Here is a 461373-nt window from a genome sequence, read left to right on the forward strand (position 1 = left end):
TTGGAAGCCAAATCTCCTGCAGCCATTAAACGCGTGGCTGGAACATACTGAAAAGGCTAGCGTACTGGCTTTTGCACGAACCATCGGATTTGAGACAGTTGATTTCCCGCTTCAGGCATTGCCGAAAACTACCGAAACCTACGATGCATTTTTCAACATCAACACAGCCGAAGACCTGAAAAACGCAAGAAAGCTCTATGAGGCGCTGCAATGACCGAAGCAAACATTGGTACCAAAAAAATATTCGGCATTACAGGTTGGAAAAACTCAGGTAAAACGACGCTCACTGAAAAGCTTGTGCAAGAATTTACCGAGCGCGGCTTCAAGATTTCAACCGTGAAACACGCGCACCACAACTTCGACATTGATCACGTCGGCACGGATTCGTGGCGCCACAGAAACGCTGGTGCGGGTGAAGTGGCAATCGTCTCATCTGCGCGTTATGCGATCATGCATGAAAATCTGGGTGAAGAAGAGCCTTCACTGGAAGAGATTGTCGCAAAACTCTCGCCTTGCGATCTGATTCTCGTAGAAGGCTATAAACGCGAATCTCATTACAAAATTGAGCTGCGACGCACGGGTGGACACACTGGGCCGGCCCTTTCGGACGACGACCCAACCATCGTTGCTATCGCCAGCGATCACATCAACCACGACGCGAAATTACCCGTGTTTAATTTGGACGCGATTGCCGATATTGCAGACTTCGTTCAGCAAGTCATGAAGATGTGAGGATTTCTCTTATTTTTTCACATTTCGCAGTGCTAAAATTGGAATTACCACCATACAACGCAAAATTCCCTTTTAAATAGCTATATTGCATGCACAATTAAATTACGCGGACCATCTTGCAATCCACCCGGAATTGGTGGGAATATCAGCTTCTGGGTAGATGATTGGGCATGTTCAAGAAAAAATATTGCGCGTTGTTGTGTCCAGCATCTATGTGTAGTGAATGAGGGATCACTGTCAGACTTGCTAATGATAAAACATGTCAACAGCATCCTTTAAGCGGCTGAACCAGAAAAAGAATCAGGGAACCAGCCACAACGAAACGAGAGGACTAAGAATGCGCGTTATTCAGCGTATCGCTGCAGCAACATCCGTAGCAGCACTTGCAATCACACTCGGCAGCATGACCGCCGGTATCGCCAATGCTCAGGAACCCCTGAAGCTTAAAATCGGTACGGAAGGTGCTTACCCTCCATTCAACTTCATCAAGCCAGATGGCACACTTTCCGGCTTTGACGTTGATATCGCCAAGGCGCTTTGCGACGAAATGAAAGCCGAATGTGAATTCGTTACGCAAGAGTGGGACGGCGCGATCCCTGCCCTTCAGTCCGGCAAGTTCGATGCCTTCATCGCATCCATGTCGATTACTGACGAACGCAAGAAGCAGGTCGATTTCTCGAACAAATATTACAACACACCTCCCGGTGTTGCTGCTCCTAAGGACACTGATATCAAAGGCGTGACCAAGGAAGATCTCGCAGGCAAGACAGTTGGCGTACAGGTTTCGACCACGCATTCCAACTATTCTGAAAAGACCTTCACCGACAGCACGATCAAAGCCTATCCGACTGCTGAAGAATATCGTCTTGATCTGGCAAACGGTCGTCTTGATGCCGTCAATGACGACAGCGTGACCTTGGCTGAATGGCTCAAGTCGCCAGATGGCGCTTGCTGTAAGATGGTTGGCACCTTCCCGCCTGTGATTGAAATTCACGGTCCGGGTGCAGGCGTTGCTTTCAAGAAGGGCCGCCCTGAGCTTATCGAAAAGTTCAACGAGGCAATCAAGGCAATCCGTACCAACGGCAAGTACAAAGAAATCAACGACAAATACTTTGATTTCGATGCCTATGGTGCAGAAAACTAAGATAATTTAACTTTTATGCGCCGGTTTACTCCCAAGTAAACCGGCGCGACTATTTGGACTGTTCATAAATTTCAAGATCTGTAAAAGGCGCGAAGCCGCGACTTTAAAACAGGCGTAGCAAACAGATCCAAGGGAAGAGATTAGGCGCATGGAACATTACGCCACCTTATTGAGCTTTGGTCCAGAAGGATGGGGCCGAAGCATCGCCTGGGGACTTCTCGTCACCATTTCGCTTGCTCTGGCTACATTACCGCTAGGATTAATTCTGGGATTTCTGGTCGCGATCGGAAAGCAATCCTCAGAACCGTCCATGCGACTTGCAAGCAATATTTACACAACCATTTTTCGTGGACTGCCCGAACTTCTCACACTGTTTCTGGTCTATTTCGGTGCATCGCTGTTGCTGCAGCAGGCACTCGCATTTTTTGAAATCAGTGCGAAAATCGAGATTAATGCCTTTGTCGCCGGCATGATCGCGTTGGGTTTTGTTTTCTCATCCTATTCGAGTGAAGTCTTCCTCTCGGCCTTCCGTGCCATTCCGCGTGGACAATATGAAGGCGGCTATGCGGTTGGTCTTTCGCATTGGCAGACCATGCGCAAGGTCATCCTGCCGCAGCTCATCAAGATCGCTTTGCCGGGTCTGGCCAATCTCTGGCTCGTACTGTTGAAAGACACATCACTGGTCTCGGTCATTACGCTCTCTGACATTCTGCGTCAGACCTCAATTGCGGCGCGTGTCACGAAAGAACCATTCCTATTTTTTGGCGTCGCATGTCTGCTCTATCTGGTTCTTGCGATCATCTCCTCCTACTTCATCAACCGTATCGCTCGCTGGGCGGATGCTGGTAACAACGCGTCGCGAGGAGCCTGATTATGAGTGAAACCATTTCAGAGGTTCTTGCTCCGCCGCCAGTTGAACGCAAGTGGACGCGTCTCAGAATAGCCGGACATATCATTGTTGCGGTATGGGCGTTGCTCTTTGCGGGTCTTGCCATCTATCTCTACAATACGTGGCGTGTTGATCTGTTTGAAACCTATGGGCCGCGTTACTGGTCCGGCCTTCTGGTCACACTGCAACTGGTTGCAATTTCTATCGTGATCGGTGCGATCCTGTCGCTCCCAATCACTGCCGCGCGAATGTCTAAGAACCGCTTCCTGCGCGGTCTGGCATTTGGTTATGTCTACTTCTTCCGTGGCACACCGCTTCTGGCTCAAACCTTCCTGATCTATTACGGTTTTGGTACGTTCAGACCTTTCCTCGAAAGCATCGGTCTATGGGTGTTTTTCCGTGATGCTTGGAACTGTGCTATCCTTGCCTTCTCGCTCAACACGGCTGCTTATCAGGCAGAAATCCTGCGTGGCGCTATTCAAAGTGTGGCACTCGGACAGTGGGAAGGTGCTGCAGCCCTTGGCATTTCAAAGCGTGTCACCTTCTGGAAAGTCATTCTTCCACAAGCTTTGATTGTTGCACTTCGCCCTTACGGTAATGAAATCATTCTGATGATCAAGGGATCGGCAATCGTTGCAATCATCACGGTTCTCGACCTGATGGGCGAAACACGCCGCGCTTATTCACGAACCTTCGACTTCCAGACCTATATCTGGGCAGCGGTTATCTACTTGCTCATCGTCGAGTGTTTGCGACACATCTGGGATTTCCTCGAAAGACGATTAACCAGACATTTGGTCCGCTAAATTAAAGAATAAAAGAAAACTAATCGCCCCCGGTAGCCTTGCAGCCACCGGGGGCGATCTGCTTTAAATGCACGCCTGATCTAAAGCATGTCGCGGAAAAGTGGGAACCGGTTTTCCGATAACGACATGCGTAAAAACAAAGAGATAAAGCGTGTCGATTGAATACGATAAGTTGCGACATGCTTTAAAGCGTTATGAACGCAGTTCCGTAATAAGATGACAGGCCAAAAATGCTAAAAATCTGGGGTCGAATTAATTCAACCAACGTAAAAAAGGCGCTTTGGGCAGCCGAAGAACTTGGTCTCGCATATGAACAGATCGACGTCGGCGGGCAGTTTGGCGGGTTGCAGAATACCGATTTTCTATCCCGCAATCCCAATGGTCTCATTCCGCTTTTGGAGGATGGTGAAACCACACTCTGGGAATCAAACGTCATCGTGCGTTATCTGGCGGCAAGCAACCCCAATGGTGGGTTATGGATCGAAAACCCTGCGCAGCGAGCCCAAGCCGAAAAGTGGATGGATTGGGCTTCAACGACGCTTTACAACGATTTTCGTGACATCATCATGCATCTGATCCGCTTGCCTGAAGACAAGCGTGATCCGGCGATTTTGCAGCGCGGCATTGATGGGCTTACACGCTCGTTCCAAATTGCGGAAGAAACGCTTTCCACTCAACCGTGGCTCTCAGGCGAGGCTTTTGGCATCGGTGATATACCGCTTGGCTGCTATGCCTATGCATGGTTCGAATTTCCGATGACGCGCCCTTCTTTGCCCCATTTTGAAGAATGGTATCAGCGCCTGACGCAACGCGATGCTTATCGCAAAGCCGTCATGACACCCCTCACCTAGTGATGACGCCACATTACGTGTTTCTAGGCATTCAAAAATTCCCTCTGGAGGTATCCGACAATGACAGCAATTAAAGTGGCTTTTCTCGGCCTCGGCGTGATGGGCTATCCAATGGCTGGCCATCTGAAAGTAAAAGGTGGCTATGATGTCACCGTCTTCAATCGCACAATTGCGAAAGCTGTCAAATGGGCTGAACAATTCGGTGGCAATCATGCTGCGACACCGGCAGAAGCTGCGCGTGATGCTGACTTTATCTTCTGCTGCGTAGGCAATGACGATGACCTGCGGCAGGTGACAACGGGGCAGGATGGCGCTTTCTCAACGATGAAAAGAGATGCCATATTCATCGATAACACAACTGCTTCAGCAGAAGTTGCACGTGAGCTCGATGCCGAAGCTGAAAAGCGTGGTTTTCATTTCATTGATGCCCCGGTTTCGGGCGGACAAGCCGGCGCTGAAAATGGTGTGCTCACAGTTATGGTTGGTGCAAACGAAGACGTTTTTGAACGCGCAAAGCCAATCATTGAAGCTTACGCCCGTTCAGTCGGCCTGATGGGGCCTGTTGGTTCGGGTCAGCTTGCAAAAATGGTCAACCAAATCTGCATCGCCGGTCTGGTACAGGGACTTTCTGAAGGCATTCATTTTGGCAAGAAAGCTGGCCTAGATATCGAAAAGCTGATCGGTGTTATTTCCAAGGGCGCTGCAGGCTCATGGCAGATGGAAAATCGCCACGGCACTATGAATGAAAGCAAATATGAGTTCGGCTTTGCCGTCGACTGGATGCGCAAGGACCTCGGTATCTGCCTCGATGAAGCCAATAGAAACGGCGCATCATTGCCCGTGACGGCTCTTGTCGACCAGTTTTATAAGGAAGTTCAGAAGCTTGGCGGCGGTCGATGGGACACGTCATCCCTGCTGGCTCGCCTTGAAAAGTAGTTTGCTTTCAAAACAAAAAAGCCCGGCAATGCCGGGCTTTTCTTTTACAATGCAGAGATCAAAATTTGACTTTAGCAGTTAGAGACAATGCGCCAATGAAGTCATTGCCAAAGTCGCCTTTAGAACCACTAGGATTTGCCACACCATTGATAACCGTGTCATCCATTTCGCCAGACGTCAGCCAACCTGCCGCACCAGCCAGGCGAACTTCGAAATTATCGGTCGCCTTATAATTGGTACCGAGGCCAAACAGCCAGATATCGGTTTGTGATGTAAGACCTGTGGTGGTGCCACGATCCCAAGTCACGGTTCCCGCCGCCGACCATTGCTCGTTGAACTTGTGACCAATACCGCCACTCACTGTCCAGCCGTCCTGATAGTACATATTCAAATTGGTAATGTTTGCTCCCTTGGGAACCACCCTACCTGGTACAACTTGAACATTGGTGGAAGCATTGAATGAAACACGTTCAATACTCGACCAGTCCGTCCATTTAATCGAACCAAAAGCCAGCCAATCAGGCGCTATGCCTGTCTGGAGCTTAAGCTCTACAGATTGCGGTGTCGCGACATCACTTTCAACCGGAATGGAAATAGCCTGATTGGTAAAAGGATTTACGGCGAGGTTGTCGATAGAGCCCGACAAATTGTATTTTACTTCTGACTGGTAAACTAAACTCGCTCGAATTGCATATTCAGGGAGTTCATAGGCAGCACCAAGGCGCCAGCCGACAGCTTTGTCTTCTACATCAAGTGAAGCAATGCGACGCTCGCCAGGAAATGGGAAGTTAGTCGGGTTATTAAGCGGACTGATCCCGGGAATCATACGCGTCTGTTCACCCTTCAATTCCTGATAGCTCACACCACCAAGAATTCGAAAGAAGCCTTTTTCACCCGCTGAAAAACGGTATGAACAGTTCAAACCATAATCGTTTGATGAAATTTTCTGCTCAATCGCCGTGTACATTCGAACTGTATCAGTACCGACGTCCGTATGAATGCCCCACGGTTGACGATATTGGGCGGAGCATGCCAAATCATCGGTCAGATCGACTTTAGCCGAAAACTTGGGCACCCAATAACCTTTAGCCTCATCGACTTCTGTCGAATATGGCTGGTTCGTAACTGGATTTATACCACCAGTTCCATAAGGTGCGGGTAACGTTCCCACCGCGGAACCACGTATATTCTTCAATTTACGCTGCGGCGATACAAATGTGCCTGTCGTATCAATGACAGTACCCTGCTCAAACAGAATATCAAAATCCTGCGAACTGCGCTCGAAGCCACCCGCATGTGCGCTGACCGCACTCCCCAGCAAAGCGGTAGCGATTCCCGCGACTTTCAGGCTCTTAACCTTCATAAAATGTCCTCCCAAACACAATGTAGCGATCCCGATAATTTTTACTTTGACGCAAACGTAAATCAGGAATGTTTAAACCCGCAAGGTGCATTAATTTATGTGTGATTGGGTAGCGAAACATGGATATGACGAAAATCCCAAATTGATAGGTACAATTTCTAAAACTTCTAAACTTCTAAGCTGACTTCACAAAATTTAAGCCGTTTTTCGCCGTTTTTCGGCCCAATTATCGTCTTGTTGCCAAAGCGCAACAACGTCAAAAAACAATCGAAACGCTGGTTCGATGAGCGCTAAAGTCTAAAAAACGCGATCCGAATACAACTCCAATAAATAAAGCATCCGCCGATGAAACCAGCGGATGCTTATGATTCGCGCAAAACCTGAAGCCGTTTTTAATTATCCAGCTTCACGAATACGTGCTTCAGCGGTCGCTACACGGGCGGCTGCTTCTTTCAGTTCGGCCAGACGCTCACGATCAGCCTGAACGACCTCTTCTTTCGCATTCGCTACGAACTTCTCATTTGAAAGCTTCTTATCGATCTTTTCCATTTCAGCAGCAATTTTGCCTGCTTCCTTGGCCATACGAGCAGCTTCAGCTTTGAGGTCAATCAAGCTGCCAAGAGGCAAGCAAATGGTTGCTTCGCCATGGACCAGCTGAGCAGAGCCCTTTGGTGCCTCTTCAGCAAAGGAAACCGACTCCACACGCGCCAGACGCTTAATTGCAGCATCGTGGCGCGTAAAGCGGTCAAGCGTTGCAGTATTGGCTTCGAGAACGACGATAGGAGCCACAGCACCGGCTGGAACATTCATTTCCGCACGAACAGAACGAACGCCCATGACGAGATCAACCAGCCAATTAATGTCAGTCGCAGATTCTTCGTCTTCGAACGACAATTGCGGCCACTCTGCCAGCGCCAGAACGCTATCGCGCTTTGTACCCTCACCTGCGGTCAGCGTCCAAAGCTCTTCGGTCATGAATGGCATGAATGGATGAAGCATCTTGTAGATCTCATCCAGACAATAAGCCGCCGCTGCCTGTGCTTCCGCCTTTGCCGCCTCGTCTTCACCCATAAAGATTGGCTTGAGCAGTTCCAGATACCAATCGCAGAACTGGTTCCAGACAAAGCGATAGGCTGAACCTGCCGCTTCGTTGAAGCGGTAGTTCGCAATACCATCAGTCACTGCGCGGGTTGCCTTGGTCAGTTCCGTGAGAATCCAGCGATTGACCGTAAGCTTGGCATCATCCGGCTTGAAGTTCGGATCAAGCTTAACGCCATTCATCTGGGCAAAGCGTGTCGCGTTCCAAAGCTTGGTTCCGAAGTTACGATAGCCAGCAATACGTGCAGGATCGAGCTTCACGTCGCGACCCTGAGCAGCCATGATGGCAAGCGTAAAGCGCAACGCATCCGCGCCATACTCATCCATCAGCTCCAGCGGATCGATAACGTTGCCCTTGGATTTGGACATTTTCGCACCGTGCTTATCGCGCACGAGCGCATGGAGATAAACCGTATGGAACGGAATCTCTTCCATAAAATGCATGCCCATCATCATCATACGGGCAACCCAGAAGAACAGGATGTCAAAGCCCGTAACGAGAACGCTGGTTGGGTAATAGGCTGCGAGTTCTGGTGTCTTGTCTGGCCAGCCCAGCGTTGAGAACGGCCAAAGACCCGACGAGAACCAAGTATCCAGAACGTCGGTATCGCGTTCCAGAGCAACCTCTTCGCCGTAATGCGCAAGAGCGGCATCTTTTGCTTCTTCTTCGCTCTTCTCAACAAACCACTTGCCGTCAGGTCCATACCATGCCGGAATCTGGTGCCCCCACCAGAGCTGACGCGAAACGCACCACGGCTGAATGTTTTCCATCCAGTCGAAATAGGTCTTTTCCCAGTTCTTTGGCACGATCTGTGTGCGACCATCACGAACCGCAGCCATGGCTGGCTTCGCGAGTTCTGCAGCATTCACATACCACTGATCGGTCAAATATGGCTCAATCGGCACGCCGCCGCGATCACCATGCGGAACCGCATGTGTGTGATCTTCGATCTTTTCCAGATAGCCCTGCTCTTCAAGCGTCTCGATAAGACGCTTGCGAGCTGCGAAACGATCCAGTCCTTCAAACTCTTTGATGAGCGCAGTGAGCTCGTGTGTGAGTTCCAGACCTTCAAGGAAATCAACGTTGTTTTTCAGCGTGATCGCCGCTTCAGGGGTAAGGATATTGATTACACGCAGATCGTTGCGCTTACCGACTTCAAAATCATTGAAGTCATGCGCAGGCGTGATTTTAACCGCACCCGAACCTGCTTCTGGATCAGCATAATCATCGGCAACAATCGGAATACGGCGGCCAACAAGCGGCAGCACGATATTGTTGCCAATGGATGCGTGATAACGCTCATCCTTCGGATTAACCGCAACGCCGGTATCACCCAGCATCGTTTCAGGACGCGTTGTAGCGACAACGATAAAGGTATGCGGGTTCTCAGGGTCAAAAGGCACGTTTTCCAGCGGATAACGCAGATGCCAAAGATGCCCCTTGATCTCACGGGATTCGACTTCAATGTCCGAAATCGCAGTCAGCAGCTTTGGATCCCAGTTGACCAGACGCTTGTCGCGATAAATCAAACCCTGCTTATAAAGCGACACAAAGACTTCGAGAACCGCCCGCGACAGACCTTCATCCATGGTGAAGCGCTCACGCGACCAGTCGCACGATGCACCAAGGCGACGAAGCTGATTAGAGATCAAGCCACCCGATTCCGACTTCCACTGCCAGATGCGCTCAATGAACTTTTCGCGGCCCATAGCGTGACGGTTTGGTTCCTGACGCTCCGCAAGCTGACGTTCAACAACCATCTGCGTCGCAATACCTGCATGGTCCATGCCCGGCTGCCAAAGAACATTCTTGCCGCGCATACGCTCAAAACGGACCATAATGTCCTGAATCGTATTGTTGAGCGCGTGGCCCATATGCAGCGATCCGGTCACGTTCGGCGGAGGAATGACAACGGCGAATGGATCAGCGCCAGGCTTTGCACCTGCACCCGCTTTAAATGCGCCAGCCTCTTCCCAGCGTTCAGCGATTTTCGGCTCAACAGCCGCGGCGTCATAAGTCTTTTCAAGCATGGAACTATCCGGTCTGAATACGGAATGAATTGATTGACGGCTGAATAGCAACTAACCGCCAACAAATCACCCTAAAAGTGAAAACCCGCCTGCGAGACAGACGGGTCAAATGGTCCAATCTGGTATTTGTCTATCAGCGTTCGCCACGCACCACGCGTTCGATTTCTTCACGAACAAGCCGTTCGACGAGTGGCGGCAAATTGGTATCAAGCCAATTTTGCAGCATGGGACGGAGAATCTCAGAAGCAATATCATCGAAAGAACGACGCGGTTCTAAGTGAACAGCGTGGTTTAAGTCCTGAAACGCAGCTGACACCTTGCGCTCTGTACCCTCAGACAAAATATGATCTGTGCTACTTGGTTTCAAGTTAACAGGCTCTTCCTTCGCAATAGCCGGTGCTTCTGCTGGCAAGACAGTAACTTGCTCAGTCTGCGCTATATTCAACTCGCTGGCAATCTGCGTTTCAAGCGATGGAGCATTGTCTAATTCAGCGACAGTTTCCGAAACTTCGCTGAAATTATCATCGTTCTGCGCATTCAGAACGAAAAAATCTTCATCGTCTTCTTCAATTTCCGCATCTGCAACCGGCACATCAAGAGCTGGCTCAGAGACGGCTCCGCGCAACACTGGTTCTTCCTTGAAGACAACGGGCTTCAAAGCGGGCTTTTCTTCTGCTTTTGGAGTTGCATCCTGAATATGTGTAGGTGTCCGGAACTTAGCTACATCACCACGCGCTGGAAAAGCAGACGCCGCAGGCATCGGATGACGCGACACATCGCTGTCTTCAATAATCCGACGAATGGAGGCGAGTATCTCTTCCATTGACGGTTCGCGTGCTGCGCTCGATGTTTGTGCCATAGCTGTCCGTCTTTCCCTTATTGCCAATTACATACTCAGGCAGAGAATCATTGGATCAAGGGTATCGGACATGCGGCACTTTGAGAATCCCTGCACAGGCAAGTGTATTCCAAACCCACAGCTTTATCATTTTGTTAAGAATTAATACATGGCGCACGAATCAAACAAAAACGGCGCCAATGGCGCCGTTTAAAAACTCTAAGCCGGTCAATTAGCGACCATCTGGCGTACGAAGACCAAACCACTTGTCCTTGACGGCATTGTAATGCTCTTCAGGCTTATACTGCGCGACCTGCAACTGCATATCCTGTGCCGTCATACGGCCGCTTGCAGCAAGAAGCGCATAACTTGCGACGATTGAGTTGGCTTCCGCCTGAACAAGCGCAATCTGAATATCGACAAGACTGTTCTGCGCATTCAACACATCAAGCGTTGTACGCTGACCGACTTTACGTTCTTCAATCACACCATCCAGCGCCAACTGCGATGCGGAGATACCATCACGATTTGCCTTAACAGAAGCACGAGCAGATTCGAGCTGCGACCATGCAGAACCGATTGCCTGACGCACCTGATCCTGAATGACATCCACTTCGATACGTGCCTGGCCAAGCTGTTCTTTAGCCTGACGGACCTGAGCCGAAGAACGACCACCCGTGTAAATCGGAATGCTTACGCCAAGACCGACAGAAGCCGAATTGCCATCACCGGCATTCGTACCCGCATATGTATCGAGGTGGCTCGCGCTTGCGGTCAAGCCAACAGTCGGCAACAAAGCACCTTCTTTGGCCTTAACGTTATAGCCCTGCGCGTTAACTGCATATTGTGTTGCCAGAATGCCCGGATGGATATTCAACGCGTTCGCATAGGCTGAATCTGGGCTCTTTGGCAGGTTTTTAGCGGCAGGCGCGACAGCAAGACGATCCGGTTGCGTGCCAACAACCTGAACGAATGAAGCTTCCGCTGACTTTACATCAGCGCGCGCAGAATTGAGTGCTGCGATTGCTGTTGAGCGCTGTGCTTCAGACTGCGCAACGTCAGTACGTGTGCCTTCACCAACATCAAGCCGAGCACGTGAAGCACGCACCTGCTCATTCATAGCAGCAAGGTTCTTTTCACGCAGAACAGCGATCTGCCTGAACTGATATACATTCATATAAGCTTGGACAGCCTGAAAAAGCGTATTCTGCTCGGTGTTGCGCAGATTCTCGCGCTGCGCAAAAACGGTTGTTTCAGCGGCTGCTACATTGTTCTTCGTCTGAAAACCATCAAACAGCATCTGATTGAGTTCGATGCCATAGGTACCAGTCGTACGATAACCCGATGTTGGCGACTTGCTACGCGCAACATTGTAATTACCCGTGACTTGTGGACGATAGCCCGATTTTGCGATCGCAACGTTTTCGTCCTGTACGCGCACACCTGCACGCGAGGAATTCAAGGTTGAATTATTCTTATAGGCTTTGATGAGCGCGCCGTTAAGCGTTTCCGACAAAGCAGCCTGACCCGATAAAACGGTGCCAGACAGGAGTATTGCCGCCGCCATAAGTCCTTTGCACGCTTTGAACACCGTATACCTCATATAAGAACAAACGAATCTTTAATCGAACCGATCAGTTCGGAAGGACTTAATAACCTGTAAATTTTGTTATTTCCATCTTTCCGCAGCCACTATCACAAACAATTTTAGGAGGGTTGCAGAATTGCCCCACGCACCAAATCAGAATTCGAACTGTTCAATACGCTCAAAACCAGGAAGCGGACGTACTGCCGTATTAAAAACGCTGCGACCCGAAGCCGTACCATTTTCCTTTACGTAAAGTCGCGCAACTCCGGCATTTCCACGCCCTTCAACGACAACCAGACGGCCGCCTTCTTTGAGCTGATTGAAAAGTACTTCGGGCACAAAATCAACTGCGCCTTCGATGAAAATCACATCGTAAGGTGCTTCCGAGGCATAACCTGCATTCAAATTGCCTGATACGATCACAACATTGTCATGGCCAAGCTCCTGCAAACGAGCAGTTGCAACAGCCGCTAATGCGGAATCACTCTCAAGGCCAATGACTGATCCTGCGAGTTCCGAAAAAATTGCAGACGAATAGCCAGTAGCGCAACCAATATCGAGAACGACATCGCTCTTCTTCACCTTTGCAAGCTGCACGAGCTTTGCAAAAGGAGATGGCTCCATGATGTAGCGTGGCGCGGTGCCTTCGCTCTCAAGCAGCTGATCTTCATCAATATAAGCAAGAACCTGACGGTTTGCCGGAACAAAAGCTTCGCGCGGGACTGCCAGAAAAGCGTCAATAACGCTCAAGTCTGTTACATCCGTCGTACGGATCTGATTGTCGACCATCTTTGTGCGAAGATCTTGATAATCGGCTGACATAGCCATGCCCTACATCCTTCTATATCGCGCCTACGCGATTATTATGCTTTCGGCATCCTAGAAAACAAGAACCATGACTATACGACAAAGCCGTGACAATCGTGGTCCACTGCCATTTCAGGCACCATAAACGAGATTTGCCGCTGATGTGGCAAAAATCGACCTTACAGTCAATCAGACACAGGAATTGCGAGCCCAACTGCAACACTTGGTCGCCTCTGCATACGAGCATCATCTTATGTAAACACAAAAAATGCCGGACGCATTCGCATCCGGCAACTAAGCTCTCAAAAAACATCTTGCAAGGCAACCGCCCATCACAAGACCGCACAGCCTGTTCACATTACTGAGCGACAGTTGCAGGATAGCCCGCCGCTGCCAGAGCATTAAGCGCGTCGGCCTGCGAAGCAGAGCTGTCAAACTTGACCTCTTTTTTATCGAGATCGATATCTACAGCGGCGGTATCATCAATCTTGTGCAGTGCATTCGTAACACTCTGAGCACAACCGCCGCATTTCATCTTCGGAACTGAAAAAGTAACCATTGAACCACTCCTTATCTAAAATCTGCCAAGACCTTACAGCTTCCCATCGTGGTAAGGTCAAGCAGGATTCGCATTACGGAGCATCGCAGCTTTCCGGCACGCTTTTCTCGATATCCAAAGGCGACTTTGTCAGAGAACCCGTCATAATCTCGATGGGCTTATAGGGCGGCACTTCCTGCATAGCCGGGTTAGTGAGTCTCAGCGTATAACAGCCGGTATAGACTTGCGTTTTGCCATCATTATCTTCTGATTCAATAGCAATCGGCAAACTCCAGTAAATCTGCCCTGCCCCCGGATCAGGTTCAGTCTTGCGTACCGCCACCTTCACACTCTTGGTCCCGTCATAACCCTTGGCAAAAGTCTTGAAATCGGGCTCGCGCCCCTCTTCCGAGTAATAGCCATAAGCGCGGGCATATTCCTTGCGGTTAATGGCGTTGTAATAGGATTCAATCAGCGCCTGCGGTGTCGACCGATCATCGCGATAATCAGGAACAATCACACCGTCAGCAGCATCCTGTGTCTGCTCTGCGGGTTTTGTTTCCTCTACGGGCTTTGTCTCTTCTTGTGTTGTCGCCGCCTTCTTCGGAGCGTCTTGCGCACCGGCGGCAGAAATCAAAACCATTGTACTGAATAGACCAGCAACACCGGCAAGCATCAAAGGCTTCATGCGCTCAATCGACATTCGCATCTCCTCTTCCAGCAATTCTTTTTTGCAAAACCTAGAAATCTGCACCGCACCTTTGGATGCGCTCTCGATTTGGTGTCTTGCAGTAATGATGTTACAACACTAACTATAGTAAAAACGTGGCAATCCCGCAGAAAAAGCGATTGCTTTGAGCAGACTGAATGATTCTTCAGTCTCTGACCAGCAGAACACCGGAAGAGATGAAAATGGGCCGTTTCTCAGTCTTGACGCTTACCGATGCAGCCGCAGCGCGTGTGAGTGAAATCATGGCATCCAGAGAAGGTGCGCTCGGCATTCGTGTTGGCGTAAAAAAAGGCGGCTGCGCAGGGATGGAATATACCATTGACCTCGTAACCGAGCCTAAAGCTGGCGATGATTGCGTCGAAAAAGAAGGCGCTAAGGTTTATATTGCGCCAGAAGCAGTTCTGTTTCTGCTCGGCACGCAGATGGACTTTGAAGTCACGACACTGCGCACAGGTTTTGTTTTCAACAATCCTAATCAGACATCCGCTTGCGGTTGCGGTGAATCGGTCGAACTGACACCTGTCTCACCTGAGAGCCTCCGCCAGATGCAAGGCGCCGCTTAACCAAGTGGCTTTCAGCAATGGATGACGAGACCCTACGAGAATTATTTGCGGGCTTAGGTGCGATTAGCATTCGCCGCATGTTCGGCGGCAAAGGTATCTATCATCAGGGCTTGATAATAGCGCTCATCGTTGGAGATGAGTTGCTTTTGAAAGCTGACGCGCAAAGTGCGCCCGCTTTTATTGACGCTGGTTCGCGCCAATGGGCCTATGACAGCAAGAAGAGCGGAAAACCGGTTGCCATGCCCTATTGGAGTTTACCGGATGATGCTTTTGATGATCCTGATATCATGACAGACTGGGCAAAGCTGGCATTTGCTGCAAGTCTGCGCTCTGGTGCAAAAAACTAAAAAGCCGGTCTGAATAATCAGACCGGCTTTTTTATTGCTATGCCAGAACCCCTGTTGGGATCAGCATAAATGCTGGGATTTCGCTACCGAAACCGACTGGTGCCGGACCATCATCATCATCGCGATCACGACGACGCTTATGATGATCGTGCTGCGGCTTGTTGCGACGCTCATCATTTGATGTGCGGATCGCATCACGGCGCTCTCTGATTTCGTGAATAATTGGCTGCGGTTCATCGGCCTGAACAATCACAGGTGCCTCGACCTTCTGTTTATCTTTCGATTTACCCTTGGCATCTTTGCCTTTGCCTCGGGCATTTCTGCCCTTACGCGACGTATCTTCAGATTCGTCAGCTGCTGGCAAGGTTGAAAGATCACCGTCATGCCATTCAATCTTTTCGCCGATCATGGATTCAATCGCGGTCAGATATTTTGTGTCGCCGGTTGTCACCAGCGTGAATGCCTTGCCGGACCGGCCCGCACGACCAGTACGACCGATACGATGCACATAATCTTCAGAATGAATCGGAATATCGTAATTGAAAACGTGGCTGACGTCAGGAATATCAAGACCGCGCGCTGCAACATCGGAGGCAACCAGCAACTGCAGTTTGCCTTCCTTGAAATTGGACAGCATCATCATGCGTGCACGCTGGTCCATGTCACCATGCAAAGCGCCCGCATTGAATTCGTGGCGTGTCAGCGAGCGGAAAAGCTCCGAAACATCCTTTTTGCGATTACAGAAAATAATCGCATTTTTAATTGCATCACCTTCAGAACGGATCAAATCACGCAAAGCCGCGCGCTTGTCCCAATCCTTGCGGCCCGACTTGACCAGACGCTGCGTCACGGTCTTTGCAGTCGAAGATGCCTTCGCCACTTCAATACGGGTTGGCGAATGCAGGAACTGCTCTGTCAATTTGGTGATTTCCGGCGGCATAGTTGCCGAGAAAAACAGCGTTTGACGTGTGAAGGGGATCAGCTTGCAGATACGCTCAATATCGGGAATGAAACCCATGTCGAGCATACGATCAGCTTCATCGATAACCAGAATTTCCACACCGGTTAGAAGCAGCTTGCCACGTTCAAAATGATCGAGAAGACGGCCAGGCGTCGCGATCAGCACATCCGCGCCGCGCTCCAGCTTCCGTTCCTGCTCATCAAACGAGACGCCGCCGATGAGTAGCGCAACGTTGAGACGCTGATTAACGCCATATTTTACGAAATTCTCTTCGACCTGCGCAGCGAGTTCGCGCGTTGGTTCGAGAATAAGTGTGCGCGGCATACGTGCACGTGCACGACCTTTTTCCAGAAGATGCAGCATCGGCAGAACGAAGGATGCAGTCTTACCCGTGCCGGTCTGAGCGATACCGAGCACATCCTTGCGCTCAAGCGCAGGAGGAATAGCTCCCGCCTGAATAGGCGTAGGTGCTGTATATCCCGCAGCTTCAACGGCGGCGAGCACTTTCGGGGAAAGACCGAGTTCGGCAAATGTTGTCAATGGAGGCGCAGCTCTCTGTTTGGAAATGAATTCCACCCATCCTGTCATTGCCGCCACGTCATCAGGCGCAGGAACCAAGGCAGAAAAGGCGTCTGCAACGCAAAAAGCGTTTTCTTGCAGCATCGCCTACGTCTACAACGAACAAAAGTCAACTAAAATACGATTGCCAGATATAAAAACGCCTATTTATTTGTATTTTATTATCTTTCACATCTGTCTTACGTGAGTATTTACTAAAAGCAAAGCCAACTAATGTCTGAATTGTTCTGTCAAAATTCGTTCATCCCAAGAATGATTTTGATCAAATAAGATGGCAACCTGACTATCGACGGCCTCACGCACCGTCACTGCCCGAACAGATTTCACCTCATTATTGTCTGCAACAGCGTTCACAGGCCGCTTCTCAATCTCAAGCAAATCCATGCGCACGGTTACATGCTTTGGCAAAAGAGCCCCACCCCATCGCCTTGGGCGAAACGGGCTCACGGGGGTCAGCGCCAATAATGGCGCTTCTAAAGGCAAAATCGGTCCTTGCGCTGAGAGATTATAGGCTGTTGACCCGGCGGGTGTTGCTACCATCAAACCATCACAGACCAGCTCTTCCAGCCGCACCTTGCCATCAATAGTGATACGAACCTTGGCCGCTTGATAAGATTGCCTGAAAAGCGACACTTCATTGATCGCAAGCGCTTTAAAGGGGGCCATGTGTTCTGTTTCAGCAATCATCTCAAGCGGACGGATTACTTCTTTTTGTGCAGCACGAATTCTTGCAGGCAAATCATCAAGGTTAAATTCATTCATAAGGAAGCCAACCGAACCACGGTTCATTCCATAAACCGGGACGCCGCTGTTCATGAAATCCCGCAGCGCTTGCAACATCGTCCCATCACCACCGAGTGATACGACAACGTCCGCATCTTCGGCTGCCACGTGACCATAACGCTTCACCAACTCTTTCTGAGCTGCGAGTGATTCCTCTGTTCCAGAAGAAAGGAAGTGAATCGCCAGGGATTTATCGTCCATATTATTCCATTCCAATGTGCCAGCCGGTGCAGTTTCCACAGGCAAAATGGCTATCATATGCAAAACTTGCTTACCATTGCCGTTTTATGTGAATTTTCGCTTTACACAGCTGAAAAATATGCTAATTCCACGCCTGTGCTGCCCTTATAGCTCAGTTGGTAGAGCACCTGATTTGTAATCAGGGGGTCGGGAGTTCGAGTCTCTCTGGGGGCACCACTATTTATTTTGGTGCACGGCACGAAAAACAATCCTTATTAAAATAAAAGCAAACTTATTTTAGAGGTGCGACCTAGGTTGCATTTAATCACTCACCACAACTATTGTCTTCATAATTATTAAATAATAAGCTTGCATAATATATTAGATATATTTCTGGGCGCAATCTATCATGTCTCAACGGCGAATCTGCATTTCAGTTGCTACACGCAACAGACCAAACATGCTTTGCATGTTGTTCTCGTCGCTTGCGACGATTAAAAAACCCAATAATGCTGATATTTCATTTTTGGTTGTCGAGAATAACGCTTCTCCAACACTTGAAACAACTATCAGCCAGTTCCGTTCAAATATGCCAAACGATGATATCGAATATGTTGTCGAGGAGGTATTGGGAATATCATCGGCGCGTAATCGTGCGCTGAACCATTCAATTGAGCACGGCTTTGATTTTCTGGTTTATGTCGATGATGATGAATTCGTTGAGCAGGATTGGCTGGTCAATCTGTTGGCGGAACGAGATCGTCTTGATCTTGATATTGTTGGATCGCCAGTCAGACCAAAGCCTTTTGACGAGAATCTGACGCTCCTGCAAAAGCTAGTTTGGTCAGGTATTGAGCGTAGTGGCTATAAGTCAGAGCGCAAGTGTCGATTAAAATGCGAGGCGGGACGTAGCGATTCTATTAAAGTTGCCACCGGTAGCTGGATGGGGAAACTCGATTTCTTCCGCACCACTGGTTTACGCTTTGATTCCCAGTTTGGACTAACAGGCGGCGAAGACTGGAACCTTTGGGCAAAGGCGAAATCACTCGGCGCCAAAACAGGCTGGGCTTGCGATGCTATCGTCTATGAAACAGTGCCATCATCTCGCCTGACACTCAGTTATCATTATCGCCGCAACCGTGATCATAACATCACGGAATTTGGTGCCCGTTATCGGGAGAACCCGAACAAAACTTTGAAAAAGCTACCTGTAAAGATTGCAGGACGTGCGGTTAAATTTATCGGTGCAAGTCTTTCCATTCCATTTCGTGGCGGTCAGGGCCTTGTTTCCTCCGCAACAGCACTCGGCGGATTGGTTGGTCTTTTACAAGGCTGCTTTGGCAAAAATTCCATGCATTATGCCAATACCACCGGCCACTAAAATAAAAGCCCCGCAATGCGGGGCTTTTATTTTAGTACCAGCCGACGGCAACCTGTGCCTCTTCCGACATACGGTCAGCTGACCATGGCGGATCAAATGTCATCGTCACTTCGACCATCGAAACGCCTTCAACTGCACCGACAGCATTCTCGACCCAACCCGGCATTTCGCCAGCGACCGGACAACCCGGCGCGGTCAGTGTCATTTCGATTTTGACGGTGCGATCATCTTCGATGTCGATCTTGTAGATCAGGCCAAGCTCGTAAATATCCGCTGGAATTTCGGGATCATAAACTGTCTTCAGTGCGCTGATGATGTCATCAGTCAGCCGAAGCAATTCTTCCTGCGGAATAGCAGAGGCGGAGAAAACAGACTTATCCCCTGCCGATGCAGCTGCATCGTCCGTTTTGGTTTCAGCCTGTTCCTGAACTTTTTGTTCGATCTCGGTCATCCGAAAAACTTCCTTGCCTTTTCCAAGGCTTCTGCCAATGCATCGACTTCAGCGCGTGTATTATATAGTGCGAATGAAGCACGGCATGTAGAGGTGACGCCAAAACGTTTCAAGAGCGGTTGTGCGCAATGCGTGCCTGCACGCACCGCAACCCCTGCCCGGTCAATCACCATCGAAACGTCATGCGCGTGAATGCCTTCTAACGCAAACGAAATAATAGCGCCCTTGTCCGGTGCATTGCCATAAATGCGCAAGCTATTGATCTTGCCCAATTGTTCATGCGCATAGTCGCGCAAGTCTTCTTCATGCGCTGCAATCGCGTGACGGCCGATTTTTTCCATATATTCAAGAGCCGCACCAAGCCCAATCGCCTGAACTATTGGCGGTGTTCCAGCCTCAAAACGGTGCGGCGGATGATTGTAGGTGACGTTTTCTTCCGTCACTTCCTCGATCATTTCGCCACCGCCCTGAAATGGGCGCATCTTTTCGAGCATTTCTGCGCGACCGTAAAGAACACCGATGCCTGATGGACCATAGACCTTGTGCCCAGTAAAGACATACCAGTCGCAACCCAGATCCTGCACATCGACAGGCATATGCACTGCACCTTGACTGCCATCAACGAGAACCGGAATGCCGCGCGCATGGGCGAGTTCCACGATCTTTTTGATCGGTGTTACTGTGCCAAGCGCGTTGGACATATGGGTGATGGCGACAAGCTTAGTACGTTCGGTCAGGCGCTTTTCGAATTCCTCAATATGGAACACGCCTTCATCATCGACTGGTGTGAAGACGAGCTTTGCGCCCTGACGTTCACGGATGAAATGCCAAGGCACGATATTGGAGTGATGTTCCATAATCGACAGAAGGATCTCATCACCCTCGCCGATATTCGGCATGCCATAGCCGTAAGCGACTGTATTGATCGCTTCGGTCGCGTTTTTGGTGAAGACGATTTCGTCCACCGAACCGGCGTTCAGAAAGCGGCGGACTGTTTCGCGCGATTTTTCGTAAGCGTCGGTCGCAGCATTGGAGAGAAAATGCAGACCGCGATGCACATTCGCATATTCATTTGAATATGCATGGGTGATCGCATCAATGACGCTTTGCGGCTTTTGCGCGGACGCGCCATTATCAAGATAAACAAGCGGCTTGCCATGAACCTGTCGCGACAGGATGGGGAAATCTCTGCGGATCGCCTCGACGTCATAGCGCGCTATAAGCGGATTCTTTTGATCCATGATCGTTCCTTCTACCATTGAGGCAGAAAAGGCGGAGTAAATCTTACTCCGCCTTGTTCAATCAAGCGTGGGCTGAAAGCCAGTTTGAGAGCACTTCTTCCAGTGCCTCGACCAGAGCTTCATTTTCCAGCTCTTCAATGATCTCGGCAATGAAAGCCTTGATCAGCAGGCCGCGGGCTTCGTTTTCAGGAACGCCGCGTGCCATCAGGTAGAAGAGATAGTCTTTGGAAAGCTCTGTCACTGTTGCACCGTGGCCGCAAGCCACGTCATCTGCGAAGATTTCAAGCTCTGGCTTCGCATCAAACTCGCCATCATCAGACAGCAACAGCGTGTTGCAGGCCATGCGCGCATCGGTTTTCTGAGCGATCTGTGCAACACGGATCATGCCCTGGAAAACGCCGCGTGCGCGATCCTTCACCACGTTGCGGATGATCTGGGTCGAACGTGTGTTCTCAACCAAATGGGCAACCGTCATGGTGATGTCGGTGTGGGAATCGTCAGCCAACAAATTGAGGCCACGGAGTTCAAAATCCGAATCCTCACCTGCAACAGTCAGATGCACTTCCTGACGGATCAGCTTGCCGCCGGCATTGACGATGTAAAGCGTGAGCTTCGAACCTGCGCCAATCGTTGCATTGAACTGCGCAAGCTGCGTCGAGTGACCGAAATCGCGCAGGATAACCCAGATGACATCGGCACCATCGCCGACAGTCACATGGCTGACAGAGGTCGAGAAGGCATCGCCCTCACCACCGGTCTGACGCTCAATGATCGTTGCCTTGGCATTCGAGCCAATTTCGACCGAAAAGCGTGTATGACCCTGTCCCGACTTCTGGATGTTCTGAATCTCAAGCGGCGCTTCAAGTTCAACATCATCAGCAATCGAAACAGCCCAACCGTCGCTGACGTAAGCAGCATTGATCTGGCCAATCGTGTCGTCAGTGCCGCGAACGCTAAGCTGCGGAACCAGCGATCCATCAGCAAGCGCATCACGCACAGCCGTCAGCGTAACGCCTTCAGGCGCCTTCGCAGCAAGTGCAGCGCCGTTGCTGGCAGCAAGAAGGGTCGAGCCTGCAAGCAATGTTGGAAGCGCGTTCGTTCCGGCAGTCGGATTGAAATCCGGCACGTTTTTCAGCAGCGTGCGGAAATCCGTGTAATGCCAGCTTTCGATGCGACGCGACGGAAGACCATTGATTTTCAGTTCTTCCAGCGCATTGTCACGCGCAATGACAACATCACCATTGCCCGGAAGCTCGCCCATGCGGGTTGCGAAGCTTTCGATCAACGCGCTTTCAGCGGGTGTCCTTGGTTTTGAGGTCTGGATGTTCATAATCCGCTCCTCAGGCTACTTCGCCGATAATGTCAGCATAGCCGTTTTCTTCAAGGTGATTTGCGAGTGTCTTGTCGCCCGACTTGATGACCTGTCCCTTGTAAAGAACATGCACGCTGTCTGGAACGATATAATCAAGCAGACGCTGATAGTGAGTGATCACGATCACGGCGCGATCTGGCGAACGCAGAGCATTCACGCCATCGGAAACGATCTTCAGCGCATCAATATCGAGGCCGGAATCGGTTTCGTCGAGAACGCAAAGGCTTGGTTCCAGAAGCTGCATCTGAAGAATTTCAGCACGCTTCTTTTCGCCGCCCGAAAAGCCCACATTCAGCGGACGCTTCAGCATATTCATATCAATGTTCAGGCCGCCAGCAGCGTCCTTAACACGCTTGATGAATTCCGGAATCTTCAGTTCCGCTTCACCGCGCGCCTTGCGCTGGCTGTTCATCGCAACCTTCAGGAACTCCATAGTGGCAACGCCTGGGATTTCCATCGGATACTGGAACGCGAGGAAAATGCCCTTGGCAGCGCGTTCAGCCGGGTCGAGTTCGAGGATCGACTCGCCATTGTAAAGAATGTCGCCTTCAGTCACTTCGTAATCGTCACGACCTGCGAGGATATAAGACAATGTCGATTTGCCAGAGCCGTTCGGCCCCATGATGGCGGCAACTTCGCCCTTGTTCACAGTGAGGTTCAGTCCACGGATGATTTCTGTATCCGTGTCAGCGATCTTTGCATGAAGGTTGATGATCTCAAGCATGGGTATAAACCTTGTCTCTCAGCGCAGCCTCAGCGAGGGACTGCTTATGCCAGTTAAAGAGCTGGCCAGAAAATCGGATGCGGTAAGGCAGTAAAGCGCGTCGGATTAACCGACGCTGCCTTCTAGCGAAATACCAATGAGCTTCTGTGCTTCGACAGCGAACTCCATTGGCAGTTCTTGAATGACTTCCTTCACAAAACCATTGACGATGAGGGCGATAGCCTCCTCTTCCGGGATACCGCGCTGCATAACGTAGAACAGCTGGTCTTCGGAAATCTTGGAGGTGGTTGCCTCGTGCTCAAACTGTGCCGTGGCGTTTTTCGCCTCGATATAGGGCACAGTATGCGCGCCGCAATCGTTGCCGATCAGGAGCGAGTCGCACTGGGTGAAGTTACGGGCATTCTCGGCCTTACGATGCGCAGAAACCTGTCCGCGATAGGTATTGTTGGAGTTGCCTGCCGAAATACCCTTGGAGATGATGCGGCTCGACGTGTTCTTGCCAAGGTGGATCATCTTGGTGCCACTGTCGATCTGCTGATAACCGTTGGAAACGGCAATCGAGTAGAACTCGCCACGCGAATTATCACCACGCAAAATGCAGGACGGATATTTCCATGTTACCGCAGAGCCGGTTTCAACCTGCGTCCACGAAATCTTGGAGTTATCGCCACGGCAATCGCCACGCTTGGTAACGAAGTTATAGATGCCGCCCTTGCCGTTACTGTCGCCTGGATACCAGTTCTGAACAGTCGAGTACTTGATCTCGGCATTTTCAAGCGCAACCAGTTCAACAACAGCTGCATGAAGCTGATTTTCATCACGCTGTGGTGCAGTGCAGCCCTCGAGATAGGAGACGTAAGCGCCTTCTTCCGCGATGATCAGCGTGCGTTCGAACTGGCCCGTATTCTTTTCGTTGATACGGAAATAGGTCGAAAGCTCCATTGGGCAGCGAACGCCCTTTGGCACGTAAACAAACGAACCATCGGTGAAGACAGCCGAATTCAGCGTCGCATAATAGTTATCCGAAACCGGAACCACCGAAGCGAGATACTTCTGAACCAGCTCAGGATGCTCGCGAATAGCTTCCGAGATCGAGCAGAAAATCACGCCAGCTTTGGCAAGCTCTGCCTTAAAGGTCGTGACAACGGAAACACTGTCGAACACAGCATCAACAGCCACGCGGCCCGATGCATAGACATTGTCCGAAGGGTTGCCGTCGATTTCGCTTGGATCGCCCTGCTTGCGCACGCCAGCAAGGATTTCCTGCTCGCGCAAAGGAATACCGAGCTTTTCATAGGTGCGGAGCAGTTCGGGATCGACTTCATCAAGCGACTTCGGGCCGCTCTGATTCTTCGGTGCCGCGTAATAATAAAGATCCTGAAAGTCGATCTTTGGATATTCGACACGTGCCCATGTTGGCTCTTCCATGGTGAGCCAGCGTTCATAGGCCTTGAGACGCCACTCCAGCATCCATTCCGGCTCGTCTTTTTTAGCAGAAATGAAGCGAATGATGTCTTCGTTCAGACCCTTCGGGGCCTTCTCGGATTCGATAGTTGTCTCAAATCCGTATTTATACTGGTCCACGTCCAAGCCGCGAACCTGATCAATGGTCTCCTGCACTGCAGGCATTGGCGTTCTCCATCCTCGTCGAATTCAAGGTCCGACAGTTGCAAACGTCAGGGCGATGATAGCCGTTATCGTCGCCACAATATAGTGTGCGTGACGCTTCTTTAAAACCTTTCTAAACTCAATTTCAAGCCCAGCTTTAAGTTTGCTGATAAAATTATGAGGAAATTGGGAATCTTTATCGCCCCAGCACGGATTGTCACCATAATTGCACCGAATACGCAGGTTTTTGACATTATTTTTGGCTGTCAAACAGCCCATACTCACATTCATACCAACTGTGAGTAGCACTTACATAAGTATCCATTGCAAACTTAGCTCAAAGTCAGTATCTGCCATTTTTGTGATGAGCATCGATATTAAGGCACCTTAATATAAGCCGAGACAAAATTATTATCGTTGATCAAAGATCAAGATATAAATGAGGCTGGAGGATTCAATTGAGCTGCCCGACTATAGCAACACTCTCGTCCATACCTTCACGGTTTAATTTGCTTCAGCCAACACTCAAATCACTTTTGCGGCAAAGCCTGAAGCTTTCAGAGGTTAGGCTATACATTCCGACAAGCTATCGACGATTTCCTGATTGGGACGGCAAGCTTCCTGAGGTGCCAGAGGGCGTGACAATTCACCGTTGCGATAAGGACTATGGCCCTGCAACAAAGGTACTCCCTGCAGCACAAGACCTTAAAGGCCAAAACGTCGACATTTTGTTTTGCGACGATGATAAAATATATGATCGCGAATGGCACCATCGATTCAAAACTGAAGCTTCCCTCAAACCAAATACATGCATTATTGAAGTTGGAGAAACTTTTCCGGATATCTCGGATAGTTGTCGTCCAAAAGACAGGTTGCCGCGAAGCCGTTGGAAAAACAAAGATTTAAGCTATCGAATGAAGCGGATTCTGAGCCTTTTTTTGACAAAACCTAATCTTACTTCAAGCGGATATGCTGATCAGATTTCCGGTTTTGCCGGCGTTTTGGTACGTCCGGAATGGTTTGACGATCTGTTCTATGACATCCCTGACGTTATGTGGACCGTCGATGACCCTTGGATATCAGGTCATCTGGAGCGCGTGGGGATTGCGATATGGAACACCGGAAAGCGAAAAAATCTTCCTGAAAATGAAGGAAGTTCCGTCGACGCACTTTTGAACCTCGTTCAGGAAGGCCATGATCGAGTAGAGGCTGATTTGCTTGTGATCGATTACTTTCGTGAAAAATATAATATTTGGACCAAGTGCGGTCCGGTTGATCCGCAGACCTGTTTAAGAACGACTTCTATGCGAGAAATGCTCAGACGACATCAAGTGGAGTTGAGCTCGTTAAAGTAGCTGAATTCCCCGGCCTAATCCGGGGTCTTCAAAATCATAAATGGCCATCAATTGTTTTTAGTGCGCTCATGGCGGGCGACAATTTTGCGCAACACGTCCAGAAACTGATCAACAGATTCTGCCGATGCTTCTGGCTCAAGTGACACGCGGATCGCGCCGGGACCATCTTCATGCCCCATAGCGGCCAGTACGTGGCTCGGTCCCACTTTGCCTGAAGAACAAGCCGATCCCGCGGACAATGCTATGCCGCCAAGGTCAAATGCGATCTGGACTGTCTCAGCCTTTTGCCCGTCGAGCGAGAAGAACGTCGTGTTTGGCAGACGGTCAACGGCTTTACCGTGGATTGTGGCATCAGGTGCTATTTCCATAAGCCCCGCTTCCAGCCTGTCACGCGATTGCGAAGACCAGCCATCGCCATTCAATCGTTCTGCCGCAATGTCAGCTGCTTTCCCAAAGCCTGCAATAAGTGGCAGCGCCTCGGTGCCAGCCCGATGGCCTTTTTCCTGACCGCCACCGCGCACCAGTGCTTTTGGCATCATCAGATCAGAAATTGCGATAACCGCACCCACACCCTTCGGCCCACCAATCTTGTGTGATGAGATTATTAGGTAATCACCGCAATTATGTGTAATATTTAATTTAATACGTCCTGCTGCCTGCACAGCATCAACGACGAATACACCACCCGACGCTTTGACAATTGCTGCAATATCGCGGATCGGTTGGATCACGCCAGTTTCGTTATTAGCCGCCTGAACGGCAACAAGCGGCAAACCAGCGCTTTTATCATGCGCTTTGAGTGCCTGTTCCAAAGCTTCAAGACGCAGGATACCGTTTTCATCAACGGGAATAACAGAGATGTTTTCCGGCAAGAACTGCCCACCGGCCAACATGCAAGGATGCTCGGTCGCGCTTATATAGAGATGCGAGAGACGCACCGGGGATCGGCCCATCATGTAAACTGGTGTCAGGAGTGTGGATGCGGCTTCTGTCGCGCCCGATGTGAAAAATACATGGTCCGACTTAGCATTTACAAGCGCTGCCACGCTGCGCCGCGCCGATTCGACCAGTGCACGGGCAGCCCTGCCTTCACGATGCACGGATGATGGGTTGCCGGTAATGCCTAATGCCTCGATGACCGCATTGCGTGCTTCATCAAGCAATGGCGCACTGGCATTATAGTCCAGATAGAGCCTCTTGCCGGTTCCGATCACCGATACTATCTCCTAAGCGAAGCCTTTAAGTGGCGATAAGCGCAATTTTCTTGAATTTTCAGTCAGGAAAAGCCTATTAAGCCACATCAGGTACTGAACTATGGTCCAGTCTAACGAAATTTCAAATTGGTTCTAGAAGCGGCGCACTGCCACGTCAAGTTCGCCACTTGAGAGCCGATCTTCCGATCACCAGCGGAGTACACATGCCAGAAGTCATTTTCAACGGCCCAGCCGGACGCCTTGAAGGCCGTTATCAGCCTTCGCGCGAAAAGAACGCACCAATCGCGCTTATCCTGCATCCGCACCCGCAGTTCGGTGGAACCATGAACAACAAGATCGTCTATGATCTGTTCTACATGTTCCAGCAGCGCGGTTTTACCACGCTTCGCTTCAACTTCCGTGGCATTGGCCGCAGTCAGGGCGAGTTTGACCACGGTGCAGGCGAGCTGTCAGATGCGGCAAGCGCGCTCGACTGGGTTCAGGCTTTGCATCCAGATTCCAAGAATTGCTGGGTTGCCGGTTATTCGTTTGGTTCATGGATCGGTATGCAGCTTCTGATGCGTCGCCCCGAAATCGAAGGCTTCATCTCAGTCGCTCCACAGCCAAATACCTATGACTTCGCGTTTCTCGCACCTTGCCCTTCATCGGGTCTGATCATTCATGGTGATCAGGACAAGGTTGCACCGCCAAAAGACGTGCAGGTGCTTGTCGACAAGCTTAAGACACAGAAGGGTATCACGATTACCCAGAACACAATGCCGGGTGCGAACCACTTCTTCACCGGCCAGGGTGATCTTCTGATCGATGAGTGCTCAGAATATCTGGATCGTCGCCTTGCTGGCGAACTGGTTGAAGTTCGCCAGAAGCGTCTGCGTTAAACGCTCTTAAATTTGACTTTATGAAAGCCCGGTGTGTTTGATCGCCGGGCTTTTATTTTGGTGGAAGCACCAGAACCCCTCCTGACACAGGTTTATCGCAACCCGTTGTCGTGGGGTATGTCAGTGTAAGCCCGCGCATAGAACGCACAGCCAGATAGGCCCATGCTTCCGCCTCCATTGCGTCACCATCGATACCAACATTGTCGGCGTCAACGACACGAGCGCCTTCACGTTCAGCAAGCGCACTCAGTTCAGCCATGATCGCCGCATTCTTACGACCACCACCACTCACCACATAGGTGCGAGGCTGCGACGGCAAATGCGATGCCGAACGCAGAATGGAGGCTGCACTCACATAAGCGAGTGTTCGCGCACCTGTGGCTAAATCCACAGTATCTTTTGCCGGAACGACGAAATCGCCACGATCAAGCGACCGACGATGATTCCCTTTGAAAAACTCATGATCAAGATAACGAGCGGCCAGAGCGTCATCAACAACACCGCTCATTGCTGTAATACCACCCGGGTCAAAGCTGCCCTGTCCATGCAGTTCCATCCATTGATCAATCAGCATGTTGCCCGGCCCACTGTCATAGGCCATAAGCGCACCGCCTTCACCAACATATGTGAGGTTGGATATGCCGCCGATATTGACGAAGACCACCGGCCCTTCGAGACCTGAAGGCAAGTTGGTAGCAAGCGCCGCATGATAAGCCGGGATCAACGGGGCGCCCTCACCACCATGACGCATATCCTCGGCACGCATATCGTAAACGACTGGAATGCCGGTTTCTGCAGCAAGCAATGCTCCATCGCCAATCTGAACCGTGAGTGCCTCGCGCGGGCGATGCAGCACGGTCTGACCGTGAAACCCGATCACATCGATCTCTTCCGGCTTTAACGAATGCTCATAGAGAAAATCCTGAACGGCAATCGCATGAAGAAGAGTTTGATCATGTTCGAGTTGTTTGAGAATGCCCGGACGCTCGTTGCGATCAATGATACCACGCGCATCAATAAGTGCTGCCTTCAACCGCGCACGAAATCCATCGGAATAAGAAACAGCACTTGATGGTCCGCGTTTGACCAAATTCTCGCCATCGGTGCTCACAAGTGCAATATCGATACCGTCCATCGACGTGCCGCTCATCAACCCAATTGCGCGTTTCAAATCGGCCATACCGGAGTTTCCTTGTTATTCCCGCTTGAATGATGCTAAAGGCAAATTATCATAAGGCGGTAAGCACTTACTTACCGTTATTTTCATTCTCGCTTTAGAGCGTTTTAATATCGCGCATCCCGAAAACCGTTAAACACTTTTCGGGATGCGCTTTGACCAGTCAGGAAAAGGGCATGTCCGGTTTTAAATCCGATTTTCTTCGCACGCTTTCCGAGCGCGGCTTTATTCATCAAATGTCTGATGAGAGCGGCCTCGATGAATTGTTGGTCAAGGAAACCGTGACGGCCTATATTGGCTTCGATCCGACAGCGCCGAGCCTTCACGCTGGCGGTCTGATCCAGATCATGATGCTGCACTGGTTCCAGCAGACTGGCCATCGCGCTGTTGCACTTATGGGCGGCGGTACCGGCATGGTTGGTGATCCATCCTTCAAGGATGAAGCACGCAAGCTGATGACCGAAGACACCATTGCCGATAATATCGCCGGCATCAAGCGCGTCTTCGCAAACTACCTGACTTTCGGCGAAGGTCCGAAAGACGCGCTTATGGTCAATAATGCTGACTGGCTGCGCGATATTAATTATCTCGAATTCCTGCGCGATGTTGGCCGCCATTTCTCAGTCAACCGTATGTTGTCGTTTGATTCGGTAAAAACGCGCCTTGATCGTGAACAGTCGCTTTCGTTCCTCGAATTCAACTACATGATCTTGCAGGCCTACGATTTCGTAGAACTCAACAAGCGCTATGACATGCGCTTGCAGATGGGCGGCTCGGATCAGTGGGGCAATATCATCAACGGTATCGATCTCGGTCACCGTATGGGTACGCCGCAGCTCTACGCCCTCACCTCGCCTTTGCTCACAACGGCTTCAGGCCAGAAGATGGGCAAATCGCTGGGCGGCGCGATTTGGCTTAACGCAGATATGCTCAGTGCCTATGACTTCTGGCAATACTGGCGCAATACAGAAGATGCTGACGTAGAACGCTTCCTGAAGCTCTACACAACGCTGCCACTCGATGAGATTGCGAAGCTGGCAGCTCTCGGCGGTTCAGAAATCAACGAAGCGAAGAAAATTCTCGCAACCGAGATCACCGCAATTCTGCATGGTCGCGATACAGCCGAAGAAGCTGCGGATACCGCTCGCAAGACTTTTGAAGACGGTGAACTTTCGGAAAATCTTCCAACCGTTGGCGTACACAAAGCGACGCTCAACGATGGCATCGGTGTGCTTGCATTAATGGTGCTTGCAGAACTTTGCGCAACCAATGGCGAAGCACGCCGCCACATTGAAGGTGGTGCGGTTCGTATTAATGATGAAGTCGTGACCGACCCACGATTGAGCATCAATGCATCAGCGCTTAACGATCAAGGCGTTATCAAGGTATCGCTTGGCAAGAAGCGCCACGTGCTGATCCGCCCTGCTTGATGCAGCAAAACCGTAATGAAAAAGCCCGGCTAAGCCGGGCTTTTTTACTATCCATCAAAACTCGAAGATCGAACGGAAAATACCGGGCGCAATGATTGAAATCGGGTTGACGATCACTTGTGGTGCTTTAGCTGTTCCTTCAAGCTTGAAGGTAATACCTAAAAGACCACGATCACGTCCGTTACCCAAAAGCGCGCCAAAGATCGGTACTTCACCAAAGATCCGGTTCACACCATAAGCAGGCATGAATGTGCCGGTCATCGACATATTGCCCTGCGGATCATAAAGCGTGCCCTGAAAAGTTGCTCCGACAGTTGGCGACCGAAGCACGCCCTTCGAAAGCTTCAGATATCCTGTGCCTTTTTCTATCAAAGAGAAGCCGCGCTCCACATCAACACGGGATACGTCGATATCACGTTTAACGGCCTGATTGAGGCTTGTGCCACCTGCTGATGGCGAAGAAGAAACAATTTTTGCAAGGCGCGGCTCGTTGATGATCGAAAAGTTTCTGGCATCAATCTGACCGCTCAACGGACCATTGCCCTGCCCCGCCAAGCCAACGGTAATTTTTCCGCCGCGCATTTTATCGTAGAAATCGAAGAAGCGCAGGATTGCACCAGCATCATTGGACTGTAACGAAACAGAACGCGCATCGCCCTGTTCATTATTAGTTGCGACAAATGACTCCCCGGAAGACGTCTGGGCGTTTACGGACACACCAGAGATTTTGCTTCCTGCACTTTCATAAGAAACGGCAACATTGCGCAGGGTCTCGTCATTAAACCCTGTAACCTGATCAATCTGCGCACTCACAACAACGCGCGTAGTGTCTCCTTTGGAGCCACCAGTTTTCTTGCCAACATCAGAAAACTGCTTGATCAGCGAACGTGCATCAAACTTTGAACCGCTGACATTAACGCGGTATCCACCCGTCCCCTTAGTGGCTTTTATGGCAAGTCGATCAGAACGATTAAGCCGTACATCAGTTAAATCTGCCGACTGGAGGTCACCACCGGAGATCGACAGGCTGCCTTTTGCTCCGAATGCATCGCCAGTCAGTACGAGGTTGCGAATGTCGATCTTGCCATCACTGCCAGTGCTTTTAACAAGGTCAAACTCCGCTTTTGAGGCAATACCGCTGCCTTTGCGCCAACCAAGCCACGGTAAATCAACCTGAGTCTTATCAAGGTTCGCTACAACATGCCGTTTGCCATTTTCTTCCATTCCAAGATCAATCGAAATTGGTCCTGAGAAGACGTCCTTCAAGCCGGGTAGCACTTTATCACGCGACTTGTCGTCGATTTCCAATCGAACTTGCTGGTCGCGCTTTGCGGGCCCTGAACGATCAACTGGTTCCGTCATTACAATTTTGGCAGGAATGCCATCAAGCTTCGCATCAGCAGTAATTATTGCGGCGGTCTGGTCAACTTTTATATTGCCATCCGCATCTGTAACCTTTGAGCCGCCAACAGGCTTATCGATAGAAAGATTTTTGAAGCCAATATCAGCTTCCCACTTCAGGGTTCCGGGTGGTGGATCTTTCGACACTGCAAAACTGACTTTAACGCGCGATTTTACGTCGCCAGTGACATCCTGTGGCAGGAAAGGCACGTTTTTAAGAACATCAATCGGCTTTTTTCCAGCAATTTCCGCAATAGCTGCCGCTTGTCCTGACACAAGAAGATCAAGAGTTGCAATAACCGGACGTTGTGGGCCCCAAGGAATAATCAGCGTGCCTTCGGAAACATCTGCCTTTCTGTTATCGGGCGTGTAAGCAACGCCCTTATCAAGCTTGATAGTTGTATGGGCACCGCGAACGCTCACAGTTCCATTGACATCGCGTACAGGTGGCAATTCACCAATCACATCAAAACGCGTCTGTTCGACATTAAAATCAGCTTTTATTTCTTCGCCCGTTAGCGGTGGAGGAAGTCCGGGCCCATTAAAACGACCACCTGCTAAAGAAATGTCGATGCGGCTATCTTTCAAGCGGCCACCATACAAATTCTTCAATACCCAGGCACGTGCACCGTCAGCAACGTCGATAGGCCAAAGATGCTTTGCATCGGCGACAGGCATATCCGGAATGCGCAGCATGAAAATCATTTCGGGCGAACCGCTGCCAAAGCCAATACTTCCCTGACCGTAGAGTTCACCATTTTCGGTTTGAACATCGAGATTTGAGAACTGGATCCGTTGCTGTTTCGAAAAGAAACTTCCAGCAATACGCACACCAAACGAAAGCTGTGGGTCGTTCGATTCGGCTGGCATACTCGTCGCTGAAGTGGTCAGTATTTCAAAACGATAGCTCGGGTCCGAAGCTGCATTTTCAGCCTGAAAATCTGGGCCGAAAGCGCCATTGAACTGAGCCTGCAATCCACCCAACTGAACGCGCGACGGCAACACTTCAATCTTTTGACTGCCAACGGAGTGTTCCAGCCTCAGCACAGCCGAGCCACGAATATCCTCAACACGTCCAAGCTGCATGTCGATGCCATTAACGGCTAACTCTGCACCGATTGTATCTGGTTCCTCAGCATGTGCCGTTTTCCCAGAGAGCGAAAGATTGGCATTGCCCTTGAGTTCAAAATGCGCGGGATTAACCCGATTGCCATCAATTATTGGCGCAACGGCAGCAGACGAACCCAGATCGAGAGGAATATTGCTGATATTGACCTTGAACGCATCAAGTTCATTATCTTGGCCCTTACGATCGATGTTACCATCAAGAGCAATTATCTTGCCGTTCCATACAACAGCGCCATCCAGTTTAATGCGGCCTGCATCTTCAACCAGTCGCAGCTTTCTGATTTCGATGCTCTGCTGATCATCTCCAGCCTTAAACCGCACCGTTGTATTCATCAGGCTCAAAGCCTGTGTATTCTGATCATGTAACAGTTCAAGATTTCGGCGCATCGCGGAAAAAAGATCATCGGAAAGTGCGTCAAAATCTACAAAACCGCGCTTGTCATAGGGTAGAGACTTCCAGAATCCTGCGCCTTCCTGTTCTGGCAAATCAAAAGCTGCGCCATCAATTTCCAATTCCGCAACCCGCACATTGCCGGTCAAAAGCGGAAGCGGTGCAAGCCCAAGGCGTACAGACCTAATATTCTGGATTTCAATGCGCTGCTTGGGATCAGAAATTGAGACGTCACGCGCCTCTAAGGCCACCAGACTATTCTGATCAAGCGAAAGTCCAGCACTTCCAATTGAAGCAGATGCTTGATCACCGAGTACACGGGTCAAAGTTTTCTGAGCTTCTTCACGCAACATATTGCTGGTGACGCCGCCACGCAAAACAACAAAACCGACGCCGCCGATCAGAACAAGCACTATACACAGTGACAGAAATGCATGAGAGCACAACGAAACGAATGAGCGTTTGCGACGTCCAATTACGAACACGCCTCCATCATCTCCGTCAGCTGCCAGACGCTCGATTCTCTTCATCTCGCGCTTGGAAAAGCGTATTTTGTGCTCTTTCTCAGTCAATATTCCAGCCGACCACCTGATTTCTCTATTTAAAACCTCTCATAAAATGAATCATGAGAACTCAATAATATACTGTTTTTATTAACCTATATTCGATCAGTAAACCGGTCTTGTGCTTCTTTAGCCTCTCCCAGAAGATAGACAGGTCGCTGCCTTAGTTTCGCTACGTTGCACAAGACTGATGCGAGTGCGATAGCTTTAAGTGTAACAGGCAGTTTACCCGTATATCTACAAAAGAAAGGCTTAGATATGGCTCGTCCCCAAATTGGAGATCTGGCACCGGACTTCACTTTGCCATCAGATAATGACAGCATTAATCTGTCATCTCTCAAAGGCAATCCAGTCGTTCTTTATTTCTATCCAAAGGACGATACTTCTGGTTGCACAAAAGAAGCCATAGCCTTCTCTCAGCTTAAACCTGAGTTCGACAAGTTGAATGTACGTGTCATTGGTCTCTCGCCGGATAGCGCGGAAAAGCATGCTAAATTTCGCAAAAAGCACGAGTTGACCGTCGATCTGGCGGCAGATGAAGACAAGACCGTGCTTGAAGCATATGGTGTCTGGCTCGAAAAGAGCATGTATGGCCGCAAATATATGGGCGTCGAGAGAACGACGTTTCTTATCGATGCAGAGGGTCGTATTGCGAAAATCTGGGAAAAAGTAAAAGTCGATGGCCATGCGCAAGCTGTATTAGAGGCTGCACGCGCACTTTGATCGAACAATGAGGGCAATACCGGTCATGCGATTGCCCTTTTTCATTCCCGTTTAAGCAGGCATTGCGAAAGCTTCGGAAAAGCTTTGTTAACCATGATAAGGTGCAATAGAATCAAATATCTGGGATGCAAAGACGACCAGCATGATAAAAAAGTGGAACAAGCCAGGGAACGACGGATGTAACGGGCATCTGAACGATCCGGCCGCTCGGCACTGGTCCACGAAATGGGTACGAACGTCAGTTTTTGGTGCTATAGCTTTCGTTCTGGCTGTGGGTGGCGGCGTTTATACGACGTTTGAAAACCTCACTGAAAAATCACAACAATCAAATAGCAAGCTCGCATCGCTTTTTAAAAAGCCACTGGTAATGCAACCACTGCCTGAGATGCCATCGGAATCACCGCCCGGCATGTCCGTTCAGCCAGAGCGTTTATCACCGCAAGATGCGCTGACCATTCAAAAGGTCGATCCGATCATCACTGGCCCACGCACACACAAGCCACGCCCCATTGTAGAGCGCGCAGCGTCAAAAGACTCGTAAGTGATCCAAGAATAGGTTGCATAAAAAACCCGGCATATAGCCGGGTTTTTAGCATCTTTATCAACACGAAGATCAATCGATATCTTCGATTAACTCTGCGCCACCGTGAATGCGGTGAGCAAGAGCCGCTTCCATGAATGGAGTAACAGCGCCATCAAGCACTTCCTGCGGATTGGTGCTTTCAACACCTGTACGCAGATCTTTGACGAGCTGATAAGGCTGAAGAACGTAAGAACGGATCTGATGTCCCCAACCAATGTCAGTCTTGCTTGCATTGGCAGCGTCAGTCGCTTCTTCGCGCTTCTTCAGCTCTTCCTCGTAAAGACGGGCACGGAGCATAGACCAGGCTTTTTCGCGGTTTTTGTGCTGCGAACGTTCAGCCTGACATTGCACGACGATGCCAGAAGCGATGTGCGTAATACGCACCGCCGAGTCAGTCGTGTTGACGTGCTGACCACCCGCACCGGAGGCGCGATAGGTATCGATGCGAACATCGGCTTCTGTTACCTGCACATCGATATTGTCATCGATAACCGGATAAACCCAGATACTTGCGAAAGACGTGTGACGACGCGCATTCGAATCGTAAGGCGAAATACGGACCAGACGATGAACGCCGGATTCGGTCTTTGCCATACCATAGGAATTATGGCCCTTAATGAGGATCGACGCCGACTTGATGCCTGCTTCTTCGCCGTAATGAACTTCCATTACTTCGACCTTGCGTCCGCTGCGCTCTGCCCAACGCGTATACATACGCAAAAGCATTGAAGCCCAATCCTGACTTTCCGTGCCGCCTGCGCCAGCATGGACTTCAAGATAGGTATCGTTCGCATCGACCTCGCCCGAAAGCAGCATGTCGATCTGTCGACTATCGACTTCTTTCTTCAGATCGCGAATGGTGTTTTCAGCATCAGCTATGATTGACTTATCGCCTTCCTCTTCGCCCATGGCGATGAGTTCGATACTGTCATTGAGTGTCTGTCTGAGCGTATTGATGCCGTTGATGCTATCTTCCAGCTGCTGGCGCTCACGCATCAGCTTCTGGGCTTCCTGTGCATCATTCCAAAGGGTTGGATCTTCAGCTCTCTGGTTCAGATAGCCCAGACGTTTGATTGCCTGATCCCAGTCAAAGATGCCTCCTCAGCAGGCTTATGGCCTGCTGGATTTCGTCAACCAGCGTCTCGATTTCCGCGCGCATGGGCAAATCGTTCCTTCAATTATTCTGCATATATGTGGAGAGAACATATGCTCTATCAGAGCAAGCCTCACACTTTTAAAAGGAGTAGCAAACAGCCATCCAAGCGCCGCGGACCATAGTTAGCACGCGACGCAGTGTAAAGAGGGGAAGGTCAGTAAAGTCCGCCTGAACCCGAATTGATAGCACGGGTCGCTTGTGGCGATTGTGGCTGAACGGGCGAACCTTCGCGGAACTGATCCATACCAATGACTGAGTATGTGTCAGATGGTCCCGTTCCTGGCTTAAACGCTTCCATAATCAGGTTTGGATCACCCTTATTGGTGCGCATACCAGTCTTACGGTTAATCGCGATCAGAGTCATTCCTTCTGGTACGCGGAAGTCGACCTTTGGAGTACCGGCCAGAGCTTGTGTCATAAAGTCTTTGAACACGGGAGCAGCCAAACCGCCGCCTGTACCACCGCGACCCAGCGGTGTCGGCGTGTCATAGCCCATGAAGACGCCAACCACGAGGTCAGGTGTAAATCCTACAAACCAGGCATCTTTTTCGTCATTCGTAGTACCAGTTTTGCCAGCCAGCGGACGATCAAGGCTCTTAAGAATCTGAGCTGTACCGCGTTGAACAACGCCTTCCATCATCGACGTGATCTGATAAGCAGTCATCGGATCAAGAACTTGATCGCGATTATCGATCAGTGTTGGTTCTTCCTGATTAGACCATTGCTGCGTATTGCAGCCCTCGCACTGACGTCCGTCGTGCTTAAACACGGTCTTGCCATAACGATCCTGAACGCGGTCAATCATTGATGGCGTAATGCTCTGCCCGCCATTGGCCATTACAGAATAAGCTGTGACCATACGCAGAACTGTCGTTTCACCAGCACCAAGTGACATCGAAAGAACAGGTAGCATCTTGTCATAGACACCAAAACGTTCTGCATATTCAGCAACGGTCTTCATGCCCATGTCCTGTGCAAGACGCACGGTCATGACGTTACGCGATTGCTCAATACCATAACGCAGTGTCGAAGGACCGGAGAACTTGCCAGAGTAATTCTTTGGTGCCCATACGCCAAGCGAACCGCCCTGATTGACCTCCAGAGGACCATCCAAAACGACGGAGGCTGGTGTGTAGCCATTGTCGAGAGCCGCAGCATAAACAAAAGGTTTGAATGACGAACCCGGCTGACGATAAGCCTGCGTTGCACGGTTAAACTCTGATTGCCCGTAGGAGAAACCGCCAACCATCGCAAGAACGCGGCCAGTATGCGGATCCATAGCAACCATTGCACCTTGAAGCTTCGGAGGCTGTTGCAGACGGAAACGCGATTCACCGTCTCCAGCTTTGGACACATAGACAATATCTCCGGCTTTCAAGACACCTTCCGGCGACTTGGCGCTACCGCGCTTACCGTCGATATTCGTAACGCGCATTGCCCACTTCATGTCATCAGCAGCAATAAACGCCCGCGTGCGCTCTTTTCCACGGAAACCAGAACCGTCAATAGCAGGCTGCAAACCAATGTCTGCGCCAGCACCGGAGACATTCAGAACAACAGCCAACTGCCATTCTGGTACATCTTCAAATGACTGCATATCGCCAAATGCCGCCGCCCAGTCACTGCCAAGCTCAGTATGTTTCAAAGGACCGCGCCAGCCACGAGCTTCATCGTAGCGCAAAAGAGCCGTTTGCAGCGACTTACGTGCTTCAGTCTGCATCGTCGGATTTAGCGTCGTGCGAACGGACAGGCCGCCTTCATAAAGTGCGTCAACGCCGTATTTCTGGATAATCTGACGACGTACCTCTTCACTGAAATATTCAGATGCAAAGAGATAATGGGTCGCCGTCCGTGTGTTCACACCAAGTGGCTGCTTCTTGGCTTCTTCAGCTTCCTGCGTCGTAATATAGCCGTTCTCAGCCATACGATCGATAACCCAGTTGCGGCGTTCCATCGCGCGATCCGGGTAACGGAATGGATGATAATTGTTCGGACCCTTTGGCAAAGCCGCCAGATAAGCTGCATCCGCAATGCTCAACTCACCGACTGACTTATCGAAATAGGTTAGTGCAGCACTGGCAATACCGTATGAACCGAGACCAAAGAAAATTTCGTTGAGGTAAAGCTCAAGAATGCGGTCTTTCGAGTAAGCCTGCTCGATACGCATCGCAAGAATTGCTTCTTTAATCTTACGATCATAAGTCTGATTTGACGAAAGAAGGAAGTTCTTTGCAACCTGCTGCGTGATCGTCGAAGCACCAACCGGGCGACGACCAGATCCCAGATTTTTCACATTGGTAAGAACCGCACGGGCGAGACCACCAAAGTCAAGACCGTGATGCTCGTAGAAGGTTTTATCTTCAGCAGAAATAAACGCTGCCTTCACGCGGTTTGGCACCGCCTGAATTGGCAAATACATGCGGCGTTCCCGCGCATATTCCGCCATCAGACTACCGTCAGACGCGTGAACGCGTGTCATGACAGGAGGCTCGTATTTTGCGAGCACTTCGTAGTCAGGCAACTCCTTAGTCACGCCTCCGATATAAACGGCCACTCCGCCGGCTACGATGAGCGCGAAAACTGTACCTATACCGAAGAAATATCCGATAAGCCTTACCATGAATCCGGATTCCCGCCTTCAGATCATTCGAAAAACTAAAGAGCCACTAAAATTGTGCTCATCAATCTGTGCCGTGTTGGCAATAACTGGTTTAGTGACCAGCAAATGCGTCAAAGGCAAGATCGTTTCCATGTTTTTACCGATTTAAAGTCATACAAACACGTACCGACCATAAAAATACGTAAAACTGTTGCATGCATGCATCTTATAAGCGGGGAGAAATATCAACCCCTACTAAACATTACATTATTTTAACCTCGGGACAAAGCCCCAGGATGTTTTTGCATTTCAAAAGCCTTTATTGCCGTTGCAATACGATCCGCCAATTTACGGCGCCATTGCGGATTACTGATGAGCTTCTCATCTTCCGCGTTGGAAAGATAACCGATTTCGATCAACACTGACGGCACATCCGGCGCGCGCAGCACTTGAAAACCCGCGAACCGATGCGGATTGTTGATCAGGTTAACTTCACCTTGCAAAGCTCCGATCACTTTTTCAGCAAAACTCAGCGAAAACGTATGCGTTTCGCGGCGCGTGAGATCGAGCAGAATATCCGCAACTTCAGGGAGCTCTTCAGGCGCAGCACCGCCGATGCTATCCGACTTATTTTCACGCTCAGCCATCGCGCGTGCAACAGAGTCAGACGCTTTGTCAGAGATTGTATAAACAGTCGCGCCCCGAATATCACCCTGATTGATCGTATCTGCGTGGATAGAAATGAAGAGGTCGGCTGAATATTGGCGCGCAAGGCGCACTCGCTCCGACAAGCGCAGGAAAGTGTCGTCGTCGCGGGTCATCAAAACCTTGATGTTGCTTTCCTTAGCAAGACGATCGCGCAACTCCTGACCGAATGCGAGTGTCAAATCCTTTTCTTTAATACCGCTCAGGCTTTCAGCGCCGCTATCAATGCCGCCATGCCCCGGATCAATCATCACAATAAAAGGACGTGTTTCATTGTCTGTCGCAGGCGATGCAGCTTTCACGCCAGTCGATCCAGTCACATCGTGTGGCGCCGCAAGCTTCGCCTCAAACTGCTGGTCAGACGTCGCAACAATGTCTGCAACAAGACGATACCCTGAAGTCGTTTCGTTTTTAATCACCTGAACGTTTTCGACATCAAACGGACCGCGCAATGTCAAAATGAGGCGCGAGCGATTCTTGCCAACAGAGCCATAACGCACACGCGAGACAATACCCCTCGCCGCAAGGCTGTTTTCATCAAAGCCGAAACGCGTTTCAGGCAGCTCGAATATCAGACGATGAGGATTAGCTAAAAGGAGTGTCGAAAACTTCGGCTCCTGATCAAACATCACAACAACGCGCATACGCAGATCATCGCCAGCCATACGATACGTCAATGCGGACAGCGGCGCATCACTTGCAGCCTTTGCCGGACCGATGTGAAAGAAAGCAGCACAGAGCATCACAAGAAGCACGAACATATTCCGCGCGTTCATTTTATTTCTAGCAATATTTTGCAGGCTCAGACAATGCATAGGTGTTCGCGATCTAAACATTATGAATTCATCGAAAGTTGACCGTTTGGGCCAAAGCATATGGATGCGTACATTTGATCAATCAAACCGTATCGAATTATGGTTAACAAAGGCTTTGATCCCCGCTTTTGACCGGCAGCACAGGCCATTGCCCTTTCTATAATCACCTTTCGGCAAAATTGCGATCACGGTGTCAACTGATATTCATACTTGTCATAGCGCGAACGACGCCATAAAAGCTTAAATAGGCTTTGGAATAGCTGTCAGAATCGTTTGCCGGTTTTCAATACGGATCGCGACGAAAGATAGCTAAAACAGTGGTGTATGGTATTCACTACCCCCTGGCCCGCACAGAATTCAGCGGAACACGGCATCCCCGCCGCCTCCGTTTTTTAATCGGCCGACTGCGCATGGATACGCGCTGTCGCCAGCGCTCTGAAAAGAGCAAACAGGTCGGCCCGGCTTTTTCGGGCCATATATGAGGTCGTTTCGAACGGAACAGCTATGGGTCAAGCAAGACTGACCATTGCAAGCCTGAAGACCGTGATCGCCAATTGGCCATCGCGCGCAGACACAGCAGCTTTTGTTCCGACGAACCCATTATCATCCGGCAGATGCTCCCCAGCCAGGACGACAGCCTTCAGGGTTTCGTCCGGCGCACGCGGCTTGCGTCTTAGCGCCGGTAAGAAAGACAATTATGTCCAACAAAATGCTTATCGATGCCTCCCACCCGGAGGAGACGCGCGTTATCGTGACGCGCGGAAACAAAATTGAAGAATTCGACTTTGAGTCGGAACATAAGAAGCAACTGAAGGGAAATATCTATCTCGCACGCGTTACCCGCGTCGAACCATCCCTTCAGGCTGCATTTGTGGAATATGGCGGCAATCGCCATGGCTTCCTTGCATTCTCTGAAATCCATCCTGATTATTATCAGATCCCAGTTGCTGATCGTCTTGCTCTTCTCGAAGCAGAAGCCAAAGCTGCGCGCGCCGAAGATGAAGACGAAGACGACGAGCCAAAGGCGAAGAACAATGACCGTTCACGCCGTCATCGTCGTCGCGGCCGTCGCGATGGCCAGCATGGTGGACAGCAGGGTAACCTCGCTAAAAACGGACTGCCTGCTGCAGAGCCAGTTGGTCCAGCATTCGTAAATTACGTCGCTGGTACACCTGCCATTGCTTTGATGAAGCAGGCTGGTGATGTTGTTTCGGAAGCTATAGAAGCCAATGATAGCGACGATGATGACGATAACGAAGTCGAAAACGAAGAAGACATGGTTGAATCGGTTGGTTCCGAAGATGCCATGGAAGAGCTTCCATCGCATGTTCGCACCAATCGTCGTCAGTACAACATTCAGGAAGTGATTAAGCGCCGCCAGATCATCCTGGTTCAGGTGGTTAAGGAAGAGCGCGGCAATAAGGGCGCAGCTCTTACGACCTATCTGTCACTTGCTGGTCGTTACTCGGTATTGATGCCAAACACTGCACGCGGTGGTGGCATTTCGCGCAAAATCACCAATATTCAGGATCGCAAGCGTCTTAAGGATATTGTCAAAGAACTCGAAGTGCCGCAGGGCATGGGCGTGATCTTGCGTACCGCTGGTGCCAATCGCACAAAGCAGGAAGTCAAGCGCGACTACGAATACCTGATGCGTATGTGGGAAAATGTCCGCACGCTGACACTGCAATCAACGGCTCCTTCGCTCGTTTATGAAGAAGGCAGTCTGATCAAGCGCTCGATCCGTGATCTCTACAACAAGGAAATCTCGGAAATTCTCGTTGCGGGTGAGACCGGCTATCGCGAAGCAAAAGAGTTCATGCGTATGCTGATGCCAACGCATGCGAAGGTCGTTCAGCCTTACCGCGAACAGGTTCCGGTTTTCACGCGCTATGGTTTGGAAGCACAGCTTGATCGCATGCTTGTGCCGCAGGTTACGCTGAAATCTGGCGGTTATCTGATTATAAATCAGACCGAAGCTCTGGTCGCAATTGACGTCAACTCGGGTCGTTCGACCCGTGAGCATTCGATTGAAGATACCGCACTTCAGACAAATCTGGAAGCGGCTGAAGAAGTCGCGCGTCAGCTTCGCCTGCGCGATCTTGCCGGTCTGATCGTCGTCGACTTCATCGACATGGAAGAAAAGCGCAACAACCGCGCTGTCGAAAAGAAGATGAAGGATTGCCTGAAAGACGATCGCGCCCGCATTCAGGTTGGCCGTATTTCGCATTTCGGCCTTCTCGAAATGTCGCGTCAGCGCATTCGTGCATCAGTGCTCGAAAGCACGATGCAGGTGTGCCAGCATTGCGGCGGAACGGGTCATGTTCGCTCCGACTCGTCCATGGCGCTGCATATCATTCGTGGCATTGAAGATTATCTTCTGCGCCATTCAGGCTATGACATCACTGTTCGCACTCCGGTTGCTTCAGCGCTTTACGTACTGAACAATAAGCGCGAATTGCTGGCAGAGCTTGAAGGCCGTTTCGGCGCTGCAATCAGCGTTGATGCCGACGATAGCGTTGGTCACCAGCATTTTGTCATCGACAAGGGTGCGCCATCGACGCGTCCAATCACAATTCATCCTGCTGCTCCAATCGTCTATGAAGATGATCTGAACGATCCTGATATTCCGCTGGACGAGGATGAGGCCGAAGAAGAAATCGCCGCTGAGGCACCTGCTCGCGAAGATAGCAGCGAAGAAGGTGATCGCAAGCGCCGTAAGCGTCGCCGTCGTCGTGGTGGTCGCGATCGTGAAGGTGGCGAGCAGTCAGCGCAGGCAGATTCCGGTTCGGAAGCGTCGGACGACGATGATGATGAAGACAAATCATCGACAAGCAATGGTTCGCTGAGCGAAGAAGATCGTCGCAAGAAGCGTCGTCGTGGTCGCCGCGGAGGTCGCAAAAATCGTCGTGAGGATGACTTTCACGCTAAGAAAGTTCCTGATCCAGAGTTTGTTGGCTATACGCCAGTCGTTCCTTCACGGGTTGAAGAAAAGGCTGCTGAAGTCGTTGTCAACGAAGTGGTGGCGGTCGAAGCCGTGACGGTTGAAACGCCAGTTGCAGTTGAACCAACTGCTGTTGTTGAAGCAGACGAAAAGGCAGCAAAGCCGGCACGCAAGCCGCGTGGTCGCAAGGCTGCAAAGAGCGAAGAAGCTGCGAATGACGATGTTGTTGCGGCGGATCCGGTCGAAGAGCCAGCCAAGCCAGCGCGCAAGACACGTGGTCGTAAGAAGGCCGCTGAAGAGGACCTAGCGGCAGAAGCCGCAGTCGCTACGGAAGAGGTCGAGGCCGCAAAGCCGAAGCGCCGTACCCGCAAAGTGGCTGCTAAGACAGAAGCCGAAGACGTGTCAGTTGAAGCGGAAGTCGCAGTTGTTGAGGAACCAAAGAAGGTTGCAGAACCTGAAAAGGTCACTGAGCCTGTGGTCACATCCAGTGAAACAGAGGAACAGAAGCCGAAGCGCGGCGGCTGGTGGCAGAAAAAGGGCTTTTTCTAAGCCTGGCCAAACTCTAATGTAGAATATAAGAAAACCGGCGGAAGCGCCGGTTTTCTTTTTAGTTTAGAGCGCATCGCAAAAGTATGAAGCACTCTGGTTTTTACGTTCAGGCCTTTTGATGTGGCAACCAAGCTTCAAGGCGACGAACCACTTCCTCTATTTCCTCAATGCTGCCCGCATAGGAAAAGCGCATGGTCCGATGACCATCAATTGGATCAAAATCGCGACCCGGCGTAGCAGCAATATTGGTTTCGGCAATCATCCGGCGTGCAAATTCCATACTGTCATTGGTGAAGCGGGAAACATCACAATAGGCGTAGAATGCGCCATCCATTGGCGCTGCAAGGCTCAATCCCATTGTTGGAAGGTGATCGAGCAGGATTTTGCGGTTCTGTCGGTAGCGATCTTTCACCCGCTCCAGTTCCGCAGTCGCATTAAATGCTTCGATTGCAGCGCGCTGCGAAAGTTCAGGTGCCGAAATATATAGGCTCTGACCGAGGCACTCGATTGCCCGCACATCAGCTTCCGGCAACACCATCCAGCCAATGCGCCAACCAGTCATGCAATAATATTTTGAGAACGAGTTGATGATCGTCACATCATCTGAAATCTGCAAGGCAGTTACATCTTCCGCTTCATAAGAAAGGCGGTGATAAATTTCATCCGAAATAACGCGAATGCCGAGTTCCTGCGCTGTTTCGATGATTGCCTTGAGTTCTGGTTTGTCGATCACGGCACCCGTTGGGTTGGCCGGGCTTGCAAAAAGCACGCCCTTCAACGGCTTTTCCGCATGAGCAGCTGCCAATGCCTGAGCGGTTAGCGCGCCTGACGCGCCGCCTTCATTGGCGATTTCAACCACTTCAAGGCCAAGCGCCGTCAGAATGTTGCGATAGGCCGGATAGCCCGGACGCGTGATTGCAACTCGGTCCCCGGGATCGAAATAGACCAGAAATGCCAGATTAAACGCAGCCGAAGAGCCTGTGGTAATCGCAATGCGCTGGGGCGAAACGGATACGCCATAGCTCTGTTCATAATGCGCAGCAATCGCCTCACGCAGTTCGATGAGACCAAGTGCATCGGTGTAACCGATGCGACCATCTTTCAGGGCGCGTTCCGCAGCCAGCCGCACGGTTTGCGGCGCAGGGTCTGCTGGCTGGCCTACTGCCATCGAAATTATCGGATGGCCCGCCGCACGACGACGATTGGCCTCCGCCAGAACATCCATGGCGTGAAACGGTTCGACCGCGCTTCGGTTTGAAAGAGTATTCAACTTAGTCTCCAAGATGCAGGGAATGCAATGTTACTCCCTCGCCCTATAATCGCCGGATTGGTAAAGCAACAGCGGCTTTGGTAAAAACAGCGATGAAGATTGAGATAAAGCCCTTAAAGTAGATTTGACCTTTAAGATTCGCATCATTTTCTTTTAAGCAGGATGAGAGGCATAATGGGGAGCATGTCTGCAACTTTTCCGATGGAAGCGTTTTCTTTCCGCCGCGTTATGCGCCGTTCCGTAGCCGCTTTTGCGGCTCTTGCTATCGGCGTTACGGGCGTACTGCCTGCACAGGCTCAGTCACGTGGTGGTGGCGTTCCGATTGTGCGCGATGCTGAAATTGAAGCGCTTGTTGCGGATTATGCTGGCCCAATCCTTAAAGCAGCTAATCTGGGTGGACGCGGCGTCCGCGTCATCCTCGTCAATTCCCAAAGCTTCAATGCTTTTGTTGATGGACGCCGTATTTTCATCAATACCGGCGCAGTCATGCAGTCGGAAACGCCCAATGAAATTATCGGCGTAATTGCGCATGAAGCTGGCCACATCGCTGGTGGCCATCAGGATCGTTTGCGTGAACAGTTAAGCCGTGCCCGCACGATGGCCGTCATCGGCATGTTGCTTGGCGTTGGCGTTGGCGTTGCGGGCGCTGCATCAGGCAGCAGCGGCGCTGCGGGTGCTGGCGGTGGCATTGCCATGGGCAGCAACGAAATGGCAATGCGCAGCCTGTTGAGCTATCAGCGCACCGAAGAAATCACTGCAGACCGTCTGGCGGTGAATTATCTTAATGCAACCGGCCAGTCCACCAAAGGAATGCTCGATACATTCCAGCGGTTTGCTTCTGCACTTTCGCTTTCCGGCACGCAGATTGATCAATATCGCATCAGCCATCCCTTGCCGCGTGAACGCATAGCCAATCTGGAAGAACTCGCAAAAAAGAGTCCAAACTATAACAAGACAGACTCAGCAGCACTCCAGCTCAGGCATGATATGGCGCGTGCTAAGATCGCTGCCTATTCCAACAATATGGGCGCACTGCAACGCATGTTCAAAGCCAATCCCGGTGGCTTGCCAGCGCGTTACGGCAGTGCAATCACGACTTACCTGAACGGCTCGGCACGTTCCGCAATCCCAAAATTTGAAGCGCTGATTAAAGAACAGCCAAAAAATCCGTATTTCCATGAAATGATGGGCGAAGTACTGATCAAGGCCAATGACGCGCAAGGCGCTGCAAAAGCATTCCAGCGCGCCGTTGCGTTGGATACGCGCAAGTCACCATTGCTGCGGATGAGCTATGGTCGTGCTTTAATGCTGACCGGCACCAAAGCTAATATGCCGAATGCAATCAAGGAGCTAAAAGCAGGGATTGCAGCCGACCCCGAATTTCCGGGAGGATATGGTTATCTCGCACAGGCTTATGGCCAGTCTGGCGATATGGCGCGTGCTGATCTTGCAACGGCAGACATGAACTACTATTCCGGCAACCTACAGCAGGCCCAGATTTTTGCTATTCGCGCTCAAAAGCAGATGAAACGGGGAACGCCCGACTGGCTGCGCGCGCAAGACATCATCAACGCCAAAGCGAAGAAAAAATAATCCTAAGACATTCCAATAGAGAATTGTCTGAGCGGTTTTTCAGAACGTAAGAAAGTGATCGATATGAAGAACGTAATTTTAGGCGGATTGGCAGGCGGCGTCATTGGTGCCGGAGCCCTCGCACTCGGCTATTATGCAGGAACTGAGAAGCATCAAGCGCCAGTTGCCCCGATTGAGGCGGCTACAGCACCTGCGATGACCCAGCAGGCTGTCGAAAGCATTGTGCGCAATTATCTGCTGCAGAACCCGGAAATTATGGTCGAAGTGCAGACCGCACTTGAAACCAAGCAGGCAGAAGCTGCTCAGGAACAAGTGAAGCAGGTTCTGGCTTCCAGCAAGGATCAGCTTTTCAATCCTGCACATGACGCAGTGTTCGGTAATCCAGACGGTGACGTCACGGTTTATGAGTTTTTCGATTATAATTGCGGCTATTGCAAACGCGCCCTGCCCGATATGGAAGCGATCCTCAAAAACGATAAGAATGTTCGCTTCGTGATGAAAGAATTTCCGATCCTCGGACCAGACTCAATGCGCGCACATGTCGTAGCGCAGGCTTTCAAAGCTTTGATGCCGGAAAAATATGTCGAGTATCATGAAATTCTTTTAGGCGCACAGGAACGCGCAACGGAAGCTTCAGCTATCGCTGACGCAGTCAAGCTTGGTGCTGATGAAGCCCAACTTCGTGAGAAGATGAAAGACCCTGCGATCACAAAAGCTTTTCAGGAAACCTATCAGCTCGCACAAAAGCTCAACATCACCGGAACACCGTCTTACATCATCGGAAACGATCTGGTTCCGGGTGCAATCGGTGCCGAAGGCCTGATCGAAAGAATCGCCGCTGCACGTACAGCTGATAAAAGCTGAGCGGATTGAGAGCGTGCCCTGCAGTTTTTCTTCAGGGCGCGATCCACTCGCCAAAACAAATAAGTGACTATTTTTGCCACAAATTGCGTTCATTCCACAAAGAATAGCGGGAAAAACGCTGTGGTGTAACATTAGCATTAATTTAGAGGGTTTCAGCTTGCGTCTAACCTCTCTATATGGAATGCGAAGTGTAATCGAAATTTCGTAATAGGCCCGTAATCCATAACGGATGAACATGGTAAAAACGGTTTTTGTTCTGAACGGCCCCAATCTCAATCTTCTTGGGAAGCGCGAGCCGGGCATCTACGGTGTGGCAACGCTCGATGATATCGAAGCGAGCTGCAAACGCGAATCTGAACAACTGGGCCTTACTGTCGATTTTCGTCAGACGAATTATGAAGGTGATCTGGTCAGCTGGATCCAGGAAGCAGGCGATAAAAACGCCTATGTCCTGATCAACCCGGCTGCTTACAGTCATACTTCGGTTGCTATTCACGATGCCATCCGCTCGGCCAAGGTAACGGTTGTTGAGGTGCATCTGTCGAATATTCATGCGCGTGAAGCGTTCCGGCATCATTCCTATGTCTCCGCAGTCGCCAAGGGCGTTATCTGCGGCTTTGGCGCGGAAGGATACCTGCTCGGCCTGCGCGCACTCGCGGCAATTGCCAAAGAAGAAGAAAACAACGGGTAAGCGTAAAGGGGCCTGATATGTCCAGCAAAACTTCCGTCATCGATAAAGATACAATCCGCGATCTCGCGAACATTCTCAATGAAACCGACCTCACCGATATCGAAGTCGAACATGGTGAACTCCGCATTCGCGTTTCGCGCAATGTAACGGTTCAGGCTGCGGCCACCGTTATGCAGACTGCACCTGTTGCAGTTGCAGCGCCTGTTGCCGCCGTTGCAGCAGAACCAACCAAAGCAGAACTCAGCAAGAATGCTGTTCCTTCGCCAATGGTAGGTACCGCCTATCTCGCCCCTGCTCCTGGCGCACGCAACTTCATCGAAGTTGGAACACAGATTAAGGAAGGTCAGACTCTTCTCATCATCGAAGCTATGAAGACCATGAACCAGATCGCCGCTCCACGCGCCGGTACGGTTAAGGCAATTCTGGTTGAAGATGCAGCGCCTGTTGAATTCGGCGAACCGCTTGTCGTCATTGAATAAGACGACCCTTTGGTCAGTAGAATTCAGGCTTATTCAATGAACGGGCAGCAAAGCGCAATGTTTCAAAAGATACTCATAGCCAATCGTGGCGAAATCGCTCTTCGTGTGCTCAGGGCTTGTAAAGAACTGGGCATCAAGACGGTCGCAGTCCATTCCACGGCAGACGCCGATGCGATGCATGTTCGCCTTGCGGACGAAAGCGTTTGCATTGGACCGCCTCCATCACGCGACAGCTATCTGAATATTCATCAAATCGTTGCCGCTTGTGAGATCACTGGCGCGGATGCAATCCATCCGGGCTACGGCTTCCTGTCGGAAAATGCCAAGTTTGCTGAAATTCTTGAAGCACACGGCATTACCTTCATCGGACCAACCTCCGCACATATCCGCACCATGGGCGACAAGATAGAAGCCAAGCGCACTGCAAAGCGCCTTGGCATTCCGGTCGTTCCAGGTTCGGATGGCGGCGTAACCGACGAAGGCGAAGCCAAGCGCATCGCAAAAGAAATCGGCTATCCAGTCATCATCAAGGCATCAGCCGGTGGTGGTGGCCGCGGCATGAAGGTCGCGCGCACTGAAGATGATCTGGCAGTAGCACTTGCTACAGCGCGTACCGAAGCTGGTGCAGCTTTTGGTGATGATGCCGTCTACATCGAGAAGTATCTCGAAAAACCGCGTCACATCGAAGTGCAGGTCATGGGCGATGGCGCAGGCAATGCAATCCATCTGGGCGAACGCGACTGCTCCTTGCAGCGTCGTCATCAGAAGGTCTGGGAAGAAGCCAATTCGCCAGCACTGAACGCGGAAGCACGCGACAAGATCGGCATGATCTGTGCCAATGCTGTAGCCGATATGGGCTATCGCGGTGCAGGTACGATTGAGTTCCTGTATGAAAACGGCGAGTTCTATTTCATCGAAATGAACACCCGTCTTCAGGTGGAGCATCCGGTCACTGAAGCCATTACCGGCATCGATCTCGTTCACGAGCAGATCCGTGTGGCAGCTGGTCTCGGTCTTTCCGTCAAGCAGAGCGATGTTCGCTTCCATGGCCATGCCATTGAATGCCGCATCAATGCGGAAGATCCGCGCAACTTCACGCCTTCACCGGGCCTGATCACCCATTATCACACGCCGGGTGGCCTTGGCATCCGTGTGGATTCGGGCGTTTATTCCGGCTACCGCATTCCGCCATATTATGACAGCCTCATCGGTAAGCTGATCGTACATGGTCGCAACCGTGTTGAATGCATGATGCGTCTGCGTCGCGCGCTCGATGAGTTTGTTGTCGATGGCGTCAAGACTACCCTGCCCCTGTTCCAAGACCTGATTTCCAATCAGGACATTGCCAATGGTGATTATGACATCCATTGGCTTGAAAAGTATCTGGCTCAGCAATCAGAAACATCAGGTGCATAAATAAATTGACCGCAGGAGCTTCCCCGGACGACTATTCAATCGACCCGGAATTGCTCCTGCGGGCCTATGCCACCGGGGTTTTCCCAATGGCAGAAGAAGCGGACGATCCCGAGATTTTCTGGGTACGTCCCGATAAGCGCGGTATCATCCCGCTTGATGGCTTTCACGTTCCGAAAAGCCTGCAAAAAACCATCCGACAAGCTATTTTTGAAATTAAGCTCGATAGTGATTTCGAGGGCGTTATCGACGGCTGCGCTAGTGGCTCTGGTGAGCGCGCGCGAACATGGATCAACGCTCCAATCCGTGAGGCTTATGGTAAGCTTTTTGAGGCTGGTCATTGCCACACGGTCGAAGCATGGCATGACGGTCAGCTCGTTGGCGGGCTATATGGTGTAACGCTCGGCCGCGCTTTCTTCGGTGAAAGCATGTTCACACGCAAACGCGACGCATCAAAGGTCTGCCTTGCTTATCTCGTTGAGCATCTGAAAAAACAGGGATTTGTGCTGCTGGATACGCAGTTTACCACAGCCCATCTTGAGCGCTTTGGCGCAATCGAAGTGAAGCGCAAAAAATATGAAGCGCTTCTTGATGAAGCGCTTCAAGGCAATGCCATTTTTTAAATCTAACGATTACTTGCGCTGATCCGGCGGTGGAACATCAGACTTCTGTTTGCAGTCTTTCAGCCATACGTCATAGATCGGATGCTCAACGGCATTCAGACCCGGACTATCAGCAAACATCCAGCCGGTGAAGATGCGGCGAATTTTACGATCAAGCGTAATTTCATCGACTTCGACAAAACTATCGGTACGCGGAGTTTCACTCTCGGTACGCGAATAGCAAACCTTCGGCGTTACCTGAAGCGCACCAAACTGCACAGTCTCATTAATATAAACGTCAAAGCTGGTAATACGGCCTGTGATCTTATCCAGCCCCGAAAACTCTGCAACGGGATTAGAAATACGCTCGGCATGAGCTGCATTGAAGCTGAACGAACCAACCAACAGCGCGAGCAAAGCAGCCTTTGATGCCTGCTTGAACCAGTTTTTACCGTTTATAGCCGTGCCGGGAGAATACTTCGTCAAAACGGATATCCGTATTAATCTGGTTAATTATAGCGCGAGGATAATTCCTAGGGATCAAATGTGACGATTCGTTGCCCAGTCGCAAGCAACAATGCCGTATCGTCGCACAGCAGAGGCATATATCCTCAGCCCTTTTAAGCAAACCACGCGCAATAAAAAACGGCATGAATGTTCATGCCGTTTTTTCTGCTTATTTAGTTACCCGGTGTCCAGGCGTCATATTCGCCCGTAACGCGCGGGCGTTCACCCGGTGTCGTTCCCGGAATAGCAATCGAGCCCTTTGGACGATAAGCCAGTGGCGAACCTGTAAGGTTCTGCAAATGTGGCTTCTGCCAGTCACGTGGCTTGTAGTCTTCCTTGCTTGGCGGCGTATCAACGCGGTGATGCATCCAGCCATGCCAGCCCGGAGGAATCGCGCTTGCTTCTGCATAACCGTTGAAAATTACCCAACGACGGGTACGACCTTCAGAGTCTTTACCACCCTGATAGTAGATATTACCAAACTCATCTTCGCCAACCCGTTCGCCTTTGCGCCAGGTATGAAGGCGGGTGCCAAGCGTCTGGCTATTCCACCATGTGAAGACTTGCGTAATAAATGTTTTCATGACCTATCCAGATCCGTTTTGCCACAGGCAGAATAACTGCCGGGTTTTGAACGCTTATGGCCCTATCAAAGGCACAAGGCAAGGGGCAAGTTGCCGCTGTCACAAGAGTATGATGCAGCAGCAAAGAGTTGCTACATGCTCCAGCCTTCAAGAGACTTTTCCATAATCAGCACAGGCTCTTTGCAATTGGGATCGCCCCAATCTTCGCTGCGGCCAACCTGCGCATAGCCTTTACGCTCGTAGAAACGAACAGATTTTGCATTGCGCTCGATGACTTCAAGACGCATCGTATTAACGCCGGGAAAAGCCATTTCAATTTCGGCCAGAAGCATCGTACCGATGCCCTGAACCTGCGTCTCGGGCCGAACGTAGAGCTGATGAAGCGAAGCCTTTCCTTCTCCGGTCTGGCTTGCAAAAGCCATCCCGTCGATACCGCCCTCGCCGTTGTCTGCAACGATGAATTCGGAATATGGCTTCTTCAGATTGACCTTGAGTGCTGCAACAGAATGCCACTGGCCAGTGACGGCATTCACCGTCTCCTGACCAAGAATATCATCGAAAGTCGCATGCCAGGTCGAAACCAGCAGCTCGTGCACGGCCTTCAGATCGGCTTCACTGGCGCTGCGAACCCACATTATTCTTCAATCCCAAGCTTGGACTTAACCAGATCATTAACGGCCTGCGGGTTGGCCTTGCCGCCCGTAGCCTTCATCACCTGACCAACAAACCAGCCAGCCATGCTTGGCTTTTCCTTCGCCTGCTGCGCCTTTTCCGGGTTGGCTGCAATGATGTCGTCAACAGCCTTTTCAATCGCGCCGGTATCGGTCACCTGCTTCATGCCGCGATCTTCGACAATCTGCTTCGGTTCGCCACCTTCATTCCAGACGATTTCAAACAGTTCCTTGGCGATCTTGCCGGAAATTGTACCATCTTTGATCAGATCAATGATCGCACCGAGCTGTGCAGGCGTAACAGGCGATTCTTCAATGTCCTTGCCCGCCTTGTTTAGCGCGCCAAGAAGATCATTGATGACCCAGTTTGCCGCCAGTTTGCCATCACGACCATCACAAACGACTTCGTAATAGTCGGCAATCGCCTTTTCACTAACCAGAATCGACGCATCATAAACCGAGATGCCGAGCTTTTCGACAAACCGGTCTTTCTTGACGTCTGGCAGTTCCGGCAGATCAGCAGCAAGCGCATCAACAAATGCCTGATCAAATTCAAGCGGTAGCAAGTCTGGGTCTGGGAAATAACGATAGTCATGCGCCTCTTCCTTGGAGCGCATCGAACGGGTTTCACCCTTCACCGGATCAAACAGACGCGTTTCCTGATCGATGGAACCGCCGTCTTCCAGAATAGCAATCTGGCGACGTGCTTCATATTCAATCGCTTGACCAACAAAGCGGATCGAGTTGACGTTCTTGATTTCGCAGCGTGTTCCGAACTCACCGCCCGGGCGACGAACAGAAACATTCACGTCGGCACGCATCGAACCTTCATCCATGTTGCCGTCGCAAGTACCAAGGTAACGCACAATCGTGCGCAGCTTTGTGAGATAAGCGCGCGCTTCATCCGACGAACGCAGATCGGGCTTGGAAACGATTTCCATCAGTGCCACGCCAGAGCGGTTCAGATCGACATAGGACATGGTCGGATGCTGATCATGGATCGACTTGCCGGCATCCTGTTCCAGATGCAGACGCTCAATACCAATCTCAACGTCTTCAAACTGGCCCTTATTGTCGGGGCCGACCGAAATCATGATCTGGCCTTCGCCAATAATCGGCTGCTTGAACTGCGAGATCTGATAACCCTGCGGAAGATCAGGATAGAAATAGTTCTTGCGATCAAAAACCGACTTCAGATTGACCTGTGCGTTGAGGCCAATGCCAGTACGCACAGCCTGCTTGACGCATTCAATATTGATCACCGGCAACATGCCCGGCATCGCAGCATCGACCAAAGACACATTGGCATTCGGCTCCGCGCCGAACGCTGTGGACGAACCGGAGAAGAGCTTCGATTCGGAGGTGACCTGTGCGTGGACTTCCATGCCAATGACGACTTCCCAGTCGCCGGTGGCGCCAGAGATGAAGCGTTTCGGTTCTGGTGTGCGCGTATCAATAAGGGTCATGCTGGCTCGCAAATATTCGGATTGAGCTAAAAACTGATTGATTACTGGCTAGAGCAAACCCCCATGGGATGCAAGCTTTTCGGCTAGTCAATCAGTCGTGGTCAAACAGAAAAGGCCGCGCAATGCGCGGCCAATTCCATATTCATATCAGAGAAAGAATTAAGCCTCGTCGGACTTTTCTTCTGCCTTCATCTTAGGAGCGGCCTTCTTCTTGGCTGCTGCCTTCTTAGCAGGCTTTGCTTCCGAACCGTCTTCATCTTCTGCAGTCAGCTCTTCCTTCGAGACCTTCTTATCGGTCACGTTGATGTTTGCGAGCAGATGGTCAACGACCTTTTCTTCGAAGATCGGTGCGCGAAGGTTAGCAACTGCATCCGGCGTCTTGCGCAGGAATTCGTAGATTTCCTTTTCCTGACCTGGGTAGCGACGTACCTGATCGTAAACTGCGCGCTGCAGTTCTTCTTCAGTTACTTCTACGCCAGCCTTTTCGCCGATTTCGGAGAGAACCAGACCGAGACGAACGCGGCGTTCAGCAAGCTTGCGATATTCTTCGCGAGCAGCTTCTTCCGTGGTTTCTTCGTCTTCAAACGTGCGGCCAGCCTGCTGCAGGTCGAAGTTGATCTGCTGCCAGATGTTGTTGAATTCGGCTTCAACCAGCTTTTCAGGTGTTTCGAAAGCGTAATCGCCATCGAGCGCGTCGAGAATCTGACGCTTTACCTTCTGACGGGTAATCTGGCCGTACTGGCTTTCGATCTGCTCACGAACAACCTGACGCAGACGCTCAAGCGACTCAATGCCGAGCTTCTTTGCAGTTTCGTCGTCGAGAACGAGTTCGCCAGCCTTTTCAACACCCTTAACGGTGATGTCGAAGGTTGCGTCTTTGCCAGCAAGATGTGCTGCACCGTATTCAGCAGGGAAAGTTACGTTGATAACCTTCTCATCGCCAGCCTTCAGACCAACGAGCTGCTCTTCAAAGCCTGGAATGAACTGGTTCGAACCAAGAACGAGCTGAGCGTCGGTGTCTGCGCCGCCTTCAAAGGCTTCGCCATCGAGCTTGCCGAGATAGTCGATCGTTACGCGATCTTCGTTTTCAGCTTTGCCCTTCTTCGCTTCATAAGTGCGGGTCGAGGAAGCAATGCGCTTAACCTGTTCGTCAACTTCTTCTTCCGAGATGTCGACAACTTCACGGGTGACAGCAATCTTGCTGAAATCCTTGACTTCGATCTTTGGCAGAACTTCGTAAGTCAGCGAGAAAACGAAATCGGCCTTGCCGTCGAGAACCTTTTCAGCTTCTTTTTCGTCTTCCGACATCGAAACGACTGGCTGAGTTGCCGACTTTTCGTTGCGGTCAGCAAGAATCGAACGCGACGAATCGTTGAGGATTTCGTTCACGATCTCAGCCATGAAGGACTTGCCGTAGGTCTTGCGCAGGTGTGCCGTTGGCACCTTGCCTGGGCGGAAACCGTTGATCTTAGCGCGGCCACGCGCAGTATCGAGGCGCTCAGAGAGCTTCGCTTCGAGATCTCCGGCAGGAACCACGACTTTAATCTCGCGCTTCAGCCCTTCATTAAGCGTTTCGGTAACCTGCATGTTCAAACCTTCACTTCTATCATTGTCCCGCCGTTGCCGGCGCTTTTGCCTTGTCGCGGGAGAGAAATTCTTTGCCTTGAGGCAGTTGGTGCGGATAGAGGGACTCGAACCCCCACGGTCTCCCGCCAGAACCTAAATCTGGTGCGTCTACCAATTTCGCCATATCCGCTTCTGAACCGAAGTGTATTCCACCGAATACACAGTATCGTCTCAGATATTGAACCGCCTCTCGAAAGCGCGCGTCTCTATAACACTCAATTTTCCCGGTTCAAAGGAAAAAAGCCGTTTTGCAAGATTGATTTTCAGCTCTTTCAAGCCGAAGCGCTTTCGTGCTTTCCGCCCCTATATAGCGATCTTCTCGCCTTAGCCAAGCTCTTTTTATTTAAAGCCTGATTAATAGAGCGGCTCTTGGTAAAGTTGCGTACCTTTATCGCGCAAAGCCTTGATTACAGCGGTTCCGGCATCATTAATGGCAACTACCGCGGTAATTTCCAAATCACGCTGGCTATCCTCAATCACACGCCCCTCACCTTCAGGCACATAATAGCGCTCTATCCCGTAACGCATAGTGAGCGTGGCATCCGGATAATCTGCAATCGCATAGGTCGATTCCCCGCGAATCTGCACTTCATCCGTAGCGAGGTCCGTGAAGGGTATGAAAGATGCACGCGCAACACGCCAAATACCGCCATCACCGGGTTTTAAAGATACATAAACAGTGCGGGAACCTTCAACAGGCGACCCATTGATCAACTTGCGGTCAATCGACGTTATATCATAGCCAAGGACCACATAATCACCACGCATCAAATCGCGAGGATCAACAGGGCGCGTTTGAAGCACAACCTCATGGCCAGAACGCAGCACAGAGGCGCGTTCCTCAATACTTGCGTAAAGGATGCCTGTCTGAAGCGCTGCGGCAATCACAGCACCGGCATAAAGCCACTTACTCTTTAATAAGCTCATAGCTTCAACTCCCCTTGGCGCTTTCGTCCGAACCTGTTTTCCATACGACGCACGAAGGCCGCCAGAAGAAGAACCAGAACGCCTGCGATCAGGAAGAAGCCCGATGTGCCGATCATTGAGCCCACGGTTGTAAAGGCCAGATAAAGCACTTCAAATGAAAAAGCCGCATAGGCAATCGAACGTAAGCTGCCATTATCTCGCCCGCATAGTGCAAGCGCGCCGACTGCAAGCGCCAGAATGATAATGCCAAAGACAACATCTTGCGTCACGTCTTTGTCGAAGATCGTTGAAAGCATGGTGTCGAGCTGGAGAATGCCCAATGCCAGCAATGCAAGCAGTAGGCCGTAGGATGCAAGCGGATGCGCGAACCGCGTCAATTTCTGAAGTGGATCATGTGCGAAAGCATCCGCAAGCATAAAGCCAGTACCCACAATCAACATCATACCGAGAATGAAACGGCTCTCATTTTCGGAATAAAGAAGCGCAGCCCATCCCAAAACGAACAGGCACAAGATATGCGCCGCATGTCGGGATTGTGTGAAGCGTGCAGCAATAGCTCCCACCAGAACCAACAATGGCCCGATCCAGCGATAGCTAAGACTGCCATAATCATTGTCGAAAAAGTAGGTTGAGAGATAAAAGCAAGCAACTGCCGCGCCAAAAGCCGTGAGTACGGAGGAGCGAAGCAGGAAAGCCGAGGCAAAAACGCCAACCGCCCAGATGACGGCAGCAGAGTGCACATCACCCGACATATGATACATCTGCCCTACGAGCGCGATACCGGCACCGAACGATGCGGCGGCAATTATATAGAGAGCCTGCGGCAACACGGTGTCGCCACGGGTCTGCCGCCATGCGCCACCGACATAGCAAACCCATATCAATGCGAAGATCAAGCCGATACGCGCCATGCGCGGCATATCCTGCCAGTTCGCTGCCACCAGCATGATGACGGCTGCCCCTAGCAAAAGCCCGCCGAGTGTTGCCAAAACCGAACCAAGGCTGAACCGGGGTCCACGTTTTTCGAGGTCAGCGTTCAGCCGTGATGCAGTCTCTGCATCGATAAGGCCTTCCTGCTGCCAGCGCGCGACAAGGCGCTCTACTGAAACTGAAAACGACAAAACAACTCCCGAAGAATCTATCCGTTGACGGTATCAACCTACCAAGTGGCTGAGAACATATAGGAAACTCACCAGCCGGCAAACAATTACCTTCTGGCGCTTTACGGCAATTTTGTGCCTTACCAGTCTAATCGATTTAGAGCGTCTTGCGGAACCCGCAAAGCAGCTATGCAAACTTGGGTCTGCAAGTAGCGAAAACAATGCGTTATATCATGAGCGACGAACAAGATGAATTGATAATCAGTTCCTCAACGATGAAGGAATACCACCATGAACCTTATCCGCTCTTACAGCAATTGGCGCCGTTACCGCGATACAGTCAACGAGCTTAACCAGCTTTCGACTCGCGAACTCAATGATCTTGGCATTTCCCGCGCAGACATCCCATATGTAGCGCGTCAGTCCAAGGGTCGTTAAGTCTAACGGACTTTAAAACGAATTCAAATTTGCTGGGCTTGAATCCTCCTCCCATCAGGCCCGGTTCGTCGCAAAGCACTCCTCCTCCCAAGCTTTGCGATACTATAGGACCGGACTCTCCTCCTCCCAATTCCGGTCTGACAATAATGGCATCCATCGCACCTCCTCCCGCGATGGATGCCATTAGTTTTTCTGGCACCTGTTTACACTCTCGCGACGCTCTTCTCCCATTGAAGGCGGCATGCAAAGGAGGTATGGGATTTGCCATGTCAAAAGATACAAATCTCTCCCCCGTACATGTCATCGGCGGCGGCCTCGCTGGCTCAGAAGCCGCATGGCAGCTTGCGCAAGCTGGCGTGCCAGTTATTCTGCACGAAATGCGCCCCGTTCGCGGCACCGATGCGCACAAGACAGATCATCTTGCAGAACTGGTTTGTTCCAACTCTTTCCGCTCGGACGATGCTGAGACCAATGCTGTTGGCGTGCTTCACGCAGAAATGCGCCTTGCGGGATCGCTGATCATGGCTTGTGCCGACGCCAATCAGGTTCCGGCAGGTGGTGCGCTGGCGGTTGATCGCGATGGCTTTTCGCAGGCTGTGACAGCAAAGCTTGAGGCGCATCCGCTCATTACCATTGAGCGCGAAGAAGTCACCGGCTTGCCGCCCCAGGAATGGGGCACGACAATTGTTGCAACTGGTCCACTGACCGCGCCATCATTGGCTGAGTCAATTCAGGAACAAACCGGTGCGAATGCTTTGGCATTCTTCGACGCCATCGCGCCGATCGTGCATTTTGATTCGATCAATATGGATGTCTGCTGGTTCCAGTCGCGCTACGACAAGGTTGGCCCCGGCGGCACCGGAAAGGATTACATCAACTGCCCTATGGACAAGGAGCAGTATGAGGCTTTCGTTGCGGCCCTCATCGAAGGCGACACGACAGATTTCAAGGAATGGGAAGGCACGCCCTATTTCGACGGATGTCTGCCAATCGAAGTCATGGCAGAACGTGGTGCTGAAACCTTGCGTCACGGCCCGATGAAGCCAATGGGACTCACCAATGAGCACAATCCGACGGTCAAGGCCTATGCAGTCGTGCAGCTTCGTCAGGATAATGCGCTTGGCACACTCTACAACATGGTCGGTTTCCAAACGAAGCTGAAATATGGTTCACAGACTGGCATCTTCAAGATGATCCCCGGTCTTGAGAATGCAGAATTTGCCCGTCTGGGCGGTTTGCACCGTAACACCTATCTCAATTCGCCAGTGCTGCTTGATAATGTGCTGCGTCTCAAATCACGCGAGAGCGTGCGCTTTGCGGGCCAGATCACGGGCTGCGAGGGCTATGTCGAATCATCAGCAATTGGTCTTCTAGCTGGACGCTTCACAGCAGCTGAAAAGCTTGGCAAAATACCTGTTGCGCCTCCGCTCACCACTGCATTTGGTGCGCTGCTCGGACATATCACTGGCGGTCATATCGTTGCTGATGATGCAGAGCCGGGCAAGCGTTCGTTCCAGCCGATGAATGTGAATTTCGGCCTGTTCCCGCCGATTGAAGTCCCAAAGACCGAAGGCAAACGCCTTCGTGGCAAAGAAAAGACCGTTGCGAAAAAGCGCGCCTTGTCTGCGCGGGCACTGGCTGACTTTCAGGAATGGCTGAGCAACAACGCTTAGTTTTAAGAATGTTATAAAACAAACACATAAGGCGGTTTTCTTATTTAGAAAACCGCCTTATTTTTTAGAACCCGGCTCTAAACATCAGCCATTGTTTTCGTATAGCCGAAAGGTCTGCGACCTGATCAGCGGCCTTGCGGCCCAATCGCTCAATGGCATTAAGATAGGCCGGAACAAGCGCCATAGGCAGAAATGCCGGACCGAGGCTTTTCGGCAAGTCTTTCTTTGCCTTATCGAAAATCGCCAAATGTTCGCGTGCAAGCGCGATCATCACACTGACAACCCGTTCATGAGCAGATTTGTCGTCATTGGCCAGAAATGCTTCACGCGACACGCCAACTGCCTGCAACATATCCGCAGGCACATAAAGCTGTCCGCGACGACGATGGATCGGAAGAAGACGCAGCAGGCCAGTGACCGCCTGCGCAACACCTGCATGGCCAATCGTTTCGGTGTGCGACTGTGCCGCATCGCGATCCAGAATAATTGTGCCAAGCTGAATCAAAGCAGAAGCGGTTTCCCCGCAATAGCCTTCCAGATCGTTCCGGCTTGGCATCGTATCGTCATAGAGATCGAAAATACGCGCTTCGCAATAATTGTCGAAAGCTACGCGCGGCAGATCATATTTGTTTATTGTGTCGATCAGCGCCGCTGCTAATGGATGTGCCTCCGCACTTCCTCGCGCTTCACCATTGATGAGATCGCGCCACCATTGCAGACGAACTTCTCCGGGCAATGGTTCATGAACCAGATCGCGAATGCGAGCGATTTCGGTGTTAAACGCGTAAATGGCAGCCAATGCACCACGTTTATCTTCCGGCGCATAAAGCACTGAAAGATAACGATCCCGGTCAGCCTCACGCAAAAGCGCCAGGCAATGTTCTTCATTCTGGTTCATTAGTTCAGTCTACCGCAAGCAGCGCCGCTGCAACCGCGCGATCTTCCGCAAGCAAAACATTATAGGTGCGCACCGCAGCGCCTGTGCTCATCGGGTCGGACGAAATACGATGTTCGCGCAACATAGCCCGCACATCCTCCGGGATTCGGCGCAAATCCATGCCCGTTCCAACAAGCAGAATTTCGATATCATTCGCCTGTTCAAGAATAGCGCCCAGATCTTTGACCGAAATAATGGGCGGTGTCTGCGGCTTCCAACCATGAATACCTGATGGCAGGCAAAGGATTGATCCGATATGCGACATATCAGCAAAGCGGAAACCGCCATTGCCATAGGCATCAATCGGTGCGCGGCCCGGAAAATGGGCTTCGCGAATTTCTATACCCTTAGCCATGTCAGAGCATTTCCAGTTCAGATTGAGTCATTAGAAATGCTCTGTCCATTTTTGCGCACATCTTGTTCCGAAAACCGGTTCCCACTTTTCGGGATGTGCTCTAATTATCCAAATTGAGCGACTGCTCAAGATCATCACTCATTGCATCTTTATCTGCTTCACGTGGCTTAAGGCCGAACTGAACCAGCAAAGGTGCTGCGATAAAGATCGAAGAGTATGTCGCAACGATAATACCCACGCTCAGCGCCAGTGCGAACATTCGAATATCCGCACCACCGAACATATAGAGCGGAATATGCGCAATGAAAGTCACAAAAGCCGTCGGCAAGGTACGCGACAAGGTCTGATTGATCGAGGCATCGATAATCGCGGGCAATGGTGCACTGCTGTAACGGCGCAGATTTTCACGCACACGGTCATAGATCACGATGGTATCGTTAAGCGAGTAACCGATGATCGTCAGAACCGCAGCCACACTCCAAAGATTGAATTCCATGCGAAAGACGATGAACACGCCCGCCAGAATAATCACGTCGTGAAGTGTTGAAAGAACCGCACCGAGCGCCAGCTGCCAGCGGAATCTCACCCAGACATAGACAAAGATACCGGCAAGCGACAAGAACAGTGCCAGAAGCCCTGCCTGTGAAAGCTGCTCGGATACTGTCGGGCCAACCACTTCGACGCGCTGGAACGAATAGTCCTGTTCGAATTCGCCGCGCAGTTTCACTGCAACGGTCTGCTCGGCATCATCGCCCACTTCCTGACTGCCGATGATGACAAGAGCTGAGCGCGGCGACTTTGCGGGCAGCACACGCGCGCTGTCGATATTCAGCTCGCTCATGCGCTCTTCAATGTCAGGCAGATCTGCATCACCGCTGCGCGCCTGCAATTCGACCATTGAACCGCCACGGAAGTCGATGCCGTAGTTGAAACCAATATTGACGAAGAGAGCGACAACGATTGCCGAAGCCAGCACGGAAATCGCAAGCGTTACGAACTGGAGACGCATAAACGGAATATGCGTTACCGTCGGCACAAGCTTCAGACGACGCTTTGGAATCTCTTTCGGCTTTGCAGTGCGCACCCATTGAGCGATCAGCAGACGCGTGAAGGTCAGCGTCGTAAACAGTGTCGTCAGAATGCCAATTGTAACGGTGAGCGCAAAACCATGGACCGGACCGGAGCCCATCAGGAACAGCACAAGTGCTGCAATCATCGTGGTCAAATTGGCGTCAACAATCGTTGAAAGCGCGCGGTAGAAGCCCGATTCCATTGCCTGAACAACGGAATAGCCCTTGCGTCGATCTTCGCGAACACGTTCATAAATCAGAATATTGGCGTCAACCGCCATACCGATAATCAGCACGATACCTGCAACGCTCGCAAGCGTAATGGACGCCCCAATCAGTGATATGACCGCAACGAGAATGACCATATTGACGACGAGCGCCACCATGGCAATCACGCCAAGCACGCCATAGGACAGGATCATAAACAGGCCGACGAGCAACATTGCAAGCAATGCTGCAGAAACCGCAGCACTCGCATAATCGTCACCTAGCGCGGATGCGATTGTGCGTTCTTCAAGAACCGTAACAGCCTTAGGCAGAGCACCGGAACGCAGAACGACCGACATATTGTTGGCCGATTGCAGATCGAATGCACCAGAAATCTGCAATTCATCGGTATCAAGTGGCTCATCAACGACAGGTGCTGAAACAACCTGATTATCAACGACGATGGCAAAAGTCTTGTCTGTTACCTGAGCGGTCGCGGCTGCAAGAGCACTGCGCCCCTTCTCATCCAGTGTCAGAGTGATGACAGGTTCATTGTCATCGCCACCAAGCGTCGCTTTTGCATCGACTACATCCGCTCCAGTGAAGATAGGCTGTTTTTTAACGAGATATCCAACAGGCGGATCGTCAGAAGAATAAATAATCGAGCTATCCGTCGGCGAAGCGCCACCGCGGATAACATCATCGGGCGATATGCTGTCATCGACAGCAAGGAATGAAAGTTCGCCACGAATGCTGAGAATATCTTTTAGAAGCTGAGCGTCGTAGAGGCCCGGAACTTCAACGCGAATACGATTGCGGCCTTCCTCATCAACAATCGGGTTGCCATAGCCCAATTCCTCAAGGCGCTGGCGCATAACGTCTTTTGTGCGGTCAACATCACCTCGGCCAGGATTCTGTACCTGAAGCACAAGGCGTGAACCACCCGACAGATCAAGCCCGAGTGCGACCTGTTTGGTCGGCAGAAAGCCCGGCAGATTAGCCAGAGTTTCACGCGAGAAAAAATTAGGCGATGCAATGATGAAGCTGGCGATAATTGCCAACCAGATCAGAGCCGATTTCCAACGTGAAAAATATAGCATCGGGCAGCAATTCCGTTTCGGCTGGAAGAACTTAAACCGGATGCATAATGCAGCCGGTTTTGTGGGAAGCGTTCGCTTAACGCAGGCCTCACAATAATGAACAGGCCCCGGTTAGGGAATCCTTACCGGGGCCTGTTCAAATCAAAAATTACTTATTCTTGTTATCAGCGACTGGTTCGCCCTTAACGCGCACTTCCGAAAGAGCGCTGCGCAGAACGCGAATCTTCACGCCTTCAGCGATTTCAACGTCAAGTTCACCATCGTCGTGGACCTTCTGGACCTTACCGACAATGCCGCCACCAGTTACAACTGTATCACCGCGACGAACGGCTGCGAGCATTTCCTGACGCTTCTTCATCTGCGTACGCTGAGGACGGATGATGAGGAAATACATGATAACGAAAATCAGGACGAAAGGCAGAATGCTCATGAGCATATCTGGCCCCATAGCGCCACCGGAAGCCTGAGCATAAGCTGGTGTTACGAACATTAGTTACTCCTCTGGAAGTCTCAAAAGACAAATTCTTAATGGCATTACAATGGTTAGTGCGCCAATTGCAACCGACGATGGCTTCACGCAGCCATAGCCACACACTTTTCCTGCAGGTTGTTGCATGTTAAGCCATCATCCTCATCATCTGAGGGCATGGAATGACGACCGAAAATATACTAAGCCAGAAACTCGACCGCCTGATCGCGGCCTTGGAACGCATTGCGCCACCGCAGCCAGCAACACCTGATCTTGAATCTGCTGACTGTTTTGTCTGGGCGCCTGAGCGTCTGACGCTTGATGCGGTGAAGCGTGTCAATCGCGTCGATATTGGACTTATCCGTGGCGTCGATCTCGTGCGTGATCAGCTTGTCGATAATACGCGCCGCTTTGCAAAAGGTTATCCGGCTAACAACGTGCTTCTTTGGGGCGCGCGCGGCATGGGCAAATCATCGCTCGTCAAGGCAGCACAGGCCAGCGTCAATGCGGAACAGGCCGACAAGCTTCCGCTGAAACTCGTTGAAATTCATCGTGAAGATATCGACAGCCTCCCTGCCCTGATGAACCTCATTAAGGAAACGCCCTATCGCTTCATTCTGTTCTGCGATGATCTGTCATTCGACCACGATGATACGTCTTATAAATCGCTGAAAGCCGCACTTGAAGGCGGCGTCGAAGGTCGGCCGGACAACGTCATTTTCTATGCGACTTCAAATCGTCGTCACCTGATGCCGCGTGACATGATCGACAATGAACGCTCTACGGCCGTTAATCCATCGGAAGCGATTGAAGAAAAAGTGTCATTGTCTGATCGCTTCGGCCTGTGGCTTGGCTTCCACAAATGCAATCAGGAAGATTATCTGGCTATGGTAGATGGCTATGCTGCCAATTACCAGTTGGATTACGATCCAAAGCTACTGCATGCAGAAGCGTTGACATGGTCAACCACACGCGGCAATCGCTCTGGCCGTGTTGCCTGGCAATATATTCAGGATCTGGCTGGCCGACTTGGTAAAGCGATATAAAGCGCATCCCGAAAAGTGTGAAACAGTTTTCGGTCAAGATGCGCTTTAAGAAAAGCCCAAAGAAAGAGGCGGGTCGCAGACCCGCCTTTCTTAATTCTTTGATCGAATTCCGCTTATGATTCCAGATATTTGGAAGGATTGACCGGCGACGAGTTCTTGCGCACTTCAAAGTGCAGCTTTGGTGACTTCGCGTTGCCGCTCATGCCCGACTTTGCAATATCCTCACCGCGACGAACCTTCTGGCCGCGCTGTACGAGGATCTGGCTGTTGTGCCCGTAAACAGTCACAAGGCCATTATCGTGGCGGATCAACACCGTCTGTCCAAATTCCTTCAAGCCATCGCCTGAATAGATAACGACGCCGTTTTCAGCAGCTTTTACAGGAGTGCCTTCCGGCACCATAATGTCGATACCGTCGTTAACCGAAGTGCCGTCACGCTGGCCGAAGCTTGCGAGAACGCGACCGCGAACCGGCCAGCGCATCTGCGAAATGCCGGTCGAAGATGGTGCTGCGGACTGATCCTTTTCAGCATCTTCGATAACCTTATTGCTCGCTGATGGCGGCGTATAAGGCTTGACGTTTGAAGCTTCATTCGGCGCGACCGAAGCCGTCTGCACAGGTGCGGCGACGGCAGGCTTAACTGGCTGCGGTGATACGGCTGCTACCTGTGTCGCAGCACCCGCTGCAGCGGATGGAATAACAAGATTCTGGCCTACACGGATTGCACCATTTGAAAGGCCATTCGCCTGCTTCAACTGTTCAACTGGTACATTGTGCTTCTGCGCAATCGAGAAAAGCGAATCACCTGATTTGACGGCATAGCCACCCGCAGCTGCTGCAGCGACAGGTGCTGCAACATGACCGGCAGCAGGAATTGGCGCGCCATTCGCTGTTGCTGGCAACTGACCAAGAACATTCGACTTCGCATTAGCTGCTGCATTATTTGCAGCACCGGCAGCGCTAGCTACCTGCGTTCCGGCATTGTTGACATGGCTCGTCGCCACGTCACGCGTCTGGTTCACCTGATTTTGTGCCTGCGTTGCAGCAGCAACGACAGGTGCCGAAGACACTGGCGGCAGACTGTTGCGCTGAACCGAACCACTTGAAACAGGTGGTGCCGCTGCTATCGGTGCAGATGCGTAAACATCATTAGCCGGCTGCTGCTGAACAACACGCTGATTAGGTGTAGAACCGGTAAACATGCCATCGGTAAAGCGCATTGTGTCGGCGCTACACCCTGCACCAAATCCGGCAATCAGAACGATCGCTGCATTTCGCAGGAGACGTTCAGACGTATGCTGCAATATTGGAAAACGCATGATCAACTCGCCCAACTCTAGAACTCACTTGGACTCATTAAAACGCGTTAATGTTACTCGCTGGTTAAGAATGGACATTTCTTATAAAAAATATTCACCAATTAGACACCATACGTGCACAAAAACACCACAACGCATGGCGCCATAGGCTGCAAAAGCTGAATTTTGCCCGGATTAAGTAGCGAGCAATTTCCTTACAAAACCGAGGAAATGCCTTCAATAAATGGCTGATAGCGAACAGGCATAATATTGGCCTGCTCAAAACGGCTACCAACTTTCGCAATGCGCGTAACCATCTGTACGTCGTCACCCGGGCCGACTGGTGCCACCAGAACGCCATGCGTTGCCAGAAGCTCCACAAAATGACGCGGAATATCTTCGCACGCTAACCAGATTATGATTCGATCAAACGGTCCACCCGGCATACCATGGCGACCGTCCGCATGTTTGACCATGATGTTTTCACGCTTAAGCGTCACAAACTGCTGCAAGGCACGGTCGCAAAGCTTGCGATAACGCTCAACCGTTGTCACACGGCCAGACAACATCGACATGACCGCTGCAGTGAAACCAGACCCCGTACCGATTTCCAGAACACGATGTCCCGGTTCAAGATCAAGCGCCGCGATCACGCGTGCCTGATCATCGATGCCTTCAATATATTCGCCACAATCAAGCGGCGCTGTACGCTGGCTGTAAGCAAGATGCGACCACGCAGAGCCCATAAAGCTCTGGCGTGGCGTTGCTTCAATTGCACCAAAGAGGCGGGCATCATTGATGCCGCGCGCCCTCATGCGCATAACGAAGGATGCAAATCCTTCCCTGTCCGAAAGCTGCGGGCGTTCAGACACAGCCTGATTCATGCTTCGACCCCCAGTGCTTCAACACCAAGTGCTTTGCTTAAATCTGCACGAACCTTCTGCGCAGTGAGATCAAGTTGGAGCGGTGTTACGGAAATAAAATCACCCTTGATCGCAGCAACATCACTGTCCACCGCAACTTCGGCTTTCGTCCGACCAAATTGCAGCCAGAAATAAGGGAAGCCGCGACCATCGCGGCGCTCATCAAGGCGCGCATCATGGCTGAGTTTGCCCTGTGCGGTGACGCGTGTGCCTTTGACTGCATCAGGCGCGCAATTCGGGAAATTCAAATTGATCAGAACACCTTCAGGCCAGCCAGCTTCAACCAGTTTTTTGATCAGCTCAGGCGCATGCGTTTCTGCGGTCTCCCAAGGCAAAACGCGACGGCCATCATCGTAATCATATTCCTGCGAGAGCGCGATTGCCTTCACGCCGAGAAGTGTACCTTCCATAGCACCTGCAACAGTGCCGGAGTAAGTCACATCATCAGCCATATTAGCACCGGAATTAACACCCGAGAGGATCAGGTCAGGCACTTCCGGCAGAACATGACGCACGCCCATAATAACGCAATCAGTCGGTGTGCCGCGCAATGCGAAATGACGTTCATCAATCTGGCGCAGACGAAGCGGCTCTGACAGTGTGAGCGAATGCGCAAGACCGCTCTGATCTGTTTCAGGAGCAACAACCCAGACATCATCTGAGAGCTTGCGTGCGATACGCTCCAGAACTGCGAGGCCTTCAGCATGGATACCATCATCGTTCGTCAGCAAAATTCGCACGTCGTCACTCCTTCATTCAGATCATAAGATTTAACTACGCGGCTTTCTCAATGCGCGTAAGGCCGCCCATGTATGGCTGTAATGCTTCAGGAATATGAATGCTGCCATCTTCCTGCTGATAATTTTCCATCACAGCAATCAATGCACGGCCTACAGCAACGCCAGAACCGTTGAGCGTGTGCACAAAGCGTGTCGATTTTTCCGCTTCCGGACGATAGCGTGCATTCATGCGACGGCCCTGGAAGTCACCGCAAACCGAGCAGCTCGAGATTTCGCGGTAAGCATTCTGGCCCGGCATCCACACTTCAATGTCGTAGGTTTTCTGCGCGCCAAAGCCCATATCGCCGGTACAAAGCACAACTGTACGGAAAGGCAGGCCAAGACGTTTCAACACTTCCTCGGCACAAGCAGTCATGCGTTCATGTTCCGCAGCCGAGCTGTCTGCATCAGTAATCGACACCATTTCCACCTTAAGGAACTGATGCTGGCGCAGCATGCCGCGCGTATCGCGACCGGCAGAACCCGCTTCCGAGCGGAAACATGGTGTCAACGCTGTGTAGCGCTGCGGCAAGGTTTTCACGTCAACGATTTCATCAGCAACCAGATTGGTCAGCGGAACTTCTGCCGTTGGAATGAGCCATCGACCGTCCGTCGTACGGAAAAGATCTTCAGTGAATTTTGGCAACTGGCCCGTGCCATAAACAGCTTCGTCACGCACCATCAGCGGCGGCATGGTTTCCATGTAACCGTGCTCAGTGGTGTGCAGATCAAGCATGAACTGACCAAGTGCACGCTCAAGACGCGCAAGCGGGCCTTTGAGAACCGTAAAGCGCGAACCTGCGATTTTTGCAGCACGTTCAAAATCCATGAAGCCAAGCGCTTCGCCAAGCTCATAATGCTCTTTTGGTTCAAACGAGAAATTGCGCTGATTTCCGATGCGACGGATTTCGACGTTACCTGCCTCGTCTTCGCCAAGCGGCACATCATCCGCAGGAACATTCGGAAGCGTGGAAAGCGCGTCATTGAGTTCTTTGATCAGACGACGTTCGGTCTCTTCCGCTTCCGTCAAAAAGGCCTTCAGCTCGCCAACTTCCGCTTTCAGTCTATCAGCGGTTTCAGCGTCTTTTTCGGCCATAGCCTTGCCGATTTCCTTGGAAGCCGCGTTGCGGCGTTCCTGAGCAGCCTGAACCTTTCCGACATGCTCACGGCGCTTTTCATCCAGCGCGATCAGTTCGGACGAGCGCGACTCTGATCCGCGCTTGGCAAGCGCTTTATCAAGAGCTTCAGGGTTTTCGCGAATCCATTTGATGTCGAGCATGGGAAAAGCCGTTTCGTGTAATTTAACAAGAGAGAGGCTGCGATCATGCAGCCTCTGTTTAACATAAGTCCAGATCAGGAAGTTGGGGCGCTGTCCTCGGCGTCAGCCTCGTCTTTCGCTTCTTTCCGCTGCTTCTCGATCATTCGGGCCAATATGATAGAAATCTCGTAGAGAAGGATCGTTGGTATGGCAAGACCGATCTGGCTTGCCGGGTCTGGCGGCGTCAAAACCGCGGCAACCACAAAGGCAATCACAATCGCATATTTGCGCTTGTCTCTCAGTCCTTCAGATGTCAGCAAACCTGCCCGCGTCAGAAGACTTGTGACGACTGGCAACTGGAAAACCAGACCAAAGGCAAAAATGAGCGTCATGATAAGGCTCAGATATTCAGAAACCTTTGGCAGAAGCGAAATCTGTACTTCACCGTTTCCACCCGACTGCTGCATGGCGAGGAAGAACCACATCACCATTGGCGTGAAGAAGAAATAGACCAGTGCGCCACCAATCAGAAACAGAATCGGCGAAGCAATGAGGAATGGCAAAAATGCCATGCGCTCATGCTTATAAAGACCAGGAGCGACGAACTTATAAATCTGCGCCGCGATGATCGGGAATGCCAGCACAATGCCGCCAAACATGGCGACCTTCACCTGTGTGAAGAAAAATTCCTGTGGTGCTGTATAGATCAATTCCGCTTTCGAGCGATCCATACCTGCCCAGTCGATTGCCCATTGATAGGGCACGACGAGCAAGTTGAAGAGATGCTTCGCGAAGGCGAAACAGAAAACAAAAGCGACAAAGAATGCCAAAATCGCCCAGATCAGGCGGCGGCGCAGTTCGATCAGATGTTCGAGCAGAGGTGCGGCGCTCTGTTCAATTTCGGCCTCATCCCGTTTCACGCTTTGCTTCCTGTCTTGTCAGTCGTCTTTTTCGTGGTCTTTTTAGCAGGAGCGGCAACCTTTGTGGTCGTAGCTTTTGCCACAGCTGGTTTCTTCGCGGCGGCGACCTTCGCGGGTTTGGGCGCAGCAGGCTTTGCAACTGTCTCGGATTTAGCAACAGCCTTCGGTTTAGCTGCTCTTGGCTTTGCCTTAACCGGCGTTTCTGCAACAGGCGTTTCTACTGCCGCAGCTGGAGCAGCCTTCTTGCGTGGTGCCTTTGGCTTAGCAACCGGCTTTTCAACCGGAGCTTCAACAGGAACCGTCGCACCGTTCGGCTCAACAGGTGTTGTAACTTCTGCGAATTTTGCTGGCTCAGCGGGTGACATAGACGTCGTAGATTGGAGACCAGCCCGAATATCCTCACCAGCACTGCGAATCGGGTCAAAAACCTGCGTAAGCTTTGAGCGCGGATCAAGCTTGCGCGCCTCATCGACAATGTTCTTTACATCTTCAAGTTCAGCTTCTTTCAAAGCTTCATTGAACTGATTGCGAAACTCATTGGCGGTGCTACGCATCCGTGCCGTTGCTTTACCGAAAGCCCTGAGCATCTTCGGCAAATCCTTAGGCCCAACCACCACGATCATCACGATCGCGATAATCAGCAGTTCAGACCAACCGATATCGAACATATTTGATACTCCGCGCTTTTGCGCGCGCCCCGTATTTCGGCGGAAAACCGCATTTCAGATCACAAATTGACCTCTATGGAGGCCGCTTGCAATCAGCTTGGATTGTTATTCATGCTGCGCACCCTATTGCACGCAGCCCGAACCAGATCACATCAGGACTTTGTCGTCTTCTTGACATCCTTGACGGTATCGTCAGCACGCGCATCAATTGTTCGTGCGTCAGCCTTAGCGTCTTCCTTCGCAGCGTCTTCTTCAGACATGCCCTGCTTGAAGTTCTTGATGCCCTTGGCAACATCGCCCATCAATTCAGGAATTTTGCCACGACCAAACAGAAGCAGCACAACTGCGAGAACGATCAGCCAGTGCCAGATAGAAAAGCTACCCATTTTATTCCTCTCAATGCCGTGAACCACGGCTTATTCCTGTATTGCTGATTACGATTTAAGCGTTTTCAACAAATCTTTCAAACAGAAGTGTGACCGTGAACGAAGATACACCAATTTTATTTGTCGTATCTTGCTTTAAATCAATCACCACGCGGTGCCAGCAGCCCCAATCCTTCAAGATCGATGTCTTCCAGCGGTTCTTCGTCGGCTGTCAATTCGTCGGGGTCAACATTGGGCACCGGAACCGAAAAACCGGATGGAATGCGCGCTGACAAAAGCCCTGCCCCGCGCAATTCTTCCAAGCCCGGAAGATCACGAATCTCTGGCAGGCCAAACTGGTCGAGGAATGCGTCTGTCGTGCCATAAGTCACCGGCCGACCCGGTGTACGGCGGCGACCACGCAGCTTGATCCAGCCTGTTTCCATCAGCACATCAAGCGTACCCTTGGATGTTTCGACGCCGCGAATATCTTCCAGTTCCGCGCGGGTCACAGGCTGATGATAGGCAATGATTGCCAGCACTTCCATCGCGGCACGCGATAGTTTTCGCTGCTGAACCGTTTCACGGCTTAGAAGAAATCCGAGGTCAGGTGCTGTGCGAAAAGCCCATGCCGTGCCAACCTGAACGAGATTGACGCCCCTGCCCTCATAGATTTTTTGCAGATGATTGAGCACAGCGGCTAAATCGGCATTGCCCGGCAGACGCTCTGACAAGGCACGTTCCGTCACTGGTTCTGCGGAGGCAAAAATAATTGCCTCTGCGATCCGGCTGAACTCAGCAAGTGTCATTGATGATTCTGGAGTTTCAGCATTGTCGTCAAAGTCATCAATATCGATTTCTGTCTCAGACATCCGCGTCCTCATCCAGTTCATTCATTCCAGCCTGAGCACGCATATAAATAGGCTCAAAAGGCGCATTCTGGCGAACTTCCAGCTTACCTTCACGCACAAGCTCTAAACTTGCAGCAAAAGAGCTTGCCAAGGCCGATGCACGTTCTTGCGGCGTTAATGCATAATTGATCAAAAAGCGGTCGAGCGAAATCCAGTCCTCACTTATTCCCATGAGTCGCACAAGCGCGCTGCGTGCTTCTTTCAAAGACCAGACGGCACGTTTTTCGATCTGAACATGTGTGACGCTCTGGCGTTGGCGTTGCGATGTATAAGCTGTCAGCAACTCATAAAGCGTAGCGGAAAACTGGCTTGAGCGATCAACGACAACCAGTTCTGGCATTCCACGCGCAAAAACGTCTCGTCCGAGACGCTTGCGATTAACGAGATTCGCCGCAGCATCCCGCATGGCTTCAAGACGCTTCAGGCGGAATTGCAGCGTGGCGATTAGCTCTTCGCCTGTGGCTTCGTCATCGCCCTTTTGTTTGGGAATCAGAAGCTTGGACTTCAAATAAGCAAGCCATGCTGCCATCACGAGATAATCAGCAGCCAGTTCGAGCTTGAGAGCCTGCGCCTGCTCTACAAAGCCCAAATATTGTTCCGCAAGCGCCAGAACAGAAATGCGGGAGAGATCAACACGCTGCGTTCGCGCAAGATGCAGAAGCAAATCCAGCGGACCTTCAAAGCCCTGCACATCGACTAACAGTGAGGGTTCATCATTGTCGATGTCAGATTCGTTTTGCCACAGAGCATCCATCGGCACATTTGCACCGTCTTTGCTGCTTGTGTTGGTTTCTGATCCGGCCACCCGCTTGTCCTGTCGTCCTGATGGTCAATGCATAAACCCCACTGACCTTTTGAGGACATCTTATCCTAAGAATCGCCTGTTAAGCTATTGCTTGAAACAGTTGTCCAAACTCTTCGCGCAGTTCAGCTTCATCCGACAAATCAGGTTCACCGGCATAGACTTCTGCCAGCTCTGCGCGTCTGAGCGATTTGCCCTCCAAGATTGGAACACGAGGCGCAACCTTTTTAAGTTCTTCCATCACGCCCGCGCAATAAAGAACAATATCGCAACCCGCATTGGTGATGCCTTCCGCAATATCACCAAGGTCGCCGGAAAGCGCTTTCATCGAAATATCATCGCTGATGATCAGACCGTCGAACTGGATGACGTCACGAATGACAGTGTTGATCACCGTTGGCGAAAGCGTTGACGGGTTCTTTGGATCAAGGCTGTCAAAGATCACATGCGCAGTCATTGCCATTGGCAAATCATTGAGTGCTTTGAATGGCACGAAATCATGCGCGACCAGCTCAGACAAAGGAACACCAACCCGCGCCAGTTCCTTATGGGTATCGCTGAATGCGCGACCGTGTCCCGGCATATGCTTGATAACCGGCAAGACGCCACCCGCAAGCAAGCCCTCAGCGGCGGCACGCCCCATCAGCGCCACTTCTTGCGGATTTTTAGAATAAGCGCGTGCACCGATCACATCATGCGCACCTTCAATCGGCACATCCAGAACGGGCAGACAATCGGCATTGACCCCAACTTTAAGCAGGTCGAATGCATGCAACCGCGCATGAAGCCATGCGGCGCGCAGACCTGCTTCACGGTCACGGTTATAGATCGCGCCAATTTCCGCAGCTGCGGGATAATTTGGAACCAATGGCGGACGAAGGCGCTGCACGCGCCCACCTTCCTGATCGATAAACACCGGCATTTGCGGGCGATCTGTCACATCGCGCAATTGTGCGGTCAGATCAGCAACCTGCTCAAGGCTTTCGACATTGCGTGCGAAGAGAATAAAGCCCCAAGGCTTTTCATCACGGAAGAAGGCTATCTCATCTGGCGTCAGCTCTGTACCGGCTACACCTGCAATCCACGCCTTGCATTCGCTCATGCGATATTCCTTCGATTCATTTGCACTCAAAATCAGTGATTATGACTTAACCGAAAAACATTCAGCTTGGTAGTCTCACGAAAAAGGGCGGCCAAAGCCGCCCTCTTCAAACTCATTAATCCGATTGCTTACTGCGTTACGAAGCAGCTGCCGCCCGCCGTCTTAAAGCGACCGCAAAGCGCATTCGCTTCTTCTTTCGAACCAGCCTGAACACGAACACGGTAATAAGTGCCCTTGTTCGGAATATCGGCGCGCTTGATATCAACCGCGCGACCACCGATCACGCTGCCATAACGCTGCGCCATATTGGCATAGGACTTCTGCGCCAGCTCAGCAGATGGCTGTGAAGCGATCTGGATGAAATAGCCACCACCAGCAGCAGATGCGACCTGTGGAGCAGCCGCAGGAGCTGCCTGTGTTGGCGTCTGCGTGCGCTGTGGAACGTTACCAACAATCGTGGTTGGCTGTTCAGCAGGGCGTGAAGGAATCACAGGAGCGCGAACAGGTGCTGCTGGAGTCTGTGTTGCCGGCTGTGCAGTCTGCGTATTGGTAACTGGGGCTTGAAATTCACCGGCAGCAGCAAGCGCTCCGATTTCATCAGTTTCAGCTGGTGGTGCAATCGGCGCATCATTGTTGGTCGCAGCCACTGGAGCAGTCGGCTGTGGTGCCGTTTGCGCAGGCTGCTGTGCCTGAACGATCGAACCATCTGGACGCACGATCATTGTTTCCACTTCGCGTGGCTGGATCAATGGCGCATCCTGTCCAGAATGAGACGCGGCTGCTGTGTTTGGTTCTGGACCATCATCCATACCAACATCGTTATCCTGAGCGCCAAGATCGACAGGCTCTTCACCCGCAGAAATAAGCGACTTCTGTTCAGGATTATTCGGCAATGTGCCTGCAACACGGTCGTAAACAGCCTTATCCTGATTAGGAACAGTCGCACCGCCCGGATTTTCCGGCTGCATCTTGATTGGCTGGTTGTCCGCGCGAATCACAACAGGTTCGCCGGAGCCGCTGCCACCAAGGAAGTGATAGCCAATGCCACCGATGAGAACAGCCAGACCCGCGACACTCGCAAGGATCAAACCACGACGTCCACGAACCGGACGATTGCGATAGGCCTCGGCAGCGACACCAAGATCGTCTTCCGGCTGCATACCACCGGCACGCGTGCCGAATTCGCCGCTTTCCATAGTCTGCGCGCCCTGTGCAGCCCAATGATTGTAGAAGTCGTCACTGTTTGCAGCGGCATTTTGTGGCGTTGCTGACGGAATTGTTGGGTTGGCGCGGCCATAAGCAACGGTAGCCGCAGCAGCGCCAAGACCAAGGGCTGCACCAGCCGCAACACCACCACTTGGCATGTAAGACGATGCGCTTTCGCGGAAGATGTCCTCGAAAGCCTTGTCAGCTTCGCTCTGGACTTTGACCTTCGCAGCTGATTCATCGACATCGATGGTGCTGAACACTTCAGCAAATTCAGCTTCCAGATCATTCAGCGATGCGCCAGTGTCTTCATCGCCATAGCTGACTTCTGGCAAATCAAGCGAATGGGTTTGATCAACCTTGCCTTCAGAGACGCTTAGTGTTTCGATTTCAGGCGCAGGCGCTGCAAAAATCGAACGCTGGTCTGCGTAATTTGCAAATGATGGTGCTGACGGATGGCGATCTTCGTCGCTATAGGTTGCATGCGCATAAGCAGGCTGACTGACTGGCTCTTCGTCTTCATCCGGCGACAGATCAAAATCTTCATCTGTGAAGAAATCTTCTTCGGTAAAGGCAGCCGAGGCATCAGCAGGCGCAGCAGAAGCTGCGTCCCCTGAAGGCTCAAAACCAAAGTCGTCTTCACTGAACGAAATTTCTTCCAGACCAGACTGATGGTCGTCGGTTGATTCTGAAACAGCACGAGCAAAATCTGGCTCATCTGAGAGCGAGAAGTCGTCGCCAAACGAAAAGTCGTCTTCGAGTTCAGACTGTTCTGATTCGAAAACGGGTGCAGCATGTTGCACAGGCTCTGAAGACAAAACGCCAGCAGTCGCGGCACCGGCTGCAAAATTGCTCAGCGTGTAATGCGGATAAGCAGGAGCCTCTGCTCGCGACGCTGTTTGCGGCGCGTAGCTTTCGGGAGCGTAACTGGTCGCAGGCTCGACAGGAGCGAAGGCTTGCGGGTCTTCCAGCGAGAAGTCGTCAAATGCTGGTTCTTCGTAAGCTGGTTCTTCAGCAACATTGCTCTCAACACGAGGCGCATAGTTTTCAAACGGCTGCGGCTCATCTCGATAGGCTGGCTGATAAACTGATTCTGGCGCAGAGGAAGCCTGTGGCTCCTCACCAAACAGCAAGCTTTCCAGCTCGTCTTCAAGCGATAGCGCCTGATGTGCAGGCTCTACAGGCTGGGAGGCTTCAAACGGTGCGGCGGATGGGATTTCCCATTCATTGCTGATGCTCTGGCTGCTTGTTGCATATCCGGCAGGCTCACCCGCATAGGGATCAGCAAATTGCGATTCCGGTTCATGAAATTCAGGTGAGCTGTAGTTTGAATAGCTCTGGTCTAAAGGGGCAGCAGCTGCTGCTGCAGCATAGGCATCTGGATGAATGTCCTCGTATGCTGTGCGCGCTTCGGAATAATCATTGTAGTCAAACTGCGGCACGGGCTCCGCACGATCAGCTTCTACAAACTCAAAAGACTGCGCAGGCGCGACCGGCTGAGCGGCTGGTTCATGCGCATCCATCTGAAGATCAAATTCTTCTTCAAGAGCAGACGCCAGATGGTCCTCATGCAGAACCGGCGCTTCATCCTGATAAGAATTAGACGAAAACGGCACCGTATATTGCTGTGGCTCCGGCTCATCGCCAAAATCACCAAGCAATTCACGCTCGAGATCAAACGAAAGCTCGCTGTCACCAGAATCAAAATTTGGCTCAGGCCGGTAGTCGCCCCGGTAGTCATTTTGGGCGGCATTGGTATCAGCAGACGCGCCGAAGTCCATGATCCTTGATAGTTCCATCAGCGGATCGTCTTCGTGCAGCGGACGCTCGCCGTAATTACGGGGATTAGCACTGCTGTCCGTCATGGTGTGTTCCTAACTCAAACCCTGGACGTCGCAAGACGTCTCGATACATCACATTTTAGCGAGGCAATGTGGGCAAAAGTTGACGGAAGTTACTTGCGCCTTATGGAAGGCCGACGACTTAACCCGCCGCCGATCTTCCATCTTTTTGACTTACCACCACCCACTCAACACTGGCGTTGAACTTGCGAGTGATCAGTTCGTCTTAGCGCATTTCCGTTGGAGCATCCGCACCGATAATCATCAAACCAGAAGTCAGAACATCGGAAACGACCTGCACCAGCCCTAGCCTTGCTAGTGACAATTCTGGATCGTTAACCTTAATAAAACGTAAGTCTGGGTTTTCTGTACCCTTATTCCATTGCGAATGTAGCGCGCTGGCAAGGTCATAAAGGTAAAAAGCGAGACGATGAGGCTCCTGATGGGTGGCTGCAGCGTCGATCAGACGTGGATATTCAGCAAGCTTGCGGATAAGTGCGATTTCGCTCTCATCAGTCAGCTTGTGAAGGTGTGCACCAAGCGAAACGCGATCCAGATCGGTAAGCCCAAGCTGATCAACAGCCTGACGGAACACCGAATGGCAACGCGCTGACGCGTATTGCACGTAGAACACCGGATTGTCCTTCGACTGCTCCGTTACTTTCGCAAAATCGAAATCAAGCGGCGCATCGTTCTTCCGGTAAAGCATCATGAAACGGACCGGATCGCGACCAACCTCATCCACCACTTCGCGCAGCGTGATGAATTCGCCCGATCGCTTCGACATGCGCACGGGTTCACCGTCGCGGAACAGCTTGACGAGCTGGCAAAGCAGAACTGTCAGCTTGGCCTTGCCGTCAGAAACAGCACGTGCAACAGCTTCAAGACGCTTTACATAGCCGCCATGGTCTGCGCCAAGCACATAGACCATCTCATTGAAACCACGGTCATATTTGTCTTTGAAGTAAGCGACGTCAGCCGCAAAATAGGTGAAAGCGCCGTCTGACTTCATCAGCGGACGGTCAATGTCATCACCGACTTCAGTCGAGCGGAACAAGGTCTGTTCGCGATCTTCCCACTCCTCTGGCAACTGGCCCTTTGGCGGCGGAAGCTTGCCCTTATAGACATGGCCCTTGAGCGTCAGATCATTGATTGCAGCGCGGATGGCGCGCGCATGATCTGCATGAAGCGTGCGCTCGGAATAGAACACGTCATGATGAACATTCAGCGCATCAAGATCTGCGCGAATCATTGCCATCATTGCGTTGATGGTACGTTCTTTCACGAGAACGAGCGCTTCCTCTTCCGGCATTTCCAGAAGCGTCTTGCCAAATTCCTTGGCAAGCGCCTCGCCGACTGGCACCAGATAGTCGCCCGGATAAAGACCGGCAGGAATTTCACCGATATTTTCGCCGAGTGCTTCGCGATAACGCAGCATCGCAGAATTGGCCAGCACATCGATCTGTGCGCCCGCATCATTGATGTAATATTCTTTTGTGACGTCAAAGCCTGCAAATTTCAGCAGGTTTGCAAGCACATCGCCGACAACGGCGCCGCGGCAATGGCCAACATGCATCGGGCCGGTCGGATTTGCTGACACATATTCAACATTGACTTTTTTGCCAGCGCCAAGCTTTGAGCGCCCAAAATCGGTCGCTTCATTGAGCATGCCCTGCAACTCGCGCTGCCAATAAGCGTCCTTCAAACGCAGATTAATGAAGCCCGGACCTGCAACATCGACACTTGCAACGTCTTCATCGCTTTTCAAAGCATCGGCAATTGCCGTTGCAAGCTCACGCGGATTCTGGCCAACAGCTTTGGAAAGCACCATGGCAGCATTGGTTGCAATGTCACCATGCGATGCATCGCGAGGTGGCTCAACGCTGATGCGCGACAGATCAAGCTCGCTGCCATCTTTTGTTTTCAGATCAATCTCTTGCAACGTTTTTTTGATACGTGCGTCGAAATCTGCGAAGATATTCATGGTTCGTCCTGTCAGGCTTCAGTCCGGCTATATTTGTGTCTTCCGGCCTTGGCTCGTCATAAAAATAGCAGCCATACCAACGCGTTTTAGCGCCAGCATCCGCTTCGTTAAGCTCCGATTAAGCTAAATCGGGTGTGTGGTCAAACAATCGTCGGTGTTCGCGCACGGCATAATTGTCAGTCATACCCGCAAGATAGTCGGCGACACGGCGTGCCCGACCTGCTTGATCAAGCATTTCCCAGTCTGCTTGCCACTCGGCTGGCATAATGGATGGCTTCTCAAATGAAATATCGAATAGGTCTTGAACAATCTTATCCGCAGCATGCCTGCGAACCACGACGCTTTGATGAAAATAGAGGTTCTTGAACAAAAAGCGTTTCAGCGTTTTTTCTTCATCGCGCATCGTATCCGAAAAGCCTACCAGCGCGCGTGGCTGCGCATGCACATCCTCAACGCTTTGCGGATTGGCCTTCGTGATACGGCGTTGTGATTCCGCAATCACGTCTTCGACCATGATGGTGATTTGACGACGCACTAGCTCATGCCCGGTGCGCACGGCATCAAGTGCCGGGTAACGCGTTCTAACAATATCCAGCAGCCGCTTTGTCAGAGGCACTTCATCGAGCCCCTCAAGCGTCAGCAGGCCGGAGCGAAGACCATCATCGATGTCATGCGCATTATAGGCAATGTCGTCAGCGATTGCCGCACATTGTGCCTCAAGGCTCGCAAAGCGTGACAGTTCGAGATCGTAGCGCTCGTTAAAGTCGAGGATAGGCTGTGGAACCGGCTCGTCGGCGTGAGATGCAAAGGAGCCAATCAGCGGACCATTGTGCTTTACCAGCCCTTCAAGGGTTTCCCATGAGAGGTTCAAACCGTCAAAATCTGCATAACGATGCTCAAGCTTCGTCACGATACGCAAAGACTGAGCATTATGATCAAAGCCGCCATAAGGTTTCATCCGCTCATTAAGCGCGTCTTCGCCAGTATGTCCAAACGGCGTATGGCCAAAATCATGCACGAGTGCCACCGCTTCCGCGAGGTCTTCGTCCAAACGCAAGGCACGCGCCAATGCACGGGCAATCTGCGCCACTTCGATCGTATGGGTCAGGCGCGTGCGGTAATGATCACCCTCATGGGCGATAAACACCTGTGTCTTATGTTTGAGGCGGCGGAAAGCAGTTGAATGAATGATTCGGTCGCGGTCGCGCTGAAAAGGAGTTCGCGTGGCGCTTTCCGGCTCAGACACCAACCGCCCACGGCTCAAAGCTGGATTGCAAGCATAGGGCGCGCGTTCACGATAGCCAAAGCCGATGCCTTCGAGTGACCCAATTTCCTGGCCGGACATTGCGATGCGTTCCTCACTGTAATATGATTACGTAAATGACAGGTGGACATTGACTTCCACGCACTGCGTTCATAGCTATCAGCTAAACATGATGGCAAGTATGCGTTGATTGTGAATTTCGTAATTCCACTTCGTTATACGCAATTGTAAGCGGAACAAGGCAGATGACAGACATTACCGTTTCTGAATCCGCAGCCAAGCGGATTGCAAAGATTATCAGTTCTGAACCCGGCAAGACCGCGCTTCGCGTGTCTGTCGAAGGCGGCGGTTGTTCCGGCTTTTCCTACAAATATGATCTGGTTGATGATCAGTCCGATGATGACATTGTCATCGAAAAGCTCGGTGCTAGGGTACTGATCGATTCCATCTCCGTGCCCTACATGGACGGCTCACAGATCGATTTCGTTGATGACCTGATGGGACAGTCGTTTCAAATCCGCAACCCAAATGCCACAGCATCATGCGGTTGCGGTACAAGCTTCGCGATCTGATGGAGTTTACTACCCCAAAGAAAAACCGGCTTTAAATTAAAGCCGGTTTTATTTTATCAGGCTTTAACGGATGAAACAGTCGCATCAATATGATCGACCAGCGCATCTGGCAAACCAAGACGACCGGCCAACATATCGAGATAACCGCGTTCTGCACGGCTGTCTGGATCGATTGTTAGGCGCGAAGCCGTATAAAGCTCTACCTTCTGCTCTTCCGTCTGAGCAGCTGCAACCAACGCATCAATATCAATCGGGTCTGCCAGTTCTTTCTCAAAAAACGCTTCGGCCTCATTATCGAGGCCTGAAATCTGCACTTTTTCCATAATCAGTGCGCGTTCACTCGCATCGATATGACCATCAGCCTTCGCAGCCGCAATCATCGCCTGAATAAGTGTCAGCGCGAAACTATTGCTCATTGAAGATGATTGCGGATGAAAGGGTGAGTCTGCTGGCGGCGGTGGGAGCAGTTCAGGCTCGGCTGCCGCTGGTTGGGGGGCGGTTTGTGGCTGCTGGCCGGATTTGTAGTTCTTATACGCGAGATAACCAAGACCAGCGATTGCAGCCAAACCGCCTGCGGTTGCGACATTACCAGCAAGTTTACGGCCCGTCTTCGTGCCAAAGATTGCCGCAGCAATTGCGCCAGTCGCCAATGGATTCTTCTTGGCGAGATCGGTGGCCTGCCCTGCCTTATCGCGAACGCTTCCTGACATGCCCGGTATTTGCGATCCCAGAAACTGATCGAGAAGCTTTTTGGCGTCGAACATACAAATCTCCTGTTTGGCTACATTTTATGGAGATAGGAACGCAAATGCGCCAATACAAATGGCCAATGCATATTTATACGAAAGAGCGGAAATTCTGTGATGGAATGCGTGCGGCGCTTGCCCTCACCACATCTTACGCCTAATCATTTCAGCATGAAAATCGCGACATGGAACATAAACGGCGTCAAAGCGCGCATCGAAAACCTCCAGCATTGGCTGAAGGAATCATCGCCCGACATCGCCTGCCTTCAGGAAATCAAGTCAGTGGACGAGCTGTTCCCACGGCTGGAAATCGAAGCGCTCGGCTATCACGTCGAAACGCACGGACAAAAAGGCTTTAACGGCGTCGCGATTCTTTCAAAGAAATCTCCAGATGAGGTCATTCGTGGCCTTCCCGGTGATGACAGCGACGAACAAGCTCGTTTCATCGAGGCCGTTTTCTCGACCGATAAGGGCGTTCTGCGTGTCGTGTCGCTCTATCTGCCAAACGGCAACCCGATTGATACGGAAAAGTTTCCTTATAAGCTTTCCTGGATGCAGCGACTTGAGGCGTGGGCCAAAAGCAGACTTGAACTGGAAGAGCCGCTTGTGCTTGCAGGCGACTATAATGTCATTCCTGAGCCTTATGATGCGAAGAATCCGCAACAATGGCTTGGTGATGCGCTGTTTCAGCCGCAATCACGTCAGGCATTTCGTCGTTTAGAAAATTTGGGCTTCACTGAAGTGGTCAGAGCTGCCACGGACGATGAAGGTGTTTATACGTTCTGGGATTATCAGGCCGGTGCGTGGCAGAAGAACAATGGCATTCGCATCGACCATCTGATGTTATCACCAGAAGCGGCAAACCATTTCGTTTCGACTGATATCGAAAAGCATGTGAGAGCATGGGAAAAGCCGTCAGACCATGTGCCTGTAACGGTGACATTATCCGTCTGATTGTTCAGGCGGATTTAAATTATCAGAAATCGCCCTTGGTAGTCAGATTGCTGGAAAGTGCCACCGCATTGCGGCGGTCTGCTTCACCCGCAATAGAGAAAGCCTGTTCCTGCATATCGCGTATCCAGGTGCAGTCTTCTGTTGGGCAACGCTCAAAGGCTGCGGTCAGCATGGCTAAGCCACGCACGGTCTTGCCAGCCTGAAACAGCATATTGCCGAGCATAGCTTGCGCGCTTGCATTGCCCTTCTTGGCAGAAAGCTGGAACCAGCGTGCGGCCTGCATTGGGTTAGGCTCTCCACCCTCACCATCAAGAAGCATTTTGCCAAGTTCAAACTGAGCTGCGGGATCACCGAAATTCGATGCAGCCTGCACATAGAGATTACGAGCGAACTTAGGATTGGCGTTGACCGGCGAACCCGGAATACCGCGCTTCACATAACCGGCGAGCGCGACCAGCGCATCAGCAACATAAGGTTCATTTTCCGAACCCGGCTCTGCACCATCACGAACGATCTTTTCAAAAATCTGATAGGCTTCGTAGTCATTCTCTGCAACGCCGTCGCCATCGGCATACATGCGTGCGAGCTTCCACTTGGCGCCCTGATGTCCACGATCGGCAGCATAACGCAGCGCCTTGATCGCCTCATCCTTGTGGCCGCTCTTATAGGCAGAAAAACCAAACTTGAAGAGTTCAAACGGGCTACGCGATTTCTCGGAGTCATCGTTTAAATCAAAAGCCGAAGCACTGTTGCAGACAATGGCCAAGCCAAGTGCGGCAGCGATAAGGGGATATGAAAAACTGCGGATACGCATCACAACGCTGGTCTTTCACACTGATTGGAAGTTAACGACATAAGTAACAGAGTGCATTGAATTTTCGTCAACACTGAGACCCGATTTTGGCGGAAAAAAGCTCGTTCTTCATTAGGACGAAAAAACAAAGGTCGAATGGCTTTTTCGCCTTCCGAAAACGGATCGTTGTGAAACAATGCGTCCTTCTTCATTTTTTTCCTGTCCTGAGGGAACCAATGCTTCCCAATTCTGTTAATCGCTTTCGCCTTTCCCTAGCGGTGACGCCCCTTTGTGGCGGGAAATGGGCAAAATGCGCCTCCCTTCTTTTAGCCTAAAGCAATAATAAAGACTGTTGCTGAATCATCACAAAACCACCTGTTATTGATCCCAATAAATTGCTGAAGACTTTTCATTCAAAAACCAGAGATTTTGAAAAGCTCTATACTGAGATATGATGTTTACCTGTGCTGGGGGCATCCTGAATGAGTAATAAACGACGCGATTACACCCGTCGGCATCAGTCGCGAAGGCAGAAAAGTCGTGGAGCTTTAAGCAGTATCCTCTTAACTTTTCTTATCTTTTTTGTACTCATCGCGATTATTGTATCACTGCCTGATAACCGCCAGCGGGCAGGATCGCTAACGGGCAGTGTCTATGTGATTGATGGCGACACGGTCGTTCTCGAAAAGGTCCATATCCGCCTGCTTGGAATAGACGCCCCTGAAATAGCGCAAAACTGTCAGATCGCAGGGCGTGACTATCTTTGCGGCAGAGATGCACGAAATGCGCTGCGCAACAGAATCAATGGCCAGTCGATTCGGTGCGAAATCTCCGGCATCGACAAATATGGCCGCGACCTAGGGCGATGCTATCTGGACGAGACTGATCTCAACCAATGGATGGTGGAACAAGGCTGGGCGGTTGCCTATGGCGATTATCGCAGCGAAGAGGCCACCGCGCGTCGCGAGAAGCGAGGCATATGGGCTGGCAGTTTTGAGGTGCCGTATCAGTGGCGCAAAGACCATCAACATCCAAATGCCGATGCTGAAACCGGCCATACAACACGATCATCCGATGTAATCAGCGATATAATTCATTATATCAAAGGCCAAGTCGTTAAACTGCTTAACGCAATCTGATCTGGAGAATTACAGAAAGAATGGAAAATCTGGACGAGCTCAGACACTCGATCCAGGCGTGCCGCGTTTGTCGTGACACGCCCCAATATCTGCCACCTTTACCGCACGAGCCTAATCCGGTTTGCATTATTTCAAGTACAGCACGCATTGCGATCTGCGGACAGGCACCCGGCATTCGCGTGCATAATACATCCCTACCCTTTAACGATCCGTCCGGTGATCGGCTACGACAATGGCTCGGCACAACCCGCGAAGAGTTTTACGATCCTTCACTTTTCGCAATCGTACCGATGGGTTTTTGCTTTCCCGGCTATGACAAAAATGGTGGCGATCTTCCGCCACGTCGTGAATGCCGTGCCACATGGCATGACCGCGTTTTTGCATCCATGCCGCAACTCGAATTCATTCTTGTTGTCGGGCAATATTCGCTTGCCTACCATCTGCCAGAGTGGCGCAAGACAAGTCTAACCGAAACTGTTGAGAACTGGCGGAGCTTCATGGAAACGCCGAATGCTGCGGGGCGAACCGTTTTGCCCTTGCCACATCCATCGTGGCGTAACAGTGGCTGGCTAAAACGTAATCCATGGTTTGACGCAGACGTCGTGCCCGCTTTACAGCAAAAAATACGAAAACTGATTGGCCCCAGAAAATAATTTTTAGAACCATCATTCTCAACAGAATATTTTTCCTGTAAATTCCGGCCAAGGCAAACGATAAGGTATTAAGTTTCACACATCCATAGGGTCCGGGAAACAGTTTCTAATATCAGGATAAAAATCGCATGGACAGGCTAGACAGAAAAATACTGCGTTTATTGCAGGAAGACGCAACACTGGCGGTAGCCGATGTCGCTAAGAAGGTTGGCCTATCCACAACCCCTTGCTGGCGCCGCATCCAGAAGCTTGAGGAAGACGGCGTTATCAAGCGCCGTGTTGCTATCCTCGATCCTGTGCGCATCAATGCACGGGTAACGGTATTTGTATCCGTGCGCACCAGTTCGCACAGCAATGAATGGCTCAAACGCTTTTCGGAAGTTGTTCAGGAGTTTCCAGAGGTCATCGAGTTTTACCGCATGAGCGGTGATGTCGATTACTTGCTGCGCGTGGCAGTGCCAGACATTGGTGCTTATGACGCGTTCTATAAGCGCCTGATTAGCAAGATCGAAATTCGTGACGTGTCTTCATCTTTCGCGATGGAGCAGATCAAGTACACGACAGAGCTGCCACTCGACTACATGGTGCTCGACAAAGAAAGCAATTAATAAGTATTGCCAGAAAAAAGCCCGGAAAACTCCGGGCTTTTTTGTACTCATTTTGTAGAACTTGTAACGCCAGCTTGTTCAAATGTTGCCATTCCACTATGGCAAAGCGCTGCCGCTTTAACGATACCAGCGGCGAGTGCTGCACCCGTTCCCTCGCCAAGACGCATCCCAAGATCGAGAAGTGGCTTCTTGCCCATCTTTTCAAGCAGCAAACGATGACCCGGCTCAGCTGACACATGGCCAAACAAGCAATGATCAAGTGATGTCGGATTTGCTGCGTAAAGAACTGCGGCGGCGGCGCTGGCGACAAAGCCATCAACGATGACTGGAATTTTTTCCATGCGTGCTGCAAGGATTGCGCCTGCCATTGCAGCCAATTCACGTCCGCCGAGGCGACGCAGAACTTCCAGCGGGTCTTTGAGGTGATCTTGATGAAGTGTCACCGCCGCGCGAACTGCGGCAAGCTTGCGATGCAGCAACTCACCCGTCGAACCAGTACCCGGACCAACCCAGTCTTCAGCCGCACCACCAAAAAGCGCCATAGCAATGGCTGCGGCAATCGTGGTGTTACCAATGCCCATTTCGCCGATGCATAGAAGATCAGTACCACCCGCAATCCCCTCCATGCCAAAGGCCATGGTGGCCGCACAAGTGCGCTCGTCCATGGCTGCCTCTTCAGTGATGTCACCCGTTGGATGTTCAAGCGCCAGATCGAAAACCTTGAGGCCCAGATCATGTGCAATGCAAAGCTGATTGATCGCCGCGCCACCTGCGGCAAAGTTCTCGACCATCTGCGCAGTGACGCTTGAAGGGAATGGCGTGATGTTCTTAGCGGTCACGCCGTGATTGCCAGCAAAGACTGCGACCAGCGGACGATTGATCTGCGGAATGGATTTGCCAGTCCATGCAGCCAGCCATGCGACGATTTCTTCAAGCTGTCCGAGTGAACCTGCTGGCTTGGTCAGTGTCGCTTCCCGCGCACGCACAGCCGCTTCCGCACCAAGATCTGGTCCCGGCAGATTACGGATGAGTTCACGGAAATCGTCAAAAGGAAGGCCACTGGCACTCATATCGTCTGGTCCAATCAATCAATGGAGGATGCAAAACTATTTTGCTCGTCCTATAAGCACTTACGCAAATTTTCAAATCACCTCTTTGCGCCAAGGCTTTTTGGCTGCAATTATTCCTTCTGATGCCATGTCGTTCTTAAAGCGGAGCAAGCACTTGCAGCGAAATAGCTTCATTGGAGATACAATTCGTTCTCTGGGGTTTTTGAGCCGCCTACCATTACGAGCCGTTTGGCTTGAGGGTTCCAGCGATTCGCTCAAGACAAGTGTGCAGGCTTTTCCGCTCGCCGGTGCTGTGCTTGGGCTGCTTGCAGGGATAGCACTGTTCATATCCGACTATCTGAACCTGCCTGCACTTGTTTCCAGCTTCATCGCAATCGGTGCGCTCGCTGCCATGACAGGCGCATTGCACGAAGATGGCCTTGGTGACAGCGCAGACGGCTTTTTCGGAGCTTCAACACCTCAACGTCGCCTCGAAATTATGAAGGACTCGCGTATTGGCACTTTCGCTGCGCTGATACTCATCATCTGGACAGGCCTTAAAGTTGTACTTCTGGCAGCACTTATCGAGAGAGTTGGCCCTTGTTACGCCGCGCTCGCGCTCATTGGCGCAGAATCTGCAAGCCGTGCGGCTATGCTTGCTCTCTGGTATGGTCTTCCATCAGCACGTCCCGGTGGCCTTGCTGATAATCTGGGACAGCCAAGCTGGGAAACGCTTGTCTGCGGCAGTTTGATTGGTCTTGGCATTCTGGCCGTAACCAGCATTCCTGTGGCGGGATTAGCAGGCTTCATAAAGGCTCTGCTTGTCAGCATTGTCCTGGTCTTTGGTTTTGCAAGGCTCTGTATAGCCAAAATTGGCGGACAAACCGGAGATACGCTGGGAGCAGCACAACAGATTTGTACGCTTGCGGTTTTGCTTGGTCTTGTCAGCGCGCTTTGATGAAACCACATTGATTTCATGAATACCGCAGCAATCGAATCGCCATGCATTCTGGTGTGCGTGATAGACAGCCAAACAGGGTTTTGTCTGGGTTGCGCTCGGACGCTTGATGAAATTGCCGGTTGGTCAAACATGGATAATGATCAACGGCGCGCAGTCATGGCGCTTTTACCTCAGCGACATGAAAGACTGGAAAAGAGAGAAAACTAATGGGGCGTTTGTTCTGGATCGTAATTGCGGCCATTGCAGTTGTTATTTTGCTGCTGATGGCAAACGATGACAGCGGCACAACGCTTGGAATGGCCAATGACGCTTTTGGCCAAGCGGCTTATATGGGCATATGGGGTGTGGTGCTGGCGGCAGGCATTTTAGGCTCCGGTATCAAACTCAGCGATTTCGCCCGGAACATGGCTGTCTGGGCAGTCATTATTCTGGCGCTCGTTGCAGGATACCAATATCGCTATGAGCTTCAGGATGTAGGAAGCCGCATCACGGCTGGCCTCATTCCTGGCAGTCCGATTTCAGGACGAGCCTCAGATGGTTCACTCACGGTCACTCTTGCAAAATCGGCCAATGGTCATTTTGAAGTAAACGGCCGTGTGAATGGTGCGCGCGTACATTTCCTTGTCGATACAGGTGCTTCTTCGGTTGTACTTTCAAAGGAAGATGCTGAACGCGCAGGCATCGACACATCGTCTCTTGCCTATAATGTGCCAATCAGCACTGCCAATGGCAGAGCAACAGCCGCAAGCATCACCATCGCAAACTTGCAGATTGGCGATATTGAGCGGCAGAATATTCGTGCCATGGTCACGCAGGAAGGTCTGATGACCGGCAGTCTGCTCGGCATGAATTTCCTGCAAACGCTGGGTGGTTTTAGCGTTCGCGGTGATCAGCTGATTATGATGGATTAGTGAGGGCGCATCCCTAAAAGTGTGAAACGGTTTTGGGAAAAGATGCGCCCACGATTAAGCTGCTTCAGCGCTGGCTTCCATGACGGACGCGTAGGCCTGACGCAGCAAATTACTATTCGCATCGGGCTTTGATGCATCGGTCGAGAGCATCTGACGCCAGCGACGTGCGCCAGGCTGCCCCGTGAACAAACCAATCATATGTCGGCTGATATGCGAAAGCCTGCCACCATCGGCAATATGCCTGTCGACATATTCGCACATTGCCTCGATAATCTGAGCCATATCGACGCGCTTGTCGTCTTCGCCATAAATCAGATGATCGACATCGGCTAAAATTGCCGGATTGTGATATACGACGCGGCCCAGCATAACACCATCTGTATGATCAAGATGCGCAACGGCTTCTTCCAAAGTCCCGATACCACCATTAATACCCACGAAGGGCGCTCCAAGTCGTTGTTTCAGGCGATAAACACGATCATAGTCAAGCGGCGGAATATCACGATTTTCCTTGGGCGAAAGACCTTTCAGCCAAGCTTTACGGGCATGGACCCAAAGCGCATCAGCTCCAGCGTTAAGAACCTGATCGGCAACAACATCGAGTGCGACTTCCGGGTCCTGATCGTCAACGCCAATCCGACATTTGACGGTAACAGGCACCGAAACAGCCTCTTTCATTGCTGCTACACAGCGGGCAACCACATCGGGCGTCTGCATGAGACACGCGCCGAATGTACCCGACTGCACACGATCAGACGGGCAACCGACGTTGAGATTGATCTCATCATAGCCAAAGCCCGCGCCAATCCGCGCAGCTTCCTGCAATTTGACCGGATCCGAACCGCCAAGCTGCAAAGCAATTGGGTGTTCTGCCGCATCAAAACCCATCAAGCGTTCGCGTGGGCCGTGGATGGCAGCATCGGCGACAACCATCTCCGTGTAGAGCAGTGCGTGCTTTGAAAACAACCTATGAAAATATCTGCAATGCCTATCAGACCAATCCAGCATCGGTGCCACAGAGAACCGATGGTCGGGATAATTGCTATTTTTATTTTTTATTTCAGTCATTTAAACAATTATCCTGAGAATGCGATTCATCTGAGCATGAAAGCTTAAGATTGAAAGCCGTGCTGTAAGTGGCGCAAAAAGCCACAAACAATGCAAATGATCAAGTTTTCGGGTCGCGAAGGCGATCAAATCATCGAATAATGTGACTTCCGCGCTTATTACGAATTAAGATCATGATACGCGATTCTTAATACCAAAACTTGAGGACCATATTTTGACCGACCTGTCCCCCTTCAATAAGTCGTTCGATGCTTTTCTGTTTGATATGGACGGCACAGTTCTGAGTTCCATTGCTGCGACCGAACGCGTCTGGGGACAATGGGCCACGCGCCACGGTATTGATCCGGTGACGTTCGTTCCAACGATTCACGGTGTGCGTGCGGTGGATACAGTGCGCAGGCTTGGTCTTCCGCACCTCGACCCGGATACAGAAGCCAAGATACTGCTTGATGCGGAAATGGCCGATCTGGATGGAATTGAAGCCATTGAAGGTGCAATCGACTTCCTCAAATCGTTGCCAGAAGATCGTTGGGCTATTGTCACTTCAGCGCCCATCGAACTGGCACGTCGTCGCCTTGCCGCCGCCGGTATTGCGCTGCCAAAGGTCATTGTTTCGGCGGAAGACGTGGAGCGTGGAAAGCCTAGCCCTGAATGCTTCCAGCTGGGTGCAAAGCGACTTGGTTTTGATCCGCATAATTGTCTGGTCTTTGAAGATGCACCCGCTGGTATTGTTGCAGGTGAAACCGCTGGTGCGCATGTCGTTGTGGTGACGGCAACACATCCGCATTCGCCGGAAACTGCTCATAAGAGCATTAATAGCTACAAAGAATTGAAACTATCGGTCGATGCCGAAACTGGCATCCTGTCGCTGACCGACGCTTCAATCTGATACTAATATGAAAGGCGCGTGTTAAATCACGCGCCGCCCTTCTCGCCAGACCGTGCGAATAATCGGCACATGATCGGCAATCTGTACCCGCACAAGATCACCTCGTTTGCCAATTGCGATCTCGCCGCGATCGTCAAGGCCGACAGCTTTAGCGGGGTTTGCTGAAACAAACCGCATTGCCTGCGGCAAGGTGATTTCGTCCATCACATCGGCCATGAAAAATGCAGCCTGCATCATGCTTGCCGGGATATAGTCCGACGAAATAATATCGAGATGACCAGCCTCCGCCAGCTCACGCGCAGAGACATTGCCGGAATGCGAGCCACCGCGCACCACATTAGGCGCGCCCATCAAAACCGACATGCCTGACTCTTTTGAAGTCTTCGCAGCCAGATGTGTGGTCGGAAACTCAGCAACGCGAATACCCTGCGTTTTTGCCTCTGCGACATGGTCAGCGGTTGCATCATCATGGCTCGCAAGCACAATTCCACGTTCATTACAGGCATCTGAGATTGCAGTTCGGTTTAATGCCGAGTGCTGCTGAGACTGGCCCATGCGCTTTTCGCAATAGCGGATGAACTCTTCTTCCGAGACCTTAAGCTTGCTCATGTAATAAAGCTTATAGGTCTCAATATCGGTAAACTGACGCTGACCGGGCGCGTGGTCCATCAGAGAGACCAGTTTGACCAGTGGGTGCACACCAAAGCGTTCAAATGCGCTCAGGCAATCAGGAGCCGAAACCTCGCAACGCAAATGCAGATAATGATCCGCGCGCAGCCGTCCCGCTTCGCGGCCTTCTGCAATGGCAGAGGAAAGCTTGCGCATATCTTCAACGCCAGTGGCAGCCTCTTCGTCAAAGCCAATACGCAAGGCATCAAATACGGTTGTAATGCCAGAAGCGGCAATCTGCGCATCGTGCGCCTGCACGGCAGCAATCGGATTCCAGCGCACCTTCGGGCGAGGCGCATAATGGCCTTCAAGATGATCGGTGTGTAATTCCACCAAGCCCGGCGTCAGATAATCGCCTTCCATATCTTTGCCGGAAGTGGATGTGCCTGACGCGATATCAGCGATCATACCATCTGTGATTTTAACCGTTCCGTGGATTACTTCATCGGGCAGAATAATATTGGCATTTTTTAAAATGAGTTCAGTCGTCATTCCTTATGGCCTCCCCACAGCCCTTGAGGACCGTTTGGGCACCTTATCACCACCTGTCATTGGATGAAGCGAATGAATCTCGAATGGCGCACCTTTCTCGCGTTCAATGAATAGCGCCAGATTGGTCACTTCGACCGGCTCATCGAGAACCGGTGCGAAAAACTCATCCAGTGTACGTTCAACCTGTGGGCGCTGTTTTTCATCAACAGGCCCAGTCAGGGTCATATGAAACCGAAACTCATCAAACACATAAGGATAACCCCAGCGATCCAGATTCATCCGCTGTGCTTCGCTCAAACGTTCTGGGCGGCGCTTTGCAATTTCAGCATCGCGCAGAGGCGCACGAAACCGATCAAATGATACAACAACGTCATTGGCCAGTTGGTTAAGTTCAGCAACAGGTTCTTCAGGAACAAGTGCGAAGAACGGACCAATGCCCTGCACTTTCAGGCGCGGAATAGCGAACGGAGCGGTTGATGACGCAAAGTACATCAGTGCGGACAGCAAATCGCTTTCCTGAAACCCATCCTCAAGCCTGAACGGTGCTTTCAGTGTTCCATGAAAACCATAACGGCGCGGTTCTTCCGTGAGTGCAGCGATATCTTCTGCCGCAAGTGTACGAATCGCTGGAAGTTTCACCGCCTCGCCACTAAACGCACTGCGCCCCAACCAATTTGCAGCAACTTTCAAAAGCGCATCGCCCGAAGGCGGCGTGAAATAAATCGCGTAACGCATAGTGATTCCTCTTTTGCCGGGATCGTTACACGAGGAATGTGGCAAGTCGATAAAGGCTGGCTAAATCAGGATTTTACATCGAGGGAAATTCGTATAGGCGTATGTCCCAATAGCTATGAGGAGATAACTATGGGTGGTTTCGCGTCGATTGGTGAATGCATGATCGAACTATCAGGAGGCGATAGTGATCAATGGCGCATGGGCTATGCCGGAGACACCCTAAATACCGCCTGGTACATGCGCGCGCTGACCGATACATCATTTCCAGTCGATTATGTCAGCGCATTTGGCGAAGACGACTTCTCGCAGAAACAACGCGCCTTTCTTAATGCCAATGGCATCGGCACAGCACACAGCCCTGTCATCAAAGGCGTTCATCCGGGGCTTTATGCGATTACACTCAATGGCGCTGAACGCTCATTCACCTATTGGCGCAGCGATGCAGCGGCAAAGCGGCTTGCAAGCGACAAGAGCGCGCTGAAAGCCAGCCTTTCTGGCCGCGATATGATTTACTTTTCCGGTATCTCGGTAGGCATCGTGTTTCCTGAGCATCGCGAAACCCTTTTCGAGGTTTTACGCGAATGCCGTGCCAATGGCGCACTTATCGCGTTTGATCCGAATTTCCGCCATCAGCTCTGGCCAGATCGCGAAGTTGCCAAAAAGATCATCAGCGAAGCAATGCAGATCGCCGATATAGCTTTGCCAACCTTTCCCGATGAACAAGCTTTGTTTGGCGACGAAACTGCTTCAGCTTGTGCGGAGCGACTGATCGGACTTGGCGTCAAAGAAATTGTGGTAAAAGACGGCACCGAACCCGCGCTGGTTATCGCAGACGGCCAAAAAAGCCTCGTGCCTTCTGTGAAAGCCAATCCTGTTGATACAACAGGTGCAGGCGATAGCTTTAATGGCGGCTATCTTGCAGCCCGGCTCAAAGGTTTGTCACCGGTTGAAGCCGCAGAGAAAGCGCATGCTGTTGCTGCCCGCGTTGTCGAAATTCGCGGCGCGCTGGCCCCGATGGAAACCGCACGCGCCGCCTATTCTTAAGGCTCAGTCCTTTGTAAAGGTAAAGTGGCTTGTCTGGGCGTAAACTTCGCCCGGACGCAGGATTGATTGCGGAACATAAGAATATTCCAGCGACCCCGGCCAGAGCTGCGGCTCAAGACAGAAACCAGCATGTTTGCCATAAGGCTTGCCCGTCAGCCCGATGCAATCATTGGCCATCGTATTGCCGGCATAGAACTGAACGCCGGGTTCTGTCGTCAATATATCCAGACGAATGCCCGAACGTGCTCCCATTACGGATGCACAAGGACGCAATGGGCCACGCGCAGCAGTCAGGCATAAATTGCTGTCATATTCGAGTTGGTTGCTGTTTTCATCATAGCGGATTGGCCGGAAGTCGCGGAAATCATAAGCCGTATCTTTGACAGGCAAAATGCGACCATCGGGAATCAGCGCTTCATCGACTGGCATATAGGCTTCGGCTTCAATTTTGAGCTGATGGTCGAGAATATCGCCCTCGCCGCCATCATCGAGGTTGAAATAGCTATGATGCAGCAGGCTGCAAGGCGTTGCCTTATCCGTTACGGCTTCAAGATGCACGACCAGCGTACCATCATTCTTCAGCGTATAGGTGCAACTGACGTTCAGGTTTCCGGGGAATCCCATTTCACCGTCCTTGGACATTATCTTGAGAGTTACAAAATCCGCACCTGTTTCAACAATATCCCAGACCCGGTTTCCCAACCCTTGGCTACCGCCATGAAGATTGTGAATGCCCTGAAAATTTGGTTCTACATTGTAGGTCTTGCCATCGAGCTCAAAACGGGCATTGCGAATGCGGTTTGAAAAGCGGCCAGCAATTGCACCCAGGTGCGGCGAATGGGCCGGATAGTCATTAAAATCACGATAGCCAATAACAAGCGGTGCATCATGGCCTTCGAGACGCAAATCCTGAATGGCTGCGCCCCATGTGATTATCTTTGCCTCAAGCGGACCATTGGCGATGGTCAACCGATGAACCGCCTGCCCGTCCGGTGCATATCCAAATATTTCTGCTGTCAATTTATCCACCCATTTTTATGTCGTTACAAAGCGATATCAAGCAGCATCGACGCTTGCTACGCAAGAGCCAAATACCGCAATCTGCTCGCCGCCTTCATGTTAAGATTTAAGAATAAAAATCGATATTATTTCGTCAATAGATGCGTTAACATTCAATATATTTAAAAATTATCTTAATTCAGAATATAAAAATCGAGGTTTTTATTTATGAAAGCCAATTTCAAAAAAACTATAGAGTATATTTTTAGCGAAGAAGGTGGTTTTGTTGACAATCCTCGTGACCCGGGCGGCGCAACCAATATGGGAATTACGCTCAATACATTATCTGCATGGCGGGGCCATCGAGTATCACCACAAGATGTCAGAGAACTTACAGAGACCGAAGCATCAAAAATTTATCAGCAACAATTCTGGAATAAAATTGATGGCGACAACCTACCCTCCGGTGTCGATTACGCTGTTTTCGATTTTGCGGTTAATTCCGGGCCAGGTCGTGCGGCAAAAATACTGCAAGGTACCGTCAACCAGCATGAAGATGGCGTCATCGGCGCTCAAACAATTGCAGCTATCTCCACTCGGTCACCCGTGGAGATTATCAACGCGCTTTGTGATGCACGGGCCTCTTGGCTCAAAGGCCTGTCTACGGCATCAACATTCGGAAAAGGCTGGCTAGCCCGTGTAGAACGTGTGCGATCACGAGCGCTGGCACTGGCTTTGTCTCTACCGCTCATCGAACCCATAGAGCCCAAAATCCAGGGGCTTCCAAAAGCGCGGCAACAAGACACTGCTGTGACGACAGCTCTTAAACATCCTCCCGCGCTTAGCGCCTTAGCAAGTGTAACATCAGGCCTTGCAGCCATCGTGTCAGGCGACCATTTTGTGCGATATGCGCTGGCGATTGTGATGATTGGGTTTTGTATAATTGGACTTTGGCATTTGATTCAGAGGATAAGAAGCGAACCCTAGCCGAAGCAACTTTGCTACCATTTCAAAAAATTGTAATCCGCTTTATGTTGCGCTTCGCATAGCAGACACCTTATATGCGCCGTTAACGCTCTGGTTATTGTGAAAGCAATATGACTTTCCCTATCGCCGGAAACACGCTAGATACGCGCAGATACTCAGACGCATGCCTGTTGAGGCATCGCCAAGAATAAAGGAATCGAAACTTGTCCTCTACTTTTGACAAAGTCGCCGACATCATCGCAGAAACCAGCGAAATCGACCGTGATACCATCACGCCGGATAGCCACACTATTGATGATCTTGGCATCGACAGCCTCGACTTCCTCGACATCGTATTTGCGATCGACAAAGAATTCGGCATCAAGATTCCGCTTGAACAGTGGACGCAGGAAGTGAACGAAGGCAAGGCTCCGACGGAGGAATACTTCGTTCTGAAGAACCTCTGCGCCAAGATCGACGAGCTGGTTGCAGCCAAAAAAGGCTAAACAGCCACGAAAGCTGACGGTATGAGAGGGTGAACATCCGTGTTCGCCCTGATTCCGTTTCTGGATCAGCATTTACGGGTAGACCGAACCATGCAGAGCAATAAAGTCGTCATCACTGGCATTGGCATCATCTCATCGCTAGGCGAAGGACTGGATGCGCATTGGAGCGCTTTTTCAAAGGCAGGTTCTGAACCGCGCCTCGAAAAGGAAGCCTTTGCGCCTTACACAGTTCATCCGCTGGGTGAAGTCGATTGGGGTTTACAGATCCCCAAGCGTGGCGACCAGCGCCAGATGGAGACATGGCAGCGGCTTGGCACCTATGCGGCAGGTCTCGCGCTTGACGATGCTGGCATGAAGGACGACGAAGCACTCTGCGCCAGCATGGATATGATTGTGGGCGCTGGTGGTGGCGAACGCGATATCACCGTCGATATGCAGATTCTTGAAGAAGGTCGCACCAGCAACAATCGTGGTGTGATGCTCAACGAGAAACTCTCCACCGAGTTGCGCCCTACTCTGTTTCTGGCCCAGCTTTCCAATCTGCTGGCTGGCAATATTTCCATCGTTCATAAAGTAACCGGTTCATCACGTACTTTTATGGGCGAAGAAGGTTCGGGCATTTCGGCGATTGAAACTGCGGCAGCGCGTATTCGCTCGGGTCAGAGCACGCATGCACTGGTTGGCGGATCATATAATTCCGAACATTTCGACATGATTCTAGGTCACGAGCTTGGCGGCTTGCTCAAGCATGACGGCTGGGCATCGCTCTGGGACCGCGAAGGCAGCGCTGGCGGCGGTATGATCTCCGGTTCTGGCGGTGTGTTTCTAGTGCTTGAAAGTGCAGATCATGCGCAAAAGCGTGGTGCCCGCGCCTATGCAGAGATCGCGAATATCGAAAGCGCACAGGTTCGCCGCGATGCAGCCGATCTCGCAAAGACAGTTCGCGAACTGGTTCTCGCTGCCAATGGCGGCAAAGAGCCTGCATATGTGGTTTCTGGCGCTTCTGGTGCGCATGAAGCGACGGCTGCCGAAAAAATTGCTCTTGAAGCTATTTCCGCAGCCTATCGCGGCATTTCCGGTCTGACCGGCCATCTGCGTGAAGCGCAGTTTCCGCTCGCACTCGCACTCGCAGCAATCTCCGTCTGGAAAGGCGAAGCTTTCGCGCCGTGCAGCGCCTCGGAAAAGGCTGTTGACGGGACTGTTAGCGAAGCCATTGTCACAACCATCGGCGCAACACGCGCTGAAGGTGCAGCAAAGCTGGTGAGAGCATAAGATGACCAAATATACAGACCATCTCGGCCGTCCGATTGTTGCCATCACAGGTGCTGGCGTTGTTTCTTCGCTCGGACAGGGCAAGCAGGACAACTGGGAAGCGCTGACCAGCGGACGTTCTGGCATTCATGAAATCACCCGTTTTCCAACGGATAGCCTGAAAACACGCTTCTCTGGCACAGTCGATTTTCTGCCTGAAAGCAATGTCGGCTCTTCGGCTCTGTCTGAGGCACTTGCGCGTCTTGCTGGCGAAGAAGCGCTTGCGCAGTCTGGCCTTTCGGTCAGCGATTTCGGCGGTCCGCTTTTCCTCGCAGCCCCTCCGGTTGAACTCGACTGGAAAAGCCGCTTTGCGCTTGATGCAAGCATCAAGGATGAAGGTCCGGCCAGCTATCAGCTTCTTCTCGAAGCATGCCGTCGTGCACGTCAGGAAGAACTCTTCAATACAACGCAGTTTGGCTATATCGCCGAGCGCCTGTCGGAAGCTTTTGGCACACGCGGCCTGCCCGTAACGCTGTCAACGGCCTGCGCCTCGGGAGCAACGGCAATACAGCTTGGCGTTGAAGCTATTCGCCGTGGCGAAAGCGACCGCGTGCTCTCGATTGGTACGGACGGTTCTGTATCGGCGGAATCGCTCATTCGTTTCTCGCTGCTCTCAGCGCTTTCCACGCAGAACGACAAGCCGGAAAAGGCTTCCAAGCCTTTCTCAAAAGATCGCGATGGTTTTGCGATGGCTGAGGGTTCAGGCGCGCTGGTTATGGAATCGCTTGAAAGCGCCATCGCACGCGGTGCAAAGGTGCTCGGCATTCTCGCCGGTTGTGGCGAAAAGGCTGACGACTTCCACCGCACCCGTTCCAAGCCAGACGCCTCGCCTGCGATTGGCACTGTGCGCGCAGCGCTTGCCGATGCGGGCCTGACCGAAGATCAGCTTTCCTATGTCAATGCTCATGGCACTTCGACGCCTGAAAATGACAAGATGGAATATCTTGCGCTTTCGACCGTATTTGGCGAGCAGCTTTCTTCAATCCCGGTTTCATCCAACAAGTCGATGATTGGTCACACACTGACCGCGGCTGGCGCGATTGAAGCCGTGTTCTCGCTGCTGACGATTGAAACTGGCACTCTGCCTCCGACAATCAATTACGATCATGCGGACCCGGCAATTCCGCTGGATGTTGTGCCGAATGTGAAGCGCGATGCGCAGGTTTCTACCGTAATTTCCAACTCGTTTGGTTTTGGTGGACAGAACACAAGTCTTGTATTGACGGCAAATCCGAATTAATCGGTCTAAAAATTACATATTCTCGGTAATCCCGGAAAGCCGACTGCTCTCCGGGATTATGTCTTGAAAAGGATAAATTCATGCGCGCCTTGCAGCTTCTCGACGATCGCCGTCTTGAAATGACCGATATTGCTCCGCCACCTGCTCCCGGCAATGGCGAAGTGACAGTCCGGATCAAGGCTGTTGCACTCAACCATATCGACGTTTGGGGATGGCGCGGCATGGCATTTGCCAAGCGCAAAATGCCGCTGGTGATTGGTGCAGAAGCTTCCGGCGTTGTCGATGCAATCGGCCCCGGCGTATCCAATGTTCTGCCGGGTCAGCTCGTTTCGATCTATGGTGCGCGCACCTGTGGTCTTTGCAAAGCCTGCCGCGAAGGTCGCGACAATCTTTGTGAGCATGTCGGCGGCGTTCATGGCTTCCATCTTGATGGTTTTGCCTGTGAAGCCGTCAATCTGCCAGCACGTCTGCTGGTTCCGGCACCTCCCGGTGTTGACGCAATTGGTGCAGCGGTTGCTCCTGTTACTTTCGGTACAGTCGAGCACATGCTGTTTGACAATGCGAAGCTCCAGCCGGGCGAAACTGTTCTGGTACAGGCTGGTGGTTCAGGCATTGGTACGGCTGCTATCCAGCTTGCAAAGAAAATGGGCTGCACGGTCATCACCACGGTTGGCTCCGACGACAAGATCGAAAAGGCCAAAGCGCTCGGTGCTGATCACGTCATCAATTACCGCGTTGACCGTTTTGAAGGTGTTGTGCGTAAGCTCACCAAAAAGAAGGGCGTTGACGTTGTGTTTGAGCATGTTGGTGCCGACACATGGGCAGGCTCAATGCTTTGCATGAAGCGCGGCGCGCGTCTCGTCACCTGTGGTTCGACCTCCGGCGTTTCAACCAACATGAATCTGATGCAGCTTTTCCAGCAGCAGCTTAAAATCCTCGGCTCTTTCGGTTGCCGCATGGAAAACATGGCTGATGCGATGCAGAAAATGGCACAGGGCGTTGTGCATCCGGTCATCGATACTATCGTCGGCTTTGATGACATCGGCACTGCGTTAAAACGCATGGAAGGCCGCGACGTCTTCGGCAAGATCGTATTGCAGATCGACTAAGCATTTGATGTTCAAGTTCAAGCTTCTTCTCTTCAAATGGTCACGTAAGCTCAAGCAATTTAACTACTGGCTTTGGGCGCAGGCCGTGTTTGTGACGCTGGCACTGCTGCGTCTGCTGCCTGCTAAAAGCGCGATCCGCTTTTCGGCATGGTTTGCGCGTAAAGTCGGGCCATTTACACCACGACATAAGGTTGCAACCAGCAATCTGCGTCATGCCTATCCAGAGAAGAGTGACGCTGAAATTGAAAAGATCGCCGTCGAAATGTGGGATTCGATGGCGCGTCTTTTCGCGGAATATATCTTCCTTGATGCGATCTTCGATTTTGATCCCCATGCAACGGAACCAGGCCTGATCGAAGTTGACGGCATTCCGATTTTCGAGCGCCTGCGTGATGAAACGAAGCCACATATTTTCTTCACTGCGCATACCGGCAATTTCGAGCTTCTGCCGATTTGTGCAGGTACGTTCGGTCTTGATGTAACAGCCCTCTTCCGCCCGCCGAACAATCCTTATATCGCGAAAACCGTTCTCAAAGCACGCAAGACCAATATGGGGCATTTGGTGCCTTCGAAGGCCGGAGCTGCATGGTCGCTGGCGCGCGTTCTGGATAATGGCGGCAATGTCGGGATGCTGGTGGATCAGAAGTTCCAGCGCGGCGTACCTTCAACCTTCTTCAACCGTCCGGTAAAGACCAATCCGCTGCTCGCCAAGCTTGCGCGTCAGTATGATTGCGATGTTTATCCGGCGCGCTGTATCCGCCTGCCCGGTGGCCGTTATCGGCTTGAGCTGAAAGAGCGCATGGAATTGCCGCGTGACGAAAAAGGCGAGATCGATATTGCCGCAACCGCGCAGCTTCTCAACGATACCGTTGAGGAATGGGTGCGCGAATATCCGGGCCAGTGGATGTGGTTCCACAAGCGCTGGGGTTAAACTCAATATCTGCGTTCGGTCAAAACTGGCCGGACGCATTTTTATTTTATGATGTGAAAACATCCTGCCAGGGAGACAACCATGCGTCCTATCGCAATCGCCCCATCCATTCTGTCCGCAGACTTTGCGCGTCTGGGTGAAGAAGTCGATGCCGTGCTCGAAGCCGGTGCTGACTGGATTCATATCGACGTTATGGACGGCCATTTCGTGCCAAACATCACGTTTGGCCCACAGGTCGTCAAAGCCATTCGTCCACGCACTCAGGCTTTCTTCGATACCCATTTGATGATTGCACCATGCGATCTTTATCTGGAAGCTTTCGCCGATGCAGGCTGTGACCTGATCACGGTTCATGCAGAAGCTGGCGCACACACGCACCGTTCACTCCAGAACATTCGCGCACTCGGCAAAAAATCCGGCCTCGCGCTTAATCCGGCGACACCTGTTGAAGCGCTGACCAACGTGATTGATGATGTTGATCTCGTGCTCGTCATGACAGTGAACCCGGGCTTTGGCGGTCAGAAGTTTATCGCGCCAATGCTTGATAAGATCAAACGCGTGCGCGAGATGATTGGCGACCGCCCGATTGATATCGAAGTGGATGGTGGCATTACGCCAGAAACCGCAGGTCTCGTTGTCGCCGCCGGTGCCAATATTCTCGTTGCGGGTTCTGCTGTTTACAAAGGCAACTCGGTTGAGAGCTATGCCGCCAACATCAAAGCCATTCGCGAAGCAGCAGAAGCTGCGCGATAATAGACTTTTCTGGGGTTATGTGCGTTGAGCGGAGCCTCAGGCTCTGCTAAACACCGCGCATTCCCTTTACCCAAGACCTGCAGCCCGGCAGACGGGCCGCCAAAACAGGATATGCCCATGATCCCGCGCTATTCCCGACCTGAAATGGTCGCCATCTGGTCTCCCGAAACCAAATTCCGCATCTGGTTTGAAATTGAGGCCTATGCATGTGAGGCGCTTGCCGAACTCGGCGTAATCCCCAAGGAAGCCGCAAAGACCATTTGGGAAAAGGGCGATGCTGCGAAATTCGACGTCGCACGCATCGATGAAATCGAAGCTGTTACCAAGCATGACGTCATCGCGTTCCTGACACATCTTGCCGAGTTTATCGGTCCTGACAGCCGTTTCGTGCATCAGGGTATGACCTCGTCTGACGTACTCGACACAACGCTCAATGTGCAGCTCGTTCGCGCCGCTGATCTGCTTCTTGCCGGTTTGGACCGCGTGCTTGCAGCGCTTAAAAACCGTGCATTTGAACACAAAGACACCGTTCGCATCGGCCGCAGCCACGGCATCCATGCTGAACCGACCACAATGGGCCTGACATTCGCTCGTTTCTACGCCGAAATGCTGCGCAACCGCGCACGTCTCGTTGCAGCACGTGCAGAAATTGCGACGGGTGCCGTATCAGGCGCTGTTGGAACATTCGCCAATATCGACCCACGCGTTGAAGAATATGTCTGCGAAAAGCTCGGTCTCGAAGCAGAGCCAGTTTCAACGCAGGTTATTCCGCGCGACCGTCACGCCATGTTCTTTGCAACGCTCGGCGTCATCGCTTCGTCGATTGAGAACGTAGCTATCGAAATTCGCCACATGCAGCGCACGGAAGTTCTGGAAGCAGAAGAGTTCTTCTCGCCCGGCCAGAAAGGCTCGTCGGCGATGCCGCACAAGCGTAACCCTGTTCTGACTGAAAACCTGACCGGCCTCGCCCGTCTGGTTCGTATGTCGGTTGTGCCTGCGATGGAAAACGTCGCTCTCTGGCATGAACGCGATATTTCGCATTCGAGCGTTGAACGCGCAATTGGCCCAGACACCACCATCACGCTCGACTTTGCGCTGAACCGTCTGGCTGGCGTTGTCGAAAAGCTGGTGATCTACCCGGAAAACATGCTTAAAAACATGAACAAGTTCCGTGGTCTTGTGCATTCGCAGCGCGTTCTGCTCGCACTCACACAGGCTGGCGTTTCGCGTGAAGATTCCTACCGCCTCGTGCAGCGCAATGCCATGAAGGTCTGGGAACAGGGTGCAGACTTCCTCGAAGAACTGCTTGCCGATCAGGAAGTTCGTGCTGCACTCTCAGAAGATCAGATCCGCGAAAAGTTCGACCTCGCCTATCATACAAAACACGTCGATACGATTTTCAAACGTGTTTTTGGCTAAATATTAGCCTTCATAAATTGAGTCCGAAAAAAGCCCCATGTTTCTGTAAACATGGGGCTTTTTGGTATTTAGGATTAAGCGCTCTTTTTGATCGTGTTGATCACGTTACCCCATGGGTCTTCAAAGACGTGGTTGTTGCCGCCACGCGTGTCTTCCATTTCAACCCATGCAAGGCCAGTCCGGTCCTTGTCACGCAAGCCAGCGCCTGAGCTCTGCCATGCATTGGCACCGATATGGTGGTGATAGCCGCCGGTCGATAAGAATACGGCCTTATCGCCATAGGTCTGCACGGTATTGAAGCCCAGTTCCTTGTTCCAGAAAGCTTCCGCATCTTTGGCATTGCCAACACGCAAGTGAACATGACCGACAACCGTATTCTGCGGTGCCCCAGTCCATTCACCACCTTCACGTTTTCCGGTTTCGAGCAGATCGCCGACATCAAGTGCTTCTGTGCCCATGACCACGCGATCACCATTCCACTGCCATGACTCATGTGGGCGGTCGGAATAGATTTCGATGCCATTGCCTTCAGGGTCGGTCAGATAGATCGCTTCGCTGACATTATGATCAGACGCACCAGCAACGGGCAGCTGCTTATCGATAGCGCGGCGTGACCAGCGTGCCAGATCACCACGTGTTGGCAGCAAGAAAGCCGTGTGATAAAGACCAGCGCTGCGCGGATCATCTGCTTTAGCGGCGGAAAACTGCTCGATTTCCATCAGCTCCCGATCACCAGCGCCAAGCACAATCGAAGCACCACGGCGCGTCATTTCACGCAGACCCACGACATCGCGATAATACTCAGCCAGAGTTTCAGCATCACGCGCCTTCAAACCAATGCGCGCCACCCGAACGGGCGTCGTCATTGCAAATGGTAAAGGAGCATTCGAAGCCACTTTCTGATTGGCTATTTTGTTTTCAGTTTCAATCATTTCATTCTCCTTCGACGGCGTTTCCGCACGTGCGGAAAGAATATTGCCCATGACGGCAGCACCCGCAGTTCCAAGTACCGTTCTTCTGCTGATGGCCATAGCCGCAAAATCCTCTCTGGTGTTATCTTCCCGCTAAAGATCACAATTTAGAGAGCGTTTCACAAGATAGCGATCTGCGAACAAGCTGTTCATCATTTGCATCATCTGCGTCCACACACCAGCGCTATAGCCCAGCTTGAAGATGCGGTGAAACGGCTCTAAATAGGGATCATGAAAGTTAAAGATTCAGATATTCTCATCATTCCCGGCTACACCAATTCCGGCCCTGATCACTGGCAGACCCGCTGGGAGAGCAAACTCTCGACGGCGCGACGCGTCGAACAAGCCGAATGGTCAAAGCCCGTCAAAGAGGATTGGGTAGCGGAGCTGGTCAAAGCCGCGAATGAAGCGACAAAGCCAATCGTGCTTGTTGCTCATTCGCTTGGCGTTGCAACGGCTCTTCATGCCATTCCGCAAATTCAGCATAAGGTTGCGGGTGCATTCTTTGTTGCCCCTCCTGACGTCTCGAATGACAAGATCAGACCCAAGCACCTGATGACATTCGGGCCTTACCCGCGTGAGCGTCTGCCGTTTCCAACCATTGCCGTTGTGAGCCGCAATGATCCGTTCTCAAGCTTTGAAGCCGCAGAAGAAGTGGTGAAGGATTGGGGGGCATTGCTGATTGATGCTGGTGATGCGGGGCATATCAACTCAGAATCAGGTCATGGACCATGGCCAGAAGGCTCCATGGTATTTGCTGAGTTTATGACCAATCTTCAGCCGCCAAAGTCGCATTAAATCAGAGTGTTATATAGTTTTCTGATGAAATAGATTCAGACCAGCTTGCGGAGCGGCAGATGAAAAATCTGCCGCTTTATTTTTTAAGCGCGAATTGCGTCAACGAGTGTTTGGGCGCCAAGGCGCATATAGCCGCCGTCACTGGTGAGCGTTAAAAACTGAAAGCCGAGCGGGATATAACGTCGTGCAAACTCAGCTGATGGCGAATAAATGCCTGCAAATTTACCAGCCGCAGCTGCCTTGCGTGCAATCGTAGAGATCGGCTCGATGATGGCATCAGAGTCCGGGTTGGCTTCGCGACCATTGCTCCATGCAATCGAAAAATCAGCAGGGCCAACGAAAACGCCATCAATGCCACGCACATCGAGAATCGCATCCAGCGCATCATAGGCATCGCGTGTTTCAATCATCGCGAAAGCAAGCGTGTCCTGATTTGCAGTAACGAGATAATCATTGGAGCCAGGCGTGCCATAATCGGCATTGGCTCGGAACACGCCCCATGAACGCTCGCCAATCGGCGGATATTTCATTGAGGCTGCAAATTTGCGCGCATCTTCGACCGAGTTGATCATGGGTGCGATAACAGCCTGTGCGCCGAAATCGAGTGCCCGGCTTGCCATATCGAAACGCCCAACGGGAATGCGTACCACAGGCGGTTTGCCTGCATTCAGGATAAGCCCAAGGCTACGCAGCACACTTTGCTCATCATGTCCGCCATGCTGCATATCGAGCGTTACAGCGTCAAAAGCGCTATGCGCCAGAACCTCGACAGTAAGTGCTTCCGGCAATGATGACCAAGCCGATAAAATAGTTTCTCCGGCACGAAGACGCGAAGACAAAGACATGCTTATTCCCCTGCATTACAAAAATTTTGGGCGGAAACGCTGTCTGTTTATTTTAACGCGCATCTTATCCCGAAAACCGGTTCCCACTTTTCGGGACGCGCTATCAGCATTTCCGCCCTTTATTACCAGTTAGTCTTTCTGAACTTGCTGGATCGCTTCTTCAAGAAAAGCGAACATTTTTTCGCGAATGGTCTCGTCCGTGACGCTCACGCTGGCTGCATCAAAATCAGCACGCAACTTGCGGAAAACGTCTTCATCGCCTGCTTCTTCAAAGTCAGCAGCAACAACTTCACGCGCATAGGCGTCGGCATCCGCATCGTGCTTACCGAGAAGCTCTGCTGCCCAAAGGCCAAGAATCTTGTTGCGGCGGGCTTCAGCTTTAAAGCGCAGTTCGGCATCGAGTGCGAATTTGCTTTCAAAAGCGTTGCGGCGATCGTCCATGCCAGTGGCCATTCATAGAACTCCCAAGCTGTTAACTTATATGAGATCGTCAACCGTTCTCTTGCCTAAAGCTGGCAAGGGGCGCAAGATTATACAAGAGCCAAAAGTCACTTTCTTGATTTATCTGGCTCTGAAACGCTTAAAACGGGGGAACGGGTACAAAGCAGGATTGTTAAAAGCCCACAATTGCTATACGTAGCCCGCGAGAATAGCGGCAAATGCCGATCATCACATTTTTGGAAATCCGAGAAAAGCCATGAACCGTCGCCGCCGTATTTACGAGGGCAAGGCCAAGATTCTTTATGAAGGCCCTGAACCCGGTACTCTTGTCCAGTTCTTCAAAGATGACGCAACCGCGTTCAACGCGAAGAAGCATGAAGTTGTTGACGGAAAAGGCGTGTTGAACAACCGCATTTCTGAGCACATTTTCACGCAGCTCAACCGCATTGGTATTCCGACTCACTTTATCCGCCGCCTCAACATGCGTGAGCAGCTGATCAAAGAAGTTGAAATCATTCCGCTTGAAGTCGTTGTCCGTAATGTTGCAGCAGGTTCGCTGTCCACACGCCTCGGCATCGAAGAAGGCACTGTCCTGCCACGCTCGATTATCGAGTTCTATTACAAGGCAGATGCTCTCAACGACCCAATGGTCACGGAAGAACATATCACTGCTTTTGGCTGGGCAAGCCCTGCGGAAATCGACGACATTATGGCTCTCGCCATTCGCGTCAACGACTTCCTTACAGGCCTGTTCCTCGGCATCGGCATCCAGCTTGTTGATTTCAAGATGGAATGCGGACGTCTGTTTGAAGGCGACATGATGCGTATCGTTGTCGCTGACGAAATTTCGCCAGACTCAGCGCGTCTTTGGGATATCAACACCAATGACAAGCTCGATAAGGACCGCTTCCGCCGCGATATGGGCGGACTGGTTGAGGCCTATCAGGAAGTGGCACGTCGTCTCGGCATCATGAACGAGAACGAAACGCCCCGTCCTTCCGGCCCTACGCTTGTGAAATAAAATCCGCACAGCCCGGAACGAAAGTTACCGGGCTGTTTTCATTTGGCTAAGTAAATCAGGAACTACTCAGTGATTAAGGCACGCGTCACCGTTACACTTAAAAACGGCGTTCTCGACCCGCAGGGCAAAGCTATTGTCGGCGCGCTCGGCAGCCTGAATTTCGAAGGCGTCAACTCTGTCCGTCAGGGCAAGGTCTTCGATCTCGAAGTCGAAGGCTCGGACAAGGCTAAAGCTGAAGCCGAAATCAAAGCCATGTGCGAGAAGCTGCTCGCCAACACGGTTATTGAAGACTACGCAATCGTCATCGCCTGACGCACTGCGCTCAGCAGGTATTTTTTGCGCGCTTTCAGATCGCACGATGCGCTCTGAAGCCCTCAGATTCAAAGAGACATAAAACGCCATGAAAGCAGCAGTCGTTCTTCTCCCCGGCCTCAACCGTGACCGCGACATGATTGCAGCCGTCACCAAGATTTCCGGTCGGGCACCAATCACCGTCTGGCAGACAGATACATCCATCCCTGATGATGTTGATCTTATTCTGATCCCTGGCGGCTTCTCCTATGGTGACTATCTGCGTTGCGGTGCGATTGCAGCACGTATGCCAATTATGCAGGCTATTCGTGAGAAAGCCGACAAGGGCGTGATGGTTATCGGCGTCTGCAACGGCTTCCAGATTCTCGTCGAAGCAGGAATGTTGCCGGGCGCGCTGATGCGCAATACCTCGCTCAAATTCGTCTGCCGTGAAGTGAAGCTCGAAGTGAGCAACGCCAATACGTCCTTCACCCGCAGCTACCAGCCGGGCCAGATTATTCGTTGCCCGGTTGCGCACCATGATGGCAATTACTTTGCCGATGCGGAAACATTGAAGCGCATCGAAGGTGAAGGTCAGGTTGTATTCCGCTATGCGGAAGGCACCAATCCGAACGGCTCGGTCAATGATATTGCTGGTATCGTTAATGCACGCGGCAATGTTCTTGGCATGATGCCGCATCCTGAAAACCTGATTGAAGGTGCGCATGGCGGCAATGATGGCCGTGCACTTTTTGCAGGCGCATTGGGAATTGCTGCTTAAAAAGGCATACCCAAAGTAAAGTTTCAAAACGGCCTTCGTCTCAAACGGAGGCCGTTTTTTATTGTATCGATATTGGCTGATTCAAGTCATGCCTCGAACGCAATCGACTGGCGCAACCGGTAATTTCGTGGCAGCTTGAGCATTGCATACTTCCTGCGGCAACCGAATCGGGGAACTATAACGATGCAATTATATTCACGCCCACTCTCCCCCTATTCCGCTTTTGTACGTGGTGTTCTTTATCTCAAAGAACTTCCGTTCAAACCGATTAGCCTTCCTTATCCGTTTCCGGCGGATTTCAGCCATGTGACGCCGCTCAAGCGCGTTCCTGTGCTTATCACTGGTTCCGGCGAAACGCTGTTTGAAGCAGCGGTCATTGCGGAATATCTGGAAGATCATTTCCCAGAAACACCAATCCTACCCGGAACCCCGCGCGAGCGCGCTTTGATCCGGCTCTTGGCTCGCGTGGCTGAACTCGACGTACTCGGACCAGCCATGAAGCTGATGATTCTTCTGAGCAAGCCTGAAAGAGATGCAGCGTCTATTGATCGCCTCTTTGCCAAGCTGCACACAGGCTTGAGCGTTGTGGAATCACGTCTGACGGATCATGATTTTGCGCTCTCGGATGCGCCAACCCTCGCCGACGCTTGGCTTGTACCAATTCGTTTTCTGATGGAGCCGCTCAAGAAGCTTTCAGGCAAGAGCGATTTGCTGGATGCTTACCCTAAATTCGACACATATGCGGTGAAAGCAAACCAGGATCCGGTCTTCGAGCTTGTCACAAATGAGATGAGTGACGGGCTAAAGGCATTCATGCCTCAACTCGCCTGAGTTAAAAAATTCAAAAAGCGTATCCTTATCGGATACGCTTTTAACATTCTTTCTATACGTTTTGAGCAAGATGCGCATTAGCTATCATCGTCAAAGCGTCCCCATGGAGTCCTCCTTGAAGAATAAGACCATCGCGCTTGCAGCACTGTCCGCGCTTGCATTTCTTGCGGCTTGCGCACCGAAGCCTTCGCCTCGCCCGGCTTCAGCAAATGTCAGCAAAGCAGCCCTTGCAACAATGGAGCGCATTGCTGTGGGGGCCAATAATTGTTGGTTTAAATCCAAGGACAAAGACTTCCGCGGCTATGCTTTTGCGCCGGAACTAAACTCTTTCACCGGACGCCCACGCATGTTGGTGGTGCCTGCACGCAATCTCGCAGGACGCCCACTGCTCGTTGTGCAGGCAGAAGGCAATCCAGCGCGGATTGAAGCTTTTGGACCAATGATGCAGCAGGCGCATAGCAGCCGTATCAGTGCAGACATCAATCGCTGGGCATCCGGCCAGAAAGACTGCGGATAAGCCTGGTTATCGAATATGGAAGCGTACTTTGCGCGCTTCCATATCGGCAGCACTGCGAGAAAGCCCAATATCCTTGAGCTGCTCGTCGGTCAGATCCATCAACTCGATACGGCTGCGACGCAACATTGTGCGATGTGAAAACCACGCCACAAATCTCTGCCAAATAGAGCGCGTGCTCACCGGGATTTCACGCTCAGCAGCCCGCATTGTATCAATTGTATCGATTTCATCGTACTTAATCGGGACGAATGTCATCGCAGAACGCCTCTTAGCTGCGTATACTTTTAACTTTGCATCAATTCGATGCGCTAACGCGTAAATACAATTGACTCAAATATCGATACAATGCTTATATTGTGACCATGACAAATTGGCTTCCCGACCTTTCCGGCAAATCTGGCCCGCTTTATCTTCAGCTCGCTGACGCTATTGAAGACGCGATTGCAAACAATTCATTGCCAGCGGGGGAAAAACTGCCGCCGCAGCGCAATCTCGCTTTCGATCTAAAGGTGACAATTGGTACAATCGGCCGAGCTTATGCGCTTGCGCACGAGCGTGGGCTGGTGACAGGTGAAGTCGGTCGCGGGACATATGTGCTTGGCAAGACTGACGGCCAAACTGCACCAACTCCCTATTCAAGCGACGGCATAGCTGGCACGCGTATTCAGGATGCTCCGGCAGACAAAGGGCGCTTTGACACCACAGCTGCGCCGGATGTCGGACAAAATGCTGTCCTTGAACCGCTGATCGCATCGGTTATTCGCAAGTATCCGCATGAGGTCGTCAACTACACGCGACATTTCCCGCAACATTGGCTTGAGGCCGGTCGGCAATGGCTTAATCAGGAAAATGCTCCTGCCGATGCCAGCAATATTGTCATCACCAATGGCGCACATGCCGGTGCAGTCGCTGCAATCACAGCCTTCACCTCGCCCGGCGACCGGATTGTTTTTGAAGAACTGACTTACACACAAATAAGCCGGTCCGTGAAAATTGCCGGACGTCGCGTGGCAATTGCCGCGAGTGACGAATATGGCATGATCCCGGATGAATTCGAGCGGATCTGCAACCAGCAGCACCCGACTATGGCATTCCTCATGCCGAGCATTCACAATCCAACGCTTGCAACCATGCCTTATGAGCGCCGCGTGGCAATCGCGAATATAGCGGCACGTCACAATGTCTGGCTTATTGAAGACGACACCTATGGGGTTATGACGCGGTCAAATATCCCCAAAATTGCTGATATTGCGCCCGAACGCACATTTCTTTTGGGCAGTCTTTCAAAGGCTGTAACAGCTGGCTTGCGTTGCGGATGGGCCGCCTGTCCGCCGCATTGCGCACAGCGTTTACGCGTAACGCATAAACTCATGACTGGCGGCGTATCATTTTTGCTAGCAGAAACAACGGCGCAGATGGTGCTTTCCGGTCAGGCAAGCGCTCTACTGGACAAATGTTCCGCAGAAGTTGAATGGCGCGAGAAACTGGCCCGCAAAATCTTTGCAGGGTATGACTTTGTATCGTCACCACACGTTCCAATCCTCTGGCTGAAACTGCCAGAGCCGTGGCTTGCCAGCACATTTAAAGCAGCCGCCTATGAAAACGGCTTGCTGATTGATGATGAAGACGAGTTCAAAGCTGGACGGATTGAGCGCAATTATCACCGCGTTCGCATTGCTTTTTCCTCGCCGACAGACCGCAACGACATCGAAAATGGCTTCACAACTTTGCGCCAATTGCTGGAAAATGGTCAGGTCGGCTATGAAGGCAGCATTTGAGCCGGGAAATCGGCATTTTCCTGTCGCGCTTCGGGCAGAGTTAGGTTAAAGAGGCCCCTTGAAACCTTAGGTGTCCGCCCTTCGGCAGAAGTTTCCGGGTACCGCAGCCTGCGACGGGGTCCCTCATCTCGATGACTATTTCCAATAAGCGCGATATCACGCCTGAACTTATCCAAGCTCACGGCCTGAAGCCCGACGAATATCAGCGAATTCTCGACCTGATCGGGCGCGAACCAAGCTTCACCGAACTTGGCATTTTTTCGGCCATGTGGAACGAACATTGTTCCTACAAGTCGTCAAAGAAGTGGCTGCGTACACTTCCAACCACAGGCGCACGCGTCATTCAGGGGCCGGGCGAAAATGCTGGCGTTGTGGACATTGGCGATGGCGATTGCGTCGTCTTCAAGATGGAAAGCCACAACCACCCGTCTTACATCGAGCCTTATCAGGGCGCTGCAACTGGTGTTGGTGGCATTCTGCGTGACGTATTCACGATGGGCGCGCGTCCAATCGCAGCTATGAATGCACTGCGCTTTGGTGAACCTGACCATCCCAAAACCCGTCACCTCGTTTCCGGTGTTGTTTCCGGCGTTGGTGGCTATGGCAATGCTTTCGGCGTTCCAACCGTTGGCGGCGAAGTGAACTTCGACAAGCGCTATAACGGCAATATTCTCGTCAATGCGTTCGCAGCTGGCCTTGCCAAGCATGACGGCATCTTCCTGTCTGAAGCCAAGGGCGTTGGCCTGCCAGTTGTTTATCTCGGTGCCAAAACGGGCCGTGATGGCGTTGGCGGTGCAACGATGGCATCGGCTGAATTTGACGAATCGATTGAAGAAAAGCGTCCTACCGTTCAGGTTGGCGATCCATTTACTGAAAAGTGCCTTCTGGAAGCCTGCCTTGAGTTGATGGCTTCAGGTGCAGTTATCGCCATTCAGGACATGGGTGCAGCCGGTCTTACCTGTTCTGCCGTTGAAATGGGTGCCAAGGGCGACCTTGGTATCGAACTAATTCTCGACCATGTTCCGGTTCGCGAAGTGAACATGACAGCCTATGAAATGATGCTGTCGGAAAGCCAGGAGCGTATGCTCATGGTTCTCAAGCCTGAAATGGAAGAAGAAGCACAGGCAATCTTCCGCAAGTGGGGTCTCGATTTCGCAATCGTTGGTAAGACCACCGATGATCTGCGCTTCCGCGTCATCCATCAGGGCGAAGAAGTTGCTAATCTGCCGATCAAGGAACTCGGTGACGAGGCTCCTGAATATGATCGTCCATGGATGGAACCAGGCAAGCACGCGCCGCTGCCAGCAGCCAATGTGCCGCAGGTTGAAGATTATTCGGATGCGCTGCTCAAGCTTATCGGTTCACCAGATGGCTCATCGCGCCGGTGGGTTTATGAACAGTATGATACGCTCATTCAGGGCAATTCATTGCAGCTTCCGGGCGGTGATGCTGGTGTTGTCCGCGTCGAAGGCCATGCAACTAAGGCACTCGCCTTCTCTTCTGACGTTACGCCACGCTATTGCGAAGCGGATCCGTTTGAAGGTGGCAAGCAGGCGGTTGCCGAATGCTGGCGCAATATTACTGCGACCGGTGCTGAGCCACTTGCTTCGACCGATAACCTGAACTTCGGCAATCCTGAAAAGCCGGAAATTATGGGTCAGCTGGTCAAGGCTATCGAAGGCATCGGCGAAGCCTGCCGCGCGCTCGATTTCCCAATCGTTTCGGGCAACGTGTCGCTTTACAACGAAACCAATGGTCAGGCGATCTTGCCAACTCCTACCATTGCAGGCGTGGGCCTCATCCCTGACTGGTCGCAGATGGCAAAAATCGGCGGCATGCAGGACGGCGACACGCTGGTTCTGCTTGGTGGCGATGGCTCACATCTTGGCCAGTCGGTCTATCTGCGCGATCTGTTTGACCGTGCTGACGGCCCTGCCCCAACGGTTGATCTTGCGCTTGAAAAGCGTAACGGCGAGTTCGTTCGTTCGGCGATCCGCAATGGTCAGGTAACAGCTTGTCACGATCTGTCCGATGGTGGCCTTGCTGTTGCGGTTGCTGAAATGGCAATCAAGTCCGGCAAGGGTGCAACGCTTGATGCAGGCGATGGCCTGCCGCATGCAGTGCTGTTTGGTGAAGATCAGGCGCGTTACCTGGTTGCTGCGACGCCAGAAATGGCAAACCTGATTGCCTTGAATGCAGAGGGCGCAGGCATCGCTTTCCGCAAACTGGGAACAGTTGGCGGTGATCGTCTGAAATTCGGTGCTATTGTTGATGTTGCAGTCAGCGATCTCAACAACGCTTTTGAAGGCTGGTTCCCGGGCTTCATGAGCGGCGAGACTGCCGTCGACAACTAATCGTTATCGGTTAGAACGACTATCAAATGACGCCCGGACAGTAATCCTGCTTCGGGCGTTTGCTTGTCAGCGATTTAAAAGTTAGACAGTTGAAGATTGACGTATCAGGATGATGCGTTACGATTCTATAATATTAAAAAGCCTAAAAACGGCAGGAGACTTTGCATGGCTATGGACGCTCATGAGATCGAAAAACTGATACGCGAAGGTATTCCCGGCGCAAAGGTTACGATCCGCGACCTTGCCGGAGACGGAGATCATTATGCTGCCGAAGTGGTTGCGGAAAGCTTCCGCGGCAAGTCGCGCGTGCAGCAGCACCAGATGGTTTATGATGCACTGAAGGGCAACATGGGCGGCGTACTTCATGCGCTGGCACTCCAGACCAGCGTGCCTGAATAAATAAACAATGCAGCCTGTGTTTTTGTGACTTGCTTAAAGACAGGCTGCGGCAAGATGCTACCCCCGATATAGCGCGGTCTCTCGCTATTTTGTCTTGATTTCACCTTGAGAGGGTGATTACCAAAGCTCAGCTTACAATATTGGGGCAGAACCTCTCCCTACGCGGGCCGGGATTTGAACCGGCATCCTGAAAGGAATTGAAATGACCGGAATCAACGATTTCATCGACAATGAAGTAAAGACCAACGACGTCGTGCTTTTCATGAAAGGCACACCAGGTTTCCCACAGTGTGGTTTCTCCGGTCAGGTCGTGCAGATTCTCGATTATCTTGGCGTGGATTATAAGGGCGTCAATGTTCTGGCTTCCGATGAAATCCGTCAGGGCATCAAGGATTATTCAAACTGGCCAACCGTTCCTCAGCTTTACGTAAAGGGTGAGTTCATTGGCGGTTGCGATATCGTGCGCGAAATGTTCCAGTCGAGCGAACTTCAAACACTTTTTACCGATAAAGGTATTGCAACCAAAGCTGCGTGAGGATTAATTATCCCTCATCTGGCTTTTGCCCTTTTGAAAGGCGCCGCTACGTGGCGCCTTTTTATATTGCCTATTCATTAGTGCATCGCCTCAAGCTCTTGCCTTGGGACTTCTGTTTTCTAAATTCTGTTGCCTGCGTCGTGTCTTTGGAAACGTCGCATTGCTCTATCAAGGACTGCCTTAATGCCGATCGACATCCAAAAAGGTTCGCCGGACCCAAAAACACCTATGCGTCCGCGTGGCGAATTTATTGCGCTGATCGCAGCAATCATGGCGATCAATGCGCTTGCCGTCGACATTATGTTGCCCGGTTTGCCGCAAATCGGTGCGAGCCTTGGTGTTCTTTCCGAAAATCATGCGCAATATGTGATTACCGCATATTTGCTCGGCTTTGGTGTGTCTCAGCTATTCTACGGCCCATTGAGCGACCGTTTTGGCCGCCGCGCTCCACTTTTTGTCGGCTTGACGATTTACATCCTGGCGGCAATCGGCGCTGCTTTTGTTACTGATTTTACAACGCTGATCATCCTGCGCGTGCTGCAAGGTCTGGGTGCGGCAGCGACGCGCGTAATTGCCGTATCGGTTGTACGTGATCGCTTTGCAGGTCGCCAAATGGCAGAAGTCATGTCGCTCGTCATGATGATTTTCATGATCCTGCCGGTGATCGCGCCTGCCACGGGTCAGCTAATCATGCTGTTTGGCGAGTGGCACCTGATCTTCCTATCAATGGCGATTATGGCGGCGGTTGTTGCAGTGTGGGCTTATATCCGCTTGCCAGAAACCCTGCCCGTTGATCACCGGCGTCCATTGACCGTGAAAAGCATCATCGGTGGTTTCGGTATCGTCTTGTCTAACCGCGTTGCCCTTTTCTACATGCTCGGAACATCGTTCATTCTCGGCGCTCTCTTTGGCTACATCAATTCAGCGCAACAGATTTTTGTCGATATTTATAAGCTGGGTACGATGTTCCCGCTGGCTTTCGCTGCGGTTGCGATGACACTCGCACTCGCATCATTCCTTAATTCGCGTCTTGTCGGTCGCTATGGGATGCGCCGTATTTCGCAGACAATGCTGTTGGTGTTTGTGAGCTTCAGCCTGCTTTGGGTTGTATTGTCGCTTAGCTTTACCGGCCCTGTACCATTCTGGTTGCTCATGATGATCTATATGACGATCATGTTCTCGTTCAGCTTGGTAACATCAAACTTCAATGCGCTGGCCATGGAGCCACTCGGAGAAGTCGCAGGCACTGCATCGTCTGTTCTTGGCTTTGCACAGACAGTTATCGGCGCAGCATTGGGTGCTGCAATTGGTCAGGCCTTTGACGGAACAACAACACCCGTTGCAGCAGGTTACTGCGTGTTAGGGTTCATTTCCTTCATCTGCGTGATTATCGCCGAGCGCGGTAAATTATTCAAACCACACAACAAGCCAGTCTGATAAAAAAACCCGCAAAAAAGCCGCATTATAAAATGCGGCATTTTTTAATTTTTCTTTTCAGCATGTCATTATCGGATCGAAGCGGGATCAGAAATCAGTCCAGTGGACTGATTTCCCCGCGAAGGCGGCTCCCACTTTTCCGCGACATGCTTTAGCGGGCTTTTCTTTATTCTGCAAAAAGCGTTTGGTGAATTACTTTCCAGCTTTCTTTGTCGGGAGCTACCAGCAAACCGCCGCCTATATGCGAAGGCAGATACGGGCTTTCATCCCAGCGGGCGAGATAGCCACCAGCTTCCTGATGAATGAGTGCACCTGGGAGATGATCCCAAGGCATCAGCTTATTGTAGCAAGCGAAATGCGCGCCGCCAGTCGCAATGATGCGATATTCATGCGCCGCACAGCGATAGCCGATCTGCGACAGAAATTTCGTGTGATTGCGTGCGAGGCGCGAGCGGATTGGCTCCTGCGTATATTGCCATGACACAGAACCCGTCATCTGCGAAATATCCGCCGGTGCTGCAACCTTCACAGGACTTGTCGAGCCATTAGCATAGCGAATGTGCGCGCCGCCGCCCTTAGAAGCAAGTATCCAGTCTTTACCCACCGGATCATAGATAATACCGGCAACAGTCTCGCCTTTTACGACAACCGCCAGCATCACGCCAAAAAGTGGAACGCCAGATGCAAAATTGAAGGTGCCATCAACCGGATCGATGGTGAATGCGAGGTCTGCTTCGCCCAAACCGTTGAGCAAAGTTTCATCATCGGAACAGGCTTCTTCGCCGACGATCAGCGCAGTGGGAAAACGTTCTTTAAGACGCGCAGTGATGAAGCGCTCTGCATTCACATCGGCTTCGGTAACCAGATCAGCAGCGGAAGTCTTTTGACGAATATCGCCCTGCCCCAATTGCCGAAAGCGTGGCATGATTTCCGCGTTGGCAGCTTCTGCCAAAAGTCCAGCCAGCCAATCAATCTGCTTTTCATCAAAATGCACGATCAGTCTCCACCTCAGAATTGGTCATCAAACCAGCAAAATCAAACAAATTACGATCAAGCAGATGGCTTGGGCGCACATTGGTCATGGCGCGGATCATCGTATCTTTACGACCCGGCATCCGCTTTTCAATGTCGGAAAGCATCGCCTTCATTGCGTTGCGCTGAAGCCCTTCCTGACTGCCGCAGAGATCGCACGGAATGATCGGAAATTGCATGGCGTTTGCGAATTTTTCCATATCGTCCTCCGCTACATAGGCAAGCGGGCGGAAAAGCATGAGATCGCCTTCATCATTAAGAAGCTTTGGCGGCATGGCAGCCAAACGGCCGCCATGGAACAGGTTCATGAAGAAGGTTTCGAGAATATCTTCGCGGTGATGGCCAAGTACGATTGCCGAGCAGCCTTCCTCACGCGCGATCCGGTAAAGGTTACCTCGACGCAAACGTGAACAGAGCGAGCAGTATGTGCTGTTCTCAGGAAGCTTTTCAGTGACGATCGAATAGGTGTCCTTATATTCGATGCGATGCTCGATCCCATAGCGGCTCAGGAATTCCGGCAAAATATGCTTCGGGAAATTCGGCTGCCCCTGATCGAGATTGACGGCCAGCAATTCCACCGGCAGCAGACCGCGCCACTTGAGATCAAGCAGCAGTGCCAGAAGCCCATAAGAATCTTTGCCACCAGACAAGCACACCATCCAGCGCTCCCGAGACAAACCTTCATTGGGCTTCACCATGGCGAAATCGTCTATCACCTGACGTGTCAGTCGCAGCAAGCGCTTGCGCAGCTTATTGAACTCGACAGTTGCCGGAACGTCGCGGAAAAGCGGATGGCAACCATCGAGACTTGTATCTTCTGCGATATTGAGATCGAGAGCGTTCATGGTGTTTTTCCGCGAACATGAGAGAAATTGAGATTTAGAGTATTTCCTGTTTAGATTGAATCGTGGAAAATACTCTATCTCTTTGTTTTTACGCGCATCTTATTCCGAAAACCGCTTTTGCACTTTTCAGGATGCGCTCTACATACAAAAAAGCCGCCCTTGGGGGAACCAAGGGCGGCCATTTATTTGTCGTTCGTGAGCCAGAAGCTCAGAATTAACGCGAGTAATATTCGACGACGAGGTTTGGTTCCATCTGAACAGCGTATGGAACGTCGCCGAGAACTGGAACGCGTGCGAAGGTCGCAACCATCTTGTTGTGATCAACTTCAACGTAGTCAGGAACATCGCGTTCTGCGAGCGCTACAGCTTCGAGAACGATCACGAGCTGCTTCGACTTTTCGCGAACTTCAACAACGTCACCAGCCTTGAGGCGGAACGACTGAATGTTAACGCGACGGCCGTTTACGTTGACGTGACCGTGGTTGATGAACTGGCGTGCAGCGAAGATCGTTGGAACGAACTTTGCACGGTACACAACAGCATCCAGACGCGATTCGAGCAGGCCGATGAGGTTTTCACCGGTATCGCCCTTGCGGCGAGCTGCTTCGTCATAGGTCTTACGGAACTGCTTTTCCGAGATATCGCCGTAGAAACCCTTGAGCTTCTGCTTTGCACGGAGCTGTACACCGAAGTCGGAAAGCTTGCCCTTACGGCGCTGACCGTGCTGGCCTGGGCCATATTCACGACGGTTTACAGGGGACTTTGGGCGACCCCAGATGTTTTCGCCAAGACGGCGGTCGATTTTGTACTTGGAAGATTCGCGCTTGCTCATCACATTTCCTAAAGAGTTAAAGCGCCTTGCGGCGCAGACAGGAAACGCGCCCTCCTCTGCCCCTGATTTCAGGGACTGACAGAATGAAGCGCGCAGCTGCGATCTTCATTCACGGGACACGTCAAATAAAACGCCGGAACGATTAAGCTCCAGCGATGGCGGCTTTTAGTCATTGGAGTGTCATCTTGTCAAGGCTAAAGCCCGCTTTTTGAGCCATTTGGCTATATATAACGCTGTGCCATCAAGCGTGAAGGAACGGCAAGCGATGCTTAGACATTAGACAAGGCAGCTCGCTGACAAAAGAGGTTAATATGGCCATTTCCTTCGCTTTCCCTCAAAGGGTGTACATTATTGGAGCTCTTGTCGCGGCGGTTATACTGTTACCCGGCGAAAGTTTCAGGCAGGCGCAAGCTCAAAACTTCATTGGAAGAGTTTTGAGCGGGAATGCCAAACAGACACATGTACAAAAACGCTCCACGAAAAAACGTACGGCCCGAAAGGCTCAGCCCAACCCCCCTCCGATAATAAGCGCTGTTCCGATTCCCACTCCCTCGCCCCGTCGGGAAGAAGGAAAAGAACCGGTTGAGGCAAAGCCTGCGCCTTCGCAAACTGAAACTGCGCCTCTGCCAGAAAACAAACCGGAAAAGCCAGTCGAGATAACCAAGCCAGAGATTGCTAAACCTGAGCCCAAAAAGCCTGAACGCGTCTATCAAGTGTCGTGTCCAGCACTGATGACCGGAGATGTGGAAGGGAAACTTTTACCGCCTATTGAGGATGGATCGCAATGCAGTGCACGCTCGCCGCTTTCACTCACAGCAATTGGTAAAGTTGAGCCTCTGAAATTTGCGAATGCTATTACGACCAACTGCGCCATGGCGGTCACACTGGCTCAATGGGCTGGTGACGTCAAAGATGCTGCTAAAAACGTCTATGGAAATGACGTAAAAATTACAGAAATCGGAACCGGGTCAGATTATCAGTGCCGCAACGTCAATGGCGCATCGGAAGGTCGCGTTTCAGAACATGCTTTCGCCAATGCACTTGATATTATGTCGTTCAAATTTTCCGACGGCTCTAAAACCGAACTCGAAAGTGGGTGGAACGGATCGGAAAAAGACAAGAAATTCTGGCGTGCTGTGCATGGCGCAAGCTGCAAGCTTTTCATGACGGTTATCGGCCCGGATGGTGATGCCGCTCACCTCACCAACATGCATCTTGATCAGGGTTGTCACGGCAAATCTTGCCTTGCTCGAATCTGTCAGTGAGATATTCTGTACCTACAACCATAAGACATAATTCGTCCCAACGACATTTCTAATAGTATTGCCATTATCGATTTTGCTCATCGCATTTTGCGCAGAGCCTTTCAAAGGAACGATCCATGAAATCGACCAGAATCATACTTTTTGCAATTTTAACACTTGGCATCACAGGTGCTGCCTGTGCTGATGCAGTGCCGAAGCGCTCTAAAGACTTCACCGGTAATTATCAAACACTGGTGAAAGACCAGCAGGCATCACCCCAAATTGCAGGCTGCATCGCATCTGCATATGACTATGTGAAAAACAGTAAAAAATATGATCGTCTCGGCTTCACGAAAGACGATATTTCCAACGCTACGACCAATCAAAAATCATCGAAATTCAGTGCGAAAGACGGGCGGAAAGTATCAGCCGTTATTTCAGTACCAGGTGAAGCGCGCAACAAAGCTGGCGGCTGGGACGGTATTTCAGTTCGTTGCGGCATTACTTCCGGCAAACTGAAAGCAATCGAGATTGTCGCGACAAAAGCAGCACAATAAAGCTGTTGCTGAGCGATCGGCTTTTTATCCGTCGCTCTTCTTATCGTCCACATGCTCTGGAAGACCTTTGTGCTTCGTCTCTGCAAAGTCTTCCAGTTCCTTTTCGGTCATGGATTCATACATTTCTTTAGAAGCGCCGACTAACTCGCTCTTTTTGATTTCACCGCGTTTGGCGGAAAGTGCTGCACCGGCGGCCTTTTGCTGAGCTTTCGATTTTGCTGGCATGTCCGTTCTCCTCTTTCAGCGAGAAGAACGAAAAATCGTCTTATCTGGTTCCTTATCAGTCGGTAGCTTTGTCAAAGCGTGAGCGAGCATCGCGCATCTGCTCACGATTTCTCACGGCCCACTGCCCCAACACATCTATCGGCACCGCCAGCGAATGGCCGAGTTCGGTCAGCGAATACTCGACTTCCGGCGGCGATGTTGGACGGACGTGACGCGCCACAAGCCCGTCACGTTCAAGCGAACGCAAAGTGACAGTAAGCATCCTTTGAGAAATGCCTTCAATCGAGCGTCGCAAGGCATTGAAACGCATTGACCCCGCCTGCAAATTGAAAACTACCAGAATGCTCCACGTGTCTCCAACGCGGTCCAGCACTTCGCGGATGGGGCATGGCCCTTCGCCATCTGAATCAGGCCGAAAGGCGTCTGTAGACGATAATAACGGCGCGATGGCATTTGGTTCGTTTGTATTCTTCATTTTGATCTTCAGCTAAAGCGCAATGCTTTTTCTCTTGGCGGTCCTTGCCCAAAGCGCGGTTACTTCCATGTACCCTGAACATGAATAAGTGCGTTCTTCACAAGACTTTTCAATTCGGCTACCTAGTTACCATAAAGAACCTGATTATGAAATATCACTTTTACGGTTACAATTGAAAGGAACATATCATGTCTAAAATCGCATTGATCGGCGCAACAGGTTTTGTAGGCGCTGCAGTCCTCAAAGAAGCTATTTCGCGCGGTCACAGCGTCACTGCGCTTGTCCGCAACACTGACAAGGTTGCAAAACTCGACAATGTTATAGCCGTGAAAACTGATGTATTCGACACCGATGCTCTTGCGAGCCAGCTGGCTGGTCATGACATTGTCATTTCAGCGTATAATCCAGGTTGGACAGATACCAATATTCGCGAAAACCATATTAAGGGTAGCCGTTCTATCAATGCCGCAGCAAAGAAAGCTGGCGTTAAGCGTCTGATTGCAGTCGGCGGTGCTGGTAGCCTCGAAATCAACGGCCAACAGCTTGTAGATTCGCCAGATTTCCCGGCGGATTGGAAAGAAGGCGCACTGGGCGCCCGTCAGGCGCTCAACGAACTGCGCGAAGAAAATGACCTCGAATGGACCTTCGTTTCGCCAGCTATCATGCTGGAGCCGGGTGAACGAACTGGCCAATATCGCCTTGGCGCAGATCAGCCTGTCTTTGACGAAAAAGGCGAAAGTAAAATTTCTGTCGATGATCTGGCGGTCGCAATTATCGACGAAGCCGAACAGGGCAAGCATATCGGCAAGCGTTTTACTGCTGCTTATTAAGATCAACGCATACCGGGTGGGCGACTGCCCGGTATCCTCAAGGTAACCCGATCACCTTTCAGTGCGTTCTTAACAAGAGGCATGAAGCAGCTTAACTAAGCTTCAACTGCCAACAGATTGATGGAACGCCATGGAACTCGGTATTTACACATTCGGCGATATTGGGCCCGATCCTGAAACCAATCGCCCCCTTTCGCCACAGCAACGGCTTAATAATCTTATTGAAGAGATTGAACTTGCCGATCAGGTTGGCCTTGATGTGTTCGGAGTCGGTGAGCATCATCGCCCGGACTATGCAGTTTCCGCGCCACCAATCGTGCTGGCTGCAGCAGCCACACGCACAAAGAATATCAAGCTAACGAGTGCCGTGACGGTTCTTTCGTCTGACGATCCGGTGCGGGTCTATCAGCAATTTTCGACGTTAGATCTTCTCTCCAATGGTCGTGCAGAAATCATGGCGGGGCGCGGTTCGTTCATCGAGTCATTCCCGCTCTTCGGCTATGATCTCGATGATTATGATACGCTCTTTGCCGAGAAGCTCGATCTTCTTCTCAACATTCGTGAAAATGAGCAGGTGAGCTGGACAGGAAAGACGCGTGCGCCGATTGAAGGGCGTGGTGTCTATCCCCGCGCTCTGCCAGATTCATTGCCTATATGGCTAGCAGTTGGTGGAACGCCGGCATCCGTTGGACGTGCGGCACTTCTCGGTCTGCCTCTGGCCATCGCCATCATCGGCGGTTATCCGGAGCGCTTTTCACAACTGACAGATTTCTATCGTGAAGCTGGCCTAAAAGCTGGACACGCGCCAGAAAAGCTCAAAGTCGGAATCAACTCGCACGGCTATATTGCTGAAAACTCTCAACAAGCGGGCGATGAGTTCTACACGTCATATGCATATGTGATGAGCAAACTCGGACGTGAGCGCGGTTGGCCGCCAACCACCCGTGAACAATTTGACACGATGTGCCGGCCACGAGGATCTTTGCTGGTCGGAAGTCCGCAGCAGGTTATCGACAAAATCCTCGATCAACACAGCTATTTTAAACATGATCGATTTTTGTTGCAGACGGCTTTGGGCAATCTGTCTCACAAACATACGATGAAATCGATTGAGCTGTTTGGCACCAAGGTTGCACCAGAGGTTCGCAAAGCACTGAACCAGAAACCATCCGCATAAGTAAAAAGGCCGACCAATCAAAATTGGTCGGACTTTTTATTCGATCGCCTTCGATCTGATTGGATCAGATCAGCTCTCTCATTCTTTGCATTAACGTGCATCTTTACCCGAAAACCGTTTCACACTTTTCGGGATGCACTCTAAACCAGTTCAACATCCACGACACCTGGAATGGCTTTCATAGCGCTCGCAATCTGTGGACTGACCCGATAGCGGTGCGGCAGTTCGATCTCGACCTCACGCTGTCCGTCTTCCTTGATCACGATAAAGCTCACTTCACCGTCGCCGCGCGTATTGAAATGCGGAATAATCGATTTCAGCGATTGAGCTGAACGAAGGTATAGCCGAAGCGCCTTCTGCATCGCACAGGCACGATCTTCCAGCGATTGCACAGTCTGAATGCGCAGGCCAATGCCTTCTGGACGGTTTTCAGCAGAAACTGTGATCACTACAGATTTACCGCTCTCCAGCAGATCACGATATTGGGCAAGGCCCTCTGAGAAAAGCACCGCTTCAAACTGGCCACTGGCATCGGACAATTGGACAATGCCCATCTTGTTGCCAGTACGCGTCTTACGTTCCTGTCGGGTTGTTACCGTTCCAGCAAGACGACCCGCATTCGCACCGCGCTTCACAGCTGCCGAAAAATCGGCCCAGCTTTGCACACGCATGCGATCAAGCACCTGACGATATTCATCGAGCGGATGCGCAGAAAGATAGAAACCGACCGCCTGAAATTCGCGATGCAGTTTCTCTGATGGCAACCATGGTGCAGCCTGCGGCAGGATTAATTGCTCTTTCGGTGCGCCGGAAAGACCAAAAATATCGGACTGGCCACTTGCCGCATTTTCCTGCGTGCGCTGCGCAAAGCCCATGATGCGATCCATGCCAGCACTCATCGCAGCGCGATCCCGACCGAAACAATCAAGCGCACCTGCATTAATCAGGCTGTCCAACACACGGCGGTTGACGATTTTCGGATCAATCCGCTCGCAGAAATCTTCCAGATTTTCAAACGGCTTTTCTGCGCGAACGTCGACTATATGATCAACCGCGGCTTCACCCACGCCCTTGATGGCTGCCAGCGAATAGAAAATTTTCTTCTCACCAACTTCAAACGGACGGAAAGATGTCATGACCGAAGGCGTCACAACGTCAATTGCCAAACGATTTGCATCACGTCGGAAATCATTGAGCTTATCGGCGTTCGACATATCATAGGTCATCGACGCGGCAAGGAATTCGACCGGGTAATGCGCCTTCATATAGGCTGTCTGATAAGACACGATCGCATAGGCGGCAGCGTGCGATTTATTGAAGCCATAATCAGCGAACTTTGCCAGCAGGTCGAAAATCATATTCGCCTGCGCTTTATCGACACCACCCTTTATTGCACCATCAACAAAACGGACACGCTGTTTGTCCATTTCTTCGCGGATTTTCTTACCCATTGCACGGCGCAGAAGATCAGCTTCACCGAGCGAATAGCCGGAAAGCACCTGCGCGATCTGCATCACCTGTTCCTGATAAACGATAACGCCCTGCGTTTCTTTGATCAGGTCATCGATTTTCGGGTGAATGGAAGCAATCTCTTCCTCACCGTTCTTGCGCGCATTGTAGGTCGGGATGTTCTCCATCGGACCCGGGCGATAAAGCGCGACGAGCGCGATAATGTCCTCAATGCGATCCGGACGCATGCCGAGCAGCGCCTTGCGCATGCCCGCACTTTCCACCTGAAACACGCCAACGGTTTCGCCGCGTGAAAGCATCTCATAGGTCAATTCATCATCAAGCGGGAGACGCGACAAATCGATGTCGATGCCTTTACGGGCAACAAGCTTCACGGCTGTTTCGAGAACCGTAAGTGTTTTCAGACCCAGAAAGTCGAACTTGACCAGCCCCGCCTGCTCAACCCATTTCATGTTAAACTGTGTGACCGGCATATCGGAACGCGGATCACGATACATCGGAACGAGTTCTGAGAGCGGTCGGTCACCGATGACTATACCGGCAGCGTGTGTGGAGGCGTGACGGTAAAGCCCCTCGAGCTTGAGCGCCATATCGAGCAGACGGCCGACAACTGGCTCTTTCTCACGCTCTTCATTGATCTTGGGCTCCGTCTCGATAGCCTGGGCGAGTGAAACCGGATTGGCAGGATTCTGCGGAACCAGCTTACAGAGACGATCCACCTGCCCATAAGGCATTTCGAGAACTCGGCCCACATCGCGCAACACAGCGCGTGCCTGAAGCGTTCCGAAAGTGATGATCTGCGCGACCTGATCGCGACCATACTTTCCCTGCACATAGCGAATAACTTCTTCGCGACGATCCTGACAAAAATCGATATCGAAATCGGGCATCGATACGCGGTCGGGATTGAGGAAGCGTTCGAATAGCAGCGAAAAGCGCAACGGATCAACGTCGGTGATCGTCAACGTATAAGCAACAAGCGAACCCGCACCGGAACCACGGCCCGGACCTACCGGAATGCCCTGCTGCTTCGCCCATTTGATAAAGTCCGCAACGATCAGGAAGTAACCCGGGAACTTCATGCGGGTGATAATGCCGATCTCGTAATCGAGACGCTCTGCATATTGTTCTTCGGTATAGCCTTCAGCAAGACCGGCTGTTTCCAACCGCATCTTCAGGCCTTCACGCGCCTGACGAGCAAGCTCATTGGCTTCTGCCTCAAGGCCTTTTTCGGGATCGTCGGACTCGCCTGTAAAGCGCGGCAGAATAGGGTTGCGGGTTTGTGTAAACCAGCTGCACCGCTCGGCAATTTCAATCGTATTTTCGAGTGCTTCCGGCAAATCCTCAAAAAGCACGGCCATTTCGGCACGGCTTCTCAAATAATGATCTGGCGTCAAACGACGACGATCATCATTGGAAAGGATTTGGCCTTCGGCAATGGCCAGAAGTGCATCGTGAGCCTCAAAATCTTCAGCTTTGAGGAAGAAGGCTTCATTGGTCGCGACTAGGGGCAGTTCCATTGCATAGGCAAGTTCAACGGTCTTCGCTTCAAGCGCACGGTCGTAACCAGACTGACGCTGCAACTCGACATACAGACGGTCGCCAAATGCATCTTTTAGGAAAGCCAGACGGCTTTCTGCGCGATCAGCACGGTCGGCAGCAAATGCACGACCAATTGGGCCAAGCGGACCACCGGAAAGAACAATGACGTCCTCTGAAAGATCAGACAGCCAGCTTGCGTGGACATGGACAGGATCACCCGAAGGCGTATCCATAAATGCGCGGCTAACGAGCCTGACGATATTTGCGTAGCCTTCCTCGGTAGAAGCGAGAAAAACCAAAGGTGCCAAATCAAGAACAAGCCTGCGGTTTACGCTGCGACTGTTGTCATTATGGTCGCCGAAAGCGACATCCAGCTGGCAGCCAATAATCGGCTGCAAACCATCTTTTGAAGCTTTTTGAGCAAATTCCAGAGCGCCAAAGAGGTTGTTGCTGTCCGTTATCGCGATGGCCGGTGCTTCATCGGCAATCGCCTGTTTAATGATCTTGCCGACAGGCAATGCGCCTTCCAGCAAGGAATAGGCAGAGTGTACCCGCAGATGAACGAAACGAGGTGACGACTTACCCTCGCCCGCGCCAATGCTTGCTGTATCACTCATACTTTTCCCCGATCTTTGCATGCCGATGCAATTGCAACACGATCATAGCGAAATCATGTTTTTAGCACCAGCCAAGTGCAGCCCATGTTTAAGACTGACATACGGTAACGGGCGACTCTTATCGCCCATCAGAGCAGTTTCGGGGAATACGGTAACGATGTCCAGAGTTAGCTTCGTTACTACCAATCAGGTTCACAGAAGAACCCGTTTCACATTTTCAGATTGCGCTCACCCAAATGGCGAAAGTGGCGACGAACAGGCTGACGGAGACGAAAGATAAAACGTCGTAGACGAGATCGGTCATGTGGATAACTCCTCTTTGTTCACGTATGTTTATTTTTTGTTCTATTTTTGTTCTAAAGTCAACACCGTTATTGAGGCCAACTGGTATTTAAGGTTTATGAAATATAAACAACAAACGCCGGTGGAATGACCACCGGCGTTGAATAAATAAGAGCAGGCAAAGCTTTCGGCCGTATCACGGCACCGATAACAAGTGCCTCATGATATGACGCTTAAAGGTCTACGACCTTACCGTCTTTCAAGGTTACACGCCGGTCCATGCGACGAGCCAGCTCATGATTATGCGTTGCAATCATCGCGGCCAATCCAGACTGACGAACCAGCGCTTCAAGCGCACCGAAAACATACGACGATGTTGTCGGATCGAGATTGCCTGTCGGCTCATCGGCCAACAACACGAGCGGCGCATTAGCAACGGCACGCGCAATAGCCACGCGCTGTTGCTCACCACCCGAAAGCTCTGACGGGCGGTGCGAAGCTCGCTTGCCGATCTTCATGTAATCAAGCAATTGCTGTGCGCGAACAGTTGCGGCCTTCTGTGCCAGGCCACGGATCATCTGCGGCATCATCACGTTTTCCAAAGCGGAAAACTCCGGCAGAAGATGGTGAAACTGATAGACAAAGCCGACATCATTGCGACGAACAGCCGTGCGCTCATCTTCTGACAAGGATCCGCATGAACGGCCATCGAGAATGACATCACCACTGTCCGGGCGCTCAAGCAAACCAGCAGTATGAAGCAATGTCGACTTACCCGCGCCCGATGGGGCGACGAGCGCCACCATTTCACCGCGACGCAGTGTGAAGTTCGCCTCTTTCAGAATAACGAGTTCACGATCAGCTTCTTTATAGGCACGGCTGACATTTTCCAGACGCAGAATGACTTCAGCCGCCATTATTCATACCTCAGTGCTTCGACCGGATCGAGCTTAGCAGCGCGCCATGCTGGCAAAATGGTGGCGATGAAAGAAAGAACCAATGCCATTGCAATGACAGATAGTGTTTCGCCAACATCCATTTTCGCGGGCAGCGTGCTCAGGAAATAAAGTTCCGGATTGAACAGGGTTGTTCCCGAAAGCCACGAGAAGAACTGGCGAATGCGCTCAACATTGAGGCACACGACAACACCCAGAACAACACCAGCCAATGTACCAGTCACGCCAATAGCAGCGCCTGTCATGAGGAATATGCGCATCACTGCACCGCGTGTCGCACCCATCGTTCGGAGGATCGCGATATCGCGGCCCTTGTCCTTCACCAGCATGATGAGGCCCGAAATGATATTGAGTGCTGCCACAAGCACGATCAGCGTCAGGATCATAAACATGACATTGCGCTCGACCTGCAAGGCAGAGAAGAATGTCTGGTTACGCTGGCGCCAATCGACCATGGAGATTTGACGAGCTGCGACTTCCTCCACAGGCGCGCGCATCGCGTCGACCTTGTCAGGGTTATCGACAAAGATTTCCAACGACTGCACCTTGTCTTCCTGATTGAAGAAAAGCTGCGCTTCGGTCAGCGGCATCATAACGATAGATGCATCATATTCCGACATGCCGATCTCAAAGATCGCAACAATCGGATAGGCCTTTACGCGCGGATTAACACCAAAGGGCGTCACGTCACCATCGGGGGAGATAACGCGCAGCGTATCGCCGATGGAAAGGCCAAGATTTTCAGCCATACGCGTACCAATGGCCACGCCACCGCTCTGATCAAACCCCTGCAGGGTGCCTTGCTTGATATTATCAGAAACCAGCTTAAGCTTAGCAAGATCTTCCTCGCGAAGACCGCGAACCAATGCGCCCGTTCCAGCGCCAATATTGCCCTGCACCAGAGCCTGACCTTCCACCACTGGAATGGCGAATTTCACACCCGAAATGCCGTCGATGCGCGTGATCAGGCTTGCATAATCATCCAGCGGCCGATCAATCGGCTGCATAATGAGATGACCGTTGATCCCAAGAATTCTGTTCAGAAGCTCAGCGCGAAAACCGTTCATCACCGCCATAACGATGATGAGCGTAGCCACGCCAAGCATGATTCCGGTGAAGGAAAAACCAGCAATAACCGAAATAAACGTTTCGCGGCGGCGCGCACGCAGATAGCGCCATGCGATCATCCGCTCATAAGCTGAAAATGGGCCCGATGAAGGCGCTTTGTTGGGCGCCTTCTGCTTGCCGTCAGATTTTACTGCCGCCGCACTGCTCATATTTAAGCCGTCAACAGGTTGATTGCTGCTTCGATGGTAAGGTTCTGGCGTTCACCAGTCTTGCGATCTTTAACTTCAACTTCACCAGCAGCAACGCCACGTGGACCGACGATCACCTGATAAGGCAAACCAATCAGATCCATGGTCGCAAATTTGGAACCAGCACGGTTGTCTGTATCGTCCAGAAGCGGATCAAGGCCAGCATTGGTGAAAGCCGTGTAAAGCTGTTCGCTCACGCCATCACAAGCTTCATCGCCTGCCTTCATATTGATAATGCCCACACCGAATGGCGCAATCGACTTTGGCCAGATGATGCCAGCTTCATCATGGAAAGCTTCAATCGCCGCTGCAACAAGACGCGAAGGCCCAATGCCATAAGAGCCCATCGAAACGAAATGGTCTTTGCCATCCGGCCCCTGCACCTTCGCACCCATAGCTTCCGAATATTTGGTGCCAAAATGGAAGATGTGACCAACTTCGATGCCACGCGCCGAAACCTGATCATCAGCTTTCACCGCCGACCATTCGGTTTCGTCGTGCATTTCGTCGGTTGCCGCATAAGGCGTCGTCCAGCGATTGACGATGTCCGTAAGCTGCTCATCATTGCGGAAATCGGTGTCTGCGCCCGGGACTGCCAGATTGAGATAGGCCTTATCACAATAGACCTGGCTTTCGCCGGTTTCAGCGAGAATGATGAATTCGTGCGAAAGATCGCCGCCGATTGGGCCAGTATCAGCGCGCATCGGGATCGCCTGCAAACCAACGCGGGCGAAGGTGCGCAGATAAGACACGAACATGCGGTAATAAGCCATCTTCGCGCCCTCATAGTCGAGGTCGAAGGAATAGGCATCTTTCATCAAAAATTCACGCGAACGCATCACGCCAAAACGTGGACGCACTTCGTCACGGAACTTCCACTGAATATGGTAGAGGTTGAGCGGCAAATCTTTGTAAGAACGCACATAGGAACGGAAAATATCCGTGACCATTTCTTCATTGGTCGGTCCGAAGAGCATTTCGCGCTCCTGACGGTCCTGAATGCGTAGCATTTCCTTGCCATATGCATCATAGCGACCGCTTTCGCGCCACAGTTCGGCGGACTGGATCGTTGGCATAAGAATTTCATTTGCGCCAGCGCGGTTCTGCTCTTCACGAATGATGTCACAGACCTTGTTGAGCACTTTCAGACCAAGCGGAAGCCATGAATAGATGCCTGCCGACTGCTGACGGATCATGCCCGCGCGCAGCATCAACCTGTGAGAGACAATTTCAGCCTCTTTTGGGTTTTCCTTCAGAATGGGCAAAAAATACTGCGACAGACGCATCGTGACCACCGATCAAGAGAGAAATTACCTGAGCAAAAACCAAATGCATGGAGAATCAGGCAAAAATTAAGCAAATCTGTCGGTTTCATAACGGGTTATACCGCGGTTGAAAACCCGCCCCTTTACTGTTTGCTAACCAACATTTTTATGGCCCACAACAATCATCAACAGAGCCACGATAGATGTGCTGAAATGCCAAGTTTTAGATTTGTATTAAAATTCAATGTTTTATGTAGCTGGCATATCATTCGAACAAAAATTGCGAAGGAAATATGACGTATTGAAAGATTTTTGGTGACAAAAGCTGTGCAGTCCGCTATTTTTTTCATCAATAAGCCTGACAACGGAAATAACCGTTGTTTAACGCGGTCAAAGTCTTGGGAGGATGGATCCAGGCGCGATATTCGCTGCCGCCGGTAAAATGGAAACGGGTCGAACGCGTATTCGACTAGCAAGGCGAAAGCCTTGCTTTTTTTTTGGCTTTACTAATAGCAAGCGACAACTTCCAAACAGTTCATTGATATTATTATATTTTTTGATTGTGCCTATTGTTGCAATGATCGTACCAGCATTGCATTAAAGACGTAAAACAGCACTCCGAATTTCCCACCGAAACCCGATATATCGCATCTCTAATTTTACATAGATTCAAATAGTTATACTGAATTGATCAGTTTTAGATTCACGCGAAATCAAACATTTTTCTAACGAGTTGATCCCGATTAATCTCACGCCTAAAAATTAGGCATGAGATTAGCATTCTCTAAAATGAAGGAGGATGTTTCTGCTTTTATTTCAGATCGGGAAAAAAATGCGGAATATCATCGAGGCCAAAGCCCTGCACCTGCGTCAGATAATAATAGAGGCCAAAAATGGCAGACGCTACGACAGTTGTGCGAAGAAAAGCGCGTCCAATGCGTGGTTTTGCTGGTGCACTGGCAACGGTGCCCAATGTCACATCATTTTCCTCAGCTTGTGTGCGCAGCCCCACGGGCAACAGCGCAAACAATGTAACCCACCAGAATATAAAATACATCGCGATGCCGGAAACGATGGTCATCTCACGCCTCCTCAAGCTCGATCAATGTTCCGTTGAAATCCTTAGGGTGCAGAAAAAGGACCGGCTTTCCATGCGCGCCGATCTTTGGCTCGCCATTTCCAAGAATACGAGCACCTTCCGCCTTCAGATGATCACGCGCGGCAATAATATCTGAGACCTCGTAGCAAAGATGATGCATCCCGCCCGAAGGGTTCTTTTCAAGGAAGCTTGCAATGGGCGACCCCTCGCCCAATGGTTCCAGCAGTTCGATCTTCGTGTTGCCAACATCGATAAAAACCACCGTAACGCCATGTTCCGGCAGAGCCTCGGGTGCTGTAACTTTTGCACCCAGTTGGCCGCTGTAAAGAGCAGAAGCGGCCCGAATATCAGGAACCGCAATTGCCACATGGTTCAGGCGTTCAAGCATCTATTTCCTCCTCCAGAAAACAGATTTACTTTATCCGGTTGATGAACACCGTCACTACCGGCTTTTTGCCCCATGCTTCATTTGTCGCAGCGCGAACTGCACGACGAACCGATTCACGGACCACTTCAAGGTCTTTGCGACGCGCGCGCGGAATGCTGTCGATGGCCTCAATAGCGGCATCAAGCAGAATATCTTCCATGAGATCACCCTGCCCGTCTTCTTCCGGCAAACCGAAAGCGACCAGATCAGGTTCATCCATGATCTTGAAATCACGATCGAGCAGCACGGAAACCGCGACATGTCCCACATAGGCAAGCTTGCGACGCTCAACCATGCCGATTTCGTCTTCGTCGCCAATCAGCTTGCCGTCCTTGTAGATACGACCAACCGGAGCTTCATCGATAATTTCAGCCTTGCCGGGAGCCAGACGCAGCATATCGCCATCGCGAACCTGTGCGATCTCTTCGATGCCTTCCATAGCGCCAAGAGAACCCTGTGCCACAAGATGCGCTGCTTCGCCATGAACAGGCACGAGAATGCGCGGACGCACCCATGAATACATTCGCTTCAATTCACTGCGGCGCGGATGGCCCGACACATGCACAAGCGCATCATCATCGCTGATCAGCTTGATTCCCTGATCGATCAGTTTGTTCTTGATGTCTAGAATGGCCTTCTCATTGCCCGGAATTGGACGCGATGAGAAAATGACCGTATCGCCAGCCGATAGAGCAATACTGCGCATTTCGTCTCGCGCCAGTTTCGCGAGTGCGGCTCGCGGTTCACCCTGACTGCCAGTGAGGATCATCACGACGTTTTCACGCGGAATATAGCCGTAATCATCTTCGCTCAAGAATTCTGGCAGGCCTTCCATATAGCCAAGCTCAGCTGCAACGGCGATTGTGCGCTTCATCGAGCGACCAACCACCAGCACCTGACGTCCGGCATCGCGTGCTGCTTCGGTGATTGAGCGAATACGGCCAACATTCGACGAAAAGGTTGTAATCGCAACGCGACCGCGTGCGTTCTCGATCAACTCGCGCAGACTTTCGCCCACTTCGCGCTCGGAAGGCGATTCACCTTCGCGCATCGCATTGGTAGAGTCGCAGACGAGCGCCAGAACACCCTGATCGCCAAGCGCGCGAAACCGTGCTTCGTCAATCAATGGACCCATTGATGGATCCGGGTCCATCTTCCAATCGCCTGTATGAACAACTGTCCCAAGCGGTGTGGTAATCGCCAGCGAAACGGGTTCGGGGATCGAGTGCGTAACCGCAATTGCCTCAAGCTTGAAAGGACCAACTTCGAAAGTCTCGCCCGCCTTGAAAACCGTAATCGGAATTTCAGGGGCGCGAATTTCTGAATGGCGCTTGGCTTCCAGCAAGCCAGCAGTGAATGGCGTCGCATAGACCGGCGCTTTAAGGCGCGGCCAAAGATCAAGCAGCGCGCCGTAATGGTCTTCATGCGCATGTGTAATAATAATGCCGCGCAGATTGTGCTTTTCAGCTTCCAAAAAGCGAATGTCCGGCAGGATAAGATCAGCGCCGGGATGTTCAGGACCAGCAAAGCTCACGCCCATATCAACCACGATCCATTCGCGATTGTTTTCCGGACCATAGCCATACATGGCGAGGTTCATGCCGATTTCGCCGACACCACCCAATGGCAGGAAGACAAATTGCGTCTGTGTTGAGCGGGGCATAATGCCTCCCTGTTATTTAAAGCGCATCTTAATCTGACGCGATCAGATCGGCGCTCCAAAAGGTTTTTCAACACGCATCTTATCCGAAAACCGTTTCACACTTTTCGGGATGCGCTCCAATTAGAATTTATTATGCCCCTGTTGGACCCACTACAGATAGTTTGCAAGCCCGTAACAGCAGATTGAAAGGCCGATTGTTCACATATATTCGATCAGGAACCAGCTTTGACCGATGCGGCGGTTCCAAAATAGACATCGCCCGCTGTCACCGGCACGCGTGTTCCATCGTCCTCGCGGATCACCAGACGGCAATCCGAATCGATAGTTTCAAACACGCCTTCGACGATCCGGCCATTCAGCTGCATAGCAACCGCGTGGCCGAGACCATGGGCACGTTTTAACCAAAACTCGCGGATCGTATTGAGGCCTCGCCCCTGATCCCAGATACGGTGATAGTGGCACCATGCATCGGACAGCGCCAGAAACAGAGTGGCCGCATCCGTGTTTCCGCCCAATCCATTGATGGAGGCTGCGGCATAAGGCAGGCCTTCGGGTGCTGCGACAACATTGGTGCCCATTCCGACCGCTATTCCAAAGCGCCCATCTGGCAGCAGTGTGGATTCGAGAAGAATGCCAGAAAGCTTTGCGCCATCGACCAGCACATCGTTTGGCCATTTAAGAGCAACATTCACTTTTGAGGCAACGGCTGGCGGCAAAACCGCGTCAACAGCGTCAGCAAGTGCGAGACCTGCGACAAAACCTAAAGTAGCGGCAATTTTGGGATCAAAACGATCAACCAGCAGCAGGGTTGCTGCGAGATTGCCTTCGGGCGCGGTCCATGTACGGCCACGGCGCCCTCGTCCGCTCTCCTGTTTCGGAGAAGCGAACCAGAGGCGCCCCGCGTCACCGGCATTAGCCTGCGCAAGCGCCTCTGCATTGGTAGAACCGACGACTGGAAAAAACTCAAGTCGGTATCCGTCTGCTAAAGCCGCAGGTGCCAGCGTGAAACCCATGCCATCACCTGCGGCCTTATTCATTGTCATGCTCAGAAGAATGTCTTGGCTGCAGTTTCAGCCAAACCACCGAGCCAGCCGCCGATCAGTCCATAGAATAGAACGAAGGCACCCGAAACGAGCAATACGAGACGCAGTTCAATTGCCGCTGGAACGAATGTCGTTACCGGCTCATCGAACCACATGATCTTGATCATGCGCAGGTAATAGAACGCACCCACAACTGATGCCACGATACCAATGATTGCCAGCGGATAAAGACCCACTTCAACGGCTGCAACGAAGGTGTACCACTTACCGAAGAAGCCAGCGAGCGGCGGAATACCAGCAAGCGAGAACAACATGATCGTCATGATAACGGCCATAACCGGATTGCTGCGCGACAGGCCTGCGAGATCTTCGATCTTCTCGACATTGCCTTCCTTGGTCCGCATGGACAGGATGAAAGCAAAGCTACCAAGCGTCATGACGAGATAGATCGCCATATAAAGAGCAACGCCCTTAACACCGACAACCGTACCGGCAGCCAGACCGACAAGGGCATAGCCCATGTGGCTGATCGACGAGTAAGCCATCAGGCGCTTGATGTTGCGCTGACCAATAGCGGCAAAGGCACCCAGCACCATCGAAGCGATTGCAACGAAAGTGATGATCTGCTGCCAGTCCTGGGTGACAGGAGCGAATGCGCCTTCAACAACACGAACGATCAGGGCCATCGCAGCCATCTTAGGAGCGGCAGCAAAAAACGCAGTTACAGGTGTTGGCGAACCTTCATAAACATCTGGCGTCCACATATGGAATGGAACAGCAGAAATTTTGAAGCAGAGGCCTGCAAGAATGAACACCAGACCGAACACCAGACCAAGCTGACGCTCACCACCGGAAACGGCAGTTGCGATTTCGGCAAAACCGATATGGCCGGTGTAACCGTAAACAAGGCTGATACCATAGAGCAGCATACCCGACGACAGTGCGCCGAGAACGAAGTACTTAAGGCCAGCTTCTGTCGAACGAACGCTGTCACGATTGAAGGCGGCAAGCACGTAGAGTGCCAGCGATTGCAATTCGAGGCCCATATAGAGTGTCAGCATGTTCGATGCCGACACCATGATGAGCATGCCGAGCGTGGACAATACGATCAGCACAGGGAATTCGAACTTGTCGAATTTCTCTTCACGCGCAAAGCCAACCGACATGATCAGCGCCACGATGGAGCCAATCAATGTCAGCACCTTCATGAAGCGTGCAAAAGCGTCGTTGACAAAGGCACCACCAAAGGCGCTGCCATTGTGCGGGAAGATAACGATCAGTGCGAGTGCTGCAATCAGAACAGCAACAGCAAAGCCATTGACGAGGGTTGAGGCGCGCTCTCCGGAGAACACGCCGATCATGAGCAATGCCAGTCCGCTCAGCGCGAGGAGAACCTCGGGAGCTGCGAGAGACAGGGAAGCAATCAGGTCGGTTTGCATCAAGCCTACGCCTTTACTTACTGCGCCAGCGTAGCGCTAGCGGCATTTGCCAGCGCTGCGTCATAATTGGTAACCAGTGCATGCACGGCGCTCGCGGTCGCATCGAAGACCGGAACCGGATACACACCGAAGAAGATGGTGAGAGCCACAAGCGGATACAGGATCACCTTCTCACGCGGGGTGAGATCAAGAATGCTCTTGAGGCTTTCCTTGGTCAGCGCACCAAACACCACGTTGCGATAGAGCCAGAGCGCATAGGCTGCCGACAGGATCACACCCGATGTTGCGAACAGCGCTACCCACGTATTGACGCGGAAGACACCGAACAGCGTGAGGAATTCACCGATAAAGCCCGACGTACCCGGAAGACCGACATTCGCCATCGTCAGGATGAGGAAGGCAACTGCGTATTTCGGCATCCGGTTTACGAGACCGCCAAAGGCCGAAATTTCACGGGTATGCATACGATCATAGATCACGCCGACGCAAAGGAAGAGTGCGCCCGAAACAATACCATGCGAGAGCATCTGGAAGATTGCACCCTGCACGCCCTGTTCGTTGGCGGCAAAAATACCCATGGTCACATAGCCCATGTGCGCAACCGACGAATAAGCGATCAGCTTCTTGATGTCTTCCTGCACAAGAGCAACAAGCGAGGTGTAGACGATAGCAATTGCTGAGAGTGCAAAAACGAACGGAGCGAAATCGGCAGATGCCAGCGGGAACATCGGCAGCGAGAAGCGCAGGAAGCCGTAGCCACCGAGCTTCAGAAGGATACCGGCCAGAATGACCGAGCCTGCCGTCGGCGCTTCAACGTGCGCGTCCGGCAACCATGTATGCACTGGCCACATTGGCATCTTAACGGCAAAGGACGCGAAGAAGGCCAGCCATAGCCACGTTTGCATACCTGCCGGGAAGTCGTATTTCAGCAGTTCGACGATGTTAAGCGTACCGGCCTGCCAGTACATTGCCATGATCGCGATCAGCATCAGCACGGAGCCGAGCAGCGTATAAAGGAAGAACTTGAAGCTCGCATAAACGCGGCGCTTGCCACCCCATACGCCGATGATGATGAACATCGGAATAAGGCTTGCTTCAAAGAACACGTAGAACAGGAAAAGATCCAGCGCGCAGAACACGCCGATCATGAGCGTTTCCAGAATAAGGAACGCGATCATGTATTCCTTAACGCGCTTCTCGATAGCCAGCCAGCTTGCCAGCACGCAGAATGGCATCAGGAAAGCAGACAGAACGACAAACAGCATGGAAATGCCGTCAACGCCCATGTGGTAGGAAATGCCACCACCGAGCCAGCCGACCTGTTCGACCATCTGGAAGCCCGGATTTGAATTATCAAACCCGGCCCAGATAACCAGTGACAGAATGAAAACGAAAACCGTGGTCAGCAACGCAACATTCTTGATGTTGCGACGCGAGGCTTCGCTGTCATCCTTGATGAGAAGGATCAACAAGGCGCCGACGAGCGGCAGGAATGTGACCGTAGAAAGAATTGGCCAATCGGTCATCAGAAAGAGCTCCCGAGCATCATCCAGGTGACGAGCGCGGCGACGCCGATAAGCATCGCGAATGCGTAATGATAAAGGTAACCCGACTGCATCTTCACAACGCGATCTGTAACATCGAGAACGCGTGCAGCGACACCATTAGGACCGTAACCGTCGATAATCTTGCCGTCGCCAACCTTCCAGAAGAAGCGGCCGAGCCAACGTGCAGGGCGAACGAAGATCAAGTCGTAAAGTTCGTCGAAGTACCACTTGTTGAGAAGGAACTGGTACAGACCACGATGACGCTCTGCGAGTGCCTTCGGGATGTGTGGTGCACGGATATAGAAGATCCATGCCGTTACCAGACCGATCAGCATAGCGATGAACGGCGACAACTTAACCCACAGCGGAACATGGTGATAATGTTCCAGGATTTCGTTGCTTGGCAACGTGAAGAGCGCGCCCTTCCAGAATTCAGCATATTCGTGGCCGAAGAAATATTCCTTGAACACGACACCTGCAAACAGTGCGCCGACAGCAAGGATCAGCAACGGCACGAGCATAACCGGAGGAGATTCATGAACGTGATGCATAACTTCAGCGGAAGCGCGTGGCTTGCCATAGAAGGTCATGAAAATCAGACGCCATGAGTAGAAGCTGGTGAACAGAGCCGCAACCACCAGAAGCGTGAAGGCATAACCCGAGGCAAGGCTGTGCGATGCAAAGACCGACTCGATGATGGCATCTTTCGAGAAGAAGCCAGCAGTACCGATGATCGTGCCCGGAACGCCGAGACCCGTAATCGCTACAGTACCGATCATCATCATCCAGTAGGTGATCGGGATCAGCTTACGCAGGCCACCCATGCGACGCATATCCTGTTCGTCAGAAACGGCATGGATAACCGAACCTGCGCAAAGGAACAGAAGCGCCTTGAAGAAAGCGTGCGTGAAGAGGTGGAATACAGCAGCACCGTAAGCGCCAACACCCAGAGCCGCAAACATGTATCCAAGCTGCGAACAGGTCGAGTAAGCGATAACGCGCTTGATGTCGTTCTGCACAAGCGCAACGGTTGCAGCAAAGAATGCCGTCGTTGCGCCGATGATCGTCACGATAAGAAGTGCGGTGTGCGAGAGTTCAAAAATTGGCGACATGCGCGCAACCAGGAACACACCCGCGGTCACCATCGTTGCCGCATGAATAAGTGCGGAAACAGGTGTCGGGCCTTCCATAGCATCAGGCAACCAAGTGTGCAGCAGGAACTGAGCCGACTTACCCATCGCGCCCATGAACAAGAGCAGACAGACAACCGTCAGAGCAGTTTCTTTGTGCAGTTCATAGCCGAGGAAGTTAAGAACGACCGTGCCTGTATCGGCAGCGCCTTCTGCTGGCAGGTAGTTTGCTGCAGCTGCAAAAAGCGTGTTGTAATCAACCGTCTGGAACAGCGCAAACAGACCAAAGATACCGAGCAGGAAGCCAAAGTCACCAACGCGGTTGACAACGAAAGCCTTCATTGCAGCGGCATTTGCCGATGGTTTCTGGAACCAGAAGCCGATCAGAAGGTAAGAAGCGAGACCAACGCCTTCCCAGCCGAAGAACATCTGGATCAGGTTGTCCGACGTAACCAGCATTAGCATGGCAAAGGTGAAGAGCGAAAGATAAGCGAAGAAGCGCGGACGATGTGGATCGTGATGCATGTATCCAATCGAATAGATATGCACCAAAGCCGACACCGAGTTGACCACGACAAGCATAACACCAGTCAGCGTATCAACGCGTAAAGCCCAATCAAACGACAGCGAACCCGACGTTACCCAGTGAAGTACAGGGATACGAACCGTTTCGGCATCGTGGCCGAGCGGGATTTTGAAGAACACGACCCATGACAGGATCGCAACGATCACCATCAGGCCAGAAGTCACATATTCACTCGCCTTGGCGCCAATCTTATTGCCGAAAAGTCCGGCAATAAGAAAGCCAATAAGCGGAAGGAAGACGATCGCGTTATAGAGCATTTGCCCGTCAACCTTTCATAACATTGACGTCTTCCACCGCGATGGAACCGCGATTACGGAAGAAAACAACGAGGATTGCGAGACCGATAGCTGCCTCAGCAGCCGCAACAGTCAGAACGAACAGCGCGAAAACCTGCCCGACCATATCGCCAAGCACAGAAGAAAACGCCACAAAATTGAGATTGACCGAGAGAAGGATCAATTCGACAGACATCAGGATAACGATGACGTTCTTACGGTTTAAGAAGATACCGAAAACGCCAAGGGTGAACAGGATGGCTGATACGGTCAGATAATGAGAAATACCGATTTCCATATTCTTTTCCTCAGATGCCCTTGCCTGTTTCGACCTGCTTGATCTCGATCGCCGTTTCAGGCGTACGAGCAACCTGATCCGAAATCGACTGGCGCTTAACATTCGGCTTGTGCCGCAGCGTCAGAACAATTGCACCGATCATAGCGACCAGAAGGACCAATCCAGCAATCTGGAAGTGGAAGACAAAGTCAGTGTAAAGAATGTCGCCAAGGGCAGCAGTGTTGGTGCGTTCCGCAACGTCAGGGATTGGAACCGCGCCCTGCCCCAGCTTTGGCGTGAACATCGAACCCGCGAAAACAACAATCAGCTCGCCCAGCAGGATCAGACCAACCAGAGCACCGACCGGCGCATATTGCAGCGCACCGCGCTTCAATTCGGAGAAGTCAACATCCAGCATCATGACGACGAAGAGGAAGAGAACCGCCACAGCACCGACATAAACGACGAGCAGGATCATGGCGAGGAACTCGGCCCCCGTCAGCAGGAACAGCGCCGCTGCATTGAAGAAAGCGAGGATGAGAAACAGTACCGAATGCACGGGGTTGCGTGCCGCAATTACCATGAACGCACTGGCGATCATGATAAAGGCGAACAGATAGAAGAACGCTGCCGCAATACCTGTCAGCATGGGGATCCCCCAACACCTTTCCGTGGACAAAGCCTGATTGCTTCATCCGCTTTAGTCTTTGTTTGCCGCGAATAATCGCGAAACTTAAATTCCAGCAACAAGACGGGCCGCCCCTTCTTGTTGCCGCTTTTCAAACCGGATGCTGAAACCACGTTTCAGCAAAACCAATCAGCGATATGGCGCATCCATTGCGATGTTGCGCGCAATTTCGCGTTCCCAGCGATCGCCATTGGCAAGGAGCTTGTCCTTGTCATAGTAAAGCTCTTCGCGGGTTTCGGTCGCAAACTCGAAGTTCGGACCTTCAACGATTGCATCCACCGGACAGGCTTCCTGACAGAAACCGCAATAGATGCACTTCACCATATCAATGTCGTAACGAACCGTGCGGCGCGTACCGTCATTGCGGCGTGGACCCGCCTCAATGGTGATAGCCTGTGCCGGGCAGATCGCTTCGCAAAGCTTACAAGCGATGCAGCGTTCTTCGCCGTTTGGGTAACGGCGCAGCGCATGCTCACCACGAAAACGAGGCGAAATCGGACCCTTTTCATGCGGGTAGTTCAGCGTCGCTTTTGGCGCGAAGAACTGGCGCATGGAGAGGAAGAAAGCCGCAACGAATTCCTTGAGAAGGAGGGATTTCGCGGCCTGTGCGAATGAAGCCATTTATCTTTCTCCTTACACCAGATCGAAGACTTTGATGACGGTTGCGGTAAGAACAACCATACCGAGCGAAATTGGCAGGAACACTTTCCAACCCAGACGCATCAGCTGGTCATAACGGTAACGCGGTACAAAAGCCTTCACCATCGCGAACAGGAAGAAGCAGAAGCAGAGCTTGAGCATGAACCAGATGATGCCCGGAACCCAGTTGAGGAACCATACGTCAACCGGAGGCAACCAGCCGCCAAGGAAGAGTGTGGTCATCAGGGCGCACATCAGCGTGATCGCCACATATTCGCCGAGGAAGAACAGAAGGAACGGCGTGGACGAATATTCGATCATATGACCGGCCACGAGTTCGGATTCAGCTTCGACAAGATCGAATGGCGGACGGTTCGTTTCAGCAAGCGCCGAAATGAAGAAGATCACGAACATCGGGAACAAAACCAGCCAGTTCCAGTCGAGGAACGAAGCAGGCAAACCAAGCGATGTGCCAAGACCTGTATTCTGCGAAAGCACGATGTCAGTCATGTTGAGCGAGCCAACGGTGAGCAGAACTGTAACGATCACGAAACCAATCGACACTTCATAAGAGACCATCTGCGCTGCCGAACGAAGTGCACCCAGGAATGGATACTTCGAGTTCGAAGCCCAGCCGCCCATGATCACGCCATAAACTTCAAGCGAAGAAATAGCAAAGATGTAGAGAATGCCGACATTGATGTTTGCAATCGCCCAGCCTTCATTGACCGGGATGACTGCCCATGTTGCCATTGCCAGAACCGCCGAAATGAAAGGTGCGAGAAGAAACACACCCTTGTTCGCGCCCGAAGGAATGATCGGCTCTTTAACGACGAACTTCAAAAGATCGGCGAAAGCCTGAAACAGACCCCAAGGACCAACAACGTTTGGTCCACGGCGAAGCTGCACGGCTGCCCAGATCTTACGATCCGCATAAAGCAGGTAAGCCACGACGATCAGCAATACGACAAGCAGAACGACCGACTTCAGCGCTATGATCAGCGCAGGCAAGACGTAAGCTGCAAAAATTCCGTCCATTATTCCGTCTCTCTCTCGCTTACTCAGCTGCCTGTTGGAAGCTGCCGGCCGCAAGCGCCGAGCACTCGGCCATGACAGCGGAAGCACGCGCGATTGGGTTCGTCAGATAGAAATCCTTGACCGGCGAAACGAACGCAGCGCCGCCAGGAAGGGTAGATGCTTTTGCTGCAAGCGCTGACAGATCGTCTGCATTTGCAGGTGCAATCGTGTCAATCGCCATCATATGCGGGAAGTCTGCATAGAGCTTGGCGCGAAGCTGTGCGAGGCTATCAAACGGCAGACGCTTGCCGAGCGTGTCGGAAAGAGCGCGCAAGATTGCCCAATCTTCCTTTGCTTCGCCCGGAGCAAAGCCAGCACGGTTGCCAAGCTGTACGCGGCCTTCAGTGTTGAGCCATGTGCCCGACTTTTCGGTATAGGCTGCACCCGGAAGAATAACGTCAGCGGCATGTGCACCGGCATCGCCATGTGTACCGATATAAACAACGAAGCTTGATGCTTTCTTGGTCATGTCGAGTTCGTCTGCACCAAGCAGGAACACAACATCAAGATTGCCGAGCATGTCGTTTGCAGCCTTGCCGCCCTCACCCGGAACAACACCGAGATCAAGAGCACCAACGCGGGAAGCTGCAGTGTGCAGAACCGAGAAACCGTTCCACTCAGCGCTGATCGCGCCAACATCCTGAGCAAGCTTTGCAGCAGATGCGAGAACAGCTGCACCGTTTTCGCCAGTCAATGCACCCTGACCAACGATGATCAGCGGACGTTCGGCTTTAGCCAATACGTCCCGGAATGCGTTCTTGCCGGCAGAAACAGCGGCCAGTGTATCTGCGCCAGCGCCCAGATATTCGTAGTCGTAACGCAGTTCAGCCTTTTCACCGATCAGAGCAATCGGGAAATGACCGATACGCTGACGCTTGCGAATGCGCGCATTCAGAACAGCAGCTTCAACACGTGGGTTGGAGCCAATGATCAGAAGAGCGTCAGCATTTTCAATGCCTTCGATCGTTGCGTTAAAGAGATAGCTTGAACGGCCCAGAGCTGGATCAAGAGCTGCGCCATCCTGACGGCTATCGATATTCTTCGAGCCGAGCGATGCGATCAGGTTCTTGAGTGCGTAAAGTTCTTCAACAGAAGCCAGATCGCCAGCAACTGCGCCGATCTTGTCAGCTGAAGTCGAAGAAACCTTTGCAGCGATTGTTGCAAAAGCTTCTGGCCACGTGACAGCAACCAGACGGCCACCCTTGCGCACATATGGGCGATCAAGGCGCTGGGTGCGCAGACCATCCCAGATGAAGCGGGTCTTGTCGGAAATCCACTCTTCGTTCACCTGCTCATTGACGCGCGGCATGATACGCATCACTTCGCGGCCACGGGTATCAACGCGGATGTTAGAACCAACAGCATCCATCACATCGATGGTTTCTGTCTTGTTCAGTTCCCACGGACGCGCCTGGAATTCATATGGACGCGAAGTCAGAGCACCAACCGGGCAAAGATCGATAACATTGCCCTGCAGTTCCGAGGTCATTGCGCGTTCAAGATAGGTGGTGATTTCAGCATCTTCACCGCGACCAATCAGGCCGAGTTCAGAAATGCCAGCCACTTCAGTCGTGAAACGAACGCAGCGTGTGCAGTGAATGCAGCGCGTCATGACCGTCTTGACGAGTGGGCCAATATACTTGTTCTCGACCGCACGCTTGTTTTCGCGATAGCGCGAGCCATCGGTACCAAACGCCATGGCCTGATCCTGCAGATCGCACTCACCAGCCTGATCGCAAATCGGGCAATCAAGCGGATGGTTGATGAGCAGGAATTCCATCACGCCTTCGCGGGCCTTTTTGACCATAGGCGTATTGGTGAAAATTTCAGGTGCTTCGCCGTTCGGGCCCGGACGCAAATCGCGAACGCCCATAGCGCAGGATGCGGCCGGCTTTGGCGGCCCGCCCTTCACTTCAACAAGGCACATGCGGCAGTTTCCAGCGATGGAAAGCCGTTCGTGGAAACAAAAACGCGGGACTTCAGCCCCCGCGGCTTCGGCAGCCTGAAGGAGCGTATAGTGATCGGGTACTTCGATCTCTGTGCCGTCAACCTTAATATTTGCCATCGCTTATCCAAACCTGCGGCTCTTGCCGCATCTTCCAGATGTCAAACTCACTTGCAGCCCATGGGAGGTGGGCTGCACTCACACAATGCCTAAGCCCTATTCCGCTGCTTCCAGACGGATATTGCGGCTCTGAACGGCGTTGCGTGTATAATCATCAATGCGCTTTTCAATTTCCGGACGGAAATTGCGGATCAAGCCCTGAATAGGCCATGCAGCAGCATCACCAAGCGCGCAGATCGTGTGACCTTCAATCTGCTTGGTAACGTCGAGAAGCATGTCGATTTCGCGCTTCTGCGCGTTACCCTTGACCATGCGTTCCATGACGCGCCACATCCAGCCGGTGCCTTCGCGGCAAGGTGTGCACTGGCCGCAGCTTTCATGCTTGAAGAAAGCTGACAGACGGGCAATTGCCTTGATAACGTCGGTGGACTTGTCCATGACAATCACGCCGCCGGTGCCGAACGAAGATTTCTTTTCGCGCATACCGTCAAAGTCCATGATGGCATCCATCATGTCTTCGCCCTTGATAATCGGGCAGGAAGCGCCGCCGGGAATAACGCCAAGCAGATTGTCCCAGCCACCACGGATACCGCCAGCGTGCTTTTCGATCAGCTCGCGGAAGGTGATGCCGAGGCTTTCTTCAACGGTGCACGGCGTGTTCACATGACCAGAAATCTGGAACAGCTTGGTGCCGACATTGTTCGGACGGCCAATCGACGAGAACCATGCGCCGCCACGACGCAGAATGGTCGGAGCAACCGCAATCGATTCAACGTTGTTGACAGTCGTCGGGCAGCCATAAAGACCCATATTCGCAGGGAAAGGAGGCTTCAGACGCGGCTGACCCTTCTTACCTTCAAGGCTTTCCAATAGAGCGGTTTCTTCGCCGCAGATATAAGCGCCAGCGCCGTGATGAAGGAATATATCCATATCCCAGCCGCACTTATTGTTCTTGCCCAGAAGGCCAGCGTCATAGCACTCATCAATCGCAGCCTGCAGCGCTTCACGCTCACGCATGAATTCGCCGCGCAGATAGATGTAAGCAGTGTGCGCACTCATTGCACAACCGGCGATCACGCAGCCTTCGATCAGCGTATGCGGATCGTGGCGCAGAATTTCGCGGTCCTTACAGGTGCCTGGCTCGGATTCATCGGCATTCACGACGAGGTAATGCGGACGATCCGTCACTTCCTTCGGCATGAACGACCATTTCAGGCCAGTCGGGAAGCCTGCACCACCACGTCCACGAAGGTTCGACGCCTTCATTTCGTTGATAATCCAGTCGCGGCCCTTTTCGATGAAGCCTTTGGTGTTATCCCAATGGCCACGAGACATGGCGCCTTTCAGCGACTGGTCCTTAAAGCCATAGATATTGGTGAAGATGCGATCTTTATCAGCCAGCATGTCTCACCTGCTTCCGTCTTTGGTTGCGGCTTCTGCTTCAGCCTTTGCCTTTGCTTCGGCTTCCGCCTTGGCTTTAGCAACAGCGGCATCAGATGCCTTACGGGTTTCCAGACCAACCTGTTTATAGTCGAGATCTTCGGTCAGAGCCGTCAGTCCGCCCATAGGTTCAGACGTGATACGGCCATCCTGTGGACCCGGCTTAACAGTGTCGCCCTTGCCTGCTTCAAACGTATCGATGATTTCAGCAAGACGTTCAGGCGTCAGGTCTTCATAAGCATCCTTGAAGATCATGACCATCGGCGCATTGACGCAAGCGCCCTGACACTCAACTTCTTCCCACGACAGCGTGCCTTCGGCATTTAGCTCGAAAGGATCGTGGTGAATTTTATGACGGCAAACATCCATCAATGCTTCCGAACCACGCAACATGCATGGCGTGGTGCCGCAAACCTGAATGTGCGCGCGCGTGCCAACAGGCTTCAACTGGAACTGTGTATAGAAAGTCGCAACTTCCAGAACACGGATCAGAGGCATGTCGAGCATGGTTGCTACATGTTCGATAGCGGCTTTTGTGACCCAGCCATCCTGCTCCTGCGCACGCATGAGCAATGGAATAACAGCCGACTGCTGACGGCCTTCCGGGTATTTTGCGATCGTCTTGTGCGCCCAGGCCTGGTTATCCGCGTTGAAAGCGAAACCAGCCGGCTGGACGGCATCATCTGCGAGACGGCGAACGGACATCAGCGGTCAACCTCACCAAACACGATATCGAGCGAGCCAAGGATTGCCGACACGTCAGCCAGCATGTGGCCGCGGCACAGGAAATCCATAGCCTGAAGATGGGCAAAGCCCGGCGCGCGCAGCTTGCAGCGGTATGGCTTGTTCGAGCCATCCGATACGAGGAAGACACCAAATTCACCTTTTGGCGCTTCGACTGCTGCGTAAACTTCACCGGCAGGCACATGGTAGCCTTCCGTGTAAAGCTTGAAGTGATGGATGAGCGCTTCCATCGAGCGCTTCATCTCGCCGCGCTTTGGCGGCACAATCTTGTTGTCGGTGTGCGAAACAGGACCAACGCGTTCTTTACCGAGCAGAAGATCAACGCACTGGCGCATAATGCGAGCCGACTGGCGCATTTCTTCCATACGGATCAGGTAACGGTCATAGCAGTCGCCGTTCTTGCCGATTGGAATATCGAATTCCATTTCGTTGTAGCATTCATAAGGCTGTGACTTACGCAGATCCGATGCTGCACCCGAACCGCGAACCATGACACCCGAGAAACCCCAAGCCCATGCATCTTCGAGCGAAACAACGCCGATATCGACGTTACGCTGCTTGAAAATGCGGTTTGGCGTAATCAGATTGTCGAGGTTCGTCAGTGTCGTTGCAAGAAACGGATCAATCCATTTGCCGATGTCTTCAACGAGCTGGTCAGGAATATCCTGATGAACACCACCCGGACGGAAGTAAGCAGCATGCATACGTGCGCCACAAGCGCGCTCGTAGAACACCATCAGCTTTTCGCGCTCTTCAAAGCCCCAGAGTGGCGGCGTCAGCGCACCAACGTCCATAGCCTGTGTGGTTACGTTCAGAAGATGGTTCAGAATACGACCAATTTCCGAGAAAAGAACGCGGATCAACTGACCACGCTTCGGCACAGTGATGCCGAGCAGACGCTCGACAGCCAAAGCATAGGCGTGTTCCTGATTCATCGGCGCCACGTAGTCGAGGCGGTCGAGATAAGGCAAAGCCTGAAGATAGGTCTTCGTTTCCATCAGCTTTTCGGTGCCGCGATGCAGCAGACCAATATGCGGATCAACGCGTTCCACGACTTCGCCGTCGAGTTCAAGAACAAGACGCAAAACGCCGTGCGCAGCAGGGTGCTGCGGACCAAAATTAATATTAAAGTTGCGGACCTGAGTCTCAGCCATGTTTAGCTTCCTGTCGCTCAGTTCGTCTTGGCTTTTTCATCGCCCGGCAGGACGTAATCCGTCCCTTCCCATGGCGAGAGAAAGTCAAAATTGCGGAATTCCTGTCGCAGCATGACAGGCTCATAAATGACGCGCTTGGCTTCATCGCTGTAACGAACTTCAACGAAACCAGTGGTCGGGAAATCTTTGCGCAGCGGGTGACCTTCAAAACCGTAATCGGTCAGAATGCGACGCAGATCAGGGTGACCGGAGAACAGAATGCCATACATGTCGTAGGCTTCGCGCTCAAACCACTCAGCGCCGACGAAAACCGACACAGCAGAAGGAACCAGCATATCTTCATCAGCCTGAACCTTCACGCGAATGCGTAGGTTCTGGCGTGGTGAAAGGAACTGATAAACAACGTCAAAACGCTTGGCGCGCTGTGGATAATCAACGCCGGAAATATCCGTCAAATTAATGAACTGGCACTGCACGTCATCGCGCAGGAATGTCAGAACAGTAATCAGGCTTTCAACCGGAACAGACAGCGTCAGCTCGCCATAGGCCAGCTTCGCCTCTTCGATCGCATCGCCGAGACGTTCTTTGATATAGCCGGAAAGTTCACCAAGAGCTTCTTCGCTCATATCTCTAACTTCCTTTTTTAGACCCCGATCCATCCTTGGGAAAACAGATCGAGTTCTAACAAACCTTCTTGCACCATTGAGACCAAAAGGTCCGCTTAGCGCTCGATCGTACCTGTGCGGCGGATCTTCTTCTGAAGCATAAGAATGCCATAAAGCAGCGCCTCAGCCGTCGGAGGACAGCCCGGCACATAGATATCGACCGGAACAACACGGTCACAGCCACGCACTACAGAATAAGAGTAGTGATAGTAGCCGCCGCCATTTGCGCACGAACCCATCGAAATGACATAGCGTGGCTCTGGCATCTGGTCATAGACTTTGCGCAGAGCCGGAGCCATCTTGTTGGTCAGCGTGCCTGCAACGATCATCACGTCAGACTGACGCGGAGACGCACGCGGCGCGATACCAAAGCGCTCAGCATCATAACGCGGCATGGAAATATGCATCATTTCCACAGCGCAGCATGCGAGACCAAAGGTCATCCACATCAGCGAGCCAGTACGCGCCCAGGTTACAAGAGCGTCAGCAGAAGTGACGATGAAACCCTTATCGGACAGTTCACTGTTCAGATCGTTGAAAAATGCATCATCGGAACCGACTGGCTTGCCCGTGCGCGGGTCAAGAATGCCTTTTGGCTGCGGAGCAATGAGTGTCGATCCAGACGCTTGATTTGTGCCGGTCAATCCCATTCGAGGGCTCCCTTCTTCCATTCATAGATGAAGCCGATGGTCAGAACGCCAAGGAAAAGCATCATCGACAGGAAACCGAACCAACCGATTTCACCAAAGGACACAGCCCATGGGAACAGGAAGGCGACTTCGAGATCGAAGATGATGAAGAGAATCGACACCAGATAGAAACGGATGTCGAATTTCATGCGAGCGTCATCAAAGGCATTGAAGCCGCACTCGTAAGCTGAAAGCTTTTCCGGGTCTGGCTGTCTGTACGCGACAAGAAACGGCGCAACCAGAAGGGCTACACCGATAACCATTGCGATGCCGAGAAAGATGACAATCGGCAAATAGGAACTTAAAAGCTCGTCCATGATCCTTAATCCGGCTTGAATAACGAGGCTGCGCCGCCTGTAATAAGCTTTTTAGCGCTTACCACCATGCGACACATTGCATCTCTTGCGACCTCGTCGCCTCAAGCAGCTTCAAGGGCATGCCGTGCGAACCTAAGTATTTGGCCGGACGGTTAGCGCAGCATGCACGCGAGCGCAAGCCCTCCAGCGCGATCAAGCGGGTATAGTGTGCTCAAGATGCTTAATAAGCACCATCCGCAAGCCCATATATGCTACCCAAATTTGATATAGCATGAAATCATCATAATTTCGTGAGGAAATAGAGATGAACGATCTTTCGCCATTTTAAGGCGAATAGAATCAATCGATTTAAAATCGACTGACCTCGTTAAATAGATATTTTGGATGGCGCGTCCCAGAAACCAGCGTCGGCACCTCTGATTCATATCCAGCATTAGCCGCCGTTGGTAATGCGTCAGACTTGGCGTGGCTTCTGATAAATAACGCAGTAAAACACTCTTTATATATAGGGCGCTATTTGCACTTATATATAGAGTGTAAAACCCCACCATTCCGTCGTCGCAATGCGATGATGTGATCAGGAGAAAAATCCCGTCGCCATCGGTAAGATTCTTAAAATAAATTAGCCCTAGAGATTCGCGGTCAGGATTCAATTGCCTTCAGCAATTCGACAGCAGCTTTTAGGATTGTGCTTCAGACATAATCGCGTTCTGCGGGGGCATTTGGAATCAAACCCTGAATATGCCGTCAGCGCAGAATAACAAAGAACACAGGCACAAAATCCCGGGAGGGCGATATGAGCACATATTTGCTCACCAGCGGCGACATTCTAGTCATTCTGGCAGGGATATTCTCTGTGGCTTATCTTTCCTGGAAGCGGAAGACGAAATAGCCCTGCCCCACACAAGCGACTATGAAGCCGAAAGCGAGAGCGCTTATTAAGCGCCACAGCGCCCGATCCAACTCTTTTTCACGCATGCCGTTATCGGAAAAGCGATTCACACGTTTCAACGACAAGCTTTTAATCGTGCACGCATTAAAGATGCCCGACGTATAAGCGCTGCTTTTCAAGCACGAGGGCGCATCAGAAAGCGTTTATATAGTGAGGAGATAAATTCGCGAGGTGCGCCATTTTCTTCAGAAATGTAAGATTTGTTTTCTGAATGAAAATGGCGCGAGTGACGGGGCTCGAACCCGCGACCTCCGGCGTGACAGGCCGGCACTCTAACCAACTGAGCTACACCCGCGCATTTCATTTTCAGCCATTTGGCTGGGTAGTCACCGACGTTTCCGTTCGGTGTGAGCGGTCGTTTAAGGTGTTCTCTCACCAGTGTCAAGCGAGTGATCTGAAGAAAAAAGAAGAATTTTGATTTTATTCTAAAAGAGCCGATTTTACGTGCCTCTTATATAGGGGGCCTGATCCACAACTCAGTTTATTTAATCGGAAGGCATTCAAATTAAACAGAAAAAGGAATCGCATTTTTTGATGTTACCTACGAGTCACCCCATTTCAGGCTCGCAAAATTATCGCTTTCATAGGAGTTATCCCCAGAGAGCTCATATTTTTTAGCCGGAGAACTAAAAAAATGCATTTTTCTAATTTTTACGCTTGCACTATCCAAACGAACAGCCTAAACGGCTCTCACAGCGGCTGACAAGTTAGCCGGGCGATTAGCTCAGTTGGTAGAGCGCTTCGTTTACACCGAAGATGTCGGGAGTTCGAGTCTCTCATCGCCCACCATATTTTCCAATCACTTAGACGAAAATATAAAGCTCCCTTTGGGTTCAATGAACCTAGTGGCCTTTCTTCTGCGCTGCTTCCATTTTCTGCAAAATTTCCATTACAAGACGCATGTTGCTACCCGGATGAGTGAGTGTGTCCTGAATTTTACTCACCGCTTGAGACGTGTTGCCCACCAGCAGTCCAGTGGGCATATCTACACGCTCGCTAAAGCCGGATCACATAATCCTTACGGGTCGTTTCTATGACTTCCCATGTTCCCCTGAAGCCAGGACGAATAACGAAGCGGTCACCAGCGACAACTTCGCGGCTCTTACCGCCCTCCTCCGTCAAAATTGAGCGGCCAGACAGGATATAGCAATATTCCCATTCGTCATATTCGATGCGCCATTTTCCCGGCGTGCTTTCCCATATGCCTGCGAATAGCTTGCCGTCGGCGCTTTCTTCAAAATTCCATGTCAGGAATCGCGGGTCGCCTGAAAGAACGCGCTCCGGTAACGGAGCGCTTTCTTCGGGTTTCACGCCATTGATCTCAAAGCTGAGAAATTGGCTCATCCGATCAAACCTTGGCGAGTGCCTGTTCGATGTCAGCGATAATATCATCGGCATCTTCAATACCGATAGAAAGACGCACAACATCAGGTCCAGCGCCCGCCGCCACCTTCTGCTCATCGGTCAACTGACGATGGGTGGTCGAGGCCGGGTGAATCACGAGCGAACGGGTGTCGCCAATATTTGCCAGCAACGAGAAAAGTTCGAGACTATCGACAAATTTAACGCCAGCTTCATAACCGCTCTTGAGACCGAAGGTGAAAACAGAACCAGCACCCTTCGGCGAATATTTCTGCTGAAGTGCATGATATTTATCGTGTGGCAGGCCAGCATAATTAACCCACGACACTTTTTCATGGCCATGCAGCCATGTAGCGACCTTCAAAGCATTATCCACATGACGCTGCATACGCAGCGGCAATGTTTCAACGCCCGTAAGAATCTGGAACGCGTTGAACGGCGAAATAGACGGTCCGAAATCACGTAGGCCAAGTACACGCGCAGCAATGGCAAAAGAGATATTGCCAAAGGTTTTGTGCAGCTCGAGGCCTGCATAATCAGGCCGTGCTTCTGTCAGAAGCGGATAGTTGCCGGACTTGGCCCAATCGAATGTGCCAGCATCAACCAGAATACCGCCCATCGAATTGCCATGACCGCCAATGAATTTTGTCAGCGAGTGCACAACAATATCGGCGCCATGCTCAATCGGGCGCACAAGATAAGGCGATGCCAGCGTGTTATCGACAATTAATGGCAAGCCGTGTTTATGTGCGATTTCGGCAATGGCTTCTATATCAATGACAATGCCGCCCGGATTGGCGAAGCTTTCAATGAAGATTGCGCGCGTCTTGCTGTCAATCTGTTTAGCAAAATCGGTTGGGTTGGTTGCGTCCGCCCAGCGAACCTGCCAGCCAAATGATTTAAACGACTGACCAAACTGGTTGATTGAACCGCCGTAAAGCTGGCGTGCAGCGATGAAGTTATCACCCGGTTGCAGCAGTGTGTGAAACACCAGCAACTGCGCTGCATGGCCCGAAGCCGTTGCGACCGCTGCCGTGCCGCCTTCAAGTGCTGCAATACGCTCTTCCAAAACGGCAGTGGTTGGGTTTGTGATACGCGTATAAATATTGCCAAAGGCCTGAAGGCCAAACAAAGACGCAGCATGGTCGGCATCATCAAACACAAACGAGGTCGTTTGATAGATTGGCGTGGCACGCGCGCCCGTTGTCGGATCCGGCTTTGCGCCAGCGTGAATTGCCAAAGTTTCGATACCGGGTGAGCGCTTAGACATGAGTTCCTCCTGACAGCCTATGCCATATGATATGACCGGACGTTAGGCTCTGGCTGCAAGAAAGCAAAGGAGGATTTTGCGCGATAATCTCAAATCACAGAAATTAATTCTACAATTTTAACTTACCCTATGAGGCGCGGATATTCGATAGCCGGACAGCGGTCCATGACAACTTTGATACCTTCACTTTCGGCTCTTTTGGCAGCGTCCGGATGTATGACATCAAGCTGCGTCCATAAAACTGAAGGTCGTTTCCTCAAAGCGAGAATCTCATCAACAATGCCCGGAAGCGCATCAGAAGCGCGAAATACATCGACCATATCAATCGGCTCATCAATATCGGCAAGCTGCCCTACCACGCGCTGTCCGTGAATGGTCTTTCCCACCTGCCCCGGATTAACCGGGATAACATGATAACCATGATCAAGCAGAAACTTCATCACGCCATTGCTGGGGCGCTCCGGCTTTGGCGAAGCACCAAGCAATGCAATCGTTTTGACAGTGCGAAGAATATCGCGAATTTCATTATCCGAAGATGTCTGCATGTCTGTTCTCCAAAGGCGGCTTTGCCAAATTGGATGTAAACATACCGCACGACTGACTTGCAAGGTCGGCCTCATTCCCCCTATTCCTTGTAATAAGGGAGAGAAAATGAATATCACAGCCGAACACCGCACAAGCCTAAGCCCGGTCATGAGCCTTGAAGATTTGCGAACTTTCATGAAGCGTGAGTTTCCGCAACTTGATGAGAGTTTTGAAATCGTCTCGATTGATGCGGGATCAGCCACAATGCACCTACACGCAGATGATCAGCATCTGCGGCCCGGCGGTACAGTTTCCGGTCCCTCAGTGTTTGCGCTTGCTGATGTCGCTGCCTATGCAGCAATTCTCGGCCATATCGGACCTGTGGCGCTGGCAGTGACGACTAATCTCAATATCAATTTTCTGCGCAAGGCCAATCCCGGCACAGTGAAAGCTATTGCAAGGATTCTGAAGCTTGGAAAGCGCCTCGCGGTGCTGGACATAAGCATGACAAGCAGCGAAACCGGTGAACTTATTGCTCATGCGACCGCAACTTATTCCATTCCACCACGTTAAAAACTACGGTATTATAATACCAATATTGCAAGTCATTGTTTTTATTGTATTTTTAAAAGATTGATATAAAAACAACGCTTGACGGCTTATGTTAGTTTGTGTATCGACCCGCCCAGACCATATGAAAGCTCGCTTTCGTGTGTTCTCACGGTCGGCTGTTATCAAGACAGGCAGAACCAAACAAGCAACAAGAAAAGCCCGGATCGTAAGGTCAGGGATTAGTCAAGGAAGACTTCAATGGCAACTTTTTCTCAGAAGCCAGCCGAAGTGGTGAAGAAGTGGATTCTGATCGACGCAGAAGGTCTCGTCGTCGGTCGTCTCGCATCACTCGTCGCCAATCGCCTGCGCGGTAAGCACAAAGCAACTTTCACTCCACACGTTGACGATGGCGACAATGTCATCATCATCAATGCTGACAAGGTTGTTCTTACCGGTAAGAAGTACACCGACAAGGTTTACTACTGGCACACTGGTCACCCAGGTGGCATCAAGGAACGTACTGCTCGCCAGATTCTCGAAGGCCGTTTCCCAGAACGCGTTCTTGAAAAGGCTATCGAGCGCATGATCCCACGCGGTCCTCTTGGCCGTCGCCAGATGAAGAACCTGCGCGTTTATGCAGGTGCAGAACATCAGCATGAAGCTCAGCAGCCAGAAGTTCTGGACGTTGCAGCGCTGAACCGCAAGAACAAAGGGAATGCATAATCATGGCTGAGCAGCTCAACTCGCTCGAAGAACTCGGCAGCGTAGCGTCGGCCTCCGCCGCAGCTCCAGTTCATGTCCAGAAGATCGACGCTCAGGGCCGCGCTTATGCGACCGGCAAGCGTAAAGACGCGATTGCTCGCGTTTGGGTCAAGCCAGGTTCCGGCAAGATCACTGTAAACGGCAAAGAATTTGCTGCGTATTTCGCACGTCCGGTTCTGCAGATGATCCTGCAGCAGCCGATCATTGCGTCGAACCGCGCTGGTCAGTTCGATGTTGTTGCTACCGTTGTTGGTGGCGGTCTTTCCGGCCAGGCCGGTGCTGTTCGTCACGGCATCTCCAAGGCACTCACCTACTACGAACCAGGCCTTCGCACGGTTCTTAAGAAGGGTGGCTTCCTTACCCGTGACAGCCGCGTTGTTGAACGTAAGAAGTACGGTAAGGCCAAGGCTCGCCGTTCGTTCCAGTTCTCGAAGCGCTAATATTTATCGCTTTGGAATTACAGAAAAGCGGGCCTTCGGGTCCGCTTTTTTGTTATGAGCTGTCTTAGAAAAAGCCGGAATTAGTCAATGACATCACAATACTTCGCCCAAACACCACAACCACCCTACTTCGTTGTCTCATTTTCGTCGCAACGCTTGGGCGATGATGACGGCTATGGTGAAATGGCAGACCGCATGGCAGAACTTGCTGCAAAACAGCCCGGCTATATCGGTGTTGAGAGCGCACGCGATGCAGAAGGCTTTGGCATCACCAATTCGTTCTGGGCGGATGAAGACAGCATCCGCGCATGGAAACGCGATGTCGATCATCTTTTGGCGCAAAAGCTTGGTCGTCAGCAATGGTATGAAACTTATTGCGTTCGCATTGCGCGTGTAGAACGTGCTTACGGTTTTGATGCGAAAACTGCATAAAGCAATCTCCCATTTTGCTTCATGAAGCGCTATGAGAGTTGTAACGCCATCCGGGAGACGGCAATGCCCTCAAAAACGATTGACCATGCTTTCACCGCTCGCAGCCTGACAAGTGCTGCAACTGACCCCACCCATGCAGGTGTGTTGTCATTCATGCGGCGTGTTTACAGCAAGTCGCTAAAAGGTGCTGAAGCTGTCGTATGGGGTATTCCGTTCGATGCAGCGGTGTCCAATCGTCCGGGCGCACGGTTTGGTCCGCAGGCCATTCGGCGTGCATCGGCAATTTTTGACAATGATCCGCAATATCCATTCGAGCGCGATCTGTTCGAAGACCTTGCTGTTATCGACTATGGCGACTGTCTGCTTGACTATGGCAATCATTATAAGACGCCAGCGACGATCGAGCGGGAAGCCGCGAAAATCCTCAAATCCGACGCGTTTCTGCTAACGCTTGGCGGCGATCATTTTGTGACGTGGCCCCTGCTCAAAGCACATGCTGCGAAATACGGACCGCTGGCGCTCGTTCAGTTCGATGCACATCAGGATACGTGGTTTGATGATGGCAAGCGCATCGATCACGGCTCATTTGTGGCGCGTGCGGTTCGCGACGGGATTATCGACCCGGATCAATCGATCCAGATCGGCATTCGGACGCACGCACCGGAAGACTGCGGCATCAAGATCATCTATGGTCACGAAGTCGAGGATATGTCGGCGCAAGCGATTGCTGAAGAAATTCTCAAGCGCACCGTTGGCAAAAAGACCTATCTGACCTTCGATATTGATTGTCTTGACCCAGCTTTCGCGCCGGGGACAGGAACACCCGTCGCTGGCGGTCCTTCGTCTGCAAAAATGCTGTCCGTGCTTCGCAAGCTGACGGAACTTGACTTCGTCGGTGCGGATGTCGTCGAGGTTGCACCGGCTTATGATCATGCTGATATAACAGCCATCGCGGGAGCTACAATCGCAATGTATTATCTCGGACTGCTGGCCGAGCAAAAAGCACGACGACGATAGGCCCCGCTCATAAACTGATTCAAGCAGCTGAAAAATCGATTCCGAATATTGATGTAACTTTCTGAAATTAAAGGCAAAGCGCATGAAACCGAAAATCTTCATCGACGGCGAACACGGCACAACTGGTCTGCAAATTCGCAGCCGCCTTGCCGAACGCGACGATCTTGAAGTGATTTCAATCCCGGAAGCCGAGCGCCGCAACAAGGATCTGCGCGCCGATTATCTGCGCGCCGCCGACATCGCAATTCTCTGCCTGCCAGATGATGCGTCTAAAGAATCCGTCGCGCTGCTTGAAGGCCACAACGCGACGCGGATTATCGATACATCGACTGCGCATCGTATTCATTCCGACTGGGCCTATGGCTTTGCCGAGCTTGCCAAAGGCCAGCGTGAGCGGATTGCGGAAGCACGTCTCGTTGCCAATCCCGGCTGCTATCCGACAGGTGCCATCGCATTGGTGCGCCCATTGCGTGATGCTGGTCTGCTGGCAGCAGATTATCCGATCAGTGTTAATGCCGTTTCGGGCTATACCGGCGGCGGCAAGCAGATGATCGCGCAGATGGAAGATAAAAACCATCCTGAGCATCTGGCATCAAACAATTTCCTCTACGGTCTGCCGCTGCATCACAAGCATGTGCCGGAGCTGCAATTGCATGGCCGTTTGGATCGTCGCCCGATCTTTGCTCCAAGCGTGGGCCGTTTCCCGCAGGGCATGATCGTTCAGGTGCCACTGTTTGTGACTGAGCTTGAAGGCACGCCGTCTCTCAAAGACGTTCATGCTGCGCTGACCGCCCATTATGCCGGTCAGGATATTGTGGAAGTGGTTTCGCTTGAAGAAAGCAGCAAACTTTCCCGCATCGATGCGGAAGAGCTTGCAGGCAAGGATGGCATGAAGCTGTTCGTGTTTGGCACCGAGGGCGACAATCAGGTCAATCTCGTCGCGCTGCTCGACAATCTTGGCAAAGGCGCATCGGGTGCCGCTGTTCAGAACATGAACCTGATGCTTGGCAAATAAGCTAACTTTGAAATGAAAAGCCCGGCTTGAAGCCGGGCTTTTTTTATTCCTGATAAGCGCCCTTGGTTGCGCGCCAGTGGGCTACGGCAAAGGCAAGCACCAAAAGCGCTACGAACTGATGCGTCAGACCCAAATCAATCGGCACACTTAACAATAGCGTCACGATACCAATGACAGCCTGAACGAGTATCAGACCGAGCAGGACGATTGTGCGGCGCGCATGGGTCGTTCCTGCCGCATGTTTCCAGACCTGCACCAAATGCAAGATGGCCAAAACAACGACCGTATAAGCAAACATGCGATGCACAAATTGCACGGTTTTCGGGTTTTCAAACAGATTGATCCACCAAGGCGACTGAATGAGCAAATCGGATGGGATGATCGCTCCATCCATCAATGGCCATGTATTAAAGGTCAGACCAGCGTGAAGACCGGCAACCAGACCGCCGAGATAAATCTGTATCAGTACCGCAAATACCAACCAGCCTGCAAAACGCTGAATCGCGCGCTCTGCAGGTCGTTCGGTATATTTCACCAGACCGCGCGCAATATAAAACACAGCGGTAATAATTAGGCAGGCAGTCGTCAAATGGATTGCAAGGCGATACTGGCTAACGCTCGTGCGCTCGCTCAAGCCCGACGCCACCATCCACCAGCCGATTGCGCCCTGAAAACCGCCCAACGCAAGCAGTCCGAGCATACGATATTTCAATGTGGTGTTGAGACGACCGGTCAGCCAGAAAAAGGCGAGCGGAACGGCAACCAGAAAGCCCACAAAACGGGCGAGCATACGGTGCGCCCATTCCCACCAGAATATCGACTGGAAAGCTTCCAACGACATGCCTTTGTTGATCTGCTGATATTGTGGAATCTGACGATATTTATCGAATTCTTCCATCCACTCCGCATGATTGAGCGGCGGAATAACGCCATGGATGGGTTTCCATTCGGTAATCGACAGGCCAGAACCCGTCATGCGGGTTGCACCACCAACCATCACAATCGCAATCAGCACGACAAAAACTGCGTAGAGCCAATAGCGGATCAGCCGACGATTGCTATCTTCTGCCGATCGCGTTGCACCCTGCCCTTCTTGTCGAACCGAAACCGCCGCCATGCCATTTTATCCTTCAATATCATATAGAGGGATACATGCCGCATAGGTGGGGCAGTTACAAGACAAGTTCACGCGACAAGCCGACGCGTTTTCGCTTCCTTTGCTTGTCCTCACGCGTTAGTGAGAAGTGGAAAGAGGGAGAAAGTCATGCCCGTTCGGCTGAAAAAACTCATAGGCACATTTTTACTTGTTGCCCTTGTGATCATCTATGCAGTTTTTGCGACGATAATCGCTGTTGCACAGCTGGCAGAGTCACCGGCATGGGTGCATCTGCTCTATTTCTTATTAACCGGACTGCTTTGGGTTTTGCCTGCCATGGCAATCATCTGGTGGATGGCGCAGCCGCCACGCCAGAAGCGTCATTGATGAGCAGATAAGCATCAAAGATTCTCTGAATTAGATTCAATTAAATCATCGAACATGCTGATTATAAAATAAAATCAGGCTGCCGTTTGCGGTATTCCGTTTTTCAATTCAGATGAACGTTTCAAATTATCCATAACGATAATCACATCTTCATAGCCGCTTTGATCCATGTCCATTGCAGCTGTAATCACTCGATCATCATTCGGATCGACAATATTCATAATTACGACAGCAGAACGGTCGAAAATACACGCTATTTGCTGAGCGGTTGAAGGACCGCATTCAACAACGACGAAATCATAGACGGTTTCAAGTGCATCCAAAATGTGTGGTAGCCGTTCAGCGGAGCGCATCGCTGTTGCTGGAACGACTTTTCCAAGTGGCATAATATGAGCTTGAGAGTAGTGATCGGTATGTATGGTGTCACCAAAACGGCGCTCTCCAGCAAGCAGATCTGTAATGCCAGAGCGATTACCTCCGTCAAGCATCGCGCGCCCTAAAGTACCTATAGCGGTCATATCGACAAGAATAACACGGTTTCCCCGATCAGCCAGCTCACGCACGAATTTCACCGTAACGATTGAAGCATCGTCACCTTCCGGTGAAACCGCAATAATGCGCTTAGATTTTAAAGCAATGAGGCCATCGGCAACAGCTTTTACACTGTTCGGGTTTTCCGACATATCGATTAGGCTTTCTTTCGTAGCAATTGTCTCTTGAAACCTGAGAGGCGATGTCCAGCGCCTGTTCTTAAGCCCGCTAATTGTTACAGCGGATGCAGAGTCAATGTCGCCAGCTGCGCCTATAGCCGGCATTTTAATCTCTTCTGCAACTACAAAATTCTCATCCACTCCAATTATCCGGGAGCGGCGCTTGAACATTTCACGAAGTAGCACCGAAACCGCTAACAAAAGCAGGCTTAACAAAAATGTTGTTATGATAACTGGCAGTGTTTTTGGAAAATATGGCTTAGTCGGCACTTCCGCACGGGTAAATATTTCTGAAACAACTGCCATAGCACTGGGATTTGCGAGTGCTTTAAGCTCAGCATAGCGCTTTTGATAGCTTTCTAAAAGCTCGCGCTGCGCAGACGCCTCTCGCTCCAGAGCCTGAACTTCTAATTGCGGTGCTCGAGCGTGTGCAAGTTCCGCATTCAGTCGATCCAACTCTCGATTGAGGTCATTTTCACGTGTTTGGGCGATCTGGGTCGCGCTGTTAAGACTTGTGAGAAGTTTACGCCCCTCAGCGTTGATCTGCCTGTTTAAATCAACAAGCTGCGATCTCAGGGACTTAATACGCGGATGCCCATCGAGCAGCGTAACAGACAGGCTGGCAATTTCTGAATTGAGCCCAAGACGCAACTCTATAAGCCGCTGCATAGTGCCTTGTGCCATTCCATCAGGCAGGTTTCCCGTTATGTTGCCGGATGCCAGCGCCTGACTAACTATATCAGCGCTTGCTTCAGATGCAGAACGCTCTGCGCGTAATCGGGATATTTCTGCCAAAACCTCTGAGTGTTTTGTGGCTATGTCGTCAGTGTCGGGCTGGCTACTTCTAAGCCGATTAGCCGCCTGATGATCAGATAATCTTTTCTCAGTATCCCCTAACTTGTCATGCAAATCAGCGATTTCTGACGCAAGCCAAGCGGCCATACTATCGCTATTGTTATTATTCTGCGCATTTTCCATCGCAATATAGGAATCTGCGACAGCATTAGCCACTTCTGCGGCTGTATGCGCGTTGGGAGAACTATATTGTACCGCAATCAGACGCGTTCCACGAACATTGTAAACGTGCAGTCCATTACGAAGATTTTGAAGCACGCGCTCATCGGGTTTTGAGTCAACCGAGCCGCTTCGCAGACCAAAATAAAACAGCGCCCTCGCCCAAATGCTCCTCTTGTTCGGGTTGAACTCCGTATTCTCTGTGAGATTAAGATTCTCAGAAACATCATTCAGCAATTCGCCAGAGGTCAAAAACTCTATCTGAGCCTTCATTCCATCCAACGATAGTTGCCGACCTTCTGGAGCTTCATAATTTGCAGACGCTGGAGAGATTATTTTGGGCTGAAGCGAAATACGAGACTCAGCCTGAAAATCAAGGGTAATAAACTGGCAGATTGTCCATGCACACATAGACAACACAACCGCACCACCGATGATCCAAAGACTATTCTGGCGCAACGTTGCGAGAGAAGACGTGACACTTATATCTTGCAACGAGCTATCGGCCTGCGACATTCCCATATTCCGCTGATCTGACCCTCAGATAACCATTTTATCCACTTTGGGGAGCGGGCCAGATGGTTAGCAAAAAGTAAATCAACAAGGTAACCAGACCGTTAATTTTCATAAGCGGAAGCATGAAAGATGTTTGCGCAAAGTTTTTTCATCAAAGATTACATTCTTTACCAGCCATTAACCTTAATCAATCGATAACATCACTTAACAGTATCTGGATATTTGAATCTGGACACTCCAACACGGCAAGGCTTTTCGGAAGAGACCGGCGCGAAAATGACAATGCGGAAAAATCATAACAAGCACAAAAGCCTGACGGCTCTTGCAGTGCTTAGCCTAACGGCGATGATGCTTTCAGCATGTTCGAGCTATCGCCCTGCCCCACCTGCTTTTCATGCAGGCCTGAATGAACCCTATTTGTTAAGTGCTGGCGACCGTGTGCGCATAACAGTGTTCGAGCAGGCAAACCTTACAAACAATTATAACATCGACCAGTCCGGATACATTGCATTTCCATTGATAGGCAGTGTTCCCGCCAATGGAAAAACCGTGAAGCAACTTGAGGGTATAATTGCCTCTAAGCTGCGCGGCGGATATTTGCGCGAACCTGACGTCAGCGTAGAGGTTGATCGCTATCGTCCTATCTTCATTATGGGTGAAGTTGGCGGAGCAGGACAATACTCATATGTTCCCGGCATGACTGTACAAAAGGCTATCGCTGCTGCCGGAGGTTTTTCACCCCGTGCTAACCAGGAAAATGTCGATATAACACGAACAATCAACGACGAGGTTTCAACTGGTCGCGTACTAATATCTGACCCAATTCTGCCAGGGGATACGGTTTATGTGCGCGAGCGTCTTTTCTGATGGATTTTTCGTCGTGTAGTTATCTTGGCGCTATGCTTATTCAGTGTTCAAGCAAAGCGACAAGCAGACAATTACGGGGCGTTAAATCCAATCTATCTTCTTCAAATTATAGCTAATCATTATGAATGCGAACGCTGCTGAAAGCACGCTGCCGCTCTCTTGTTTGGCTCACTCATACGGGTTTTTAAAGTCTCGCGTAGCCCGTACCCTATACCGCTTGGCAGCATGTGAAGTTGCCAGGATTTTGATATTGGCCGTAATCCAGCGTCGATACCGCGCATTGGATGCAAGATTTTATAGAATAAATTTACCGTGAAACGCATTCGCCACGATCTTGCAAACGCGCTAGGTTTTTAATCAGCTTTTTCTAAGGATTTGCGTTTAAAGATAACTCAGCGTTTAAGGTTGTTAGGAGCTGAGCCGTGCGGCAAAATAATACGCCCCCTCCAGTTACCCCCGAGGAAAATAATGCCAGTGGCCCGCATCGTTCAAAGATGAAAGAGCAAATAGAGTTAAACCCGATGGCGCGCCAGATGGCTGCGCAGTATGCACGCGATACACTATCGCCGAGTATGTTTAGCGGAGTGATACGGCTTGTTGAGCTCGGAATTGTTCTGATAACGGGATTATTAAGTTTCTCTTATTATGTGAGTTTCAATACTCCGCATATTTTCTATTATTTTCTTATAATGTTCCTGAGTGGCGCGCTTTTCGTTCTGATCATGGAAATGAACAATGGCTACCAGATCAACATTCTGCGTCGCCCCAGCCGGTACCTGAAGCGAGTTTTCATGGCTTGGGCCACTGTGCTCGGGCTGATCGCGGTCACTGGCTTCTTACTCAAAGTATCCTCTGACTTTTCTCGCGCATGGTTTCTTATTTGGGCAATCAGTGGCCTTGTCATCCTCATCACATCCCGTCTCTTCGTTTCATGGAAACTCCAACGCTGGGCGCGAAATGGCATTATGGAGCGACGGGCGGTCATCGTCGGCGGGGGCCCAAGCGCGGAAGCATTAATTCGTTCTTTGGAGCAACAATCAGAGAACGATATTCGAATTTGCGGAATATTCGACGACCGCGATGACAAACGCTCTCCTCCCGTTGTTGCGGGCTATCCTAAGCTTGGCAACATCAAGGAATTGATCGAATTTGCACGCATTGCGCATATCGATATGCTGATCGTATCGCTGCCAATAAGTGCCGAAGAACGCATCTTAAAAATTCTGAATAAGCTGTGGGTTTTACCTGTCGACATACGACTATCCGCCGTCAACAGTCATTTGCGGTTTCGTCCACGTGCCTATTCCTATATCGGCACAGTTCCCATGCTTGATATTTTTGACAAGCCAATCAACGACTGGGATTCGGTTGCAAAGCGAATCTTCGATATTGTTTTCAGCTTGCTGGGTATTGTCTTTCTTTCCCCCATCATGCTGACAACGGCAATAGCCATTAAGCTCGATAGCAAAGGGCCAATTCTCTTCAAACAGAAGCGCCATGGGTTTAACAACGAGGTCATAAATGTTTGGAAATTTCGCTCTATGTATACCGAGCAAAATGATCCAGCAGCACGAAATGTCGTAACGAAAAATGATCCTCGCGTGACCCGCGTTGGACGTTTCATTCGCAAGGCCTCAATCGACGAGTTACCACAATTCTTTAATTCACTGACCGGATCGCTTTCTCTCGTTGGGCCTCGACCTCACGCAATTGCTGCACACTCGCACAATGTCCTTTTTAATGAAGTCGTAGAGGGTTACTTCGCACGTCATCGCGTCAAACCCGGTGTAACCGGATGGGCGCAAATAAATGGCTGGCGTGGCGAAATCGATAACGAAGATAAAATAATGATGCGAACGGAATACGACCTTTACTACATTGAAAACTGGTCACTTTGGTTTGATCTGAAAATCCTTTTCCTCACCCCTATCAAACTTCTTAACACCGAAAACGCGTATTAGACGCACATCGAAAACTATGAACCCCGCGAGCGGATTTCATTGACAGTTTTTCAAACGCAAATTGATGACGATGAGGACAAAGCGTGCAACTCTTAATTTATACAGCAGCGGCACTGTTTGAGATTGCAGGTTGTTTTGCCTTTTGGGCATGGCTCAAACTTGACAAGTCGCCATTGTGGCTTGTTCCGGGTTTGATATGCCTTGCCGCTTTTGCATATCTGCTTACGCTTATTGAAAGCGAAGCTGCCGGGCGCGCTTATGCAGCTTATGGCGGCATTTACATCATAGCTTCCATCATATGGATATGGCTCGTTGAAGGCATGCGTCCCGACCGCTGGGACATTACAGGCGCCGCAATCGCATTTTGCGGCGCTTGCATTATTCTTTTCATGCCTCGCTCATAAATTATGAAAGCTTGCTGAATTCAACAACGAACTCGCGAATACCCGAGGCCAAAAACTGCACTGCAACGCACGTTAATAGAAAACCCATAATTTTCGTCACGGCTTGCATGCCATGGTCGCCGAGCACTTTCTCGATCCAGTTCGCAGAAGATAAGCCGATATAGGCAATTACAACCATAATAGCGATGCCAATGGCGATGACGCCATGACCTAGAATGGTGTGGTCGGCAGGTATTTGGGACGTAAACCCCATCACGACAGCAATTGACCCGGGGCCTGCCAAGCTCGGCATCGCCAAGGGTGAGAACGAATAATCAAGTTGAGCTTTTTTAATATCAGCTGGCTCTGCGTCTACTTGCGATGAAGTATCCTCACCCGAAAAAATCATGCGAAGTGCCAAGATCATAATGATGATGCCGCCTGCAACACGAATACCAGGCATTGAGATACTAAATAGCGAAATTATACCGTTCCCTAGCAGCATAAAAACAATCAGAATCGCAAATGCGTAAATGCAGGTCTTGCGCGCTTGAGAGCGTTTGTCCTCTGCACTCATTCTCTTCGTCAAAGCCATATATAGGGGAATGGTCGTAAGAGGATTCATGATTGGCAGAAGACCAATCACCACGATCGATACATATTTCACAACCTCAGCGAACAGTCCCATCTAAGCCCCCAAAAGCAAAACTAAAAGCTCGCCAAATTTACACTGAATTAGCAATAATTCTCTATCTGTTTATTAGGCTCCGCACTGCTTCTCTAAAGCCATAAAGATGGGACGTCTCCAGAAACTCTACGAGATTAACACGTAGTGAAATACTGGAGCTTATGTATTTTTAGAACTCACCCGCATCAATCTTTAAAATTAATTGCGATCAAAAAATTGCGCTTGATGACATTTATAGAAAGAGTTCTACTGTCATTGTTTCGATACGAGATTATTTTATTCGTAAAACTTTGATATATTTATTTTGATTAAGGTCGTCGCCCCCAATTTTCACTAGGCCCTCATTGATGTTCAATAAATTCTAATACCCCTGTTTCGACAGGGGTATTTTTTTAATACAAAAAACGAAACCGCATATCGGAATAAATGTCTTAAAGTTTTTTGAAAAATGGTCGGAGCGGCGGGATTCGAACCCACGACCCCTTGACCCCCAGTGTCATGCCGTCATTTCACCCTGATTACCTCCCGTTTCAAAAACTGCAACTATTCAGTTGAAAGCGTTAGATAAAATATGCACTGATAGCTTTGTAGTTATATCGAGTTGTCGCTACAGAAACCCACTATCTGTTACCCGACCGTTACCCGAAGCGATTTTCATGTCAAAAGCAGTGCTTACAATTAAATTCATCGAGGCCGTCAAACCAAATCCAAAGGGTCGGGTTGAAATACCTGACGCGGGATTGCCGGGCATGTATTTAATTGTCCAGTCGAGCGGCGCGAAGGCTTGGGCCTATCGCTATCGTTATGATGGGAAGCCAAAGAAACTAACCGTCGGGTCTGTCCTCATGAAGCGAGAGGCCGGAGAGGTCGACGGCGATCTCCCTTTCGGTATTCCCATGACACTAGCCGAAGCGCGCCGGGCAACACGTCGAGCAATGCAGATGGTTGCCGAGGGGTTGGACCCGTCGGCGAATAAGAAACAAACCAAAGACCGACAAAAGGCAGAGCCGCAAGACGAAACGAATACCGTCGAATATCACGGAAAAGAGTTTATCAAGCGGTACGCAAAACCGAACAATCGCAGTTGGGCCGAAAAAGAACGTCAATTCACGGCCGAGATAAATCCGGTTTGGGGCAGTAAAGACGTATCTACAATCTCGAAAAGAAACGTAATCGAATTGATGGACGCGATTGTTGATCGCGGCTCTCCTGTCACGGCAAACCGAGTGCTTGCAACTTTGAAAACTTTCTTTGGCTGGCTGGTTGAACGAGACATTATTCCAGCATCCCCGACGGTCAGCATAAAGAAGCCTTCGGCCGAAAAGTCGCGTGATCGGATATTAACAGATGAAGAGCTTCGCCGGGTATGGAACGAGGCCGCGAAGTTTGAATATCCTTTCGGGTCATTTTGGCAAATTCTGCTTTTGACCGGACAGCGCCGTAACGAAGTCGCTGGAATGCAGGCTGACGAACTCACCCTCGACGGATTGAAACCAGAGTGGATAATTCCAGCGGATCGCACAAAGAACGGCAAGCCGCACGTTGTCGCCTTATCAAACTCGGTTGTCGAGATAATAAAATCCCTGCCAGAAACGGGCAAGAGTGGACTTCTGTTTTCGACAACCGGCGAGACTTCAATCTCCGGGTTTAGCCGGTCAAAGGGCCGATTAGACGATGCTCTTACAGCTAAAATGAAGAAGGAAGTCATCGAGGCGGGTGGCGATCCCGAAAGCGTTGCACTCACCCCTTGGACACTGCATGATTTGCGTCGCACAATGGCGTCAGGAATGGCCCGGATCGGAATATCTCTCCCGGTAATCGAACGCTGTTTAAATCACGTTTCTGGAAGCTTCGGCGGAATTGTCGGTGTTTATCAGCGCCACGAATACAGAGACGAAACGCGAGCGGCCTTCGACGCTTGGGCGAACCTCGTCGACAACATAGTCCACGAGCGCGGCGGGGCGAATGTTATCCCGATGAAGAAACCAAATTAAAAAAAGCGGCCTTTGCGGGCCGCTTATTCGTTGCAGACGGGACAAGGAAGCCCGCGTCTTATTTCCGTCGGCGTAAGGTTAAACTGCCAGCCTGCATCATGACCGCATTTGCAAACAAAATGCCCGCCTTGCGCAGAATGCCAGCCCGGCATTAAGCCGGGCGCTTCCCCATGATCAATTGCGTGCATTCTTTTCACGCGGGGATTGCGAGGAACAGGACCGAATAAGTCCAATCGTGTCATTCTGGCAGCCCTGCCAATTTGCGAAGCTCTCGGCCCTTCGCTTCGGTTATCCCGAAGTTTGAGGGGAAGTCGTGAGCCTCGGTTCCATCGAGGACGTACAAAAGAGCCTCGCGCAATTCCTTAGACGATTGCCCGGCCATTTCGATTAGCTTTGTCGTTGGCTCGTGCGGCGGAAGATTTACGCCCTTCGCTTTTGCAAGCTCTGTGAGCGCTCGTCGGTAATCCTCAGGCGTAAGGCAGTCTTTAAGCGCCCTCATGAGATCGGAAGGAAATCCGCCGGGAAAGCTTGCGGCTCTGATCCAAAAACGAAAAAGGATGCCGTCGCGGCTATCATCATCGAAGTTCATGCGGCCCTCTCAATCTGATCAATGTTTCCGAGGATCGGACGGAACGTGTAAGCGGCAACCCACGGATTTTTATCCCATGCGCCGGGGCCATTAATGTCGTCCCATAAGTTCGCGTAAGCATCGACGGCCGAACGAGTGGTTGCACTGTCCCATTCAGCCTCCGGAACTCCGTAAAATCGACCGATCTTTGCTATGCCTTCTGCGTATGCGTCGGCCTCGCTGCATTCCTGCAATCTCTCCACCTTGACGCCCGTCACTTCGAGCGTGATCCGAGAGGCCCATCGCGGCATATGCATCGCTTGTCGGTTTTTCCCGAACTCTGGGATAACGTCGGCGTCGTATGTGATGGGGCAATTGATCGGCAGAACAGGCTTGCCATTGTGTGACTTTGCAGGCGAATACCCGTCATATTCACGCTCGGCCCTCCAAGCTTCCCGAACATAGAGGCGATCTCCAACCGAATAGCGAAAGCGTTTCCATCCGGTATCAGTGGAATAAGCGCCTAGGCCGTTGTTTAGCGGCTTTCTGCCGTTGAGCAGGTTAGGCTGCGGGTTGAGTGCCCGTCTCGTTTGCGTCTTGCCCTCGCCCGGCGTCGCGATCTCCCGGAGGAGAGCGCGAACCATAGGGCCGGAGAATAAAATTGGTTTGTCAGCCATTGTTACGCCTCCCTAAGAGGAATGTAGCTCCCGCCAATTTCGCGAGAGCATTAAAACGCGAGCGGCTTAAAGGCCGTTTTCCCGATAACGGCATTAGAAGCCTTGTAAGCTTTTGTTGCCATTCGGTTGCGCTTTCACGCCTCGGAGCGAGTTCACGCTTATAAACTGCGCCTTCGAATTCAACTTCGTAGACGTTACACATTGCTAGGCAATCTGCGCACGGCGCTTGATCCGTGCATGCAGGATCATCATCGCCGCAATAACTACAGAAGAATAAAACCTCTCGTTTAGCCATTGGATCGCTCCGCGTCATGCCCCGCCTTTATAAGCTGCAAGCCAAAATCAAGAGCGCCTTGAGCGGCGATCGTAAAGTCCACCTTCCCGCGAACTGTCTCGATCTCGACCGTTACGTCGCCTTTTGCGGCGGCCGTTCTAAGATAGACTTGCTTGTCCTCTTTTTGGGTTTCAGCCATTACTCAATCCCTCTCGCGGCGGGCCGGACGAGAAGATCGCCAGACCAGTAAAACTTTCCGTCGCCCTCGTGATGCGGACCGACGATCCCGGAGAGATCGAGAGACGGGTCATGAATTATTGCCCCGTTCCGAGCAATAACTACGTGGTTCGTATCGTTCGCGCTCCGGCCTATCAGCATGAAAGGCATATCGCCAAACCACCCGGCCGTTATCGAGAGGAAGCCGTCAAGGTCCATTCCGTCGGCTTTAAAGCACGTAGAAATGGTATGAATGCCCCGCAGATCGAGGAACTCTTTCATTGCCGCGTGGGCTTCCTTCGAGCTTACGCCCTTGTCAAAAACGTGCGGGACGTTCTCGACAGGGAGGCGTAAAATACAGGCGACACAGGTACGCCAGCAATCGCCCCACGTACCGGCGGCGGGATCGTGCTTGAATTTTTGTTTGTGGAATAGAATGTCCTGCAAATCACCCTCCTCTTAAAACGGGATTTCGTCGTCAATATCTCCGGAGAAACCTCCGCCGTATCCGCTGGATGACTGGTTGCGATCGGTGCCGGAGTTGCGACCGGACGATCTTGATCCTCGATCGTCGTCTCGGCTGCGCGATCCGCGATCGCCGCCGCCGTTGTCGTCCTTGTTACCGAGGAGATAGAGAGAGCCGCCGAACGCGCCGACGACGACTTTTGTCGCCTGTCGCTTTTGGCCGTCCTTCTCCCATTCCTCGTTATCAAGCTCGCCCTCGATACCGATAAGCGCCCCCTTGTTGACGTATGGACGGATGACGTTCTCGATCAGGGAGTTATTCAACACCTTGATTTTGTGCCATGTCGTTTTCGACTTGCGCTCGCCGGTGTTCTTGTCCCGCCATTCCTTTGACGTGGCGAGCGAGAACTCGGCTACTTGGTCGCCGCTGTTGAACCGTCTGACTTCGGGGTCTTGCCCTACGCGGCCAACGAGAATGGTTTTGTTAATGCCAGCCATGATTATTCTTTGCCTTCTAGTCGCGATGGACCTTGCGGGAGGGCCATAAAATGTGTCGGGGAATAGGCTTTGACTTCTTCGTCATGCCAAGAGGCGACGGCGTCGTCAGTCCAAGCGCCGACGGTTTCGCTCTCGTCCTTGTCATCGTTCCACGTTCTATGGTGTTCTTTGACCCACCAAGCTCGACGAGTTTCCCAATGCCCGGCTTCATCAAACCAGCCGATAAGACGCGGAGTTTCGTCCTTGACGGCGCTCTCGATCGGCAACCAGCCATCTTGACGAAGTTCTTCGGCCATAGCCTGAAAGCCGCAAGCCAGAACAAAAGCAAAGTCGAGTGCGGCAGAGCTTCCGCGATTATGGGCCTCGGTTATCGCGGAGTTCCAAACCGCATCAAATGCCGTAGCTAGGCTTTCATTTGTGAGAACGGTCATTGAACCACCGTCACTTTCTCGGCCGCGCGAGTGATCGCGGTGTAAAGCCAGCGCTCCGGCTCCGGGAAAATTCCGCCCTCGTCAAAGATCATGACGTTGTCCCACTGGCTGCCCTGCGCTTTGTGGCAGGTCAGAGCATAGGCATAATCGAAGGGCTGGAAGCGTCGCGCGGCCTTCCAATCAAGGTCGCGCTCTTGGCCGCGCGTCCAAGCGTGGTGAGTTACCACTTCGACAGGCTGTTTCGTCATGCCGCTATCAAGCGGCGAAACGTGCATCGTCGAAATGTCGCTTGACTGACGTAGGACTTTATCGACGTTCCATATCCCGCCATTTAGCAGGCCCATTTCGCGATTGTTCTTCAAGCAAACAACACGGTCGTTAACTTGGAAATTGCCTGTAATTCCTTTCAAATCTCGAATGCGTCGATTGTATCGGCGGCGAGTGTCGTTCTTCCCGACGAGGATTTGATCGGCATCAAGAACTTGAGATTGCTCCAACTGGTCGCGTCGAATGATCCGGCTATTGCCAAAAGAACCAAAATCCAGCGTTTCGCCGAGACGAACTTTCATAGACATGGCGATGATCGGATTATCGGCGGCTTGCCGGTGAACTTCCGTAAGCATGAAATCCGGATCGCCAGCGGTAAAGAAACCCTCGCCTTTGACCGGCGGTAGCTGCGCGGGATCGCCGAGAACAAGAACGCGTGTCCCAAACGATAGAAGATCGCGGCCAAGCTCCTCGCCAACCATAGAAACCTCGTCGACGATTACGAGATCAGCGACCGCCGCCTCGCTATCCGGATTTTTGACAAACCGTGGAATTGGGCTGTTCGGGTTCTCGATCTTATAAATCAAGCTGTGCAGCGTGCGAGCATCGTCACAGCCTTTAGACCGAAGAACGAGCGCTGCCTTGCCGGTGAATGCACCAAAACAAACGTGACGAATATCTTGAGCGAGACGGCGGGCGAGCGTCGTCTTGCCGGTGCCAGCGTAGCCCGCAAGATAGAATGTCTGTTTTCCGCTCGGGTCTTTTAGCCAGGCGGAAACGGCCTTAATGGCCGTGTCCTGTTGAGGAGAAAGGTTCATTCGATACCCGCCTCCTCGTGCATTTGCTCACCCGTCAAAATGGACGAAGTCGTTTCAAGTTTCCGGGCGATAAGCACAAGCTGCGAAGCGGTTGCGGACGTGCGACCGGCCTCGATACGCGTGATCGTGTTCTTTTTCGCGCCGATCACGACAGCGAGATCATCGGTGGAAATTTTGCGAAGGATGCGGAAGGCGCGAATACGGCTTCCGATCCGAATATCCAATTCGGCCATGTTCATTAGAGTTCTCCCCGATTTCTCAGGAAAGCGCGCGCGGTATGAACGAGGTCCGGTTTGTCGGTTATCGTTCGTACAATCCAATGAAGATACTTGCTCGGCACCTCTTTAAATGGCTTGCCCTTGTGTTCGCCGAACGGCATCGCCTTCAACATGCGCAGCGGCTTTTCGCCTTGTGTCCAATCGATCAGAGTGTCGACCTCGACGCCGTGACCGAGAATGAACTTCAACAAATGCGCAGTAACGTGACTGTCAGGACCGGCCCTATGCGTCATCTCCGCGATCTCACGATCGACCGGCAGATTATGCAGATAGCGCAAAAACTGGTTTTGATGCTTTTCAGCATCGGGCCAAAGATGAAGTGCAGCCTTAAACGTGCAAATCATCGGCTTGCCGCCGCCGGTAAAGAACTGGCTATCAAACTCAATGTTGTGGGCGGCGAAAGCATCCGCGTCTTTTGACAGGGTCCGGAAGGCAACTTCCGGAGCCGGAGCGCCAATAAGATCGACCTTTTGAATGTGGTGCGTCGACAAAGCGCCGATCGACATTTCTAGTTGAGGTGCGGCATCAAAAGGATTGACGAGCATCGAAGTCGTTTCGCCAACTTCGACGATATTTCCATCGACAATAACGTCAGTCCAACCGGCCTCAATTACGGCCGCGCCCGGCGGGAAGCCGGTCGTTTCAAAGTCAAATACTCGGATAAGCATCTTATTCCCTTTAAAGTGGTGGGTTAGGGATCAAGGGGAAGTCAGCGGCGGCTATTGCAGTAGCCACCGCGAGAGGGTCTATTTTTTAGGCGGAGCCGGGTAGCCGTTTGATGTTGGTGCCGGTTCTTCAAAGCTCGTCGGTGTGAGATAGGCCGCCCCGGCTTCATGCAGGAAAGCTTCGCGCGCATGATCCCGCTCATCATTGGCTTGCTTGAGAGCAAGTCGTACTATGGTCGCGAAGCCAGAACCGCTCATCGTATCGTTGATCATACGCTCGGCCTGCGAGGCGACTACTTGATCCGGATGCTCAACCTTAATCTTGAGCCTATGAGTGCCGCCTGTCTTCGAGAACTGGTTGAAAAGTTCCGCAATCGCTTCCTTTTCACGCCATTTCGTCATGAGGTTTTCGTAATGAGTGCGGTCGCTCATGAATTTCTTGCCCCCGCTTCGTCTTGGGCTGCGCTATCGAAGCCCTCAAGCCAAGCGTCACGCTCCTGCTCGCGCCCGCGAGCGTTAAACTCGCGAGGACAGGTTTCGCGGGGCATTCCGCTATGAAATGCGTCATGCCCCTTGTCCCGGGCAATTTCGAGATCATCGGTGGTCGGTGGGTTTAAAGCCGTTTCTTCATTTACTCTGGGTTGCTGTTGACCAGCTTCTTTTTTGTCAGATGCTGGCTTTGAGCCTTGCTCTGCCTGCGTGGTTTCAGGCTTGGCCTTTTCCTTTTTCTTGGAATTGTCCGAGCCGTCACCGTTGGCGAAGTCGGCCATTTTTTGGCCCGTCGATTTCTTCTCGCCTTCAACCTTTGACTGATTTCCGAACATTTCTTCGACGGTCGCCTCGCCACTTTTTAGAGCCGACCGCATGCCAGTGAGCGTTGGAATATGCTCAAGGGAAATATCATCCTCGCCCGCTATGCCGAGAGAGGCGAAAAGCTGTTCCGGCTTTACGCCAAATGCTGCAAATGCCTTGAAAATAGTTGTCCGGCGTTCGACGAGCGTTTTGACGTCGCCCTTTACGACCTTTTCCGCCTCGGCATACGCTTTGCGCCAAACGGCCTTTGGAACGCCGCCCAAAATTGCATTACGCTTTGCAATAGAGCATGCGGCGTTACCAGTGACGATAATCATATCGTCCTTGTATAAGTTCCCATATCTATCGCTAATACTCCGACGAACGCGGGCTGTGGTTGCAGTATTGGTTTCGAGATCGTGGAATATGCCTTCGGCCTCCACGAACCTCTCAACCCGATCAACATGCACCACGCGAGCGCCTACTCGGCAATTGCCCCACTGACCTGCAATAATTTCCGCGAGGCGGATACTTGGACCGACAATAGCCTTTCCACCGCGAGGCAACGCATAACTACATTCTTCGGCCGATTGCTCGTCGATCGTCACAAGAGAAAGAATGTTTTGAGTGACGCGGCTCACAAGACGCGGATAAGCGCGGGCCGTGGTAATCTGTTGATCAATTTCGGCTTTGGTCAAGCCAATCGCGAGGCTCATTTGCTCCGAAGACGTGGGAGCCGAGATAATCTCTCCCTCGGCCGTAATAATATCTTGTCCTGACATGGGACACTCCTTCTTGTGGTGGTTTGGGAGTTGGCCGGGCATTCGCTGCGACACGGTGATCCGCTGCTACTGACCCGGCCCCGGAACTCGGGCCGGATTAAAAGCTGCCGGTAAAATCAGGGGTCTTTTTCCGGCTGCGCGTTTTCGGAAGCTTTTCCGCTGGCTTTTCTTTTGCGTAATGCACGGCAGGGGTAGGAAGTTCGCCGAGTTTAAGAAGCTCACGCATGACAATGAGCGCGCCTTCGGCATCGTTCATAGCCTTGTGGGCGTCCTTCAACTCATGACCGAAATAGGCCAATGCTTCGCCGAGGTTCGGGAACTTGAAGCCGCCCCGATTTGCATATGTAATTTTGCAAAGTGCAGTCATTGGACGCATGACGCAAACGTTTAGAGTTTGCTCAAAAAGGTCCGGCTTCCCTGCCCGGCGGAGTTCCCCGCGCATTACCTTTAAGTCGTATTGAGCATTGAAGGCGACGACGACCAATCCCCGGCGAACTTCTTCGAGATACTGATCGAGTACGTCGTTTATGTCAGCGCCGTTTGCCTGCAAAAACTCGTCGGTCAATCCGTTAACCGCGCCAGCCGAACCCGGCCCTTGCGGCATCGACCAGCCATTAGGCCGGACATAAAGGTCTTGACGATCAAGCTCTTTTCCTTCCGCGTCAGCCCAAATCATAGCCAGATGCGCAAGGCGTGGCTGTCCCTCGGCATCAGCAGGAAGCTTGAAATTGAAAAGGCCCGTTGTTTCGGTATCGATTACTAAAAATTTCATTGTGATCTCTGTCCGGCCGAGCCGGTAAATGAGTGAACCGGCGATTAGCGGAAGGTGGCTTTGACGTCCTCGAAGACGTCAACGCCTTCGATTTTCGCGTTACCCTTGTGGATTGCCACCTTGGAACGGATCGCCTTCTCAATGTCTTCAACCCGGAAAAAGTCGCGGAGGCTGTTGAGATCGATCGCGGCTAAGTCGACTATGCGGAAAGCCCACTTTGTTTTTGCCGAAGCCGTAACGCCGTTATCCGTTCGCACTTTGGTCAACTCTGCCGCGCTCGCATCGGCTCGACGATCAGCATCCGCAGCCTGACTATTTAGATCGGCTGCCTCGTCTTTTTTTCTTTCAACAGTGCTATCGCGCTTCGCTGTTTCGGCCTCGCGCAGTTTCCGATCTTCCTCAGCGCGCAGCTTCGCAGCTTCATCGGCCGCGCGTCGACGCTCGGCCTCGGCTTTCGCTCGTTGATACTTCGTGGCCTCATTTTCAAAAACATCGACGATACGATCGAGACGATCAGTCAGGGGATGAAAGAATTGATCGACTTCTTTGCCACCTTTAACGAAAGGGTCTTTTTCAGTCTTTCTTGCCGCTTCGATGCGCTTCGACAAAGCCTTTGCATCGAGCACGATTTCGCCAAGTGGACCGAGATCGTCGTCGCTCTCAATCTTTCTCGGATGCGCATTTGCACGTTCCGCGATTGGATCGATCAAGCTGACCAATTCTTTATATTGATCCGCAAGAGCTTCTTTTATAGGGGGATTATTCCCGCCGATAACGGCGCGTTCATTCGTTTCAGCTACCATAGCGAATGGTGCCTCCTGTTCCGTGGTGGGTTCGGGTGTGCATCAGGACCGGCGGCTTAGGGTTGCAGCCTTACCGCCGGTCCGCCTTCACGCGTCTAACGAGGGGATACGTAAGACGCGGAACTCTTTAGGCGGGGCAAAGTACCCGGCCCGTTTCTGTGTCAACCAAGTGATCTTTTTACCGCCTGCTAGATGGGCGATCGAAGCACCTTGCAGCTTGTGCTTAATCTCCGCATCAATGGCAGTGACCTTGCCGTCAGCTTCTACGGCCTCGGCCTTAAGCCGCTTCCGTAAATCGATCAGGTCGTAAATCTGGTTGTCGCGAGTGAGGTCTATCTCCTCGCCTTTGTCCTGCGCATACATGCGTTCAATGAGATCAGCGTCGAGGCTGTAATCAGGAACAAGTTCCTCACCACTTTCAATCTGATCCCAAAAGGTGGCCGACTGCGCGCGAATACGCTCAACTGCCCCGTCCATTATTGGAATGTCGATAACCGGCATTTCGACCCCATGCCCCACAACAATAGGGGCTACGGCCGCCCATGCACTGCCCGTCAAATAAGCCTCAACGACGGCCTGCATTGCGATCCAAAATGGAGGCTCCGGCACGTCGCTGCCCGCTAACCACTTACGGCGATAGACACTCTGCTCAACTGATTTAATTTGAACAATGCCCTGCCCTCGCTTGGGATCGATCGCAATCACATCAGGAGTTGCGCCGAGGCGGACTTCACTATCACGCCAGTAATCGCCCGGGTTTGTGTTGTGCTTAATCTTCCATTTCGGTTTAAGGCTCTTAAGCAGCTTGACTGCTACAGGCTCTAACAGGTGGCCGCGAAGCATGGCCGGAGTTTCTTCCGGGTCCGCTTTTGCGCGGCCCGACTTATACGCCCACAATGCATAGGGCGTTACGAATTCATGAACCCCAAACAATGCCCCGACGACCGACGCTGTGACGTCCCGCGTTCTGCGAGCGTGCCATTCCGCACTTGTCTTAACGTTGATCCGCTCGATGATCATTTTGCCCCAACTGCCCCTGTTTCTTCCAACGCGGTCAACGACACTTCTGCCGCGAGCGCTTCGATTGCTGGTTTTCCAAAATTGGCTTTTGCCAGCACGTTACGCACGCCCTCTTGATTGGCAGGGTCTACGCCGCTTTCGATGACTGTTTCGATCATTTGGCGCTTGATGATGTTGACGAGTGAAAGTCGTGTTGCGCCGGTTGCCTGAATAATATTTGTCATGTTGATGCCCGCTTTCGTTAACCCTACGAAAGGAAGTCAGCTTCCCTTAATTAACGGTTTGCCATGACTGCGGGAGGGTGAGGATAACTTTCCTATTTTCTAAAATAGGCAACGCTAAGTCTATGTATTCCCTCAAGCGGTCTGGTTGCTCCGCCGAACTAAATTTCGGCGGCCGCATAGGCGCAAAAGCTAAACGTCGTAAACGGCTCGTTTAATTCGGCTGTAAGAAATTCCGGCGGTTGAGAGATATTTCATAATTGGCATGACGTTTCCTGAAAGTTGGTAACCATTCATTTACCGAGATAGAAATAATCTAACTTTTCAAATCTGACAATATCAAAAGTTTGATTTTATCTAACTTTATGTCAGTAGGATAATTTAATTTGGGAAACCAATTAGTTAGATTGTGAATTAATAAAATAATGGGACAGAGGGTATAAACCCTCTGTCCCTAATAATAATATATATAAATATACACGCACGCGCGAAGGGATCAGAAAACGACCACAGCTTGCAACACCAGCCCTAAAGCAACAACTTTGTCCGAGGCATACAAAGGCTCGATCGAACCTTCGTCAGGACTGGCGTCAAATCGCAACCCCGTCGCATCAAATGCTACTTTGCGGATAGTAATTTCTGCCTTGTCCTCAACCGCCAGCCTAGAAACCACCACGACGTCACCGGCGCTCAATTCCTTGCCTAGCGTCTTCAACGCGTCAATTTTGGCCGTAAGCACGAACGCCTCACTCGGAATACTCAAACCGACTGCATGCCCGCCGCGCACTTGGAAAACTTCTTGAATTTCGTCGGGATAGCGCGGATCAGGCTCAACCACAGCCGCAACGCCTTTTGGAATACCACTGCCCGGCGCGCGCAATGCGCCAGCCTCGGCAATTCCCGTAAGCTTCATTCCGTCGGGAATACCGCCACGCCTCGGAGTTCTTTGCTCAAGAGTTAGATATTCTGGATCGCAATCGAGCGCCAACGCTGCGGCGTCCAAGTGCTTCAAGTTGAAACGATCTTTTTTGAACTTTCCGTTTTCCTTCCGAAATAACTCGTAAAAGAAATTCCTAGTTAAACCACCACGTTTCGCGGCCTCAAAGGCGTTTATGCCAAGCGCATCTAAACGACCTTGAACCCGCTTTCTCAGAACATCACTCATGAACCCCTACTCCGCCACCGATCCGCAGATCGTAGAAAACTGCACTTTTCTTTCGCGTAATTAGACAAATAAAACTTTCTGATTAGAAATCAACTAATTTTTTCATACTGACATTTTCCACAAGCAAAACTATTGCAGTTAGATATTTTCTAACTTAACAATTGGTTGATGACATACCTCAACCTTTTCCGAACCAACATCAGGGCAACCATGGATGCATACCGGGCAGCGACCGGATGCACACAGACACGCCTTGACGAGATTGTCTCCGGCTATCGCACGTTTTCGCAGTCAATGGACCGCGCCGACATGAGAGCCGGGACTTACGACAAGATCATGTCGCGGTTCTCCGCGATTTGGCCAGATGACGCGGAATGGCCTGCGGGCATTGATCGCCCCGAGCCTGCCGTCCTTGATGAAAACACCCTCAAACTTGTCTCCGAAGCGGTGCGGCCGATGGCTAAATCGTTCGCAGGCATTCACCCCGAATGGCCCCCCGATAAGCCTTGGCCTTCGGACATTCCCAAGCCCTCCGCCGCAAATCAAACGGTATAATCCGGAGAAATCACATGGCAAAACGCGCAAAGAAAGCTGACGTCACTTCGTCGAAGTCGTCAATCACGGCCGAAGAACTCCGCCGCGTAGTCAGTAACTACATGACCGAAACCGCCGAAGCTTCCGAGCATAACGGTGCGGCCGGTTCAATCGTCAAGACTGCTCTTGACCGCCACGGCATCGACCGAAAGGCGTTCCGCTTTATTCTCGGCCTTGCAAAGGCGGAAACCACCAAGCGCCAAGCCACTATTCGCGGCGTGATCGAGCTTGCCGAAAAGATGGGATATTTCGAGGACGTCGATATGTTCGACGACATTATCTCGACCATGTCGAACATCGTCGAAGGCAAGCGCTCTTCCGAAGCAAGCGCACCCAAAAAACCAGCCCGAAGCGCTCCAACGCTCGCCACCGTGAACTAGCGAATGATTGTGCGCGCCCCTGCAACGGGCAGCGCACATCAAGGCCGGTGGCTCCGCAATTACCTCCCTGCGTAGCAGTCACCGGCCGCCAATAGCGGGCCGGGCATTGTTTGCCCGGCCCTTTGCATACCCGAACCCACCACAAGGAAAACATTATGCCGATACAGCGTCTTTCCATTACGACGGTCGTTCCCTCGCGCCGTGATCCCTACAAATACATATCCCTCACATTTGAAGTCGAAGCCGAAGACTTCGACGACGTCTTTGAGCAGCTTGCCGAAGACGGCTGCATTCGCGGCTATCGAATTGAAACCAAAACGCTGCCAGATAGCACCCGTGTAGCGACAGAACGTGTTCCCCATATCGTAGGACTTCAAGGGATCGCGATCCTCTGCCCGGTTCATTTCGACTATGTCTATTCGCAGGAGATTGCAGTCGATGAATAATCTCCCGCAAAGAATGATACTTTTTCTCGACGTCGCCACTAACACGGGCTGGTGTGCAGGAAGGCCAGGCGAAACGCCGGAGTATGGATCGAAGCGCCTCGCCCCCGAAGAAGCCCCGCCGGTAGCGATCGTCGCTCACTCTCAGTTGTTTATTCGAGACCTGATCGAGCGCTTTCGCCCAAATGTCATTATTGCGGAAACGCCAGTTTTTGCGGGCGCAATGGCAGGCAAGACCAACCATAAGACGACGCGCCTTTTGCAGTGTTTGCCGTGGGCTATGGCCGCTGCCGCTTACGAGGAAAAAATCTTCGACTATCGAGAGAAGGCGCAAGCTTCAATTCGTAAGTTCGTTCTCGGCCGTAAACCAACCACCGGCAAGGCGAAGATCGAAGTCATGAAAGCGGTGCAAGACCTCGGCTTCCAACCGCAGGACGACAACGCGTCCGATGCTATCGCGGGCTGGCTTTTCTCGTGCGCAGAGATCGCGCCGGGCATAAACCCGGCTCACTCGACGCCGCTTTTTTCCCAAAGACAGGCAACGACAACGGGGGATTTGTTTTAATGGAACCGAAACTCCGTATTCTTTCCCTCGGGGCTGGCGTTCAGTCCACAACACTCGCGCTGATGGCAGCACGAAAAGAACTCCCCCACCGTCCAGACTTTGCAATCTTCGCTGATACGGGCTGGGAGCCGGAAGAGGTATATAAGCACCTCAATTGGCTGGAGACGTTATTGCCTTTCCCCGTCCTTCGCGTTCGCCGTGAAGGAAAGGACCTCGGCGAGCATGCTATTGCTATAGCAAATAGTCCGGTAACCCGGACAGCGTCGCCGCCTTGGTTCACAGAAGGCCCGCGAGGCATGCTGCCTCGGCAATGCTCAAAAGAGTTCAAGGTCAGAGTTATTCAGAAAGAAGTGCGCCGGTTGCTCGGTCTCGCTCCGGGCGAGCGGGCAAATTTACCGCCACGGTCGGTCGAACAATGGATCGGTATATCTCTTGATGAAATGCAGAGGATGAAGCGTAGCGAGCTAGGCTATGTTGAGAATGTTTTCCCTCTCGTCGATCTTAGAATGAAGCGCCGCGATTGCTTAACTTGGATGCAAGAACGGCAATATCCAACCCCTCCAAAGTCTGCATGTATTTTTTGCCCTTATCACGGCGATAAGCAATGGCGCGACATGAGGGATGGTTCACCCGACGATTGGAAACGAGCGGTCCATTTCGACGCGTCCATTCGTTCGGGGTTTTACGGGATGGATGGTCAAGCTTACGTCCATCGGCAGCGAGTTCCACTCGATTTAGTCGACCTCGATACACCCGCAGATAAAGGCCAAGTCGAGTTTGGTTTTCTTCAAGAGTGCGAAGGAATATGCGGGGTATGAACCGAAAGCGCGCCGGTCTTTGGACCATGTTGCAGACGGCATCAAGCGAAGCTCATCGGATCAACGGCGTTCAGGACGCGCTTGTCAGAAACGGAATGCGTGACAAGCCCTGCCCTAACCAGATCGCGAAAGCGAACGTCTTTACGGACATAGCCGATCTCATATCGAGCATTATTCCCGTCAAAGAAGACGTCGCCAAAGTTCTCGCACCCGTCGCCCAAGCAAGAGCGAAATCCGGTCAAGCCGGGTTCGCCGACCAGCAATCAAATCATCAAGACGATAATTCAGAACAATAGGGGCGGCTTTCTATGGCTGACAATGGCGATAAGTTTTCAGGCTTTGCCGGAGAGGTAGCCCGCGAACTTCTTGGCGAGCCGAACAAGCACCTTTCATCATCGAGCGAACTTCGCTTCGGGAACAAGGGGTCGATCTCGATCGATCTAGCTAAAGGAACTTGGTTCGACCACGGCGAAAACATTGGCGGGGGTGTCCTCGCCTTTATTGAACGGCAGACGGGCCGCAAGGGGCGTGATGCGGTTGAATGGCTTCGGGAAAGAGGCTTCGACGTAGGAGAAAGCTCCTCGTCGAGCAACCGCGATTATGCGCCGGATAATGAGCCTTCACGTCGCAATGATGAAAACATGCGGCCCGTCAAATCTTGGGATTATGTCGACGAGAACGGAGCAATGCTTTTCCAAGTCGTCCGGCTTGAGAATGGCGAGATCGGGAATGATGGGAAGCCTGCTAAATCCTACAGGCAGCGCCAGCCAGACGCTTCTAAGGCCGGAGGCTGGAACTGGTCGACGAAAGGCGTTCGGCAAGTGCCTTACCGCTTGCCAGACCTTTTGAAAGCTCTCGAAAAGAAACACATGGTTTTCATCGTCGAGGGTGAGAAAGCCGCTGATAAGCTTCTCGACCTCGGCGTCCCTGCTACAACGAACGCTCGTGGTGCCGGTAAATGGCTGCCGGAATTGAGCGACTTTTTCAAAGGTGCGCGCGTTGTGGTGCTTGCGGACGATGATCCGCAAGCCCGGCATCAAAAAACAAAAGAACTCCTTTACCACGAAGACGGTCGGCCGAAGTTTGTAGGGCTGGATCACGCGAACAGTGTTGCCGCTTCTATGATCGGCAAGGCGTCCGACATTCGCGTCGTTCAATTAACGGACAGGAAGAACAAAGAAGACGTCGTCGACTGGCTGGATGAAGGCAATACGGTCGAGGCGCTTTATCAGATCGCATCAAAGGCAGCAAAATTCGTGCCTCCTGCGTTCCGGTCAAAGTTCAACGCCGTACCTTGGGACGCTTTTGATGCGCCAGCTCAAGAGCATGAATATTTGATCAAGGGCATTCTCACCCGAGCGGAAGTTTCTATCGCGTCCGGAGCATCCAAAAGCGGAAAGACGTTTCTAATCCTTGACGCGGCAATGGCTGTTGCACGCGGCGTCAGTTGGATGGGGCGCAAGGTTCGCAAGGGCGGTGTGATCTATCAGGCAGGGGAAGGACAAAAAGGGCTACGCAAGCGCATTAAGGCTTATCGTCAATGGAACGGGCTAGTTTCCTCGGACAATCTGCCTTTTGTTTTCATGCCTGCCCGGCTCAATCTCTATCAGAATGATGACCAGACAAACGAGTTTATCGAGGAAGCGAAGCATTGGGCTTCAACCTTCGACGTTCCTCTTGAATTGGTCGTCATCGACACTTGGGCGACTGCAACAGTTGGTGCGAATGAAAACGACGGGAAGGACGTCGGGTCCGTTTTGGAACGCGGTCGGCGCATATCCGAAGCGTTGAACTGCCATGTTCTCTTTGTCCACCATATGAACGCAGACGGTACGAAGGTTCGAGGTCATAGCTCGCTTATCGCCAATCTTGAGAATGCGCTCATTATCCGATTGGCCGAAGGGCTGCGCGACGAAGACGGCCGACAAATCCGCGAAGTGTTTTTGCAGAAGAACAAAGAAGGCGAAGACGGGATCACGTTCCGATTTGCTCTTTCACAAGTAACGATCGGTCGAGACGAGGAGGACGATCCTATTACTTCGTGCGTCGTGGTGACGCCACGCGGCGAAGGATCAGACGAAGCTCCCGAAAAGCGTCCAGCGATAACCGACAAAGAAAATGTTTTGCTGACCGCAATCGAGAACGCAATCAGCGACCACGGCGTCGAAGCTCCTCCGTCTATGAACCTTCCCCGCGACGTGCGGGTCGTCCATTGGCAAAAGGTAATCGACGCATTCGATAAGCTCGACTTTGAATATGCCGTTTCGGACGAGGACGACGAAGATGCGCGCAAACGTAAACTCGACGCCCGTAGGAAAGAACTCGGCCGACGAGGTGAAAGGCTTTTCGCTAAGAGGCTGATCGCGCGCGAAAATCCGAATGTTTGGCTGACGCCAAAAGCAAAGCGACGGTTCTCCCGGCCGGAAGAACATCGCGTTCGATCTCAGCCAGACCAGCCAACCGATGTGAATATGACCGTGATCGACGAGGCGTCGGCATTATGGGGGAATGATTGATGCATTATGATGATGTTTGGACCCCTAAGCTTGTGGGGGAAATTCTTGTCGATGCCGCCATGTGGTCAATAGCCAGCGCCGGGCCAACTGGCCCGGCCGATGATCGAAACGGCATTCTTGAGAAACTTGATCCCGAGAACGTTCCGCCGCCTCGCAAACGATCTTTGTCTCCTGCTCGCGTTTCGCTTCTCGAAAAGGCGATCCACTGGCCGACGATCTATCTCAAGGAAAACGACGGAGCGGCTCGCGTGCTGCAATTGTGGGTCCGCTGCAAATGCACTCGCTGCCGGTTTAGCCATGCGGTTGACGACAAGGGATGGAGCCGGGCAACTGCTTATCGAGCGAGAGACAGAGCGCTTTCCCTCATATCGCAGGGACTTGACCGAGATCGTATTGAGGTGCCGCGTCGATGACAAAGCCAAACCTCATTTTTATTCGTCGACCGAAGAAAGCAAACTGCCCCGTCCGCGTCTTTCAAAAGCGACCTTATGCCAAGGCCGCAGCCATAGGCATGCATCGAGCCGGGGTAAAGCAGCGGGACATTTGCCGGAGACTGGAAATCAGTCAGGAGCATCTAACTTCTTTTCTGACGCCTTTCTCATGGTTTCGCCTTTAAAAGATGAAGCCGATTAACCACGAAAGAAATGCGGTGCTGTTTTAGCACCGCATCTTTATTGACCACCCTCGGAGCATGTGAGCTATATCGGCTAACTCGGGGGGTGTGGAATGTCAGAAATTAACTGGTGGCTTGAAATCTTAAAGTTGTTTCCCGCGACTGCGGTCGGAGCAAGCGTTGTTTTTATAGCTTATCTTCAATGGAAGACAGCGCACACCAAAGTAATGGTTGATCTTTTTGACAAACGTCTCGCAGTGTATGAAAGCGTCCTCGAAGCCATAACGCTTTCGAATATTGATGAAGGGGCCGGAATAGAAACAAAAAATGCACTGTTACGCCTTTATCGTGCGCGTTCAGATGCAACCTTTCTATTTGGCGACGATCTCACGAAAATAATTCAAGAGATTATCGATTGTGTGAGTTCTCAAAGACTGAACGAGCGCCGCTTAAACAACCCCAATATTTCAGTAGAAGATCGCCATAGGTATGCAGAAGGCGCGGAGCAAGCGGGAAACTTAAAGGGGCGTCTAGGTCGGCAGTTTCAAGAAGCGTCAATCCCTTATTTGCGGATTGATTTAAAGCAGGGCAAGATTTCATTCCCGCTCAAGCGTGCATTCGTAGCGATCATTCTATTTATTTGCATTTTGCTAATTTTATAATTGCACATTAATTAGCTATATGCTAATTTCTAGTCATGAAACAGATCAGCTACTCCCGCGAAGCAACAAAGACCTTGATTAAGATGCCTGCCAACACGGCGAAGCTGATCCGGTCGAAAATCGAGCAATATGCCGTTGAACCGGCAAGCCTCTCAAACAATGTTAAATCGTTAAAGGGCGGCGAAGGATTGCTCCGCCTGCGGGTTGGCGACTGGCGTGTTATCTTCACCGAAGACGGCCAAATCCTAGAGATCATAAAGATTGCGCCGCGTGGCGGCGCATACGAATAAGGAGAACGGAAATGAACGTTCAAATCATAACGACGCCACAGGGGGAGGAAATGGCAGTTCTCCCCAAGGCCGATTACGACAAGTTAATTGAAGCCTTTGAAGATCGCGAAGACGTTGAAGCTAGTCGCAAATTCCGGGCAAAACTCTCCGCTGGCGAAGAAGAATTGATCCCAGCCGAGTACGTTAACCGCATGATCGACGGCGAGAACAAAATAAAGGTATGGCGTGACTTTCGCGGCATGAGCGCCAAGGCGCTCGCCGATGCTGCCGGGATCAGCGCACCCTATCTTTCGCAGATTGAAAGCGGCGCGCGTGAAGGTTCGCTCGATGCGATGAAAAAGATCGCGGAAGCACTAAAGCTTACGATTGATGATTTGGTTTGATCGGGCGACCAATGGCGAAGGAAGCTATATCCGATTGGTCTGACGTTAAAAAGGTGGCTGCGCGCGGGTTCAAAGATGCGGTCGAAGCGCAGTCATTGGCAAGCATATTAGAAAGATCAAATCGCCCTACGGTCGTTGGCGGATTGAATTCACAAGGCGCAGGGCGGGCCGCGACGCTTCTCGTTCACGCCATGATAGCGCGATTGGTTTTGTTCGCTACTCGCGATATTGCCCCGTCTCGAAAAAAGAGCGACCTCACATTCGATGCTCTTTATCGCTTCTTAAATAGGTATGATTTTTCGGAATATTTGCCCGTTCCAGAGGACGCAGCAGACGTTCGCTTAGCCTTAGAATTGTTTAGCGAATATAAGAATGATCCAATCGCAAAGAAGCTTGTCCACTATAGAAACAAGTTCGTCGCGCATATTGCAATCCCGGAAATGGACGCGCCAATATTCCATGAATTATTTGATTGTGTTGATCGTGCGTCGTTGATTTGGGAGAAGCTTGCCAACGGAACCGGCGTATTCACAATGCTTGTATCCGATCAAGTCAAAGCCTACGAGGAAAGCGCCGATAAGCTATGGTCGCCGTGGGAGCAACGCCAAGCTAACGACTAGTCAATCTCTAATTCTGCACTAACTCACTTCCATAAAGGGAGACTGCGTTATGAGCACAATAAGAGACAAAATTTCAAAGCCAAGACATGACGGGAAATACCCAGATCGGAACATTGATTGCCAAGAAGCCGTTGCCGCAGGGGTTGTCGACTTAATCGAAGCTGCCGAAAATGCGGGCTGGTCGACGACAGAGGCGGCACGAGCAGTTAACGAAGTGTCGCACGGATTAATACAACAGGCTACGGGGCGCATTCCCGACGAATGAATGCCTAATGATCACGTTTGATCCAAGGCAGCCTAAAGCCATACGCTTTGGCTGCCTTTTTGTTAGCCTGCAAAAATTCTTCTGCGGTCCAACCGGCTTTCGAAAGTTTCGCTAGTGCTAAACCTGCATTCGACGTCTGTTTATCTTTTAGTTCTATTTTCATTTGATGCACCACGGCTCTCGCTTGCCCCGCCAAGGACGGGCCAGTTCTTCATTGATCAAGATTGAACCGACGTCAATCCCATCGACATAAATCGTCGCCAGCGTGCGGCCGTAACGATCTTTCATCCTGCCGGACTTCGGATCGCCTCTTTCCATTTCAAAGCCCGGCGACGAGAGTAATTCTTGCAATCGCCGCTTTGCAACTTCGCCGAGGCGGCGCTCGGCGTCGCACTTGGCGCTTTTTGTCTCCGGCGCATCGATGTTTGCAATTCTAACGCGTTCACTGCCTATATCAAACGTGTCGCCGTCAACAGCCTGCGGCGCGCTGGTCGCGATTGCTGCGGCTAAAAATATCTCAATCATGAAATCCCCCGATTAATATCCCCTAGCGGACTTAGCCAGCGGGGCGCCAACAGCCCCCGCCCCTGAATTGCTTGGCAGATCGAAAAGCAAACGAACTCGCCTCGATCCGCATTGAGGGCAGCGCATGCGCTCTTGCAAAAACGTGATCGGCATATCTCGCCCCCGCGTGCAGACGAGCGTTTGAACGTCAAGCTCCGTGCTAAACAAGCATTCGCGAACCGACTTCATTGCGTCTCTTTTACCCCACGCGCACCGCATTTTGATGCGGACGCTATGCGTGTAGGCGTCTCCTAATGTCTCAATCTGCATGAGAACATCATGAGAACAAAAATCGCTACCCTGTCAAGCGAGGCTTTATTAGAAATATGTGAATGCGCGCTCTCGAAAGTAGAGACTTAGAACGGATTACTTAATGTTTTATCGAGGTTAGCGGGATACATGACGCCGCGAAGAATTGTTCCGCCTTCCCCAAATTTTTTATAAGCCTCTCGGCAGTCCCAAGTTTTCCCGAAATCATCGTTTATCTGCTCGGCCGCTTGATTATATGCATCGAGATCAGCCTCATTCTGATTAATTGGAGCTCCCGCCTTAAGCTGGTAGACGTCCCAAACCAGATCAAAAGTTGTGTGACGCATGAAAAACTCCCGACCACAATGTACTTGAATTGGCGTCGCCCAAGCCAGAATATCGGTTGCGATGTGCCTTGGAGAGAAAATCATTAGCGACTTACTCTGTGCCGGGGTTACAGCAAGCAAAGAGATTGCTACGATCGAGAACGCTTTTAATTTCATTATTCCGCCCACCATTTAATCCATGGCAAGCATGTTTGAGCAGTTATGCGCAAAACGTCAAGTTGATCTCGATTTACGTACCCGCTTAGGCTTGGCCGTCTGCTGTCCTACGTATTTTGCCGCGTTGAGATAAACACCCACGTCGAGAGCGTCGGATTGCGCCGGGCGCTCTGCGACAGGCCTCCCGTCGAACCACCCCTCGATCTCGGCCGTCTGTTTGTATCGGTACTTTGCACCGAACTCCTCCCGCGTCAGGAAGGCGCGCGGCTGGTAGGGGTCATATGCCCGAACCGGCTCAAGCGCCCGTTGCTGATCCTTGCTCGCCTTAGAATAAGGACGGCTGTTTTTCACTGCCTTCGCTCCTCGTTTCTTCCTTGGTATCCGTCGCGTCGATTAAGCAATCCGGGACCAGATATGACGATCCGTTTACATCGATCAGCGACGAGTAAGCGTTGCGCTCGACAATCTTCCCGGTTTTAGGATTGCTGCCGTAGCAATCCCGGAAACTTACGGTCTGGCCGACTTGATAGGACATATCAGGAAGCCGCCAGATTGAGGGAGTAGATGCTTGCGGCACAAAACGCCGCAAACACGATTGCAATAACGTGATAGCTCACGAACATATTGAGCGCGTCGCTTACGCGCCGGGCGTAATAAACCCGCTCGAGCGCATGTCTCATTCTCTTGCGCGGGAAGTGCGTCCACCAAAAGCAAAAGACGAGGAAGCTCAACTCGGCGAGGAGGATCAAAGAAATATATTTCATTCCTTGACCTCAATGGCTGCGCGCGCGAATTGGCAAAGAATGGTTATTTTATGATTGTCGGAAACCACGCGTGGGTGACTGAGCAGTTTTGATAAATTCGGATGATCCTGTCGCCATTTTTCGGCACCTTGATCACAGTAGCCGGCTATCGCATCCAAAGCCTTTTCAGTCGCCGCGAGTTGAGTTTCCAGAGCTTCATTTTTCTGGTCGGTGTTCTTCATATGGCGAAAGTATTTTTGAGCAAATCCGTCCACGCGCTCAACTAATTCCTCCAATTCCTTAACCCGCGCAGTCAGCGCCGCGTTGTCGGCTTCGAGATTGGCATCGCGCAAACGATTTGCCGCAACTTCTACAGCGTGCCAGTCGCGACGGCTGATTGCAGCATGTAAATCTTGGATCATTGTCATTTGCCGAACCCCTCAAGCGCTTTACGTGCAATGTCAGATGGGTGTTCGCACCCTTCTCGGATCATCATCAAAGCGATACCGTAGGCGTCTGTTTGCGCCCGTTCCGCCGCAATGATGGCCTCGGACTGTGAGAAAAGTACGTAATCTCCTTCACTATTCGGCTCCATTTCGTCGTGCCAGTTCATCCCGTACCGATCCAATTCAGCAATCCGGTTAACTTCAGGCATCTGCATCGCTGCCTCCTGTCGGGCGGGTGGCCGACGCTCCCGGTGAGGCTGCGAGGCCGAGGAAAGTGAGAATGCGTTTAGCGTTTTCGCGTGCGTAAGCCTGCACGTCACTTGGCTGCAAGCGGACAAATCCGCCTTCGCGCTTGCCCTCGTCGTTCTCGTGTTCCGGCCATGATGCGCCATGAACAGGGTTTAGATCGAAATCAAATTCGTCGCATAGGTACGCGGCAAGTTCGTCAACGGTCTTGCGCCGACCCGCTACAGGCTGAGACGAGAGGGCGCGGACCTGATCTTGAAGCCACGACATGGTGTTTCCAAGTGCGCAAAGGTCTTTGTAAATCGCCGCTTTACATTCGGTGTCTTCGGTTGCGTCAAGCTCGTCAGCCAAAAACGCGGACCCGGTCCACTCAAAACACTTGTGCTGTGCGTCAACAAGCTCGCTGATGACTTCCTCCAACGCCTGCGCGCGTGGGGATGGGGCTGGGTAGCCGAAGTCCTTGAGAGCAAAATCGCGGTTCGCCTGCTTTTCGTGGTCGAATGCAGTCAATAGCCATTGCGGTTCCGGGTGCCATTCTGTCGATCCATACCAAGGCTTGATCGGCGTGATAGTACGGATCGAGTTTTCACCACGGTAGTTCGTATAGGAAATTTTGATCGGCTCTATAGCGAGATCAGCCGTCACGATCTCCGACCAATCTCCCCGGCCCGTTTCGCTATCTACGAAATCAGCGAGGGCGTCACACAGGCGCACGAAAGAAACTTCAATTTTCTCGCCCGGCATTCCCGGCCAAAATCCGTGCTTTGCGATAAACCAGTCCTTAAAGCCTTTCATAGCCTTGCCTCCGATGCCGTCGAATTGTTGCGATAGTCTTGTGCGCGCGGGCGGCCTGCAAACGTGTATCCAAAGCCTGCACCGCCGGGGATGCGCCACCCTTGAAGACGTAAGAATTTAATATCCCGATAGATCGTTCGCGGCGTTACCTGCAAAAGTTCTGCAAGGTCGTCGGAGGTATGGCGTCCCCCGTCCTCAATGGCTCCAACGAGCTTCAAAAGACGTTCGCATTTCCGCAAAGCTCGGCCGTCAGATTGAGCTAAACTGTTCAATTGAACTCTCCTAAAAATGGAATGTTTCGCTATCAAGCAAGTCGGCGCGCGTGAGGCCGTCCGTCCCGGCGATCGGGGCGTCGATGGAAACATTTTTGAATTGGTCAAACTGCCGGTTGTAGGCTGCAACGCACTTCTTCACGGCGTCTTTGAGCTTGTTAAACGCGACCTTATTTTGTAGGGCTAATTCGACAACGGCCGCGATAACGTCCATCTTTGCAGACGGTTGCAGATAGCCGGGGACTAAAGGACGAATAGCCGCTTTGAGATCATTCGGCTTCTCTTGCGCCATTGTCTTAGTCTTCACGCGCCAATATCGCAGACGTGCAGCCGCCCGGTTGCCTTCAACCGATCTTGGTTTTGACTGAAACCCCGTCTTCTCGCCCCACTCTTTTCTATATTTGGCGCGGTAAGCTCGACGAGCGGGATCGGCGTTTATATTGGCCCTCTCTCGGGCGCGTGCCGCCAAGTGCTTTTTGCGGTTTTTCTTTTTCCACTTAACTTGACTGGCATACGCCTTTTCTTTGTTCGCAGCGCGCCATTCCCGGCGCTTCGCCTTGTGCTGCTCGTAAAGTCGAGCAATCTCGGCTCCCGCATCTTCGGGGTCCAATAAGCGAAGTTCTTCGATTTTCTTTTTCGACAACCTAAGCAATGTCGCGGCCCTCCGCTTTTGCAATTGCCTCTTTCATCGTGTCGAGGTGTTTCTTAACTGCACCGGCCTTGTAAGCCGGGTCATCCAAGGCATCTTCGACAAAGGGCAGCGCTGCATAAACAGCTTCGAGAAGATCGGGCGCAGCCGAGCCGAGCTTCGCATCTTCCGGACGCTCAAACACCGCGACTAACTTGCGGCCGCGCCCCTCGTCTTTCGCCCGGAAATTCGAGAAAACGCGCAGACTTTCATCCGCCTGCACTTGCTCGCGCACTTCCTTCGACCAGCGCCGTGTTGTTGCAGTAGAAAGCAATACGCCTTGGGACCACGGCCCCGGAGTTGCTGACGATCCGCTCATCCTACCGCCCTCACCGGCAAATCATCCAAGCGCGCAAAGCCGTCGACGTAACGAAGAACAGCACCATTGCGCAGGAAGATTGCGAACTCGTCGCGGTTATCAGACCAGCGGAAACCCTCAACTTGCGGATGACCACATGCAACGATTGCGGCTTCGTCCGCCTGCATAAATGCAAGCCTTGAGTATGCCTGTTCGGCCGTCTCATGATTGTTGAGTTCTTCGACCAGAAGCCGACGCACTGCCTCGACTTCGGCTTCAATGCCCTTCGCGGCCATGTAATTGAGCAACCGGGCGTGAAGATCGATCGGCAGATTATAAACGCGCCGAATGGTTGAGCCGCCTCGCGCTTGAAGGTGGTCGCTTACGGTTGAGACAAGACTATCCATTTCAAGCCCCCTTCGTTGAAACGATTGCGCGCTGACGATTGTCGAAAGCGTCCAATTCTTCGGGGTGCCAAAAATTACGCCGGCGGATATTGAGGGGTTTCGGGAAGCCGAGAGTTTCATCGCGCGACCACTTGATAAGTGTCTGCGCTGTCACGCCGTAGCGTTTCCTCACATCGGGGCCGGTCAAGTATCGCACTTGTGCCATTTCAGATTTCCTTTAGGCAAAGCTTCGCCGTGGCGCTGGATGCGCAATAAATCGACGGCGATGTTTCAGAGAGTGAGTGCCTGGCCTATTCGGCGGGCGTATAGATTTGGTGCTGCCAGCTTTCTTGCCAGAACGCGACGACCTCGTCGCCGATCAGAAGGCCGACGCGAATATCAAGGCGACTGCCGTAGGAATGAGCGTAGCAATTGCCCGGCTCAAAGTTCCGGATAGCTACCGGAGAGACTTCAAGAACGACATGCGGAACGCCCTTATTGTCATAGATCGATGTTGGCTTCGGGGTGACAATGTCCCCTGCCTTGAACTTGCAGCGATCCTGATAAGCTGCGCTCGCCTCGCGAAGCGTTGCGATTTGGGCTTCTGGCAAAGGACGCTTTAGCGCCTGCCTGCGCTGATCTCGGCCGCTAATATCAACTTCAAAAACTTGCATTGTGATTGCCTCGTGGTGGTTAAGCATTCGGGAGGCCGACCTAAGTCGGAAGGCTCACCTAATGGCTTCTGCCTCGTTGATAGATTTCTGGAGTTTTACCAATGCCGCATTTTGTAGGGGGGATTGTCCAAGCGCCGTGACAGCCATTTGCCAATCGACAAGCAACTCTTTCGCGGCCAAGAGAAGACGCTCATTAATGCTTTCAGGAACCACGGGCGCAGGGAACGCAGCCTCTAACGTTTCGAGAATTAGGGCGTTGGAAGATAGATTTCGTGCTTTGGCGTGCCCCTTAATACGATCTCGTAATCCATCAGGCATCCGAACATTAAACTTGTCGGTGGCTTGGGCGCCTTTTTCGTAGATTTTTATCATGTTGCTATCTCTCATCTAAGCATTTGAAAAACCCGCCCCTGACTGGAGGGAAAGAGACGGGAAACTGAAAGGCTCAAGCGTTTCGAGCCGCCTCATAGAGAGGGTGACCGGGCATTAAGCGGATGCTGTCAGCCTCGAAATAGTCCTCGCGCATATCGCTATTGTTTTCGATTTTGAGCGCTTCTGTCATGCACTCGGGAAAGCGCGACCGGCCACGAGGACGCAGCTTGATTAACTCGGCTGGCACACCCGCTACCCATGGACCTTTACAAATGCTGATCCCGGCGCGTGTTCCAGCGACAGTCAAGAAACGACCGTTTGAACTGATTTTCATTTGCTTATTCTCTCTAACTGGATCGGCATAAAATCAACTGGTGTGATTGTTAAAATACAGATTATTTCTAACTACACAATAGCAAAGTTAGATTTTTTCTTACTTTTTTAACAAGGCAAATCACCTGCAAATCAGTCAGCTAGAAATGCCTATCCAATCTCAAGAGGCAGCGAGGCCACGTGAGGCTAACCGGACACAAACGACAACCAGCCGGACAAATCAGGCTCTCAACCGGACAAAAACACATATCTAAGCGGACATTAGAATGTCCGGCAGTCCATATACCTATTTAAAAACAATCGTTTAATACAATGTCCGGCAACAATCGCTCAATCCACAGCCGGACAATCGAGGCGGACAAATTTATTTTCATATGTCCGGCAAATCGAAAAGCACCTAATCCGACAAACACTTAGCCGCGTTACAGTATGTCCGGCATCGTGTCCGGTTAGCACAAGTGCGAAAATATCTACTTGACGAGTGAGACAATTTTGCTGTTTCTCTCGCGTTAACACGATGGACGGCGTCGCGCGGATCGTAGAGAACAGACGAGAGCGAGACGACGAGAGGCAACAAGCCTCTCGGAGAGACGAGCGATCTAGTAAGTTTATTATTGATCACTCATTCCAATGTGGAATTTGAATAATTGAGTTTTGATAACGTATGCGAGCGCGCGAATTGCCTGACGGCAACGCGCGTTTTTTCATGCTGTCTTGGCGGGTGGTCGAATGTCAAAAATCATCATCACGGCAGACGGCGCATATAAAAGATTTGGTAAGGCACTGGAAGCGATTGGCAACCGCGATGCCAGACGGGTATTTTCCCGCGCACTGAACCGTGGTGGTGATCAAGGTCGAACGCAAGTTAAGCGCTCTCTCGTTTCGCAGACCGGCATCAAATACGGCATGATCAACAAGGCCGTTAAAACTGTCCGCTCTCACCCGAACAAACTTGAATACTCGCTGATCGCTGACGGCACCGAAACTAACCTGAACTTATTCGGCGCTCGCCAAGGCAAGAAAGGTGTCAGCGCTGCACCTTGGAAAAAGCGCAGGGTTTTTAAATCGACCTTCATCGTGCCCGGGTATGAGGGGCGAGTGTTCAAACGTGTAGGCAATGAGCGCGGACCACTCGAACCCCTGTTCGGACCGAACATCGCTCGAGAGATCGTCAAGGATAAGACCAAGGATGCGTGGCAGGCAGTAGCCCCCTTCGTCATGAGCCGCGTCGAACATGAACTCATGCGTCTGTTCAAGTTCACCTAAGCCGAAAGCACGAAAACCCTCAAATTTGACTCAGGACGAGCGATAACGCTCGGACGTCAAATCGATATGTCGATGCTATCGAACGCATCAGGCGACCCCTCTATGAGGGCAGGCACCCCCACCCCGATAGGGACCGTACCCCTAGGGCAAGCCATGCGATGCCGCCGCAGCCCCAAATTCGAGCGTTTTTCAGATTTTGAAAATCGCAGTTTGCTTTGCATTTTGAGGACAATCCCAAATGGCAAAAAAGGCCACTCCAAAAGCCCTAACGCCCGCAGTTCTCGGCCTCACGGGCGAAGAATTGCTTTCGACGAGTGGGGCTTCCTCATTGTTGGGAGTTACAGCGCAATGGCTTCGTCAACTATCGGCGAATGGCTACGTTCCTACAGCCGTCAAAGGCAAATACCCACTGGTCGCTGTTGTTCAAGGATATATCCGCTCACTCAAAGACGAGGAGCGGCGATCAACAAAATCGGCCGCTGATAACGGCCTGAAAGCCGCGCGACAGCGAGAAGTAGAACTCCGCATCGCCAAAGAGGAAGGCCGTCTCGTCGACATGGACGACGTCGAGGCCGTGATTTCCAGCATCTTAGCAACACTCCGCGCAGAACTTGCCGGACTTCCTGCGTCAGTCACGCGTGATGTGAAGCTTCGCGAGGAGATTGAGAAGGGTCTAAATGGCGCGTTTGCTCGATCACAAAGCAAGTTCCAAGAGGCAAGCGAGGCTTTACAGTCTGGCGGCGATCCTTTGGGAACCGACGGAGAGGACGACACCTGATCGTTGGGGCGCAGAAAACCGCGTCTATCCACCTACGACCGGCAAGCCGGGTCCGCGCGATCCCATGCTTACGCCATACATTATCGATTTTGAACGCGGGTTTGATGATCATCGATACAAACGGAACGTTCTTGTAATCGGCGCGCAGTCCGGCAAAACAGAAAGCTTTCTCGATGTAATCGGATCACGATGCGACACGCGTCCCGTTCCGATCCTTTATGTCGGCCCATCACGCGAATTTCTAACTGACCAGTTTGAACCTCGCTTGATGGGCCTGTTTGACGAGGCACCAAAGCTCAAGAAAAAGCTCGCTCGTGGAAAGCGGATGAAGAAAACGCTTAAACGAGTGGCGGGCGTAACCGTCCGCCTTGCACACGCTGGCTCGTCAACCGCGCTCAAATCTGATCCGGCGGGCCTCGCCCTCGTCGATGAATACGACGAAATGCTTTCAAACATCAAAGGACAAGGCGATCCACTCGGCCTCGTAGAAGCTCGCGGCATCACATATGCGGACTTCATGACCGGGATAACGTCTACGCCGTCTAAAGGAATGGTTGAAACCGAAATGGACCCGGACAGTGGCCTTGAGTTTTGGGGCGTTGCTCCTTCCGAAGACGTGGCGTCACCGATTTGGAGGCTTTGGCAAGAAGGCACTCGGCACCATTGGTCTTGGCGTTGTCCGCATTGCCAAGAATGGTTTGTCCCGAGGTTTAAGTGCTTATCGTGGCCCAAGACTGCCACGCCCGCGCAAGCGCGGCGCGACGCTATTCTCGAATGCCCGCGAAACGGATGCGTTATCGAAAATAGCGACAAAGAGGAAATGAACGCGCATGGCGTGTTCGTTGCGCCGGGTCAGACGATCGACGAGAATGGAAACGTTGTCGGTGATCCGCCCGATACAACGACGCTCTCGTTTTGGGTTTCGGGCCTAGCCTCCCCGTTCGTCTCTTTTGGCGAACGGGCGGAAGCGTACTTGAAAGCTCTTGCGTCGGGGGAAACTGATAAGGTCCAAACCGCAATTAATGCCGGGTTCGGTGAGGTTTATACACCCGGCGGCGGCGATGTTCCGGAATGGGAAGAAGTTGCAAAACTAAAAGCACCTTACCTGCCCCGGACTTTGCCGGAGCAAGCCGTTTTCTTGACGGCCGGTGTGGACGTGCAGAAAAATCGGTTGCCTTTCGTAATTCGAGCATGGGGACCGCGCGCAACTTCTTGGCTCGTTGATAGCGGCGATTTATGGGGTGAAACTTCCCAACCGGAAGTGTGGAACGATCTTGCCGACCTCTTAACCGATCCTATCGACGGCCTGCCGATAAGGCTGGCATTCGTGGACAGTGGTTTTCGTCCGGGAAAGAAATTCTCTGTCCCGGAAAATCGGGTCTATGAATTCGCTCGCCGTTTTCCGCGCTTTGTTTTTCCAACCAAGGGACGGAGAACGCAGTCGAAGCCGATCATTCAGTCGAAAATCGAGGTTAAGACCGACGGTAAAGCTGCGAAGTACGGTTTAACGCTGCATTTGCTCGACACCGATCATTGGAAAAGTTGGGTTCACGAACGATTGCGCTATCCACACTTTACTGGAGACGGACGTCCAGCGCTCGGCGCTTGGCATCTGCATAGCAAAACCGATGATGCTTACTGTCAGCAAATCGTGAGCGAGGCCCGGACGACTTCGCCGTCTGGTACGCCAGTATGGGTTCCCCGGTCTCGTGAAAATCACTTTCTCGACTGTGAAGCATTGGCTTCCGCCGCTGCTTATCAACTCAACGCGCACAGACTAGGCCCAAATGCTCGACGCAGGGACGAAACAGATGGGCCGCAAATCGCGGTTCCCGATGCAAACGGAAAGCCGCAGGAAACGAAAGGGTCGAAGTTCGACCGCATCGCTTCAATTGCGGCTCGATTTAACGGGCTGTGATGATGAACGCACAAACAAAACCGCGTATTCGCGTCGGAACGGACGGGACAATAATAGGCGCTGTTCCGCAGACGTCACCCCAGCATTCGGCGGAATATTTTCGTTCCCCGGGCAGTGGTGGCGCTGCGGCACTGTTTGCTTGGCGTCCCGCACTTCGTGACGCGCGGGACGACGTTGCGAAATCCTACTTAGAGGCCGCAGCTCGTGCGATTGATGCCCTTCATAATTCCGGCTGGATTGCCGGAGCAATTGAACAGGCTGTCGCAAGCACAATAGGAACAGGGCTTAGACTTTCGCCTCGACCGGATCGTATTGCCCTCGGGTGGGACGAGAAACAGGCGAACGAATGGACAAGCCATGTCGAACGCCGCTGGATATTGTGGAGCGATAACCCGGTCGAATGCGACGCCGCAGGCAAGCACACGATGGGCGAGCTTACGGCGATGGAGCTTAAGACGTGGTACGCTTATGGCGAAACGACGGGTTTGCTCCCGTCCATTCGCCGAAGCCTTTCGCAGTCCAGAACAAAGGTTCAATTGGTTCTCCCGCACCGACTGGTGCAGGACACAGAACCGTTGTCTAAGCTCTATCAGGGGGTGAAAACGGACGACTTCGGTTTTCCGCTCTCATACCGCTTCATGCGCGACGGGGTATTCCGGCACACTGTCGATATTGCCGCGCGTGATGGAATGGGGCGACCGCAGGTTTTTCATATCTACCAAGGCGCACCGGGACAAATTCGCGGCATAACGCCGTTCGCTCCGATCCTCCGCGTTCTTCGTCAGTATGATCAGCTTGCAGATGCGACCCTAACCGCAGCGCTTATCCAGTCAATATTTGCGGCCACGGTTGAAAGTGAAGCGCCCACCGAAGCACTTTTGCAGGCTTTGCAAGACCCGACAGAGCAGGACGGAGCCGCTGGAAGTCCTGCCGAGAGCTTATTTGGTTTTAAGCAAGCTTGGTACAACCAGACAAAAATTGACCTCGGGGTCGGCGGGCGTATCGCCCATCTGTTCCCGGGTGAAAAACTTACGATGAACCGCTCGGAGCATCCTAACGACACGTACGAGGCTTTCACCAAGTTTCTTCTGCGAGAAATAGCGGCCTGCCTCGGCATGACTGTGGAAACTCTCACAGGAGATTACACCGGAGCAACGTATTCGTCAGTTCGTATGTCTACAGCAGAAAAATGGCCCATCACTCTTTCGCGCCGAGCCAATATCTGCGGTCGCTTTTTGCAGCATGTATATGAGGCATGGCTTGAAGAAGAAATCGAGCGTGGGACAATCCCTTTTCCCGGCGGATCACGAGCGTTTAGGGCGCAGCGTGCGGAAGCCTGTTCGGCCGACTGGAGAGGCCCTCCTAAACCACAAGCTGACGACCTTAAATCAGCTAAAGCTCAGGAGATTTACAAGCGAATTGGCGTCGCCTCCGACGAAATGATTTGCAACGACCTCGGGGTAGATTGGGAGGACGTCTACGATCAAAGGGCAAGAGAGGCTGCGAAACGTGCGCAACTTGGTCTCCCTGACGGCGACACAATGACACCAGACCCGGTCGGCGACGCTCTTATAACTCAGGATGAAAAGTAATGACGGACGTTATCGGGCTTCCAGAAAGCATAGATTGGGACAACCCTTGCGCCCGGGCCAAAGCATTGAAAGATGCTTATTACGATCGTCTAGCGGGCGGAACGGCGCAGCGCGTCCGCTTCCGTCATGGGGAAAATGAACAGGAAGTGCAAACTTCTGTTCTTCAAGGCAACCTCTCAATCCTTCGGCGAGAAATGCAAGACGCAGAAGACGAGTGCCGCAAGCTTAACGGCCTTCCGCCGATAAACCGCCGGTTCGCAATCGTCGGCGGCACGCGTCGCCGTTAAATCAAAAGGAACATCACCATGCCAGCAACGCGCGCCCTCCGGGCGGCGCTTGCGGAGCCATGGGCGATCACAGCCGAAGGGCTTGAACTCGTCCTCTCCGTTGCCGCACGCGAAAACGACGTGTCGATAGAGGCTCTTGAAGCTTATCGCGCCGAGCATGTCCCGACCGCTGAACGTCTCACTCGTCGCGGAGGGGTGGCCGTTCTTGACGTTCGTGGACCACTGGTCAGCCGCGCAAATCTTTTTACAGCCATATCCGGAGCAACGTCCTACGACGTTTTGCGGCGTGACCTTCAAGCATCGCTTGATGATCCGTCGATCCGGGCGATTGTAATGTCTTACGACACTCCCGGCGGCTCGGTCACAAATGTTGACGAGTTAGCGAAAGCCGTTCGTGCTGGAAAGGCGATTAAGCCGATTGTCGCGTATGTCGGCGGTTCGGCAGCGTCAGCAGGATACTGGCTTGCGTCTCAGTCATCGGAAATCGTGATCGCCGATACAGCCATACTCGGTTCAATCGGCGTCCGCGCAGCGTTGCAGGACACCAGCAAAAAAGACGCCGAGGCCGGTCGTATCGAGTTCATTTCTTCGCAATCACCGGGGAAGCGAACGGACCTTTCAACCGATGAAGGGCGAGCACGTATTCAGCGAACGATTGACGCTCTCGCCGAAGTATTCATCGCCACGGTCGCAGACGGCCGAGGCGTAAAGCCCGACGACGTGATCGCCGAATTTGGCGGCGGCGACGTGCTTATAGGATCGGCCGCAGTAGCGGCCGGAATGGCTGATCGTATCGGCAGTTTCGAGGCGGTCATCAAAGAAATGGACGGGCGATCCCCCTCCTCAACCTCCCACTTCAGGAGCAATGCTATGAATGAAACAATGATCGCTCGCGCGGACCATGATGCCGCCGTAGCAACGGCCCGAACAGAAGGCCAGACAATCGGAGAAAAGGCGGGAGCGACCGCTGAACGCGCCCGCATTCAGGCTATTTTAACCATGCCGGAAGCCAAGGGGCGCGAAGCATCCGCGATGCACCTTGCCTTTACGACCGATCTTTCAGCCGAAACCGCAAAAGGCGTGCTGACCGGACTTGTGGCCTCGAAGTCAGAGCCGGAAAACGATCCGGACGATGAAAGCCAGCCGCAAGGACAGCGCTCGCAGGACGCTCCCGGCGGCCTCGTTCTATTCGACCCGCAAGGCGATCGCCCGCAGACGGGAGCCGAGAAAGCTAAAAGCATGTGGAGCAAGACCATCGAAAAGGTCAACGCTCGTTCTGGATTTTAATTCAGGCGGGCCGACTTAGTCCCTCGCCTCCATAAATCAACGGAGAATTGAACAATGAAAGTGTTCAACGAAGGCCGCCACGCGGCCGAATTTGTTTTGACCGAAGCAAATGGCAACTTTTCACGCGACAACGTGACCGTTGCGCCGGGGCAGCTTTTCGAAGCTGGTACGCTCCTCGCTTTACTCGCCGTTTCTGCCAGCATAACAGCGGCCGTCGTTGCAACTGCCGGTAATGCAGGCAACGGCACCCTTACAGTGGCCACTCCTGCAACAAACTCGAAGGTCAAGAACGGGGCGTATCGTATTGTCGCAACGTCGGAGACGGTTTTCTCGGTTGAAGACCCTAATGGCGTCGGTATTGGTAACGCGACCGCCGGTACGGCTTTCAATAAGGAAGTCAAGTTTACGATTGCCGCAGGCTCTAATGCGTTCGCAGTTGGTGATAGCTTCGAACTTTTGATCGGCGCAGAAACGCCAGGCGATTTTCAAGCTGTGGCTTTCGATCCAGAAGGCGACGACGGCAGCGAAATCCCGGCAGTAATCGCCTTGTATTCCGCAGCAACAGACGTGGATGAAACTGTCGGCATCTCTGTAATTTCTCGCGCATCCGAAGTTAACGGCCATTGCCTTTCGTGGCCGGAAAACATCACCGCCGCCACAAAGGCCGCTGCGATCTCTTCTCTCGCACAAAAAGGCATCATCGTTCGCTGACGTTCTGCCGTCGCTACGAAGTAATCCTGACAATCTGGAGACAACTTAAATGTTGGACATTTTTAACGACGCGGCCTTCTCGACCACGAGCTTGACTGACGCGATCAATGATCTCAAGTTCAAGCCCGGCCGAATTAGCGCTATGGGGCTTTTCGAAGAAGTCAGCGTCGACACCACATCGATCGCTATCGAAAAGAAGGGCGATATCTTGATAATCGTGCCGCCTACACCTCGCGGCGGCCCGGGCGTTACACTTGATAAAGAAAAGCGCGACTTGCGCTCCCTTATCGTCCCGCACTTCGAAATCAATGACGCTATTATGGCGGAAGAAGTCCAGAACATTCGCCAGTTTGGCAAAGTGCAAGCGCTTGAAACGGTAATGGCTAAAGTTGCGCAGCGACAGGTTACTCATGTGACAAGCCACACTGTGACCGAAGAAGTGGCCCGACTTGGTGCCGTTCAAGGCATAATCACCTATTCGGACGGCTCGTCGCTCAACCTGTTCAATGAATTTGGTGTAACGCAGGCTCCGGAAATCAATTTTGATCTTGGCGGCGCTGTCGACGGCGCTTTCCGAGAAGCCTGCACGAAAGTAACACGCAAAGTCGAAGACATTCTCGACGGGGTGCCATTTGATGGCATTCACGCTTTTTGTGGCGATGACTTCTTTGATGCTGTTTTGAAGAACGCCGAGGTTCGAGAAACTTATAAGGGTTGGGATGAAGCGAAAATTCTTCGTGAAGCGTATGTCGGCCCCCGTGCGAAAAACTCCCGAATTTTTGAGTTCGGCGGCATCATTTGGGAAAATTATCGCGGTGCGAAAAATTCTCCGACTGCGATCAACAAGGATAAATCATCCCTTTTCCCTGTCGGTGTTCCCGGATTGTTTAAAACCGCTCGCGCTCCGGCTGACTATGTCGACACTGTCAACACCATGGGCGAGCGGCTGTATATGCAGCAATACCTTATGCAGAACAAAAAAGGCGTGCATCTTGATAGCCAGATGAATGCTTTGCAGTACTGCACGCGGCCTGCCTCGCTGCTAAAGGCTCGCCGAGCCTAGTCTTTATGCGCCTCAACAGCATTGCAGCGCGCACCGCCTTCCGGGCGGTGCAACGCGAATTTGGCGAGGTTGTTCGGATAAAGCCGCAAAAATCTAGCGACTATACCGAACCCCTCCCCGATCCTGACCGTCCGCAAGTCGATGTTTATGTCGTCGTTTCGCTTACGCCAACGACGGACAATCTCGACGGATCGCGGCAGGGAACGAAGATCAACACCACGACGCGATTTACACAAAGGGGCGCAGCCTTATGGCTTCGCCCGGAAGTGTATGCGGCTATCGGTTACGAGCTTCGGGAAGGTGATCGGGTTGACCTTATTCAGCGGCCTAGCGAGCCGCCTTACAAAGTATCTCGCGCGCCGGAAAGCTCCGACCGTGGCGATGTTGTCGTCCCTATTGTTCTGGATGGAAACCTATGAGCCTTACAGCCCTCGCCGTTCGTATCGCCACAATTCACGCTCTCAAAGGCCGGACGTTCGCCGAGGATCGGGTTTTCGACAGCAAGATTAACCCGGTAAATCTCGTGGCAAAAAGCGAGGCAAGGCCGGTTATCATCGTCACAACGGATGACGACAATGTCGACATTACGGGTAAAGACTTGCGCGCGGGCGACCACAAGCTTGAGCTTGTTATCGAGGTCGCGGTTACACAAAATATCTCGGTAGAGGTCGCGAAAGACCAGACGACGGAAGTCTTGACGATCCCGGCGACGGATGCCGGACTTGAGGCGACCGTCGGTTTGCTCGGCTGGCAGATCGCGAAGGCGCTCTCGGCCGACGGCGGAGAATGGGGCGACCTTTGGCGAGTAATCGTTACCAATGTCCACACAGTTTCAAGCCGACGCGGAGCCGACGACGAGAACGGCGTCCGCTACGCAGCGCGACAGTATATTTATTCTCTCGACCATATTCACGAACCGACGCCGGGCGAGCCTATCGATCCGGGAAGCGGATGGGGTCGAGTAATCGCAATGTTCAAGGCTGATCCGGAGCTTGCGAACCTCGGAAAGTTGATCGAGGCGGAGATTACCAAGGGCGAATATCTGCCGTGGGAAATCGCTCGCGGGCAGCTTGGCGTTGCGAACGACGCGGCCGAAATCATCGGCACTACTCCGATCGGGATTGAGGAAATTGTCCCGCTCGCTTCGGTCGAGCTAACCGACGGGTTCGTCTTAGATCAAGCGACGGCCGACGAAGCGGGAGGCCCGGAAAATGAGACTTGACCAATTCCTCGCTGACCTCCTGCGCCGGACTGCGGAGATCGAGCGCCGTCAAGATGGGATGATCAAGCAAGGCACTGTTGCCGAGGTCGATCCGAAAGCCGGTACGGTGCGGATAAATCTCGGCGGCACTGATGATAAGCCTTTTCTCTCACCTCCTATCCCATACGCGCAAACGGCCGGAGCTTTGAAGGTTCATGCCCCGCCTTCGGTCGGGCAGCAAATGACGGTTTTGAGCGGGTCGGGCGACTTCCGGCAGGGCTTGGCGGTTCCAATGACTTGGAGCGACAAAAACGCGTCTCCGAGCGAAAAGGGCGACGAGAACGTCCTAACGTACGGCCCCGTCAAGATTACGATAACCGCGACCGGCCTTATGGCCTCGGTCGGGGGAACGAGTATCACTTTATCCGAGGCCGGGATTACTTTCGTCGCCCCGGATTTTGATTTTACGCAGGGGTAAATCATGCCGGGAATAGCACTTGTCGGAGTTGATACGGCCGGGGGAGTGCAGCTTGGCTTGCAAGTCCCTTGGTTTCGCGTCAACGGGCATCCGGTCGCGGTTAAGGGTGATAGCGTGGCCGGTCACGGCCTTGTGCCTCACGATAGCCCGACAATGGCCGAAGGCTCCCCGACGTTCCGCGTCGGCGGCATTCCTGTTTGCCGTGAGGGGCATCTTGCAACTTGCGGACATGCGACGACGGGCCAAAGCGGTTTTCGCATCCCTTAGAAAGAGGACACTATGAAAAGAATTTATCTCCTTACGGACAAGGCCGGTTTGTGGGTCGCTGGCTTCTACGTCCCCGCACTGCCGGAACGAAAGCTTGAGCTTTCGGATCGCGCGGCCGCCTATGAGCTATCCTTGGGAACGATTGAGCTTGCTCCCTTTGACGCGGCACCGAAAGAGGAGCCGGAGCAAAAGAAAACCCGGCGCAAGGCCGATAAAGCCCCGGAGGCTACGCAATGGAACGGAACGCAGCCCTTGGCATCGACCTCGACCGAGTGACCGGCGAAGTAATCGTCGGATGGGCGCACGTTGAACAATGTATCGGTGACTTTCTGACGACATTTTTCGGCGAGCGCGTAATGCGCGAATGGTACGGCTCCATTGTGCCAAAGCTGATGGGCGAAAACCTGACGACCGAAACGATCGTCACTTTTTTTGCCGCTGTCACCTCTGCAATTGATCAATGGGAGCCGAGGTACAAGATTGCCAAAATTACGCCGCTTTCGGTTGACCGAAGCGGCGAGTTTCAAGTGCGAATTGAGGGCGACTACCGACCTTTAGCTTTGATTGGCAATTTCACGTCGGGCAGTCCGAAGCATTTAATCATAAGTGGCGCGGTTGGCCGGGGGCTAGTTTTGATATGACAATTAATCTTGAAAACTACCCTTCCCCAAATGTGATCGAGCCTATTTCATTCGAACAGATTTTGTCTGAAATGCAGACCGAATTAATTCGTTTGTTCCCTGCTATAGAGCCTACCCTTGCTCTCGAAAGCGCTCTCGCGAACAAGCTTTTGCAAGTCGCCGACTACAGAGAAATGCTTGTTCGCGCGCGTATTAACGATGCAGCAAAGGCAAATTTGCTCGCGTTCGCATTGGGTGCCGATCTCGATCATTTAGCCACGTTTTACGGTGTTGAGCGGCTTGACACAGAAGGGGATGAAGACTTCCGCGCTCGGCTTCTCGTAGAAATCAAAGGACGTTCGACGGGTGGCTCATCCTATTGGTATCAGGCCGCGGCGCTTCGTGCTGACGTTCGCATCAAGGCTGCGGTTGTTTATCGCGAAGCTCTCTATCCTGTTATTCACATTGCTATTCTCTCAAAAGAGAATGGCGGCATCCCCGATAAAGCAATGTTAGATGCTGTGACCGCCAGCGTCATGAGTGAACGGGTGCGCTTGGTGAACGACACGATCATTGTCGAGGCTGCGGTAAATGCATCAACCAACGTCGAGGCTGATATTTGGCTTTTGCCGAATTCCTCTACAGCGATCGTCGAAATACTGCCGGACGTGCTTCGTGGGGCTTGGGCCTTAGAGGCAAGCGTCGGTTTTGACCTTGAGCCGTCTTGGATTGAAGCCCGGCTTCATGTTGCAGGTGTCAAAAAAGTCAATTGTTTGCTGCCAGTGCAAGCCGTCATCGCGGACCCCGGCGTTGCTATCGCTTTGGGTGATATTAAGCTCAACTTCAAGGGATATGACTACTGATGTCAAACCGGCAAGCATTGCTCCCCAGCAATGCGACGGCGCTGGAAACAGCTTTCTCAGAAGCTTTGGACAGGACGCCGGAACTATCGCCCGGCATCGTCGCATTACGTGGTTTTAAGTTCAACCCGAACAGTTCGATCATCCCGTATCTCATTCTTGAATATGGTTTGGAAGAGATCGAGGAGTTCTTCACCGTTCGTCGTGAGGTGATTTTCGAGGGTGTCGATTGGCGTCGGCTGGTTGGTACGCCAACCGCAGTTCATAAGGCTCTAAGCTGGATAGGATACGAAGCCGCTATTGAGGAAGAGTGGTTTGGGCGGCGCAAGTGGAACACGTTTCAACTACGATTTCCGTCTCTTCCTGCTCAAGACTTTCCAGACCTGCCCCACATCGAAAAGATCGCAGAGATTTCAACACCATTGCGCTCCCGGTTTCGCCGGGGCGTACACCTTTATGATGCGGGCGCTCTGATCGCTGATTGCAGCCGTCTTGATGACAGCATGCTGGAGCGGGAAAGCGGCGTAGACGTGACTGGAACTGGTGCGATCTGGTCATTTGGTCGGACGCATGAGATCGATCACACGCTTAGTCGGGCAGAAGGTCTTTCTCTTGGCAACTGGATTGATCCGGAAATTGAAAACACAGTTCGATGGTTGGATTTGATTTATCCATGGCAAGCGGCTGTGTTTCCATGGTCCGCACAGCCTGACGAACAACGCCGCGCTTTGATGGCAGCTTGGTTTGTCGGAAAGTTAGTTCATATCTGCCTTCGTAATCTTGAAGGTGACGTTATCGGATATCGCAGGTGTCGTGCCGTCCATACCGTAGAAGCGATCGCATCCGGTGCATATCGTTTCGGCAGCAAAACCTTTGGGCCTTTGGTCGGGGGGCAACAACTTTATGTCGAGGCTATGACCGACTTTGTTACTCCATCGAGAGATGAGGTTTCCGAAGTGTCTATTGTTGTGGGCGGCCTGCACGCACAAGGCGTTAAAGCCGGGGCTTTGTGGCTCAATCGCGGCCAACTGGTTGGTGGCGTTGAGGTCGCGAACGAACCCGTATCGTTCCAAATGCGAAAAACCGTTCGCGAACAAATCAAATACCTTGTGAGGTTCTAATGGCTTTTGAACACGAAAGCGGATTGCCGTACGCCTATGATCGCGCTGCGGGAAAGCCCGACGTTAAAGGTGTCGTCTTTCACGGCGAAAGACCATTCGTGCAAGGCGCAGAACTCAACGAAATGCAGACCACCATGCGCGGCGTTCATGACAGGGTTTCGCGCCTTGTCGCTAAGGATGGTGATCGTATTGAGCGAGCCAGCGCTATTGTAGATCGTGATGCCAAGTCTGTGACATTGACCGAAGGCAGCATCTATGTTTCGGGCGATGTTTATCCGGTGGGTGACGCAGTTCTAAACGACGTGCCGATGACCGGACGGCTGGAAATCGGTGTCCGCCTCAATAAAGGCTGGCTGACACATGAGGATGATCCGACGCTCGTCGGCCTCATCCCCGGTTCATTGGCAGAAGGCGAACCGGGTGCTGCGCGACGTGTCGAAACCATATCTTGGGCGTTGGCCTCGGATGGTAAGCCCGGTGCTTTCTTTGCTGTTTACACGTTGCAAGACGGTACGATCTTGGATCAGACCGGACCTTCGATGCTTGAACCGGTCATGCAGCAGCTTGCTATTTATGATCGTCCGAACGGTCATTATGTCGTTGCAGGCTGCCGCGTTACTGGTCTTGGTGCCAATGCAGGCGAGCAGCATTTTTCGATTGAACAGGGCGAAGCCAATATTTCGGGTTTCAAACGCACTCGTCTCGCAGCATTGCGTTTGGCAGAGAAAGAAGAGTGGGACGAAGGCGCTATCCCCGGTGAAACGCATATTTATCCGGGCGGCGCTTCCTTTACCCTTAAGGTCGACCAATCACCTATTGGCGTTATTAATTCGATTCTTTTGACCAAAGAAAAAACAGTCACAATTACCCGTGGTTCAATTTCCAAAGGTCAAGACGGATTGCCGGATACTTCGGTGATTGACATCATTGAGATACCGGGTTTCGTAAAAAATACCGACTACTTCCGAAACGGAAACACGGTCGATTGGGGTGTTCTTGGTGGCGACGAGCCTACAGCCGGTTCAAGTTATCAGGTAACGTATCGCTATCGTGCATCCGTAGTCGAAGATGCGCACACAACTGACGAAATCACGGTGTCCGGTGGCGCGACAGGTGGCGATATAATCGTTTCCTACACCACGCGTTTGCCTCGGATTGATCGCATCGGCCTCTTTGAAGATGGCTCGCCAGCTTACATCAAAGGGGTTTCTGCTCGTTCTAATCCAGTCGCGCCGATTGTCCCGTCCGATGTTTTGGCTTTGGCGACGGTTACAAACAATTGGGTTGATCGTCCTGTGGTCGTTAATGACGCGGTGCGCTCACTGCCATATTCGGAAATGTGGCGCTTCTTTAACAGGATCGTCGATCATGATCGGCTCATTCAGTTAGAGCGGATCAAGAGCGGAATTGATGCTCGTGAGCCTGTCGCGAAAAAAGGAATGTTTGTCGACGGTTTTGCCGATGACACATACCGCGATGCGGGTATCGAACAGAATGCAGCAATTGGAAACGGTATGTTTCAGTTGGCAATCACGCCAACCGTTCACACCGTCAATCTCGCCGCTCCTGTAATGCTGAATTATTCGGAAGAAGTTATTTCAGCGCAAGAGCTTCGGACCGGCTGCGTCAAGATCAACCCTTACGCAAACTTCACGGTTCTACCGGGAAGCTTGTCGCTCAACCCTGCGGTTGATTTCTGGACTGTGCAGCAAACCGAATGGCTGTCTGCCCAAACGATCAATCTGAATATGGGAACGACGCGATCTGGTCCACTCAATGTCACGACGCAGAATACTCAACTTGTTGATCAACGAAACGAACAGGCTGAATTTCTTCGTCAAATACCGGTTAGCTTTGAGATCGAGGGCTTCGGGGCTGGCGAAATTCTAAAAGCGATGAGCTTCGATGATGTTTCGGTAATGCCAGTCGGTGAAGTGCGAGCCGATGCGAATGGAAAGGTGACGGGTTCTTTTGTCATTCCAGCCAACGTAACGGCAGGAACAAAAACCGTCACCGTTGAGGGGCAAGGCGGATCAAATGCCAGTGCCATGTTTACCGGACAAGGTACGATACAGACTGATGTTATGCGCCGAGTTACGACGGTGCAAAGCTGGAGTTTGGAAGCTATTCGATCCAGCATTGTATCAGGCGGCAGCACAGGGGGAAGCCGTGGCGGTGATGGCGGTGGACGCGGTGGCGGTGCTGATCCACAAGCGCAGCTATTTGTACCTTCGGAGGTGCGGCAAGTGCTCGGGGTGGATTTCCATGTTTGTCATATTGGAGATCGCAATAAGCATCTGCTCGTAGAACAGGTGGAAACGGACAACGGTTATCCAACTACGTCGGTACAGGCACAAAGGATCGTTAGCATGATCGGGGCGAATGCGGGCTGGAAAGCGGCTCGTTTCCCTCTTCCAGTCACGACGCTCCCTGATCGGCATTCAGCGTTTGTGATCAAGACTGATGACAATGAGCATTCTGTCTCGATTGCAAAGCTTGGCGACTTTGACGCAATTAACCAGAAATGGATTTCGTCACATCCTTATGTGATTGGCCCACGGTTTGACAGTGTGAACGCTTCGACATGGACTGCTCATCAGGATGAAGCGCTTGCCTTCCGTATCGTCGCGGCAAGGTTTACCGCGAACACGAAAGTCGTTGACCTCGGCACCCTTGCTTTGGTTCGTTGTTCTGATCTTCAAATCAGGGCAACCGTTGAACTGCCGTCAACTGCATGCTCTGTGGTGTTTGAGATTGAGCGTAGCAATGGCACGATATACCGGCTATTGCCCTATCAGCTGCTTGAATTGAACGAATACCTTACCGAAACCGTACGCGTGCGTGCGGTGCTTACGGGAACAGCGAAGTTATCGCCGATCCTTTTTGCGCCGGTAGAAATCATTTCAGGCGAGATCGCTACGGAGGCTACTTATGTATCGCGTGCCATGGCGCTCGGTACAGGCGTTCGCTTAGCATCCTATCTCAAGGCTTACCTGCCTGCGGGCGCAACCGTCGAGATGGAATACTCGATTGACGGTGGCGATTTCACTGACCTGCCTCTTTCTGAAACTGAACAGCTTTCGTTCCCGCTCTGGTCGGAACGCAAGTTTCAGGCAACGGGCCTTTCCGGTCAAAATATTCGATTGAAAATCAAAGCGACTGGCGGACCTGCATCTCGTCTGGTCGCCGGTGATTTTGGGACAGGTGTCTTCTGATGGCCGTAGAAAAAACACAGCATTACGAAATTGGGAAGCCGGTTCCGGCTAACAACATCTCGGAGGACGTTTCCGTCCTTCGAGGAGCCTTCGATCTGATCGACTTCATTCTTTTTACGCTCGCGCAAGCGTTGCTGGAAAAGATGGATAAAACTGCAACGTTCGAAATGTCTGCCGTTTCTGGTCTTGTGGAAGCGCTGGCACAAAAAATGCCAGCCAATAGAACCTTCAAGCTGACAGAGCTTACGGATATTTCGGGCGCTGCCAGTGCAATCGACAACTATATCCTGACGAAGAGCGAAGCGGGTTTTGTTTTTCGATCCGCGCTGGCTGTGCTTGGTCGGCACCTTCATAATATTGATGATGTTGAGGGGCTTCAAAATATTTTGAATACCCTCGTGTCCGGTGCCGCAGCATCCATAGACGGCGAGATTGTTGTCTTCGAAGGAAGCACGGGCAAGCACACCAAAAGGTCGGGTGAAACCCTTTCTTCTCTTATGAGCAATGTTGCTACGAGGGACTTTGTTGCGAACGCTATCGCCACGTCTGGCGGTGGCGGCGGTGGTGGTGGGGGCAAATATTTTGACACCAAGGCTCAAGCTGACGCTGCTATAGCCAGTATACCCATTGATACCGGCGTTAATGTTATTGTCGATGGTGCGAACAACGGTTTCTACGTCAATCAAGGCGGCGTCCTCGTTAAGAAAAGCAACGCTACAATTCGCCAGATGACCGATATTGACGACCTCGTTCGCAACACGCTCGTCAAAATGGTCATCTCTCAGGACGCCTTTACCTTTGTCGATAAGTTTAAAGGTTTGCTAGGGAGCATTCTCTTGGATGGAACCTTAAAATTCCGAGGGCTTGATATAAAGCACTCTGGCGCTTTGTCTGAAATCAAAACATCGAAAGACATTGTTGAAGTTTTAGGCGTTCCTATTGAGCGTGGCTCCGCAGAAGGTCGGATTTTTACAATCCTCGATAAAAAAGGAAATGTAATTCTGCACGCTGGTCCGAAAGGTGTTTACTTCTTTGGAGATCGTGTTCAGGCAATAGATTTTACTGCTGGCAAGGAAGGCGCAAACACTCCTATCGTGGTGAAAGGTTCTAAGCTTTCCATCAAAGGGACTTCTGTTCTGGAGATGGATGGCAATGGAATTGGTGTTGTCGACAAGTACGGGTTTTTTACCCTGTATTCAGGTATATACGGTAATTATCTTTTTACTGAAAAAGACAAAGACCAGAGTTCACCATCACCATCAGCAGAGAATGTTTTTTCTCCGTCGTCTGTTCTTGGGTTTCAAACCAACACGGACATTAAGGGATGCATAGATGATGGCCAATCCCTTAGCCGAGGCGCGCAGGCTCTTCCGACAATCAGCACTGTTCAGCCTTATTTAAACATCACATTGGTTGGTGGTAATAAGGCTCGGTTTGGTGCCGATAGCCGTTACAACGCTACCTCGTTTATCCCTCTCGTCGAAGAAACTCTTTCGAGTGAGGGAGAAACCCCTCTTTCCGGTTGTTTAAACGGTGTCGTACGTCGTGCAATTGCAGATGGCGCACAGGCAAGTGACTATGTTTTCTTTGGTGCGGCGACAGGTGCGGGTGGGAGAACAGTTTACCAGCTTTCTCAAGACGACCCGGATAGCTGGTTCAGTAGAAAAATCAAACTTATCACTGATGCAAATGCACTGGCCGTAAGTCAGGGAAAAACTTTTTCTATATGGTCTGTTCTTTGGTATCAGGGTGAGAATGATTATTCTGCTTCATCACTGGATACACAGCCGAACCACTACCAAGCTCGTTTTTTAACGGCTCTTTGGTATCCGCTTGTTTCCCATATCAAAAAAACTACGGGACAAAAATTCGACCCTTATGTTTTTTCTTATCAAGTAGCGGCCCACAGACGGTATAACCGGGATCATATGCAGATCGCGCTTGCACAGTGGCGTATGTCTCGCAGCCTTCCATTCTTCTGCATGGTCGCTCCTTGTTATATTTTTCCTGTCGCTGCTGATAACTTGCACCTTACCAACACCGGCTCTTGGCTGATGGGTGAATACACCGCTCGAGCCAAGTTCCAAACAATGGTGCGTCGATCTGGGAAATACCGGCCGCTCGAGCCTGAGCGTGTGGAATGGTCAGGCAATAGCGTGAAAATAAAATACCACGTTCCGCAAGGCGCAATAAGCTTTGATAGCTCGTGGGTTAGTCAAGCTGACAATCAAGGATTTGGCATTCGCGGCCCGGCTGATGAGTATATCTCAAACGCAATTACAGGTGTCGCGATCACGGGAAGTGATGAAGTCACAATCTCTTTGCGTGCAGGGCTTCCGGTTAACCTTACCTTGACCTATGGTCGAGGAAAGCCCGGCGACCCGGCGCACTCTGGCCCGATTACTGGCGCTCGTGGCAATCTACGGGATAACGCTGGTGAATATGACCGCGTTTATCACCCGGTCACAGGGGAGGAGTTTAAGCTTCATAACTACTCCTTGATGTTTCAGCACAATCAAATCAACGGTTTTTAAGGAGAAGTCGCATGGCAATGGTGCTGCGATCTGATGCCGATGCGTCTGCTTATTCAAAGAAGATGCTATCGTCTCAACAACCTGGGCTCATTCTGCTAGGTGTTTTTGACACTTCAGAAGGAAAGGCTACAAATAACTTCTCACTTTCTGGCGCAGACGAAACATGGGAAGTTGTTGGCACGCCAACAATTGGTCTTACCGGCACTGAGTTTAAAGCTCGAAGTAATTTCCTTCAAACTGAAGTGCAAGAGCCAGCCGGTGATTTAACTGTAATGTGTGTAGGGCGCGCTCTTCACACTAGAGACGAAATTCTAGCGGGTGGTGGCGCATTCCAACCGCTGATGGTTGGAAGTTATGCAGCAGTGTCCGGCCAATATTCAGGTATTGCTGCTGGGTTTAGTGCTTCTACCGGCAATTTCTCCGTAGCTCGAGCAATAAGAAGAACTGATGGCTCAACGGTTATGCTTACCGCTAACATGGGCAACACAATTAATTACACAACATGGCATCTTTTCGCTATGCGCTTCAATACTGCAACAAGAACGGTCGTGATGGATGCGATCACTCACGGTGTAAAAACCACAAATGTTGAGTCAGATACTGGTGCGGTAGCCGTGCGGGGTACGGACCCTCGTATCCGTATCGGATCAGGATATACTTCTCAATCGGGTCCGTCGGCTATTTCCCAAGTTCGCATGTGGAATAGGTACCTAAGTGACGCAGCGCTTGCGGAAGTCGCGGCTGAAATGCGGCTTTACGAATTGGAGCATAACGGGCGAACCGTTTAAAATGCTCGGATAATCGAAACCTAGTTCTCACCGTCAACATTTTCTCAAGCCCGGCTTTTTAGCCGGGCTTTTTTTCTGTTTTCGGAATTTTCTCAGAGGAGTTTTACAATGAGTGATCCAACTTTCGGCCTCTCGATTATTCCTATCGATAACGAGCCTCGTCCGGCGATCGTTACCGACATGTCTATCGTGGGCCTCGTATTTACGGCTCCGGCAGCCGATGTGAATGTCTTCCCGCTTAATACTCCGGTTCGCTTCTATTCGAGCGATACGGAAACCCTCGCGAAGATGGGTGAAACCGGGACCGGCTACACGGCCGTAAATCTCATTAATCAGCAGCTTGGCGAATTTCAGTCGTCGGCAACAATCGTCGGCGTTCGCGTTGAAGCTGGCGCTAATAATGCGGAGACAATCGCTAACCTCGTTGGAAGTGTTAACGAGCGTACCGGCATGTATACCCTACTAAACGCTGGCGCTCTACTTGGTATTACACCTCGCCTGATTTGCGTACCCGGATTTACTTCGCAAGTTTCCGAGGGCGCGACTGCGAACGGAGTAATTGCGGGACTACCGACCCTCCTCGATCGTCTACTCGCGGTCGCTGTTGTTGACGGACCGGCAACGAATGAAACCGAGGAAAACGCATGGCGCGCGACAATTCAGTCAAAGCGCATCATCCCGGTAGGAGTTGCCGTCAAAGTTCTCGATGATGACGGGGCCGTGGTGGTAACCCCCGCGTCTCCCGCAATTATCGGGATCGCGGTTCGCCGAGATCATGAGTTCCAAGGTCGGCCGTTCCATTCATGGGCTAACCAGCCGGTTTACGGGATTGTCGGGCCGTCTCGCCCGATTGAGTTCTCGATCCTTGACGGCGCAACCGAGGGCCAGCAGCTTCTTTCGAAGAATATCGGAATTATCGTCCGAGGCGAAAGCACAGACGGCGCACTCGCAGACGGTGGGTTCGTATTCGTAGGAACCGATACTTGTTCCGAAGACCCGCTATGGACCTTCTATAATCAGGTGCGTGGCCGCGATTATATCCATTTGATGTTTATCAAAACGCTCCGTTATTTCCTTGGCCGTCGCAATATCGACCGGGGGACTATCGAGGATATTCTCGCGACGATGACAGGCGGACTGCGCGACATTCAGGCGGCCAACGACCTTCTCGGCTTCCGCGTCAACTTCGCTCGCTCTGTCAACAGTCCGGAGCAACTACGTCTCGGCCGGTTTACCGTTTCCTTCAAGGCGGAGGAACCTCCGGTCTTGCGTTATATCGGCATCCAGTCAGCGCGCTATCGCCCGGCTCTCGATGACTTGTTGAATGACCTTCTGACAAGCTTTGACGCTTAACCCGGTTCGCGGGGCGGCTTCGGCCGCCTCCTTCCTCTTTCGATTTTCAGGGAAAAATCGCCATGTCAAATATCTACCTGATGGAAGCCGCAAACCTTTTCGTCGGCGACCACGACCCGAAAAATTCCAAATTCCTGACGTTGGAAGAATTGAAGCTTCCGGACTTGCAGGAAACGCAGGTCGATCATACTCCGGGCGGCGCAAAAGCTGGCGTTGAATTTGGTATGAACGTCGTTGAAAAGCTAGAGCCGACTTTCAAGCTCAAAGGTTGGGACGTTCCGCTCATGCGGAATTTCGGCCTCGGTTCTAAAGAGCGAAAGAATTTCACGGCCTACGGCGTGATCCGTGACAAGAAAACTGGAAAAGCTCTTGAAGCTAAGGCAATAATTGAAGGCCGTCTCGGGAGAGTTTCTCCTGACGCTTTTACTCGCGGCGAAGCAATGGGCCACGAATACGGCATCAATGAAGTTTTGCATTACGAGCTTTTCTTCAATGGTTCGGAAGAACTTTATTGGGATTTCTTCACGAATACCCTCCGCATCGGTGGCGTCGATCCCGATCCTGACTTCAATAATATTCTTCGCATCAGCAACGGCACTTAAGCCGCTTCACTGAAGACCTATATGCCCGCCATTTCGGCGGGCTTTTTTTCTAAGGTAAGGCCATGAACAAGAAAACCCATACACTGAAATATCCGATTGACGTCAACGGCTCGACTATCTCATCGGTATCTATTCGCCGCCCAACCGGCGGAGACATGGTTGCTATTGGCGATCAGGTCGCTGACCTGATGACGTTCTATTCGTCAAATGCCGAAGTGGCAAAACAGATCGCATTTGCCGAAGCGGCGGCAAAAGTCACAGGGACCGAGCCAGAGCTTGACGCAATCGGGGCCAAAATCACTCCGCCGGGCAGTAACGTTTTCTCGGCAATGATCGCGATCGCTGCCTGTTTGGCGGGTCTTGGTGACAATGCCGGATTACTCGATGTTGAAGACCTTCAAGAGATCGCAAGTAAGGCTCTTTCGACGGGGGAAGCTCGGGGGCGTGGCGAGGAGCAGACTGGCGGCGAGTAATTGCTCTCGCGGCCAATGCTACCGGTACGCCCCTAACATTCTTTCTCGATCTCACAATCGAGGAGCTTGTCGACTGGCTTGAGACAGCATCAAAACTTCCGCAGAGGCGTATTTAAATGGCTAACCTGACATCAGTTTTAACGGTGCGCTTGATCGACGCCGTTACCGCACCCGCGCGCGCCGCTGCAAACTCGATCCGTGGCATAGGAAACGCGGTCGATAGTACAAACGCCCGCCGTCTAGCAATCGGCGGCGCGGTTAACACAATGGTTACTGACGTCGGGAAAGCGTCGTCTCGTCTGCGCAAAGACATTAACGGTATGACAACCGGGCTTTCAATGCCCGCCGGTTTCCTCGCGTTCTTCGGCGGACGTGCGGTTTATGATTTCGAGAAAACGTCGAATGCCTTGCAGGCTGTTACCGATGTTACCGACGTCCAGCGCAAGACGATCCAGAATTACGCAAAAGAACTCAATGAACTTTTCCCGGCGACAAATTCCGAGATTATGAAAGGCGCTTACGAACTCGGCCGCGCCGGGTTCAAGTACGATCAGATCATGGGTTCCATGAAAGGAATGCTTAATCTGTCCCTTGCGGGCGATATTGCGATCAAGGAAAGCGCAGACATTGCCACCAACATTCTGACGGCAATGCGCTTGCCTATGAAGACGGTTGAGCAGGCAAATGAAAGTTTGACGCGGGTAAACGATGCCCTCGCCTACTCCTCATCGAACTCAAATACTGACGTTCGTATGATGGGCGAGACTTTTAAGTATGTCGGCCCTATGGCTGCCGCTGCGGGTATGTCGATCGAAGAAGTTGCGGCCGCATCGATGGTTATGGCTCGAAACGGTATCCGTGCCAGCGAGGCAGGCGTCGCCATGCGATCCGCCCTTGTCCGGATGGTTCGGCCTACAAAGCCGATGATCGCGGCCCTTTCGCGGATGAATATCGATATTACAAAGTTCGTGAAGGGCGGACGACAGATTAGCGCGATGGACGTTGTTTCATCCCTTGCCGTCGATGGCATCGACGCGAGTTCTTATGCAAAGCAAATCGAGCAGGTATTAAACGACAAGAAAGTAAACGGTTCCCTCGCGAAGCTAACCGAGCGTCTCACTTCGATTATTGGTGGGGACGGCTCCGCAGTCGATAAATCCAAACTCGCCGAAACGATAACAGACGTTTTGACGGCCGCAGGGTCCGAAGTCGATTTCTTCGGTTTTATTCGCGCGCTTCGGGAAAAGGGTGCGGACCTTGGCGATATTGCCCGAATATTCGACGCGCGGCAGGGCGCGCGATTAATAACGCTTCTCGCGGGCGATCTCGATAAGGCGCTTACAGACGTCGAAAACGGTGCCAAAGGCGCAACCGATCGCATGGCAAAAACCATGATGAAAGGGATTGTCGGCGATTGGGCGGAAATGGAGGCTTCTCTCGAAAACCTCTTTGTCGCCATTGCGGAGGCAGGCGTCCTTAAAACGGCTTCGGAAGCCTTCAAATGGGCTGCGGACGGATTAAAGTCTCTGGCCGAGAGCAGTCCGAAGATGCTCGAGTTTGGAACCTATGCCCTCCTGATTGCTGGCGCTCTCGGCCCGATTGCTATCGTGGGCGGTGGCGTTCTCTCATTCTTTCTTTCGCTCGTCGGGATTATGCGCCTTGCTGTAGCCCTAGGGAAAGGAACGCTCGGCGTTGCAGCCGCTGCGATGGGGGTCGGAGGAGCCGCAGCCGCTGGCGGGGCCGCAGCGGCTACCGGAGGAGCAAGTTCGGCGGCAGCCGGGGCAGCGGCTGGCGCTGCAACGAGTGGCGGTCGTGGTGTTGGAGCTTTGGGGGTCTTGGGCCGTGGTTTGCTCGGCGGCTATCTTGCATATGAAGCCGTCTCGGCAATCCCGACCGACGAAAAAGAGTTTAAAGCTTTTGTCGAAGCCAACTCGAAACGTTCAGACGGCTGGAATGAATGGCTTGAGAAAAATATCGGAACGCCCCGCTCGTGGCTTGGCCTCGATAATGAAAAGACAGGCGCGAGCGGCACTAGTTCGTCGGCTGCCACGGCGGGCGAACTGGCTTACGTTCTTGAGCGCCAAGCGGCAATAGATGCTCGGCTTGAGCAGATAAGCAAAAACACGCATCCGGCTATGCGTGATATGCCAAACCCGGAAAGAGACGCTTTGCAAACGCAGAGAGCAATGCTCGAAGCCGATGCGAAAGCTCTTGCTCCTCAAGGCGATCCATCGGTCGGCGCTTCGGCCGCAAATGAAACAATGGGCGGCTTCAACTCTGCCTTTGCGCAGCAAGCCATTGAAGCAAAGGCGAAGGCCGCTCAACTCGTCGCCGATCTTCAAGCGATACTCTCGACAACCCTTACGCCGACGATCAAGCCTCGTCTCGATATGTCCGCAATCTCCGGCGTGCATGCTGACATAGGAGTTGAATAATGTTGATGGTTTTCGGAGCGTTACGGTTTGAGGTTTGGCCCTTCAACCCGGTAGGCACTGGAAGCGAGAGCGGCGGCGATTACGTTGAAAAACCCGTTATGGGACGTCGCCCTCCTCTCGAATTTGTCGGCGAGGCGGCCGAAAACTTTACAATTTCTGTAAAGCTCTTTCCGGCAAAACTCGGCGGCCTTAACTCGCTTGAACAGCTTCAAACAATCCGTCGCAGCGGCATTCCACAATATCTCATGCGCGGCGACGGAACTCCGCTCGGCTGGTTTGTCGTTAGCAACGTTGGCGCGACAAGCGGCTATCTCAACGCTCAAGGTGTGGGCCAGACTATTGACGTCGAGATTTCGCTACAGAGAGCGGACGCTCCGCAAGATGCGGATTTCTTTGCCACGGTTATAGGTATGCTCGGATGACAAACCAAAACAGCATTGAAACCATTATTGTTAAGGGCGAGGCAATAACCCTTTCTTTGCTTATTTGGCGAAGGTTCAAAAAGCAGAGTAGCGGATTTATTGAGCGCGTCCTTGATCTCAATCCGGGGCTTGCTGACCTTGGCGTATTCATTCCGGTTGGGACCGCGATCCGCTTCCCGATAGATGCGCCAGAGCTTCAAAAGAAAGAGCGCAATATCGTTCATCTTTGGGATTAAGCCATGAATGCAATTGTTAAAAAAACGACTTGCATCGTCATGGTTGACGGGCAGGATATTTCGAGTGCGCTCCTCCCTCGTCTCACAAATTTAAGCATCACTGACAAAGCCGGGGCTTCAAGCGATACGTGTCGGATTGATCTCGACGATAGCGACGGCGTTATTCTTCTCCCGTCAGAAGGTGCGGTAATCTCGATCTCGCTCGGGTCTAACGATACGGGTGCGGCCGTTGCCTTTCGCGGCGTTGTGGATGAAGTCCGCTCGACCGGCTCCCGGTCGGGCGGCCGAATGCTTTCGATTTCCGGAAAAGGCTTTGACGCACAAGGCAAAGCGAAAGAGCAGAAGCAAAAGCATTGGGATAACAAAAAGCTCGGAGACGTTTTCGGAGAGGCCGCAAAGTTGGCCGGTATTGAGACGGTTCGTGTCGATAAAGAGCTTGCGGAAATATCTCGTCCTTATTGGGCGATGCAGGGTGAAAGCTTTATCCACTTCGGAGAGCGGCTCGCGCGCGAAACCGGGGCTACGTTCAAAATATCAAATGACGTTGCAATTTTTGCCAAGCGCAACGGCGGCCGATCCGCCGGAGGAAAAGAGCTTGCTACTGTCCGGGCGACTTACGGCGACAATCTAATCTCGTGGGACATTGCTCCGGTAACGGGGCGGCCTCGGTATTCAAAGGCAAAGACCCGCTATTACGATACGAAAACGGGTACTTGGAAAACCGAAGAAGTTGAGATTGAGGATGACAACGCCGACGCCGAGTTTACCAGCCGTTACCCGGCCGGAGATCAGGACGAAGCGAAGCGGGCGTCGGAAAGCCGAAAGACTGATAGCGAACGCGGCAAAGGCGAAGGATCGATAACGATCGACGGCAACTCCGACGCGCAGCCGGAGGGTTCGGTTATCCTCGAAGGCTCAAGGCCAGGCATCGACGGAACCTATCGAATTGATACCGTTCAACAAGATTTCTCTCGCTCGACAGGGTGGGTAACGCGGCTCGATCTCAAACAGCCTCAAGGCGAAGCCGGGAAAGACAGTCGTAAGAAGTCGAACAAAAGCCGAAAGGGGAAACGTTCAAAATCAAAATCGCCACCCATGCCGGACATGGGAGGTGGCGGCGGCTGGAATGCCGCCCCGTAAATCAATCTCACACAACGTTTCAAAGGGTCGCTTTCGCGGCCCTTTTTTTGTTTGGAGCGGAAATGACCACGTTAAAAGAAATCCAAGTTCGGCTTAACTCGCTCGGGTTTAGTGCCGGGATTGCGGACGGAAAGATCGGACCTAAAACAATCGGGGCAATGAGTAGCGCGCTAGACGCGCTCTCCGCTGCAAATCAGCCCGAGGGCGCGCCTTCCGGAACCTCGGGAACGATCCCCGCATCATGGCTTCCAAGCGCATCAATGGCCCGCATTATCCTTCACTGGACCGCCGGGGCAAACAAGGCGACGGACTTCGATAGAACTCACTATCACATTCTCGTCGAAAGTGACGGTTCACTCATTCGCGGCGTACCTTCGATCGATCTCAACCAGTCGCCGGTTAAGCCCGGATATGCGGCCCATACACTGAATTGCAACTCCGGCTCGATAGGCGTTTCCCTTTGCGGAATGGCGGGGGCGATCGAGCGGCCGTTCAATGCGGGCAAATACCCGATAACAGCAAAGCAGTTTGACGCAGCTGCAAAAGCTGTTGCGCAACTATGTCGGCGTTACTCAATCGCAGTTACCCCGGAAACGGTTCTCTCCCATGCGGAAGTGCAAGGAACTCTCGGCATAACGCAGCGAGGAAAATGGGACATTGCGATCCTCCCTTTCGACCCGGCCCTCAACACTGCTCGGAAAGTTGGCGACGCCTTCCGCGCTCTTGTCAAATCGTACCTGTGAGGCAGTCATGAACAAGACAAAACAACTTCTTGTAGCGTTCATATCGCTTTTTACATTGTCGCTGATTGCAACATTTGTTGCTGTGTCAGGTGCTTCGGCTAATGGCGTCGATCCCTACGTCGAGCAGGCGTTCGATAGTATAAGCCCGATTATCTTCGATATTATTGCGACGGCAATCGCTATCGCTCTCGGCTTTTTATTAAAGAAAGTGACGGAGTGGACGGGGATCGCGATCGAAGCAAAGCACCGTGACGCTTTACAATCTGCTCTTGAAAATGCCGCCCGCCTCGCTCTTGCGAGAGGTGGCGGCAGGCAGACCGCAATTCGATACGTTCGCTCGTCGGTTCCCGATGCGGTGAAGTTCTTCAAGCTAACAGACGATCGGATTACCGATCTCGTCGAACCGAGGCTCTCCGCAGGCGGTGAGCAATGAGCAGCTTTTTATTGTGGCTATTTAGCGGGGCGGCCGTAGCAATCGCCGCAGCGCTTAAATTCTTCTCGATGGGAAAAAAGGCCCAAAAAGCAGAAGATTTAGAGGGGAAGGTCAAAGGCTATGAGCGCAATATTGAAACAGTCGGCAAGGCTTCCAGCGCTCGTTCTGATGCTGAACGCGATGCTCGTAGCGGGATGCTCGATGACGAGTGGACAAGGGACTAACTCAAATGTGGCGGAAAAGTCGGTTTGCCCGGTCTGGCTGCCGATCTCGTCAAGCCAGAATGACACGACACAAACGCGCATCGAGATACGCGGAAACAATGCCGCACGAAAGGCGTGGTGCAATGAGCCTGCATGATTTTCTTTCAAACCTCGGCTTAAATCCGAACTTCATAATTGCGGGAACGGCAGGCGGCTTTCTGCGAGCGCTTTCACGAAAGCAATTCAAGCTACGCGAGGTTTTTATATCCCCAATCTGCGGAGCACTCGCCGCAGCTTATCTGACAACGCCGATTATGCATTACGCGCATCACTTCAATTTTCCGGTCCCTTCCGGTCCGGAAAGTGTCGCCGTGCATAATGCAACGGCGTTTATGGTCGGCGTAATAGCAATGTGGATTTCCGACATTGTCTTCGGCGTGATTGCGCGCAAGCTCAAAGTTAAAGAAGAATAGAAAAGCCCCGTCCGGTTAATCGCCGGGCGGGGCTTTTTTTTGTTTTTAACAGATTATTTCAAACGGGCTGGGTAGGATTTATTCGTTACCCCACCAGTTACCCCGAGAGAGGAAAACCAGAACAGGCAAGACTAAAAACCGATCTAACCCGTTGATTTGTTTGGTCGGAGCGACAGGATTTGAACCTGCGCCCCCTTGACCCCCAGTCAAGTGCGCTACCGGGCTGCGCTACGCTCCGGACCATGAAAAAGCCCTATGATATAAAGGCTTGTGGTGCAAGGTCTATTTTGATGATTATCCAAAACGAATGCCCGCGCACCACTCGCTGAGCGTCTTATGTGGTTCGAATTTGATAAGTTTCAGGCACATAACGATAGCCTTCACCATCGCGTTGCAAATATGCAAGCGATGGAAACGGCATGTGATAGCCAATAAATGGAAGCTTATCCGTCGCAATCATATCGAACATGCGCTTACGGGTTTCAGCCGCCATTTCCTTGTCGATATCAAAGGAAACATGCCAGTCTGGACGCTGCAGGGTGATGACCGAGTGATTTGCTGTATCGGAAATAAGCATTAACGACTTTCCACCTGATTCAACGCGGAAAGCCAGATGCCCCGGCGTGTGACCGTAAGCTCCGACAGCCTGAATGCCCGACAAAACATCCTTGCCATCATCGATAAAGGTTATCTTTTCGGCCAGAGGCTTCACGTTCTTATCGACCAGTTGGGCGACACCTTTTGCTGGCGTTTCAAGCCGTGCTGGATCTGTCCAGAAGTCATATTCTTTCTGACCAGCCGCGTAACGCGCATTGGCAAAAGCTGGTTTACCGTCTTCAATCAGCCCGCCAATATGATCAGGGTGGAAATGGCTGAGTACAACGAGCGATACATCATCCGCCTTATAGCCCGAAGCCTCAAGTGCGCTGATAAGCTTGCCCTGCCCTGCCTCACGAGCGCCTGCCCCCATCCCGGTATCGAACAAAACAAGTTCTTTGCCTGTATTGATCAGAACCGGAGTGAAGCTGTTTACAAAGCGATCTGTCGGCAGAAGATTTTCTTCGAGCAGCGCTGCAACATCCTTTGGATCTTGGTTTATGGCATAAGTCTTCTCAGGTGCCTCGCCTGCCCGTCGCCCGTCTGACAGCGTCGTTATTTCAAAATCACCAAACTGGAAGCGATGAAAACCTGGGTTCTCAATTTTGGACAACGCAGTTTCTGCTTTCGCTTCATCACTTTTGAAGGGGGCCAAAGCCATTCCACCGCTTGCGGCGGAAGCAGCGACAATAAAATTTCGTCGTGAAAGTGCCATTGGTCAGTCTCCAAATTGTTAGGTGTCCGTTAGAATAGCGTAAATGGCGGGTCGATCCAGTGCAGCTTAATCAAGTTTTCGTAGATCGGAGATGACACCACACTTGTCAGCCGCAAAAAACATAGCTATCTGAAACGTGCGCGGGACGACCCGCGTCTGTGTTCGCATAGGGGACGGCCCCATTAAGGGGTGTTCCGTGGCTGGACCTATAGAACAATTCGCGATCAAACCTATTGTCGAGCTTGGCACACTAGGCGGCCAGCAGATCGCTTTCACAAATTCTGCACTCTATATGCTGCTGACTGTCACGATTGCCGCAGGTTTTTTGTTTATTGCTTCACGCCGCAGTAAAGTTGTACCGGGACGTCTGCAATCTTCAGCCGAAATGCTTTACGAATTTGTTTCGCAGACAATTCGCGAGAATGCCGGACAGCATGGGATGAAGTTTTTCCCATTGGTATTCTCGCTTTTCATGTTCATTCTGGCCGCAAACCTGATCGGCATGTTTCCTTACGCATTTACAGTCACAAGTCAGCTCATCGTGACATTTGCACTGGCAATGCTGGTGTTTCTAACGGTGACGATTTACGGCTTATTTAAACACGGCTTCAAGTTCTTCAGACTGTTTATGCCAGCGGGAGTCCCCGCAATTCTTGCGCCGATCATCGTGCCAATTGAACTGATGTCCTATATTTCACGACCAATCAGTCATTCCGTGCGGTTGTTTGCAGTTATGTTGGCGGGACACATCACGCTGAAAGTGTTTGCAGGCTTCGTCGTTGGCTTAGGCAGTCTGGGAACAATGGGCTTGCTGTCTTCAATTCTGCCTCTCGCGATGACTGTTGCGCTGACAGCACTTGAACTGTTGATGGCAGTGATCCAAGCTTATGTCTTCACAATGCTGAGCTGCATGTATCTCAATGATGCTCTGCATCCTTCACATTAAAATGGATTTTTATCTCGAAAGGACGACCTTTCGATATTTCAATCATGGGACGGCCCATATCCAAGGAGCAAAATAAAATGGCATGGATTTATCTGGCAATAGCTGGAGGCCTTGAAGTCATATGGGCCTATTTCATGAAAAAATCTGAGGGATTTTCGGTCCTCACCCCCAGCGTCATAACTATTGTGACGATGATAGGCAGCTTCGCACTGCTTTCTATTGCAATGCGAACCCTTCCATTAGGCACTGCTTATGCCATCTGGACCGGGATTGGTGCTGTTGGTGCGTTTTTGGTGGGAATTTTCATTCTCGGTGAAGCGGCGAGCTTTTTCCGTATCGCCAGCGTAATGCTTATCCTTGCAGGTATAATCGGACTAAAGCTGTCGTCGACCTAAAACATAAAAAGGGAGGCAAATGCCTCCCTTTTTATCCGATATCAGCGAACCTGATCCAAAAGTCGCTTGCATTCAAGAAGGTCAAATAGCGCTTCCTGCAAAAGACTTCTATTGTCCTTGGATGCTCGTTTACCGTCAGCACCAATCGGGCCGTCTTCTTCGCCCTTCAAGAGGCCAAATAGCTTGCGCGCTGGCTGCGGTGCCTTAATGCCGTTCGGCAATGCCATTTCGTTATCAGCAGCATTTTCCATTGCCTGCTTTTCAGCGGCTGCCTGCTTCTGGCGTGTAATAGCATCGATAGCCTGCACATCGCCATTACCGAGCGCAATTATGAATTGCGCATTATTTTCGCGCAGAAGGCGCTGCACGCCTTTGATCGTATAACCCTGATCATAAAGCAGATGCCGAATACCTTTAAGCAATTCAACATCGAGCGGGCGATAATAGCGTCGCCCACCGCCACGCTTCATAGGCTTAATCTGGGTAAAACGCGTTTCCCAAAAACGCAGAACATGCTGCGGAAGATCAAGATCCTCTGCAACTTCGCTAATCGTCCTGAATGCGTCAGGGCTTTTATCCATCTGCTTGCCTTTCCAGTGGTTTGGTGAGCCTCAAAGCCTCCCCTGCCAGTCCAGATAGTTCAAATGGCAATCAGTACTTCAATCAGTACGTGCCATAATATCACAATAATCCAACGGCGTTTATCATAAAAAAAACCGACGAAAAGCCCCAATTTCTCGGCGTCTCATATTAGCGACCCGACTCAGCCTTAATAAGGAATATATAATATCAGGAACTGATAAGCACCTCTTCAGAATAACAGGAAATACGCAATTAGATTGTTGATAGTAGAAAGTCTCACCTCGCTTCAATGGTGAAATAAAAAAGCCGCCCATCGAAACGGGCGGCTGAACTCATGAAACTGCTCTAGTGCAAACTAATCTGAATTTTTACTTAGCGCTTTTTGCGCTGCGCTTCTGATGTTCTTGCAAAATGCGCTGCTTCAGAACGTTGGAAGCCTTGAATGTCATCACGCGGCGCGGAAGAATTGGAACTTCTTCACCCGTCTTCGGATTACGGCCGATACGTTCATTCTTGTCACGGACCTGAAATGTCGCAAAGGACGACAGTTTCACGGTTTCCCCGTTTACGATAGCGTCACAGACCTCATCGAGGATCATCTCGACCAGAGCCGCCGATTCTGTTCTGGACAGGCCTACCTTACGATAAACAGCCTCTGCCAGATCAGCACGTGTGACCGTCTTACCTCCCATAACCGAACCTGCCTGGTTAGTGTTTGAACAGATAATATCCTTAAGTGACAGGAGGTTACACAAATAAAAGTGGTTCGGTCAAGCCGCGAGTTTCCTCGCGGCCTATCAATTTTCTAATTACCAGCGCAATAGAACTGCGCCCCATGTAAATCCGCCGCCCATAGCTTCCAAAAGAACGAGGTCGCCCTTCTTAATCCGCCCGTCCGCAACAGCCGTTGCAAGCGCCAGCGGAACCGAGGCTGCGGAGGTATTTCCGTGGCGATCCACGGTGATAACCACCTTTTCCTCGGCGATATTCAGTTTTTTAGCGGATGCGTCGATGATACGCTTGTTGGCCTGATGCGGCACAAACCAATCAATATCCTCAGCTGTCAGTCCGGTTTCTGCAAAAGAAGCCTCAATCACATCCGTGATCATGCCCACAGCATGCTTGAAAACTTCACGGCCTTCCATTCGCAGATGGCCAACAGTTTGCGTGGTCGATGGTCCGCCATCAACAAAAAGCTTTTCTTTGTGATTGCCATCCGAACGGAGATTCGCTGTCAGAATACCGCGATCAGACGTCAGGCCTTTGCCCTCTGCCGACTCAAGCACGAGTGCACCCGCACCATCACCAAACAGCACGCAGGTTGTGCGATCATTCCAATCGAGAATACGCGAGAATGTTTCTGCGCCGATAACCAGAACACGCTTCGCCAGACCGCCGCGGATATAAAGATCCGCCGTAGTTATGGCGTAAATGAAACCACTGCAAACGGCCTGCAGATCAAACGCGAAGCCTGTGGTAATTCCCAGCTCCCGCTGAATTTCAACAGCACTGGCTGGAAATGTATGGTTCGGCGTCGATGTTGCCACGAGCACGAGATCAATATCAGACGCCTCGATACCGGCATTTTCAAGTGCGGCGCGCGCTGCTGCGGCACCGAGCGATACAGTTGTTTCGCCCTCGCCCGCAATGTGACGCTGACGAATACCTGTGCGCTGAACAATCCATTCGTCGGAGGTTTCAATCACGCCCGCGAAGTCGGAGTTCTTCATGATCCGCTCAGGCAATGCCGAACCAATACCTCTTACGACAGATCTTATCATCGTTATTTTTCCTGTCCTGCGTGACCGTAGCAGGCTTTTCTGCCGGTCAGAATTCGTGCCCCCTAGCGAGGCCTATTATTATTTTGTGCTTTCACTACCATCATTCGACGCAGTTTGCGGATGACTGTGGTGGAAATGCGCTAGATCGACTTCGATTTTTTCGAGCAGCTTGTTGCGAACCATGTCATAGCCAACTTCGATCGCTGAACAGAAACCTTCGGCAGTCGCGCTCCCATGGCTTTTGATAACAACGCCGCTCATGCCAAGCAATACGCCGCCATTGACCTTATTCGGATCCATTTTTTCGCGGATGCGATCAAATGCGCCCTTAGCAAAGATATAGCCGATTTTTGAAAGCAGTGTGCGGCTCATGGCCTGACGCAGCAATGTACCCATTTGCCGAGCAGTGCCTTCAGCGGTCTTGAGCGCAATATTGCCCGTAAAACCTTCTGTCACCACCACATCCACGGCACCATTGCCAATGTCATTTCCTTCGACAAAACCCTTATACTGCAAGCCATCAAGCGGCATATCGCGCAGAATCTGCGCTGCTTGCTTTACTTCGTCGAGGCCTTTGACTTCTTCGGTGCCGACATTCAGAAGCCCAACAGTCGGCTTGCGAATTTCAAAGAGTGCCCGCGCCATGCCAGCACCCATCACTGCATAGTCCACCAATTGACGTGCATCCGCACCAATGGTCGCGCCGACGTCCAGCACAATGCATTCGCCCTTCAAGGTCGGCCAAATCGCAGCAATGGCAGGTCGCTCAACATCGGAGAGCATACGCAGGCAGAATTTCGACATAGCCATCAGCGCGCCGGTATTGCCCGCAGACACACACACATCTGCATCGCCGGTTTTTACGGCTTCGATAGCCTGCCACATCGACGACTTGCCACGACCAGCGCGCAACGCCTGACTAGGCTTGTCATCCATTTTGACGGCCACTTCACTGGCGCGGAACTCGGATACGGCCTGAAGTTTCGGATAACGTGCCAATACAGGCTCGACCTGTCCGGCCAAACCAAAGAAAATAAACCGGATATCAGGATGACGCTCAAGCGCCTTCGCCGCACCTGGGATGACCACTTCAGGGCCAAAATCACCGCCCATGGCGTCAATCGAAATTTTTATCACTCTTGATTAATCCTGTGCGATCCCTTGCCCCAAATCTGCATTTTAAAAACAGAGAGCTTTTCCGCGAAAATAGTGTTTTTCCGGTCATGCACAACCAGATTCTATCAAGCACCCGTTAAATCACGGCTTCTTAGACCAGTCTGATAGCTTTGCGAAAGGCGAATCAGGCTTATCTTCCTCATCCACATCACCAAAAATCACTGGCTCCGCCTCATCTGGCAGTCCCGGTTTGCGCGGGTAAGGATCAAGGGCCAGCTCAAAAAACTCTTCCGCGACAGCGCCCAAATCAATTTTATCGCCAACAAATGTCTCTGGAATATCTGCGCCTTCCGCATCGAGCAGCAATTCACCACTCTCATCAAGCTGGATTTTAGCGAGGCGGGAATCCTCAGGCACAAAAATCGTATCGACCTGCTCGTCAATAATTGCATCCAGTGGTTCAAGCGTTGCCACACATGACTGCACTACGTCTGCTTTGATCGTTCCGCGAATGCGGATGCCACGCTTTTTCCAAGGCGTCAGCAAGAATTCGGCATCAAAAGATTTAACCGACACAAGGCCGTGCTCATCAGCCAATGCCACTCTTTCCTTTTCATTCGTCCCTATCTTCACCGTCAAACCCTTGTGGGGGAGATGCAGAACCGGAACGGGATAAGTCAGTGCCGGTTTATCAGTCATTATTCTCAGCCTTTTTCTTCGTATCAGTTGGCGATAGCGCCATGTCGTCGACATTCATAAAGGAAACATCACCTGCTGCCAAAACGCTGTCATCGGTTTTTGCAAGCAAATCCCGGCACGCGAACACATACGCACTCAAATGGTGAGAATGCGGCCATAATTCGAGATCAGGCTGAATATTTCTTGTCAGAGCCGCTGCCAATGCCTCTTCGTCATTATTATCCAGTGCCGTTCCGTAAGAACTGACGCGGCCGTAAAACATCCGAGCGAGCTTCTTCATCCGCTTCGGAACGCCCTGATCACCGATTCCCAATTCTCGCAAGGAATGGTCGACATCCTTGAAAAACTCGTCCGCGATGTCCTGTGCAAGCGGCATCAGCGCCGAATTTTCGCCCTTCATACGATGAAGGACTAGAAAAATATGAACTGAAAGCATTTCATAGCGCCCCAATGGTGTATCAGGCACCTGAAATTGTGAATAAAATCGCTTTTGCCGCGCCGCCGCCACGATCGTCTCGTAAACGCGAAGCACAACTGTCTCATTTGCTTTGTTTTTGCGGCGAAAAAGTCGAAGAATCATTCGTATACGACCGTACTTGTTGCATCCAGAAGCAAGGTGGTTTACCGAAGTTCTCCTGACGGCGAAAGTGCCGCGCTGATATAGAATGTATGGAGAGGTCTTTGTTGCAGCGAATTTTCCCAAGCGCACGCAAACAGCGTGCCCTTCTCGCAGGCACAGCAATTCTCTTTTCGGCGGCTCTTGCCGGATGCAACACTGCATCCACGCTAAACCCGTCGGAAACGATCACAGAGGGTTACGTGCTTGATCAGGATGCGCTCGATTCGGTTCCGGTTGGTTCCAGCCGTGAGCAAGTGCTTCTGGCTCTCGGAACGCCATCGACGACGGCAACCTTCGACAACGAAGTGTTCTATTACATTTCGCAGAAGCGCTACCGTGCAGCCCAGTTCATGAAGCCGAAAATTGTCGATCGCAATATCCTTGCGGTTTACTTCGATAAGGACGGCAAGGTTCATCATATCGCCAATTACGGTCTTCAGGATGGCAAGGTCTTTGATTTTGTGTCCCGTACGACGCCGACCGGCGGTAAGGATCAGACATTCATTGGCCAGATCATTCAGGGTGTTGCCAAGGCTCCAACGTCGCTTCCGGGCGGCATGACAGCTGGCGGAAACAACTAATTCTGCAAAACGATCACAAAAAACCCGCCTTACGGCGGGTTTTTTATTGGCTTTATATCAAGCGGAATGCGCAAGCACTGCGAGCAGCAAAAGTGCCACAATGTTGGTGATCTTAATTGCGGGATTAACGGCAGGACCAGCGGTATCCTTATAAGGGTCACCCACGGTATCGCCTGTTACGGAAGCCTTGTGTGCTTCAGAACCTTTGAGATGCTTAACGCCATCGGCGTCTGTGAAGCCATCTTCAAAGCTTTTCTTGGCATTATCCCATGCGCCACCACCCGATGTCATGGATATGGCCACAAACAATCCGTTGATGATAACGCCCAAAAGCGACGCGCCGAGCGCTGCAAAAGCCGCAGCTTTGGAGCCTGAGATGAGCAGAACACCAAAATAGACGACAATTGGAGCCAGAACCGGAAGCAGCGACGGAATAATCATTTCCCGGATAGCCGCTTTGGTGAGCAGATCGACTGCACGCGCATAATCCGGGCGATCTTTGCCAGTCATAATGCCCGGCTTTTCGCGAAACTGACGGCGTACTTCCTGCACAACGGCACCGCCTGCACGTCCAACAGCTGTCATTGCCATACCGCCAAAAAGGTATGGAATAAGGCCACCAAAAATCAGACCTGCCACGACATATGGATTGGACAGCTCAAACGATACCGGCCCCATATCTGCGAAATAGGGATAGGTTTGTCCATTGGCGGCGAAATAGGACAGATCATTGGAATAGGCAGCAAACAGCACCAATGCACCTAGGCCGGCAGAGCCAATCGCATAGCCCTTCGTAACCGCCTTCGTCGTGTTGCCCACGGCATCCAACGCATCAGTGGATTTGCGCACTTCCGGATCAAGGCCTGCCATTTCGGCAATGCCGCCCGCATTATCCGTCACCGGACCAAAAGCATCGAGAGCTACAATCATACCAGCAATACCAAGCATAGCTGTAACGGCAATTGCGGTGCCGAACAGTCCAGCAAGCTGATACGTGCCTATGATACCACCAACAATCACAATGGCAGGCAAGGCCGTTGATTCCAGCGACACGGCCAAGCCCTGAATGACATTGGTGCCATGGCCCGTCACAGACGCCTGCGCAATCGAATTGACCGGGCGTTTGTTGGTGCCGGTATAATATTCAGTAATCACGACGATCAGGCCGGTAACGATCAAACCGATGATGCCACAGATAAACAGGTTGGCGCCGGTGATTGTTTGGCCTGCAACAGTGCCGACCTCTCCCCAGCCAACAGTCAGTGTATTGGCGACGGCCAGGCCTGCAATAGACAGCAATCCGGTAGCGATCAGCCCTTTATAAAGCGCGCCCATGATCGAGCCATTCACACCAAGCTTGACGAAAAACGTCCCGGCTATCGATGTAAGGATGGAAACGCCACAGATGGCCAGCGGATAAAGCATCACGCTTGAAAGCACATCGGAACCGGCGAAGAAGATTGCGGCCAGAACCATCGTGGCGACAACCGTCACCGCGTAAGTTTCAAACAAATCCGCAGCCATGCCCGCGCAGTCACCGACATTATCGCCGACATTATCAGCAATGGTTGCCGGATTGCGTGGATCATCTTCCGGAATGCCTGCCTCGACCTTACCGACAAGATCGCCACCGACATCAGCGCCCTTTGTAAAGATACCGCCGCCTAAGCGCGCGAAAATAGAAATCAGCGACGCACCAAAACCGAGCGCCACAAGCGCATCGATGACTGTACGATCAGACGGCGCATAACCCAGCCAGACAGTCAGAATTAAATAATAAACCGACACGCCCAACAGTGCCAAACCAGCAACGAGCATTCCGGTGATTGCGCCAGACTTGAAAGCTATTTCCAGGCCACCGGCGAGGCTGAGGGAGGCGGCTTGCGCGGTTCGTACATTCGCACGAACAGAAACATGCATCCCGATAAAGCCCGTCAAACCGGACAGGACTGCACCGATGAGGAAGCCAATAGCGGCCGAAATAGAGAGCAGATACCAGACTGCAAGAAAGACAACGATGCCGACCAGCCCAATCGTCGTATACTGTCGCGCGAGATAGGCTGCGGCACCTTCACGAATTGCAGCAGCAATTTCCTGCATACGCGCTGTACCCTGATCTGCGGCGAGGACCGAACGCGTTGCCCATATTGCAAACAGAACGGAAAATACACCGCAGGCTATGACGAGAAGAAGAACTCCGATTCCCATTTAGGCCAACTCCCATTGAGCGCGCACCAGGTTGAGATAGATCGCTCACAATCACGGAGCGATTATCTGCACACATCGGCGCATGAAAGGCCCGAAAACCCCTCCCCGGGCCAGAGATAGCGGCATGGAAGTGCCTGAAACCGTCCATTCACCGGGTTTCATCGGCTTGATTTTTACGTTTGAAGCATCTGCTTACAATCGAAGAGTTTGCAGATGTTTCTGCATTCGCGCATTCTCAATGCCGCAGGCTCAACATGCGGAAGACGTGTTGAAACGTCAAGTCGTAGTTTATTGAATTACCAAAGCAAAAAGGCTGCGATTTCTCACAGCCTTTTTCATCTAAATAGGAATGTCTGTTACTTGCCGCGCGGCTTTGTTCCACGGCTTTCGCCACGAAGCTCGAAAGCGATACGGTCGAGCACGGCATTGACGAGCTTCGGCTCTTCTTCGGTGTAAAAAGCCTTGGCGATATCCACATATTCCGAGACGATAACCGCAGTTGGCACATCTTTACGGGTTTTCAATTCCCACGCACCGGCGCGCAAAATCGCACGCAGTGTTGAATCAAGACGGGAAAGCGGCCAATCTTCAGTCAATGCCTGATGGATCATCGGATCCAGTGCAAGCTGTGTTTCCACAACACCTGCCACAATGCCACGGAACCATTGCGGGTCGGCATCGAGATACTGCATGCCGTCCACTTCCTTGCCAAGGCGATGGGCTTCATATTCAGCAACGACTTCCATGACGCCTGTACCGGCAACATCCATCTGATAGAGCGCCTGAACGGCTGCGAGACGCGCGACGCCACGCTTATTGGCGGCTCTTGGTGCATTCGGGCTGGTGCGGCCTTCAGAAGAAGCGGTCATCGTATCAGGCTCCGAATTTCTTACGTAGGTCAATCATAGTCAGGGCTGCGCGGGCTGCAAAGCCGCCCTTATCCTTGTCTTCACGACGCGCACGCACCCAAGCCTGCTCATCGTTCTCAACAGTCAGAATACCATTGCCGATGGCGAGGCTTTCTTCAACTGCAAGATCGGTCAAAGCGCGGCAGGATTCATTGGCAACAATATCAAAATGATAGGTTTCACCGCGAATGACAGTGCCGAGAGCAACAAAGCCATCATAATTCGTGCCGCCATTTTCAGCGCCATCAAGCGCGAAAGAAATCGTCGCTGGTACTTCAAGCGCCCCAGGAACCGTCACAACATCATAGGTCGCGCCAGCAGCATCCAGAGCAGCTTTTGCGCCGTCAAGAAGCGCATCAGACAGTTCTTCGTAGAAACGCGCTTCAACAATGAGCAAATGCGGCGCGTGCGCCTCGTGCTTCGACATGAGAGACTCCATGACAGAAATCGCGGACCGCAAATCCTGCGGTCAACGCTAAATTCAAAAAAACAGCTTAGGGTTCTTAGGCTCTAAGCTTATTTCTTATATTGCGCAAGCCTTGCTGCGTAACGGGCCAGCTGATCAATCTCAATATTGATCTTGTCACCTGCTTTACGGTCGCCCCACGTCGTCACTTCAAGCGAATGACGAATGAGCAGAACGTCAAACTCGTTGCCATTGACGCCGTTGACCGTCAGCGATGTGCCATCCAGTGCGACAGAGCCTTTCTGGGCGATAAAAGGTGCAAGTTCTTCCGGCGCACGCAGAGTGAAGCGGACAGCATCGCCCTCTTCCTTGCGCTCAACAATTTCCGCCTGTCCATCAATGTGACCGGAAACGAGGTGGCCACCCATTTCGTCACCTAGCTTGAGCGAACGCTCAAGATTGATGCGGGTGCCATTTTCCCATTTTGAAATGGTCGTGAGGCGCAATGCCTCTTCCCAGGCTTCCACTTCAAACCAGCGGGCATTGGTGCCTTTTTCTGGCAGCGCCACGACGGTCAGGCAAACACCAGAACAGGCTATCGAAGCACCAAGTTCGATGGTTTCAGGATCGTAAGCTGTTTCGATCCGCAGCAGCACACCTTCATTAAGCGGCTTAATACGTTCAACCTTGCCAATGTCCGTGACAATACCTGTAAACATCAAGTCTTCCTTACATATTCCGCATAAGCATCGTCGCCATATCGCGCCTCGCGCACAATTGCGAATTCATTAGCGATATGGGATTGCAGATCGGTGACAGCAACCCCGTTCGTGGCACCGATTTCAACAGCTGAGCGAAAAAGCACGACGCGATCGACCAGATTTTCTTTTAAAAAGCTGCTCGCAACGCTTGCTCCGCCTTCGACCAGAACGGAAGAAATACCCTGTGCAGCAAGGTCATCCATCAATTCTGGTAAAGCGATGCGACCTTCATCACTTTCCGCCGCGATGATGCGACACCCTGCCGCCTGCATCTCATAACGTCGCTCAGGCGCCACATGTTCACAGCAAGCAAGCCACAAAGGAATAGCGTCTGAGCTACGAATAAGCTTTGAATCAAGCGGCAATTTTAATCCGCTGTCCAAAACAAGGCGAACTGGCGAGCGTTGCTCCAACCCCGGCAGCCGACAATTTAAAATAGGGTCATCAGCGATGGCCGTTTCGACACCAACAAGAATTACGTCCGTCTGCGAACGCAAAATATGCGACTGCGCACGCGCAATTGGACCCGTGATTGCGACCTGCCCCTCACCTTTTTTGCCGATGTAACCATCGGCAGAAAGTGCAAGTTTCAGAATCACTTCCGGACGTTTTTTAGAAGATCGATTCAGATAGCCCGCGAGGTCATCAGCAGCCTTATCTGACAGAATGCCCGGCACGACTTCAATGCCCGCGTCATGCAGGATCGCAAAGCCTTTGCCGCTTACTCTTTCGTCAGGATCGGTCGCAGCAACAAACACGCGCGCTACATCGGCCTGAACAAGAGCTTCCGCACATGGTGGTGTGCGACCATGATGTGCACATGGTTCGAGCGTCACATAAGCCGTAGCGCCCCGCGCCGCCTCTCCCGCATCGGCCAGTGCCTGCGGCTCTGAATGAGGGCGTCCGCCAATGGCCGTGACACCACGTCCGACGATTATACCGTCCTTGACGATGACGGTGCCTACTGATGGATTTGTGCCTGTCAGCCCTTTGTTGCGCCGTGCAAGACGAATAGCAGCTTCCATAAAGCGCAAATCGTCCGGCGTCGCATTTGCATGCGGGAATTCCACTTGGCTCATTTTATGCGTCCGGATCGCGTTCAGTTTCGGTCGTCGTCAACTCATCAATGACGTTGTGGAAATCGACGGCTTTACTGAAATTGCGATAAACAGAAGCAAAGCGGATATAGGCAATGTCATCGACGCCCTTGAGAGCATCCATCGCTAAACGACCAATTTCGTCTGACGTAACTTCCGCTTCGCCGGAGCTTTCGAGCTGGCGCACGATACCAGAAATTGCGCGTTCGATACGCTCTTCATCAATATCACGCTTGCGCAAAGCTACATCAATGGAACGAGACAGTTTTTCGCGATCAAATGGCACGCGACGACCGCTCTTCTTCACGACCATAAGATCGCGCAATTGCACGCGCTCAAAAGTTGTGAAGCGTCCGCCACAAACCGAACAGACACGACGTCTGCGAATAACCGCTCCGTCTTCCGCCGGGCGGGAATCCTTCACCTGCGTATCTTCAGACTGGCAATAGGGACAACGCATGACACACTTTCAACTGGATAGATGATTCCATTGAATGATACTCCATCAGGCGAATGCTGCCTAATTGAGACAGATATGAAAAAGCCCCGCTCAACAAGGTTGAGCGGGGCTTCATCAAAATTTGAAGGGTTTTAGCCCTGGTAGCCGTACATCGGGAAGCGATCGGTCAGCGCAATGACCTTGGCCTTAACCGCTGCTTCAACGGAAGCATTGCCTTCGTCGGAGTTGGCAACTTTCAGACCATCGAGCACTTCTGCGATCAGCGAGCCGATTTCCTTAAATTCAGCCTTGCCGAAACCGCGTGTTGTACCAGCAGGCGTACCAAGACGAACACCGGAGGTTACGAATGGCTTTTCAGGGTCGAAAGGAATGCCGTTCTTGTTACAGGTGACGTTCGCACGGCCAAGCGCTGCTTCAGCGCGCTTACCAGTTGCATTCTTCGGACGCAGATCAACCAGCATCAGGTGGTTGTCAGTGCCGCCGGAAACAATATCCAAGCCCTGCGACTTCAGTTCGTCCGAAAGCGCACGCGCATTATCAACAACGTTCTGAGCGTAGATTTTGAATTCTGGCTTCAGAGCTTCTGCGAAAGCGACGGCCTTACCGGCAATCACGTGCATCAGAGGTCCGCCCTGCAAGCCCGGGAAGACAGCCGAATTGAACTTCTTCGCCAGATCAGGATCGTTGGTGAGGATCATACCGCCGCGTGGACCACGGAGCGACTTGTGAGTCGTCGTGGTGCAAACATGCGCATGTGGAACTGGCGATGGGTGTACACCACCGGCAACCAGACCAGCGATGTGAGCCATATCAACCATCAGATATGCGCCAACTTCGTCAGCGATTTCACGGAAACGCTTCCAGTCCCAGATACGCGAATAAGCGGTACCGCCAGCGAGAATGAGCTTTGGCTTATGTTCGCGTGCAAGGCGCGCGATTTCTTCCATATCGAGAAGATGATCGTCTTCACGAACGCCATAGGAAACAACGTTGAACCACTTGCCCGACATGTTCACAGGCGAACCGTGTGTCAGGTGACCACCGGAATTGAGGTCAAGGCCCATGAAAGTGTCGCCCGGCTGCAAAAGCGCAAGGAACACAGCCTGATTCATCTGGCTGCCGGAGTTTGGCTGCACGTTTGCAAACTCTGCACCGAACAGCTTCTTGGCGCGTTCGATTGCCAGCTCTTCTACAACGTCAACATACTGGCAGCCGCCATAATAGCGCTTGCCCGGATAACCTTCAGCGTATTTGTTGGTGAGGATCGAACCCTGTGCTTCAAGCACCGCACGCGAAACAATGTTTTCTGAGGCGATCAGCTCAATTTCATGGCGCTGACGACCAAGTTCGTTGCGGATCGCACCGAAAATATCGGCGTCAATCTCTTCAAGAGTTGCGTTGAAAAAAGCGGTATTGGCTTGTGTCATGTTTCACACCCTCCGGGTTAGCCGGCCGTAGCACTAAGAGATGAGGCGCAGTATCACACTTCGAATGGCAAGGCCAATGGCCGCAAAGCGAAAAGCATGTTCCAAAATGCGGCATGATGGTGCCAAAGGCATAAAGAGAAACAAAAAAGCCACCCGAAACGCATTGGGGCGGCTTTTTACTAGATGTTTCAGATCAGATATCGGTACCAAGCGCCAGTGCTGTCGCACCGTCCATCTTGTAGATATCGTCGCGGAACTGCACCACACCGTCACCAGTTGACCACGCAGTGATATAAACGAAGTGCAGCGGCACAGGATCGGCAACCTGAATTGGCGTATTCACACCTGAAGCAATCGTACCTTCGATATTCTGACGATCCCAGCCAGCCGTGTTCTTCAACAGCCATACATCCAGATCGCGAACGTTCTGCACGCGGACGCAACCTGACGAATCAAAGCGCATCAACTTGTTAAAATAGCTCTTCTGCGGTGTGTCATGCATGTAAACGGCATGCGTGTTGTGGAAGTTGATCTTCGTCGAGGACATGGCGTTGATCTTGCCCGGATCCTGACGGAACATCAGCTTCACCGCATCATCGGTGTTCCAGTCAACGCTTTCCGGCGGAACTTCCTGACCCTGCGCATTGTAGAGACGGATCTTGTTGTTCGCCAGATATTGCGGGTTTTTCCGCATCAGTGGAATAATATCTTTCTGGATGATCGACTTCGGAGCCGTCCAGTAAGGATTGAGAATAACTTCGTGAATCTTGGAATCAAGAATTGGCGTCTGACGATCAATCTTGCCAACAACCGCTGTATGGCGCTGTGAAACGCTGCCATTTTCCACGGCCTCAATACGAGCAGCCGGAATATTGACCATAACAAAGCGCTGCTCTGTCTGGCTTGCTGGCGTCATGCCGGAAAGGCGCTGAAGATTTGTCTGCAGCTGGCCGAAGCGTGTATTCGCATCAACATTCATGGCGGCATAGGTGAACTGGCCCATGACGCCGTCGGCAGGCAAGCCGTGACGCGACTGGAAACGCTTAACGGCTGCATCAACATAAGTGTCATAAGCGCTCGAAACGCCAGCTTCGCGTGGCAAATCGCCCGAAACGATCAAGCGCTGACGCAGAGCCTGAACTGAAGGATCATTGACGCCAAGCTGCAGCTTTGCACTGCCCGGAACCTGCGGCCAGCCACCACGAGCGGCAATATCGCCATATTGAGCAATTGCCGACTGAAGATTTCCGACCGTCTGCTGGCTGATAACCGGCTGATTGGTTGCAACCTTCTGGCCACCCGTTGCACGCGCATCAAACTGGTCGTCCCAGTTGCCGCGGCGTGGCGCCGAAAGAATATCATTCAATGCCTGTTGCTGCTGGGCAAATGCCGCAGGAGCAATTGCAGATGCGGCAGCGGCCAAACCAGCAGTTGCAGCACCACGCAGAAAGCTGCGACGGCCCACATTCATAGCCAGCATATTCTTGTCGGTTTTGGTCATTGTTTTGGTCCCAAAGGCTAACCCGTTGCGTCCGAATGCAAAGCACTCAGAAATAGCTCACGATTATGCACTGTATTAAACCGGATAAGTCGGTTTTTATGGCTTATTCATGTCGTGCCGCCAAGAATTCAAGGCAGCGACTGCTTAAATAGCTCACAATCATAAAGTTTAACGTATTAACCGGCGCAATTGTGACCGTTCTGCAACAAAATACTACAGTCGATACGCTATGCTATCATTCCAGAAGCGATCAAGGCGCTGCAACGACCGGTTCATTGCTGTAAACTCTTCCACCTGAATACCGCCAACTTGCTCAATAGAAGCAATATGACGCTGGTAAAGAGACTGTACCTGATCCGCAATCTCATTGCCTTTATCGCTCAAACTAACCCGTACTGAGCGACGATCTGTGCTTGAACGTTCATGGTTGATAAAGCCCATATCAACAAGCTTTTTCAGATTGTAAGAGACGTTTGAGCCCAGATAATAGCCACGCGAACGCAACTCACCTGCGGTTAGCTCAGAATTACCGATATTGAACAGAAGCAACGCTTGCGTCGCATTAATGTCGCTTCGACCAGCACGGTCGAACTCATCCTTGATGACGTCGAGCAGACGGCGGTGCAGACGCTCAACGAGCTGTAGTGCTTCGAGATAAAGTGTGCGGAGCGCTGCTTCGGGATTCAAAAGCGGAGCAGATGCATCCATTCTGTGCTGTGCATTGATCATGTCTTTTGCCTCTCTGTCGGAGCAACCTTACGTGAGGTCGCTCTCTTTCCTGTTCAGCCGGTGTTTTCACCGTGTCTGGATAGGAATTTAGACGAGATGCATAAAATTGGACTTAAAAGTCAGCCTTAACAGTAGCTTACCAAGCGAAATGCAATTTCAGGCTTAATGTTTTGTTACCAGCACATCAATTCAGACGGCGAGACCGACGCGTGACAGCCGTCGCTTTTCCAGAAACAGCATGATGCGGAAGACCACATAAATGAGGATGCAGGTCGCATTAAATCCGACAATCAGTGGTCGATATTCGAAGTGCCGAGCGAAGACGGAATAGATCGCGATCTCGCCGAGCGCTGCCACGACCCACAAAACCGGTCCCCATGGCGCGCGCATCCAAAGGCCGGTCGCCGCAACGGGCATTAAGAGCGCCAGCGCGACACAGGCTGTTTGCCACTGCCATGGCATCAAATCAAAGCGCCACAACAAGCCGGGCTGCACCCCAATCAGCTTAATCCAGTAATAAACACCGCTCGCAAGCGCAGCCAAAGCGATCAAACGCATAAACCATACGAAAGACCATTCGGTTCCACTGGGTTGGATATGCTGGTGCAACTCATCCTGACGCATCAAAAGCTCAGTTCCCTCTCGCCAAGATTAGCAAAATACGCGTTGACCGTTTCCGGCTTCACTTCATCAATCGACGCAGGCTGCCAGACTGGCGCCCCGTCCTTATCGATCAAAACCGCCCGAACGCCTTCATAAAAATCGTGCCCCGCCAACATGCGTGATGCAATGCGATATTCCATGCGCATACAATCATCGAGATCAAGCGCCCGACCATCAGCAATCTGACGGAATGTCACCGCTACACTGGTTGGCGACCGCGTAGCAAGAACAGTCAAAATATCCGTTGCTGGCTTGCTGCCATTTGCAGCAGCCTTTTCCAGTGCTTCGACGCATTCAGAAAGCGTTGCATGTTCAAAACTCTCCGCAATCACAGCGCGGGCCTCGGGAGAGGTTTCAAAATCCGGATATTGTGCGCGTGCCAGAGCCGCATCAATATCGGCCTTTGCAATCAGATCGTCGCGCAGATCATCCAGATCGCTGCTTGATATGGCATGAGTAGCGATGCCGCTTTGCAAGCAATCGCCCCAGCGGATCCGATTGCCGGTCAGGGCGAGATAATAGCCAAAATTATCATGCAGATGCGGCAGGAACGCACTTCCGCCCACATCAGGGAAAAAGCCAATGCCAGTTTCTGGCATGGCGAAAAGCGTATTTTCGGTGACGATCCGGTGCGAGCCATGAATGGAGATGCCTGCGCCACCGCCCATAACAATGCCATTCAACAAAGAGACATATGGCTTTGGGAACCGTCCGATGCGCGCATTGAGACGATATTCATCGCGGAAGAAGTCAAATGCAGGCGTTCCTTCCTGGCCAGCCTTATAAGCGGCCACAACATCACCACCCGCACAAAACGCACGGCCTTCACCTTCGACAATAACGACAGCGACATCGTCGTCCGATTCCCATGCTTGTAAAGCACGGTCGAGCGCAAGAATCATTTTATGGGTAAGAGCGTTAAGCGCAGAAGTGCGTGTAAGCCTGACAAGGCCAGCCTTACCCTTACGTTCAAAGCTGATTTCGCTGCCGCCACCGAAGTCAATCTGCATGTCGCTTTCTCCCGTTATATGAAATGCGTAGAAACTGAGACGCCCCGCGTCAATCCTGCACAGGCTATTGTGCTTGGTTTAGCCACTTTTCCCATGATAAACCGTCTGCAACACACACTAAGCTTCCGAACCGGTAGATTCCCAAGCTTTCTTCTCTCGGGAACATTTATATGACTGATCGTCTGAACAACATTTCTCCTGCTAACATTTCGGGCCACGTCGATGATGTGACCGGAGGTCGTCGTTTAAGGCGCATGCGCAAGGCCGACTGGTCACGCAGATTGGTTCAGGAAACACATCTCACGGTAGACGATCTGATCCTGCCATTCTTTTTGACCTACGGAACGGGTGTAACCGAAGCTGTCGATGCGATGCCCGGCGTGGAACGCTATTCGGTCGATATGGCTGTGCGTATGGCAGAGAAAGCCGCAAAGCTTGGTATTACCGCGATTGCGCCCTTCCCGCGCGAAAAGGCAGAGGTAAAGACCGAGGACGGTGCTTATGTTGCAAGCCCCGACAATCTGATTAATCGCGCCGTTCGCGCGATTAAAAAAGAAGTGCCCGAAATTGGCATCATTACGGATGCAGCGCTCGACCCATTCACGACACACGGTCATGACGGCATTTTGCGCAATGGCGAGATCATCAATGATGAATCGGTCGCCATGGTTGTTCGTGGCGCACTGTCACAGGCTGAAGCAGGCGCAGATGTGATTGCACCTTCCGACATGATGGACGGTCGTATCGGCGCTATTCGTCAGGCACTGGATGCGCATGGCTTCAACCATGTGCCGATCATGTCTTATGCGACCAAATTCGCATCCGCCTTCTATGGCCCGTATCGTGATGCGATCGGCACAGCTGGTCTGTTGAAGGGTGACAAGAAGACGTATTATATCGATCCTGCGAACCCTGACGAAGCTGTGCGAGAAGCCGAACAGGACGTAGCGGAAGGCGCTGACATGCTGATGGTGAAACCCGGCATGCCTTATCTCGACATCATCCATCGTCTGAAGAACACGTTCCGCCTGCCGACTTATGCCTATCAGGTGTCAGGCGAATATTCGATGATCAAAGCCGCTGGTATGAATGGCTGGATTGACGAAGAAAAGGTCATGATGGAGAGCCTGCTCGCCTTCAAACGCGCAGGCTGCGACGGCATTCTGACTTACTTTGCACTGGATGTGGCGGAAAAGCTGAAAAGCCAACGCTAATTTCCAAAACGCTGTTTCCTTGAAATAGCCTGTTTCATGCACCACCTTGAGACTGTTCCGCAACATGCGGAGCAGCGGACGGTTTATTTCCCGCACGCTTTTCGTATTAACGACTGGAAGGGACAATGTCCGATCATATTCTACACGGCGAAGTTATGGGGCCGCGTTACGAAAGCCGCGCATTTTTTGAAGGCGTGCGCACGCGTCGTATCATGGCGTTCCTCATCGACTATCTCATCGTGTTTCTATTGTGCATTCCGGCTGCCATAGTAATTTTCATTCTTGGCATCATCACACTGTCGCTTGGCTGGGCGCTTTATGCGATCATGTTTCCGGTCGTCGCTCTATTCTACGTTTCGCGCACGCTGGGCGGGCCACAGCAGGCCACTAAAGGCATGCAGATGATGAACATCAAAATCGTTCGTCTTGAAGGTGGCACAGTCGACCCGATGCTGGCTGTAGTTCACACAGTTCTGTTCTGGGGCCTCAATGTGGTGCTGACCCCACTGATCTTGCTGGCCACGCTGGTTATTGACCGTAAGCGTGCCGTGCATGACCTTTTGCTTGGAACTGCCGTTATCCGTTCGGATCGATAATCAAGCATCAAAAAAATTCAGGGCCGGCTGCACAAAATGTCTATTGACGTTTTGTGCAGCCGGCTCAATCTTTAAAGCATGTCTCCCGAAAGTGGAAACCTGCTTTGGGATCAAGACAAGCATATAAAAAATCTCAAAGAGATGGTTCGGTATTGCCGTTTCGTGGATATTGAATGACCCATCAACCGCAACAGTCTCCGCAGTTTTTCCTAACGGCTCCATCGCCCTGCCCTTATCTTGACGGGCAAATGGAACGTAAGGTTTTTACGCATCTCGTTGGAGACAAAGCCAGCGAGATCAATGATCTGCTAACGCAAGGTGGTTTTCGTCGTTCTCAGAATATTGCCTATAGACCTGCATGTGAGATGTGCCGCGCCTGTGTTTCGGTACGAATCCTGACGGGTGAGTTTGAGATGAACAAAAGCATGCGCCGGGTGTGGGATCGCAATCGCGATCTGATTGGCCGGCCGCACAAGGCACAACCAAGCACCGAACAATATGCGCTGTTTCGCGATTATCTGGATGCGCGGCACCATTCGGGTGGCATGTCCGATATGACAGTGCTCGATTATGCGATGATGGTCGAAGACACCCACGTCAACACGCAGATTATCGAATATCGCCGACGTGGGCCCGATAGTTTCATCAGCGCCAAGGGTGACGGCGAACTGATTGCGGTAGCCCTTACCGACGTGATGGCTGACGGCCTATCAATGGTCTATTCGTTCTTCTCACCGCATATGCATGAGCGGTCCATTGGAACCTACATGATCCTCGACCATATCCAGCGCGCACATGCTGCTGGCTTGCCCCATGTCTATCTCGGCTATTGGGTCGAAGGCTCACGGAAGATGCAGTATAAGACGCGCTTCAAGCCGCAAGAGCATCTTGGTCCGCGCGGATGGCAGAAATTTGAGGGATAAGAAAAAGGCGGCTTCAAAGCCGCCTTTGTTTTAGAATTTTCCCGAACGCGGGAAACCCTTTGGCACAGTGCGACCGGCAGAGGCGCGAGCCGCAATCCACTCAACAAGCTCTTCCTTGTTGCGATTGAACGTGCGGTCGGCTGAATCCTGCCACGACAAGCCGTCAGCAATTGCAAAAGTACGAATGTCGGAAATGCCGCCATCCTTATACTTCTGCAGTCGAACGCCCTTACCGCGTGTCATTTCCGGAATTTCTGCAAGCGGGAAGACGACCATCTTGCGGTTTTCACCAACTACCGCGATGTGATCACCCGAAATACGCTGGCAAAGCTTGGCTTCGTCCGGTGCCTTCACGTTCATCACCTGCTTACCCTTGCGGGTATTGGCGACGGCTTCATTCTCAGACACAATGAAACCATTGCCTTCATGTGAGACGAGCAAAAGCTTCGCCTGCGGATCATGGACAAAAGCGGTGAGAATATCCTGATCGTTTTCCATATCGACCAGAATGCGGATTGGTTCACCATGGCCACGACCACCGGGAAGCGTATTCGCGCCGATGGTGAAGAACTTGCCGCCCGTCGTGAAGAACAGAATCTTATCCGTTGTCTCAGCGTGGAAAGCCAGCTTGAGCTTGTCGCCTTCCTTGAAAGCCAGCGTCGAGAAGTCAGCCATATGGCCCTTCATCGCACGCAACCAGCCCTTTTCAGACACAACAATCGTGACCGGCTCACGCTCGATCATCGCCTGATGAATATCTTCAAGATCGTGGGTTGGCGCTTCCGCAAAGGTGCTGCGACGCTTGCCTAGTTTGGTCGCTGGGCCAAACTTTTCACGGACAGCTTTGATTTCCGTGCTGATCTTCTTCCACTGGCGGGTGCCAGAGGCAAGTAAGCCTTCCAGATCAGATTTCTCGGCGGTCAAGCCGTCGAACTCTTTGCGGATTTCAAACTCTTCAAGCTTGCGCAACGAACGCAGGCGCATGTTGAGAATGGCTTCGGCCTGATTATCTGTCAGATCGAAGAACCGCATCAATTCCTGCTTCGGTTCATCCTCTTCACGAATGATGCGGATGACTTCATCAAGATTGAGATAGGCCTTCAGGAAACCGCCAAGGATTTCCAATCGCTTCTCAATTTCAGCGAGGCGATATTCAGACCGGCGAACAAGCACTTCCTTGCGATGTTCGAGCCATTCTTTGAGTACACCGCCGAGCGACAGAACATTTGGCACTTTGCCATGAGAAAGCACGTTCATATTGAGCGAAACGCGGTTCTCAAGCTCAGTCAGCTTGAACAACGATTCCATCAATAGTTCAGGATCGACTGTGCGGTTTTTCGGCTCAAGCACAATGCGGATGTCTTCAGCCGACTCGTCGCGAATATCATCAAGCAGCGGCAGTTTCTTCGCCAGAAGAAGCTCAGCAATCTTTTCAATCAGGCGCGATTTCTGAACCTGATACGGAATTTCGGTGACAACAATCACCCAGGTTCCGCGGTTGCCCTCTTCTTTTTCCCAACGTGCGCGTGCGCGGAACGAGCCGCGCCCCGTGCGGTAGGCTTCAACGATATTGGCATGATCTTCGACCAGAATACCGCCAGTCGGGAAATCAGGACCGCGTACTTTACATTTTAGAAGTGCCGTTGGATCGCTCTCCGCTTCCTTCTTCAATTCTTCCCATTGCGCAGGCGAAGTAATGAGTTCTTCGACGCCCGCATCGGGATGGTTGATGAGGTACAGCGCAGATGAGCAAAGCTCTGCCACGTTATGCGGCGGAATATTGGTGGCCATGCCGACCGCAATACCGGCCGAGCCATTTGCAAGCAGGTTCGGGAAGGCACCCGGAAGGACGATGGGTTCTTCGTCTTCCTCATTGTAAGTCGGGCGAAAGTCGATAGCGTTTTCTGTGATACCTTCGAGCAGCAGCGTTGACACTTCGGTCATTCGCGCTTCGGTGTAACGCATGGCAGCCGCATTATCGCCGTCGATATTGCCAAAATTGCCCTGCCCGTCCACGAGCGGATAACGCACGGCAAAATCCTGTGCGAGACGCACGAGAGCATCATAAATTGAGGCGTCGCCGTGCGGATGGAATTTACCCATCACATCACCAACGATACGCGCGCATTTTGCATAGGCCTGATCAGGATTAAGACGCAGCAGACGCATCGCATGAACGATACGGCGATGAACCGGCTTCAAACCGTCGCGTACATCCGGCAGCGCACGATGCATGATCGTGGACAGCGCATAAGCGAGGTAACGCTCCTCAAGCGCGGACTTGAGATCGACCCGTTCGATGTGTTCTTCGCCGTCGCCCGGCGGAATCAGACTTTTACCCATAATTCTCAGTACCAATTGCGCGATTCGTCAGCAAGTAGTGATGAGAACCAATCCAGTACATTCGTCGCAAATATGCCGTCATTGCTGCTGTATAGAGAAAATAACGTGGTTTTCTCCACAACGAACATGGGAAAAGCGAAACGGGCTTTTTTTCCTTTCGTAAAAGCTTATGTAGACATTTGAATTTTTTACCAAATGATCAGGAGCCAATAAATGCAGGTTTTCGTTCTTAGTAAGCAGGCCGCGCGCGTTTTTGCAGCAAGCACGGCGCTCTCGTTGGTATTTGGCAGCGCAGCCATGGCCGCAGATGCCAATGCCGTCGCTGAACGCCTCAAGGCAATGTATGCCAAGCAGGGCGGAGAACTGAGCTTTGCCAATGTCAAAGCTGATGGCTCCGACATTGTGCTTGAAGGCACGAAGATCAAGCTTGCAACGGTTTCCGACAAGGAAACAGCCATCGGTGACATCACCCTCGAAAACGTTGAGGATGCATCTGACGGCGGTTACAGCATTGAAAAAATAACTGTTCCTGACATCGAAGTTCCTGCGGGCGAAGCAAACAAGAATGACAAAGTGTCCATCAAGGACATTTCGATGGAAAACGTCCAGATTCCATCGGAGAAGGCTGAAGGCGCGCTCAATCAGATCGTTTTCTATGACAAGATGAAGATCGGTCAGATGGAGTTCGGAACGCCCGGTAAGGATGGCGCAACGGTTAAAGACTTGGAAGTGTCGCTGAACGCAGCTGACCGCTCTGAGAAAATCGACTACGCGCTGACCATTGCTGACATTGACGCTACCTTCGAGAAGGATGGCAAGAACCCACTTGCTCCGCTCGACATGAACACCTTCAACGGCGCCGTGACATCAAAGGGCACATGGCTGCCAAAGTCTGGCGACGCATCACTCGACCAGTTCGAGATCAGTGCAAAAGAACTCGGCAAAATCGACATCACCGGCGCGCTTGCCGGTTATGACATTGCTTTCCTTGAAGCTGTGCAGAAAACCCAGCAGAACATGACCAAGGCAGATGCCGACAAGGACGCTGCTGGTCTGGCTATCCTCGGCCTTGCTGAACAGCTTAGCCTTAAGAACCTGACAATCCGCTTTGACAATGAAACTCTCACGCAGAAGCTGCTGGATTATTACGGCAAGCAGCAGGGCGCAGACGGCAAGCAGCTTGGTGAACAGCTGAAAATGATGGTTCCGCTGATGGCAACACAGCTAAAGAACCCTGAATTTGCTCAGCAGTTGAAGACTGCGGCTGAAAAGTATTTCGACGATCCAAAGTCGCTGACGATTTCGGCTACGCCTGACCAGTCGGTTAGCTTTGCATCGATCGTTGCAACAGCATCGCTTGATCCAACAAAGATCATTCCACTGCTAAAGATCGCAGTCGAAGCCAATAACTGATTGATCTGATATTAGTCCAATGAACCCGGTGCGTTCTGCTCACCGGGTTTTATTTTGCCCGCTTACCCGGCCAAAGAAAAAGCCCGATCTCACGATCGGGCTTTTTTAATTTCATACCTGAACCGATCAGCTCTTCTGCGTCGGTGCCAGACGAATATGCAGATCGCGCAGCTGTGCTGGCGAAACTTCCGAAGGTGCGTTCATCAGAAGATCGAGCGCCTGCTGGTTCATCGGGAACAGCGAGATCTCGCGCAGGTTCTTTGCACCAACAAGCAGCATGATCACACGATCAACACCGGCAGCCATGCCGCCATGTGGAGGCGCGCCGTACTGGAACGCACGGTAGAGACCGCCGAAGCGCTCTTCCACGTCCTGCTGGCTGAGGCCAACCAGTTCGAACGCCTTAACCATGACGTCTGGCAGCTGGTTACGGATCGAACCGGAAGCGATTTCAAAGCCGTTACAAACCAGATCGTACTGATAAGCCTTCAGCGACAATGGATCCTGCGTTTGCAGTGCTTCCATGCCACCCTGCGGCATCGAGAACGGGTTGTGTGCGAAGTCGAGCTTCTTGTTGTCTTCGTCCCATTCGTAGAACGGGAAGTCGATGATCCAAGCAAGTTCAAAGCGCTCACGATCAACGAGGTTCAGTTCTTCGCCAGCGCGCGTGCGGGCGTCACCTGCAAATTTATAGAACTTCGATGGCTGACCAGCCACGAAGAAGCAAGCATCGCCATCACCAAGACCAAGCTGCTCGCGAAGCGCTTCTGTGCGTTCTTCACCAATGTTCTTGGCAATCGGGCCTGCACCTTCAAGCTTATCGCCTTCTTTGCGCCAGAAGATGTAGCCAAGACCCGGCTGACCTTCGCCCTGCGCCCATGAGTTCATGCGATCACAGAATGCACGGCTACCGCCGGTCTTGGCCGGAATTGCCCATACTTCGACCTTCGGGTCGTTTGCGATCATGTTCGCAAAGACCTTGAAGCCGGAACCAGCAAAATGCTCGGTCACTGCCTGCATTTCAATCGGGTTACGCAGGTCTGGCTTGTCTGAACCATAGGTGCGGATCGCATCGTCATAAGCGATGCGGCGGAATTGCTGCGTGACAGGCTTGCCTTCGGCAAACTCTTCAAAGATGCCGCGCATGACAGGTTCCATCGTTTCCCAGATTTCTTCCTGGGTAACGAAGCTCATTTCAAGGTCGAGCTGATAGAATTCGCCCGGCAGACGGTCTGCACGCGGATCTTCATCGCGGAAGCAAGGTGCAATCTGGAAGTAGCGGTCGAAACCAGCAACCATCAGAAGCTGCTTGTACTGCTGTGGAGCCTGCGGCAGCGCGTAGAACTTGCCTTCATGAATACGGCTTGGCACGAGGAAGTCACGCGCACCTTCCGGCGACGAAGCCGTCAGGATTGGCGTCGAGAATTCGTTAAAGCCGATTTCGGTCATGCGGCGACGCATCGCTGCAATGATCTTTGTACGGCTCATGATGTTCTTGTGCAGCGTTTCACGACGCAGGTCGAGGAAGCGGTACTTGAGGCGAATGTCTTCCGGATAATCCGGCTCGCCGAATACTGGCAGCGGCAATTCTTTGGCTGCGGCCAGAACTTCGATCTCGGTTGCGAAGATTTCCACATCGCCGGTCGGCAGGTTGGCATTCACCGCTTCATCGGCGCGAGCCTTCACTTCACCATCGACGCGGATGACCCACTCGCCGCGAACAGTTTCAGCAATCTTGAACGCTGGCGAATCAGGATCAGCAACAACCTGAGTGAGGCCATAATGATCGCGAATGTCGATGAAGAGGATGCCACCATGGTCACGGACGCGATGAACCCAGCCAGACAGACGGACTTTCGAACCAACATCCGATTTGCGAAGGGCTGCGCAGGTATGGCTGCGATAACGGTGCATGATTTCTGCCTTTTGGAACTTTATAAATCTTGTGCAAGCAAAGCGCTGCAATTCGGGCGGAAAAGCGCATTTTGATCACGCTTTGTCAAGCCGACACTACGTGTGTTAAACTAGCTTGACAGAATATGTCGACAAAAATCACTATTTACGTGTTATCTCATAGCAATATCGCTCTTGCGGCGCAACAAGCGGCCCGCGCTTCAATATTTTGTTTAAACGCGCAACTTAATCGAAAATTGCTTCACAGTTTTCGGGATGCGCTCTAAAAGAAGAATATGCAGCTCATCACGACCACAGAGGCCCTTGAAGAGGCCGTATCCGCCTTAGCCAAATCCGACTTTGTGACAGTCGACACCGAATTCATTCGGGAAACGACTTTCTGGCCGGAGCTTTGTCTCATTCAAATGGCCTCGCCTGATCATACTGCTTTGGTAGATGCTTTGGCACCCGGTCTCGATCTTGCGCCTTTCTTCCGCCTGATGGCCGATGAGAAAGTGGTCAAGGTGTTCCACGCCGCGCGTCAGGACATCGAAATCGTCTTCCACTTGGGCGATCTGATCCCTGCCCCGATTTTTGACAGTCAGGTTGCCGCGATGGTTTGCGGCTTTGGCGATGCCATTTCCTATGATGCGCTGGTTCAAAAAGTCACCGGCAAACATCTCGACAAATCCTCACGCTTTACCGACTGGCGCCGCCGTCCGCTGTCCGACAAGCAGCTCGATTACGCGTTGGCTGACGTTACCTATCTGCGCGACATCTATCTCTATCTGAAAGATGAGCTTCAGAAAGAAGGTCGCAGCGAGTGGGTTAATGAGGAAATGGCCGTGCTAAGCGCACGTGAGACCTATGATCTGCACCCAGACGATGCATGGAAGCGTGTAAAGACGCGTATGCGCAAGCCGATTGAACTGGCAATTGTGCAGTCGGTTGCAGCGTGGCGCGAACGTGAAGCACGCGAACGTAATGTTCCGCGTGGCCGTGTCATAAAAGACGATACGATTGCAGAAATCGCACAGCAGCAGCCGAAAGACGCGGAAGCGCTCGGTCGTTTGCGTTCAATCCCGAAAGGTTGGGAACGTTCGGCTCAGGCTGCGGGTCTTGTGACTGCGGTTCAGGCTGCACTGGCTATTCCAAAAGAGGATCTGCCAAAATTGCCGAAGCAATCGCATTCTCCTGAAGGCAGTGCTGCCGCTGGAGACATTCTCAAAGTCTTGCTCAAGCTTGTGACCGAAGAACATGGCGTTGCGGCCAAGATCGTCGCGAGCTCCGATGACATCGACAAGATTGCAGCTGAAGGTGAAAAGGCCAATGTGCCTGCGTTGCAAGGCTGGCGCCGCGAAGTCTTCGGCCAGAAAGCACTTGATCTCATCGAAGGCAAAATCGGTATCAAGTTTGAAAACCGACGCATTCGGGCGGTTGAATTAAACTAAACAAAAAGGCCGGCGGAGAACATTCCCGCCGGCCTTTTGATTTGTCGACCAAGCAATTTTAATGATGGTCGTTTGCTTCAATCGCACTGTCGCCAACTGCAAAGAAAAGGTTCTTACCTGCCAGCTTTGAAAGCTGCTGCAAGCGACCTTCCGGCCGATCCGAAATTAAATCGGCAATATCTCCCGGCACGACCAGCGCGATTCCATTCTCTTCCTCACGCCAATAAAGGCGCGGAATAACCCCCGGCATTGAAGCGGAGAGCAGATAGACCACCCGCAACAACGCACCCAATAGCCTTGCACGTTCGCGCAAACGCGGCGTGGCAAGTTTCAGGATTTCAGGCGCAATCTCATCTTCAACCAACCCTTCATGACGATAATAATTCGCCAGGGCCATGAAAGAGCGACCGGGATGATCAATACCGCCAAAAGAGCCATGCGCGATGATATTAAGCGCCTGAGAACCACGATAGTCGGGATGCGCCCGCCAGCTGATGTCAGCCACCAGACATGCAGCCTGACGATAACGACCCTCGTCTTCGGTTTCATCAAACCCAAGCACCGGCAGCGAGAGCGTGGTCCATGTAGCCAATTCACGCGCATGACGCGGCGAACGCGAACGCAGAATAGCCAGTTCCTCTGCCGAAGCCAAAAGCGGGTCTAACCGCTGTTCATTCTTAGGCAGCAGTGAATAAAGATAGCCTTCACGCACACCAAGCGCGGAAAAGACAATCTTTGATGGCTTCATGCGGCGAATGGTTTCGAGAAGAACCGTCGCGCCATAGGCAAGCAGCTGACGACGGTTTTTGGAAACCGCTTCAATGCCGCGCATCGTATCAATATTGCCTTTGGCAACACGCGTGAGGAAGCTTTTGGCTTCCACCGGATCCATTTCATAGCCGTGCATGACATGCAGCGGGTAATGCTTGGCCGTCATGTGCAGCTTAGCGAGATTTCGCCATGTACCGCCGACAGCATAGAAAACCTGTCCTTGGTGTTCTTCGAGAAGTGTTGCACGCTCGAGTTCGGTACGGGTAATTTTAGCCGCTTCCGGTAGCTGCTCGTTGGACATGTCCTGCAAACGCAGACCACCGAGCGGCAACGTGATTCCCTCACCCACATCGTGGTCATTCACATCGACCAGTTCGAGACTGCCACCACCGAGATCACCAGCGATGCCTTGTGGCTTATAGAAGCCCGAAATGATGCCAAGTGCCGAATAATAGGCTTCTTCTTTACCGGACAGAACTTCAATGTGCCGTCCAAGAATAGCCTCGGCCTGAGAAATAAAATCAGGTCCGTTCTTGGCTTCGCGTGCAGCCGCTGTTGCCAGTGCATGAATGGAAATCGCGCCGGCTTGTTCAGCCAGCACGCGAAAACGCTTCAATGCGCGAAGAGCAATATCAACGGATTTCTCATTGAGCTTCCCAGTCTTGGCCAAACCTTTGCCAAGACCGCAGAGAAGCTTTTCATTGAAAAGCACTGTCGGCGAGCGGACAATGCCTTCATAAACAACGACACGGATCGAGTTTGATCCAATATCGATAACCGCGACGGGCTTGAGGCCCTTCAATCGGCCTTGTGCTATTGCTGGACTCATGAAGTCGTTTTTCTTTCCGCCTGTGCACGTCTGCGATGTGCAGTCAGGCGTGGGGCAGATGATTTCGGTGACTTTCCGCGACCAGACAAGCTTGGATTTGTCATGAAATATTCCTGCGCGTTGAAGGCTTCTTCTCCGTCCGCTTTTTCTATCCGGCGAGAGGTGCCATCCGCAAGTAGCTGATAGCTTTGTTGGTTATCAATTATGTTGGCAAACATAATTTGCGACAGAATTTGCTGATGCACAGTGGCATTTGTCACCGGCACCAAAGTCTCGACACGGCGATCAAGATTGCGCGGCATCATGTCGGCTGAACCGATATAGACGATTGCCTTGTCAGACGGCAGATCATACCCATTTCCAAAGCAGAAAACGCGGCTATGCTCGAGAAAACGTCCGACAATCGACTTGGCACGAATGTTATCCGAGAGGCCCGGAACACCCGGGCGCAGACAGCAAATACCACGTACAATCAATTCCACATCGACGCCAGCCTGACTGGCTTTATAAAGCGCATCAATAATCTGTGGATCAACCAGCGAGTTCATCTTCATCCAGATGGCAGCAGGCTTACCAGCCTTCGCATTGCTGATCTCATCTTCAATGTGCTTGAGGATTCGCGCACGCAGCGTCAGCGGAGAAATAGCGATCTTCATTTCCTCGGCTGGCTGCGCATAGCCTGTGATGAAATTGAAGATATGCGCCACGTCACGCGCAATATCGGCGTCTGACGTAAAGAACGACAAGTCAGTGTAAATACGCGCTGTGATCGGGTGGTAATTTCCTGTGCCCAAATGGACATAGGTGCGAAGCTTCTGGTCTTCTCGGCGCACAACCAGCGACATTTTCGCGTGTGTTTTCAGTTCAAGAAAACCAAACACAACCTGAACACCGGCGCGTTCGAGATCGCGTGCCCAACGAATATTTGCTTCTTCATCGAAACGCGCCTTCAGTTCGACCAGCGCAGTTACCGACTTGCCGGCTTCCGCGGCATCGACCAGCGCACGAACGATCGGGCTGTCATTAGAAGTCCGGTAAAGCGTCTGCTTGATCGCCAACACATCAGGATCAGCCGCCGCCTGACGCAGGAACTGCACCACAACGTCAAATGATTCATAAGGATGGTGAACAACGATGTCCTTTTCGCGAATCGCTGCAAAGCAATCGCCACCGTGCTCGCGGATACGCTCCGGGAAGCGCGGATTATAGGAAACGAATTTCAGATCATCGCGCGGAACCGAAACAACTTCCGAAATCATGTTCAGCGCCAAAAGGCCTTCCAGAACACTGATACGATTTTCTGAAACGCCGAGTTCCGTTGCAACGAACACGCGCAAGGCTTCTGGGATTTCTGCATCAAATTCTATACGGATCACCTGCCCACGGCGGCGACGCTTCAATGCGGTCTCAAACAGACGAACGAGATCTTCGGCTTCTTCTTCCACTTCAATATCGCTATCGCGAATAATGCGGAATGTGCCTGCGCCGCGCACTTCATAGCCCGGGAACAGACGACCTATGAACAAGCTCACCGCATCTTCAATCGTGATGAAACGGAACGCATTCGTTTGTTCGTTCGGCAACTGAATGAAACGCTTGAGAGCAACAGGAATGCGCAGCAGCGCCGTCATCGGATGACTATCGAGGCGGCGTGCCAATTGCAGCGCCATAGAGAACCCAAGATTGGGAATAAATGGGAACGGATGTGCAGGATCGATGGAAAGCGGCGTCAGAACAGGGAAAATGGTTTCAAGGAAGTGGTTTTCCAGCCATTCTTTTTCGTCTTTAGACAAAGCCGCCGGGCGAACGATCTCGATATTTTCTTTTTCGAGCTCTTCGCGAAGTGTACGCAGACGGTCCTGCTGGCCTTCCTGAAGACGGCTGACTTCTTCGAGAACGAAATCAAGCTGTTCCTGCGGCGTGCGACCATCCGCACTACGCATGGCAACACCTGCGCGAACCTGCGCGGCAAGCCCTGCAATACGCACCATGAAGAATTCATCAAGGTTGCCCGCCGAGATCGACAAAAAGCGCAAACGTTCAAGCAATGGCTGACGGGTATTGCCTGCCTCTTCGAGGACGCGGCGGTTGAACTGCAACCACGAAAACTCGCGATTAACAAAGCGTTCTGAGCTTTGCATCAGTTCAGAAATCCTGTCATCAATCAAAGCTTCGTGAGCATTCTGATCTTTTCCAAGATTCTTGTCCGTTGAAAGATCATTGGCTGGCTGAATGGTCAGATCAGTCGTATTTGGTGCCATAATGCTGTTTTCGTTCATTTTTCCTGTCCCGGCTTTTACCGGAAGATCCCGGTGCGACCATAAGCCTATGGCTGTCATATGACAGTTTGATAGCAAACCGCTTGAATTGTCTCCAGAATTGATGAAAACGCTTCCAGAAACAAGTCGTACGCGGTAAATGCTTGAAAATTAGCTATCTAAAATTTGATGCCGCGACCCACAAGCTCCGGAGCATATCATGTCCGATCACATCATCCCGCACTTCCAGAACGACGCTGGACACAACTCCATCGAAATCGGCGTAAAGGAATTCATGTGCGTCGGCGCTAATCCGCCTTTCGATCATCCGCATGTTTTCCTCGACATGGGACATGATAGCGAAGTTGTCTGCCCTTATTGCTCGACGCTCTATCGCTACAATCCGCAGCTTCATGCAGATGAAACACTGCCTGCTGGCTGCGTCTATGATGCGCCTGCCGATAAAGCTGCCTGAAGATAACAAGCGGTATTGCTGCCGCTAAAACTATGAGCAAGCTGGATACAAAACGCATAGTCTTTGCCGGGGCCGGCGTTGCCGGTTTAAGCGCTGCGCTTGAGTGCGCAGCTCGCGGATGGTCTGTTCAGCTTTTTGAAAAAGCGCATGCCTTGTCGGAAGTCGGCGCAGGCTTGCAGCTTGCTCCCAATGCAATGCGCCATCTTGAGCGCCTCGGCGTTGCGGATCGATTATCCTCACAAGCAGTCACACCCGAAGCGCTCTATCTCATGGATGGGCGCAAAGCTCGTCCTTTGCTCGCGATGCAGCTCGGTAACAAGGCGTTAGAGCGTTGGCGCCATCCCTATGTCGTGTGTCATCGCGCCGATCTGCAATCCGCTCTGCTTGATGCCTGCAACGATAATCCAAATATCGAAATTAATCTTGGTGCGGAAATTCTAAGCCACACGGCTGACAGCAGCGGAATCAAGGCGATTGTTAGACGTGGCACCAGTGAAGAAACAATTCAGGCAGCCTATCTGATTGCATGCGATGGTGTGTGGTCGATGCAGCGCGCCAAAGCTGGCTATGACAAAGCGCGTTTCAGCGGCCACATCGCATGGCGCACAACAGTCGCAGTCGATGACTTGCCTGCGAGCTTCACGTCAGCCATTCCGGAAAAGAAATCTGTTTCTGCCTGGCTCGGCAAGAAAGCACATTTCATTGCCTATCCAGTCAAAGGCGGAGAGTTCTTTAACTTTGTTGCCATTACGACGGGTGAAAATCCGGGTGAGGTTTGGTCGAAGACTGGTGAGCGTTCACGGCTGCAATCCATCTATGAAGACTGGAGTAAGCCCGTTCATGATGTTCTGAACGTTGCAGATGAATGGACTTATTGGCCGCTGTTTGAAATGCCCGACGCACAGTTTGCTGGCCCCGACAGAACGATTTTTCTTGGCGATGCCTCTCATGCCGTCACGCCCTTTGCAGCCCAAGGTGCAGCTATGGCCATCGAGGATGCTGCAGCTCTCGCAGAAGCATTGGATAACGAGGATCAACAATCAGCGTTGAAGCGGTTTGATTCTGTACGCAAAGAGCGGATTGCAGCAGTCGCCAAACGCGGCCAGATGAACCGCTTTGCATATCATGCAACAGGTGCTTTCGCGCTCGGTCGCAATATGCTTTTCGCCATGCGCAGCCCAGATAGTTTTTTGAAAGATCTGGACTGGCTGTATGGCTATGACGCCGTCTCAGCGCTTAATTCTCACTAGCGTCACTCATCAGCATCACGGGCCGCTTCAAGCGTTGCGATGTCGAGCTTGACCATTGTCATCATCGCATTTGCAACACGCTGCCTCACTTCTGGTGAGCCATTTTGCAAAATATCGAGCATGAATTCGGGCACGATCTGCCATGCAAAGCCATATTTATCGGTCAGCCAGCTACACTCAAAAGGCGCGCCACCTTCTAATAATCGATCCCAGAATGCGTCAAGCTCTGCCTGATCCTTGCATTTGAGTACAAGAGATGTTGCGGGATTGAACTTGAACTCAGGCCCGCCATTCAGTGCGCACATAGCTTGCCCATCAAGCGTGAAATTTGCCGCCACAACATCCACGCCATTCGGTTGATGGCTATGTTTAAAGCGGATCAAACCATCAAGCGATGCGGACCTTCCCAGATCACGGAATATCGAAACATAATAGTTAGCGGCTTCTTCAGCCTGCTTATCGAACCAGAGGCAAACAGTTAGACCAGACATGGTTTTCTCCTCCCTTATGTCCTGCCCCCGTTTGGTTAGCTCATAGCTTTAGAAGCGGCTTCCATATCCATCCACATGACTTCCCAAATGTGGCCGTCGAGATCCTCGAAACTGCGGCCATACATAAAACCATAATCCTGCTTTTGAGCTGGATCGGCGCGCCCACCTGCCTTGGCAGCTTTATCAATAGTATCGTCAACTTCCGCCTTGCTGTCAGCCGAAACGCAAATCAACACCTCACTTGCACTATGGGCATCAGCAATTTTCTTAGGTGTAAATTGGCTGAACTTCTCATGGCTTAAGACCATGACGTGAATAGTATCAGAGAACACCATGCAGGATGCTGTTTCATCCGAAAACATTGGGTTTTTGGTTGCCCCAACCGACTCGTAAAAGCTCGTCGAACGAGCGACATCTTTGACGGGTAAATTTACAAAAATCATCTTTGCCATAACAGTTCCTCCTCACTGTAACGAATGACATAATATATAACTCCGACGCTTCCCAAAGGATGCATAGCGCTTACATTATCAAGAGGGAGATCCCGAATGACGATCCAGTTTGAACAAACCTGCCCTATCTTTCGGATTTTCGACATTGAAAAAGCCAAAGATTTCTATGTTGGGTTTCTCGGCTTTACGCTCGATTGGGAACATCGCTTTGCGGCAGGGATGCCGCTTTACATGCAGGTTTCACGCGCGGGTCTTACCTTGCATTTGAGCGAGCATCATGGAGATGGCAGCCCCGGCGCCAATATCTTTGTGCGCATGCAGGGCGTGGATGCGTTTCAGAAGGAAGTGAATTCACGTGGCTATCGCTATATGCGACCCGGTATCGAGGATCAGCCCTGGGGACGCGTGATGGCGGTTATTGATCCATTCGGAAACCGCATTCAGTTTTGCGAAGGTCCGCACGACGAATGAAACAAAACACCCGCCGTTATTCGCGGCGGGTGTTTTTATAAAGCGGTCACATTGTTTAGTGCAGAATTTGGCTCAAGAAGAGCTTTGTGCGTTCATGCTGCGGATTGTCGAAGAACTCAGCTGGTGAGTTCTGCTCAACGATTTGACCCTGATCCATAAAGATGACGCGATTTGCAACCTGACGGGCAAAGCCCATTTCATGCGTCACGCAGATCATGGTCATGCCTTCATCAGCAAGGCTGACCATTGTATCGAGCACTTCCTTGACCATTTCCGGATCAAGCGCCGATGTCGGCTCATCAAACAGCATAACTTTTGGATTCATGCAGAGCGCACGGGCAATTGCCACACGCTGCTGCTGACCGCCCGAAAGCTGGCCCGGATATTTATTGGCCTGTTCCGGAATTTTCACGCGCTTCAAATAATGCATAGCCACTTCTTCAGCCTGCTTCTTTGGCATTTTACGCACCCAGATTGGTGCCAGCGTGCAGTTTTCCAGAATAGTCAGATGCGGGAAGAGATTGAAGTGCTGGAACACCATGCCGACTTCGCGGCGCACTTCATCGATCTTCTTGAGATCGTTGGTGAGTTCGATACCATCAACGATGATCTGGCCCTTCTGGTGTTCTTCCAGACGGTTCACGCAGCGGATCATAGTTGATTTGCCGGAGCCTGAAGGACCAGCAACAACAATGCGTTCACCACGCATGACTTTCAGGTTGATGTCACGCAGCACGTGGAACTCACCATACCACTTGTGCATGTTCTTAATCTCAATCGCCACTTCGGTCTTCGAGACTTCCAATTTTGAACGGTCGATGTCGACACCAAGCTCAGATTGCGGGAGGGCGCTTTGTGCACTCATTTGAATTATTCCCTTTATTCTTATCGTTTATGACCCGTGTCGAGCCGTCGTTCCATGAATATAGAGTATCGCGACATGGCGAAACAGAAAATCCAGAAAACGAAGCCCGCAAAGACCAATCCAGTTGCAGGTGTCTGTGGAGAAGCCCAGTTTGCATCGGAAAAATTCTGTCGGACAATACCGAGCAGATCGAACATGCCAATGATGTAAACAAGGCTGGTGTCTTTAAACAGACCAATAAATGTGTTCACGATGCCGGGTATCACCAGCTTCAACGCTTGTGGCAAGATAATAAGGTTGGTCTTCTGCCAATAGCCCAGCCCAAGAGCGTCCGCACCCTCGTATTGTCCACGCGGAATAGCTTGCAACCCGCCGCGAACAACTTCCGCCATATAGGCCGAGGCAAACAATGCCACACCAATCAGCGCACGCATCAGTTTGTCAAAAGTGACGCCCGGCGGCAGGAAGAGCGGCAGCATCACACTGGCCATGAACAGGACCGTCACCAATGGAACGCCACGGACCGTTTCGATGAAGATAATCGACATCGTTTTGATCACAGGCAGTTTTGAACGCCGTCCCAAGGCGAGAACAATACCCAAAGGCAGAGAAACCGCGATACCCACGAACGACAGAACCAGCGTTACAAGAAGGCCACCCCAAAGCGATGTTTCAACATAACGCAGGCCAAACGAACCGCCGACTAGCAAGAAATAGGCGATAATCGGAAAGGCAAAGAAGAACAGAATGGCGTTGATGATCTTGTGCGGAATCTTCGGGATCAGCAACGGAACGAGCAAAATCACGAACAATGCCGCTGTTAAGTCAACCCGCCAGCGCTCTTCCAATGGATAGCGACCGTAAATGAACTGCTGATATTTCGCATTCACGAACGCCCAGCAAGCACCTGACCAGCCCTCAGGTTGAACACCACCCTGCACGACCGTTAGACATGCTGTACGATCAGCGCCCGTCCATGCCGCATTGATAAACAGCCACTGGATCATGGGTGGCAAGAACCATGCAACGATCGCCAGACCAAAAATCGTCAGTGCTGCATCTGTTGGCGTGGCAAAAAGATTGACGCGCAGCCAATGCGAGAAGCCTTGCACCGAACTGGGCGGCTTTTCCCCCTCGACCATTTGTGTTCGGACATAATGGAGATTTGTATTTTCCATGCTCATCTCTCCACCAATGCCATTTTCGCATTAAACCAGTTCATCAGACCGGAAACGACCAGGCTGATGCTGAGATAGATCACCATCCAGATGGCAACGACTTCAACAGCCTGGCCCGTCTGGTTAAGGATCGTGCCGCCAACTGCAACCAGATCAGGATAACCAATTGCAATGGCAAGCGATGAGTTCTTGATCAGGTTGAGATACTGGCTCGAAAGCGGTGGAATGATAATGCGCAAAGCCTGTGGCACAACAATCAGGCGCATGGTCTGACCGGGTCGCAAACCGACTGCATAAGCCGCTTCGGTCTGGCCTTTGTTTACGCCCAGCACACCTGCGCGAACGGTTTCCGCAATAAATGAGGCGGTATAAAAAGACAAAGCGAGCAAGAGCGCCAGAAATTCTGGCTTAACCTGCGCGCCGCCAGTCAGATTAAACGTCCCAAGCTTTGGAAGGTCAAACGTAACCGGAAATCCTGTCACGATCAGTGCGAGGATCGGCAAGCCAATAATCAGAGCCGCAGAAACACGTACCGTATGGAACGGCTGGCCTGTTGCCATTTGCCGACGCTTCGCCCAACGCGCCACGAAAAACGAAACGACGATGCCGAGAAGCAATGCCACAGGCAGCAGCCATGCGCCCTCACCCCAAATAGGTGACGGCATGAAAAACCCGCGATTGTTGAGATAGGTCCCAAGTGGCAAAGAGAGGCTGTCACGCGCCTGCGGCAAAACCGAAAGAACGCCGAAATACCAAAAGAAGATAACGAGCAGCGGCGGAATATTACGGAAAACTTCCACATAGACCGTGCAAATTTTGCGGATCAGCCAATTACGCGAAAGTCTTCCAATGCCGACTAGAAAGCCAATGATTGACGCCAGAACCACACCCAAACCCGCAACATAAAGCGTATTGAGAAGGCCAACCAGAATTGCCCGACCATAAGTCGAATCGCTGTTGTAAGGAATAAGCGTCTGGCTGATATCAAAGCCCGCACGCCCATTTAAAAAGCCGAAACCGGAAGCGATATTGGCGCGCTGAAGATTTGTGATCGTGTTTCCTACGATCCAGTAGATCGAACCGATAACGACAACGAACACCACAACCTGATAAAAAATGCCGCGCACCCGCGGGTCATAAAGGAGTGATGTGCCACTGTCGCTTCGGCGTTTGTAAGTTGCAGAATAGGAAGCCATATGTTCCCTGTTTTCTCTCGGCCACTGTATCCGCTTTGAAAATAGCTAACGATCCCGCCCCCATCGGAAAACCATTTCAGAGCCGTCGCAGAGATTGCCGAAGATTGCGGCTCTGATCGTCCGATACAGAGCGCTTATTAAATTATCCGATACAAGCAATTGGCATGACTTCCGCACCTAGACGTTGCTGTTAATGCAAAAAATCAGTGACCAATCTTAGAGCCGACAAATCCGGCGGGTGCATTTCTGCCCCGCCAAATGTCGTGCGACTAAGCGCTATTTTAACGGATTGGCATACCGTATTGCAGGCCGCCTTTGTTCCACTCGGCATTCAGGCCACGCGCGATCTTGAGCGGACTACCCGCACCAAGATTACGTTCGAACAACTCACCGTAGTTACCAACACCCTTGATGATGTTTACAACCCAGTCATTGGTCAGGCCGAGATCCGTACCGATCTTGGTATCAGCTTCGGTGCCAAGAAGACGCTTGATTTCTGGATTATCGGAATTCTTCATCTCTTCGACATTTGCCTTCGTGATGCCGAATTCTTCACCATTCAGCAATGCGTAATGGGTCCAGCGAACAACGTCAGCCCACTTCGAATCGCCCTGACGCACAGCTGGTCCAAGCGGCTCCTTGGAAATGATTTCCGGCAGAACTACATGGTCATCTGGATTGGCCAATGTCAGACGGATTGAATAAAGGCCAGATTGGTCTGTCGTATAGGCATCGCAACGACCAGAATCATAGGCAGCGTTTGCTTCTTCAACTTTTTCGAAAACAACCGGATTATATTCCATCTTATTGGCACGGAAATAATCCGCCATGTTCAATTCGGTTGTCGTACCGGCCTGAACGCAGATGGAAGCGCCGGACAGCTGAAGGGCAGAATTAATGCCAGTAAGCTTCTTTGAATTAATCATAAAGCCCTGACCATCGTAGTAATTGATGCCAGGGAAATCGAGACCAAGCGATGTATCGCGGCTGATTGTTGCTGTGGTGTTACGAACCAGAACATCAACTTCGCCCGATTGCAGCGCAGTGAAACGTTCTTTCGCATTCAGCGGTGTAAATTTTACCTTCGTCGGATCACCAAAAATCGCGGATGCGATTGCGCGGCAGTAGTCGACGTCAAAACCAGACCACTCACCCTTGTCATCTGGCGATGCGAAGCCGAGCAGGCCGGTGTTTACACCACACTGCAGGAAGCCCTTATTTTTTACATCGGAAAGTGTATCGGCCGATGCTCCCGAAGCTGCGCCAACCAGCGCCGCCACACCCAATACCCCTGTCAAAACCGTCTTTTTCATCTGGCCTGCAACCTTTTTTATGTTCCCTGAGATCGCCAGAAAATATTCCGAGCGTCTCTGTTGCTTTATTTTTAGCAATAAGTTGAAAAATAAGAGCTTAGCTCCTCCCCCCAACCTATGCATTACGCAGACTGTCGCTCACCCGAAGCCGTTATCGGCTTTCTATATTTTATAGGTCAGCGATACCTGTCGCCTTCACGGCCCTATCGAAGGCGAAATTTTGGCTTTGGTCAAGGGATTAACGTTGAGGAAAAAGTCGGAACAGCAAAAATAACCTGTTCTAACATGCGCGTTTTTACATGATTTCCCAATTTTCGGCTAATGCTGTTCAATAAGATGAACAGCATTAGCGATAACACCAATTCTCATAAATTACATATATATATCAATATATTATCTGTAGATTGATCTTGTGTCATTCAGGCCAAAAACTACATTTCCAGCTATTTCAAACGCGTGGCATCAACTTATCATCCTCAAGCGAAAAAATAATATTTCGCGTCGCCATAAAGCGGGCAACCCACCATGTCGCGATAAAGCCAATTGACAGTCCGGCAACGACATCTGTCGGATAATGAGCACCTGCAGCAAGCCTGCTGATAACAAAAAGCAGACAAACGGGGACAGTTAAAAAACGCCAGCGCGGGAGGAAAATCCATAGCGATACGAGCATGATACCCGCCATCATAGAATGTCCCGACGGAAAGCTTTCATAGGAATGTTCACCGCGAAAAGGCGCGAAATATGCAGAACCTAAGTCATCCAGCAGCAGCGGTCGGGCACGCCCAATGACCAATTTGCCAATTTCAGTCGGAAAGCTGCCAACAACGATAGAGGCCAAGACCAGTGTAGCCCAGCTATGAAAACGAACAAGCTTCTCGTGCACGACCAAACGCATGGACGGGGAAAGCAGAAAAACGGTTACCAACCAGACAACCATTGCCACGCCGAGCCATACAATAGTGCGAATCAAATCGGTGATCACCCGCAGAATTTCCATGACGAAGAAATCGCTGTTCATTGCCGATCGAATGATCTGAGCATCCCAAATATGAAGCACCAGAAGCACAAATGGCATCAGCACCACGATTGCTGTCATTTCCATTGTCCAGCTCGACGGCGCTCCGGCATATGCCGGTTTCAGGAGTGCTTTTATAAGTTCTAATGCCGCGCGGACCGGATAGAAAATCGTGCTTGTGGCCTTACGCTCATTCAAATCAGGCATACCGGAATTACACTTCCTCTGGTTTACATTATCACTGTAACAAAGCTGCATATTGCATCCGCAACATACGGGCCTTATCCAATTAATTAGGATCATCCATCAGCACGGACACGAAACCTGTTTTTGCAAATTTGATCAGCAAACTTGCAGAAATCTCCGAAAGAGATTTGATGGATCAGCATGCAACATGGCCTGGAGGCAATTTCGTGACTAACAAACAGGACAAAACAGAAAAGCTGGGCATAAACACGCGATTGACGCGCGATGGTTATAATCCACGCGATTATCACGGCTTTATCAATCCACCCGTTGTGCGCGCTTCTACAGTGCTTTTCCCGGACGCCCAGACCATGGCAACCGGCAATCAGAAATATACTTATGGCACGCGTGGAACACCGACCAGTGAAGCGCTATGCAAAGCGACTGATGCACTCGAAGGTTCAGCAGGAACTGTATGCGTGCCATCCGGTCTTGCGGCTGTCACAATTCCACTTCTGGGCTTTTTGTCGCCCGGCGATCACGCGTTGTTTGTCGACTCAATCTATAATCCGACCCGTCATTTTGCTGATACAATTCTCAAACGCATGGGGATTGAAGTCGAATATTATGATCCTGAAATCGGTGCGGGCATAGCAGCACTTATGCGCCCCAACACAAAAGTCGTGTTCACAGAATCGCCTGCTTCCAACACGTTCGAAATTCAGGATATTCCAGCCATTGTTGAAGCGGCGCACAAAGCTGGCGCTATTGTCATGATGGACAACACATGGGCGACACCGCTTTACTTTAAGCCGTTGGATTTTGGCGTCGACATCAGCATTCATGCCTCCACGAAGTATCCTTCGGGTCATGCAGATATTTTGTTCGGTACGATTTCTGCCAATGAAAAATGCTGGCCACAACTGCTGGAAACACATGGCACTCTCGGGCTATGTGCCGCTCCTGATGATGCATATCAAATCCTGCGTGGTTTGCGCACGATGGGCGTTCGTCTTGAACATCACCGTAAAAGCGCGCTTGAAGTTGCGCATTGGCTCGAAAGCCACCCCGCAGTTGACCGCGTTCTGCACCCTGCCCTTGAGAGTCATCCAGGACATGAACTCTGGAAACGTGATTTCAAAGGCTCATCAGGTGTCTTCGCTTTCGTGTTGAAGACCGGTTCACGCGCGCAAGCACATGCATTTTTGAATGCGCTTGAAATATTCGGCCTTGGCTATTCATGGGGCGGATATGAAAGCCTTGCAAATGAAGTTGGGCTGAAAGACCGCACCGTCGCTAAGGGCGATTATCCCGGTCCGGTTATTCGCTTGCAGATCGGCCTTGAAGATGTGCCAGACCTGATTGCCGATCTCGAAAAAGGCTTTGCAGCAATCTGAGTTAGATCTGCACTTCGATGACACCAAACCCATCGCAATCCATAGTGGTTGCGATGGGTTTTTATTAGATATTACTTGATATTAAATGGTAATTTGCGGGCAACGATAGCGCTTTATCGGCTTCCCTCACCGCCCGAAACATTTATACTTGCCGCTATCGGCAACGGAAAACGGCTTGGGTCAGTGCTATCTTGTAACTTCATCAGAAATCATTTCAGCTCTTTTCTGAAAGCTATCCTTGCTTTTTTGGTCCTGACTGTTTCACTGATCCCCGCGAGTGCACAGGATGCACCACTTCGACAGGTAAAAGTGGGCGTCTATGTCAGCGAACCTTTCGTCATCAAAGAAGGTGACACCTATAACGGTATGGCGGTTGATCTCTGGCGCGACATTGGCACGCGTCTTGGATTGGTTTCACAATTTGTCGAATATCCGAATTACACAGAACTGGTGAAGGCGGTTTCTGAAAATCAAGTCGATGCGGCCGTAACCAATCTCACAATCACAGAAAGCCGTGCGGAAGTCGTGGATTTCACGCATCCCTGGTTTGATGCCGGGCTACGTATTTTGATTCACACCGAAGCCGGAAACGGATGGGACGACCTCATCGGCGGGCTTGAGAATGCCGGGCACTTGGCAACTTACGCGTGGATAGGCATCGTGATTTTGATCGCCACAATCGCTCTCACTCTTTTTGACAGGCGATTTGATGAGCACTTTCCACGCCGTTGGGTAGAGGGCCTAGCCGAAAGCTTTTATCATGTCGTTTCACTCGCAACGTCAGGGAAAAGTTCGCGTAAAAACCTATTTGGCTGGGCAGGTCGAATATGGCAGGCATTCTGGCTCGTCTTCGGTATTGCCGTGGTGGCCTATGTCACTTCATCGGTCACAAGCGTGATGACCGTCACGCATATCAACACCAAAATCAATAATCTGGCAGACCTTCAAAACAAGACTGTTGGCGTGCGTACGGGCAGTATTGCGCAACAGCTACTTACATCCCGTTCTATTTCTACAGTGACTTTTGATCACCTGCCAGAAGCTGTTTCTGCACTCACAAATGATGAGATTTCAGCGATTGTTGGCGACAGTCCCGTGCTGGAATATTACGCGCATAAGAATCCGAATGAACCCGTCGAGATGGTTGGCAACACGTTCAGCCCTGACAAATATGGCTTCGCTTTTCCACGCCACAGTGATCTCGTAAAACCTGCCTCCGTGGCGATCATCAGCCTTCAGGAAAATGAAACTTTGCATGCTTTGAAAGTGAAATATTTCGGGCCAGAAGAGTGAACGAACACGTGAAGTGTAACGCCTTCACTTGTCCATTTCGCTTGCGCGTGAAATGCGATAAAGAACCATTCAGCGAATTACATTCTGACTTCAGGTGCGTTTTGCACCAAAGGAAACTGCTATGATGAACTGGGTTTTTGTATTGCAAGGCTTCATTGCTATTGGCCTCGCTGGGCTCGCTATTGCTGTTATTCTGCGTCATCGCAAATCCAAATAGATTTCATAAACAACGGAACTTACTTCCCCTGTTCATCGTTTATTAACCAATGAAGTTGTTCAGGAGAACTCGGATGAAACTTACGTTCAAAGCGGCACTTATAGCCTTGGGTGTATTCTCCGCAGGCGCCGCTCAAGCAGCAAACGCGATTGTCACAACAAGCCTCAATGTACGAACTGGTCCGGGAACAGGTTATGCCTCGCTAGGCAGTATTCCAAGCCGCGCACCTGTAAACGTGCAGGGCTGCACTTCGGGCTACGGGTGGTGCCAAGTCAGCTATGGCGGTCTTTCTGGCTGGGCATCTTCGCGTTATCTGGCAATGCGGGAGGGCGGTAGCAATGCGTCGTCTGATGATTTTAGTCGCAACGCAGCGCTCATCGGCATTCCTCTTATCGCGGGCCTAGCGATCGGCGCAGCTGTCAATGATCGAAATGACCGTTGGGATCGCCGCGATTACAACCGCCGCCATTGGGATCGGGGGGATCGCGGACGCTGGGATCGACCTTATCGTGACCGTGGTCAAAGATGGAGATCAAATTCCAGCGATCGTGGCAATGGACCACGAGGACAATAAATACCCGAAAAACAAAACGCCGCAGATTATGCGGCGTTTTTCAATTCTGAATTATGTCGCTTTGATAAGAGTAATTCGCGAAAGCGCAGTCACTTTTGAAACAACTCAACAGCGCTCTTTGAACTCTAAAAATTATGAGTTGGAATTTTTGAATATTAATGACGCTAAGTCATTGTTTTGATGGCGATCCCGACTGGATTCGAACCAGTGACCTACGGCTTAGAAGGCCGGTGCTCTATCCAGCTGAGCTACGGGACCTCACCATCAGAAACCGGCCATAGCACAAAGCATAAGGCCGGTGAAAGCTGTTAATGCGTCCAAGGCTGTGGACGATAGAAGCTAAAATTATCCGAATAGGATACTTTGCGACGTGTCACTTCATGCGGTTCGATCACGCGATAAGCAATACCATTGCGGGTAGCATATTCAATCGCATCTTCGCGGCTATCGAAAGACAGGCGAATCTGGCTCTTCATATCACCCGAAGAGGTGTAGCCCATAAGCGGCTCGACCTTGCGAGCGCTTTCTGGTTCATATTCCAGAAGCCAGTTATCCGTTTTGGCTTTACCAGACTGCATCGCTGTCTTAGCTGGACGGTAAATACGCGCAACCATTTGAAGAACCTTGATCTATATTCTTAAACCCAGTGACGGGCAGTAATTTCAACAAGGGAATAGTTCACGCGTCATACCATGTCAACGCGATAAAGGCGCACGTCACAGCATACGACTGCGACATTGTTACTTGATAAATTGTCTTGAAAAATGGTCGGAGTGGAGAGATTCGAACTCCCGACCCTCTGGTCCCAAACCAGATGCGCTACCAGACTGCGCTACACTCCGATGCTTTGTAAGCGGCTCTTCCCTAGATAATCAGCGAACATAAAGCAAGTGCTAAAAGGAAAATCATAGATCTTTATTCACACACAGTTCGTTACGGGGCTTTGTTAACATTTCAGCATGCGTCAGGAACCAACAATTCGCTCAAGCGTTTTAAAGGCATCGTTAGAATTTCAGGAGTTCCAGAGTGAATCGCAACGGTCTTTATCTTATTATTGGTGCTCTTATTGTCGTCGTGGCGGGTTTTGCCGTTTACACCTATCAGGAGGAAACCAAGCCCTCCGGAATTGAAATGAAAATCGGTGAAGGCGGCGTTTCCATTCAGGAAAACTAATCCTTTAGAATGAGAAAGATGCGTCAACGTGGCGGAAAGTTGTGAGTCTAAATCGGTTGTAAACATATAAACCGATTAAGATTTCAAATGCTTACGGTTTGTGATGCAACGATTCTTTGCACTCCATGTTATTTGCCTGCCAAGCCAATGGAGGATCGAATGGACATCCAGACTTCAGATGCACTTTATCGTCGCCACGAAAATGAGTGGGCTGCAATCCGCAATGCGTTGCAGCAAAAAGAAGCCAGTGAGAAACGCGTCGCTTCTGCTTCGGGCGTAAGTTTTTCGACGGAAAAGCCATCCGTACAGGAATAGACTGATTTAACACTTTCATTCAAAAACGCCGCGATTGCGGCGTTTTTTATTGGCCGAACAGCGCCATGAAATCTTAAATTCAAGAAAATTCATTTGGGATTTTAATAGCGTCCGCTACTTTCTCCATATTGAAACAATTTCATCACCTTAGGATCAGGAAATGTCAGAGAAAAAAGTAGCAATCATCACAGCAGGCGGCAGCGGTATGGGCGCGGCCTCAGCCCGGCGTCTGGCCGCAGACGGCTTTGTTGTCGCCATTCTTTCATCGTCGGGTAAAGGTGAAGCCTTGGCCAAAGAGCTTGGTGGCATTGGTGTAACGGGCTCTAATCAGTCGGTTGATGATCTCAAAAAGCTCGTCGATCTGACAATCGAAAAATGGGGGCGCATTGATACGCTCGTTAACAGCGCGGGCCACGGACCCCGCGCACCGATTCTCGATATTACCGACGAGGACTGGCACAAAGGTCTCGACACCTATTTCCTGAATGTCGTTCGTCCGAGCCGTCTCGTAGTGCCATACATGCAAAAGCAGAAATCCGGCACAATCATCAACATCTCGTCTGCATGGGCATTTGAGCCAAGCTCGATGTTCCCGACATCAGCCGTATTCCGTGCTGGCCTTGCTTCGTTCACCAAGGTATTTGCGGATACCTATGCTGCGGACAACATCCGTATGAACAACGTGCTTCCAGGCTGGATCGACAGCCTGCCCGCAACTGAAGAACGCCGCGACAGCGTGCCCTTACAGCGCTATGGCAAAAGCGAAGAAATAGCAGCAACCGTCGCGTTTCTTGCGTCAGAAGGTGCTGCCTATATCACAGGCCAGAATCTGCGCGTGGATGGCGGCCTCACTCGCTCTGTCTGAAGTTAAACCCCGGTAACCAAATGCCAAGGAAGACATATTAGTGTCTTCCTGTAGCGATTCGGACAGGGGACAAGACATATGGCAACACGGAAACGGAGTTCCCGCCCTGCAAAACGCTCTACCGGGCGTTCGACCAGAGGCAAGGGTAATTCAGGTTCATCCGCGCCAATTCTGGCACTTGGCGCCATTCTTGCGTTGGGTGCATTCAGCCTGTGGACCACGGCACAGCACAAGAGTCCGCAAGCTGCTTTCACTGCGCTTTTTCAGCGACCTGCTCCGAAAGCCACTCCATCTGCTCCGGCCAGAACCGAAGCCAGACAACCTGTCGATAAAAAAACTCCCGCTAAAGATTATGCTGGTGCTGTTGGACCTGTTCCGCGCCCTGCAGTTGCTGTTGCGCCCACGCAGTCTAAGCCTGTTCAGCAAGCCGCTATCCAAGCTCCAAAGCCACCCATGCCGACGCAAAAAATAGCGCCTCCACCGCCACCTCCGGCGTCTGCTCGTGCATTGCCAATGCCACCGCGCGGCACAAATACACCAGCGCATTCGCCGTCTGTGATCTACGCCCGCACAAAACTCACCATTCACAAGAATGCATGGGATAAATCACCCGCTATCGGTACGGTCGAAAGCGGACGCGAAATGCGCTCCTATGGCAAGACAGGCAAGTGGCATCGCGTCGTCGTTCCATCAACCAATATGATTGGCTGGGTGCATGAAGACGAGTTGCGCGGTGGCCGTAATAAGCCAGACACTGCGCAAATGATGACGACAGGTTCAGTTACAAAGAAGCCAGAACCGGCAAAACCTGCGCAGGTTCTGACCCAGAAGGCTCGCATCCAGCCGCCAATGGCCGTGGGACAGAAAAACTAATTCTTTCTGGTGGCCTTTGCCATGGCAGCAATTTGCGCGTCACCCGGCAGATAGTCGAATCCAATCGCAATCAGTGACGACGTATCGGCGACCATGTCGCCAAACAATTGCTCATAGAGCGTTTTTCTGCCGACCAGCGTCAGTAATGTTTTCATCATGAAGGCTGGCACAGAGATCAGTCTTGGGGGACGGTCCAGCGCTTCGCGGGCTTTTGAAACCAGTTCGCGTGTTGAACGTGGTTCCGGCTCTGCAAGATGAAAGATTTTACCTGAGACCTGCTCTGATTGCGCGGTGGTAAGAAATACGAGCGCGCGAGCAACATTCTCAAGCGACACAAAGCTGCGCCGATTATTGGCCGCTCCAAATGGCAGCGGCAAAGCTGTGTCGCAGAGCTTCATCAACGCCCGAAGATTGGCACGCGCATCTGGTCCATACACAAGCACAGGTCGCGCGATAACGACTTCGATTCCGTGCATTGTAAGCAGCGCAGATTCAGCCTTGGCTTTGGCACGGCCATAATCATCGCGCGGTGATAATGGCATATCCGGCGTCAGCGGTGATGGATTGCCTGCAATTGTGTAGATTGTCGATACGAAGATAAAACGACGGACACCGCATTGCTTTGCTCTTTCTGCAAGCGCAACGGTCAGGCGGTGGTTGACGGCATCAAATTCATCCGCCTGCGGGCGTTCGGCACCAGTTCGATGGGCAAGAGCAGCACAATGAATAACGGTATCAACATCCGTGAAATCGGGCTCAGACAAATCATGGCGCGAAAGCGCGACAACCTGATGCCCCTCGCCGATCAACTGCTCAACAACAGCGCCACCGATGAATCCACTGGCTCCGGTGACAGCTACCTTCATGCCTTATCGTGACCAGTTTCTGATAAAACCTGTGCGGCAAGAGTGCGCGTGATACGGGTCTTTTGCTCCATCGCTGCACGATCAAGGCGATCGACAATCTGGATCGCAGACAAAAGCGAGCGCTCAATGCGGCTAACCAGATAGCTCACCACATGCGGCTCGACACTGATCTGTCGATCAGCGAAAAGCTTGTGAATGACACCGCCAAGCAACATATCGTCCGGCTCTGCAATTTCTACAACCGTTGCTGCCTTGAGGCGCGACGCAAGATCGGGAAGTTTGACTTTCCAATTGGCTGGCAAAAGACGAGATGTCATCAGCAGCGATGGTCCCGGACCAAGCGCTGCATTCTGCCGAACACTATTGATGAGATGAAACAGGCCCGTTTCATCAAAACGTGCACCACCGATATTATCAATAAGTACAGGATATTCGGCAGCACCGTGCACCACGGTCTCACTGATGGACTTTGGATCCGCTAACAGCGCGCCTGTCGCCGCACGCCAGACTTCCGCGAGATGTGTTTTGCCTGCTCCCGTCGGGCCAGCCAAAATGACCACCGGCGAAACCCAGTTCGGCCAGCGATCAATAAGGTCTACCGCCGCGCGATTTGACCCCGTGACCATAATGTCTTCACGGTGATAACCGGGCTGATGCTCAAGAGCGAGCGGAATCTGACGCGGTGCGTCACTCATCGCTTTCTCCTGAAAATCTCACCCGGTTACGTTCTAATTTCATTTCTCTTTGCCTGCATTGTCGCCAGCTTCGATCAGCAGCCCCTCATCGGGTTCAGAGCGCTTATAAACCGGATCATACATCGGAGAATGGAGATAGCGATTCAACGCAAAACGCACAAGCACCCCAACTGCCGCCGCGGCAGGCACAGCAACCAGCATTCCGGTGAAGCCAAACAGAGAACCGAAGGCGAACAGAGCAAACATCAGCCAGACCGGATGCAGCCCTACGGAGGAGCCAACAAGCTTCGGCTGAAGGATATTTCCTTCCACAAATTGCCCCAGGAAAAACACGCCTGCGACAGCCACAATCATGATCCAATCTGGCCAAAACTGCACCAGTGCAACACCGATTGCGAGCGCCAGTCCGACGAAGGAACCAATATAGGGAATAAAGCTGATTAGACCTGCAAAAAAGCCGATCAACAGGCCGAAATTAAGTCCGGTCAAGGTCAGGCCAATGGCATAATAAGTGCCGAGGATGAGGCACAAAGTACCCTGCCCGCGAACGAAGCCGGCAACTGCTGCATCCATGTCACGCGCGATGCCGCGAACGGTGTAAAGCTGCTTGCGCGGCACCCATGAATCGATGCGGTCAACCATGCGATCCCAGTCGAGAAGCATGTAGAACGCGACCACTGGCGTAACGATGAAAAGACCCGCAATATCAATCAGAGATTTCCCCGAATTCCACAGGGACTGAAGCAATGTGGATAGAAAACCAGCCCCTTGCTGAAGCAGTGCGCTGAGGTTTTCCTGAATGACGGAACTGTCAATGCCGATGTAGCGCTTCAGCCATTGCGAGTTTTCATTCGCCATAAGCGCCTGGAGCTGGGAGATGTAATCCGGCAGTTTGGAGATGAAATCGACAAGCTGCGTCGCAAGGATCGGAATGATGATCATCAGCCCAACGACGAGGATCATCAGGAACAGCAACAAAATAAGAATGGTTGCAGCTAAACGCGAAAGCCCCAGTTTCTCTAGCCGGTCAGCAACCGGGTCAAGGAAGTAGGCGAGCGCCATACCAGCCACGAAAGGAAGCAAAACCGGGCTGAAAACGACCAGAAACAACAGGAAAATGATAAGCGTTCCGGTCCAGAACATCGCCTGACGACGCACGCCAGATCCTGTGAAGCCACCGACTTCGACATTGACGTGAATATCGCCATCACGCGCCACAGCTTCGGACTGCTGTATCGATTTGCTCGCTGTATCGCTCGTTTTCGCGCTTAGGGCCGCGGGTTTCTTGACCATGTTAATCCATTCTCTGCAAAGACAGGCCGGTAGCACTATTTGATCATATAGCTATATTACTATTTTTGAACGATGGCTGAGAAAGATAGTCGGTCCAACGCACAAACAATGCAATGCACATGCAAGAGACAAGTTCCAGTGCAAACGGGTTGGTGACTATAAATCCTCACGCTGGCAATTTTCCGCAGATTCCTGCGCTGTTTTGCGCTTTTCCGGCTCTGTGGCCTTGCAGGATAAGCCATCTCATGTCATTGCGCCCTTAAATATCCACTCCCAGTTTCAGGAGCAGGTCATGACCGTTGAAAATAACTCCACCCCAAAAAATGGACTGACCTATGCGGAGGCCGGTGTCGATATTGATGCGGGCAACCTGATGGTCGACAAGATCAAGCCGCTTGTTCGCTCCACACGCCGTCCCGGCGCTGATGGCGAAATTGGCGGCTTTGGTGGTTTGTTTGATTTGAAAGCTGCAGGCTTTACCGATCCTGTTCTGGTTGCGGCAAATGACGGTGTCGGCACCAAGCTCAAAATCGCTATCGACGCAGATAAGCACGACACCGTTGGTATCGACCTCGTCGCCATGTGCGTGAATGATCTTGTCGTTCAGGGCGCAGAACCACTTTTCTTTCTCGACTATTTTGCAACCGGCAAGCTGTCACCTGATCAGGGTGTCGCTATTGTTTCCGGAATTGCGGAAGGTTGCTTACAAGCTGGTTGCGCGCTGATTGGTGGCGAAACCGCTGAAATGCCGGGCATGTATCGTGATGGCGATTATGATCTTGCAGGTTTTGCTGTTGGCGCAGCTGAGCGCAATCGTCTGCTCCCACAGGGTGATGTTGCAGAAGGCGACGTTATTCTTGGTCTTTCGTCATCCGGCGTTCACTCCAACGGTTTCTCGCTCGTGCGCCGCATCGTTGAAATTTCTGGCCTTGGCTGGAAATCCGATGCGCCGTTCGCAGAAGGCAAGACACTCGGCGAAGCGCTGCTGACCCCTACCCGTATTTATGTGAAGCCGCTGCTTGCTGCAATCAAAGCATCAGATGGCATCAAGGCGCTTGCACATATCACTGGCGGCGGTTTCCCAGACAATATCCCACGCGTTCTGCCGGAAGGCTTGGCTGCTGAAATCAACCTCGATGCAATCGATGTTCCAGCCGTGTTCTCCTGGCTTGCCAAGACCGGCGGCGTTGAGCCACTTGAAATGCTGCGCACTTTCAATTGCGGCATTGGCATGATCGCCGTTGTCTCGCCAGACAAGGTTGATGAAGTCGTTGCAGCACTCGCAGCTGAAGGCGAAAACGTTGTCACGCTCGGCCGCATGGTCAAGCGCGAAGGCGAAGGCGTTGTTTATCAAGGCACGCTTGCACTATGAACCGCAAACGGGTTGTCATTTTCATCTCGGGCGGCGGCTCCAATATGGAGGCGCTGATCCGCGCTGCTCAGGCACCCGATTTTCCGGCTGAGATCGTCTCAGTCTTCTCTGATAAGTCAGATGCAGGTGGCCTTGCGAAAGCGCAGGCCGCTGGCATCGCAACACGTGTTTTCAGCCGCAAAGATTATGCCTCCAAGGATGCACATGAAGATGCAATTCTTGAGGCGCTTGCAGCATTGAACCCGGATATTATCTGCCTAGCAGGTTATATGCGACTGTTGTCAGCTAAGTTTATTGCGCCTTATGAGGGCCGCATACTCAATATCCACCCTTCTCTGCTGCCGCTTTTTGCCGGGCTGCACACGCATCAGCGTGCGCTTGATGCTGGCATGAAACTCGCTGGCTGCACCGTGCATCTGGTGACTGAAGGCATGGATGAAGGCCCTATTCTAGCGCAGGCCGCTGTCCCCATTATCGACGGCGACACCGAAAGCGCGCTTGCCGCGCGCGTCTTGAAGGCAGAGCATAAGATTTACGCGCTTGCGCTCAGCAAGTTTGCCAGTGGTGATGCAGAAACTGGCTTGTCGCAGGATGCGATGGTTATCAGTGCTTAGCTTATCGGCATAAATAAGCGGCAATTTCATCACACCCTAATTTTTTTGTTAACAAAACTTTAATTCTCGCGAAAATGCCCTAATTGAGGTTCGTAAGGGAAGCTGCTTCGGCAGCCCTTGAGATTCGCATAAGCGTCTCTTCCAGTATGTGTTTATTTTTAGAGGACAACATCATGTCTCTCCGTTTTTCGACTTCCTTCCTGTCAGCCATGGCTGTTGGTTCAGCTATCGCAATGACTGCTCCTGCTATTGCTGCGGATTATGTTGCGTCGCCTTCATCGGCTCGCACACAGCCGCGCTCCGAAGTCGGTACACTGTCTTGCGAGCTTTCACCTGCGATCGGTGTGATCATTGGTAGCCAGCAAGATGTTGATTGCGTGTTCAAGCCAATTCGCGGTCAGGGACCAGTAGAACGCTATACCGGCAACATCACCAAGCTCGGCGTCGATGTCGGCTTTGTAAATGGCGGCCAGCTTGCATGGGCTGTTTGGGCTCCAACCGTTCGCCCAGAAGGCGCGTTGAAGGGCCGTTATGTCGGCGCATCAGCTAACGCAGCCATCGGCATTGGTGCTGGCACCAACGTTCTGACTGGCGGTTCGTGGAAGACAATTTCGCTTCAGCCGATCTCGTTGCAGGGCCAGAAGGGTCTTAATGCAGCTGTTGGCTTTTCGAAGCTTAAGCTGAACTACGCAGGCTAATTCAGCTCTGTAAATTCAAAGCCCGCGCCGAACATAAATTCGGCGCGGGCTTTGTTGTAGATATTTAACGCGCATCCCGAAAATCGATTCTCACTTTTCGGGATGCGCTTCAAGCGACTTTTCTCACCCAGATTTTCGTGTCGTGAACTGCCAAGCCCCCATAAGGGGCGGCAGGCTCAGCACCGATCAGCGTATTGATCCCCTCTCCGCGCTCAAATGTCGAATTTGGGAAAATACCCTCGGACACAACAACACCGCGTTTTTGACCAGCGCGCAGCACGGCATGAAGAACCACTTCGCCGCGATGATTGCCAATTTCGATCCGTTCACCGTCCGCAATATCAAGTTGAGCTGCGTCATCCGGGTGAATGAGAAGCTCTGGCCTAATCTCCTTGGCAAGCGACGTTGCGGTTTCGGCAAAGGTCGAGTTCAGGAAATTATGCGCCGGAGACGTTGCAAGGCGGAATGGATGCTCAGCATCCACAGCCTCGATCACATTCCAGTGGTCCGGAAACTCGGGCATGTTGTGATGTGGACCTTGCAGACCCATCACTTCCGGCGGCTTATTGGGTGACGGGCTACCCGTCCAATCCGGCTTGAAACGGAACTTGCCATCAGGCCATTTGAAACCATTGATGTAATGCGCCTCTTCAAAAGGCGGCTGCAAATCCACAAAACGCTTTTCTTTGAGTTCGTCGAAATGCGGCAGATCGCTGTTGGCGTTCATATTGTCGATCAGCGTGCGCTCGTCGACATGAAAGCCGGGTAGATGCGCGACGCCCAATCGATCAGCCAATTCGTTAATGACAAAAATATTCGGACGCGCTTCGGCGAGCGGTTCGATCAGCTTTGGACCGAGAACCACATGCTGCTGTCCGCCACCGCGATAAATATCATTATGTTCGAGAAACGTTGTCGCTGGCAGCACAACATCAGCCATTTTAGCCGTATCCGTCATGAACTGCTCATGCACGGCGACGAACAGGTCTTCTCGTGCAAAGCCTTTGCGCACAAGGCGCTGTTCCGGCGTTACGTTCATCGGATTGGTGTTTTGGATCAGCATCGCCATGACAGGCGGGCCGCCATAAAGTGCTTCACTATCGCCTGTCAGAATGCGACCGATCTTCGACTGATCAAGAAAGCGCAGGCTCTTATCCTGCATCGCCTGACCTTCGATCTCGCGCTTATCCATCTTGAAGATGCCGGAGTTCGAGTGAAACGCTCCGCCGCCTTCGTGCAAAAACGCGCCTGTCACACAGGCGATAGACGCCGCGGCATGCATACTCACCGCACCATTGCGCTGGCGTGTGAAACCGTAGCCGAGACGGAAATAAGTGCGCTTGGTTGAGCCAACCAGATGCGCAAAAGCTTCGATTTCCTCGACGCTCAAGCCGGTAATCTCCGCAGCCCATTCCGGCGTGCGGGTGGCAAGATGCGCTTCCAGTCCTTTTGGATCGTCCGTATAGCGATTGAGATAATCCCAATCGGCAAGACCATCGCGAAACAGCACATGCATGACGGCACAAGCAAAAGCGCCATCTGTGCCGGGTTTCAGCACAATGCCCATATCTGCCTGCCGCACTGTCGCATTGGCGTAAATATCGATGACAACGATCTTCGCACCGCGATCTTTGCGCGCTCGCACGGCATGGGTCATCACATTGACCTGTGTCGCGGCCGCATTCGTCCCCCAGATGACGACGACGTCAGCCTTTGCCATCTCGCGCGGATCTGGGCCGGTCAGACTGCCGGTTCCCGCAAAATAGCCAGTCCATGCCATATTGGTACAGAAACTGTCGAACTGGTTGGAATAGCGCTTGGCATAACGCAGACGGTTAATGGAATCGCGCTGCACCAGCCCCATGGTTCCAGCGTAATAATATGGCCACACGCTCTCGCTGCCATATTGCTCTTCAGCCTTGATGAAACGCTCGACGATCAGATCAAGCGCCGCTTCCCATGATGCCTGTTTCCACTCACCATCACCCTTTCGTCCGGCGCGAATGAGTGGATGCTTCAAACGATCGGGATGATGAACGCGCTCGGCATAGCGCGCAACCTTGGCGCAGATAACGCCAGCGGTGTAGCTGTTGTCTTTCGCACCGCGTACACGACCAATGGTGCGTTCATCCAGCAGCTCAATATCAAGCGCGCAGGTAGATGGGCAATCATGCGGACAGGCGGAATGTCCAATGGTGATATTTGATTTGGGGGACGTCTGGCTCATAATGCTTTTTTAGCGCAAGCGAAGTTCGGCAGAAACGAATTTCTGATGATTTGACCCGCCTGCGACGAAATAGATTTTTATGAAAGCCGCAAAGTAATTGCGCCCAGTACGATCAATCCAGCTGCCAAAACACGCGGCAAGCCAACCCTCTCTTTGAGAATGAACGCGGAAATCAGAATACCAAACAATATTGCCGTCTCTCTGAGAGCTGCAACAACAGCAATTGGCGCCATGGTCATCGCCCAAAGAGCAAGACCATAAGACAGCAAAGTGCCTATACCGCCGATCAGGGATGGGCGCCAATGATTGCGAATATATTGGATGAAGCGGTCTGGCTCACGATACAGCGCCCAGAATCCGAGCGGAAAGGCGTTTATCAAAAACAGCCAAAGCGTGTAGGATAAAGTATGGCCCGATGCCCGGACTCCGACACCATCGATAATGGTGTAAGCTGCAATGAAACCAGCATTGGCGAGCGCCAATAGTGCCGTTTTGCTCGATGTACCGCCATTACGTCGACGGGCTTCAAGCGCCATGGCAAGCACGCCTGCGCAAATCAGAACGATACCAAGCCAGCTACCCCACCCCATCGCCTCGCCGATAAGCGGAAAACTGACAATTGCCACCAGCAAAGGCGGTGTTCCGCGCATAATCGGATAGGCTTCGCTCATGTCACCCGATTTATAAGCGGCAGCAACCAGCGACATGTAGAATATCTGCGTGATCGTCGACAGCCCGATAAATTTCCAGCTTGATGGATGTGGCAGCGGCAAAAACGGCAGGAAAAACAGCGCTATAAGTCCTGCAAATCCGACCACGCAGGCGGCGGCAAAGAATTTATCACTGCCTCCCTTAACGATAGCGTTCCAGCTCGCATGAAAAAATGCGCCACAAAGGACAATCAGCAGAACAGTACCGGACATAGAGGACACGACTCAAGCAAGAGCAGATGATGAAACTTATATGTCATATTTGATGAAGCGGGGATATTGCCGAAAGCGACAAGGCATGAAAGAAGCGCAGACATGAATTATCGCCACGCCTACCACGCCGGAAACTTCGCTGACGTCGTCAAACACGTCATCCTTTCCCGCATCGTCGAATATCTCAAGCGCAAGGATCAGGCTTTCCGCGTGATCGATACCCATGCGGGGATCGGTCTTTATGATCTGCGCGGTATTGAAGCGGAAAAGACAGACGAATGGAGCGGCGGTATCCGCCGCATATTCGACGCGTTAGACAAAGGCGAAATCCCAACACAGGCGATCGAACTGCTTCAGCCCTATCTCGAAGCTGTGCGCGCAGTTAATCCAAAAGGTGGACTGCGGCATTATCCCGGATCACCGCTCCTCACGCGTCATCTGTTGCGCAAGCAGGATCGTCTTTCGGCTATAGAACTGCATCCGCAAGATGCAAAAAAGCTGTCCAAGCTGTTTGATGGTGACTACCAGGCGCGTGTGATTGAGCTTGATGGCTGGCTCTCGCTTGGCGCACATATGCCACCCAAGGAAAAACGCGGACTGGTTCTGGTTGATCCGCCATTTGAGATCGCGGGAGAATTTGATCGTCTCGTCGATGGTTTGGTTAAGGCCTATAAGCGCTTTCCCGGCGGAACCTATGCTTTCTGGTATCCGGTCAAGGATCGCAAGGAAATTGAGCGTTTTGCAAGAAGCCTTCGCGAAACAGAGATTCCCAAGATCATGCGGATTGAACTTTCGATTCGCGCGCCTTCATTAGAACCAAGGCTTGATGGAACTGGAATGATTGTCGTCAATCCGCCCTACACACTCGAAAGTGAGATGCAAATTCTGCTTCCCTGCCTTACCAAATTGCTTAGCGAAGAAAAGGGAGGCAATTTCAGCATGCAATGGATACGTGGTGAAGCGGATCGCACTTGACCGTCGCCCCTTGCTGAATGAAACTGCACCTCAGCCAATTTAATGAAACGAGCCTCGCGCTCGAATTGTGAGACAGGATAAACACATGCAACGCAAGTTGGATCGCATCGGACAGTTTTCTCGAGCAGCACTTCTGGCTGCATCGGTTCTTCCTCTGACGTTCGCTTCTATGCCAGCAAGCGCTGCCGATTATCTGAGAACTGCACCAGTGGCAGTTGGCGATGCAGGCCTTTGCAATCAGCAGAGCGTTTTGCGTCGCGTGGTTTCTGATTTTGGATATCAGGTTCGTCATGTTCCACACCTGCCGCAGGTTGGAATCTCAGCGATGAGCGATGTTCGCCTCACCCGTTATGAACCGAAGAACAATTCAGCTCAGATTGAACGTACTTATTGTAAGGCAACAGCTGTACTCAGCGATGGTCAGTACCGTCCGGTCTGGTACATGGTCGAAGAAGGTCAGGGCTTTGCCGGTGTTGGCAGCAATGTCGAATTCTGCGTCGATGGTTTCGACCGCTGGTATGTGTTTGACGCAAGCTGCCGCGTTCTGCGTTGATAGCCCCGATGTTGCGTAAACTGGCGGTGACTTCAGCCGCCATTCTTACAGCTTCTTTCGCAGCGCTACCTGCAATGGCGCAAGATCGGGGCGATAGCCGCCCCGGAAATTTTGATTTCTATGTGTTATCGCTGTCGTGGTCACCCAGCTATTGTGCTTTGGAAGGACCGCGCGCGAACAAACAACAATGTGGCACGTCCCGACCATATGGTTTCGTTGTTCACGGTCTTTGGCCACAAAATGAATGGGGTTATCCCGCCAATTGTCAGTTTGACAATGCACGCAGCCGAGGCAGCTTTGTCCCTCGTCCAATCGTCTCAAGCGTTTCAGACATTATGCCGTCAACTGGTTTGGTTGCGCACCAATGGCGCAAACATGGAAGCTGCTCTGGCCTGTCCCAAAACGATTATTTCGCAACAGTCCGCCAGGGCTATGAGCGCGTAAATATTCCGCCAAGCCTGCGTAATCTGACTTCCAGCAGACGCGTCGATCCGATGCTGGTGGAAAAAGCGTTTGTTACAGCGAATCCTGGAATGAAGCCTGACGGCATATCGGTTTCCTGCAAGAGCAACTATCTTCAGGAAGTTCGAATCTGTATGACAAAGGATCTCAAATTCCGCGCGTGTGAGCAGATCAATGCGAATGCGTGCCGCAGCCGTTCGGTTATGCTGCCAGCAACAAGATAATCTTAAACCTCAGGAATAATGATGACCCAGATTCTTTATTCGCCCGCCTCGCCCTATAGCGCCAAGGTGCGCATGGCTGCGGCCTACGCAGACATACCATTTGAAAGCGTGGTCGTGACCACATCGGCTGAGCCGGAGAATTTGGTCAATGCCAATCCGCTCGGCAAAATACCAACATTGATTACCGACGATGGTAAATCGGTTTTCGACAGCCGCGCGATCATGCAGTATCTCAATCGTGTTTCCGGAAATAAAATTTTCCCACGCAATGCTGAAAAGCGTACCGACGCAGAGCGCTATGAAGCGATAGCTGATGGTCTGGCTGATGTTTTGCTTGCCCATGTTTATGAACGTCGCGCACGCCCGGAAGAAAAAGTGCACCAACCATGGCTTGACCTGCAATGGCGCAAGGCAGAGCGGGCACTTGACCTTCTGAATGAATCTCCGCCACGTCTTGTTGGCAAACTTCACGGTGGCCATCTGGCCGTAGCTGCAACGCTTAGCTATCTCACTCTACGCTTTGGAGATAAGTGGGAACGCGGTCGCCCAAAGCTCAAGCGTTGGATGAAGCGGTTCGAAGAACTACATCCAGAGTTGGTTAAGCTTTTACCGCAAGGCTAAAAAATCAAACAATAAAAAAACCGGGCAGTTTCCTGCCCGGTTTTTTAGTTCAATTACGAAGTAATTAGAACTTGTAGCCGATACCGACGCGGATGTCCTGCGTGTCCAGCTTGTCACGAACAGTCGTGCCACCAAGATCGTAGTTCTTGTTGCCAAACTGGGTGTAGCGGTATTCTACGCGACCGAGAATGTTGTCGGTCAGCTTAGCTTCCATACCAACGCCTGCAGTCCAACCAACGCGGAACTTGCTTTCGTCATCGTTGTTGCCCGAAAGCTTAACCTGCGAACCAGCAACACCTGCGGTGATGTATGGCAGAACTGGGTTCATGTCGTAACCAAGACGGCCACGGAGCGAGCCTTCAAAGCCCTGCTTAACCTGAAGACCGTCACGGGACTTCTTCGCTGCAGAGTAACCTGCGTCACCTTCAACACCGTATACGAACTGGTCCTGCTGGAAGTTCCAGCCAGCGTAAGCGCCACCCTTCCAGTCGTCAGGCTTAACAGTGATGTTGCCGCCAGGAAGTTCGTTCTTCGACTTGTTCCAACCGTAGCCGAGGTACAGACCGGTGTAACCACCAGCCCAGCTTGCCTGAGGAGCAACTTCAACTGGAGCTGGAACAGGAGGCTGTTCCATGATTGCGTCAGCTGCGAAAGCAGTTGCAGAGAACGGCAGCAGCGCAGCCGAGGCGATTACGAGAGACTTAAGAGTGCGCATTGCATTCTCCTTCATTAAATTACCTTTAGCGCGGTCCCTTATCGGGCGGGCAGCAACTTGGGGAGTAATTGACCCATGCCGCGCTGACAGGAAGACATATCGGGGATAATTGCGGCACGATCTGCTCCGTGGTGTGGAGAGAACCTGTCGAGAACATGGCAAAATTGCGATGTTGCATTCTGGCAACGCTCTTATGCCGCCCCTATATAAATGGGGAGGCTTAAGATAATTAGAAATTTACAGGATAGTCGCCAACTGAAACCACTGAATTTGCTAGTCTTTTGTCAGCAGTCTGTGTGAGCCCCACTATTTTCCGCTACTTTTTTCCGGCAAAATGGCATGAATAACGACAATGAATCACGATAAGGAAGTGTTTACCCTGTTGGAAACTCCGCAAACCATTTCGCTTGCAAACTGCCCTGTTCTTGTGACCGGCGGTGCGCGACGCATCGGAAAAGCGATCGTCCAGGATTTAGCAGCGCATGGCTTTCCAGTGGCGATTCACTGCAATCGCTCCGTTCAAGACGGCGAACAACTTGCAGCGGAGATTCTGGCGAATGGCGGGAAAGCCTGTGTTGTGACTGCTGATTTAGCCAACGAAGGCGACGTACGCGGATTGGTGCAACAGGCATCAAAGCAGCTTGGACCGATTCGTCTGCTTATTAATAACGCATCACTCTTTGAAGACGACCGTGTTGGCACTCTTGATATGTCATTGTGGGATCGCCACTTTGCTATTCATCTTAAAACACCCGTTGTGCTCGCTGAGGAAATGGCAAAAGCACTGCCGGAAAATCTGGATGGGCTTGTTATAAACGTCATCGACCAACGCGTGTGGAAACTGAACCCGCAGTTCTTCTCTTATACACTTTCAAAGACTGCGCTTTGGAACGCGACAAAAACACTCGCACAGGCACTTGCACCGCGTATCCGTGTCAATGCTATTGCCCCCGGCCCCACTTTGCCGAGTGAACGCCAAAATGTGGAAGACTTTGAATTACAGGTCAGCCGTTTACCGCTGCAACGTGCGCCGGACCTGTCGGAATTTGGACGCACTATTCGCTATTTCTGGGAAAGCCGCTCCGTAACAGGCCAGATGATCGCTCTTGACGGCGGTCAACATCTGGCATGGGAGACCCCCGATATAGCAGGAATTAGAGAATGACCGCACCACGCAAATTCAATGATGATGCTTCTTCGCACCTGCTTTCGGATAGTGAGCAGGATGTGACAGATATTGTCATGGATGATGCGGATATCGACGATGACGATTCTTTAGATGAGACGCCCGCTGTCGCTTCAGCCGCTGATTCCATTCAATGGGATTCATCAGACGGTTTGCCTGATACAACTGGTCTGAGTGGCGCAGATATCATCAGCGCTTTCGTTAAGCACCTGCCGAACAATCCAGGCGTTTACCGGATGTTCAACAGCGCCGGTGACGTGCTCTATGTCGGCAAGGCCCGCAGCCTGAAAAAACGCGTTTCAAATTATGCCCGCGGTGTAGGACATTCGAACCGCATTACCCGCATGATCGGCGAAACCGTGACAATGGAGTTTGTTGTCACGCGAACTGAAACGGAAGCGCTGCTTCTCGAAGCGAATCTCATCAAACGCTTGCGGCCGCGCTTTAATGTTTTGCTGCGTGATGACAAATCGTTTCCTTATATCTTGCTGACTGGCGGCCACCGTGCGCCGGGCATTTTTAAGCATCGCGGCGCACGCACACGCAAGGGTGAGTTTTTTGGGCCATTTGCGTCCGGCGGAGCCGTCACACGAACCATTAACGCGCTTCAACGCGCCTTCCTGTTGCGGACTTGTACAGATTCGGTTTTTGAAACCCGCACCCGTCCCTGCCTGCTTTATCAAATCAAGCGTTGCTCTGGTCCATGTACGCATGAGGTCAGCGACGAGGACTACGCAGAGTTGGTCGATGAAGCGAAAGCCTTTCTTTCTGGTAAGAGCCAGAAGGTGAAAGACCACCTCGCGGCGGCAATGCAAGCAGCATCAGCCGATCTCGATTTCGAACATGCGGCTGTTTATCGGGATCGCCTTGCCGCACTTTCGCATGTTCAGTCACATCAGGGTATCAATCCCCAAACCGTTGAGGAAGCAGACGTCTTTGCCATTTATCAGGATGGTGGCATGACCTGCATTCAGGTCTTCTTCTTTCGCACGGGTCAGAACTGGGGCAATCGCGCTTATTTTCCAAAAGCCGACAGTTCGCTTAGCGCTGCCGAAGTGCTTGGTGCATTCCTGTCCCAGTTTTACGATGACAAACCTTGTCCAAAACTCATTCTTCTATCGGAAACTATCGAAGATCAGGAGTTGCTCGGAGAAGCGCTTTCATCGCGGGCGGGCTATCGCGTGCATGTCAATGTTCCACAGCGCGGAGAGAAGAAAGAACTCACCGATCATGCTTTGACCAACGCGCGCGAAGCACTTGGTCGCCGCTTAGCGGAAACATCGTCGCAAACACGCTTGCTCAAGGGGCTGGCCGAAGCTTTCGAATTGCCAACAGTTCCACGCCGCATCGAAGTTTATGATAACTCGCATATCATGGGCACCAATGCCGTGGGCGGCATGATCGTGGCCGGGCCGGAAGGCTTCGTCAAAAACCAGTATCGCAAGTTCAATATCAAATCGACGGACATCACGCCGGGCGATGATTTTGGCATGATGCGGGAAGTCATTGAGCGGCGTTTTTCGAGACTGGTCAAGGAGCATGGCGAACCAGAGCCTGTAAGCGATGTCGAAAGCAACGATGCTTTCCCAGCATGGCCTGACCTCATTCTGATTGATGGTGGTCAAGGACAAGTCGGTACTGTCAGGCAGATTTTAAGCGAACTCGGCATCGGCCACCTTGTTACGGCCATCGGCATTGCAAAAGGCGTGGACCGTGAAGCTGGGCGCGAGCGTTTCTTTATTGAAGGTAAGCCGCCATTCACATTGCCGCCACGCGATCCGGTACTCTATTTCATCCAGCGCATGCGCGACGAAGCACACCGATTTGCAATCGGTACGCATCGTGCAAAGCGAAAGAAGGATTTTGTCGCCAATCCGCTTGATGAGATTTCGGGAATCGGTCCGTCGCGCAAGCGTGCTTTGCTTCATCATTTTGGGACCGCAAAAGCGGTATCCAGAGCAGCCATTGAAGATCTCATGCAGATTGAAGGTATTTCAGAGGCTATGGCAAAGACCATTCACGATCATTTTCATGATCGATGACGTAATTTTGTCTGGGTTTGGGCGAGTAATTCTCCACAGGCGTCATTACGTCCATAAAGAACACATGAGCAGGTGTTGATTTTCTCAGTCATCCCTGATGTTGTGCATCTGCAACGAATACGGCGGTACAATGCGGAAAAATCACACTCTCTCCCTACCAAACATACTGACTTACGCACGGATTATTGCCGTGCCGCTTGTCGTTTTGTGTTTCTTCGTAGAGGGACGACTTCAATCGAGTGATAATTCGCGTTGGGCCGCATTGGCAATTTTTGCTATCGCCAGCATTACAGACTTTTTCGATGGCTATCTCGCACGTATCTGGCAGCAGACCTCAACGATTGGCCGTATGCTTGATCCGATCGCCGATAAGCTTCTGGTTTCGGCCTGCCTTCTGTTGCTGGCAGCTGATGGCACCATCGCCGGATGGACGCTCTGGGCCGCGATTATCATTCTTTGCCGTGAAGTACTGGTCTCTGGTCTGCGTGAATACCTCGCCGAATTGAAAGTCAGCGTTCCTGTCTCGCGATTGGCAAAGTGGAAGACCGCAGCACAAATGGTTGCGTTGTCCTTCCTGCTCGCTGGTCCAGCTGGTGAAAAAATTCTGCCCTTCACAACTGAAATTGGGATCGTGCTTCTTTGGATTTCCGCAATCCTAACGCTTTACACCGGCTGGGACTATTTCCGCGCTGGCCTCAAGCACGTCATGGACTAACATCATGCGCGTAAACCTCGTCTATTTTGCTTGGGTTCGTGAACAAATCGGCAGGGGCGAAGAAGTTATCGAGCTTCCACACCAGACGATCAGCGTGAGCGACCTTATTGCTCATCTGAAAACGCTTGGTGAAGAATATGAAGCAGCATTCGAGCATGAAAACGTCATTCGTGCTGCTATCAATCAAGAACATGCCGAACATGATGAACTCATTCGAGATGGCAATGAGGTAGCGCTTTTCCCGCCTATGACGGGCGGCTGATATGACGAGAAGCGACAACTGCCCCCTCTTCATTAGCGTACAGAGTACCGACTTCGATATTGCCGAGGAAATCAACAAACTTGGCGAAGGTCGCAAGGACATCGGCGCGATTGTCAGCTTCACTGGCCTGTGCCGCGATGAAGGCGGCAAGCTATCTGCGCTTGAACTTGAACACTACCCAGGCATGGCCGAAACCGCAATTCGACGCATTGCTGATGAAGCGATCAAGCGGTGGCCTTTGTCCGGCGTTTCGATCATTCATCGCTATGGATTGATAAAACCCGGAGAAAATATCGTCCTTGTAGTGACCGCATCGTCTCATCGACAGGCCGCCTTCGAAGCAGCCTCATTCCTTATGGACTTCATGAAAACCGATGCGCCGTTCTGGAAACGGGAACATTTACTCGACGGCAACAAGGGTAATTGGGTCGAATCAAAGGTGGCGGACGACCACAGCCGTGAGCGCTGGCAGAAGCGCTGAATGCAGCATTTGTTTCAACACGATGCCGCAGATAAAATTCTTTTTCGCATACAAAGAGTTTCTCGGTTCTAATTTAATGGCGAATTAACTATTTAACCCCCTAAAATATAGGCTAATTTGTAAGGTGTGTGACTACGCTGCCACAATTTTCACATGATGCCGCGCTTATTGTTTGCGCAGTGACTGTTGATGCTTTTGAGTGAGCGAATATGACAATCGACAGATTGTCCCAGCAGCTAAAAGTATGAAACAAAAAAGTTTGGGGGAACGAAAGTTTCGAATTGGCAATGCTAAAAGGACTGACGAAAACTCTTTCAATCGTGGCAGCGCTCACTGCCGGGCTAGGTGCATTCGGTGCAGCTGCCATGTTTGTGACAACCTCCATGCCAACGGCAAGTGTTGCCGCTGAAAAGACAATCAGTGGCAAGGTGATGTATCGTGAGCGCATTGCACTGCCTCCTGAAGCGCACCTGATCGTGCAGCTCACAGATGTTTCCCTTGCTGATGCGCCGTCAAAGATTATTGCCGAAACAACGGTTAATACACTGCAGGGCGTACCTATCCCTTTCGCAATCAGCTTTGACACAGATGAGATTGAACCGAGCCATAGTTACGCTTTGCAGGCGCGCATCGTCGCTGGCGATACATTGTGGTTTGTGAATGATGAGCGATATTCTATCGACCCAAAGAAGCCTGATGATTCCATCGAACTGAAAGTTGTGATGGTTCGCAAAAGCTCCGATGAATCAACCGCTATTGGGATTGAAGGCAAGGACTGGCTCGCTGAAGATATTCAAGGTGGCGGCGTTGTTGATACTGCGCAGACCACACTTCTGGTCGACTCGGATGGCACTGTGAGCGGTTCAGGCGGATGCAACCGCTTTATGAGCAAAGCGACAATCTCCGGCAGCAATATCTCCTTTGCCGAGATTGGTTCCACTTATATGCAATGCCCGCCTGCCCTGATGAATCAGGAGCGCAAATTCCTCGATATTCTCGAAAAGACGCGTTCCTATAAGATGGATGCTGGAAAACTCGTCCTGATTGATGAAGGTGGCGACGAGTTGGCAAGGCTTGCTCAAAGCCTTTAAGCTCAGAAATATCGCATACAAAAAAAAGCCCGGTCTCGCGACCGGGCTTTTTCATTCAATCTATCAGCAATTAGCCGACGATTTCGGTACCGGAGAACCAGTAAGCGATTTCTTCAGCAGCGGTTTCAGGGGCATCCGAACCGTGAACCGAGTTTTCGCCGATCGACAGAGCAAATTCCTTACGGATTGTACCAGCGTCTGCGTTTGCAGGGTTGGTTGCGCCCATAACTTCGCGGTTCTTGAGAATGGCGTTTTCGCCTTCGAGAACCTGAACGATTGTTGGGCCGGACGACATGGATTCAACCAGTTCACCAAAGAAAGGACGTTCTTTGTGAACAGCGTAGAAGCCTTCAGCTTCGCGGGTGCTCATCCAAACGCGCTTGGAAGCAACAACACGCAGACCAGCTTCTTCAAGCTTGGTGGTGATCGCGCCGGTGAGGTTGCGGCGAGTTGCGTCAGGCTTGATCATGGAGAAAGTACGTTCGATTGCCATTATGACACCTTGTATGATGGAAAATTCGGAAAGTGAGGCTCTATAGCGTTGATAGGCCCGATTGCCAAGGGGCAGCGCCCTTGGGTATGTCGCTTATCAGCTTGAGACGACAGAAAATTGACTGCATAGATGGATAATTCGATTCCAATGCGGGGACTCATGGAACAGCACTTTCAAATGTTTGCCTATTACAATCGCTGGGCCAATGAGTTGCTCTATTCCGCAGCAGCTGATTTAAGCGATGTAGATTACCGGCTCGACCTCGGCCTGTTTTTCGGATCGATCCATCGAACCTTTAATCATCTTCTCGTTACAGACCGTATCTGGATGAAGCGCTTCACCGGCGAAGGCGATCATCCGAACCAGCTTGATGCCATTATTACGGATGACTTCATCAAACTACGCGACCTGCGAAAAGCTGAAGATCAGCGTATCTGCAAATATATTGAAAGCATGAATGCCGAACGGCTTGCGGGCCGGTTTACGTATATGACAGCGACCAATGTGCGAACCATCAGCCAGCGGGTCGCGCCAGCACTGGGTCATTTGTTCAATCATCAGACGCACCATCGCGGACAAATTCATGCGGCACTCACCCGTTTGAGTGCGGATGCACCTTCGCTTGATCTTATTCAGTTCCAGCGTAGCGAAGCGGGACGCCGCTTCGCCTGATATTCAATCAGTTGATACTTGCGCAAATATTGGAAGCCGTGCAAAAGCCTTCTCACCATGCTTATTCTTGACGATATCTCTGTACGCATCGCCGGGCGCCTTCTGATCGACCACGCCAGTGTCACACTGCCAGCGGGATCGAAGACGGGTTTTGTTGGCCGTAACGGCACCGGAAAATCCACACTTTTCCGCGTGATCACCGGTGATCTTGCATCGGAGAGCGGCAGCATATCGCTGCCGAAGAATACGCGTATCGGTCAGGTGGCACAGGAAGCTCCGGGCACTGAAGATGCGCTGATTGAAATCGTCATGAAGGCGGACAACGAGCGCGCAGCACTTCTTGAAGAGGCAGAAACTGCGACCGATCCGCATCGTATTGCCGAAATTCATACACGTCTTGCTGATATCAACGCCCATTCCGCAGAAGCGCGCGCAGGCGCGATCCTTTCAGGTCTGGGTTTTGATGCCGAAGCACAACGCCGTCCGGCATCCGCCTTCTCCGGCGGCTGGCGTATGCGTGTGGCGCTCGCCGCTGTTCTTTTCTCCGAGCCCGACCTGTTGCTGCTCGACGAACCGACCAACTATCTCGATCTTGAAGGCGTTTTGTGGCTTGTCGATTATGTGAAGCGCTATCCGCATACTGTCATCATCATCAGCCATGATCGTGACCTGCTGAACTCGGCCACCTCCTCAATCATGCATCTCGATCAGAAGAAAATCAGCTTCTGGCGTGGTAATTATGATCAGTTCGAGCGGCAGCGCCATGAAATGCTTGAGCTTCAGCAAAAGGCTCATGCCAAACAGGAAGCGCATCGCAAGCATATGGAATCCTTCGTTGAGCGGTTCCGCGCGAAGGCGACCAAGGCCCGTCAGGCGCAGTCGCGCATGAAAGCTCTGGAAAAGCTCAAGCCTATTGAGCTTTACGTCGAAAGCAACGTGCAGCCGTTCCGCTTTCCTGACGCTGACAAAAAGACCGCGTCGCCCGTCATCGCGCTCGATAACGCAGATGTCGGCTATGTGCCGGGAAAGCCGGTTCTGCGCAACGTCACGCTTCGTATCGACAATGATGATCGCATTGCGCTACTTGGTTCCAACGGTAACGGTAAATCGACGCTGGCAAAACTTATCGCGGGACGTTTACAGCCCGAAAAAGGCTCGCTAACGCTTTCGCCAAGCCTCAAAGTCGCATTCTTTGCGCAGCATCAGATGGATGATCTGATCCCGGAAGACAACGCCATTGAGCATGTGCGTAAGCTCATGCCGGGTGAACTGGAAGCGAAGGTTCGTGCGCGCGTCGCCCAAATGGGACTGTCGACCGAGAAGATGCTGACACCTGCCAGAGACCTCTCAGGTGGCGAAAAAGCGCGACTTCTGATGGGGCTAGCGACTTTCCACGGCCCTAACCTGCTGATCCTCGACGAACCGACCAACCACCTTGATATTGATAGCCGCGAAGAACTGGTTCACGCGCTCAATGCTTTCAATGGTGCCGTGATCCTGATTGCGCATGATCGCCACTTGATCGAAGCCACGATGGAGCGATTGTGGTTGGTCCGCGAAGGCGGCGTGAAAGCCTTCGACGGTGATCTTGATGAATATCGTCAGATTGTGCTCGCCGATGCTAAGGGCGATCAGGTCTCGGAACGTGAGGAAGGTCCGAAGGTCAACAAGGCAGAGCAGCGCAAACTCGCTGCTCAAAAACGTGAAACATTCGCGCCTTTGCTGAAAAAAATCAAGGAAACCGAGAGCTTGATGCAGAAACTGCAGAAACAGATTCAGGCATCAATGACGCAGCTGGAAGACCCTGCTCTGTATGAAAAGGAACCGCAAAAAGCGATCCGGATTAATAAAGAAATGAGCGATGCAAAATCAACGCTCGCCGAAGCAGAAGACAAATGGCTGGAAATGTCTTCCGAATATGAAGAGGCAATGGCTGAATAATACCCTAGAGCGCACTTCGATCTGATTTTATCAGATCGGCGCTCTCAATGTTTGTTTTGACGCACATCTTGGTCCGAAAACCGCTTCACACTTTTCGGGATGTGCTCTAATCAACCCGGCGGCGAATGCGTGTTCGCATCAATGCGTAAACACCAAGCACACCGAGAATGAGACCTATCGTTGTATAGGTCTCGTCTGCCTCTTCCGCGCCACGCCGCAGCACAAGATCAACCTTTGACAGTTGAAGACCATCCGTGTTGCCTTGAACGGCACGGAATGAATAGGTGCCAGACAAAACAGGGTCAATATCCCCAGCGCTCTGGCGCAAAACGCTGCCATCCTGTGGGCGATCCGTATTGATCGAGCTGCTGTTGGAAGCGAAATCCATCCCCTGCGAAAGAACGGGAAACCCATTGCGGCTGACAGCGAGTGTTATCGCTGAACGACGTTCTGCTGGCACATAGCCCGGCAATGGCGTTGCATCGAGAAAGATGCGAACGGGCGCATCGCTTGCTTCAAGTTTGATTTCTTGCGTAATAAATCCAGCCTGACGGCTTTCAAGGATTGGCCAGCGACCAATCTCATCACCGGTGAAATGGCGCATATACCAAGGATAGCCCAACGCAATGCTGAACCCTGCGATAATCATTGCAACGAATAGAGCGCGCATCAAGCTTTACGCTCCCAACGACGATCTGGTGTCTGTTGCCAGTAGGTCAAATCGTGGTTCTCCGTCTTAAACGACTTCCACTGCGCCCGCGCATGTTCGAGTTGTTCCTGATTGTGCCCATCAAACATCACAACCAAACGCTCATAAGCAGCAACCTGATCAAGTGAAGCGCCCTCAACGAGAAAACGGACAGTGGCACTGTTTGGGTTTTCCTGCGTGGTAGTCAGCAAAACCGGCTGCTGTTCAGGATATGGCTCCTGGTCGGTCCCATGCGCGACAAATGACGTATCGGAGAACGTCCAGAGCAGACTGTCCAGCGAATCGCGCCTCTCGTCCGTAACTGCCTGAATAGTCACGCGCCAGCCGCGCGTCAGAGAACGCTCAACGAGCCCCGGCAGAGCTTCATCGAGCGTTGATTCAGTCAGGTGATAAAAGAGGATCTCAGCCATGCGCTCTCTTTAGATCATTCATCGTGGCGAAGAAAGTGATTCACATCTTCGCCACAACGCATTGTTTCTGAATCAAATTCAGCTTTCGAAATTATCGCGAACCAGACGATCAAGAAGACGAACGCCATAACCAGACGCCCATGTCTGGCTATATTCATTGGTAGGCGAGCCCATTGCCGTACCGGCAACATCAAGATGCGCCCACGGCGTGTCGCCGACAAACCGCTTAAGGAACTGCGCGGCTGTAATCGAGCCTGCATGGCGACCAGCGCTGTTCTTCATGTCGGCAAATTTGGAATCGATCATCTTGTCATATTCCTTGCCCATCGGCATGCGCCACAGCTTTTCACCTGTTGCCTGACCAGCATCGTAAAGCTGGTCTGCCAATTCATCATCATTGGAGAAAAGGCCTGCATGATGTGTACCAAGAGCCACGAGAATAGCACCCGTTAGCGTGGCCAGATTGATAATGAACTGCGGCTTGAAGCGGTCATTGGTGTAATAAAGCGCATCAGCGAGTACGAGACGGCCTTCGGCATCGGTGTTGATAACTTCAATTGTCTGGCCAGACATTGATGTAACAATATCGCCCGGACGCTGCGCATTGCCGTCTGGCATGTTTTCGACAAGGCCGATCACACCAATGGCGTTGACCTTTGCCTTACGTCCCGCAAGTGCACGCATCAAACCGGTGACTGCAGCAGCACCGCCCATGTCACCCTTCATTTCTTCCATGCCGCCTGCTGGCTTAATCGAGATGCCACCCGTGTCGAAAGTCACGCCTTTACCAACGAAAGCTACTGGCTTTTCTTTAGCCTTCGCGCCCTGCCATTCCATTACAACGAGGCGTGGTGGACGCGGCGATCCCTGCGCAACCCCCAGAAGCGAGCCCATACCGAGCTTCTTCATTTCCTTTTCGCCAAGAACTTCAACCTTAACGCCCAGCTTTTCAAGCTTTTCGGCTTCTTCCGCAAATTCCACAGGGCCAAGGACATTGGCTGGCTCATTCACGAGATCGCGGGCTTTCAGAACACCATCCGCGACCGCCTCAGCAACTTCGAGCGCCTTCTTCGCGCTGTGTGTGTCGGCCACATGAATATGAACCTTGGCAGCATGCTTTGGTTCACCATTTTCTTCATTCTTGCGGGTTTTGTAGCGATTAAATTCGTAGGAGCGCAGGATCATTCCAAGCGCGACGTCGGCTGCTTCATCACCGGCAATTGTCGTTTCAGGCAGAGCCAGTGTCACCGTAGCGCGCTCAGATTTACCGATTCGCGAAAATGCTGCGCCACCGATTTTAATCCAGTCGTCATTGCCAAGCTCGCCCGGTTCACCGGCACCAACCAGCACGATCTTATCGATACCGCCTTCAGAAATTTCGATTGCCTCTGCAGTTTTGCCTAAAGCGCCCGAAAAGCCCGACACTTCAATGATACGCGTAATCTTCTCAGAGCCACCGACGGCTTGCCCCGCCTCTTCCGCAAAGCTTCCGCCTTTGGCAACCAAAACGATGCTCACGCCTTTTTGCGGTGCTGAAAATTCATTGAAGGAAAATGAAGGGCGTTTCGACATAACAACTCCAAATAAGTCAGATTATGAGATGACACGATTGTGTCGCGACTTTTCCTCACTCATGTGAGACGAATATGGCGAAACAGCAAGGGTATTGCGTTATCAAAATCAGTTTTACGTTAACTCCGTTGAAAACGTGCAGATTTCAACTCTGGAACTATCTGTCTCATGGCCAAACTATTCAGCTTTAATTATTAAGTCCGCAAATCAGCCTAGCGCTGGCATCCGCCAGAAATCTTTAGTAATCTGTTAACCAAATTTCTTCGGCTAATTTTAGCCAAGTGCTATTACGCTAGATTTTAATTACGAGCATTGTTTCTATTGGGACAGGCTCCTTCAACGGAACCGGGATGTAAACTCCGCCTATGAAATTGATTGAGTTGTACATCCTGCGCCGCGTAGCGGTTATGTTCTTCGCGGTACTGGGTGCTGCGGTGGGCATTACGTGGACAGTTCAGGTGCTGCAACGCGTCGACTTCTTAACGACGAGCGGCCAGTCTATCCAAACTATCATTCAATTCAGTTCGCTTCTTATTCCATCTGCAATTCCACTGGTAATGCCATTTGCGCTGATTATTGCGATCACGCAGACACTTTCGACGATGAATCAGGATTCTGAACTCGTCGTCATCAATGCATCAGGTGCGCCACGCAGTGCGGTCATGCGACCAATCTTATTGCTCGCAGCGATTATCTCACTCGTTTCATTTATCGTTGCGAACTATGTCGATCCCTATGCGCGCATGAATATGCGTGCAATGATTGCCAATGCGAGCGCAGACATGCTCAATGTCGTGGTGCAGGAAGGTAATTTCCGCAAACTCTCTGATAATCTCTATATTCAGATTGCTGAACGTCGCGCAGATGGAAGCATCGGCGGCCTTTTTATTGCAGATTCCCGCGACCCTAATCTCGACCTGATTTATTATGCATCGGACGGTAACATTGCCAGCACACCGTCAGGCGACATGCTGCTGATGAAGGACGGCGAAGTCCAGCGGCGCGATGTTTCAGACGGCACTGTTTCGATAATCAAGTTCAATTCATACGCATTTGATCTTAGCCAGTTTACGTCCGCAGGCGACGACTTTGTGATTTATGCAAAGGATCGCCCCCTCTCCTACCTGCTTAATCCCGATCCAAACGATCCGATCTTACAAACGAGACCGCTACGCTACAAAGCCGAATTGCATCGCCGTTTGTCAGAATGGCTGTACCCAATTGTTTTTGCGATGATTGCACTCGCTTTCGCGGGAGATTCGCGTTCTCACCGTGAAGCACGAGTATCTGCATCGTTCTCTGCAATCAGCACTGCTTTGCTCGTCTATTGGGCAGGCTATTTCTCTGCTGACCGTGCAGATAAGGACGAAACCTACATTATAATTATGTATCTGGTGCCTATCGGCGTTATCCTCATGACCGGCTTTGCCCTCATTACTGGTCGGCGCATAGGCATTCCAGATAAATGGAATGATCGCATTCTTGATGGCGCAGCGCTCATAAGAAATCAGATCGTGAACGCATATAATCGTGTTCTTGGGCGGTTTCGCGGAGATGCAGGAGGTCACGCATGATTGGCTGGACACTCGGGCGCTATTTCTTCGTGCGCTATGTGCAGATTACGTTCTATTTTCTACTCGGTATGTTTGCGCTGGCTCTGCTGCTCGATTTTACCGAAAACGCTAGCAAACTTGCGAATCTCCCCGGCTATTCGGTTTGGATGGCGCTCGGCATCTCTGCGATGCGCGTTCCTTTTGTAATGCAACAGATGATTCCATTTGTGGCTTTGTTTTCTGCGATGGCGACACTGATATCGCTCAACCGGAAATACGAGCTGGTTGTTGCGCGCTCTGTTGGCGTATCCGCATGGCAATTCCTTCTGCCTGCCTGTTTCGGCGCACTGCTTTTTGGTTTAGCGACGATATTCATTCTCAATCCGTTTGCAGCCTATGGTTTCTCAAAAGCTGATGAAATCGCCTCAACCTGGAAGAATGGCAAAGTCACCGACGTATCGGCGCTTCGCGATCCGTGGTTTCGTCAAAAGACGGATGAAGGCGAAACGATCATTGGTGCAAAAAACATTCTTGATCGCGGTGCAACGCTTGTCGATGCAACATTCATACAATTTGATGAAAAGAAGAAAATCAAAGACCGCTATGATGCGCGCACTGCGAAACTTATGAATGGTTATTGGGAGCTGACAGACGTCACTCAATTCTCGCGCGGTGCTGAACCGCGTAAATTGGAGACCAGTCAAATCCCAACCCAACTGCGTCCGGAATATGTAGAAGAGAAGCTTGCCTCCCCTGACACAATTCCTTTTACACAGCTCCGTCATAAGATCGAAGTTGCCCGCTCTTTCGGTTATTCGGCAAACGCTTTTGACATGCAATACCAGTCACTTCTGGCGTTGCCAGCACTGCTGATGGCAATGACACTCATTGCAGCGACAGTGTCGTTAAAATTTGTGCGATTTGGTCAGTCAGGAGCGATGATTCTGGGTGGCGTTGTTGCTGGCTTCATGCTTTATGTCGTTTCGGTCTTGGTGAAGGCATTCGGGAATGCGGGATTCGTTCCGCCCTTCGTTGCCGCATGGGTTCCAGTTGTTATTGCAACATTTTTTGGTATCTCCTTTTTGTTGCATAAGGAGGATGGTTAGTGGGTTTGAGTAACGCCCGCATGGTTCTGCCCCACACGTTCACGCGTCTTGCACGCGGGACAGCCTTGGCGTGCGCCCTTGCTATACCTTTTAGTTCAGTTGCAATCTTCCCTTCGCAGGTTCAGGCGCAGGATGCTTTGGGAGCAAATTACCAGAGCGATCCGAACGCGCGTATGCTCATGCAAGCGGATGAACTCGTTTATGATCGCGATGCAAACGTCGTTACCGCTCAGGGCAAAGTTCGCATTGAGTATGACGGCAATCGCCTTGTTGCAGATCAGGTGACATATAATCAGCAGACCCGCCGCATGACTGCGACCGGGAATGTTGAAATTGTCGAACGTGACGGCAATAAGATTTATTCCGATCATCTCGACGTAACAGACAGTTTCCGTGATGGCTTTGTGAATGGCCTTCGCGTTGAGACAACCGACAATACACGCTTCGCTGCTGAAAGCGCTGAGCGTAGCAATGGTGAGATCACCACATTTAACAATGGTGTCTACACCGCTTGTCAAGCTTGTGAAAAAGATCCTGACAAGCCTGTGCTCTGGCAGATTAAAGCTCGTAAAATCATCTGGAACAGTGCGACCAAAACCGTGCGCTTTGAGCGCGGTAAGTTCGAGCTTTTCGGGATGCCGCTGGCTTATTTCCCATCTTTCGAGATGGCTGACCCAACAGTTAAGCGCAAAAGCGGTTTTCTGTTTCCGGGCTTTGCCTACAAGGATGATCTTGGTTTTGGTATCAAGAACTCGTACTTCTGGGCGCTTGCACCGAATTACGATCTGACGCTTTCAACCACTGCTTACACAAAGCAGGGTTTCCTCACGCAAGCTGAATGGCGTCACCGCCTCGAAAACGGTACATACAATCTTCAGATCGCAGGCATTCATCAGATGAAGCCCGGCGAGTTCGATGCTAATACCATTGACCGCGATGAAAAAAATCGCGGCATGATTGCGTCGAAAGGCGATTTTGACATCAATGCGCGCTGGCAGGCTGGCTGGAATATTATGGCCCAGACTGACCGCAACTTCAGCCGCACTTACGGCCTGACAGATTATGCTGCGCAAACGCAGGTATCCAATATCTATCTGCGTGGCGTTAATAATCGCAATTACTTCGATCTCAATTTCTATCGCTTCAATGTGCAGGAATCATACCTACCGGGCGATGAAAATGAAATGCACTCGAGGCAGCCTTGGGTTTTCCCAAGTCTTGACTACTCTTACACTGCACCTGAATCCGTTTATGGCGGCGAGCTGAATTTCACCGCTAACCTACAGGCGCTTTATCGTAAGAATGCCAATTATGCATATACTTATGGTGAATTACCTGACGGCTCCTGGGGTAAAGTGACGCCTCGATACCCCCGCATTCCCGGCTTTAGCGGCACTAACACACGTCTGACAGGTGAAGTTGAGTGGAAGCGCACAATCATTACAGATGCAGGTCTGGTGATTACGCCTTTGCTCGCACTTCGCGCTGATGCGATCAGTGTAAACACTAATTTTGACCCAGCAGTTGCTGGCTTTACGGATGCGGTTGTCAAATCCGAAGCGCTACGCGCTATGGCGACAGCTGGCCTTGAATTGCGTTGGCCGATCTTGTTCTCAAGCACAAGTTCAACGCATATTCTCGAACCGATCGCACAGATATATGCACGCAACAACGAACGCTATGCAGGCCAGCTTCCAAACGAAGATGCGCAAAGCTTCGTCTTTGATGCGACCAATCTCTTTTCGCGCGACAAGTTTTCCGGCTATGATCGCGTTGAAGGTGGTACTCGCGCCAACTTTGGACTTCGTTATTCCGGCAGTTTCGACCGCAGTGACTGGAATCTCTACGCGCTTGGCGGACAGTCCATTCAGCTCGGCGGCGTAAACTCTTATGGCACAAGTGACTTCGTCAATGTCGGCGAAGATTCTGGCTTGGAAGATGCTCGTTCCGACTATGTCGGCATGATCGGCACATCAAACTCAACCGGATTTGCACTTGCTGCGCGCGGTCGCTTCGATAAAGACGATCTGAACATTAAGCGCGGCGAACTCGAAGCACAGCAAAACTGGTCTCGTGTTGGCGTTTCTGCACGTTACGCCTACATTGCACCGCAGCCTGCTTACGGCTACTCGGAGCTTCGTCAGGAAGTTGGCGGAACTGCTACGCTTAAGATCAACGAAAACTGGCGTACTTTCGGTTCAGGCACCTATGATCTCGTTTCCGACACGCTGGTTCGTGGTTCTGCCGGTCTTGCATATGATGACGAGTGTTTCACTTACTCTATGGCGTATGTGCAGACGCGAAATCCCGGCGAAAGCAAAGCATCGCATAGCGTAGGCTTTAATATATCGTTCCGCACGTTAGGCGATATTGGCAGCGGGTCGCAGTCATTCTAAACAAAAGTAAAACCGGAATTGATTAAATCATTTCCGGTTTTTTTATATTTTGATTGCCCGCCATTTACTCGCATACGACCAATTTTAATCAATTTTATTGCGTTAATAGTCGCGCTATTGGCCGTAAAATGCGTGAGGGTCATTGTTTCGCCGTACTGCCTCATTTATACAGTCATCATAATGTGATTGGCTTTTGATTGAGACTGTCTGAGCAAGACAGAACCTTTGAAGCATACCACTATGGCACATCCGGCGAGCTATGCATTGCCGACCTGAAGGAAATCGGGAAAGACAGATGATGTTTGCAAAACCTCTTTTCGCTACCATGATGGGCGCCGCTGTTTGTTTGACGGCGCTTGGAACGGCTGCGAGTCTGAGTCCGGCACTCGCCGCATCAAACTCGGCTGAGGCTAAAGTCATTGTATCCGGTAATGCGATTACCAATGGCGACATTCAACGTCGTGCGAACTTCCTGAAGTTGCAGCGTAAGGGCGGCAATCTTAATCAGACAGCCCGCCAAGAGCTGACTGATGAAATGCTTAAGCGCATTGAGATGAAAACACGCGGCATCAACATTTCTGACAAAGAAGTTGATGAAGCCTATGCGGGTTTTGCAACGCGTAACAATATGAGCGTTGCCCAGCTTAATCAGGTTATGAATCAGGCTGGCATCACCCCTGATCACTTCAAAAAATACATTATGGTTCAGATGGGCTGGGGTCGCCTCGTCAGCGCTCGCTTCCGTGCGACCGGCATGGTAAGTGAGCAGGACGCAGTGCAGCGCATGCTGAAAGATGGCGGAAAGAAACCAAGCGCAACCGAATATCAGTTGCAGCAAGTTATTTTTGTTGTGCCCAATGCAAAGCGCTCACCGGCTCTGCTTGCCAAGCGCCGTCAGGAAGCCAATGCACTCCGCTCACGCATTCAGAGTTGCGACACGACACGTCAGTTGACCAAAGGCATGATCGACGTAACGGTGCGCGACCTTGGACGTATCATCGAGCAGCAGCTTCCAGGTGAATGGGCAAAGGATGTAAAAGCAACCAGCCCTAATCGTGCAACGCCGCCACGCGACACCGAAAAAGGCGTCGAAATCCTCACAGTTTGCGGAACGCGTAAAGTTTCAGATGATCGCGTAGCTCAGCTTGTTTTCTCAATGGAAGGCACTGATTCTGCGGCTGGTCAGGAAAAGAAGGCCGACGAGTTGAGCAAGAAGTATGTTGAAGAGCTTCGTGCGAAAGCCAGCATCGTCAATCGCTAAGCTACAATGTAGCTCTTTTCTCAGCGAGAGCTGAGCGCTTAATTCGAGGGGGCTTTCGCCCCCTTATTTCATCAACTGAGATAGAAGATATGACCGCGCAATCAGTTGCTCCGCTCGCCATCAGCATTGGCGATCCCTCTGGTGTTGGAGCTGACGTTGCTCTTAACGCATGGTTGCAGCGTAGAGAGCTTGCTCTGCCACCGTTCTTATTGATTGCCGATCCGGAACAACTCTCCGCCCGCGCGCAATATCTTGGTTTGCACGTGCCATTGGCTGAAATCAACAGCCCAGCAGAAGCTTTCGATATTTTTGATACGAACCTTCCTGTGCTGCCCCTTGAAAACAAGCACACAGAAAGTCCGGGTAAGCCTCTGCCAGAAAATGCAGCTGGCGTTATTGAAGCAATAGAACGTGCAGTTGAACTGACGTTAAAAGGCGAGACATCAGCTGTAGTCACCTGCCCGATTGCCAAGAAGCCACTCTATGATGCTGGTTTCAAACATCCCGGACACACAGAATTTCTCGCCGAACTTGCAAGCAAACATCTTGGACGCACTGTGATCCCAGTGATGATGCTGGCCGGTCCTGAACTGCGTGCAGTCCCCGTCACGATTCATATTCCGCTTGCCGATGTGCCGCGATTGCTGACCAAGGATGATATTCTGGAAGTGGCTTATATCACCGCACAGGAATTGACGGATCGCTTCGGTATTAGCGCCCCTCGCCTTGCGATTTCCGGCCTCAACCCTCATGCGGGTGAAGGCGGAGCACTGGGCAAGGAAGACGACGCAATTATTCGGCCAGCGGTCGAGGAACTACAACGCGAAGGCATCAATGCATGGGGGCCGCTGCCAGCTGATACAATGTTTCATGCGCCTGCACGCGTAACTTATGACGTTGCGATTTGTATGTATCATGATCAGGCACTCATCCCGGCCAAAGCGCTTGCCTTTGATGAGACAGTCAATGTTACGCTTGGGCTTCCATTCATCCGAACATCGCCAGATCATGGGACAGCCTTTGACATTGCAGGAAAGGGCATCGCCCGGCCTGATAGCCTCATCGCATCAATCAGACTGGCGCAGGAACTCGCAGAAAACGAAGCAAGGCGGAAATCATGAGCATCGACAATCTCCCGCCACTACGTGAGGTCATCGAACGGCACGATCTGATGCCGAAAAAGTCGCTCGGACAGAACTTTCTATTCGACCTCAATCTGACATCTAAAATCGCGCGCCAAGCAGGTAACCTTGAGGATCAGCCAGTTATCGAAGTTGGCCCTGGTCCGGGTGGCCTGACCCGCGCTCTGCTTGCTCAGGGTGCTATCGTTACCGCGATTGAACGCGATGAACGCTGCCTTGATGCACTTGCCGAGATTGAAGCGCATTATCCGGGGCGGTTACGCATAATCTCCGGCGATGCTCTGGAGCAGGATTTCAAGGCATTATTTCCCGAAGGTCCAAAGCCGCGGATCGTCGCCAACCTACCCTATAATGTTGGCACGCAATTGCTGCTCAACTGGCTTCTGTCTGAGCCATGGCCACCGTTTTACTCTTCAATGACGCTCATGTTCCAGCGTGAAGTCGGCGAGCGCATCGTCGCTGCACCAGGCACCGATCATTATGGACGTCTTGGCGTTCTTGCTGGTTGGCGGGCGCATTCACGAATTGCATTTGATGTACCGCCTCAGGCGTTTACACCGCCGCCAAAAGTCATGTCGTCGGTCGTGCATATTACTCCGCGCGAAGAGCCTTTGCCGTGCCGTGCGGATGCACTAGGGCAGATTACACAAGCCGCTTTTGGCCAGCGCCGCAAAATGCTGCGTCAGAGCCTGAAACCTGTTGGCGGCGCTGAACTGCTCGAGAAGACTGGAATCGACGGTACACGTCGCGCAGAAACGTTGAGCGTTGAAGAGTTTGTCGCGCTGGCAAATGCTTACCGGCCTGTGTGATTCAACCCATTTTTGGCGTCACTTGCCATTGGCGCCAAATTCATCTGCTTGAAAACTTTGTCAACGTGATCCATTTCTGAGCGGAAACTGGACATAGATGAGCCTGTTAGCTTCTCACCCGCATTCAACTGCGCTTTGAGCGGATCAACATATTGATCTCCGACTTTCAGCTCGTAATAGAGATGCGGACCGGTCGAATAGCCTGTTGAGCCGACATAGGCGATTACCTCACCCTGTTTCACATGTTGGCCAGTTTTCAGGCCTTTGGCCTCGCCGGACAGGTGCGCATAGGTGGTGCTATAGCCACCCTGATGTCGAATACGCACATATTTGCCATAGCCCTTTTGTGACGAAATCAGTTCCACAACGCCATCACCCGCGGCAACGATGGGCGAGCCAATAGGCGCATCATAATCAACGCCATTGTGGTGTTTTCTTACATGCAAAACCGGATGAATACGCCAGCCAAATCCATCATTCAGACGGCCATTTGGCAAAGGTTTGTGCATCAAATATTTGGTCATCGAGGAACCATCCTCGTTGAAATAGTCTGCGTTTCCTTCAACCTCATGCCGGTACAGTCGCTTGGCACGACCATTCGTAGTGAATTCAACAAATACCAGTTCGGGATCAGTATCGACACTTTCGCGGAATAGGAGGTCGATCTTATCGACCCCGTTGCTGCCTTTCTGAAGCGACACGTTATTTTCGGCTGCAAGCTTTTTCACATTATCCGCAACAGCACGCGGCGCACCGGCTGCAATCAGTTGTGACTGAACAGATCCATCTACCCGGATTTTGGCTGGCTGGCGTGTTGCAGAAAGCATGGCATCATGTGAAAGGCGTGCGAAGAGCCGCTGATTGTCATTGGCGCGGAAGACACCGTCGTCAGTTCGGCCATAAACGGAATCAGACGCATTGCCATGCCTGAACCGCGCCATTGTGATATGCGCAGGCTTGTCGGCAGACTGATCAAGAAGCAGAACAAGATTATCACCGGGAACGAGATCTTTTCGCCCCAATGCCTGTTCCAGATGTTCAGCATCTTCAGCGGCAACATCTGCTGCCTGCATGAGGACACCCAGTTTCTCACGCGATTGCGGCGCGAGAACAATTTCATGCACTTTTGGATGAGGTATGTCCGCTGGCTTGGCAAAGCTGACATTCAACGGCACGCCATTCTGATTGGCGAGCGCCGAAATTTCATCTGCCGGATCAGCGGCCGTGCCGTTACTCTCTTTGATGTGTGTCGAGGCCAAATTGCGCTGCCCTTGCCCGCCTCGATCATTTTTCAGATCAAGGATGACATGCTGATAGGTGAAGAGTGTTGCCTCACCATCATCCGTGCCTTCAGCAATATCAATGCGCTTAGCAATTCGTTGGTTCTCATCAACGCCGTTTTTCGGAACCAATCGTGCTTCTTTCATAGCCGCATGGCCGTGCACGAGCGAGGCCGGATTAACCATGACCGGTTGCGAAGCATGTCCGTGACGCACAAGACCAGCCGTTATCAGCGTCATTGCACCGCCTGCAAGAAGCGTTGCTGATGCAAGCGCGATGCAGGCGCGCCGGTGTGTGTGAATTGAAAAACGAACGCGTTCTAATGACTTCAGTGCTCGATGAGAAAGAGGCGCAAGTTTGGTATTCTCAGCCAAAGCAGCACTGTGTGCAGCGTCGGACCGAACCATAAGATCCGGCGATACAACAACATGAATCTGCTTATCTCTGCGGGCAGTGCGAAACAGCATGCAGTGAACGGCTCCAAATTCCATCTGAAATGACAAACGGACCAGAGGGCCAGAGCACGGCTAAATTATGGCTCCGGCGGACATAATCCACCGGAGATAAGAGCATGAATGTTCAAGTTATATTTATCAGGCGCTAGCGCGCGCCTTGCGATGTGCCGACAAAGACGACCATGTATAAATAATCAAACCTGTCCAGATCAGCACAAAAGCCACCAACTGCCCAGGCGAGAACGGTTCGTGGAAAATGAAAATCGCGAAAATGAACAGCAGTGTGGGCGTTAAATACTGCATCAGGCCAAGCGTTGTGTAACGAAGCAACTTTGCGCCACCGGCGTAAAGGATCAGAGGAATTGCAGTAAACGGACCAGCCAGCAACAGCAGCGAAACATCGGATGCTGCACCAGAGAAGAAGTGGTCCTGTCCGTTCACCAACAGCCAGATTATGTATCCGATCGCTGGAATAGAAAGAATGACAACTTCGAGCGTGAACCCCTGCAAAGGTGGCATTGGAAGAGATTTGCGGAAAAATCCATAGAGACCAAATGTTACCGGCAAGACCAGCGAAACCCACGGCAGGCCACCCGCATTGAAGGTCAGAACAAGAACCGCTGCAAAAGCAAAACCAACCGCTACATATTGAATTTTGGTCAGACGTTCGCCCAGAAACAGGCCACCCAAAACCACGTTGAACAACGGATTGATATAATAGCCAAGTGCCGCACCGATAATCTGATCATGCGCAACAGCCCAGACATAAACGGACCAGTTGATTGTGATTAGGGATGCAGTAAGTGCCGCCATGGCAAGCATACGTGGCTTGCGAAGCGTATCAAGGATCGCACGGAATTGACCAATGAAGACCAGGAGAATAGCCGCGACTGGTACCGACCAGATCACGCGATGCGCGACAATTTCAAACGCCGGCAAATGCGATAACGCTTTGAGATAGAATGGCAAAATAGCCCAAAGACCATAAGCGCCCATAGCCATCATGAAACCGCGGCTTCCGTCTGAAAGCTGGCCTCCGGATAAGGTCTGCTCGCTCATTTCCATCTCCGCATTAAGAAATCACTCGGAAAAGCGACAGGCTTTTCCGAGGTCGTCGAACTGCTATGCGCCGATCAATCCATAAAATCTATTCAATTAAACTGATCACAGCATCAATCTTCGTGAATGGAGCGAGCTATTCAGCTGCGACCAGACCCGCCAGAGAACGGTTCTTCATCAGTTTATAATTGACCGAATCCATCAGCGCCTGAAACGATGCGTCGATGATGTTGTCAGATACGCCCACCGTGCGCCAACGTGCGCCCGTGGCATCACCGGACTCAATCAGAACCCGGGTGATAGCCGCAGTACCACCATTGAGGATACGCACCTTGAAGTCCACCAGTTCGAGGTCTTCGATCTCATCCTGATAGCGCCCCAAATCCTTGCGCAGCGCAATATCGAGCGCGTTAACCGGGCCATGCCCCTCCGCGACCGACATATGCATTTCGCCATCGACCTCAACTTTTACCACGGCTTCCGAAACGGTTTTCAATGCACCGTTAGAATCGAAGCGACGTTCAACAAGGCAGCGGAAAGAATCCACCTTAAAAAACTCAGGCTGCGGATTGAGCATGGCTCGCGCGAGAAGCTCGAAACTCGCATCAGCACCTTCATAAGCATAGCCTTCGGCTTCACGCTCTTTGACAAGGGAAATCAGCGTATCAAGACGGGCATCGTTTTTTGCGACCATTATGCCGCGACGTTCCAGTTCAGCGATGAAGTTCGACTTACCGCCCTGATCAGACACCATGACGCGACGGCGATTTCCAACTGTTTCAGGAGGAACATGCTCATAGGTCTGCGGATCTTTAAGCAGCGCCGACGCGTGAATGCCCGCTTTGGTCGCAAAGGCGGAAGTGCCGGTGTAAGGTGCCTGTTCCACTGGCGAGCGGTTGAGAATATCATCAAAAGCACGCGAAATGCGGGTAATTGCTTTTAATGCATCCGGCTTAACGCCCAACTCAAAACGATCCGACCAGTAAGGCTTCAATGCCAGTGTCGGGATCAGAGAAACGAGATTTGCATTACCGCAACGCTCGCCAATTCCGTTGAGCGTTCCCTGCACATGCCGCACACCGGCATCAATGGCCGCAAGCGAGACTGCGACTGCCTGCTCAGTATCATTATGTGCATGAATACCAAGGCTTTCACCCGGAACGACAGCTTTGACCGCATTGATGATGTCAGCAACTTCCGATGGCTGCGTGCCACCATTGGTGTCGCAAAGCACAACCCAGCGCGCACCGGCTTCGTAAGCGGCCTTAGCGCAAGCCAATGCATATTCCGGGTTGGCCTTATAACCATCGAAGAAATGTTCGCAATCAACCAGCGCCTCACGACCAGCCATACGAACGGCAGTCACTGATGCGGTAATCGATTCCAAATTTTCTTCATTGGTGCAGCCAAGCGCGATCCGCACATGATAATCCCAGCTCTTCGCAACAAAACAGACTGCATCGCTTGAAGCCTGCAAGAGCGCGGTCAGTCCCGGATCATTGGAAGCTGAGACGCCAGCGCGTTTGGTCATACCAAAGGCAGCAAATTTAGCATGCGACGTCTGCCGCTTTTTGAAGAAGGCCGTATCGGTCGGATTTGCACCCGGATACCCACCTTCGACATAATCCACGCCCAGCTCTTCGAGCAAAATGACAATCGCTTTTTTGTCTTCGACCGAGAAATCAACGCCGGGGGTCTGTTGTCCGTCCCGCAAAGTCGTGTCGTAGATATAGATGCGTTCGCGTGCCATTTTGCCTGCCTGTCGGTGGGTATATGCCGTGATAATTTATGGCTTTTTAGTTTTCAGTGTCGTGGTCAGGGTGTTGGTAAGACACCATTGTTCGTACAAACTCGATACTTTCCTCATCACGCTCGGTTTCAAAACCGGGCAATTTTGCGAGGTCATCGACATAGGGGAGCTTGACCTCAACACCCCATTGCACCGTCGGTTCGATCTCTTCCGGTGCATCGAAAGCACCGATGGACAGCGCCACACCGTCCGGTGCTTCGTATGTGAGCGGGGTTCCGCATTCAGCGCAGAAGCCGCGCTTCACGTGATTGGACGACTGAAAGCGCTTTGGCTCATTGCGGGTCCAGATGAGCTTTGCTCCACCCACCGAGACCAGCGGCGCATAGAAATTGCCAAAGGCTTTCTGACACATGCGGCAATGACAGATAGATGCTGAGCCAAGCGCGCCCTCAACGTGAAAGCGCACCGCACCACACTGGCATCCCCCACTATAAAGCGGCCTGTTATCAAGCGTCATGGTGTCCTCCCTACTCCGCAAGCTTGTTAGCTTATCACATCCCATGTCGTGATGCGTTCGCCGGTGGCAGGATCCTTACCATCCTTCAACTGTACGCCCTGCGCCAAAAGCTCATCGCGAATCCGGTCTGCTTCTGCCCAGTTTTTGTCAGCAATCACCCGCAAACGCTCCGCAATCAGGGCTTCAATTGCAGCCGTATCAACATCTGCTTTTGCAAAGACCGGCACGTCCTGCTCCGCTACGAAATAAGGATCAAACAGGCCCAAAAGCGCCATGCCTTCGCCCAAGGCTGCACTGTCCTTGGCCTTGAACGCCTTGCGCAGTGCCGTGATCGCAAGCCATGTGTTCACATCATCAGACAGTGCGTCTTCAACCTCAGTGACCGCAGAAAGCTTGGATGGCGCTGCAAAGCCTGTATCGCGGAGGAGCTCATACCAGCGACGCAGTTCCTCGGCAGATTCTGCCAGACGCTGCGCTGTCCAGTTGATTGGCTCACGGTAATGCGTTTGCAACATCGAAAGACGGGCTGACAGGCCAACCCAGCGATCGCGCGCATCCTTGTCATCCCAAATCCCAATCTGCGGCAGACCGCCATTCAGCACATCGCGAATGGTGATGAAGTTGCCGAGAGACTTCGACATCTTCTGCCCTTCGACCTGAAGAAAGCCGTTATGCATCCAGATGTTCGCCATGCGCTCGGTGCCAAAAGCACTGCAAGACTGAGCAAGCTCGTTTTCATGATGCGGAAACACGAGATCGATACCGCCACCATGAATGTCGAACTGATTTTTGTACGGATCGTCGCATTTTAAACCACCGCCAAATGGTGCCAGTAGCTTCGCCATAGACATGGCCGAGCACTCGATATGCCAGCCCGGACGACCAAGCGTCTGAATACCTGCAGGTGACGGCCAGCCCGGTTCGCCATTACGCGATGGCTTCCAAAGCACAAAATCCATCTCGTCGCGTTTGTAAGAAGCGACATCGACGCGCGCTCCTGCCAGCATTTCATCGAATGGACGATGAGAAAGTGCCCCATAGCGTGCGCCACCCAAAGCATTCATCGCCGATGGGGAAAACAGCACATGCTCGTCTGCCACATAGGCCACGCCGCGCTCAATGAGCTTCTCGATAATATTGCGCATATCATCAAGGTGTTCGGTTGCACGTGGCTGGCTGGAAGGCTCAAGATTGCCCAAAGCCTTGATGTCGGCCTGAAACTGATTGTTCGTGCCTTCGGTTACGCGGCCAATTGCTTCATTGAGCGGCAGGTCGGGATATTCACTCGCGGCACGTGCATTGATCTTGTCATCAACGTCCGTAATGTTGCGCGCATAGGTGACCTTCTCCGCGCCATAGACATGACGCAGCAGGCGGAACAGCACGTCAAAGACGATAACCGGACGGGCATTACCGATATGGGCAAAGTCATAAACTGTCGGTCCGCAGACATACATGCGCACATTATCCGCATCGATGGGGGTGAAATCCTCCTTCGTGCGGGTTGCAGTATTGTACAGACGTAGTTGCGGCGCATCAGCCATGTTATTTCCCCAAAGGACCTGAAAATACGGGCACGAAAGACCGCAGCCGTCTGGCCGGGGCGTTATCATCCTGTCTTATTTTAGGGGAGACGAAAACGGCCGGGCCAGCAAGCTGCTAGCCAATAATAATCGAACCAGTACAAATGATCGTGGTCGGCGTTTTCATACCGTTACTTATCCTTATCGGATGCGAGGCCGTCAAGAGGTTTAGTCCAAAATCTCTGTGACATTTCTGCAACTTCTCAAGATGCTAATGTATGTTAACCGGAATTCCCCAAAACCGGCCCCAAACAGCCTTCATTCCGTCCCAATCAATCACAAAATAGTGAGAGTAATTTGGAAGAGGATGAACCAATGCCTAAAAATGAACTGCAACCACGACAAGACAAGCTCATTGACCAGTATCGTGAGATCGGACCAGCCGTTCTGGTTGCAGCATTAATGAACAAAAATGCGCGGACAAACGAAACGCGCCGCCCAAGCAACAGCAACTCAATCTTAGCTGTTAAAAAAGCGGACTAACAAGCTCAGACCAATCAGTGTCATAACGACGCCGATGATACAGTCCAGTACGCGCCAGGCAGCCGGTTTTGCGAAAATTGGCTGCAATAGGCGTGCACCATAGCCGAGCGCAAAAAACCACGTAAATGAGGCTATGACTGCGCCGGCACCGTAGGCAGCACGGGCTTGATCGTGATAACGAGCCGAAAGGCTACCGAGCAAAACAACCGTATCCAGATAAACATGCGGGTTGAGAAATGTCAGCGCCAAACAGGTCGCGACTGCCGCTTTGAGGTTGACACTTCCGCTTGATTTTACCTGCATTGCTTCGGGATGAAATGCGCGGCGAAAAGCGACAGACGCGTACCAGAACAGAAAAGCCGCACCCGCAATCGTCACAAACGAAATCAGCATAGGTGACTGGGCAATCAGCGTTCCGAGACCCGCAACACCAGCGGCAATCAAAATTGCATCCGACAGCGCGCAGATAAGGCAGAGAATAAATACATGCTGCCGCAGCAGTCCCTGCCGAAGAATGAATGCGTTTTGTGCTCCTATCGCGATGATGAGAGACGCACCAAGGAAAAAGCCCGAAAAAGCTGCTGAGAACACGTTGTTTTCCTGAAGATAGAATCAGAACATTGACAATTGGCCGTCGGATTTTTCATCCGGGTCAGTCTTCTTCTTACCTGTTTTAGGTACGCGTGCAATGTCCAATACTTCTTCGACGCGGGTTTGGACATCAGGTGACGTATTGGCCACTTTGTTGACCTTATCAGACACCGGAATGGCTTCAAAAAAGTCATCCTGAACGGGTCGCATAATGTCGGCAACATCGCGCGGCAGCAAAGTCTTGCAGTTAAGCCATCGAGCAAAATCTTCAGGCTTCACTACCACAGGCATACGCTCGTGGATTGGACGCAGAAAAGCATTGGCGCTTGTGGTAAGAATGCCTGCGGTATCGATTTGCGAACCGTCTGCACTGCTCCAGGTCTCGACCAGCGCGCCAAAAGCCACGATGCCGCCATTGCGCGGCCTGATCCAATAGGCCTGCGCTTTGTTCTTTCCCTCGCGCCGCCATTCGTAGAATCCGGAAGCGGGAATCAGCGCGCGTCGATGATTGAGCGCTGCGCGGAAAGAATTTTTCTCAGCCGCCGTTTCAGAGCGAATGTTGAAAACAAGATTCCAGTCATTGGGGTCTTTCACCCATGACGGAACAAATCCCCAACGCACCAGCATACCGATCCGGTCGGGCCTGTTGCTTCCCTGCGGCGGTGTTTCACCTGCAAGAATAGACAGGATAGGCTGGGTCGGCGCAATGTTATAGCGCGGCGGAAAGTCTTCATCGATCATTGCGCCAAGCAATGCTTCGACTTCCTCGCGGCTTGCAGTCAGAGAAAAACGTCCACACATGGCGGCCATGTTCAGACTTTTGCCTGATTGGTCAAGTGCGCTTTGCGGTTGCCAAAACAAACTGGTCAGATCATATCTTGCACATGGTCACAGTTCCCGTCATTCCCGCTCCGCTTCGAATTCATGGTGTTTCGCTCATCTGTCGACGTGATGGCCGATTTCTGCTGGTTGAGCGCGGCAAAGAACCATGGAAAGGCTGGCTGGCCTTCCCCGGTGGCAGCATCGAAGCAGGCGAAACGCCCGAACAAGCAGCGCACCGGGAACTAAAAGAGGAAACCGCACTTAGTGCTGGCTCGCTGAGCCATGTGATTACAGTTGACCTGGCGCTTGAGGGCAAAGCCTATGCAAAAAGCTATTTCCTCTCGGTCTATCGCGCATTCGATATTTCAGGGATTGAACAGGCCGGTGACGATGCTGCGGCCATACACTGGCTGACAATTGATGAAATGGCAGAAGCCAACGTCACCGACAGCACAGTGGATGTGGCGCGCTCGGTGGCACAAGCAGAAGATCAATCCGGCTATTGATATGCTCAGGCGTCATGAAGTGGCCGTGTTTGCCAGCAAAAAGGCGATCAGAAGGAAGGGCTTGAGTTTGAGAAGCAACACGCTTTCGCTGATCATGATCAGTTTTTGGCTGGGTATGGCTTCCCCAGCCCTTACTGCGCAGAACACACCTTATGAAGGTAAAATGCAGAGACTCTCAGAAGTGCTTGGTTCACTGCACTATCTGCGCAATCTGTGCGGCGAAACCAGCAATGAGTGGCGCGAACGCATGGATACAATCATCGCCGCTGAGAAGCCCGATGAAACGGAGCGGGTTCGCCTTATTTCAAGCTTCAACCATGGCTATCGCGCCTTCAGCAACAATTATCTACGCTGCACGCCCTCTGCACTTGCGGCGATTGATCGCTACATGAAAGAGGGAGAAAGCTTGTCTAACGAGCTTATCTCGCGCTATGGAAATTAACCAATTCTTCAGTCTTATGCGGATGGACTGCAAATGCCTCATTTAAATCCGCAGTAATCTGTTAACACTGTCTTAAATGATAGGAAGGCCGCACAAGTGTTCGCGCTCCCGATTTCGGTGAGAGGTCATTTGAAGAGCCAGAAGGGCGCAAGCCGGGATGAAGCCAATGGATTATATGCCAGCCGATCTGGACGAGATGATCGCCCGCGAAAAAAAGCTTGTGGCGATTGAATACCAGAATGAGGCGTGGGCGGATGGCATTTCCGAAGGGATCGAGCCTGAGATTCTGGCCGAAGCAGCTTTTACGACAGCGCTTACAGAACTGATGCGTGAAGCAGGTGAAGATGCGGCCCTCGAACTGATTGAGAAGATGCGCGAACAGATTATCGCCGGTACATTCCTGCCGCAGCGGGTGTTGCAGTAACTCGCACGTCGATAGAGCAAGCAGTTGCTCTATCTCATTCCTTTTACGTATGTCGTTACCGGAAAACCGGTTCCCACTTTTCCGCGACATGCTCTGGGCGGGAAATCATAAACCCGCTCCCACACTCTGCGGAACTGTCTTGTCGAGGCAAAGCCCGAGCGTTCCGCAACGCTTTCCATATCCAAAGCAGAATTCTGTAGCATTTCGCGCGCCAGACTTATTTTCAGCCTGTTTGCATAATCCGTGACGCTCATACCTGCATGCTCATTAAATAAGCGCGACAGATTGCGCGGGCTTGCGCCGCTGGCCTCTGCGAGTTTTTCAACCGACCAGCTTTCTGCCGGGTTTCCCGTGATTGCATCCTGCGCACGATGCACCACCGGATGCATGTGATTGCGGCCTTCAAGCCAAGGCGAAAGCTGTGGGTCATTACCACTGCGGCGCAGATAAACCACCAGATAACGTGCCACCGACAATGCAAGTGCATGACCTGCCATCTCAGCCACAATATGCAGCATCAGGTCGATGCCTGCGGTAATTCCGGCACTTGTCAGCCTGTCGCGATCTTCCACAAACAACCGGTTTTGCAACACGCGCGATGTTGGCGCTAATCGGTGCAATTCATCAATAGCCATATGATGCGTTGTGCATTCATAGCCATCGAGCAGCCCCGCACGCGCTGCAAGCAACGCGCCGGAACAGATGGAAACCAGCTTTACACCGGGGCGAATTGTATGGCGCAACCAGCTGACAATCTGCGCTTCCTGAATTGCGTCATCATCGCGGCTGTTGATGGCATCACCCATCGGCACATCGGCAGACCCCGAAATGACGACGAGTGCGTCATCGGGCAATGCGTCTGGCAAAGGGCCGATATTGGCCACCGACAGCCCTATCGAACTCGTCACCGTTTCAGATGGACCGATATAGTGCACATCAAACTGTATGGCGCGCTGCTCGAGGTTAGCCTTGCGCAAAACCTCTATCGGTCCCGCCACATCAAGCAAAAGCGTGCGCGGCGGGATAACGACAAACACTGGAACAGTTTTCAGACTGTCAGCAGATTGTTTCATGCAGCCTTCCGTTCGGAGTTGCCTTCAAGCGCCTGCTCTACAGTTGCGATACGAGCGAAACGGCCTGCAAGAACAAGCTCTGTGCGTGCACGAATTTCCGCCGCACTCCATTCGCGTCCATTCACATCCGTCATTGGAAAGGTCAGCGTTGCTTCGCCTGCAAAATCAACCTCGAAACCAAGGTCTGACGCCTGACGCGTGGTGGTTTCACAGCATTGTTCAGTCCGGATACCCGAAACAATCACCCGCCTGATGCCTTTGGAAATCAGCCAGACATCAAGGCCAGTGCCAACCAGTGCACTGTGACGGCGTTTGCGGAAGGTCACATCAGGTTCATAGGCAATGGGTGCCAACGTTTTAACATAGCCCGACGCTTCCGAAAACGGGCCGCTATCCTCGACGTGGAAAATCTGCACAACCGGGATGCCCTTGCGCTTGGCACCGTCAATCAGCGCCTGTTGCCGCTCGATATAAGCGGCAACGTCTTCATCGCGATAATATGGGCGATGACGGAAAGATTCCTGAACATCGACAACCAGCAGTGCAATATCATTAGCGGACATTTCTCGCTCCTTGTAAAACTATACAAGGAGACGATAGCGCCTGCAATATAAGGTGAAAGCCCCACCTCGGACAAAGATGGGACATTTCACGCCATGAATTATCCGCGTTGCGGTAACGCTTCCAGAAACTCGACCGGCTCACCCTTGTTCGGGTTGACGATTTCCGCTTCCCACATAACCTTGATACCGCGCACAAAAGTACCAACCGGCCAGCCGGTGACAGTCTTGCCATGATACGGCGTCCAGCCAGCTTTCGAGCCTGCCTGCTCATGCGTGATCGTTTCGCGACGCTTCATATCAACGATGGTCAAATCGGCATCATAACCAACTGCGATGCGTCCCTTGCGTGCCATACCGAAAATGCGGTTCGGGCCGTGGCTCGACAGATCGACAAAGCGCTCCAGCGAAAGCTTACCGGCATTGACATGATCGAGCATGATCGGCACCAGCGTCTGAACACCGGTCATGCCGGATGGTGATGCCGGATAAGGCTTCTGCTTTTCTTCAAGCGTATGCGGCGCATGATCAGAGCCGAGTACATCGACGATTCCCTGATCAATCCCCTTCCAGATACCATCACGATGGCGCTTGTCGCGCACAGGTGGGTTCATCTGGATAAGATTGCCAAGCGTTGCATATTCATCTGCTGATAATGTCAAATGATGCGGGGTGGCTTCACAGGTCGCAACATCCTTGTGGCCCTGAAGGAGGTCGATTTCTTCAGCGGTCGAGATATGCAGCACATGGATGCGTGCGCCGGTTTCCCGCGCGATCCGCACCAGACGTTCGGTGCATTGCAGTGCCGCAACTTCATCGCGCCAGACAGGATGGCTCGACGGATCGCCCGCCACACGCAGACCTTCGCGTTCTTTCAAACGAAACTCATCTTCGGAATGAAACGCTGCACGACGACGGGTATTTTTGAGGATCGAGCGCACACCATCATCGTCTTCAACCAGCAGATCGCCAGTGGAAGACCCCATGAAGACCTTGATACCGGCAGCCCCCGGCAGGCGTTCAAGTTCAGCTACGTCTTTTGCATTGTCACGCGTGCCGCCGACCCAGAAGGCAAAATCGCAATGCATACGATGGCGACCACGACGGATCTTGTCTTCCAGCGTTTCAGCAGTGGTTGTCAGCGGCTTGGTATTCGGCATTTCAAAAACCGATGTCACACCACCGAGAACAGCAGCCAGCGAACCAGTTTCCAGATCTTCCTTGTGCTCCAGACCCGGCTCACGGAAATGCACCTGACTATCGACCACACCCGGCAGGATATGCAGGCCGGTACAGTCAATCACTTCTCCCGCAGAATTTGCTGACAGAGAACCAATCGCCTCTATGCGCCCATTACGAATGCCAATGTCGCGCTGACCAGTGCCGTCATGATTGACGATTGTTGCACCTTTCAGGATCGTATCGAACGTATGGGCCATTGTTGTCTCCTGCTGGCTTGATGGGGCTTGCGAGCGTCTTCAATGCGGCTTACGTAACGATGATTATAAAGGCAAGGAAGAAGCGATGGCGACGGTAGCGGAAACGATCAATCTTTCCAACAGAGCACTGGTTCACATCACAGGCGAAGATGCGGAAAAATTCGTGCAGGCTGTGATTACGACCAATCTCGACAAGCTCGGCGCCGATGAACTGAAGCCCGGCGCATTGCTGGCACCGCAGGGCAAGATCCTGTTCGACTTCGTTGTTTCGCGCATAGAAAACGGGCTGCGTTTCGATATGCCTGCGGGCATTGCCGCCGATTTTGTGAAGCGCATGACACTTTATCGCCTGCGTGCCAAAGCTGAAATTACCCAATCGCCAGAATCACTTGTGAGCGTTTGCTGGAGGAATGATTCAGATTCCTCAGAAAGCGATTCAATGAAGCGCGATACGCGGTTTCCGGAAGAACTGCATGTTACCCGCGTTTATGGACAAGCGGGTGAAGTCAGTGACGAAAGTGCATGGATAGCACTTCGTGCCGAATATGGAATTGCCGAAGGTGAAGCCGATTTTGCCTATAATGACTTGTTTCCGCACGATGTTAACTTCGACCAGACAGGCGGCGTGACGTTTCCAAAAGGCTGCTTTATCGGCCAAGAAGTCGTCTCGCGCATGCAGCATCGCGGCACACCGCGGCGACGTGTGCTTGTCGCAAAATCCGACGCGCCACTGCCTACAATGGGCACGCCAGTTACAGTCGGTGGACGTGACATCGGAACGCTGGGTAGCTCCTCCGGCAAGATTGGTTTGGCACTTGTCCGCATTGACCGGGTGAAGGATGCGCTTGATTCCGGCACGCCAATTCTGGCGGGTGAAAGCGAAATCAGGTTAGAGCTGCCACCGCATGTGCGCTTCACATTCCCAACCGCTGATGCGGACAAAGCCTGATGGCTGCGGCTGATCGTTCATCGGGACAGGAGCGTGCATGGCAGCGAATGTTATCGGGACGCAGGCTCGACCTGCTTGATCCCTCACCGCTTGATGTTGAAATTACAGACATTGCACATGGTCTTGCACGTGTCGCCCGCTGGAACGGGCAGACCGTGGGTGAACACGCCTATTCCGTCGCCCAACACTCAATGCTGGTTGAGCAGATTTTTAACCGGCTTGTTCCAGATGCAAGCATTGAATGGCAGATGCTGACCCTACTACATGACGCGCCTGAATATGTGATTGGTGACATGATTTCACCGTTCAAAGCGGTAATGGGCGGCAATTATAAGCTCATTGAAGACCGGCTTGAACGCGCTATTCATGTGCGCTTTTCATTGCCTGCTTCGATCTCTGCATCGCTTAAAAAGCTGATCAAGCGCGCGGACAGGGTCGCGGCCTATTTCGAGGCAACAAGACTTGCAGGGTTTACCGAAGCGGAAGCCACCAAGTATTTTGGCCGTCCGCGTGGGTTTGATCCAGCAGGGCTCGAACTGACGCCACGTCCAACCCAGGATGTGCAGAATGACTTTCTTGCGCGTTTTGCTGTGCTAGAACAGGCGCGAAGAGGATAGGCATTGGCTTACATCGTCGTCAGTCCTCTATCGAAACTTGAAGAGCAGATTGCACTGCATGAGCCAAGTCATATCGTAACGCTCAGCAGCCACGCCTTGCCTGTCCTGCCCGGTGAGGCACAACGGCTCAGTCTGTTATTCAATGACATTACAGAACCGCGCGACGGGCTGACCATGCCCGATGAAAGCCATGTCAAAGCGCTGCTGGAATTTACAATAAAATGGGATCGCGCAAAGCCGCTGCTGATCCATTGCTATGCCGGTGTTTCGCGCTCGATCGCCAGCGCCTACATTGTGGCCTTAGCGCTTGATCCGATGCTTGGTGAGACAGCACTAGCACAAAAGCTGCGGGAACTCTCACCGTCAGCAACGCCAAATATGCGGCTTATCGCACTTGCAGATGATATGCTTGGAAGGGACGGCCGTATGGTTGCCGCGATTAAGGCAATCGGACGCGGGCAGGAAGCCTTTGAAGGCGAAGTGTTCAGCCTGCCTCTTGCAAGTTAGAGCGCTTTTCACTCTGATTGGATCAGATTCGCGCTCTAACAATTTTCTTAACGCGCATCTTGACCGAAAACCGTTTCACACTTTTCGGGATGCGCTCTTACTATCCGCGATATGGCATTGAGAAAGCCGCTGCGTGAATCGGGTGGTGTCTGTGCGCGCGGCTCCCACACATGACGCAGGAAGAAAAAACCGGTCATTCTGAAAGCATCGTTGAGATCGTCATAACAAGATGCGCGTAAAGCCGTGTTGTTGACGAAAGCAGGTAGCGGCAGCATCTTATCCGCCCATGGCGCACCTGCGTCACCGCAGACTGCGCGACCCGATTTAGGCGATACATAAATCAGGTTTTCGCGAACACCTGTCGCAGCGCATTCTTTAAGATCCAGGCCAAAGCCAAGTTCTTCAAGCATCATTACTTCAAAACGCAGCAGCAATTCACCTGAAGCAAGCGGATCGTCAAAGTGCTCGATTATGAGGCGAAGTGTTTCATACAGAACGCCATGTGCGTCCCGCTCAGGCAGCAACCGCAGATGAGAAGCGGCAAGCTGGATACCATAGAGAGCAACCGGCGTTTCAATCAGACGCGCCGCAGCAAAGCCCAGTGGTTCGATAGTGAATGAGCCCATATGCTCGTCCAATCGCGCCCACCATGATAGATCAACGTGATTGCCCGGTTGCAGCAAGGGCTGCATACGGCGAGATCGCCCGCCGCGCACCATCCCCATATGACGGCCGTGTTCACGCGTCATCACTTCGACAATAGCGCTTGTTTCGCCATGTCGCCGTGTGCCGAGAATTATGCCTTCATCACGCCATTCCATGGGTAAATCTTAACCAGACTTCCATTCTGCGCATAATTCTCAGCGAAAATCAGATAACTTTCTGAATTATGCGCGGCTATCACGCCATTTCATGGCTCTTGCTTAACCAGTTAAGTCGGGAAAATGAGGCCCATTTCACGATAGCGCTCAGGATCGTTGCCCCAGTTTTCACGCACTTTCACGAACAGGAAGAGATGTGCATTCTGCTCGAGAATTTCGCTGATCTCTTTACGAGCTGACTGTCCGATTGCCTTGATTGTTTCTCCCTTGTGGCCAAGCACGATTTTCTTCTGACTCTCGCGCTCGACATAAATGACCTGCTCAATACGAACCGAGCCATCCTTACGCTCTTCCCAACGTTCGGTTTCGACAGTCGACGAATATGGCAGTTCTTCATGCAGGCGAAGATAAAGCTTTTCGCGGGTGATTTCCGCGGCAAGCTGGCGCATTGGCATGTCAGAAATCTGATCTTCAGGATAATACCAAGGACCGTTTGGCACGGTTTCCGCCAAATACTTAGCAAGATGCTTGCATCCCGAACCAGTCAACGCGGAGATCATAAATGTCTGATCAAACGCAACGAGTTCGTTGGCAGCTTTTGCGAGTTCCAGCAACTTAGGCGGATCAACACGATCAACTTTGTTTAGAACCAGGACCTTCTTCTGACGCACGTCTTTCATGCTTTCCAGAAGAGCCTCAGCATTCTCGTTCAGACCACCCTGCGCGTCCAAAAGAACGAGAATGATATCGGCATCTTTTGCGCCGCCCCATGCAGTCGTGACCATTGCGCGATCGAGACGGCGCTTCGGACGGAAAATACCGGGCGTATCGACAAGTACTATCTGGGCCTGATCGTGGATGAAGATACCACGTACCAGCGCACGGGTTGTCTGGACCTTATGCGTGACGATGGAAACCTTGGTGCCCACCAGCTGGTTAACCAGCGTGGATTTTCCGGCATTTGGCGCACCGATCAGCGCCACAAAGCCAGAACGGGTCTGCCCGGTTTCATTTTCGCCGTTTGACGGCATCGTCGGAGTGTTCATTTCGTATCCTTTAGGGAGCCTTCTCGCTTAACGTAAATGCAAGAGCCTCAATATTGTTTGCGCAATTCCGAACGGAAACTGGTCCCCACTTTCGTTGGAATTACTCTTCTCATGTTGTTAACAAAACCGGTCTTCGCCCAAACCAGTTTGTCATTGCGACAAGCCCGCCCATGTCGCTGTTAGTCTGATTATAGCTGAATTTTATTCAAATGAATGCTGAATTTCGCATTAGTTGGAGCTGTCACGTTTCCAGACTGCTTCCCTATGAAGCATCGCTTCGGCGGCACTCTGCTCAGCAATACGTTTCGACCGCCCCTCGCCCGTTTCAGGCGCGAAACCTTTAACGGAAACTTCAACGATGAAAGAAGGATCATGATCAGGGCCACTGCGGCTCAGAATCGTGTAACTTGGATGCACGTTGCCCTGCTGATGTGCCCATTCCTGCAATTCAGTCTTTGCATCACGCCTTGCAGCACCGGTCTCTAGAGAGCGTTTCTGCCAATAGCGCTTGATAAAGCTTCGCGCAGCCTCAAGGCCACCATCCATATAAATCGTTGCAATCAAAGCCTCGACGACATCAGCGCGTACATTGAGCAAGCGCTTATCATTGAGTGATTTGATGTCTGAACCCGTATGAATGAGGTCTGCAAGTTTAATCTCATCGGCAATTGCAGCACAGGTCTCAGCATTGACCAACGCATTGAGACGCACAGACATTTCGCCTTCCGGCGCATCGGGGAATGCTTCAAAAAGCATTTCCGCAACCACCAGACCAAGCACGCGGTCACCGAGAAATTCAAGTCGCTCGTAATTGGCACGGGATGGTGCCTGCACACTTGAGTGCGTGAGCGCACGTTCAAGCCGTTTCAGGTTAAGAAAACGGTGTCCTGTGCGCTCTTCAAGAATCGACGCTGCTATATCCGCGGAAACCATCTCAGTTCCCGGTGACAGCAGTGTGCGGCTCGCCACTTACCCATGTGAAAAGACGGCTGAACCGAACGTCAGAAGGCCACTTCCAGATTTCGAGCGGGCTTGCCTTATCGGCAATCGAGAAGAAGATAATATTGGCGCGACCGACCAGATTTTCATAAGGCACGTAGCCAACACCAAATCGGCTGTCGAGCGAGTTATCGCGATTGTCGCCCATCATGAAATAATGACCGGCAGGAACTTCGAATACGCGGGTATCGTCACCAATGGAATTTGGCGCAAGATCAAGCGTATCGTAAGTCACGCCATTTGGCAGTGTTTCGCGATAAACTTCAACCGGACGATTAACTTCCGTAACATCGGGATTATCAATGGTGCCAACGCGCTCACGTTTAACAGCAACATCATTGATATAAAGCACGCCGCCGCGCATCTGCACGCGGTCACCCGGAAGGCCAATCACGCGTTTGATATAATCAATATTGGTGTCGCTTGGCAGCTTGAAAACCACAACGTCGCCGCGCTTGGGTTCTGCACCCCAGATTCGACCGTTGAACAAATCGAGGCCAAAAGGCAGCGAATAGCGCGAATAGCCATAGGCATATTTCGACACAAACAAATAGTCGCCTTCGAGAAGCGTCGGGCGCATCGAGCCAGATGGAATACTGAATGGCTGGAAAAGCAGGCTGCGGATAACCAGCGCCAGCAGTAGCGCCTGGACGATAACGCTGATGGTTTCGCCAATGCCACCCGATTTTTTAGTTTCACTTTTGCTGGACACGCTCATTGTATCTCCGCTTGCCGATGTGCGATCTAATAACGAGTATAATTGCTTGAAGCAATCCGCTCACCATTACCTCGCACGATTATGAGCAGGAGTTTACCTGACACAATCGCAATTGTTTTGGCGTATGCTGCTATCGCGCAACATGCACTATTCAGTTTCTGAAAGGGCTTCGATAATCACGAAGGCCTGAGCGAGAGGAAAATCATCGGTAATTGTCAGATGTATGGCGGCACGCTTGCCTTGAGGCAACATACGTTTCAATTGCTCCGCCGCACCACCAGTCAGTTTCATAGTCGGCTTACCTGAAGGTGTGTTGACCACGCCCATATCCCGCCAGAAAACCCCGTTGGAAAGTCCTGTTCCGAGCGCCTTGGAACAGGCTTCCTTGGCCGCAAAACGCTTGGCGTAAGATGCGGCGCGTTGTTTGCGGGCCTCTGACTTCGCCTGTTCAACCTCTGTAAAAACACGCTGGATAAAACGGTCACCGTGTTTTTCGAGGGTTTTTTCAACGCGGCGAATATCAATCAGATCGCTGCCAATGCCGATAATCATGTTTTCTGCGGCTCCCGCTTGCTGGCCATATTATGTTTTGCGGCAAGCCGCTCTAGCTTGCGCCGACGAAATGCCGTGACCGCAAAGCGTGTGACAAAATAGGCAATCACAGCGAAAATGGCTCCAAGGATTGTCGATCCAAACAGCATAGGCTTGAGCAAAGGCGTCCAGACTTCACCAAACTTCATCGTTTGCAATGCATGGCCGAGATGCAACGGCGGTGCGCTTTCAATATCACCGCTGATCACAAAACGTCCAAGTTCATAAGTGCTGCCCCAAATGAATGGAAGCGTGATGGGGTTGGCAAGCGTGGTGCCAAGTGCTGCGGCAGCAATGTTTCCAGCAAGAAAATAAGCCAAAACAATCGCTATGATGAGATGAAACCCAAAAAACGGCGTGAAAGCCGAAAACACACCAACAGCTAACCCGGCAGCAACGGCATGGGGTGACGCAGTAATGCGCAGCACACGCTTGCCACCATATTTAAACGAGCGAGCAAATGAGCGGCGCGGCCAAACCAGCGTTCTAAGACGCTCGCGGCGGGTCGGAGGATTTCGGCGTTGAAACAACATGGCTTCTCATACTGCGCTCGATGCATCGAGACAATTGTTATTATTCAACCATTGCGGAAGACAGTTTATCACGATCTTCAACAGACGCCGCATGCATACGTGGCAAATAGAACTTCGGCGATACACCCAGCATACGGCGAAACATTGTCGTAAAAGCAGACACGCTGTCATATCCAAGATCAAGCGCCACGGTCGTCACCGCCTCGCCCTCCGTCAGTCTGGGGACGGCTGCAAATAGGCAAGCCTGCTGGCGCCATACCGAAAGGCTAACACCCGTCTCACGCTGAAAATGGCGGGTGAAAGACCGTCTGCTCATCGCCATTTTGTCCGCCCAATCATCGATTGTCGCACGCGCCAGAGGTGCTTTTACAAACTCACGACACAGCTTTTGCAGCCGAACATCCGCCGGAAAGGGCAGCCCAAGCGACCTTTGTGGCAATCTATGCAAATCTCTGAGGATGAGTTCAATCACAAGCGCATCTCTGGTTCCCGGTTCCGGGATACTATCGACCGAAGTTGCATCGATAATCAGACAGCGCATCAGATCCGTCAGGCCAACCACATGGAGATGATCTGGCACACCTGAAATGACATCAACCGCGATGTAGATGGAACGCATAAAGACATCGCCGACAATCTCAACCGAATGCTTTACGCCCGCTGGAATCCACATCGCATGATCGCCGGGGATCATCCAGCGGCCAGCCTCGGTGGTGACAAGAACGACGCCTTGCGAAGCACATAAGAGCTGCGCCCGGCTATGGCTATGCTGCGGTACAAAATAACCATCAGGGTATTTCGTCGGCAAGGCAATGACCGGACCGTCAAGGCTTTCCAGCATATCAATACGCTGCTCGTGAAACTTTTGCAGGTCCTCACTGTTCGGCAATAAAAGCCCTGGCGGCGATTTCGGCTTCATCTGCTTTGGCCCACTCTCGAAAGTAATGGACCAAATCACGAAAGCAGGCGCGAAACAATATGATTATTAGATGGTCAGGTTAGAAATATTCGAAAACATGCGAATTTGTTTTCAGAGCTAACCTCACAACTTTGCGGGAAAAACCCGTTCCAAATTATCTTCGGAGTAGGACTATGAGCACGAGTGCTGCCGAGCAGCCATCAAACAGTGCGGCGAACAATACGGTTCTCGCCATTATTCTGGCCACAAGCATGGGCCACTTCCTCAACGACATGATGCAGTCGCTGCTTCCAGCGATTTATCCGATGTTGAAGGACAATTACAGCCTATCATTCTGGCAGATTGGCTTGCTCACATTTACCTTTCAGGTGACCGCTTCGATCCTACAGCCAATCGTTGGCATTTATACAGATCGTCGTCCGATGCCTTACTCATTGCCTTTTGGCATGGGCTGCACACTGGTTGGTCTGATCCTGCTTGCAACGGCACATCACTATGCGTTCCTGCTGCTTGGCGCCGCATTCATCGGCTTTGGTTCGTCGGTATTTCATCCTGAAGCCGCACGTGTGGCACGTCTTGCATCGGGCGGACGCCATGGTTTCGCGCAGTCAATGTTTCAGGTTGGCGGCAATTTTGGCTCTTCAATTGGACCATTGCTGGCAGCCTTCATCGTGCTGCCCTTCGGTCAATCCAGCGTATCGTGGTTTTCAATCGCCGCACTCATTGGCATGGCGCTGCTTTGGTACGTCGGCAACTGGTACAACCAGCACAATATCGCAAATCGCAGCAAGCCAAAGGCTGACACAACTCTGCCGCTGCCGCGCAAGACTGTGATCATGGCAATCTCCGTGCTCGCCATGCTGATCTTCACCAAATATGTCTATATGGCCAGCCTGACCAGCTATTACACCTTCTATACGATCAGCCATTTTGGTGTGACCGTTCAAGGGTCGCAGTTGCTGTTGTTCTTGTTCCTTGGTGCCGTTGCAGCCGGTACGATTGTTGGTGGCCCTATCGGCGATAAGATCGGTACGCGTACTGTGATCTGGGTATCGATCCTCGGCATTGTGCCTTTCACGCTGGCTCTGCCTTATGCAAACCTCGAAGTAACAGCAGTTCTGACGATCATTATCGGCTTTGTGTTGGCTTCGGCTTTCCCGGCAATCATTGTGTTCGCACAAGAATTGTTGCCCGGACGCGTTGGCATGGTTTCCGGATTGTTCTTCGGGCTGGCATTCGGTGTCGCTGGTATTGCAGCAGCGCTACTTGGGATTGTTGCCGACCGCACGAGCATCGAGTTTGTCTATAAGATCTGCTCGTATCTGCCGCTTCTCGGCCTTTTAACAATCTTCCTGCCGAAAATGCAGAAGGCTCGATAAAACAAAGTATAAAGCATGTCGTCATCGGAAAACCGGTTTCCACTTTTCCGCGACATGCTTCAGAAAAAAGTGGAGCACCGCTCATCCCCCAACGAACGGTGCTCCTGAGCCACTGACCTTTTGACGGCCCGGTGCAGCGGCAGCTCTGAAATAGAAGGTTATCAACTCTATTTCTTTGTTCTGGCGCATGTTGCAGTATTAATCTGCAACATGCGTTTGTTCTTATTCACACGGCGAAACTGAAGCCGTGCATCGTTTCTCTGCGAAACTCATCAAATGTTGCAGCAACGAGCCGGATCAGCGGTTTGCCATCTTCTGTCGCAGTAATGACACCGTTCTGTACTTCCACCAGCCCATCAGCCACCAGCGGACGAAGCAGGGCTAATTCGTCAGAAAACTCAACGCCGGGTGCCGCTGTATTGAGATCAACGCGGAAGTTACACATGAGCGCCGTAATAATTCCGGCACGCTGACGATCACTGTCCCGCATCGTGTAACCACGCACTGTTGCAAAATCCCCCGCCCCAACACGTTTGCTGTATTGCCCCACATCAGAAATATTCTGCGTATATCCCCCCGGATATTGCGAAATGGACGACGGGCCAAAACCAATCAGCGTATTGCAGCGATCTGTCGTGTAGCCCTGAAAATTGCGATGCAGCGTGCCATTTTCAGCCGCAATCGCCAGCGTATCATCTGGCAAAGCAAAGTGGTCGATACCGACAGCCTGATAGCCATGGCTGATAAAGCTTTCAGCGACAGCGCTTGCCTGCGCAAAACGTTCGTCTGCATCTGGCAGAATGCTTTCATCAATCAATCGCTGATTGGCACGACGCTGCGGCAGATGTGCATAGCCGAAGCAGGCAATGCGATCCGGCTTCATTTCCATCACACGTTCACAGGTCTCACGCAGACTGGTGACAGTCTGAAGCGGCAAACCATAAATCAGATCAAAGTTAAGCCTGTTAATGCCAACTTCACGTAAAAGCGCTGCGGCTCTTGCAACAGTTTCAATTGGCTGCACGCGGCCAATAGCTTTCTGCACATCAGCATTAACATCCTGCACGCCAAGGCTTGCCCGATTAACGCCCATCAATGACAAGGTCTTTGCGAGAATTGGATTGACCGTACGCGGATCAAGCTCAATCGCATGCTCCATATCTGGATGGAAATCAAACGCCAGCGCAAGTGCTGCCATGATGCGTTTGAACTGTGTCGCATGCAGAATAGAAGGAGTGCCCCCACCCCAATGTAAATGTACGACCTGCGGCCGAGCCGTCAGACTTGCACTTACAGTTTCGATCTCACTCAAAAGAGCAGTCACGAAACTCTCAATGACATCCTCACGGATGGCCATTTTTGAATGGCAGCCACAATAGTGGCAAATCTCTTTGCAGTACGGAACATGGATATAAAGCGAAACGCTTTCTTCCGGTCCGATCTGGCGCAACCAGCGTTTTGTGCTGTCTGCAGTCGTCGGCGTGAAATCCACAGCCGTTGGAAACGAAGTATAACGGGGAACGGCCAGCGCCGCATAACGTCTTATCGTGTCTTCATGCATGATAATCGCGCTCCCCGCTCCTGACGATCTGGCGAGAGCTTCTCACCTTTACGCTCACTGGACGAAGACGGGCATTCTGCTGGGCAAGCAGACATGATGCGGCAAGGAAGCCCACATGCATGACAGCGGATATTGTAATTGCCAGCCACAACGACACCTGTTCACCTCGTTATCATCAGGCAGCAGTTAAATAAGCCGCCTCAACTTGCACGATCAGATGTAGAGGGCATTCCGGCAACGTTCATTGATTTAAATCAACGAAACTAAAACTAAGAAGTTGTGATCAAATATTTTCCGGATCGATGCCTGCTACCGAAGCGAGCGAACGTCTGGAGAGTATCTCGACGGTATTGGAATCGATCAACTGAATGAGGCCCTGTGTTTTCAGCTTGGTGAAGCTGCGGCTCACTGTTTCAATTGTCAGGCCGAGGTAATCGGCAATGTCGGTACGGTTCATCGACAAATGCACGAGGTTCGTCTTGCCACCGCGCTTTTCGGTACGTGCAGCAAGAACAAGAAGGAAGCTGGCAAGCTTTTCGACAGGTGCTAAACGACCGAGAACGAGTTGATTGTCGCGTGCGGTGCGCAACGCTTCGCGCGTCATTTGATAGAGACGCTCTTTCAGCTTTGGAAACCGATCCATCAAACCATCCATTTCCTTTGTCGAAAATGCACAAAGGACAGATGGAGTGACCGCTTCAGCCGACTGAGAGTAAACCTCATCGTCAGCAAGGCCCAGATAGTCTCCCGGAACGAGGAAACCTGCAATCTGACGGCGACCATCGGGCAGCGATGTATAAATCCGCAACATTCCAGACGTGAGGCTGAAAACGCGGCGTTTCGGATCCCCCTCTTCGACCAGCATCTCATTGGCGTCGAGTTTCTTGGATGTCATGATCGCTTCGAGCGCGCCCAGATCGCCATCATCAAGCGCAGAGCAAACGGCCATGCGGCGTACATCGCAATCAACGCAAACGCCACACGGAGCCCTGTAAGGGGATTTATGATCGAAAATAAGCGGGGCAACAGCCACAACAAGTTCCTAGATAGGGGGATGAGCATATCTGTGCTCGTCCCCCTAAATTAAGGGTGACAAACAAATACCGCAAAGCGCAATTTCGACGCAGGGTGAAAATCACACCAAGCTGCGTCGGAACTACTGTGAATCCAGCTTAAATATTACGGCTGCCGGGCTTTATTGCAGGAATTGCAGCGAGTTCTGGCGGCAGATTATCAGGCGAATAGGCAGGCACTTCATATTCTGCAAGCGCGATAAGCTTCGTTCCGACGTCGGCTTTGCCTGCCGAACGATCAACGATGCAGGCGGCAGCCACCACTTCGATGCCGATATCTTTCATGCAATCGATGGTTTCGCGAATCGACAAGCCGGTTGTGACGATGTCTTCCACAATCACAACACGCGAACCTTTTGGTACGTCGAAGCGACGCAAACGAAAGGTGCCATTCTCACGCTCAACCCAAACAGATGGTACACCGAGATGACGCGAAGTTTCGTATGACGGAATAAGGCCGCCGATCGCCGGACCAACCACATAGTCGATCTGTCCAAGATCGGCTGCCTTGATTTTTTCCGCTAAGGCCTTGCAAAGCTTCTCAGTCTTATCGGCATGCATGAAAACGCGTGCTTTCTGCAAAAACACAGGACTCCGAAGGCCGGATGTCAGGATAAAATGGCCTTCGAGAATTGCTCCCGCTTCGCGGAAAACACCAAGAACGTCTTCAGTTTTCATTTTGCCTATCCATTCACACGTGTTGCGCCGCTGACGCTCGTGCTTTCCTTCAATTGAGAAATGATGCGGTTAAGATGTTTAAGATCCCACACTTCAACGTCAATAATCATTTCGGTAAAGTCAGGTGCTGTGCGCACCATCGAGAGATTATGAATATTGGCATCATTTGCAGCTGCAATTTGTGCAATTTCAGCAAGTGAACCCGGTGAGTTGATTGCCGAGACGCTGATACGTGCTGGGAAGCGTTCATGCATCCCCTCATCAATATCCCAGCGCACGTCGATCCAGCGCTCTGGTTGGTCATCATATGCCGTTAATGCAGGCGACTGGATTGGGTAAATCGTAATACCTGCACCGGGCTGCATGATGCCGACGATACGATCGCCAGGAACCGCGCCTTCCGGCGCAAAGCGCACCGGCAAATCGGAATTTGTACCTCGAATTGGCACAGCCTTGCGTTTTGGCTTCTCACCCGCATCTGCGGCTGTCTCATGTGCACCTTCAGAACCTTCCGGCACTTTGAAAATCATGCCCGCAGCATTCTGAATGTTAAACCAGCCTTTTTCGCCGGTTTTCGCAGGACTATTCTGTGTGGTGACGCGCGTATCCTGATAGTCAGGATATACAGCTTTCACAACATCCGTGGAAGGCAACTCACCACGACCGACTGCGGCCAGAACATCTTCAACTTCTTTGCGTGCCAGTCGTGGCAAACCCGGTTTGAGTATATCTTTGCTAAACGGCTTTCCAGCACGTTCAAAAGCACGTTCCAGAATACGCATACCAAGACCGGAATACTGCTTACGCACTGCCGAGCGCGTTGCACGACGGATAGCCGCACGCGCTTTACCTGTCGCCACAAGCGATTCCCACGCGGCAGGCGGCACCTGAGCCTTCGAGCGAATGATGTCGACTTCATCGCCGTTTTTCAGCTCAGTCATCAGCGGCATGATGCGACCATTAACTTTGGCACCGACGCAACTATCGCCGATATCCGTGTGAACGGCATAGGCAAAATCGATTGGTGTCGCGCCGCGTGGCAAAGCGATAAGCCTGCCCTTCGGCGTGAAGCAAAAGACCTGATCCTGAAACAGTTCCAGTTTGGTATGTTCCAGAAACTCTTCCGGATTGTCACCTTCCGAAAGCTGCTCAATAGTCTGGCGCAACCATGCATAGGCATTGGTTTCGGTCGAGATTTGATGCGGATTGCTTGCGCTCCCACGATCCTTATAGATCGAATGAGCAGCAACACCGAATTCTGCAATTTCATCCATAACACGCGTGCGAATTTGCAATTCGATACGCTGGCGTGACGGACCAATGATAGTTGTATGCAGCGAACGATAATCGTTCTGCTTTGGTGTCGAAATGTAATCTTTGAACCGGCCCGGGACCATCGACCAGGTGGTGTGGATCAAACCAAGCGCGCGGTAGCAATCCTGCGTCGATTCAACCATGACACGGAAACCGAAAATATCGGAAAGCTGCTCAAACGACAGACCTTTGGTTTCCATCTTACGGAAAACCGACCAGGGTTTCTTCTGACGGCTTTTAACGCTCGCTTTGATGCCGTTCTTCTGAAAAATTTCAGATAGATCTTCTTCGATTTTCTGCAGAAGTCCGCGGTTCTTCTCAAGAAGTTCGGCAAGTCTATCAGTAACCGCGCGCCAAGCATCCGGGTTAATATAGCGGAAGGCTAATTCTTCGAGTTCTTCGCGCGTGTCCTGCATACCCATGCGGCCAGCGAGCGGCGCATAAATATCCATCGTTTCTTCGGCAATGCGCAAACGTTTATCTTCACGCATGACGCCAAGCGTACGCATGTTGTGCAAACGATCTGCGAGTTTGACTAGAAGCACGCGCACGTCTTCAGAGATCGCCAGAAGGAGCTTACGCAGATTTTCGGCCTGCACGGCCTTTTTAGAGACTAGATCTAGTTTTTTTAGCTTGGTAAGACCATCAACAAGCTTCCCAATTTCTGGGCCGAAAAGCTGGTCAATTTCCTGTCGTGTGGCTGTCGTATCTTCAATTGTGTCATGGAGAAGAGCAATCGCAATGGTTGCTTCGTCCAAACGCATGTCTGTAAGGATGGCTGCGACTTCAAGCGGATGAGAAAAATACGGGTCGCCTGAAGCTCGCTTCTGACTGCCGTGCTTCTGCATGGCATAAACATATGCCTTATTAAGAAGCGCCTCATTCACGTCAGGCTTGTATCGCTGCACACGCTCCACAAGCTCATATTGGCGCATCATTTACAGAAACTCCTCACATCACACGCATAAAAAGTGGTCACTCTGACCAGAACTCGCTAAAAAATAGAATATTTTGTGAATTTCTGAACCTGCTTTCTGAAAACAGGCTTAATTTTCAAGCGAATTCGTCATTGAAAGCGCTTAGCTGTGACTTAAAAGCCCCAACGTCGCTATCAAAGCAGATAAAAATATGCGCTGCGGCCTTATAAGGCTACAGCGCACAAACCATTGGTGTGAGACAGACGATTAGAAGTCGTCGTTCTTCTCAGGTGCAACAAGACCTTCAATACCAGCAAGAAGCTCTTCTTCCGACATACGGTCGAAAGTGACGACATCGTCTTCACCTGCTTCTGCAATGCCTTCAGCCAGAGCGTCTGAAGCATCAGCCAGAAGAGCAGGTGCTGCAGCTTCGGGTTCGTCAACTTCCACATGCTTCTGAAGCGAATGGATCAGGTCTTCTTTAAGATCATCTGGCGACAGTGTTTCGTCAGCGATTTCACGCAGAGCAACAACAGGATTTTTATCATTATCACGATCGATCGTGATCTGAGCACCCTGGGAGATCTGTCGTGCACGGTGACCGGCCAGAAGAACCAGTTCAAAACGGTTCTCGACCTTATCTACGCAGTCCTCAACGGTGACGCGGGCCATAGGCGGTCCCTTTCATCTCTTAAAACTATAACGAATTTTTCTTCGACATAACGCTTGTGCGCTGAAATTTCAAGCAAAAGCGCATATGGCTTTCTTTTAGATTTAAAACCTAGGTTTTTCGTTGAAAATTCATCAATCTGTCTGACAAATACACAGCATGGCTCAAATCGGAACAATAGTTTTTACGAGTTTCCGAATTGCTATATGAAAATATCTCGCATAGGTAATTGAGTTAGAACAAATAACAACCATTGGTTGCTTGTTTTTCTACAATATCTCCGTAGAACGCAATAAAGGTCATTTGTAAAAATGAATTCATTCGCCGGTTAAGAAACAAATCTGAATACGCGGTCGCACGCCCACTCCCCCAATCGACCGCAGAGTGGATATATTGCACGATGTTCGATTCTCGTGAAAAAATTGCGCTATTTATTGACGGTGCAAATTTATACGCAGCTTCAAAGACACTCGGTTTCGATATTGATTACCGTAAACTTCTGAAGGCGTTCCAGAAACGTGGTTATCTGCTTCGCGCTTATTATTACACCGCTTTGGTTGAGGATCAGGAATATTCGTCGATACGTCCACTTATCGACTGGCTTGATTACAACGGCTATAAAGTCGTCACTAAAGCAGCAAAAGAATTCACAGACTCTGCTGGCCGCCGAAAGGTGAAAGGCAACATGGACATCGAGCTCACCGTCGATGCTATGCAGCTTACTGATACCGTCGATCATTTTGTTATTTTCTCTGGCGATGGTGATTTCCGGTCACTGGCTGAAGCGCTGCAGCGCAAGGGACGTAAAGTTTCAGTTGTCTCGACACTGACCACCCAGCCTGCAATGATTTCTGATGAGCTACGCCGTCAGGCGGATCATTTTATTGATCTCGTATCGCTAAAGGCAGAAATTGGCCGCGACCCATCAGAGCGTCCACAGCAGGCACGTCGTCAGGATGACGATCTCGACGACGACTATTGACGACAATGATTGTACAGTTCATGCAGGGCTATGATTTCTGAACCCTCTCCAAACTGTACAATCTGTCCAAGGCTTCATGCTTTTCTTGAAGAGTGGCGGCGCAAAGAGCCTGAATGGCATAATGCGCCGGTTTCACCGTTTCTCCCACCGCACGATGACGACGTGAAACTTCTCATTGTAGGCTTAGCTCCCGGTTTACGGGGTGCAAACCGTACAGGGCGTCCTTTTACGGGTGATTATGCAGGGGAGCTTCTTTACAGTACATTATGCGAGTTTGGCTTTGCTAACGGTAAATTTGAAGCCAGACCCGATGATAGTCTAAGGCTCGTCGATGCAGGCATTGTGAATGCCGTGCGGTGTGTTCCACCTGAAAACAAGCCAGTCGGCAGTGAAATCAACAATTGCCGTCAGTTTTTCAGTCCCCTGCTCACACACTTTAAGAATTTACGCGCAGTTGTAACTCTCGGCACCATTGCCCACCAGTCAACTGTGCGCGCTATGGGTGCGCCAGTTTCGCGTCATCCTTTTGGACATAACAAAGAAACCGACATTGACGGTCTGCGCATATTCTCGAGTTACCATTGCTCGCGGTACAACACGAACACTGGCAAGCTGACCGACCCCATGTTTAGAGATGTTTTCAGAAATGTCCGTACCTATTTAAATCAAAAAAGCGCCTGACGGCGCTTTTTTTCAAATCAGTTTATCAGCCACGATCTCGTAACAACCGTGACTTTTCGCGATTCCAATCGCGTTGCTTCTCAGTTTCACGCTTGTCGTGATTCTTCTTACCGCGTGCAACACCGATTTCTAGCTTTGCCCGACCACGATCATTAAAGTACAATTTCAGTGGAACAACAGTCATGCCTTCGCGGGACACGGACTGAAAAATCCTCGACATTTCGCGCCGACTGATCAGAAGCTTTCGCAAGCGTCGCGGCTCGTGATTAAACCGATTTCCCTGCGTATATTCAGGAATATATGAATTAATGAGCCAGAACTCGCCATTCTCAAAGCTTGCATAGCTTTCAGCAATATTGGCCTGATTGGCACGCAGCGATTTAACCTCGGTGCCTGTCAAAACCAGACCGGCCTCAAGCGTATCAGTGATCTCAAAATTGTAGCGCGCTTTACGGTTTTCAGCGACCATCTTGCGTGCAGGAGAGTTTTTCGGCTTGTTCATAATGGCACCATATAATGCGCATTGCCGGAAATGAAAACGCTCTCGCACATGCGAGAGCGTAAAAATCAATCAACCGGGCAAAAATATCAGCCTCAATTCACGAGACCAGCGTGTTTCATAGCTTCGTCGATCTTTTGGGCTGTGGCTGCTTCAATTGTTACCATTGGCGAACGTAGGACGTTTTCGATACGGCCAAGGCGCGACAGAGCATATTTCGGACCAGATGGATTAGGCTCGATGAACAGTGCCTTGTGAAGCGGCATAAGACGGTCTTGAAGTTCCAACGCCTTTGCATAATCGCCAGCCTGACAAGCATCCTGAAACTCTGCGCACAGACGTGGAGCAATATTTGATGTCACAGAGATACAGCCAACACCGCCATGCGCGTTAAAGCCAAGTGCAGTCGCATCTTCGCCGGACAACTGGATGAAGTCCTTACCGCAAGTCAAACGCTGCTCAGAAACGCGTTCGATCTTGCCTGTCGCATCCTTCACACCGATGACGTTCTTATGATCGCGCACGAGCGCACCCATTGTCTCTGGCGTCATATCGATGATCGAGCGGCCCGGGATATTATAGATCACGAGCGGGATAGAGATTGAACGCGCAACACGCGAGAAATGCTCATAGAGGCCGCGCTGGTTTGGCTTATTGTAATAAGGTGTCACAACCAGAACAGCATCCGCACCCGCTTTTTCGGCGTGCTGGGCAAGCTCAATCGCTTCGACGGTATTGTTTGATCCTGCGCCTGCAATAACTGGCACACGGCCAGCTGCGACTTCGATGCAAACCTCAATAACGCGCTTATGCTCATCATGAGAAAGCGTTGGGGTTTCGCCAGTGGTGCCAACAGGAACGAGGCCTTTTGTGCCTTCTTCAATCTGCCAGTTCACGAAGTCACGAAAGGCTTTCTCGTCGAACGCTCCTTCACTATCGAATGGCGTGACAAGTGCGGTAATCGAGCCTTTCAGCATCAGTGAACTCCTGAGAAATAAAGACAATCCCCACGGTATAATCCTGACATGAAATAAACCAGAATGGCCGTAAGGCGATGCACCATAGTCTCGGAGTTGAAATCCGGCAAGCGGGGGAGCGGCGCAAATCTGCTTTCAAATGACAGTTTTAAGAAAAAATTTGATAGGCATCGTTTGGACGGATAGCCCCGACGCATCCGAGCACAGCATGACAGGCAATCTGCTATCAAAGTGAAAATATAACTCTTTATTAACCAATGCTTCACGCATCGGGATCATAGTCTTTGCAAGACAAGCCTAGTGGGCAATCAGGCTTATAAAAGCCAGATTCAAACAATAACTTGCTCACACAAACGCATTTTATTCTCGTTAGATCATGTGTAAGAAAAATTTGGATATGTCATTAAAGCAAAGAATGCTGGGCTCAAGCCGATTGATTATTGCTACCTCGCTTTTCGCGGGGCAGCTCGGTGCAGCCTATGCGCAATCATCTTTGCCATCCGATATTCCAACTCCGCTTGCGCGCCCATTCGCCCCAGCAGCTACGCATGAATCCCCGATTAATCTGGTCACACCAAAAGCGCGACCTGCCACGCCGGATCCAGTCATTACTTCGTCGTTCAGTCGCGTAGAGAACCCTGCTGCGATCAGTGGGACCCTAAAAACGGGTCTTGATACGCTCTATTCTCGTGATGTCGTTGGCGCGATTGCCTATCGAAACGGCATGACAAAAGGCTCGCTCGACCGCCAGATTTTGACGTGGTCGATAGCAACTTCCGGCATAAGCGGTGTGCCAAGTGCTGAAATTGCAGCCGCAGCTGCCGAACTTCCTGGCTGGCCCGGAATGAGTGCTTTGCGTCGCAATTCAGAGCGTGCACTTTTCAAAGAAGACGCGCCTGCGTCAACGGTTATCGCTACCTTCGGCAATACGCAGCCGCAAACTACCGAAGGCATGATCGCGCTTGCCCGCGCTTACGTCACCAATGGCAACAAGACGAAAGCGCATCAGCTCTTGGCGCCATGGTGGGCGGAAGAACGCCTGTCTGCTGAAGACGAGGCACGAGTTCTTAAAGAGTTTTCAACCGTTCTGACACGCGAAGATCATCAGCGTCGTCTTTTGCGTTCGCTGTATAATGATCGCTTGCAATCGGCGAAACTTCTGTCCGGTCCAGCTCAGGCGCAGTCGCTTTATAACGCTTTTGCAGCCCTCTCGCAAAAATCTCCGAATACTGCCAAGGCTATCGCTGATGTCGATAAGTCATGGCACTCGAACCCTGTCTATGCATTCTTGCAGATACGCTATCTGCGCCGTGCAGATCGTTTTGATGACGCTACAGCTTTAATGCTAAAGGCTCCCAAAGACGCTTCCTCTCTGGTTGATCCTGATGCCTGGTGGGTTGAACGCCGCATTCTCTCGCGCGAACTTCTGGATATAAACAAGCCTCAGCTCGCTTACAGGCTTGTGGCAGCGCATGCCGCAGAATCACCAACAATGGCTGCGGAAGCAGAGTTTCATGCCGGTTGGTATGCCCTGCGCTCACTCAAACAGCCGAAACTTGCTGCGCCACACTTCGCAAAGATTGCGGAAATTTCCTCGCGACCAATTTCCGCGTCCCGGGCTTATTATTGGCTTGGTCGCGCGGCCGAAGCCGGTGCAGGTGGCGACGCGACTGCATATTACCGTCGTTCGGCACATTTCGGCACGACTTTCTACGGACAGCTATCTGCAGCGCGTTTAAACGAAAAAGCACCAGAGCTGGCCTATCCAAAGCCTTCAGATGCTGAGCGCATACGCTTTTCAGGCCGCCCTGCAGTGCACGCCATCAGGCGTCTCGAGCAGATCGGCTATGGTAATCGTGCGACAGCACTTTACACGCAACTCTCACAAGAGTTGAACAGCGTTGGGGAACTGGCACTCCTCGCGGTGATGGCAGAGAAAAATGAAAACCATTATCTCGCATTGCGCGTCGGCAAGAATGCTGCATTCCGTGGGCTTGATGTCGGAGCGCTGTCGCATCCTGTAGGTGCTATTCCGGCCAATGCCAACATCAGTGGCTCAGGCAAAGCGCTTGCCTATGCAATTGCCCGTCAGGAAAGCGAGTTCAACATCGGTGCGGTGTCCAAAGCTGGCGCACGTGGCCTGCTTCAATTGATGCCAGCAACCGCAAAGAGCGTCGCTACGCGCAATGGAATGACCTATTCAGATCAAAGACTTACAAGTGATGCAGCTTATAATGCAACGCTCGGAGCACATTTCCTAGGCGAACAGCTCGACCGCTTCAACGGCTCTTACGTACTGACCTTTGCAGGCTATAATGCCGGTCCACGCAGGGCGAGTGAATGGATTGAACGATATGGCGATCCGCGTGGAAAATCGATTGAAGAAGTGGTCGACTGGATCGAGCGCATACCCTTCTCTGAAACGCGCAATTATGTTCAGCGCGTTATGGAAAACTATGAAGTTTATAAAGCCCGACTGACAGGCAGCGCTGATATTAAAACTGACCTGATTTCTGGCAGACGATAAAGACAGAGTTTAAAACGTCCATGTTTTTACACAAAGGACGTTTTAAGCCTGGGTCTTTTTTGGCCGGGTAGAAGCTTTTGTTTTTGCTGCTGTTCTCTTCGGCTTCGCACTGCGTTTTGTGGTGCTTGCAGATGCAGCTTCGGCCAGTTTGGCCGCCTGCCCTATCCAGTCTTCACGCGTCACACGGCCTGCAAAGCCAATGTTGCGCTCAATCCAGCCAGCCTGATCCACGTTCCATTGCGCTATTTGCGCGTAATGGAAAATGCCGAGCTTATTTAGCTTAGCTTCGATAGCATTCCCAATGCCGTTGATTGCTGTCAAAGCATCCGGCTTACCGCGCAACGGAGCATCCAATAATTCAGGCTTATCGGCTTCGACAACAACGACAACCGTTTCTTCAACCTGCGCTTCCTCTGGCTCCTCGATAGCGGTTTGAAGCTCAGCTTCCGGCTCATCTATAACAGGTTTGACAGCTACATCGACCGGCTTTGCCTCAGTCTCTTCAACTACAGCTTCTTTCGCTGGTGCTACCGGCCCTGGCTTCTCATCCAATGCAGGCGTCGAGAGCGCAGCCGCGACGACGATGTCTTCTCTAATTTTGTCAGCAGCTTTTCTACCCTTAAGCAGGCGACCCAAAATGCAGCCAATTACAAAAGCAACGGCAATGAGTATCGCCAATTGAACAATCAACATCGGCATTAAGGTTTCCTCTTACTCTACGCATCTGCACTTGGTATCAGCCTGGGCTTCAACCACGGCAATTCATAAAACGCTGCGCAATTCACCCAACGGCAACTCACTTAGAAGCCGTCAGCCACCCAACTGCCAATCCAATCACACCCGACAACAAAAGTACGGGCCAAAACATCTCTGCAAGATAAAGCATTTAAAACTCGCCTGCCAACCGATCCGAAGCACTTTCCTTATATATACAGGAAAGGCACCCAAGCCTCCGCTGTCAATCAGACAATGCGAAGAAACAGGGGATGAAAGCGTTTAATGGCGCAACGCTATCAGAACTTCGTAATATTGGAGCTGGCTAAAGCCAAGCCATAAGGCAATGGCCCATTCAATTCAGCATTCAGGACATTCAGAGTGCTATCGTCGCTAACCTTCCCTTTAACGGAAAGTGCTGCTTCGGAAATCTCTATCTCTGCGTCGGTTAGCTTTTTTGCGAGATCAATTGCGAAAAGAACGCGCTGTTCAAATTCGGGCTGCGCACCACGTGCGAGCGCCATTTGATCATCAACAAGCGTGCCTGAGCCGATTGATTCTGCCGCACTCATAATGGCATCGCGCATTGAATTATCAGGGATATAACCTGAGAGGATAATCCCCTCGCCGCTTTGGGTGAGCTTGAAAACATAAGGGCTGGCGGCTTGGAGAACGGTCGTCAGATCTGAAAAATCACCAATACCGCGAAGCTGCTGTACGGCTTGAACTGCTGCGCGCTGCGATTCAGGGTCGGGCGCCATGCCTTTCAGAACGACATCACGACCATCAACATCGAAACCTGTCCAGACATAAGGCGAAAGCACCTGCGCCGTCCGCGTGCTGATATCGGCTTCGACCCTGTCCGCACCAAACCAGAGCGCCAGGGATGTCAGCGCCGCAGTCCATGTCAAAGCTGGCCAAAACCATTTCAGCATAAATCCATATCTCCGATGCAAAATCACATACGATGTATAGCATCAAAAGAACCGCCTTGCCCGAAAATGCAAGAGCATAAGCAATATTTCAAAACTCAAGACAACAAAAAACCCGACAGCGAAGCTGCCGGGTTTCCTGTAACCAATCCGTTAGGATTAGAACGAACGCTGGAAGCGGACCATACCCTGCCAAGCGTCCTGACCCTTCTGGACAGAATACTTGTCATCCCACTTTGTGTAGGAAACTTCTGGAGTTACGGTGAAGCCTGGAACCAGTTCGTAAGCTACGTTTGCAGTAGCTGCGAAGGTCTTTGCATCTTCGTAAGCGAGCTGAACGTTGAAGGTAGCCTTGTCGGTTGCCTTGAACTTCGCACCACCCCAAACAGCCCAATCGCCGCCCCATGTGCCGTAGAAGCTGTCTACGAGACGGTAGCCATTGCGGTAGTTACCGTTAACGTCAAACTCGCCACCGACGTAGGTGTCGTTGTTCGACTTGTAGCCACCCATTACCCAAACGGAGAACTGGTCGGTTACGTTTACGTCCAAACGAACTTTACCAGCCCATTCTTCGTTAACTGAATCGTAAGCTGCAACACCAACGATCGAACCCCAGCCCTGAGCGTACTTCAGGCCACCAACAACATGTGGTGTGTAGTCATCGATAACTACGTCAACGTCAGAGTCGCCATTGCCACCCTGTTCAAGAGCGATGATAGCCGAGAAGCCATTGCCGCCAGTGAAGGTGTAGCTGATTGCGTTGGTGCGGTAACCACCAGCAAGGATTACGTCGTCGTTGATAACGTCGCCGAGGTAACCAGGGAAGGTTACGAATGCGGATTCGTCAAGACCAACGCGAAGGCCGCCGAGCTGAATGTAGCCATAACGCAGCGTTCCAGTCGAACCGGAGTCAGCACCGTTCTGATACTGGAAACGAGCTTCGGTGTATGTCTTAAGCGTGCCGAGCTCTGTTTCCGAAGCAGTCGAGAAACGAAGCGAGAAACGTGTCAAGAAATCGTAAGTGTCGCGGTTCGAGTTGCGAACAGCGCGAACGCCAACAACTTCACCAAGATCGTTACGAACATTTTCAAGGCTACCGCGACCGTATACGTCGTCGCCGCCCTTGATGTCTGCACGAACGTAGCCGTGGATGCGCAGGCAGGTTTCGGTGCCTGGAATGTAGAAGTAGCCAGCGCCGTATGCATCGCAAACGCGGACGTATTCAACTGCTTCTGGCTCTGGAGCGACGATTGCGTCTGCTGCCTGAGCGCCGGTAGCTGCAACGAGAGCTGCAGCGGAGCCGAGGAGAAGGCTCTTGATGTTCATTTCTGACCTCCAGTCAAAGTTAAAAATGGGTCTGGGCATTCTGATTTGGCTGAAGGACAACCTGTCCCCATCCCCTGATGAAAAAGTCGCCCCGAAGCGCTCCTTCTTCTGGATGTGAAGATACTCGCCAACTTTTTGAGTTCAACACCGAATATCGAGAACCGGCATTAATTGGGAGCTATGCAAGACGGTTGTTGCAGAAATGACACGAAATTGCCCGTATGTAATACAAAAATTAATGCCTTATTAGCGTTTATGAACACCCGTTAACCCGTCTTAACGATTGAAAACACGCATTTTTATAATTTTGGTGATGTCCGATCAACGAATCCATCAATTGAAACGGATTCTGTCTCAAATCAGGCACCCAGTTTATCAACGCGGGCAAAGCTGAGAGATTTGCAGCGAATCCCTGGGCTAAGGTTACGAACTTTCCACGGTCGAAACGCTCAACAGAACACCAAGAAAACGGACTTATTCACAAGCCCCTATAGAGTAATGTATATATTTTCCTGATAAATTTGCACTTAGTAGCTCAAATCACTTGAAAAGATGAAGCGTACCGGCTATCTCGCCCTCATTGGAGAGGTGGCCGAGAGGTCGAAGGCGCTCCCCTGCTAAGGGAGTAGACCCGGAAGGGTCTCGTGGGTTCGAATCCCATCCTCTCCTCCATTATCAAATCAACAAAATATCGAAATTTTTGCTCTTCTGAGTGCTGAACCTAGCTTCTGAGCTTCTTTTCTCGTTGATTTAATTTTTTTGAACTTTTCAGTTTTGAAATACGAGATTCAGTCAAACCATTGAAATAATATCATTTTCTGGATTTCGGTCGATTCTTGACTGGAGGTCAGAAATGAACATCAAGAGCCTTCTCCTCGGCTCCGCTGCAGCTCTCGTTGCAGCTACCGGCGCTCAGGCAGCAGACGCAATCGTCGCTCCAGAGCCAGAAGCAGTTGAATACGTCCGCGTTTGCGATGCATACGGCGCTGGCTACTTCTACATTCCAGGCACAGAAACCTGCCTGCGCATCCACGGCTACGTTCGTGCAGACATCAAGGGCGGCGACGATGTGTATTATCGCGGCGCAGGCCTCAGCCGTAACGCAGACGGTGCTCTGACCTATGCGGCCAAAAATGGCAAAGACCGCGACACTTACGACTTCCTAACTCGCTTCACGCTACGCACGTCGACAGCTTCGGAAACCGAACTCGGTACTTTGAAGACGTATACAGAAACCCGCTTCAACTATAAGAATGGTGGCGATTCCGGCACTTCGCTGAACTTCGCTTACATTCAGCTCGGCGGCCTGCGCGTTGGTCTCGATGAATCCGCGTTCCTAACCTTCACTGGTTACCTCGGCGACGTTATCAACGATGATGTGATTTCCGCTGGCGGCTACCGCACCAACGCAATCAGCTACACCTTCACTGGCGGCAATGGCTTCTCGGCTATCATCGCTCTTGAACAGGGCAACAATGACGACGTCGACTTCGATGGCGTTATTACTGATTACACACCACATATCGTTGGTGGCCTGAAGTATGCTCAAGGCTGGGGCTCGATCGCCGGCGCAGCAGCTTACGACTCGGTTAACGAAGAGTGGATGGGCAAGGTTCGTCTCGACGTAAATGTAACCGAACAGTTCTCCGTATGGGTACAGGGCGCTTACAAGTCGAACAAAGATTACTACGCTCATTATGACGCAAACGGCGATCTTGTTTTTGATGGCGGCAGCTCGACATACCGTGGCGTTCGCGCAATCGATAGCTTCTACGGCACTTGGGGCGGCGATTGGGCTGTTTGGGGTGGCGCGAAGTTTGTAGCAAGCGAAAAGGCTACCTTCAACGTTCAGGCTGCTTGGGAAGATGCAGGCACTTTTGCGGCGACTGCAAACGTAGCTTATCAGCTGGTTCCAGGCTTCACCATTACTCCAGAAGTTTCCTACACCAAGTGGAACGACGACAAGTCGGTTCTCAAGGGTCAGGACGCTTGGCAGGGTATGGTTCGCTTCCAGCGCTCGTTCTAATCAGAGCAAAACTATATGCCTGACGCCGCAGGGGACCTACGGCGTCAGGTTCATTTTAATTGTTCACGAACGTAATCGATATGCTTGCTCAAGATGGGGATTTTGTGTGGGCGCGGCTGAGTGAATACGAGAATAAAAATGGGGGCAAACAGATCTTTTAGAGGATCGTAATATGTCTCCACATAAAATTAGCTTACTTATCTTGTGCTTCTGTAATTATTTAATTATGTGTGTTTCCCATAAAAAATATGGGGGCATGCTATGATCGTCGTTGGGGGAACGAAGATCGATAGCGGTGATACATACACACCAGTTATCGATTATAATCTCGAATATACATCCATCAGAAGCCAGAAGCATAGAATTGTCGAACAATTCACTCTGGCAGAGCTGGCTGGTAAGTATATCAACATTCTCTGGGACGATGGATCACACAAGTATAATGTGAAGTCTTTTCTCGGTGAGATTGATGAAATCTTGAAAGGCATGCGCTTTTCTGGGTTTGATCAAGCGATGCTTGACTCCGTCATTGGTTCGCTTCGTGAGCGCGGTAACAGCAATGCAACCATCAATCGTAAGATGGCTGCGTTAAGTAAGCTGCTGCGGAAGGCGCACAAAATGGGGGATATCTATAGCCTGCCGGAATTTGTTCGGCAGAAAGAGCGAGCAGGACGCATTCGCTTCCTCGAATATGAAGAGGAAAAGCGTCTCTTTGCAGCGGTTAAGTCACGCTGCGAAGATAGTTATCGTCTTTCAATTTTTCTCGTCGATACCGGCTGTCGCCTTGGAGAAGCCATTGGCTTGACCTGGAATGACATTCAGGAACATCGTACCACTTTTTGGCTGACCAAATCCAACCGGAGTCGCACGGTTCCGCTCACGAAGCGAGCCAAAAAAGCAACCGCCATTGCGCATGAACGCCTTAAAGGCCCCTTTTCGATGCTCAATCAAGTTCGTTTCCGCCAAATTTGGAACGAAGCCAAAATCGAAGTTGGCCTCGGTACAGATGATCAGGTTGTCCCGCATATTTTGCGTCATACATGCGCGTCGCGCCTGGTCCGTGGTGGAATTGATATTCGTCGCGTGCAGATGTGGCTCGGTCATCAAACTTTACAGATGACCATGCGCTACGCTCATCTTGCTACACACGATCTTGATTCCTGCGTTAAAGTCCTCGAAGTGCACTGATACAAGCTATTGAATTGAGACGGATTTCGCGAATGTGCGCGAAATCGAAGGTAATCGTGTAAGTGAAACTCTCAGTATCGTGAGAGAACCGCTGCCGATGGCTTATCTGTACTTCGTTAGCGATAGAGACACCCTCGAAAATCGTATAGATTCATCAACCTACGGCATATTGCAGCTTGATCTGCCTACAAATAACTATGCGATGATATTTCCTAGACTGGCAGTATGGTGAAAGATGGCACAAGTTGCTAAGCCTGAGTTATCTTACATCGGGCGCAGATGTGCAAACCTGTTCCAATTAACCGCTTAGGCGGAGCGAGTTTGCCACTTCGGTCCCATCAGACACATTGACCGGAAGCATAATGACATCGCCTCGCCTCACACCACTTGTTGAACGCCTTCCCTCCACCGTTCCTTTTGTCGGCCCGGAAACTTTAGAACTACAGCGTGGAAAACCTTTCACCGCTCGAATCGGTGCGAACGAAAGTAGCTTTGGCCCTGCCCCCTCTGTCATCGAGGCGATGAAGCAGGAAGCGTCCGAAGTATGGAAATATGGCGACCCGGAGAATTATGCTCTTCGCCACGCGATTGCCGCGCATCATGGTGTGAAGCCGGAAAACATTATGCCCGGCGCAGGCGTTGATGCGTTATTGGGTCTGGTTGTCCGCCAATATGTCCAGCAAGGCGACAAAGTAATCAATTCGCTCGGCGGCTATCCGACATTTAACTATCACGTTTCAGGTTTTGGCGGCACTTTGCTGACTGTGCCATATAATCAGGACAAGCCTGATCTCGATGCACTGATCGAGAAAGCAAAGCAGGAAAATCCAGCACTGCTTTATATCGCGAACCCCGATAATCCGATGGGTACGTGGCATGAAGGCTCGGATATTCAGTCATTTATTGAGCGAATACCGGAAACCACAATGCTGATACTTGATGAGGCCTATTGTGAGACCGGCCCTGCTTCCGCATTTCCGCCATTTGAACTGGACCGGTCAAACGTTCTTCGGATGCGTACTTTCTCAAAGGCTTACGGGCTTGCGGGCATTCGCGTTGGTTACGTCGTCGGTAACGAAACCGCAATCAGCGCCTTCAACAAAATCCGCGATCATTTTGCTGTCAACCGGATTGCACAAGCGGCCGCCATCGCGGCACTAAAGGATCAGAATTATCTGAACGACGTTGTGTTTAAAATCCACGCGGGTCGTGAACGCATTGCAACAATCGCGGTCAAACATGGGCTTCAACCAATACCATCGGCCACCAATTTCGTGACAATTGATTGCGGTCACGATGGCGCTTTCGCGACCGCTATCCTGAACGGCCTGATTGAGCGCGATGTTTTCGTCCGCAAGCCCGGCGCACCTGTTCTTGACCGCTGCATTCGGGTGAGTGTCGGCGTAGCTGAGCAATTGGATATGTTTGAAGCAGCTCTTCCAGACGCAATCCACGACGCGCAAAAAAGCCTATAGACAATTTAAAAACATCCTAGCTCGCGTTCTGCCTACTTGCGGAGATAATTATGTCAAACCAACTCAACGCCCAGGTTCGTAATCCGGTGTTTGGTACACTTGCCGGCCTGTGTGGTGCACTGGCTATTGCTGCTTACGCAGGAGCCGCACATGGTGGTGAAAACCACTTGAGTGCAATTGCACCACTCTTACTTGGCCATGCCCCTGCTCTTCTGGTCCTTTCATTGATTGTACCCAATAGCCGCGTGGCAAGTATTGGTGGCGCCATACTGATCGCAGGACTGGCACTGTTTTGCGGAGACCTCTTCATGCGCGACATGGCCGGAAGCAGACTATTTCCAATGGCAGCACCAACAGGCGGCAGCCTGATGATTCTCGGCTGGCTCATTGTTGGAGTTAGCAGCTGGTTCAAACCACGCTGATTACCCAAAAAGCACGCCAACAAAAAAGGCCTTGCAGATTTGCAAGGCCTTTTCTCTAAAACGGTGTAAGTTCAAACCGACTTATAAGCCGTCCCAGATCTGATTTATGAATTGCCTTTCAAGCGTGCATTGCAAAGACTGTAATAGCCGCCGCCCTTCTGAACCCATTTAAGGCCACCAAGCGCATTGGCATCTTTCGCGGCATGATACTGTTCAAGGCAAGTATGCATACGAGCCTTACCCGGTGACTCGCTGGAGAATTTGGCAGAAACAGCAGTCGGGAACTTGATGCCCTTCGGTGCCGCAACAGTAGGAGCAGCAGGCTCTGAGTTACCATCCGTGCTCAGTGCTACAGCGTCAGCACCCGGGCCGCATTCAGCTTTGCGGAAATCATTCCATTTTGCGCCACCATCGGTGCCCGCATCTTTGGCAGCCTGATATTTCGTGCTGCACTGCTTCATTGTCAGGCCTTTGGCGGCATCATCAGCAGACGGAGCGGCAGCATTTTTGGCAGGCGCAGCAGCCTTCTTTGCAGGAGCGGCAGGCGCTGCCGCAGCATCATCTCCGCACTGTGTCTTACGGAAATCGTTCCACTTAACATCACCAAGTGTCCCGGCATCCTTGGCCGACTGATACTTCGCGCTACATTCTTTCATGGTCAGCGCACTGGCCTGCGTTGAAAATGCAAAGGCAGATACGCTCAGAATGAATGCGGTCCCAGCCAAAGCTGTAATGGTACGAATAGACATCTCGTCGCTCCCTGTCGGATACGGACTATTGTTTACGATACGTATTACGCGATTGTCGCTCGATGCGACTATTCAAAACCTCGGGTCTTCCTTGCCCTTCTTCAAAATCTCCGAACGTCATATTCGGCATCAATATTGATACTCGGCAAGTTGACTGTCAATCACGCGATTAATATTACCATTGTCTACAATACAAAAATTCTAAACGTCATTCTTAGCGCGTTACAACCGCTCATCGAATATAAGTAAACCTACAGTAATTATAATTCTTTGTCTCAATATTATTACAACAGAGTTAAAATCAGGGATTCGTCACCATGTTTAAGAGAGTAATGATATTTGGCGGCGCAGGTTCAGGAAAGTCCACTCTGGCCCGTTCTCTCGGAAAAATAAGCGGTCTCCCGGTCGTTCACATCGACACAATTTACTGGCTACCCAATTGGACAATGCGCTCACGCAAAGAGATAGAACGTCTTACCACGGAAGTCGCAAATCAAGATGAATGGATCTTTGAAGGCAACCATAGTGAAACAATGGCTTATCGCGCGGAACGTGCTGATATGCTCATCTTTTTGGATATTTCGACACCGAGACGCCTCTGGCGAATCCTGACCCGAACATTTCGTTATTTCGGAAAGTCGCGCCCAGACATGGCCGAAGGATGCAAAGAGCGCTTTGACTGGGAGTTTCTCAAGTTCGCAGCAAACTATCGCAAAAATGGCCGCATTCGCGCACTCACTTTTATGGAAAAGGCACCGTCGCATCTTTCAAAACACCATTTAAGCAGTCCGGCAGAGGTGAAACAATTTCTTGCCAAAACAGAATACGAAATAATCCAAAATAATTCGAAGACATAAGCGCGATAAAAGCGAAAAACGGAACGTAAAATAACAATATTGCTAGCAGTGCAGCAACATTCGCCAGATGCTATATTGGGAGCGTCTCCCAAGACATGGCGCTGGTCATTGGCATTCTGACGATCAAATCAGCGGAAATATATGCAGATAAATACCGGGGTTCGCTCTGGTCATTTCATCTATTCGTTCGTTTTTTTTCGCAGCTTTGGAGTTGATCGTGTCAAATAGTGTCTCCCCACTTGTCGATACTACCAGCCTAATCACGCCGGATCGTCATCGCCTTTATGAAGATGCGATTGCGATGCTCATTGGCACCTCATTCATCGCATTGGGCATAACGCTTTATAGCCAAGCCACGCTGATGACTGGCAGCACCGCTGGAATCGCGCTCCTTATCCAGTATGCAACCGGCATTGGCTTTGGCGCGCTTTATTTTGTGATCAATTTGCCGTTCTATTATTTTGCAGCGAAACGGATGGGCTGGGCGTTTACAATCAGAACATTCATCGCCGTTGCTCTGATGTCGCTCTTCGCAAAAGTCATACCCATGTGCGTTGATTTCAGCTCAATCAATCCGCTGTTTGCAGCACTGATGGGCGGCACGCTTATGGGGATGGGCGTACTTGCCCTTTTTCGTCATCGATCAGGCGTCGGAGGCGTGAACATTTTGGCGCTTTACTTGCAGGACGCCTATGGCATTCGCGCCGGCTGGTTCCAGCTAGCCCTCGACGTTATTATTATGCTCGGTTCCCTGTTCTTTATTCCTTGGGAAAATATGCTGCTATCGCTGGCCGGTGCCGTCGCTATGAATGTCATTATCGCGATCAATCATAAGCCGGGGCGCTATCTTGGCATCAGTTAAACAAAAGCCGCCTCACAGGGCGGCTCTTGTTTAAACTTTGAACCATCTCAGTGCGCCGTCATCCATTCACGTGCGCTACGCAGGGCTGCAGCAAGTTCTGTCTTACTCATGGTAGCAGCAACCTGATTGCGCATACGCTCAGCCTTCTGATTACCACGAATTGCCGCGATATTAAGCCATTTGTGTGCTTCAACCACATCAATCTCACAGTCCCGGCCAACGGCATATTTCAATCCCATTTCCAGTAGAATACGATCTTGAGAACCTGTTTTGCTCTGCTGTGTGACGCTCTGAAACTGTGTCATTTTCTTTGTCCCTGTTAAATCCCGAGAACCGTCCGCTCTTTGTTTCTGAGACTGGCTTTCACCGCCCCGGAACTGTCGGATCTGTCGTTCCGTTCATGATGCTGAGATTACCCAACAGAGTTAAAATGCGCGTTAAACCAGATGCTTAACAACGCGACAACAAAATCCCAACAAGGAGTAAACTTCGGATTTTGTTAAACATCCAAGCTCAATGAATTGCAGCATTTTTCCAAAATGGCAGATTTTTCATCCACAACACTTAGAAACCAGATGATAACCATGGTGCAGATTGGCTTCGTTTAGAACATGGATGGCAACGAATATAACGGCTTCAATTATACCTCTTTCGCTTCGCTTCAAATTCAATTACGTTTACGTTTGCGTAAGTTTTCTGCAAGGCAACATGCCTTGCCGCATTTTGGGAGGAATGCATGATCCGTAATTTTATGATGGGACTGACTGCTGCCGTTGCTCTCACAGCAACCCTCGCCGTACCCGCTTTTGCTGATGAAGCCATCGTCGGCACGTGGAAGCGGCCGAACGGCACGATCATTAGCTATGCGGCCTGTGGTGGCGGCAAATATTGCGGTACGGTTCAGACCGGCGAATATAAAGGCAAATCGATAGGCTCTATGTCAGGCAAGGATGGCAGCTATAAAGGCGAGGTCAACAAGCTCGATGAAGGCAAGACCTATACGGGCAAAGCCAGCGTCAAAGGCAACACCCTTTCGCTCTCTGGCTGTGTAATGGGTGGATTGATCTGCAAAAGCGAAAGTCTCACCCGGCAGTAAGTCCAGAACTAAAAAGGCGGCTTTTCTGCCGCCTTTTTTAATTATCGTGCTTTCTGGCCAAAGAGCACCTTCTGCTCTTCTTCCTTATTAGCTGAAGCCATTGCGCGTTCGCGCTCTTCTCTTCCAACCACAAGACCACGCTGCACGGCGGGTCTCGCGTTCATGGTTTCATGCCAGCGCTTGAGATTTGGGAAATCCTCTAGGCTCTGATCAAAATTTTTGTAAGCGTTGACCCAACCAATGCTTGCCATATCAGCGATGGAATATTCGCCCGCGATATAGTCTTTACCTTCAAGCTGGCGGTTGAGAACGCCATAAAGACGATTGACCTCATTGGTATAGCGATCAATGCCGTACTGCACTTTTTCTGGCGCATAAATGCGGAAGTGTCCTGCCTGACCCGACATCGGCCCAAGTCCACCCATCTGCCACATCAGCCATTCATCAACAGCAACGCGCTTGCGTTCATCCGACGGATAGAACTTGCCAAATTTGCGTCCGAGATATTGAAGAATTGCACCCGATTCAAAGACCGAAATCGGCTCGCCGCCCGGGCCTTCCGGATCAACAATAGCAGGCATGCGATTGTTCGGTGCGATTTTGAGGAAATCCGGCTGGAACTGATCACCCTTGCCGATATTTACATATTTGACCTCATAAGGAACACCAAGTTCCTCGAGCATGATGCTCACCTTGAAGCCATTCGGTGTCGGCCAATAGTAAAGTTCAATCGGTTTTGTCTGCTCGGCCATGGGTCTTATCTCCCGCTTTGTTGGCTTTGTCGGTCATTCCAATGCGAGCTAACATAAGCGCCGTGAATTGCGACACAAGAGCGAACGGATCAAGTTAATGAGACATCAATATTTTTGAACGCTGCATGAATGCAGCTCTCAGCGCCCGTTCAGCAACTAACCTTACAATAATGCGTTATAATCGAAGATCGACTAACTGGGGGAACTATGCTGCTAAGACGCACAACCATCGTATTCATGATGATCGCTGGCTTTGCGATTGTCGCAGGGCTATTTGTTGATCGGAAACAGCATGTTTATCGCGATCAGCCGATCACCGGAGATGTCACCGTAATGCATTTCGGCAGTAGTCATGCGAAAGCACACATCTGAGTAATGGCTGAAACCTGCGACACAAGTAATCGCATTTAAACAGAGACATGCGCGCGTCATGGAGTTTGCTATACTGAGTCATGACACAACGAATCGAACAGCCATTTCTCACTGAGATTAAAACGCCTCCGTTTATGGAGCCGCAAGTTTTTACCGATGCAAGCGCGGCGGTTGTCGCGCTTCGCAAGCTTTATGATCGCAATACCGCGTTTCTCCGCACAGCCTTTGAACAGTTGGCAAAAGGAGAAGTCCGTCCTCAGCGATACCGTGCTTTTTATCCCGAAATCTGCCTGTCAACATCGAGCTTTGCTCATGTTGATACGCGTCTGGCGTTTGGACATGTAACCATGCCGGGCGATTATTCGGCAACGATCACGCGACCTGATTTATTTGAGCATTATCTCAACGAGCAAATTCGCCTGCTTATGCGCAATCATGGGGTGACAGTCACCGTTCGGGAATCGGCCACGCCAATTCCGATCCATTTTGCCTTCATGGAAGGCACTTATGTTGAGGCATCGGTCGCCAATGCTTTCACCCATCCAATGCGCGATCTCTTCGACGTGCCAGACCTCGCCGCAACCGACGACAAGATCGTCAATGCGGATTTCGACCCTATTCCGGGCGAGCCGATGCCGCTCGCGCCTTTCACGGCACAGCGCGTTGACTATTCGCTGCACAGGCTCGCGCATTACACAGCAACAAGTCCGAAGCATTTCCAAAACTTCGTGCTGTTTACGAACTATCAGTTCTATATGGATGAGTTCTGCGCCTATGCACGCAAGCTGATGGCAGATGGCGGCGGTGGCTATGACAGCTTTGTCGAGCCGGGCAATGCGATCACGCTTGCCGGTGAAACCGCGCCAAGCACCGGCGTTGCATTGCAACGCATGCCGCAAATGCCGGCCTATCATCTGCAACGCAAAGATCATTCTGGCATCACGATGATCAATATCGGCGTTGGCCCTTCCAATGCCAAGACGATTACCGACCATGTTGCCGTGTTACGCCCACATGCATGGCTAATGCTGGGACATTGTGCTGGTTTGCGCAACAGTCAGGAACTTGGTGATTACGTACTTGCTCACGCTTACATGCGTGAAGACCACGTTCTAGATGATGATCTTCCGGTCTGGGTGCCCTTGCCCGCATTGGCAGAAATTCAGGTCGCTCTTGAAGAAGCAGTTGAAGAAGTCACCGGCCTTGAAGGCTATGATCTTAAGCGCATCATGCGAACCGGCACAGTTGCGACGATCGATAACCGTAACTGGGAACTGCGCGACCAGCGCGGCCCTGTTCAACGCCTTTCTCAGGCACGTGCCGTTGCCCTCGACATGGAATCGGCCACGATTGCCGCCAATGGTTTCCGTTTCCGTGTGCCCTACGGCACCCTGCTCTGTGTTTCCGACAAGCCGTTGCACGGCGAGCTGAAACTGCCGGGCATGGCGACCGAGTTCTACAAGCGACAGGTTGCACAGCACTTGCAAATCGGCATCCGGGCAATGGAAAAAATCGCAGCCATGCCAGACGAGCGACTGCATTCCCGCAAGCTTAGAAGTTTCTTCGAAACTGCATTCCAATAAGATAAGGCATGCCGGAAGCCCAGCTTTCGGCATCATCATCACGCCGCAATCAGCCGCTACTCGCCAATCATGTCAAAACGCCGCGAAACTTTTGCCTTTGTTCTGCTGATCATTGCCATTCTGGTATCTGTGCCGCTTGTGCTCGGATTCTTAGGATCTGCACATCCGTCATTCGATTCATTTGCCCATTTCCGCTCCCATCTCGCAATCCTGATGGGATTGCTGGCGCTGCCGATTTTGTTCACAACAATGCGGCGTGAAGGTGCGATGATCCTGCTGTTTGCGATCCTTGCTTTCAGCACAACACTTGGTGCGGCACGCAATCTGCTGGATGGTTCATCAGCAGCGCATGCTAATGTGCCAACGAGCGGTGTACGTTATAGTCTTGTGCAAATCAATCTGCGCTATAACAATCCTGAACCCAAGCGCGTTTTGCAAATGATTGCGCAGGAAAAGCCTGATGTCATCGCTTATCAGGAAGCAGGCTCAGACTGGGCGATGTGGATCGATATTCTCAAAGGCACCTACCCTTATCACTTTGAATGTCGCATCAGCGGCAGCAACATGGGCGTAGGTATTTTATCCCGTCGTCCGTTCAGTGAAGGCGGTGCGCAGACATGCCTTGGCGATAACCGCCTTGCAATGACCTCGATTGATTTCAGCGGCATGCCAGTCAATGTTGCATCCTATCATGCCGTGCTTCCGTGGCCGTATGGTCAGGCGGCAATCATTGATAAGCTTGTGCCGGAATTGCAGAAATTGGACGGTGCTTCCGTTATTGCGGGTGATTTCAACGCGACGCCATGGAGCAATGCAGTTCACCGGACAGAAAAGGCTTCCAGTACAAAAGCAATGACCAGCATTGGCGGTTCCTGGATGCCGCAAAGCCTGCCCGTGACGCTCGCGCCATTTGTGGGGCTGCCAATCGACCAAATTCTCGTCAGTGCTGATATCGTAGCACCAGTTGCAGCGACACGCGACGAAGCGGGTTCTGATCACCTGCCTGTCAGGCTTGAGTTTTCAGTTCCGATGCCTGTTCGGCCCAACACAGAAGAGCCCGAAACTCAGTCTGTGATGCTTCAATAAAAAAGGCGGTTTTAAACCGCCTTTTTTAATCACATCCTTACATAGACCGGATCTTCGCCGACATTTTTCTCTACGGCGGACGAGACGGACACTGTTCCTGTAAACATTACATGTTTACATAAACTGGTCCTTCGCCGCCTTGTGGCGGAACCCAGTTGATATTCTGGTTCGGGTCTTTGATGTCGCAAGTTTTGCAATGTACGCAGTTCTGCGCATTGATCACAAAACGTACATCCTTGGCCTGTGGATCAGCAGCAGAATTGCCGTCTGCATCCACCCATTCATAAACCCCTGCCGGGCAATAGCGTGTCGATGGACCTGCGAAAACATCATGCTCTGATGTCTGTTGCAGCTTCATATCGGCGACCTGTAAATGCACTGGCTCGTTTTCGTCGTGATTGGTGTTCGACAAGAACACCGACGACAGACGATCAAAAGTCAGAACGCCATCTGGCTTCGGATAGTCGATCTTCTTGTGCTTTGCTGCAGGCTCAAGGCTCTGCGCATCGGTCTTACCATGCTTCAGCGTACCAAAGAATGAGAACCCAAACAGCTGATTGGTCCACATATCAAGACCACCAAGCGCGACACCAACAACCGTTCCGAGCTTCGACCACAGCGGCTTAACATTGCGGACCATCTTGAGATCTTTACCAATTGCACTATCGCGCCAGCTGCTTTCGATCTCAATCGGTTCATCATTGGCGCGACCAGCGGCCAATGCTTCTGCAATCTTGTCGGCAGCGAGAATGCCCGACAGAACTGCATTATGGCTGCCTTTGATACGCGGAACATTGACGAAGCCAGCCGAACAGCCGATCAGCGCGCCACCCGGGAATGACAGCTTCGGCACCGACTGGAATCCGCCTTCGGTAATTGCACGTGCGCCATAAGACAAGCGCTTGCCACCTTCAAACGTATCGCGGATAGCCGGATGCGTCTTGAAGCGCTGGAATTCCTCAAATGGCGACAGGTATGGGTTCTTATAGTTGAGGTGCAGCACGAAGCCGACCGCAACCATATTGTCTTCAAGATGATACAGGAATGTGCCACCGCCGGTTTTCATATCCAGCGGCCAGCCGAAAGAATGCTGCACCAGTCCCAGCTTATGCTTGGATGGATCAATCTGCCAGAGTTCCTTGAGGCCAATACCGAACTTGGCCGGTTCGCGGCCCTCATCAAGCTTGAACTTGGCGATCAGTTCCTTAGCAAGTGAGCCACGCGCGCCTTCGCCAATCAGCACATATTTGCCGAGCAAGGCCATGCCCCGCGTATAGTTTGGACCATGCGTACCATCGCGTTCGACGCCCATATCACCAGTCGCAACACCGATGACAGCACCTTCATCATTATAAAGCACTTCGGTCGCAGCAAAGCCCGGATAGATTTCTACGCCAAGCTCTTCAGCCTTTGTGCCAAGCCAGCGGCAGACATTACCAAGCGAGACAATATAATTGCCGTGATTGTTCATCAGCGGTGGCATTGCGAAGTTTGGCAGACGTACCGAACCGGCAGGACCGAGCAGCAGGAAGTGATCCGCCGTCACCGGCGTTTTGAAGGGGTGCCCTTCTTCTTCGCGCCAACCCGGCAGAAGTTGGTCAATACCACTTGGATCTACAACAGCGCCCGACAGAATATGCGCGCCGACTTCCCCGCCCTTTTCAAGAACAACGACCGAAAGCTCCGGATTGATTTGTTTGAAGCGAATAGCCGCAGCAAGGCCAGCAGGGCCTGCGCCGACAATCACAACATCAAATTCCATGCTCTCGCGTTCGGGAAGCTCAACCACTTCAGACATTCGTGCCTCCGTCATATTTAGATTTTCCCCTCACTATTTCAGCGCGGGCAATGCATCCAGTTGTTTTTGCTCATGAACCTATCGCAATTGTCGATAACCACCGACAATGACCGGTCCGTTCCCATATTGGTCCTACCCTCTCGCAGAGTTAGGGACTGTCGCATATGCGTCCAATTGTCCAAAAACCCCGCAAATCCAGCATTATAATATTTACCTTAACGTAAACGTCAAATTTTTTCTCTCTGGAATTTAGAATTGGGCCATTCTGCCGCAACAGGCTTTTTACGTAAAGACGATCACTTTAAAGCGGAAAGCTGTGACACGCTCTTGCATTCAGCGTCAAAATTCGTCACCTCATCTAGTGAGGTACAAGAATGAACAACGATCATGAATTGCTGGATATGGAAGGCTTGCTGCGCTTTTATGCGGAAGCAGGTGTCGACATGCCACTTTCAGAGACACCGATTGATCGTTTTGCTGCACCAGCACCAACCATGGCACGGGTGCAAGACGCGCCTGCACCTGCAGCGCAAAGTTCACGATCAGAGCGCTCACAACAGCCCCGCGCGGCGATAGCCCCCTCCCCATCCAGCCGACCTGTTCAAGCTGCGTCAGATGTTCCGGACAATACACAGATAGAGCTAGCACGAGCTGCCGCATCGCAAGCCAATTCATTGGCAGAACTGCGCGATGCACTCGCCGGTTTTGACGGTTGCAATCTTAAATCAACGGCCAAACATCTTTGTTTTGCAGATGGCGACCCATCGTCAGACATCATGTTCATCGGTGAAGCTCCGGGGCGAGATGATGACATGGAAGGGCTACCTTTCATGGGCAAGCCCGGACAGCTTCTCAATCGCATGATTGAGGCTATCGGCTTTAAACGCGAGAACGTTTACATCGCCAATACAATCGCCTGGAGACCGCCGGGCAATCGCGCGCCGACACCGCTTGAAACAGAACTTTGCCGCCCATTCATTGAGCGACAAATTGAACTTGTTTCGCCGAAACTGCTTGTCACGCTTGGCGGCCCTGCGAGTAAAACGCTGACGGGATCGTCAGAAACCATTTTGCGTCTGCGTGGTAACTGGAACATCCACCGGACCGCTTCGGGTACAGAAATTGCTGTTATGCCAACGCTGCATCCCGAATATCTCTTGCGCATGCCTGCTCAGAAGCGCTTTGCATGGCGCGATTTTTTAGCCGTTAAAATGAAACTGGCAGAGCTGAAAGCTTAGTCTTTTTCCTTATGCGGCCAGCGTTTAGCGACATCTGTCACTAACATGCCGCAAACATACATTATTCCGCCGCTTGCACTATATCTGTCTTCAACAGTGATCGTTACAGTGTCTGGGGGAGTTTGTTATGGCCGGTCAGCTTCTACCGATAGCAGCTTTGCTCGCAAGCACATTTCTAATGCTGCTTGCCGGTGGACTTGCCGGTATTTTGCTGCCTATTCGTGGCGGCCTTGAAGGCTGGTCAACAACGACAATCGGCTGGATGGGCACAAGCTACGCGCTCGCTTTTACCATTGGCTGTATTGTCATTCCTCATTTGGTTAAACGCGTGGGACATGTGCGCGTGTTTTCGGCCCTGCTGACACTGCTTTCCATTGCATTACTGCTGCATTCTTTGATTGTAAGTCCCTACGCATGGATGATTTTTCGCGGTATTGCCGGGTTTTCATTGGCCGGCTCTTACATGATCATCGAGAGCTGGTTAAATGAACGTGTCACCAATGAAACGCGCGGCCGTGTTTTCTCGATCTATATGATCATCACGATGCTGGGCTTGATGTGCGGGCAATATATTCTGCCCTTTGGCGACGCTACAACGCAGACGCTCTTCATTATCTGCGCAATCATCTACGCCAGCGCTTTGCTGCCCACAGCACTGTCCAGTGCACAATCGCCCAATCCACTCACGCAGGTTCAGCTTGACCTCAAAGGCCTTTACCGTCGCTCGCCAGCGGCGGCTGTTGGATCGCTTATTGCTGGTATTGTGGCTGGTACCTGGAGCTTTCTTGCTGCGATTTATGGCGGAATGAACGGGCTTTCGACGTTCGGCATCGCCACGATGTTGGCCTGCGCCATGATCGGCGGTGTTATTTTTCAATATCCGCTGGGGCGCGCCTCGGATGTCGTGGACCGTCGTTATGTGATGGTGATAGCGGGTGCAATCGGCTTCATCATATCGATGATTATGATCCTTATTCACCCGACGTCCGCTTACGCCCTATATGGAATGATGTTCCTATTTGGCTCCGTCATCTATCCGATCTATAGCCTCAATGTTGCTCATGCGAATGACTATGCGGATGCCAGTGAATTTGTGAAGGTCTCGAGCGGGCTGCTTATCATTTACGGTGCGGGCAGCGTTATCGGCCCTGCACTGTCTGGTCCGCTTATGGATCTCTTGGGAGCATCCGGATTTTTTGTAACTATGGCTGTCGCTTACGCGGTCTATGGCCTGCACGCGCTGTGGCGTATCCGTCGATATGAGCGCCCAGCTGTCAGCGATCAGAAAACCGAGTTCAAAATCTATACCCCAGACGGGCAACCCACACCGGAAACTATGCAGCTTGACCCACGTTCAGAAGCAACGCCCGGTCAGGCTTAAAACTCACTGCGTTTGCTGTGGTGTATTGGTCTTATGGGGAGCAATCGCCAGCTGATGTTCGCGATAGATTATGTAGCCACCAGCACTCATCACAATTACGCTGCCTAGCAACATTTCCAGCGTTGGAACATCGCCAAAAAAGAAAAATCCTATCCCAAGGCCAAGCAGCATTGATGTGTATTCAAACGGCGCAATGGTGCTCATGGGAGCATGGCGATAACATTCAGTCAGAAGAATTTGCGCCACGCCTCCGGCAACACCTGCTGCGATCAGCATTGCGAATTGCGGCCCGCTTGGCATAACCCAGCCAAACGGAATACTGGCCAGCGAAATGACGGTTGCCGAGATCGAAAAATAAATAACAACGGTCGACGTTTTTTCGGTCTGAACAAGACGACGCACAAGCATCATTGCAAAGGCCGCCATAATTGCCCCGCCAAGTGCCGCGAGAGCGCCCAATGCCTCATTGCGCCCCACTTGCCCTTCTGCGAACAGCGTCATGCGAGGCCATATGATGATTAGAACACCAAAAAGGCCGATAACCACAGCACTCCAGCGATACATTCTGACAACTTCATGCAAAATGACAGCGCCCAGCACCACTGCAATCAGTGGCGAAGCATAATTGATAGCGATTGCTTCAGGCAAAGGCAGCTTGGTCAGAGCATAGAAACTGAGCGTCATAGCTCCAACGCCCACCATTCCGCGCCAGAAATGGCTAAACCCGTGCCGCGTTTCGAAAATACCTGATACCTGCCCACGCATCGCAAAATAGACAAGGATCGCCAGCACTGCGAAAAATGAGCGAAAAAAGATCAGTTGCCCAAGGGGAATTCCGTCTGCGGCTTTGAGCAGCGTCGACATGCCAACAAACACTGCAACCGAAGCAACTTTGAGGCTAATGCCCAACATTGGATTGTTCTGAAGCAGGTCAGGCTCAGTCGTTGCACTGGACTGAGCATTTGCGGAGGCCGCGTCCGGAAGGGACTTCACAACGCAATTCCTTAAACGGGGGATAGACGAATAGGCGGGATATGAACTTCAACGCATCATCCTTAGGCCTGTTCGCTATAAAGTGCCAGCGAACAAAGTATGTTGCTCATAAAAAATACTCAGCCAATTTGCTTTTCTTGTCGTTTGCTAAAAAGCCGGATACGACTCGTGCATCAGAGTGATCACAAAGAAGAGTTTCGCAATGCGTACTGAAACCGGCCAGACATTCCGCCTCGAAGATTATCGCCCAACCCCTTACGCTATCCCAGAAACGAAACTCGATTTCACGCTTGAGCCAGAAAAGACCATTGTCCGTGCAGAACTCGCTATCGAGCGCCGCGAGGGAACAATTGCAGGCACGCCGCTTATCCTTGATGGTGATGAACTGAAGCTGATCGGTATTCGCCTTGATGGCGAAATTCTCAGCAATAACAGCTATTCGGTGACACCAGACAGATTGGAAATCACCGACCTGCCAGAGGCTGAACGCTTCACGCTGGAAATTGTCACTGAGGTTAACCCGACCACCAATCGTCAGCTTTCAGGTCTTTATCGCTCAAGCAACGTCTATTGCACGCAATGCGAAGCTGAAGGCTTTCGTCGTATTACCTATTATTACGACCGCCCGGATGTGCTCTCCGTCTATACCGTCAGCCTCAACGCAGAAAAAGCAGCAGCACCAATATTGCTGGCAAACGGCAATCCTGTTGACCAAGGAGTGGTTTCAGGCAACCCTGATAGACATTTTGCGATCTGGCATGACCCGCATCCGAAGCCGTCATATCTTTTCGCGCTTGTCGCAGGCTCGCTCGATGTTGTGACAGACCATTTCACGACGCAGTCCGGCCGCGCGGTCGATCTCGCCATCTATGTTGAGCATGGGAAAAAAGGACGCGCACTCTATGCCATGGATGCATTGAAACGTTCGATGCGCTGGGACGAGGAAAAGTTCGGGCGCGAATATGATCTTGATGTTTTCAATATCGTCGCGGTTTCCGATTTCAACATGGGCGCCATGGAAAACAAGGGCCTGAATGTCTTTAACGACAAATATGTGCTGGCCGATCCCGAAACCGCAACAGATGTCGATTATGCAGGGATCGAAGCGGTCATTGCGCATGAATACTTCCATAACTGGACCGGCAATCGCATCACCTGCCGCGACTGGTTCCAGCTTTGTCTTAAGGAAGGCCTGACCGTTTATCGTGACCATGAGTTTTCAGCCGATGAGCGCTCGCGGCCTGTGAAGCGCATCGCGGAGGTGAAAATCCTCAAAGCGCAACAGTTTCCAGAGGACAGCGGCCCACTCTCGCATCCTGTGCGCCCGCGCGAATATAGCGAGATCAATAATTTCTATACGGCAACTGTCTATGAAAAAGGCTCCGAAGTCGTGCGGATGATCCGCACCATCATTGGGCCAGATCTTTTCCGCAAAGGCATGGATCTCTATTTCGAGCGCCACGACGGCGATGCGGCAACGATAGAAGATTTCATCAAAGTCTTTGCCGATGTTTCAGGACAGGACTTTTCGCAGTTCGCACTCTGGTATGATCAGTCGGGCACGCCGAAGGTAGAGACAAGTTTCGATTTTGATGCTGCAAACGAAACTTACACCATCAATTTCACACAAACACTTGCTCCAACTCCCGGTCAGCCCGTGAAAAAGCCAATGCATATCCCTGTGGCCTTTGGTCTTTTGGGGTCTGACGGCGACGATATGGAAGCTTCGTCTGTGGAAGGGGGCGAGGTGCATGACGGCGTCATCCATCTTCATAGCGCAACCGAAACTATAATCTTCAAAGGCATTAAAGAGCGCCCTGTTCCGTCGCTGCTTCGCGGCTTCTCTGCACCAGTTAATCTGGTCTCGCCGCTTACGGCAGAAGATCGTACCTTTCTCGCGCTCAATGACAGTGACCCGGTAGCACGCTGGCAGGCGCTGACTGTCATTTTCACACAGGCGCTGCTTGAAGGTGCAAAACGCATTCGTGGCGGACATGCACCTGAAACGGACGAGAAGATTATTGCGCTTGCTGGTAACATCGCCTCGGACGAGACGCTTGATGCTGCCTTTCGCGCCCTATGCCTGACCTTGCCCACCGAAAGCGACATCGCGCGCGAAATGGGCGAAAATGTTGATCCAGACGCTATCTTTGCAAGCCGTGACTATTTGATTGCGGCAATCGGATCGGCTTATGCAAAGGAATTTGCAGCACTTTATAAGAGCCTGCAACAAGACAGTGCTTTCTCTCCTGATGCTCAGTCAGCAGGCAAGCGTGCTCTGCGCAATGTGCTGCTCGACTATCTCAGCCGTCATGAAAACAGCCCAGCACGCGCAGCACAGCAATTCACGCATAGTGACAACATGACTGACCGGGCCGCGGCACTCAGCGTGCTAGTGCATCGCTTCGGTGACAGCCATGAAGCGCTCGACGCGCTTGCCTCCTTTGAGAAGCGTTTCGGCAAGGACGGTCTGGTCATGGACAAGTGGTTTATCGTGCAGGCAACGCGTCCGGGCGAGAAAGCACTTGAAGCCGTTCGTGCACTGACAAAAGACAAACTGCTCTCGTTCGACAATCCAAACCGCGTGCGTGCATTGATCGGTGCGTTTTCGGCCAGCAATCCAACAGGGTTCAATCGCAAAGATGGCGCTGCTTATGATTTCTTTGCCGATATTGTTCTGGCAATTGATCCTGAGAACCCGCAGCTTGCGGCCCGTCTTCTGACAGCTTTGCGGTCATGGCGATCGCTGGAGGATACACGTCGTGAACATGCACGCGCCGCTCTTGCTCGCATTTCCGGCACGCAAAAGCTTTCAACAGATCTGCGCGACATCGTGGATCGCACGCTGGCTTGATTCGCGAATCAACGAGATAACGCTATGATTCGCCAACCCGGCCTTAAATTAGGCCGGGTTTGAGTATTTTTGACCTATTGAAGCAAAGCCGCATAAATACTGAAAAGGCTTACGGCTTTCATGAGTCTTTTCATGGTGTTAGCTGCGTGGTCTCTCAAACTGATTCCGCTTAACATTTTGAGATTCAATGGAAAATCGGAATGGCAAACGCGGTATTTTACTTCTCATTAACGAATTCACTGGACAGCACGAATCACTTTTGATTCAGTAGCCTTGTTCGGAGATGGCGTATTCCGAAACATTGCGAGTAGAGATTTCAGTTCACACAGTTCCGGGCGGACAGCGCTTCTAGCGTATTCTGGAGCTGTTTCGACACATAAGAGGGGCTTTAGATGGCGAGCACCGACGCGTATAGCGCGACGGCGGAGAGCAAACGCGACTCCGGCGGCAAGCGAAAGAAAGGCAGGCTGTCAGGTCATGCCAAGCTTCTCGCAGGCCCTGCTTATGGAAAATTTATTGCCGTGGAGCCCGCACTGCGCCGCCTTGTTCCTGCTCTCATCGTCATCTTTCTGATTATACTCGGTGTTGCGCGTGTTTTCTCAATGCTATCATGGCGTGAGGACATTGAATTGCAGCACAAAGCTGCTCTGTCTGCTGCGACGGCTAATCTGGCGCAGATGATCGAGCGTGCGGCTAATGGCACTCAGGCTGGCGCACAAATGTCGCCCAAAGATCTTGATAATACGATTGCTGAGTTTCGTTCGCGTGGGCTTTCATCAAGCGGCATGACTGTCGCTCTGGTCAATGACGATTCCGTCATTGTCACCGCATCTGGCCCTGCAACAGATATCGTCGGCAAGCGCGCCGATGATATTTTCAGTGACATTCAACCCCTCTTCATGTTTGCAGAGCGTGCGGGCGTGCTCACAATTGTGATGAATGGCGAGGTTGCTTTCGGCACGGTTTCCAAGCCGATTACCGTTCCCTATGCGATTATTGCAGCAGAACCCGAAAGTACGATATTTGCCGAATGGAAGCGTGCGGTCTCTCTGAACGTGACACTGTTTGCGGGCACCACCGGCGTGATGTTCGCCATTCTCTACGCCTATTTCAGTCAGGCCGCGCGGGCGCGTGAAGCGGACGATCTTTCCGGCCAAATTCAGCGCCGTATCGATATGGCGCTAGCACGTGGTCGTGGCGGTCTTTGGGATTGGGACATGGCACGCGGACGCATTTATTGGTCACGCTCCATGTATGAAATGCTGGGCTATGAAGCGCAGGATGCCGTTCTCGCTTTTGGTGATGTGTCGGCTATCATTAACCCCGAAGACGGCGATCTCTATTCTATTGCAGAACAGGCAGCGGCGGGTGACATCTCCCACGTGGATCGTGTCTTCCGTATGCGTCATGCCGACGGCTCATGGGTCTGGATGCGGGTTCGTGCTGAAATTGCCGCAGAAAATGAACTGCATCTTGTCGGCATCGCTTTTGACGTGAGCGAACAGCATCGCTTCGCACAGCAGACGGCAGAAGCCGATATGCGTATCCGTGAAGCCATCGAAAACATCTCCGAAGCTTTCGTTCTCTGGGATGCCAATAATCGTCTGGTCATGGCGAACTCCAAATTCAGCGAATATGCTGGTCTGCCAGTCTGGACGCTGAAGCCCGGCGTGCCGCGCAATGAAGTAGACGCGCATACCCGCCCATTCAGTTTCGAGCGCCGTATGGCCAATGAGCATAATCGCGCAGGCGGTCAGACCTTTGAACGTCAGCTGAGCGATGGCCGCTGGCTACAGGTCAACGAACGCCGCACGCAAGACGGAGGGCTTGTGTCGATTGCAACCGACATTACGCAGATCAAGCAGCATCAGGAGCGTCTGGTGGATAGTGAACGTCGCCTGATGGCCACCATTCACGATCTGTCTATTGCGCGAAAAGGCGAGCGAGACCGTGTGCGAGAACTTTCAGAACTCGCGCGCAAATATGGTCAGGAAAAAGAGCGTGCGGAAGCTGCAAACCGCTCGAAATCCGAGTTCCTCGCCAACATGTCTCATGAGCTGCGCACGCCACTCAATGCGATCATCGGCTTCTCGGAGATGATTCAGGCTGGCACATTCGGGCCACTCGGTTCGGATCGCTATGAGGAATATATCAACGATATTCACACCAGCGGTAACTTCCTGCTCAACGTTATCAATGACATTCTCGATATGTCGAAGATTGAAGCTGGTCACTTCTCGCTTGACCGCGAAGAAATTGATCTCTGCCCGCTGATCAAAGAAACCGTGCGGATGATCTCGTTACAGGCTGATGAGAAGAACATAACCGTCGAAACGCGGATTGAAGATGCTATGCAGCTCAACGCGGATCGCCGTGCCGTCAAGCAGGTGTTGATCAACCTGCTGTCCAATGCAGTGAAGTTCACTTCGCACAACGGCCATATCACCGTCCGTGCTCGTAAGACCGGGTCGGCGCTATTCATGACCATTCAGGATACCGGCGTCGGCATTCCGAAATCAGCACTCAAGAAAATTGGCCAGCCTTTTGAGCAGGTGGAAAACCAGTTCACCAAGACGCATAGTGGCTCTGGTCTTGGCCTTGCAATCACCCGTTCGCTCGCGGAACTGCATGGTGGCTGGCTGCGTATTCGCTCAACCGAGGGCGTTGGAACAGTTGTCGCGGTCTGTATTCCAGACCGCAAGCAATGGGCAGCAACCATTCCCGGCACAGCGATTCACGCTGCCTGATTAGAGCGCGTCGAGCTTATTCTTATCCATAGCGCTCGCTCTAATTCTTTGTTTTAGGCCTGTCGTTATCGGAAAACCGGCTCCCATTTTTCCGCGACATGCTTTAGCCAATTAGCTTTTCGAAACTGGCCCGGACATTTGCAGCAAGTTCGCTGATATGATGTTCAACGCGCTTAATGTCCGGCAACTCAGCCGCGCGGCAAAGAAGATCAACCATTCCCGGAATGAATTCTTCGCGCGTCGCGTCACTTCCCAGACAAAGCCGGATCGTCTGGCTGAGATTGGTGTAGAAGCGATGCGCTTGTACAAGATCATCGATTGTCTTCGGATCAGCAAATGAAGAATCAAGCCCGGCCAGAACGTCCTCCGTTGCCAAAGGGCGTGGGTGTTTTGAAACTTTTCCGATCAGCACAGCGAACTGCGCAATAAACTCCAGATCAACAATCCCACCAGGTTTGAGCTTGAAATCCCAGTCATCACGCGGCGGCTTTTCCTCATAGATCAGATCGCGCATTTCGCGCACGTCTTTGGCAATCTTTTGCGTGTCGCCCCTGCCCGCTAAGACCTCATCAATTTCATCCCGGATGAAATCACTAAAGTCTGCATCCCCATGAATAGGACGTGCACGCGTCAGCGCCATATGCTCCCATGTCCAAGCTTCGCTACGCTGATATTTGCCAAAGGATTCGATATGAGTCGCAACCGGGCCTTTATTGCCTGATGGGCGTAACCGCATATCAACTTCATAAAGCACACCTTCGGCAGTTGGTGCCGACAAGGCTGCAATCAGACGCTGCGTGAGACGAATATAATATTGGGAAGAAGCGAGCGGCTTTTCACCATCAGAATAATCCGCATCCTGATCATGGTCATACAGCAGGATGAGGTCGACGTCTGATCCAGCAGTCAGCTCGCGACTGCCAAGCTTGCCCATGGCAAGCAAAGCAACCTTCGCGCCCTTGACCTTGCCGTGACGGCGCTGCAGTTCGCTTTCAACGGCCTCAAACGCCTTACCGATCATCAGCTCAGCCAGATCAGAGAAAGCCCGCCCTGCCCGCACGCCATCGATGGCACTGGTCAACAAACGAATGCCAATAAGAAAACGATGCTCGGCTGCGAAAATGCGCAGGCGGTCGAGAACCTCCTCGTAGTCGCTCGCCGATCCCAAAAATGCGCGGAGCCGTTCCTCAAGATAATTGCGCGTTGGCATTTCTGAAAAAATTGCTGGATCAAGCAGACCGTCAAAAACATGCGGATTGCGTGTAATCACCTCGGCCAGCCGGGGGGCCGCACTCATAATCATCACAAGGAGATTGAGCAGACGCGGATTGGATTGAAGCAGGCTAAAAAGCTGAATGCCGGAAGGCAGGCCTTGCAAAAAGCCATCAAAACGCAAAAGCGACTCATCCGCACGTTTGGTTGCGGCAAAGGCTTGCAAAAGGGCTGGCGTCAATTCGGTGAGACGCTCACGTGCTTCGGCGGACTGCGTGGCGCGATAACGGCCAAAATGCCATGTACGGATAACACGGCAAATATCACTGGGTCGCTCATAGCCCATGGAAGCGAGCGTTTCCAATGTCCCCGGATCGTCCACATCGCCGGTGAAAACCAGATTGCCGCTTGATACTCCAAGTTCAGGCGCTTGCTCGAAAAGTGCGGCATAGTGCTTTTCAACGATCTTGAGCGCTGACAGGAATACATCGGAAAACTCTGTCGGGTCGCTATAACCCATCATGTGCGCGACACGGGCAAAGCCTTCATCATCTTCCGGCAAGATATGCGTTTGCTCGTCGGCAATCATCTGGATGCGGTGCTCGACATCGCGCAGGAAATAATACTCCTTGGCGAGTGCATCACGTGCCTTCTCCGTGATCCAGCCGCGTTCAGCAAGCCTTCCGAGCATCGGGACGGTCTGATTGCCGCGCAATTCAGGAAAGCGACCACCTGCAATCAACTGCTGCGTCTGCACGAAAAATTCGATCTCGCGAATGCCGCCACGCCCTAGCTTCACATTATGTCCGCGTACGGCAATATCGCCGTGGCCCTTGTGCGCATGTATCTGTCGCTTGATCGAATGCACATCGGCAATTGCTGCGTAATCCAGATATTTGCGCCAGACATAGGGTGCCAGTTCCGCCAAAACTTGCAGGCCAGATTCACGATCACCCGCCACGGGACGCGCCTTGATCATTGCAGCGCGCTCCCAGTTCTGGCCGCGCCCTTCATAATAATGAAGTGCCGCGCCCACTGGAATTGCCAGCGGGGTCGATCCCGGATCAGGGCGCAAACGCAGATCAACGCGAAAGACATAGCCGTCCGCCGTGCGGTCTTGCAAAATACGTACGAGACGCCGCGTCATGCGAGAGAACGTATCAACGCATTCATAGGGATCGATGATCGCCGGGCGTTCGGAATCGATAAAAACAATGAGATCAATGTCAGAAGAGTAATTCAGCTCGCGGGCACCGAATTTGCCCATACCTAGCACAATCCAGCCGCTGCCATTTTCAGGATTGTCGCGATCCGAAAGCTTAATCTTGCCAGCACTATCTGCTTCTCGAAGCAAAAAGCGGATTGCTGCTCCAGTGCAAACTTCCGCGAGATCAGTCAACCAGCCGGTCGTCGCTTCCGTGTTGAATATCTGTGCCAGATCACAAAGGGCAATCAGCACATGCGCTTCGCGCTTTCGTTGACGCAGGCTGGCCATCAGAGCAGCTTCGGTAACACCTTCTTCTGTGCCGGAATTGGAAATCTCAACAAGAATGTCTGTGAGTGCTGCTTCAGGTGGATTAAATGCTATCCTAGCAAGAATGCCTGGGTGGCGGATCAATGACTCGCGAATAAAGGGCGAAAGATCCAGCACTGCTCCGAGAAAGCTCTGCGCTTTGCCATCGCGCAAAAGCTCGACAATCTGGCTCAGTTCGTCGCTCTGTGCCTGCTCTGATAGATCAGCCAGATACCCACTGGCTCTTTCGGGATCAAGCGGCGCCAGCGCACAAAGGTTACGATCAAAAAAGAGTGCCTTTGTGTCGCCAGCTGCCATGATACCCTCAGCATTCAATGTAAAACTAGGCGTCTTTCGGCAAAGGGAACTCTAATACGGCGCGCAGGCCCGGCCCATTATCTTCAAGACGCAGAGCCCCACCGTGCAATTTCATCACTGCCTTGGCAAGACTTAAACCAAGTCCTGATCCCGGCTGTGTACGGCTTTCTTCAAGACGAACAAAACGTTCCGTTGCCTGTTCGCGTTTCTCCTCCGGGATACCCGGACCATTATCGGCGACAACAATGCGCACCCATTGCGGATCGCGTTCCATCCAAAGTGTTACGGCGGCAGAGTTCTCGCTGCTCAACGCATATTTGATCGCGTTGTCCACGAGATTGGAAACCGTCTGGCCCACGAGTTCACGATTGATGCGCAGCGGCACATCATCAAGCGCTCCCAGTGTCAGCTGAACACCCGCATCTTCTGCAACCGGCTCATACATTTCAGCCACGTCACTGACGATGGGAGCAACCGGCATGTCATCAAGATTTTCCGACGAGTAACCGGCTTCCAGCCGCGAAATCATCAGAATCGCGCTAAAGGTACGGATCAGCTGATCAGATTCCCCAATAATATCTTCCAGTGCCGCACGATACTCCGGCCCGGCTTTCTTGCCAGACAAAGCTTCCTCGGCACGGTTGCGAAGTCGTGTAAGAGGAGTTTTGAGATCATGCGCGATATTGTCGGAGACCTGCTTTAAGCCTTCGTTGAGTTCAAGAATGCGTCCGAGCATAACGTTGAGATTACCAGACAAACGGTCAAACTCATCGCCGGAACCATTGACTGGCAACCGGCCCGTCAAATCACCATCCATAATGCGCTGTGAGGCACGCGACATATCATCAATACGCTTCAGCGCCCGGCGGCCAACAAAGAACCAGATCAGCAGCGCACCAACGCCCATAATGCCAAGCGCCAGCATCAGCGAACTTCTGACAAGATCACGGAAGCGTTCCGGCTCGCCAAGATCACGGCCAACCAGCAAGCGCATGCCATTTGGCAACGCGATCACCACTGCGATGGCACGATGTTCGGTTTCAGTGCCCTGCTCACCATAGCGACGATACTTGAACGCCCGTTCAACGATGCCGTCCGTGTCCAGAACGCCCGGTTCCACGCCCTCGACATTGCCGGAGAGAATGCGTCCTGACTGATCGGCAACCAGATAAAGATAAGCGCCCGGTTGCCGCGAACGATAGTCAATCGTTCGAACAAGTTGAGGTATGCCGCCTCGCGAGTAGGCTTTGCCGATACTTGCAACTTCCTCACCCAACGCTTCCTGCGTCTGACTATTGATGATCGATGCGGACAGATTGGTCATGTAAAAGACCAGAGCAACCGCACCCACAGCAAACAACAGCAGATAAAGCGTGGAGAGGCGCGCGGCCGTTGTACGCATCAGCGCAGAAAAACGGCCCATCATTCAACCTTAGCGCTTGCGGCGGCTTTTGCTTTTGCGGCTTTCAGCATGTAGCCAGCACCGCGTACGGTATGTAGAAGCGGACCGTCAAAGCCCTTCTCAATTTTTGAGCGCAAGCGTGAAATATGCACGTCGATCACATTGGTCTGCGGGTCGAAATGGTAATCCCACACGTTTTCAAGCAGCATCGTACGGGTAACCACCTGCCCCGCATGACGCATCAGATATTCCAAAAGGCGAAACTCACGTGGCTGCAGTGTGATGTCCACATTCTGCCTGCGCGCCGTATGTGCAAGGCGGTCAAGCTCCAGATCGCCTACACGATAAATCGTATCGGCCTCGCGCGGACTTGAGCGACGCTGCAAAACTTCAACACGCGCGAGAAGCTCGGAGAAAGCATAAGGCTTGGTCAGATAATCATCACCACCAGCACGCAGGCCCGTTACGCGGTCGTCCACTTCGCCAAGGGCGGAAAGAATAAGGACCGGCGTCTCCATGCCTTTTGCACGCAAGCCTGCAACCACCGAAAGTCCGTCGCGCTTTGGCAGCATACGGTCAACGACCAGTACGTCATAATTGCCATGTTCCGCAAGGGCGTAGCCAGTTTCTCCATCACCTGCAATGTCGGCAGAATGGCCAGCCTCGCTAAAGGCTTTCTCAAGATAGCGGGCCGCTTCGCGGTCGTCTTCAATAACGAGAATTTTCATGGCTCTACCCCAAAGCAAGCGACAGCGATTGTAAAAACAATATGTTGTCAGGGAAAATGAAGCAATGGCAGGCGGGGTATCCGCCTGCCATTTTGTATCGATACGCTAATCAATCAGAAGTTTCAGGCTTATTCCTGATTGATTGGGAGAGCAACGAAACGGCTCTGATCGTCACGCTGTACCTGCAAGAGCACAGCCTTACGACCGGACTTTTCAGCTTCGGCAACGGCCTTGTCGATGTCCCTTGCACTCTTAACAGTCTGGTTGTTGACTGAAACGATAATATCTCCGGAGCGAATATCACGATCTGCTGCATCGCTATCAGGATCGACATTGGTTACGACAACACCGTCACCCTCTTCAGAAGGCGTGACCGTGAGACCGTAGGAGTCGAGTGTATCGCCCTGATCGTTGCCACCATCATTCTGCTGAGCACCGGCCTTCGCCTGATCCTTAGGCATTGCTGCGATCTTAATATCGATCTCCTCAGCCTTACCATTGCGCCAGACGGTCAGAACCGCCTTTTCGCCCGGAGCAACGTTTGCAACCTTGCGGGCAAGATCACGTGGATCCTTAACAGGATCGCCGTTGACAGCCGTGATCACATCACCAGCCTTAACACCAGCTTTTGCGGCAGGTCCATCAGCCTGCGGCGAGGATACAATTGCACCCTTTTCTTCGGCCAAACCGAGCGATGCAGCAATGTCTTTCGTTACAGGCTGAATCTGAACACCAATCCAGCCGCGCTCTACAGAACCAGTCTTAATAAGCTGGTCCACAACCTGCTTTGCTGTCGATGCTGGGATCGCGAAAGCGATACCGACACTGCCACCGGAAGGCGAGAAGATTGCGGTATTGATACCGATCACTTCGCCTGTCTGATCGAAAGTCGGGCCACCAGAATTGCCTTTATTAACGGCTGCGTCGATCTGGATGAAGTCATCATAAGCGCCTGCACCAATATCGCGACCACGAGCCGAGACGATACCAGATGTTACAGTTCCACCAAGACCAAACGGATTACCAACAGCGACAACCCAGTCACCGATGCGAATCTTGTTGTCATCGCCAAGCTTCACATAAGTGAACTTCTGCTTTGGCTGATCGACTTTCAGAACAGCAAGGTCAGTGCGCGGATCAGTACCAATCAGCTTGGCATCAATTTCTGTGCCGTCATCAAGAACAACAGTGTAGGCGTCGCCGTCTGAAACGACGTGATTGTTCGTGACAACGTAGCCGTCTTCAGAGATGAAGAAGCCGGAACCCTGTGCGAAAGGACGTTCATGACCAGGGCGCGCCTTCGGACCTTTGCCCTGACGACGACCTTCAGGGCGTGCATCGCCACGCGGTTCCATGCCGAAATCACGGAAGAAACGCTTCAGAGGATGACCGTCTGGCAGCTGATCGAAACCGGGAGGGGTTTGCATCTGCTGGCCACGGCTATCGGCTTCCTGCACGTCTTTTTTGACGCGAACACTGACAACTGCCGGACGCACTTTTTCAACAAGGTCTGCAAAGCCAGCCTGCTGTGGTGCATTGACGCTCACTGCATCAGCACGGGCATTTTCCATAACACCCATCGGGCCGGTTGCGACAAACGCACCGGCGAGTGCTGCGGACAGCGCAATTGCTGCAACGCCCTTGCGATACTTGGAAGTAATGATCTTCGACATCTGGCTCTCCTTACAAGAAGCAATCCGGGGCTGGTCCTCTTGGGTGGCACCGACCCTGTTAATCCGTTATGATGTTAAGATAGTCAGCGCTACCTTACCGCTCAATTTCCGGAAAATGAAAGTTTTGTAAGGTTTGGAGCCCAGCCAAATTGCTATTTATCGTCGAGAAGACGGGAAAGCTCGGCTTTTTCGCGATCCGACAACGGCTTTTGCACGTCCGGAACCGCATTTCTCCGGCGGAAAGCAATCGTTAAAGCAATGCCACCGAACAGGAGTACGATCACAGGAAAGCCCCAAAGAATCGCTGTTTGTGCATTGAAGCGTGGCTTTAAAAGAACAAACTCGCCATAGCGATCGACTACAAAATCAACGACCTGCTTATCGGAATCACCAGACGTGAGACGTTCACGCACCAGAATACGCAAATCGCGCGCGAGTTCAGCATTGGAATCATCGATTGATTCGTTCTGGCAGACCATGCAGCGCAACTCTGCCGAAATTTGGCGGGCACGTTTTTCCAGCAGCGGGTCAGATAAGACTTCGTCGGGATTAACCGCAAAAGCGGCCGACATTTGAAACGCCAAAAAAAATGTCAGTAAAGCTGTGACTAGCTTATTGGCTACCTTCATACGACCGCCCCCGCCTCTTTCGAAGAGGTCTTACGTGCTTTCGATGGAGCGCCAACACGCAGGCGACGATCAGCAAGCGAGAAGATTGCACCAATCATCATAACCAGCGCGCCATACCAAATGAGCGTTACATATGGCTTCCACCATACGCGCACAACGATAGAGCCATCACCCGGTTCATCGCCAAGCGCCACATAGACCTGACTAAACCAAAGCGTCTTAATGCCGGACTCGGTCGTTGGCATCTGCCGGGCCGGGAAAAACCGCTTCGACGAATGGACAACACCAAGATCACGATTTGAGGAATCGAAAAGGGTAAAGTCACCTCGATTTTCGGTGAAGTTTGACCCGGTCAGCGGGCGCATGCCTTCAAAACGCAACGAATAAGCAGCAGCCTTCGTCGTGTCGCCCGGACGCATGACCAAGACATTTTCAGTGCCATAGGTTGTCACACTGACAATACCAAGCAGAGTTACGCCAAGACCGATATGCGCAAGAGCTGTGCCGAATACGGAACGGGGAAGACCTTTGAAACGCGACAGTGCTTTAAAGGCCGAAACCTTGCCAATTCCTGCTTTGAGCCAAAGATCGGTAAGGCTGCCAACGATCAGCCAGACAGCGAGGCCAACGCCCATTGCAGCGAGTACAGAATGAGAGTTGCTCTGCCAAAGCACAATGCCAACCGTCATAAGCGCAAGAGCAAAAGCTGTCATCAACCTTTGTGCCACGCCATAAATATCGCCTCGCTTCCACGCAAGCAACGGTCCGAAAGGCACAGCCATAAGCAACGGGATCATCAGCGGACCAAAGGTCATGTTGAAGAAAGGCGCACCAACAGAGATTTTTTCGCCGGTCAGCACCTCGAGCAACAGCGGATAGAGCGTGCCGATGAGGACGGTTGCAGCCGCAGTGGTCAGAAACAGGTTGTTGAAGACCAGCGCACCCTCACGCGAGATTGGCTGAAACAATCCACCCGACGACAAGCTTTGGACGCGCAGCGCGAAGAGTGACAGCGACCCACCGATGAAGATCGCAAGAATGGCAAGGATGAACAGGCCACGACCCGGATCGGTTGCGAAACTGTGTACCGAAGTCAGCACGCCGGAACGCACAAGGAAAGTTCCGAGCAACGAAAGCGAAAACGTCAGGATCGCAAGCAGCACTGTCCAGATTTTTAATGCTGATCGCTTTTCCATAACGATGGCGGAATGCAATAGCGCAGTTCCGACCAGCCATGGCATGAAGGATGCGTTTTCAACCGGATCCCAGAACCACCAGCCGCCCCAGCCCAATTCATAATAGGCCCAATAAGAGCCCATGGCGATGCCGCCAGTGAGGAACATCCACGCGACCAGTGCCCAAGGACGTACCCATCGCGCCCATGCGGCATCAAGGCGACCTTCGATCAAAGCAGCGACAGCGAACGAGAAACAGACCGAAAAACCGACATAACCGAGATAGAGCAATGGCGGATGGATCGCGAGTCCGATGTCTTGCAAGATCGGGTTAAGATCGCCACCTTCCATTGGTGCAGGAATGATGCGTGTGAAAGGATTAGAGGTAAAGATGATAAAGGCCAGAAAGGCGGTTCCGATCCAGCCCTGAACGCCAAGCACATTTGCGCGCAGAGTTTCTGGCAAATTACCGGAAAAGGCTGCAACAAGTGCGCTGAAAAAAGTCAGAATCAGCACCCAAAGCAACATTGAGCCTTCGTGATTGCCCCATACGCCGGTGATCTTATAAAGCATCGGCTTTTGCGAGTGCGAATTTTCGACAACATTCAGCACCGAAAAATCGGAAACAACATAGGCAAATGTCAGAACTGCAAAGGAAAAAGCAACCAGCGCGAAAACCGCAAGCGTTGTTGGAACGGCCACGCCCATGAGTTGCATGTCTCTGCGCTGCGCGCCAACCACCGGCACAATCGACTGAACCACCGACAAAGCCAGTGCCAGAACAAGCGCAAAATGACCAATCTCGATATTCATAGGCGTTTTCCAGTTCCCATTACTGACCTTCCCAAACGCCCTTCTTTTTCAGGCTATCGGCTAGATCTTTAGGGACATAGTTTTCATCATGCTTGGCGAGAACACTGTCCGCGCGAAAAATGCCATCGGGTTCAAAGCGGCCTTCCGCAACAACACCCTGTCCTTCTCTGAAAAGATCAGGAGCAATGCCCTCAAAAACGACTTTGACGGTTTTGATTGTATCGGTGACCGTGAAGCGAAGTTCACTTCCCTCCCGCACGACCGAACCCTCTTCGACAAGACCACCTAGACGGAAACGTGCGCCGGAAGTAATTTCCTGTTCCGTCAGATCGGCAGGTGTTCGGAAAAAGCGAATGTCCTGACTGAAAGCCATGAGCATCAGACCGACGGCAATAGCCAGCACTACCAGAGCGCCACCAATCAGCATCAATCGCTTACGCTTTCTGCGGCTGACAGTGCGGGCCAGATTGCCCGCTGGCTTCATGTTGCGTCCATTGCCTTCTGCGGTCGCACTCATTGTGTTGCGCTCCCTGCTTCCAAACCAAGTCCTGCGGCAAAGTTTTTAAGCTCAGCCTGCTTTTCACCATCCAATGCGGTGGCACCGCGCTTAAGCGCATCCATAGCTGCATCACGACGATCAAGGATCATGTAAGAGCGCACAAGACGCTTCCAGCCGTCGAGATTATCACCATTTTCGCGAAGCGTTTCATCAAGGCGTTGCACCATGCCTTCGACCATCACCTGACGATCTTCGGAATTCATTGAAGCGGCAGCATCGATATCTTCAGCTGTCGGACCATTTGTCGGTGGCTGGGGCGCGAGAGTCTCGCCCTGAATACGCGCAATGGTCTGCTCAACCTGAGCGCGCCAAGGGGCACTTGCGGGTGCTTTATCAAGCAGTGCCTGCAATCGTTTCACCGCAGCCTGCGAATTGCCATCCTGCATTTCACCTTGCGCGAGATAATATTGCGGACGAATATCATCAGGCTGCAATAGTGCTGCTTTGTTGAAAAGCCCTTCCGCTTCTGCTGTGACCGGGCCACCAGAAACAGCGATCAGCGCTTCACCAAGGCCGAGTATCCGGGGGAAGCTTTCGCCTTCAATTCTGATCGCCGAGCGATAGGCATTCACTGCGTCGTTACTGCGACCAATGCGCAAGTAAATTGGTGCCAACACATCCCAGCCACGAGCATCATTCGGATTTTGTGCCAGATGCGCTTCTGCACGGGCGATTAATTCGTCAACGGAGCTGTTTTGCGGGCTATTTTCCAAGCGTGCGGCCAATGGCATCGATGGCATATCAGGCGCACCAAAAATCGGATAAACGCCCCATGCAATCAGAGGAACCGACAGCACCGATACAAAGGCAAGAATACGCCCCGAACGCGCCTTCTTTAAACCCGAAATAGCTTCTGAATTGCTTTTCTCAGCATTGAGAATTCGGCGGGATATTTCAATTCGCGCCTGCTCTGCACTCGCCGCGTCGATCATGCCGCGCGCAGCGTCAGCCTCGACCTCACGCAGCTGGTCGCGATAAACTTCGAGATCATTTTTTTCAGGGGGCAAAAATTCCTGCTTGTTCCGAGTAAGCGGTAACAAAACAATCATTGTAGCTGCAAAAGTCAGCGCGGCGGCAGTCAACCAGAATTCCATGGCTGAGACTTAATCCCGGTCGGCAAAAAAACCAACTCGAACAGTGCCGAATCCGGGTGACTAGGGCAATTCGCCGCAAAGCAATCATCGTAAACTGCGGCTTTTCAAGCATGCCCGTGCATAGAGGAAATAATAGCGATGCGCAGTGCGCATATCTAAGTAAAACGACTCACATCTGTTCAAAAAATTATGTCAGTGGCGTCCAACTTCCATCCGCGTTGCGGCAAGCCGTACCACGCGCACTTTGCGGCGCACCAGCTATTGTGAAACTGTGCGTATATTGGCGGCAATTCTGCGACCCTACCTGATAAGGCTGCGCGGCCGTTACATCACCAGATGTAGAAGCACCACCGCTCCATGAGACGACTTTTCCTGCAGGCGAATATTCAAGTGCACGATATTCTGCTTCAAGCGCTTTTTTACGATCAGCAGCAGTCAATTGCCCAACGGAACTGCCAAGCAGGCCGTTACCTAGCGACGCGAGAAGGTCCGGACGCGTTTCTGTCTTTGAAGAAAGACCGCCAATTGACGTCAGCCCACCGCCCTTGCCGCCGCCAGATGTTCCACAGGCAGAAAGCGTAAGCGCGATAGACGCGATCAAAAGCGGAGCAGAAAACCTAGAAACCATCATCATAATAAACCGGCCTTCATAAAGATGAGCATGCATATTATCGCAAAATGCAGCTGTCATCCTAACCTTGTAGTGAGCCTTGCGGCAAAAACAACTCTCAATCTTCAGTCAGCGGCAACACAACGCGTACTGAAAGACCACCCATACTGCTTTTTGCAAGGTGCAGACTTCCGCCATACTCGCGCACAGTATCTTGGACGATTGCCAAACCAAGGCCGGTACCGGGCTTGGTTTCGTCGACACGATTACCCCGCTTTAATGCCGCCTCTATTTTATCTGACGCAAGGCCCGGACCATCGTCCTCAATCAAAATCTCAAACTGACGTTTAACATCGACCGCTGCTCGGAGCGTAATTTTTATACGCTTACGTCCCCACTTACCCGCATTTTCAAGAAGATTGCCAACAATCTCTTCGAGGTCTTCCTTTTCACCTGCAAAGACTGCACCCGGCAAGGTATTCTTAAAACTGATATTGAAAGACGGATTGAGTTTCACCGTCACCCGCTCCATTCGTTCCAGAACTGGTGTGACTGGCGTTCTAAATACAACGCTATCGCGCTGCGCCGCAATGCGTGCGCGTTGCAGATAATGCTGTATCTGCACCTGCATCGCTTCACTTTGTTCAAGGATAACACGCCCCTGTTCGCCGCCCATGCTTCGCGCTTCATTAGCAAGAACTGAAAGCGGTGTTTTCAGCGAATGCGCAAGATTGCCAACTTGGGTTCGCGAACGCTCGACAATACGACGGTTATTTTCAATTAGTGCATTCATTTCCTTGGCAAGTGGCGCAATTTCGATGGGCAACGACGTATCTAATTTTGCTGAACGCCCTTCGCGAATGTCTGCAAGTGCCTGACGCACCTTATCGAGTGGACGGAGACCAAAAAGAATAATGCCCGCATTGATGAACACGCTACCAAGGCCAAAAATCGCAAGGTAAAAAGCGAGCTTTCTCCGAAAGTCCGAGACTTCACTGATGACTTCACTCAGATTGCCCATCACGCGAAAGCGCGCAACACGATTATCATTATCCAGAACGACTTCGGTTTCGACAATGTAAAGTTCTTCGCCGTTCAACCCCGGCAGAGTGTAGCTGCGCATGAAAGAGCTGTCGAAAGGCACCTGCGATACCGGGATTTCTGGAACGAGGCGCCCAATAGACGATAGGGATTGCAGTTTGCCGCTTACATTTTTCGAGATCGGATCAACAGACCAGTACCAACCAGAAAGCGGGCTGGAATAGCGCAACTCGCCCAGCTCCGGACGCCCCTGAAGGGTTCCGTCTGGCGTTATGCTGACCGCACCTACAAGACTGAACAAGTGAGCCGTCAGCAGTCGCTCAAAATTGTTACGCGCCGCATCACCATACAGTGTACTGATCAGCGTTGCGACGACGACAAGTGCGATAATGACCCACAGCGTCGAAAGCGTGACAACGCGGATAGCCAGCGAACGCAAAGAGGGGAAAACGCGAAGAAGCTTCAGTTCCCGCTCCCTTTCACATCTCCCTGCCCATCAGACCGAATGCGATAGCCCATGCCGCGCACAGTTTCGATCAGGTCAACGCTCATTTTCTTACGAAGGCGACCGACAAAAACTTCGATCGTATTGGAATCGCGGTCGAAGTCCTGATCGTACAAATGCTCAACCAGCTCAGTCCGCGATACTACCTCATCCATATGATGCATGAGATAAGAAAGCAGGCGATATTCATGTGACGTAAGCTTAAGCGCTACGCCGTCCACGCTTGCCTTAGACGTCTTGGTATCAAGATGAAGTACACCGCAGACCAGTTCAGATGAAGCATGTCCTGCTGCGCGCCGGATCAAAGCACGCAATCGCGCCATGACTTCTTCAATATGAAATGGCTTCGCGACATAATCATCAGCACCGGCATCTATACCAGCGACCTTATCGCTCCATCGGTCGCGCGCAGTCAGCATGAGAACTGGCATTGCACGACCATCACGCCGCCAGCGTTCGACGACACTGATGCCATCCATCTGCGGCAGACCTATATCGAGGATCACCGCATCATAAGGCTCGGTATCGCCAAGATGATGACCTTCCTCACCGTCAAAAGCGCTGTCTACGACATAGCCTGCGCTCGCCATCGCATCAGAAAGCTGCCTGTTGAGATCTTTATCGTCTTCAACGATCAGAATACGCAAGCCATTTTCCCTTGCTTAATGCCGTAGCAAAGCCGCTTATTGTGCGGGTACAGCCACTTCAACGCGACGCGGACGTTCGCCGTCACGCCCCGGTATAAGTACCACCACCACACACATGGCTCGGCCATTTTGCGTTGTCGGCGTTGATTTAGCCAGCTGACCGCCCTGCGAGGCAGCCACTTGCTCGCCAACTGCCGCGCAATCAGCAGCAGCAACGGCAAAGACGTTTGACTTCTGAGGCTTCGCAATTGGTAGGGCACCGGCACTGACCGGCAACAGACCAATGCTAACGGCCAGAAGCGCGAAAATTTTGAGAGCAGGGTTCTGTTTCATCATGTCCCTTTTATAGCGCCTGTCAGCTGAACGATGCATGAACGATACACTCCGCCGAATGACACAAAGGAAATTAAGCACATAAAATAGCAAATGCCTCATATTAAGACAGCAACTATTTAAACCATTGTTTTTACACATAAGATCATCCGGAGCATCCGTCAATATTCCGGGATCAAGCATATTCAACAACTCTGCTATCACGGTTTATAAAATTATGAAATGCGCGAAGTTGCCCCTATCCGACCAAAAATGGCGACAAGGCCGGCGATTGCGGTAGCAAGTTGCAGCAATACATCAGTCAGCGCGCCGTGATCCACGGTTTCGCTGACAAGACCAAACGCACCTGCAAGCGACAGAAACAACGCAACAAGTCCGGCCCAGACAGTGCGGGAAAGATACCAGGCTTTATCATCAGTCATGAGATTTCCTCTTATACTAAGAATTGCTCTGAATTTGGATTGAGGCAAACTCGCCAGCCCCAACTCTCGGGCTTAACATCGCAATCCGAATTTCAAATGGACTGGTTCCAACCTCAGCAAGTCGCGCGGCAGTCGGATATATCCACGATGCAGTTGATACTTCTATAGCCCTCACGCGCACTTCTGACTGCCAGACTTCCACATTATAACTCTCGCTATCCTCGCCAAGCGGAATGTCTGCGCCCATCCAGCTATCGGCATCAATCCGCCCACGTCTGATCCAGTTGAGAGACAGATCACCATTGCCAAGCTGTTCAGCCTTGAGATGCACAGGGCTCAGCGGTCTCAATGCCTGCAAGCCACCATTCGCTTTGACCGTATCGAAATATTCATCCGAGAATGACTTGCCTGCCGCGCCTATGCGCCAGTTAAGTTCCAATCCGATTTCAGATGAAGTCAGACCAATGCTCTGAACGCCGCCGTCAAACAATACAAATGGAGTGCCCGCGGGCTTTTCGAGCCATGCTGCCGATTCAGTACCAAGCTGCCCGCGCAAGAGGTTGCTTAACTGCCAGCGATTTTGTCCAACTTCTTCAGCTTCCAAAAACTGAATCACTTCCCATTTTTCATCGGGTGATTTGATCATCGCCATATTTGCCCCATTGAGAATTTGAGCGAGGGGCTTTGATTGCAATTCACCCGAATAGAGTGCCAGTTCAATTGTCTGCGCATCAATGATGCGCCCGCTCGGGCCACCTGCCAGCGGCGCGGTCAGTTCACCCATCACCGCACGCTCCGTGATGAGGCTGCGCTCAGAAAAACCGTCGCCTGTTGGAGACGCATAGGCCACCACCCCTCGCCATGGCTTAGCATGCGCGGCAATGCGGAATTGACCAGCTGGGTCTTCTGCACCCGGCCATAACGGCAAATCAATGAGATGGAAAATCGGCTTCATATCCGAAACCGGCTCACCTGGAGGAAGCTGTGGCGTCTCTCCCCTATCTGCAAAAACAACATTCGGTGCAAGGGCCACAGCTTTTACTGCACGCACCTCGCCATCTTCCAGAGAGGAAACGATGTAGTTACGGCCACCGCCCAGCATATCAAGTCGCACCCGGTCGCCAACATGAAGCGCCGCCTCTGACCATGGCAATGAGAAACTTGCCGTCCGACGCTCGGCATAGCGGCGCGCCATCCAAGCCTCCGCAAGTGCGCTCGCCTGCCCCGTTTCCATGGAACCAGATAAGCTGAGGCTTTCGGTGCCTTGTCCCGTATCGCGCCGCACCGATGCGCCAACCACCTGAAACTCACGCAATGGGTCGTTGCAATAGAGCTCTGCCACCGAAGGCAAGTCGCCCTGATCTTCAAGAACCGCAGTCAGCGCTTCGCCATCGGCCGGTTCAACAAGCGTCGCCGCGACGTCAAGAACAGGAGCCGCGCGACCAATGCTGCGAAACACAAATTGGCCCGCCTGCTCAAATCCATGAATGCCAAACACATTCATCAGCGGTTCCAGTACACCGCGCGCCGTGCTTGGCTCCCCAATAACAAAACCAGTTAGATGACCATCAACGCCCGAGCAGTCGGCAGCGGGCAAACCGAAATCCGCAAGAACGGCAGAGATAAGTTCATCCACCGCAATCCCGCTCAAGCGGCCATTGAGCCAATGGCCTAGCCGCCAATTTGGCGTGTCGCCCCACACGTCACCTTTCAGCGGAAATTCCGGGAACGGTCGCGTGTCCCACGACCAAAGATAGATGCGATCCATATCCAGCATCGGCCCGTCATAGACGGGAGAGACCGGATTATGATCCGGCCAATACTGATAATGCGCTCGCAAAAAGCGATCCATAGCAATGTCCGAGCGTGAACCATTTGAGAAATAAGGCGTCGCATTTTCAGACGATTTCGGATCTGGGAAGACATTCGGCTGGTTTGGTCCTTTATCGACAGCCGGACAACCGAGTTCGGTAAACCAAACGGGCTTGGATTGCGGCACCCATGCCGTTGGTGTCAGAGTCTCGGCGCCATCCACGCGGTTATAATGCGGATTGCTCCACCACGAACGAATGTCCTTGTAACGATAGACCCACGGCTTTCCTTCCAGCCCATCGGTAATGGGCGTGCGTTTACGTTTTTCCCGATCTTCTTGACTTCCATAATACCAGTCAAAGCCTTCACCCGCTTCGATATTATTGCTTAAACCATCAGGGGCATAAGCGCCTTCAAAGCCATCGGGATTGCCACCATCAAGATCACTGTCGCGCCAATCGGCAAGTGGCATATAATTGTCGATACCAATGGCGTCGATTGCCGGATGCGCCCATAACGGGTCGAGATTGAAAAAGAGATCACCCGTGCCGTCCTGCGCCTGATAACCAAAATATTCGGTCCAGTCCGCACCGTAACTGATGCGGCAGCTGGCTCCAAGTTTGGTGCGCATTTCAGCGGCAAGCGCACAAAGATGCGTGACAAACGGAAAACTCTCGCGGCTTTCGCGAATGCTGGTTAGGCCACGGAGTTCAGAGCCAAGCAGAAATGCATCGACCCCACCCGCTTGCACAGCAAGACTTGCACAGTGATTCAGAAAACGCCTGTAACCCCATGTTCCATTGACGAAAGCTGCAACCTGATTGGCGGCTTCCACCGTCTTATCCGGTGAGCCTGCAACACCGATAGCAGGGTGGCAGGTGATACGTCCGCGCCACGGATAGACTGACTGCCCTGTTCCGCCATCTGGGGATAGCAACTGATTATCAGCCGGAATATCCATCATGATGAAAGGATATAATGTTACCTTCAGGCCACGCGATCTCGCATCGCGGATTGAGTCAATCACGCTCTGATCGGATGGCGTACCACCATACGCAGCACCCTCGCCGCTCGTGGAAATCAAATGGGCTCCACTGCGTGTGACGTTTTCAACCTTCCATGTCTGGCTGGACGACAATGCACTCTGATGTGTCACGCCCGGCCTTATCTGACATGATCCGGCACGCAGATCATTGCCAAACCATGGCAGAACAATCGCCACATGTTTAAGTTGCGGACAGAGTGCCTGCAATTCGTCCATCGCGACGGTCCAGTCGCTGTGTCCGCGTTTTGCATTGCGGTTGAGCGTCCGGCGCTCACCCGGAAAAGGCTGATCGGTGACGGGAGATGGTGACAGACCAAATTCTGTCGAGCCGGGAATAAGCGCTATAGCACGCACATCACGCGCTACTTTTCCAATCGGGCGCAGAACCTCAAACTGGAATTGCGGCAGTCTGTTACCATAAACATCAAGCGGGATGCGCTCGAAAACCACATAGGCCGTTCCACGATAGGCGGGAGCATTGCCTGTGCCCTGCTTGGCTTCAATCAGTGGATCTGGCTGCTGTGTATTGGTGCCATGATAAATACGCATTTCGATCTCGGTGAGATCAAGCTCCTGCCCATCAGCCCAAACACGGCGAATACCAGCGATTTCGCCTTCGGCGATCGCATAGGCCATGTTGCCGAAATAGCTATAGGAGGTGACTTTGGGTCCACCCTTGCCACCCTGCCGCTCTGTAGTTTTCTTTTCCTCAAAACGTGTGGCCCAGATCAACGTGCCCGAAAGCCGCGCTGTACCATAGACGAACGGCAAAGCCGCCCCTTCTTCCGCGGTTGCAACGCGGCCGCTATTGAGGCGGGCGCCTTCCATATGACGGGTTGAATTGATGATGGCCGTGTCGATAGCATAGCCACCCATAGCGCCAAGGCCTGCGCCAATGGCAGCACCCACAGGGCCAAAAATGCCGCCAACGGCGGCGCCTACGGCTTGCAGAACAACAGTCGCCATTGCTTAACTTTCTGGTTCAGGGAAAATAAAAATTCCGGCAATACGCTTGCGCCATTGCGGCACCAGTGCCGAAGACATGACGCGATGCCCCTCATAGGCATGGATAAAGCGGTTCTCGCGCGCCATGATGCCAAGGTGCTTCGCAGCAACATCGGAGCGCCAGCGGAAGATAAGCAGATCGCCCGGCTGCGGATCGTCTTTAATCCGTTTCTGCATGTGCCGGGATGCAGCCTCCAACAACGGTTCGCCCATCGCTGCCTCGGCCCAGTCAGGCGCATAGGCAGCGAAGGTCTCTGGCTCAACGCCATAAAGCGCACGCCAGATACCACGCACCAGCCCCAGACAATCACAGCTTATGCCGCGCGTGGAAGCGCCATGCCGGTAAGGTGTACCAATCCAGCGCTCAGTTTCGCTCAAAACTCTGTCAGCAATCATGGGACCAGCGCACTCCCATCATATTCGTTGCCACCGCTGACGTAGGCAAAGGCAGCATCATTTCCGGGGAGATGCGGGAAGCCGCGAAAATTCAATCCATTGGTAAACTTCGCCTTACAGGTGGCAAAGCTTTTGTCGCATCCGGCAACGAGATGAAACGTATCGCCCGGCTTTGCAGCCAGCACCGGTGGCTCTGTAAGGCTCAGATTGTTGCTGCTATGCACTACAACGCGCACCGATGCGCCCTGATTGTCGCCACTTGTCCATGTGAGCCGTCCCTGCGTAAACCAGCCGCTGGCAAAACCTTCAAGACCCGCAACGCTCAGCATAGCACCCTCAGCGCTTGCCACAGAACCATTCGCAACGAAGCGCGGATCGCTGATGTTAACGCCGCAGCGCTTGTCACCCAGCACGGCATCACATTGGCGCAGAACACGCCTGCCGCAGACAGCATCAAAGGCCGCCGCAGCGCCCTTCAGCTCCATCACAAAACGACCAACTGAACGCGTGATCGCACCCACCGTCCAGCGCCGCAAAAGCATATGCTGACCCGGCGCATTCCAATTGGCGAGATAACTCTCGACCACGGCGCCATCGAAGCGTCCCTGCTCAATATCTGTTTCGCTGATACGTGAAGAGGACAACACGCCCTCCACGTCGCCACCGGCGATTGCAAGGCCAAGCGTCGTCGTGGCTTCACTGCTGTTAAGACCAGTCAACGGTTCGCAGGAAACCCTATCGAGATCAAGCGTCTGATCGTGGTCCGTAAAGCCCATGACCACCTGATCGGAACGTCTGATAAGCCATGCAAAGCAATGGCTTGTCACTTCACCCTTCAGATGTGATTCAAGTTGCGCGGGAACAGGGATCATGCCTTGACCTCAATAATCGGAATGGAAGGAATTTCACCCGCCTGAAAGGAGGCAATGCTGGCCGTCAGACGATCTGTGTCGAAGCGCACCGGCACATCGAACAAAAAGCCAGCCGTCACCTGAGCGCCCCCGGAAGGCACATAAGCTGGCGTAAAGACTACGGCTCCCGTGGCATGATCGAGTGTATAAGCCTCACCCGCATTAAGCCTCACACCATCAATGCCAATCAGCACTGACCCCACGACGGGACGTGTGACCGGGCGGCTGTAAGTCTCATATTGTTTGGCAAGCTGAAAGCGCGTTGTGACACCGTCGCCGGTTCCAATGAGCTGATCATCATGTGAGGGTGCAGCAGTTCCATTTGCCGAGGAAAAATCAAACGGGTCGCGGAAGAGGAAGGCATGCAATGATCCACGTCGAGCCTCAAAAAAAGCAAGCACGGTTTTCAGATCATCCAGCGAACGCAAGCCTGTGCCTGCATCGAAATGCCTGCGTGAATGCGCCCAGCGTGCATTGCGTTTTTCCATACCTGATGTGAGCGTGACAATTTCGTTGCGCCATTCGGTTCCAGTTGTAGACCCAAAAGATACACCGAGCGGAAAACGGACATCGTGAAAGGCTTCCATCTCACATCCTCCGTGCGCCGCGACGTACCGCACCGGCAAGCATGGTGGAAAGCTGCGCTTCTGACTTCCGGAAGGAAGATGCGTCAGGCGATGTCATATTGAAGACAACCTGAACTGGCTTAGCCCCACCGCCACCCGTTGCCACGCCCAGCCTGCCATCGGCACCACGCGCCAGCGGAAGGATCGCTTCCGCACCCGCTTCACCCGTCAAGCCCAGCGAGCCGTTACCCATGCCAAAATAAGTGGGGCTTGAGACCACACCACCTTTTGCGAAAGGCATGATGCCCCGGATGCCCCCCAATACACTCGTCATCAACGAAGAGCTGAGACTTTGTAGCGGCTGAAGACCGGCTGACAGCGCCGATCCTGCCAGACTGCTTGCAAGTCCGCGCAGCACATCCTCCAATCCTTTGCCGGAAACGACTGCACTTTTAAGGGCAGTCGTTAGGCTCGTTCCAAAGCTTGACGAGCGCTTTTCAAGATCGGTCAATGCACGATCAAAAGCGCTAGTATCCGCCTCAACGGAAACGGTTACAGTTTCATCTGTCATGTTTAATCACCTGTCGGGAAAGGCATGCATCAGCGCGTCGAGTGTCGCGCGCGAAGGAGCGTTTTTGCTCTGCGATACGGGGCCGAGTACAGCGCCGAGCTCGCGTGGGGTCATGGCCCAAAAGTCTTTTGAGGAAAGCCGCAGCAAACCAAAACCTGCACGCATCACCTCTTCCCACGGAAAAGGCTGACGTGAAGGAGATGATTCAACTGCGGCACTTAAGGGTTTGAAGGAGAATCGCTTTCTGCGGTTCCAAAGGTGGCGGTGAGCAGCGCTGAAACAATGCGCGCATAACCGCTTGCACCACCATCCGCCCGCATTTCGGCCACGTCTTCAAGCGGCACATCATGCCCTCCACCGTGCAGGCCCGCGCAGATAATGCGTTGCATATCGAAGGCCGAAAGTTTGCCGGTGGAAAAGCGTGTAATCAAATCGGAAAGGTTGTCTGCCTCAAAAGCAGACTCAAGCTGTGCCAGCGCACCCAGCGTCAGGCAGAGAGTCCAGTCGCGTCCATCAAGTTTTGCCGCAACCTCGCCGCGATGGCGATTGACCATCATGGCGCTTCCCCAAAGGTGATCAGCCCTGCGGATTCAAGTGCAATTTCAAAGGTTACTTCCGCATCGTGATTGCCGCCATATTCCAGCGCAACTATTTGAAACGCTCCAGTGATCGTTCCAAAATCCGGCAACACAATCTGCCATTCACGAATTTCGCCACTGAAGAAGACGCTACGGATCAGCGCATCCGACACGGCATCCTTGAAGATGCCGGATCCGCTGACGGAAGCGCGCTGAACGCCACTGCCTGCCAGCAATTGCCGCCAGCGACCGGCAGCATCTGCATCAGTCACATCGACGGTCTCAGTGTTGAAAGCGATACGTTTGGTGCGCAGACCAGCGCAGGTTTCAAACTGCCCTGTGCCGTGCGCAATTTTTAGCAAGATATCCTTGCCGCGTTGAGCTGTCATGTTTTGCTCCAGTATTAGTTGGCGGGTTCTGTCACGGCGCGATAGCGCATGGTGCCGAGATAGCTGCCAAACCCGTCTGTGTTGCGCGCCAGAACTTCGGTCAGCATCAGATTAATGACGCGATGACCATCCAAATCGAGCGGTTCTTCGTCGAGCCGTGTCGCGATGCGTCCGGCAATGTCGAGCACACGTTTGCGCCCTGCTTCGCGCGCCCATATCTGGATATTGAGGAAATGCTCGCCGCCTCGTTCGCTTGCCGTGTTCCAGTCCTTGCTAAGCGTTTCACCCAGCGTAATGTAAGGAAAAGCCGTTTTTGGCGGGACGTGATCATAAACATGCTCGCCGCCAAGTGTTTCAATGAGTTCTTCGTCGTTCTTCAAGGCGTCATAAAGTGCTTTCTGCAATGCTGCCGCGCCATTCTTCATTCTGATCCCCGCTTGATTTTTCACGCTCATGTCGGGCGCCCAACCGCCCGAGAGAAATATCTTCCCGCATCGCCGTTTGCTGGAACCGCAAAGCGCGAATGAGACCGTCGAAGGTGAGTTTCATCGTGACATTCATCGCCCCTCCTCGACTGCCAAACAGATGAGATACCGCCCCCGTTCATCCGCATCGTGAACCGCGCGCAGCACAAAAATACGCCCGCTTTTGCGAAAGCGTTTGTCCGAGGAAATGTCGTCTCGATAACGCACGAGAATACGATGAGTTATTTCCGGGCGCGGGCGAATGCCAAAGTCCCGTTGACTGATGGAGACAGGCTCAATGCGCCCCCACACTGTTCCAATTTCGGACCATGTCTCTCGATAACCACCCATGCCATCAGCAACTGGCTGCATGGATTCGAGGGCCAGCTCGGCTGTGAGCTGCCCCGGATCAATAAACAGGACATTGTTCATAGAGATATGCGCCGCCAGCTATCGACCATCTGTCCAACCATGGCTGGCAGTTCTGCTTTTGATTCAGCAAGACCGGCACGGTTTTCGTAGAGATATGCAGTCAGTGTCAGGATCGCTTGCTTGAGCGCATCCGGCACTTCCACCCCGGTTTCACCGAAGCCCGCAATGAAGTCGATCTCCAGACCGCAGAAGGTCTGCGCATCAGGGTATTGTGCCATGTAGACACGCTGCGGACGACGTCCATGCTGGAGCATGAACTCTTCTGGCTCCATGCTGATCGCGCTGCCATCGGGACGATATGCGACAACGGACGTGACCACTTTGACCGGATATTTGAACAGCGCCAGACGACCTGAACGCGGCCACCGATCGACGCGCAGACGCCATGTTTGATCAACCAAAGCTAACCCTGTATCTGCCTCGACCATTTCGCGCGCTGTTTTGATGATACGGCGCAAAACCTCGTCTTCGCTTTCGGTCGAAATTCTTAAAAATGCGCGTGCATCTGCAATCGTCACCGGCTCCAGCGCCGGCGGCGTGACAAGAAACATTGTCATGTATTTTCCCCTTAAATAACTCTCAAATCAGATAGTTACGCATGGCACCCCAGAAAGAGATTCAACGCGTTCGCAAATTGAATCTAGCTGCCAAAACCGGCAGGTAGATCATGTAGCGGCATTGCAAAAAATCAGGCGGCAAACTTCAGAAGCTTGATCGCATCAAAATCCTGCACACCGCCGCCCACGCGCTTGGTGGTGTAGAACAGGACATATGGCTTTGCAGAATATGGATCGCGCAACACGCGTACACCGATGCGATCCACCACCAGATAGCCGCGCTCGAAATCACCAAAAGCAATCGGCGTTCCGTCGGCTGCAATGTCTGGCATGTGTTCGGCTTCCACCAGACCAAAGCCCATCAGCGATGCCTTTTCACCAACAGCCGCTGGCGGCTGCCAGAGGTAATTACCATCGGCATCTTTGAGCTTACGAAGTACGCTCTGGGTCTTGCGGTTCATCACGAAATTGGCGTTCTGGCGATACCCAGCCTTCAACGCATAAATGAGTTCGATAAGCTTATCGGATGGATCGGCAGCAGGTAGCGCTCCCGCAACACCCGTTTCAATATGGCCGATCTTGCCCCACTCCCAGCTTGCATCCTCAACCGTGCTGTAGCTCAAAAAACCCATCGGTTTATTGAGACCATTGCCGGTGATGAATGCAGCACCTTCCTGCTCGGCAAAGGCTGCTTCCACTTCTTCGGCAATCCACTGCTCCACATTCACGGCTGCATCGTCGAGCAGTGAGGCTGTTGCCGCGGGCATGGCGTAGATTTCCATGGTCGGAAACTGGAGTTCCGCGAGCTTTGCTGAAGCTGTCTGTGGACGTGCATCGGTTTCACCGACCCAGCCCGTTGCCGGACCACTCACCGAAAACGGCTTTTTCAGCACCGCACCGGAAACCTGACGGACACTGGAAATGCCACGGATCGGCGAGAGTACGGCCAGACGACGACCAATTTCGGTTTCAAGTTCCGCTGGCACCAGATAGCCACCATCAGGGCCGGATGCATAGGAATGCGCCTTCTGCTCAACGCCGCGCAGAGCCTGTTCGTCGCCACGGCGAACATAGCCGTCAAAAGCCTGTTTATGCTCGACATCAACGATAGCATTACCCTTGCCAAGCTGCGGGCGCGCGCTTTTCAGCACATACTGGTCAAGCGCCTGCTTCTGTTCGTCGAGTGCACGATTGATACGATCAACCTTGTCGCGCAGCAGCACATCGACATCGGCACTTTTTTCGACCTTTTTCAGACGCTCATCATTGGCTTCACGAAAAGCCGAGAAAGCAGTCATGAATTCGTCAAAAGCTTCCGACACATCGCCGTTGTTCCCAAGCGCCTTCGTTTCCACACTCTTGGTTTCGAGCGGGATTGCATGATTTTTTTCCATTTTTGATCCTGATTAGTTAAGTGACATCATCTTGCAGGCGGCGCGCATACGCTGCGCAAGCGCTGCATCATCAGCCCGGAAAGCGTCCCGCCCGTCCTGGCCCTGTAAGGCTGCAAGCGCTGAATAGCCTTTGGCTATAACCAGACGTGCAGCAGAACGGCTCAGCCCCGCATCCCGCGTGAGCCAGCGTTCAAACTCTCTGACTGTCGGCAAATCCGCCTTGAGATTATTGATCCGCGCCTGTGGCAGCATCGGAAACGTGACCACAGAAATTTCCCAAAGGTCGGCCTCGGTTATATGTCGTAGCCCTGTGCGCGCATCATTGCGTGCTTTGATGGTGCGAAAGCCAATCGACAAACCATCCAGTCCACCAGCCCGCATCAGTTCCAGTGCTTCGCGAGCGCGTGCAACACCTTTGGCAAGTCTGCCCTCGACATAAAGACCGCGTGCATCCTCACGAACATCCGTCCAGACGCCAATCGGCTCAGCCGCATCATGCTGCCAGAGCATACGCACTCCAGAAGATTTTCGGGATGCAAGCGACTTTGCAAAAGCGCCTTTTTCGATCACATCATTTCCAAGATCAGCTAAGCCGAACACACTGGCATAGCCTGAAAAACTGCCGTCGATTTCGATCTCTTCGAGCGCCAATGATGCGCGCTTGGTTTCAAGCTTTATCATTCCGGCTCCTTTGCAAAGGTGGGAGACCGGGAAGCGGTGCATGTTTCATGCGTTCGGCAAAACGCTTGAGAATGCCAAGCACCGACCATGCGGCAAGACTTGCAGCGGTTGCGCCCATCAGCATCACCTCGGCACGACCAAGCAGCGGTTCAAGTGACAGTGTTTCGGCAATTTTCACGCCCGCTGCACCGCCAAAAACCATGCCGCAGATAATGCCGACAGCAAAACGAATACCAGCCTCACGCTTGCCATTTGGCAACATATAAGCAAGCGACACGGCAGAACCGGCGACCGCCCCGGCAATCTTCGCGAACCACACCAGTGTAGCATCGGACGTCATCACGGTTTCACTCAGATTACTCATGGCACTCTCCTTTCTGCGCGTGGCTGGTAGCCAACCGCATCGCGTTTTTCATCGTCACTTAAGAATGAGGCATCAGAGACGCGCCGCCATAAAGATTCACGTTCCACCGACAGGCCTTCGATGCGATCCGTGTCATGCTCAAGCCTGAGCTCGCTGCCGAAAATCGGCCCCAACCAGCACCCGAAAGCCTTTGCCGTGCGGTTGATCAGCGGCAGCACAGTCAGGCGATAAAAGGCGCGATTGGCCTCTGCGTAATTGGCGTAAGTATTGTCGCCTGGAATGCCGAGCAGCATCGGCGGCACACCAAATGCCAGTGCAATATCGCGAGCAGCACCATTCTTCGCCTCGATGAAATCCATATCCTGCGGGCTGTAACCCATCGCTTTCCAGTCCAGCCCACCTTCGAGTAGCAGCGGACGTCCGGCACCAGAGGCCCCTGTGTAGCCTTCTTCAAGCTCGGTTTTGAGCCGGTCGAATTGCTCTTCTGTGAGGTTGCCACCATCTTTCGGCGCATAGACCAATGCACCAGAAGGACGCGCAGAATTATCAAGCAAAGCCTTGTTCCAGGCACCAGCCGCATTGTGCAGATCAAGCGCCATTAGGGCTGCTTCAAGGGGCGGAAATCCATAATGATCATCCAGCGGATGAAATAATTTCAGATGTAAACCAGCGGAAGCCGCACCCGCAAGCGAGACAACACGGCTCGTATTGGCTGAGCGATAGACCAGCGATTGCGGCCAACCATCGCTCGATGTTTCAAGCGTCACCCTTTCAGGCCGCAAAAGATGCAACTCGCTGCGTCCGCTCGGAAGATCGACACGCTCCACATAAGCATTGCCCGAAATCAGCAAGTGTCCGTAAAGCCGCTCAAAGAAGCTGCTGCTATCCAACCCACCTTGCGGCTGCGCAATAAGATCGAGCAGCGGGTGTGTTTCATGCTCGGTCGTGCCCTCATAAAGCAGCCACGGCACATTGCTGGCCGCTTCCGCGATCAGGCGCACACAGCGATGCGCAACCGGATTTCGCATGAAGCCCTCACGCGCGAGCGAAGTATAATCCCGGGCAATCCATGACGGCCCACGCTCCATATGCAGGGCGACAAAACCTTGCGCGCTCTTTTTCTCGCGCCCCGCATCAGCATATGAGGGTGCGTTCGCGGCAGCTTTGCGCCACGGCCAGTTCCACGCCATATATCGGCTCTCCAATGATTGTAAAAATTATCCGAAACGCCGGATACGCGGCTTTCGATCGGCACCATGCATCAGTTCTGTCAGCGCCCAGACCATCGCATCAAGACGATCCGGCGAACGGCCCGTCGAAAGACCTTCCGGCGCGAAATCACACATTTCATCTTCAAGTGCTGTAAACCGCCCCGCATGACGAACACGCCCCTGCTCATAAAGGGCGGCCACCGGCTCGGCGCGAAGCCATTTGCCCCGCGATGCATGCCGCATCAGCACGGGAACCGTTGCATCTTCTGCGGCCAGAACCGCCGCAACCATTTCGCCGCCCTGATTAACTTCGGCCAGCACCGCGTCAGCCTCATATTCATGATAAAGCGCAATTGCACGCCGCGCCCATTGATGCGGCTTAGCCATGCTCATGCTTTCATCCGCCAGCACATGCGCAATGCCATTTTCGTCGATACCCGCCACGACAATGCCGCATGCGTCCGATGACTTACCCGATGAGGCAGGCGGATCGATCGCCACGAGGATACGGATCAGCTCAGGAGCAGACTGTTCAAAACATTGCTCAATCCGCTCACGCGACCACAAGGCTCCTGCGCGTTCTTCAATCAATTCGCCGTCGAGTTCCTGTCGTCCGAGCCGCGTACCCGCATAACGCTGATTGATCGTTTCAATAAAGCCGCTGGCGAGGTGCTCGGCATTCTCTGATGTTCGCATATGCGTCATCGCAACCGAATTGTCGGTCATCAATGATTTCAGCAATGGAACCGCGCGAGGGGTTGTCGTCACCACCTGACGCGGAAAGCTCCCCAATCGCAGACCAAACTGCAACATATCCCATGTGGCTTGCGGGTTTTTCCACTTTGCCAGTTCGTCACACCATGCGGCATCAAACTGCGGTCCACGTAACCCGTCTGGATCTTCCGACGTATAAAGTGACGCCACAGCGCCATTATCCCAGAGCAGTCGCCGCCGTGTCGCCTCATAGCGTGGCCGCGACAATCGTGAGACCGACAATATGCCGGAGGGACCATCCACCATGACCTCACGGGCATCGGCAAAAGTTTCGCCCACCAGTGCAATATGCCCGCAATGTCGCGAAGAAAATGGCGCAAGCCCCAATGCCATTCCCGATACCCATTCGGCCCCTGCCCGCGTTTTCCCCGATCCGCGACCACCCAGAATAAGCCATGTCCGCCAGTGGCCAGACGGTGGTAATTGCGCATCACGCGCCTTGAACAACCACTCGCTGTCCAGTGCCATGATCTGATTTTGCGTCAAGTCCGCCGCCCAGGATTTCCCGTGCGCGCCTTTTTGCAAGTTCGTTAATTCTCCTATCTATACGAGCAAGCGCCGCTTTGACCTCAACAAGGCCCACCAGCCCAGTGTCATTACTGGTTTCGACGGCACCCGTTTCAGTCGCAAGCTCACCCACGGTTTTCACGGCCTTGGCCAAAGCCATCAAAGCTTCAGCCTTGCCCTTATCCGGCAATTCCTCAGCATCGATCAGCTTGTTGAGTTCGCTCTGCAATCGTTGCAGAGCGGTGTCAGCGGCTGAGGGTTTGATGAGTGCTTTCTCATCGCGACCAATAACCTTCAGCCACTGAAGATATTGTTTTTCTGTATATCCCATCACCTCGGCAATCTCAGCCGAAACGATGTCGTGTTTCATTTGCAGGCAAAAAGCCAGCCTGACCCGCGCCTCCCGGCGCTCGTCCATTTTTCGCGTTTTCAACGGCAACTTCCGCTAACTTAGTCTTTCTCATGCAAAACCCCGAAAGCATGATGCTTCCGGGGTTTTGCAATAAGGATGAAAGCCGGGGATACTAAAGCTCTCATCCAGATCAGTCACACTTTTCTGACTGTACCTGATTGATAGCAAAGCACCGTTACGCCGTCAAGGACTATTTTCCTATTTAAGATTTTTTTCTTGTGTGACTTTCTGAAATTCGTTTACGAATTAACATGAGTTATGGCTTAATTATCTGATATGATTAAGTGGCAGGTTCTGCTCGTCTCGCAACTTTTACGATTAAAAAGTAGAGTTCATGCGTAACAAGACTGATGAAGATTCTGAAAATAAAGGGCGCAAGCCCTTCAGGGTTTCGCGCCTTATCGGCCTTGATGCATGGATCGATTCCGGCCTTTATAATCTACGCTTTTATGCTCGCGAATGGTGGGAAAACATCACAATTTTCTCACGAAAATTCCGTGTTCGTGGCTTCCGACGTTTCGTTGTCGAAATTCTGGATGAAGGCTTTACGCTGGGCGTCATTGGTTCTGTTCTAATGCTTGCCCTGGCTTTGCCCGCATTTGAAGAAACAAAAAAAGACTGGCGTGCGCAGGACGATTATGCCGTCACCTTTCTTGATCGGTATGGCAATGAACTGGGACAACGCGGTATCCTGCACCGGCAGGCTGTACCGATTGATGAATTGCCGGATCATGTCATCAAGGCCGTTCTTGGCACGGAAGATCGCCGTTTCTTTGATCACTATGGCATCGATTTTTGGGGGCTGAGCCGTGCGCTGAGCCAAAATCTGCGCGCCAATGGCGTGGTTCAGGGCGGCTCTACGCTCACCCAACAGCTTGCCAAAAATCTGTTTCTTTCCAATGAACGCACCATTGAGCGCAAGATCAAAGAAGCGTTTCTTGCGATCTGGCTTGAGAGCAATCTGAGCAAAAAAGAGATACTCCAGCTCTATCTCGATCGCGCCTATATGGGTGGCGGCACATTCGGGATTGCTGCCGCATCGGAGTTTTATTTTGGCAAGAACGTTAAGGATGTGTCGCTGGCAGAAGCCGCTATGCTTGCAGGCCTGTTCAAAGCGCCCGCGAAATTTGCCCCGCATGTCAATCTGCCAGCGGCACGCGCGCGCGCCAATGTTGTACTCTCAAACATGGTTGAAAGCGGCTTCATGAGCGACGGACAGGTTGCCGTTGCGCGCCGCAATCCAGCCAGCATCATCGACCGCGCCAAGAATGAAAGCCCGGACTATTTCCTCGACTTCGCTTTTGATGAAGTGAAGAAAGTTGCGGGGCACCTCCCATATCATACGCTGACCGTGCGCACGACGCTGGATCGGAATCTACAAAAAGCTGCAGAAGAATCGCTCGAATTTTACCTGCGCCAGAATGGCAAAGACTATAATGTTTCTGAAGCTGCCACAGTCGTGATCGCCAATGATGGTTCGGTGCGAGCACTGGTCGGCGGTCGCGACTATGGCGAAAGCCAGTTCAACCGCGCAACCAAAGCACTGCGTCAGGCCGGGTCATCCTTCAAGCCCTATGTCTATGCCGCTGCTATGGAAAAAGGACTGACGCCGAATACCATTGTTTCCGATGCACCCGTCAGCTGGGGCAACTGGGCACCTCGTAATTATGGCCGCAGCTTTGCCGGGCGCGTCGATCTGACCACAGCACTTGTACGATCGCTCAATTCTGTTCCAGTTCGTCTTGCCAAGGATCATCTGACAACTGCGCCCATTGTTGCGCTGGCCAAAGCGATGGGTGTGGAATCAAACATTTCCTCACATAAAACCATGGTACTCGGCACCTCTGAAATGACCGTGATGGATCAGGCGACCGGCTTTAATGTCTTTCCAAATGGCGGGATGGCTGGCAATCGCCATGCCTTCACTCAGATTATTTCGTCGGAAGGCAAAGTCCTGTGGGACTATTCACGCGATGCACCAAAGCCGCACCGGGCATTGTCTGAAAAAGCAGCCTTCGAGATGAATTCGATGCTGGTGCAAGTGCCGGAACGCGGGACAGCGCGACGCGCGGCGTTGCCAATGACACGCGTTGGCGGCAAAACCGGCACGACACAGAACTATCGTGACGCATGGTTTGTTGGCTTTACCGGCAATTTTACGGCTGCTGTCTGGTTTGGTAACGATAATTTCACCCCGATGAAGGAACTGACTGGCGGTGTGCTACCTGCAATGGCGTGGCAGCGGATGATGAATTATGCTCATCAGAACATCGAATTAAAGCCGATCCCCGGTATCACGCCCGCCTTCCCGGCGCCTGCCAAATCAACCGAACCGAAAGTTGCAGCAACAGACAAGCCAGAAGAAACCATGTCGGCAGCTCCACGCGTGCTGTCGCCCGTTGCTACCAAAACGCTTAAAGAACTGAGCGACGCTTTGCGTGATGCACCGCCGGTTCCTGCCCTTGCCGCACGCAGTAAAGTATCGGTACTTTGAGATCAGAATGCTGAAAACAATCCTCAAAGTCATTACGGTACTCGTCATTGCGCTTGGTGGTGGCATATGGGCAACCGATTACGCGCTGGATCATTTTGATGGTTTTGGCGAATTGCAACTTGGCGCGTGGAATGCTTATCCAGCCGCTGGCACCACAGATGCAGACCCTTACTCGAAAGCCCGTGCAGCACGCAAAGCCTATCTCGCGCTAGGCACCGCCGAGGGCCTTCCCTTTTATGCGCGGCGAGATAGTAATGGACGCGAATTGCGCCGGGGATGCAGCTATAGATTGAGCGGTTTCACGCCTTCTGCAAGGTTCTGGACACTCTATCCGGCCAATACCGATCTTGAACCGATAAAACCACGCGTGGGTTTACAACCAGCCTTGCACTCGCGCGAGGTGCTATATGAACACGACGGCAGCGTGAAAATTACCATCAGCCCCGATGCCAGCCCTGACAACTGGTTACCCGTTGAAGGCGCAGGCAATTTTGTGTTGGTCATGACACTCTATGATACGCCTGCCGCCAGTTCTTCCGGTCTGGTTGATCTTGTTATGCCGCGCATCACGCCTCTTGCGAACACGGAGGCGTGCCGTGGCTAAAGTCCTGCGCCTGCTTCTTCTTGGTGTGGTTGGTGCGGCGATTGTGCATATCGCCGTCTTGCTGCTGGTTCCGTTCTATTCGAGCAAAAACGCGTGGTCACATCTTGAAGCGCTTGGTGACGCCTATCGCTTCCATGTTCTTTCCGAAACATCCGGCCTTGTGAGTGATCAGGATCCATTGATGCGGCAGGCCGCGTGCCGGTTTGATTTGACAGATGGACCTGTGCATATCACGACGAAAGGTAACCTGCCCTTCTGGTCACTATCCATTTATGCACCGAATGGCGACAATCTTTACAGTTTGAATGACAGTGTTGCCGGTGACCGTCAGCTTGATCTGATTATTGCTGATCCAATTGGTATTGCTGCGCTGCGCTCAGAAGGCGTTCAGAATGATGGTCGGTCGATCATTATCGAACAGGATATTAGCGAAGGTGCAGTTGTTCTACGCAGCTTCCTTCCTGATGAAAGTTGGAACCAGCAGCTGCAAAGTTTCTTCAATCAAGCGCGTTGTTCAACTTACGAAGGCAGTTAACTGCCTCAAAACAGACACTTTCTCGCGCACGGTTAATGAGTTGCTAAGGCTTCATAATTATTATCCATGATGCCGACATGCGGCAGGCCGCGTTCATAGTTTTAGCCTACCGGAGTACCCTGCGTGACAAACGATCAGTTCCGCGTCCTGGAAGAGATTTCAGGCAATCGGAACCAGTCAAATTCGAGAGCTGATGGCAGCAAAGCGGACGACCTTCTGGTCGCTGCAATAGCTGCGTTCGCCTCACTGACACGCCCCGGAAGACAAGACGCACATCAGCTTGAAGATCTCGCATTCCCGCTTCTTGATCGCGCGACTTTGCGTGGCAAGCGACAAGCAGCCAATGCAATCGCACAAATCGAAGATGCGCCGCGGCGTCTGGTCCTCGCTCTGGCGAATGAGCCTGTCGAAATATCTGCGCCAGTTCTGCTACGCTCAGCAACTCTAAGACCCCAAGACCTTCTCGATATTATCAGCAAAAATGGCCTCGCCCATGCCCGTGCCATCGCACGCAGGCAGTCGGATGACCCTCTGCTCAAAGGTGTGTTGCGAAGCTTCAGTGATGCCGTGATCGACCGTTTGCTTGCTTTACAAGAGAACCTTGCTGGCATTGAAACGGGTAAGTCGGTCAGCTTTTCGGAAGTCGATGAGGATGAACACGCGACCGAAGAAGCGCCACAAGCCTCTTTTTTCAATCCCGGCACACTTGCGACACCGGAACACCTGATCGATACGGCGCTTCTGATTGATGATCAGATTTTCCGCACGGCTCTTGCTGATTCGCTGGATGTATCTTTTGATCGTGCTGACCGCATTATCGGAAAGTGGCCAGATTCGCATTTGCCGATAGCCTTGCGTGCGCTCGGCATGTCCGCATCCGAATGTTTCATGATCATGTCCGCAATCCTCGGACCAGTTGTTGCCGACCGTGACGGATTGCGTGAATTTATTCAGATTTACCGCTCTATCGATCAGGAAAAAGCTGTCATGCTCGTCCGTCGTTGGAAGGCTGACGACATGTCGAAAGCATTGCGCAGCAAATTGCGTGAGATGGTTACAGCTGCGGATGTCGATTCCGCCTCCATTCGAACCAGCCTATAAATCATCCAAAGCGACTGAGAAAAGATTGGTCGGATCGGCTACATCTTCCAACTCAATCAGCCAGAGATCAGGATCAAAACGGGTTTCCCGTTCCATCCGCTCACTGACTTTAAGATCATCGACATCATGAAGAATGCGCAAAAACATGCGTTCACCATCGCTATTTTCTTCATAAGAAGTCTGCGGCGCTGGTGAATAAAGATCACAGGTGCCAAAGCGTGAGCTGATCTTAATGAAAATCGCTCCCGCTTCCTTAGAACCGCGACGCGCCAGATAGGCAAAGCCGCCGTCTCCTTGCACTTTGCGGAGCAGAGCAGAAACCCAGAAATCCGATGTCAGGCGCATAGCTTATCCCGTATCAGCTGATCAGGCCAATTTCGCGCATTTTAGAAATCAAAGCAGCATCAACTTCGCCAGTTACAGGCAATTTGAACAGTTTCTGAAACTCGCGAATTGCATCCTGTGTCGATTTACCCGGAACACCGTCAACGCTGACCATTTCATTGCCAAACGCCTTAAGGCCAGCCTGAACGCGGACAATGTCCTGCGAAGAAATCTTCGCCTGCGGTTGAAATGCGGCCAGTTCGACTGGCTGCTTCTTCGGCTGCGCGGGTTTGCTTTCCAGAGACGCCAGATCAGGCGCACGCTTCGCAGGTGTTTCGACCTTTAAAACTGCGGGCTGAGGCCGTGGTGTCGGCACTGCCGTATCTATAAGCTTCGCAACATCATCTTCTTTCGGTGCCGCAACTGCACCGTTTTGCGCCGGCGCTCCGACCTTTTTCTGCAATGCCTGCCAGCGTTCGATAGCTTCACGCGTCTGCGGGCCTGTAAAGCCGTCAACAGCACCTTGATAGATACCAAGCGTCAGCAATCGTTGTTGCAAACGAGCAATTTCAACATCCGCATTGGGTGCGAGTGCTGGCAGCATTTCATCGATTGAGCCCGTCAGCTGCAAGCGATCCGGCGAAATCTCAGCTGTTTCTGTCTGACTTTGTGTTGGCGTTTCAACAGGTTGAACGTTTTCTGTCGCTTCCTGCTTATGTTCAGGAGCGGTTCCGGGCAAATAGGCGCGCGGCGTCGCCTTGAAGACAAAATCCGTACGCGTTTTGAAGAAGACAGCATTATGCGCTTCAGGCTGATACCAAAGCGCATTGGCCGAAACAAAGCCCATCACGACTGCAAAGGCCGTTGCGCCTCCAGTCAGCACAGGATTGCGCACGATAAAGTTGCCAGCGAACATCGCCAGCGCCGAAGCCGAACTGAAAAAGACCTGAAGCAGACGACGTCCGAGACTAGGCCGTTTTGCGGGCTTGCGCGTCGATCCGCTTCTGGCTCTGTTCACGGTTTTCGTCTTTGTGCCACTCATTGTTCCGTTCTCCCTGGTGACGGTGCATGTCGATGACCGTGCCAAGTTGCTGTTCGTCTTCTTCTCCCAAAGAATCCTGATCAAATAGTTTCTGTGGGCCTGCCACCGGCAGAAGGACAGTCACAACTGTTCCTTCGCCCACACAACTTTTAATATTCATCGAGCCCTGGTGAAGCTCTACCAATCCCCGGACCACCGAAAGGCCAAGGCCTGTTCCCTCTTGCGCGCGCGTATATTGATTATCGGCCCGCACGAATGGCGATCCGATGCGCTGCATATCTTCCGGCTCAATGCCGATTCCTGTATCTGCGACAATGATTTCGAGCTGCGGCCGTCCATCAATCACAACACGCGATGCATCGATGGTGACGCAACCGCCCGACTGCGTAAACTTCACTGCGTTGGCTGCCAGATTGAGCAAAATCTGCTGAACCGCACGGCGATCAGCGACCACATCACCAGTCGTCGCATTCACGCGATGGCAGAAAGCGATGCTCTTCTTTTCGGCCTGTGGCAGCATAACCGACGCGCACAAATCAGCGGCTTCACGGAAAGCAAAGCTCTGCGGTTCAATCCGGTAAGTACCAGTTTCAAGCTTGGAATTATCAAGAACCGAGTTGACCAGTTCCAGCAGATAATGGCCCGACTTATGAATAAGCCCCGCATATTCACGCTGCTTTTCATCCTGCAACTGGCAGCCCATTTCATGCGTAAGCATATCCGAGAAACCGATGATCGAATTGAGCGGCGTACGCAGTTCATGGCTAACGGTTGCCAGCAGACGACCCTTGCCAATGCGTTCTGCTTCAAGCTCAGCTTTCAATGCAGTAATTTCTTCAAGCAGTCGGTGCTCACCTTCCAGCGAACGTCCAACCAGCGTGATGATGCCATTCTTTGCAACACCTTCCATGCGGAATGACAGGAAAACGGTATTGCCATCTTCAACTGTGCGAAGGCGTACATCGGCCGGGCGCGCATTGTGACCAGAGCGCAGATCAGCAAGCAAAGAAACATATTGGACGCGATCGGCGACGTGAACGCGATCAAGCAGTGCAACGCCTTCCAGCGCTGCAGGCTGAACGCCAAGAGATGCCGCGGACTCCATTCCGATTTCAGAAACAACGCCTTCAGCGTCGAGTGTCATCAGAATATCGCCAGCCGCTACAACCGGCTTCTGTGCAATCGGCGGAGCCGAAACCACCACCGTTCGGACCTTTGAACTGCGAGCGATAAGGCTTGTTATATAGACAAGGGAGATGACCAGCGCAGTGGACGACACGCTTGCAACAGCAAGACCGCCCACAGCGAAAATAAGTGCCGCAACACCAACAGCTACGAGTGCTGCAAGCGGTTTACGGCTCACCAGCCATGCTTCTAGTGGAAGGGCTGCCGCCATCACCCAAAGCACTATGCTGCTGCCATTGGTGAGTCCTGCGATTGCGCCAAGACCAGCGCCATACACGGCAAAATTCAGCGTTCCGAGAACCGCAGCATTCACGCCCATCAGGCTCAAAGCGCAGAATATCATCGCAACGCCTGCGAAACTTGCTGCAAGTACGGCAGATGTCGCAAAGTCATTTGCAATACCCGATGCACAGACCGCTACAAACAGCAGCACCGGCAAAAGCATGAACGAACCGACGATGCGAATCGCAGAAGCATCTGAACGATCAGTCCAGCGCTGGCAAAAACGTTCATAAAAACGCGCAAGCGCCTGCACTTTCGTGCCTGCTTTCTCCACTGCGTTCAAAAGAATGGCGCTCAACTTGCCCTACTCACTCAATACTCATTCGGCACATCCATCAGGGATTGGCCTGTTAATGGCAGAATGCAGCCGAGGCTTTAAAGAAACGATAAAACAAACCTACGATGAGCGGATTGATGCAAAATCTGACAGTCTCGAGCCAGAGTTTTCCCACTATGGTAAACAGAAGGTGGATGAAACAAATGCTATGCCGAACCGCTTAGCCAAGTAGTGACACTTGAAACCTTTGATTCTCTCGGTTACGGAATCTTTTCAATTTTAGTGAAGAATGTTTTTGCCAATCCCGGCCAACACATTCGAGAGCAATGATCCGTTTTCTCATCAAATCCGCAATCTGGCTGTCGCTGGCATTTATGATAATGCCGCACTTTTTTCCTGCGGATGAAGAAAACACAACAACTCAGAAACCAGTTGGTGCGACATCCCAGAATGAACCGGGCCAAATAGACCAGCTGCTTTCCAATGGAAAAACCGCGCTGGAACTCGGCAAGCTCTGCGTAAACAATCCTTCACTTTGCGAAAACGGCGCATCTTTTCTGTCCAGTGCCACAAGCGGCGCAGTGGAGCGCACTGGCGGTGTACTTGAATATCTGAGCGACCGTTTTGGCACAAAGCCTCCAAACGGAACGCCAGCCTCACCGGAACCTATGGCTCAGCCAACGCAGCATACGATTTCGAAAATTCCGATTCCTACCCCGCGCGCCGAAGCACTTCGCGCACTTGATCGGTCGACAACCGGCGCAATTCCCTCTCGCAATTGACGGTTTGGGGTGACGTTCGCGCGCTTTGTCCTTATATAGGCAAGCGAACCGTGACCCAATTTGAGCAGATATCATGACCACGACAATCGACAGCATTATTTCCGATTTCGAATTTCTCGACGATTGGGAAGATCGCTATCGCTATGTGATTGATCTAGGGAAAGAACTCCCTGCCTATCCTGACGATGCTCGCGATGCCGCTCACAAAGTACAGGGTTGCGTCAGTCAGGTCTGGCTCAAAACCATTCCTCATGAAGGTTCTGACCCAGTCATCGACTTTCTCGGTGATTCCGACGCGCATATCGTGCGTGGACTGGTTGCCATCGTGCTCGCGTTTTATTCAGGGCGCAAAGCTTCCGAAATCGTGGCATCCGATCCGGAAGAGGTTCTCAAGAAACTGGGGCTGGACGAACATCTGACACCGCAGCGCTCCAATGGACTGCGATCAATGGTGGCGCGTATCCGCCGCGATGCGGAAGCGCTTAAAGCGTCAGCTTAATAGCTTTTCGACAGAAAGTGCGGCGGCGAGCAACTCCTTATCCGAGCCATTGCGCGCCGTTAGCATAAGTCCCACTGGCAGCCCTGTTACAGGCATCGGCAGCGTAACGCTGCAAAGATCGAACTGGTTAGCGATCTGTGTATTGCGCAAGAGTAACCCTTCAACGCGCTCATATTCCACCGCGTCGTCAATAACCGATGCAATGGTCGGTGCAACGATTGGTGTTGTCGGCGTTACCAGAAAATCTATACCTGCAAGCCGCCGATTCATTTCGGCAATCAATGTTTGCCGCGTCTGCATAAGACCCCGATAGTCTTTCGCGGACACTTTAAGACGTTTTGCGAGTGTATGCTTCACACGTTCGTCGACGTCAGCGTCTGGATCTTTCAACCATGTATCCGCATGGATATGGCTCGCTTCAAGGCCCGCAATCGAGCCAATCGAAGCAGCCTTCCGCAATTCAAGAATAAGATCATTCAGCTCGAATGAAACGATCCGAACACCTGCACCCTGAAGCATCTTAAGGCCGCGCTTGAAAGCATCACAAACCTCGGATTCCATATCGGCTAGCAGCATACCTTCAGGCAAGCCAACCGTTAATCTGTCCAAAGCTATTGGCATTGGTAAAACCGGTTCGTCTCCCGCCATAATAGCATCGGCAAGAATACAACCTGAGACAGTTCTGGCAATTGGGCCAATCGAATCAAGCGAAGGCGCCAATGGAAAAGCACCGAGCAGCGGAATTCGACTTGCAGTCGGCTTAAATCCAACCAGTCCATTGAGCGCTGCCGGAATTCGCACCGATCCGCCTGTGTCAGAACCGATAGCGATTTCGCTGGTTCCTTCGGCCACCGACACCGCAGCCCCCGAAGATGAGCCGCCCGGCACACGTAGAGGATCAATCGCATTGGCTGGCACGCCATAATGCGGGTTTAAGCCGACAGCTGTAAACGCGAACTCAGTCATATGCGTTTTGCCGATAATAACTGCGCCCGCAGCCCTTAAACGCTCGACAACTACGGCGTCTTCGCTCGCGACCTCGGCAGTTTTGCGTACAACAGAACCCGCAAGTGTCGGCTCGCCTTTGATATCGAACAGGTCTTTGATCGATATGATCCGACCATCCAGCGGACCGATCAGCCGCCCACTATCACGCCGCTCGTCAGAAGCACTGGCTTCTGTAGTAGCTGTGCCAGCATACATGGTACTGAAAACACGCTCGCTGGCGGTACGTGCATCCAACTTTGATAAAATACTTTTAAGCTTATCGCGAGTACTAGGCATAATTCCCCCGTCAGAATGACTTTGTTATTCAAACTGTTGACGGGGTCAATGTGGTGAAAAAGCATCGCAGCAATCAATTTTGCCGTGGACGTGCTGCCGGGCGATAATCCTCTGCCCCCCAGTGAACAATACCCGTGGAGCGGGATTCCTTGCCTGAATGCGGATTATAATGCCGATGCAGCATCGAAAGCCCCATTTTGAGCAACATTTTTCCGGAACGAACTGGCCATTGGCGCTCGCGTTCCACGAGTTCCAGCCCCTTTAAGAAGCAACACACATCTATAAGCACGCCGCTTAGTTCAGGTCCAACGGCTTCTAAAGCGCGCTCGACACGCATCCGGCTTGCCAGCGCGATATCTGTGAATTCAGCCATACCTCCCGGCCCCGAACGCGTGGAATTACCAACGCCCACATCCCACCGCGCTGAAATCGAAGGCATCATCGCCCCCCGTGTGAAATCTGAACGCAGCCGTTCTCCTGCCCGAAACTCATCCTCAGAAATAAAGCTTATACCTGCACCATTGCGAAGCCTGAAAAGCTTCGCCAATGGCGATTCAGAAGGATTAATTTCAACCTTCTCACCATATTCAAGCTCTATAGTTTCAGTTTTCCGCGCGTTAGCTGGCTTTTTCTCAGCGCTCTTTCGTGCTTGAGACGCAAGTACAAGCCGACCGTCGCTACACAGCAAAACGCCACTTTTTTGCATCACATCAAGTTCATTACGCGTTGCTGCAATTGTACCGTGATCAGCCACAAGCAAAACATGGGTGTCACGCACAGAATCCTGAACTTCACATCCACCCTGTTTCAAAAAACGGATGATTCTTGCTTCGGACGTCGAATACATTTCACTCAAGCTGCAATCCTCCAATCCGAGAATCCAACGTTAACGAGTTTTTCCAATGCGGAAACGACCGCATCGTAATCCGGGTCATCTCGCCGATCTTCAACGAGATGGCACGCATACATGACCGTCGTGCGCTCTCGCGAGAAGCCAACTGCCACTTCACCCATCACCATGCCGAAAGAGGTATGCGCGATATACATGCCCAACTGTCGTACCTGTGCGACGTCCCGTCTGCATCGCATAGGCGAACGCAACTCAGTACCACTAACGCCGAAATAGGCAGACAACATGTCTATCAACGCTTCGCAGATCTCAATATTCTTTTCCTGGCACCTGCGCCCCAGAACCGGACCAGAATTATCCAGTTTCAGTGTTCGTCCGTGTCGCGCTGCAATGACCTTTAAAGCCTCAACAGCTTCTGCGCGGGTATGGATGATATCCGGAGTTTTCAGAGACATTCATCTTTCCTCACCGTTATAGGAATATGTTCTTATAATGAGGAATTTGCAAGCGGGGATAAGTTTATTCATAGCATATTTTCATCAACCATCAGCTCATTACGAAATTATAGGAATTTTATCCACACCTCAAAAGCGTCTGCCATTCTGTCACCAGAAAGAGTGCGACAAGTGGAAGATAGATAATGGAACTCACGCTTCGTAATTCCTGCAAAGAGTTTATTACAAAACGTAATGAAGAACGGATGGGGGCAATGCAGCGCGTTGCGCTACAGATCATAGCGGGTATCGATATGGATACGCTGCTAAACGCTTCAAAAGACGAGAAAAATCGAGCAGAAAATAGACTTACCCGGCTTATAGAACGAGAGCGGCTGAAAGGTGTCAGCGGTCATTGGAGCTATGATCTTAATAGGCATATCGCCTTAAAGCAGGCTCTCGACAGGTTATTGGGCAGAACAGTTATTATGAGATCAAACAGCCAATTAAGACATGCTACTCATTTTCGATAATTCTAAAAAAATAGCTAAGTTCAAATAAAATAGCCCGACACAAGAGCGCCGGGCTATAATCAACTTGTCTTCATAGCAAAAGAAGTATCCGATAAAACTATCGGTAAATTATGCGTCCTTAGGCTTACGGCCCAAACCCATCTTCTTTGCAAGACGCGAACGTGCTGCTGCGTAGTTTGGAGCAACCATTGGATAGTTAGGATCAAGATCCCACTTTTCGCGGTACTGTTCAGGAGACATGCTATAGTGAGTCATCAGGTGACGCTTGAGCGACTTAAACTTCTTACCGTCTTCAAGGCAGATGATGTAATCGTCATGAACCGACTTCTTCGGGTTTACAGCCGGCTTTGGCTTTTCAACGACAACAGGCGCTTCTTCACGAACAACATTGCTCTTGAAAGCAGAATGTACTTCTGAAATCAGGAGAGGCAGTTCACTTGCGCGAATAGAATTATTTCCAACATAAGCGGCAACAACTTCAGCAGTCAGGCTGAGCAGCAATTCTGCGCTCTCGTCGTAGATTTCAGGGTTTTCCATTTTTTTTCCTTTATAGTCGTTCTTTATATCAGGCAAACTACAGCACCCAAAAATCTGGGGCTGGCTTGCTCGAATTCTTTTCCCTGCCCAACATTAGCCCGTGTCGCAAATAACAATGAATAGTGTCATTTGCAATAGAATTGTCAAACCACTTTACATTAAAAGAACGAAATTCTTCTTAAGCAAGCAAATAAAATTCCGATTTATGCGCAATTGAATTTCCAAAAAGACTGTCATCAATAGATGGCGCCCTAATTGGCTTGATGCTGTATTCGTAAAGTTGAGGGAAAGGTGATAGATTGTCTGTAGCGCTTCCTTAGTTTACAAGACAAACATAATCAATCTTTTTTTTCGATAAGCTTTTTAACACTAGCTAAAACAACCATATTAATTGGGGAAAATCATGATCAATGACTAAGGCAACAAAAAGGCGAAATCAGAATATATTCATATCAATAAACTCAATTTCAGTAGCTACATCAAATATATATACAAGTTACCTTTAAAGGCCATCGATCTACACGAAAGTTTTACCTGTACATTGAGTGACGTACATCAAATCTGCAATATATCCATTTTGGAAAAGGTGTTGCTACAGTTTGATCAAACAATTCGCTTGTAGTTTTGTATGATAGGAAGGTGCGGCACCCCTTGTTCCGCCTCATTCAAATGATCATGTAATCATCAAAACTGCTAGGCTCCACTCACAGGAGAAACAAATGTCTAATTCCACTGATCAGACCCGCCACCTGAAAGTCATTAAAACCGATGCAGAATGGCGTGAGCAGCTCACGCCCATTCAGTATCAGATCACTCGCCAGCATGGGACTGAACGCGCCTTCTCCAGCCCGAACTTTGATAGTTCACTCCATGGAATTTATCGCTGCGTGTGCTGCGATAAGCCGCTTTATAAGTCGGAGACGAAGTACGAGTCTGGAACCGGTTGGCCTAGCTTTTACCAACCAATCGAACCCGATGCAGTTTTCGCAGTTGAAGATCATTCCTATGGCATGAACCGCACAGAAATTCGCTGTTCGGATTGCGATGCACATCTGGGACACGTTTTTCCTGATGGTCCGCCGCCAACAGGTCTGCGTTACTGCATGAATGGTAACGCATTGATCTTCGATCAGGACTAATTGTTGTTTTTGACAGTCTGGACCGGTTTAACGGTTCGGACTGATTTCGTTCGCTTTTTAACGGATATTACATGCCCCACGATAAGAGTTTTCCGACCCCGCCCAAAGCACCAAAGCATCCAGCAAGTGATACGCGCCACGGTATTACCCGCACCGATGACTATGCATGGCTGCGCGCTGACAACTGGCAGGAAGTATTCAAAGATCCTTCCGTTTTGGCACCTGAAATTCGTGAACACCTGAATGCTGAAAACGCCTATCAAACGGCCTTGATGCAGGACACAGACGCACTTCAGAAGAAGCTTTTCGCCGAGATGCGCGGACGCATTAAGGAAGACGACTCGTCAGTTCCGTCGAAGGATGGTCCATATGCTTACGGCATGTCCTACCGGACCGGGGGCGAGCAGCCATATTTCATCCGCACACCGCGCGATGGTGGCACGGAAACAATTCTTCTCGACGGCGATAAAGAGGCTGAAGATAAAGCCTATTTCCGTCTCGCATCTGCCGATCACTCACCCGATCATAGTCGTTTGATCTGGGGCTATGACGACAAGGGATCTGAATTTTACAAACTCAGAGTTCGCGATCTCGAAAAGATGTCGGATCTCGAAGATGTCCTTACGGATACCAATGGCGGCGGCAGCTGGGACGCAAACAGCAAAGGCTTTTTCTATACTTTGCTTGATGAAAACCACCGCCCGTCCAAAGTCTTCTATCATCTGATCGGAACCGATCAGTCACAGGACAAGCTGATCTTTGAAGAAAAAGACCCTGGTTTCTTTGTTGGAATCAGCAGTTCTCCACTCGATGATTTCATCTTCATCGACATTCACGACCATGAAACGTCTGAGTCCTGGATGCTGCCCGCAAATGATCCTGTGGCAAAACCGCAGCTCGTTATGGGGCGTAAAGCAGGTGTCGAATACGATATTGCACCCGGTGGTGATGAATTCTTCATTCTGACGAATATCGATGGCGCTAAAGACTTTAAGATCATGCGCGCACCTGCATCCGCACCGCAGCCGGAAAACTGGGAAGAACTTGTCGCCCATGTTCCGGGACGCCTGATCCTGTCACACGGCGCTTATAAAAATCATCTCGTCTGGATGGAACGCGATAACGGCCTGCCGCGTATTGTGATCCGCGACCGCAAAACCGGCGAAGAGCACGCCATTGCGTTTGATGAAGAAGCCTACTCACTCGGTCTGCATGGAAGCGCGGAATACGATACGGATGTGATCCGCTTCTCCTATTCCTCGATGACCACGCCTGAGCAGCTTTTCGATTATAATATGAACACGCGTGAGCGCGTACTGCTTAAAACGCAGGAAGTCCCTTCCGGCCATAACATTTCAGATTATGTCACGCGTCGTGTTCTTGCGCCTGCCAAAGATGGTGAACTGGTTCCAGTATCGCTGATCTATCACAAAGATACGAAGCTCGATGGATCGGCACCGTGCCTGCTTTATGGTTACGGTTCCTATGGCATGAGCATGCCTGCAAGCTTCAGCACATCAAGACTATCTCTGGTTGACCGAGGCTTCGTGTATGCCATCGTACATATTCGCGGCGGCAAGGACAAAGGCTTCGCATGGTATGAAAACGGCAAGCGTGAAAAAAAGACAAACACGTTTACCGATTTTATAGCTGCTGCAAAACACCTCGTTAGCGAGGGCTTCACCAGCCATGATCGTATTGTTGCTCATGGCGGTTCGGCAGGCGGCATGCTGATGGGCGCGATTGCCAATCTGGCACCAGAAGCCTTTGGCGGCATCATCGCTGAAGTACCGTTTGTTGATGTGCTCAATACGATGCTGGATGACACGCTGCCTCTCACGCCACCTGAATGGCCGGAATGGGGCAATCCTATCGCCTCTGAGGCTGATTATCGCACGATCGCGGCTTACTCGCCTTACGACAACGTAACGGCTCAAGCCTATCCGCGCATTCTGGCGGTTGCCGGCCTGACAGATCCTCGCGTCACCTATTGGGAGCCTGCCAAGTGGGTTGCCAAGCTGCGTGAACTGAAAACCGATGATCATCCTGTGCTTTTCCGCATCAATATGGATGCGGGCCATGCCGGTGCATCGGGTCGGTTTTCTCGGCTAGAAGAAGTGGCATACACCTATGCTTTTGCGCTGAAAGCAGTCGGCAAAGCATAATAAAGATATATTTATAATGCTCCCGGCAATTTATTTGCCGGGAGTTTTTATTGGGCTTATATTATTTTAATGAACAGACGCGGAGATCAGATAATGCATCGTGCACTTTTAACCGCTCTTATTGCTTTTCCTTTGTTAGTGCCTGCAACACTCGCGCAGGCACAGGTTCGCAAGAATGTCAGTGAATATGCGGGACAGCGCTGCAACACGCCCCCGCGCGGCAGTGGCGTTATTGTTGGCCAATTCAGCGGTGTGGACGACTCTCCATTCGTCAGCAGTGATGGATTAGTGCCTGTTGATCGCTTCCGCTGTTTTCAGACAATGTCTGAATGCAAAGGCTGGCTCTATACAATGCAAAGCAAATACACCAATGCCGGACTGCCAACTGTCGTTCGCTGCACCAAACGCTAATCAACGACTGGACGGATAGCCGTTCCTATGCGCCGGGATCGCCTTAAGATAGGCTGCAATTGCCTCCCGATCCACATCGCTTATCTGTGCCATGTTGGTCACAACATCGGTCATTGAACCGCCGAGTGAGTCAAAATCTGGCGTAAAACCGCTTTGCAGCGCGTAGGCGATGTCGTTTGCGCTCCAGTCACCAATACCGCCCTCACCTGAGGTGATATTGGGCACAATGCCTTTGCGACCATCGCTACCAGTTTCAGCCGACAGCGCCCCTGCCATCCATTGCTTTGTGTCCAACCCACCAATGGCATTGCGTGGTGTGTGGCACTCTGCGCAATGGCCCAGCGCTTCGGTGAGATATTGACCGCGCTTCACTTGCTCAGACGCATTGGCCAGTTCGACTACGGGCTTATTAGAAAGATAAAGCTGTTTCCAAAGCCCGAGTCCACGACGAATATTGAATGGAAAACCGAGCTTATGCGACTCCGCAACATTGTCCGATTCTGGCAGCGTTTTCATGTAAAAGAACAAATCGGCCACATCCTGCGGCTTCATCTTAGCGTAGGATGTATATGGAAAAGACGGATAAAGATGCTCTCCTGCCCGCCCCGTCCCTTCCAGCATTGCATTGGCGAAGTCGTGTAAGGTCCAGTTACCGATACCCTGCTCTGATGGCGAGATATTGGGTGCAATGAATGTGCCAAAATCCGAAGCCAGTTCATGTCCGCCAGCAAGAACTTTACGTGCATCGCCCGTAGCACCCGGGGCGGCATGACACGATGCACAGCCACCAGCCCAGAAAATCTGCTCGCCATTCGCTGCATCACCCGGCTGCAAAGATGCAATCACCGACTGATCCACCGTCTGAGGAGTTGTTAGCACCCAGAAAGCAGCAGCCCCCAGAATGACAACGGCGCCAGCAATATATGCGAGTTTGCGGACCATAACGTTGCTAATCAGTTCTTCTTTTCACGATAGACCTGATGGCACGAGCCGCAATTGGCAGCGACCTGTTGGAAAACCGGCTTCAGCGCATCGAGGTCCGCAGGCTTTGCAGCGACAGCTGATGCGGCATCCGCGCGGAATTTTTCAACGTGTTTGACGAAATCTTCCTTATTGGCCCAGATTTTTGCCGAAGCTTCCGTGTCGCCCTGATCGGAGCCTGCAGGGAACAAAGTGTCGACGTCAAACTTCTTCGCGTCAGCATCAATCTTTTCAAGCGCCGCGAGAGCCGCTGCCGCATCAAAAGGCTTCTCACCCTTTACCATTGGCGCGAGTTGCCCGACTGAGCGCCCCATATCCTTCATGATGGCCTGACGATCAGCAATAACGTCAGCATGAGCCACACCGGCGACCAACACCGCAACCGAACTCACAGTGAGAAAAAAGGAACGCATGTAATCCTCCACATCCAAAATCGAGCAACACTCATATTGGGTAAAATATCCGATACAATTCGCGCTGAAGCAACCAAATCGACTGAAAATCCCAACAATCAAAAGTAATATGCCGAATTTATAGGAAGTATTACAAATATTACACGATATTGTGAAAAACTTGAATTAAATACTATTGTTTAATTTCTCCAGAATCACATCTTTAAAATCAATAATACTTATCTTGATAACTATACTCATGTTTTAATGTAAATTAAACTGACCGGATCGAATGCATGAGTGTTCACCACTTTGGGGGATAAGCTCTGAACTAACCGCAAAGAAAAACCCCGCTTTCGCGGGGTTCTCTCAGATCACAATGAAACGGCTATTATGCCTTTTCGTAAAGCTCGAGCACGTAATCCCAGTTCACGAGGCTATCAACGAAAGCTTCGAGGTACTTAGGACGCGCATTGCGGTAATCGATGTAGTAGGAGTGTTCCCATACGTCGACGCCGAGAATTGGCGTTGCGCCATGAACCAACGGGCTTTCACCGTTTGCGGTCTTCGAGATTTCGAGCTTGCCGTTCTTAACCGACAGCCATGCCCAGCCCGAACCGAACTGACCAGCGCCAGCTGCGATGAAGTCTTCGCGGAACTTGTCGTAACCGCCGAGATCGGATTCAACAGCCTTTTCAAGCTTGCCTGGCAGCTTCTTGCCGCCGCCGTCTTTCTTCATCCAGTTCCAGAAATGGAGATGGTTGTAGTGCTGACCAGCATTGTTGAAGAGCGCCTGGTTCTTGCCAAAGCTTTCCTTGACGATTTCTTCAAGGCTCTTGCCTTCAAGACCTGAACCTTCGAGCAGCTTGTTACCATTAGTAACATAAGCCTGATGGTGCTTGTCGTGGTGGAATTCGAGCGTTTCGCGCGACATGAACGGAGCAAGTGCGTCATAATCGTACGGAAGGGCGGGCAGTTCAAAAGCCATCGGAACTCTCCTCTTGTGTCTTTCAGCTTAACTTGAGCAGCTGACCATGGGCAGTGCGAACACATGCCCTAAAACTTGCGTGCGCAATCTACATAGGCCGCAACGTCGGATGCGGCAATGGCGCATTTTCTAAATTCACCCACCAAATCAATGAATTTTTATTGAAATTGCATAAGGATAGGGTTCACTTTACTTTTTTTAAGATTGATGCACGATCGGAGAAAATCGGTGCCCCATAGTTCTTATGTTTTCGACGCGTACGGCACATTGTTCGATGTGCATTCCGCTGTGCGCAGACATGAGGATAAAGCGGGGCCGGATGGCGCAGCGTTTTCTTTGCTTTGGCGTACAAAACAGCTCGAATATTCATGGACTCTCAGCCTAATGGGCGAATATCGTGACTTCTGGAAGCTTACAGAAGACGCGCTGGATTTCGCCTTTGCGCGTTATCCGTCAGTCGATACGTCACTGCGCAGCGATCTACTGGAAGCTTATTGGAAGCTCGATTGCTACCCGGAAGTGCCAGCCGCGTTGAAAAGCCTGAAAAGCCGAGGCGCGCGATTGGCTATTCTCTCTAACGGTTCACCCAAAATGCTGGAGGCTGCCGTCAAATCCTCCGCGCTGGATGTGCTGCTTGATGACGTCATCTCCGCTGATAGCGTGAAGCGCTACAAAACATCGCCTTCGGTCTATGAACTGATCACGATGCAGTGGCGGCTTTATCCATCGGCAATCTCATTCCAATCATCCAATCGCTGGGATGTTGCGGGGGCTGCGCGATTCGGTATGCGTGCCGTGTGGATCAACCGATCCCACCAGCCGGACGAATATAAGCAATATCCCCCTGCACTTATTTTACCGAGTCTACAGCTGCTGGATTGAATATCACTAAAACTTGAATATACCGCACGGTGAACAACCGCCTGTTGCGGCTAAAATTGTGTCGCAACGGCAACACGAGCCCCCTTACGGCGCCTTAGCCATGTTTAGGCCTTATTATAAACGGCGAGAGGCCACATTTATCGGGCGTTTTGCCCTCAACTAAATGCATTCGAACTCGTTATCACCGCGAAATTCGCGACTATTACAACGAATAGTCGCACTTCATTAACCCTAACCGTTGTATCTAACACCCCTCCCGTCACCAATCTGGTTTTCATATGCAAACGACCCTTACCCGCCGTTCTTTTTTAACGGCCATGACAGCAACAGCGGCGGCCGGCCTCGCCGGTTGTGCTCAGTTGGGGCAGAATGTTCCAATCGTCGATGTAGACGCCAATGGCAATCCAATTAACCGGACGCCACAAGCCAATGTCGATTCTTCCTATGGAAGCTGGGCATCTATGTATGCAGCTGTTGAAGACAACGGCTATCAGCTCCCTGCTATTCCGATCCAGAAAATGGACAAGCGCTATCTGCGTCAGGTCGTTCAGGATCCAACAGGCGAAATGCCGGGCACCATCGTCGTCGATACGACCAACCGTTTCCTTTATCTGGTACTCGGCAATGGTCAGGCAATGCGCTACGGCGTCGGCATTGGACGCGATGGCTTTGCATGGTCAGGCCGTGCAGTCATTCAGTACAAGCGCGAATGGCCACGCTGGACTCCACCGGATGAGATGGTTGCTCGTCAGCCAGAACTTGAGCCATACAGCTCGCGCAATGGCGGCATGGGCCCGGGCCTCAAGAATCCGCTTGGCGCACGTGCGCTCTACATCTTCAAAGATGGCAAAGACACGATTTATCGCCTGCACGGCAATCCAGAATGGTGGTCAATCGGCAAGGCCGTTTCTTCAGGCTGCGTACGCTTGATGAATCAGGACATCATCGATCTTTACAATCGCGTACCAGCGAAATCGCCTATTCTGGTTATGTAATAAGAGATTAGCGATACAAATAAAAAGCCCCGGAAATCCGGGGCTTTTTCTATTCTAATTACGCTATCTATCAGCGTTTGAAACTTCCTAAAATGCCACGCACCAGCGCGCGGCCCAATGATGTGCTCACCGAACGCACGACAGACTTCATCGCGGTTTCCGCTACCGTCTGACGACCTGAACGGCGTCCCGTTCCGAATGCAGTCCCCATAATTTCACCGAGAATTCCGCCGCCCTGGCCAGATTCCTCTTCTTTGGCGGTTTGCTTTGCATCTGCTGAGGCTTGTGCTTTTCTAGCCAGCATTTCAAAAGCCGAATCCCGATCAACAGCCTGATCATACTGACCGGCAACAGGGCTTGCAGCGATGATTCTCGCACGTGCTTCAGGTGACAGTGGTCCAATCTGCGACGATGGTGGACGGATCAACGTGCGCTGCACCATGGATGGAACGCCCTTCGCCTGCAAAGTCGAAACCAGCGCCTCACCTGTCGAAAGATTGGTAATCGCCTCATAGGTTTTGAAATCAGGGTTTGGGCGGAACGTATCGGCAGCCGTCTTCACGGCATTGGTTTCGCGTGGCGTATAAGCGCGAAGCGCGTGCTGAACGCGATTGCCGAGCTGTGCCAATACCGATTCCGGCACATCAAGCGGGTTCTGTGTTACGAAATAAACGCCAACGCCTTTTGAACGGATCAGGCGAACGACCTGCTCCACACGATCAACAAGCGCTTTTGGCGCTTCATCAAACAGCAAATGCGCTTCATCAAAGAAGAAGACCAGACGCGGCTTATCCGGATCGCCTACTTCGGGCAGTTCCTCAAACAGCTCCGACATCAGCCACAGCAAAAATGTCGAATAAAGACGTGGGCTCATCATCAGTTTGTCAGCTGCGAGCACACTGATCACACCACGACCATCGGTCGTCGTGCGCATCAGATCAGAAATACGCAATGCTGGCTCACCAAAGAACTTGGTGCCACCTTGCTGATCGAGAACCAGCAGCGACCGCTGAATAGCGCCGACGGAAGCCTTGTTGACATTGCCGTATTTCGCAGAAAGCTCAGCCGAACGCTCAGCCATTTCTGCAAGAATGGCCTGCAAGTCCTTCAGGTCCAGCAACAGCAAGCCTTCTTCATCCGCGAGGCGGAATGCAACGTTGAGCACGCCTTCCTGCGCATCAGTCAGGCTCATCAGGCGCGAGAGCAGCAGCGGTCCCATTTCGGAAATAGTCGCGCGAACAGGATGTCCCTTTTCGCCGAAAATATCCCAAAAGATAACAGGCGAAGCACGCAGCTCATAAGGATTAAGTTCAACTTCTTCAGCACGTTTTGTGAGGTTTTCGTTCGCCACGCCGGGGGCGGCAATGCCGGAAAGATCGCTCTTAATATCTGCACAAAAAACCGGAACACCCGCCGCAGAAAAGCTCTCAGCCAACACCTGCAAAGTAACTGTCTTACCCGTGCCCGTTGCGCCGGTGACAAGGCCGTGCCTGTTGCCATATTTCAGAGCCAGATATTCTGGCTGCTGATAGGAATCATCAGGTTTGCGGCTAGCACCAAGAAAAATTGCATCATCGGCGGTCATCAGGCATGTCGCTCCGTAAAAGGTTTGCTTACAATACGATATACCAGCAGCACCGTCGCGCAACAACGATAACGCGAAATTCCGTATCCAGACTTAATTTCCAACTTTTGTTAAAGACAAATTCCGCAGATTTTAGCTCAGGAATACTTGCAAAGCGTCCGCGACAGTGCATATTACGTAAACGTAAGATATTTCGGGAGAGTCTCATGGAAGAACTGATCGCGCGCATCACCTCCAATGTTGGCATTGATGCAGCAACGGCAGAAAAGGCCGTCGGTATGATTTTGGCGTTTCTGCAAAAGGAAGGCCCAGCCGATAAGGTTCAGCAGCTGCTGGCAGCTTTTCCGGGTGCGGAAGAAGCGATTTCGCAGGTTAAAGGCGGCGGTTTTCTCTCCGGCTTGATGGGCGGCGTAATGGGCCTCGGCTCGCAGCTCATGAGCGCAGGCCTTGGCATGGGCGAGATTTCCGGCGTTGCTAAAGAAACCATCCGTTTCGCCAAGGAAAAAGCTGGCGCAGAACCAGTTGATGCTGTTGTGGGATCGATCCCCGGCCTCGGCCAGTTCATCTAAGTTTTTATGATAAACAAAAGCCCCGGAAAACCGGGGCTTTTTTATTAGCCTTGCACGACTTTTACGCCGACATGTTTTGATCGGCCAGCGCCCCAACCATTGATGGCAGCGCCTATTCCAAGCACCGCAAAGAAGATGCCACAGGCTGCAAAACTGCCCGTCGCACTGTGGATCAAGCCAACCACCAGCGGCCCAATGGACGCCAGCGTGTAGCCGATACATTGCGCCATGCCTGATAAATGCGCAGCCGTATGCGAATCGGGCGAACGCAGCACGATGACCATCATCGCAGCAGCGATTAGCCCACCCTGACCAAAGCCCTGAATAATAGCCAGCAGCCAAAAGCTCCATTGCGGCAGATAGAGAAAACCCATCAATGGAAGCGCTGCGCTCAAGCACAGCACAACATTAAGCAGGCTCTGGCTCTTCTGTCGGACCGCAATCGAAGGTATTGCAAGGCAGGTCACGACCTGCACCATGATGGAAAACGAAACCAGCCCGCCTGCCGCCGTTCCGCTTAGGCCCTGTTCACGCAAAATCGGTGCGAGCCAACCAAAGACAATATAGGCCATGGAGGATTGCAGCCCCATGAAAAACGTCACCTGCCATGCAAGCTTGTCTTTCCATAAACCGATAACTTTGAAACCAGAATGCGCAACATTGTGTCTTGCCCGCAAAGCTTGTGGCAACCACAGCGCCAGAACAAGCGCCGCTGGCAACGCCCAGAAGGCCAGCGCCAAATTCCATGACCCGCCCAGCATGTGCTCAATCGGGATGGTGAATCCAGCAGCAGCAGCCGCACCACCACACAGCGCCATTGTGTAAAGGCCGGTCATTATCGCTGCGGTTTTAGGAAAGTCGCGTTTGACGACGCCCGGAAGTAGCACGTTGCCGGTGGCAATTGCCGCACCAGCAAGTGTGGCACCAATATAAAGCGATGCTGAATTGCCAATGCCACGGATCGCTGTGCCAATCGTCAAAACAATCAGCACAAACAGCAGCACTTTTTCTGCACCAAAACGCTGTGCAAGACGCGGCGCAAAGGGTGCAAAAACGCCAAGACAAACAACAGGGAGCGTTGTCAGGATGCCCGCAGCAACGCCCGACATGCCAGTCGCTTCGATGATTTCAGGCAAAAGCACAGATACACTTGAAAACACCGGGCGCAGATTGGCAGCAATCAACACAAGGCTCAGTCCCAACAGAATGCGCAGAGCTTTGCTTTGCTTCGGCGGCAGAGGTGGCTGCGGCACGCTGTCGATTTCAGCATCGACCAGAGCTACATCCGCCGCAGGATTTGTGTGGCTCATATCGCCAACACCTTTCATTCAATCACATCAAGAAACAGCGATGTACTACATCGTACGCATGGAGCAATAGCTTAAACAGTATGATAATTGACCAAATGAAGCCGCTTGCCTCATTCCGTTAACAATTTTAACGCAATGTGGCAGCGGAAATTTCAGACTTCAAAACTGGGTGCCGCATGATCAATCTTTACTGCCTGAATGGAGGTCATCTCGAACGCGTCGAGGTTGAACCGGGCACGCCTTTGCCTGAAAATGTTATCTGGATTGACCTGCTTGCACCCGGCGTCAATGAAGATCACATCGTGGAAGCATGGACTGGGATCTCGATCCCGACCCGCGAAGACATGACGGAAATTGAGGAATCGAGCCGCTTTTATATGGAAAACGGTGCCCAATATCTAACTGTGCCAATTCTTCATGCGGTTGATCTCGATCATCGGGAACTCGCGCCCGTAACCTTTATCATCCATGGCCAGCGTCTTGTAACCGTGCGTTACGCCAATCCGAAATCGGTCAGCATTTATATCACGCGCGCAACGAAGCCCGGCAATGGACTAATCCCCGCCAAATGCTCCGGCCTTTCAATCATGCTTGGCATCACCGAAGCCACGACCAACCGTCTCGCCGATATTCTTGAAGGCGTTGCTGGAAAGATTGATGCAGCGTCGCACTCGATCTATCGCCGCCAACCAAAAGCGCGACCTATGACAACTGAGGATTTCCGGCACATTCTCACGCAGATCGGTGGGCAAGGTACGTTTCTATCGCGCATGCGGGAAAGCCTTGCAGGTGTCAGTCGCATGCTGGTTTATCTGTCCGCAATCAACAGCCCTGTCGCGACCAAAAAAGACACACGCTCATGGATCAAATCACTGGAGCGCGATGCGCAGTCGCTCGTCGCTTATGTGGATTTTCTCTCCAACAAGGTTACATTCCTGCTTGATACGATCGTGGGTCTCATATCCGTTGAGCAGAACGCTATTATCAAGATTTTCTCGGTGGCGGCAGTGGGCTTCATGCCACCGACTTTGGTCGCATCCATCTATGGCATGAATTTCTCATTCATGCCCGAGCTAAACTCGCCGTGGGGCTATCCAATGGCGCTTGGCCTGATGGTTGCCTCGGCTCTGTTGCCACTGTTCTATTTCCGCCGAAAGGGGTGGTTGTAGATCACACCGATAGCGAGACAATCTCCCAGTCTTTGCCATTAATTTTCAGCACGTCACCCGCTGGCTTACCAAACAGCATGATGGCGACCGGCGCCATATGGGAAATTTTGCCCTCCGATGGATTGGCTTCATCTTCACCAACGATAGTCCATGTGCGGGTATTCCCTTCATCGAGGTTTTCAAGCTCTACAGTCATGCCGAACCGCACCACATCACTGTCCGGTTCTGGCACGGATAGTTCGGCGGTTTCGCGCCGCGATGTCCAATAGCGCAGATCACGCGAAAGACGTGCAATGGCTGAACGTTCGCCCGCGACATTGGCCTCAGCCAGTTCGCGTTGCAGACGCGCAAGCTCATCCTCGATCATCTTTAGACCTTCAGGCGTGACGAGATTGCGATGCGGACTAATCGGACGCTCACCGAGATCTGTTAGCGCGTCGTCCTGTTCTTTTGTGAAAGCTCTGCTCATGCTCTGAATGTATGCAGAGCGGCCATTCCCCGCAAGCCCACAAGTTTGAAGTCACCCCACGACAGCCTCAATCCGTGTTTCAAATGCCTTCAGATTTTTTATTGATTGATCAGTCAATCAACGATAAAATTGAAGTCAATTACCTTAACGCGGAAAACGATTATGCCCAAAATCGGGATGGAGCCTCAGCGGCGGCGCGAGCTTATCGATGCGACGATCAGAACAATCGGCCAGCGCGGTTCGCTTGATGTCACAGTCGCGCAGATTGCCCATGAAGCTGGTGTCTCGCCCGCACTTGCACATCATTATTTTGGCGGTAAGGACAAGCTGATCCTCGCCACCATGCGCCACTTACTGCGTGAACTGGGTCACGACCTGCACGAAGCAATCAAACGCACCGAAACGCCACGCGAGCGGATTGCCGCAATTATTGCCGTGAATTTTTCTGCCTCTCAGTTTGCGCAGGAAACCATTGCCGCCTGGCTGACCTTCTATGTTCATGCACAGCAGTCAGAAGATACGCGTCGGCTTTTGCGGGTCTATGCGCGCCGCCTGCACTCAAACTTCGTTTTTGCACTTCAGCAACTCACCACCCACGAACGGGCAAACCGTATTGCCGAAGGTGCAGGCGCACTGATCGACGGGCTTTATATCCGTCACGCCCTTGGCGCTGATGCGCCCAATGCGGCCTCCGCAATTGCACTTGTTGAAGATTATATCGCGGTTCAGCTTTCGGTGGAGCCATGAGCATGGAAGCAGATTTCGTTATCATTGGCTCCGGTTCCGCCGGTTCGGCCATGGCCTATCGTCTGTCAGAAGATGGCAGACATTCGGTGATTGTCATCGAATATGGCGGCCCGGACATCGGCCCGCTAATCCAGATGCCTGCCGCCCTCTCCTTCCCCATGAATATGGAAACCTATGACTGGGGGTTTTCGACCGAACCTGAGCCGCATATTGGAGGTCGCAGTCTCGTCACGCCACGCGGTAAGGTGGTCGGCGGTTCATCGTCCATCAACGGTATGGTCTATGTGCGCGGTCATGCACGCGATTATGACCATTGGTCGGATAGTGGCGCGCGCGGCTGGTCCTATGCCGATGTATTGCCCTACTTCAAGCGGATGGAAAATGCGCACGGCGGACAGGAAGGCTGGCGCGGCACCAATGGTCCGCTGCACGTTCAGCGCGGTCGCCGCGACAATCCGCTGTTCAAAGCTTTTGTCGATGCCGGACATCAAGCAGGTTTTGAAGTCACTGACGATTATAATGGCGAAAAGCAGGAAGGCTTTGGCCCGATGGAGCAGACGATCCATAATGGACGTCGCTGGTCTGCTGCCAATGCCTATCTGAAACCAGCCCTCAAGCGTCCCAATGTAAAGCTCGTCAAAGGCTTGGCACGCAAGGTCGTAATGGAAGGCAAGCGCGCGGTCGGCGTTGAAATCGAAGCGGGCCGTACTTTCTCGACCATCCGCGCACGCCGCGAAGTTATCATTGCCGCATCCTCCATCAATTCGCCAAAGCTGCTGATGCTTTCAGGCATTGGCCCTGCTGCGCAGCTTAAGGAACACGGCATTGAGGTCGTGGCCGACCGCCCGGGTGTGGGCCAAAACCTGCAAGATCATCTGGAAGTCTATATTCAGCAGGAATGCACGCAGCCGATTACGCTTTATTCAAAACTGAACCTGTTCTCGAAGGCCAGAATTGGTGCGGAATGGCTGTTTTTCAAAACTGGCGATGGCGCAACCAACCATTTTGAATCCGCGGCTTTCGTGCGTTCAAAAGCGGGTGCGGAATATCCTGATATTCAATATCACTTCCTGCCCGTCGCAATCCGCTATGACGGCAAAGCGGCGGCAGAATCGCATGGCTTTCAGGCGCATGTCGGGCCAATGCGCTCAAAGTCCCGCGGCAGCGTTACCCTTCGGTCGGCCAATCCTCGAGAAAAGCCTGTTATAAAGTTCAATTACATGTCGCATGAGGATGACTGGGTCGATTTCCGTCATTGTGTACGACTGACACGCGAAATCTTCGGACAGGATGCCTTTGCCGCCTATCGTGGCGACGAAATCCAGCCCGGCGCGAATGTGCAGTCTGATGACGAGATCGACAACTTCCTCCGCGAGCATGTTGAAAGCGCTTTCCATCCTTGCGGAACTTGTAAAATGGGTTCAGTTGACGACCCAATGGCCGTTGTTGACCCGGAATGTCGTGTTATTGGCGTTGAAGGATTGCGTGTCGCGGATTCGTCAATCTTCCCGCGTATAACCAATGGAAACCTTAATGGCCCATCGATCATGACCGGCGAGAAGGCTTCTGACCATATTCTGGGCCGCACGCCGCTGGCGCGATCCAATCAGGAACCATGGATCAATCCACGCTGGGAAATATCTGACCGCTAATTAATTTCGAGGAAAATAAGATGAAAGTACAACCAAAAGCCTCGCACTTCATCGGCGGTGCATTCGTGGAAGACAAGGCTGGCAAACCGCTTCCCGTTATCTATCCAGCGACGGGCGAAGAAATCGCCAAGCTATATTCGGCAACGCCGGATGTGATTGAAGCCGCCTATGCAGCAGCACTGAAAGCGCAAGGCGAATGGGCAGCACTCAAACCAGTGGAACGCGGCCGCATTCTGCGCCGTACTGCCGAAATTCTGCGTGAGAAGAACAAGAAGCTTTCCAAGCTTGAAACACTCGACACAGGTAAGGCGCTACAGGAAACACTGGTCGCAGATGCCGCATCCGCAGCCGATGCGCTTGAGTTTTTCGGCGGTATCATTTCCGGCTTCAATGGCGAGTTCGTTGAGCTTGGCGGCTCGTTTGCCTATACGCGCCGGGAAGCGCTCGGTATATGTGTCGGCATCGGCGCATGGAATTACCCGATCCAGATCGCGGCATGGAAATCCGCCCCTGCACTCGCCATGGGCAATGCTTTTATCTTCAAGCCCTCCGAAAATACGCCGCTTTCAGCATTAGCACTTGCAGAAGCCTATAAGGAAGCAGGCCTTCCCGATGGACTATTCAACATTGTTCAGGGTTTTGGCGATGTGGGCGCAGCGCTCGTTAATCATCGTCTGACCGCCAAGGTTTCGCTCACAGGTTCGGTGCCCACTGGCAAGCGGATCATGTCGCAGGCTGGCGAACATCTCAAGCATGTCACAATGGAGCTGGGCGGCAAGTCGCCAATCATCGTTTTTGATGATGCAGATATCGACAGCGCCATTGGCGGTGCGATGCTCGGCAATTTCTATTCGACAGGTCAGGTCTGCTCGAATGGTACGCGCGTCTTCGTTCATAAGAATGTGCGGGAGACATTTGTTGAGCGGCTGGTTGAACGCACACGGAAAATCCGTATCGGCGACCCGCTGGATGAAGCAACGCAGATGGGCCCGCTTATTAATGCTGCACAACGCGACAAGGTTCTGTCTTATATCGAAAAAGGCAAAGCCGAAGGCGCAACACTCGCCTGCGGCGGTGGCATTCCAAAGCTTCAGGGCTTTGATAAGGGTTGCTTTATCGAGCCTACCATCTTCACCAATGTCACCGACAACATGACAATTGCCCGCGAAGAAATTTTCGGCCCTGTGATGAGCATTCTGGAATTCTCAGACGAGGACGAAGTGATTGCTCGAGCCAACGATACCGAATTCGGTCTGGCCGCCGGAGTGTTCACCGCCGACATTGCCCGCGGACATCGTGTTATCAACCAGATTAAGGCGGGCACATGCTGGATCAACGCCTATAATCTAACGCCCGTTGAGGTGCCATTTGGTGGCTACAAGCAGTCGGGTATTGGTCGTGAAAACGGCATCGCTGCCCTGACCCATTACAGCCAAATCAAGACTGTCTATGTTGAAATGGGTAAGGTCGACAGCCCGTATTAATCTGACAAATGCTATAGATAAGCCCGAAGACGCGAACTCTTCGGGCTTATAGATTCCATTTTGAATATTCCGATTAATTCACTAAAGCGGGCCGAAAACCTCACCAAGCCATTCCTGAATGCACCTCAAATAATATTGCCCCCCGTTCGAAAACTACGCCACGCAATACCATCTGAGTAAGCCATTTGAGCTCCACTACTCGCGTTACTGACAAAGATTATACTGCCCGCGCCAATCTGGGCAGCCGATGGCAATGCCAGAACCGGGTAGGTCGCGAGCCGTATCGGACCATCAACGTGAAGCTTCGTAGTTGGTGAAAGTGTTCCAACAGCCAGGTTACCCGTTGCTCGATCAACCCGCATTGCTACACGCCAATTGCCGGTATCGTCGCCAACCTTGATGCTGAAATTATCGTCTCCGTTAAGCCCCATCTCAGCGCGCCCCGTCCAGCCAGACTGAAACAATAAGCTTGCCGTATCCGTTGATGCGTTCTTATTAACTTTTACCTGATGACCGGCACCGGCATTGTTAAAAAGACTAGCTTGCGAAGAGACTGAAAAACGGTTGATGGCATCAGCCGTTGCCTGAATGCCGAGCATAGAAACAGACAAGTTTTCAGGCAGTGCACCAGCGGTACTTTCCCAGCTTGTGCCATTAAAGACGAACAAGCTATTTTCATCTTCAATATAAGCGAGCCAGCCTTTTGCAACTGCGATAAAAGACCAGCCTCCATCAACAAAAAAGGCGACCATTCCGGCCTTGTTAGCCCAAGTCCCTGTAGCAGGGGCAGCAACAATATAACGGTCACCCGATGCAGGTGTGTCAGGCGCAGCAGTCTGCGATTGAGACCGCACACTTAGATGCACAATTGCATCAAGAAGACGTATTGCCTCGTTGTGCGTGACATGCTTCTGTGCCTGGCTCGGCATTATATAAGGCAGTTTGAGATTTGGGGTCTGATCCATAAAAAGCTCCTCGAAATGGTAATCCGAAGAGCTTAATTGCGTTTAGATCGACGGGGATAAGTCAGCTCCCCCGATATGTCGAATATGACCAGGGGCTAACCAGCAATGGAACATGATAATTGCCGTCTTCATCTGCAATGGAAAAACGGATCGGGATCAGGTCAAGGAATGGGGGATGAGCTACGTCTGCACCGTTCGCCTCAAAATACTCAGCGACATGGAAGTGCAGTTCATAAGTCCCTTCCTGCATTTCGTTTCCGCTCAGTAAAAGCTCATCGGTGCGGCCATCCAGATTAGTCACTGTGCGCTTTATTAGTTCTGTCTTGCCCAAAGCACCCAGCCGATAAAGCTCAAGTCGCATCGCAGCCGCGGGCTTACCATGTGCCGTATCGAGAACATGTGTGGATAGCTTGCCCATAGTAAACCTCAGGTTTTCGTTGCAGGGACCGGAATAGTTTCAATCCGATATGTGACATCCGTAAAGAAATACTCTTCCAGATTATCCTCTTTACCTACGCGGTCCACAATTAGAAAATCTGATGTCTTTTCCAGCGACACAAGCGGATGATGCCATACATTGCGCCAGTAGTTCACCCCCTGATCCCCGTGCGCAAGAAACGCTCGCGGCTTTGCTGGCTTTCCATTGTCATCCTCTGCGACAACAATCAAAAACGGCCTGCCATGCAGCGGGACAAAAGCTTGCGAACCAAAAGGATGGCGTTCCAGCATTGTAATATCAATCGGCGCAGCAAAAGACTGGCCCCGGAAAATATTAATGAGAACGCGTGCCTCAGTGCCTTCTGCTTCAACGCGAGCTAGATCGTGAAAGCGTTGTGTTGTGCCGTTGTTAATAAGGCGCAACTCAGCGCCTTCCGTCTCAATGACATCTCCAAAAGGCGCAAAGCCGACTTTCGTAAGCGGTTCAACCTCAAGCACTTCAGACTTCACGCGATCCTCCCGGTACACTCGATGCATCTGAAATAACAAAGCTTTACAGGCCGCACATTGTCAATCGCGAAGCAGTTTCAACAAAGATACGAAAAAGGCCGGAGCACTTGCCCGGCCTTTCAAATCTACTGATTGCTTAGATTTATCGACGTTTGAAAAGTGCCGTTACTGCTGGAACGCCGCAAGCGGCCAATGCAAGCTTGACCAGATCCCCAACAATGAAAACGCCAAAGCCAAAAGCAATACCTTTTTCAAGACCGAACAGATACGCCATCCAGCCTGCGCCCATGAAAAGCACGATGGCCTCGGCAAGCAACATCACGCCGCCCAGCTTGAGAGGGTTGCGTGCAAGCCCCTTATCGGCAGCGCGCCCAATCATCCATGCAGCTACGAGATAGGAAAGCAAATAGCCGCCGGTCGGGCCAGCCATATAAGCAAGGCCGATGCCTTTCTCAGGCGTGCCGGTAAACACTGGCATACCAAGTGCGCCTTCAAGCAGGTAAAGCGCTACCGTTGCAACCGCCAAACGCGATCCATAGACCGCAGAAATTGCGAAGAGTGCGAAGGTCTGCATCGTCACGTTGACGTAAAGAAGATCGACTTTGATATTGGCCGAAATCGTCAAGATCGCCGTGCCTATCAGCGCAAGCAAGACGAAGTAGAAAGCGCGCGTCAGTTGACGCGTCGGAAGATAGTGAGCTGCAAGCGATGCGGTGGCGACTTTTGCCCGGGATCTGTTCTGCATATTCGTGTCACTCCTTCCGACTGGATATTTCCGGTAACAAGCCAGATAATCCATTTGAAACCCAACACTATAAACTTTAATCCATTTTAACCATAAAACCAAAGAACTATGATTATTCAATGGGGACTATTCAATGGCACTCGATTTCAACGGCAGCTTTCTGCCTGAATATGGAACTCCGGTGCCCCTGAGTAAAGGCCTATTGCGTCTGACCGTTAACAATCCGAGCGCTTTCACCTTTCATGGTACCAACAGCTATATTGTCGGCACCGATACGCTTGCCGTCATTGATCCCGGCCCGGAAGATGAAGCCCATTATCAGGCACTTCTCGCGACTATTGCCGGACGTCCAGTCAGCCATATTTTTGTAAGTCACACCCATCGCGATCACTCGCCGCTTGCGCAGCGACTAAAACACGAAACTGGCGCGCTTGTTGTCGCCGAAGGTCCGCATCGCCCCTCCCGCCCCTATTACAGTGGCGAAGTAAACATGCTTGAAGCGAGTGCAGATACGGATTTTATGCCCGACATAGCGCTAAACGATGGCGCAAAAATCGATGGCGATGGCTGGACGTTGCGTGGCATACACACGCCCGGGCATGCTGCCAACCACATGGCCTTCGGCCTTGAAGGCACCGGAATTCTGTTTTCCGCCGATCACGTTATGGCATGGGCAACATCCATAGTCGCACCGCCCGATGGATCGATGAGCGATTACATGACCTCGCTAGAAAAGCTGCTGGAGCGCGACGACAGCATATATCTGCCCGGCCATGGCGGCGCTGTGACGAAACCGGCAGCCTTCGTGCGTGGTTTACGCGCGCATCGCAAAATGCGTGAGCGGGCGATATTGGAGCGAATTGTTCAGGGTGATCGGACCATTCACGCTATGGTCAAAGCGATTTATCGCGATACAGACCCGCGCCTGCATGGCGCAGCCGCACTTTCTGTTCTCGCTCATCTGGAAGATCTGGTCAGTCGCGGAGAGATCACCACCGATGGTTATCCATCACTCAACAGCATTTATCAGCCACGCTGATTATTCTGCGTCAGCAGGCGCCTTGTTCACTTCACCCTCAAGAGCAGACAAGAAGCTGGTAATAAAGGCAGCATTCAACCCCATATCACGCTCGCTGTACTGCGAGACGGAGCGCATATCGACATAAGTCGTCTCGCCTTCATCAAGCAGGCGGATAACCACATCGCTTTTCAACCCAAGAATGGTGCTGTGAGCAATCACTGCAAAGAGTAAAGCATTCTCCGCAGCCAGTGTCCCACTGGAGCTAATCTGCGTCCAGCCGAAGGCTTTGATTGTGTTTACCACGCCCTGCGACACGCGGTCAGGTGCAGCTTCATAACGCCTCCCCATCACGTCAGGATAGGCAGACATCTGCGCCAGCATATCACCTTGAACCTCGACTGGTAGTGCATTCATACGCGCAAGGCGCGCAGGCATTGTCGAGGGGAATTGCGGTGGTGTCTCAAAATCGGTCGTCAGATCATAGAGCGGTGGCGAGCTATACCAAACTGAAGCAACAAAGCCGATCGGCAACAAAACAGAAAATGCGAAAATACATGCCCAGGATGAACGCGCCCCGCCTTTATCACCATTCACCCATAGATTGCGTAGTCCTTTGGCCGCGAGGATCAGTGCCAAAACCGCGAAGATACCACCTAAAACTGTAAGCAGCTCAAAGTCAGGCGTCTCTATTTTGCCAAATCGGTGCAGGGTAAAACCAATCGCTGACAAAACCATTGCAAACACGCTAAGCCGCAACGCCCATATTGCGGAGTGCGACTGCCGACGCTGATAGCGAAGCTTTTTCATGCGGGTTCCCAACTGCGTTTGGAGCACGTCCATGCATAACAGAGACTATGCGCGCGCAAAAGAAAAAGGCTCACTCTAACCTGTGAATTTAGCCAGTTATAAAAATAGTCGGGAAAAATATAGTGAAATCAATATAAAAGCTATTGCAGCAACTTCTAACGAAAGGCATGATTACATATATGGGGGCTTCTTTAAGAATCGTCGGAGAGGACGACATGGATCGCACCCTTCATAATGGCCATATGCCAGCTACAACCAGCACTGCACAATCAGAGCAGGATGTCATGACGCTGGAAGCTGTCGAGCTTGAATTTGCTCTTGGGGCCATCGACGTTTTCATCGAAGGATTTGATACTGCCCTTGCCAAAGCAGCTGAGCGCGTAGGTGGCGAAGTTCTTTTCAACATGCCGGCACTTGATACCACTCAGGCGCAGCGCATTGGTGCGATTGCCATTGCCGGGCAACCGCACGATCAGGTTGTATTCGTCACACTAGGACACGATGGAACCACGCTTTCGGTGGCTCCACCCACTGGCGAAAACTCTCTATTCGTCAGCCTCGGCCACAATTATGCAGCCGTGATGAAAAGTCTGACGCCGAAGGGCAAAACGACCAATGGCGGTTAAGTAATTCACTCAGCTTCCTGTGGCTTTGCAATTGCCGCAGGCGCTACAGCGTGCAAATTATGTGCGGGCACAGGATTAAGCTCCATACTCGTTTTAACATCGCGCAGCTTCACAAATTTCATACCCTTTGCCTGAAGTGCGAGAATGCCTTTGGCCACGCCCTCACCCGCCGACCGTGATGGCTGATTAATATGTGCGATAATGACATCGCCATCGCGTGCTGCCGCAATACGCTTTGCAACGACCGGTGCCAGCAAAGATGCACCCTGATCGCCATTCAGCGAATAACCGCCGATCTCATAGCCCATGCCTTGCGCGAGCTTAACAGCATCGGTCGAATAGCGTGCAGTCGCGTCGCGATACCATTTTGGTTTGGATGCACCCGCTTTCGCAATTGCATCAGCACCACCATCAATTTCGGAACGAACGGCATCCAACGAACCCGCCGTTTTGATATTATACATCGTGCGCACATTGGTAATGGCTGGCACATGCATGTTGCCATGGTTCTCAATATCAAACAGATCGGGATGGGCATTCATTACCGCAAAGGCTTCGGCATTCTGCTTCAACCAGCGCGCAGTGACAAAAATTGTAGCCGGAATACGGTTCTGTACCAGAACATCGAGAATACGATGATCTGTCTTTCCCATGCAGGCATCAAGCGTGAGTGCTACCTGCGGTGCCGCGGGCCCACCTTTTGCAATATATAGCTTTGGCTCAACAATGCTGACTTTTTCATGCTTTTCAGGCTGCGGCAGCGCATCATAGGCGCTTGCCACATGGCTGAAACAAACAAGTGCGGCCCCTGCCGCGAAAAACTGACGAAACATAGCCACCCCGGCAAATGAAGTTCTGGCAATCAAGCAAAGCGCTTAAACGCCAGAACCATAGCCGAATTGTGGTAACTATTTCTTGCTAATTGCAGCCTGTGCTGCGGCTAATCGTGCAATCGGCACCCGGAATGGCGAACAGGACACGTAATCAAGGCCTGTCTTCTCGCAGAAATTGATTGATGCCGGATCGCCGCCGTGCTCGCCGCAGATACCGAGCTTGAGCTTGTCGCGTGTTTTGCGTCCACGCTCGGCCGCGATCTGGATCAGCTCACCCACGCCATCAAAATCCAATGAAACGAACGGATCCTGTTCGATTACACCACGGCTCTGATAGGTCGAAAGGAATGGTGCAGCATCATCACGCGAAATGCCGAAGGTCGTCTGCGTCAGATCATTGGTGCCAAACGAGAAGAACTCTGCCGTTTCCGCAATTTCAGCAGCCCGCAGCGCCGCACGCGGCAATTCGATCATCGTGCCGACCATATAGTCGATCTGAACACCGGACTCGCCGATCACTTCCTTTGCCACCGCATCGACGCGCGCTTTGACGAAATCAAGCTCCGCTTTGAGGCCGACCAGAGGCACCATCACTTCTGGCACGACGTGCTCACCGGTCTTCTTACCCGCTTCAACAGCTGCTTCAAAGATCGCGCGCGCCTGCATTTCGGCAATTTCAGGATAGGAAATCGCTAAGCGACAACCGCGATGGCCGAGCATAGGGTTAAACTCATGCAGGCTATCGGCACGTTCGCGCAACTTCTCCGCATCCACACCCATGGCGCTGGCTACTTCCGCCACTTCCTCGTCGGTACGCGGCAGGAACTCATGCAAAGGCGGGTCAAGCAAACGGATTGTAACCGGCAAACCCTTCATGATCTCAAACAGCTCTACGAAATCCGAGCGTTGCATCGGCAAAAGCTTGGCCAGAGCAGCACGGCGACCATCTTCCTTATCGGCAAGGATCATCTCGCGCATGGCGATGATGCGTTCGCCTTCAAAGAACATATGTTCAGTGCGGCAAAGGCCGATGCCTTCTGCGCCAAACGAGCGCGCAGTGCGCGCATCCGCTGGCGTTTCGGCATTGGCACGCACTTTCATACTACGCGTCTTATCTGCCCACTCCATCAGCTTACCAAAGTCACCTGAAAGCTCTGGCTGCAACATGGCAACCTTGCCTTTCAGCACCTGCCCATTGCTGCCATCAACGGTGATCACATCACCCTTTTTGAAGGTCTGACCGGCCGCAAGCATGATGCCATTGCGATAATCAACGCGCAGAGAGCCTGCGCCAGACACACAAGGCTTGCCCATACCGCGTGCAACCACTGCCGCATGGCTGGTCATGCCACCGCGCGTCGTCAGAATGCCTTCCGCCGCGTGCATACCGTGAATGTCTTCCGGGCTTGTTTCAACCCGCACCAGAATGACATTGCGGCCTTCAGCCTTGGCCTGTTCGGCATCTTCCGATGAGAATACGATTTCGCCAGTCGCAGCCCCCGGAGAAGCGGGTAAGCCTTGTCCGATGACAATGCGCTCAGCGCGCGGATCGATGGTCGGATGCAAAAGCTGGTCGAGTGCAGCAGGATCAATGCGCAGAACGGCTTCTTCTTGCGTAATCAATCCTTCGGCAGCCATTTCAACGGCCATTTTGAGCGCTGCTTTTGCCGTGCGCTTACCGGAGCGCGTTTGCAGCATCCAAAGCTTGCCGCGCTCGATGGTGAATTCCAGATCCTGCATATCGCGGTAATGCTGTTCAAGCCGGTCTGCCACTTTCAGAAATTCAGCAAAAGCTTCCGGCATGACCTTTTCAAGCGACGGCTTATCAGAGCCCGCTGCAATGCGTGCTTCTTCTGTAATGTTTTGCGGTGTGCGAATACCCGCAACCACATCTTCGCCCTGCGCATTGACCAGAAACTCGCCATAGAGCTTCTTTTCGCCGGTCGATGGATTGCGCGTGAAGGCAACACCCGTCGCAGAGGTTTCGCCCATATTGCCAAACACCATGGCCTGCACATTGACCGCCGTACCCCATTGCGCCGGGATGTTGTGCAGCCGACGATAGGTAATCGCACGCGCATTCATCCAGCTTGAGAAAACGGCACTGATTGCTCCCCAGAGCTGCTGATGCGGGTCTTGTGGGAAAGGCTGGCCCAGTTCTTCCCCCACCTTTTCCTTATAAAGCGAGATCACATCTTTCCAGTCACCCGCGCTCAAAGCCGTATCGACCTCAACGCCGAGATCGGCCTTTTTGTCTTCAAGAATTTCTTCAAAAAAACCGTGATCAACGCCCAACACGACGTCCGAATACATCTGAATGAACCGGCGATAACTGTCATAGGCGAAACGCTCGTCGCCAGCTTCACGCGCGATAGCCTGCACGGTTTCATCGTTAAGACCAAGGTTCAAAACCGTATCCATCATGCCCGGCATGGATGCCCGCGCACCCGAACGAACCGAAACAAGCAGCGGCTTTTCCGCTCCACCAAACACGCGTCCGGTTAGCTTCGCCACCTGATCAAGCGCCGTCTGCACCTGCCGGTCCAGCTCAGCAGGATAAGTGCGCTCATTGTCATAATAGGAGGTGCACAGTTCAGTGGTGATTGTAAAACCGGGCGGCACTGGCAGACCAAGGCTGCTCATTTCAGCCAGGTTCGCTCCTTTTCCGCCCAGAAGGTTGCGATCACTCGCAGCGCCCTCTGCCTTGCCATCACCGAATGCGTACACCCACTTTGCCATTCTGGCCTCCCATGCGCAGGTAACGGTCCGCAATGTCTGTGGTTTTCCACAGGCTTGCAGAAACTCTCTTCGTGCTTATGCGATCAAGTCACTGTCTGCCAATCAAAAAAGACAAAGGCTCGTAATAGAATCGATTAGACGGCTTTTAAGCGGAAGCAACGATTGACTCTTCATGTGTCTTGCGGCAAAAATAAGAACAAATATAGAACACATGGAGTAGACTATGCGCATCACCGGCAAACTCGATTATCTTGAAATGCCTGCGGGCAATGGTTCGCTGGATAGTGCCAAGAGTTTTTATGCGCGCGCGTTCGGCTGGTCTTTCGTTGATTACGGCCCTACTTATTCCGCCTTTGCAGAAGGTCTGGATGGTGGTTTTGATGCAGACCCGGAAGCGACACGCAAGCCTTTGCCTGTACTTTATTCAGCACAGCTCGAGGAGACGCTAAAGGCCGTCACCGAAGCCGGTGGAACGATTGTGAAACCAATCTTCGCCTTTCCTGGCGGTCGTCGTTTTCACTTCACCGACCCTGCCGGCAATGAGCTTGCCGTCTGGAGCGAGAACTAACAACATCATGGTCGCAGGTTGACAGCAGCTATCATATGTAAATGATGCGGCGCATCTTATAAATTCAAATAGAATTTGGTGACATGCGCTTCATTCTTCCAACTGTACTGCTTTCCCTCGCTGCAACCTCTGCTTTTGCCCGAACAGAAGCGCCAGCACCTGAAAATGTGCCACTCAGCCAATGTGAAGAGTTTCTCAAAGGAATGAGCCTTCTCACGCCTGGCAAGGATTATGCCGTCAGAGATATTCCAGATGGTTGCGTTGTTTCGAACAGCATTTATCACACTATGCAGTTGATGGGCTGGACGATCGAGAGAGCCATTCTGGAGGTTGATCACTTTCAGGACTATCTTTCTGACGCACCTGATCTGAACAAAACTGTCCCGGAATGGGGACGCATCGCCGTTGATGGGATGCGTATGACGATACAAAGCGGCAGCAAAGTATCTGACTACATCACCTCAATTCAGCAATGGCCAATTGATTTCAGCGCTTCCTATCGCTTCGACCCCAAAAGCGGTTATCTGCACATTCAAAATGCAGAAATTAACAGCACCAAAATGGGCAAGGCCTCTGTGTCTGCCGAGATCAACCTACCGGTTGATTCAACTGTTGGAAGCCTCACTGCCAATCCGAGCGCCACACTCTCCCACTTGCGCATACGCCTCGATAATCAGGGATTATGGGAAAGCCTCGCTCTTCCCCTTCTTGCCAATTACGCCGCCTTACCAACTGAGACTGGTGAGAGCGACCCAGAAGTCGATATTGCGCGTCTGCGTGACATTGTGAGCAAATCTGTCGAAGCGATGCCGGACAATCAGATTGATGCGTCTTCCCGAAAAGCTCTGCTGCGCTTTGTTCAAGATATGCCGCATCCAAACGGCTTCTTCACACTGGATTTGCATTTCGACAAACCAATGCCAATTGGCCTCAACGATCTGGAACCGGGCAAGCTTGCAGATCATGCATTCACGGGCGCAAAAATGACCGTGACGTATAGAGCGCGTTGATAGACTCTAGCATTTGACCAAACAAGACAGTAACAACAGCCATGTCCACATCTCTGTCATCCCTTGAATCCGCCGCTAAATACCTGTCGCAATCCGACAAGGATCAGTTCTTCAAAATCAAGCGCGAAATGGAAGCATCCGGTGCTTCCAGAGCAAGCATTGAAGAACGTCTTCATGAGTTCATCTGGCAAATCATTGAAGCCGATGATGACGAAGACGAAAGCGACGATGAGGAATAATAAGCTAACTTAGCTGCGAGGATCAGACCGCTTCGCGCAATTGCTCTGCGGTCTGAAGATCAACCGAAACGAGTTGGCTCACGCCCTGCTCGCCCATGGTTACACCGAACAGGCGGTTCATACGCGCCATCGTAATTGGATTATGCGTGATGACCACAAAACGCGTTTCGGTCGAAGCCGCCATCTCATCCATAAGATTGCAATAGCGCTCGACATTATGATCGTCGAGCGGTGCATCCACTTCGTCCAGCACGCAGATCGGTGCCGGATTGGTCAGGAAAACGGCGAAAATCAGCGCCATAGCGGTCAGCGCCTGTTCGCCGCCTGAAAGCAGCGTCATGGTCTGAGGCTTTTTGCCGGGCGGACGTGCTAGAATTTCGAGACCAGCATCCAGCGGATCATCGCTTTCAATCAACTGCAATTCCGCAGTGCCACCACCAAAAAGATGTGTGAACAGGCGCTGGAACTGCGCATTCACCACATCAAATGCGGCCAGCAAGCGTTCACGCCCCTCACGGTTAAGGCTCTGGATCGCCTGGCGCAGTTTCTTGATCGCTTCAATGACGTCCTCGCGCTCAGAAATAATCGCCTCAAGACGCGCAGAAAGTTCCTGGCTTTCCTCTTCAGCACGCAGGTTAACCGCACCAAGACGCTCGCGCTCTATACGCAAGCGGTCAAGCTGGCGTTCAAGCTGATCGGGATCAGGCATACGGTCATCAGGCTTTAAGCCCGTGTGACGGATGGCTTCATGTGGCGCACAGTTCAGTACATCGGCAATACGTGCTTCAGTATCCTTGCGGCGTTCTTCGGCAGCTGTCAGACGCTCTTCCGCACGTGCACGCTGCTCGCGGCTGGTCGCAAGATGCTGAATGGCAAGCGTTGCAGCTTTATCGAGTTCTGCCTGTGCAGCTTCCGTCTGCGCCAGAATGTCGGCCGCGTGTTTGCGGCACTCATCCGCCTCCGAAAGCTCATTGAGTAATGCCCGGCGGCGACTTTCAATCTCTTCAGGCGCTTCGGCAAGCGCTTCCGCCTCATCGGCAGTTTCCGCGCGACGATCATTCAGGGCTGCAATCTGCTGTGCAGCATTTTCTGCGCGCGACGCCCAGTTACGACGCTCAAGCCCGATCATCGCCAGACGACGGGCGCGATTGTCCGCTTCACGTCGCTGCCCTTCATAGGCCGCACGTGCTTCCGCAAGCCTTCCGCGGTCAGACTGCACTTCTGCACTCAGCGCCGTATGTCGCTCCGAAATCGATTGCAGATCCTGCATTTCATTGAGCCGATCTTCCGCCTCAACAACACGAACCTGTGCTTCTTCGAGATTTTCTTCAAGGCGGGACTTGGCCTCTTCGAGACCAGCACGTTTGGTTGCCAGTTGCCCCGCTGCGCGTTCAACGGCTGCCAGCGCTTCACGCGCCTCATCAAGCCTGCGCTGGTTAGCGCGCCATGCATCGCGTGCCACCCGTTCCTGCTCAACAGCTTCACGCACAGCCACTTCAAAGCGTTGCACGGCCTGCTCAGCAGACTGAACTCTTGAGTTGGCATTCACTGCCTCTTGCTCAAGTTCCGCCAAGCGGTTCTTCTGGGCAAGCCGCTGCGCAGCAGGTGTTGGCGCATCAGCACTTGCTGTGTAACCGTCCCAGCGCCACAATGCACCAGCCTTGCTGACCAGTCGCTGACCGGGCCGGAGCATAGCCTGCAACCTCTGACCATCCTGATCCGAGACTACACCTACTTGCGCAAGTCTGCGGCGCAATTGCTGCGGGCCGTCGACCAAGCGATCAAGCGGCACACTGCCTTCTGGCAATGCCGGGTCACTGTGTACTGCCGGATTATAAGCCCAAAAAACAGGCGCATTGGTATCGCTTGCAGCATCGAGATCTTCACCAAGCGCTGCACCAAGGGCGACTTCATAGCCCTTTTCGACCTTTAACTCTTCAACAACCGGCGGAAACTGACCCGTTTCACCCGCATTGAGAATGCGAGCAAGCGTCTGCGCTTCGGTCTCAATGCGGTTAAGTTCAGTGCGCGCTTCATTGAGCGGCTGACGGCTTGCCGCTTCCTGCTCACGCGCAGCACCGACCAGTTCTTCAGCTGCAATGACCATATCTTCAGAGGCTGCCAGCACATCCGTTGCAGCTTCAACAGCCACACGTTTTTCAGCCGGATCAAACAATCCGCCGATCTGTTCAGCAACGGCCGCAATATCGTGTTCGATTGTTTCCATCTGGCTTGCCAAACGGTTACGACGACTTTGCGTTTCCTGCAAAGCGCGCTCGATCTGTGTGCGCTCAGCGGTAGCCTCTGCGCGTTCCGCTGTCACGCGAGCAAGCGCATTTTCGCTGTCCTGCAAACGGATTTCCGATTCCTCAAAGATCGCACGCAATTCTTCATCGCGCTCGCCAGATGCCTCATTAGAAGCAATCAGTTCCTGCTCTTCTTCGTCCAGCCGCTCCAGAATATCTGCGTTTTCACGCACCATCTGTTCTTCACGCGCAATATCTGACGTGAGTTGCTCAAGCCGCTTCATCAGTTCGGCACGGCGCAAACGAATGCGGCCATCCTCTTCGTCAAGCTGCGTCCGAGCAATGGAAAGACGCTGCAAAGCGGCGGCGGCTTTCGCCTCTGCTTCGCGCAATTCAGGCAATTTATGCGCACCAACGCCCTGCTCACGCGCCGCATTCATCTGCGCCTGCGCCATGTCACCGACAACGGTGGTTGCCTGTGCCAATGCACTTTGTGCTTCACCTTCCTGCGCTTTGGCCTGTGACCAGCGCAAGTGCAACAACGATGCCTCAGCGCGCCGCATATCAGCTGATAGTGCCTTGAAGCGATTGGCCTGACGCGCCTGACGTTTCAGGCTTTCAATCTGGCTGCCAAGCTCTCCCACTACATCTTCAAGACGCTCGAGATTGCCTTCCGCAGCACGCAGCCGCAATTCCGCTTCGTGTCGGCGCGTATGAAGACCGGAAATCCCCGCGGCTTCTTCAAGCAATGCGCGCCGTGCCTGCGGCTTGGCCTGAATGAGCTCACCAATCCGACCCTGCCCCACCATCGATGGCGAGCGAGCCCCCGTCGATTGATCCGCAAACAGCAGCTGCACATCCTTGGCGCGCGCTTCTTTGCCATTGATGCGATAGACAGATCCTGCTTCGCGCTCAATACGGCGCGAAACCTGCAATTCATCCTGATCATTATATGCAGCGGGTGCCGTGCGATCAGAATTATCAAGGAAAAGCGTAACTTCCGCCGTGTTGCGCGCGGGGCGCGTGGCAGAACCGGAGAAGATGACATCGTCCATGCCGGAGGCGCGCATGTTCTTGTATGAGTTTTCACCCATCACCCAGCGCAGTGCTTCAACGAGATTGGACTTGCCGCAACCATTTGGCCCGACAACGCCAGTCAGCCCGCCCTCAATGACGAACTCCATCGGTTCGACAAAGGACTTGAAACCAACAAGGCGAAGTTTGGAGAAACGCATTAGTAAGCGCCTCCCTCAGAAACGCAAAAAGCGGACGCAATAAAGCGTCCGCTTTTCATGCCGAAAGGCGGCTTAGAGCAGCTTGTCAATGATTGCCGACATCTCGTCAACCGAAAGGGCTCCAGCATATTTCTGTCCGTTGATGAAGAAAGTTGGCGTGGCGTTCACACCAAATTCCGTCGATCCACGTTCCATGGTTGCTCTCACATCATCGAGAACTTGCTGGTTCGTCAAGCAAGCCTTGAACGACTCCTGTGTAAAACCTGCAAGTTTCGCGATCTGGAGCAGTGCAGCTTCACCGTCAGCTGCACCAGCCCACTGTTGCTGCTGCTTGAAGAACACTTCAACCATAGGGAAATAACGGTCTTCCGGTGCGCAGCGCGCCAGCATGAAAGCAGCGGTTGCGCGCGGATCGAATGGGAACTCGCGGAAGATCAGCTTCGCTTTGCCGGTATCAATGTACTTTTCCTTGATGGTCGGGAAAGTATTGACTGCAAAATCAGCGCAATGCGAACAGGTCAGCGATGCATATTCAACAATGGTAACAGGCGCATCGGCCTTGCCATAAACCATGTCCTTGAGCTTGCCAGCTTCTGCAACCTTGGCAGCATCGACGGACGCTTCAGCACTGCGTGCCTGCGCACTTGCATTACCAGCAAAGGCGAGGCCTGCGGCGGCTGCGCCAGCAAGAGAAATAACATGTCTGCGGTTAAGCGATGCAGGCATCGAATCATCCAGTCCTGTTTCAATGTTGACTTTTAAAGACAATTTAAGGTGGCGCGCGGGCAATCACCAGCCCTCGCGCGATCAAATGAAGTTCAACAACAGCCTTAAATCAAATTTATGGCAAATTATGCTACTTCTTTGTAGCGCGCTTTTCAGCGAGTATGTTTTTGCCTAGTCGGGCAAGAGCCGCACGCAATGCATCATCCTCAATGCCATCTGTCGCGTTATCGATGCGCCGCTCTTCGGACGGTGCCAGAGGCGCAAAACGTTTAGGCTTGCGCCTGAAATCAAGCGCAGGCGGCTTCTGCTCTATCTTGATACGCCCAACCGCAGAAAACCCCAGAAATCCGTTAACACGACTGATGATTTCGCCGGTTTCATGCTGGATTTGCAAAGCTGCAAAACCTTCGCACGCAATGATCAAAGTCGCAGGACTGAAAGGATCATCATCACTCAATCGACGAGGCCATAAAATACGCAAAGGTCGCGAAGAGCTACCTATTGCAGGGCCGACGATATCTTCCCACGACTGCAGTAGCGAAAGGCTGATCCCCGCACGTTTTTGCAACATCGGGTCCATCAGACCAGATGTCATATCAGCAAGCGGGCGAAAGCCTCTTTTTTGTTTGCGTTCGTTCATCGCGTCCCATTATAGCCGCGAAACCAATCAACAAACAAAGGAATACCTTCATCAAGCGTGGTTTTGGGGCTGAAACCGAGGTCACGCGCGGCCAATGTTATATCCGCATAGGTGCGCGGAACATCAGCAGCGGGCATAGGCTCTAGCTTGCGGATGGCTTGCTTGCCACATGCTTTTTCAATCGCAGCAATAAAATCATTCAGCATAACTGGGCGATTGTTGCCGAGGTTATAAACTGGCGCTGTCTCTTCTGGTTTTTCGATAATCCGTTTTACTGCGCCCAAAACGCCACTTACGATATCGTCTACAAATGTGAAATCGCGCTGCATTTCACCATTGTTGAAAACGCGGATCGGCTCGCCTTTGAGAATTGCTGACGTAAACAGCCACGGCGCCATATCGGGGCGTCCAATTGGTCCGTAAACTGTAAAGAAGCGCAAGCCAGTCGAGGGCAGACCATGCACGTGCTTGTAAGAAACCGCCAGAAGCTCGCCGGACCTCTTGGTAGCCGCATAAACCGAGACCGGATGATCAACCGCATCGCTTTCCGAAAACGGGATTTTTTCGTTCGCACCATAGACCGACGATGAACTGGCATAAACAACTGGCGGACGCTTTTCGAGTGTCAACGCCGATTCAAAAACGCTCACCTGCCCCATGACATTGGCTGACACATAGGCGGCAGGGTTCTCGATCGAATAGCGAACACCTGCTTGCGCCGCGAGATGCACGATCACATCAGCATCGCGATCAGCGCCAATCGCCGCGTTGAAAGCTTCCGCATCCGAAATATCCGCCTGTGCAAAGCGGAAACCATCGCGCGTATTCAACTTAGACAGGCGGGTATCTTTGAGATCAACCTGATAATAATCATTGAGGTTATCAACGCCAACGACCTGCCAGCCTTCATCCAGAAGCCGCGCTGCCGTATGGTAGCCGATGAAGCCAGCGGCACCCGTCACGATTGCTTTCATAGATATTATTTCCTGCACATATAGTTGGTAAGACCAGCGCGACGCAGAGCCATAACACGCCTTGAAGCAGCAGCATTTAACGCAGCGATGAAGAACATAGTAGATGCGATTGTAACTTCATGCAGTAGTGGGTTATGCAGCATGCCATAGCTGGCAGATACAAAGGCGAAATAAATCAGCGCACGCCGCATTCCCCAGCTATCAGCAGTTCGCCACAGATAAATGAAGATCGCGATAAAAGCTGCAAACATAAAAAACAGGCCGACAATACCGTCATTCAGCAGTTCATCGAGCACTGTATTGTGCACATGTCGGAAGCCTTCAAGCATCGGTGCCTGTTCACCCGCCTGCTGTCGCACCATATCCATTTTACCATAGGATCCAACGCCTGTGATCGGATGCGCTTTGATAATCACGACTGCGCTTTTCCACATCACCTCACGAATATCGGCAGAAAGTTTATCTTCCCATTTTGAGCTATCGCCGCTGTCGTAATATTCAACCATGCCTGCGAAACGTTTAGAAATTACCTCGCCTAACGGGCCAACAACAATCAGCGCAGCAAGTGCCGCCATGAGCGCGATATATACCGCGCTTTGTTGCTTGAGATTATATTTTCGCAGGAAAAGTACGATTTCAATGGCCGCAAATATCGGTAAAACAACAATCACGGCGCGTGTTTCAGATGTTAGCACAGCCGCAAATCCAAGAACCAGCCAATGTGGCCCATTCGGCAAATAGCGCGGTGCTTTGAAAACGGGAATAACCGCAGAGATTGCCGCAACGCCCGCAACAAAAGCAAACACGGCTTGATTGCCGCCAACGCCAATACGCCCACCCTCGGTCAATAGCAGATAAATAACGGCCAGTATGGTCAGAATAACGCCTGCTCGTGCTCCAAGGACATAATAACGCAACGGATCTTTGATAAGAACCATACCCGCGCCTGCAAAAGCAAAAACGGCGATTAATATTGTATAGCTAATCTGACGATTACCGGAGAATGGCTCTCCACGATAAAGAATAAGCCCAAGAGACCAAACAGCATAAAGAAGAATGAAAATATAGAATTTTTTCGCGAACAGCCGCGTCGTATTGTGTCGGCCAATCGCCAGGTAAATCCCAAGACACGAGAAAAGAAAAAGCACAATCGGCCCCAGCCCCAGCCTTATTGGCATCGCCGCGGAACCAACGGCCAAAGCCCAGCCGTCTATCTTTCTCCGGAGCAGAAACGATTTCTTTAAAAAGCTCATTTCTCTACCCCTACCAATCGCTCTATTTGCAAAGCGTAAGCGATTCTCCTGATATAGTCAGTCGCTCTAAAGAATAGGGTGCTTATCCTTTTATATGCTGGCAAACGTGCCTTAGCGTATGTCTCGCGACTATCTGCTATCGTTGAAAGGGCGACATTGGGAAGCTCTACCAACGGCCGATCTGTGACGAAAATCTCATAGCCCCCTGCCCAGCCACGCTCCAGCGCAACATCATAGGGCAGCGACATTGGCTTTATTGCAGCTAGTAGTTTCCTTGCTCCATCCCGGGTCACTAAATAAGCCGCCGAACTACCAAGTGGTCCATGCAAACAGCGACCAATTGAATGTCGGCCATTCACCAAACCAAACTTTCGAAATGCTGCCGTTCGGTGATTAACGAGTTTAACCACATCCCAACCGCTCATTTTTGATACACTTAAAACAAACGGCAAAAAATCTGATGAAAACCGTACATCATCCTCAACAATAACCGCATGATTTTCGGGTGCTGCAATAATCGTTTCCAACACTTTAATATGACTAAAATAACAACCAATTTCCGCCGGCAGTGCGATCTTGCCATGACGTCGACGAAAACCCGCTACATCAAAGTTTTGGAGTTCGTCCGGCTTTAACAACTTGCCTTCGACGGCATCGACGCGTCGCAGTTCAATCCCAAACTGATCGGCACTCTTCTTAACATCATCCCATCGCTGCGCAGAACGCGCCAGATTAATGACGTAGACAGGAACCGAGTTGCTCACGAATTATCTTTCTTCAACATTTATTTGCCTTGTAACAGCCTTATCTATCATAAAGCGCCATATCAAAAGCACTTGAATTTCAAATCAACTCCCAAAATTTAAGGGTACATAGAAATTACTAGCTGCCCCCCGTGAAAAGCGATCAAACAATATCCATGCTCAAAACAGCTAAATTCGACCGCAGCAAGGCAATTATCAATTGGTACGATCGCTACCATCGCGTTTTGCCTTGGCGTGTGACACCACCAGAACAAGCATGCGGCATCAAGGCTGATCCATATCGCGTATGGTTATCGGAGATTATGCTGCAACAAACAACCGTTGAAGCAGTGAAATCCTATTTCAACAAGTTCGTTACACTCTGGCCGAATGTCGCATCTATGGCAGGTGCAAGTGAAGACGACATTCTTCGTGCCTGGGCTGGCTTGGGCTATTATTCACGCGCGCGCAATCTCAAGAAATGTGCGGATTTGATCGCGGCAAATTATAACGGCAAGTTCCCCTCAACCGCAGTCGGATTAAAAGAATTGCCGGGTATCGGCGATTACACATCGGCAGCAATTGCAGCCATTGCATTCGGAGAACCAGCAGCAGTTGTGGACGGCAATGTCGAACGCGTTATCTCGCGCCTTTATGCCATCGATACGCCCCTGCCTGCCGCGAAAGCTCAAATTCGTCTTCTTATGGGCCAATTGACACCGCATGACCGGCCCGGCGATTTTGCGCAGGCCGTCATGGACTTGGGCGCAACCATCTGCACGCCGCGCCGCCCTGCTTGTGCCATTTGTCCGGTCAATGATGATTGTGAAGCACTCGCGCATCACGATCCGGAAACTTTTCCAGTTAAAGCGCCGAAAGCGGCAAAGCCGGTGCGAACCGGGGCAGCCTTTATCGCAATTGCAGAGGATGGATCGGTGCTGCTGCGAAAGCGCAAGGGCGAAGGCTTGCTAGCTGGCATGACCGAAGTTCCAGGCAGCGCATGGACAGCACGCATTGACGGCGACGCAACGATTGACGCCGCGCCCTTCCCTGCAAGCTGGCAGTCCGCAGGCAGCATCACGCATATCTTCACGCATTTTGAATTACGCCTGTCTGTCTATTCACTCAAAAATACGGCCAAACGCAATGACATTGATGGCTGGTGGTCTGGACCTTCAGAGCTTGAAGGCGAAGCACTTCCAACCGTCATGAAAAAAGCAATCACGGCTGCTATTCCAGAAGCATTCAAAAAGGGAAGGAAGAAACCTTGACCACTCCAGTCAGGCACGTTGTTTTCGATATTGGCAGAGTGCTTCTGCATTACGATCCAGAACTCGCTTATTTGGAAGCAATCCCAGATGCACAGAAACGTCAGTGGTTTCTCGAAAACATCTGCACCAGTGCATGGAATATCGAGCAGGATCGTGGACGCAGCTGGAAGGACGCCGAAGCACTGCTGATCAATGAACATCCTGAGCGCAGTGAGCACATCAAAACATTCCGGCAGAACTGGAACCTGATGGTTCCTCATGCTTATGAAGACAGCGTTGTAATCTTGCGCGGCCTGATTGCGCAGGGCAATGACGTAACGATGCTGACAAATTTTGCATCCGATACGCTGCGCGAAGCACAGGCACGCTTTCCGTTCCTGACCGAAAGCCGTGGCGTGACAGTTTCTGGCGACATTCGCATGTTGAAACCAGACCGCGAAATTTACGAACATCATGTCGCAAGCTTTGATCTCGATCCGGCTGCGACGCTGTTCATAGATGACAGCCCGGCAAATGTTGAAGGTGCGAAAGCTGCGGGCTGGCAGGCCGTACATTTCACCGGCGCAGCAAAGCTGGCCGATGATTTGAAGCGCCTTGGCCTATCTTTCTAGACGAATAAGCCCCAAGAAAAAGACCCTCGAAACAGGTTGTTTCGAGGGTCTTTTCATCAGACTTTGTTGGAGGTCGCCCGATAGTAATCTCTAAAAAAGTTAGCCGCCCGCTGCTGCCATTTCATCGCGGATGACCTTGCGCAGATCATCGATAGGCTTCAACACGCCTGCTTCTTCATAGTGCCAGAAAGTCCAGCCGTTACACGCATCAAAGCCTTGTACTTTCGCACCAATGCGATGAATGGAACCAGCTTCGCCGTTGGCAGCCAGAGTTCCGTCTGCACGGATAATCGCTGCATGGCGACGACGTGCATCTGACAGAACCGTACCCGGACGCAGGAGACCTGATTCAATAATCGAGGTGAAAGCGACACGTGGTTCAGCACGCTTGCCGGTCATGACAGTCAATTCAGCCTTGCCGAGTGGCTCAACCGAAGCGATGCGTGCAGTTGCAGCGTCAATATAAGACTGCTCACGCTCAATACCGACGAAATGACGGCCAAGACGCTTTGCAACAGCGCCCGTCGTGCCCGAGCCGAAGAACGGGTCAAGGATGACATCGCCCGGCTTACTCGACGACATCAGAATGCGTGCGAGCAAAGCTTCCGGCTTCTGGGTCGGATGCACCTTATCGCCGTTCTCGTCTTTTAGGCGTTCGGAGCCAGTGCAGATCGGGAACAACCAGTCAGAGCGCATCTGAACATCGTCGTTCGCCGCTTTCATGGCGTCATAATTGAAGGTGTAGCCTTTGCCCTTTTCGTCGCGCGAAGCCCAGATCAACGTTTCATGCGCATTCTGGAAACGACGGCCACGGAAGTTTGGCATCGGGTTGGTCTTGCGCCAGATCACGTCATTGAGCAGCCAGAAGCCAATATCCTGAAGCTGTGAGCCGACACGGAAAATATTGTGATACGAGCCGATGACCCAGATCGTGCCATTTGGCTTAAGCACACGGCGGCAAGCCATCAGCCATGCACGGGTAAACGCATCATAGGCCTGAAAACTGTCGAACTGGTCCCAATGATCGTCAACAGCATTGACCATGGTCTGGTCCGGGCGATGCAGATCGCCACCGAGCTGGAGATTGTATGGAGGATCAGCAAAAATGACGTCCACCGAATGATCAGGAAGACGCTCCAAAGCGGCAACGCAATCACCCTTGATGATAGAGTCGAGCCAGGCGGTACGTGGGGCCTCAATAGGCAACTCATGTGCAAGACGTACTAGGGACATGGGATACTCGATTACCTGTGAACGCTAAAAACTTGTCCTTATGGTTACTGAACAGGGTAAATATGCGGTTAACGCCAAGTGATTGAAATCGTAAACCTTTTCTTAATTTGGCACAAAAAGCCCGGGTTTCTGGCACTTTTGGCAACCATCAAATTTTGAGAGTTTTCTTCCAGCCTTATTAATGCCGTCAACAAATTGCAGTTCACGAACGAAATTTGGTGCGATCACTAAGGCTTGGTTATTCGTTTTTGCCTATGATCGCGCCGAAACTGATTTGCTTTTCTTGATGTGCGGACCATGAATATCAACGAGCTGCGTCATAACCGGTATTTGCGAGTTCTTTTTGTACCCTTCCGCATGCGTGCGCTTGTGCGTGGTAGCGAAATCGGACTGGTCATCGCGGGCGCAATCATCGGCATAATCTCCGCGCTCGCCGTGGCTGCGATTGCAGGCATTTCGCAATGGATGCATCAGGCACTGTTTGGTCTCGCTGATGGCGAGCGATTGAGTTCAGCATCGCAACTAAGCACCACCGCTTACATTGCACCCGTCGCTGGCGGCATTCTCATGGGCATCGTGATATGGGTGCTTGCACGCTGGCGCAAAAAGCCCATCGTCGATCCCATCGAAGCCAATGCGCTGCATGGTGGCCACCTGTCGTTGACTGACAGTTTTATCCTTGTCGGACAAAACCTTATTTCCAATGGATTTGGTGCATCAGTAGGTCTGGAAGCCGCCTATACGCAGCTTTCGAGTGGCTTTGCATCCCGCATCGGGCGCGCGTTAAAACTGCGCCGGGCTGATTTGCGCACGCTTGTGGGCTGCGGTGCAGCGGCAGCGATTGCGAGTGCATTCAATGCGCCGCTGACCGGCGCATTCTATGCGTTTGAGCTGATTATCGGCGTTTATTCGATCGCTACGCTGGCACCGGTTGTTGTGGCTGCAATCGTTGGAATGCTGGTTACACAAGCCATCGGTGGCGCGCCTCTGGTGATCCATATCGGACAGCTGGATGGCATTGCTGCACGCGATTATCTGCCTGCGCTTGTCCTTGGCTTTCTGGCTGCCGGCATCGCCATTCTGATCATGCGTGGCGTTACTACTGTTGAGCGGGTTGCACGCAAAAGCGTTGTGCCAACTGTCCTTGCGCCCGCCATCGGCGGAGCAGTTGTCGGCATGATCGCCTTTGTTTCTCCGCAGGTTCTGGCGTCCGGCCACGGTGCGCTGCATCTTGATCTGAATGCACATTTGACCATTCCCATGCTTTTGCTGCTAATTTTCAGCAAATCGCTTGCGTCAGCTGTTTCAATCGGTTCCGGGTTTCGCGGTGGTTTGTTCTTTGCATCACTGTTTCTCGGTGCTCTCACAGGAAAGCTGTTTGCAGCACTGACAGGCTACGTCCTCCCACTAACACTTGAGCCGGAGGCCTATGCCGTCATCGGGATGAGTTCCATGGCAGTGGCGATCATCGGCGGTCCACTGACAATGACTTTCCTCGCGCTTGAGCTTACCGGCGATTTTCCGCTGGCAATGCTCGTGTTGGGGGCGGTCGTGTCGTCGTCGATGATGGTTCGCAAAACCTTTGGCTACTCGTTTGCAACATGGCGTTTTCATCTGCGTGGCGAAGCCATTCGTTCAGCGCATGATATTGGCTGGGTTCGCAATCTGACTGTCACGCGCATGATGCGGCATGATGTTAAAACCGTGTTGATCGATACTGACATCGAGACCTTCCGCCATGATTTCCCATTGGGCTCTACCCAGCGTGTTATCGCGGTGGACAGCGAAGGCCATTATGTCGGCATGATCCCAGTACCGGCCGCTTACTCCGAGAGCTTCGACAAAACAGAAGAGGCCCGCAGTATTCGCGAGCTGCTGCGTTATCAGGACGAGTTCCTGTTGCCGCAGATGAACGCGAAAGAAGCTGTCGTGCGCTTTGATCGAGCAGAAGCAGAAGCGCTCGCTGTCATCAACAATGCTCAAGAGCGTAAAGTACTTGGGCTGTTGAGCGAAGCGCACACGCTGCGCCGCTATAGCGAAGAACTGGACCGGCGCAGGCGTGAGGTTTCCGGCGAGGTTTGATTACTGTGAGGTTCCGCTGACGGGTTCGGTGCCGCGGTTTTCCGGTGTCACGCTGTAATAATATGGCGTCGCGATAATGAACAACAGAACGACGACGACAGCGGCAACAAACAGCACAACGGATTTACGCATAGAGTTCTCCTTCATGGAGAAAAGGAACGGCTTCACGCAAACATCGTTCCCATATTTTGCGGAAGCCGCCCCGGCAAAGTTTGACCTGTGGGTCATAAAGTTGTAGCTCATCCGCAATGTTTTGCGGGTGATCCTCGCCCAATATCTCCCAAGTAAAGGCTTTTGACATGGCAGCTCCAGCCCTGATTATTTTTGATTGTGACGGCGTTTTGGTGGACTCTGAAGTCATCGCGGCAGAAGTCGATGCAGCACTTCTGACAGAAGCCGGATATCCGATTGAAGCCGTCGAAGTGGGTGAGCGTTTTGCGGGCCTCACATGGCAGGACATTCTCCTGACCGTAGAGCGCGAAGCTGGCATTCCTATTTCTGCATCGCTTCTCGACAAGGCAGAAAAGCTGCTTGATGAACGTCTGAAAAATGAAGTTCAGGCGATTGAAGACATCGTAGAAGTCGTTGAAGCGCTAAACCTGCCAAAGTGCATCTGCTCAAATTCAACCAGCGTTCGCCTTGATCTCATGCTCAAGCGCGTTGGTCTTTACGATCTGTTTGAACCAAATATTTTTTCGGCGCGCGAAGTCGGCACCAAAAAACCGAAGCCAGCGCCAGATGTTTTCCTGCACGCGGCAAAGCATTTCGGTGTGGATCCGGCAGATGTCATTGTTATCGAAGATTCTGCGCACGGTATTCACGGCGCACGCGCTGCCGGAATGCGCGTTATCGGCTTTACCGGCGGTGCGCATACTTATCCGGGCCATGCTGACAAATTGACGGACGCGGGTGCAGAAACCGTCATCCACCGCCATAAAGATTTGCCAAGCGTTATCGAAGCACTTTCGATCTGGACCGATGCTTAATCTGATCCAGTCTAACTCAGACAATGTCTTTTGCGCGCCTTAGAGCGCATTTCGATCTGATGAAATCAGATCGGCGCTCTAACCATTTTTTAAGCGCATCTTGTCCGAAAACCGCTTCACACTTTTCGGGATGCGCTCTTAACGACGCGCAAAGAATTATCACGCGGCGCTACGCTTGCCTTTGCCTTTTGCCTCAGCATTAAGCGTTGCCAGCAACTCTTCTGACTCGCTCTCGCTCAGGCCGATCATCAATCTGTCACCGATAGATGCAGGCTCATCGGTCGCTAAATCGAAGATCGCCCAGGTATCCGTGGGTTCAAGAACGCGTTCATATTTTGGCTTCATGGCCCTAAGCTCAGAACGGACCTGACTGCCGTTCTGCCCCTGTTGTTTCGTTGCAATTCCACATGAGAGGCTCAACCGGCTAATTTAAGGCACAGCCTTCCCACGAACAGTTTTTCTAAATTAAACTTCTTGCAATTCACTTCACACAAACAAGGTTTTTTAAATAACGCATCAAAGATTACTTCTATAGTTAAATTTCTATTGCTAAAATCAAAGCGTCAAACACCTATTTTGAGCTGGATTCAACCTTGGTCCGCTTCCGTTTTTTGATCGAAAATCCAGCCAGTGATTGAGCTAAACTGGCATTGACTGGCTTGCCGAAAAACCACCCCTGTCCTGAAAGATTGGTGCAAATATCGCGCAAGCAGCGAACTTGCTCTCCAGTTTCAATACCCTCGACCACAATTCCAAGCCCATACTGATGCGCCATAGCGATAATTTGCGGAACGATAGAAACAGTTTCAGCCTCACCGCCAAGTGTCCGTGTGAAGGCCTTATCGATCTTGATGGCATCAACTTGCAACTCACCCAGATAAGCAAGACTTGAATAGCCCGTACCGAAATCATCGATATAGACCTTGTACCCCTTTTCGCGCAGAGCCTTAATACCGCTACTGGCTTTCGCGAAATCCACTGCGGTTCGCTCGGTCAATTCAAGACCGATCTGTTGCGGCTGAATTCCGGCGTCTGACAGGCGAGCTTCAAGCGACTGTATGAAATCCGGGCTTTGCAGATCACCGGAGGTTATATTCACGTTGATATAGAGAGCCCGCTGCTGTCGGAGCAAATCTCCCATTTCTTCAATAACATTATCCAACACATAAGCGGTTATGAGATGGCCTACACCAGCCGCTTCTGCTCGTGCAACAAACAGATCAGGCGGCACAAAATCGCCTTTTGTAATCTCCCACCGAATAAGCGCTTCAAAGCCTATAATCTTCTCATCACCAAGATTGACAACAGGTTGATAGACCAGCGCAAGCTCGTTTGCCTTCAGCGCCTTTTTAAGCAACGAGACAAGTGAGCGGTCACGGTTACGGTAAAACGTCCAGCCAATGGCAACGCCGCCGCCAACAAGTAAGCCAAGGCTTGTGAATACAAACGGTAATAACTCATCTGTATGGTCAGACCAGCTTTCAGACGTTGCAATCGCAACGCAAACGCCTGTTTCATCGTCGCACGCTTTTTGTTGCAAAACGCCATTTGTTACGCCAAACGACCGCATACTATTGGTTGGGATAAAGCTATTGCTAATATTCTCAGGAAACGCATCGGGGTTACTGTAAAGCTTGGCGTACTGCGTCCGATCGCTATTCGTCATAAATATTGCGAAATCATATTGCGGAACATGCACTGCATCAAAAGCCAACGCACTTAAAACGAGATTGCCGGTGTTGCGGCCAAAAATCGGGCCATGACTCCCAGCGGTTATAAGCTCCTGATCCTTATAAACATAAACGCCATCCTTAAGAAGAACATCTTCTTTGCTTCTGGGTTTTGTTGTCACGACATCGCTTAAAAGCGTCGAACATTGCAGCATGTCATGCTCAAGACGACCAATGTCCTTGATGTGATAAGCGGCAAAAAGCAACTCGCGCATATAGCGCTTATCGTCTGACGAGCACAGAGCATAGGGAGACTGATTGACCTTGCTCAGCGTCTCTTTCGCAGAGTTCACTATACGGTTAGCCTGCGTCATGAGCACAGTCATATACGCATCCATGTCCTTTTCTTCATCGAAAAGGCGAAACTGATCCCCGGCCCATTTACCTGCAATGGCGCCAAGCAATAACATGATGCAAATTACATAGGGTACAGGCGAAAAAAATACGCTGCGTTTCAACCCCATAAAAGATCGCCTCGATAAAAATCTACAAAAAGTCCAAATGAAATTACACTTCTCTATAGATGACATTAATTCGAAATTATTGGAAAAGTAAACAGACCGCTTCTTGTTTCAAAACGGCTGTAAAAAGAACAAATAATATACTAGCGCAACATATTTGAAATCGGAAACCCAATACAGCAAAAAGCGGCCAATGGTAAAATCAAAAGCCGCTTTCTAAATTCGATAAATTCTAAGACCCATTACTTCGTATTGTATGGGCCTTCATCAAAACCAACGAAAATCTGCACGCTGCGTGCGCTTTCGGTCGGAATCGAAATTCCCTTGTCGTTGAACACAAACTGCGTTGCACCGCCGCCATTGCTGACACTGACTGTCTGCTTGTGCAGTTTGGAATAGATCACATTGCCATTCTGAACGACGGCCACACGGATCGGCATTGTAATGTTGCCGCTCTTATATTTTGGACCCGGCACAACCTTACCAGCCGCAGCCACGTCAAGCGTAATCGTGCCAGCATTGTGCTGGCAATCCCGCGTCGTGTCCGTCAGCGAGGCTTGGTAAATCACACGGGCGGCATCTTTGTCGCCGCCTTTTTCATAGGTGCTGAAATAGGCTGTGCCTTCACGCAGTGAAACACTTGGGCAAAAGGCCATAAGGTCAGATGCCTTAACGCGCGGCTCTGCGCTATCCGCCGCATTCTGTGTTCCACTGGTGGTACAGCCGGCAAGTGCTGCGAGCAAAACCGTTGCAACGACTGGAAACAATGATGAACGATTCTGTGATGCTTTATGCATAAACCGGGCTTCCCTGCACTGATCGACCTGTTCTACACCGCTATACGATGCATAGCGTGAGGGTGTTTTCCTGTTTTTTGCAGCCAAGAGCAACCCCATCAAGCAAAACATGCATTAATTCTTGCGGCTTTTTTAGGGAAGCTTTATTGCATTCTCGGCTAAAAATCTGCCTTGACCCGAAATGAAGGCCTTTGAGATGAAATATATAAGCACACGCGGCGAAGCCCCAGTTCTGGGATTCAGCGATGCTCTGCTCGCCGGACTTGCCCGTGATGGCGGCCTCTATCTCCCGCAGGAATACCCACAATTCACCGCTGATCAGATCCGTGATCTTCGTGGAAAATCCTATGTGGATATCGCGCTGGCCGTTCTGACACCTTTCGTAAATGGCGAAATTCCGCAGGCAGATTTTGAACGCATGGTGCGTGAAGCCTATGGCTCGTTCCGCCATGATGCAGTTTGCCCGTTGGTGCAGACCGGCGCGAACGAATATGTGCTTGAGCTTTTCCATGGCCCGACGCTTGCTTTCAAAGACGTCGCCATGCAGCTTCTTGCGCGCATGATGGATTATGTTCTCGCGCAACGCGGCGAACGTGCAACGATTGTTGGCGCCACGTCTGGCGACACAGGCGGCGCTGCGATTGAAGCCTTTGGCGGCCGCGACAACACTGATATTTTCATCCTGTTCCCAAATGGTCGCGTGTCTCCGGTGCAGCAGCGCCAGATGACCAGCTCCGGCTTCTCAAACGTTCATGCCCTTTCTATCGAAGGCAACTTCGATGATTGTCAGAATCTGGTCAAAGGCATGTTCAATGACCTCGAATTCCGCGATGCGATTTCGCTTTCTGGCGTGAACTCGATCAACTGGGGACGCATCATGTCTCAGGTTGTTTATTATTTCTCGGCCGCATTGAGCCTCGGCGCACCGGATCGCGCTGTCTCGTTCACAGTCCCAACCGGCAATTTCGGCGATATTTTCGCGGGCTATGTTGCGAAGAAAATGGGCCTGCCGATTGATCAGCTGATTATCGCAACCAATGACAACGACATTCTTGCACGCACGCTTGATAGCGGTGCCTATGAAATGCGTGGCGTCGAACAGACGACTTCGCCTTCAATGGACATCCAGATTTCGTCGAACTTCGAGCGCTTGTTGTTTGAAGCGCATGATCGCGATGCGAGCGCTGTCCGTGGCCTGATGGACAGCATGAAGCAATCGGGTGGCTTTACGATTTCCGAAAAGCCACTGTCTGCCATTCGCAGCGAATTTGCAGCGGGACGCTCAACCGTTGATGAAACAGCCGCAACCATTAAGTCGGTTCTGGATGCGGATGGCTATTTGCTTGATCCACATTCGGCGATTGCAGTTAAAGTCGCTCGCGAAAAAGTGTCCGGCAAGACACCAATGGTTGTACTCGCCACCGCACATCCGGCTAAATTCCCTGATGCAGTAAAAGCTGCAAGTGGTGTGACGCCGGCGCTTCCGGCATGGCTTTCGGACCTTATGGACCGAAAAGAAAGTTTCACAGTTCTTCACAACGACCTGAAAATCGTGGAAGAATACATTCGCCGTCATTCCCGGGCATAAGATTATATCTTGCTCAGGAATTTAAAAACGGGAACCCGAATGGGACAATGGGAGCATTTTGCATATGGGTGTTGAAGTAACGCGTCTTTCCAATGGCCTGACCATTGTAACGGATAACATGCCGCATGTGGAAAGCGTTGCGTTGGGTATCTGGGTAAAAGCAGGCGCGCGAAACGAAGCGCCCGACCGTCACGGAATCGCTCATCTGCTTGAACATATGGCCTTCAAGGGTACGGAGAAGCGTTCGGCCTGGCAGATTGCCTCTGACATCGAAAATGTTGGCGGCGAAATCAATGCTGCAACGAGCGTCGAAACCACCTCATATTATGCACGCGTGCTGCGCAACGACATGCCGCTGGCAATCGATATTCTTGCTGACATCCTGACTGCCTCCAAGTTCGACGAAGCTGAACTTGAGCGTGAGAAGCAGGTCATCATGCAGGAGATCGGGGCAGCCCATGATACGCCTGATGATATCGTTTTCGACCGCTTCACCGAAACAGCCTACCGTCACCAGCCAATCGGGCGCGCCATTCTGGGTGAACCGGATACCGTGATGTCGTTTACGTCCGCTGATCTGCGTCAATATATGGACGAGCAGTACAGCGCTGACCGTATGGTTGTGACGGCTGCTGGTGGCGTTGACCACGATGATTTTGTGAAGGAAGTCGAGAAGCGTTTGGGCGGTTTCCGTGCTCATAACACGGCACCAACCCTTGATCTCGCGACATATGTTGGCGGCGATTTCCGCGAAGATCGCGATTTGATGGATGCACAGGTTTTGATCGGCTTTGAAGGTCGCGCCTATCATGTGCGCGATTTTTACGCTTCGCAGCTTCTGTCAATGATTCTAGGCGGCGGCATGTCATCCCGCCTGTTTCAGGAAGTGCGCGAAAAGCGTGGTCTCTGCTATTCGGTCTATGCCTTTCATTGGGGCTTTTCCGATACGGGCCTTTTCGGCATTCATGCAGCCACTGGCAAGGATGAACTCGTAGAGCTTCTCCCCGTCATTATTGATGAGTTGCATAAGGCTGCAGATTCCATTGGTATCGAAGAAGTTAATCGTGCGCGTGCGCAATATAGCGCGAGCCTTTTGATGTCGCAGGAAAGTGCAGCAAGCCGTGCCGGACAGATCGCACGTCAGTTCCTTCTCTATGGTCGTCCAGTGCCAAACAATGAGCTAATGGACCGCCTGTCGCTCATTACGCCTGAACGCCTGAGCGATCTTGCTGGCCGTATGTTCCTCGACAGCAAGCCTACAATCGCCGGTGTTGGCCCTGTTGGACGTCTGATGAGCTTTGAAGGGCTTACAGACGCTCTTTCGACCAGCGCACATACAAGGAAGATTGCTGTTTAACGGATCGGAGAATAGGCTGTAATTTCATAGAGAAATTATGCAACACTGTTGCATATTCTAAAAACAGCCTATTCGCTTCATCAACAACACGAGAACCAGCATGATCGGCCTGCCATTCCGGCGCAGCAATCCGACACTTCTTCGTGGGCAGCGTGTTTATTTGCGCGAGCCAATGCTAAGTGATTTCGCGACATGGGCCAATGTGCGCGAGCAAAGTCGCGGCTTTCTCACGCCATGGGAACCGACCTGGGCTGATGACGATCTGACGAAAAGCGCATTTCGTCATCGGTTGCGCCGCGTTCAGGAAGAAATGTCCGACGGCACCGGCTATCCCTTTTTTATTTTTGACAGCAAAGACAATCGACTTCTCGGTGGGATAACGCTGGGCAACATAAGACGCGGCGTCGGCCAGAACGGTATGGTTGGCTATTGGAGCAGCATATCAGCGGCTGGCAAAGGGTATATGAGCGAAGCCTTATCATTGGTTATCCCCTTTGCATTCAATGAACTAAGGTTGCACCGGATCGAAGCTGCCTGTATTCCCCATAATGTTCGTTCGATACGGCTTCTCGAAAAAGCCGGATTTCAGAGAGAAGGACTGTTGCGCTCTTATCTCAAGATCAATGGCTTCTGGCAGGACCACCTGTTGTTTGCCCTGATAGAAAGCGATCTACGCATGATCAATGGCAAGGTTGAACGCTCGTGAATGGTATAACAAACAGGTTCGCTTCAGCTTTTCTGCGCTTTATAGCGCTGATCATCATCCTCACCTGTTCAGCAATTCCTTCTCTTGCCGTCGAACCAATAAAAATCTCCAGAGACGACACCGCTCTTGACCTATCGCGCGCTGTAGAGTTGCTGCGCAATCAGGGCGAAAGCGTTCAGGTTTCCACAGCACCGGGCGCTGATGGCATTGTGCGCCGTATTGAGGTGCAGGCTGCGCCAAATTCAAACGCGTCTGGTGACTGGGCGGCTTTTTCCATTGCAAATCCGACAGACGAACAGATTGATCGTCTGCTCGTTGCGCCGCACTTCCGCCTTGTGGGCTCGAACATAATCTGGCCTGATCTTGGGTCAGCGCGTATTTCGTCGATAACGCCTAGTGAGGGCTTTACGCTCGACAGACAGCCAAGCGAAGACGCCGATGTCTTCCGCATCACGCTTAATCCGAAGACAGTTATCACCTTCGTCGCTCAGCTTTCGTCGCATAATCTGCCACAGCTCTATTTGTGGGAACCGGAAGCTTACAAGGATGCGGTCAACTCCTACACGCTTTATCGCGGCATTCTACTCGGCATTTCCGGCCTTTTGGCACTGTTCCTGACAATTCTTTTTGTCGTCAAGGGCACCTCGCTTTTTCCTGCAACCGCAGCACTCGCATGGGCCGTTCTCGCCTATATCTGCGTTGACTTCGGCTTCTGGAACAAGCTGATGGAGATAACGCCCGGAAATGAACAGGTCTGGCGAGCGGGTACCGAAGTCGCACTTGCCGCCTCTCTGGTGATTTTCCTGTTCACCTACCTCAATCTCAATCGCTGGCATGACCATTTCAGCTATGGCGCGGTCACGTGGGTGCTAGGCCTTCTGGCTCTCGCCGGTGTTGCCGTCTTTGATCCGCCTGTTGCTTCCGGCATTGCACGCATGTCGCTGGCACTCACGGTCGTATCGGGCATTTTCATCATCGGCTATCTGGCAATCAAAGGCTATGATCGAGCGGTGATGCTCATACCGGCATGGTTGCTCACGCTGATTTGGCTGCTTGGCGCCTGGATGACGGTGTCGGGACAACTCGATAATGACATCATTCAGCCAGCACTTGGCGGCGGCTTGGTGCTGATTGTTCTGCTCATTGGCTTTACCGTGATGCAGCACGCTTTTTCAGGCGGCGCGCTCCAGCAAGGCTTGCTTTCCGACATGGAACGTCAGGCGCTTGCAGTGATTGGTGCAGGCGACATTGTCTGGGACTGGGACGTTCCACGCGACCGCGTTGTCACCACACCCGACATTGCTAACTATCTCGGCAATACAGCAAGTTCACTGCAAGGCCCGGTGCGTAACTGGTTGCCAGCGATGCATGCGGATGATCGTGATCGTTTCCGCTCGACACTGGATGCCATTCTAGAAAACCGTCGCGGACGCATTGGCCAGATTTTCCGTCTGCGCGCCAATGATGGTCATTATCACTGGTATGCACTGCGCGCCCGCCCTGTCATGGGATCCAATGGTGAAATCGTGCGCTGTGTCGGCACGTTGGTAAACGTGACTGAGCAGAAAAAGGCGGAAGAACGGCTGCTGCATGATGCAGTTCATGACAATCTGACTGGCTTACCCAATCGTGAGCTGTTCCTTGATCGCCTGAGCAACATTATGAACATGGCGCGCGGCGAAAGCAGACTGCATCCGACCGTATTCATAATCGACATTGACCGTTTCAAACAGGTCAATGACAGCCTTGGCATGTCGGCAGGTGACACAATCCTACTTACGATCTCGCGCCGCCTGTCGCGTTTGATGAAGCCGCAGGATACACTTTCGCGCCTGTCCTCCGACCAGTTCGGTCTGCTACTGGCATCTGAAAACGACCCCGGTCGCATTGCAGCCTTTGCTGAAGCCTTACGACAAGCCGTTCGCGCGCCGATTGCCTATGCTAAGCGTGAAATCGTGCTGACAGCGTCGATCGGCCTGATCACATGGACGAAAACGGCCGCGTCAGCCGAAGATTTTGTCAAAGACGCCGAGCTTGCCATGCATCAGGCAAAGCGCTTCGGTGGCGACCGCATCGAGCCATTCCGTCCAGCATTCCGGGCGATTGGCAGCGACAAGCTACAGCTTGAATCCGATCTGCGACGCGCCCTCGAACGCGATGAAATCAGTCTCGTCTACCAGCCGATTGTGCGGCTTGATGAAGGTACAATTGCTGGCTTTGAAGCACTGATGCGTTGGGAGCACCCGCGCCGCGGCGGCATCTCTCCATCAGAGTTCATTCCGATTGCAGAAAGCTCCGGCCTGATCGTGCAGCTTGGTCTGTTTGCCATTCAACGTGCTGCCGAAGATCTCTACGCATGGCAGGAACAGTTCCCGAAGCTCAATCTGTTTGTTTCCGTCAACCTCTCAAGCACGCAGTTGATCCGGCAGGATCTTATCAATGATGTGCGTTCGGTTCTCTCGCGTATTCATCTGAAACCCGGCACGCTCAAGCTGGAACTCACCGAATCTGTATTGATGGAAAACCCAGAGCAATCGGCGCATGTGCTTGCACGGCTCAAAACGATGGGTATCGGCCTATCGCTTGATGATTTCGGAACTGGTTATTCGTCGCTTGCCTATCTGACACGCTTCCCGTTCGACATCATCAAGATCGACCGCTCTTTCGTTAAGGGCGATCAACCACAGAAGGCAACGCTGCTGCGATCCATCGTCAGCATGGCGCATGATCTTGGTCTGGCTGTTGTTACCGAGGGCGTTGATAACGAAAACGACGCGCTGCAATTGCGCCAGATGGGCTGCGAATATGTGCAGAGCTTTATGTTCGGTGAACCCGCAAGCCGCGATGATGCAACACGCATCGTGCGTGAACAGCAAGATGCAGCGGCAGCTTAGACAACTTATTCAGGCATGACCGGCTTCGGAGACGAGCCGTGTCATGTCGATGCCCATCCGGGCCATCAATCGATCGTATTTTCCGGTAATATCGCTGTCGAAAAGCATATCCATCGGCGCTGAACAGGCCAGCCAGCCATTTTCCGCAAACTCCATATCAAGCTGTCCCGGCGCCCATCCCGAATAGCCGAGCGTCAGCAAAGCTTGCGATGGTCCACCGCCGCCATAAATCGCTCGCAAAATATCAACGGTTGCAGTCAGGCATATGTCTTCGGTGACGGGCATTGTCGAGTCGACCATATAGTCATCGCTATGCAGGACAAATCCGCGTGAGCGGTCAACAGGGCCTCCATTGCGCACAACCATATTCTGCGCACGCTTTGGCAGCATAATCAGGTCTTCGTCGTCAACAATCCCGATCTGACGGAGAATATCTGGAAACCCAACCGGCTGAAGCTGATTGATGATGAAGCCCATAGCGCCCTCTTCGGAGTGGGCACAAATATAAATAACCGCGCGGGCGAAACGCTCGTCATTCATTCCGGGCATGGCAAGCAGGAATTGCCCGTTTAAGAAACCCTGCTCCTGGTTTGGCTTCCTGAGAATGGTCATAAAGATCAAGGTAGCAAGACTGTGCCAAATGACAATGAAAATCGCGCAAAGTTTCTTGTCGTGGTAAAGATCACTTGATTTTTGTTCGCACAGTGCAGAAACATTGCCCGCAAGAAATGCAATTATGGATTGAAAAGAATAGTATTTATGCTGATTTATATAATACTGGCTTCAGCCACTATTTTCCTAATTTACTCTATATATGTGCAGACAAAACTGTCTCCACTCATTGATTTCATCAGACAAAGTCCATCAATGACGAAAACAATCGGCGATGTCTCTGATCTCTATTATATTTTCACCATGCCACGCGGCAATTATCGCTTTGCACTTTATCTCTGGCACAACCCAACACCGCCTGAAGAAATCAGCAATCATTTCCCAGATTATACGCAGTTGCGCGTCATCTCCAATATCGCCCTCCTGATGCATATTGCTTTGGGCTCTGTGATTTTTTTGACTGTCGTTTTCAATCTGCTGATGAAAGCCTAAAACGACAATATGCCAGCAAAAACACGGCCTTGATTGAAACATGATTTTCAATCAATGTCGCTGCATGAGATCAGTCAAATTTCTTGCCCTGCCGGTTCTGTTAGGCACTCTTATTAATGCACAGGCTGCAACGTCCGAATGGACGGAAACGCCCGGCGGTAAGGTGCGTGTTATTCTTGAGGACACGAAGTCTGGCGAAGAACAGCGCGGCGCATTGCAGATCACTCTTAATCCCGGCTGGAAAACCTATTGGCGCAACCCGGGCGATGCAGGCGTGCCGCCACAGATCAATATTGAAGGCGACACTCTAGCACGCATTGATTTCCCGACCCCCGTTTATTTTGGCGAGGGCGATGAAGGGGGTATTGGATACAAGCAATCTGTGTCCCTGCCGCTGACATTCACATCAAAGCCCGGTGCAGATCGTCTGAAAGGCAATGTTTTTCTCGGCGTTTGCGATAAGATCTGCATCCCGGTTCAGGCTGAGTTCGACTTCCCATTAAATGAAGCGACAGATCAATCGCCGCAAGCCATCGCGACGCGCACCATTATCGAAACGGCCTTTGACCGCCTCCCCGCGCCTGCTTCTGCCGATTTTGGCATCAAAAGTGCGAAGCGAACGGACAACAAAGCCGTTTTCGAGATCGCAATTCCTGACGTGACCGCACCTGCTGAACTGTTTGTCGGCAGTGAAACGCTTAATCTTTCAGAAGCAAAGCCTGATGGCCCATCCCGCTTTACCGCAATGCTTTATAACGAAGCGAAAGGCGGCGCATTGATTGACTACACGCTTGTGCAGAATGGCAAGGCAGTGTCGGGGCAAGTTAAGCTTGATTAGCTTTGACATCCCGTAATTTGAAATTGTGAAACTCACCGTTATCGGCTTAAGTGTCGTGGCCTTGCTTCGCGCAAAGGCAGATGAAATTCAGCCATTCATACAGGTGGGCCATAACGGCAGAAGCTCACCTTCAGGAGAAAACAATGACGATCAAAGTTGGTGACAAGCTCCCCGCAGCAACCTTCAAGGTAAAAACTGCGGATGGCGTTAAAGAAGTGACGACTGATGAAGTTTTCGCTGGCAAAAAAGTCGTTCTTTTCGCAGTTCCCGGCGCTTTCACACCGACCTGCAATCTCAACCACCTGCCGGGCTATCTCGAAAACCGCGATACCATTCTTTCCAAGGGTGTGGATGCAATCGCTGTTGTTTCGGTCAACGATCCATTCGTCATGGGCGCTTGGGCACAGAGCACTGGTGGCGAAGGTAAGATCACGTTCCTCGCCGACGGCTCCGCAATTTTCACCAAGGAAATCGGCCTTGAGCTTGATGCGACTGCAGGCGGCCTCGGCATTCGCTCGAAGCGTTACTCGGCAATCGTTGAAGACGGCGTCGTCAAGACCCTCAACATCGAAGAACAGGCTGGACAGGCCGTGACTTCAGGTGCTGCAACGCTGATCGAACAACTTTAAACTGAATTACAACGCGCCCTGCTTTTGCAGTGGGGCGCGCATTTCGCGTGTCAGCCATTTTTCAAGCGCAAGCGAATCCGGCTGTCCCGCTCTATGTGGTGCAATCCACAAAAGCATCCGACGCGGCCCCGGCCGGAAGCCAAATGGTGCAACCAATCGGCCCGATGCAATATGCTCGGCCACCAGCATATGCGGAACCACCGCAACGCCCAAGCCGCACAGCACAGCCTGAATCAACAAATAGAAGTGATGGAATGTAGATTTCGGTTCCGGAGCCGGAAAATCTGCACGGGCCGCTTTCTGCCAATCTGCAAAAGCTTCCAGCCGCGTATGGGTCGCGAGCACTGACGCCTGTGCGAGATCAGCAGGATCAATCAGCGGGCATTGCGAGAGATAAGACGGCGCGCAGACAAGGCCTATTTCCTCACGCCCCATATCCCGGATCACAGCATCTGCCGGCGGTTCAATCACGCTGGAGCGAATTGCGATACCGATTTTATCACGCATGAAATCAATCCGGTCATAGTTCATATTGAACTGCAACTCGATATTCGGGTGACTATCGTGAAAGCGACCAATGCGCGGAATGATCCACTCCATCATAATTGACGACGAACAGGACAGCGTCAGCGGCCCCGGTTTCACACGCTCAATGCTGCCCTCAATGATTGAAAATGCGCTGGCCAAACCTTCCGCAAGCCGCGCACCTTCCGGCGTTGGATCGCTCAATCGCGCATTGCGTGTAAGCAACAGGACGCCCAGCGAATCTTCCAGCGATCTGATCTGACGGCTAACTGCTCCATGCGTAACACATAATTCTTCTGCCGCTCGCGTCATCGAACGGTGACGCGCCACAGCCTCAAAAGCTTTAAGCGCATTCAAAGAAGGAAGTGGCCGCATAGAAACCCTCGTTAGCATCTGAGCATACCTGTGAGCTTATATCACAAATCGCTGATAATAAATCGCTTGCGGCGGCATGTCGCAATCATTAGCTATCTGCCTATTTAAAAGCGCAGTTGCCGCCGGAATGTGCAATATCTTTTGATATACACCCCTTCAAGCTCCTTCGCTTCGATTAATATGCTAGCAGGGAGGATCTGCAATGCAGCAAAAATCTCACGTAATGACGCCCGCTGAAAAGTCGGCCATATCGAAAATTTCGATCCGGCTCGTCCCGTTCATCGCGCTGATGTTCTTCATCAACTTCCTGGATCGTACCGCAATTTCATTTGCTGGTCCGAACGGGATGACAACCGACCTCGCGCTCACAGCAGCACAGTTCGGTTTTGCAGCCGGTATCTTCTTTGTCGGCTACATCATTCTTGAAGTTCCAAGCAATCTTGCGTTGCACAAGTTTGGCGCGCGCAAATGGCTTGCCCGCATCATGGTCACATGGGGCATCGTCGCCCTTCTGTTCACATGGGTTTCGAGCGCAACCGAGCTTTATGTTCTGCGCTTCCTGCTGGGTGTTGCAGAAGCCGGCTTCTTCCCGGGCGCTATTCTGTTCCTGTCGACCTGGGTGCCTTCGCGTCACCGCAACAAGATTCTGGCGCTGTTCTATCTTGCACAGCCGCTCACCACTGTGATTGGTGCGCCGCTTGCGGCAGAACTGATCGCTATGCACGGTGCCTTTGGCCTCGAAGGCTGGCGGATCATGTTCTTCGGCGTTGCAGTTCCTGCAATCGTTGTAGGTATCATCACCTTCTTCTATCTGCCTGACACACCAGATGACGCCAAGTGGCTGAACAAGGACGAACGCGATTGGCTGAATGGCGCTCTCGCTCAGGAAGAAAAGATCAAGGAAAAGGCTCCGGGACACCGCAGCGGCCTTGCTCTCACAGACAAGCGCGTCTGGCTTCTGTCGATCGTTTACTTCGGTCTGATCTACGGCCTTTATGCACTGGCCTTCTTCCTGCCGACGATTATTGGCGGCTTTGAACAGCAGTTCAACACCAAGTTCGACGTGTTCGACAAGGGTCTGATCACCGCGATTCCATACCTGCCAGCCGCATTTGCTCTCTATTTCTGGAGCCGCGATGCAGCCAAGCGTGGCGTTCGTCCATGGCACATTGGTATTCCGGCACTGGTTGGTGCATTCGCCATCCCAGCGGCTCTGTTCATGCCGACACCTGCGACCACGATCCTGATGATCACGATCACAGCTTGCGCGATCTTCTCGGCCCTGCCTAACTTCTGGGCTATTCCATCGCGCTTCCTGACGGGTACTGCAGCTGCTGCAGGTATCGCACTGATCAACACGATTGGTAACATTGCAGGCTTTGCAGCACCTTACATCACAGGTCTCGTCAAGGACTGGACTGGTCTTTACGAAATGCCGATGTTCATCGTTGGTGCAGTTATGCTGGTATCTTCGCTGCTCGCATTCTCGCTGACGGGTCGCCTGAAAGACCCATCAGAACTCGAACAGGGCAAGTAACCTGTTTCCAAACACAAAGGCCGCGCTGGTTTCCAGCGCGGCCTTTTCATATTCAAATATCAGAATGTGACTACTTCACTTGAAGCGATTTATAGCCGTTATATTTAAACGGCTCCATACCGGCACGCGCAAGCTCGTCAGCGCGTTCATTCTCCGGGTGGCCTGCATGGCCTTTAACCCAGTGCCACGTCACCTTATGCGGCTTGCGCGCTTCATCCAGCGCCTGCCACAGCTCGGCATTCTTCACAGGCTTCTTGGCTGCTGTTTTCCAGCCATTGCGCTTCCAGCCCTCAATCCAGCCGGAAATGCCATCACGCACGTAGACGCTATCAGTATAAAGATCGACTTCGCATGGTTCTTTGAGCGCATTCAGCGCTGAAATCGCAGCCATCAGCTCCATACGATTGTTGGTGGTGTCGGCTTCGCCACCCTTGAGCTCTTTCACATGGTCATTCCAACGCACGATTGCGCCCCAGCCACCGGGCCCGGGATTGCCGGAACATGCGCCGTCGGTGAAAGCTTCAATATGCTTCACGCGTCAGCCCCGTTCATTTCAAGACCATATTCGCTTGCCGATGTGACCTGACGATGGAAGCGCATACGGCGCACATATTCCATCGGGTCTTTCTTCATGACGAAACTGCCTTCCGGCACATTGATCCAGTCGTAAAGACGAGTCAGCATGAAGCGAACAGCCGCACCCCGCGCCAGCACTGGCAACGCTTCAATTTCCGCCCCTGAAAGCGGGCGCACAGAATTATAACCACGAAGAAGCGCTGCGCCCTTGGTCAGATTGTAGGAGAAATCTTTCTCAAAGCACCATGCATTCAGGCACACGGCCACGTCATAGGCGAGAATATCCGTGCAGGCGAAGTAGAAGTCGATGAAACCCGACAGACGGTCGCCAAGGAAGAACACGTTATCCTGAAACAGATCAGCATGGATGACACCTTCCGGCAAACCTGCTGGCCAGTTCTTTTCAAGATAATCGAGATCGCCTTCCGCTTCTGCAACCAGCCCCGGCTCAACACTGTCCGCACGCTCTTTCGACAGGTTCCACAACGGACGCCAATCGGGCAGCGTCAGGCCATTGCGACGGCGCATATCAAAATCTTCGCCTGCGAGGTGCATCTCAGCCAGTCCCCGACCAACTTCCTCGCAATGCGCAACTGTTGGCTTGCGCATCCACATGCCTTCAAGGAAGGTCACGATTGCGGCGGGGCGTCCCGCAAGTTCGCCAATCATCGCACCATCGCGGCGCACGACAGGCTGCGGACATTCGAGACCGCGCTTTGCAAGATGCTGCATCAGATTGAGGAAAAACGGCAGGTCGTCACGGTTC

At 51.8% G+C, this 461373-nt stretch carries 469 protein-coding genes, 8 tRNA genes and 3 pseudogenes (2 of these 480 cut by a window edge); 213 read left to right on the forward strand and 267 right to left on the reverse strand.

The genetic code is table 11. The features are described from left to right. From mobA to J2782_RS03975, 7 genes are all read left to right on the forward strand, one after another. Positions 1-214, forward strand: the final stretch of a protein-coding gene (mobA, locus tag J2782_RS03945; protein ID WP_310010275.1) for a molybdenum cofactor guanylyltransferase. Its footprint begins 431 nt before the window's first position; the window shows 214 of its 645 coding nt (coding positions 432-645); the start codon falls outside the window, past its left edge; its stop codon occupies positions 212-214. Beyond that, positions 211-732 (forward strand): molybdopterin-guanine dinucleotide biosynthesis protein B, encoded by a 522-nt coding sequence (mobB, locus tag J2782_RS03950; RefSeq protein ID WP_310010276.1) that lies wholly within the window; start codon positions 211-213, stop codon positions 730-732. Before mobA ends, mobB begins: the two co-directional genes overlap by 4 nt. 337 nt (positions 733-1069) lie before the next feature. Then, on the forward strand, positions 1070-1876 hold the full coding sequence (locus J2782_RS03955) for an ABC transporter substrate-binding protein (RefSeq protein ID WP_310010277.1): 807 nt from the start codon (positions 1070-1072) through the stop codon (positions 1874-1876). A 148-nt stretch (positions 1877-2024) separates the two neighbouring features. Next, positions 2025-2747, forward strand: coding sequence for an ABC transporter permease (locus tag J2782_RS03960; RefSeq protein ID WP_310010278.1), 723 nt, complete (start codon positions 2025-2027; stop codon positions 2745-2747). A gap of 2 nt (positions 2748-2749) precedes the next feature. Next, entirely contained in the window at positions 2750-3571 is an 822-nt protein-coding gene (locus J2782_RS03965) for an ABC transporter permease (protein WP_310010279.1), read from the forward strand. Between the two features lie 230 nt (positions 3572-3801). Beyond that, the gene (locus tag J2782_RS03970) at positions 3802-4422 is read left to right on the forward strand and encodes a glutathione S-transferase family protein (RefSeq protein ID WP_310010280.1); all 621 of its coding nucleotides are present in this window, start codon (positions 3802-3804) and stop codon (positions 4420-4422) included. Between the two features lie 60 nt (positions 4423-4482). Continuing rightward, complete coding sequence (locus tag J2782_RS03975) at positions 4483-5358, forward strand: NAD(P)-dependent oxidoreductase (protein ID WP_310010281.1); 876 nt, start codon at positions 4483-4485, stop codon at positions 5356-5358. Positions 5359-5416: 58 nt separating this feature from the next. On the opposite strand, the gene J2782_RS03980 is transcribed toward J2782_RS03975, so the two are convergent. From J2782_RS03980 to J2782_RS04010, 7 genes are all read right to left on the reverse strand, one after another. Further along, the gene (locus tag J2782_RS03980; RefSeq protein ID WP_310010282.1) at positions 5417-6721 is read right to left on the reverse strand and encodes an OmpP1/FadL family transporter; all 1305 of its coding nucleotides are present in this window, start codon (positions 6719-6721) and stop codon (positions 5417-5419) included. A 396-nt stretch (positions 6722-7117) separates the two neighbouring features. Beyond that, a complete protein-coding gene (locus J2782_RS03985) occupies positions 7118-9850 on the reverse strand; it encodes a valine--tRNA ligase (protein WP_310010283.1) in 2733 nt (910 codons plus the stop codon). Positions 9851-9983: 133 nt separating this feature from the next. Next, positions 9984-10709, reverse strand: a complete 726-nt coding sequence (locus J2782_RS03990) for a PopZ family protein (protein ID WP_310010284.1) — start codon at positions 10707-10709, stop codon at positions 9984-9986. Positions 10710-10920: 211 nt separating this feature from the next. After that, positions 10921-12291, reverse strand: a complete 1371-nt coding sequence (locus J2782_RS03995) for a TolC family outer membrane protein (protein WP_310010286.1) — start codon at positions 12289-12291, stop codon at positions 10921-10923. 138 nt (positions 12292-12429) lie between these two features. Then, the gene (locus J2782_RS04000) at positions 12430-13098 is read right to left on the reverse strand and encodes a protein-L-isoaspartate O-methyltransferase family protein (RefSeq protein ID WP_310011056.1); all 669 of its coding nucleotides are present in this window, start codon (positions 13096-13098) and stop codon (positions 12430-12432) included. A 343-nt stretch (positions 13099-13441) separates the two neighbouring features. Next, positions 13442-13642 (reverse strand): heavy-metal-associated domain-containing protein, encoded by a 201-nt coding sequence (locus tag J2782_RS04005; RefSeq protein ID WP_310010288.1) that lies wholly within the window; start codon positions 13640-13642, stop codon positions 13442-13444. 73 nt (positions 13643-13715) lie between these two features. Then, on the reverse strand, positions 13716-14324 hold the full coding sequence (locus tag J2782_RS04010; protein WP_310010289.1) for a Cif family virulence factor: 609 nt from the start codon (positions 14322-14324) through the stop codon (positions 13716-13718). Between the two features lie 209 nt (positions 14325-14533). On the opposite strand from J2782_RS04010, the gene sufA reads away from it, so the two are divergent. Further along, positions 14534-14914 (forward strand): Fe-S cluster assembly scaffold SufA, encoded by a 381-nt coding sequence (gene sufA, locus J2782_RS04015; protein ID WP_310011058.1) that lies wholly within the window; start codon positions 14534-14536, stop codon positions 14912-14914. A gap of 17 nt (positions 14915-14931) precedes the next feature. After that, positions 14932-15261: a TfoX/Sxy family protein gene (locus J2782_RS04020; protein ID WP_310010291.1), complete on the forward strand. Its 330-nt coding sequence runs from the start codon at positions 14932-14934 to the stop codon at positions 15259-15261. A 37-nt stretch (positions 15262-15298) separates the two neighbouring features. Here J2782_RS04020 and J2782_RS04025 read toward each other — a convergent pair whose 3' ends face one another. Continuing rightward, positions 15299-16762 carry a DEAD/DEAH box helicase gene (locus J2782_RS04025; RefSeq protein WP_310011059.1) on the reverse strand — a complete coding sequence of 488 codons (1464 nt, stop codon included), beginning with the start codon at positions 16760-16762 and terminating at the stop codon, positions 15299-15301. Between the two features lie 249 nt (positions 16763-17011). Continuing rightward, positions 17012-17785 (reverse strand): NAD kinase, encoded by a 774-nt coding sequence (locus J2782_RS04030; protein WP_310011061.1) that lies wholly within the window; start codon positions 17783-17785, stop codon positions 17012-17014. A 140-nt stretch (positions 17786-17925) separates the two neighbouring features. Here J2782_RS04030 and J2782_RS04035 point away from each other — a divergent pair. Then, positions 17926-18001 (forward strand) — tRNA-Thr (locus J2782_RS04035). A gap of 172 nt (positions 18002-18173) precedes the next feature. After that, on the forward strand, positions 18174-19145 hold the full coding sequence (locus J2782_RS04040) for a glycosyltransferase family 2 protein (RefSeq protein WP_310010292.1): 972 nt from the start codon (positions 18174-18176) through the stop codon (positions 19143-19145). Between the two features lie 31 nt (positions 19146-19176). Here J2782_RS04040 and J2782_RS04045 read toward each other — a convergent pair whose 3' ends face one another. The 5 genes from J2782_RS04045 to sufB all read right to left on the reverse strand — a co-directional run bounded on the left by J2782_RS04045 (position 19177) and on the right by sufB (position 24562). After that, entirely contained in the window at positions 19177-19596 is a 420-nt protein-coding gene (locus J2782_RS04045) for an SUF system Fe-S cluster assembly protein (RefSeq protein ID WP_310010293.1), read from the reverse strand. Next, entirely contained in the window at positions 19593-20837 is a 1245-nt protein-coding gene (locus J2782_RS04050) for a cysteine desulfurase (RefSeq protein WP_310010295.1), read from the reverse strand. The genes J2782_RS04045 and J2782_RS04050 overlap by 4 nt, the downstream gene beginning before the upstream one ends. Before the next feature lie 61 nt (positions 20838-20898). Continuing rightward, positions 20899-22167 (reverse strand): Fe-S cluster assembly protein SufD, encoded by a 1269-nt coding sequence (gene sufD / locus J2782_RS04055; RefSeq protein WP_310010297.1) that lies wholly within the window; start codon positions 22165-22167, stop codon positions 20899-20901. A 10-nt stretch (positions 22168-22177) separates the two neighbouring features. Beyond that, positions 22178-22933 (reverse strand): Fe-S cluster assembly ATPase SufC, encoded by a 756-nt coding sequence (sufC, locus tag J2782_RS04060; RefSeq protein WP_250039779.1) that lies wholly within the window; start codon positions 22931-22933, stop codon positions 22178-22180. A gap of 105 nt (positions 22934-23038) precedes the next feature. After that, the gene (gene sufB, locus J2782_RS04065) at positions 23039-24562 is read right to left on the reverse strand and encodes a Fe-S cluster assembly protein SufB (RefSeq protein WP_310010298.1); all 1524 of its coding nucleotides are present in this window, start codon (positions 24560-24562) and stop codon (positions 23039-23041) included. 437 nt (positions 24563-24999) lie between these two features. Between sufB and J2782_RS04070 the strand changes: the two genes are divergently transcribed. After that, positions 25000-25896, forward strand: a complete 897-nt coding sequence (locus J2782_RS04070) for a glycosyltransferase family 2 protein (RefSeq protein ID WP_310010300.1) — start codon at positions 25000-25002, stop codon at positions 25894-25896. 47 nt (positions 25897-25943) lie between these two features. On the opposite strand, the gene J2782_RS04075 is transcribed toward J2782_RS04070, so the two are convergent. Beyond that, on the reverse strand, positions 25944-27110 hold the full coding sequence (locus J2782_RS04075; RefSeq protein WP_310010301.1) for a cysteine desulfurase family protein: 1167 nt from the start codon (positions 27108-27110) through the stop codon (positions 25944-25946). Positions 27111-27313: 203 nt separating this feature from the next. Between J2782_RS04075 and J2782_RS04080 the strand changes: the two genes are divergently transcribed. Further along, positions 27314-27988, forward strand: coding sequence for an alpha/beta hydrolase (locus J2782_RS04080; RefSeq protein WP_250039775.1), 675 nt, complete (start codon positions 27314-27316; stop codon positions 27986-27988). Positions 27989-28040: 52 nt separating this feature from the next. Here J2782_RS04080 and J2782_RS04085 read toward each other — a convergent pair whose 3' ends face one another. After that, positions 28041-29168, reverse strand: coding sequence for an anhydro-N-acetylmuramic acid kinase (locus tag J2782_RS04085; RefSeq protein WP_310010302.1), 1128 nt, complete (start codon positions 29166-29168; stop codon positions 28041-28043). 173 nt (positions 29169-29341) lie between these two features. Between J2782_RS04085 and tyrS the strand changes: the two genes are divergently transcribed. After that, positions 29342-30595 carry a tyrosine--tRNA ligase gene (gene tyrS / locus J2782_RS04090; protein WP_310010303.1) on the forward strand — a complete coding sequence of 418 codons (1254 nt, stop codon included), beginning with the start codon at positions 29342-29344 and terminating at the stop codon, positions 30593-30595. 54 nt (positions 30596-30649) lie between these two features. Here the strand turns inward: tyrS and J2782_RS04095 are convergent, their stop codons facing one another. After that, on the reverse strand, positions 30650-34045 hold the full coding sequence (locus tag J2782_RS04095) for a DUF3971 domain-containing protein (RefSeq protein ID WP_310010305.1): 3396 nt from the start codon (positions 34043-34045) through the stop codon (positions 30650-30652). A 291-nt stretch (positions 34046-34336) separates the two neighbouring features. Between J2782_RS04095 and bcp the strand changes: the two genes are divergently transcribed. Both bcp and J2782_RS04105 read left to right on the forward strand, forming a co-directional pair. Continuing rightward, positions 34337-34801 (forward strand): thioredoxin-dependent thiol peroxidase, encoded by a 465-nt coding sequence (bcp, locus tag J2782_RS04100; RefSeq protein ID WP_310010306.1) that lies wholly within the window; start codon positions 34337-34339, stop codon positions 34799-34801. 142 nt (positions 34802-34943) lie between these two features. Continuing rightward, the gene (locus J2782_RS04105; RefSeq protein WP_310010307.1) at positions 34944-35342 is read left to right on the forward strand and encodes a hypothetical protein; all 399 of its coding nucleotides are present in this window, start codon (positions 34944-34946) and stop codon (positions 35340-35342) included. Between the two features lie 72 nt (positions 35343-35414). Here the strand turns inward: J2782_RS04105 and prfB are convergent. From prfB to J2782_RS04125, 4 genes and pseudogenes are all read right to left on the reverse strand, one after another. Then, positions 35415-36543, reverse strand: a protein-coding gene (gene prfB, locus J2782_RS04110) for a peptide chain release factor 2 (RefSeq protein WP_310010308.1) whose coding sequence is annotated in 2 segments (ribosomal slippage) — positions 35415-36473 and positions 36475-36543 — 1128 coding nt in all. Because the reading frame shifts where the segments join, the coding sequence is not laid out codon by codon here. A gap of 151 nt (positions 36544-36694) precedes the next feature. Further along, positions 36695-39160 (reverse strand): penicillin-binding protein 1A, encoded by a 2466-nt coding sequence (locus J2782_RS04115; RefSeq protein ID WP_310010309.1) that lies wholly within the window; start codon positions 39158-39160, stop codon positions 36695-36697. 251 nt (positions 39161-39411) lie between these two features. Beyond that, positions 39412-40533, reverse strand: a pseudogene (locus J2782_RS04120) (N-acetylmuramoyl-L-alanine amidase); the annotation flags it as partial. A gap of 635 nt (positions 40534-41168) precedes the next feature. Continuing rightward, complete coding sequence (locus J2782_RS04125) at positions 41169-41354, reverse strand: hypothetical protein (RefSeq protein WP_310010311.1); 186 nt, start codon at positions 41352-41354, stop codon at positions 41169-41171. A gap of 2 nt (positions 41355-41356) precedes the next feature. On the opposite strand from J2782_RS04125, the gene J2782_RS04130 reads away from it, so the two are divergent. Beyond that, on the forward strand, positions 41357-44152 hold the full coding sequence (locus J2782_RS04130; protein WP_310010312.1) for an Rne/Rng family ribonuclease: 2796 nt from the start codon (positions 41357-41359) through the stop codon (positions 44150-44152). Between the two features lie 106 nt (positions 44153-44258). On the opposite strand, the gene J2782_RS04135 is transcribed toward J2782_RS04130, so the two are convergent. Continuing rightward, the gene (locus J2782_RS04135; protein WP_310010313.1) at positions 44259-45422 is read right to left on the reverse strand and encodes a pyridoxal phosphate-dependent aminotransferase; all 1164 of its coding nucleotides are present in this window, start codon (positions 45420-45422) and stop codon (positions 44259-44261) included. A 174-nt stretch (positions 45423-45596) separates the two neighbouring features. On the opposite strand from J2782_RS04135, the gene J2782_RS04140 reads away from it, so the two are divergent. The 6 genes from J2782_RS04140 to aat all read left to right on the forward strand — a co-directional run bounded on the left by J2782_RS04140 (position 45597) and on the right by aat (position 51085). After that, positions 45597-47015, forward strand: coding sequence for a M48 family metalloprotease (locus tag J2782_RS04140; RefSeq protein WP_310010314.1), 1419 nt, complete (start codon positions 45597-45599; stop codon positions 47013-47015). Between the two features lie 63 nt (positions 47016-47078). After that, on the forward strand, positions 47079-47879 hold the full coding sequence (locus J2782_RS04145; RefSeq protein WP_310010315.1) for a DsbA family protein: 801 nt from the start codon (positions 47079-47081) through the stop codon (positions 47877-47879). A gap of 235 nt (positions 47880-48114) precedes the next feature. Beyond that, on the forward strand, positions 48115-48570 hold the full coding sequence (aroQ, locus tag J2782_RS04150) for a type II 3-dehydroquinate dehydratase (RefSeq protein ID WP_250039758.1): 456 nt from the start codon (positions 48115-48117) through the stop codon (positions 48568-48570). A gap of 17 nt (positions 48571-48587) precedes the next feature. After that, on the forward strand, positions 48588-49049 hold the full coding sequence (accB, locus tag J2782_RS04155; protein WP_310010316.1) for an acetyl-CoA carboxylase biotin carboxyl carrier protein: 462 nt from the start codon (positions 48588-48590) through the stop codon (positions 49047-49049). Positions 49050-49106: 57 nt separating this feature from the next. Continuing rightward, positions 49107-50465: an acetyl-CoA carboxylase biotin carboxylase subunit gene (accC, locus tag J2782_RS04160; RefSeq protein ID WP_250039756.1), complete on the forward strand. Its 1359-nt coding sequence runs from the start codon at positions 49107-49109 to the stop codon at positions 50463-50465. A 50-nt stretch (positions 50466-50515) separates the two neighbouring features. Continuing rightward, positions 50516-51085, forward strand: coding sequence for a leucyl/phenylalanyl-tRNA--protein transferase (gene aat, locus J2782_RS04165; protein ID WP_310011064.1), 570 nt, complete (start codon positions 50516-50518; stop codon positions 51083-51085). A 9-nt stretch (positions 51086-51094) separates the two neighbouring features. Here aat and J2782_RS04170 read toward each other — a convergent pair whose 3' ends face one another. From J2782_RS04170 to J2782_RS04205, 8 genes are all read right to left on the reverse strand, one after another. Continuing rightward, complete coding sequence (locus J2782_RS04170) at positions 51095-51565, reverse strand: DUF2155 domain-containing protein (protein ID WP_310011066.1); 471 nt, start codon at positions 51563-51565, stop codon at positions 51095-51097. 179 nt (positions 51566-51744) lie between these two features. Continuing rightward, the gene (locus J2782_RS04175) at positions 51745-52155 is read right to left on the reverse strand and encodes an NADH:ubiquinone oxidoreductase subunit NDUFA12 (protein ID WP_250039755.1); all 411 of its coding nucleotides are present in this window, start codon (positions 52153-52155) and stop codon (positions 51745-51747) included. Positions 52156-52286: 131 nt separating this feature from the next. Further along, positions 52287-52790, reverse strand: coding sequence for a GNAT family N-acetyltransferase (locus J2782_RS04180; protein ID WP_310010317.1), 504 nt, complete (start codon positions 52788-52790; stop codon positions 52287-52289). Next, positions 52790-54292, reverse strand: coding sequence for an Asp-tRNA(Asn)/Glu-tRNA(Gln) amidotransferase subunit GatB (gene gatB, locus J2782_RS04185; RefSeq protein WP_310010318.1), 1503 nt, complete (start codon positions 54290-54292; stop codon positions 52790-52792). The genes J2782_RS04180 and gatB overlap by 1 nt, the downstream gene beginning before the upstream one ends. Before the next feature lie 159 nt (positions 54293-54451). Beyond that, positions 54452-55879 (reverse strand): trigger factor, encoded by a 1428-nt coding sequence (gene tig / locus J2782_RS04190; RefSeq protein ID WP_310010319.1) that lies wholly within the window; start codon positions 55877-55879, stop codon positions 54452-54454. Positions 55880-55965: 86 nt separating this feature from the next. Continuing rightward, positions 55966-56048 (reverse strand) — tRNA-Leu (locus tag J2782_RS04195). Between the two features lie 224 nt (positions 56049-56272). Then, a complete protein-coding gene (locus J2782_RS04200; RefSeq protein ID WP_310010320.1) occupies positions 56273-56845 on the reverse strand; it encodes a GDYXXLXY domain-containing protein in 573 nt (190 codons plus the stop codon). Continuing rightward, positions 56842-57966 (reverse strand): DUF2157 domain-containing protein, encoded by a 1125-nt coding sequence (locus J2782_RS04205; RefSeq protein WP_310010321.1) that lies wholly within the window; start codon positions 57964-57966, stop codon positions 56842-56844. Before J2782_RS04205 ends, J2782_RS04200 begins: the two co-directional genes overlap by 4 nt. 270 nt (positions 57967-58236) lie before the next feature. On the opposite strand from J2782_RS04205, the gene J2782_RS04210 reads away from it, so the two are divergent. Both J2782_RS04210 and trmFO read left to right on the forward strand, forming a co-directional pair. Beyond that, the gene (locus tag J2782_RS04210) at positions 58237-58383 is read left to right on the forward strand and encodes a DUF1127 domain-containing protein (protein WP_250039747.1); all 147 of its coding nucleotides are present in this window, start codon (positions 58237-58239) and stop codon (positions 58381-58383) included. A 266-nt stretch (positions 58384-58649) separates the two neighbouring features. Then, the gene (gene trmFO, locus J2782_RS04215; RefSeq protein WP_310010324.1) at positions 58650-60056 is read left to right on the forward strand and encodes a methylenetetrahydrofolate--tRNA-(uracil(54)-C(5))-methyltransferase (FADH(2)-oxidizing) TrmFO; all 1407 of its coding nucleotides are present in this window, start codon (positions 58650-58652) and stop codon (positions 60054-60056) included. 64 nt (positions 60057-60120) lie between these two features. Here trmFO and J2782_RS04220 read toward each other — a convergent pair whose 3' ends face one another. The 4 genes from J2782_RS04220 to yajC all read right to left on the reverse strand — a co-directional run bounded on the left by J2782_RS04220 (position 60121) and on the right by yajC (position 64215). Next, on the reverse strand, positions 60121-60954 hold the full coding sequence (locus J2782_RS04220; protein WP_310010326.1) for a phytoene/squalene synthase family protein: 834 nt from the start codon (positions 60952-60954) through the stop codon (positions 60121-60123). A gap of 4 nt (positions 60955-60958) precedes the next feature. After that, entirely contained in the window at positions 60959-61348 is a 390-nt protein-coding gene (locus tag J2782_RS04225; protein ID WP_310010328.1) for an Mth938-like domain-containing protein, read from the reverse strand. Between the two features lie 100 nt (positions 61349-61448). Continuing rightward, on the reverse strand, positions 61449-63767 hold the full coding sequence (gene secDF / locus J2782_RS04230) for a protein translocase subunit SecDF (RefSeq protein ID WP_310011068.1): 2319 nt from the start codon (positions 63765-63767) through the stop codon (positions 61449-61451). Between the two features lie 106 nt (positions 63768-63873). Continuing rightward, a complete protein-coding gene (gene yajC, locus J2782_RS04235; RefSeq protein WP_250039739.1) occupies positions 63874-64215 on the reverse strand; it encodes a preprotein translocase subunit YajC in 342 nt (113 codons plus the stop codon). A 161-nt stretch (positions 64216-64376) separates the two neighbouring features. Here yajC and J2782_RS04240 point away from each other — a divergent pair, with 161 nt between their 5' ends. Beyond that, on the forward strand, positions 64377-65240 hold the full coding sequence (locus tag J2782_RS04240) for an ATP-binding protein (protein ID WP_310010332.1): 864 nt from the start codon (positions 64377-64379) through the stop codon (positions 65238-65240). A gap of 113 nt (positions 65241-65353) precedes the next feature. Here J2782_RS04240 and dipM read toward each other — a convergent pair whose 3' ends face one another. From dipM to J2782_RS04305, 13 genes are all read right to left on the reverse strand, one after another. After that, on the reverse strand, positions 65354-66574 hold the full coding sequence (gene dipM, locus J2782_RS04245) for a cell division endopeptidase DipM (protein ID WP_310010334.1): 1221 nt from the start codon (positions 66572-66574) through the stop codon (positions 65354-65356). Between the two features lie 179 nt (positions 66575-66753). Further along, a complete protein-coding gene (locus J2782_RS04250; RefSeq protein ID WP_250039732.1) occupies positions 66754-67422 on the reverse strand; it encodes a protein-L-isoaspartate(D-aspartate) O-methyltransferase in 669 nt (222 codons plus the stop codon). Beyond that, complete coding sequence (surE, locus tag J2782_RS04255; protein WP_310010337.1) at positions 67419-68201, reverse strand: 5'/3'-nucleotidase SurE; 783 nt, start codon at positions 68199-68201, stop codon at positions 67419-67421. Before surE ends, J2782_RS04250 begins: the two co-directional genes overlap by 4 nt. A gap of 34 nt (positions 68202-68235) precedes the next feature. Then, complete coding sequence (gene serS / locus J2782_RS04260) at positions 68236-69519, reverse strand: serine--tRNA ligase (RefSeq protein WP_310010339.1); 1284 nt, start codon at positions 69517-69519, stop codon at positions 68236-68238. Positions 69520-69593: 74 nt separating this feature from the next. After that, positions 69594-70418: a twin-arginine translocase subunit TatC gene (tatC, locus tag J2782_RS04265; RefSeq protein WP_250039728.1), complete on the reverse strand. Its 825-nt coding sequence runs from the start codon at positions 70416-70418 to the stop codon at positions 69594-69596. Then, on the reverse strand, positions 70415-71086 hold the full coding sequence (tatB, locus tag J2782_RS04270) for a Sec-independent protein translocase protein TatB (RefSeq protein WP_310010341.1): 672 nt from the start codon (positions 71084-71086) through the stop codon (positions 70415-70417). The genes tatC and tatB overlap by 4 nt, the downstream gene beginning before the upstream one ends. A 152-nt stretch (positions 71087-71238) precedes the next feature. Further along, a complete protein-coding gene (locus J2782_RS04275) occupies positions 71239-71472 on the reverse strand; it encodes a twin-arginine translocase TatA/TatE family subunit (protein WP_250039724.1) in 234 nt (77 codons plus the stop codon). 140 nt (positions 71473-71612) lie between these two features. Continuing rightward, entirely contained in the window at positions 71613-72323 is a 711-nt protein-coding gene (gene scpB / locus J2782_RS04280) for an SMC-Scp complex subunit ScpB (protein ID WP_310010343.1), read from the reverse strand. Further along, complete coding sequence (locus J2782_RS04285; protein WP_310010345.1) at positions 72316-73167, reverse strand: segregation and condensation protein A; 852 nt, start codon at positions 73165-73167, stop codon at positions 72316-72318. Before J2782_RS04285 ends, scpB begins: the two co-directional genes overlap by 8 nt. A 79-nt stretch (positions 73168-73246) precedes the next feature. Continuing rightward, positions 73247-74266 carry a beta-N-acetylhexosaminidase gene (gene nagZ, locus J2782_RS04290; RefSeq protein ID WP_310010347.1) on the reverse strand — a complete coding sequence of 340 codons (1020 nt, stop codon included), beginning with the start codon at positions 74264-74266 and terminating at the stop codon, positions 73247-73249. 128 nt (positions 74267-74394) lie between these two features. Continuing rightward, positions 74395-77337: an SPOR domain-containing protein gene (locus J2782_RS04295; protein ID WP_310010349.1), complete on the reverse strand. Its 2943-nt coding sequence runs from the start codon at positions 77335-77337 to the stop codon at positions 74395-74397. Positions 77338-77539: 202 nt separating this feature from the next. Beyond that, positions 77540-79297: an arginine--tRNA ligase gene (argS, locus tag J2782_RS04300; protein WP_310010351.1), complete on the reverse strand. Its 1758-nt coding sequence runs from the start codon at positions 79295-79297 to the stop codon at positions 77540-77542. A gap of 118 nt (positions 79298-79415) precedes the next feature. Next, positions 79416-80642: a deoxyguanosinetriphosphate triphosphohydrolase gene (locus J2782_RS04305; protein ID WP_310010353.1), complete on the reverse strand. Its 1227-nt coding sequence runs from the start codon at positions 80640-80642 to the stop codon at positions 79416-79418. Between the two features lie 164 nt (positions 80643-80806). Here J2782_RS04305 and erpA point away from each other — a divergent pair, with 164 nt between their 5' ends. Further along, complete coding sequence (erpA, locus tag J2782_RS04310; RefSeq protein ID WP_250039716.1) at positions 80807-81133, forward strand: iron-sulfur cluster insertion protein ErpA; 327 nt, start codon at positions 80807-80809, stop codon at positions 81131-81133. Between the two features lie 56 nt (positions 81134-81189). Here erpA and J2782_RS04315 read toward each other — a convergent pair whose 3' ends face one another. Next, positions 81190-81897, reverse strand: a complete 708-nt coding sequence (locus J2782_RS04315) for a tellurite resistance TerB family protein (RefSeq protein ID WP_310010355.1) — start codon at positions 81895-81897, stop codon at positions 81190-81192. Positions 81898-81996: 99 nt separating this feature from the next. On the opposite strand from J2782_RS04315, the gene xth reads away from it, so the two are divergent. Continuing rightward, positions 81997-82833, forward strand: coding sequence for an exodeoxyribonuclease III (xth, locus tag J2782_RS04320; protein WP_310010357.1), 837 nt, complete (start codon positions 81997-81999; stop codon positions 82831-82833). Between the two features lie 22 nt (positions 82834-82855). Here xth and J2782_RS04325 read toward each other — a convergent pair whose 3' ends face one another. After that, a complete protein-coding gene (locus J2782_RS04325) occupies positions 82856-83647 on the reverse strand; it encodes a tetratricopeptide repeat protein (RefSeq protein ID WP_250039714.1) in 792 nt (263 codons plus the stop codon). Between the two features lie 461 nt (positions 83648-84108). Between J2782_RS04325 and J2782_RS04330 the strand changes: the two genes are divergently transcribed. From J2782_RS04330 to J2782_RS04340, 3 genes are all read left to right on the forward strand, one after another. Further along, positions 84109-84765: a thermonuclease family protein gene (locus J2782_RS04330; protein ID WP_310010361.1), complete on the forward strand. Its 657-nt coding sequence runs from the start codon at positions 84109-84111 to the stop codon at positions 84763-84765. Positions 84766-84785: 20 nt separating this feature from the next. Beyond that, the gene (locus tag J2782_RS04335) at positions 84786-85418 is read left to right on the forward strand and encodes a uracil-DNA glycosylase family protein (protein ID WP_310010363.1); all 633 of its coding nucleotides are present in this window, start codon (positions 84786-84788) and stop codon (positions 85416-85418) included. Between the two features lie 128 nt (positions 85419-85546). Further along, positions 85547-86026: an Lrp/AsnC family transcriptional regulator gene (locus J2782_RS04340; protein WP_250039709.1), complete on the forward strand. Its 480-nt coding sequence runs from the start codon at positions 85547-85549 to the stop codon at positions 86024-86026. Between the two features lie 47 nt (positions 86027-86073). Here J2782_RS04340 and cobT read toward each other — a convergent pair whose 3' ends face one another. Then, complete coding sequence (cobT, locus tag J2782_RS04345; RefSeq protein ID WP_310010366.1) at positions 86074-87096, reverse strand: nicotinate-nucleotide--dimethylbenzimidazole phosphoribosyltransferase; 1023 nt, start codon at positions 87094-87096, stop codon at positions 86074-86076. 154 nt (positions 87097-87250) lie between these two features. On the opposite strand from cobT, the gene J2782_RS04350 reads away from it, so the two are divergent. From J2782_RS04350 to J2782_RS04360, 3 genes are read left to right on the forward strand one after another with little or no spacing between them, the layout of a single operon-like run. Further along, positions 87251-88033, forward strand: a complete 783-nt coding sequence (locus tag J2782_RS04350) for an adenosylcobinamide-GDP ribazoletransferase (protein WP_310010368.1) — start codon at positions 87251-87253, stop codon at positions 88031-88033. A gap of 18 nt (positions 88034-88051) precedes the next feature. Beyond that, positions 88052-88243, forward strand: coding sequence for a DUF1289 domain-containing protein (locus J2782_RS04355; protein ID WP_310010370.1), 192 nt, complete (start codon positions 88052-88054; stop codon positions 88241-88243). Further along, entirely contained in the window at positions 88243-88947 is a 705-nt protein-coding gene (locus J2782_RS04360) for a TIGR02281 family clan AA aspartic protease (RefSeq protein WP_310010372.1), read from the forward strand. Before J2782_RS04355 ends, J2782_RS04360 begins: the two co-directional genes overlap by 1 nt. Positions 88948-89001: 54 nt before the next feature. Here J2782_RS04360 and dusA read toward each other — a convergent pair whose 3' ends face one another. After that, positions 89002-90015, reverse strand: a complete 1014-nt coding sequence (gene dusA / locus J2782_RS04365) for a tRNA dihydrouridine(20/20a) synthase DusA (protein WP_310010375.1) — start codon at positions 90013-90015, stop codon at positions 89002-89004. Between the two features lie 214 nt (positions 90016-90229). On the opposite strand from dusA, the gene J2782_RS04370 reads away from it, so the two are divergent. Next, a complete protein-coding gene (locus tag J2782_RS04370; protein ID WP_250039701.1) occupies positions 90230-90904 on the forward strand; it encodes an HAD family hydrolase in 675 nt (224 codons plus the stop codon). 21 nt (positions 90905-90925) lie between these two features. Here J2782_RS04370 and J2782_RS04375 read toward each other — a convergent pair whose 3' ends face one another. Both J2782_RS04375 and J2782_RS04380 read right to left on the reverse strand, forming a co-directional pair. Next, positions 90926-92065 (reverse strand): alpha-D-ribose 1-methylphosphonate 5-triphosphate diphosphatase, encoded by a 1140-nt coding sequence (locus J2782_RS04375; RefSeq protein ID WP_310010377.1) that lies wholly within the window; start codon positions 92063-92065, stop codon positions 90926-90928. A 3-nt stretch (positions 92066-92068) separates the two neighbouring features. After that, on the reverse strand, positions 92069-92800 hold the full coding sequence (locus tag J2782_RS04380) for a DUF1045 domain-containing protein (protein ID WP_310010379.1): 732 nt from the start codon (positions 92798-92800) through the stop codon (positions 92069-92071). Positions 92801-92929: 129 nt separating this feature from the next. Here J2782_RS04380 and J2782_RS04385 point away from each other — a divergent pair, with 129 nt between their 5' ends. After that, positions 92930-93844 carry a sugar kinase gene (locus tag J2782_RS04385; protein ID WP_310010381.1) on the forward strand — a complete coding sequence of 305 codons (915 nt, stop codon included), beginning with the start codon at positions 92930-92932 and terminating at the stop codon, positions 93842-93844. A gap of 3 nt (positions 93845-93847) precedes the next feature. On the opposite strand, the gene J2782_RS04390 is transcribed toward J2782_RS04385, so the two are convergent. After that, positions 93848-94864 (reverse strand): aldose epimerase family protein, encoded by a 1017-nt coding sequence (locus J2782_RS04390; RefSeq protein ID WP_310010383.1) that lies wholly within the window; start codon positions 94862-94864, stop codon positions 93848-93850. A gap of 207 nt (positions 94865-95071) precedes the next feature. Here J2782_RS04390 and J2782_RS04395 point away from each other — a divergent pair, with 207 nt between their 5' ends. The 8 genes from J2782_RS04395 (at position 95072) to purB (ending at position 103078) form a co-directional block, all read left to right on the forward strand. After that, on the forward strand, positions 95072-95830 hold the full coding sequence (locus tag J2782_RS04395) for a glycoside hydrolase family 108 protein (protein WP_310010385.1): 759 nt from the start codon (positions 95072-95074) through the stop codon (positions 95828-95830). A gap of 203 nt (positions 95831-96033) precedes the next feature. After that, positions 96034-96315, forward strand: coding sequence for an acyl carrier protein (locus tag J2782_RS04400; protein WP_024897522.1), 282 nt, complete (start codon positions 96034-96036; stop codon positions 96313-96315). A gap of 90 nt (positions 96316-96405) precedes the next feature. Continuing rightward, positions 96406-97587 (forward strand): beta-ketoacyl-ACP synthase, encoded by a 1182-nt coding sequence (locus J2782_RS04405; protein WP_310011071.1) that lies wholly within the window; start codon positions 96406-96408, stop codon positions 97585-97587. A 1-nt stretch (position 97588) separates the two neighbouring features. Beyond that, a complete protein-coding gene (locus tag J2782_RS04410; protein ID WP_310010388.1) occupies positions 97589-98866 on the forward strand; it encodes a beta-ketoacyl-ACP synthase in 1278 nt (425 codons plus the stop codon). Between the two features lie 80 nt (positions 98867-98946). Further along, positions 98947-99975 (forward strand): zinc-binding dehydrogenase, encoded by a 1029-nt coding sequence (locus J2782_RS04415; protein ID WP_250039692.1) that lies wholly within the window; start codon positions 98947-98949, stop codon positions 99973-99975. A 4-nt stretch (positions 99976-99979) separates the two neighbouring features. Beyond that, positions 99980-100906 carry a lipid A biosynthesis lauroyl acyltransferase gene (locus J2782_RS04420; RefSeq protein WP_310010390.1) on the forward strand — a complete coding sequence of 309 codons (927 nt, stop codon included), beginning with the start codon at positions 99980-99982 and terminating at the stop codon, positions 100904-100906. Between the two features lie 81 nt (positions 100907-100987). Next, entirely contained in the window at positions 100988-101659 is a 672-nt protein-coding gene (gene rpe / locus J2782_RS04425; protein ID WP_310010393.1) for a ribulose-phosphate 3-epimerase, read from the forward strand. A gap of 117 nt (positions 101660-101776) precedes the next feature. After that, the gene (gene purB, locus J2782_RS04430) at positions 101777-103078 is read left to right on the forward strand and encodes an adenylosuccinate lyase (RefSeq protein WP_310010394.1); all 1302 of its coding nucleotides are present in this window, start codon (positions 101777-101779) and stop codon (positions 103076-103078) included. A gap of 74 nt (positions 103079-103152) precedes the next feature. Here purB and J2782_RS04435 read toward each other — a convergent pair whose 3' ends face one another. Further along, positions 103153-104010, reverse strand: a complete 858-nt coding sequence (locus J2782_RS04435) for a VOC family protein (protein WP_310011073.1) — start codon at positions 104008-104010, stop codon at positions 103153-103155. Positions 104011-104280: 270 nt separating this feature from the next. Here J2782_RS04435 and J2782_RS04440 point away from each other — a divergent pair, with 270 nt between their 5' ends. Next, entirely contained in the window at positions 104281-104847 is a 567-nt protein-coding gene (locus J2782_RS04440; protein WP_310010395.1) for an RBBP9/YdeN family alpha/beta hydrolase, read from the forward strand. An 83-nt stretch (positions 104848-104930) separates the two neighbouring features. Here J2782_RS04440 and J2782_RS04445 read toward each other — a convergent pair whose 3' ends face one another. Continuing rightward, positions 104931-105698, reverse strand: coding sequence for an HpcH/HpaI aldolase family protein (locus J2782_RS04445; RefSeq protein ID WP_310011075.1), 768 nt, complete (start codon positions 105696-105698; stop codon positions 104931-104933). Between the two features lie 123 nt (positions 105699-105821). Further along, positions 105822-106145, reverse strand: a complete 324-nt coding sequence (locus J2782_RS04450; RefSeq protein WP_250039684.1) for a DUF1476 domain-containing protein — start codon at positions 106143-106145, stop codon at positions 105822-105824. A gap of 244 nt (positions 106146-106389) precedes the next feature. Here J2782_RS04450 and purC point away from each other — a divergent pair, with 244 nt between their 5' ends. The 5 genes from purC to J2782_RS04475 all read left to right on the forward strand — a co-directional run bounded on the left by purC (position 106390) and on the right by J2782_RS04475 (position 109574). Beyond that, a complete protein-coding gene (gene purC, locus J2782_RS04455; protein WP_250039682.1) occupies positions 106390-107154 on the forward strand; it encodes a phosphoribosylaminoimidazolesuccinocarboxamide synthase in 765 nt (254 codons plus the stop codon). Positions 107155-107223: 69 nt separating this feature from the next. Further along, positions 107224-107466: a phosphoribosylformylglycinamidine synthase subunit PurS gene (purS, locus tag J2782_RS04460; protein WP_250039681.1), complete on the forward strand. Its 243-nt coding sequence runs from the start codon at positions 107224-107226 to the stop codon at positions 107464-107466. 88 nt (positions 107467-107554) lie between these two features. After that, on the forward strand, positions 107555-108226 hold the full coding sequence (purQ, locus tag J2782_RS04465) for a phosphoribosylformylglycinamidine synthase subunit PurQ (RefSeq protein WP_310010396.1): 672 nt from the start codon (positions 107555-107557) through the stop codon (positions 108224-108226). A gap of 183 nt (positions 108227-108409) precedes the next feature. Next, positions 108410-109057: a glutathione S-transferase family protein gene (locus J2782_RS04470; protein ID WP_250039679.1), complete on the forward strand. Its 648-nt coding sequence runs from the start codon at positions 108410-108412 to the stop codon at positions 109055-109057. A gap of 115 nt (positions 109058-109172) precedes the next feature. Then, entirely contained in the window at positions 109173-109574 is a 402-nt protein-coding gene (locus J2782_RS04475) for a hypothetical protein (protein WP_310010398.1), read from the forward strand. Between the two features lie 6 nt (positions 109575-109580). Here the strand turns inward: J2782_RS04475 and J2782_RS04480 are convergent, their stop codons facing one another. Beyond that, on the reverse strand, positions 109581-109829 hold the full coding sequence (locus J2782_RS04480) for a DUF1127 domain-containing protein (protein WP_310010400.1): 249 nt from the start codon (positions 109827-109829) through the stop codon (positions 109581-109583). 107 nt (positions 109830-109936) lie between these two features. Between J2782_RS04480 and J2782_RS04485 the strand changes: the two genes are divergently transcribed. The 5 genes from J2782_RS04485 (at position 109937) to J2782_RS04505 (ending at position 116077) form a co-directional block, all read left to right on the forward strand. Beyond that, entirely contained in the window at positions 109937-111352 is a 1416-nt protein-coding gene (locus J2782_RS04485) for an aminotransferase-like domain-containing protein (protein WP_310011077.1), read from the forward strand. A gap of 131 nt (positions 111353-111483) precedes the next feature. Beyond that, on the forward strand, positions 111484-113706 hold the full coding sequence (purL, locus tag J2782_RS04490) for a phosphoribosylformylglycinamidine synthase subunit PurL (RefSeq protein ID WP_310010402.1): 2223 nt from the start codon (positions 111484-111486) through the stop codon (positions 113704-113706). Positions 113707-113871: 165 nt separating this feature from the next. After that, the gene (locus J2782_RS04495; protein ID WP_007874594.1) at positions 113872-114105 is read left to right on the forward strand and encodes a BolA/IbaG family iron-sulfur metabolism protein; all 234 of its coding nucleotides are present in this window, start codon (positions 113872-113874) and stop codon (positions 114103-114105) included. 202 nt (positions 114106-114307) lie between these two features. Beyond that, on the forward strand, positions 114308-114640 hold the full coding sequence (gene grxD / locus J2782_RS04500) for a Grx4 family monothiol glutaredoxin (protein WP_250039673.1): 333 nt from the start codon (positions 114308-114310) through the stop codon (positions 114638-114640). Positions 114641-114823: 183 nt separating this feature from the next. Beyond that, positions 114824-116077 carry a multidrug effflux MFS transporter gene (locus tag J2782_RS04505; RefSeq protein ID WP_310010404.1) on the forward strand — a complete coding sequence of 418 codons (1254 nt, stop codon included), beginning with the start codon at positions 114824-114826 and terminating at the stop codon, positions 116075-116077. A 166-nt stretch (positions 116078-116243) separates the two neighbouring features. Here J2782_RS04505 and J2782_RS04510 read toward each other — a convergent pair whose 3' ends face one another. From J2782_RS04510 to rpsD, 3 genes are all read right to left on the reverse strand, one after another. Continuing rightward, positions 116244-117071 (reverse strand): inositol monophosphatase family protein, encoded by an 828-nt coding sequence (locus J2782_RS04510; protein ID WP_310010405.1) that lies wholly within the window; start codon positions 117069-117071, stop codon positions 116244-116246. Next, positions 117061-117954, reverse strand: coding sequence for a tRNA 2-thiocytidine(32) synthetase TtcA (ttcA, locus tag J2782_RS04515; protein ID WP_310010406.1), 894 nt, complete (start codon positions 117952-117954; stop codon positions 117061-117063). Before ttcA ends, J2782_RS04510 begins: the two co-directional genes overlap by 11 nt. 214 nt (positions 117955-118168) lie before the next feature. Beyond that, positions 118169-118786, reverse strand: coding sequence for a 30S ribosomal protein S4 (rpsD, locus tag J2782_RS04520; RefSeq protein ID WP_250039668.1), 618 nt, complete (start codon positions 118784-118786; stop codon positions 118169-118171). Between the two features lie 311 nt (positions 118787-119097). Between rpsD and J2782_RS04525 the strand changes: the two genes are divergently transcribed. Together J2782_RS04525 and bspC are read left to right on the forward strand one after the other, a co-directional pair. Continuing rightward, the gene (locus J2782_RS04525) at positions 119098-120051 is read left to right on the forward strand and encodes an extensin family protein (protein ID WP_310010407.1); all 954 of its coding nucleotides are present in this window, start codon (positions 119098-119100) and stop codon (positions 120049-120051) included. 116 nt (positions 120052-120167) lie between these two features. After that, positions 120168-120587 carry a type IV secretion system effector BspC gene (gene bspC, locus J2782_RS04530; protein WP_310010408.1) on the forward strand — a complete coding sequence of 140 codons (420 nt, stop codon included), beginning with the start codon at positions 120168-120170 and terminating at the stop codon, positions 120585-120587. A 24-nt stretch (positions 120588-120611) separates the two neighbouring features. Here the strand turns inward: bspC and J2782_RS04535 are convergent, their stop codons facing one another. Beyond that, on the reverse strand, positions 120612-120812 hold the full coding sequence (locus J2782_RS04535; RefSeq protein ID WP_310010409.1) for a DUF3008 family protein: 201 nt from the start codon (positions 120810-120812) through the stop codon (positions 120612-120614). A gap of 55 nt (positions 120813-120867) precedes the next feature. Next, entirely contained in the window at positions 120868-121287 is a 420-nt protein-coding gene (locus J2782_RS04540) for a winged helix-turn-helix transcriptional regulator (protein ID WP_310010410.1), read from the reverse strand. A gap of 188 nt (positions 121288-121475) precedes the next feature. Between J2782_RS04540 and J2782_RS04545 the strand changes: the two genes are divergently transcribed. Both J2782_RS04545 and J2782_RS04550 read left to right on the forward strand, forming a co-directional pair. After that, positions 121476-122117, forward strand: a complete 642-nt coding sequence (locus J2782_RS04545; protein WP_310010411.1) for an NAD(P)-dependent oxidoreductase — start codon at positions 121476-121478, stop codon at positions 122115-122117. A 130-nt stretch (positions 122118-122247) separates the two neighbouring features. After that, the gene (locus J2782_RS04550) at positions 122248-123294 is read left to right on the forward strand and encodes an LLM class flavin-dependent oxidoreductase (RefSeq protein WP_310010412.1); all 1047 of its coding nucleotides are present in this window, start codon (positions 122248-122250) and stop codon (positions 123292-123294) included. Between the two features lie 140 nt (positions 123295-123434). On the opposite strand, the gene dnaE is transcribed toward J2782_RS04550, so the two are convergent. From dnaE to J2782_RS04665, 23 genes are all read right to left on the reverse strand, one after another. Next, entirely contained in the window at positions 123435-126923 is a 3489-nt protein-coding gene (gene dnaE, locus J2782_RS04555; protein WP_310010413.1) for a DNA polymerase III subunit alpha, read from the reverse strand. Positions 126924-127438: 515 nt separating this feature from the next. After that, a complete protein-coding gene (locus J2782_RS04560) occupies positions 127439-128122 on the reverse strand; it encodes an ABC transporter ATP-binding protein (protein WP_310010414.1) in 684 nt (227 codons plus the stop codon). Continuing rightward, a complete protein-coding gene (locus J2782_RS04565) occupies positions 128122-129438 on the reverse strand; it encodes a lipoprotein-releasing ABC transporter permease subunit (protein ID WP_310010415.1) in 1317 nt (438 codons plus the stop codon). The genes J2782_RS04560 and J2782_RS04565 overlap by 1 nt, the downstream gene beginning before the upstream one ends. A 2-nt stretch (positions 129439-129440) precedes the next feature. Beyond that, complete coding sequence (proS, locus tag J2782_RS04570) at positions 129441-130763, reverse strand: proline--tRNA ligase (protein WP_310010417.1); 1323 nt, start codon at positions 130761-130763, stop codon at positions 129441-129443. A gap of 790 nt (positions 130764-131553) precedes the next feature. Beyond that, on the reverse strand, positions 131554-131823 hold the full coding sequence (locus J2782_RS04575; RefSeq protein WP_310010418.1) for a DUF1467 family protein: 270 nt from the start codon (positions 131821-131823) through the stop codon (positions 131554-131556). A gap of 1 nt (position 131824) precedes the next feature. Then, positions 131825-132229: a methylmalonyl-CoA epimerase gene (gene mce, locus J2782_RS04580; RefSeq protein WP_310010419.1), complete on the reverse strand. Its 405-nt coding sequence runs from the start codon at positions 132227-132229 to the stop codon at positions 131825-131827. Positions 132230-132254: 25 nt separating this feature from the next. Next, positions 132255-133931, reverse strand: coding sequence for a ribonuclease J (locus J2782_RS04585; protein ID WP_310010420.1), 1677 nt, complete (start codon positions 133929-133931; stop codon positions 132255-132257). Between the two features lie 212 nt (positions 133932-134143). After that, positions 134144-134944, reverse strand: coding sequence for a biotin--[acetyl-CoA-carboxylase] ligase (locus tag J2782_RS04590; RefSeq protein WP_310011079.1), 801 nt, complete (start codon positions 134942-134944; stop codon positions 134144-134146). Positions 134945-134976: 32 nt separating this feature from the next. Beyond that, positions 134977-136413 carry an NADH-quinone oxidoreductase subunit NuoN gene (nuoN, locus tag J2782_RS04595; protein ID WP_310010421.1) on the reverse strand — a complete coding sequence of 479 codons (1437 nt, stop codon included), beginning with the start codon at positions 136411-136413 and terminating at the stop codon, positions 134977-134979. Positions 136414-136430: 17 nt separating this feature from the next. After that, positions 136431-137939, reverse strand: coding sequence for an NADH-quinone oxidoreductase subunit M (locus tag J2782_RS04600; protein WP_310010422.1), 1509 nt, complete (start codon positions 137937-137939; stop codon positions 136431-136433). Beyond that, positions 137939-139933, reverse strand: coding sequence for an NADH-quinone oxidoreductase subunit L (nuoL, locus tag J2782_RS04605; protein ID WP_250039650.1), 1995 nt, complete (start codon positions 139931-139933; stop codon positions 137939-137941). Before nuoL ends, J2782_RS04600 begins: the two co-directional genes overlap by 1 nt. A gap of 7 nt (positions 139934-139940) precedes the next feature. Further along, positions 139941-140249: an NADH-quinone oxidoreductase subunit NuoK gene (gene nuoK / locus J2782_RS04610; RefSeq protein WP_007874552.1), complete on the reverse strand. Its 309-nt coding sequence runs from the start codon at positions 140247-140249 to the stop codon at positions 139941-139943. Between the two features lie 10 nt (positions 140250-140259). Next, on the reverse strand, positions 140260-140877 hold the full coding sequence (locus J2782_RS04615; RefSeq protein WP_250039649.1) for an NADH-quinone oxidoreductase subunit J: 618 nt from the start codon (positions 140875-140877) through the stop codon (positions 140260-140262). A gap of 168 nt (positions 140878-141045) precedes the next feature. Next, the gene (gene nuoI, locus J2782_RS04620) at positions 141046-141537 is read right to left on the reverse strand and encodes an NADH-quinone oxidoreductase subunit NuoI (RefSeq protein WP_094506964.1); all 492 of its coding nucleotides are present in this window, start codon (positions 141535-141537) and stop codon (positions 141046-141048) included. A 12-nt stretch (positions 141538-141549) separates the two neighbouring features. Then, the gene (nuoH, locus tag J2782_RS04625) at positions 141550-142593 is read right to left on the reverse strand and encodes an NADH-quinone oxidoreductase subunit NuoH (RefSeq protein WP_310010423.1); all 1044 of its coding nucleotides are present in this window, start codon (positions 142591-142593) and stop codon (positions 141550-141552) included. A 19-nt stretch (positions 142594-142612) separates the two neighbouring features. Continuing rightward, positions 142613-144697 carry an NADH-quinone oxidoreductase subunit NuoG gene (gene nuoG / locus J2782_RS04630; RefSeq protein ID WP_310010424.1) on the reverse strand — a complete coding sequence of 695 codons (2085 nt, stop codon included), beginning with the start codon at positions 144695-144697 and terminating at the stop codon, positions 142613-142615. Between the two features lie 96 nt (positions 144698-144793). Further along, the gene (gene nuoF, locus J2782_RS04635) at positions 144794-146101 is read right to left on the reverse strand and encodes an NADH-quinone oxidoreductase subunit NuoF (RefSeq protein WP_007874542.1); all 1308 of its coding nucleotides are present in this window, start codon (positions 146099-146101) and stop codon (positions 144794-144796) included. 3 nt (positions 146102-146104) lie between these two features. Continuing rightward, positions 146105-146842 carry an NADH-quinone oxidoreductase subunit NuoE gene (gene nuoE, locus J2782_RS04640; RefSeq protein WP_250039646.1) on the reverse strand — a complete coding sequence of 246 codons (738 nt, stop codon included), beginning with the start codon at positions 146840-146842 and terminating at the stop codon, positions 146105-146107. After that, positions 146842-148035, reverse strand: a complete 1194-nt coding sequence (locus J2782_RS04645) for an NADH-quinone oxidoreductase subunit D (RefSeq protein ID WP_310010425.1) — start codon at positions 148033-148035, stop codon at positions 146842-146844. The genes nuoE and J2782_RS04645 overlap by 1 nt, the downstream gene beginning before the upstream one ends. A gap of 17 nt (positions 148036-148052) precedes the next feature. Beyond that, entirely contained in the window at positions 148053-148661 is a 609-nt protein-coding gene (locus J2782_RS04650) for an NADH-quinone oxidoreductase subunit C (RefSeq protein ID WP_310010426.1), read from the reverse strand. Between the two features lie 95 nt (positions 148662-148756). Next, positions 148757-149350 carry a NuoB/complex I 20 kDa subunit family protein gene (locus tag J2782_RS04655; RefSeq protein WP_094506958.1) on the reverse strand — a complete coding sequence of 198 codons (594 nt, stop codon included), beginning with the start codon at positions 149348-149350 and terminating at the stop codon, positions 148757-148759. Continuing rightward, the gene (locus J2782_RS04660) at positions 149341-149706 is read right to left on the reverse strand and encodes an NADH-quinone oxidoreductase subunit A (RefSeq protein WP_250039644.1); all 366 of its coding nucleotides are present in this window, start codon (positions 149704-149706) and stop codon (positions 149341-149343) included. Before J2782_RS04660 ends, J2782_RS04655 begins: the two co-directional genes overlap by 10 nt. Before the next feature lie 1170 nt (positions 149707-150876). Continuing rightward, positions 150877-150953 (reverse strand) — tRNA-Asp (locus tag J2782_RS04665). Between the two features lie 418 nt (positions 150954-151371). Here J2782_RS04665 and J2782_RS04670 point away from each other — a divergent pair. After that, positions 151372-151447: transfer RNA gene (locus J2782_RS04670), tRNA-Val, on the forward strand. 53 nt (positions 151448-151500) lie between these two features. Here the strand turns inward: J2782_RS04670 and J2782_RS04675 are convergent. From J2782_RS04675 to J2782_RS04690, 4 genes are all read right to left on the reverse strand, one after another. Further along, positions 151501-151641 carry a hypothetical protein gene (locus tag J2782_RS04675; RefSeq protein ID WP_310010427.1) on the reverse strand — a complete coding sequence of 47 codons (141 nt, stop codon included), beginning with the start codon at positions 151639-151641 and terminating at the stop codon, positions 151501-151503. A 13-nt stretch (positions 151642-151654) separates the two neighbouring features. Next, positions 151655-152002: a cupin domain-containing protein gene (locus J2782_RS04680; protein ID WP_310010428.1), complete on the reverse strand. Its 348-nt coding sequence runs from the start codon at positions 152000-152002 to the stop codon at positions 151655-151657. A gap of 4 nt (positions 152003-152006) precedes the next feature. Further along, positions 152007-153290: an O-acetylhomoserine aminocarboxypropyltransferase gene (locus J2782_RS04685; protein ID WP_310010429.1), complete on the reverse strand. Its 1284-nt coding sequence runs from the start codon at positions 153288-153290 to the stop codon at positions 152007-152009. 122 nt (positions 153291-153412) lie between these two features. After that, positions 153413-153835, reverse strand: coding sequence for a CoA-binding protein (locus J2782_RS04690; RefSeq protein WP_310010430.1), 423 nt, complete (start codon positions 153833-153835; stop codon positions 153413-153415). Positions 153836-153941: 106 nt separating this feature from the next. Between J2782_RS04690 and J2782_RS04695 the strand changes: the two genes are divergently transcribed. From J2782_RS04695 to argC, 6 genes are all read left to right on the forward strand, one after another. Then, positions 153942-154388 (forward strand): PaaI family thioesterase, encoded by a 447-nt coding sequence (locus J2782_RS04695; protein ID WP_310010431.1) that lies wholly within the window; start codon positions 153942-153944, stop codon positions 154386-154388. Between the two features lie 237 nt (positions 154389-154625). Beyond that, positions 154626-155090 (forward strand): 50S ribosomal protein L13, encoded by a 465-nt coding sequence (gene rplM, locus J2782_RS04700; protein WP_007874511.1) that lies wholly within the window; start codon positions 154626-154628, stop codon positions 155088-155090. A 2-nt stretch (positions 155091-155092) separates the two neighbouring features. Next, positions 155093-155569 carry a 30S ribosomal protein S9 gene (gene rpsI / locus J2782_RS04705; RefSeq protein WP_250039637.1) on the forward strand — a complete coding sequence of 159 codons (477 nt, stop codon included), beginning with the start codon at positions 155093-155095 and terminating at the stop codon, positions 155567-155569. An 87-nt stretch (positions 155570-155656) separates the two neighbouring features. Further along, positions 155657-156001 (forward strand): antibiotic biosynthesis monooxygenase family protein, encoded by a 345-nt coding sequence (locus J2782_RS04710; protein WP_310010432.1) that lies wholly within the window; start codon positions 155657-155659, stop codon positions 155999-156001. A 63-nt stretch (positions 156002-156064) separates the two neighbouring features. Then, positions 156065-157018: an agmatinase gene (gene speB, locus J2782_RS04715; RefSeq protein ID WP_310010433.1), complete on the forward strand. Its 954-nt coding sequence runs from the start codon at positions 156065-156067 to the stop codon at positions 157016-157018. A gap of 82 nt (positions 157019-157100) precedes the next feature. Further along, the gene (argC, locus tag J2782_RS04720) at positions 157101-158033 is read left to right on the forward strand and encodes an N-acetyl-gamma-glutamyl-phosphate reductase (protein WP_310010434.1); all 933 of its coding nucleotides are present in this window, start codon (positions 157101-157103) and stop codon (positions 158031-158033) included. A 43-nt stretch (positions 158034-158076) separates the two neighbouring features. Here argC and J2782_RS04725 read toward each other — a convergent pair whose 3' ends face one another. Continuing rightward, complete coding sequence (locus J2782_RS04725) at positions 158077-159150, reverse strand: COX15/CtaA family protein (RefSeq protein ID WP_310010435.1); 1074 nt, start codon at positions 159148-159150, stop codon at positions 158077-158079. A 147-nt stretch (positions 159151-159297) separates the two neighbouring features. Between J2782_RS04725 and J2782_RS04730 the strand changes: the two genes are divergently transcribed. Further along, positions 159298-159516, forward strand: coding sequence for a DUF2842 domain-containing protein (locus J2782_RS04730; protein ID WP_310010436.1), 219 nt, complete (start codon positions 159298-159300; stop codon positions 159514-159516). Between the two features lie 74 nt (positions 159517-159590). Here the strand turns inward: J2782_RS04730 and J2782_RS04735 are convergent, their stop codons facing one another. Continuing rightward, the gene (locus tag J2782_RS04735) at positions 159591-161756 is read right to left on the reverse strand and encodes an exopolysaccharide transport family protein (RefSeq protein ID WP_310010437.1); all 2166 of its coding nucleotides are present in this window, start codon (positions 161754-161756) and stop codon (positions 159591-159593) included. A gap of 282 nt (positions 161757-162038) precedes the next feature. On the opposite strand from J2782_RS04735, the gene J2782_RS04740 reads away from it, so the two are divergent. The 3 genes and pseudogenes from J2782_RS04740 to J2782_RS04750 all read left to right on the forward strand — a co-directional run bounded on the left by J2782_RS04740 (position 162039) and on the right by J2782_RS04750 (position 164988). Further along, on the forward strand, positions 162039-162623 hold the full coding sequence (locus tag J2782_RS04740; protein ID WP_310011081.1) for a polysaccharide biosynthesis/export family protein: 585 nt from the start codon (positions 162039-162041) through the stop codon (positions 162621-162623). Between the two features lie 512 nt (positions 162624-163135). Then, a pseudogene (locus J2782_RS04745) lies at positions 163136-164584 on the forward strand (undecaprenyl-phosphate glucose phosphotransferase); the annotation flags it as partial. Positions 164585-164667: 83 nt separating this feature from the next. After that, entirely contained in the window at positions 164668-164988 is a 321-nt protein-coding gene (locus J2782_RS04750; RefSeq protein ID WP_310010438.1) for a YnfA family protein, read from the forward strand. Position 164989: 1 nt separating this feature from the next. On the opposite strand, the gene J2782_RS04755 is transcribed toward J2782_RS04750, so the two are convergent. Further along, positions 164990-165655 (reverse strand): MarC family NAAT transporter, encoded by a 666-nt coding sequence (locus J2782_RS04755; protein WP_310010439.1) that lies wholly within the window; start codon positions 165653-165655, stop codon positions 164990-164992. A 656-nt stretch (positions 165656-166311) separates the two neighbouring features. Here J2782_RS04755 and J2782_RS04760 point away from each other — a divergent pair. Then, positions 166312-167649, forward strand: a complete 1338-nt coding sequence (locus tag J2782_RS04760; RefSeq protein ID WP_310010440.1) for a tyrosine-type recombinase/integrase — start codon at positions 166312-166314, stop codon at positions 167647-167649. Positions 167650-167887: 238 nt separating this feature from the next. Here J2782_RS04760 and J2782_RS04765 read toward each other — a convergent pair whose 3' ends face one another. From J2782_RS04765 to J2782_RS04840, 16 genes are all read right to left on the reverse strand, one after another. Continuing rightward, complete coding sequence (locus J2782_RS04765) at positions 167888-168238, reverse strand: hypothetical protein (protein ID WP_310010441.1); 351 nt, start codon at positions 168236-168238, stop codon at positions 167888-167890. Beyond that, entirely contained in the window at positions 168235-168894 is a 660-nt protein-coding gene (locus J2782_RS04770) for a hypothetical protein (RefSeq protein WP_310010442.1), read from the reverse strand. Before J2782_RS04770 ends, J2782_RS04765 begins: the two co-directional genes overlap by 4 nt. A 287-nt stretch (positions 168895-169181) precedes the next feature. Further along, the gene (locus J2782_RS04775) at positions 169182-169367 is read right to left on the reverse strand and encodes a hypothetical protein (protein WP_310010443.1); all 186 of its coding nucleotides are present in this window, start codon (positions 169365-169367) and stop codon (positions 169182-169184) included. Beyond that, complete coding sequence (locus tag J2782_RS04780) at positions 169367-169831, reverse strand: hypothetical protein (protein ID WP_310010444.1); 465 nt, start codon at positions 169829-169831, stop codon at positions 169367-169369. Before J2782_RS04780 ends, J2782_RS04775 begins: the two co-directional genes overlap by 1 nt. A gap of 12 nt (positions 169832-169843) precedes the next feature. Next, the gene (gene ssb / locus J2782_RS04785; RefSeq protein WP_310010445.1) at positions 169844-170347 is read right to left on the reverse strand and encodes a single-stranded DNA-binding protein; all 504 of its coding nucleotides are present in this window, start codon (positions 170345-170347) and stop codon (positions 169844-169846) included. A gap of 2 nt (positions 170348-170349) precedes the next feature. Beyond that, a complete protein-coding gene (locus J2782_RS04790; RefSeq protein WP_310010446.1) occupies positions 170350-170778 on the reverse strand; it encodes a hypothetical protein in 429 nt (142 codons plus the stop codon). After that, positions 170775-171863, reverse strand: coding sequence for an ATP-dependent DNA helicase (locus J2782_RS04795; RefSeq protein ID WP_310010447.1), 1089 nt, complete (start codon positions 171861-171863; stop codon positions 170775-170777). Before J2782_RS04795 ends, J2782_RS04790 begins: the two co-directional genes overlap by 4 nt. Next, complete coding sequence (locus tag J2782_RS04800; protein ID WP_310010449.1) at positions 171860-172102, reverse strand: helix-turn-helix domain-containing protein; 243 nt, start codon at positions 172100-172102, stop codon at positions 171860-171862. Before J2782_RS04800 ends, J2782_RS04795 begins: the two co-directional genes overlap by 4 nt. Next, positions 172102-172809 (reverse strand): putative quorum-sensing-regulated virulence factor, encoded by a 708-nt coding sequence (locus J2782_RS04805; RefSeq protein ID WP_310010451.1) that lies wholly within the window; start codon positions 172807-172809, stop codon positions 172102-172104. The genes J2782_RS04800 and J2782_RS04805 overlap by 1 nt, the downstream gene beginning before the upstream one ends. 78 nt (positions 172810-172887) lie before the next feature. After that, a complete protein-coding gene (locus J2782_RS04810; protein WP_310010452.1) occupies positions 172888-173238 on the reverse strand; it encodes a hypothetical protein in 351 nt (116 codons plus the stop codon). Continuing rightward, positions 173235-174380: a hypothetical protein gene (locus J2782_RS04815; protein WP_310010453.1), complete on the reverse strand. Its 1146-nt coding sequence runs from the start codon at positions 174378-174380 to the stop codon at positions 173235-173237. The genes J2782_RS04810 and J2782_RS04815 overlap by 4 nt, the downstream gene beginning before the upstream one ends. A gap of 97 nt (positions 174381-174477) precedes the next feature. Continuing rightward, positions 174478-175152 (reverse strand): 3'-5' exonuclease, encoded by a 675-nt coding sequence (locus tag J2782_RS04820; protein ID WP_310010454.1) that lies wholly within the window; start codon positions 175150-175152, stop codon positions 174478-174480. 44 nt (positions 175153-175196) lie between these two features. Further along, positions 175197-175955 carry a hypothetical protein gene (locus J2782_RS04825; RefSeq protein ID WP_310010455.1) on the reverse strand — a complete coding sequence of 253 codons (759 nt, stop codon included), beginning with the start codon at positions 175953-175955 and terminating at the stop codon, positions 175197-175199. Between the two features lie 87 nt (positions 175956-176042). Then, positions 176043-176975: a YqaJ viral recombinase family nuclease gene (locus J2782_RS04830; protein WP_310010456.1), complete on the reverse strand. Its 933-nt coding sequence runs from the start codon at positions 176973-176975 to the stop codon at positions 176043-176045. After that, positions 176972-177199, reverse strand: coding sequence for a hypothetical protein (locus tag J2782_RS04835; RefSeq protein ID WP_310010457.1), 228 nt, complete (start codon positions 177197-177199; stop codon positions 176972-176974). The genes J2782_RS04830 and J2782_RS04835 overlap by 4 nt, the downstream gene beginning before the upstream one ends. Before the next feature lie 493 nt (positions 177200-177692). Further along, positions 177693-178361, reverse strand: a complete 669-nt coding sequence (locus J2782_RS04840; protein ID WP_310010458.1) for a helix-turn-helix domain-containing protein — start codon at positions 178359-178361, stop codon at positions 177693-177695. A gap of 168 nt (positions 178362-178529) precedes the next feature. On the opposite strand from J2782_RS04840, the gene J2782_RS04845 reads away from it, so the two are divergent. From J2782_RS04845 to J2782_RS04905, 13 genes are all read left to right on the forward strand, one after another. Further along, positions 178530-178916, forward strand: a complete 387-nt coding sequence (locus J2782_RS04845) for a hypothetical protein (protein WP_310010459.1) — start codon at positions 178530-178532, stop codon at positions 178914-178916. A 14-nt stretch (positions 178917-178930) separates the two neighbouring features. Continuing rightward, the gene (locus J2782_RS04850; RefSeq protein WP_310010460.1) at positions 178931-179335 is read left to right on the forward strand and encodes a hypothetical protein; all 405 of its coding nucleotides are present in this window, start codon (positions 178931-178933) and stop codon (positions 179333-179335) included. 155 nt (positions 179336-179490) lie between these two features. Beyond that, positions 179491-179781 (forward strand): hypothetical protein, encoded by a 291-nt coding sequence (locus J2782_RS04855; protein WP_310010461.1) that lies wholly within the window; start codon positions 179491-179493, stop codon positions 179779-179781. Next, the gene (locus J2782_RS04860; RefSeq protein WP_310010462.1) at positions 179774-180343 is read left to right on the forward strand and encodes a hypothetical protein; all 570 of its coding nucleotides are present in this window, start codon (positions 179774-179776) and stop codon (positions 180341-180343) included. The genes J2782_RS04855 and J2782_RS04860 overlap by 8 nt, the downstream gene beginning before the upstream one ends. Then, a complete protein-coding gene (locus J2782_RS04865) occupies positions 180343-181161 on the forward strand; it encodes an adenine nucleotide alpha hydrolase family protein (RefSeq protein WP_310010463.1) in 819 nt (272 codons plus the stop codon). Before J2782_RS04860 ends, J2782_RS04865 begins: the two co-directional genes overlap by 1 nt. Further along, positions 181158-181457: a hypothetical protein gene (locus J2782_RS04870; protein ID WP_310010464.1), complete on the forward strand. Its 300-nt coding sequence runs from the start codon at positions 181158-181160 to the stop codon at positions 181455-181457. Before J2782_RS04865 ends, J2782_RS04870 begins: the two co-directional genes overlap by 4 nt. A gap of 12 nt (positions 181458-181469) precedes the next feature. Then, positions 181470-183677, forward strand: coding sequence for an AAA family ATPase (locus J2782_RS04875; protein ID WP_310010465.1), 2208 nt, complete (start codon positions 181470-181472; stop codon positions 183675-183677). Continuing rightward, entirely contained in the window at positions 183677-184090 is a 414-nt protein-coding gene (locus J2782_RS04880) for a hypothetical protein (RefSeq protein ID WP_310010466.1), read from the forward strand. The genes J2782_RS04875 and J2782_RS04880 overlap by 1 nt, the downstream gene beginning before the upstream one ends. A gap of 313 nt (positions 184091-184403) precedes the next feature. Next, positions 184404-184952 (forward strand): hypothetical protein, encoded by a 549-nt coding sequence (locus tag J2782_RS04885; RefSeq protein WP_310010467.1) that lies wholly within the window; start codon positions 184404-184406, stop codon positions 184950-184952. Between the two features lie 35 nt (positions 184953-184987). After that, the gene (locus J2782_RS04890) at positions 184988-185242 is read left to right on the forward strand and encodes a type II toxin-antitoxin system RelE family toxin (protein WP_310010468.1); all 255 of its coding nucleotides are present in this window, start codon (positions 184988-184990) and stop codon (positions 185240-185242) included. Positions 185243-185253: 11 nt separating this feature from the next. After that, positions 185254-185625 carry a helix-turn-helix domain-containing protein gene (locus tag J2782_RS04895; protein ID WP_310010469.1) on the forward strand — a complete coding sequence of 124 codons (372 nt, stop codon included), beginning with the start codon at positions 185254-185256 and terminating at the stop codon, positions 185623-185625. Positions 185626-185636: 11 nt separating this feature from the next. Further along, positions 185637-186245 carry an AbiU2 domain-containing protein gene (locus J2782_RS04900; RefSeq protein ID WP_310010470.1) on the forward strand — a complete coding sequence of 203 codons (609 nt, stop codon included), beginning with the start codon at positions 185637-185639 and terminating at the stop codon, positions 186243-186245. Positions 186246-186294: 49 nt separating this feature from the next. Continuing rightward, on the forward strand, positions 186295-186510 hold the full coding sequence (locus J2782_RS04905) for a hypothetical protein (protein WP_310010471.1): 216 nt from the start codon (positions 186295-186297) through the stop codon (positions 186508-186510). Between the two features lie 159 nt (positions 186511-186669). On the opposite strand, the gene J2782_RS04910 is transcribed toward J2782_RS04905, so the two are convergent. The 16 genes from J2782_RS04910 to J2782_RS04985 form a co-directional block, all read right to left on the reverse strand. Next, positions 186670-187035: a thermonuclease family protein gene (locus tag J2782_RS04910; protein WP_310010473.1), complete on the reverse strand. Its 366-nt coding sequence runs from the start codon at positions 187033-187035 to the stop codon at positions 186670-186672. Positions 187036-187430: 395 nt separating this feature from the next. Next, positions 187431-187826, reverse strand: coding sequence for a hypothetical protein (locus tag J2782_RS04915; RefSeq protein WP_310010474.1), 396 nt, complete (start codon positions 187824-187826; stop codon positions 187431-187433). A gap of 57 nt (positions 187827-187883) precedes the next feature. Continuing rightward, a complete protein-coding gene (locus J2782_RS04920; RefSeq protein WP_310010475.1) occupies positions 187884-188177 on the reverse strand; it encodes a hypothetical protein in 294 nt (97 codons plus the stop codon). Then, positions 188152-188361 (reverse strand): hypothetical protein, encoded by a 210-nt coding sequence (locus J2782_RS04925; RefSeq protein ID WP_310010476.1) that lies wholly within the window; start codon positions 188359-188361, stop codon positions 188152-188154. Before J2782_RS04925 ends, J2782_RS04920 begins: the two co-directional genes overlap by 26 nt. Position 188362: 1 nt before the next feature. Continuing rightward, complete coding sequence (locus tag J2782_RS04930) at positions 188363-188590, reverse strand: hypothetical protein (RefSeq protein WP_310010477.1); 228 nt, start codon at positions 188588-188590, stop codon at positions 188363-188365. Beyond that, the gene (locus J2782_RS04935; protein WP_310010478.1) at positions 188587-188997 is read right to left on the reverse strand and encodes a hypothetical protein; all 411 of its coding nucleotides are present in this window, start codon (positions 188995-188997) and stop codon (positions 188587-188589) included. The genes J2782_RS04930 and J2782_RS04935 overlap by 4 nt, the downstream gene beginning before the upstream one ends. Beyond that, on the reverse strand, positions 188994-189230 hold the full coding sequence (locus J2782_RS04940; RefSeq protein ID WP_310010479.1) for a hypothetical protein: 237 nt from the start codon (positions 189228-189230) through the stop codon (positions 188994-188996). The genes J2782_RS04935 and J2782_RS04940 overlap by 4 nt, the downstream gene beginning before the upstream one ends. Then, positions 189217-190056 (reverse strand): hypothetical protein, encoded by an 840-nt coding sequence (locus J2782_RS04945; RefSeq protein ID WP_310010480.1) that lies wholly within the window; start codon positions 190054-190056, stop codon positions 189217-189219. The genes J2782_RS04940 and J2782_RS04945 overlap by 14 nt, the downstream gene beginning before the upstream one ends. After that, the gene (locus J2782_RS04950; RefSeq protein WP_310010481.1) at positions 190053-190328 is read right to left on the reverse strand and encodes an HTH domain-containing protein; all 276 of its coding nucleotides are present in this window, start codon (positions 190326-190328) and stop codon (positions 190053-190055) included. The genes J2782_RS04945 and J2782_RS04950 overlap by 4 nt, the downstream gene beginning before the upstream one ends. Before the next feature lie 10 nt (positions 190329-190338). After that, entirely contained in the window at positions 190339-190980 is a 642-nt protein-coding gene (locus tag J2782_RS04955; protein WP_310010482.1) for a hypothetical protein, read from the reverse strand. Beyond that, positions 190973-191335, reverse strand: a complete 363-nt coding sequence (locus tag J2782_RS04960; RefSeq protein WP_310010483.1) for a hypothetical protein — start codon at positions 191333-191335, stop codon at positions 190973-190975. The genes J2782_RS04955 and J2782_RS04960 overlap by 8 nt, the downstream gene beginning before the upstream one ends. Continuing rightward, positions 191332-191721 (reverse strand): hypothetical protein, encoded by a 390-nt coding sequence (locus tag J2782_RS04965; RefSeq protein WP_310010484.1) that lies wholly within the window; start codon positions 191719-191721, stop codon positions 191332-191334. The genes J2782_RS04960 and J2782_RS04965 overlap by 4 nt, the downstream gene beginning before the upstream one ends. 1 nt (position 191722) lies before the next feature. Next, the gene (locus J2782_RS04970; RefSeq protein WP_310010485.1) at positions 191723-191926 is read right to left on the reverse strand and encodes a helix-turn-helix transcriptional regulator; all 204 of its coding nucleotides are present in this window, start codon (positions 191924-191926) and stop codon (positions 191723-191725) included. 85 nt (positions 191927-192011) lie between these two features. Beyond that, the gene (locus J2782_RS04975; protein WP_310010487.1) at positions 192012-192374 is read right to left on the reverse strand and encodes a hypothetical protein; all 363 of its coding nucleotides are present in this window, start codon (positions 192372-192374) and stop codon (positions 192012-192014) included. Positions 192375-192428: 54 nt separating this feature from the next. After that, positions 192429-192746: an Arc family DNA-binding protein gene (locus J2782_RS04980; RefSeq protein WP_310010488.1), complete on the reverse strand. Its 318-nt coding sequence runs from the start codon at positions 192744-192746 to the stop codon at positions 192429-192431. Between the two features lie 73 nt (positions 192747-192819). Next, positions 192820-193080, reverse strand: a complete 261-nt coding sequence (locus J2782_RS04985; RefSeq protein WP_310010489.1) for a hypothetical protein — start codon at positions 193078-193080, stop codon at positions 192820-192822. A 728-nt stretch (positions 193081-193808) separates the two neighbouring features. Between J2782_RS04985 and J2782_RS04990 the strand changes: the two genes are divergently transcribed. The 30 genes from J2782_RS04990 (at position 193809) to J2782_RS05135 (ending at position 221578) form a co-directional block, all read left to right on the forward strand. Continuing rightward, a complete protein-coding gene (locus tag J2782_RS04990) occupies positions 193809-194345 on the forward strand; it encodes a hypothetical protein (RefSeq protein WP_310010490.1) in 537 nt (178 codons plus the stop codon). Positions 194346-194583: 238 nt separating this feature from the next. After that, the gene (locus J2782_RS04995; protein WP_310010491.1) at positions 194584-195123 is read left to right on the forward strand and encodes a hypothetical protein; all 540 of its coding nucleotides are present in this window, start codon (positions 194584-194586) and stop codon (positions 195121-195123) included. Further along, a complete protein-coding gene (locus J2782_RS05000; protein WP_310010492.1) occupies positions 195023-197041 on the forward strand; it encodes a terminase gpA endonuclease subunit in 2019 nt (672 codons plus the stop codon). Before J2782_RS04995 ends, J2782_RS05000 begins: the two co-directional genes overlap by 101 nt. Positions 197042-197043: 2 nt before the next feature. Further along, positions 197044-198633, forward strand: a complete 1590-nt coding sequence (locus J2782_RS05005; RefSeq protein WP_310010493.1) for a phage portal protein — start codon at positions 197044-197046, stop codon at positions 198631-198633. Next, positions 198633-198920 carry a hypothetical protein gene (locus tag J2782_RS05010; protein WP_310010494.1) on the forward strand — a complete coding sequence of 96 codons (288 nt, stop codon included), beginning with the start codon at positions 198633-198635 and terminating at the stop codon, positions 198918-198920. The genes J2782_RS05005 and J2782_RS05010 overlap by 1 nt, the downstream gene beginning before the upstream one ends. Before the next feature lie 18 nt (positions 198921-198938). Continuing rightward, the gene (locus J2782_RS05015; RefSeq protein ID WP_310010495.1) at positions 198939-200207 is read left to right on the forward strand and encodes a S49 family peptidase; all 1269 of its coding nucleotides are present in this window, start codon (positions 198939-198941) and stop codon (positions 200205-200207) included. A gap of 54 nt (positions 200208-200261) precedes the next feature. After that, positions 200262-200918: a head decoration protein gene (locus tag J2782_RS05020; RefSeq protein ID WP_310010496.1), complete on the forward strand. Its 657-nt coding sequence runs from the start codon at positions 200262-200264 to the stop codon at positions 200916-200918. A 49-nt stretch (positions 200919-200967) separates the two neighbouring features. Then, the gene (locus J2782_RS05025) at positions 200968-201981 is read left to right on the forward strand and encodes a major capsid protein (RefSeq protein WP_310010497.1); all 1014 of its coding nucleotides are present in this window, start codon (positions 200968-200970) and stop codon (positions 201979-201981) included. Positions 201982-201986: 5 nt separating this feature from the next. Next, entirely contained in the window at positions 201987-202400 is a 414-nt protein-coding gene (locus J2782_RS05030; RefSeq protein WP_310010498.1) for a hypothetical protein, read from the forward strand. Beyond that, positions 202397-203203 carry a hypothetical protein gene (locus tag J2782_RS05035; RefSeq protein WP_310010499.1) on the forward strand — a complete coding sequence of 269 codons (807 nt, stop codon included), beginning with the start codon at positions 202397-202399 and terminating at the stop codon, positions 203201-203203. The genes J2782_RS05030 and J2782_RS05035 overlap by 4 nt, the downstream gene beginning before the upstream one ends. Next, positions 203193-203660: a phage baseplate assembly protein V gene (locus J2782_RS05040; protein WP_310010500.1), complete on the forward strand. Its 468-nt coding sequence runs from the start codon at positions 203193-203195 to the stop codon at positions 203658-203660. Before J2782_RS05035 ends, J2782_RS05040 begins: the two co-directional genes overlap by 11 nt. A 3-nt stretch (positions 203661-203663) precedes the next feature. Beyond that, a complete protein-coding gene (locus J2782_RS05045) occupies positions 203664-203927 on the forward strand; it encodes a PAAR domain-containing protein (protein WP_310010501.1) in 264 nt (87 codons plus the stop codon). Positions 203928-203939: 12 nt separating this feature from the next. Continuing rightward, positions 203940-204203, forward strand: a complete 264-nt coding sequence (locus J2782_RS05050; protein WP_310010503.1) for a hypothetical protein — start codon at positions 203940-203942, stop codon at positions 204201-204203. Beyond that, complete coding sequence (locus tag J2782_RS05055; RefSeq protein ID WP_310010505.1) at positions 204161-204568, forward strand: GPW/gp25 family protein; 408 nt, start codon at positions 204161-204163, stop codon at positions 204566-204568. The genes J2782_RS05050 and J2782_RS05055 overlap by 43 nt, the downstream gene beginning before the upstream one ends. Continuing rightward, on the forward strand, positions 204565-205410 hold the full coding sequence (locus tag J2782_RS05060) for a baseplate assembly protein (protein WP_310010506.1): 846 nt from the start codon (positions 204565-204567) through the stop codon (positions 205408-205410). The genes J2782_RS05055 and J2782_RS05060 overlap by 4 nt, the downstream gene beginning before the upstream one ends. Next, complete coding sequence (locus tag J2782_RS05065; protein WP_310010507.1) at positions 205410-206528, forward strand: phage tail protein; 1119 nt, start codon at positions 205410-205412, stop codon at positions 206526-206528. The genes J2782_RS05060 and J2782_RS05065 overlap by 1 nt, the downstream gene beginning before the upstream one ends. Continuing rightward, positions 206528-209743, forward strand: coding sequence for a DUF4815 domain-containing protein (locus J2782_RS05070; protein WP_310010509.1), 3216 nt, complete (start codon positions 206528-206530; stop codon positions 209741-209743). Before J2782_RS05065 ends, J2782_RS05070 begins: the two co-directional genes overlap by 1 nt. Next, positions 209743-212277 carry a hypothetical protein gene (locus J2782_RS05075; RefSeq protein WP_310010510.1) on the forward strand — a complete coding sequence of 845 codons (2535 nt, stop codon included), beginning with the start codon at positions 209743-209745 and terminating at the stop codon, positions 212275-212277. The genes J2782_RS05070 and J2782_RS05075 overlap by 1 nt, the downstream gene beginning before the upstream one ends. An 11-nt stretch (positions 212278-212288) precedes the next feature. Beyond that, on the forward strand, positions 212289-213065 hold the full coding sequence (locus J2782_RS05080; protein WP_310010512.1) for a hypothetical protein: 777 nt from the start codon (positions 212289-212291) through the stop codon (positions 213063-213065). 108 nt (positions 213066-213173) lie between these two features. Beyond that, the gene (locus J2782_RS05085) at positions 213174-214418 is read left to right on the forward strand and encodes a phage tail sheath protein (protein WP_310010513.1); all 1245 of its coding nucleotides are present in this window, start codon (positions 213174-213176) and stop codon (positions 214416-214418) included. Positions 214419-214480: 62 nt separating this feature from the next. After that, positions 214481-215020: a phage major tail tube protein gene (locus J2782_RS05090; RefSeq protein ID WP_310010514.1), complete on the forward strand. Its 540-nt coding sequence runs from the start codon at positions 214481-214483 to the stop codon at positions 215018-215020. 62 nt (positions 215021-215082) lie between these two features. Further along, positions 215083-215493 (forward strand): phage tail assembly protein, encoded by a 411-nt coding sequence (locus J2782_RS05095; protein ID WP_310010515.1) that lies wholly within the window; start codon positions 215083-215085, stop codon positions 215491-215493. 116 nt (positions 215494-215609) lie between these two features. Further along, complete coding sequence (locus tag J2782_RS05100) at positions 215610-217928, forward strand: phage tail tape measure protein (RefSeq protein ID WP_310010516.1); 2319 nt, start codon at positions 215610-215612, stop codon at positions 217926-217928. Beyond that, on the forward strand, positions 217928-218350 hold the full coding sequence (locus J2782_RS05105; protein ID WP_310010517.1) for a phage tail protein: 423 nt from the start codon (positions 217928-217930) through the stop codon (positions 218348-218350). The genes J2782_RS05100 and J2782_RS05105 overlap by 1 nt, the downstream gene beginning before the upstream one ends. Then, a complete protein-coding gene (locus tag J2782_RS05110) occupies positions 218347-218586 on the forward strand; it encodes a tail protein X (protein ID WP_310010518.1) in 240 nt (79 codons plus the stop codon). Before J2782_RS05105 ends, J2782_RS05110 begins: the two co-directional genes overlap by 4 nt. A gap of 3 nt (positions 218587-218589) precedes the next feature. Continuing rightward, entirely contained in the window at positions 218590-219726 is a 1137-nt protein-coding gene (locus J2782_RS05115) for a phage late control D family protein (RefSeq protein WP_310010519.1), read from the forward strand. Between the two features lie 62 nt (positions 219727-219788). Then, entirely contained in the window at positions 219789-220469 is a 681-nt protein-coding gene (locus J2782_RS05120) for a peptidoglycan recognition protein family protein (RefSeq protein WP_310010521.1), read from the forward strand. 7 nt (positions 220470-220476) lie between these two features. Beyond that, positions 220477-220902: a hypothetical protein gene (locus J2782_RS05125; protein ID WP_310010523.1), complete on the forward strand. Its 426-nt coding sequence runs from the start codon at positions 220477-220479 to the stop codon at positions 220900-220902. Next, the gene (locus J2782_RS05130; RefSeq protein WP_310010524.1) at positions 220899-221126 is read left to right on the forward strand and encodes a hypothetical protein; all 228 of its coding nucleotides are present in this window, start codon (positions 220899-220901) and stop codon (positions 221124-221126) included. Before J2782_RS05125 ends, J2782_RS05130 begins: the two co-directional genes overlap by 4 nt. Positions 221127-221248: 122 nt before the next feature. Further along, a complete protein-coding gene (locus J2782_RS05135) occupies positions 221249-221578 on the forward strand; it encodes a hypothetical protein (RefSeq protein ID WP_310010526.1) in 330 nt (109 codons plus the stop codon). A 161-nt stretch (positions 221579-221739) separates the two neighbouring features. On the opposite strand, the gene J2782_RS05140 is transcribed toward J2782_RS05135, so the two are convergent. Further along, positions 221740-221816 (reverse strand) — tRNA-Pro (locus J2782_RS05140). A 96-nt stretch (positions 221817-221912) separates the two neighbouring features. Next, positions 221913-222890: an MBL fold metallo-hydrolase gene (locus J2782_RS05145; protein ID WP_310010527.1), complete on the reverse strand. Its 978-nt coding sequence runs from the start codon at positions 222888-222890 to the stop codon at positions 221913-221915. Between the two features lie 196 nt (positions 222891-223086). Between J2782_RS05145 and J2782_RS05150 the strand changes: the two genes are divergently transcribed. Both J2782_RS05150 and sugE read left to right on the forward strand, forming a co-directional pair. After that, positions 223087-223836, forward strand: coding sequence for a F0F1 ATP synthase subunit A (locus tag J2782_RS05150; protein WP_310010529.1), 750 nt, complete (start codon positions 223087-223089; stop codon positions 223834-223836). A 77-nt stretch (positions 223837-223913) separates the two neighbouring features. Further along, a complete protein-coding gene (gene sugE, locus J2782_RS05155) occupies positions 223914-224231 on the forward strand; it encodes a quaternary ammonium compound efflux SMR transporter SugE (protein ID WP_250039619.1) in 318 nt (105 codons plus the stop codon). Positions 224232-224272: 41 nt separating this feature from the next. On the opposite strand, the gene J2782_RS05160 is transcribed toward sugE, so the two are convergent. The 6 genes from J2782_RS05160 to J2782_RS05185 form a co-directional block, all read right to left on the reverse strand. After that, the gene (locus tag J2782_RS05160) at positions 224273-224812 is read right to left on the reverse strand and encodes a MerR family transcriptional regulator (protein ID WP_250039617.1); all 540 of its coding nucleotides are present in this window, start codon (positions 224810-224812) and stop codon (positions 224273-224275) included. A gap of 369 nt (positions 224813-225181) precedes the next feature. After that, positions 225182-225505, reverse strand: a complete 324-nt coding sequence (locus J2782_RS05165) for an integration host factor subunit alpha (protein WP_187545449.1) — start codon at positions 225503-225505, stop codon at positions 225182-225184. 117 nt (positions 225506-225622) lie between these two features. Next, the gene (locus tag J2782_RS05170) at positions 225623-226594 is read right to left on the reverse strand and encodes a beta-ketoacyl-ACP synthase III (RefSeq protein WP_310010531.1); all 972 of its coding nucleotides are present in this window, start codon (positions 226592-226594) and stop codon (positions 225623-225625) included. Positions 226595-226672: 78 nt separating this feature from the next. After that, positions 226673-227731, reverse strand: a complete 1059-nt coding sequence (gene plsX, locus J2782_RS05175; RefSeq protein WP_310010532.1) for a phosphate acyltransferase PlsX — start codon at positions 227729-227731, stop codon at positions 226673-226675. 120 nt (positions 227732-227851) lie between these two features. After that, the gene (locus tag J2782_RS05180; RefSeq protein WP_310010533.1) at positions 227852-228409 is read right to left on the reverse strand and encodes a YceD family protein; all 558 of its coding nucleotides are present in this window, start codon (positions 228407-228409) and stop codon (positions 227852-227854) included. Then, the gene (locus J2782_RS05185; RefSeq protein ID WP_310011084.1) at positions 228402-228989 is read right to left on the reverse strand and encodes a ubiquinol-cytochrome C chaperone family protein; all 588 of its coding nucleotides are present in this window, start codon (positions 228987-228989) and stop codon (positions 228402-228404) included. Before J2782_RS05185 ends, J2782_RS05180 begins: the two co-directional genes overlap by 8 nt. 101 nt (positions 228990-229090) lie before the next feature. On the opposite strand from J2782_RS05185, the gene J2782_RS05190 reads away from it, so the two are divergent. Continuing rightward, complete coding sequence (locus J2782_RS05190; protein ID WP_250039610.1) at positions 229091-229609, forward strand: outer membrane protein assembly factor BamE; 519 nt, start codon at positions 229091-229093, stop codon at positions 229607-229609. Positions 229610-229666: 57 nt separating this feature from the next. Here J2782_RS05190 and J2782_RS05195 read toward each other — a convergent pair whose 3' ends face one another. The 11 genes from J2782_RS05195 to J2782_RS05245 all read right to left on the reverse strand — a co-directional run bounded on the left by J2782_RS05195 (position 229667) and on the right by J2782_RS05245 (position 240779). Next, the gene (locus tag J2782_RS05195; RefSeq protein ID WP_310010534.1) at positions 229667-231817 is read right to left on the reverse strand and encodes a sodium-translocating pyrophosphatase; all 2151 of its coding nucleotides are present in this window, start codon (positions 231815-231817) and stop codon (positions 229667-229669) included. 356 nt (positions 231818-232173) lie between these two features. Further along, a complete protein-coding gene (gene nusB, locus J2782_RS05200; RefSeq protein WP_250039606.1) occupies positions 232174-232686 on the reverse strand; it encodes a transcription antitermination factor NusB in 513 nt (170 codons plus the stop codon). Between the two features lie 4 nt (positions 232687-232690). Further along, entirely contained in the window at positions 232691-233152 is a 462-nt protein-coding gene (locus J2782_RS05205; protein ID WP_250039604.1) for a 6,7-dimethyl-8-ribityllumazine synthase, read from the reverse strand. An 89-nt stretch (positions 233153-233241) separates the two neighbouring features. Continuing rightward, positions 233242-233850, reverse strand: coding sequence for a riboflavin synthase (locus J2782_RS05210; RefSeq protein WP_310010537.1), 609 nt, complete (start codon positions 233848-233850; stop codon positions 233242-233244). Then, on the reverse strand, positions 233850-234971 hold the full coding sequence (ribD, locus tag J2782_RS05215; RefSeq protein WP_310010538.1) for a bifunctional diaminohydroxyphosphoribosylaminopyrimidine deaminase/5-amino-6-(5-phosphoribosylamino)uracil reductase RibD: 1122 nt from the start codon (positions 234969-234971) through the stop codon (positions 233850-233852). Before ribD ends, J2782_RS05210 begins: the two co-directional genes overlap by 1 nt. 1 nt (position 234972) lies before the next feature. Then, positions 234973-235449 (reverse strand): transcriptional regulator NrdR, encoded by a 477-nt coding sequence (gene nrdR / locus J2782_RS05220; RefSeq protein WP_310010539.1) that lies wholly within the window; start codon positions 235447-235449, stop codon positions 234973-234975. Positions 235450-235580: 131 nt separating this feature from the next. Beyond that, a complete protein-coding gene (gene glyA, locus J2782_RS05225) occupies positions 235581-236876 on the reverse strand; it encodes a serine hydroxymethyltransferase (RefSeq protein ID WP_250039600.1) in 1296 nt (431 codons plus the stop codon). 193 nt (positions 236877-237069) lie between these two features. Continuing rightward, entirely contained in the window at positions 237070-238377 is a 1308-nt protein-coding gene (locus tag J2782_RS05230; RefSeq protein ID WP_310010540.1) for a L,D-transpeptidase family protein, read from the reverse strand. A gap of 213 nt (positions 238378-238590) precedes the next feature. Further along, entirely contained in the window at positions 238591-239106 is a 516-nt protein-coding gene (gene ldtR / locus J2782_RS05235; RefSeq protein WP_250039598.1) for a transcriptional regulator LdtR, read from the reverse strand. Between the two features lie 189 nt (positions 239107-239295). Beyond that, complete coding sequence (locus J2782_RS05240; protein ID WP_310011085.1) at positions 239296-239730, reverse strand: DUF6163 family protein; 435 nt, start codon at positions 239728-239730, stop codon at positions 239296-239298. Further along, positions 239730-240779: an enoyl-CoA hydratase/isomerase family protein gene (locus J2782_RS05245; RefSeq protein WP_310010541.1), complete on the reverse strand. Its 1050-nt coding sequence runs from the start codon at positions 240777-240779 to the stop codon at positions 239730-239732. The genes J2782_RS05240 and J2782_RS05245 overlap by 1 nt, the downstream gene beginning before the upstream one ends. A gap of 170 nt (positions 240780-240949) precedes the next feature. On the opposite strand from J2782_RS05245, the gene hemB reads away from it, so the two are divergent. The 3 genes from hemB (at position 240950) to J2782_RS05260 (ending at position 243512) form a co-directional block, all read left to right on the forward strand. Further along, complete coding sequence (gene hemB, locus J2782_RS05250) at positions 240950-241993, forward strand: porphobilinogen synthase (protein WP_310010542.1); 1044 nt, start codon at positions 240950-240952, stop codon at positions 241991-241993. A gap of 125 nt (positions 241994-242118) precedes the next feature. Further along, positions 242119-242589, forward strand: a complete 471-nt coding sequence (locus J2782_RS05255; RefSeq protein WP_250039588.1) for an RDD family protein — start codon at positions 242119-242121, stop codon at positions 242587-242589. Between the two features lie 173 nt (positions 242590-242762). Beyond that, positions 242763-243512 (forward strand): arginyltransferase, encoded by a 750-nt coding sequence (locus J2782_RS05260; protein WP_310010543.1) that lies wholly within the window; start codon positions 242763-242765, stop codon positions 243510-243512. Positions 243513-243542: 30 nt separating this feature from the next. On the opposite strand, the gene J2782_RS05265 is transcribed toward J2782_RS05260, so the two are convergent. Next, complete coding sequence (locus J2782_RS05265) at positions 243543-245855, reverse strand: DNA topoisomerase IV subunit A (RefSeq protein WP_310010544.1); 2313 nt, start codon at positions 245853-245855, stop codon at positions 243543-243545. Between the two features lie 213 nt (positions 245856-246068). On the opposite strand from J2782_RS05265, the gene J2782_RS05270 reads away from it, so the two are divergent. Beyond that, positions 246069-247268, forward strand: a complete 1200-nt coding sequence (locus tag J2782_RS05270; protein ID WP_310010545.1) for a hypothetical protein — start codon at positions 246069-246071, stop codon at positions 247266-247268. Between the two features lie 126 nt (positions 247269-247394). On the opposite strand, the gene aspS is transcribed toward J2782_RS05270, so the two are convergent. Continuing rightward, positions 247395-249182, reverse strand: coding sequence for an aspartate--tRNA ligase (gene aspS / locus J2782_RS05275; RefSeq protein WP_310010547.1), 1788 nt, complete (start codon positions 249180-249182; stop codon positions 247395-247397). Between the two features lie 275 nt (positions 249183-249457). Here aspS and rnd point away from each other — a divergent pair, with 275 nt between their 5' ends. Further along, positions 249458-250612, forward strand: a complete 1155-nt coding sequence (gene rnd / locus J2782_RS05280; RefSeq protein ID WP_310010548.1) for a ribonuclease D — start codon at positions 249458-249460, stop codon at positions 250610-250612. Between the two features lie 58 nt (positions 250613-250670). On the opposite strand, the gene ppx is transcribed toward rnd, so the two are convergent. After that, entirely contained in the window at positions 250671-252212 is a 1542-nt protein-coding gene (gene ppx / locus J2782_RS05285) for an exopolyphosphatase (RefSeq protein ID WP_310010549.1), read from the reverse strand. Next, positions 252209-254380 carry an RNA degradosome polyphosphate kinase gene (locus tag J2782_RS05290; protein WP_404989605.1) on the reverse strand — a complete coding sequence of 724 codons (2172 nt, stop codon included), beginning with the start codon at positions 254378-254380 and terminating at the stop codon, positions 252209-252211. The genes ppx and J2782_RS05290 overlap by 4 nt, the downstream gene beginning before the upstream one ends. Before the next feature lie 310 nt (positions 254381-254690). Here J2782_RS05290 and J2782_RS05295 point away from each other — a divergent pair, with 310 nt between their 5' ends. Both J2782_RS05295 and J2782_RS05300 read left to right on the forward strand, forming a co-directional pair. Further along, entirely contained in the window at positions 254691-254945 is a 255-nt protein-coding gene (locus J2782_RS05295) for a zinc-finger domain-containing protein (RefSeq protein ID WP_310010552.1), read from the forward strand. Between the two features lie 32 nt (positions 254946-254977). After that, entirely contained in the window at positions 254978-256195 is a 1218-nt protein-coding gene (locus tag J2782_RS05300; RefSeq protein WP_310010553.1) for an FAD-binding protein, read from the forward strand. 2 nt (positions 256196-256197) lie between these two features. On the opposite strand, the gene J2782_RS05305 is transcribed toward J2782_RS05300, so the two are convergent. Then, positions 256198-256686 carry a VOC family protein gene (locus J2782_RS05305; protein WP_310010554.1) on the reverse strand — a complete coding sequence of 163 codons (489 nt, stop codon included), beginning with the start codon at positions 256684-256686 and terminating at the stop codon, positions 256198-256200. A 35-nt stretch (positions 256687-256721) separates the two neighbouring features. Further along, positions 256722-257138, reverse strand: a complete 417-nt coding sequence (locus tag J2782_RS05310) for a VOC family protein (protein ID WP_250039570.1) — start codon at positions 257136-257138, stop codon at positions 256722-256724. A gap of 96 nt (positions 257139-257234) precedes the next feature. Between J2782_RS05310 and J2782_RS05315 the strand changes: the two genes are divergently transcribed. Further along, positions 257235-257609: a glyoxalase superfamily protein gene (locus tag J2782_RS05315; RefSeq protein ID WP_310010555.1), complete on the forward strand. Its 375-nt coding sequence runs from the start codon at positions 257235-257237 to the stop codon at positions 257607-257609. A gap of 55 nt (positions 257610-257664) precedes the next feature. On the opposite strand, the gene J2782_RS05320 is transcribed toward J2782_RS05315, so the two are convergent. The 5 genes from J2782_RS05320 to lpxE all read right to left on the reverse strand — a co-directional run bounded on the left by J2782_RS05320 (position 257665) and on the right by lpxE (position 263386). Next, positions 257665-258474, reverse strand: a complete 810-nt coding sequence (locus tag J2782_RS05320) for an amino acid ABC transporter ATP-binding protein (RefSeq protein WP_310010556.1) — start codon at positions 258472-258474, stop codon at positions 257665-257667. Positions 258475-258494: 20 nt separating this feature from the next. After that, positions 258495-259652: an amino acid ABC transporter permease gene (locus J2782_RS05325; protein WP_310010557.1), complete on the reverse strand. Its 1158-nt coding sequence runs from the start codon at positions 259650-259652 to the stop codon at positions 258495-258497. Between the two features lie 2 nt (positions 259653-259654). Beyond that, positions 259655-260848, reverse strand: coding sequence for an amino acid ABC transporter permease (locus J2782_RS05330; protein ID WP_310010558.1), 1194 nt, complete (start codon positions 260846-260848; stop codon positions 259655-259657). Between the two features lie 281 nt (positions 260849-261129). Beyond that, a complete protein-coding gene (locus J2782_RS05335; protein WP_310010559.1) occupies positions 261130-262161 on the reverse strand; it encodes an amino acid ABC transporter substrate-binding protein in 1032 nt (343 codons plus the stop codon). Positions 262162-262609: 448 nt separating this feature from the next. Then, entirely contained in the window at positions 262610-263386 is a 777-nt protein-coding gene (lpxE, locus tag J2782_RS05340) for a lipid A 1-phosphatase LpxE (RefSeq protein ID WP_310010560.1), read from the reverse strand. Positions 263387-263556: 170 nt separating this feature from the next. On the opposite strand from lpxE, the gene J2782_RS05345 reads away from it, so the two are divergent. From J2782_RS05345 to J2782_RS05355, 3 genes are all read left to right on the forward strand, one after another. Further along, the gene (locus tag J2782_RS05345; RefSeq protein WP_404989590.1) at positions 263557-264762 is read left to right on the forward strand and encodes a cystathionine beta-lyase; all 1206 of its coding nucleotides are present in this window, start codon (positions 263557-263559) and stop codon (positions 264760-264762) included. Between the two features lie 246 nt (positions 264763-265008). Next, positions 265009-266055, forward strand: a complete 1047-nt coding sequence (locus tag J2782_RS05350) for a transporter substrate-binding domain-containing protein (protein WP_310010562.1) — start codon at positions 265009-265011, stop codon at positions 266053-266055. A 290-nt stretch (positions 266056-266345) separates the two neighbouring features. Beyond that, positions 266346-266846: an SH3 domain-containing protein gene (locus tag J2782_RS05355; protein ID WP_310010563.1), complete on the forward strand. Its 501-nt coding sequence runs from the start codon at positions 266346-266348 to the stop codon at positions 266844-266846. Between the two features lie 181 nt (positions 266847-267027). Here J2782_RS05355 and J2782_RS05360 read toward each other — a convergent pair. The 3 genes from J2782_RS05360 to J2782_RS05370 all read right to left on the reverse strand — a co-directional run bounded on the left by J2782_RS05360 (position 267028) and on the right by J2782_RS05370 (position 267688). Continuing rightward, positions 267028-267104: transfer RNA gene (locus J2782_RS05360), tRNA-Arg, on the reverse strand. Between the two features lie 50 nt (positions 267105-267154). Then, positions 267155-267460, reverse strand: a complete 306-nt coding sequence (locus J2782_RS05365; protein ID WP_250039560.1) for an ETC complex I subunit — start codon at positions 267458-267460, stop codon at positions 267155-267157. Positions 267461-267611: 151 nt separating this feature from the next. Further along, positions 267612-267688, reverse strand: a tRNA-Pro gene (locus tag J2782_RS05370). Positions 267689-267872: 184 nt separating this feature from the next. Here J2782_RS05370 and J2782_RS05375 point away from each other — a divergent pair. The 4 genes from J2782_RS05375 (at position 267873) to J2782_RS05390 (ending at position 270072) form a co-directional block, all read left to right on the forward strand. Beyond that, a complete protein-coding gene (locus J2782_RS05375) occupies positions 267873-268019 on the forward strand; it encodes a hypothetical protein (RefSeq protein WP_250039559.1) in 147 nt (48 codons plus the stop codon). 159 nt (positions 268020-268178) lie between these two features. After that, positions 268179-268334: a hypothetical protein gene (locus tag J2782_RS05380; protein ID WP_310010564.1), complete on the forward strand. Its 156-nt coding sequence runs from the start codon at positions 268179-268181 to the stop codon at positions 268332-268334. 160 nt (positions 268335-268494) lie between these two features. Next, positions 268495-269199 (forward strand): SDR family oxidoreductase, encoded by a 705-nt coding sequence (locus J2782_RS05385; RefSeq protein ID WP_310010565.1) that lies wholly within the window; start codon positions 268495-268497, stop codon positions 269197-269199. A 78-nt stretch (positions 269200-269277) separates the two neighbouring features. Continuing rightward, positions 269278-270072 carry a hypothetical protein gene (locus tag J2782_RS05390; RefSeq protein ID WP_310010566.1) on the forward strand — a complete coding sequence of 265 codons (795 nt, stop codon included), beginning with the start codon at positions 269278-269280 and terminating at the stop codon, positions 270070-270072. Here J2782_RS05390 and J2782_RS05395 read toward each other — a convergent pair. Genes J2782_RS05395 through J2782_RS05405 form a run of 3 tightly spaced genes read right to left on the reverse strand, consistent with a single transcriptional unit; the run spans position 270069 to position 272926 of the window. Beyond that, the gene (locus tag J2782_RS05395) at positions 270069-270938 is read right to left on the reverse strand and encodes an NAD-dependent epimerase/dehydratase family protein (RefSeq protein ID WP_310010567.1); all 870 of its coding nucleotides are present in this window, start codon (positions 270936-270938) and stop codon (positions 270069-270071) included. The two genes, J2782_RS05390 and J2782_RS05395, sit on opposite strands and share 4 nt — an antisense overlap. Further along, a complete protein-coding gene (gene hdaA, locus J2782_RS05400) occupies positions 270935-271633 on the reverse strand; it encodes a DnaA regulatory inactivator HdaA (RefSeq protein ID WP_310010568.1) in 699 nt (232 codons plus the stop codon). Before hdaA ends, J2782_RS05395 begins: the two co-directional genes overlap by 4 nt. A gap of 39 nt (positions 271634-271672) precedes the next feature. Beyond that, on the reverse strand, positions 271673-272926 hold the full coding sequence (locus tag J2782_RS05405) for an AI-2E family transporter (RefSeq protein ID WP_310010569.1): 1254 nt from the start codon (positions 272924-272926) through the stop codon (positions 271673-271675). A 292-nt stretch (positions 272927-273218) separates the two neighbouring features. Between J2782_RS05405 and purM the strand changes: the two genes are divergently transcribed. The 3 genes from purM (at position 273219) to J2782_RS05420 (ending at position 275610) form a co-directional block, all read left to right on the forward strand. Next, a complete protein-coding gene (gene purM, locus J2782_RS05410) occupies positions 273219-274298 on the forward strand; it encodes a phosphoribosylformylglycinamidine cyclo-ligase (RefSeq protein ID WP_310010570.1) in 1080 nt (359 codons plus the stop codon). Next, positions 274295-274912 (forward strand): phosphoribosylglycinamide formyltransferase, encoded by a 618-nt coding sequence (gene purN / locus J2782_RS05415; protein WP_310010571.1) that lies wholly within the window; start codon positions 274295-274297, stop codon positions 274910-274912. Before purM ends, purN begins: the two co-directional genes overlap by 4 nt. A gap of 173 nt (positions 274913-275085) precedes the next feature. Beyond that, positions 275086-275610: a DUF992 domain-containing protein gene (locus J2782_RS05420; RefSeq protein WP_310010572.1), complete on the forward strand. Its 525-nt coding sequence runs from the start codon at positions 275086-275088 to the stop codon at positions 275608-275610. Between the two features lie 109 nt (positions 275611-275719). Here J2782_RS05420 and J2782_RS05425 read toward each other — a convergent pair whose 3' ends face one another. After that, positions 275720-277837, reverse strand: coding sequence for a molybdopterin oxidoreductase family protein (locus tag J2782_RS05425; protein WP_310010573.1), 2118 nt, complete (start codon positions 277835-277837; stop codon positions 275720-275722). Positions 277838-277914: 77 nt separating this feature from the next. Then, positions 277915-278760, reverse strand: a complete 846-nt coding sequence (locus J2782_RS05430; RefSeq protein WP_310010574.1) for a DMT family transporter — start codon at positions 278758-278760, stop codon at positions 277915-277917. A 102-nt stretch (positions 278761-278862) separates the two neighbouring features. On the opposite strand from J2782_RS05430, the gene J2782_RS05435 reads away from it, so the two are divergent. The 4 genes from J2782_RS05435 (at position 278863) to J2782_RS05450 (ending at position 281595) form a co-directional block, all read left to right on the forward strand. Then, positions 278863-279735, forward strand: coding sequence for a 23S rRNA (adenine(2030)-N(6))-methyltransferase RlmJ (locus J2782_RS05435; RefSeq protein ID WP_310010575.1), 873 nt, complete (start codon positions 278863-278865; stop codon positions 279733-279735). An 85-nt stretch (positions 279736-279820) separates the two neighbouring features. After that, positions 279821-280288, forward strand: coding sequence for a phage portal protein (locus J2782_RS05440; protein WP_310010576.1), 468 nt, complete (start codon positions 279821-279823; stop codon positions 280286-280288). A gap of 8 nt (positions 280289-280296) precedes the next feature. Then, complete coding sequence (locus J2782_RS05445) at positions 280297-280974, forward strand: ribonuclease T2 family protein (protein WP_310010577.1); 678 nt, start codon at positions 280297-280299, stop codon at positions 280972-280974. 21 nt (positions 280975-280995) lie between these two features. Further along, positions 280996-281595 carry a glutathione S-transferase gene (locus J2782_RS05450; RefSeq protein WP_310010578.1) on the forward strand — a complete coding sequence of 200 codons (600 nt, stop codon included), beginning with the start codon at positions 280996-280998 and terminating at the stop codon, positions 281593-281595. 64 nt (positions 281596-281659) lie between these two features. Here J2782_RS05450 and omp25 read toward each other — a convergent pair whose 3' ends face one another. Continuing rightward, positions 281660-282310, reverse strand: a complete 651-nt coding sequence (gene omp25, locus J2782_RS05455) for an outer membrane protein Omp25 (protein WP_310010579.1) — start codon at positions 282308-282310, stop codon at positions 281660-281662. Between the two features lie 352 nt (positions 282311-282662). Between omp25 and J2782_RS05460 the strand changes: the two genes are divergently transcribed. From J2782_RS05460 to J2782_RS05485, 6 genes are all read left to right on the forward strand, one after another. After that, a complete protein-coding gene (locus tag J2782_RS05460) occupies positions 282663-283475 on the forward strand; it encodes an SDR family oxidoreductase (RefSeq protein ID WP_310010580.1) in 813 nt (270 codons plus the stop codon). Further along, positions 283472-285538: an excinuclease ABC subunit UvrC gene (uvrC, locus tag J2782_RS05465; RefSeq protein WP_310010581.1), complete on the forward strand. Its 2067-nt coding sequence runs from the start codon at positions 283472-283474 to the stop codon at positions 285536-285538. Before J2782_RS05460 ends, uvrC begins: the two co-directional genes overlap by 4 nt. Positions 285539-285668: 130 nt before the next feature. Further along, positions 285669-286253 carry a CDP-diacylglycerol--glycerol-3-phosphate 3-phosphatidyltransferase gene (gene pgsA / locus J2782_RS05470; protein WP_310010582.1) on the forward strand — a complete coding sequence of 195 codons (585 nt, stop codon included), beginning with the start codon at positions 285669-285671 and terminating at the stop codon, positions 286251-286253. Between the two features lie 4 nt (positions 286254-286257). Then, the gene (gene moaD / locus J2782_RS05475) at positions 286258-286515 is read left to right on the forward strand and encodes a molybdopterin converting factor subunit 1 (protein WP_310010583.1); all 258 of its coding nucleotides are present in this window, start codon (positions 286258-286260) and stop codon (positions 286513-286515) included. A gap of 1 nt (position 286516) precedes the next feature. Next, complete coding sequence (locus J2782_RS05480) at positions 286517-286996, forward strand: molybdenum cofactor biosynthesis protein MoaE (protein ID WP_310010584.1); 480 nt, start codon at positions 286517-286519, stop codon at positions 286994-286996. 287 nt (positions 286997-287283) lie between these two features. After that, a complete protein-coding gene (locus J2782_RS05485; protein WP_310011086.1) occupies positions 287284-288087 on the forward strand; it encodes a YbaY family lipoprotein in 804 nt (267 codons plus the stop codon). Between the two features lie 70 nt (positions 288088-288157). On the opposite strand, the gene ndk is transcribed toward J2782_RS05485, so the two are convergent. Beyond that, positions 288158-288580 carry a nucleoside-diphosphate kinase gene (ndk, locus tag J2782_RS05490; RefSeq protein WP_094506874.1) on the reverse strand — a complete coding sequence of 141 codons (423 nt, stop codon included), beginning with the start codon at positions 288578-288580 and terminating at the stop codon, positions 288158-288160. A 159-nt stretch (positions 288581-288739) separates the two neighbouring features. Between ndk and J2782_RS05495 the strand changes: the two genes are divergently transcribed. Then, positions 288740-289252, forward strand: a complete 513-nt coding sequence (locus tag J2782_RS05495) for a DinB family protein (protein ID WP_310010586.1) — start codon at positions 288740-288742, stop codon at positions 289250-289252. A 57-nt stretch (positions 289253-289309) separates the two neighbouring features. Beyond that, entirely contained in the window at positions 289310-291193 is a 1884-nt protein-coding gene (locus tag J2782_RS05500; RefSeq protein ID WP_310010587.1) for an ABC-F family ATP-binding cassette domain-containing protein, read from the forward strand. A 106-nt stretch (positions 291194-291299) separates the two neighbouring features. On the opposite strand, the gene bspB is transcribed toward J2782_RS05500, so the two are convergent. The 3 genes from bspB to J2782_RS05515 all read right to left on the reverse strand — a co-directional run bounded on the left by bspB (position 291300) and on the right by J2782_RS05515 (position 293884). Continuing rightward, positions 291300-291863, reverse strand: a complete 564-nt coding sequence (gene bspB, locus J2782_RS05505; protein WP_310010588.1) for a type IV secretion system effector BspB — start codon at positions 291861-291863, stop codon at positions 291300-291302. Further along, positions 291863-292312, reverse strand: a complete 450-nt coding sequence (locus J2782_RS05510; protein WP_250039534.1) for a DNA polymerase III subunit chi — start codon at positions 292310-292312, stop codon at positions 291863-291865. Before J2782_RS05510 ends, bspB begins: the two co-directional genes overlap by 1 nt. A gap of 78 nt (positions 292313-292390) precedes the next feature. After that, positions 292391-293884 carry a leucyl aminopeptidase gene (locus J2782_RS05515; protein ID WP_310010590.1) on the reverse strand — a complete coding sequence of 498 codons (1494 nt, stop codon included), beginning with the start codon at positions 293882-293884 and terminating at the stop codon, positions 292391-292393. A 365-nt stretch (positions 293885-294249) separates the two neighbouring features. Here J2782_RS05515 and lptF point away from each other — a divergent pair, with 365 nt between their 5' ends. From lptF to rsmA, 6 genes are all read left to right on the forward strand, one after another. Beyond that, positions 294250-295458: an LPS export ABC transporter permease LptF gene (lptF, locus tag J2782_RS05520; protein WP_310010591.1), complete on the forward strand. Its 1209-nt coding sequence runs from the start codon at positions 294250-294252 to the stop codon at positions 295456-295458. Next, entirely contained in the window at positions 295455-296543 is a 1089-nt protein-coding gene (gene lptG, locus J2782_RS05525) for an LPS export ABC transporter permease LptG (RefSeq protein ID WP_310010592.1), read from the forward strand. Before lptF ends, lptG begins: the two co-directional genes overlap by 4 nt. A gap of 20 nt (positions 296544-296563) precedes the next feature. Next, entirely contained in the window at positions 296564-298939 is a 2376-nt protein-coding gene (locus tag J2782_RS05530) for an LPS-assembly protein LptD (protein WP_310011087.1), read from the forward strand. A 295-nt stretch (positions 298940-299234) separates the two neighbouring features. Then, a complete protein-coding gene (locus J2782_RS05535; protein WP_310010593.1) occupies positions 299235-300200 on the forward strand; it encodes a peptidylprolyl isomerase in 966 nt (321 codons plus the stop codon). An 89-nt stretch (positions 300201-300289) separates the two neighbouring features. After that, on the forward strand, positions 300290-301321 hold the full coding sequence (pdxA, locus tag J2782_RS05540) for a 4-hydroxythreonine-4-phosphate dehydrogenase PdxA (RefSeq protein ID WP_310010595.1): 1032 nt from the start codon (positions 300290-300292) through the stop codon (positions 301319-301321). Then, the gene (rsmA, locus tag J2782_RS05545; RefSeq protein WP_310010596.1) at positions 301318-302151 is read left to right on the forward strand and encodes a 16S rRNA (adenine(1518)-N(6)/adenine(1519)-N(6))-dimethyltransferase RsmA; all 834 of its coding nucleotides are present in this window, start codon (positions 301318-301320) and stop codon (positions 302149-302151) included. Before pdxA ends, rsmA begins: the two co-directional genes overlap by 4 nt. Here rsmA and J2782_RS05550 read toward each other — a convergent pair. The 5 genes from J2782_RS05550 to cysS all read right to left on the reverse strand — a co-directional run bounded on the left by J2782_RS05550 (position 302136) and on the right by cysS (position 308757). Further along, complete coding sequence (locus J2782_RS05550; protein ID WP_310010597.1) at positions 302136-303899, reverse strand: M23 family metallopeptidase; 1764 nt, start codon at positions 303897-303899, stop codon at positions 302136-302138. The two genes, rsmA and J2782_RS05550, sit on opposite strands and share 16 nt — an antisense overlap. A 126-nt stretch (positions 303900-304025) precedes the next feature. Next, a complete protein-coding gene (gene rarD, locus J2782_RS05555) occupies positions 304026-304946 on the reverse strand; it encodes an EamA family transporter RarD (protein ID WP_310010600.1) in 921 nt (306 codons plus the stop codon). A 136-nt stretch (positions 304947-305082) separates the two neighbouring features. Next, complete coding sequence (gene cimA / locus J2782_RS05560) at positions 305083-306696, reverse strand: citramalate synthase (protein WP_310010602.1); 1614 nt, start codon at positions 306694-306696, stop codon at positions 305083-305085. Positions 306697-306742: 46 nt separating this feature from the next. Continuing rightward, entirely contained in the window at positions 306743-307213 is a 471-nt protein-coding gene (locus J2782_RS05565) for a GFA family protein (RefSeq protein WP_310010603.1), read from the reverse strand. Positions 307214-307239: 26 nt separating this feature from the next. After that, positions 307240-308757, reverse strand: a complete 1518-nt coding sequence (gene cysS, locus J2782_RS05570; RefSeq protein WP_310010604.1) for a cysteine--tRNA ligase — start codon at positions 308755-308757, stop codon at positions 307240-307242. 336 nt (positions 308758-309093) lie between these two features. On the opposite strand from cysS, the gene J2782_RS05575 reads away from it, so the two are divergent. After that, positions 309094-309279: a hydrolase gene (locus J2782_RS05575; protein WP_404989591.1), complete on the forward strand. Its 186-nt coding sequence runs from the start codon at positions 309094-309096 to the stop codon at positions 309277-309279. Here J2782_RS05575 and J2782_RS05580 read toward each other — a convergent pair. Continuing rightward, complete coding sequence (locus J2782_RS05580) at positions 309256-309870, reverse strand: LysE/ArgO family amino acid transporter (protein WP_250039517.1); 615 nt, start codon at positions 309868-309870, stop codon at positions 309256-309258. The two genes, J2782_RS05575 and J2782_RS05580, sit on opposite strands and share 24 nt — an antisense overlap. Before the next feature lie 21 nt (positions 309871-309891). Continuing rightward, on the reverse strand, positions 309892-310671 hold the full coding sequence (locus J2782_RS05585; RefSeq protein WP_310011091.1) for an SOS response-associated peptidase: 780 nt from the start codon (positions 310669-310671) through the stop codon (positions 309892-309894). A gap of 83 nt (positions 310672-310754) precedes the next feature. Between J2782_RS05585 and J2782_RS05590 the strand changes: the two genes are divergently transcribed. The 3 genes from J2782_RS05590 to J2782_RS05600 all read left to right on the forward strand — a co-directional run bounded on the left by J2782_RS05590 (position 310755) and on the right by J2782_RS05600 (position 312064). Further along, complete coding sequence (locus J2782_RS05590; protein WP_310010605.1) at positions 310755-311198, forward strand: NUDIX hydrolase; 444 nt, start codon at positions 310755-310757, stop codon at positions 311196-311198. A 94-nt stretch (positions 311199-311292) separates the two neighbouring features. Further along, a complete protein-coding gene (locus J2782_RS05595) occupies positions 311293-311640 on the forward strand; it encodes a TIGR02301 family protein (protein ID WP_310011094.1) in 348 nt (115 codons plus the stop codon). Between the two features lie 166 nt (positions 311641-311806). After that, positions 311807-312064: a hypothetical protein gene (locus J2782_RS05600; RefSeq protein WP_310010607.1), complete on the forward strand. Its 258-nt coding sequence runs from the start codon at positions 311807-311809 to the stop codon at positions 312062-312064. A gap of 29 nt (positions 312065-312093) precedes the next feature. Here J2782_RS05600 and J2782_RS05605 read toward each other — a convergent pair whose 3' ends face one another. From J2782_RS05605 to J2782_RS05615, 3 genes are all read right to left on the reverse strand, one after another. Then, complete coding sequence (locus tag J2782_RS05605) at positions 312094-313137, reverse strand: GlxA family transcriptional regulator (protein WP_310010608.1); 1044 nt, start codon at positions 313135-313137, stop codon at positions 312094-312096. Beyond that, positions 313134-313700: an isochorismatase family protein gene (locus J2782_RS05610; RefSeq protein ID WP_310010609.1), complete on the reverse strand. Its 567-nt coding sequence runs from the start codon at positions 313698-313700 to the stop codon at positions 313134-313136. Before J2782_RS05610 ends, J2782_RS05605 begins: the two co-directional genes overlap by 4 nt. A 98-nt stretch (positions 313701-313798) precedes the next feature. Continuing rightward, complete coding sequence (locus tag J2782_RS05615; RefSeq protein ID WP_310010610.1) at positions 313799-315136, reverse strand: dihydroorotase; 1338 nt, start codon at positions 315134-315136, stop codon at positions 313799-313801. Positions 315137-315221: 85 nt separating this feature from the next. Here J2782_RS05615 and ygfZ point away from each other — a divergent pair, with 85 nt between their 5' ends. The 3 genes from ygfZ to J2782_RS05630 are packed head-to-tail and all read left to right on the forward strand — an operon-like array spanning position 315222 to position 317209. Beyond that, a complete protein-coding gene (gene ygfZ, locus J2782_RS05620; RefSeq protein WP_310010612.1) occupies positions 315222-316085 on the forward strand; it encodes a CAF17-like 4Fe-4S cluster assembly/insertion protein YgfZ in 864 nt (287 codons plus the stop codon). Next, on the forward strand, positions 316085-316702 hold the full coding sequence (locus J2782_RS05625; RefSeq protein WP_310010613.1) for a YfbR-like 5'-deoxynucleotidase: 618 nt from the start codon (positions 316085-316087) through the stop codon (positions 316700-316702). The genes ygfZ and J2782_RS05625 overlap by 1 nt, the downstream gene beginning before the upstream one ends. Positions 316703-316705: 3 nt before the next feature. Further along, positions 316706-317209 (forward strand): tyrosine phosphatase family protein, encoded by a 504-nt coding sequence (locus tag J2782_RS05630; RefSeq protein WP_310010614.1) that lies wholly within the window; start codon positions 316706-316708, stop codon positions 317207-317209. Positions 317210-317256: 47 nt separating this feature from the next. Here J2782_RS05630 and recO read toward each other — a convergent pair whose 3' ends face one another. From recO to J2782_RS05665, 7 genes are all read right to left on the reverse strand, one after another. Continuing rightward, the gene (gene recO, locus J2782_RS05635) at positions 317257-318030 is read right to left on the reverse strand and encodes a DNA repair protein RecO (protein ID WP_310010615.1); all 774 of its coding nucleotides are present in this window, start codon (positions 318028-318030) and stop codon (positions 317257-317259) included. A 110-nt stretch (positions 318031-318140) separates the two neighbouring features. Beyond that, positions 318141-319076, reverse strand: a complete 936-nt coding sequence (era, locus tag J2782_RS05640; RefSeq protein ID WP_310010616.1) for a GTPase Era — start codon at positions 319074-319076, stop codon at positions 318141-318143. Positions 319077-319304: 228 nt separating this feature from the next. Then, positions 319305-320009 (reverse strand): ribonuclease III, encoded by a 705-nt coding sequence (rnc, locus tag J2782_RS05645; RefSeq protein ID WP_310010618.1) that lies wholly within the window; start codon positions 320007-320009, stop codon positions 319305-319307. 1 nt (position 320010) lies between these two features. Next, entirely contained in the window at positions 320011-320793 is a 783-nt protein-coding gene (gene lepB / locus J2782_RS05650; RefSeq protein ID WP_250039496.1) for a signal peptidase I, read from the reverse strand. 147 nt (positions 320794-320940) lie between these two features. Beyond that, positions 320941-321345, reverse strand: a complete 405-nt coding sequence (acpS, locus tag J2782_RS05655) for a holo-ACP synthase (protein ID WP_310010619.1) — start codon at positions 321343-321345, stop codon at positions 320941-320943. Then, positions 321342-321917: a type IV secretion system effector BspA gene (bspA, locus tag J2782_RS05660; protein ID WP_310010620.1), complete on the reverse strand. Its 576-nt coding sequence runs from the start codon at positions 321915-321917 to the stop codon at positions 321342-321344. The genes acpS and bspA overlap by 4 nt, the downstream gene beginning before the upstream one ends. A 40-nt stretch (positions 321918-321957) precedes the next feature. Continuing rightward, the gene (locus tag J2782_RS05665) at positions 321958-322806 is read right to left on the reverse strand and encodes an AraC family transcriptional regulator (RefSeq protein WP_310011095.1); all 849 of its coding nucleotides are present in this window, start codon (positions 322804-322806) and stop codon (positions 321958-321960) included. A gap of 203 nt (positions 322807-323009) precedes the next feature. Here J2782_RS05665 and J2782_RS05670 point away from each other — a divergent pair, with 203 nt between their 5' ends. Then, a complete protein-coding gene (locus J2782_RS05670; protein ID WP_310010621.1) occupies positions 323010-324215 on the forward strand; it encodes an MFS transporter in 1206 nt (401 codons plus the stop codon). Between the two features lie 226 nt (positions 324216-324441). Here the strand turns inward: J2782_RS05670 and hemN are convergent, their stop codons facing one another. From hemN to rpoZ, 5 genes are all read right to left on the reverse strand, one after another. After that, positions 324442-325776 carry an oxygen-independent coproporphyrinogen III oxidase gene (gene hemN, locus J2782_RS05675; protein ID WP_310010622.1) on the reverse strand — a complete coding sequence of 445 codons (1335 nt, stop codon included), beginning with the start codon at positions 325774-325776 and terminating at the stop codon, positions 324442-324444. A 283-nt stretch (positions 325777-326059) separates the two neighbouring features. Beyond that, positions 326060-326725, reverse strand: a complete 666-nt coding sequence (locus tag J2782_RS05680; protein WP_250039486.1) for a cyclic nucleotide-binding domain-containing protein — start codon at positions 326723-326725, stop codon at positions 326060-326062. 223 nt (positions 326726-326948) lie between these two features. Further along, the gene (pyrE, locus tag J2782_RS05685; RefSeq protein WP_310010623.1) at positions 326949-327527 is read right to left on the reverse strand and encodes an orotate phosphoribosyltransferase; all 579 of its coding nucleotides are present in this window, start codon (positions 327525-327527) and stop codon (positions 326949-326951) included. 5 nt (positions 327528-327532) lie between these two features. After that, positions 327533-329779, reverse strand: a complete 2247-nt coding sequence (locus J2782_RS05690; RefSeq protein ID WP_310010624.1) for a RelA/SpoT family protein — start codon at positions 329777-329779, stop codon at positions 327533-327535. Positions 329780-330025: 246 nt separating this feature from the next. Further along, the gene (gene rpoZ, locus J2782_RS05695; protein ID WP_310010625.1) at positions 330026-330430 is read right to left on the reverse strand and encodes a DNA-directed RNA polymerase subunit omega; all 405 of its coding nucleotides are present in this window, start codon (positions 330428-330430) and stop codon (positions 330026-330028) included. Between the two features lie 398 nt (positions 330431-330828). On the opposite strand from rpoZ, the gene J2782_RS05700 reads away from it, so the two are divergent. After that, positions 330829-331410, forward strand: a complete 582-nt coding sequence (locus J2782_RS05700; RefSeq protein ID WP_310010626.1) for a LabA-like NYN domain-containing protein — start codon at positions 330829-330831, stop codon at positions 331408-331410. Between the two features lie 30 nt (positions 331411-331440). Further along, the gene (locus J2782_RS05705) at positions 331441-332091 is read left to right on the forward strand and encodes a uracil-DNA glycosylase (RefSeq protein ID WP_310010627.1); all 651 of its coding nucleotides are present in this window, start codon (positions 331441-331443) and stop codon (positions 332089-332091) included. Positions 332092-332116: 25 nt separating this feature from the next. On the opposite strand, the gene smpB is transcribed toward J2782_RS05705, so the two are convergent. Continuing rightward, positions 332117-332593, reverse strand: coding sequence for an SsrA-binding protein SmpB (smpB, locus tag J2782_RS05710; protein WP_310010628.1), 477 nt, complete (start codon positions 332591-332593; stop codon positions 332117-332119). Between the two features lie 92 nt (positions 332594-332685). After that, the gene (dapA, locus tag J2782_RS05715) at positions 332686-333567 is read right to left on the reverse strand and encodes a 4-hydroxy-tetrahydrodipicolinate synthase (RefSeq protein ID WP_310010629.1); all 882 of its coding nucleotides are present in this window, start codon (positions 333565-333567) and stop codon (positions 332686-332688) included. Positions 333568-333982: 415 nt separating this feature from the next. Between dapA and J2782_RS05720 the strand changes: the two genes are divergently transcribed. After that, a complete protein-coding gene (locus J2782_RS05720; RefSeq protein WP_310011098.1) occupies positions 333983-336094 on the forward strand; it encodes a lytic transglycosylase domain-containing protein in 2112 nt (703 codons plus the stop codon). 42 nt (positions 336095-336136) lie between these two features. Here J2782_RS05720 and J2782_RS05725 read toward each other — a convergent pair whose 3' ends face one another. The 3 genes from J2782_RS05725 to J2782_RS05735 all read right to left on the reverse strand — a co-directional run bounded on the left by J2782_RS05725 (position 336137) and on the right by J2782_RS05735 (position 339066). After that, positions 336137-336793 (reverse strand): endonuclease, encoded by a 657-nt coding sequence (locus J2782_RS05725; RefSeq protein WP_310010631.1) that lies wholly within the window; start codon positions 336791-336793, stop codon positions 336137-336139. A 314-nt stretch (positions 336794-337107) separates the two neighbouring features. Beyond that, positions 337108-337743, reverse strand: a complete 636-nt coding sequence (locus tag J2782_RS05730; RefSeq protein ID WP_310010632.1) for a BON domain-containing protein — start codon at positions 337741-337743, stop codon at positions 337108-337110. A gap of 156 nt (positions 337744-337899) precedes the next feature. After that, positions 337900-339066, reverse strand: a complete 1167-nt coding sequence (locus J2782_RS05735; RefSeq protein WP_310010633.1) for a porin — start codon at positions 339064-339066, stop codon at positions 337900-337902. Positions 339067-339648: 582 nt separating this feature from the next. On the opposite strand from J2782_RS05735, the gene J2782_RS05740 reads away from it, so the two are divergent. The 5 genes from J2782_RS05740 (at position 339649) to J2782_RS05760 (ending at position 344177) form a co-directional block, all read left to right on the forward strand. Next, positions 339649-339738, forward strand: a tRNA-Ser gene (locus J2782_RS05740). A gap of 181 nt (positions 339739-339919) precedes the next feature. Next, entirely contained in the window at positions 339920-341092 is a 1173-nt protein-coding gene (locus J2782_RS05745) for a porin (protein WP_310010634.1), read from the forward strand. Positions 341093-341353: 261 nt separating this feature from the next. After that, complete coding sequence (locus J2782_RS05750; RefSeq protein WP_310010635.1) at positions 341354-342280, forward strand: tyrosine-type recombinase/integrase; 927 nt, start codon at positions 341354-341356, stop codon at positions 342278-342280. Positions 342281-342642: 362 nt separating this feature from the next. Continuing rightward, a complete protein-coding gene (locus tag J2782_RS05755) occupies positions 342643-343755 on the forward strand; it encodes a pyridoxal phosphate-dependent aminotransferase (RefSeq protein WP_310010636.1) in 1113 nt (370 codons plus the stop codon). Between the two features lie 50 nt (positions 343756-343805). Continuing rightward, the gene (locus tag J2782_RS05760) at positions 343806-344177 is read left to right on the forward strand and encodes a DUF423 domain-containing protein (RefSeq protein ID WP_310010637.1); all 372 of its coding nucleotides are present in this window, start codon (positions 343806-343808) and stop codon (positions 344175-344177) included. A 104-nt stretch (positions 344178-344281) separates the two neighbouring features. On the opposite strand, the gene J2782_RS05765 is transcribed toward J2782_RS05760, so the two are convergent. Next, positions 344282-344926 (reverse strand): antifreeze protein, encoded by a 645-nt coding sequence (locus J2782_RS05765; RefSeq protein WP_310010638.1) that lies wholly within the window; start codon positions 344924-344926, stop codon positions 344282-344284. 317 nt (positions 344927-345243) lie between these two features. On the opposite strand from J2782_RS05765, the gene J2782_RS05770 reads away from it, so the two are divergent. Together J2782_RS05770 and J2782_RS05775 are read left to right on the forward strand one after the other, a co-directional pair. Continuing rightward, positions 345244-345783 carry a P-loop NTPase family protein gene (locus tag J2782_RS05770; protein ID WP_310010639.1) on the forward strand — a complete coding sequence of 180 codons (540 nt, stop codon included), beginning with the start codon at positions 345244-345246 and terminating at the stop codon, positions 345781-345783. Between the two features lie 301 nt (positions 345784-346084). Continuing rightward, on the forward strand, positions 346085-346645 hold the full coding sequence (locus J2782_RS05775; RefSeq protein ID WP_404989606.1) for a YitT family protein: 561 nt from the start codon (positions 346085-346087) through the stop codon (positions 346643-346645). Positions 346646-346692: 47 nt separating this feature from the next. Here the strand turns inward: J2782_RS05775 and J2782_RS05780 are convergent, their stop codons facing one another. After that, positions 346693-346950 (reverse strand): sel1 repeat family protein, encoded by a 258-nt coding sequence (locus tag J2782_RS05780; RefSeq protein ID WP_310010641.1) that lies wholly within the window; start codon positions 346948-346950, stop codon positions 346693-346695. Between the two features lie 446 nt (positions 346951-347396). On the opposite strand from J2782_RS05780, the gene J2782_RS05785 reads away from it, so the two are divergent. Further along, the gene (locus J2782_RS05785) at positions 347397-347741 is read left to right on the forward strand and encodes a DUF2147 domain-containing protein (protein ID WP_404989607.1); all 345 of its coding nucleotides are present in this window, start codon (positions 347397-347399) and stop codon (positions 347739-347741) included. Between the two features lie 41 nt (positions 347742-347782). Here J2782_RS05785 and J2782_RS05790 read toward each other — a convergent pair whose 3' ends face one another. Beyond that, complete coding sequence (locus J2782_RS05790) at positions 347783-348493, reverse strand: glutathione S-transferase N-terminal domain-containing protein (RefSeq protein WP_310010643.1); 711 nt, start codon at positions 348491-348493, stop codon at positions 347783-347785. Positions 348494-348700: 207 nt separating this feature from the next. Between J2782_RS05790 and J2782_RS05795 the strand changes: the two genes are divergently transcribed. From J2782_RS05795 to J2782_RS05805, 3 genes are all read left to right on the forward strand, one after another. Continuing rightward, positions 348701-348865, forward strand: a complete 165-nt coding sequence (locus tag J2782_RS05795; protein WP_310010645.1) for a hypothetical protein — start codon at positions 348701-348703, stop codon at positions 348863-348865. A gap of 80 nt (positions 348866-348945) precedes the next feature. Continuing rightward, complete coding sequence (locus J2782_RS05800; RefSeq protein ID WP_310010647.1) at positions 348946-350448, forward strand: AMP nucleosidase; 1503 nt, start codon at positions 348946-348948, stop codon at positions 350446-350448. A gap of 69 nt (positions 350449-350517) precedes the next feature. Then, positions 350518-351534, forward strand: coding sequence for an endonuclease/exonuclease/phosphatase family protein (locus J2782_RS05805; protein ID WP_310010648.1), 1017 nt, complete (start codon positions 350518-350520; stop codon positions 351532-351534). Between the two features lie 106 nt (positions 351535-351640). On the opposite strand, the gene J2782_RS05810 is transcribed toward J2782_RS05805, so the two are convergent. Next, positions 351641-353332: an electron transfer flavoprotein-ubiquinone oxidoreductase gene (locus J2782_RS05810; RefSeq protein ID WP_310010649.1), complete on the reverse strand. Its 1692-nt coding sequence runs from the start codon at positions 353330-353332 to the stop codon at positions 351641-351643. 374 nt (positions 353333-353706) lie between these two features. Here J2782_RS05810 and J2782_RS05815 point away from each other — a divergent pair, with 374 nt between their 5' ends. Together J2782_RS05815 and J2782_RS05820 are read left to right on the forward strand one after the other, a co-directional pair. After that, positions 353707-354570: a uracil-DNA glycosylase gene (locus J2782_RS05815; RefSeq protein ID WP_310010651.1), complete on the forward strand. Its 864-nt coding sequence runs from the start codon at positions 353707-353709 to the stop codon at positions 354568-354570. A gap of 127 nt (positions 354571-354697) precedes the next feature. Next, positions 354698-355951, forward strand: coding sequence for an MFS transporter (locus J2782_RS05820; RefSeq protein ID WP_310010652.1), 1254 nt, complete (start codon positions 354698-354700; stop codon positions 355949-355951). A gap of 3 nt (positions 355952-355954) precedes the next feature. On the opposite strand, the gene J2782_RS05825 is transcribed toward J2782_RS05820, so the two are convergent. Further along, positions 355955-356863, reverse strand: coding sequence for a DMT family transporter (locus tag J2782_RS05825; RefSeq protein WP_310011100.1), 909 nt, complete (start codon positions 356861-356863; stop codon positions 355955-355957). Between the two features lie 283 nt (positions 356864-357146). Here J2782_RS05825 and pepN point away from each other — a divergent pair, with 283 nt between their 5' ends. Then, the gene (pepN, locus tag J2782_RS05830) at positions 357147-359798 is read left to right on the forward strand and encodes an aminopeptidase N (RefSeq protein WP_310010654.1); all 2652 of its coding nucleotides are present in this window, start codon (positions 357147-357149) and stop codon (positions 359796-359798) included. Between the two features lie 392 nt (positions 359799-360190). Continuing rightward, positions 360191-362545 carry a PAS domain-containing sensor histidine kinase gene (locus J2782_RS05835; protein ID WP_310010656.1) on the forward strand — a complete coding sequence of 785 codons (2355 nt, stop codon included), beginning with the start codon at positions 360191-360193 and terminating at the stop codon, positions 362543-362545. Positions 362546-362648: 103 nt separating this feature from the next. On the opposite strand, the gene J2782_RS05840 is transcribed toward J2782_RS05835, so the two are convergent. The 31 genes and pseudogenes from J2782_RS05840 to J2782_RS05990 form a co-directional block, all read right to left on the reverse strand. Next, positions 362649-365588, reverse strand: a complete 2940-nt coding sequence (locus J2782_RS05840) for a bifunctional [glutamine synthetase] adenylyltransferase/[glutamine synthetase]-adenylyl-L-tyrosine phosphorylase (protein ID WP_310010658.1) — start codon at positions 365586-365588, stop codon at positions 362649-362651. Positions 365589-365613: 25 nt separating this feature from the next. Then, positions 365614-367014, reverse strand: coding sequence for a sensor histidine kinase (locus J2782_RS05845; RefSeq protein ID WP_310010660.1), 1401 nt, complete (start codon positions 367012-367014; stop codon positions 365614-365616). Then, positions 367011-367718, reverse strand: coding sequence for a response regulator transcription factor (locus tag J2782_RS05850; protein ID WP_310010662.1), 708 nt, complete (start codon positions 367716-367718; stop codon positions 367011-367013). Before J2782_RS05850 ends, J2782_RS05845 begins: the two co-directional genes overlap by 4 nt. Before the next feature lie 128 nt (positions 367719-367846). Further along, entirely contained in the window at positions 367847-369391 is a 1545-nt protein-coding gene (locus J2782_RS05855) for a Do family serine endopeptidase (protein ID WP_310010664.1), read from the reverse strand. 152 nt (positions 369392-369543) lie between these two features. Further along, positions 369544-370020 carry a cytochrome c-type biogenesis protein gene (locus J2782_RS05860; RefSeq protein WP_310010666.1) on the reverse strand — a complete coding sequence of 159 codons (477 nt, stop codon included), beginning with the start codon at positions 370018-370020 and terminating at the stop codon, positions 369544-369546. After that, complete coding sequence (locus J2782_RS05865) at positions 370017-372008, reverse strand: heme lyase CcmF/NrfE family subunit (RefSeq protein ID WP_310010667.1); 1992 nt, start codon at positions 372006-372008, stop codon at positions 370017-370019. The genes J2782_RS05860 and J2782_RS05865 overlap by 4 nt, the downstream gene beginning before the upstream one ends. A gap of 19 nt (positions 372009-372027) precedes the next feature. After that, a complete protein-coding gene (gene ccmE / locus J2782_RS05870) occupies positions 372028-372525 on the reverse strand; it encodes a cytochrome c maturation protein CcmE (protein WP_310010668.1) in 498 nt (165 codons plus the stop codon). Next, on the reverse strand, positions 372522-373661 hold the full coding sequence (ccmI, locus tag J2782_RS05875) for a c-type cytochrome biogenesis protein CcmI (protein ID WP_310010669.1): 1140 nt from the start codon (positions 373659-373661) through the stop codon (positions 372522-372524). The genes ccmE and ccmI overlap by 4 nt, the downstream gene beginning before the upstream one ends. A 187-nt stretch (positions 373662-373848) precedes the next feature. Continuing rightward, positions 373849-374295, reverse strand: coding sequence for a hypothetical protein (locus J2782_RS05880; protein ID WP_310010670.1), 447 nt, complete (start codon positions 374293-374295; stop codon positions 373849-373851). A gap of 94 nt (positions 374296-374389) precedes the next feature. Continuing rightward, positions 374390-375700, reverse strand: coding sequence for an ATP-binding protein (locus J2782_RS05885; RefSeq protein WP_310011101.1), 1311 nt, complete (start codon positions 375698-375700; stop codon positions 374390-374392). Between the two features lie 74 nt (positions 375701-375774). Next, the gene (locus J2782_RS05890; protein ID WP_310010671.1) at positions 375775-376464 is read right to left on the reverse strand and encodes a response regulator transcription factor; all 690 of its coding nucleotides are present in this window, start codon (positions 376462-376464) and stop codon (positions 375775-375777) included. 36 nt (positions 376465-376500) lie between these two features. Beyond that, a complete protein-coding gene (locus J2782_RS05895; RefSeq protein ID WP_310011103.1) occupies positions 376501-376797 on the reverse strand; it encodes a hypothetical protein in 297 nt (98 codons plus the stop codon). Positions 376798-377012: 215 nt separating this feature from the next. Beyond that, positions 377013-377219, reverse strand: a complete 207-nt coding sequence (locus tag J2782_RS05900) for a hypothetical protein (RefSeq protein ID WP_310010672.1) — start codon at positions 377217-377219, stop codon at positions 377013-377015. Between the two features lie 16 nt (positions 377220-377235). Further along, positions 377236-381042 (reverse strand): baseplate multidomain protein megatron, encoded by a 3807-nt coding sequence (locus tag J2782_RS05905; protein WP_310010673.1) that lies wholly within the window; start codon positions 381040-381042, stop codon positions 377236-377238. Positions 381043-381045: 3 nt separating this feature from the next. Further along, complete coding sequence (locus tag J2782_RS05910; protein WP_310010674.1) at positions 381046-381477, reverse strand: NlpC/P60 family protein; 432 nt, start codon at positions 381475-381477, stop codon at positions 381046-381048. Then, positions 381474-382349 (reverse strand): DUF2163 domain-containing protein, encoded by an 876-nt coding sequence (locus J2782_RS05915; RefSeq protein WP_310010675.1) that lies wholly within the window; start codon positions 382347-382349, stop codon positions 381474-381476. The genes J2782_RS05910 and J2782_RS05915 overlap by 4 nt, the downstream gene beginning before the upstream one ends. Then, the gene (locus J2782_RS05920; RefSeq protein ID WP_310010676.1) at positions 382346-382975 is read right to left on the reverse strand and encodes a phage distal tail protein, Rcc01695 family; all 630 of its coding nucleotides are present in this window, start codon (positions 382973-382975) and stop codon (positions 382346-382348) included. The genes J2782_RS05915 and J2782_RS05920 overlap by 4 nt, the downstream gene beginning before the upstream one ends. 1 nt (position 382976) lies before the next feature. Next, positions 382977-383525, reverse strand: a complete 549-nt coding sequence (locus J2782_RS05925; protein ID WP_310010678.1) for a phage tail tape measure protein — start codon at positions 383523-383525, stop codon at positions 382977-382979. 6 nt (positions 383526-383531) lie between these two features. After that, positions 383532-383699: pseudogene (locus J2782_RS05930) on the reverse strand (rcc01693 family protein); the annotation flags it as partial. A gap of 44 nt (positions 383700-383743) precedes the next feature. Continuing rightward, on the reverse strand, positions 383744-384082 hold the full coding sequence (locus J2782_RS05935) for a gene transfer agent family protein (protein ID WP_310010679.1): 339 nt from the start codon (positions 384080-384082) through the stop codon (positions 383744-383746). Next, positions 384079-384492 carry a phage major tail protein, TP901-1 family gene (locus J2782_RS05940; RefSeq protein WP_310010680.1) on the reverse strand — a complete coding sequence of 138 codons (414 nt, stop codon included), beginning with the start codon at positions 384490-384492 and terminating at the stop codon, positions 384079-384081. Before J2782_RS05940 ends, J2782_RS05935 begins: the two co-directional genes overlap by 4 nt. A 14-nt stretch (positions 384493-384506) precedes the next feature. Next, positions 384507-384917, reverse strand: a complete 411-nt coding sequence (locus J2782_RS05945; protein WP_310010681.1) for a DUF3168 domain-containing protein — start codon at positions 384915-384917, stop codon at positions 384507-384509. Next, positions 384877-385053 carry a hypothetical protein gene (locus J2782_RS05950; protein ID WP_310010682.1) on the reverse strand — a complete coding sequence of 59 codons (177 nt, stop codon included), beginning with the start codon at positions 385051-385053 and terminating at the stop codon, positions 384877-384879. Before J2782_RS05950 ends, J2782_RS05945 begins: the two co-directional genes overlap by 41 nt. Beyond that, a complete protein-coding gene (locus J2782_RS05955) occupies positions 385050-385388 on the reverse strand; it encodes a phage head closure protein (protein ID WP_310010683.1) in 339 nt (112 codons plus the stop codon). The genes J2782_RS05950 and J2782_RS05955 overlap by 4 nt, the downstream gene beginning before the upstream one ends. Then, a complete protein-coding gene (locus tag J2782_RS05960; protein ID WP_310010684.1) occupies positions 385385-385945 on the reverse strand; it encodes a head-tail connector protein in 561 nt (186 codons plus the stop codon). The genes J2782_RS05955 and J2782_RS05960 overlap by 4 nt, the downstream gene beginning before the upstream one ends. 131 nt (positions 385946-386076) lie before the next feature. Next, the gene (locus J2782_RS05965; RefSeq protein ID WP_310010685.1) at positions 386077-387339 is read right to left on the reverse strand and encodes a phage major capsid protein; all 1263 of its coding nucleotides are present in this window, start codon (positions 387337-387339) and stop codon (positions 386077-386079) included. Positions 387340-387351: 12 nt separating this feature from the next. Next, the gene (locus tag J2782_RS05970; protein ID WP_310010686.1) at positions 387352-388020 is read right to left on the reverse strand and encodes an HK97 family phage prohead protease; all 669 of its coding nucleotides are present in this window, start codon (positions 388018-388020) and stop codon (positions 387352-387354) included. Then, positions 388007-388384, reverse strand: a complete 378-nt coding sequence (locus J2782_RS05975) for a DUF6107 family protein (protein ID WP_310010687.1) — start codon at positions 388382-388384, stop codon at positions 388007-388009. The genes J2782_RS05970 and J2782_RS05975 overlap by 14 nt, the downstream gene beginning before the upstream one ends. Continuing rightward, a complete protein-coding gene (locus J2782_RS05980; RefSeq protein WP_310010688.1) occupies positions 388381-389574 on the reverse strand; it encodes a phage portal protein in 1194 nt (397 codons plus the stop codon). Before J2782_RS05980 ends, J2782_RS05975 begins: the two co-directional genes overlap by 4 nt. A 27-nt stretch (positions 389575-389601) precedes the next feature. Further along, positions 389602-390837 (reverse strand): DNA-packaging protein, encoded by a 1236-nt coding sequence (locus tag J2782_RS05985; RefSeq protein ID WP_310011104.1) that lies wholly within the window; start codon positions 390835-390837, stop codon positions 389602-389604. Continuing rightward, on the reverse strand, positions 390800-391309 hold the full coding sequence (locus J2782_RS05990; RefSeq protein WP_310010689.1) for a hypothetical protein: 510 nt from the start codon (positions 391307-391309) through the stop codon (positions 390800-390802). Before J2782_RS05990 ends, J2782_RS05985 begins: the two co-directional genes overlap by 38 nt. 313 nt (positions 391310-391622) lie before the next feature. Here J2782_RS05990 and J2782_RS05995 point away from each other — a divergent pair, with 313 nt between their 5' ends. The 4 genes from J2782_RS05995 (at position 391623) to J2782_RS06010 (ending at position 396022) form a co-directional block, all read left to right on the forward strand. Next, positions 391623-393782: a transglycosylase domain-containing protein gene (locus J2782_RS05995; RefSeq protein WP_310010690.1), complete on the forward strand. Its 2160-nt coding sequence runs from the start codon at positions 391623-391625 to the stop codon at positions 393780-393782. Positions 393783-393789: 7 nt separating this feature from the next. Further along, positions 393790-394386 carry a DUF1214 domain-containing protein gene (locus J2782_RS06000; RefSeq protein WP_310010692.1) on the forward strand — a complete coding sequence of 199 codons (597 nt, stop codon included), beginning with the start codon at positions 393790-393792 and terminating at the stop codon, positions 394384-394386. Next, positions 394379-394921, forward strand: a complete 543-nt coding sequence (locus tag J2782_RS06005) for a DUF1254 domain-containing protein (RefSeq protein ID WP_310010693.1) — start codon at positions 394379-394381, stop codon at positions 394919-394921. Before J2782_RS06000 ends, J2782_RS06005 begins: the two co-directional genes overlap by 8 nt. A 123-nt stretch (positions 394922-395044) precedes the next feature. Beyond that, a complete protein-coding gene (locus J2782_RS06010) occupies positions 395045-396022 on the forward strand; it encodes a DUF2336 domain-containing protein (RefSeq protein ID WP_310010694.1) in 978 nt (325 codons plus the stop codon). On the opposite strand, the gene J2782_RS06015 is transcribed toward J2782_RS06010, so the two are convergent. Genes J2782_RS06015 through J2782_RS06025 form a run of 3 tightly spaced genes read right to left on the reverse strand, consistent with a single transcriptional unit; the run spans position 396017 to position 399153 of the window. Next, positions 396017-396367 carry a DUF1491 family protein gene (locus J2782_RS06015; RefSeq protein ID WP_310010695.1) on the reverse strand — a complete coding sequence of 117 codons (351 nt, stop codon included), beginning with the start codon at positions 396365-396367 and terminating at the stop codon, positions 396017-396019. The genes J2782_RS06010 and J2782_RS06015 overlap by 6 nt on opposite strands. Before the next feature lie 13 nt (positions 396368-396380). After that, a complete protein-coding gene (locus tag J2782_RS06020) occupies positions 396381-397388 on the reverse strand; it encodes a peptidoglycan-binding domain-containing protein (RefSeq protein ID WP_310010696.1) in 1008 nt (335 codons plus the stop codon). Next, on the reverse strand, positions 397315-399153 hold the full coding sequence (locus J2782_RS06025; RefSeq protein WP_404989592.1) for a sensor histidine kinase: 1839 nt from the start codon (positions 399151-399153) through the stop codon (positions 397315-397317). The genes J2782_RS06020 and J2782_RS06025 overlap by 74 nt, the downstream gene beginning before the upstream one ends. A gap of 305 nt (positions 399154-399458) precedes the next feature. On the opposite strand from J2782_RS06025, the gene J2782_RS06030 reads away from it, so the two are divergent. Next, positions 399459-399914 (forward strand): hypothetical protein, encoded by a 456-nt coding sequence (locus tag J2782_RS06030; RefSeq protein ID WP_310010697.1) that lies wholly within the window; start codon positions 399459-399461, stop codon positions 399912-399914. Positions 399915-399987: 73 nt separating this feature from the next. Continuing rightward, positions 399988-400413, forward strand: coding sequence for a SufE family protein (locus tag J2782_RS06035; RefSeq protein ID WP_310010698.1), 426 nt, complete (start codon positions 399988-399990; stop codon positions 400411-400413). On the opposite strand, the gene J2782_RS06040 is transcribed toward J2782_RS06035, so the two are convergent. The 3 genes from J2782_RS06040 to J2782_RS06050 all read right to left on the reverse strand — a co-directional run bounded on the left by J2782_RS06040 (position 400405) and on the right by J2782_RS06050 (position 403002). Then, positions 400405-401697, reverse strand: coding sequence for an amidase (locus J2782_RS06040; RefSeq protein ID WP_310010699.1), 1293 nt, complete (start codon positions 401695-401697; stop codon positions 400405-400407). The two genes, J2782_RS06035 and J2782_RS06040, sit on opposite strands and share 9 nt — an antisense overlap. A 73-nt stretch (positions 401698-401770) precedes the next feature. Further along, entirely contained in the window at positions 401771-402553 is a 783-nt protein-coding gene (locus J2782_RS06045) for a DUF6456 domain-containing protein (protein ID WP_310010700.1), read from the reverse strand. Continuing rightward, the gene (locus J2782_RS06050) at positions 402550-403002 is read right to left on the reverse strand and encodes a helix-turn-helix domain-containing protein (protein WP_404989593.1); all 453 of its coding nucleotides are present in this window, start codon (positions 403000-403002) and stop codon (positions 402550-402552) included. The genes J2782_RS06045 and J2782_RS06050 overlap by 4 nt, the downstream gene beginning before the upstream one ends. 182 nt (positions 403003-403184) lie before the next feature. Between J2782_RS06050 and J2782_RS06055 the strand changes: the two genes are divergently transcribed. Next, positions 403185-403514, forward strand: coding sequence for a cytoplasmic protein (locus tag J2782_RS06055; protein ID WP_310011110.1), 330 nt, complete (start codon positions 403185-403187; stop codon positions 403512-403514). A gap of 108 nt (positions 403515-403622) precedes the next feature. Here the strand turns inward: J2782_RS06055 and J2782_RS06060 are convergent, their stop codons facing one another. Continuing rightward, on the reverse strand, positions 403623-404051 hold the full coding sequence (locus J2782_RS06060; RefSeq protein WP_310010701.1) for a Ros/MucR family transcriptional regulator: 429 nt from the start codon (positions 404049-404051) through the stop codon (positions 403623-403625). A 719-nt stretch (positions 404052-404770) separates the two neighbouring features. Between J2782_RS06060 and msrB the strand changes: the two genes are divergently transcribed. From msrB to J2782_RS06075, 3 genes are all read left to right on the forward strand, one after another. Further along, entirely contained in the window at positions 404771-405190 is a 420-nt protein-coding gene (gene msrB / locus J2782_RS06065; RefSeq protein ID WP_310010702.1) for a peptide-methionine (R)-S-oxide reductase MsrB, read from the forward strand. 71 nt (positions 405191-405261) lie between these two features. Next, positions 405262-407355 carry a S9 family peptidase gene (locus tag J2782_RS06070; RefSeq protein ID WP_310010703.1) on the forward strand — a complete coding sequence of 698 codons (2094 nt, stop codon included), beginning with the start codon at positions 405262-405264 and terminating at the stop codon, positions 407353-407355. Positions 407356-407448: 93 nt separating this feature from the next. Continuing rightward, positions 407449-407766, forward strand: a complete 318-nt coding sequence (locus J2782_RS06075; protein ID WP_310010705.1) for a hypothetical protein — start codon at positions 407449-407451, stop codon at positions 407764-407766. On the opposite strand, the gene J2782_RS06080 is transcribed toward J2782_RS06075, so the two are convergent. The 3 genes from J2782_RS06080 to J2782_RS06090 form a co-directional block, all read right to left on the reverse strand. After that, positions 407767-408708 (reverse strand): cytochrome c, encoded by a 942-nt coding sequence (locus tag J2782_RS06080; protein ID WP_310010706.1) that lies wholly within the window; start codon positions 408706-408708, stop codon positions 407767-407769. An 11-nt stretch (positions 408709-408719) separates the two neighbouring features. Next, positions 408720-409160 carry a c-type cytochrome gene (locus J2782_RS06085; protein WP_310010707.1) on the reverse strand — a complete coding sequence of 147 codons (441 nt, stop codon included), beginning with the start codon at positions 409158-409160 and terminating at the stop codon, positions 408720-408722. Between the two features lie 370 nt (positions 409161-409530). Further along, a complete protein-coding gene (locus tag J2782_RS06090) occupies positions 409531-410127 on the reverse strand; it encodes a superoxide dismutase (protein WP_007874131.1) in 597 nt (198 codons plus the stop codon). Positions 410128-410355: 228 nt separating this feature from the next. Between J2782_RS06090 and J2782_RS06095 the strand changes: the two genes are divergently transcribed. After that, complete coding sequence (locus J2782_RS06095; protein WP_310010708.1) at positions 410356-411009, forward strand: haloacid dehalogenase type II; 654 nt, start codon at positions 410356-410358, stop codon at positions 411007-411009. 278 nt (positions 411010-411287) lie between these two features. Then, the gene (locus J2782_RS06100; protein WP_310010710.1) at positions 411288-412004 is read left to right on the forward strand and encodes a L,D-transpeptidase; all 717 of its coding nucleotides are present in this window, start codon (positions 411288-411290) and stop codon (positions 412002-412004) included. Positions 412005-412074: 70 nt separating this feature from the next. Here the strand turns inward: J2782_RS06100 and J2782_RS06105 are convergent, their stop codons facing one another. Further along, positions 412075-413589, reverse strand: a complete 1515-nt coding sequence (locus tag J2782_RS06105) for a helicase HerA-like C-terminal domain-containing protein (protein WP_310010711.1) — start codon at positions 413587-413589, stop codon at positions 412075-412077. 206 nt (positions 413590-413795) lie between these two features. Here J2782_RS06105 and J2782_RS06110 point away from each other — a divergent pair, with 206 nt between their 5' ends. After that, positions 413796-414158 (forward strand): DUF2267 domain-containing protein, encoded by a 363-nt coding sequence (locus J2782_RS06110; RefSeq protein WP_310010712.1) that lies wholly within the window; start codon positions 413796-413798, stop codon positions 414156-414158. A gap of 44 nt (positions 414159-414202) precedes the next feature. Here J2782_RS06110 and J2782_RS06115 read toward each other — a convergent pair whose 3' ends face one another. Next, positions 414203-415468 (reverse strand): CynX/NimT family MFS transporter, encoded by a 1266-nt coding sequence (locus J2782_RS06115; protein WP_310010713.1) that lies wholly within the window; start codon positions 415466-415468, stop codon positions 414203-414205. A 176-nt stretch (positions 415469-415644) separates the two neighbouring features. On the opposite strand from J2782_RS06115, the gene J2782_RS06120 reads away from it, so the two are divergent. Beyond that, a complete protein-coding gene (locus tag J2782_RS06120) occupies positions 415645-416637 on the forward strand; it encodes a magnesium transporter CorA family protein (protein WP_310010714.1) in 993 nt (330 codons plus the stop codon). Position 416638: 1 nt separating this feature from the next. Here J2782_RS06120 and J2782_RS06125 read toward each other — a convergent pair whose 3' ends face one another. Further along, positions 416639-417106 (reverse strand): GreA/GreB family elongation factor, encoded by a 468-nt coding sequence (locus J2782_RS06125; RefSeq protein WP_310010715.1) that lies wholly within the window; start codon positions 417104-417106, stop codon positions 416639-416641. Positions 417107-417268: 162 nt separating this feature from the next. Here J2782_RS06125 and betI point away from each other — a divergent pair, with 162 nt between their 5' ends. From betI to betB, 3 genes are read left to right on the forward strand one after another with little or no spacing between them, the layout of a single operon-like run. Next, on the forward strand, positions 417269-417853 hold the full coding sequence (gene betI / locus J2782_RS06130) for a transcriptional regulator BetI (protein ID WP_310010716.1): 585 nt from the start codon (positions 417269-417271) through the stop codon (positions 417851-417853). 2 nt (positions 417854-417855) lie between these two features. Beyond that, the gene (gene betA, locus J2782_RS06135; protein WP_310010718.1) at positions 417856-419505 is read left to right on the forward strand and encodes a choline dehydrogenase; all 1650 of its coding nucleotides are present in this window, start codon (positions 417856-417858) and stop codon (positions 419503-419505) included. Positions 419506-419525: 20 nt separating this feature from the next. After that, positions 419526-420989, forward strand: coding sequence for a betaine-aldehyde dehydrogenase (gene betB / locus J2782_RS06140; protein WP_310010719.1), 1464 nt, complete (start codon positions 419526-419528; stop codon positions 420987-420989). A gap of 125 nt (positions 420990-421114) precedes the next feature. On the opposite strand, the gene J2782_RS06145 is transcribed toward betB, so the two are convergent. The 4 genes from J2782_RS06145 to J2782_RS06160 form a co-directional block, all read right to left on the reverse strand. Next, on the reverse strand, positions 421115-421954 hold the full coding sequence (locus J2782_RS06145) for a DUF2793 domain-containing protein (RefSeq protein ID WP_310010720.1): 840 nt from the start codon (positions 421952-421954) through the stop codon (positions 421115-421117). A 61-nt stretch (positions 421955-422015) separates the two neighbouring features. Continuing rightward, positions 422016-422372, reverse strand: coding sequence for a hydroxyisourate hydrolase (uraH, locus tag J2782_RS06150; RefSeq protein ID WP_310010721.1), 357 nt, complete (start codon positions 422370-422372; stop codon positions 422016-422018). Positions 422373-422380: 8 nt separating this feature from the next. Further along, a complete protein-coding gene (locus J2782_RS06155; RefSeq protein ID WP_310010722.1) occupies positions 422381-422902 on the reverse strand; it encodes an ureidoglycolate lyase in 522 nt (173 codons plus the stop codon). Between the two features lie 142 nt (positions 422903-423044). Continuing rightward, positions 423045-423647 carry a biotin transporter BioY gene (locus tag J2782_RS06160; protein ID WP_310010723.1) on the reverse strand — a complete coding sequence of 201 codons (603 nt, stop codon included), beginning with the start codon at positions 423645-423647 and terminating at the stop codon, positions 423045-423047. 133 nt (positions 423648-423780) lie between these two features. Here J2782_RS06160 and J2782_RS06165 point away from each other — a divergent pair, with 133 nt between their 5' ends. Then, positions 423781-424686, forward strand: a complete 906-nt coding sequence (locus J2782_RS06165) for an MBL fold metallo-hydrolase (protein WP_310010724.1) — start codon at positions 423781-423783, stop codon at positions 424684-424686. Here the strand turns inward: J2782_RS06165 and J2782_RS06170 are convergent, their stop codons facing one another. After that, positions 424687-425475 (reverse strand): DUF1499 domain-containing protein, encoded by a 789-nt coding sequence (locus tag J2782_RS06170; RefSeq protein WP_310010725.1) that lies wholly within the window; start codon positions 425473-425475, stop codon positions 424687-424689. Positions 425476-425690: 215 nt separating this feature from the next. Between J2782_RS06170 and J2782_RS06175 the strand changes: the two genes are divergently transcribed. Beyond that, positions 425691-426101, forward strand: a complete 411-nt coding sequence (locus tag J2782_RS06175; protein ID WP_310010727.1) for a hypothetical protein — start codon at positions 425691-425693, stop codon at positions 426099-426101. Positions 426102-426106: 5 nt separating this feature from the next. Here J2782_RS06175 and J2782_RS06180 read toward each other — a convergent pair whose 3' ends face one another. Further along, positions 426107-426934, reverse strand: a complete 828-nt coding sequence (locus J2782_RS06180; RefSeq protein WP_310010728.1) for a polysaccharide deacetylase family protein — start codon at positions 426932-426934, stop codon at positions 426107-426109. Between the two features lie 75 nt (positions 426935-427009). Continuing rightward, on the reverse strand, positions 427010-429673 hold the full coding sequence (gene ppdK / locus J2782_RS06185) for a pyruvate, phosphate dikinase (RefSeq protein ID WP_310010729.1): 2664 nt from the start codon (positions 429671-429673) through the stop codon (positions 427010-427012). Between the two features lie 223 nt (positions 429674-429896). Here ppdK and J2782_RS06190 point away from each other — a divergent pair, with 223 nt between their 5' ends. From J2782_RS06190 to J2782_RS06200, 3 genes are all read left to right on the forward strand, one after another. Next, positions 429897-430241 (forward strand): VOC family protein, encoded by a 345-nt coding sequence (locus J2782_RS06190; protein ID WP_250042782.1) that lies wholly within the window; start codon positions 429897-429899, stop codon positions 430239-430241. A gap of 83 nt (positions 430242-430324) precedes the next feature. Continuing rightward, positions 430325-431251, forward strand: a complete 927-nt coding sequence (locus J2782_RS06195) for a hypothetical protein (RefSeq protein ID WP_310010730.1) — start codon at positions 430325-430327, stop codon at positions 431249-431251. 41 nt (positions 431252-431292) lie between these two features. Next, positions 431293-431490: a hypothetical protein gene (locus J2782_RS06200; RefSeq protein WP_310010732.1), complete on the forward strand. Its 198-nt coding sequence runs from the start codon at positions 431293-431295 to the stop codon at positions 431488-431490. 22 nt (positions 431491-431512) lie between these two features. Here the strand turns inward: J2782_RS06200 and J2782_RS06205 are convergent, their stop codons facing one another. From J2782_RS06205 to J2782_RS06230, 6 genes are all read right to left on the reverse strand, one after another. Then, complete coding sequence (locus J2782_RS06205) at positions 431513-434971, reverse strand: chromosome segregation SMC family protein (protein ID WP_310010733.1); 3459 nt, start codon at positions 434969-434971, stop codon at positions 431513-431515. 72 nt (positions 434972-435043) lie between these two features. Next, a complete protein-coding gene (locus J2782_RS06210; RefSeq protein ID WP_310010734.1) occupies positions 435044-435697 on the reverse strand; it encodes a DsbA family protein in 654 nt (217 codons plus the stop codon). 130 nt (positions 435698-435827) lie between these two features. After that, positions 435828-436337, reverse strand: coding sequence for a DUF721 domain-containing protein (locus J2782_RS06215; protein ID WP_310010735.1), 510 nt, complete (start codon positions 436335-436337; stop codon positions 435828-435830). After that, positions 436334-437311 carry an NAD-dependent epimerase/dehydratase family protein gene (locus J2782_RS06220; RefSeq protein ID WP_310010736.1) on the reverse strand — a complete coding sequence of 326 codons (978 nt, stop codon included), beginning with the start codon at positions 437309-437311 and terminating at the stop codon, positions 436334-436336. Before J2782_RS06220 ends, J2782_RS06215 begins: the two co-directional genes overlap by 4 nt. 5 nt (positions 437312-437316) lie before the next feature. Then, entirely contained in the window at positions 437317-438564 is a 1248-nt protein-coding gene (locus J2782_RS06225; protein ID WP_310010738.1) for an O-antigen ligase family protein, read from the reverse strand. Then, positions 438561-439328 carry a glycosyltransferase family 25 protein gene (locus J2782_RS06230; protein WP_310010739.1) on the reverse strand — a complete coding sequence of 256 codons (768 nt, stop codon included), beginning with the start codon at positions 439326-439328 and terminating at the stop codon, positions 438561-438563. Before J2782_RS06230 ends, J2782_RS06225 begins: the two co-directional genes overlap by 4 nt. Before the next feature lie 155 nt (positions 439329-439483). On the opposite strand from J2782_RS06230, the gene mutY reads away from it, so the two are divergent. Then, on the forward strand, positions 439484-440578 hold the full coding sequence (mutY, locus tag J2782_RS06235) for an A/G-specific adenine glycosylase (RefSeq protein WP_310010740.1): 1095 nt from the start codon (positions 439484-439486) through the stop codon (positions 440576-440578). Beyond that, a complete protein-coding gene (locus J2782_RS06240) occupies positions 440575-441189 on the forward strand; it encodes an HAD family hydrolase (protein WP_310010742.1) in 615 nt (204 codons plus the stop codon). The genes mutY and J2782_RS06240 overlap by 4 nt, the downstream gene beginning before the upstream one ends. Positions 441190-441288: 99 nt before the next feature. On the opposite strand, the gene J2782_RS06245 is transcribed toward J2782_RS06240, so the two are convergent. After that, positions 441289-442422 (reverse strand): site-specific DNA-methyltransferase, encoded by a 1134-nt coding sequence (locus J2782_RS06245; protein ID WP_250042798.1) that lies wholly within the window; start codon positions 442420-442422, stop codon positions 441289-441291. A gap of 297 nt (positions 442423-442719) precedes the next feature. Here J2782_RS06245 and J2782_RS06250 point away from each other — a divergent pair, with 297 nt between their 5' ends. Beyond that, positions 442720-444504, forward strand: coding sequence for a chloride channel protein (locus tag J2782_RS06250; protein ID WP_310010744.1), 1785 nt, complete (start codon positions 442720-442722; stop codon positions 444502-444504). Here J2782_RS06250 and J2782_RS06255 read toward each other — a convergent pair whose 3' ends face one another. Both J2782_RS06255 and J2782_RS06260 read right to left on the reverse strand, forming a co-directional pair. Next, complete coding sequence (locus J2782_RS06255; RefSeq protein WP_310010745.1) at positions 444505-444636, reverse strand: hypothetical protein; 132 nt, start codon at positions 444634-444636, stop codon at positions 444505-444507. Further along, the gene (locus tag J2782_RS06260) at positions 444629-444805 is read right to left on the reverse strand and encodes a hypothetical protein (RefSeq protein WP_310010747.1); all 177 of its coding nucleotides are present in this window, start codon (positions 444803-444805) and stop codon (positions 444629-444631) included. The genes J2782_RS06255 and J2782_RS06260 overlap by 8 nt, the downstream gene beginning before the upstream one ends. Between J2782_RS06260 and J2782_RS06265 the strand changes: the two genes are divergently transcribed. Next, positions 444804-445490, forward strand: coding sequence for an HAD family hydrolase (locus tag J2782_RS06265; RefSeq protein ID WP_310010748.1), 687 nt, complete (start codon positions 444804-444806; stop codon positions 445488-445490). The genes J2782_RS06260 and J2782_RS06265 overlap by 2 nt on opposite strands. A gap of 159 nt (positions 445491-445649) precedes the next feature. Here the strand turns inward: J2782_RS06265 and J2782_RS06270 are convergent, their stop codons facing one another. The 3 genes from J2782_RS06270 to J2782_RS06280 form a co-directional block, all read right to left on the reverse strand. Further along, entirely contained in the window at positions 445650-445835 is a 186-nt protein-coding gene (locus J2782_RS06270) for a hypothetical protein (protein WP_310010749.1), read from the reverse strand. 226 nt (positions 445836-446061) lie between these two features. Beyond that, positions 446062-447684, reverse strand: coding sequence for an EAL domain-containing protein (locus tag J2782_RS06275; RefSeq protein ID WP_310010750.1), 1623 nt, complete (start codon positions 447682-447684; stop codon positions 446062-446064). 239 nt (positions 447685-447923) lie between these two features. After that, on the reverse strand, positions 447924-448478 hold the full coding sequence (locus J2782_RS06280) for a hypothetical protein (RefSeq protein ID WP_310010751.1): 555 nt from the start codon (positions 448476-448478) through the stop codon (positions 447924-447926). Between the two features lie 196 nt (positions 448479-448674). On the opposite strand from J2782_RS06280, the gene thrC reads away from it, so the two are divergent. The 4 genes from thrC (at position 448675) to J2782_RS06300 (ending at position 455023) form a co-directional block, all read left to right on the forward strand. Then, positions 448675-450066: a threonine synthase gene (gene thrC / locus J2782_RS06285; RefSeq protein ID WP_310010752.1), complete on the forward strand. Its 1392-nt coding sequence runs from the start codon at positions 448675-448677 to the stop codon at positions 450064-450066. Positions 450067-450130: 64 nt separating this feature from the next. Beyond that, positions 450131-451423 (forward strand): M16 family metallopeptidase, encoded by a 1293-nt coding sequence (locus tag J2782_RS06290; protein WP_310010753.1) that lies wholly within the window; start codon positions 450131-450133, stop codon positions 451421-451423. A 100-nt stretch (positions 451424-451523) separates the two neighbouring features. After that, a complete protein-coding gene (locus J2782_RS06295; protein WP_310010754.1) occupies positions 451524-452129 on the forward strand; it encodes a GNAT family N-acetyltransferase in 606 nt (201 codons plus the stop codon). Between the two features lie 5 nt (positions 452130-452134). After that, a complete protein-coding gene (locus J2782_RS06300; RefSeq protein ID WP_404989608.1) occupies positions 452135-455023 on the forward strand; it encodes an EAL domain-containing protein in 2889 nt (962 codons plus the stop codon). Between the two features lie 9 nt (positions 455024-455032). Here the strand turns inward: J2782_RS06300 and J2782_RS06305 are convergent, their stop codons facing one another. Further along, a complete protein-coding gene (locus J2782_RS06305; protein WP_310010756.1) occupies positions 455033-455635 on the reverse strand; it encodes a YqgE/AlgH family protein in 603 nt (200 codons plus the stop codon). A gap of 255 nt (positions 455636-455890) precedes the next feature. Here J2782_RS06305 and J2782_RS06310 point away from each other — a divergent pair, with 255 nt between their 5' ends. The 3 genes from J2782_RS06310 (at position 455891) to J2782_RS06320 (ending at position 457594) form a co-directional block, all read left to right on the forward strand. Beyond that, a complete protein-coding gene (locus tag J2782_RS06310; RefSeq protein WP_310010757.1) occupies positions 455891-456127 on the forward strand; it encodes a hypothetical protein in 237 nt (78 codons plus the stop codon). Between the two features lie 64 nt (positions 456128-456191). Then, positions 456192-456965 (forward strand): protein-disulfide reductase DsbD domain-containing protein, encoded by a 774-nt coding sequence (locus J2782_RS06315; protein ID WP_310010758.1) that lies wholly within the window; start codon positions 456192-456194, stop codon positions 456963-456965. A gap of 143 nt (positions 456966-457108) precedes the next feature. Beyond that, positions 457109-457594, forward strand: coding sequence for a peroxiredoxin (locus tag J2782_RS06320; protein ID WP_250040318.1), 486 nt, complete (start codon positions 457109-457111; stop codon positions 457592-457594). Between the two features lie 6 nt (positions 457595-457600). On the opposite strand, the gene J2782_RS06325 is transcribed toward J2782_RS06320, so the two are convergent. Continuing rightward, positions 457601-458494: a LysR substrate-binding domain-containing protein gene (locus tag J2782_RS06325; RefSeq protein WP_310010760.1), complete on the reverse strand. Its 894-nt coding sequence runs from the start codon at positions 458492-458494 to the stop codon at positions 457601-457603. A 202-nt stretch (positions 458495-458696) separates the two neighbouring features. On the opposite strand from J2782_RS06325, the gene J2782_RS06330 reads away from it, so the two are divergent. Next, the gene (locus tag J2782_RS06330; RefSeq protein ID WP_310010762.1) at positions 458697-460031 is read left to right on the forward strand and encodes an MFS transporter; all 1335 of its coding nucleotides are present in this window, start codon (positions 458697-458699) and stop codon (positions 460029-460031) included. A 70-nt stretch (positions 460032-460101) separates the two neighbouring features. On the opposite strand, the gene rnhA is transcribed toward J2782_RS06330, so the two are convergent. Together rnhA and J2782_RS06340 are read right to left on the reverse strand one after the other, a co-directional pair. Next, complete coding sequence (gene rnhA / locus J2782_RS06335) at positions 460102-460566, reverse strand: ribonuclease HI (RefSeq protein ID WP_310010763.1); 465 nt, start codon at positions 460564-460566, stop codon at positions 460102-460104. Then, on the reverse strand, positions 460563-461373 hold the 3' portion of the coding sequence (locus J2782_RS06340) for a homoserine kinase (protein WP_310010764.1). It continues 170 nt past the right edge of the window; the window shows 811 of its 981 coding nt (coding positions 171-981); its start codon lies off the right edge, out of view; it ends in the stop codon at positions 460563-460565. Before J2782_RS06340 ends, rnhA begins: the two co-directional genes overlap by 4 nt.

The organism is Brucella pseudogrignonensis, from assembly GCF_031454375.1.
Taxonomy (GTDB): Bacteria; Pseudomonadota; Alphaproteobacteria; order Rhizobiales; family Rhizobiaceae; genus Brucella; species Brucella pseudogrignonensis_A.

Bases quoted from the DNA above. Each gene is read 5' to 3' on its own strand.
- mobB (WP_310010276.1), top strand. From the start codon at position 211: ATGACCGAAGCAAACATTGGTACCAAAAAAATATTCGGCATTACAGGT.
- J2782_RS03955 (WP_310010277.1), top strand. From the start codon at position 1,070: ATGCGCGTTATTCAGCGTATCGCTGCAGCAACATCCGTAGCAGCACTT.
- J2782_RS03960 (WP_310010278.1), top strand. From the start codon at position 2,025: ATGGAACATTACGCCACCTTATTGAGCTTTGGTCCAGAAGGATGGGGC.
- J2782_RS03965 (WP_310010279.1), top strand. From the start codon at position 2,750: ATGAGTGAAACCATTTCAGAGGTTCTTGCTCCGCCGCCAGTTGAACGC.
- J2782_RS03970 (WP_310010280.1), top strand. From the start codon at position 3,802: ATGCTAAAAATCTGGGGTCGAATTAATTCAACCAACGTAAAAAAGGCG.
- J2782_RS03975 (WP_310010281.1), top strand. From the start codon at position 4,483: ATGACAGCAATTAAAGTGGCTTTTCTCGGCCTCGGCGTGATGGGCTAT.
- J2782_RS03980 (WP_310010282.1), bottom strand. From the start codon at position 6,721: ATGAAGGTTAAGAGCCTGAAAGTCGCGGGAATCGCTACCGCTTTGCTG.
- J2782_RS03985 (WP_310010283.1), bottom strand. From the start codon at position 9,850: ATGCTTGAAAAGACTTATGACGCCGCGGCTGTTGAGCCGAAAATCGCT.
- J2782_RS03990 (WP_310010284.1), bottom strand. From the start codon at position 10,709: ATGGCACAAACATCGAGCGCAGCACGCGAACCGTCAATGGAAGAGATA.
- J2782_RS03995 (WP_310010286.1), bottom strand. From the start codon at position 12,291: ATGAGGTATACGGTGTTCAAAGCGTGCAAAGGACTTATGGCGGCGGCA.
- J2782_RS04000 (WP_310011056.1), bottom strand. From the start codon at position 13,098: ATGTCAGCCGATTATCAAGATCTTCGCACAAAGATGGTCGACAATCAG.
- J2782_RS04005 (WP_310010288.1), bottom strand. From the start codon at position 13,642: ATGGTTACTTTTTCAGTTCCGAAGATGAAATGCGGCGGTTGTGCTCAG.
- J2782_RS04010 (WP_310010289.1), bottom strand. From the start codon at position 14,324: ATGTCGATTGAGCGCATGAAGCCTTTGATGCTTGCCGGTGTTGCTGGT.
- sufA (WP_310011058.1), top strand. From the start codon at position 14,534: ATGGGCCGTTTCTCAGTCTTGACGCTTACCGATGCAGCCGCAGCGCGT.
- J2782_RS04020 (WP_310010291.1), top strand. From the start codon at position 14,932: ATGGATGACGAGACCCTACGAGAATTATTTGCGGGCTTAGGTGCGATT.
- J2782_RS04030 (WP_310011061.1), bottom strand. From the start codon at position 17,785: ATGGACGATAAATCCCTGGCGATTCACTTCCTTTCTTCTGGAACAGAG.
- J2782_RS04040 (WP_310010292.1), top strand. From the start codon at position 18,174: ATGTCTCAACGGCGAATCTGCATTTCAGTTGCTACACGCAACAGACCA.
- J2782_RS04045 (WP_310010293.1), bottom strand. From the start codon at position 19,596: ATGACCGAGATCGAACAAAAAGTTCAGGAACAGGCTGAAACCAAAACG.
- J2782_RS04050 (WP_310010295.1), bottom strand. From the start codon at position 20,837: ATGGATCAAAAGAATCCGCTTATAGCGCGCTATGACGTCGAGGCGATC.
- sufD (WP_310010297.1), bottom strand. From the start codon at position 22,167: ATGAACATCCAGACCTCAAAACCAAGGACACCCGCTGAAAGCGCGTTG.
- sufC (WP_250039779.1), bottom strand. From the start codon at position 22,933: ATGCTTGAGATCATCAACCTTCATGCAAAGATCGCTGACACGGATACA.
- sufB (WP_310010298.1), bottom strand. From the start codon at position 24,562: ATGCCTGCAGTGCAGGAGACCATTGATCAGGTTCGCGGCTTGGACGTG.
- J2782_RS04080 (WP_250039775.1), top strand. From the start codon at position 27,314: ATGCCAGAAGTCATTTTCAACGGCCCAGCCGGACGCCTTGAAGGCCGT.
- J2782_RS04085 (WP_310010302.1), bottom strand. From the start codon at position 29,168: ATGGCCGATTTGAAACGCGCAATTGGGTTGATGAGCGGCACGTCGATG.
- tyrS (WP_310010303.1), top strand. From the start codon at position 29,342: ATGTCCGGTTTTAAATCCGATTTTCTTCGCACGCTTTCCGAGCGCGGC.
- J2782_RS04095 (WP_310010305.1), bottom strand. From the start codon at position 34,045: ATGAAGAGAATCGAGCGTCTGGCAGCTGACGGAGATGATGGAGGCGTG.
- bcp (WP_310010306.1), top strand. From the start codon at position 34,337: ATGGCTCGTCCCCAAATTGGAGATCTGGCACCGGACTTCACTTTGCCA.
- J2782_RS04105 (WP_310010307.1), top strand. From the start codon at position 34,944: ATGATAAAAAAGTGGAACAAGCCAGGGAACGACGGATGTAACGGGCAT.
- J2782_RS04115 (WP_310010309.1), bottom strand. From the start codon at position 39,160: ATGGTAAGGCTTATCGGATATTTCTTCGGTATAGGTACAGTTTTCGCG.
- J2782_RS04130 (WP_310010312.1), top strand. From the start codon at position 41,357: ATGTCCAACAAAATGCTTATCGATGCCTCCCACCCGGAGGAGACGCGC.
- J2782_RS04140 (WP_310010314.1), top strand. From the start codon at position 45,597: ATGGGGAGCATGTCTGCAACTTTTCCGATGGAAGCGTTTTCTTTCCGC.
- J2782_RS04145 (WP_310010315.1), top strand. From the start codon at position 47,079: ATGAAGAACGTAATTTTAGGCGGATTGGCAGGCGGCGTCATTGGTGCC.
- aroQ (WP_250039758.1), top strand. From the start codon at position 48,115: ATGGTAAAAACGGTTTTTGTTCTGAACGGCCCCAATCTCAATCTTCTT.
- accB (WP_310010316.1), top strand. From the start codon at position 48,588: ATGTCCAGCAAAACTTCCGTCATCGATAAAGATACAATCCGCGATCTC.
- accC (WP_250039756.1), top strand. From the start codon at position 49,107: ATGTTTCAAAAGATACTCATAGCCAATCGTGGCGAAATCGCTCTTCGT.
- J2782_RS04175 (WP_250039755.1), bottom strand. From the start codon at position 52,155: ATGAAAACATTTATTACGCAAGTCTTCACATGGTGGAATAGCCAGACG.
- J2782_RS04180 (WP_310010317.1), bottom strand. From the start codon at position 52,790: ATGTGGGTTCGCAGCGCCAGTGAAGCCGATCTGAAGGCCGTGCACGAG.
- gatB (WP_310010318.1), bottom strand. From the start codon at position 54,292: ATGACCCTTATTGATACGCGCACACCAGAACCGAAACGCTTCATCTCT.
- tig (WP_310010319.1), bottom strand. From the start codon at position 55,879: ATGCAGGTTACCGAAACGCTTAATGAAGGGCTGAAGCGCGAGATTAAA.
- J2782_RS04200 (WP_310010320.1), bottom strand. From the start codon at position 56,845: ATGAGCTTATTAAAGAGTAAGTGGCTTTATGCCGGTGCTGTGATTGCC.
- J2782_RS04210 (WP_250039747.1), top strand. From the start codon at position 58,237: ATGAACCTTATCCGCTCTTACAGCAATTGGCGCCGTTACCGCGATACA.
- trmFO (WP_310010324.1), top strand. From the start codon at position 58,650: ATGTCAAAAGATACAAATCTCTCCCCCGTACATGTCATCGGCGGCGGC.
- J2782_RS04220 (WP_310010326.1), bottom strand. From the start codon at position 60,954: ATGAACCAGAATGAAGAACATTGCCTGGCGCTTTTGCGTGAGGCTGAC.
- J2782_RS04225 (WP_310010328.1), bottom strand. From the start codon at position 61,348: ATGGCTAAGGGTATAGAAATTCGCGAAGCCCATTTTCCGGGCCGCGCA.
- yajC (WP_250039739.1), bottom strand. From the start codon at position 64,215: ATGTTCGTAACACCAGCTTATGCTCAGGCTTCCGGTGGCGCTATGGGG.
- J2782_RS04240 (WP_310010332.1), top strand. From the start codon at position 64,377: ATGACGACCGAAAATATACTAAGCCAGAAACTCGACCGCCTGATCGCG.
- J2782_RS04250 (WP_250039732.1), bottom strand. From the start codon at position 67,422: ATGAATCAGGCTGTGTCTGAACGCCCGCAGCTTTCGGACAGGGAAGGA.
- serS (WP_310010339.1), bottom strand. From the start codon at position 69,519: ATGCTCGACATCAAATGGATTCGCGAAAACCCTGAAGCTCTTGATAAA.
- tatB (WP_310010341.1), bottom strand. From the start codon at position 71,086: ATGTTCGATATCGGTTGGTCTGAACTGCTGATTATCGCGATCGTGATG.
- J2782_RS04275 (WP_250039724.1), bottom strand. From the start codon at position 71,472: ATGGGTAGCTTTTCTATCTGGCACTGGCTGATCGTTCTCGCAGTTGTG.
- scpB (WP_310010343.1), bottom strand. From the start codon at position 72,323: ATGTCTGAGACAGAAATCGATATTGATGACTTTGACGACAATGCTGAA.
- nagZ (WP_310010347.1), bottom strand. From the start codon at position 74,266: ATGAGCGAATGCAAGGCGTGGATTGCAGGTGTAGCCGGTACAGAGCTG.
- J2782_RS04295 (WP_310010349.1), bottom strand. From the start codon at position 77,337: ATGACGGACAGCAGTGCTAATCCCCGTAATTACGGCGAGCGTCCGCTG.
- argS (WP_310010351.1), bottom strand. From the start codon at position 79,297: ATGAATATCTTCGCAGATTTCGACGCACGTATCAAAAAAACGTTGCAA.
- J2782_RS04305 (WP_310010353.1), bottom strand. From the start codon at position 80,642: ATGTCCGGCCAGGAAATTGGGTCACTCGAAGGCATCGGCTTTGGCTAT.
- erpA (WP_250039716.1), top strand. From the start codon at position 80,807: ATGACAGACATTACCGTTTCTGAATCCGCAGCCAAGCGGATTGCAAAG.
- J2782_RS04315 (WP_310010355.1), bottom strand. From the start codon at position 81,897: ATGTTCGACGCCAAAAAGCTTCTCGATCAGTTTCTGGGATCGCAAATA.
- xth (WP_310010357.1), top strand. From the start codon at position 81,997: ATGGAATGCGTGCGGCGCTTGCCCTCACCACATCTTACGCCTAATCAT.
- J2782_RS04325 (WP_250039714.1), bottom strand. From the start codon at position 83,647: ATGCGTATCCGCAGTTTTTCATATCCCCTTATCGCTGCCGCACTTGGC.
- J2782_RS04330 (WP_310010361.1), top strand. From the start codon at position 84,109: ATGAGTAATAAACGACGCGATTACACCCGTCGGCATCAGTCGCGAAGG.
- J2782_RS04335 (WP_310010363.1), top strand. From the start codon at position 84,786: ATGGAAAATCTGGACGAGCTCAGACACTCGATCCAGGCGTGCCGCGTT.
- J2782_RS04340 (WP_250039709.1), top strand. From the start codon at position 85,547: ATGGACAGGCTAGACAGAAAAATACTGCGTTTATTGCAGGAAGACGCA.
- cobT (WP_310010366.1), bottom strand. From the start codon at position 87,096: ATGAGTGCCAGTGGCCTTCCTTTTGACGATTTCCGTGAACTCATCCGT.
- J2782_RS04355 (WP_310010370.1), top strand. From the start codon at position 88,052: ATGAATACCGCAGCAATCGAATCGCCATGCATTCTGGTGTGCGTGATA.
- J2782_RS04360 (WP_310010372.1), top strand. From the start codon at position 88,243: ATGGGGCGTTTGTTCTGGATCGTAATTGCGGCCATTGCAGTTGTTATT.
- dusA (WP_310010375.1), bottom strand. From the start codon at position 90,015: ATGACTGAAATAAAAAATAAAAATAGCAATTATCCCGACCATCGGTTC.
- J2782_RS04375 (WP_310010377.1), bottom strand. From the start codon at position 92,065: ATGACGACTGAACTCATTTTAAAAAATGCCAATATTATTCTGCCCGAT.
- J2782_RS04380 (WP_310010379.1), bottom strand. From the start codon at position 92,800: ATGCGTTACGCGATTTATTTCACGCCGCCTTCGGGCGATGCGCTTTTG.
- J2782_RS04385 (WP_310010381.1), top strand. From the start codon at position 92,930: ATGGGTGGTTTCGCGTCGATTGGTGAATGCATGATCGAACTATCAGGA.
- J2782_RS04395 (WP_310010385.1), top strand. From the start codon at position 95,072: ATGAAAGCCAATTTCAAAAAAACTATAGAGTATATTTTTAGCGAAGAA.
- J2782_RS04405 (WP_310011071.1), top strand. From the start codon at position 96,406: ATGCAGAGCAATAAAGTCGTCATCACTGGCATTGGCATCATCTCATCG.
- J2782_RS04410 (WP_310010388.1), top strand. From the start codon at position 97,589: ATGACCAAATATACAGACCATCTCGGCCGTCCGATTGTTGCCATCACA.
- J2782_RS04415 (WP_250039692.1), top strand. From the start codon at position 98,947: ATGCGCGCCTTGCAGCTTCTCGACGATCGCCGTCTTGAAATGACCGAT.
- rpe (WP_310010393.1), top strand. From the start codon at position 100,988: ATGCGTCCTATCGCAATCGCCCCATCCATTCTGTCCGCAGACTTTGCG.
- purB (WP_310010394.1), top strand. From the start codon at position 101,777: ATGATCCCGCGCTATTCCCGACCTGAAATGGTCGCCATCTGGTCTCCC.
- J2782_RS04435 (WP_310011073.1), bottom strand. From the start codon at position 104,010: ATGATTGAAACTGAAAACAAAATAGCCAATCAGAAAGTGGCTTCGAAT.
- J2782_RS04440 (WP_310010395.1), top strand. From the start codon at position 104,281: ATGAAAGTTAAAGATTCAGATATTCTCATCATTCCCGGCTACACCAAT.
- J2782_RS04450 (WP_250039684.1), bottom strand. From the start codon at position 106,145: ATGGCCACTGGCATGGACGATCGCCGCAACGCTTTTGAAAGCAAATTC.
- purC (WP_250039682.1), top strand. From the start codon at position 106,390: ATGAACCGTCGCCGCCGTATTTACGAGGGCAAGGCCAAGATTCTTTAT.
- purQ (WP_310010396.1), top strand. From the start codon at position 107,555: ATGAAAGCAGCAGTCGTTCTTCTCCCCGGCCTCAACCGTGACCGCGAC.
- J2782_RS04470 (WP_250039679.1), top strand. From the start codon at position 108,410: ATGCAATTATATTCACGCCCACTCTCCCCCTATTCCGCTTTTGTACGT.
- J2782_RS04480 (WP_310010400.1), bottom strand. From the start codon at position 109,829: ATGACATTCGTCCCGATTAAGTACGATGAAATCGATACAATTGATACA.
- J2782_RS04485 (WP_310011077.1), top strand. From the start codon at position 109,937: ATGACAAATTGGCTTCCCGACCTTTCCGGCAAATCTGGCCCGCTTTAT.
- purL (WP_310010402.1), top strand. From the start codon at position 111,484: ATGACTATTTCCAATAAGCGCGATATCACGCCTGAACTTATCCAAGCT.
- J2782_RS04495 (WP_007874594.1), top strand. From the start codon at position 113,872: ATGGCTATGGACGCTCATGAGATCGAAAAACTGATACGCGAAGGTATT.
- grxD (WP_250039673.1), top strand. From the start codon at position 114,308: ATGACCGGAATCAACGATTTCATCGACAATGAAGTAAAGACCAACGAC.
- J2782_RS04505 (WP_310010404.1), top strand. From the start codon at position 114,824: ATGCCGATCGACATCCAAAAAGGTTCGCCGGACCCAAAAACACCTATG.
- ttcA (WP_310010406.1), bottom strand. From the start codon at position 117,954: ATGAACGCTCTCGATCTCAATATCGCAGAAGATACAAGTCTCGATGGT.
- rpsD (WP_250039668.1), bottom strand. From the start codon at position 118,786: ATGAGCAAGCGCGAATCTTCCAAGTACAAAATCGACCGCCGTCTTGGC.
- J2782_RS04525 (WP_310010407.1), top strand. From the start codon at position 119,098: ATGGCCATTTCCTTCGCTTTCCCTCAAAGGGTGTACATTATTGGAGCT.
- bspC (WP_310010408.1), top strand. From the start codon at position 120,168: ATGAAATCGACCAGAATCATACTTTTTGCAATTTTAACACTTGGCATC.
- J2782_RS04535 (WP_310010409.1), bottom strand. From the start codon at position 120,812: ATGCCAGCAAAATCGAAAGCTCAGCAAAAGGCCGCCGGTGCAGCACTT.
- J2782_RS04540 (WP_310010410.1), bottom strand. From the start codon at position 121,287: ATGAAGAATACAAACGAACCAAATGCCATCGCGCCGTTATTATCGTCT.
- J2782_RS04545 (WP_310010411.1), top strand. From the start codon at position 121,476: ATGTCTAAAATCGCATTGATCGGCGCAACAGGTTTTGTAGGCGCTGCA.
- J2782_RS04550 (WP_310010412.1), top strand. From the start codon at position 122,248: ATGGAACTCGGTATTTACACATTCGGCGATATTGGGCCCGATCCTGAA.
- dnaE (WP_310010413.1), bottom strand. From the start codon at position 126,923: ATGAGTGATACAGCAAGCATTGGCGCGGGCGAGGGTAAGTCGTCACCT.
- J2782_RS04560 (WP_310010414.1), bottom strand. From the start codon at position 128,122: ATGGCGGCTGAAGTCATTCTGCGTCTGGAAAATGTCAGCCGTGCCTAT.
- J2782_RS04565 (WP_310010415.1), bottom strand. From the start codon at position 129,438: ATGAGCAGTGCGGCGGCAGTAAAATCTGACGGCAAGCAGAAGGCGCCC.
- proS (WP_310010417.1), bottom strand. From the start codon at position 130,763: ATGCGTCTGTCGCAGTATTTTTTGCCCATTCTGAAGGAAAACCCAAAA.
- J2782_RS04575 (WP_310010418.1), bottom strand. From the start codon at position 131,823: ATGACCATCGTTTCCGGCATCGCGATGTATTTTATATTCTGGTGGGTT.
- mce (WP_310010419.1), bottom strand. From the start codon at position 132,229: ATGCTTGAACGCCTGAACCATGTGGCAATTGCGGTTCCTGATATTCGG.
- J2782_RS04585 (WP_310010420.1), bottom strand. From the start codon at position 133,931: ATGCCCCGCTCAACACAGACGCAATTTGTCTTCCTGCCATTGGGTGGT.
- J2782_RS04590 (WP_310011079.1), bottom strand. From the start codon at position 134,944: ATGGGTTTCACGCTGGCACCTGCGGCTTTAGCAGACGGATACCGACTT.
- nuoN (WP_310010421.1), bottom strand. From the start codon at position 136,413: ATGCAAACCGACCTGATTGCTTCCCTGTCTCTCGCAGCTCCCGAGGTT.
- J2782_RS04600 (WP_310010422.1), bottom strand. From the start codon at position 137,939: ATGACCGATTGGCCAATTCTTTCTACGGTCACATTCCTGCCGCTCGTC.
- nuoL (WP_250039650.1), bottom strand. From the start codon at position 139,933: ATGCTCTATAACGCGATCGTCTTCCTTCCGCTTATTGGCTTTCTTATT.
- nuoK (WP_007874552.1), bottom strand. From the start codon at position 140,249: ATGGAAATCGGTATTTCTCATTATCTGACCGTATCAGCCATCCTGTTC.
- J2782_RS04615 (WP_250039649.1), bottom strand. From the start codon at position 140,877: ATGCTGACAGGTATTGCGGCAGCGTTCTTCTATCTGTTCGCCTTTATC.
- nuoI (WP_094506964.1), bottom strand. From the start codon at position 141,537: ATGGCTTCATTCGCACAGGCCGCGAAATCCCTCCTTCTCAAGGAATTC.
- nuoH (WP_310010423.1), bottom strand. From the start codon at position 142,593: ATGGACGGAATTTTTGCAGCTTACGTCTTGCCTGCGCTGATCATAGCG.
- nuoG (WP_310010424.1), bottom strand. From the start codon at position 144,697: ATGGCAAATATTAAGGTTGACGGCACAGAGATCGAAGTACCCGATCAC.
- nuoF (WP_007874542.1), bottom strand. From the start codon at position 146,101: ATGCTGGCTGATAAAGATCGCATCTTCACCAATATCTATGGCTTTAAG.
- nuoE (WP_250039646.1), bottom strand. From the start codon at position 146,842: ATGTCCGTTCGCCGTCTCGCAGATGATGCCGTCCAGCCGGCTGGTTTC.
- J2782_RS04645 (WP_310010425.1), bottom strand. From the start codon at position 148,035: ATGGCTGAGACTCAGGTCCGCAACTTTAATATTAATTTTGGTCCGCAG.
- J2782_RS04650 (WP_310010426.1), bottom strand. From the start codon at position 148,661: ATGAGCGAAGAAGCTCTTGGTGAACTTTCCGGCTATATCAAAGAACGT.
- J2782_RS04655 (WP_094506958.1), bottom strand. From the start codon at position 149,350: ATGGGATTGACCGGCACAAATCAAGCGTCTGGATCGACACTCATTGCT.
- J2782_RS04660 (WP_250039644.1), bottom strand. From the start codon at position 149,706: ATGGACGAGCTTTTAAGTTCCTATTTGCCGATTGTCATCTTTCTCGGC.
- J2782_RS04675 (WP_310010427.1), bottom strand. From the start codon at position 151,641: ATGCCCACTGGACTGCTGGTGGGCAACACGTCTCAAGCGGTGAGTAAA.
- J2782_RS04680 (WP_310010428.1), bottom strand. From the start codon at position 152,002: ATGAGCCAATTTCTCAGCTTTGAGATCAATGGCGTGAAACCCGAAGAA.
- J2782_RS04685 (WP_310010429.1), bottom strand. From the start codon at position 153,290: ATGTCTAAGCGCTCACCCGGTATCGAAACTTTGGCAATTCACGCTGGC.
- J2782_RS04690 (WP_310010430.1), bottom strand. From the start codon at position 153,835: ATGCAGACATCTTCGGATAATGAAATTCGCGATATTCTTCGCACTGTC.
- J2782_RS04695 (WP_310010431.1), top strand. From the start codon at position 153,942: ATGAATATCACAGCCGAACACCGCACAAGCCTAAGCCCGGTCATGAGC.
- rplM (WP_007874511.1), top strand. From the start codon at position 154,626: ATGGCAACTTTTTCTCAGAAGCCAGCCGAAGTGGTGAAGAAGTGGATT.
- rpsI (WP_250039637.1), top strand. From the start codon at position 155,093: ATGGCTGAGCAGCTCAACTCGCTCGAAGAACTCGGCAGCGTAGCGTCG.
- J2782_RS04710 (WP_310010432.1), top strand. From the start codon at position 155,657: ATGACATCACAATACTTCGCCCAAACACCACAACCACCCTACTTCGTT.
- speB (WP_310010433.1), top strand. From the start codon at position 156,065: ATGCCCTCAAAAACGATTGACCATGCTTTCACCGCTCGCAGCCTGACA.
- argC (WP_310010434.1), top strand. From the start codon at position 157,101: ATGAAACCGAAAATCTTCATCGACGGCGAACACGGCACAACTGGTCTG.
- J2782_RS04725 (WP_310010435.1), bottom strand. From the start codon at position 159,150: ATGGCGGCGGTTTCGGTTCGACAAGAAGGGCAGGGTGCAACGCGATCG.
- J2782_RS04730 (WP_310010436.1), top strand. From the start codon at position 159,298: ATGCCCGTTCGGCTGAAAAAACTCATAGGCACATTTTTACTTGTTGCC.
- J2782_RS04735 (WP_310010437.1), bottom strand. From the start codon at position 161,756: ATGTCGCAGGCCGATAGCTCGTTGCAAGATATAAGTGTCACGTCTTCT.
- J2782_RS04740 (WP_310011081.1), top strand. From the start codon at position 162,039: ATGCGGAAAAATCATAACAAGCACAAAAGCCTGACGGCTCTTGCAGTG.
- J2782_RS04755 (WP_310010439.1), bottom strand. From the start codon at position 165,655: ATGGGACTGTTCGCTGAGGTTGTGAAATATGTATCGATCGTGGTGATT.
- J2782_RS04760 (WP_310010440.1), top strand. From the start codon at position 166,312: ATGTCAAAAGCAGTGCTTACAATTAAATTCATCGAGGCCGTCAAACCA.
- J2782_RS04765 (WP_310010441.1), bottom strand. From the start codon at position 168,238: ATGAACTTCGATGATGATAGCCGCGACGGCATCCTTTTTCGTTTTTGG.
- J2782_RS04770 (WP_310010442.1), bottom strand. From the start codon at position 168,894: ATGGCTGACAAACCAATTTTATTCTCCGGCCCTATGGTTCGCGCTCTC.
- J2782_RS04775 (WP_310010443.1), bottom strand. From the start codon at position 169,367: ATGGCTGAAACCCAAAAAGAGGACAAGCAAGTCTATCTTAGAACGGCC.
- ssb (WP_310010445.1), bottom strand. From the start codon at position 170,347: ATGGCTGGCATTAACAAAACCATTCTCGTTGGCCGCGTAGGGCAAGAC.
- J2782_RS04790 (WP_310010446.1), bottom strand. From the start codon at position 170,778: ATGACCGTTCTCACAAATGAAAGCCTAGCTACGGCATTTGATGCGGTT.
- J2782_RS04795 (WP_310010447.1), bottom strand. From the start codon at position 171,863: ATGAACCTTTCTCCTCAACAGGACACGGCCATTAAGGCCGTTTCCGCC.
- J2782_RS04800 (WP_310010449.1), bottom strand. From the start codon at position 172,102: ATGAACATGGCCGAATTGGATATTCGGATCGGAAGCCGTATTCGCGCC.
- J2782_RS04805 (WP_310010451.1), bottom strand. From the start codon at position 172,809: ATGCTTATCCGAGTATTTGACTTTGAAACGACCGGCTTCCCGCCGGGC.
- J2782_RS04810 (WP_310010452.1), bottom strand. From the start codon at position 173,238: ATGAGCGACCGCACTCATTACGAAAACCTCATGACGAAATGGCGTGAA.
- J2782_RS04815 (WP_310010453.1), bottom strand. From the start codon at position 174,380: ATGTCAGGACAAGATATTATTACGGCCGAGGGAGAGATTATCTCGGCT.
- J2782_RS04820 (WP_310010454.1), bottom strand. From the start codon at position 175,152: ATGAAATTTTTAGTAATCGATACCGAAACAACGGGCCTTTTCAATTTC.
- J2782_RS04825 (WP_310010455.1), bottom strand. From the start codon at position 175,955: ATGGTAGCTGAAACGAATGAACGCGCCGTTATCGGCGGGAATAATCCC.
- J2782_RS04830 (WP_310010456.1), bottom strand. From the start codon at position 176,975: ATGATCATCGAGCGGATCAACGTTAAGACAAGTGCGGAATGGCACGCT.
- J2782_RS04835 (WP_310010457.1), bottom strand. From the start codon at position 177,199: ATGACAAATATTATTCAGGCAACCGGCGCAACACGACTTTCACTCGTC.
- J2782_RS04840 (WP_310010458.1), bottom strand. From the start codon at position 178,361: ATGAGTGATGTTCTGAGAAAGCGGGTTCAAGGTCGTTTAGATGCGCTT.
- J2782_RS04845 (WP_310010459.1), top strand. From the start codon at position 178,530: ATGACATACCTCAACCTTTTCCGAACCAACATCAGGGCAACCATGGAT.
- J2782_RS04850 (WP_310010460.1), top strand. From the start codon at position 178,931: ATGGCAAAACGCGCAAAGAAAGCTGACGTCACTTCGTCGAAGTCGTCA.
- J2782_RS04855 (WP_310010461.1), top strand. From the start codon at position 179,491: ATGCCGATACAGCGTCTTTCCATTACGACGGTCGTTCCCTCGCGCCGT.
- J2782_RS04860 (WP_310010462.1), top strand. From the start codon at position 179,774: ATGAATAATCTCCCGCAAAGAATGATACTTTTTCTCGACGTCGCCACT.
- J2782_RS04865 (WP_310010463.1), top strand. From the start codon at position 180,343: ATGGAACCGAAACTCCGTATTCTTTCCCTCGGGGCTGGCGTTCAGTCC.
- J2782_RS04870 (WP_310010464.1), top strand. From the start codon at position 181,158: ATGAACCGAAAGCGCGCCGGTCTTTGGACCATGTTGCAGACGGCATCA.
- J2782_RS04875 (WP_310010465.1), top strand. From the start codon at position 181,470: ATGGCTGACAATGGCGATAAGTTTTCAGGCTTTGCCGGAGAGGTAGCC.
- J2782_RS04880 (WP_310010466.1), top strand. From the start codon at position 183,677: ATGCATTATGATGATGTTTGGACCCCTAAGCTTGTGGGGGAAATTCTT.
- J2782_RS04885 (WP_310010467.1), top strand. From the start codon at position 184,404: ATGTCAGAAATTAACTGGTGGCTTGAAATCTTAAAGTTGTTTCCCGCG.
- J2782_RS04890 (WP_310010468.1), top strand. From the start codon at position 184,988: ATGAAACAGATCAGCTACTCCCGCGAAGCAACAAAGACCTTGATTAAG.
- J2782_RS04895 (WP_310010469.1), top strand. From the start codon at position 185,254: ATGAACGTTCAAATCATAACGACGCCACAGGGGGAGGAAATGGCAGTT.
- J2782_RS04900 (WP_310010470.1), top strand. From the start codon at position 185,637: ATGGCGAAGGAAGCTATATCCGATTGGTCTGACGTTAAAAAGGTGGCT.
- J2782_RS04905 (WP_310010471.1), top strand. From the start codon at position 186,295: ATGAGCACAATAAGAGACAAAATTTCAAAGCCAAGACATGACGGGAAA.
- J2782_RS04910 (WP_310010473.1), bottom strand. From the start codon at position 187,035: ATGATTGAGATATTTTTAGCCGCAGCAATCGCGACCAGCGCGCCGCAG.
- J2782_RS04915 (WP_310010474.1), bottom strand. From the start codon at position 187,826: ATGAAATTAAAAGCGTTCTCGATCGTAGCAATCTCTTTGCTTGCTGTA.
- J2782_RS04925 (WP_310010476.1), bottom strand. From the start codon at position 188,361: ATGTCCTATCAAGTCGGCCAGACCGTAAGTTTCCGGGATTGCTACGGC.
- J2782_RS04930 (WP_310010477.1), bottom strand. From the start codon at position 188,590: ATGAAATATATTTCTTTGATCCTCCTCGCCGAGTTGAGCTTCCTCGTC.
- J2782_RS04935 (WP_310010478.1), bottom strand. From the start codon at position 188,997: ATGACAATGATCCAAGATTTACATGCTGCAATCAGCCGTCGCGACTGG.
- J2782_RS04940 (WP_310010479.1), bottom strand. From the start codon at position 189,230: ATGCAGATGCCTGAAGTTAACCGGATTGCTGAATTGGATCGGTACGGG.
- J2782_RS04945 (WP_310010480.1), bottom strand. From the start codon at position 190,056: ATGAAAGGCTTTAAGGACTGGTTTATCGCAAAGCACGGATTTTGGCCG.
- J2782_RS04960 (WP_310010483.1), bottom strand. From the start codon at position 191,335: ATGAGCGGATCGTCAGCAACTCCGGGGCCGTGGTCCCAAGGCGTATTG.
- J2782_RS04965 (WP_310010484.1), bottom strand. From the start codon at position 191,721: ATGGATAGTCTTGTCTCAACCGTAAGCGACCACCTTCAAGCGCGAGGC.
- J2782_RS04970 (WP_310010485.1), bottom strand. From the start codon at position 191,926: ATGGCACAAGTGCGATACTTGACCGGCCCCGATGTGAGGAAACGCTAC.
- J2782_RS04975 (WP_310010487.1), bottom strand. From the start codon at position 192,374: ATGCAAGTTTTTGAAGTTGATATTAGCGGCCGAGATCAGCGCAGGCAG.
- J2782_RS04980 (WP_310010488.1), bottom strand. From the start codon at position 192,746: ATGATAAAAATCTACGAAAAAGGCGCCCAAGCCACCGACAAGTTTAAT.
- J2782_RS04985 (WP_310010489.1), bottom strand. From the start codon at position 193,080: ATGAAAATCAGTTCAAACGGTCGTTTCTTGACTGTCGCTGGAACACGC.
- J2782_RS04990 (WP_310010490.1), top strand. From the start codon at position 193,809: ATGTCAAAAATCATCATCACGGCAGACGGCGCATATAAAAGATTTGGT.
- J2782_RS04995 (WP_310010491.1), top strand. From the start codon at position 194,584: ATGGCAAAAAAGGCCACTCCAAAAGCCCTAACGCCCGCAGTTCTCGGC.
- J2782_RS05000 (WP_310010492.1), top strand. From the start codon at position 195,023: ATGGCGCGTTTGCTCGATCACAAAGCAAGTTCCAAGAGGCAAGCGAGG.
- J2782_RS05005 (WP_310010493.1), top strand. From the start codon at position 197,044: ATGAACGCACAAACAAAACCGCGTATTCGCGTCGGAACGGACGGGACA.
- J2782_RS05010 (WP_310010494.1), top strand. From the start codon at position 198,633: ATGACGGACGTTATCGGGCTTCCAGAAAGCATAGATTGGGACAACCCT.
- J2782_RS05015 (WP_310010495.1), top strand. From the start codon at position 198,939: ATGCCAGCAACGCGCGCCCTCCGGGCGGCGCTTGCGGAGCCATGGGCG.
- J2782_RS05020 (WP_310010496.1), top strand. From the start codon at position 200,262: ATGAAAGTGTTCAACGAAGGCCGCCACGCGGCCGAATTTGTTTTGACC.
- J2782_RS05025 (WP_310010497.1), top strand. From the start codon at position 200,968: ATGTTGGACATTTTTAACGACGCGGCCTTCTCGACCACGAGCTTGACT.
- J2782_RS05030 (WP_310010498.1), top strand. From the start codon at position 201,987: ATGCGCCTCAACAGCATTGCAGCGCGCACCGCCTTCCGGGCGGTGCAA.
- J2782_RS05035 (WP_310010499.1), top strand. From the start codon at position 202,397: ATGAGCCTTACAGCCCTCGCCGTTCGTATCGCCACAATTCACGCTCTC.
- J2782_RS05040 (WP_310010500.1), top strand. From the start codon at position 203,193: ATGAGACTTGACCAATTCCTCGCTGACCTCCTGCGCCGGACTGCGGAG.
- J2782_RS05045 (WP_310010501.1), top strand. From the start codon at position 203,664: ATGCCGGGAATAGCACTTGTCGGAGTTGATACGGCCGGGGGAGTGCAG.
- J2782_RS05050 (WP_310010503.1), top strand. From the start codon at position 203,940: ATGAAAAGAATTTATCTCCTTACGGACAAGGCCGGTTTGTGGGTCGCT.
- J2782_RS05055 (WP_310010505.1), top strand. From the start codon at position 204,161: ATGGAACGGAACGCAGCCCTTGGCATCGACCTCGACCGAGTGACCGGC.
- J2782_RS05060 (WP_310010506.1), top strand. From the start codon at position 204,565: ATGACAATTAATCTTGAAAACTACCCTTCCCCAAATGTGATCGAGCCT.
- J2782_RS05065 (WP_310010507.1), top strand. From the start codon at position 205,410: ATGTCAAACCGGCAAGCATTGCTCCCCAGCAATGCGACGGCGCTGGAA.
- J2782_RS05070 (WP_310010509.1), top strand. From the start codon at position 206,528: ATGGCTTTTGAACACGAAAGCGGATTGCCGTACGCCTATGATCGCGCT.
- J2782_RS05075 (WP_310010510.1), top strand. From the start codon at position 209,743: ATGGCCGTAGAAAAAACACAGCATTACGAAATTGGGAAGCCGGTTCCG.
- J2782_RS05080 (WP_310010512.1), top strand. From the start codon at position 212,289: ATGGCAATGGTGCTGCGATCTGATGCCGATGCGTCTGCTTATTCAAAG.
- J2782_RS05085 (WP_310010513.1), top strand. From the start codon at position 213,174: ATGAGTGATCCAACTTTCGGCCTCTCGATTATTCCTATCGATAACGAG.
- J2782_RS05090 (WP_310010514.1), top strand. From the start codon at position 214,481: ATGTCAAATATCTACCTGATGGAAGCCGCAAACCTTTTCGTCGGCGAC.
- J2782_RS05095 (WP_310010515.1), top strand. From the start codon at position 215,083: ATGAACAAGAAAACCCATACACTGAAATATCCGATTGACGTCAACGGC.
- J2782_RS05100 (WP_310010516.1), top strand. From the start codon at position 215,610: ATGGCTAACCTGACATCAGTTTTAACGGTGCGCTTGATCGACGCCGTT.
- J2782_RS05105 (WP_310010517.1), top strand. From the start codon at position 217,928: ATGTTGATGGTTTTCGGAGCGTTACGGTTTGAGGTTTGGCCCTTCAAC.
- J2782_RS05110 (WP_310010518.1), top strand. From the start codon at position 218,347: ATGACAAACCAAAACAGCATTGAAACCATTATTGTTAAGGGCGAGGCA.
- J2782_RS05115 (WP_310010519.1), top strand. From the start codon at position 218,590: ATGAATGCAATTGTTAAAAAAACGACTTGCATCGTCATGGTTGACGGG.
- J2782_RS05120 (WP_310010521.1), top strand. From the start codon at position 219,789: ATGACCACGTTAAAAGAAATCCAAGTTCGGCTTAACTCGCTCGGGTTT.
- J2782_RS05125 (WP_310010523.1), top strand. From the start codon at position 220,477: ATGAACAAGACAAAACAACTTCTTGTAGCGTTCATATCGCTTTTTACA.
- J2782_RS05130 (WP_310010524.1), top strand. From the start codon at position 220,899: ATGAGCAGCTTTTTATTGTGGCTATTTAGCGGGGCGGCCGTAGCAATC.
- J2782_RS05135 (WP_310010526.1), top strand. From the start codon at position 221,249: ATGAGCCTGCATGATTTTCTTTCAAACCTCGGCTTAAATCCGAACTTC.
- J2782_RS05145 (WP_310010527.1), bottom strand. From the start codon at position 222,890: ATGGCACTTTCACGACGAAATTTTATTGTCGCTGCTTCCGCCGCAAGC.
- sugE (WP_250039619.1), top strand. From the start codon at position 223,914: ATGGCATGGATTTATCTGGCAATAGCTGGAGGCCTTGAAGTCATATGG.
- J2782_RS05160 (WP_250039617.1), bottom strand. From the start codon at position 224,812: ATGGATAAAAGCCCTGACGCATTCAGGACGATTAGCGAAGTTGCAGAG.
- J2782_RS05165 (WP_187545449.1), bottom strand. From the start codon at position 225,505: ATGGGAGGTAAGACGGTCACACGTGCTGATCTGGCAGAGGCTGTTTAT.
- J2782_RS05170 (WP_310010531.1), bottom strand. From the start codon at position 226,594: ATGATAAGATCTGTCGTAAGAGGTATTGGTTCGGCATTGCCTGAGCGG.
- J2782_RS05180 (WP_310010533.1), bottom strand. From the start codon at position 228,409: ATGACTGATAAACCGGCACTGACTTATCCCGTTCCGGTTCTGCATCTC.
- J2782_RS05185 (WP_310011084.1), bottom strand. From the start codon at position 228,989: ATGATTCTTCGACTTTTTCGCCGCAAAAACAAAGCAAATGAGACAGTT.
- J2782_RS05195 (WP_310010534.1), bottom strand. From the start codon at position 231,817: ATGGGAATCGGAGTTCTTCTTCTCGTCATAGCCTGCGGTGTATTTTCC.
- nusB (WP_250039606.1), bottom strand. From the start codon at position 232,686: ATGACCGCTTCTTCTGAAGGCCGCACCAGCCCGAATGCACCAAGAGCC.
- J2782_RS05205 (WP_250039604.1), bottom strand. From the start codon at position 233,152: ATGTCGAAGCACGAGGCGCACGCGCCGCATTTGCTCATTGTTGAAGCG.
- J2782_RS05210 (WP_310010537.1), bottom strand. From the start codon at position 233,850: ATGTTTACAGGTATTGTCACGGACATTGGCAAGGTTGAACGTATTAAG.
- ribD (WP_310010538.1), bottom strand. From the start codon at position 234,971: ATGAGCCAAGTGGAATTCCCGCATGCAAATGCGACGCCGGACGATTTG.
- nrdR (WP_310010539.1), bottom strand. From the start codon at position 235,449: ATGCGTTGTCCCTATTGCCAGTCTGAAGATACGCAGGTGAAGGATTCC.
- glyA (WP_250039600.1), bottom strand. From the start codon at position 236,876: ATGACACAAGCCAATACCGCTTTTTTCAACGCAACTCTTGAAGAGATT.
- J2782_RS05230 (WP_310010540.1), bottom strand. From the start codon at position 238,377: ATGACCAAAACCGACAAGAATATGCTGGCTATGAATGTGGGCCGTCGC.
- ldtR (WP_250039598.1), bottom strand. From the start codon at position 239,106: ATGATCAATGCACAGCACAGAATGGATGCATCTGCTCCGCTTTTGAAT.
- J2782_RS05240 (WP_310011085.1), bottom strand. From the start codon at position 239,730: ATGCGTCAGGATGAGTTGCACCAGCATATCCAACCCAGTGGAACCGAA.
- J2782_RS05245 (WP_310010541.1), bottom strand. From the start codon at position 240,779: ATGCAGATTGACTTCGGTGGCGGCAGCGAAATCAGCTTTGAACGTAAG.
- hemB (WP_310010542.1), top strand. From the start codon at position 240,950: ATGACTGATCGTCTGAACAACATTTCTCCTGCTAACATTTCGGGCCAC.
- J2782_RS05255 (WP_250039588.1), top strand. From the start codon at position 242,119: ATGTCCGATCATATTCTACACGGCGAAGTTATGGGGCCGCGTTACGAA.
- J2782_RS05260 (WP_310010543.1), top strand. From the start codon at position 242,763: ATGACCCATCAACCGCAACAGTCTCCGCAGTTTTTCCTAACGGCTCCA.
- J2782_RS05265 (WP_310010544.1), bottom strand. From the start codon at position 245,855: ATGGGTAAAAGTCTGATTCCGCCGGGCGACGGCGAAGAACACATCGAA.
- J2782_RS05270 (WP_310010545.1), top strand. From the start codon at position 246,069: ATGCAGGTTTTCGTTCTTAGTAAGCAGGCCGCGCGCGTTTTTGCAGCA.
- aspS (WP_310010547.1), bottom strand. From the start codon at position 249,182: ATGCACCGTTATCGCAGCCATACCTGCGCAGCCCTTCGCAAATCGGAT.
- rnd (WP_310010548.1), top strand. From the start codon at position 249,458: ATGCAGCTCATCACGACCACAGAGGCCCTTGAAGAGGCCGTATCCGCC.
- ppx (WP_310010549.1), bottom strand. From the start codon at position 252,212: ATGAGTCCAGCAATAGCACAAGGCCGATTGAAGGGCCTCAAGCCCGTC.
- J2782_RS05295 (WP_310010552.1), top strand. From the start codon at position 254,691: ATGTCCGATCACATCATCCCGCACTTCCAGAACGACGCTGGACACAAC.
- J2782_RS05300 (WP_310010553.1), top strand. From the start codon at position 254,978: ATGAGCAAGCTGGATACAAAACGCATAGTCTTTGCCGGGGCCGGCGTT.
- J2782_RS05305 (WP_310010554.1), bottom strand. From the start codon at position 256,686: ATGTCTGGTCTAACTGTTTGCCTCTGGTTCGATAAGCAGGCTGAAGAA.
- J2782_RS05310 (WP_250039570.1), bottom strand. From the start codon at position 257,138: ATGGCAAAGATGATTTTTGTAAATTTACCCGTCAAAGATGTCGCTCGT.
- J2782_RS05315 (WP_310010555.1), top strand. From the start codon at position 257,235: ATGACGATCCAGTTTGAACAAACCTGCCCTATCTTTCGGATTTTCGAC.
- J2782_RS05320 (WP_310010556.1), bottom strand. From the start codon at position 258,474: ATGAGTGCACAAAGCGCCCTCCCGCAATCTGAGCTTGGTGTCGACATC.
- J2782_RS05325 (WP_310010557.1), bottom strand. From the start codon at position 259,652: ATGGAAAATACAAATCTCCATTATGTCCGAACACAAATGGTCGAGGGG.
- J2782_RS05330 (WP_310010558.1), bottom strand. From the start codon at position 260,848: ATGGCTTCCTATTCTGCAACTTACAAACGCCGAAGCGACAGTGGCACA.
- J2782_RS05335 (WP_310010559.1), bottom strand. From the start codon at position 262,161: ATGAAAAAGACGGTTTTGACAGGGGTATTGGGTGTGGCGGCGCTGGTT.
- lpxE (WP_310010560.1), bottom strand. From the start codon at position 263,386: ATGCCTGATTTGAATGAGCGTAAGGCCACAAGCACGATTTTCTATCCG.
- J2782_RS05345 (WP_404989590.1), top strand. From the start codon at position 263,557: ATGGATCAGCATGCAACATGGCCTGGAGGCAATTTCGTGACTAACAAA.
- J2782_RS05355 (WP_310010563.1), top strand. From the start codon at position 266,346: ATGAAACTTACGTTCAAAGCGGCACTTATAGCCTTGGGTGTATTCTCC.
- J2782_RS05365 (WP_250039560.1), bottom strand. From the start codon at position 267,460: ATGGTTGCGCGTATTTACCGTCCAGCTAAGACAGCGATGCAGTCTGGT.
- J2782_RS05380 (WP_310010564.1), top strand. From the start codon at position 268,179: ATGGACATCCAGACTTCAGATGCACTTTATCGTCGCCACGAAAATGAG.
- J2782_RS05385 (WP_310010565.1), top strand. From the start codon at position 268,495: ATGTCAGAGAAAAAAGTAGCAATCATCACAGCAGGCGGCAGCGGTATG.
- J2782_RS05390 (WP_310010566.1), top strand. From the start codon at position 269,278: ATGGCAACACGGAAACGGAGTTCCCGCCCTGCAAAACGCTCTACCGGG.
- J2782_RS05395 (WP_310010567.1), bottom strand. From the start codon at position 270,938: ATGAAGGTAGCTGTCACCGGAGCCAGTGGATTCATCGGTGGCGCTGTT.
- hdaA (WP_310010568.1), bottom strand. From the start codon at position 271,633: ATGAGTGACGCACCGCGTCAGATTCCGCTCGCTCTTGAGCATCAGCCC.
- J2782_RS05405 (WP_310010569.1), bottom strand. From the start codon at position 272,926: ATGGTCAAGAAACCCGCGGCCCTAAGCGCGAAAACGAGCGATACAGCG.
- purM (WP_310010570.1), top strand. From the start codon at position 273,219: ATGACCGTTGAAAATAACTCCACCCCAAAAAATGGACTGACCTATGCG.
- purN (WP_310010571.1), top strand. From the start codon at position 274,295: ATGAACCGCAAACGGGTTGTCATTTTCATCTCGGGCGGCGGCTCCAAT.
- J2782_RS05420 (WP_310010572.1), top strand. From the start codon at position 275,086: ATGTCTCTCCGTTTTTCGACTTCCTTCCTGTCAGCCATGGCTGTTGGT.
- J2782_RS05425 (WP_310010573.1), bottom strand. From the start codon at position 277,837: ATGAGCCAGACGTCCCCCAAATCAAATATCACCATTGGACATTCCGCC.
- J2782_RS05430 (WP_310010574.1), bottom strand. From the start codon at position 278,760: ATGTCCGGTACTGTTCTGCTGATTGTCCTTTGTGGCGCATTTTTTCAT.
- J2782_RS05435 (WP_310010575.1), top strand. From the start codon at position 278,863: ATGAATTATCGCCACGCCTACCACGCCGGAAACTTCGCTGACGTCGTC.
- J2782_RS05440 (WP_310010576.1), top strand. From the start codon at position 279,821: ATGCAACGCAAGTTGGATCGCATCGGACAGTTTTCTCGAGCAGCACTT.
- J2782_RS05445 (WP_310010577.1), top strand. From the start codon at position 280,297: ATGTTGCGTAAACTGGCGGTGACTTCAGCCGCCATTCTTACAGCTTCT.
- J2782_RS05450 (WP_310010578.1), top strand. From the start codon at position 280,996: ATGACCCAGATTCTTTATTCGCCCGCCTCGCCCTATAGCGCCAAGGTG.
- omp25 (WP_310010579.1), bottom strand. From the start codon at position 282,310: ATGCGCACTCTTAAGTCTCTCGTAATCGCCTCGGCTGCGCTGCTGCCG.
- J2782_RS05460 (WP_310010580.1), top strand. From the start codon at position 282,663: ATGAATCACGATAAGGAAGTGTTTACCCTGTTGGAAACTCCGCAAACC.
- uvrC (WP_310010581.1), top strand. From the start codon at position 283,472: ATGACCGCACCACGCAAATTCAATGATGATGCTTCTTCGCACCTGCTT.
- pgsA (WP_310010582.1), top strand. From the start codon at position 285,669: ATGCGGAAAAATCACACTCTCTCCCTACCAAACATACTGACTTACGCA.
- moaD (WP_310010583.1), top strand. From the start codon at position 286,258: ATGCGCGTAAACCTCGTCTATTTTGCTTGGGTTCGTGAACAAATCGGC.
- J2782_RS05480 (WP_310010584.1), top strand. From the start codon at position 286,517: ATGACGAGAAGCGACAACTGCCCCCTCTTCATTAGCGTACAGAGTACC.
- J2782_RS05485 (WP_310011086.1), top strand. From the start codon at position 287,284: ATGCTAAAAGGACTGACGAAAACTCTTTCAATCGTGGCAGCGCTCACT.
- ndk (WP_094506874.1), bottom strand. From the start codon at position 288,580: ATGGCAATCGAACGTACTTTCTCCATGATCAAGCCTGACGCAACTCGC.
- J2782_RS05495 (WP_310010586.1), top strand. From the start codon at position 288,740: ATGGAACAGCACTTTCAAATGTTTGCCTATTACAATCGCTGGGCCAAT.
- J2782_RS05500 (WP_310010587.1), top strand. From the start codon at position 289,310: ATGCTTATTCTTGACGATATCTCTGTACGCATCGCCGGGCGCCTTCTG.
- bspB (WP_310010588.1), bottom strand. From the start codon at position 291,863: ATGCGCGCTCTATTCGTTGCAATGATTATCGCAGGGTTCAGCATTGCG.
- J2782_RS05510 (WP_250039534.1), bottom strand. From the start codon at position 292,312: ATGGCTGAGATCCTCTTTTATCACCTGACTGAATCAACGCTCGATGAA.
- J2782_RS05515 (WP_310010590.1), bottom strand. From the start codon at position 293,884: ATGTCGAAACGCCCTTCATTTTCCTTCAATGAATTTTCAGCACCGCAA.
- lptF (WP_310010591.1), top strand. From the start codon at position 294,250: ATGAAATTGATTGAGTTGTACATCCTGCGCCGCGTAGCGGTTATGTTC.
- lptG (WP_310010592.1), top strand. From the start codon at position 295,455: ATGATTGGCTGGACACTCGGGCGCTATTTCTTCGTGCGCTATGTGCAG.
- J2782_RS05530 (WP_310011087.1), top strand. From the start codon at position 296,564: ATGGTTCTGCCCCACACGTTCACGCGTCTTGCACGCGGGACAGCCTTG.
- J2782_RS05535 (WP_310010593.1), top strand. From the start codon at position 299,235: ATGATGTTTGCAAAACCTCTTTTCGCTACCATGATGGGCGCCGCTGTT.
- pdxA (WP_310010595.1), top strand. From the start codon at position 300,290: ATGACCGCGCAATCAGTTGCTCCGCTCGCCATCAGCATTGGCGATCCC.
- rsmA (WP_310010596.1), top strand. From the start codon at position 301,318: ATGAGCATCGACAATCTCCCGCCACTACGTGAGGTCATCGAACGGCAC.
- J2782_RS05550 (WP_310010597.1), bottom strand. From the start codon at position 303,899: ATGCTGTTTCGCACTGCCCGCAGAGATAAGCAGATTCATGTTGTTGTA.
- rarD (WP_310010600.1), bottom strand. From the start codon at position 304,946: ATGAGCGAGCAGACCTTATCCGGAGGCCAGCTTTCAGACGGAAGCCGC.
- cimA (WP_310010602.1), bottom strand. From the start codon at position 306,696: ATGGCACGCGAACGCATCTATATCTACGACACGACTTTGCGGGACGGA.
- J2782_RS05565 (WP_310010603.1), bottom strand. From the start codon at position 307,213: ATGACGCTTGATAACAGGCCGCTTTATAGTGGGGGATGCCAGTGTGGT.
- cysS (WP_310010604.1), bottom strand. From the start codon at position 308,757: ATGGCTGATGCGCCGCAACTACGTCTGTACAATACTGCAACCCGCACG.
- J2782_RS05585 (WP_310011091.1), bottom strand. From the start codon at position 310,671: ATGTGTGGACGTTTTTCTCTGACTGCAAGCCGCGAGGAAGTCGAAGCA.
- J2782_RS05590 (WP_310010605.1), top strand. From the start codon at position 310,755: ATGGTCACAGTTCCCGTCATTCCCGCTCCGCTTCGAATTCATGGTGTT.
- J2782_RS05595 (WP_310011094.1), top strand. From the start codon at position 311,293: ATGATCAGTTTTTGGCTGGGTATGGCTTCCCCAGCCCTTACTGCGCAG.
- J2782_RS05600 (WP_310010607.1), top strand. From the start codon at position 311,807: ATGGATTATATGCCAGCCGATCTGGACGAGATGATCGCCCGCGAAAAA.
- J2782_RS05605 (WP_310010608.1), bottom strand. From the start codon at position 313,137: ATGAAACAATCTGCTGACAGTCTGAAAACTGTTCCAGTGTTTGTCGTT.
- J2782_RS05610 (WP_310010609.1), bottom strand. From the start codon at position 313,700: ATGTCCGCTAATGATATTGCACTGCTGGTTGTCGATGTTCAGGAATCT.
- J2782_RS05615 (WP_310010610.1), bottom strand. From the start codon at position 315,136: ATGGCCCATACGTTCGATACGATCCTGAAAGGTGCAACAATCGTCAAT.
- ygfZ (WP_310010612.1), top strand. From the start codon at position 315,222: ATGGCGACGGTAGCGGAAACGATCAATCTTTCCAACAGAGCACTGGTT.
- J2782_RS05625 (WP_310010613.1), top strand. From the start codon at position 316,085: ATGGCTGCGGCTGATCGTTCATCGGGACAGGAGCGTGCATGGCAGCGA.
- recO (WP_310010615.1), bottom strand. From the start codon at position 318,030: ATGGAATGGCGTGATGAAGGCATAATTCTCGGCACACGGCGACATGGC.
- era (WP_310010616.1), bottom strand. From the start codon at position 319,076: ATGAACACTCCGACGATGCCGTCAAACGGCGAAAATGAAACCGGGCAG.
- rnc (WP_310010618.1), bottom strand. From the start codon at position 320,009: ATGGTTTCCGCGGATATAGCAGCGTCGATTCTTGAAGAGCGCACAGGA.
- lepB (WP_250039496.1), bottom strand. From the start codon at position 320,793: ATGAGCGTGTCCAGCAAAAGTGAAACTAAAAAATCGGGTGGCATTGGC.
- acpS (WP_310010619.1), bottom strand. From the start codon at position 321,345: ATGATTATCGGCATTGGCAGCGATCTGATTGATATTCGCCGCGTTGAA.
- bspA (WP_310010620.1), bottom strand. From the start codon at position 321,917: ATGTTGTTTCAACGCCGAAATCCTCCGACCCGCCGCGAGCGTCTTAGA.
- J2782_RS05670 (WP_310010621.1), top strand. From the start codon at position 323,010: ATGAGCACGAGTGCTGCCGAGCAGCCATCAAACAGTGCGGCGAACAAT.
- hemN (WP_310010622.1), bottom strand. From the start codon at position 325,776: ATGCATGAAGACACGATAAGACGTTATGCGGCGCTGGCCGTTCCCCGT.
- J2782_RS05680 (WP_250039486.1), bottom strand. From the start codon at position 326,725: ATGGCCGTTTGCTCTGCGCTTGATGATGGCGATCTGGGCGCGCTCGAA.
- pyrE (WP_310010623.1), bottom strand. From the start codon at position 327,527: ATGAAAACTGAAGACGTTCTTGGTGTTTTCCGCGAAGCGGGAGCAATT.
- J2782_RS05690 (WP_310010624.1), bottom strand. From the start codon at position 329,779: ATGATGCGCCAATATGAGCTTGTGGAGCGTGTGCAGCGATACAAGCCT.
- rpoZ (WP_310010625.1), bottom strand. From the start codon at position 330,430: ATGGCCCGCGTCACCGTTGAGGACTGCGTAGATAAGGTCGAGAACCGT.
- J2782_RS05700 (WP_310010626.1), top strand. From the start codon at position 330,829: ATGTTCGATTCTCGTGAAAAAATTGCGCTATTTATTGACGGTGCAAAT.
- J2782_RS05705 (WP_310010627.1), top strand. From the start codon at position 331,441: ATGATTTCTGAACCCTCTCCAAACTGTACAATCTGTCCAAGGCTTCAT.
- smpB (WP_310010628.1), bottom strand. From the start codon at position 332,593: ATGAACAAGCCGAAAAACTCTCCTGCACGCAAGATGGTCGCTGAAAAC.
- dapA (WP_310010629.1), bottom strand. From the start codon at position 333,567: ATGCTGAAAGGCTCGATTACCGCACTTGTCACGCCATTCGATAGTGAA.
- J2782_RS05720 (WP_310011098.1), top strand. From the start codon at position 333,983: ATGCTGGGCTCAAGCCGATTGATTATTGCTACCTCGCTTTTCGCGGGG.
- J2782_RS05725 (WP_310010631.1), bottom strand. From the start codon at position 336,793: ATGCCGATGTTGATTGTTCAATTGGCGATACTCATTGCCGTTGCTTTT.
- J2782_RS05730 (WP_310010632.1), bottom strand. From the start codon at position 337,743: ATGCTGAAATGGTTTTGGCCAGCTTTGACATGGACTGCGGCGCTGACA.
- J2782_RS05735 (WP_310010633.1), bottom strand. From the start codon at position 339,066: ATGAACATCAAGAGCCTTCTCCTCGGCTCCGCTGCAGCTCTCGTTGCA.
- J2782_RS05745 (WP_310010634.1), top strand. From the start codon at position 339,920: ATGAACATCAAGAGCCTTCTCCTCGGCTCCGCTGCAGCTCTCGTTGCA.
- J2782_RS05750 (WP_310010635.1), top strand. From the start codon at position 341,354: ATGATCGTCGTTGGGGGAACGAAGATCGATAGCGGTGATACATACACA.
- J2782_RS05755 (WP_310010636.1), top strand. From the start codon at position 342,643: ATGACATCGCCTCGCCTCACACCACTTGTTGAACGCCTTCCCTCCACC.
- J2782_RS05760 (WP_310010637.1), top strand. From the start codon at position 343,806: ATGTCAAACCAACTCAACGCCCAGGTTCGTAATCCGGTGTTTGGTACA.
- J2782_RS05765 (WP_310010638.1), bottom strand. From the start codon at position 344,926: ATGTCTATTCGTACCATTACAGCTTTGGCTGGGACCGCATTCATTCTG.
- J2782_RS05770 (WP_310010639.1), top strand. From the start codon at position 345,244: ATGTTTAAGAGAGTAATGATATTTGGCGGCGCAGGTTCAGGAAAGTCC.
- J2782_RS05775 (WP_404989606.1), top strand. From the start codon at position 346,085: ATGCTCATTGGCACCTCATTCATCGCATTGGGCATAACGCTTTATAGC.
- J2782_RS05780 (WP_310010641.1), bottom strand. From the start codon at position 346,950: ATGACACAGTTTCAGAGCGTCACACAGCAGAGCAAAACAGGTTCTCAA.
- J2782_RS05785 (WP_404989607.1), top strand. From the start codon at position 347,397: ATGATGGGACTGACTGCTGCCGTTGCTCTCACAGCAACCCTCGCCGTA.
- J2782_RS05790 (WP_310010643.1), bottom strand. From the start codon at position 348,493: ATGGCCGAGCAGACAAAACCGATTGAACTTTACTATTGGCCGACACCG.
- J2782_RS05795 (WP_310010645.1), top strand. From the start codon at position 348,701: ATGCTGCTAAGACGCACAACCATCGTATTCATGATGATCGCTGGCTTT.
- J2782_RS05800 (WP_310010647.1), top strand. From the start codon at position 348,946: ATGACACAACGAATCGAACAGCCATTTCTCACTGAGATTAAAACGCCT.
- J2782_RS05805 (WP_310010648.1), top strand. From the start codon at position 350,518: ATGTCAAAACGCCGCGAAACTTTTGCCTTTGTTCTGCTGATCATTGCC.
- J2782_RS05810 (WP_310010649.1), bottom strand. From the start codon at position 353,332: ATGTCTGAAGTGGTTGAGCTTCCCGAACGCGAGAGCATGGAATTTGAT.
- J2782_RS05815 (WP_310010651.1), top strand. From the start codon at position 353,707: ATGAACAACGATCATGAATTGCTGGATATGGAAGGCTTGCTGCGCTTT.
- J2782_RS05820 (WP_310010652.1), top strand. From the start codon at position 354,698: ATGGCCGGTCAGCTTCTACCGATAGCAGCTTTGCTCGCAAGCACATTT.
- J2782_RS05825 (WP_310011100.1), bottom strand. From the start codon at position 356,863: ATGTTGGGCATTAGCCTCAAAGTTGCTTCGGTTGCAGTGTTTGTTGGC.
- pepN (WP_310010654.1), top strand. From the start codon at position 357,147: ATGCGTACTGAAACCGGCCAGACATTCCGCCTCGAAGATTATCGCCCA.
- J2782_RS05835 (WP_310010656.1), top strand. From the start codon at position 360,191: ATGGCGAGCACCGACGCGTATAGCGCGACGGCGGAGAGCAAACGCGAC.
- J2782_RS05840 (WP_310010658.1), bottom strand. From the start codon at position 365,588: ATGGCAGCTGGCGACACAAAGGCACTCTTTTTTGATCGTAACCTTTGT.
- J2782_RS05845 (WP_310010660.1), bottom strand. From the start codon at position 367,014: ATGATGGGCCGTTTTTCTGCGCTGATGCGTACAACGGCCGCGCGCCTC.
- J2782_RS05850 (WP_310010662.1), bottom strand. From the start codon at position 367,718: ATGAAAATTCTCGTTATTGAAGACGACCGCGAAGCGGCCCGCTATCTT.
- J2782_RS05855 (WP_310010664.1), bottom strand. From the start codon at position 369,391: ATGTCGAAGATCATTACTTCCAAGTATCGCAAGGGCGTTGCAGCAATT.
- J2782_RS05860 (WP_310010666.1), bottom strand. From the start codon at position 370,020: ATGAAGGTAGCCAATAAGCTAGTCACAGCTTTACTGACATTTTTTTTG.
- J2782_RS05865 (WP_310010667.1), bottom strand. From the start codon at position 372,008: ATGAATATCGAGATTGGTCATTTTGCGCTTGTTCTGGCACTGGCTTTG.
- ccmE (WP_310010668.1), bottom strand. From the start codon at position 372,525: ATGAGTGCGACCGCAGAAGGCAATGGACGCAACATGAAGCCAGCGGGC.
- ccmI (WP_310010669.1), bottom strand. From the start codon at position 373,661: ATGGAATTCTGGTTGACTGCCGCCGCGCTGACTTTTGCAGCTACAATG.
- J2782_RS05880 (WP_310010670.1), bottom strand. From the start codon at position 374,295: ATGATGATGGTTTCTAGGTTTTCTGCTCCGCTTTTGATCGCGTCTATC.
- J2782_RS05895 (WP_310011103.1), bottom strand. From the start codon at position 376,797: ATGAAACAGAACCCTGCTCTCAAAATTTTCGCGCTTCTGGCCGTTAGC.
- J2782_RS05900 (WP_310010672.1), bottom strand. From the start codon at position 377,219: ATGACTGATGATAAAGCCTGGTATCTTTCCCGCACTGTCTGGGCCGGA.
- J2782_RS05905 (WP_310010673.1), bottom strand. From the start codon at position 381,042: ATGGCGACTGTTGTTCTGCAAGCCGTAGGCGCCGCCGTTGGCGGCATT.
- J2782_RS05910 (WP_310010674.1), bottom strand. From the start codon at position 381,477: ATGATTGCTGACAGAGTTTTGAGCGAAACTGAGCGCTGGATTGGTACA.
- J2782_RS05915 (WP_310010675.1), bottom strand. From the start codon at position 382,349: ATGATCCCTGTTCCCGCGCAACTTGAATCACATCTGAAGGGTGAAGTG.
- J2782_RS05920 (WP_310010676.1), bottom strand. From the start codon at position 382,975: ATGGAAGCCTTTCACGATGTCCGTTTTCCGCTCGGTGTATCTTTTGGG.
- J2782_RS05925 (WP_310010678.1), bottom strand. From the start codon at position 383,525: ATGACAGATGAAACTGTAACCGTTTCCGTTGAGGCGGATACTAGCGCT.
- J2782_RS05935 (WP_310010679.1), bottom strand. From the start codon at position 384,082: ATGATGGTCAATCGCCATCGCGGCGAGGTTGCGGCAAAACTTGATGGA.
- J2782_RS05940 (WP_310010680.1), bottom strand. From the start codon at position 384,492: ATGACAGCTCAACGCGGCAAGGATATCTTGCTAAAAATTGCGCACGGC.
- J2782_RS05945 (WP_310010681.1), bottom strand. From the start codon at position 384,917: ATGAAGAATGGCGCGGCAGCATTGCAGAAAGCACTTTATGACGCCTTG.
- J2782_RS05950 (WP_310010682.1), bottom strand. From the start codon at position 385,053: ATGAATGTCACGATGAAACTCACCTTCGACGGTCTCATTCGCGCTTTG.
- J2782_RS05955 (WP_310010683.1), bottom strand. From the start codon at position 385,388: ATGAACAATGTCCTGTTTATTGATCCGGGGCAGCTCACAGCCGAGCTG.
- J2782_RS05960 (WP_310010684.1), bottom strand. From the start codon at position 385,945: ATGACAATGTTTCTTGTCACGCCGCCGGCGCTGGAGCCGGTGACGATT.
- J2782_RS05965 (WP_310010685.1), bottom strand. From the start codon at position 387,339: ATGGAAAAAAATCATGCAATCCCGCTCGAAACCAAGAGTGTGGAAACG.
- J2782_RS05970 (WP_310010686.1), bottom strand. From the start codon at position 388,020: ATGATAAAGCTTGAAACCAAGCGCGCATCATTGGCGCTCGAAGAGATC.
- J2782_RS05975 (WP_310010687.1), bottom strand. From the start codon at position 388,384: ATGAGTAATCTGAGTGAAACCGTGATGACGTCCGATGCTACACTGGTG.
- J2782_RS05980 (WP_310010688.1), bottom strand. From the start codon at position 389,574: ATGGCGTGGAACTGGCCGTGGCGCAAAGCTGCCGCGAACGCACCCTCA.
- J2782_RS05985 (WP_310011104.1), bottom strand. From the start codon at position 390,837: ATGGCACTGGACAGCGAGTGGTTGTTCAAGGCGCGTGATGCGCAATTA.
- J2782_RS05995 (WP_310010690.1), top strand. From the start codon at position 391,623: ATGCGTAACAAGACTGATGAAGATTCTGAAAATAAAGGGCGCAAGCCC.
- J2782_RS06000 (WP_310010692.1), top strand. From the start codon at position 393,790: ATGCTGAAAACAATCCTCAAAGTCATTACGGTACTCGTCATTGCGCTT.
- J2782_RS06015 (WP_310010695.1), bottom strand. From the start codon at position 396,367: ATGCGCCTGACATCGGATTTCTGGGTTTCTGCTCTGCTCCGCAAAGTG.
- J2782_RS06020 (WP_310010696.1), bottom strand. From the start codon at position 397,388: ATGAGTGGCACAAAGACGAAAACCGTGAACAGAGCCAGAAGCGGATCG.
- J2782_RS06030 (WP_310010697.1), top strand. From the start codon at position 399,459: ATGATCCGTTTTCTCATCAAATCCGCAATCTGGCTGTCGCTGGCATTT.
- J2782_RS06035 (WP_310010698.1), top strand. From the start codon at position 399,988: ATGACCACGACAATCGACAGCATTATTTCCGATTTCGAATTTCTCGAC.
- J2782_RS06040 (WP_310010699.1), bottom strand. From the start codon at position 401,697: ATGCCTAGTACTCGCGATAAGCTTAAAAGTATTTTATCAAAGTTGGAT.
- J2782_RS06050 (WP_404989593.1), bottom strand. From the start codon at position 403,002: ATGTCTCTGAAAACTCCGGATATCATCCATACCCGCGCAGAAGCTGTT.
- J2782_RS06060 (WP_310010701.1), bottom strand. From the start codon at position 404,051: ATGGAAAACCCTGAAATCTACGACGAGAGCGCAGAATTGCTGCTCAGC.
- msrB (WP_310010702.1), top strand. From the start codon at position 404,771: ATGTCTAATTCCACTGATCAGACCCGCCACCTGAAAGTCATTAAAACC.
- J2782_RS06070 (WP_310010703.1), top strand. From the start codon at position 405,262: ATGCCCCACGATAAGAGTTTTCCGACCCCGCCCAAAGCACCAAAGCAT.
- J2782_RS06075 (WP_310010705.1), top strand. From the start codon at position 407,449: ATGCATCGTGCACTTTTAACCGCTCTTATTGCTTTTCCTTTGTTAGTG.
- J2782_RS06080 (WP_310010706.1), bottom strand. From the start codon at position 408,708: ATGGTCCGCAAACTCGCATATATTGCTGGCGCCGTTGTCATTCTGGGG.
- J2782_RS06085 (WP_310010707.1), bottom strand. From the start codon at position 409,160: ATGCGTTCCTTTTTTCTCACTGTGAGTTCGGTTGCGGTGTTGGTCGCC.
- J2782_RS06090 (WP_007874131.1), bottom strand. From the start codon at position 410,127: ATGGCTTTTGAACTGCCCGCCCTTCCGTACGATTATGACGCACTTGCT.
- J2782_RS06100 (WP_310010710.1), top strand. From the start codon at position 411,288: ATGCAAACGACCCTTACCCGCCGTTCTTTTTTAACGGCCATGACAGCA.
- J2782_RS06105 (WP_310010711.1), bottom strand. From the start codon at position 413,589: ATGACCGCCGATGATGCAATTTTTCTTGGTGCTAGCCGCAAACCTGAT.
- J2782_RS06110 (WP_310010712.1), top strand. From the start codon at position 413,796: ATGGAAGAACTGATCGCGCGCATCACCTCCAATGTTGGCATTGATGCA.
- J2782_RS06115 (WP_310010713.1), bottom strand. From the start codon at position 415,468: ATGAGCCACACAAATCCTGCGGCGGATGTAGCTCTGGTCGATGCTGAA.
- J2782_RS06120 (WP_310010714.1), top strand. From the start codon at position 415,645: ATGATCAATCTTTACTGCCTGAATGGAGGTCATCTCGAACGCGTCGAG.
- J2782_RS06125 (WP_310010715.1), bottom strand. From the start codon at position 417,106: ATGAGCAGAGCTTTCACAAAAGAACAGGACGACGCGCTAACAGATCTC.
- betI (WP_310010716.1), top strand. From the start codon at position 417,269: ATGCCCAAAATCGGGATGGAGCCTCAGCGGCGGCGCGAGCTTATCGAT.
- betA (WP_310010718.1), top strand. From the start codon at position 417,856: ATGGAAGCAGATTTCGTTATCATTGGCTCCGGTTCCGCCGGTTCGGCC.
- betB (WP_310010719.1), top strand. From the start codon at position 419,526: ATGAAAGTACAACCAAAAGCCTCGCACTTCATCGGCGGTGCATTCGTG.
- J2782_RS06145 (WP_310010720.1), bottom strand. From the start codon at position 421,954: ATGGATCAGACCCCAAATCTCAAACTGCCTTATATAATGCCGAGCCAG.
- uraH (WP_310010721.1), bottom strand. From the start codon at position 422,372: ATGGGCAAGCTATCCACACATGTTCTCGATACGGCACATGGTAAGCCC.
- J2782_RS06160 (WP_310010723.1), bottom strand. From the start codon at position 423,647: ATGCAGAACAGATCCCGGGCAAAAGTCGCCACCGCATCGCTTGCAGCT.
- J2782_RS06165 (WP_310010724.1), top strand. From the start codon at position 423,781: ATGGCACTCGATTTCAACGGCAGCTTTCTGCCTGAATATGGAACTCCG.
- J2782_RS06170 (WP_310010725.1), bottom strand. From the start codon at position 425,475: ATGAAAAAGCTTCGCTATCAGCGTCGGCAGTCGCACTCCGCAATATGG.
- J2782_RS06175 (WP_310010727.1), top strand. From the start codon at position 425,691: ATGGATCGCACCCTTCATAATGGCCATATGCCAGCTACAACCAGCACT.
- J2782_RS06180 (WP_310010728.1), bottom strand. From the start codon at position 426,934: ATGTTTCGTCAGTTTTTCGCGGCAGGGGCCGCACTTGTTTGTTTCAGC.
- ppdK (WP_310010729.1), bottom strand. From the start codon at position 429,673: ATGGCAAAGTGGGTGTACGCATTCGGTGATGGCAAGGCAGAGGGCGCT.
- J2782_RS06190 (WP_250042782.1), top strand. From the start codon at position 429,897: ATGCGCATCACCGGCAAACTCGATTATCTTGAAATGCCTGCGGGCAAT.
- J2782_RS06195 (WP_310010730.1), top strand. From the start codon at position 430,325: ATGCGCTTCATTCTTCCAACTGTACTGCTTTCCCTCGCTGCAACCTCT.
- J2782_RS06200 (WP_310010732.1), top strand. From the start codon at position 431,293: ATGTCCACATCTCTGTCATCCCTTGAATCCGCCGCTAAATACCTGTCG.
- J2782_RS06205 (WP_310010733.1), bottom strand. From the start codon at position 434,971: ATGCGTTTCTCCAAACTTCGCCTTGTTGGTTTCAAGTCCTTTGTCGAA.
- J2782_RS06210 (WP_310010734.1), bottom strand. From the start codon at position 435,697: ATGCCTGCATCGCTTAACCGCAGACATGTTATTTCTCTTGCTGGCGCA.
- J2782_RS06215 (WP_310010735.1), bottom strand. From the start codon at position 436,337: ATGAACGAACGCAAACAAAAAAGAGGCTTTCGCCCGCTTGCTGATATG.
- J2782_RS06220 (WP_310010736.1), bottom strand. From the start codon at position 437,311: ATGAAAGCAATCGTGACGGGTGCCGCTGGCTTCATCGGCTACCATACG.
- J2782_RS06225 (WP_310010738.1), bottom strand. From the start codon at position 438,564: ATGAGCTTTTTAAAGAAATCGTTTCTGCTCCGGAGAAAGATAGACGGC.
- mutY (WP_310010740.1), top strand. From the start codon at position 439,484: ATGCTCAAAACAGCTAAATTCGACCGCAGCAAGGCAATTATCAATTGG.
- J2782_RS06245 (WP_250042798.1), bottom strand. From the start codon at position 442,422: ATGTCCCTAGTACGTCTTGCACATGAGTTGCCTATTGAGGCCCCACGT.
- J2782_RS06250 (WP_310010744.1), top strand. From the start codon at position 442,720: ATGAATATCAACGAGCTGCGTCATAACCGGTATTTGCGAGTTCTTTTT.
- J2782_RS06255 (WP_310010745.1), bottom strand. From the start codon at position 444,636: ATGCGTAAATCCGTTGTGCTGTTTGTTGCCGCTGTCGTCGTCGTTCTG.
- J2782_RS06265 (WP_310010748.1), top strand. From the start codon at position 444,804: ATGGCAGCTCCAGCCCTGATTATTTTTGATTGTGACGGCGTTTTGGTG.
- J2782_RS06260 (WP_310010747.1), bottom strand. From the start codon at position 444,805: ATGTCAAAAGCCTTTACTTGGGAGATATTGGGCGAGGATCACCCGCAA.
- J2782_RS06270 (WP_310010749.1), bottom strand. From the start codon at position 445,835: ATGAAGCCAAAATATGAACGCGTTCTTGAACCCACGGATACCTGGGCG.
- J2782_RS06275 (WP_310010750.1), bottom strand. From the start codon at position 447,684: ATGGGGTTGAAACGCAGCGTATTTTTTTCGCCTGTACCCTATGTAATT.
- J2782_RS06280 (WP_310010751.1), bottom strand. From the start codon at position 448,478: ATGCATAAAGCATCACAGAATCGTTCATCATTGTTTCCAGTCGTTGCA.
- thrC (WP_310010752.1), top strand. From the start codon at position 448,675: ATGAAATATATAAGCACACGCGGCGAAGCCCCAGTTCTGGGATTCAGC.
- J2782_RS06290 (WP_310010753.1), top strand. From the start codon at position 450,131: ATGGGTGTTGAAGTAACGCGTCTTTCCAATGGCCTGACCATTGTAACG.
- J2782_RS06295 (WP_310010754.1), top strand. From the start codon at position 451,524: ATGATCGGCCTGCCATTCCGGCGCAGCAATCCGACACTTCTTCGTGGG.
- J2782_RS06305 (WP_310010756.1), bottom strand. From the start codon at position 455,635: ATGACCATTCTCAGGAAGCCAAACCAGGAGCAGGGTTTCTTAAACGGG.
- J2782_RS06310 (WP_310010757.1), top strand. From the start codon at position 455,891: ATGACGAAAACAATCGGCGATGTCTCTGATCTCTATTATATTTTCACC.
- J2782_RS06315 (WP_310010758.1), top strand. From the start codon at position 456,192: ATGAGATCAGTCAAATTTCTTGCCCTGCCGGTTCTGTTAGGCACTCTT.
- J2782_RS06320 (WP_250040318.1), top strand. From the start codon at position 457,109: ATGACGATCAAAGTTGGTGACAAGCTCCCCGCAGCAACCTTCAAGGTA.
- J2782_RS06325 (WP_310010760.1), bottom strand. From the start codon at position 458,494: ATGCGGCCACTTCCTTCTTTGAATGCGCTTAAAGCTTTTGAGGCTGTG.
- J2782_RS06330 (WP_310010762.1), top strand. From the start codon at position 458,697: ATGCAGCAAAAATCTCACGTAATGACGCCCGCTGAAAAGTCGGCCATA.